This is a genomic window from Candidatus Pelagibacter sp. PS_37 (assembly GCF_059417825.1).
The window spans coordinates 571,986-1,033,358 of sequence record NZ_CM182067.1; the positions used below are offsets into that span (position 1 = coordinate 571,986).

A 461,373-nucleotide genomic window follows, 5' to 3' on the forward strand; every position below is an offset into this window, starting at 1 on the left:
AGTTTTTAACAAATTTTTTAACATTTCGTGAAGATGTTGTTATTAAGAAAACTAAATTTGACTTAAAAAAAGCAGAGGACAGAGCTCATATTTTGATTGGGTTATCTGTATCTGTTGAGAATTTAGATAAGATTATAAAAATTATACGGTCTTCAAAAACTCCTGATGATGCTAAAAAATCATTATTAAACACTAAGTGGAAAATTAATAAATCTTTAAAGTTAATTTCACTTGTCGAAGATAAGAAGGGGAAAAATTTATACTCATTATCTGACCCTCAAGTAATTGCTATTTTAGAACTTAGACTTCAAAAACTTACAGCTCTTGGTATTAATGAAATAGAAGTTGAAATTAAAAAATTAGCTGATTTAATTAAGGGATATAAGAAAATAATTAATTCCAAAAAAGAACTTTTAAACGTAATAAGTGAAGAGCTTAAAACTATTAAAGAAAAATTTGCTGTACCACGAAGAACTAAAATTATAGATGCTATTTTAAACTATGATATTGAAGAAACTATTCAAAAAGAGTCTGTTATTATTACAGTTACACTTCAGGGATATATTAAAAGGGGAGCATTAAGCAGCGTTAAACAACAAAAAAGAGGTGGCAAGGGTAAATCTGGGATTACAACGAGAGATGAAGATTCTGTAGTACAAACTTTATCAGTTAACACACACACTTCTGTTCTTTTCTTCTCAACAGAAGGACTTGTCTACAAAATTAAAGCTTGGAAGATACCTGAGGGATCAACTACATCAAAAGGTAAATCTCTATTTAATATCTTACCTTTAAAAAATCATCAATCAATCAGTTCAATTATGCCATTCCCTGATGATGAAAGTGATACGAAAAATCTTCAAATTGTTTTTGCAACTGCAAAGGGTAAGGTTAGAAAAAACAGTCTCGAAGATTTTTCTTCCATTAATTCAGCTGGAAAAATTGCAATAAAATTAGATCCCAATGATAAAATTGTAGGAGTTGAAATTTGTAAAGATGATCAAGATGTAATGCTAAGTACAAAAAATGGTAAATGCATTAGATTTGAATCAAAAAAACTAAGAATATTTAAGGGTAGATCCTCAAAAGGTATAAAGGGTATAGAGCTATCTCCTAATGATGAGATTGTTTCTCTTTCAATAACAAATAAAGAAAAAATAAAAAAAGATACTAAATCTGATGGAAGGTTTGTTTTATCAATTACAGAAAATGGATACGGCAAAAAAACTTTAAACAATGAATATAGAGTTACCAATAGAGGTGGTAAAGGCATAATTGGAATTGTTAACTCACCTAGAAATGGTAGTATATGTTCGTCATTTCCTGTTATAGAGGGAGATGATGTGATGATTTCAACAAATAAAGGTAGAGTGATTAGAGTTGCCGTTAAAGAAATCAGAACAGCGGGAAGAAATACTCAAGGTGTAAGAATTATCAAATTATCTGGTGATGAAAAAGTTGTTTCAGCAATAAAAATTGATGATAACTTGGAGTAATGAAAAAAGTTGCCGTATATCCCGGAACATTTGACCCAATTACCTTTGGTCATATTGATGTTATAAATAAAGCTTTAAAATTATTTGATAAAGTTATTATTGCTGCTTCTGATGGTGCTAATAAAAATTATCTTTTCAATTCAATTGAAAGAGTACAATTAATTAAAAAAGCCTTATTTGTTGATTTAAAGTTCGATAAAAAGAAGATTGAAGTTATTTCATTTACATCATTAACAACTGATTTATGCAAAAAATATAAATCTAATATTATTTTAAGAGGTTTAAGAGCAGTATCTGATTTCGAATATGAATTTCAACTAGCTGGAATGAATAGAAAATTGAACAATAATATAGAAACAATTTTTTTAATGTCTGATGTTGAAAATCAAATCATTTCATCAAGATTTGTTAAAGAAATAGTTAGACTAAAAGGCGATATCAAAAAATTTACTACAAAAAGCACAATAAAATCTTTAAAAGAAAAATATGAATAAACTTATAACAAAATTTTTAATTTTATTTTTTATACTAACCAACAACACAATCGCAGAGGAGAATATTATGATTTTAAAGCTTAAAGATGGAGACGTTAAAATAGAACTTTTTGAAGATGTGGCACCTAATCATGTCAAAAGAATTAAGCAATTAGCAAAAGATGGTAAATACGATGGTGTTGTATTTCACAGAGTGATTGATGGCTTTATGGCGCAAACTGGTGATGTTCAGTTTGGTAACTCTTCTAATGATCAATTTGATTTAAGAAGAGCTGGAATGGGTGGCTCTGATTTACCTGATCTTAAAGAGGAATTTAGTGATTTACCTCATGAAAGAGGAACGCTATCTATGGCTAGATCACAAGATCCAAATAGTGCAAACAGCCAATTTTTTATATGTTTTAAAGAAGCGTCTTTTCTAGATAGACAATATACGGTATTTGGTAAAGTTATTGAAGGCATGGATCTTGTTGATAAAATCAAAAGAGGAGATCAAAACAATAACGGTTCTGTTTCTAACCCAGATAAAATCATTAGCTTTAAATAATTTTAGTTCACAAATTTCATGGCGTTAAAGAATTTCAAATTTAATGTCATAGAAAGTGATAAATTTGCTAGAGTTGGAGTAATCGAAACTCATAGAGGCAATATTCAAACACCTGCTTTTATGCCTGTTGGAACACAGGCAACTGTAAAAGCTTGTCTTATTGACGATGTTATTAAAACAGGATCTGAAATAATTTTATCAAATACCTATCACTTAATGATCAGACCAGGTGTTGATAGAATTATTTCTGCTGGTGGTCTACATAAATTTATGAATTGCAAACTTCCCATACTTACAGATTCTGGTGGGTTTCAAGTTATGTCTCTTTCTAAATTAAACAAAGTAGACAGAGAAAAGGGTGCAATATTTAACTCTCATGTAGATGGTAAAAAATTTATATTAAGTCCAGAAGAAAGCATAAGAGTTCAAAAGGGTTTAGACTCTGATATTGTTATGATTATGGATGAGTGTCCTAAGAAAACTACTGACTATAAAGTAATTAATAAATCCATGGAACTATCCATATATTGGGCCGAAAGATCTAAAATAGCTTTTGGATTAAATCCACATAAAGCTTTATTTGGAATAGTCCAGGGTGGTCTATTCAAAGATCTAAGAACAAAATCTCTTAATAACTTAATTAAAATTGGCTTCGATGGATATGCTATTGGTGGACTTGCTGTAGGAGAAAGTCAAAATGAAATGTTTAGTGTTTTAGATGATTTAAAAAATATTATGCCTGATGATAAACCAAGATATTTAATGGGTGTGGGGACGCCAGCCGATATTCTTGGAGCTGTTAAGAGAGGTGTTGATATGTTTGACTGTGTAATGCCTACGAGATCTGGAAGAACTGGTTTAGCTTTTACTTGGAATGGTCGTGTGAATATCAAAAATAATAAATATAAAAATGATAATGAACCTCTTGATCCAAATTGTTCAAATTTAAATCTTAACAAGTATTCAAAAAACTATATAAATCATCTCTTCAATACAAACGAAATCTTAGGTTCTACACTTTTAACCTTACATAACATCAACTTTTATCAAGAATTAATGTCTTCTATTAGAGAAAATATTAAAAAAGGTACATTTGATAAATTTTATGATGAATACATTGATAAGTTGTAATTTAAATATTTGCAATTTCCGATGTTATGGAATAAATAATTGTTTTTTGGTAATAAAAATTATTTAAGTTAGATATTTTTTTATTGTTTAAATTTTTAAGTGTAAAGAAATTTAAAAATTTTAAAGAAGACTTCACCAAAAGTTTTTTTTTAAAATTAAATAAAAAAAAACATTTATCTCAACTTTAATAATTTATATGTGGGCCCTTAGCTCAGTTGGTAGAGCAATTCCCTTTTAAGGAATGGGTCGATGGTTCGAGTCCATCAGGGCTCACCACTAAAATAATCTTTTAAATATTAGCTAATTGTAATCGGTGGATAGTCTAAAATGACACTATTTTCCCATTCTGATAAATCTTTTATTCTTTTTGAGGATGATGGGTGGGTGCTCATAAATTGAGGTGGTTCTTTGCCTTTATTTTCTGCCTTCATCCTTTCCCATAACTTTTTAGTTTCCCTTATATCAAAGCCAGATAAAGATGCAAAAATCATTCCCAGGTAATCAGCTTCACTTTCTTGAGTCCTTGAGAAAGGATTCATTATTCCTATTTGTGATAATAAACCTACGGTGTTCATGCCTGTAGCTTGATTGATTTGCCCTAACTTTCCACCTGAAAAAATATCGATCAAAGAAGTTCCAGTTTGTAAAAGTGCACTTCTACTGGCTCTTTCAACCGAATGTTTAGCAACAGCATGTGCAATCTCATGACCCATTACTGAGGCAAGACCGTTTGTATTTTTTGTAACATCAAGTATTCCTGTGTACACAGCTATTTTACCACCTGGCATGCACCAAGCATTTTTTACTTTTTTATTATCTATTAAAATATACTCCCAATCAAAATTAATAGTTGGATCATTTTGACCTGCTCTATAAAAATACTCAGAAATAGCGTCTTCCATTCTTTTTCCAATATCTTTAATTTCATTGAGTGTTTTAGCGTCATCACTCATTTTTTCTTTTTCTTTAACTTTTTCAAAAATTTGAGCTGCCTGAGCATTTAATTTTGATTCAGGTATAATTTTCAATTGTCTTCTGTCTGTTATTGGGGCCGTAGAACAAGCACCGAGCATTAAGCCCGAACATCCACATCCAATATAATTTAAAAATTTTCTTCTATTCATTTTATTAAAATTTTGATAATCATATAAATATATACTTTTATGAATTTAAACAATAAAATCTTGGTTGTGCTTTTTGTTATAGCTGTATCTTTTGTAATTTATTCTAGCTATCATTAAATTTTTATGTCTATTAAGAAGAAAAAATCATTTGCTTTAAGATTAAGAAACTATTTTTTTACAGGTATAATTGTTTTAATTCCAATTGGTTTTACCCTTTATTTAAGCAAATTTTTAATTAATTTTTCTACTAAATTAGTACCATCAGGTCTAAATCCTAATACTTATCTTCCTTATGCGATACCAGGTATTGAAATAATTTTAACAATTATTTTTATTACAGTTGTTGGTGGTCTTTCTTTAACTTTTATAGGTAAAAAATTTTTACAAATAATTGATGATTTGTTTAAAAGAATGCCAATATTAAGAACAATCTACTCTGCCATTGGACAAATGACAGATTCCTTTCGGGAGCAAGAAGGCAATAAAAAAAGTGTTGTACTAGTTGAGTATCCAAGAAAAGGATCTTGGGCAGTAGGTTTTGCTACGAAAGAAAATTCAGGTGAAATTAAAGTCAAAACAAATATTAACTTAGTTAATGTTTTTGTTCCAACAACTCCTAACCCAACAAGTGGTTTTTTATTAATGATACCAAAAGACGATTTGATCTATTTAGATATGACATTTGAAGAAGCATCAAAATTTATAGTCTCAGCTGGAACCTCTAAGCCTAAAAGCTAAACCATATCATTAATTATATCTGCTTGATCATATAACTTGAGTAAAGCTTTATATTTCTTGATATCAGTATTTTCTAATTCTATCCTTTTGATTTGTTTCTCTGCCATTAAAAATAAATCTTCATTTTGAATGGGGTCTGCTAACCTAAAATTTTTAATTCCACTTTGTTTAAAACCAAGTAAATCACCAAAACCTCTTAACTTCATATCTTCTTCTGAAATTTCAAAACCATCATTAGAGTTTTTTAAAATATTAATTCTTTTTTTAGCATTCACACTTAAATTCGACTTAAACATCAATATACAGCTTGCCTGTTTTGTTCCACGTCCAACTCTTCCTCTTAACTGATGTAGCTGAGATAATCCAAATTTGTTAGCATTTTCTATTATGATTACATTAGCATTAGGAAAGTCAATACCAACTTCTATAATTGTTGTCGAAACTAAAATTGAATATTTTTTATTAAGAAATTTATTTAATATTTCTTCCTTCTCTTCATTTTCAATTTTTCCATGTAGTAGTGCAACTTTATTTGGAAAAATTTCATTAAGAAATTTATATTTCGTAACAGATGATTGGTGATCTAATTTTTTTGATTCCTCTATCAAAGGACACACCCAGAAGATTTGGTTTCCTTCATTTATTTCTTTTTTTACAAAGTTGATAACATCGTCTATTTTACTTTCTAATTTGCTATAAGTTTTAACTTCTTTTCTATTACTTGGTTTTTCTTTAATAATAGAAACATCCATATCACCATAAACTGACATAGTTAGAGTTCTCGGAATTGGTGTCGCTGACATTAAAAGAACATCACAATTATCACCCCCTTTATCTGATAAAAGTTTTCTTTGTCTAACACCAAATTTGTGCTGTTCATCAATTATAATATAACCAAGGTTTGCAAAAATAATTTTTTTTTGAAAAATTGCATGTGTGCCAAATACCATTTGAATTTCATTGTTTTCCAGTTTTTTTATAATTCTCTTTTTTTCACTATTTTCACTCTTACTAGAAAGTAATTCAATTTTGATATCTTTAGGAAATAGTTTTTTTGCTAAAGTATAATGCTGTCTGGCCAATATTTCAGTAGGAGCCATTAATGCAACTTGGAACCCTGAATTAATGACATTCAACGAAGAAATCAATGCAACAATAGTTTTACCACTCCCAACGTCACCTTGCAAAAGTCTAAACATTTTACTTTTAGAATTTAGATCCTTATTAATATCACCTAATGAAATTTTTTGATCATTGGTAAGTGTAAAGTTTAATTTATTAACTATATTCTTATGAGCTTTTTCACTGAAGTTTTTAGAAATTTTTTTAATTTTCTTAATTTTTTTTCGAATTTCTGAATTAACTAAAAAAGATGCTAATATTTCATCATAAGCAAGTCTTTTATAAAAGTCGGATTTATAATTTTCAATATTTTTTGGATCATGTAATTTTATTATAGATTCATTCCAACTTTCATTATTAAAAATTTTTAGAATATCTTTATCGTGCCACTCTGGTAAAATAGGTAAGTTTTTTAAAATTTGATTAATAATTTTATTATAGGTTTTTTCAGTAATACCTTCTGTTAATGAGTATTTATTATCAATATTTTCAATTAATGAACTGTCTTGTGAAATATATGTTGGATTCGTTATTTGATATCGTCCTTTATAATTGCCTATCTTACCGCTAATTGTCACTTCTTCATTTAGTGGTAAAATTTTTCTTACGTATCCTTCATGACTATTAAAGAATATACAATCAATCTTTCCAGTTTCATCAATACAATTAACTCTATTGGGTAAGTTTCTAACTCTTGGAAATTGATATTTTAATGGAACAATTCTGATTGTTTGGATTACTCCTATTTGAAGATCGCAAATTTTACTAACGAGTGTTCTGTCTGTATAAGATTTAGGCAGTCTCCACAGCAAGTCAAAAATATTATTTATTTTTTTTTTCTTCAAAATTTCCATGGTTTTTTTACCCACACCATTTAATTTGGTTAGATCAGCTAATAAATAATCATAATTATTCTTATTTTTCATATTAGTTGTAATATATTAAATATTATGACCATTAATATAAAGGATTTAAAAAATAAAATAACTTATAGAGCTAACTATAGAGGCACTAAAGAAATGGATAAGTTGTTAGGTTCATTTACTAAAAAATATATTGATCAGTTTAATGAACAAGAGCTAACCCTTTTGTGTGATTTGTTAGACTTTGATGATGAGAATCTTTATAAATTTAATCAAGGTCAAAATCCAACAATTCAAATTGAATTAAACAAAGTTTCAGAGATGTTTAAAAATTATAATTATGCAAGTGAATAGTGGCGGAGAGACTGAGATTCGAACTCAGGAAAGAGTTGCCCCTTTGCCGGTTTTCAAGACCGGTGCATTCAACCACTCTGCCATCTCTCCGTTAGCAACGTTTTATTATTATAAATTTTTAATTCAACAATAAAATTGATAAATTAAACAGATAATCATTTAATAGGTATAAATTTATTACTGTGGAAAAGCAAAAATTCAATACAGGTATAGGATTAACTGCACTAGGTTCTTTTTGGTGGGGTGTTATTGGTGTTATTTACTTCAAATATATTTCATTTGCAGGCTCTATAGAGGTAGTGATCCATCGTTGTGTGTGGACATCTGTAGTTTTAATAATAACTACTTTTTATTTTTCTAAATGGGATATTTTTTTTGAAATTATAAAAAATAAAAGAAATATAGTTTATTTATTTTTTTCAAGCTTACTAATTTTTATAAATTGGGCAACCTGGATTTATGCAGTGGGCACAGAAAAAATAATCGATGCAAGCTTTGGTTATTTTATTATGCCAATCTTAAGCGTATTCCTGGGATATATATTTTATGGTGAAAAAATTAATAAAAGAAGAGGTCTTTCCATAATTCTTGTTTTGGTGTCTATATCATTTCTTTTATTTAAAAGTTTTCATTCAATACCGTGGGTTGGAATAATTGTAGCTCTAAGTTGGGGTTTTTATAATCTTCTTAGAAAAAAAGTAAATGTTGATACCGATGTTGGACTTTTAATAGAAAGTCTTTTTATATTACCATTTGCGTTATTTGCTTTTTTTTTACTTTTTAAAAATAATTTAAATATCTTTAGTATTAACGAGCCTTCATTGATGTTTATATTAATGTTAGCTGGACCAATGACTGTTATACCTCTATTTCTATATGTAAGAGGTGTTGAGTTGTGTGGCCTTGGACCCACTGGAATGATTTTCTATATAACCCCAACATTTCAATTTTTATTGGGCTTTTTTTATTATGATGAGGCTTTTTCTTTCGATAAATCATTAAGTTTCATTTTAATATGGATTGCTGTAATTATTTATTTAAAAGATTTATATGAACATAATTAAATATTTTATAATTATATTTTTCACATTTATTCACGGAACATTAAATGCCAATGAAAAAGGATTTAAGGAGTGGTTGGTTAATTTCAAAGCCTATGCTTTAGAAAAAAAAATTTCAGAAAAGACATTCAATTTAGCAATGTCTGATGTTGTATTTCTACCTGATGTAATAAAATATGACCGTTTTCAACCTGAGTTTTATGAAGATACTAAAACTTACATATCCAAAAGAACTTCTAAACAAAAAGTAAGTGCGGGCATTAAACTTTACGAATTAAATAAAGATTTCATAAATTCGATAGATAATAAATTTTCTGTTGAGAAAGAGTTGCTTTTAGCATTAATGGGAATAGAGACTAATTTTGGAACTTATGTTGGAAAAATGGATATATTATCATCACTTGCAACTTTAAGTTATGATCAACGTAGATCTGATTTCTTTACTAAAGAATTAATTACTATTCTTCAATTAATAGATGAGGGGAAAATAGACCATAACATTTTATATGGGTCATGGGCAGGTGCCTTTGGTTTTTTTCAATTTATGCCATCTACAATAGACAACTATGCAATAGACTATGATAAAAATAACATTATTGAGCTTAAATCAACTAAAGATTCATTTGCATCTGCAGCTAACTACATAAATAAAATAGGATGGAAAAAAAACCAACCTTGTTTCATTAAAGTCAAATTAAAAGAAAATATACCTAACAATATATTAAATATATCTGCAAAAAAACTTCACAATAAAATTAAATTTAAGCTTTTAAAGAAATATATAATTAATGAAGATAGTTTTAATTCTATTAATGAAAATTTGATTGCATCAATAATAACGCCAGACAAAGATATAATACCAGATGCACAAAACTTAGATCCGGCCTACATAGTTTTTGATAATTATGAAAAAATACTACAATGGAATAGATCTTTAAGATTCAGCCTCGCAGTATGCACATTAAAAGAAAAGTTTGAAAATGCTTTATAAAAAACTATTAACTCTATGCTGTCTAATTTTATTAAATAACTGTACAGCAACAACCACAACCAAAAATAAAAATCTTAATTCATTGGAAAATCCATTTATAAATAAAGGATTTAGCCTTATTTATAATGATAAGTTTTATTATGATAAGGTTATTTCCAAAAAAATTGATGAAAGAAGCTTAGTTATTTTTCAAAAAAATTTAAAAAAAAATACAATTGTTAAAATTACCAATATTTTAAATAACAAATCAATTATAGGTACTGTTGGTAGTAATGCTGATTATCCTTTATTTAATAATGCAGTATTATCATTGAGAATAGCAGATGAAATTGGTTTGAATGAAAATGAACCTTATGTAGAGATTTTAGAAGTCCTAGAAGATGCAATATTTGTTGCAAAAAGAGCAAAAACATTTGAAGAAGAAAAAAAAGTTGCTAACAAAGCACCAGTTAACAATATTAATATTAGTGACCTTAATACTAAACAAAAAAACACTAAAAATGAACTAAGTAAAAAATTTTCTTATGAAATAAAAATAGCTGATTTTTATTTTAATGATACAGCATCATTGCTAGTTGATAGAATCGTAAAAGAAACCATGATTAAAAATGTCAAAATCAAAAAAATTAATGAAAAAAAATATAGAGTATATGCAGGTCCTTTTAATAACATTAACTCTCTACAAAAATCATTTAATGATATAAGCATACTTGAATTTGAAAATATTGAGATTATAAAAAATGATTAAATCAAGACTTATAACGATTTTATTGACGCTCTTACTAACAACTAATGCTAATGCAGCATTTGATGTAAAGGCTAGAACAGCAATATTACAAGATTATCTTTCTGGTGAAATATTATTTGAAAAAGATGCCGATAAATCAATTTATCCTGCATCAATGACAAAAATTATGACAGCCATTATTGCGTTTGATTTAATTAGAAGTGGTGATCTAAGTTTAGATGAAAAATTTTTAGTATCAGAGAATGCCTGGAGACTTTCATCAGCTGGCTATTCTTCAATGTTTATAATGGTTGGTGATGAAGTTAGTGTGGAAAATTTACTTAAGGGAATAATTATTGCATCTGGTAATGATGCTTGTGTTGCGTTAGCTGAAGGTATAGCTGGAACAGAAGATGAATTTGCAGTGATGATGACGGCTAAAGCTAAAGAAATAGGAATGAATAATACTAATTTTGCTAATTCATCAGGCATTAATGATACTGAAAACCTATCAACTGTAAGAGATATTATGCTTATGTCTAATTATCTTATTAAAGAGTTTCCTGAAGAATATAAGTATTTTGCAGAAAAAGAATTTACTTGGAATAGAACAGGGGGTGACCCCATTACTCAAGGTAATAGAAATCCGTTATTATATAAAAGCCTTGGGGCAGATGGAATTAAAACTGGTTATTTAGCAGTTGAAAAATACTCACTAGCATCATCTGTTGAAAGAAATGGAAGACGACTAATAGCTGTAGGTAGTGGCTTCAATACTAAAAATGATAGATCTCGTGAAAGTGCCAAACTTTTAACATGGGGTTTAACTAATTTTGACTTAGTTGAAATCACAAAAGTGAATACACCAATAGAAGATATTGATGTTTGGTTGGGTAAAAAAGATACTGTTAAAACTTATATTAAAAATGATATCTACAAAACTATTCCAAAAGGAAAAAAAAGACTATTAAAAGTATCATTGAATTATAATGGTCCAATTCAAGCTCCTATTAAAAAAGATGATATTTTAGGAAAATTAAAACTAACTTTTGATGGTGAACTTATTGAAGAATATGATCTACTTGCCTATGAAGATGTTAAAAAATTAAATGTTTTTTCAAGGTTAATGAAATCAGTTAATTTTTTAATTTGGGGCGATGTCTAAAAAACCAATAATAGTATTTGAGGGTATAGAGGGGACTGGTAAATCCCATCACATAAAAAAAATTGCAAATTACTTAACATTTAAAAAAATTAAATTTATTCAAATTAGAGAACCTGGTGGTAGTGCAAATTCAGAAAAAATAAGAAATCTAATTCTAAATAACAAGTCTACATTTAATAAAGAAACTGATTTACTACTTTATCTTTCTGCAAGAAGTGAAAATATAGAAATTATAAGAAAAAATGTTGGTAAAAAAATAATACTGATAGATAGATTTTCAGACTCAACAATTGCTTACCAACATTATGGAATGGGCGTAAACCTAAAATTTATACAAAATATCAACAATCATCTTTTAAGAGATATTAAAATTGATTTTACATTTTTGAATACTGTTAATTTATTAAATATGAAAAAAAGACTTAAACTAAGAAAAAAACTTAACAGATATGATAAATTTAACAGTAAGTTTTATGAAAAAGTACAAAATGGTTTTATAAAATTATTAAAAAAAAATCCTAAAAAATATATTAAAATAAATTCAAATCTAGATATAGATCTTAATGAAAATATAATATTAAATAAAATTAACGACTTAATTTAGATTTATGAATTTAAAACCATCAGAAACCACTAAGATTTATGGTATGGAAAATTTCCTTAATGAATTAGTTGGGCTATATAAGCAAAAAAAAATGCCTAATAAAATTTTATTATCAGGAAAAAAAGGATCAGGAAAATCAACATTAGCCTATCATTTAATTAACTATATTTTATCCGAAAATGAGGAGCACAAATATAATTTAGAAAATTTTAGTATTAATAAAGATAATAAATCCTATAAACTTTTACAAAATAACTCTCATCCTAATTTCTATTTAATAGATCTATTAACTGAAAAAAAAAGCATTGATGTAAGTCAAATACGTGAAATGATTAATTACACAAATAAATCAACATTTAATAATATGGCAAGATTTATTTTAATAGATAATGTTGAAAATCTAAATAAGAATTCTGTTAACGCGCTACTTAAAATTATTGAAGAGCCAAATGAAAATGTTTTTTTTATCTTAATAAATAATAGTGAAAAAAATATACTACCGACCCTTAAATCACGATGTTTAACATTTAAAATTAGTTTAACATTTAATAATTCTATAAATATCTCAAACTTAATACTTGAAAAAAATGTACTTGAATTTATTAATTATGACTTACTAAGTTTTTATAATTCTCCTGGTGAAATCATCAATTTATTTAATTTTGCTGAAGAAAAATCAATTAATTTAAAAGATCATACTATTTCAAGCTTTATAAACTTAATAATAGAAAATAATTATTACAAAAAAAATAAACCTATTAAAGATTTATTAATAAACTTAATTGAGCTATTCTTTTTAAAAAAATACATGATAACAAATACAAAGATTTCATTAATTAATTTTTATCATAAATTTATAAGGAAAATCTATGATACAGAAAAATTTAACCTTGATGAGGAAAGTTTGTTTTTAGAGTTTAAATCAAAGTTGTTATAAATGGATAAAAATTACTATATTACGACTCCAATTTACTACCCATCAGCGAAACCTCATATGGGTCACGCATATTCAAGCATTGCTGCTGATTTTTTTGCCAGATTCAAACGTATAGATGGTTTTGATGTTCATTTTTTAACAGGTACTGATGAACACGGTTTAAAAATACAAAGAGCTGCAGAGAAAAAAAATGTTGATCCTCAGGTTTTTTGTGATGAAATAAGTCAAACATTTAGAGATCTTTCAAAAACATTAAATTTATCTAATACTGATTTCATTAGAACTACCGAAGTAAGACACAAAAAAACAGTTCAACATTTATGGACCGAGCTTGAAAAAAATGATGATATCTATTTATCGAAATATTCAGGCTGGTATTCTGTTTCTGACGAAGCTTTCTATAGTGATGAAGAAATTACTGAAAAAGAAAACGTTAAAATAGCAACTGCATCTGGTTCACCAGTTGAATGGATAGAGGAAGAGTCTTATTTTTTTAGACTGTCTAAATGGCAAGATGAATTAATAAATTATTATGAAAAAAATCCAGACTTTATTTCACCAAAATCTAGAAAAAATGAAGTAATTAGCTTTGTAAAAGGTGGTTTAAAAGACCTCTCTATAAGTCGTAAAGCATTCTCTTGGGGTATCAAAGTCCCTAATAGTCCAGATCATGTAATTTATGTTTGGCTAGATGCTCTAACTAATTATATAAGTGCTTTAAACTATCCAGATACAAATGATGCTCTGTTTAAAAAATTTTGGCCTGCATCTGTTCATTTAATAGGTAAAGATATACTAAGATTTCACTCTGTATATTGGCCTGCGTTTTTAATGGCTGCAAAAATACCCTTACCTAAGAAAGTGTATGGTCATGGTTGGATTTTATCTGGAGATGAAAAGATGTCTAAATCAAAAGGAAATATTCTTGACCCTTTAGATATTATTGAAATTTATGGTCTTGATCCCTTAAGATATTATTTAATTAAAGAAGTTTCGTTTGGTAATGATGGTAACATTTCCCAAGATAGGTTGGAGGATTGTATCAATAGTGATTTGGCTAATAATTATGGAAATTTGTGTCAAAGAGTTACTGCATTTGCTGAAAAAAATTGCTCCTCATCTGTGCCAGACAATAAAAAATTTAATGATGAAGATTTGGTGATGCTAAATAAATTTACTGAGAATTTAACAGCAATACGTGCAGAAATTGATAATCAAAATATTAACTATTATATTAATTTCATTGTTAGCGCTTTATTTGAAGCAAATAAGTATTTTAATGATCAAGAACCTTGGAAAAAAAAAGATGATAAAGATAGATTAAATACAATTGTCTACACATCTTTAGAAATGATTAGAAAAATTTCATTCTTGCTTTATCCAATAATCCCAAGTTCAATAGAAAAAGCCTTAAAGATTTTTAATTTAGATGTAGATGCAATTAATTTTGAGTCTATTGCAAAACATGACTATCTTGTATCTGGACAGCCTATTAAAAAAATAGATATTTTATTTAAAAAAATTGAAAAGAAAGATGATTGATTCTCATTGTCATTTAGATCATGAACCTTTACTTGAGAATTTAAGTGATGTTATAAAAAGATCTAAAGAAGTTGGTATCTCAAAACTATTAACAATATGCACTACAGTAGAAAGTTTTGATAGGATAAAAAAAATTATTATAACCGACCCGATGATTTATGGAACTTTTGGTATTCACCCCCATGAGACTGAGAAAAGTCATTTAATTGATAAAAATTATATAACAAATCAAGTAAATAAAAATGAACGAATTATTGGTGTTGGTGAAACAGGCTTAGATTTTTTTTATAATCATAGTAATAAAGAAAGGCAAATTGATAGCTTTAAAGCTCATATAGAGGCTTCTATAGAGCTTAATATGCCTATTATCATACATTCTAGAAATGCAGAAGATGAAACGTATGAAATTTTAAAATCATATAAATCAGAAAAACTTAAAATTTTGATGCACTGTTTTACTGGTTCGTTAAATTTTGCAAATAAATTAATAGAATTAAATGCCTTTTTTTCAGCAAGCGGAATAATTACTTTTAAAAATAGTTTAGAACTTCAGGAAACTTTTAAAAATATTCCCTTAGATAAACTGCTTGTTGAAACAGATAGCCCATTTTTAGCGCCCATACCAATGAGAGGGAAAAAAAATGAACCAAGTTTTATTAAATATACTTTAGAAAAATTATCTATTTTAAAAGAAAAAACTGATCAAGAAATGTCAGATTTAACTACTCAAAATTTTAATAAACTTTTTAACCTATAATGTCTCTTAAATTTGTTATTTTAGGTAGTGGTAGCTCAATGGGTGTACCTAGAGCAGATGGATATTCTGGAGATTGTGATTTAAAAAATAAAAAGAATTTTAGAACAAGGTGTTCGGCTCTAATTAAATTTAACAATCAAAATATTTTAATAGACACATCGCCAGATTTGAGGTCACAACTTCTAAAAAATAGAATTAAATCTATTAGTAAAGTTTTTTATACCCATCTTCATGCTGACCAGACACATGGTATTAACGACCTTCGACCTTTTTTTTTGATAAACAAAAAACAAATTCCAGTCTATGCAGACCCTAATACTAAAAAATATTTGCTTTCAACTTTTAAATATTGTTTTAAATCATCTTTTGGTTATCCATCAACTTTGAATATTAATAGCCTTAAAAAGAAACATGAATTTACAAATAAAGATAAGAAAATTAAAATTGAATCAATAGCAGTTCAACACGGTAATATTAAAAGTATTTGCTATCTAATTAATAATAAATTGGCCTATGCAAGTGATATTAGCCTATTCTTTAAAAAAGATTACAAAAAATTAAAAAATTTAAAATACCTGATTATTGATTGTCTGTGGTACCGTAATCATTCAGCTCATTTCAATTTAGATCAAGTTTTAGAAATGGTTAAAATCTTTACTCCTGAAAAAACTATATTAACAAATATGCATAGCGATTTAGATTATGTAAAACTTAAGAAAAAATTACCCAAAAATATTATTCCTGGTTTTGATGGTTTGACTGTTAGTTTAAAGAATTAAATCTATTTGTTTTGTTATCTTATCTGACATTGGTGTAATAAAAGAATTGAATGTGTCCTGTATTTTTCCTTCTTTATTAATTAAAATCTTATGAAAGTTCCACTTAGGAACAGTAGAATTACCATAATTTTTTTTTGCCCATTTATATAAGTCATGAGCATTATTACCTTTAACATCAGCTTTGTCTGTTATTGGAAAAGTAATATTAAAATTAGTTTCACAAAAATCTTTAATTTCTGAATTAGTGCCTGGTTCTTGCCCACCAAATTGATTTGATGGAACACCTATTACATAGAAGCCCCTGTCTTTATACTTTTCATAAAGTTCTTGCAGGCCTGTATATTGCTTGGTAAATCCACACTTACTAGCAACATTTACCAAAAGTATGGTTTTTCCTTTGTATTGATTTAAATCAATAGTTTCATTATTTATATTTTTTATTGAATGATCAAAGAATAACTTTTCGTATTTAGCATCAACTTTTTCAAAAAATGTAAACATAGATAGAATTAATAGAATTAATAAATTATTTTTATAAACCATGACTTATTTTTTAGAAGCATACAATAATATAAAATATCCAAATACAGTAGACAGTAAGGATCCAGCAAGAACACCAATTTTTACTCCATCAATATACTGAATATTTTCAGCAAAGGCTAAGTTTCCAACAAACAAGCTCATAGTAAAACCAACCCCTGTTAATATTGAAACTCCGTATAAGCTTAACCAGCTAGACTTATCTGGCATTTGAGCTACACCAAATTTAACAGCAATGAAAGAAACAAGCATAACCCCAACTTGTTTACCCACGAATAGCCCTAAAAGAATGCCTAATGGAACAGGTTCTAATAATGAAGTTAATGAAAGCCCCTCCAAAGATACGCCTGCATTAGCAAATGCAAATATAGGCATTATCATAAAAGCAACATAAGGACTGATTGCATGTTCTAATTTAATTAATAAAGAGAAATCTTTTTCTTTAATTCTGTGAGGTATGGTTGAAGCTAAAAGAACACCTGCTATTGTTGCGTGAATTCCAGACTTATATGTGAAGAACCACATGAAGGCACCAATTATTAAATAGGGAATAAACTTTTTAACGCCAAATTTATTTAATGTAAGTAATAAAATATATGAAATTAAGATTAAACTTAAATAACTTATGCTTAAGTCACCTGAGTAGAAAAAGGCTATAATCAATATTGCACCAAGATCATCGATTATAGCAAGAGCCGTTAAAAAAACTTTTAAAGAAATTGGAACTCTTGAACCAAGTAAGGATAAAATTCCCAATGAAAACGCAATGTCTGTAGCAGATGGAATTGCCCAACCATTCAATGTTTCAGAATTATCAAGGTTTATAAAAACATAGACTAGAGCAGGGACCACCATTCCTCCTACAGCTCCTATAATTGGCAGCAATGCTTTTTTTAAATTAGAAAGCTCACCTTGAATAAACTCTCGTTTTATTTCTAGTGTTACAAAGAAAAAGAAAATTGCCATTAATAAGTCATTAATCCAGTGATGTACGGAAAGTTTTAAACCGAAATCATTAATACCTATAAATAGGTATTGGTTTAATGTATCAAAATATAAATTACTTAAACTAGAATTACTTATTACCAGAGCAATAATTGCTGCAATTAATAACACAAGACCACTTGCCGCTTCTAATTGAAAAAACCATTTAAAAGGTTTTGAAAGATTTTTGATCATAATTTTATATTAAATCTCTAATAAATAATGAGATATCTTTAATACTTTCATACAAATTATAAAGTATAAATTCGACATTTGGGACAATTTTCCCAATAGGATATTTAAACGTGTCCACAATAATTATAAAAGCAACGAATGATATAATTGATACAGCAAAAATATTTAATATTTTAAAATTTTTTTGTTTTTTTTGGTGTGTATTTACTTGTGTGCTTTCACCTTTATTTATCTCAATTTTTTCTTTAGTTTTTTCTTCTAAGTTAACTTCTACTTCGTCATTAGACGCATCTGATACACTTTCTACATCATTGATCGATGAATTATTTTGTTCAAAAATATTAACATTATCATTACCAATATCTTCATCAATTGAACTTACTGGGTTTTCAGGAACTACTTTTTTAAAAAACCATTTATGATCACAGCTAGCACACTGCAATAAACGACCCATGTCGGGAATTAAACTTGAGTCTATATCGAATTTTTTATTACAATTATTGCAAGTGATGATCATAAATGATGTATATCTGATTCTTGTAAAAAAGCCTTATTTTTGATGTTCTTTATTCTTTGAAATTATCAATATCTAATGTATTAGTACCTCAATCGGGGCGTAGCGCAGCCTGGTAGCGCATCTGGTTTGGGACCAGAGGGTCGCAGGTTCAAATCCTGCCGCCCCGACCAATTTATGAAAAAAGCAAAAATTTATATACCCACTAAAAATTCAATGCAGTCTGGTTTAGGTAAATTAGACAAATGGTTAATTGAATTTGAAACTGGAGATACTGGTATTAATCCTTTGATGGGTTGGGAAACAAACTCTAATACTCTTTCAGAACTAAATTTAGAATTTTCTTCTAAAGAATTAGCAATAGAATATGCAAAAAAAAATAAGATAGATTTTGAAATTATTGAACCTCAAAAAAGAAAAACTGTTAAAAAGTCATACGCAGATAATTTTCTAAAATAAGAATGTTTAAATTTTTTACTCAAAAAAAATGGCAATTATGGGCTTGGTTAGGTTCATTTGTAATTTTATCCTCATTATGGGTTCAAGTAAAAATTGATGTTGAAATTAATGAATGGTTTGGTCAATTTTATGATATGATTCAAAAAGCTCTTGCTGCTCCCAATGCAATTAAAATTGATGAGTACTGGTCTAGTTTGGCTTCATTTATTACACTGGCAGGAATGTATATTGCTCTTTATGTTGCAATAAGTTTTTTTACAGCTCACTTTTTATTTAGATGGAGAACTGCGATGGTGGAGTGGTACCACTCAGTTTATGATAAAGCTCGAAAAATAGAAGGTGCTTCTCAAAGAGTTCAAGAGGACACAATTAAATTTACACGTATTATGGAATCTCTAGGTACAAGTTTCATAGAGTCTGTTATGGTGTTGATACAGTTTGTTCCTATTCTATTAGGACTTTCTGTTGGTATACCAATTTTCTTTTTTGGTGATTGGCAATATGGATTAATAACAGGTGCATTGCTTTGGACATTAGGAGGTACAGCTTTTTTGATTGGGCTTGGTTGGATATTACGTTTAGTTGGTGTTGAATATGACCTTCAGAAAAAAGAGGCTGCTTATAGGAAAATATTAGTAGTAGCTGAAGATGATAACAATGTTAGACCAAAAACAATAAATGAGTTATTTGATGATGTTCGTTCAATACATTTTTTAAGCTATATACGTTATTTATATTTTAATGTTGGTCGTATGGCTTATTTGCAAGCCAATGTTTTATCAGCATATGTTTTTTTAGCTCCAGCAATTGTTGCTGGCGTTGTAACATTAGGTGTTATGCAGCAAATAATAAGAGCCTTTGGAAGAGTAGAAGGTTCTATGCAATACTTGTTAAAAGCCTGGCCTACCATCATAGAATTAGCAAGCGTTTATAAACGTCTAAGAGAATTTGAAAATGTGATAAATTCTACTGAATCAATTGACGAAAAAATTTAATGGCTATCGATAAAAAATATGTTGATCAAATTTTAAAAGTTTCTGAAAAAGCAGCTCTTGCATCGTCTTATTTGGTTGGAAAAAAAGATAAGATAGCAGCAGATCAAGCTGCAGTAGACGCAATGCGTTCTGAGTTGAATAAAATAAACATGAATGGTGTAGTTGTTATTGGTGAAGGTTCGCTTGATGAGGCACCTATGCTTTACACTGGTGAAAAACTTGGAAATAAAAATGGACCATATTTTGATATTGCAGTTGATCCACTAGAGGGGACAAATTTTGCATCAAACAATTTACCTGGAGCAACATCGGTTATTGCTATTGCTGAAAAAGGAAATCTTTTTAATGCACCAGAAACCTATATGGATAAAATTGCAACTGGACCAATTGAAAAAGGATTAATTGATTTAGATTTTGCATTAAAGAAAAACCTTTCAAATCTTGCAGATTTCCTTAACAAAGATATCTCATCACTTACAGCATGCGTCATGGATAGACCAAGACATAAAAAAATAATTGATGAATTAAAGCAACTAAATATTAATATTAAATTAATTACTGATGGTGATGTTCTTGGAGCACTATATGTAACAAATCAAAAATATAATGTTGATATATTTTTAGGTATAGGAGGTGGTCCAGAAGGAGTTTTAGCAGCATCAGCTCTTGATGCTTTTGACTGCCATTTTCAAGGGAGATTTATATTTGATAACGACAAAGATATTAAAGATGCAAAAAAAATGGGAATAACTGATTTGAATAAAAAATACGAATTAAATGAAATTATAAGTGGAGACTCTATATTTTGCTCAACAGGAATTACCTCAAGTGAAATGTTAAATGGGGTCGTAATAAACGATAATAAATATATTACTGAAACATTGGTTACACACAAAAGTTTAGAATTTAAGGAAACGATAAAAAGAACAAATCTTATTGAAGAATGATTTCTGTTTCAGGTAAGAAGTGGGAACAAAAAAAAATTAATCAAAACTTAGTTGATAAATTAAAACAAGATTATAATTTTAGTGACATTTTATCTAGGCTAATTATTTCAAAAAAATTTGATGTTAATGAAATTGCAACGATCGATACAGATTTAGATTTAAATAACGTTTTTTTAAACAATGAAGATTTCAATCAATCTATTAAGCTTGTGGTTAGTTGTATCAAAAACAATGAAAAAATATGCATTTTAGGTGACTATGATGTAGATGGGTCTGCTGCTACATCGTTATTTGTTAAGTTTTTAGAAAGTATAAATCACTCTTTTTTTTACTATATACCAGACAGGGAAAAAGATGGTTATGGAGCTACTAAAAAGCTCTTTCAAAAACTAATCATAGAGGAACCTAAATTAGTTATAATGGTCGATTGTGGTTCTACTTCTAATGAAGCAATAAATTTTTTAAATGAAAATAAAATTAAATCCTTAATCATTGATCATCATGAAATTAATAAGCCATTTCCAAATGCAAACTCAATTATAAACCCAAAAAAAGATAATGGTTATAAAGAGTATGACTATTTATGTGCTACTTCACTTTCTTATTTTTTTTTAGATTTACTAATTAAAGAAATTAAAAGTGAAATCAATATATCTGATTATTTGATATATGTTTTGTTAGCAACAGTTTGTGATGTAATGCCACTAAGAAAGCTTAACAGATTAATTGCATTAAATGCTCTTAAAAATTTTGACATAACAAAAAATTTACTTCTGAATACTTTGTTTGAATTAAATGAAAAAAAAAATAAAATTACTATTAATGATTTAGGTTTTTTAATTGGTCCTATATTGAATGCTGGCGGAAGACTTGGTAAGTCACAATATGCTACAGAATTATTATCTTCTGATAATGATAAAATTATCAAAGATAGGTCTACTGATTTAATTAAATTGAATAATAAAAGAAAAGAAATTGAAACCTTAATACTAAATGAAATTGATTTTCAAAAAATTGAAAAAGAAAATAAAGAAGTAATTATTTATTACAATCCAAATATAAACGAAGGTTTAATTGGAATTATTGCTGCAAGATTAAAAGATTATTACAATAAACCGTCTATTGTTATAACTGCGTCTAATGAATTGTTAAAGGGATCTGCTAGATCAGTTTATAATTATAATATTGGTCGTGTAATCAAAAATTCACTTGACCAAGGCATCATTTTAAACGGGGGAGGTCATAATATGGCTGCAGGATTCACGTTAAATAAAGATAACCTTAAATTTTTTGAAAATTATATACTAGAAGACTTTTTAAAATCTAATACTGTAAATAATAATATATTTTATTATGAATCAGAGGTTTCATCATTAGCATTTAATCAAGATTTTTATGATAATATTAAAAAACTAGAACCCTTTGGTACAGGAAACCCAGTGCCAACTTTTTTATTAAGAGATTTAAAAATAATTAAACCCATGGTATTAAATTATAAACATATTTCATCTATATTAAAATCAAAAACTGGATTTTCAATTAAATCAATATCGTTTAATTCTATTAATACTAAGGTTGGTGAACACTTAATGAGTTATAAAAATAGTACTAATGTAATAGGTCAGATCAACGAAAATATCTGGAATAACAAAAAAATACTTCAATTAACTATTAGAGACCTTATCCTATAGCTTAATTGCGCTTGATAAATAATGACTTTTAAAATAAAAGATCTCAACATGGTCCCTTCGTCTATCGGTTAGGACAGCTGGTTTTCATCCTGCAAAGGGGGGTTCGATTCCCCCAGGGACCGCCAAATATGAATTTCTTTGTTTATTTAATAATTAATATTAAAAATAATAAATCCACATCGTACGTAGGGTATACAAGTAATCTTAAAAATAGAATATTATTACACAACAAATCAAAAGGAGCTAAATTTACAAGGGGTAGAAAGTGGACATTAATATACAAAAGATGTTACAAAACTAAATCTGTAGCAATGAAAAGTGAGTATTTACTTAAAAAAAATAGAATTAAAAGAAATATAATTAAAAAAAAATTTATAGATAAATTAAATTATGAATAAAAAGTTTAAATACCCATTACTATCAAATGCATTTAATAGTCAGGATATTAAGGCTGGGATAAATGTATTGAAGTCAAAATTTATTACAATGTCTAATATAACCTATAATTTTGAAAAATATTTTGCTAAAAAAATAGGTTCTAAATATGCGGTTATGACTAATTCTGGATCTTCTGCAAATTTATTAGCAATTTCTTGTTTAACAAATCCATTAGCTAAAAATACATTAACAAATGGTGATGAGGTAATTATTCCAGCAGTTTGTTGGTCAACATCTCTATGGCCATTAATTCAAAATAATTTAAAACCAGTTTTTGCTGATGTAGAGTTAGACACTTTTAATCTAGATTTAGATAAGATTGAGGAAAAAATTACAAAAAAAACTAAAGCAGTTATGCTTGTTCATGTACTGGGAATATCTACTAATATGGATAAATTAAAAAAAATTATAAAGAAACATAACTTAATACTAATAGAAGATGCATGTGAAAGTTTAGGTGCGTCCTATAATAAAAAAAAATTAGGTACTATCGGTAAGTTTGGCACTTATTCTTTTTATTACTCACATCAAATAACATCAGGTGAAGGAGGCATGGTAGTTTGTGATGATTTAAAAGATTACAATATTTTAAAAAGTTTAAGGTCACACGGTTGGTCAAGGAATACGTCTTTTCATAAAAAGCTTAGTAAAAAATTTAATAAATTAGATAAAAGATTTCTATTTATCGGTCCTGGATACAATGTCAGGCCCACAGAAATACAATCAGCTATAGCTTTTAATCAATTTAAACGATTAAGTAAGTTTATGGACCTTAGAAATCAAAATAGAGACAAAATAATTAAAAGTCTAAAAAATCATAAAAAATGGAATGATCAGTTTAACTTTGTGAAAATTGACAAAAAGATTGAACCTAGTTGGTTTGGTTTACCCATTCTTGTCAATAATAAATTCAAGAAAGTAAAAAATTTATTTTTAGAGAATCTTTCAAAAAAAGGAATTGAAAATAGACCTATAATTAGTGGAAATTTTCTAAATCAACCAGCTTCAAAGTTTTATAATTTTAATTTTAAAAAAAACGATTTTAAAAATTCAAATGAAGTTGAAAATAGAGGTTTTTTTATTGGTCTACACACTAAAAAAATCTCAAAAATTGAGATTGAAAAGATTATAGAAAATCTTCTCGATATTGATAAATACTTATGAAAATTGGTATAACTGGTAGTTCTGGTGTTCTTGGAACTAATCTAAGAAAAGTTTTATGTAATGAAATTTTTTTATGTTTTAATGGTAAAATTCAAAATTACAGTGATGTCTATAAATGGATTAAAAAAAATCAATTTGACTCAATAATTCATTTAGCAGCAATTGTGCCAACAAACGATGTCAACAAAAATAAAAAATACTCACATAATGTTAATGTGGAAGGAACAAAGAATCTCATCAATGCAATAAACTTACATTCTAAAAAAAGGGTGTGGTTTTTTTATGCTTCAACATCCCATGTGTATAAATTTAAAACTGAGAAAATCAAAGAAACAGATAAAACGATACCGATAAGTTATTATGGGAAAACAAAAATGATGGCAGAAAATTATGTTAAAAAAAAAGAAAATTATATAACACCTTGCATAGGTAGAATTTTCAGTTTTACAGACAAAAATCAAAATAAGTCATTCATTATTCCAAAAATTTTTAGTGAACTTAAGAGTAAAAAAAAAAGATTTATGCTAAAAATCTAAATCATATAAGAGACTTTTTGCAAATAAACGACATAGCATTTGCAATTAAAATAATGTTAAAAAATAATTCAAAAGGGGTTTATAATATTTGCTCTAGTAAAGGGATTAATTTAATGGATTTAATGATTGAACTAAATAAGAAATATAAAAAAAAAATTATATTTGAAAAAAATAAACATAAAACTATTTTAGTTGGTATGAATAAAAAATTAATAAATTTGGGATGGAGACCAAGTAAAACTAGTTATATTAAATATCTTCTTAATTTTATAAATGAAAAATAAGATAAATAATAAGTTTTTTCACAGATAGGCCATACAAATAATTTATTAAAATAGTTAAAAAAAATTGATGTGTTGGACAAAATATACAAAAAATAAAAAATAGGAATTAATCATTTTATGAAATCAAAAAATTTATTTTTTTCAATTGATAGACTTGGTGATTATCTTATTAGATCCAATGTGATTAAAAAAATATCAGAAAACTATGATTATAATGAAATTATTTGCTCTAATATTAATTTTGAACTAATAAAAAATCAAAACTTTTTTAATAAAATTTCAATTTTTGATAACAATTTTAAATTTTTTCAAAAATTAAAATATGTTTATCATTATTCTTTTAAACAATATGATTCGGTAATTGTTTTTGATGGTAAAAATATTTCAAATTTATTATTACTCTTAATAAGGGCTAAGTTCAAATTCACATTTATTTATAAAAAAAAAAAATTCTTAATAAAATTAAATTTTATCTTCTTACGTTTATTTATAAATTTTTTAATATTAAATATGTAGTCTTAAATAATAGAGATGTTATTGAAAGTGGAAATCTTGATAATTATCCTCAAAAATATATGCTACTTAACAAGTATTTTAATAATATTGAAAATAAAACTTATTATTTTAAAAGAAATAATGCTTCATTTTTTTCTAAAATAAAAAATACTTATATTGTTATTCATTTAGATGAAAAATTTAATGATATCATCGATATCAATAGAAATTTTAATCAAGCCCTTAAATCATTTAGTAAAAGCATTGATAGAAAATTAATTATTACCTCTTATAAAAATAATCATTATTATTATCAAAAATTAAATATCTTAAAAAAAGATTTACTATCATTTAAGTTGAGTGATTTGAATGATCAAAAGATAATTATCATTGAAAATCTTTCAATTAATGATTTTCAAGACCTATTAGAAAACTCGCATTGTAACATAAGTTGTCACTCGGGTTATTTCGTACACACTTCTTTGGGTTTAAATATACAAACAATTGATATTATGAACCAACAAGATGAGCCGTGGTTACAAACTTGGATAAATCAAAAAAATAAATATAAAATTATTTATAAATCTAATAACAAATATATGATAGGCATTGAAAATATTTTAGATGCAATTAAAAATGAAATTTGATAATAAAAGATCTGCCATTATACTTCCTCTTAAAGAAAACTTTTCAAATGAAAATTTTGGGGCAGTTTCAGTTTGGGTTAGTGAGTATTTAAAGCACAGTAAAATTAATAGTGATATTATATTTTGTAGAAAATTAACAAATAAAAAGAATTATCTTAATAAAAATATAATACCGATAAGTGTTAATACAAGATATTATACTAATCTAAATTATATAAAAAAAATAAACTTAGAGTTAATTAAACGTAAAATAGAAAGCGTTGAAATTCATAATAGACCTGAATATGCATCATATCTTATTAAAAATAACCCTAAAATTAAAGTAAATTTAATTTTTCATAACGATCCAAATAAACTTAGAGACTGTACTTCATCTGCTCATAAAGAAAAGTTTATAGAAAATTGTAACAAGCTAATATTTGTCAGTAAATGGGTTAAAAAAAAATTCTTTGAAAATTTAAGTTTTAATCATAAAAATAATACCTCTATAATTTACAATTTTATTGATCCCATAAAAACATTTCCTAAAAAAAAAAAATAATAATTTTTTCGGGGAAACTAAATAAAAGTAAAGGTTTTAATATTTTTAATAAAGCAATAATAAAAATTTTAGATGAATTTAAAGAGTGGAGTGCACTTGTTTATGGAGATGAATCACGAGAAAAATTTGAAATTAAACATAGTAGATTGAAAGTAAATAAATGGATCAAACATAAAAGTTTATTAAAAATTTATGAATCTGCCTCAATATCAGTTGTAAACCCTACTTGGGAAGAGCCTTTTGGAAGAACCGCACTAGAAAGTGCCTCGAGAGGGTGTGCTGTAATAACTTCTATTAGTGGTGGCCTTTCAGAAACATTTCATAATAATTTAGTTTTAAAAAAAAATAATCACAAAAATCTATATAAAAAAATTAAAGAATTAATTTCTAATAAATTATTACTTAATCAGATTCAAAAAATAAATTATAATAATGTTATCCACAAACCACATATAAGTGTTAATCAATTAGATTTATTACGTCCTAAAATTTTTTTTAACTATTCAGTCTCAAAAAAAAAAACTTTAAAATTTTGCACGTTTCAAACTTTGGATTAAAAACAAATCATAGATTGTTCAATTTGTCGATATCAAAAAAAATTTCAAATGGTTTTATTAGGAATGGCCATGATGTAATTGATTTTGATTATAGAAATTTTTACACAAAATTATTCGATAAGAGTTCTATTGATCAAAAAATTTTAGAAATATGCTCACATTACCGTCCTGATTTAATACTTTTTGGTCACAACAACTCATTAAGAAGATCATCACTAGAATATATTAAAAATCAATATTCATGTAAATTATCCATATGGTATGAGGACCATGTTATGTATGGTGACCCAAATTATAAGAAAAATTTGAATTTGTTAGAAAAAAATCATGATTTAATTGATGAATATTTTATCACGACTTCTCCTGATGTTATTAAAACTGCTATATCTAGATTTAAGTTAAATTATTTACCCATACCAGTTGACCCAAATATAGAAGAGCATGATTTTTCATCTGAAAAAAAAGAACATGATTTATTTTTTGCTTTAAGTAACGGGGTTAATTATGGCAAACTTAAAGATGGTACATTTGATCAAAGATCAATTTTTATCAAAAAATTAATTGATTATTCTCAAGATCAATTAAATTTTAATATTTTGGGCTTATATAATGAACAGCCAAAATGGAATCATGCTTTCAATAATCAATTAAAATTAACAAAAACAGCTTTGAACTTAAGTAGAGGAGGTCCTACTAAATATTCTTCAAGTAATAGAATTGCTTCTTTAATGGGTAATGCGATCATTCCTTTTATTCATGAAAATGTTAAATATGATGATTTTTTCAATAATGGTGAAATAATTACTTATAAAGATGAAAAGGATCTTTTATCAAAGTTAATTTCAATTAAAGATAATGAAAAATTACTAAAAAAAAGATCACTAAATGCAAAAAAAAGTTATTTTGCCTATTTTGAAAATACAATCATTTCTGACTCTATTATAAATAAAGTTTTTAATACAAAAAGAAATTTTAAATATATTTGGAAAAATTGATAATTTTAAAATCATAATATGTTAAATTATATTAGAAAAAAAAATAATCTATTCCACAAAACTGCTATTATTAATTGGAAAAAAATATCTATTGGAGAAAATAATATTATTGGCCCATATGCAGTAATAGGAAATTTTGCACAACATCCAAAATCTAAAAGCTTTGGTATTATTGAAATTGGTAATAACAACACTTTTAACGAATATGTAAATATCCATCTACCCACAAAAAATAAAAAAAAGACATATATTGGGAATAATAATTATATAATGAATTCAACAACAATAGATCACGACTGCACAATTGAAAATAATGTAGTTTTAAGTAGTAATGTAATATTAGGTGGCAATGTTCATGTTATGAATGGGGCGCAACTAGGAATTAAAGTTTGTGTTCATCAAAATCAAATTATTGGCTCTTATTCTATGATTGGTATGAATTCATTTATTACTAAAAAACTTAAAGTTATTCCAGGTTATAAATTTTATGGTAAACCTGCAAAGAAAAAAACTAAAAATTTAATTGGTTTAAAAAAAAATAAAATTAATAATAATGATTTGAAATCAGAAATAAATAGATATAGAGAGTTAATATTATTAAATGATTAAATTTTTAGATTTAAATAAACAAGATAAACCAATTAATCAAAATATTTATAGAAATATAAAAAAAGTTCTTAAAAAAAAGAATTTTATCTTAGGGGATTTTGTAGAAAAATTTGAAAAGACATTTGCCATTTTTTGTGGTGTTAAATACGCAATTGGTTGTGCTAACGGTACTGATGCTTTAACAATTGCTTTAAAAATATTAAATTTACCAAAAAATTCTGAAGTAATCATTCCGGCAATGACTTATTGTTCAACTGCTTTTGCTGTAATTAATGCAGGATTAAAACCTGTATTAGTTGATATTGAAAATTTTAAACCCACAATATCCATTGATAAGATAAATGCTAAAATTACCAGTAGGACTAAAGTAATAATGCCAGTTCATTTGTATGGCTCCGTTGTTGATATAAATAATTTAAAAAAAATAATTAAGAATAAAAAGATATACATAATTGATGATTGCTCACAAGCACACGGAGGTTATTTAAAAGAAAAAAAAGTTGGTTCTTTGGCTGATATCTCATGTTTCAGCCTATATCCTGGTAAAAATCTTGGGGCATATGGAGATGCTGGAATAATTACAACAAATAATAAAAGCTTTTATAATAAAATAAAAAATTTTAGAAACTTAGGGTCAATAAAAAAATTTATTCACACTCAGATTGGGTTTAATAGTAGACTAGATACTATTCAAGCTTCGATTTTATTGGAAAAACTTAAACTTCTTAATCGATATAATAAAAGTAGAAGAAAAATTGCCAATTATTATAATAAAAATGTAGAAAATAAAAAAATAACTTTATTAAGATATTCTGAAGGAGCTGTTTATCATCAATACGTAATAATGATTAATGATAAAAGTAGATTAATTAATCTTTTTACAAAAAATAATATTCAATATGGATTTCATTACCCAAAATCAATCAATCAGATAGATACATTAAAAAAAATATTTAAAAATAGTAATTATGTTAATTCAGAAAACTTAGCGAAAAAATGTTTTAGTATTCCAATAGATCCAAATTTAACTAATAAAGAAATATCCAAAATTGTTAAAGTTTTAAATTCCTTCTAAGAAAGTTAAAATATCCTTAGCAAATTTTATGTCTGTAATGGGTTTTTTAGAATTAAAAAATGATTTAATTTCATTTATCAGTGGTGCTGTTACTTTTAATTTTATTGACCTACTTTTACCTTTATAGATTAAAGCTTTTGAATTTAAAAAACCTTTATCAAAAAAATCTAGATCTGGATATTTTGCATATTGATTATAAATCTGAATAGGGGCTTCTAGATTCATTTCGTCAAATGATAGCATTTTTTTCTTCCCTATGATTTTAATTAATCTTTCTTTGGTAGGGTTTAACCAGCTATTATTAATATCAATGTTAATATTTCCTAAAGTTAAATGTAAGTTAGAAATATCACTTATATTTTTTTTTAATAAAGAGTATTTTTCAGATGATTTTATTCTTGGTAATTCATTGAATAATTGTTTTATTATACTTAAGTCATGTGATGTTAGATCGTAATCAACATCAACATCACTTCTAATTGGTCCTAAGTTTTTTCTGCTAAAGCTAATATATTGAATTTCACCTAAAATTTTTCTATCTAATATTATTTTAATTTTTTTTATATATTCGTTGAAACAATAAATATAACCAAAAATTAACTTACAGTTCGATTTTTTTAAATATTTTTCAATTTTTTTTAAATCATTAATTTTATCAAAACCAGGTTTTTCTAGGAATATGTTTTTACCATTATTGATCAATTTTGTTACAATTTTTAAATTTTGTGAGGGTGGGGTTATAACAAAGGTATTTAAAATATTCTTATCTTTTAATATATTAGAAAATGTATTTTCAAATTTAACTATGTTAAATTTTTTTTTAGCTATATTTTTATTTTTAACACTTTTGTCATAAATAATTATATTCTTAAAACCCAATTCAATTAAAGTCTTTATAATTACCGATCCCCAATATCCTGAACCTATAACAGCTAATTTTTGATTTTTATTTGAAAAAGAAAACATTATGATAAAAGAATTAGATACTATATTAATTTGTAATAATCATGCCTAAATTTGAATTTGTAAACCATTCTTGTATTATATTATCTCATAATAATATTTCATTAGCTATGGATCCATGGATTCAAGGATCTGTTTTCAATAATTCTTGGAATTTATTGTCCAAAACACCTGAGAAATCCATTGAATCTTTAAAAAAATCTCAATTTATCTGGTTTAGTCACGAACATCCTGATCACTTCAATCCGCCCAATCTAAAGATTTTTTCTGATAAAAATAGTTTTCTATTCCAAAAAACAGTCGACAAGAGAGTTGTTAAATTTTTAAGTAAAATATCACCGAATGTAAAAGAAATCGATTTTAAAGAAAATTTCCAAATATCGCAAAATTTTTCGATCCAAGTGATCCCTTTTCAATATTTAGATTCGATGTCAATCGTAAAAATAGAGAATTTAACAATACTAAATTTAAATGATTGTGACATTAAAAATGATTTTCAACTTAAATACATCAAAGATAGAACTGGCCCAATTGATGTACTCTTAGTTCAATTCAGTTACGCTATAGGAAAATCAAATAGACATAATAAAGACGAAAGAAAAAAATGGTCAAATGAAATATTATCAAAACTTTCCAATAATATTAAGTTTTTAAAACCAAAAGTTGTTATTCCATTTGCAAGTTTTTGTTATTTTTCGAAACAAGATAATTTTTATATGAACGATTCTGTTAATGATATTGAAAGTACAATTAATTATCTTTCTAAAGAAAACCCTAATGTTAAATTTTTATGTTTCTATCCTGGTGATACTTGGGATTTTAACTCAAATATAACAAACAGTAATGCTTTCAATAAATATAATAAAGATTATAAAAAAATAAATATATTACCACTTAATGAAAAAGTAATAGATCGCAATATTCTTATTGATTCATGTAACAAATTTATTAATACTACTAAAAAAAATAATAACCTTTTTCCTCTTTATAGATTTTTTAATCGTAATAAATATAAAATATTTTTTAGATTAACGGATCTGAACGAAACTTATCTTTTTAGTTTTGATAAAGGCTTAGTTGAAACTAATGTTTCCTATACTGATAAACCTTGGTGTTCTCTATCATCACAGTCATTAATAAATTTATTCACAAGTGGTTATGGATATGATTCTCTAATAATAGGTGGTAGATTTGAATCAAATAATAAAGGATTAAATACTTTAAATAAAATCTTTAAGTTCCAAGCAAAAAATTATCAAAATATTTATTATAATTTTGACAACATTTTAAATAGTTTTTTTAAAAAAATCTTTAAAACTTCTAAAATTTTTCACAAAAGATGATCATTAGATTTTAATCTTATTTAGTGCATTATTTTTAAATAAATTTGCTTCTTTAATATATCTTCTCACCATTTCTGTTGATTTATGACCTGTCATAGCCATTATGTTTCTTTCCTCAGCACCAGACTCTGCTGTAGAGGTTGCAAACCCTGATCTTAAGCTATGTCCGGCGTATCTATGGCTGTCTAAACCTGCATAATTTGCATACTTTTTAATTATTAATGCTACGCTTTTATCTGAAATATCAAAAATTTTACCTTTTTTTAAATCATATGTTTCAATCCAATTTTTCAATGCATTTACGGGACAAAATTTTTCATTATCAAAATAGGGGATAGCCTTAGTCATGCCTTCTCCAGATTGATCAGTTTTTGATCTTTTTACGAAAATCTTAACTCCCTCTGATACAAATTCTAAGTCCTCATATTGGATATCAACCAACTCAGATCTTCTAAAACCGCCTGAAAATCCTATTAAAACTAAAGCCTTATCTCTAATTTTTTTTTTATCTTTTTCATTGGATTGATGTATTGCATTAATTAATATTTTTAAATCGTTGATTAGTAATGGTTTTTTACCTTTTTGATTACTTCCATTTGTTCTTTTAATGCCCATTAAATTTTCCATAATTATGGGATGTTTCGTATCTATGTAATGGCCTTTAGTTTTATGAAGTATGCTAATTGATGCTAATCGTCTCTTTAATGTGCTATATTTAGAGTAAGATGATAAATGAGTTATATATAATGCTAATATTTTTGGTTGTGTTGGCATTGCCTGAAATCCGTTTTTTGAACAAAATATGGAAAAATCACTGTAGTCAGACTGATAAGCTCTAAGTGTATTAGCTGATTTAGAATTTCTTAAATTCTTAATGGTTTCTAATTCAAGGCTTTTTATATCTGTAATTAAATTATTCATATATTTCCGATAACCATTAATTATCGGAAATATATATTAGCTTTAAAACAATGTCAATAGCATATAAAAAATTAATTATGGCTAGAACAGTTAAGTTTATAGAAATCAAGTTATGCAAATCATGCAATAAAAATCTTAATTATAAAAACTATAGAATTGTAAAACCTTTAACAAAAGGACCAAATAAAGGTAAGTTGGATGCTTGGACTGATATACAGGGTGGAAAAAGATTTAATGAGTGTAAAGACTGTGAAGTTAATCGAGCTACAAATCGATATTCTACAAGCCCTATCCCTCAAATGCTTTCAAATAGTCGTATAAGAGCTAAAAGAAAAGGAATTTTACATACTATTAATACTGAATATTTGGAGTTAATTTGGCCAAAAGACAATAGGTGTCCTGTTTTAGGAAATCTATTTGAAATGGGCTATAAAAATGGAAAAAGTAAGAATCTTTCCCCTTCTCTTGATAGAATAGTTCCAAAAAAAGGTTATATTCCTGGTAATTTAGTTATTGTTTCAGATATAGTAAACCGTTTAAAATCAGATGCATCTTTAGAGGATATGGAAAAAATACTAAGGTTTTACACAAATAAAAATAATAAAATCAATAATATATAATGTTAAATTAAAGCAAATGATTAGAAAATTAGAGCATAAAGATAAGAGAAATTGGTCTAAATTATATAATGGTTATGCTGATTTCTACAAAGTTCCAATGAATACAGAGATTTTAGACACTTTATGGGGATGGATTCATGATGAATCTCATAATGTTAATGCTATTTGCTTTGAATTAGAGGGTAAAATCGTTGGAATTGCCCATTACAGAACAATGCCAAGGCCAATAAAAGGAAAATACATTGGTTTTTTAGATGATTTGTTTGTAGATCCAGAATTTAGAGGTCAAAAAATAGCTCAAAAACTTATTAGTCACCTAAAATCATTATCTAAAGCCAATAATTGGGATGGAATTCGTTGGATCACCCACTCTTCCAATGAAAATGCAAAGAAATTATACGATAAAATAGCTAATAACACTGGGTTTGAACTCTATGAACTTAAAGGGAACTAAGTTTCAGCTAAAAGTTTGGAATTACCTAAAGAAAATACCCAAAGGTAAAGTTAAAACCTACTTGGAAGTTGCTAAAGCTATTGGAAAACCTAAGGCATTCAGAGCTGTTGCTAATGCAGTGGGTAAAAACCCCTATCCACCTAAAATACCCTGCCATCGAGTCATCAGATCAGACGGAAGTCTCGGCGGATACTCTGGAAAAGGTGGAATTCAACAAAAACGACGTTTATTGAGATCAGAAAAAGTCTTCATAAAATAGTACTTTTAACCTCAAAAAACGCCAAAAACCTTTGTTATTAAACACTTTTTAGATATTTTGCCATATTTTCGTTTAATTACTGTAATACATCCTTCAGTTGTACTACAAATAGACTTTTGGCTAAAATAGACTATCCTATGAGCGTTTAAACAGTATATTCTCATACTGCATTGCTCTACTTGTCAACAATAGCAACGATTATAGAGAGAGTAAAAAAGACCATTTTACTAGCTTTTTTAACCCTCTATTCTACTCTATAAACACTCTAATTTTAAAAAAAATACCCTATTAATTGAAATAAGTATTTAATATCAATACTAAATCACCATTTTAGCCAGTTTAAAAACTATGTTTAATTTACTAAAAATTAAAATTACCCAATTCTCGCTTTTTCAACGTTAGAAAAATAGATTTATGCTACTTTTATTTTATTTTAAGCCTACTTTAGTAACTATAATTTAACTATTTTTAAATATTATTATATTTAATTTGTAATTTTTAGAAATTAATAATATTATAATTAAATTAATAATTACAGTAATATACAATATATTATTAATGTATAATATTAGATATTAGTAAACAAGTAATACTTAGTTAATAGGATTTAATATAAGATTCTCTTCTAGATATATAAACTCCACTCATAATAATAATGGATAAGCCTAAGAATGTCCAATTATCAGGAAAGTCACTAAAGAAGTAATAACCAATAATTATATTAGTAATGATTTCAAAGTAGCTAAATGGAGCCAATTTAGAGGCATCAGCGTATTTAAGTGATAATATAAGAAATAAGTGCCCAATGCAGGCAAATACGCCTATTGAGGCCATCATAGACCATTGAGAAGGAGTTGGATTAACCCATACAAATGGCATTAATCCTGAAACGGCGATTAACCCAACTAATCCAGTTAGTAATAAAGTTAATAAAGGGTTATCTGAAGTGCTTAATTTACGTGTAATTATTAAATAGAAACCATACATTACACCTGTTCCTAATGCAGCTAGACTGGCCAAGTTAATCTCCACAAAACCTGGTCTTATAACCACTAGAGAGCCTATAAATCCTATAATAACAGCAGTCCACCTTCTTATACCCACCTTCTCACCCAAAAATATAGGAGAAAATGCAGTAACAATTAAAGGTGCTACAAAAGCAAGTGTCAGAGCTTTAGCTAGAGAGATAACAGATATTGCGTAGAAAAAACAAATATTAGCAGAAAGTAGTATTAACCCTCTTATTATTTGTAACTTAGGCTTATCTGTCCAAACAAGCTGCTTATTATAAAACAAGAACATTATTGGAAGAGTGAATGCGACCGTAAAAAAATATCTAGCCCACGTGATCTGTAAAACGGGCATATCGGCACTTAAATATTTTGCAAAACCATCCATGATTGGAAGCATTACCCAGGCTAAAAGGTTAAATATGATGGCTTTCATAAGCCAATAGATACAGTTTAATTAAAGTATTTTAAAGCAAAGAATACGACAACAGGAATAGTAAAAAAAGACATGACTGTTGAAACAACAATGGTACTAGCAACACTATCTACAATCTTTTTTGGCGAATAAATTGATGCCACAAGATAATTTAAAACAGCGCTGGGCATTGAGCATTGAATTAATAGAACACCAGCAGCAAAACCTGAAAGGTTAAAATATTTTATTATTGAAAAACCAATTATTGGGCCAAGTATTACCCTTCCTATTGATGATATAAATGCTTTTTTGAATGAAAAAATCTTAAAACGAGTAAGAGCAATTCCTAAAGACATTAATATTAAAAAAATCGTAGCATACATTAGCAGAAAAGTTGTATTTTCAACGAAGAGAGGAAGTTCTATTCTAAAGTATAGAAAGATTACTGAAATTATAATTGCATAAAAAGGTGGGTTTTTAAGAATTACACTTAAATCAAATTTTCTATCAGCAAGAAATACTCCAAGAGTAAAATGGCATAGCACTATTAAGGCTGAAATTGCAGCAGCGATACCTAAACCTTGAGTGCCATAAGCGAATAAACATATTGGTAAACCCATATTACCAGTATTAGGCATAACAAAAGGGGGTAACTCACGAATAATATCTTTAGTATTTAAAAAAAATAAAAAAACTATACCTACTATTGTAAAAATAAAAATTGCTATCAAATAGTACCAAAAATAATTTTTAAAAATGTCAAAAGACATTCCAGTTGATGTTAAAGAATATATTATCATTGCTGGAGTACCAATATTTGCTGCAAAGGTAGTAATAAAAGATGTATCTAATTTCGGATTATTTTTGCCAAGATAATAACCAATACCAACAACAAAAAAGACAGGAAATAAAACCTCAAACAGTTTTAGATATATTTCCATTAATTATAAATTCTAATCAATGTTGGGTATCTTAGAATATTTTTGTCTTTATTAAAAACAGAAAGACAATTCTTAGAATTAAGTTCATTAGTTTTATGAGTAATAATAACAATTGTAGCTTTATTATTTTTTTTGTCAGGAGTTTGGATTAATCTTTTTACTGAAATTTTATACTTAGCTAGTCGGTTTGTGATTGTTGATAAAACACCTGGTTTGTCTTTAACTTCAAATCTCAAATATAGTGAATTTACATAATTATTAACGTTGTAACATTTAATCAATTTACGTTTACTGCCTGGAATACCAAATGGCTTCTTAATATTACCTCTTAAAATTGAAAGTAAATCTGATAATAAAGATGAAGAAGTAGGTCCAGGGCCAGCTCCCTCCCCTTGCAATATACTTTCACCCACAGGTTTTCCTTCGAGAATAACAGCATTCATAACACCACCAACGTTACCAATATAAGAACTTTTACTAACTAAGCATGGGTGTACAGTTTCAAAAAGTTGGCCATTAATTAGTTCTGAAATGCCAAGGAGTTTGATTCGTAAATTTAATTGATTGGAAATTTCTATGTCTTTTAATTCAATTTTTTCAATACCTTCCAATAAGCATTTATGTTTTGAAATTTTAGTATTAAAAGCTAGAGCAGACAAAATTCTTACTTTAGCAAATGCATCAAAACCATTTAAATCTAATTTAGGGTTACCTGGTTCAGCGTATCCCAATTTTTGAGCTTTTTTTAATACATTTAAAAAACTATCATTAGAATTTTCCATTTCTGAAAGAATATAGTTAGAAGTACCATTTAAAATTCCATAAACTTTAGAAATTTTGTTAGTTGCAAGACCCTCTTTAATGGTTCTTAATATTGGAATACCACCAGCAACAGATGCTTCAAATTCTAAATTAACATTATTTTCCTCTGCTAATTTTCCCAAATAATCACCATGTTTAGAGATAAGTGCTTTATTAGGAGTGATTACATGTATTTTATTTTTTAAAGCAGTTTCCACAACTTTTTTTGAAATCCCATCTGACATACCTATAGCTTCAAATAAAATATCTACTTTGGTCTTATCAAAAATTTCTAATGGGTTTTTAAAAAAAATTTTTTTATTAACTTTAAATCTTCTTTTTTTAGAAATGCTTCTTGCCGAAACAGCTACAACGTTAATCTTTTTACCTGTCTTAAGTTCAATATCTTTTTTTTTAGTATTAAGTTCATTTAACAAATAAATACCAACTTGTCCTAGACCAACTACAGCAATGTTGATTATATTTTTCATCTATTGGTTAATATCTGGGTATTCTGCATTTTTTGAATAATCTTTAAGAAAGAGGTTAAATTCATCAAAAGTCATAGATTTGTAATCACCAGTTTTTTTTAATATCTGAGAAAGTTTTTTTTCATCAGTAGACTTTTTAATAGGATCTTCATTCCAATAAGTAGATTCGTTGTTTAATGAGCACGAAGTTAAAAATACAATTAGGGATAAAAATAAGTATTTCAAATTAATCCTTTTGTTTCATTAAAACCATATTTGATATTCATATTTTGTATTGCTTGACCTGCCCCACCTTTAATCAAATTATCAATAACAGATAAAATAATAACTCTATTTTTATACTTAGTTTTACAAATTACTATAGAGCAATTATTTGTGTTAATTACGTCATTTGTACTTAACAATGAATTTGTTTTTAAAATTTTAACGAATCTGTTTTTTGAATATTGACTCTTTAAAGTGTTTTCTAAATTTTTAATACCTACACCTTTGTTAAGGTCTAAGTAAATAGTACTAAGTATCCCTCTAAACATTGGTGTTAAATGGGGTGTGAATGTAAAAGAAAATTTCTTTTTAGTGTAGTTTTCGATTTCTTGTTGAATTTCAGAGTTATGTCTATGGAAACCAACACCATAAGCGCTTAAGGATTCATAAAGATTTTTATTCTTATATTTTTTATGCACACCTCTTCCAGCACCAGAGTAACCAGATTTTGAATCTATAATAACATTATCTGTTTTTATTAAATTTTTCCTAACTAATGGAATAAGTGGTAAAAGTATTGATGTTGGGTAGCAACCCGGACATCCGATAATATTAAATTTCTTTAATTTGTCACCATTGATTTCTGGTAATGAATAAATTGATTTTTTAATATTTTTGACAGATCTGTGTTTTTGTTTGTACCATTTTAGATAATTTGATGCTTTATTAAGTCTAAAGTCTGCAGCTAAATCAATTAATATATTGTGTTTTAATAAATCATTTGAAATATCTTGTGCTTCACCATTAGGTAGAGCTGTAAAAACAAGGTCTATGTTTTTTAAAAGTTCTTTATTGTATCTAATAATTTTAGGTAATTTTTTTGAACTTAATGACTTTTCATAACTTGAAATATTTTTTCCAACAGACGTATTACCACAAAGATATTTAATGTTAACATTGCTGTGTTTAACTAATAATTTAATTAATTGAACACCAATATAACCTGTTGATCCAGCAACTAAAACATTAAGCTTAGGCATTTTTTTATTATAACAGTTTAGAGTTAAAAAAGAATTATCTTTTCGAGAATTGGAAGCTTCTTCTTGCTTTTCTACGACCAGGTTTTTTTCTTTCAACCGATCTAGAGTCTCTAGTATTAAGCTTTTCTGTCTTAAGTACTGCTCTATTCTCTGAATCAAATAAGATTAATGCTTTAGCAATACCATGAACCATTGCACCAGCTTGACCTGTGTGACCACCACCTGCTACGCTACATCTTACATCATAATCAGTTGCTTGGTTTATAATCTCAAATGGTCTTGTGATTTGCATTTTGTGACTTCCGCTAGTGAAATACTCATCCATAGTTCTGCCATTAACGTAAATTTTGCCTGTACCTTTTTTCACCCAAATTTTTGCAATAGATTTTTTTCTTCTACCAGTTGCGTATTTACTATCTTTAAAATCTAATTTAATTTTAGGTTTTTTTGTAGATACTTTATTTGGTGTAGCTGTTGTTACCATATTAATTTCTTATTAAATTTTTACTGTTTAATTTACCTAGGTCTAAAAGTTTTGGGTTTTGTGCTGCATGAGGGTGTTCTTCACCAGCATAAATTTTTACTTTAGTTAACTGTTTTCTTCCTAGAACTCCCCCAGGTAACATTCTTTTAATAGCTAATTTTAATGTCTCGCCAGGTTTATTTTTTTCTAATAACTTTTCAGGAGTAATTTCTTTAATTCCACCTGGGTGACCAGTATGTCTATAATATTTTTTATCTTTAAATTTTTTTCCTGTGAACTTTGCTTGTTCAACATTTTTAACAACAACAAAATCACCATCATCCATATGAGGTGTAAAAGTTGTTTTATTTTTTCCTCTAACAATCATAGCAATAATAGAAGCTAATCTGCCAACTACAGCATTTTTAGCGTCTATCTCAAACCAGTTACTGTTTAAATCACCACTTTTTAGAAATTTTGTCATTGTGCGAGGATTAATACTATTATTAGATATAATGTCAATTTTATATTTCCCTTGCAATATCTTGCTTAAATGATATTTTTATATAGCCGATTTGTTCCTATTGCAGGCTAGTTATTGCTAAAAAGGATTTTTTACCCACATTATCGGTAGGCGCATTTGAACTGTATTGTACGCCTTGCATAAAGCAAAAGTACTAAAAAAGGAGTATTAAGATGAGTACAAAAAGACAAAACCCTGAGACTATAGCTATACATGGTGGTGATTATAGAAGTGATCCAACAACCAAAGCAGTAGCAGTTCCAATTTATAGAACAACATCGTATCAATTTGATAGTACTGAACATGCTGCGAATTTGTTTGCTCTTAAGGAATTTGGAAATATTTATACAAGAATAATGAATCCAACAAATGATGCTCTTGAAAAAAGAGTTGCTTCATTAGAAGGAGGATTAGCCTGTTTAACAGTAGCATCTGGACAAACCGCATCAACTTTTGCAATTTTAAACGTTGCACAAGCCGGAGATAATATAGTCAGCTCTACGGATTTATATGGAGGTACTATTTCGTTATTCACGCATACATTAAGTAAACTTGGTATTGAAGTTAGATATGCAGACCCTTCTGACCCAAAAAACTTTGAAAAAGCTGTTGATGATAAAACTAGAGCTTTTTATGGTGAGACTTTACCAAATCCTTATTTGAGAGTTTTTCCAATTAAAGAAGTTTCTGATATTGGTAAAAAATACAATATACCATTAATAATGGACAACACAGCTGCCCCTGTAATTTGCAAACCTTTAGAACATGGTGCTGCTGTAGTAGTTTATTCATTAACAAAATATATAGGTGGTCACGGTACAGTTGTAGGTGGAGCTTTAGTTGATGGAGGTAATTTTGATTGGACAGCTGATCCCAAAAGACAACCTTTATTTAACGAACCTGACGCGAGTTACGGTGGAGCTGTATGGGGAAAAGTGGTTCCAGAATTAACTGGGGCTAATGTTTCTTTTGCAGTAAGAGCGCGGGTTACATTACTAAGAGATCTTGGTTCTGCCCTATCACCTGACAATGCATTTGGAATTATTCAAGGGCTAGAAACAGTTGCTCTCAGAATGAAACAACACTGCTCAAATGCATCAAAAGTTGTTGACTATTTAAAGAAAAATAAAGAAGTAACAAGAGTAATCTATCCAACAGAACATGAAGGTAAAATTGCTGATCGTGCTAAAAAATACCTTAATGAAGGAAATGGTGGTTTAGTTGGTATTGAGCTCAAAGGTGGTATTGAAGCAGGTAAGAGATTTATCGAGTCTTTAAAAATGTTTTATCATGTTGCAAATATTGGAGATGCAAGAAGTTTAGCAATTCATCCTGCAACAACAACTCATAGTCAGTTAACAGAAAAAGAATTGTTAGCCTCAGGTGTAACTCCTGGATACGTAAGATTATGTATTGGTATTGAGCATATAGATGACATTATTGAGGATTTAGACCAAGCTTTAAATAAATCTTCAAAAGGAAATTTGAAAGCAGTTAGTTAGAGTTTTTATATAATATCAAAAAATAAGAACTCAAAACTAATATTGAACCTAGCTGGTGTAGTGAAGCGTATGTAATCTCTACACCAGAAATCAAAGTTATAATTCCTAAAAAAATTTGAATTAAGATAGCAACATCAAAAAATAATACATATTTAAAATCATATTGTTTTTTAAAATAGATAAAATTTAAAATGATTATAAAAAATAAAAGCAAATATGAAGTTGATCTATGCAAAAATTGAATAATTGATGGGTTGTTAAATAATTGAGTAGTAATTAAATCACCATAACTAACATCATTTGGAAAAAAACTACCATTCATATCAGGCCATGAATTATAGATAAGACCACCATCTAAACCTGATAAAAAAGCACCCAATACAATCTGTAAAACTATCAATTTAAGTATGAATAATAAAAATAAATTTGGAATTTTATTTTCAAATTTCTTAATTTTATGAATATCTAAAATATACCAAAAAATTAAACATAAAATAAATAAGGCCAAAGATAAATGAATGCTAAGTCTAAAGTGACTAACGTCATTATTTTCAATTAATCCACTAGATACCATATACCAACCGATGAATCCTTGAAGACATACAAGAAAAAAAATCCAATAATATTTACTAGAATAATGCAGAGTTTTTTTGAAATAGAACGTAAAGAAAAGCAAAGGCACTAAAGTAAACAAACCTACAAATCTTGCTAATAATCTATGAGCATACTCCCAATAAAAAATCACTTTAAATTCATCTAAGGACATGCCGTAGTTAATATTTTTATATTCAGGAATTTTTTTGTACTCTGAGAAATAAAAATTCCACTCATTAATATTCATAGGTGGGAGTATTCCAGTAAAGAGCTCCCAAGCTGTGATTGATAAACCAGAGTCTGTTAGTCTAGTAAGACCACCGACAGCTACCATAAGAACAATTAATGAAAATAAAGTTATTAACCACAATTTTAAATATTTTATATAGTTGTCGCTATTTACAAACATAAATTATACTTATAATAATTATCTTAATAACCAATTGAATAAATGTCGCCTACTAATAAAAAAAAACTAAATCAGATTAGAATTAAGCTTGATAAACTTGATAATGATTTACTTAAATTAATCAAAAAAAGATCTTCACTAGTCAATGAAGTGCTAAAAGTAAAAATACATAAAAAAGAAATAATTGATCAAAAAAGGATCAATTTTATACTTAAAAAAATTAAAAAAAAATCAATACAAACTAATATTGACCCAAAAATCACTAATAGAATTTGGAAAAATATGATTTGGTCTTTTATTGATTACGAAAAAAGAAATTTTAGAAAAAAATAATATTATTTACTGTGTGGAGGTAATTTTTTTTCCACAAACATTTCATGTTTTCTTGTAGAAGGGTTATATTTCTTTGCTGACAATTTAACTTTAGCTTTTTCACCACCTGCAGGTTTTTTAACATAATAAAAAAAAGGACTATCAGGTTTAGCCTCTGGTACTAATCTAACTTTAACGTGTGTTTTTTTTGCCATTTTATTTTAAACTTTTTATTTTTTTTATTAAATCGGAAATCTTCTTAAGTTTATTTTTTAAATTATAATCAGCATTTATAGAATTATTTGGTAATTCGTCAAGTTTTAATGATTTATCAGAATTAAGAACTTTTTTAACACCAATAATTGTCATTCCTTGATCTTTGAGTAGATATTTAACTTTTTTTAAAACCTCAATAGTATCATTATTATAATATCTTCTATTACCATTTAAAATTTTTGGCTTAATTTGCTTAAATTCCTTCTCCCAAAATCGAATAGTATGAGTATTCAAGGTTCCTTTTTTTTTGTTTACAAGACCAAGAATTTTAGCAACCTCACCTATTGACTTATAAGCATCACTATTTTTATGAATCATTCTTAGAATTTACCAAATCTTTAAATTCCTTAGAAGCTTTAAATAAAACAACATCTCTATTAGATATAGTTGTTTGTTCTTTTGTTTTGGGATTTCGTCCAATTCTACTTTTTTTTGCCCTTATAGAAAAAGTACCAAATTTAGAGAGCTTTAATTTTTTTTCTATTTTTAAATTGTCTACTATTGTAATTAGAAAATCATCAATTAAATTTTCAGATATATTTTTTGAAAAACCAATTTGCATATAAATTGAATTTATAAGATCTTTTTTTGTTAAGTTAGTTCTTTTCATTAACTTATGTTGTTTCTTATCTTTTCTATTAAATTTCCAGTGACAATTCTAGTACAAACACTTAATGAGTTTGAAAAACCTATATAATCTGTTCCACCATGGCTTTTAATAACAGGAGAATCTAAACCTATGAAAATTGCACCATTATAAAGTCTTGGATCTAATCTTTCTTTAAATTTTTTTAAATTTGAAATATTTAGTAAAGATGAAATTTTACCAACAATATTACCTGTCATGGCTTTCTTTAATTCACTGGTAATAAAATTTGCAGTACCTTCGGCTGTCTTCAAAGCAATATTCCCAGTAAATCCATCTGCAACGATAACATTTACATCGCCATTCATTAACTGATTACCTTCTATATAACCCTTAAACTCAAAGTCAGTGTTATTTCTTTGATTTAATTGTTGGTAAGTTTCTTTAATAGTCTCATTACCTTTAATTTCTTCAGACCCTATATTTAATAAAGCAACTTTAGCGGTATCATCAGGATATAACGATTTAAATAACGAAGATCCCATTATAGAAAAATCAATTAAATTTTTTGGACTACATTCGATATTAGCTCCCAAATCTAGCACAACACTCATATTCTTTTTATTTGGCCATAAAGCAGAAAGAGCTGGTTTATCAATATTTTCAATCATCTTTAGATTAAGTTTTGAAATAACCAGTAATGCTCCAGTGTTACCGGCAGAAATAACTATGTCAGATTTTTTTTCTTTAACACTTTGTACGGCTAACCACATACTAGTATTTTTTCCTCTTTTAGCTCCTTCTAAAGGACTATCAGTTCCTTTAACCAGATCTTTAGTATGAATTATTTCAAATGAAGATGTGGGTAATTGATTGATATAGTTTTGAATTTTTTCCTTATCACCAAAAATTTGATAAAAAGTATTAGCGTTACTTTTATAATGATGATTAATTCCATCAATAATTTTTTTTGGTGAATTATCTCCACCCATTGCATCAACTGCAATTTTTAATATTTTGCTCATTTAATTTTGGACTTTTATTCCTTAGGATCTAAAACTTGTCTACCTCTATACATGCCTGTTTTTAGATCTAAGTGATGAGGTAATCTGTATTCTCCAGATTTCTTGTCCTCAACAATATTGGTAGATTTGAACTTCATATTCTGAGCTCTTCTCATTCCAGTTCTTGACGGTGATTGTTTTCGTTTAGGTACAGCCATAATAAAATTAGTGCTTAACTACACCTTTTATATAAGAATTTAAAGTATTATTTTTTAAATTTAACCTATAATTTTCAAAATAATTAACCAAATACTCAATATTAGATGAATTATCTAAAAAATTTACCAAAATAGAGTTTCTAGATTCTATATCTAATTCATCCCAACTGTGAATTTTGTCGATCATTCCATAGAATAAGTTTAGGTAATCTTTCATTTTTTTATTAATTGATTGATCGCCATAACCAATTTCCCTGATGCTTAATTCAACTTGTCTGAAGGTAAAATCATAAATCTCTTGTAGTATTTTTTTATCATTATTTTCCTTATAAACTTTCAAAAAGAAAGCAAAATGAAGTAAAAAGAATATTAATCTATCAGAAAAAGTGTCTTGGTTTTTAAAATCTTTATACAAATCTTTATTTCTAGTTAATTGAACTAAATTGTTGTAAATATTTATATAGTTTTTATCCATGAGAAAATTATTTGTATTTATTATAATATCATTATTTATTTCAGCTTGTACTTTAAAAAAAGTTGAAAAACACCACGGTGTTCATTTTTTAAATAAAAAACAAGAAAAACTTACTGTTAATCAGTCAAATAAAAATGATATTTTAAAATTATTAGGTTCACCATCAACTAAAAGTACTTTTGACAATGATTTATGGATTTATATTGAAAGAAAAACAGATAATTCATCTCTTGCAAAATTTGGCAGTGAAAGAATTATTGTAAACAATGTTCTATTATTAGAAATCAACAGTATGGGTCTTCTAGAAACTAAAGAGTTTCTAGATCTCACTAATATGCAAGAATTGAAATTTGCAGAACAAACCACTGAAAATCAATACAAGAAAAACACATTTGTATACGACTTTCTATCCAGTATGAGACAGAAAATTAACGACCCCTTAGGTAAAAGAAAAAGAAATTAATCTTTTCTTAGCCAGCAATTACAGCTAACAATAATAAAGCTACAATATTAGTAATCTTAATCATTGGGTTTACAGCAGGACCAGCAGTATCTTTGTACGGGTCTCCAACAGTGTCACCAGTTACAGCAGCTTTGTGTGCTTCAGAACCTTTTCCACCGTGATTTCCGTCTTCAATATACTTTTTTGCATTATCCCAAGCACCACCACCCGCAGTCATTGAAACAGCTACAAATAAACCTGTAATAATTACACCTAACAACATTGCACCTACTGCAGCTAAAGCAGCAACTTGACCACCTATAGCTAGTATTACAAAGTATAAAACAATAGGAGAAAGAACTGGCAATAATGAAGGTATAATCATTTCTCTAATTGCAGCTAAAGTTAATAAATCTACTAATTTAGCATAATCAGGTTTTTGTTTACCCTTCATGATACCTGGATATTTTTTAAATTGTCTTCTTACTTCGACAACCACTGCACCACCTGCTCTACCAACGGCTTGCATACCCATTGATCCAAATAAATATGGAAGCATTCCACCAATTAATAAACCAACTACAACGTAAGGATTTGATAAATCAAAAGTTACAACAATTCCCTCAAGCTTTGAACCTGCTACACCTGAAAAGTGTTTGATATCCTCAACATAAGCTGCAAATAATACTAGAGCACCTAAACCTGCTGAACCTATAGCATAACCTTTAGTAACAGCTTTAGTCGTATTACCTACTGCATCTAATGCATCAGTAGTTTTTCTAACACTATTTGGTAATTTAGCCATTTCAGCAATACCGCCAGCATTATCTGTTACAGGACCATAAGCATCAAGAGCAACAACCATACCTGCTAATGCAAGCATTGTAGTTACTGAAATAGCGATACCATAAAGACCAGCGATTGAATTTGTTGCTAATATACCGGCAACAATAATTAAAGCTGGTACAGCAGTGGCTTCCATAGAAACAGCTAAGCCTTGGATAACGTTTGTTCCATGACCAGTTGTAGAAGATTTAGCAATACTTCTTACTGGTCTGTATTCAGTACCAGTGTAGTATTCAGTAATCCAAATTAATAGTCCAGTAATAACTAAACCAATTATTCCACAGTAATACAAACTCATACCAGTAAAACTTTTACCATTAACAGTATATTCGCTTGCAAATCCGATTACATAATCAGTAACAGGGTATAAAATTATTAATGAAGAAACAGCAGAAACTACAAATCCTTTATATAAAGCGTTCATAACATTTTTACTTTTTCCAAGTTTAACAAAGAAAGTTCCTAAGATTGATGTTAAAATACAAGCCCCACCAATAGTTAGAGGATAGATCATCATATTTATATCACCATAGAAAAATATCGAAGAAAGAACCATTGTTGCAACAATTGTTACAGCATAAGTTTCAAATAAATCTGCTGCCATACCAGCACAATCACCAACGTTATCTCCAACATTGTCAGCAATTACAGCTGGATTTCTAGGATCGTCTTCTGGAATACCCGCTTCAACTTTACCAACTAAGTCAGCACCAACATCAGCACCTTTTGTAAAAATTCCACCACCTAATCTTGCAAAAATTGATATTAAAGAAGCACCAAAACCTAATGCTACTAATGCATTAATAACTTCTCTGTCATCAATGCCTGCTTTTAATAAAAAATAGTAATAAACTGCGATTGCAAGTAAAGCTAATCCAGCAACTAACATTCCAGTTACAGCACCTGATTTAAATGCAACTGCAAGACCACTTGCTAAACCTTTTCTTGATGCTTCAGCAGTTCTAACGTTAGCTTGAACAGAAACTAACATTCCAACATAACCAGCTATACCTGATAATGTAGCACCAATAAAATAACCTAAACCAACTAATGGACTGAACACAAAGAAAATAATGACTAAAACAACAACTCCAACCACGGCAATTGTTTTATATTGTCTTGCTAAATAAGCCTTAGCACCAATTTGAATTGCTGATGCTATTTCTTGCATCTTGGCATTTCCTGCACTTGAGTTAAGGATATTCATTCCTGTAAAAAAACCATAAACGATTGAAAGAGATCCAGCTGCTATGGTAAATAATAATATTGTTTCTATTAGTGAGTTCATTTTGCCTTTGGTTGTTTGGTTGTTAAATTTTATTCTTTAAAGTCCGGACAATACAAAAAAAGCAATAAAAGGCAATATTTAACTTTTTAAAACTTATGAAAATAACCTTTATTTTTAAGGGTAATTTGCCGATTTTCAACATCTACAATGGATGATTTTTTAACATGGCTTTGAATTGTGCCAATTTTAGTTAGCTTAACTCTGCAATTAGTAGCTATTTTTCTTATGATTCTCATCTTATTTTTAGAAGCTGTAAATAAGACCTGATAATCATCACCATTAGAAATGTAATTAATCTTAGATAGTTTTTTAAGAGCAAGTATCTTCTTTAGGTTACTTGAAATTGGAATATCTTTTAAAAAAATTTTATAAGATAATTTCTGATTATTAATCATTTTATCAAGGTCCGCTATAAGTCCATCAGATATATCAATTGAGGTATTGGCAAACTTTTTAATTTGATCAATTAATTTTAATTGAATATTTGGCATAAAATATTGATTAGTAAAATATTTTTTTAATCTTGAATTAAGCTTAATTTTATTTTTTAAAACTAATAGCCCTAAATAGCTGTCTCCTATATTTCCAGAGACATATACATCATCATAAAGTTTAGCTTTGTTTCTATAGATAATATTGTCAGCAAAACCTATTGAAGTAATTGTAAAACTTAACTTGTTAGAAAAAACTGTATCTCCACCACTTAAAAATATTTTATATTTATTTTGTTCTTGATTAAGTGATTTGCTGATTTTTGATAAATTTAATTTAGAAAAACTTTTTTTATTACCAGAACCAGAAATAAAATAATATTTTGGTTTAATACCTTTGCATATTAAATCTGAAATTGATGATCTAATTATTTTTTTAATGACAAGATCAGGTCTTTTAAAGTCTATGAAATGATTGCCTTCTGTATAAGTATCAACAGATACTGCTAATTTATTTTTTTTATCAAAAAAAACATCATCATTCAAATTTAAGGCACTTGGTGATTTTTTAGAAAGTTTTTGAAAATAATTTTTTATTAATTCAAATTCATGCATTAGTGGTTCTTATTTTTTTAGCTATTTTGTCTAATATTGCATTTAAATATTTAGTTTGACCATCTTCTAAAAAAAAGTTTGATGCATCAAGATATTCTTTAATAATTATTTTAGAAGAAACTTTAGGTTTGTATAAAAACTCAAATATAGCAGATTTTACTATCACTTGAAAAACCTGGTCTAAATTAGTTAACTCTAAGTCCTCACTTAGATATTTTTTAACCTCTTCTTTAATAACTTCATCTCTTTCAATAGTACCTAAAACAACATCCTTAATGAATTTTTTAAATCTATGTTTGGGAAAAGTTAAGTCTGTGTCATCATTAAAAAAATTTCCATATAATTTTTGGATAATAATTACCCTCGGACTTTGATTGGGATTATATGGAGTTCTCATTGTTATTGAGAAAGAACAGATATTACAGCTTGAGCTGCTTCTCTACCCTTTTTCTTCCTAGCTATAGCTTGACGCATATTAAGACAGGTAATAATTCCATTACCAATGGGTTTTTTGCTATCTACAGAAAGTTTCATTATTGCATCAGTTGAAGAATGAGAAATAAAATCAAAATGAGGTGTTTGGCCTTTAATAACACAACCAAGAGCTAAAAAAGCATCGTATTTCTTAATATTCTTTGAAATCGTAACTGGTATTTCAAAAACACCAGGAACATTAATAATTTTTATTAAACTAGATTTAGGTAATATGCTCTTTGCACTACTTAGTAAACCCTTTGATATATCTTTATAATAATCAGCAATAACTATTAGATATTTTCTTTTCATTAAATAATTTCCTGTTTAGTAATCTTTATATCATAACCTTCCAAACCAATAACTTTTTTAAGAGACTTAGTAATTAATATCATATTTTTAATCTTTAAATCTTTAATTATTTGAGCACCAATACCATAATTTCTTATAAGCTTATCATTTCCTTTTTTATAGAAATTTTTGTTTTTATAATCCTTAAGTGTTTGTGTAACAGATTTTAAATTTGTATCTTTTATAAAAACTAAAACACAGTTATTAAATTTCTTAAAATAATTTAAAGTTTTATCAAATGAATTTGGTAATTGTTGATTGATTAAATAATTTTGAACTACGTTAGAAGAAATTACTCTAACTCTTGGTATTATCCCTTTTTTAATATTTCCTTTAATCAAAGCAAAATGCTCAGATCCATCTAAAAGGTTTTCATAAATTCGAATTTTATATTTTTGATTTTTTACTTTAATATCTGATTGTTTTTTAAGTTTAATTAATTTTTCTTTTTTTAAACGATAAGCAATAAGATCTTCAATTTTACCTATCTTTAAATTATGTTTGTTTGCAAAATCAAATAAATCTTGGCCTTTGGCCATTGTCCCATCTTCATTCATTATTTCACAAATAACTGCAGAGTTATTTTTTTTAGCAAGTTTTGAAATATCAACAGAGGCTTCTGTGTGACCAGCTCTTACTAAAACGCCGCCGTCTTTCGCAATAATTGGAAAAACATGTCCAGGTGAAACTATGTCTTTCTTATTTGCATTTTTTTTTGAAGCAATTTTAATTGTCTTTGCTCTATCTTTTGCTGAGATACCTGTTGTTATTCCTTTTTTTGCTTCAATAGAAATTGTAAATGCAGTTTTATTCCTTGATTGATTGATTGGTGACATCAAAGATAAATTTAATCGCTTTGCTTGTACACTATCTAGCGCCAAACAAATTAATCCACGACCATATTTTGCCATAAAATTTATATTTTTAGCGCTTGAGTCAGTGGTTGATATTATTAAGTCTCCTTCGTTTTCTCTTTTCTCATCATCAACTAAGATGAACATACCACCTTTCTTTGCGATATTTATTATACTTTCAATGGATGCATAATTATTTTTTTTCATTAAAATAATTTCTAACGTATTTAGATAAGATATCTATCTCTATATTAACTAGACTGCCTTTTTTTAACGAAGATAAATTAGTTAGCTTAAAGGTGTGTGGAATAACCCAAACTTGAAAACCTTTTTTGGTTACTTTGGAAATTGTTAAAGAAATTCCATTTATACATATAGAGGCTTTATCAATTAAATTTGCTCGTTCTTTTTTAGGAATTTCAAAATTAAATAAATATGATTTATCAATTTTTTTAATACTCTGTATTTTGCCTACCGCATCGATGTGGCCTTGGCAAATATGTCCTGATATTTTTTGGCCAAATTTTAAAGGAAGTTCAAGATTAATTTTATCATTTATTTTTAAGAATTTAAATTTTGATCTTTGTATAGTTTCATCAGAAAGATAAAATTCCATTATCTGATTTTTAATATCGATTAATGTTAAGCAAACACCATCACAAGCAACTGATACACCCAAATCTTTACGAGTTAATTTTAAATTAGCTTTTACAAAAATATTAATACCTTTTGATCTTTTTTCAAATTTAGTAATTAAACCTTGATTAAAAATTATTCCATTAAACATAATATTATTTGTAAAGCGTGATTACGTCTTTGCCTAATTTTTTATTAATTTTCAATTTATTTTTATAATTTTTCTTTAATTCTTTAAGAAAACCAAACTCTTTATGATTAACTAACTTTGATAAACTTTTACTACATTTGTATAAATAAAATTCATTAAATAATTTTTTTTTAATAATGTGTTTAGAAAGATCATTTCCCCCTTCAACTAATAAATTCCTACAGCCAAGGACATAGAGTTTCATTAAAATTGATTTAATATCAAAGCTATTTTTATTTAATTTACTTTTGATTAAAGTTATACCTTTTTTTTTTAACATTAATTTCACCTCAGCATTGGCGTTATAATAAAAAATTATAGTATTGTCTTTATTTGCTGTTTTAAAAATATATGAATTCTTTTTAATTTCTAAGTTTCTATCTAAAATTATTCTTTTAGGAGAAAATTTACTCAAACCTTCTAGTCTGCAATTGAGTTTTGGGTCATCTTTATTTAACGTTTTGGAGGAAATCATTAACGAGTCATTTTTATATCTAAGAAAATGTGTAAATTTATCAGTATGAATATCTGAAATTCTTTTAGTATCTTTGCTATATATCAAATTATTTTTAGAAATTGCAATTTTACCAGTAACATAAGGAAGGTTTTTTTTTCTATTAAAAAAATAAGGTGCGTAAAATTTATTAATTTGTTTTTTGAGTAAATCTTTTTTTACTAAAATATTTTTTGACTTAAGAATTTTTAAAGTTTTACCTTTAACTTTTTTATCAATATCTTCAACTCCATAGACAACTTCTTTAATTTTATTTTTAATTATAATATTTGTGCATGGGGGTGTTTTTCCATAATGACTACATGGTTCAAGGGTCACATACATTTTTGAGCCTTCTATATTTTCATGTGAATTTTTAATGGCATTAAATTCTGCATGAGGCGTACCTTTAAAACCTGTTTGACCAATTGAAAGTATTTTATTATTTTTGACAATCACACAGCCTACAGAAGGATTAATTCCAGTTAGTCCATGACGAGCTTTTGCCAAATTCAAGGCAAGCTCCATAAAAATTTTATCTTTAATTGAAAATTTATCTTTTTTTGTAGACATCTAATTTGTCAACGAATTGCACAAAGTCTTTTTCTTCTCTAAAATTTCTATAAACAGATGCAAATCTAACGTATGCAACAGGATCAAGATCTTTCAAACCTTCCATAACCATTGTGCCAATTGTATTTGATGAAATTTCACTTTGACCAAGTTCTTCTAAAGCTCTTGAAGTTCGACTAATAAATTTTTCTGCAGTTTCGGTATCAATAGGTCTTTTCTTTAATGCTATATAAATTGATTTAGAAAGTTTATCTCTATCAAACGATGATTTTCTTCCATTCTTTTTGACGACCATTATTTCTCTAAATTGTACTCTTTCGAAAGTTGTGAATCTAGCTCCACACACACAAAGTCTTCTTCTTCTTATGGCAGTTCCATCTTCTGTAGGTCTAGAATCTACTACTGATGTTTCACCTTTTTTACAAATTGAACAAATCATTATTTCAAATTTTTATATATTGGAAAGTTAGATGTAAGATCTATAACTTCATTTCTAACCTCTTCTTCAATTTTACCGTTGTCCTCAGGGTTTTCAGACAAACCTTTTACAACTTTAGTAATTAATTCACCTACTTTCTCAAACTCTTTTAAACCAAAGCCTCTAGTTGTTGCAGCTTGAGTTCCAAGTCTTATCCCAGAAGTAATCATTGGCTTTTCAGAGTCAAAAGGTATTCCATTTTTGTTACAGGTAATATTAGCATTAGAAAGGCTTTCAGCAGCGGCATTACCCTTAACATTGAAAGGTCTTAGATCAACTAACATTAAATGAGTATCCGTTCCACCAGAATAAATTTTAAAACCATTATTCTTAAGTGTCTCAGATAAAATTTTGGCATTTGCCAAAACTGATTTGATATAATCTTTAAAATCTGGCCTTAAAGCTTCCAAAAACCCAGCAGCCTTTCCAGCGATGACATGCATCAACGGTCCACCTTGATAACCAGGAAATACTGCAGTATTAAATTTTTTTGCTAGGTCTTCATGATTAGTTAAAATAATTCCACCTCTAGCACTTCTGAAAACTTTATGAGTTGTTGAAGTAACTACGTGTGCGTGTTCACATGGGTTAGGATAACCTTTACCAGCAACTAAACCTGAAAAATGAGCCATATCCACCATCAAATATGCCCCTACTTTATCAGCAATCTCTCTAAATCTTTTAAAGTCAATTACTCTAGAATAAGCGCTACCACCACAAATTATGAGTTTTGGTTTATGTTCTAATGCAAGTTTTTCAACATTATCATAATCAATAAGTTCAGACTCTTTATCAACGTCATACCCTATGGGATTAAACCATTTACCTGACATTGATATTTTTAACCCATGAGTAATATGTCCACCAGAATTTAAACTCATTCCCATAAATGTATCACCAGGATTTAATAGCGCTAAAAATACAGCACCATTTGCTTGAGCCCCAGAATGTGGTTGGGCATTTGCAAATTTACAATCAAAAATTTTCTTTAATCTCTCTATGGCTAAATTTTCAGCAACATCAACATGCTCACATCCATTATAGTATCTTTTTCCAGGATATCCTTCTGCATATTTATTTGTTAATACAGAGCCTTGAGCCTCTAAAACAGCTTGAGAAACTATATTTTCAGAAGCAATTAATTCTATATGTTGTTGTTGTCTTTTTAGCTCATCACTTATGGCTTTATGTAATTCTGGATCAGTTACAGATAAGCTGTCTTCAAAAAAGCTTTTATAATTTTCATTTAAATAGTTTTTTTCACTAGACATAATTAAATCTTTTTAATTCTTTTTGCGTGTCTTCCACCTTCAAACTTTGTATTTAAAAAAACGCTTACACAATTTATAGCAGTTTTTTTAGTAAGAAGTCTTGAACCTAATGTAATGATATTTGCATTGTTATGCAATCTTGATAATTTAGTTGATTTCAAATTAAAACACTGAGCGGCGCGTATATTTTTATGTCTATTTGCAGCAATATTCATTCCCATCCCAGAGCCACATACGAGTATGCCTGCATGATTATTGTTTGTTTTAACTTTTTTAGCAACTTTATGAGCATAGTCTGGATAGTCAACACTTTCACTATTGAATGGACCTAAGTCTGTATAGTTAATTTTCTTTTTATCTAAATGAAGTTTAATTAATTCTTTTAATTTATAGCCAGCGTGATCAGAGGATAAAAATATTTTTTTCAATTTAATTAAACTTATAATCTAAAACACAGGCTACCAAGTGAACTCTGTTTTCTTCACCACCATTAAAGGCATTATGGTATTTTACATTATTAGTTACCCACACTGAGCCATCAGCAGGCATATGTTTTGCAATATTATCAATAACCATTAAGCAACCAGGGTTTGTAATTATAGGTATATGTAACCTTGGCTCTGGATCTCTATGCCAACTCAATGTTGATCTTGGCTCCTTAAGTAAAATTCTAACTCTACCTAATTTGTATTTTGAAGAAAGTGCATCAAATACTTCCTTGAAATAAGTGTTTTCATAGTCTGGTATAAATTCAGAGTATGCAGCCTCATCTATTGAAACATCTCTAGTAACTTCTTTTCCTGATTTGTCTGGTTTTGTCCAGTAAGAGCCTCTAGCCTTACTTCCTTTAATAGAATCTGGATCTCCAGGAATTTGTGTTAAACAAATAGCCCCAAAGTGAGCAATACCACCGCCATCATCAAATTTTCTTGTTTGAACAATTTGGTTATAAGCTTCTTGGAGTTTATTAATATCAAATTTAATATCTTGTTTTTGAAAATCACTAAAATCTAAAACTTTTTGATCTTTTTTTAGATCTAAGTCAATTATGTTTTTGTTGTCTAAGCTCATGCAGTTGTTTTCTACCTTTTTTAATATATATTTGTATAATACATTTGTCGCATTTTAAAAGCAGATTTAAACATGATTACAGGAAATTACCCAAATTTAAGACTTAGACGTAGTCGTAAAAATGATTGGTCTAGAAGATTAGTTCAAGAAAATAGCCTGTCATCTAGCGATTTTATATTACCTATATTTTTGATTGATGGAAAAAATATAAAACAATCCATTAAAACAATGCCTGATGTTTATAGATACACAATAGATAAACTTGGAATTATTGTTGATAGAGCAATCAAAAGCAAAATACCTATGGTTGCATTGTTCCCTTATACAAATAAAACAAAAAAAAATGAAATTGGAAGTGAGGCATTGAATGAAGACAATCTTGTTTGTAAGGCCATTCGATATATTAAAAAAAGATATAAAAATGAAATTGGTATTATGTGTGATGTAGCTTTAGATCCTTATACCTCACATGGTCATGATGGTTTAATAAAATCAGGCTACGTGTTAAATGATGAAACTATTGAAGTATTAATAAATCAATCATTGTTACAAGCAGAAATTGGCTGTGATATTCTGGCTCCCTCAGACATGATGGATGGAAGAATAGGTAAAATAAGAAAAGCTTTAGATAAGGAGGGTCATGAAATGGTTCAACTACTTTCTTATGCAGTAAAATATGCTTCAAGTTTTTATGGTCCATTCAGAGATGCAGTTGGTTCTAAAGGTTTGTTAAAGGGTGATAAGAAAAATTATCAAATGGACTTTAGAAATAGCAATGAGGCAATAAGAGAAGTGGCGTTAGATATTAAAGAAGGAGCTGATATGGTTATGGTTAAACCCGGTATGCCCTATCTTGATATAATTAAAACAGTTAAAGATAATTTTAAAATTCCTGTTCTTGCTTACCAAGTATCAGGTGAATACTCACTATTAAGTAATAGTATCAAAAAAGGTCTAATAGATAAAAACTCAGTGTTAGAGAGCTTGATTGCTTTTAAAAGAGCCGGAGCAAACGCTATAGTAAGCTATTACGCAGATAGAATTGAAGATTTAATAAAATAACTATTTTAAAAGATTAATAAAATGAGTTCTAGAAGTAGGAAGATTTAAATTATTTGGTTTTAGAATACTTTTTTCAAGGTAATCACTAACAAGCTTGAGACCTTTAAGTAAATTTTTTAAATTAACATCCATATTATTTTCATCTATTAAAAAATTTGGAATACTTTTTTTTTCAGTTGAGGATTTAACGTAATAATTGACTTCACTATCAACAATTTCTTTTTCAGCCATAGTTTTTAATTCCAAATCATATCCCAATAATTTTAAAAGTTCTAACTCCCAGAAAATATATTTTTGAATCCAATTTTCAGAGTTTAATATTTCAAAAAATTTATCAATTAATTTAAAAATTTCTTTATTAGATTGTGCTTCAGCAGTAAGAAGTTTTATAAGGTGCATTGCCGATGTAATGCATGATAGTTTCTGATTTTGATCGAAATAGAGCGGTGTTAAGGCTTTTAAAATCTCTATTTTGAAATAACCAATTCTAGTAACACTTTTAGAATTATAGTTTACATAAATCTTATTACCAATTTGCAAGTAGTTTTTGATTTTCTTTGAAGTTCCACCAAAAATTATCCCTGAGATTTTTCCATGGTTTTCTGTAAAGACCTCAGCGATTATTGAATTTTCACTATATCTATTTTTAGAAACTAAATAAGCGCTATCGTCCCAATTCATTTTTTAAAAATATCCTGTAAACATAAAGAAGCAGCATTCTGCTCTGCATCTTTTTTAGAAGTTCCTTCTGCTGTAAAAAATTTAGTATTTTTTAATTTAACGGCAACTTTAAAAAGAGGTTTATGTCGGGGCCCTGTATTTGAGATTAGTTTATAAATAGGCAAAACTTTGAAAATTTTAAGTGAGTATTCTTGTAGTTTTGTCTTAGCATCAATTTGAGTTATAACACTTGCTGTAATATGTTCGCTCCATAAATTAAGAATAAATCTTTCAGTAAAATTTAAACCTTTATCAAGATAGATCGCTCCGATTAAGGCCTCTAAACAATCCGCTACAATTTTATCTTCAATTTCAATTTTTTTATTCTTGGGGTTTAAAACTAAAATATATTTCTCTAGTTCTATTTTTTTTGCAATTTCTAAACATTTTTTTTTATTTACCAATGAAGCAAATTTTTTATCTAACACCCCTTCTTTTTCATCAGGATAAAGTTCTAGTAATTTTTTTGCAATAATAAGACCTAAAACTCTATCCCCTAAGAATTCAATCTTTTCATTGTTGTTTATTGAGTCAAAACTTTTATGGGTTAAACTCTTAATAAAAATTTTTTGATCAGAAAACTTTAACTTTAATTTTTTTTCTAATTTTATGGGGTTAGTTTTCATTAAATAATTTTCTTAAAAAACCTGTCGAGTCTAATTGTCTTATGCCATTTCCAAAAAGAAAAAATATTTCCAATTCTAAAATCGGATGAAAAAAAAATAAATTGAGCTTTACCGACTAAATTATCTTCATGTACATATCCAACACTAGTCAAATATCTACTATCTTTAGAACAGTCTCTATTATCTCCTAAAAAAAAGTAGTGTTGAGGCGGAACTATAAAGTTATCTGAACTTTGAAAACTATAACTTTTTAAATATACACTATTATGTGTTTTGCCGTTTGGAAGCTTTTCTTCAAATGTATTAACATCTATTGTTTGATTTCCACAATAAATTTTATCCTTTTGAGAAATTCTAGATTTTAATATTTGATTATTATTTACGAATAAATCGCCGTTAATAAATTGAACATTGTCACCTGGGAGACCAATTAATCTTTTAATATAATCAGTTCTGTTATCAGCTGGTGTTTTAAAAACAATAATATCTCCAACCTTAGGTTTATTATAAAATAGTCTTCCATTTATTATTGGTGGACTAAAAGGAAAAGAATGCTTGCTATAACCATAAGAATATTTCGTAACAAACAATCTATCACCAATTAATAACGTTGGTTCCATTGATGATGAAGGAATATAAAAAGGCTGAATAAAAAGAGATCTAATAACAATAGCTATAACTAAAGCATAAAAAATTGTTTTAATATTATCGATTATAATTTTTTTTGATATCATTTTTTTTGTAAAATCACGTAGGCTACAGAATATTTTTTTTCATCTGAAATTGACAGAAAGAAATTAAAGGATGATATTTTAAATCTCTTTTTAACAATTTTTTTTATTTTGTCTGTGACCACAAATGAGGGTTTACCTAACTTATCGTTAATTACAGTTATATCCTTAAAATTCAAATTCTCTCTAAAACCAGTTCCAATTGCTTTAGAAAATGCTTCTTTGGCAGCAAATCTTTTAGAATAAAAAGATTTTTTATTAGTTATTTTTTTTGCTAACAATATTTCTGAGCTAGAAAAAACTCTTTTAATAAAATTAACATTTTTTAAAGATTTATGTATTCTAATATTTTCTACTATATCAACACCAATACCTAGAATTTTCATATTTATTTATTGGTTATTTCTTTAAATATTGTAATGGTTTTTTTTAAACCATGAGTAAGTGACTCACCAATTATAAAATGACCAATATTAAATTCCGTAATTTCTTTAATTTTACTTAGTATAGAGGTAGTTTTGTAGTCAAGACCATGACCTGCATGAACCTCGATACCAAGTTTAACGCCCAGTTCTGAACATTTTTTTATTTTTAAATATTCATTTTTATAACTTTTATTTTCTTTTATTAAATTTGAAATTTTTCCTGTATGTAGCTCAACACAAGTAGCATTTAATTCTTTTGCAATTTTTATATCTTTTAAGTTTGGGTCAATAAATAGACTTGTTCTAATACTCTTCTTATTAAATAATGATATTATAGATTTAATTTTTTTCTTATTTTTAATTAAATTTAATCCACCTTCTGTTGTCACCTCTTTTCTTTTTTCAGGAACTATACAAATGAAATTAGGTCTATTCTTTAATGCTATATCAATTATTTCTTTGTTGAGTGAAATTTCTAAATTGGTAATTATTTTTCTACTTTTACAAATTTTGACAACATCAGAATCTTTTATATGTCTTCTGTCTTCTCTTAAATGAATGGTAACTGAATGTGCTCCACATTTAATTACGTGTTTGGCAATAGTAAATGGGTCAGGATGAAAAGATCCTCTTGCATTTCTAACTGTAGCAACATGATCAATATTAACTCCTAGTCTTTTCATTTAATAAATCTACTTCCTGGTACTGTAATTGGAGTATTTTTAAGACTTTCAGGTAATTTATTAGTCTTAAATGTTGGAACATCTATCTTCATATGAGAGATAATATTTTTTTTTATTTTTAATGAATTTTTGGTTGATCTGTCAATAATTGAAGCAAAACCAATAAGTTTTGCACCAGGTTTTGTTATTAATTTAACACACTCTAAACTCGATTTACCAGTTGTTATAACGTCTTCGATTATTAAAACTTTTGATCCTTTTTTTATATGAAAACCTCGTCTTAAAGCAAATTTGCCATTAACTCTTTCACAAAAAATTGTTTCTTTTTTTAAAATTTTACCAATTTCATAACCAATAATAACTCCACCCATTGCCGGAGCTAAAATCAAATCTATAGATTTAAATTTTTTTTTAATTTTTTTTGCTAATGAATTACAAATATCTTTTGCCAAATGTGGAAAACTTAAAAGTTTGGCACATTGAATATATTTAGGTGAATGCAAACCTGATGATAGAACAAAATGACCTTCTAAAAGAGCATTAGTTTTTTTTAAAATATTTAAAGATTTTTTGTGTGAAAGCATTTCTTTTTTCCTCATGTCTAATGATTTTAAATTTAATATCTTTTTGTTTTAGCTCACTAATAAAATTTGTAAAGTTTTTCAAGTCTCTAATAATAAGGTTAAATCTGAAGTTAATATAATCTTTAGTTTTTTCTTTCATCTCTACACTGGATATATTCAGTTTATGAGAGCCTAATGATGTGGTTATTTCACCAAGTTTACCAGGTTGATCTGGGAGAGAAATCCAAAGTGTTGTATTGTATTTTTTTATTCTTTCCTCTTTTTGTTCACCTTTAGAATGCCAGTATCTTCTAATAGCAGCTCTTGCTTTTCCAGTTTTTGTAATTGGTATCCAATGCAATGATGGTGATTTATTTTTAGAGGTTATGATTTCAACTACGTCACCGTTATAAAGTATGTTTTGTAATTCACTGTCATTACCGTTAATTTTACAAGATATTGCATGATCGCCAACTTTTGTATGAACAGCATATGCAAAATCTATTGGTGTTGCATCTTTTGGCAATTTGATAACTAAGCCTTTTGGTGTAAAGCAAAAAACATTTTCTTGAAACATTTGTAGTTTTGTATACTCAAAAAAATGTTCAGGGTTTTCATTTTTACCAATAATTTCCACAAGGTCGGCTAACCAGTCATATTCTTTCCATGTTAATGAATCAAATTTTTCAGATGATTTATATTTCCAATGGGATGCAATACCTCTTTCTGCAAATTCATGCATTGGCATAGTTCTTATTTGAATTTCAATAGGTCTTCTATTTGGACCTATCACAGCTGTGTGCAATGACTGATAATTGTTTATTTTTGGTGATGATATATAATCTTTAAATTTTCCTGGTATACAATTCCAGTGTTGATGAAAAATTCCTAATGCTTTATAGCAATCTTCTCCACTATTAAGAATAACTCTAAATCCAATTATGTCTGTAATTTGCTCTAATGATGTTCTTTTTTTTTGAACTTTTCTCCATATAGAAAATGGAGTTTTTTCTCTTCCAAAAATTTCAGCATTAATCTTATGTTCGTTTAAAAGCTCACTTAATTGTAAAGAAATAGAATTAAAACTATTTACTTTGTCTTCTTTAATTTCGTCTAATCTTTTTTTAATAAGTTCACGTGCTTCATTATTCAAAACTTTAAATGATAAGTCTTCAAGTTCATCTCTAATTCTATGCATGCCCATTCTATCTGCTAAAGGAGCATAAATTTCCATTGTCTCTCTCGCTATACGTTCTTTTTTTTCAACTTTAGATATAGCATCAATAGTTCTCATATTATGTAAACGATCTGCCAGCTTTACAAGTAATACTCTTATGTCTTTTGATGTAGCTAAGATTAATTTTCTAAAGTTTTCTGCTTTAGATGATGATGTTGCTTGGTTTTCAAAAACAGAAATTTTGGTTACACCATCTACAAGATTAGCAATCTCTTCTCCAAATTCATCTTTAATATTTTCATAAGTTGCGTGAGTATCCTCAATCGTATCATGTAAAAGCCCTGTAACAATAGTAGCACTGTCTAACTCTAGCTCACTAAGTATTGAAGCAACAGCTATAGGGTGATTTGAATAAGGATCACCTGAATCACGTTTTTGGTTTTCATGAGCTTTAACAGCATAATTATATGCTTTACTTAATTTTTCTGGATTTAAAAATTTATTATAAGTTTTAACTTTATTTATTAACTCTTCTGAATTAATCATTTTTAACTATAACATCAATTTATATTTGTTTAATAGATCTTAAATCTTTAATTGATAAAGAATTAATTAAATTTACTATATTAATCTTAGATTCTGGATGCTTCCAACTTCTGTTTATCTCAAATAATGGTAACAATACAAAATTTCTCTTGGTCATCTCTGGATGAGGTATTATTAATTTGTCACTATTTATATTCAAAATTTTTTTATCATAATCAATTATATCAATATCACATGTTCGTGGAGCATTTTTTTTTAGTCTAACCCTGCCTAATTTTAATTCAATATTGTTACAAATTTTTAATAATTCTAAAGGTGTTAAGATTGTCTCGATTTCTATTACAATATTTATGAAACTTGGCATTAAAGGATTTGGCCAAGATTTTGATAAATAGTGAGATGAAACTTTTTTTATCTTAATTTTATTTTTCTTAAGTTCAGACAAGGCTATATGAATGTTGGTAATTTTATTACCTAAATTTGATCCTATTGCTAAATATGATTGTTTAACTTGATTTTCTAATATGTCTTGCTTTTTCACGATTCCAGTCTCTATTTTTTTTAGTAGCTCTTTTATCAAATTGTTTTTTACCTTTTGCTACTGCTATTTCTATTTTAGCTTTTCCTTTTTTAAAATACATCTTTGTTGGAACAAGTGTAAAGCCATCCCTCTGCATTTTACCAATTAATTTGTTAATTTCCTTTTTGTTTAATAATAATTTTCGTTCATCTGTTGGATTGTGATTTGAATAACTGGCTTGCTTAAATGCAGCGATATGAGAGTTAATTAAAACTATTTCACCGTCTTTCTCTACAGCATAAGAGTCTGCAATATTAACTTTTCCATCTCTAATTGATTTAATCTCAGACCCTTTAAGAACTATCCCAGCTTCAATTAAGTCTTCAAAAAAAAAATTAAAACTTGCTTTTCTATTTAAGCAAATAATTTTTAAACCAGGATTGGCTTTCTTGTTCATTAGAGTAGATTTGCTGATACTAAAGCTTCTTTAACAATATCCTTAGTTGGGTCTGTAACTTTAACTAAAGGTAATCTAACCTCATCATCACAAAGACCCAGAAGTTTTGCGGCATATTTAACAGGGCTTGGATTGCTTTCTATAAACATTGAGCTGTGAATGGGTTGTAAAATTTTATCTAATCTGATTGCTTCAAGCTTGCTTTCATTATTTTCTATTTTTGAGGCTTTTTGAAAATCAGAACATAACTTAGGAGCAATGTTAGCAGTTACACTTATAGAGCCTACCCCACCTCTGTTATTAAATTCTAAAGCGTTATCATCATTACCTGTTAGTTGAACAAAATCAGTTCCCATTTTATCTTTTTGTTGATTAACTCTATCTAGATCACCAGTTGCATCTTTAACACCAACAATATTTTTCAATTCAAATAATCTAGCCATTGTATCAACAGACATATCAATTACAGATCTTCCAGGAATATTATAAATTATAATTGGTATCCCACATTTATCGTTTATTGCTTTATAATGTTGATATAAACCCTCTTGAGTTGGTTTGTTGTAATATGGAGTTACTATTAGAGCCGCATCTGCTCCCGCTTTTTCTGCATGAGTTGTTAAAGAAATTGCTTCTTTAGTCGAATTAGAGCCAGTGCCAGCAATAACTATATTTTTTCCATTGCTTTCTTTAACACATAAATCTATTACTTTTTGATGTTCATCATGGCTTAATGTTGGCGACTCACCTGTTGTCCCAGCAGGAACCAAGCCGTTTGTACCGTTTGATATTTGAAAATGAATTAGCTTAATATAAGCCTCAACATCTAGCTCATTATTCTTAAACGGGGTTATTAAAGCAACATTTGATCCTTTGAACATAAATACTTATAACATAGTTTAAAGATTCATTTAGTAAATTTATGCCCAGAAAGATAATTTTTTTTATAAAATCACTATTATTAAGTTTGGTAATTATAAAGAATATATTTGCTGCTGAAATATCAATAATTCCTTTAAAAAAACCTATTTTAGATGAAGAAGTTAAGAAGCAAAAGATATCTCAAGGGATCCTTAAACCTAAACCTAAACCATCACAAAAAAAAGAAGAAGTCAAAATCGTAACAGTCAAAAAAAATAAAAAAAAAATTAATTTTCTCATTCCTAAAAGTAAGCCATTAATAGTTAAAAGTGAAAAATCTGTAGTTCAAAAAAGATCAAAATACTACAGCCAAAAAGACTATGATATTGCAAAAAAATCTATCCAGGCAATTGAAAAAAGTCAATGGACAACTGCATTGAAAAATTCAAAAAATGCTAAAGATAAATCCATATATAATTTTATACAATGGAGACATTTATTAACAACAGGAAACCAAGCTACGTTTTATGACTACATGACTTTTATACAAAACAATAAACACTACCCAAGAATAAGTAGAATAAAATATTTAGCAGAACAAAAACTTTCAACGGATAAAATTTCTCCTAAAAAAATTATTAATTGGTTTGGAGTTGATGAGCCCTTAAGTGGCTATGGTATGCTGGTATTAGGTGAAAGCTTTATACAAACTGGAGATAATGAAAAAGGAATTGCTTTAATTAAGAGAGGCTGGATTACAGCAGAACTTTCTAGAGCTAGCATGAAATCTTTAAGTAAAAAATATAGAAAATATTTAGACTCAAAAGATTATATAAATAGAGCTGATTATTTAGCATGGGAAAATAAATATTGGGATTTAAAAAGAATGCTTCCTTATTTACCTAAAGATTATCAACTACTTTATACAGCTAGACAAATTTTGATGAGTAAATCTTATGGTGTTGACCAGGCAATAAAAAATGTTCCACAAAAATTCAAAAATGATGCTGGTCTCAATCATGATCGACTTAAATGGAGAAGAAAAAGAGGCAGAATTGATAGTTCACTTGAAATATTGTTTTCAATTAAAAATAATAAAGATTATCTAGTGAGACCAGATAAATGGTGGGTTGAGAGAGCAATCATGACACGAGCTCTTATTTATAAAAATAAATATGAGACAGCTTATAAAGTTGCTAGCCAACACTCACTAGATAAAGGATCAGAGTTTGCTGAGGCTGAATGGTTGAGTGGTTGGATTGCATTAAGTTTTTTAAATGACCCTATTTTAGCAGTTGACCATTTCAATAACTTTTATCAAAACGTTAGCTACCCTATAAGTTTGGCAAGAGGCGCTTATTGGCTTGGTAGATCTTATGAAAAAATTGGTGATAAACGACAATCAGAAGATTGGTATCGTGAAGCAACAAAATATCTAACAACTTACTATGGTCAATTAGCCTTTTTAAAAATCAACCCTAGTCAAAATTTTGAACTTGAAGAACAAGCTGATGTTGAAGATGACTATCGAAAATATTTTTACAATAAAGAGCTTGTAAAAATTACACATCTTTTAAATGAATTAAATAAAGATAAATATACCAAAAATATACTGAGACATTTGGCTAATGACAATATTGCAAGTGGAAGTGAGATTTTAGCAGCTGAGCTTGCTACAAATATATCAAGATACGATTTTGCGATCCAAGTATCAAAGTTAGCCTCATATGAAAAAAGATTTCATAATACTTTTAATTATCCAATTATAAGTGTCCCCCAGTATGTTAATGGCAGAAAAATACCTGAAACAGCTTTTATACTTTCTCTTATAAGACAAGAAAGTGAATTTGACATGAGAGCAAACAGTCATGTTGGTGCACAAGGTTTAATGCAAATAATGCCCTATACGGCTAAGCTAGTTGCTAAACAAGCAAAACTTCCATATTCAAAATCAAGGTTAACTTCTGATCCTGAATATAATATTAATCTAGGCTCTCATTATATAGCTGGTTTAATTTTACAATATGATGGTGCCTACCCTTTTGCTACCGCAGCATATAATGCCGGTCCTAAAAGAGTTAAACACTGGAAAAAAATAAACAAAGATCCTCAAAAAAAACAAATTGATTTTGTAGACTGGGTTGAATTAATTCCATTTAAAGAAACTCGTAACTATGTTCAACGTGTTATGGAAAACTACAATGTTTACAGATATATCTTGGAAAAAAAGCCTATTAAAATGAAAGACTTTTTTAAAGATCAGCCTTTATTTTAATGGCGGAAGAGGAGGGATTCGAACCCTCGGTACAAGTTTCCCCGCACGGTCATTTAGCAAACGACTGGTTTCAGCCTCTCACCCACTCTTCCACTGCGACATTGATATAACCGATTGTATTGAATATTCAATATTTATAAAGTAATTCTTGAATAATATTATGAAAAATAAGTATTCAATATTCTCATTAGTCAAAAATGCTTTTTCCTATCATGAAAATTGGCAAAAAGCCTGGAAAGATCCCACTGTAAAAAAAGAATATGATGCAGTTATTATTGGTGGTGGTGGTCATGGTTTGGCAACTGCTTACTATTTAGCAAAAAAACATAATATGACAAATATTGCGGTAGTAGAAAAAGGCTGGATTGGTGGTGGTAATACAGGAAGAAATACTACGATTATAAGATCTAATTATTTATGGGATGCTAGTGCTGGTCTTTATGATCATGCTTTAAAATTGTGGGAAGGTTTATCTCAAGAAATAAATTACAATGTAATGTTTAGTCAAAGAGGTGTGATGAATCTTGCACATAACTTACAGGATGTTAGAGATTTAAAAAGACGAACACATGCTAATAGATTAAATGGCATAGACGCAGTTTACTTAAGCACAGAAGAAGTCAAAAAATTTTGCCCTATTATTAATACCTCACAAGATATTCGATATCCTGTACTGGGTGGAACTTTACAAAGAAGAGCTGGTACCGCAAGGCATGATGCTGTTGCTTGGGGGTATGCTAGAGGTGCAGATGAAATGGGTGTAGATATAATTCAAAATTGTGAAGTTAAAGGAATTAAAAGAAATGGTGATGAAGTAGAAGGTATTGAAACAACCAAAGGTTTTATAAAAACTAAAAAAGTTGGAGTAGTTGCTGCTGGTCATTCAAGTGTGCTAGCAAACATGGCAGGTTTAAGATTACCTTTAGAAAGTAAACCTCTTCAAGCTCTAGTTTCAGAACCAGTTAAACCTATTATTGATACAGTAGTGATGTCTAACGCTGTACATGCATATGTTAGTCAGTCTGACAAAGGTGAGCTAGTAATAGGTGCAGGCACTGATGATTATGTTTCTTATTCACAAAAAGGTAGTCACGATATTGTTGAGGGAACATTAAATGCAATCTTAGAACTTTATCCAATTTTTAGTAGAATGAGAATGCTTCGACAATGGGGTGGAATTGTAGATATCTGCCCAGATGCTAGTCCTATTATTAGTAAAACGACGATAAAAGGTTTGTACTTTAATTGTGGCTGGGGAACTGGTGGATTTAAAGCAACACCTGGATCAGGTGATTTATTTGCTCACACAATCGCAAATGATGAACCACACAAACTAAATGCTGCATTTAATTTAAATAGGTTTATCAGTGGAGACCTTGTTGATGAACATGGTGCAGCGGCGGTAGCTCATTAATGTTTTTAATTACTTGTCCTTTTTGTGGTGAACGAGAACAAAGTGAATTTAAAGCTGGTGGTGAAGCTCACATTGAAAGACCTAAACAACCCACAGAATTAAGTGATGATGAATGGGCAGAATACTTATTTATGAGAAAAAACATTAAAGGAATTCAATTTGAAAGATGGAACCATGCTCACGGATGTAGAAAGTGGTTTAACATGGTGAGGGATACTTCAAATGACCAAATTAAAGCTGTTTATAAAATGGGTGAAAAACCTCCTATAAAATAATTTAATGCTAAAAAATTTAAGAGTTACAACTAGTAAATATATTGATGAAACTTCCAGAGTTTCTTTTAAATTCAATGGAAAATCTTATTTTGGATACAAAGGTGATACCCTTGCCTCAGCTTTGCTAGCTAATGGTATTCATTTAGTAGGAAGAAGTTTTAAATATCATAGGCCACGAGGAATAATGACTTCAGGATCTGAAGAGCCTAATGCAATTGTACAGGTTAATAACAACACAGCACTAACAGAACCCAATGTTAGAGCAACCGAACTAGAAATCTATCATGGGCTTGAGGCAAACAGTCAAAATTGTTGGCCTAGTGTTAACTTTGATATTGGAGGTATAAATAATTTCTTATCCCCACTTCTGCCTGCTGGTTTTTATTATAAAACATTTATGTGGCCTGCTAATTTTTGGGAAAAGTATGAATATGTTATAAGACATTCAGCAGGACTAGGAAAATCTCCAACAGTGCCTGATCCTGACATATATGATCATAAATACATTCACTGTGATGTTTTGGTTATCGGAGCTGGCATTAGTGGAATTATAGCTGCAAAAACTGCAGCAAAAAATAATCTTAAAACATTATTACTTGATGAAAAAAATGAAATCGGAGGATCTACAATTTTCCAAAATTCAGATCATATAAAAATAAACGATCAAAATTCTTCTGTTTGGTTAGAAAATGAAATTAATGAATTAAGAAATATTGAAAACCTAGAAATTAAAACAAGAACTAGTGTTGCTGCTTATCATGGATATAACTATTTATTAGCTAGAGAAAATTTAACTGATCACCTTCCTAAAAATGAAAAAAATAAAAAAGTAAGACAAAGATTATTAAAAATTAGAGCTAAAAAGGTTATTGTTGCTACTGGTTCTTTAGAGCGACCTCTGGTATTTAATAATAACGATAGACCTGGTATTATGCTTTCATCTGCAGTTAAAAAGTATGCAGATTATTATGGTGTTGCAACTGGTCAAAAAAATATATTTCTTACTAATAATGACACAGCTTATGAAAGTGCAATTTCATTACAAAAAAAAGGTATTAAAGTTGAAGCAATCATAGATATTAGAAAGCAATCTAAAACTGCATTTACTAAAGAAGCTGACGATTTAGGGATTAAAGTTTATAGATCACACACAGTTGTAAATACTGAGGGTTATAAAAGAATTAATAAAATTACAATAATGGAATTGTCAGAAGATGGTCAATCTTTTGCAAATCCAGAAAAAATAGAACTTGATTGTGATTGCCTAGCAATTGCAGGTGGATGGACGCCAGCCGTTCATTTGTTTACTCAATCAGGAGGTAAATTAAAATTTAGAGAAAAAGATCAAGTATTTATTCCTGATATATATTCATCAGCTCAAATTAGCATTGGTTCTTGTAATGGTGATTTTGATTTAGATGATGTTATAAAAAATTCTACAAAATCTTTAAAAGAATTTTTAAATATAAATGAAACTGAATTTGACAATTTAGAAATAAATTGTCCTAAAGATAATAAGATTAGAAATATTTGGCTACTTCCATCCGATAAAGTTTTAGGAAAAACAAAACCTTTCGTAGATTATCAAAATGATGCAACTGCAAAAGATATTAAACTTGCTCTAAGAGAAGGTTTTAGATCGATTGAACATGTAAAAAGATATACAACAACTGGAATGGGTACCGATCAAGGAAAGCTTGGTAATATGCATGCCCTTGGTATTATTGCAGAAACTGCTGGTGTTAAGATGGGTGAGCTTGGAACTACAACGTTTAGACCTCCTTACACTCCATTAACATTTGGAACAATTGTTGGACGAAATGTTGGTGAATATTTTGATACATTTAGAAGAACGCCAATGAATGACTGGCACATAGAAAATAAAGCTGAATTTGAAAATGTTGGTCAGTGGAAAAGAGCTTGGTACTATCCAAAAAATAATGAAACAATGCATGAGGCCGTTCAAAGGGAAAGTAAAGCTGCAAGAAATAGCGCTGGTATATTAGATGCTTCAACTCTTGGTAAAATTGATATTCAAGGAACGGATGCTTCAGAATTTTTAAACAGAGTTTATACAAATGCTTGGTCAAAACTTGCCATTGGAAAATGTCGTTATGGTTTAATGCTTAATGAAGATGGTATGGTTTACGATGATGGGGTCACAACTAGACTTGATGAAAATCATTATATTATGACCACAACAACAGGTGGTGCTGCAAACGTATTAGGAAAACTAGAAGATTACCTACAAACTGAATGGCCTGAACTAGATGTGTATTTGTCATCTGTAACGGATCATTATGCAACAGCTAGCATCTGTGGGCCTAATAGTAAAAAAATTCTTAATAAATTAATACCTGATCTTGATCTTTCAGATGAAAGCTTTCAACACATGTCATTCAAAAATACAAAAATTGGCAATATTAAATGTAGAATTATGCGTATTAGTTTTACTGGTGAACATAGTTATGAAATTAATATCCAAGCTAACTATGGTGAAGACTTATGGAAAAAATGCATGGAAGCAGGTAAAGAATTTAACATCACTCCTTATGGCACTGAGACAATGCACTTATTAAGAGCAGAAAAAGGATTTATTATTGTTGGCCAAGATACGGATGCAACGATGACACCTATAGATTTACAGATGGATTGGATTGTTAGTAAAAAGAAATATGACTTTATTGGTAAAAGATCTCTTTATAGATCTGACACCATGAAAGAAGATAGAAAACAATTAGTAGGTTTACTGACAGATAATCCAAGTGAAGTTTTAGAAGAAGGAGCTCAAATAGTTGCTGACACTAGTTTAAAACCAGTTGAAATGCTAGGTCATGTAACTTCAAGTTACTATAGCCCTAATTTAAATAAATCAATTGCCCTAGCAGTAGTTAGAGGTGGAAAAAATATGCTAGGTCAAAAATTATTTATCCCAATGGAAAATAAAAATATTAATGTGACGATTGTTGATCCTGTTTTTTTTGACAAAGAAAATTTGAGGTTAAATGCTTAATTATAAAACTTCTATTAAAGGGGATATAACATATTCTGATTTAGAAATTAAAGAAATCAAACCTATTATGAAATTAATCATAAGAGGTAAAACAAAAGATTTTATTACTGCAGTAGGTAAAAATCTTAATATGGTTTTACCCACTGAGGCTAATACGTCTACATCAGCAGAGAAATTAACTGCATTTTGGTTAAGTCCCGATGAATGGATGTTAATATCAAATGAAACTGTGAGTGAGGAAAGTAACACTTATCAAGTTGAAGATGAATTAATTAAAAATATATCTAAAGTTAAATTGGGCGCTGTAACTGATGTTAGCGACCAATTTGTAATGTTAAATATCAAAGGTGGTAAGGTTTTTGATTTATTTGCTACAGGTTCCCCTTTCAATTTTAATGATTTTAAAACAAAAAAAGGACCAGTTGTTCAAACAATATTATCTCATATTGATGTAATTATTCATCATAAAGAGATTAATGAGGTAAATTTATTTGTTAGAAGGTCTTTTTCTGAGCATTTACACTCTTGGTTGAGTGATAGTGCGTCAAGGTTATAAGCTTATATTTATTAAAATTATTGTTATAAAAAGTTTATGAAAAAAATACTTCTTGTGGTGCTATTAGCACTTTTACCCTTCTCTCTTAACGCAGAATCAAAACTTGATCAGATTTTATCCTCTGGTGAGTTAAAAGTTGGAACAACAGGCGACTGGGATCCAATGACAATGAAAGATCCTGCTACAAATAAATATAAGGGATTTGATATTGATGTCATGCAAGAATTAGCAAAAGATATGGGTGTGAAAATTACCTTTGTACCAACTGAATGGAAAACAATTGTTTCAGGAATTACCGCAGGAAGATATGATATTTCCACAAGTGTCACTAAAACTCCAAAAAGAGCAGAAGTTGCTGGATTTACAGATTCTTATTACAAGTATGGAACTGTTCCATTGGTACTTAAAAAGAATTTAAAAAAATATTCAACATGGAAATCTTTAAACAATAAAGATGTAACGATTGCTACAACACTTGGGACTTCTCAAGAGGAAAAAGCTAAAGAGTTCTTTCCTTTGTCTAAATTACAATCAGTTGAGTCACCTGCAAGAGACTTTCAAGAAGTATTAGCTGGTAGAGCTGATGGAAACATTACAAGTTCAACAGAGGCTAATAAATTAGTTGTCAAGTACCCTCAATTAGCAATTGTTCCTGATGGAGAAAAAAATCCTGCCTTTTTAGCAATGATGGTTAGTAAAAATGATCAAGTTTGGAATGATTATGTAAATGAGTGGATCAAAAGTAAAAAATCCTCTGGTTTCTTTAATAAACTACTCGCTAAATATAATTTAAAAAGCTTATAAAAAATTAGATATTAATCTCTAATTCATTATAACTTTAAGAGTGAAAAATTTACTTTTTTTACTTTTAATTTTACCCCTTACCTCTTGTAGTGGTCAGGAATTGGGTTGGTTTATTCTATCACCTAACAATGTTGAAGGTTTAACAAACCTAAAATTTTTATTAAGTGGTTTAACTACAACTATTTATATTTCAGTAGTATCTATAATTATATCTGCAATTTTAGGGTTTATCGTTGCAATTCCTTCTTTAGCTAAGAATAAATTTTTAACATACATAAATATTGGATATGTGGAAATTGTAAGAGCAATACCGTTACTTGTTTTAATATTATGGATTTATTATGGTTTACCTATAATGACTGGATTAAGTTTCAGTCCATTTGTGTCTGGAATAATTGCGCTGGCAATAAGTGAAAGTGCTTTTCAAGCAGAAATTTTTAGAGCAGGAATAAACTCAATTAAAAAATCACAATGGGAAGCAGGCTCATCACTGGGTTTAACTTTTTATAAAAGGTTAAGATTAGTAATTCTTCCACAAGCAATTAAAAATATCCTTCCTGCATTAGGCAACCAGTTTGTATATGTATTAAAAATGTCTTCATTGGTATCAATTATAGGTATTGGTGACTTAACAAGAAAAGCAAATGAATTAGTTGTGTCAACCTATAGACCATTAGAAATTTATACATTTTTAATCTTGGAATATTTAATTTTGATATTAATTGTTTCTTTCATAGTAAGAAAATTTGAAAAAAAACTTAAACAAGATGGTAATAATTAATGAGTAATTTAGACTATGATGTTGAACTAAATGATGGTGTTATTACTTTTAAAAACATTAATACTACACTTGGTTTTGTTCGGTATAATGAGACAGCCGAAGTGGAGTATATTTTTGTTAACCCCATGTTTAGACGTCAAGGACTTGCTAAAAAACTATTAAGTATCGTTGAGGAAAAAACTAAAATCAAACCCACACCTCAAGACCCAATCAGTCCTTTAGGTGAAAAGCTCTTTAAAATTAATAAACAAGAGATTAACTAGAATTTTGGAGCACCTGTTAAAAGAACTACCCTATTAGCTTTAATTTTTCTTAGATTTTCTGTAATCCCAAGGATAATCAAATTCCATAGACCACATACCTATTTTATTAATTCTTGCATAATCTTCATCAGATACAAATTTTTTTGAATACCTTCTATAGGCAAATGCATAGCCACTTCTAACTAAATAACTTGATAAGCTTTCGTTATTAACAAAACATTCAGCCAGTGTTCTTTTGTATTGATCTTTTCCTTCACTAATACATTCAACGCTATTGTTTGAAATTTTATCAATAAGGATTTGTTTTGCTGTAATTCCACAAGGATCCTTAGCTCCTTCGTTAAGGCAAGTTTGTTTTAATTCAGGTGTATCTATCCCTGTAAATCTAATTTTTTCTCCATTAAGATGAATTGTGTCTCCATCTACAATTTTAATTGTTTGAGATTTGACTTGGTTAATAGTTAAAATAAATATTAGTGCGGAAACACTAATAAGAAAAATGGCTTTTTTTTTGTTTAAAAACATTATTTAAAAAATATCCAATAAAGATGATTACTGCAATACCCATAAACCAATTGGTTGCCATGATGGTATAAAAAATATCCGCATAATCTCCTCCTCTAATATTAATTACATACCATAATGATAAGAACGGAAATGCAGTTAACCTTAGAACGCTTAAGTAAAGACTATAAATTGGTTTTTTAAGTGCCTGAAAGACTGCTGTTGTAATAAAGAATACTGGGTAAATAGGAGCTATTAATGCAGCAACTTTTAAATATATAGCACCATGATAAATAGCTTCTACATTATCTGTAAACTGAGATACAAAAAACTCTGCACCGAAGAATAAAACCACACCTGCTACGGCCATAAACGATGATCCAAAAAATAATGCCTTAGTATAAAGCTCTCTAATACGGTTATAATTTTTAGCACCAAAGTTTTGTCCACCGATAGAAAGTACTGCTGTATTTAAACCAATTACTGGAAGTAAGAAGACTTGCTCAACTCTTAAAGCTGCACCATAGCCTGCTGTTGCAAGATCACCAAATTGTCCAATAAAATATAATATGTTAAAAATACCTACTCCAATAAACAACATACTAATCATAATTGGCATTGCTTGTGCGAACAATTCTTTAAGAAGAATAAACTTAGGAATAAAGCATTTAATAGATAAATACTTTCTTAATTTACATGAGTTAATTTTATAGGCTAAATAAATAGTACCAATAGATTGAGCAATAACAGTTGCTATTGCAAGGCCACCTATACCATAAGCTGGAACAATTCCGTATCCCCAGATAAATAATGGGTTTAAAAAAATATTTAAAAAGAAGCTAAAGATAAGAACATTTCTATAACTTTTAGTATCTCCCTGTGCATTTAAAGCTCCATTTAAAGAGATTTGGATCATAACTATAAATGTTCCATAAAAAATTATATCTAAATACTCTCTAGTTAAAGCGATACCAGCAGCATCAGAGCCCATAACACTCAAGAGAAAATTAGAGGCGTTTAATCCAAATAAAGTAACTACAATAGAAGTAACCAATGAAAAAATTACTGATTGAGCAATAAATAGTGAAGCTTTATTAATTTTTTTAGCACCTAATAAATTGCCAATACATGAGTTCGTTGCAGCTCCAATACCAACACCAACAGCAATGATAACAAAATATATGGGAAATGACTTAGCAATAGCACCTATAGCTTCTGCAGAAATTCTACCCGCAAACCATGTATCAACTAAATTATAAAATGTTTGAAATAATGAACCAACACTTGCTGGGATAGTTACTTTTCTAAGTAATTCCCAAATTGGATCTTTAGTTAATTTAATGGCTTTGGACAATTATTTTTCCTATTTAAATTCTTTTTGAAATATATGCTTCGATCCAGTCTTTTTAGCAAGGTTTATTTGCTTTTGTCTCATTCGAAATCTCTCTTTTTGAGTTTGAGTTAAATTATCATGACAGTTTACGCATGAAACACCCTCCTCATATTTTTTAGACTTCTTATCTTTTGGTGAAACCGGTTTTCTACATCCACTACACATTGAGTATGTGCCAGTTATTAATCCATGTTTAACACTGATTCTGTTATCAAAGACAAAACATTCCCCATTCCATAAACTTTCCTTTTTCTTAATATTTTTTAAATAATTTAAAATTCCACCTTTTAACTGATAAACATTTTTAAAACCTTTTTTTTCTAAAAATACTGAAGCTTTCTCACATCTTATTCCACCAGTACAAAACATTGCAATTGGTTTTGTTTTTTTTAGTTTATTCAGGTATTTTGGAAATTCTCTAAAATTAGCAACATCAGGATTAACTGATCTTTTAAAGGTACCCACATTATATTCAAATGGTTTTCTTGAATCTAAAACTAATGTGTCTTTATCATTAATTAACTTATTCCATTTTTTAGGATCTATATGATTATTTTTCTTATTTTTTGATGACAAAGAAAGACCCATGGGAACTACTTCTTTTTTAATTTTTACTTTTGGCTTATGAAATGGTTGAAATTTACTTTTTGAAATATTTTCACTATCAAACTTTTTAAAATTCAATATCTTTTTAATCTTGGTGATAGTTGACTTTAGATCGTTATCTTTTCCTGAGATTGTTGCATTTACTCCTTCATTAGCTATAATTATTGTTCCTCGAATATTTTTTTTAATCAAATAATCCTGTAGTAAAATCTTATTTTTTTTTAAAGAAGTGAGTTTTTTAAATTTGTAAAAACCAAAAACATCAAACATTATATCACTCTACAAACAGTCATACCGTCACCTAAAGGGACAATGATTTGTTCCACTCTTTTATCGTTTGCAACATAAGTATTAAAATCTCTAATATTTACAGTGAATTTATCTAAATTATCTTCATCAGCGACCTCACCATGCCATAAAACATTGTCTACAATAATCAATCCTCCTTTATCTAATAACTTCAGTGATCTTTCATAATATTCTTTATAATTCATTTTATCGGCATCAATAAAAACCATATCAAATTTACTATTCTTTAATTCATCTAAACTATCTAATGCAGGCTTAACAATTGTTTGAATTTTATTATTAAGATTAGCTTTTTTAAAAAAATTTACTGCAATCTTGTTGGTTTCTTTGTCTTTATCTAGCGCTATAAGTTTGCCATCATCTGGTAGTGCTAAAGCTATTGAAAGTGCACTTAACCCAGTAAAAGTACCAATTTCAAGTACATTTTTAATGTTAGAAGTTTTTATAATTAAATGAAGAAAATGACATTGAGATGTTGCTACTTGCATTCTCTTAACGTCTCCAAGTGTATTATTGTATTCGATTATTTCTTGCTGGATGGGATTTAACTTTAAACTAAAATTATTTATATATTTTTCAAGCTTTTCAGTAATTCTAATTGCTTTACCCATGGTATTTTAAGTCCTTTGTATCTACCTATTTTAAGACTATTGAAGTTTTTTCTTTAATATTTCATTTATTAGTTGTGGATTAGCTTTACCACCTGAAACTTTCATTGCTTGACCTACAAAGAAACCAAATAGCTTTTCTTTACCATTCTTATATTCAATAGCTTTTTCTCTATTAGTATCAATTATTTTATCTATTAACGCCTCTAAAGCTTTAGGGTCACTTTCCTGTCTTAAACCTTTTTCTTCAACAATTATTTGAGGATCTATGTCTCCATCAATCATCAATTCAAATATTGTTTTAGCTATTTTTCCAGAAATTGTTCCATTCTTAATTAGATTAATTAACTTTGCTAAATTTTTGGCACTTACTGGGCTTTCAGATATTTCTAAATTTTTATTATTTAAAACAGCAAATAATTCACCTGTAATCCAGTTAACTGCTAACTTCATATCTTTGTTTTTGCCCATTTTAGCAACTACCTCTTCAAAATATTTAGCTGTTTCAATATCTGATACTAAAATTGTTGCTTCGTAAGCAGAGACTTTAAACTCATCAATAAATCTTTTTTTCTTATCGTCTGGTAATTCTGGGATATCTGCTTTAAGTTTTTCTATAAATTCATCTGTTACTTCTAATGGTAATAAATCTGGATCTGGAAAATATCTATAATCATGAGCATCTTCTTTAGATCTCATAGATCTTGTTTCATTTTTCTTAGTATCAAATAATCTTGTTTCTTGATCAATTGTTTTACCCTCTTCAATTAAATCAACTTGTCTATTAGCTTCATAATCAATAGCCATTTGCATAAATTTAATTGAGTTAACATTTTTAATCTCACAACGAGTTCCAAGTTTATCAGAACCTTTAATTCTAACAGAAATATTGACATCAGCTCTTAAAGAGCCTTCCTGCATATTTCCATCACACGTACCAAGGTATCTCATAATAGATCTTAATTTTTTAATATAAGCACTAACTTCATCTGGAGTTCTCATGTCTGGTTTGCTAACAATTTCCATCAAAGCTACACCAGATCTATTTAAGTCAACCAATGTATTTTGTGGGTCCATATCATGAATACTTTTTCCAGCATCTTGTTCTAGGTGTAATCTTTCAATCCCTACTTCTTTTTGGCCATGTGCCATATCAAGAATTACAGTACCCTCTCCTACTATTGGATACTTAAACTGTGAGATCTGATAACCTTGTGGAAGATCTGCATAAAAATAATTTTTTCTATCGAAAACTGATCTTTTATTAATTTGAGCTCTTAAGCCTATTCCCGTTTTAATTGCTTGCTTTACACAGTACTCATTAATAACCGGAAGCATTCCTGGAAATGCTGCATCTACTAAACTTACTTGTGTATTAGGTTCGGCACCGAATGTTGTTGATGAAGATGAAAATAATTTTGAATTTGATGTAACCTGAGCATGAACTTCAAGACCAATTACAACTTCGTAAACATTGTCTCGTCTTTCGATTAAGTATTCTGAATTATCTTTAGTCATTTATTTAATCCACCAGTCAGTAATTTTGTTTTTAAACTGGATTTTTTCTTCCATAGCATAAGCAATATTTAAAATATTTTGCTCATCAAATGCTTTACCAATAATTTGTAGTCCCAATGGATAACCTTTAACATCTATTCCTGCTGGAATTGAAATTGCTGGTAAACCAGCTAAATTCACTGGAACTGTAAATATATCATTTAAATACATTGAAACTGGGTCATTAGTTTTTTCACCAATTTTAAAAGCAGCACTTGGTGTTGATGGAGTTAAAATTGCATCAACTTTTTTGTAAGCTTCATCAAAATCGTTTTTTATTAATTTTCTAACTTTTTGTGCCTTTAGATAATAAGCATCATAATAACCAGAGGATAAAACATAAGTTCCAATCATTATTCTTCTTTGAACTTCGCTACCAAAACCTTCAGATCTTGTCTTTTCATACATATCAATAAGGTTTTCACCTTTAGATCTAAAACCATACTTAACACCATCATATCTTGCTAAGTTTGAAGAAGCTTCCGCAGGGGCCACTATATAATAAGTAGGTAGAGCATAGTTTGTATGAGGTAATGAAATTTCTACAATTTCAGCACCACAATCTTTTGCATACTCAATGCCCTTCGTCCATAAATCCTCTATTTCTTTTGGCATTCCATCAACTCTATATTCTTTAGGAATTCCAATTTTCTTACCTTTAATATTATTTGTTAATTCTTTACTGTATTCATTTCTTTTAAAATCAATTGATGTTGAGTCTTTTTCATCATAAGTACTAATTATTTCTTGAAGCAATGCGCAATCTTTTACATCTTTAGACATTGGTCCTGCTTGATCTAATGAAGATGCAAAAGCAACAATTCCATATCGTGAACAACTTCCATAAGTAGGCTTTAATCCAACGGTACCTGTAAATGAAGCAGGCTGTCTAATAGAGCCACCTGTATCAGTTCCAATTGTAATAGGCGTTAAATTAGCTGCTAGAGCTGATGCAGAGCCTCCTGAAGAGCCACCTGGTACTAAACCTTTGTCTATTGGACTTTGTACATTTCCAAAAAAACTAGTTTCATTAGATGAGCCCATTGCAAATTCATCACAATTTAACTTACCAAGTAATATCGCACCTTCATTCCAAATATTTTGAGTAACAGTAGACTCGTATGGTGGAATAAAATTATTTAAAATTTTACTACCTGCTGTAGTTTTAACATCATTGGTACAAAACAAATCCTTAACAGCTATTGGAACACCCGGAAGTTTTAAATCAAAATTTGGTTTTTGATCAAAACTTTTAGCTTTCAAAAGTGCATTAGAAAAATCTTCTGTTATGTATGTATTTAAATCTCTAGATTTTTCTCCTCTATCAATAAAAGCTTTTGTAGTTTCTTCAGAAGAAATCTTTTTATCTTTAATATTTTTAACTAATTCAGTTAAAGTGAGTGATGTAATATCAGACATTATTCAACAACCCTTGGTACTACAAAAAAATCTTCATTTTCCTCTGGTGAGTTTTTTAATATTTGATCTCTAATATTTTCACTTTTAACCTCGTCGGCTCTTAATTTTAATGTTGTCTCTGCAACAGAAGTTAAAGGCTCAATATTATCAGTATTGAGTTCATTTAATTTTTCAATAAAATCAAATATAGAGTTAAGATCTCCAGCTAATTTATTAGCTTTTGCATCATCAACTGAGATTCTTGATAATTTAGATATATGCTTTATTGTTTTAAGATCAATTGTCATGTGGTAATTAAATATGTCGGCAAACTATCACTTAAGTATAAAATATACAATATGATCACAATTGAAGATTTTAAAATAAAACACACAAATAAGGTGAGATTTATTGGTTTAGATTTAGGGTCTAAAAGAATTGGCGTCTCAATTTGTGATGAAAGACAATCCATAGCCACACCCTTTAAAACCATAAACAAAACCAACACAAACGAACTAATTGATGAACTTAAGATAATAATTAAAGATAATAATATTGGTGGAATAATTGTAGGGAACCCAGTTAATATGGATGGCAGTCTAGGTAGATCCGCTCAATCAGTTAATGATGTTGCATCAAATATATCAAAATCTATAGACCTACCAGTAATTTTGTGGGATGAGAGACTTTCAACAGTTGGAGCATTTAATCTATCGAGTTTATTAGACGTTAACGTTTCAAAAAGAGTTAAAACAATTGATCAAAATGCTGCGGCCTTTATTTTACAAGGGGCAATAGACTTTTTAAATAATTAATACTTGCCATAGTGATGGTTAATAGTTATAGAGTTAATTTTAATGGCAACCAAAATAAATAAAGCTATTAAAATCTCTCAAAAACACCTCCTAGGAATTCAAGATCTATCAATTAATGATGTTAATTTTATTTTAGAAGAAGCTAAAAGTTTCATCAAATTAAATCAAAGTAAAAACAAAAGATTAAATGTCTTAAGTGGTAAAACTCAAATTAATTTGTTTTTTGAACCTTCAACAAGAACACAGAGTTCATTTGAATTAGCTGGAAAAAGATTAGGTGCAGATGTTATGTCAATGAATATGGCAAATTCAGCTATTAAGAAAGGTGAAACACTAATAGATACCGCAATGACTTTAAATGCAATGCATCCTGATATAATTGTAATTAGACACCAAGACTCAGGAGCATGTAATCTTTTATCTCAAAAAGTAAATTGTGCAGTACTTAATGCTGGTGATGGAAGCCGTGAACACCCTACTCAAGCTTTATTAGACGCTTTAACAATTATAAATCGTAAAAAGAAAATTGAAGGTTTAAGAGTTGCGATTTGTGGTGACATAACTCATTCACGTGTTGCAAGATCAAATATTTATCTTCTAAATATGCTGGGTGCAGAAGTTAACATTATTGCACCATCAAATTTAATGCCAAAAGAAATAGAAAAGTTTGGGGTTAATACTTTTACAGATATGAAAAAAGGTTTGAAAGATTGTGATATTGTAATGATGTTAAGGTTACAAAATGAAAGGATGACTAGTTCTTTCTTGTCTTCTAATAGAGAGTACTATGAATATTATGGACTAACTCCAGATAAACTTGCTCATGCAAAAGATGATGCTTTAATTATGCATCCAGGCCCTATGAATAGAGGGATCGAAATTGACACTAAATTAGCAGATGACATTAACAGAAGCGTAATTAAGGAACAGGTTGAACTAGGTGTTGCAGTAAGAATGGCTTGTTTAAAAATATTTTGTGAATAAATGAAAAAACAATACTTTATAAATGCAAATATAATTGACCCTTATAACTCTATCAATGAGAAAGGTGGATTAATTATTGGAGAAGATGGCTTTATTGAAGCTGTTGGTAAAAAAGTAAATACTAATAACATTCCTTCAAGAGAAAAAGTAATAGATTTAAATGGCAAATATATATTCCCAGGTCTAGTTGATATGCGTGTCTTTGCAGGTGAACCTGGTTATGAATATAAAGAAAATTTTAGAACGCTAAGTAACGCAGCTCTTGCAGGAGGTGTTACTTCAGTTGTTACTATGCCTAATACTGACCCAATTATAGATAACGTTTCAATAGTAGATTTTTTAAAAAGACGTGGAAGAGATAAATCTAAAATAAATGTTTTTCCAAGTGCAGCCCTTACCAAAAATATTGAAGGAACTACCATGACTGAATTTGGTCTACTTCAAAGTAGAGGAATAATTGGATTTACTGATGGAGTTAAAACAATTCAAAATACTAGATTAATGTCACGCATAATGAATTCAGCTAAAGACTTGGGTACACTGATCATGCAACACGCTGAAGATTATGATTTATCCAAAAATGGAATGATTAATTCTGGAATTATTGCAACTAAACTTGGATTATCTGGAATACCTGCTGTTGCTGAAAGAATAATTATTGAAAGAGATTTAACGTTACTTGAAAACATTAAATGCAGATATCACATATCACAGATTTCAGCTGCTAAATCAGTAGAAATTATTGAGGAAAGAAAAAATAAAGTTAAATTTACAACAGGTGTCTCCATAAATAATCTTTCATTAAATGAAAATGATATAGGAGATTTTAGAACTTTTTTAAAATTATCACCGCCATTAAGAACTGAAGAAGATAGAATTGCTCTAGTACAAGGATTAAAAGATGAAACGATAGACGTTATTGTATCTGATCACAAACCAGAAGATGAAGAGCAAAAAAGATTAACGTTTGCACAAGCATCTACAGGGGCCTCTGGAATAGAAACGCTTTTATCATTAAGTCTAGAATTATATCACAATGGCTCTGTTAAATTAGAAACTATCATTAAAGCTTTAACATCAAACCCTGCAAAAATTTTAAAAATTGATAAGGGTAATCTTTCAGTGGGCAATGAAGCAGATTTTTGCATTGTTGATATTGACAAGCCATGGGTTGTCAAAAAAGATAAGCTTGTCTCCAAATCAAAAAATACCTCTATTGAAGACAAAAAACTTCAAGGAAAAGTCACCAATACATTTGTAAAAGGTGAAGAATTATTTAAGTTATAATAATGGAATATTTAATTGTTGCATTAAGTTCATATTTATTAGGATCAATACCTTTTGGTTTTATACTTACAAAAATATTTTTAAAAAAAGATATTAGAGATATTGGCTCAGGAAACATTGGGGCAACAAACGCTCTTAGAACAGGCAATAAAACATTAGGCTACGCAACTTTACTACTGGACATAACAAAAGCTGTATTGCCTGTTTTATATGTAAAATTTAATTATCCTGATTACATCTTCATTGCATCATTAAGTGCATTTTTAGGTCATGTTTTTCCAATATGGCTTAAGTTTAAAGGGGGTAAGGGTGTTGCAACATATGTTGGAATATTATTTTCGATAAACATTTTTTTGGGTTTGGTATTTATTATTAGTTGGGCTGTTACATTTCTTATTTCAAAATACTCATCACTTTCATCACTAGTTGGTAGTTTAATGGTGCCAATGTATTTAATAGTTTTTGAAAATTATAATTCAATATTTTTCATAATAATGTTTGTGCTTATATTCTACACGCACAGAGAAAACGTCAAACGATTGAAAAACAAAGAAGAAACTAAGACTAAAATTTATTGATTTGACTATCTAAGTCTTTTAAGTAATTTGTTTAGTAATGAATCTTGTAATCGTAGAAAGTCCAGCTAAAGCAAAAACTATCAACAAATATCTTGGTGATGATTATATTGTTTTAGCGAGTTATGGTCATATTAGAGACCTTCCCTCAAAAAATGGTTCTGTTGATCCAGAAAATAATTTTAAAATGGAATGGGAAGTCGATAGTTTTTCTAAAAAATATCTTAAAGAAATTACAGATGCAGCTAAGATTTCATCAAAAATCATATTAGCAACTGACCCAGACAGAGAGGGAGAAGCAATTGCTTGGCATGTTAAAGAATATTTAAATGAAAAAAAATTAATTAAAGACAAGCATATAGAAAGAGTTGTTTTTAATGAAATTACAAAAAAAGCTGTTATTCATGGAATTGAAAACCCTCGACAAATAGAGCCATTACTTGTTGATGCCTATATGGCTAGAAGAGCCTTAGACTATTTAGTTGGCTTTAATATATCACCAATTTTGTGGACAAAGTTACCAGGTTCTAAATCTGCTGGTCGTGTTCAGTCAGTTGCCTTAAAATTAATTACAGAACGAGAACATGAAATAGAGCTTTTTGATCCTGAAGAATTTTGGACTTTAAGTATTCAATTCAACGATAGTAATAAAAATTCTATATTAGCAAGTATCACTCAATTGAATGATAAAAAAATTGAAAAATTTTCTTTTAAAAATAAAGCTGAAATTGATAAAGCAATGGAAGAGGTTAAATCTAAGAATTTCAATATAAATGACATCTCTAGCAAAGTTGTTAATAGAAACCCTTCTGGCCCTTTTACTACCTCCACATTACAGCAAGTTTCTTCTGGTAGGTTAGGATTTGGAGCGTCACGTACAATGCAAATAGCTCAAAAACTTTATCAAGGTATAGAAATTGATGGTGAAACTATTGGTCTTATCACGTATATGCGAACAGATGGCACTAACCTGTCCACAGACGCTATAGATACTTTTAGAAAATATATAAAAAATGAATTTGGTGATGAATATGTTCCAGATAACGCTGCAAGTTACTCTGGAAAAAAAGCTAAAAATGCTCAAGAGGCACATGAAGCAATTAGACCCACAGATATAATGCGAGCACCAGATACAGTTAAAAAATACCTAAGTCCAGATCAGCATAAATTATATGATTTAATTTGGAGTAGAGCCCTATCCTCTCAAATGAAACCCGCTCAATTTGATAGAAATACTATAACGATAACTTCGGATGATAATGGAACAATTTGTAAAGCTAGTGGATCTGTTATTAAATTTGATGGCTTTTTAAAGGTTATGAAGGATAACAAAAAAGATGATGATGAAGATATTCTTCCTGAAATGAACAAGGGTCCAGTTAATATAGAATCTCTATTAGATGAACAGCATTTTACACAGCCACCACCAAGATATTCAGAAGCTAGTTTGGTTAAGAAATTAGAAGAATTAGGTATTGGAAGACCTTCAACATATGCAAGTATAATATCTGTTATATCTACTAGAGGATATGCGGAAACAATTAATAAAAGATTTCACCCAACTGATCGTGGTAAATTAATTTCTGCTTTTCTTGAAAAGCTTTTCTCTAAATATGTTGACTATAATTTCACTGCAAGTTTAGAAAATCAACTTGATGATATTACTACCGGGAAGGAAGGATGGATAAAAGTTCTAGAGTTATTTTGGAAAGACTTTAATCAAAACGTATCTGACGTTAAAGAGAAAAGAACTAGGGAGGTTTTAGATCTATTAAACGATAGTCTAGGAAGTTTAATTTTTGAAAGAGATACAGAAGGAAATATTAATAGACAATGCAAGTTATGTAACGGTGGATCATTAAGTTTAAAAAATAGTTTTAGAGGTGGTGCTTTTATTGGTTGCTCAAATTATCCAGATTGTAAATTTACCAGACCCCTGTCTAAAGCAAAAGCAGCTGCTCAATCTCAATTAGCTGAACCAAAATTTATAGGTAAGCATGAAAATGGAAATGACATGTACCTTAAAAATGGAAGGTTTGGTCCCTACTTACAGTATGAAAAAATTGAGGAAATAAAAGATGAGATTATAATTGAAACAAAAAAGAAAAAAAAAACAAAAAAAAAAGATAGAAAAAGAAGATAATAATTTAAGAAATGTCTCAATACCTAAAGGAATTACATTAGATAGCGTGGATCTTGATAGAGCTAAATTTTTATGCTCATTACCAAAAAGTTTAGGCATTAACCCTGAAAATCAGAGAGATATAATATTAAACTCAGGAAGATTTGGCCCATATTTGAAATGTGAAAACAAATCAGCAAGGATTGAAAATGTTGAGGAGATCTTCTCAATTGGGCTTAATAGAGCAATAACTCTAATAGCAGAGGCTAAACCTGGTAGAATGTCTGCATCAATTATAAAAGATCTAGGAGAGCACCCTGAAGACAAAAAACCTGTTAGAGTAATGAAAGGACAATATGGGCCTTATATTAAATATAAATCTCTTAATGCAACAATTCCAGAGGAAAAAGACCCTTTAGAACTTAATATGGAAGAAGCTTTAATATTAATTGAGAAAAGAAAAGAATACGATAAAAATAAAAAAGTTAAAAAAAAGAAAAAGAAATGAAAAAAATAATATTTATAACATTAATTACATCAGCACTTATGTCTAATGCTATGGCTGAAAAAATTGATTGTAATCAGTTTGAAAAGGTTAGTGCTAAATACATAGAGTGTTCAGCAAAAAATCTAAAAGAAAAATCTTCAGAACTTAAATTAAAAGCAACGGTTGGAGCTGAAGAACTTAAAGATAAAATAACTACTAATGCTAAAAGTGGAAAAAAGAAATTTGACAAACTTAATTTAAAAGAAAAACTTGTTAAATTTAAAAACAGTAAAACATTAACTGAATTTATGGAGAAATAATCATGTCATATGAAGATAAAATTAAAGAATTAAAGTTAGAACTGCCAGAAGCAAGAGATCCTGTTGGATCATATCTTGCATCAAAACAAATTGGTAAGATGTTATTCATCTCAGGACAAATTTCTACTGCAGCAAATGGAGAATTAATCAAAGGTAAGGTTGGTAAGGATCTAAAAACTGAAGATGGATATGAAGCAGCTAAACGTTGTGGTTTAAACATTATATCTCAAGTTAAAAAAGCTTGTGGTAATGATCTTTCAAAAGTTAAATCTTGTATAAAACTTACAGGATTTGTTAATTCAACAGAAGATTTTACAGAACAACCTAAAGTAATAAATGGTGCTTCAGATTTAATAGTTTCAGTTTTTGGAGACTCTGGAATGCATACAAGAGCAGCTGTTAGTACAAACAGTTTGCCCCTTGGTGTGTCAGTTGAGGTTGATGCTATTTTTGAATTAAATTAATTTCCAATACTAAAATATTTAATTTTATTATCTTTCATTTTATCAGCTGAGTAAATATTTCTCATATCAAAAATTGAGAATTTTTTATTTTTCACATCTTTTTTAAAATTAATATTTTTAAAATCATTCCATTCTGTGTGAATAATGATTAAATCTGATTTTTTAATTGCGTCTTTAATGTTGTTTGAAAAAGTAACATTATTAAATTTTTTAAAATCTAGTTTTTCTCCAGTTGGATCAAAATAATTTATCTTTGCACCTTTTTTAATTAATGCAGGGATCATTGTTAGGCTTGAAGAATCTCTCATATCATCTGTATTGGCTTTAAATGTTACCCCTAAGAAACAAATATTTTTATTTTTTATTTTATTTTTTAAAATCTCGAAAACTTTTTTTAGCATTAGTGATGATCTATTTTCATTTGATTTAATAACACTTTTAATCACTGTTAAATTAGTTTTGAATTTATTTGCAGTGGCTGTAATGGCCTTAGTATCTTTTGGAAAACAAGATCCACCATAAGCAGGACCAGCTCTTAAAAAACGACTGCCAATTCTATTATCAAGGCCCATACCAATAGATATATCTTCAATGTTAACATTAATTTTTTCACATAAATTGGCTAGCTCATTAATAAAAGTAATCTTTGTTGCTAGAAAAGCATTAGAAGCATATTTTATTAATTCGGCTGCTCTTCGAGACGTATTAACGTATTTTGCACCTTTTGATATCAATGGCGAATAAAGATTTTTTAAAATCTTATTAGATTTTTTATTGTGAGTCCCAATAACTACTCTGTCAGGGTAGGTAAAATCTCTTATAGCATCACCTTCTCTTAAAAATTCAGGATTTGAAACCACTGAAAAAAGTTTTTTTGATACTTTTTTTGAAATAATCTTTTCTATTTCGTCTCCAGTTGTCACAGGTACAGTAGATTTAGTTATAATAATTTTAAATCTTTTAATAGATTTGCTAATTTCTTTTGCAACATTGTATACCTGGCTTAAATCAGCATTATTTCCATTTTTTTTAGTGGGAGTGCCAACACAAATAAAAATAATATCCGATTTTGAAATTGAATCTTTTAAATTTGTGGAGAATCGTAAACGATTATTTTTATAATTTTTAATGAGTAATTCTTCTAAACCAGGTTCATATATTGGGATAATACCATTTTTTAAGTTTTCAATTTTATTTAAATCTTTATCAACACAAATAACGTCATTTCCTAAATCAGAAAAACAAACTCCACTAACTAAACCGACATACCCCGTTCCTATCATGCAAAGTTTCATTGTTTAGAAATCTCCAACGTTGATTTAATATAACCTTTCATTGTTCCACAATCTAAGTATTTACCTGAAAAATTGTGACCAATAAATTGATTATCATCTTCTATTAAAGCTTGGATAGCGTCAGTGATATGAAATTCACCACTTTTACCTGGTTTAAGAGATTTTAATTTAGAAAAAATTGTTTTAGGTAATATATATCTTCCTATTACAGCATTATTAGAAGGTGAAGTTTTTATAGAAGGTTTTTCAACAACATTATTTATAATAAAATTATTTTTATCAATTTTTTTTCTGATGTTGTAGATACCCCACCTAGATACATCATTTTTATTAACCTTCATACTTGCCATAACTGATGCTTTAAATTTATTATGCACGGCAATCATTGACTTAGAGCAGTTTTTTTTAATTATCAAATCATCAGGTAATAACATTAAAAAATATTTATCTGTAATAAATTTTTTAGTCTTGTAGACAGCATCACCAGTTCCTAATGGTTTGTCTTGAAAAACAAATTTAATCATTTTTTTATATTTGAGAATTTTTTTATATTCTTTGATAATTTTTGGATCATTTTTTTTCTTGATAATATCTTTGTAAAATTTATCATTATAAAAATATTTCTTTATCATCAATTTTTTTTTAGAAATAATAAATACAATTTCCTTAATACCAGCCTCAATACATTCTTCGATAATATATTCTAAGCCTGGTTTTCCATTAATAGGTAGAAGCTCTTTAGCAAAAACACTTGTTAGTGGTAGTAGTCTAGTACCAAGACCAGCTAAAGGAATTATAGCTTGTTTAATCATATAAATGTTTTACTTATTAATATTCTTATTACAAATGAAATTAATAAAATTAAAAACTGATTTAATTAAGGCAATTGAGTTAGATAGAAGATTAGGTTTTGTCCCAACAATGGGTAGTTTGCACGAAGGTCACAAAACATTAATAAAAACATCACAAAAAAACTGCAAAAAAACATTAGTCAGTATTTTTATTAATCCAACTCAATTTAATAATAAAAAAGATTATAAAACATACCCAAAGAATTTAAAGCAAGATTTGAGTTACCTTAAAAAACTTAAAGTTGACTATGTATATTTGCCAACCATTAAACAAATTTATTGGAAAAAAAATAATGAAATTAAACTAAATAAATCACAAAAAATATTATGTGCAAAATTTAGAAAAGGACATTTTGAAGGTGTACTTAATGTTTTAGATCGTTTTATTGAATTAATTTCTCCACAAAAAATGTTTATGGGAGAAAAAGATTTTCAACAATTTTTCTTGGTTAAAAACTATATTGAAAATAAGTACAATACCAAAGTTCACGTATGTAAAACAGTTAGAGAAAAAAACAAACTAGCTTTATCTTCCAGAAACTCTTTATTAAATAAGAAAAGTTTTATTAATTCAGGAATAATTGCAAAAAAATTATTATCTTTAAAAAATGAAATTAAGAAAAACAAAAAAAATTACAAAAAAATGATATTTTATTTAAAGGAAGAGCTATCTAAAAATTTTGATATTAAAATTGAATATTTGGAATGTAGAAACACACATAATTTAAGCACAAATATTATGAACAAACCTTTTAAACTTTTTGTGGCCTACTATATTAATAACGTACGTTTAATTGACAATTTTTAGAGAAAATAAGCACTAACACCAAGAAATGAAACAAAACCTATAACATCAGTAATAGTTGTTACAAACACACTTGATGCAATAGCAGGATCAATATCCATTTTTTTTAAAGTTATAGGTACTAAAATTCCAAATAAACCTGCAACAATCATCGTAACTATCATTGACATAGAAATTATTAAAGAAAGTAGAGAATCTTGAAACCAAACTTGAACTACTAAAGCACTTATTATTGCAAATATGATACCATTTAAAATACCAATATTAAATTCTTTTAAAATATTTTGAGTAAAATTGTTTTTTGTTAAGTCATTTGTTGCTAATGTTCTTACAGTTACAGCCAAAGTTTGCATTCCAGCATTACCACCCATAGATGCAACGATTGGCATAAGAAATGCAAGCACAACCATTTGTTCGATTGTTGCACCAAATAAACTAATAACCCACGTTGCAAGAAATGCTGTAAATAAGTTTAATAAAAGCCAGTTAAATCTTCTTCTAGTTTTCTTAAAAACTCCATCAGTAATTTCTTCATCCCCTACCCCAGCTAATCTTAAGGCATCTTCTTCGGCTTCTTCTTTTAATACAGTTAAAACATCGTCATACATGATCATACCAACCAACTTGTTTGATTTATCAACAACAGCTGCTGAATTTAAGCTATAGTTTTCAAACACGTTACCAACTTCTTCTTTGTCCATATCAACAGGAATAAGTAGTTGAGATTCTGACATAATAGAAAGCATTTTAGTTTCTCTCGAAGTAGTTAAAACTTTAGATGATGGAACAGTTCCAATCGGTTTAAAATCTTCATCTATAATAAAAATTTCAAGAAATTCCTCAGGTAAATCTTTATTTTCTCTTAAATAGTCAATTGTTTGACCAACTGACCAATTACTAGGAACTGCCGTGAATTCACGTTGCATTATTCTAGCAGCTGTGTCTTCCGGATAACTTAAGCTTTCAAGTAAAGCAAATCTATCTTTTGGAGGTAAGGAGCTTAATATTGTATTCTTATCTTTTTCATCAACATTTTCTAAAATTGTAATCGCATCATCAGATTCAAGATTTTTTAAAAGTCTAACAATAGTATCAGGTGAAAGATAAGCTATGATTTCAGACTGCACCGACTCGTTTAATTCAATAAAAACTTCTGGATCTATATTGAAATTATTAAGTTTAATTAAGCTTTCTCTATCATTTTGACCAAGATGTTCAATTATATCAGCCGCATCAGCTGGGTGCATCTCATTAAAAGAATTAGTAATAAATTGAGCATCATTATTAGCAATCTTAGAAGTAACAACTTTTATGTACTCTTTATTAAACTCAAAATTAACTTTTTTATCTTTTATTTTTTTTATTAAAGACATAAATTTACCTATAAATCAATTTTGCACTAATAGTGCATAATAAAAATAATACAATTTATAAATGAATATAGAGATTAAAAAGTCAATAAAACCAATAAAATATGAAGATGCAATAAAACTACTTGAAGAAAGATTATTAGAGATAAACAATGGTCAAAAAGAGGATTTAATATGGATCTTAGAACATGAAGAGGTTTATTCAGCAGGTACGAGTTACAAAGAAAAAGAAATTCTTAATAAAGATATTAGTCTAGTAAAAACAAACCGTGGAGGAAAAATTACTTATCATGGTCCAGGTCAATTGATTTGTTATTTTGTGATAGATTTAAAAAAAAGAAAAAAAGATATAAGAAAATTTATAACTTTAATTGAAGAGACGATTATTGACAGTTTATCAAAATTTAATATTAAGACATTTGGTGATCCAAAAAACATTGGTATTTGGACTGACCATAAAGGTAAAATTAATAAAGTTGCAGCAATTGGTGTAAGAGTAAGTAAGTGGATAGCATATCATGGATTTGCAATAAATATTAATAACGATCTTTCAAAATATAAAAATATTATTCCGTGTGGTATTTCAGACAAAGGCGTAATCAATCTTAAAGAAATTAAAGATCAAGACTATAAGAATTTAGATGAAATTATTATTGAAACCTTTTCTAAGAATTTGGAAATCTAAGTCTTTTTGTTTTTAAAAGTTTTTTAAAATAATCTGGTAATAATGCTGTGTAGGTATATTTTTTATCATTTATCATAAATTTAATTTGATATGAATGAAGCATTAAATTTTTATTTATTGCTTTATCTGTGTTACTAAATTTATATTTTTGATCCCCATAGATTGGACATCCTACAGCATAAAGTTGTTTTCTTAATTGATGTTTTCTTCCTGTAATTGGTTTCATTTCAACTAGACTGCATATAGAATTTTTATCTAACACTTTGTAAAGTGTTCTAGCTTTTTCAACTACTTCTCTATCATTATCGTATCTGGTTAAATCATCATTCCACTCACCAGAGTCCTTTTGCAGCTCTCCATGACATATGGCCAGATAAGTTTTATGAACTTTTCGAAGTCTAAATAAAGAGGTTAATAACTGGGCAGATTGTCTATGTTTTGCCATAATAAAAACTCCAGACGTATCTTTATCAAGTCTATGTACAGAAAATGGTTTAGTGTCCTGAAAAATTTCACTACGAGCAAATATATCTACAAGATTTTTTTTAGATTTAGTTCCACCTTGAACTGAAATACCAGAGCTTTTATTAAGAACAATGAAATCATCATTATTATCAATTATTAATTCTTCATTTTCTTTAATAACTTCTTCTGAAGGTACAAATTTAATTGTCTTTTGAACAATTGTTTCTTTAAAATCAAAGTTGAATAAATCTATAGTGTCACCGGTCTTTACTTTATGAGAGCTTTTAATTTTTTTATTATTGATTTTAACTTTTCCACTTTTTAAACTTTTTTCAATTAGACCTTGAGGGTAATTGCCAAGATTATTACGTATCCATCTATCGATACGCATATCGTTAAACGTTGAATCAACGTTAAAAGACTTTTTCATGATGATATAATTTTATATAAAAAATTAAGCAGTAGCTAATTTTTTCTCTTCAGTTTTATCTTTAGCTGGATCTTTTTTCTTTCTATCAACTCTTTTTGCCTCAACATCTCTATCTACAAATTCAATTACAGCCATAGGTGCATTGTCACCATATCTAAAGCCAGCTTTGATGATTCTTGTGTAGCCACCATTTCTTGCTTCATATCTTTTTGACAATGTTTTTTTGACTTTATTCGCAGATGTTATATCTTGTAATTTAGACATTAACATTTTTGTAGTTTGAAGAGTCTCTTTTTTTCCTAAAGTTATGATTTTATCAGCTTGAGGTTTTAAGAATTTAGCTTTTGGAAGTGTTGTAGTGATCTGCTCATATTTTATTAAAGAATTAAGCATATTCTTCAATAAAGCTTTTCTATGTTCAGAAGTTCTATTTAACTTCTTATTAGCCATACCATGTCTCATTAGATTTGCTCCTCTAACTTTTTAGACATTTCAGCTATATTTTCTGGTGGCCAGTTCGGAATCTCCATACCTAAGTATAAAGACATACCAGTTAAAACTTCTTTTATTTCATTAAGTGATTTTCTTCCAAAGTTAGGTGTTCTAAGCATTTCACCTTCTGACTTTTGAACTAGATCTCCAATGTAAATAATATTATCATTTTTAAGACAATTCATAGAACGCACAGATAATTCAAGTTCATCAACTTTTCTTAATAAATTCTTATTGAATTCAGGCTCAGATGAAACTTCTTTTACAGGTACTTCAACAGGTTCGTCAAAATTAACAAACATATTTAGTTGATCTTGGAAAATTCTAGCAGAATAAGCAACGGCATCTTCAGCAGAAATTGATCCATTAGTTTCAACTTCCATAATTAATTTATCATAATCAAGGGCTTTTCCTTCTCTTGCTGTGCTTATAGAGTAAGAAACCTTCTTAACTGGACTATATAAAGAATCTATAGCAATTAATCCCAAAGGTGGTTCTTCTGGTTTGTTCATTACTGCAGGAACGTATCCCTTACCTGTTCCAACATTCATTTCCATATGGAAATGCGTATTTTCATCTAAATTACAAATAACCAGATCAGGATTTAAAATTTCAATATCGGCAACTGGTGCTATGTCAGAAGCTTTAATTTCTCCAGGACCTTTAGCATCTAAAATAAGTTTTTTAGTAGTTTCTGATGAGCTTTTTAAAGCTAATGATTTAACGTTTAAAACTATGTCAGTAACATCTTCTCTAACACCTTTGATAGATGTAAATTCATGTAAAACACCATCAATTTGAATTGAAGTTACAGCAGCACCTCTGATTGATGAAAGTAAAATTCTTCTTAAAGAATTACCTAAAGTTAAACCATATCCTTTTTCTAAAGGTTCTGCGATAATTTTTGCATGTGATTTGTCATCACTAATTTTAACATCTAATTGAGCTGGTTTAATTAATGCTTTCCAATTTTTAGCATTTACATTTAAACTTTCCATTTATTAAACTCTCCTTTTTTTTGGTGGTCTTACGCCGTTATGTGGCATTGGTGTTGTATCTTTTATTGAAAGAATCTTAAATCCTCTCGCTTGTAAAGCTCTTAATGCGGTTTCTCTTCCTGAACCAGGTCCTTTAACCTCAACTGATAAAGTTTTCATTCCATATTCTAAAGCTTTAGATGCAGCAGAATCTGCAGCAATTTGTGCAGCATAAGGTGTTGATTTTCTTGAACCTTTAAAACCTTTTTGTCCAGCGGATGCCCAAGAAATTACATTTCCATTAGTATCTGCAATTGAAATTATTGTATTGTTAAAAGTAGACTGTACATAAGCAATACCATTAAGAATATTTTTTTTTATTTTCTTTTTTTTGGAATAAGAACTTTTCTTAGATTTTTTATCTACTTTTTTTTCTACAACAGCATCTTTATTCTCAACTTTATCTACTTTAGCCATAAATTAATTATTTTTTAAGTGGAGTTAATTTTTTACCAGCAATTGCTATTGCTTTACCTTTTCTTGTTCTTGCATTACATCTTGTTCTTTGTCCTCTAACAGGAAGTTTTTTTCTATGTCTAGATCCCCTGTAACAAGCAAGGTCAATTAATCTTTTAATAGTTAAAGAGTAATCTCTTCTAAGATCACCTTCGACTTTAAAATTTGCATCAATGTATTCTCTAATTTTTAAAATATCTTCGTCAGTAAGTTCATTTATTCTTTTTGCTTTAGGAATTTCTAAAGAAGTACAAATTTGGCTAGAAAATTTATTACCAATACCATAGATGTACGTTAGTCCTATGTGGACAAGTTTGTTTTGCGGAATGTTTACACCTGCTATACGAGCCATATTTTTGAGAATAAATTTAGCCTTTTATATAAGAAGATGTTCCAAAGTCAACGTCTTAAACCTTAAGAATTTCATTAATTTTATTGGTTATTTGATCAATTTCACCTGCTCCATCAATTTCAGTGAAATTTGAATTTTTTGAATAGAATTCTAACACTGGTTTTGTTGAAGACATATAAGTGTCATATCTAGAAATAACAATTTCAAGATTGTCATCTTTTCTTTTCTTTAAGTGTTCAACACCACAAGGATGAAGCTCTATTTGCTCCTTATTAAAATATTCATTTAACGTCATATTACATTTTTCACAGGTCATTCTGCCCATAATACGTTTTTCAATAATGTCTCTTGATACATTTAAAAATATAGTATGCCCTATTGTTTGGTTAAACTCATTTAATAAAACTTCTAAATTAATAGCTTGTTCAACATTTCTTGGATAGCCATCAAAAATAATTCTATCTCTATATTTTAAATTAGTTAAAGATTGTCTTAATAAAGTATTTACGATCTCATCTGAAACAAATTTGCCATTAGATATTAGCTTTTCTATATCCACTCCAAGATCAGTTTTAGATTTAACTTCATCTCTTAATAGATTTCCTGTTGATAATTGGAAGTAATTATGTTTTTTAACAATAGATTGAGCTTGAGTCCCCTTACCCGCTCCTGGAGGACCAAAAAGAATTATATTCACTTAATTATTTTCCGAATTTTGTTTTTTTAATTAATTGCTCATATTGAGAGCTCATTAATCTAGTTTGGATTTGTGTAACGGTATCAATTGCAACTACAACAACAATCAAGATTGAAGTTCCACCTAAATAAAAGGGTATTGGATAATTAGCAATTAGAAATTCTGGCATTAAACAAACTATTGTTAAATACAATGCCCCAATTGTCGTAAGTTTTGTCAAAATTTTTTCAATATACAAAGCTGTATTTTCACCTGGTCTAATTCCAGGTACAAAACCACCATATTTTCTTAAATTATCAGCAGTCTCAGTTGGATTAAATGTTATGGATGTGTAGAAAAAAGTAAAAAATATTATTCCAGAAGCATAAAGCAACATGTAAAGGGGTTGTCCTTGTGTAAAGTATGAACTTAAATTTAAGAATGTATCATTGTCTGAAAAACTAAAATTAGAAAAGGTAACAGGCAATAATAATAAAGCTGAAGCAAAGATTGCTGGAATAACACCGGCTTGGTTAATCTTTAAAGGTAAATGAGAAGATTCACCACCGTACATTTTATTTCCCATTTGTCTTTTAGGGTAATTTATTAAAATTTTTCTTAATGCTCTTTCCATGAAAACAATGAACATAATTGTTGCGACTAATAATACAAAAATTCCAATAATCATAATTGTAGATACAGCGCCCGTTCTACCCAACTCGAATGTAGTAACTAAAGCACGTGGAATTTCAGCAACAATACCAGCAAAAATAATCAACGAAATACCATTACCGATACCTCTTTGTGTTATTTGTTCACCAAGCCACATTAAAAACATTGTACCAGCAACAATGGTTGATACCGCTGTTATAGTAAAAAATAAGCCTGGATTAATAACTAAGTCAGCAGAAGATTGTAAACCTATAGATAATCCGTAACCCTGAATAGTAGCAAGAATTACAGTTCCATATCTTGTGATTTGAGTTATTTTTGCTCTTCCAGTTTCACCTTGTGCCTTTAAATTTTTAAAATAATCAGATACGCCAGTTAATAACTGAACTATGATTGAAGATGAAATATAAGGCATAATTCCAAGTGCGAATATAGCCATTCTACTTACAGCCCCGCCTGAAAAAACATTGAACATTCCAAGTAATCCTTTTTGATTACCACTCATCATTGTTTGTAATTGCTCAGGGTCAATGCCTGGAATTGGCACAAAAGTACCAAATCTATAAACTGCTAAGATAAATATTGTAAAGATTATACGATTTTTAAGATCATTAGTTTGAGAAGAAGAGCTCATAATATCTTAATTATTTTTTTAATTGTATTGTTCCGCCAGCTTTCTCTAATTTTTCTACAGCAGATTTAGAGATTAAGTCAGCTTCGATATTAACTTTATCTTTAATTTCACCTGTACCTAGTATCTTTAATTTTTGTGAATTTTTATTGATCAATTTAAGTTTTTTAAGTAATGCCATATTAATAACATCACCAGAATTAATTGTTTTTTCAGTTATAAAAGTTTGAATTTTTTCCAAGTTCATTATTGCAATAACAGCTTGGTATCTCTTAATTGCATTAAAGCCTCTTTTAGGTAATCTTCTATATAAAGGCATTTGACCACCTTCAAAAGCTTTAATAGCAACACCAGATCTAGATTTTTGACCTTTAACACCTCTGCCAGATGTTTTTCCTTTTCCAGAACCGATACCTCTACCGACTCTCATCTTTTTTTTGTATAAAACTTTTCCTGTAGTATTTAATGTAGTCATTATCCTCTTTTTTCGATTACATCAGAAATTTTTTTATTTCTAATTGTTGCAATATGCTTTGGTGAATTTTGTTTTGAAAGAGCTTTCATCGTCGCTCTTATCATATTGTGAGGGTTTGATGTACCCATTGATTTAGCAACTATATCTTTAATTCCTAAAACTTCACAAACTGCTCTTACAGGACCTCCTGCAATAATACCTGTTCCCTTAGGAGCAGATCTTAAAATAATTTTACCAGCACCATCTTTACCATAAACATCATGATGAATAGTTCTGCCTTCTCTTAGCGGCACATGGATTAAAACTCTTCTTGCTGTTTCATTGGCTTTTTTAATTGCATCAGGCACCTGTTTGGCTTTAGCATGTGCTACTCCAATTTTACCTGCTTGATTACCAACTACTACTAAAGCTGAAAAACCAAATCTACGACCACCTTTTACTACTTTTGTAATTCTGTTGATGTGAACTAATTTTTCTAAAATACCGTCGTCTTTTTTGTCTTTAAAATCCATAATTAAAATTCCATTCCATTTTTACGTAGTGTTTCAGCAAAAACTTTAACTCTGCCGTGGTATTTGTATATACCTCTATCAAAAAATATTTTTGATATTTTCTTTTCTTGGGCTTTCTTTGCAAGTTTCTCTGCTACTATTTTAGAAATTTCTGTTTTATTTACTTTGTCCATAGAACGAATGTCTTTTTCAACAGAAGAACATGACACTAAAGTAATGTTTTTAACATCATCAATAATTTGAGCTGAAATATTTTTTGCAGATCTTGATATGCTAAGTCTTAATCTATCAGATGATGCAACTTTTTTTAATTTACCAGTAACTCTAAATTTCTTTCTTTGGATGGTATTTAATTTCATTATTTCTTCTTCCCTTCTTTTCTTAGAATGTATTGACCTTGCTCTCTAATACCTTTGCCTTTATATGGCTCTGGTTTTCTAAAAGCTTTGATTTTTGAAACAACCATACCTACTTGCTGTTTATCAGATCCACTAACTTTAACTACCGTCTGTTTTTCAACAACAATTTTAATTCCTTCAGGAATATCAAAATTAATATCGTGGCTATAACCTAATTGCAAATTTAACTGTTTATCTTTTAATGCAGCTCTGTAACCCACTCCAACAAGCTCAAGAATTTTTTCATAGCCAGTACTTGACCCAATAACAGCATTATTGATTAAGCTTCTATTCATGCCCCATAATCTTTTTGAGTTTTGATCCTTTACTTTAGGGCTGATAGATATTTCTTTTCCTTCGGTAACGTCAAGATTAAACATTTCAAGATCAATATTAAGTGATTTTTTACCTAATGGTCCCTCAATGTTAAGAACACTACCAGAAAGTACTGCTTTAACTTTTTCAGGGATTGAAATACTTATTTTACCAATTTTAGACATTAAAATACCTTACAAATTATTTCGCCACCAACTTTTTGTTTTCTAGCTTCAATATCAGTCATTACACCTTTTGGTGTTGATACAATAGCTATTCCTAGTCCGCCATTAATTTTTGGCAAACTATCAGCACTTGAAAATATTCTTCTACCAGGCTTAGATACTCTCTCAAAAGTACTAATTACTGGATTTCCAGAATAATATTTTAAGTCAACTGACAATGTGGGTTTATTATTTTCAGTTTCAATTTTATAGTCTTTTATAAATCCTTCACTTTTAAGAATATCTGCAATCTTAACTTTAAAGTTAGAAGAAGGTAATGCTACTTTCTTGTGATTTCTCACTTGTGCATTTTTTATTCTTGCGATCATATCCCCTATTGGGTCACTTAAACTCATATTATCCTTTCTACCAACTCGACTTAGTCATGCCAGGAATTAATCCATGCAGTCCCAAGTCTCTTAAGGCTATTCTTGATATTTTTAATTTTCTGTATACACCGTGTGGTCTTCCAGTAATTTGGCATCTATTCATAACTCTGTTTTTTGCAGAATTACGAGGTAAATTTGAAAGCTTTTGCTGTGCTTTAAATCTTTCTTCTAATGATATTTTTTTATCCATTACAATTTTCTTTAATGCTTGTCTTTTTTTGAAAAGCCTATCTGAAAGTTTAATTCTTTTATTGTTTTTATTTACTGCGCTTACTTTAGCCATTCTTAATTGTCTCCTTTTTAATAAATGGAAAATTTAGTTTTTCTAAAAGAGCAAAACTATGATCTTTATTTAAAGCAGAGATCACAACTACAATATCAAGACCTCTAATCTTATCAATTCTATCAAAATTAACTTCTGGAAAAATTATATGTTCTTTAATGCCAAACGTATAATTACCAAACTTATCAAATCCTTTGGGAGATAAGCCTCTAAAGTCTTTAATTCTTGGTAAAGCAATATTTACAAGTCTATCTAAAAATTCATACATTTTGTTGCCTCTTAAAGTAACTTTTAAACCAGCGTTTGTACCTTTTCTCGTTTTAAAGTTTGCTACTGATTTTTTAAATTTAGTCACAGTTGGTTTTTGACCTGTAATTTTCCCTAAATCTTCTTCAGTAGATTTCATAATTTTTGCATCAGCACCATCAAGACCAAGACCCATGTTAATAACAACTTTTTCAACTTTTGGCCCCATATAGGTATTTTTATATCCAAGGGTTTCTTTAAGCTGTGGTTGGATTTCTTTGTAATAAAGTTCTTTTAATCTAGGTATCATTATTTCTTAGCCTCAGTTTTTTTTGTTTTAGCTTTTTCGTCAATAAGTTTAAGGTTTGAAATGTGGATGAAGCTCTCTTTAGAGACTATTCCACCTTTTTTTTCTTTTGTAGTTTTAACATGTTTTTTCACAATGTTAATTCCTTGAACTTTTGCTCTGTTATTAGGTCTATCGATTTCAATAACCTCACCCTCTTTTTTTTTATCTCTTCCTGTTAAAACTCTAACTTTTAATCCTTTTTTAATCATTTATAAAACCTCTGGAGCCAATGAAATTATTTTCATTTGACCTCTACTTCTTAATTCTCTTGTTACTGGACCAAAAATCCTAGTCCCCACTGGTTCACCTTTATCATCAACTAAAACAGCTGCATTATTATCAAATCTAACTTTAGATCCATCTTCCCTATGAATTCCCTTTTTAACTCTAACTACAACAGCTTTATGAACAGAACCTTTTTTAACTTTTCCTTTAGGTAATGCCTCTTTAACTGCGATAACGATAGTATCACCAATACTTGCGTATCTACGTTTAGAGCCACCTAAAACTTTAATACATTCTATTCTTTTTGCACCAGTGTTATCAGCTACTAATAATTCAGTTTGTACTTGTATCATTTAGATTCATCCATTACTTGAAATTTTTTATTCTTAGAAAAAGGCTTACACTCAATAATTGACACTGTGTCTCCAGTTTTAAATTTATTATTTTCATCGTGTGCGTTATATTTTTTTCTAACTTTAACTACTTTTTTTAATACTGGGTGCGAATATTTTCTTTCAACAGATACAGTTATAGTTTTGTTTGGTTTATCGCTTGTTACTACTCCTGTTAATATTTTTTTAGGCATTTAATTTTCCTTTTAGTGTAGTTTTTAATCTAGCTATAGTTTTTTTAGTTTGTCCAATTTTAGATGGATCTGTAACTTGTGAATTAATTTTTTGAAATCTAAAGTTAAATAAATCTTTTTTTAATTTATCAATATTTTTGATAACTTCGTCCTTAGATAATTTTTTAATTTCTTGTTTTTTCATATTATGCAAATCTCTTAATAAATTTTGTTTTTATAGGTAGTTTAGCTGAAGCCTTATAAAGTGCTTCTTTTGCTATTGTTTCTGAAACACCATCAATTTCAAATAAAATTCTACCTGGCTTCACTCTGCAAGCCCAATATTCAGGAGCTCCTTTACCTTTACCCATACGTACTTCAACAGGTTTTTTTGAAACGGGTATATTTGGAAAGATTCTTGTCCAAACACGTCCCTGTCTTTTCATGTGTCTTGTTAAAGCAACTCTAGCAGCTTCTATTTGTTTTCCTATAATTCTCTCTGGCGCCATAGCTTTTAATGCAAAAGATCCATAGTTAATCTTGCTAGCACGTGTAGCTGTTCCATGAATTCTTCCTTTATGAGCTTTTCTGTATTTTGTTCTAACTGGCTGTAACATAATTATTCTTTAACCTCTTTTGGAACTATCTTGTTAGTTTCTTGGCTAAATTCTTTAGCGAATACTTCACCTTTATAAATCCAAATTTTTATTCCAATAATACCAAATGTTGTTAATGCTTCAGCTTCTGCATAGTCAATATCTGCTCTTAAAGTATGTGATGGTATACTTCCTTCTCTTAACCATTCAGTTCTAGCTATTTCATTTCCACCTAGTCTACCACTAATAGAAACTTTAATGCCTTTTGCACCAAGTCTTAAACATGATTGCATAGCTCTCTTCATGGCTCTTCTATATGATATTCTTTTAACTAATTGTTGTGCTATATTTTCAGCAACTAAATAAGCATTTGTTTCCGGCTTTTTAACTTCTTTAATATTAAGTGTTACTTCATTGTTAGTAAATTTAGATAAATTGTTTTTTATTTTATCAATATCGCTACCTTTCTTTCCAATTACAAATCCAGGTCTTGATGTGTAAATAGTAACAAAACATTTATTAGAGGTTCTCTCTATCATAACTTTAGATACACCAGAATTAACAACATTTTTCTTGATATATGCTCTGATCTTAAAATCTTCGATAAGATAATTTCCAAAATCTTTCTTTTTTGCATACCAGACAGAATCCCAACCTCTGTTTACACCTAGTCTGAAACCAACAGGATTAACTTTTTGACCCATGACTCTCCATTTGTTTTGCTTCTGATAATATAATTGTAATAGTTGAATAAGGTTTTAAAATTGGTGCAGCTCTACCTTTTGCTCTTGGTCTGAATCTTTTCATAACAACTTTTTTCCCACAGTATGCTTCTTTAACAATTAGTTTATCTATGTCGTATTGATTGTTATTTTCAGCGTTAGCAACAGCTGATGAAACTGTTTTTCTTATTTCTCTAGTAATTCTTTTTGCAGAAAATTGAAGCTCTCTAATAGCTACATCAACTTTTTTTCCAACAATTGCTTTAAGTATTGGGTTAAGTTTTCTAACACTAGATCTAATATTATTATTTACAGATCTAACTGTATCTACTTTAGTTCTGTTAATTTTCTTTTTTTTATTCATAATTATTTTTTCTTCTCAGCTGGTTTTCCTTTTTTTTCAGCTGGTGTATGTCCAAAAAATGTTCTAGTTGGAGAAAATTCACCTAATTTATGACCCACCATATCTTCAGATATAGTAACTGGAATGAATTTTTTTCCATTATAAATCAAAAAACTAACCCCTATAAACTCAGGAATTATTGTTGATTTTCTTGACCACGTTTTAATAGGCATTTTTTTTGGATCTAATTTTTGTTTTTCAACTTTTTTAATCAAGCTCTCTTCAACAAAAGGTCCTTTCCATACTGATCTAGCCATTATTTTTTAGAATCCTTCCTGTTGTTTCTTCTTCTAACTATAAATTTATCTGTACTCTTATTGTCTCTAGTTTTTAATCCTTTTGCAGATTGACCTGTTGGAGATACTGGATGTCTACCACCTGCAGTTTTACCTTCACCACCTCCGTGTGGGTGATCAACAGGATTCATCACAACTCCTCTAGTATGAGGTCTTCTACCAAGCCATCTTGATCTTCCAGCTTTACCAATCTTAATGTTTTTTTGATCTGGGTTTGAAAGCACACCAATTGTTGCCATGCATCTTGAATCAATTTTTCTAACCTCTCCAGAGGTCATTTTAATTAATGAGTAATTTCCATCTAACCCACTGATAGTAACAGATGTACCTGCAGATCTAGCTATTTTTCCACCAGCTCCAGGTTTTAGCTCTACATTATGGATATTGATACCAACAGGAATATCTCTAAGTGGCATACAATTTCCAACTTTAATTTCTTTTTCCGATCCATTTTCAACTTTATCGCCAACTTTAATTTTTTGAGGAGCTAAATAGTAAAAATGTTGTCCATCATCAAACTTAACTAACATGATGTAGCAAGATCTATTTGGATCATATTCAATTCTTTCGACAGTACCTGGCATGTCGATTTTCTTTCTATAGAAATCAACCAACCTATACATTTTCTTGTGTCCACCACCTGACATATTACGAGAAGTTATGTGTCCATTATTATTTCTTCCACGCATTGAATTTTTTGGCTCAACTAAAGCCTTAAATGGTTTGCCTTTCCAAAGACCAGCTCTATCAACTAAGATTGTTCCTCTTGTTGATTTTGTATACGGTTTGAATGTTTTTAATGCCATTTTTAAATTCCAGATGTTAGGTCAATACTTTGACCCTTTTTAAGTGTTATTATTGCTTTTTTGTAACCTTGAACATTAACTTTTTTTCCCCTAGCTACTTTAGTTCGATTTTGTTTATTGATAATATTTATCTTCGTAACATTAACTTTAAAAATCTTTTCAATATTTTTCTTCAAATTAGTTTTGTTTGCAGCTCTTGGTACTTTAAAAACAATTTTGTTTTGTTCTGACAAGTTAGTAGTTTTCTCAGTAACCATTGGTGATAGAATTTTATCGTATAAATGTATTTTATCCATTTTAAGAATATCTCTTTTCTAGTTCTTTAATTGAACTTTCTGTAAAAACTACTTTTTTAAACTTTATAATATCAAATGCACTGAAATGATTAATATCCGTAACTTTAACATTTGGAATATTTCTAACTGACTTTTCAATTTTCTCTTTAGATGATTTATCTAAAATGATTAATGAATTTGTAATTTCAAATTTTTTAATAATTGAATGCATTTCTTTAGTTTTTTTAATCTCATTTCCAAAATCATTAAAAATTATCAAATTATTAAGTTTATTCTTCTCAGTAATTAGTGAAGCAATACTTAGTTTTTTTTCACTTTTATTTAATTTTCTTTTTTTGTATGCCAGTTCACCTTTAGGTCCATGTGCAACACCACCACCAACGAAAATAGGTGCTTTTCTACTTGCGTGTCTAGCTCCACCAGTACCTTTTTGAGCATAAATTTTAGATGTAGATCCAGTAATCTCATTTTGTTGTTTAGTTTTTGCGTGTCTACCTTTGTAATTAGCATTAGTTTTATATAATACGTTATCAACCAATCTTTTGTTAATTTTAGCAGAGAAAATTTTATCTAAAACTTCAATTGAATCTTTTTTACCGTCTAAGTTTAATTTATCAATTTTCATTATTTTTTCTTTTTATCTGGTGTTTTTTTAGCTTCTTCAGCAGCAGCAATTTTTTCATTAATAGTCATTTTGTTTATAACTTTTACTGATTTTTTAACTAAGATTTCAGTATTTTTTGATCCAGGAATTGATCCTTTTAAATATAACAATTCATTTTCAATATCTGTCTTAATAATCTCTAAATTTTGCATAGTTCTAACTCTATCACCCATATGACCAGCCATTTTTTTACCTTTAAAAACTTTACCAGGATCTTGTCTTTGTCCAGTAGATCCGTGAGATCTATGTGATACAGAAACACCGTGAGTAGCTCTTAACCCACCAAAATTGTGTCTCTTCATGGCACCAGCAAAACCTTTACCAATAGTTTTTGAAGTTGTATCAACAAACTTAACTTCATTAAATATTTCAAGACCAAATTCGTTACCTTCTTTATATAATTCTGTATCTTTAACTCTAAATTCTTTTAATTTTTTCTTAGCTTCTGTATTTTTCTTTGCATACAAGCCCTTCATTGCTTTTGTAAGTTTAGATGCTTTAATTTTACCAAACCCTAATTGCACAGCTTTGTATCCACGTTTTTCTTCTTCAATAACTTGGATCACTCTAGCCTTTTCCATTTTAATAACAGTCACAGGAACTAAACGTCCTGTTTTATAGAACTCTCTAGTCATACCAATTTTTTTTCCAATTAATGCAATTTCACTCATAATTAAATTTTTATCTCCACATCAACACCTGATGCTAAATCAAGTTTCATTAAAGCTTCAACAGTTTGAGGTGTTGGCTCTATAATATCTATTAATCTTTTGTGTGTTCTTGTTTCAAATTGCTCTCTACTTTTTTTATCAATGTGAGGACCTTTTAAAACGGTGTATCTTTCAATTCTAGTTGGTAAAGGTATTGGTCCTTTTATCGTGGCACCTGTTCTTTTTACAGTATTTACAATTTCTTCTGTAGATGCATCTAGAATCTTATTGTCGTATGCTCTTAATTTAATTCTTATATTTTGTTTTTCCATAATAATTAGCCTGCAATCTTTTTAGTTACTTCATCCTGAACATTTTGTGGGACTTTAGAGTAATGATCAAAAAACATTGAATACTGAGCTCTACCTTGAGACATTGATCTTAAACTATTTATATAACCAAACATATTAGCTAAAGGAACCATAGCTGTAATCACTGTTGCATTTCCTCTATTTTCTTGAGTACTGATTTGGCCTCTTCTACTATTCAGGTCACCAATAACATCACCCATATAATCTTCAGGTGTAACAACTTCAACTCTCATAACTGGTTCTAATAATTTCAAAGTTCCTCTAGTACAAGCTTCTTTAAAGCAAGCTCTACCTGCTAATTCAAATGCAAGAACACTTGAGTCAACATCATGATGTAATCCATCTAAAATTGTAACTTTATAATCAATCATTGGAAACCCTGCTAAAATTCCGCCATCTGAAATTGTTTCAATTCCTTTTTCAACACCAGGAATAAATTCTTTAGGAATTGCACCACCTTTAATTTTGCTTTCGACAGATCTACCTGAACCAGGCTCTTGTGGCTCAACCAAAAGTTTAACTTTTGCAAACTGACCAGCACCACCACTTTGTTTTTTATGAGTATATTCAAATTCTGAGGCATTTTGTAATGTTTCTCTATAAGCAACTTGAGGAGCACCTACATTTGCCTCTACATTAAATTCTCTTTTCATTCTATCGACAATAATATCAAGGTGTAACTCACCCATTCCTTTAATAATAGTTTGACCAGATTCTTCATCTGACGTTACTCTGAATGATGGGTCTTCTTTAGCCAATCTTCCTAATGCTTCACCCATTTTTTCTTGGTCAGCTTTTGTTTTAGGTTCAACAGCAATTTCGATTACAGGTTCTGGGAACTCCATTGGTTCTAATAAAACAGGATTAGCTTCATCACAAAGAGTATGTCCTGTTATCGTATATTTTAAACCAGCTAAAGCAACAATGTCACCCGTATTTGCTTCTTTGATATCCTCTCTTGAGTTCGCATGCATTAAAAGCATTCTACCAACTCTTTCTTCTTTATCTTTTGAAGTATTATAAACAGCAGTTCCAGTTCTAATCGTTCCCGAGTAAATTCTAATAAAAGTTAATGAACCAACAAATGGGTCATTAGCAACTTTAAATGCTAATGCAGAAAACCCTGTGCCATCATCAAATTTCATTTCAACAACATCTTCACTACCAGGTTTAGTTCCATTAATAGACCCAATATCGATCGGGCTTGGTAAGTAGTTAATTACAGCGTCAAGTAAAGGTTGAACACCTTTGTTTTTAAAAGCTGAACCTGTAGTTATTGGGACAAAACTAAAATTTAATGTTCCTTTTCTTATGCATTTTACCAAATCTTCTTCTTTGATTTCTTCCCCATTTAGGTAAGCTTCCATTAGTTTTTCATCTTGCTCTACAGCCATTTCAACTAATTCAGTTCTGTATTTTTGTGAAATTTCTTTTAAATCATCAGGAATTTCTTTGTATTCCCATTCAGCTCCTAAAGCTTCATTTTTCCAAACTTGAGCTTTCATTTTAACTAAGTCAACAACGCCAGATAAATCTGCTTCAATACCAATAGGGATTTGAATTGGTAGAGGTTTACAGCCTAATCTATCCTTAATCATTTCAACACATCTATAAAAATCAGCACCCGTTCTATCTAACTTGTTTACAAAACAAATTCTAGGAACTTTATATTTATCAGCCTGTCTCCATACTGTTTCAGATTGAGGTTCTACACCGGCAACACCATCAAAAACACAAACAGCACCATCTAAAACTTTTAATGATCTTTCTACTTCAATCGTAAAGTCAACGTGTCCAGGCGTGTCGATGATATTAATTCTATGATCATTCCAGAAGCAAGTTGTTGCTGCTGATGTAATCGTAATACCTCTTTCTTGTTCTTGTTCCATCCAATCCATTGTTGCAGCACCATCATGTACTTCACCAATTTTGTGACTTTTTCCTGTGTAATATAAAATTCTCTCAGTGGTAGTTGTTTTACCAGCATCAATATGAGCCATGATACCAATATTTCTATATTTATTTAATGTATGTGTTCTAGCCATAATTTATTACCACCTAAAATGAGCAAAAGCTTTATTTGATTCTGCCATTTTATGTACATCTTCTCTTTTTTTAACTGCAGAACCTTTTTTTTCATAAGCATCATACAGTTCGTTAAAAATTTTATCTGACATGTGTTTGTCTTTTCTTTTTCTAGAAGCATCAACTAACCACCTAATTGCAAGTGCTTGTGCACGTTTAGTTTTAACTTCAACAGGAACTTGATAAGTTGCACCACCTACTCTACGTGATCTAACTTCTACAGTAGGTTTGATGTTATTTATTGCTTCATTAAAAACATTAATGGGCTCTTCTTTTGTTTTTGATTTTATTTTTTCTATAGCTTCATAGACAATTTTTTCAGCAACTACTTTTTTGCCATCGTACATTATTGAGTTAATTAATTTAGGGATTATTGTAGAATTAAATATTGGGTCTGGAGTAACAACTTTTTTGGGTTGTGTTTTTTTTCTAGACATAATTATTTACCTTTTTTAGTTCCATACAAAGATCTACGTTTCTTTCTATTTGCAACACCTTGTGTGTCTAAGTTTCCTCTAAGGATATGATAACGAACACCAGGTAAATCTTTTACACGACCGCCCCTAATTAATACAACTGAGTGTTCTTGTAGATTATGACCTTCACCACCAATATAAGCTGTAACTTCAAAACCATTAGATAGTCTAACTCTAGCAACTTTTCTTAATGCTGAGTTGGGTTTTTTAGGAGTTGTTGTGTAAACTTTTACACAAACGCCTCTCTTCAAAGGTTGTTTCTGAAGTGCAGGAACTTTATTCCTAGCAACAGGTTTAATTCTTTTTTTTCTTAACAACTGGTTAATAGTTGGCATAAATTTTTTAAATTAATTAATATATTTTTGAGTGAAAATAACTGACAGGTTATTTTGTGGCAGCGTTTAGTTCCGTAAAGTAGGTACTACATTCCAACCAAAAACAGCGTCAAAATACTATTAAATCTCTGATTGTCAAACTAAAACTACAAGTTAAACGTGTTTTTTTTATTAATTTGCTGGAGTTTCTGTGGTCTCTAAAGGCTCAATTTTCTCTTGCTCAGCTAAGAATTTATTATCGGCATCAATGGCATTCTTATTCCATTTGTTCTTAATGTGACCTGTTCCAGCTGGAACTAATCTACCCACAATAACGTTCTCTTTTAAGCCATTTAAAGGGTCAACTTTACCCTTAATCGCAGCATCAGTTAAAACTCTAGTAGTTTCTTGGAATGAAGCAGCAGAAATAAATGACTCCGTTTGAAGTGAAGCTTTAGTAATACCCATTAAAACTCTTTCACCAGATGCTGGATTCTTTCCTTCAGCAACTAGTTTTTCATTTGTATTATCAAACTTAATTCTGTCAATCATTTCACCAGGTAAGTAAGACGAGTCGCCAGACTCTTTGATTTCAACTTTTTTAAGCATTTGTCTTAATATCGTTTCGATATGTTTGTCGTTAATAATTACACCTTGTAACCTATAAACTTCTTGTACTTGGTTAACAAAGTATTCTGTTAAATCTTTTATACCAAGTATTCTTAAAATATCATGGGGCAATGGTTGTCCATCTAAAAGATACTCACCTTTTTTTATTTTTTCACCTTGGTTAAAATTAATATGTTTACCTTTTGGAATTAGATAGTTTGAAGGTTCACCATTATCTGGTTGTATGGAAATTCTTTGTTTTCCTCTAACTTCTTTACCAAATAAAACTTGGCCATCATTTTCTGCAATTATTGCACTGTCTTTAGCTTTTCTAGCTTCAAATAATTCTGCGACACGAGGTAATCCTCCAGTAATATCTTTTGTTTTAGTAGTTTCCTTTGGAAGTCTAGCTATTATATCACCAGCAAATATTTTTTGACCGTCTTTCACTGAAAGAATTGAATCTGGAACCAGATAATATCTGGCTTCATTATCATCAGCTTTTTTAATAACATTTCCTTTATCATCTCTTAAAGTAATTCTTGGTTTTAAATCAGTATTTTTAGATTGAGCTCTCCAATCAATAACTGATTTAGATGAAATTCCTGTTGCATCATCAGTTGTTTCTTGAATTGAAACACCATCAATTAAATCTACATAACCAGCTATACCGCTTTTCTCTGCGATAACTGGAGTTGTATAAGGATCCCATTCACAAATTTTTTCATTTGCTTTAACTTTATCACCATTCTGGAAAAATAATTTAGAGCCGTAAGCAACTTTATAAACAGCAACTTGAACTCCATTATTATCTTCAATTGATAATTGAGTGTTTCTTCCCATTACAATTAAATTTTTCTTAGAATCTTCTAATAGGTTAGAATTTATAATTTTTAAAGTTCCAGCTGTTTTCGTTACGATCTGAGACTCTTGTTTAACAGAAGCAGTACCACCAACGTGGAAAGTTCTCATTGTTAACTGAGTACCTGGTTCACCAATCGATTGTGCTGAAATCATACCAATTGCTTCACCAACATGAACCATTTTTCCTCTAGATAAATCTCTTCCATAACAAGTAGCACAAACACCAAGTTTAGAGCTACAAGTCATAACTGAATAAGCTTTGATAAATTTAACACCAGCTGCATCAATTTTATCGCAACCAGCTTCATCAATCATTGTTTCTTTTTTAATGACTACTTCGCCAGTGATTGGATTTTTTACATCGAAAGCTGTAACTCTACCAAGTGCTCTTTCTGATAAACTAACAACAACATTTCCACCTTCCAAAATTTCTGCTAATTCAATAAACCCTGGGTTATCACACTTAATTTTAGATATAGTAAGATCTTGAGCTACGTCACAAAGTCTTCTTGTTAAATAACCCGAGCTTGCAGTTTTCAGGGCTGTATCAGCTAAACCTTTTCTGGCTCCGTGTGTTGAGTTGAAATATTCTAGTGCAGTTAAACCTTCTTTGAAATTAGAAATAATTGGTGTTTCGATAATTTCTCCAGATGGTTTTGCAATAAGACCTCTCATACCAGCCAACTGTTTCATTTGCGCAGCTGAACCTCTAGCTCCACTATCTGCCATCATAAATACTGAGTTAATCTTCATGCCATCAGGAGTACTTTCCGTAGCCGAAATACCTCTCATCATTTCACCAGCAACTTTATCTGTACATTTTGACCAAGCATCAACAACTTTGTTATATTTTTCACCTCTAGTAATTAAACCTTCTGAATATTGATTTTCATAATCTGCAATTAATTTTTTAGTATCTTCAATTAGTTGTCCTTTATTTGCAGGAATAACCAAATCATCTTTACCAAAAGAAATACCAGCTTTAAATGCATGTTTGAAACCTAAATCTTTTAAATGATCGCAAAATATAACTGTAGTCTTCTGACCACAAAATCTAAATACACTATCGATAATTTCTGAAACAGTTTTTTTAGGAAGCAATCTATCAATCATTGAAAAAGTAATATCTTTATGTTTTGGAAGTAAATTAGCTAATAAGAATCTTCCAGCTGTCGTTGTGTGTTTTTCAACTCTTTTGTTTCCCTTCTCATCTAATGTTTCAAATCTAGAAACAATAGTAGAGTGAACTTTTATTTGACCTGTAGATAGCGCATGTTCAATTTCATCATTATTTATGAAGTAACCATCTGGCTTTTCAGTTTGAAAAGGCGCTTGAGATAAATAGTAAAGACCTAAGATCATATCCTGACTTGGTACTATGATAGGTTTACCGTTTGATGGACTTAAAATATTATTTGTTGATAACATTAAAATTCTTGCTTCTAGTTGGGCTTCTAAACTTAGAGGAACGTGAACAGCCATTTGGTCACCATCAAAGTCAGCATTAAAGGCTGCACAACATAAAGGATGAAGTTCAATTGCATCTCCTTCAATTAACTTAGGTTCAAAAGCTTGAACCCCAAGTCTGTGAAGCGTTGGTGCACGGTTTAATAAAACTGGGTGTTCTCTTACAATAAGTTCTAATGCATCCCAAACAGCATTTGTTTCTTTTTCTACCAATTTTTTTGCTTGTTTGATTGTAGAAGCTAATCCTAGTTTATTTAATCTAGCATATAAGAATGGCTTAAATAATTCTAAAGCCATCTTCTTAGGCAAACCACATTCATGCAATTTAAGGTCTGGCCCTACAACAATTACAGATCTTCCTGAATAATCTACTCTTTTTCCTAGTAAGTTTTGTCTAAATCTACCTTGTTTACCTTTAAGCATCTCTGCTAAAGATTTAAGTGGACGTTTACCAGTTCCAGTAATTACTCTTCCTCTACGACCATTATCAAATAATGCATCAACAGATTCTTGAAGCATTCTTTTCTCATTTCTAACAATGATATCTGGAGCCTTTAAATCCATTAATCTCTTAAGACGATTATTTCTGTTTATAACTCTTCTATAAAGATCATTAAGATCTGATGTAGCAAATCTTCCACCATCTAATGGAACTAAAGGTCTTAATTCAGGTGGTATAACTGGTATTACAGTTAAAATCATCCATTCTGGCTTTTGACCAGTTTCAATAAATGACTCGATCAATTTAAGTCTCTTAATTGATCTTTCTTCATTAACTTTTGATTTTGTTTCTTTAATTGTATTAATTAAAAGCTTTCTTTCAAGCTCAAGATCCATTGATTTAAGAATAGATAAAATTGCTTCAGCTCCAATACCAGCTTCAAATGACTCTTCACCAAACTCGTCTTGGTATTTTGCTAATTCTTCTTCGTTAAGTAATTGATTTTTTTGAAGACCGGTTAAACCAGGCTCAATAACTATGAAGTTTTCAAAATAAAGAACTCTTTCAACTTCTTTTAGCTTCATGTCAACAGCTAATGAAATTCTACTAGGTAAAGATTTTAAAAACCAAATGTGTGCAACAGGAGTAGCAAGGTTTATGTGACCCATTCTCTCCCTTCTTACATTAGATTTTGTTACTTCAACTCCACATTTTTCACAAATAATTCCTCTAAACTTCATACGCTTGTACTTACCGCACAAACATTCGTAATCTTTTATTGGTCCAAAAATTCTAGCACAAAACAAACCATCTTTTTCTGGTCTAAAAGTTCTATAGTTAATAGTTTCAGGTTTTTTAATTTCACCATATGTCCAAGATTTAATTTTTTCAGGGCTAGCTAAAGTAATTTTAATGCTATTAAAATTTTGTGCTTCAGAAACTTCACTATTTTTAAATAAATCTGTTAATTCTTTTTTCATATTTAATTTAACTCTATGTTTAGTGCTAATGATTTAATTTCTTTAACTAGAACGTTGAATGACTCTGGAATTCCAGACTCAAAATTTTCTTCACCTTTAACAATCGTTTCGTAAACTTTAACTCTTCCAGCAACGTCATCTGACTTAACTGTTAAAATTTCTTGTAATGTGTACGAAGCTCCATACGCTTCAAGAGCCCACACTTCCATTTCACCAAATCTTTGTCCACCAAGTTGTGCTTTACCACCCAATGGCTGCTGTGTAACAAGACTATAAGGACCAGTAGATCTTGCGTGAATTTTATCCTCAACCAAGTGATGCAGTTTAAGCATATAAATAATACCAACGGTTACAGGTCTATCAAACATTTCACCTGTTCTACCATCCCATAAATTAGTTTGACCTGAAGTAGGTAGTTTTGCTAACTCAAGCATTTCAGAAACATCTTTTTCTTTAGCTCCATCAAATACTGGAGTTGAAATAGCTATACCATTTTGTAAGTTTTCACATAAATCTGAAAATTCAGTTTTGTTTAATTTTTCAATTCCACCATCAAACACTTCTTTACCATAAACAGATTTTAGGAATGATGAAATTTTTTCAGTTTTTTCAAATTTTTTATTATTTTCATTAACTAATCTTTTAACTTCTTCACCAAATTCTTTACAAGCCCAACCAAGGTGAGTTTCTAAGATTTGACCTACGTTCATACGACTTGGAACTCCAAGTGGATTTAATACAATGTCAACAGGTCTGCCATCTTCTCTATAAGGCATATCTTCAACAGGGACAATTTTACTGACTACACCCTTGTTTCCGTGTCTACCTGACATCTTATCACCTGGTCTTAATCTTCTTTTAATCGCAACGAAAACTTTTACCATTTTCATAACACTTGGTAATAAATCATCGCCACTTCTAATTTTTAAAACCTTATCTTCAAATCTTTCTTGAATATCTTGTTTTGCTTGATTGTATTGATCTTTTAATTGAGCAATACTCGCTTCATCATTAACATTGCCTACTGTTATCTTGAATACATCGTTAATATTAATTTTATTAATTATCTCAAGATCAAGTTTGGTACCTTCGTCTAAATCTTTTATTTTTTTAGTTAAAGAAGCTCCTGATAAAATTTGATTAGCTCTTTGTTTTATGCTTCTTTCTAGAATTTCTTCCTCTACAATTTTGTCTTGTTGAACAGTATCAATTTCTGCTCTTTCAATTGTAATAGATCTTTCATCTTTTTCTATACCATGTCTATTAAATACTCTAACATCAACAACCGTTCCACTGCTTCCTCTAGACATTTTTAATGATGTGTCAGTTACATCGATTGCTTTTTCACCAAAAATAGATCTTAATAATTTTTCCTCAGGTCCAGATGCTGAATCTCCTTTAGGTGTAACTTTACCAACTAATATATCACCAGCTTTTACTTCAGCGCCAATATAAACAATTCCAGATTCATCAAGGTTTTTTAGGGCTTCTTCATTTACATTTGGAATATCTCTAGTAATTTCTTCTTCACCCAATTTTGTATCTCTAGCCATAACTTCATATTCAACAATATGAACTGATGTAAATACATCGTCTGTAACACATCTTTCTGAAATTAAAATAGAATCTTCAAAATTGTAACCTTGCCAAGGCATAAATGCTACTGTCACATTTTTTCCGAGTGCTAACTCACCTAGTTTAGTAGATGGTCCGTCAGCAATAATATCTCCTGATTTAACTTTATCACCTACTCTAACAAGTGGTTTTTGGTTAATACATGTATTTTGGTTTGATCTTTTAAATTTTTGCAGGTTATAAATATCCACACCTGATTTAGTGAAATCCGTTTCTTCAGTTGCTTTGATTACAATTCTTTTTCCGTCAATTTTATCAACTGTACCATCACGACTAGCAACAATAGTTACACCTGAATCAAGAGCAACATCACTTTCAATTCCGGTACCAACTAAAGGAGACTCTGGTTTTAATAAAGGAACCGCTTGTCTCATCATGTTAGATCCCATTAGAGCTCTGTTCGCATCATCATTTTCTAAGAAAGGGATTAGAGAGGCTGCAACAGAAACTAACTGTTTAGGTGAAACATCAATATAATCAATTTTACTTGGATTTGATAAAACGAAGTTTAAATTTTCCCTACAAGGAACAAGTTCTTCTAAAATTTTTCCAGATTTATCTATTTTTGCATTAGCTTGAGCAATTGTATATTTTGTTTCTTCCATCGCTGAAAGATATTCAACTTTATCTTGAACTATACCGTTTAGAACTTTTTTATAAGGACTTTCAATAAAACCATACTTATTAATTTTAGCATAAGTAGATAAACTATTAATCAAACCAATGTTCGGTCCTTCAGGTGTTTCAATTGGACAAATTCTTCCGTAGTGAGTTGGATGAACGTCACGTACTTCAAACCCAGCTCTTTCTCTAGTTAACCCACCTGGTCCTAAAGCTGAAACTCTTCTTTTGTGTGTAATTTCTGATAATGGATTTGTTTGATCCATAAATTGAGAAAGTTGTGAACTTACAAAAAAATCTTTAAGAGAAACTGTTAATGGTTTTGCATTAATCAAATCTTGTGGCATTGCTGACTCAATATCAAGAGTTGTCATTTTTTCTTTAATCGCTCTTTCCATTCTGTAAACACCAATACGCGCTTGGTTTTCAACAAGTTCACCAACAGATCTTACTCTTCTGTTACCTAAGTGATCAATATCATCAACTTCATCTTTACCATCTCTTAAATCTAACATTTTATGAACGATAGCAATTATGTCGTCATTTCTTAAAATTGTAATTTTATCAGAACACTCAAGGTTCAGTCTCGAGTTCATCTTAACTCTACCAACATCAGAAAGGTCGTATCTATCTGAACTAAAGAACAGATTGTTAAATATCTGTGTAGCAATCTCAACTGTTGGTGGTTCACCTGGTCTTAAAACCTTGTAAATTTCAGTAATTGCATCATTTTTTGAATTATTTTTATCATTTAAAATTGTTGTTAATAAATAAGGTCCTTTATTAATAGAATTAGTAATAGAAATTTCAATTGAGCTAATATTAGCCTCTAAAATTTGCTTAATAATAGTGTCATTTAACTCTGTACCTATTCCAAAAGTACCTTCTTCTTCATCATCACTAACTTTAACTTCATTATGCAAATATTTTCCAATCAAAGACTCTTGAGATACAAGAATGTCTTTAAGCCCATCTGAAGCTAACTTTTTAGCAGTTAAAAAATTAATTTTATCACCAAGCTTAATTACAACATTTCCTGTTTTAGCATCAGTAACTTCTTCAGAAAAATTTTTTGCTTTGTAGTTTTCAGGATTAAATTTTGTTTTCCATTTACCTGTTTTTGCATCAAACGAATAAGTGTCTTTATCATAAAACTCATCAGCAATTTCTGATTTAGTTAAACCTAAAGCCATCAAAAGAGTTGAAGCAAATATTTTTTTCTTTCTATCAATCTTAAAATATAAAAAATCTTTAACATCGTATTCTAAATCTAACCAAGATCCTCTGTTAGGAATAACTCTACAATTAAATAATAATTTACCACTTGCATGTGATTTACCTTTATCATGATCAAAGAAAACACCCGGACTTCTGTGCATTTGGTTTACAACAACTCTTTGAACACCGTTTGTTATAAAAGTTCCACTATCAGTCATCATAGGCACTTCACCCATATAAACTTCCTGCTCTTTGGCAGATAAAATATCTTTAGTATTGTTTTCTTGGTCAATTTCGTAAACAACCAATCTCAAAGTACATTTTAACGCTGACGTAAAAGATAATCCTCTTTGAATACATTCTTCAGTATCAAATTTTGGTTTTTCAAGTCTATAAGAAACATATTCTAATGTTGCTTTATCATTTAAATCTTCTATTGGAAAAATACTTTTAAAAACTCTATCAAATCCTTTTGATAAATCTCCAGCTTCACTGTCAAAATCAGTAAGTTGTTTGTATGAATTTTTTTGAACTTCAATTAAATTTGGAATAGATAAAGTTTCCGCAAGCTTTCCAAAGCTTTTTCTTACATTTTTCTTTTGAGTAAAAGATAATTGCATTTATTACTAATCACTGATTAATAAATTAACCAGTTATGAAATCTTTCTAATTAATTTATTTAAGTTCTACTTTTGCGCCAGCTGCTTCCAACTTAGCCTTGATCTCTTCAGCATCTTTTTTGTTTACACCAGACTTAACTTCTTTTGGTGCACCCTCAACTAAATCTTTTGCTTCTTTAAGACCTAAAGATGTTGCTGCTCTAACTTCTTTAATAACATTAATTTTTTTATCACCTGCAGAAATTAACATGATTGTAAAATCATCTTTTGCTTCTTCAGCTGCACCGCCTGCTGCTGCTGCTGGTGCTGCTGCAGCCATAGCTGTAACACCCCACTTTTCTTCAAGCTGTTTTGAAAGTTCAGCTGCTTCAACGACAGTTAAACTTGATAAGTCTTCAATAATTTTGTTTAGATCAGGCATATTTTTTTTTACTCTTTAGGTTGTTTTTTAAGAATTTTCTGGGCTCAAACTACTCATTTTTTCGGATCGTGCAAGTAAAATACTTACTAATTTTGATGCTGGTGTAGCCAAAATTCCGACAAGATTAGCTCTTGCTTCATCAAGTGTTGGTAAATTTGCTACATTTTGAACTGCAGCTTGGTCTAATACCTCATTACCCATAATTCCACCTAAAAGTTTCAAACTTTCGTTTGTTTTGGCAAATTTAGATAAAATTCTAGCTGATATTATCGCGTCATTAGAAAAAGCAACTGCAGTAGCGCCTGTAAATAAATTTGATAGCTCCTTACACTTAGTTTTTTCTAGTGCAATTTTTGTAATTCTATTTTTTGTTATAGTGAACTTAATGCCATGTTCTCTCATTTGCGCTCTAAGTTCATCAAGTTGAGACATTGTAAGTCCTTGGTAGTGAGTTACCATTACAGCTTCATTATTCTGAAACTGTGTTTCCATTTCACTAATATAATTCTTTTTTTGTTCCTTGTTCATCATAACTATATAGCTTTTCCTAATTTAACTTTATACGAAACACCCATGCTTGACGTTATAAAAGTATTTTTTATTAAGTCACCTTTTAAAGTTAGGTTTCCTTTTTCTTTTTCTAAAGTATCTAAAATAGCATGAAAATTTTTAAGTAATTGATCATCATGGAAAGATTTCTTGCCTATACTTACACCAATATTTCCATCTTTATCGTTTCTAATTTCTGCTTGTCCTGATTTAGCATTTGTTACAGCTTGCTTAATGTCCTCTGAAACTGATCCTAATTTTGGGTTAGGCATTAATCCTTTTGGACCTAAAACTTTTCCAAGCTTAGATAATTTAACCATCATACCTGGTGTACAAATTAATTTTTCAAAATTAAGTTCACCAGCTTTAATTTTATCAATAAATTCATCGCTACCAACTATATCAGCGCCAGCATCTTTGGCTTCTTTGGCTTTTGTATCCTCACAAACAACAGCTACTTTTACTTTTTTACCTGTTCCACCAGGTAAGTTAACTACAGTTCTAATATTTACTTCACCTTTTTTTTGTTTGTTGTTCACTTGAAAGCTCAAGTCAATTGATTCATCAAATTTTGTAGTACAATTTTTTTTAACAGTCGCTAATAAATTTTCAATAACATCAGCAGTTAAATCTTTTGTTTTTTCAGGTAATTGTTTAAATCTTTTTGATGGCATTAGTCTTTAACCTCTATCCCCATTGATCTTGCTGATCCTGCAATAATTTTTACCGCTTGCTCAAGATCGTGAGCATTAAGATCTTTCATCTTTTGGGTTGCAATTTCTTCTGCTTGTTTTTTTGTAATTGATCCAGCAATACTTCTGCCTGGCTCTTTAGATCCACCTTTAAGTTTAGCAGCTTCTTTAATAAAATGTGATGCTGGCGGTGATTTAATTTCAAAATCAAATTTTTTATCTTTATATACTGTGATAACTACTGGAATTGGTTTTCCAGCAAATGCTTTTGTTTTATCGTTAAAAGCTTTACAAAATTCCATTATATTAATTCCACGTTGACCTAACGCAGGACCAACTGGCGGTGCTGGATTGGCTTGGCCACCCATAATTTGTAACTTTATATATCCACTAATTTCTTTTGCCATTAACTTGCTTTCTCTACTTGGTTATATTCTAAATCAACTGGTGTTGGTCTTCCAAATATTGAAACTGAAACCTTAAGTCTTGATTTCTCTTCATCTATATCTTCAACCATACCGCTGAATGATGCAAAAGGACCGTCAACGACCTGAACTTTTTCACCAATGCTGTATTCTATACCAGATTTTGGCTGAGCTACACCATCTTTTATTTGTCCTAAAATCTTTTCTATTTCTTTATCTGAAACAGGAACAGGAATGCCCTTTGAACCTAAAAACCCACTCACACGCTTTAAGTTTTTAATTAAATGATAAAGATCATTATCCATTTCACTTTTAATCAAAACATAACCAGGAAAGTATTTCTTTTTTCTCTGAATTCTCTTTCCTCTTTTTACTTCTGTTACATCGTGTGTTGGAACAACAATTTCTTCAATTTTGTCAGAAATTTTTGCTTTTTCAGCTTCTTCCTTAATTAATCCAGCAACTTTATTCTCAAAATTTGAGTGAGATTGAACAATATACCAATTTTTCATTAAATACTTACCTTTAGTAAAGCTTCCAATAAAAATTTAAGTACTTGATCAAGAAGCAAAAAGAAAAGAGACATAATAACTGCCATAGCAAATACCATTAATGCACCTTGCATTGTCTCTTTTCCTGTAGGCCAAGAAACTTTAAAGGCTTCTTGTTTAACTTCCTGGATAAATTTTATCGGGTTTTTCATAATATACTGTTTAGCTTATTGGCAGGAGCGGAGGGAATCGAACCCTCAACCTCCGGTTTTGGAGACCGGCACTCTACCAATTGAGCTACACTCCTATAGAGTTTACTCTATAATTTTAGTTACTACTCCAGCTCCAACTGTTCTACCACCTTCACGAATAGCAAAGTTTAATTTTTCGCTCATCGCTATTGGAGTAATTAATGTAACAGTGAATTTAGCGTCATCACCAGGCATAACCATTTCAGTTCCAGCTGGTAATGTAACTTCTCCAGTTACATCAGTTGTTCTAAAGTAAAACTGAGGTCTGTATTTAGTAAAGAAAGGAGTGTGTCTTCCACCCTCATCTTTTTTAAGTACATAGGCCTGAGCTTCAAATTTAGTGTGTGGTGTAATTGAAGCAGGTTTACAAAGAACTTGTCCTCTTTGAATGTCATCACGTTCAACACCTCTTAATAGTATACCAACGTTATCCCCTGCTTCACCAGAATCTAAAAGTTTTCTGAACATTTCAACACCAGTACAAACTGATTTTTTAGTTGCAGTAACCCCTACAATTTCAACTTCTTCACCAGTTTTAATAACACCAGATTCAATTCTTCCAGTTGCAACAGTTCCTCTACCTGAAATTGAGAAAACATCCTCAACAGGCATTAGGAAAGGTTTGTCAATATCTCTAGTTGGTTGAGGAATAAATTCATCAACAGCTTTCATTAATTCTATAATAGAATTTTTTCCAATTTCTTCATCTCTACCTTCAACAGCAGCTAATGCAGATCCTTTAACGATAGGAGTTTTATCACCTGGATATTTGTATGAAGTTAAAAGTTCTCTAATTTCTTCTTCAACAAGTTCAATCATATCTTTATCATCAACTTGATCTACTTTATTTAAGTAAACAACAATTGCAGGAATACCAACTTGTCTTCCTAAAAGAATGTGTTCTCTAGTTTGAGGCATAGGACCATCAGCAGCATTAACCACTAAGATAGCTCCATCCATTTGAGCTGCACCGGTAATCATGTTTTTTACATAGTCAGCGTGACCTGGGCAATCAACGTGTGCGTAGTGTCTTTTTTCAGTTTCATATTCAACGTGAGCAGTTGAAATTGTAATCCCTCTTTCTTTTTCTTCAGGGGCTTTATCAATCTGATCGTAAGCAACAGCTTTTCCTCCACCAAGTTCTGCTAATGTAATTGTGATAGCAGCTGTTAATGTTGTCTTACCATGGTCGACATGACCAATTGTACCGATGTTACAGTGTGGTTTATTTCTTACGAACTTTTCTTTTGACATTACGTTTTTACCTCAGTTTTAGTTTTATTAATAATTTCTTTTTTTCTTGGAGCGGGTAAAGAGAATCGAACTCTTACATCCAGCTTGGAAGGCTAGCGTTCTACCATTGAACTACACCCGCACAACATCAAGAATAACACTCCATTGTTATAAAAAATTTTATTGATTGGTGGAGGGGGAAAGATTCGAACTTTCGAAGACCGAAGTCAACGGGTTTACAGCCCGCCCCATTTGACCGCTCTGGAACCCCTCCTTTTTGGGGAAGTGTCCCCTTGCTCAATAAAGCTTCAAACAACATGCGTTTTATATATTTTTATTATGCAATTGCAACACGAGATTTACTGTGAAAATGGAGGAAAATACGTATAAAACAAAGATAATTTTATGAATAAATCATCTTTTTTAATCGTTGGTCAACATGCTGTAATTGAGGCTTTAAGAAACCCAAAAAGAAAGGTTTTAAAAGTTTTTTTAACAGAAGAAAGTAAAAAAAATATTCATAGAAAAAACCCAAAGAAGAATGTCCTTGAAGACGTTAAAGTCTATTTTAAATCAAAAAAAGAATTAGATAAGTATACCTCTAAAGATCAAATTATGCACGGTGGGTACATTGCAGAAGTTGAGCATATCGATCAACCCGACTTAAAAGAATTTATAAAAGGAAAAAATGAATTAACATTTGTTTGCATAGATGAAGTAACAGATCCTAGAAATATTGGATCGTTAATTAGAAGTGCTTCTTCATTTCATATAGATGGATTAATAGTTAAAGAAAGACAATTCCCGTCTGATAGTAAGCTTATGTATAAAGCCGCAAGTGGATGCATGGAGCATATTAATATTTTTGAAGTATCAAACATAAATTCAACACTTAAAAATTTAAGAGAAAAGAATTTTTGGGTTTATGGGTTTGATGCAAGAGGAGAAAAAGACTTTACAGAAATTAAATGGGAAGGAAAGAATGTTCTTTTATTTGGATCTGAAGGTTTCGGTATGAGAGAACATACTGGAAAGTACACAGATTTTTTTGTGAAGATTGACATAAATAAGGATGTAGAAAGCTTAAATATCTCAAATAGTGCAGCGATTGTGTTTCATCATTTAAGTTATTTGAAAAAAAATTCTTGATTAGTCTAAGATTTCTTAATAGAAATCGTTTATGCCCTTGTAGCTCAGCTGGTAGAGCAATTGATTTGTAATCAATAGGTCCGCGGTTCGACTCCGTGCGGGGGCACCATCACTCCAGTAGAAATATCTGTAAACACTTGGTTAATTGTTTCTACTTTCTATTCCTAGATTATCCTATACCGAGTCATCTGACAACAACAAGTGTCGTCATAGTGTCGTCAAATCAAGAGTCAAAATTTCTATCAAGTGCTCGTCCTACGGACTCGCACGGTCCATCAATAGAGGTACCAGTCGACTTTGCAAATTGGAATCATTTTAACGCCCCCACCACCCTTTTTTGTTTTAGGGGAGGTAATAGTTTTACCTTTAGGGTTAGTAAGAGGCATCTAGAGTCTATGAAATCGTTTTCGAGTCTACCTGTTGAAAATTTTAAAAATTTTAAAAATTGACCTATGTATGGACTCGCAATCAGTATATCCTTGCTGATATATGGCCTGGTATAGCGAACAACATCACTCTGAATCTTTTAGCAATATAGAATATGATCGTTGCATATTTTGTGGTGGAGATAGAACTGTTATTGCAAAGAAAAACTTCAAGATAGTATTTAGTGAATTCGAGGAGCAAACTGGAAGTATCTGCAGGACTTGCTATCACGCTAACGCCACCAAACAATATATTGGTTAATAATATTTAAAAAAATTCTACAAAAATTTTACCAAAAAGTTCCTCCGAAAGACTTACTGGGTTAACTAGGTTAACTTCCTATTGTTGTCCTGCTGCAGATATTAAATAACTCGCAATAAGACTCACCAATCAAAGAACTGGAACACGGACTAAAGCTGACTTTGCAAGTATACATTAGTTAACATTTAGGGGAACTGGGCGGAACAATTAGAGTTACGGTTTTGTCCTGTTTATTGTTACGGTTAATGTAGATAGTAACGTTGAAAAAAATTGAGTCTTTGCAATACTAAATTAAATATTTGGAGGTTACTTACGCGTTACTAAACGTAACTTTCATAGTTACGTTTTTGTTTACGGTTAAATGTAAATGTACGGTGAAACAAGCGACGTGGTTACCTTAAATCGAGTTAAGTAGTTAGCATAACTTAACCTGAATTATTTATTGATAAGACTCATCTTTTGCATTCATTCAAGCTAAATTTGGCTAAAAAATTTTAGGTTACTGGAGGTAACTTTCAAAGTAACTAACCGTAATAATACCGCCTCTTGGAGCTGCTGAATACTTTTTCATTTCGAGCCATACGAAGCTAAATTGCAAAGTGTCAAAAAATATTTCATTCTTAACTGCAGTTGGAAAGATTTGACGGCTTCACGATTTGCATCGTTTCGTTCGTATTAGGTGTTTTTTAAATTATTTAAATTCACTAAAGAATGCTTTTCGATTGTTTTCTGCTGCCATCATTTTTTTAATGTCAGCAACTGTCATATGACACTCAAGATAAACTGTTGCTTCAATAATTAATTTTCCTAAATCTTTGTTTGAAAGCTCTATATTATTAGCTTGTGTCAATTTTAAACTATTTGAGTTTGCAAATGTCCTTAACGTTGAGGATTTGATACCAAAATGAAAACCTTCAACACCTTCTTCAATCCAAGATGATACGGCTATACCTACAACATTACCTTTTTGATTAATAATTGGCCCACCACTATTTCCCGCATTTATAACTGTATCGGTTTGAAATTCTGAATAATTATCTCCACTTCCTGCAAGAGCTGTTACTACTCCTTTACTAGTTTTAATCGCAGAGCTTATTTTAGTAAGGGGAAAACCTGCAACAATAATATCATCTAGCAATGAAACATCATTATTAGATACTGAAAAGATACGCTCTGGTTTAATATTTGTTATTAGTATTGCTATGTCATTAGCTTTATCAACTGCTAATATCTGTGTATCTATTTGGTTACCTTTAAAGTTAACTTTGGTTGTATTGCAGCCATCTATAACGTGATGGTTGGTTATTATATGACCCTCACTTGAAACAAAGAACCCTGAACCTGAACCTGCAAGAACTACTTTGTTATCATCTGGGCTTACCTCTGGTTTTTTCTTTTCTTTTTCAGGTTCTTTCTTTTTAGGTTTTTCTGAGAAACGAACACCTTTAATAATCTCCTCTGGTTTTAAGGTTTTTTCAAATTTATCCACTTCATCGTCCCAGGGATGTCTTACAAACTCAGTGCCATTAAATGTGTCTAACCAACCGTATATTTCATATTTAAATAATAAACATCCGTCCTCTCTAATATTCTTCAATTTTGATTCTACTTTACATTTGTCTAATGCTTTTTTTTTGAAATTTCGAGAGATTTCTTGCCCATAAAATGTGAATATATTCCATCATATACTTTCTCTGTATTACCTTTTGATAGCTCCATATCAAAATAATTTTTATATACTGCAATATATCTTTTCGCATAAGCATTCCCACTCAACAACAAACCCAGAACCAAGATCCCTAAAATCTTTTTCATGAATTTATGTTTTGAGCTATTGAAGATAAGATCATAATTCTTTAACGTTTATTAATTTTAAGTATGATCATTGATGCATATTTAATTTTTCAATAGCATTACAATATTTTGAAAACCTTACAGTTTTAAATGGGATGTTTTTATTTATTTCACTTTCATTCAAATAATTATTCGATTTAACCTCAATTATAATTTCAGGATCATAAGAATATACTAAATTTTTAAGATTAATCTTAAATTTAGCGTATGAAATATTTTCATCGTAAGTAATTCTTTCATTTTCAATTTTATAATAAAACCTTTTGTACGAAACTATTAATTTAGGCATACATATACCATACATGTTATCAAAAAATCCAGTTTTGATAATACTTGGAAAATTATTTATTTCCTGTGTTAATTTTGATCTTCCATAAGGGGAAGTGTATTTAAATTCTAATTTTTTATTATTATTAATTAAATCTAAACTATCATAAGTTCTAATTCTTATTTTTTTTCTTTTACTAATACCCTCAACAGAATCTGTATAAATTGATAAATCGTTATTATCAAAATAAATCGAATATATTTGTCTAGGCTTAAAAATTAATTTTGCTTTTTTTTCTTTTAGCCAATTAAAAAAAGATATTTTATTTGTCTTGTCAATATCAATTTTATTTTCTATTCTTCTGGTCATAAAGAGGAAGTAATAATGGAGTTATTATCAAACATGATTGGGTTTCCGTTACAAAAAACTTTTTTTTTATCATAGACAATTCTTGCTCCATTGTATTGTGGCTTACCTCTATAAGCATGCAAGCATTTATTTGTATTTTTTAAATTTAGATTATGCACAATTACGGTAGAAGAATCTTTTGCAATAATACCATTAGAGGAATCTTTTATAATAGCTTTGTGAACTTCAGTGAAAGAATGTTCGCCACTTGATATGGCTTTATCGTAACATTCATGTAACTCAACATCTTCAAAAATGTATTTTCCTCTTTTAACACCTATGCATTCTCCTCTACTTTTTTTTACATAAATTTTTTTGATTAATAAATTCGAAAACTCACTATCAAAGCTGTCTAATGATGAATTAACTATATTAATATTGCTAAATGAACCATTTGAATTTAAGATTTCAATACTGTTTGGACACTTTGAATTAATTGATTTAAATGAAATATTTGAAAAACTGCTATCAACAAAGCTTAAACACCCGCCAAGCATGTTTTGATCTCTTTTGTAGCTTATCCTTTCATTTTTATTAATTCCTACTAATGAGATATTCCAATTATCTAGTGTAGATCTGAAGAAAACAAAACGATCATTTTCACTGTCTTGTAATAAGTCAATTTTTTTAATTTTTTTATCAATTTTAATATTTTCAAATTTTCCATTAAAATATAAATAATTATCATTATCAATTTTTATTTTTTTAAAGTTTTTAAGACCGTGTTTTTTTGGCTCATTATTGTTTAAATAATCTTCCTTAGAGGTTCGTATATATAAAAGCTCCTTGTTATCAATAATTGAAAATTTATCTTTTAAAACCTTGTAAAATTGTTTATTAGATAATTCTTTCTTTTCACAATTTGTTAAATCAATATTGCAGATCTCAAAATTATTATTAAAACCACCAAATAACAAATAGAAATTTAAACTTTTGCTTTCAAAATGATTTTTAAAATAATTTTTAGTATAAAGTGATTCATGTTTTTCTTCTTTATAGGTTTTCATTTGTTCTAAATTTTTGATAATTTTATCAAACAATCTATCAATTTCTTTTTCTTGTAAATATAAGCCTTTTAAAAAAAGCTTGTCCCTAATATCAATTTTATTAAGTTTATTAATTTTTTGTTGCAACTGGCCAATGTGTTTAATTTCATTTTCAGTAATGTAACCAAAATTTATTGGGTCCTGAGTTAAGCCTTTTTTGCTTAATATATCTGGTCCAGCATCATTGTAAATTGGTTCTAAAATATCCTGCATAGGATTGTAATAAAACAACCTGTCCTCAAGTGCCAAACCATGAGTAGCATTAACAGCTTTCATTAAAAGATGAAATGAACTTATCTCTTTATAATTAGAGTTGGTTTCTTTTTTTAAATTAGATAAATACACTATGCCTTTTTTGTAATTACTTGCCAACTTTAATTCAGAGTTAGCACAGCAATTTCTACCATCACCTAATCCTAAAACATTTAAGTATTCATAATTCAATTTGTCTAACCCAAATAAATATGCATTTTTATTTTTTTCAGAAATTCCATCATTATCGATGCTTTTTAACCTTGTTAAAATATAACTTCTTCTAAAATCAAAAGACGATGTTCTTATATTTTGATTGTTATTTCCATTACCTGTTAAAAAAAAACCATTATTTCTCTTCTGGTTTTTCATCATTTCTAACGAAGGCATTTCCATAAACAAATAATCAGCTATTTCACGATTATTAATTCTTACTTTTACTTTATAATAATCTGGCGTTAAGAACCCAAGTTCTTTAGATAAAGTTGAGGCAAAAATTTCTTCGTTAAAATTTCTAGTTTTCGGTAATAACAAAGTAAACTTATGAACAAAATTAATATGACTATTTGATAAATGAATTCTTAGTGAAGTGTTAAAATTTTTTTTATCTATATGGTCCATCCCACCTCCATGTATCTTAACATCACCTTTCATTGAGCAGACAATCTCATCACTAAAATGAACATCTAATTTTACTTTTTGATATGTTTTATTTATTTTAGGTATGCCGCCCCCATCCCTTGCAACAGACCTAATAACTTTTCTAAACCACTTGTGAGAATTTGGTATTGTGACATCTATAAATTTTGGATAAAGAGTTTTGTTTTCAAAACCAGAAAAAAATTTTGAATTTTTTTTACAATAATCAATATTCATTGATGAAGCAAACAATATGCTAGGACAAAATAAAAAATTAATTAAAATAAATAGTATTGATACTTTTAATTTCTGATTCAAATTTTTTAATTTCATTTAAAAAGTGTTTTGTAGATTCTTTATTTTTTGATGAAAACCTATACATAAAATAATTATCCTCATAGTTTTCATGAAATTGAATTAAGTTTTTAAATTCTTTTAATTCAGTGCTTGAGTTTATAGCTGTTATTTCTATTGTATCATAAATGTTTCCATCACTAAAACTTAATGATGGAAAAATCTGTTTATCAAATCTTTTTAAAAACTTATTTACTTCTTTTGATAAAATTAAAACTACAATTATAGTTAAGTTTAAAGCAATACCGTGTCGTGTTCCTTGCGAATATGCAATTCCTATTGTTACAAGAGCAAAATAAATAACCAACTCTAGTGGATTTTTTACTGGATTCCTAAATCTAACTATAGATAAAGCCCCTATCATTCCTAGGGATAATGCTATATTTCCAGAAATTACTTTTGTGATAGTTAAAGTGACAATTGGTAACAGTAAATAAGAAATTGTGTGATGATATGTTTGAACCCAATTTTGATCTGAGTACGATAATGCATATCTAATAGATAAACCAGCAACTAAACATAATAAAACTTCCTCAATCATTCAAAAATCCTATCATTAAATTTAACTTCTTTAAATATTTAATATTAATTGTGAGGTTAAATTATATTTATATTGTCTTGCTTTAAATGTATCTTTTGAAAGGTTTAATTTTACATCATCTAATTTTATAGATTGTCCCTGATTCGTGGTTAAAACTGCACTATTCGTGGTCCTTTATGAATTGAATAACACTTCCGGCAAATTGGACCTGTGTTCAGGTTGCCCTCTCCAAGCTCCATAGTGATTGAGGCTTGAACCTCTTCTTGATCACCACAGTTTATGCAACGATCGACAATAGGTTTGTTGAAAGGATTTTCTGTTAAAGATGAATGGCCTCTAGACCAACTCATATTGAAATATTTTTTGGTAGAATTTTTGTAGAATTTTTTTTCATTTATTTTTTAAAATAATATTTTTTTTAAGTTAAAGGAATCTTTATTTTTATTTTATACCCGAAATCTATTTTAATGTGACTAGCTGTCTAAAACCTTAATCTTTACAGCTATATAATCTAAAGGTTAAACTATATGAAAGGATCGTGTTTAAGACTCCAAATCCTCATTCTAAACGCGAATGGTACCTCTTCGAGTCCGTTCGGCTATGCAAGAACGAGCGGAGCAACAGCGACGCTCCTAGGCCGATCTGTGATCGGAAAAGACTCGTAAGAGTTGTAATAAGATAAAAAAGATTAGCAAAAAACTGTGTTGAAAAACCGCATAAAGATTCATTAATTCGTTGCTAAAAGATTCCTATAGGTTGCATTAACACTTAACGCCGTTGTTGATTAGTAGAGCGTATAAATATTCATGTGAAGTGAAATTGAAGTGAAATATCTTTAACCAACTTGACGTGTGTCTAGAAGTAAGTAGTATCAATAGTTAATGAAATGAAATTGTTTCTGCTTGTTGATTTGTAATCAATAGGTCCGCGGTTCGACTCCGTGCGGGGGCACCATCACTTAATTATTTGAAGTTTCTTTACGTGTTTGTTCAATCTTTATTTTTTTGTGAAGACTGTTATTTTTATCATATAATAATTCAAAGCTAATTTTTTTATTGGCTTGAATTTTAATTGTCTTTGCATTTCTAACCTCAAAATTATCTGCAACAGCGCTAATAGGTCTTTTACTTGTATCTAAATTTTTTATTAAAATTTTAGATTTATCACTAATAATTGTACCCTTCCATCTTCTAGGTCTAAAAGGACTAATCGGAGTTACTGCTAATTTTCTTGAATCTAAATTTAGAATTGGTCCATGTGCTGATAAATTATAAGCTGTACTACCTGCCGGTGTTGAAACTAACACGCCATCAGAGATTAGATTTTTAATAATATTTTTCTTATTAGCAGTAATCGAAATTGATGATGCCTGCTTACTTTGTCTTAATATTGACACCTCATTAATAGCTATTGATTTTTTTGTTTGATTTTTTTTATTAGTTACAGTCATTTGTAGAGGATAAATCTTTACACTGTTAGAGATATTCAAATTTTTAATAAAGTTTTCATTAGAAAACTTATTCATCAAAAAACCATAGTTTCCAGAATTAATTCCATAGAAAGGTTTTTTATATATATGTAATTTTTTTAAAGTTTGAAGCATGAAACCATCTCCTCCTAGAACAATTATTATGTTGGATTTTCTTAAAGATGTAATGTTAACTTTTTTAATAAGAATTGATTTAATCTTAAGGGAGACTTTGGTTTTATCAACTACTAAATATACTTTATCTCTCATTAAGTGGTGCCCTCGGCCAGACTCGAACTGGCACTCCAAAAAGGCACGGATTTTAAGTCCGTTGTGTCTACCAATTTCACCACGAGGGCTTTAATGAATTTCATGAGTATTTATGCTAATATTTATAATTGAACAAGCCCTATAAGTAAATTTTTTTTATTTTATCTCTCTAACGTCAAGTTTACGTCTAGTTATACTGTAAAGTCTCTAGATTAAATTAATTCTTAGCCTCTCCATTAATTATATGTATCCTAAATCTTTCATTTCATTTTGAAAAAATTTTTCAATTTGATTTGAGGTTTTAGTTTGAACTAAGTTTTGCCATTTATTTTCTTTACCTAAGTTAAAAAAATTCTTTACTTCACTGGTTTTTTTACTTACTGCATTTTCATCAAATAGTCCTTGAGTTTCTAAACTTTTCAAATTTTCAAATGATGAATTTAGAATAATTTTGTTAATATCCTTTTCAGATATTTTGATATTAAAAAATTTTTTTAAATATTCAATTAATCTATCAATCTCAAATCTTGGATTTTTAATTAAATTTTCATATTTAATTAAAAAATTATTTTTAGGAAATCTTTTCCATGAGTTGTAATGATGACCCCAAGATGATAAAATTTGGGGAATTGTATTATCTTCAAGGCCTATAGTTTGATTTTCATTGATTATAAAATTAATTGCATGTTCTTCACTTTCAAATGAAAAGTGGTTAATTAGAGAAGTAATAACATTTCTTGGATCTCTAACAACATGGATTACTCCAATTGTATTGTCAATGTTAGTAAAAGCATATTCCTGATCCTTAAATGGAATTTTGCAAAGCATGTTATGTGTTTTAAAAATATTGATTTTATTGTTAAGATTTATTAAATCTTGAGATATTTCCCAATTAGATATTGTTTTGTCTAAAATTAATTTTTTTTTATTCGGAGGGTAAGTTGATAATTTAAAATCCTCATCAAGCTCCAAAAAATCTTTTTTAGATGGATACAATCTTATTTTTTTTGAAGTTTCTATAGCTTTTTCACTATCAAAATTATTATATATTATTTGTGCAAGTATAGTTCTAACCCAAGTATTTCCACTTTTAGGGTAAGAAGCTAACCATAAGATCATAATATATTAATCTATTATTTGTTTAGTAAAGCTTTATTTAAAAATTTATTATCTAGCCTACAATTTTTATAGCCTTTTTTAACTATATTTAAATATTTTTCTGTTGGATATTTAAATACTGATTTTTTTACCATTGTATATGTCATTACTTTTTTTCCATAATAATAAAAATAATGTTTTTTATATAAAATTGGAAAATCCTCATAAACATCTAGTTTTTTTTCATCACTTTTTGAAATTTCAAATAATCCACCTGGAACATTTGATTTTTTTTTAGGTTCAATATCCGCTGCCCTATATTTACTTCTAAAAGTTAATCTAAAATCTTTAAGATTTATCTTTTTTAAAAAAACACTGTCTTTACATCTTCTTTTCATTTGAAAATGATGCAAATTACTACCATAAGCAAAATAAAGCATTTAACGATCTACTACTTCAATATTTTTTTCATTAACAAATTTTAAAATTTGAGAATTACAATTGTCTATTTTTGATTGATCTTCTGATCTAATTACAATTGAAACACCTAACTTTCCTGCCTGAAAAAAAGGGTAGCTTCCAATTTCAACATCTTTATTGTTATCTTGAACATTGGTTAAAGAGTTTGCAATTTCACTTTCAACAGTTTTTAAACTTATTGTATGGCTTAATATTGGATCTCCCCCTACTATCTTATTTTTTAATCCACCCAACATTGATTTTAAAATTGAAGGAACTCCCGGTAAGCAAAAAACGTTTTCTATATTAAATCCTGGGGCACCACTTGTTGGATTTAATATTAAATTAGCATTACGTGGCATCCATACCATTTTTTGTCGACCTTCATTAAATTCACCCACTTTGTAGTAAGATTCTAATATTTTAAAAGCTTCTTTGTGAATTTCATACTCAAGATTAAATGCTTTAGAAATAGACTGAGCAGTAATATCATCATGAGTTGGTCCTATACCACCAGTTGTAAATACATAATTATTAACCTTTCTTAAATGATTAACGGTCTCAATAATTGTATTCTCTATATCTGGAATAACCCTAACCTCGTTAACTTTTACACCAATTGAGTTTAACCATTGTGCAATTGTGCTGGTATTAGTGTCTTGCGTTCTTCCAGATAGGATCTCATTACCAATAATAAGTATTGCTGCATTAAATTTTGTATTTTGGGTCATTATTAAATATACAATTTAAATATGGAATTTACCAAAGCTTTAATAAAAGGCAAACTGATCAAACGTTATAAGAGGTTTTTTGTAGACGTTAAAATTGGCAAAGAAATTGTTACAGCGCATTGCCCTAATACGGGATCTATGAAGGGCTTATTAGATGAAGGAAATGATGTTTATGTATCTAAAAATGATGACCCAAAAAGAAAATTAAAATATACCCTTGAAATAATTAAGGTTAAAAAAAATTTAGTTGGTGTTAATACTCATTTTGCAAATAAAATTGCTTTCCATGGTTTAACAAATAATCTAGTTAAAGAAGTTGCTAACAATGATAGTATCAAAGCTGAGGTATTTTTTGATAAAGAAACACGGTTTGATTTTTTAATTGAAAAAGATAAACAAAAAATATTTGTAGAAGTTAAAAATGTTACTTTATTTAGAGAAGAAAAAACTGCAGAATTTCCAGATGCCGTTACCACTAGAGGGTCAAAGCATTTAAAAACACTTATAGAGGCAGTTAAAAAGGGCTATAAATCCTATCTATTATTTTTAGTCCAAATAGAGGGTGTGGATAATTTTAAAATAGCAAAAGACATTGATAAAGAATATTATGAAAATTATTTACTTGCAAAAAAAGCTGGAGTTAACTTTTTGGCTTATCAATGCAAAATAAATTCAAAAGAAATTAAAATAGATAAAAAAATTAAAATTATAAATGCCTGATTATTTAGAAAAATTTGAAAAGATGAGAGTTGCTGGAAATCTTGCAGCAAGAACTCTTGATATGCTTACAGATAATATTAAGCCAGGTGTAACTACAGAGTTTGTAGATAAACTAGGATATGAATTTATTAGGGACAACGGTGGTTACTCAGCTCCACTATTTTATAGAGGTTTTAAAAAATCATTATGCACTTCTTTAAATCATGTTGTCTGTCACGGTATACCTTCTGATAGAGTTTTAGTTGAAGGTGATGCCTTAAATGTTGATGTAACAGCTATAGTTGATAAACATTATGGTGATACAAGTCGAATGTTTTGTGTTGGAAAAACTCCTGTTAAAGTTAATAACTTAATTGATGCTACATACGAGTCGATGATGAGAGCAATTAATTTATTAAAGCCAGGATTAAAATTAGGTGACATTGGATATGAAATACAATCTTTTGTTGAAAAAAAAGGCTACTCAGTTGTTAGAGATTTTTGTGGTCATGGAATAAGCACAACATTCCACGAACCCCCTAATATTTTACATTATGGAAGAAGAAATACAGGGATGGAACTTAGACCTGGAATGACTTTTACAATTGAGCCCATGATAAATATCGGTGAATGGGATGTAAAGATGCTAAAAGATGGCTGGACAGCAGTTACAAAAGACAAATCTTTATCAGCACAATTTGAGCATACACTAGGTATTACTGAAAATGGTTATGAAATCTTTACAGAATCTGTTAAAGGTTATTCTAAGCCCCCTTACTTATAATTAATGATTGAACGATATTCTAGAAAACTACTAACTGACATATGGTCAGAACAAAACAAATACCAAATTTGGCTCGATGTAGAGGTTGCAGCAGCAGAAGCCATGGAAAAATTAGGTCAAATTCCTAAAGGTGTTGCATCAATTGTTAGAAAAAAAGCTAAAATAAACGTTAAAAGAATTCATCAAATTGAGAGTAAAGTTAAGCACGATGTAATAGCATTTTTAACCTCTGTTACTGAAAAAGCAGGGATTAAAGCAAGATACCTTCACCAAGGTATGACTTCTTCTGATGTTTTGGATACCAGTTTAAATATTCAATTAGTTCAATCAGGTAAAATTTTACTAGATGATATTGATCAAATTCTAAAAGTTTTAAAGAAACAAGCCAAAAAATACAAATACACTCCTTGCATGGGTAGAAGTCACGGAATTCACGCTGAACCTATAACTTTTGGTTTAAAATTAGCATCATTTTATGAGGAGTTTAAGAGAAATAGAAAAAGATTAGTTGATGCAATTGATGAAATTTCAACATGCGCAATCTCTGGTGCTGTTGGCACATTTGCAAATATTAATCCTAATGTTGAAAAACATGTAGCAAAAAAACTTGGATTAAAAGTTGAGCCTATATCAACACAGGTAATACCAAGAGATAGGCATGCTTTTTATTTTTCAATTCTTGGAATTATTGCAGGATCAGTTGAAAGAGTTGCAGTTGAGATTAGACATTTACAGAGAACTGAAGTTTATGAAGTGCAAGAGTTTTTTTCAAAGGATCAAAAAGGTTCTTCTGCAATGCCTCATAAAAAAAATCCAATCTTAAGTGAAAATTTAACAGGACTTGCTAGAATGGTTCGAAGTGCTGTTATCCCTGCTCTTGAAAATATTGCACTATGGCATGAAAGAGATATTTCTCACTCAAGTGTTGAAAGAAATATTGGTCCAGACGCAAATATTACCTTAGATTTTGCTTTAGCAAGACTAAGTAATATTTTAGATAAAATGATTGTCTATCCAAAAAAAATGATTGAAAATTTAAATATAACTAAAGGTTTAATTTTTTCACAAGAAGTAATGTTAGAGCTAACAAAATCAGGTTTAAGTAGAGAACAATCTTACAAAATGGTTCAAAATTATGCAAAAAAATGTTTTGCAGAAAATCTAAATTTATTTGATGTTATATCAGATGATAAATTCATAATGGCTAAAATTTCATCAAAAAGATTAAGGGCTATATTCAATTATTCATCGCATTTTAAAAACGTAGATTTAATTTTTAGAAGAGTATTCAAATAATGAAAAAAGGTAAAAAATTATACGAAGGTAAAGCTAAAATAATTTACGCAACATCTGATAAAAATTTGGTTATTCAATATTTCAAAGATGATGCAACTGCTTTTAATAATTTGAAAAAATCAACAATTGAAGGCAAAGGTGTTTTAAACAATAGAATTTCAGAACATATTTTATCAAACTTAACTCAAATTGGGATTAAAAATCATTTAGTAAAAAGACTAAATATGAGAGAACAAATTATCAAATTAGTTGAAATTATACCTATTGAATTCATTGTTCGTAATGTTGCAACAGGCTCTATTACTAAAAGATTAGGTATCGAAGATGGAACAATTTTAAAACAGCCACTATTAGAGTATTGCCTTAAAGATGATAAATTAGGTGATCCACTTATTGCTGAAGAGCATATTTTAGCTTTTGATTGGGCTACAAAATCTGAATTAGAAAAAGTTAAAAAAATGATCCTTAGAATTAATGATTTTATGATTGGAATGTTTAGAGGAGTTGGGATTAAACTAATTGATTTCAAACTTGAATTTGGAAGACTTAAAGAAAATGGGAAAAATGAGGTTATTCTGGCTGATGAGATTAGTCCTGACACTTGCAGATTATGGGACAGTATTACTGATAAAAAACTAGATAAAGATAGATTTCGTAAAGATTTGGGTGATTTAATACCTGCATATACTGAAGTTGCAAAAAGACTTGGTATATTGCATGAGCAATCAAATTTAAGTGCTGTTAATGTTACAAAGTTAAGATCAGTTAAAAAAAGAAAATAATATGAAAATATCTGTAATTATAACACTTAAAAAAGATGTTTTAGATCCTCAAGGTAAAGTTATCCATCAAACCCTGGACGGTATGGGATTTGAAGGGATTAATGAAGTAAGACAAGGAAAATATTTTGAAATTGACACTAAAGAAGACGATAAGAAAAAAGCTGAAAAAAAAGTTGAAGAAATGTGTAAGAAACTTTTAGCAAACTTAGTGATAGAAGACTTTAAAATTATTGGATCACAATAATAAAAAATGCATTCATCTGTAATAACCTTTCCTGGATCTAATTGTGATAGAGACATGGATGTTGCTTTAAAGAAGTTTGGTTTTAAAAACAAAATGGTTTGGCATGACGATGTTGAGCTGCCAAAAAGTGATTTAGTAGTTTTACCAGGTGGTTTTTCATACGGGGATTACCTTAGATGTGGAAGTATGGCATCAAAATCAAAAATTATGAAATCGGTTCTAAACTTTGCTCAAGGGGGTGGTAAAGTTATGGGAGTTTGTAATGGGTTTCAAATTTTAGTTGAATCTGGATTACTGCCTGGTGTGCTGCTTAGAAATAAATATTTAGAATTTATTTGCAAAAATGTTTTTGTTAAAGCTAACAATAAAGATAACTCTTATTTTAAAGATGATAAAAAAAACATCTACGAGTTTCATATAGCTCATAATGAGGGAAATTACTTTTGCTCTAATGATCAAATTAAAGAAATTAATGACAATAACCAAATAGCTTTATTTTATTCAGATGAAAACGGAAATGTTAATGAACAATCTAATCCAAATGGTTCATTACAAAATATAGCTGGTGTGTTTAATAAACAAAAAAATGTTTTAGGAATGATGCCTCATCCAGAAAGAATGATAGACCCTGCTCTTTCAGGTGAAGATGGTTCAATTTTTTTTCAAAACTTAATTAATAATTTAAAATAATGATAGTTAACGAACAGCTTGCAATTGATCATGGTTTAAAAAAAGATGAATATAAAAAAATCTGTGATTTGTTAAAAAGAGTTCCCAATATTACTGAGCTTGGTATTTTCTCAGCAATGTGGAATGAGCATTGTTCTTATAAATCTTCAAGATTTCATCTTAAAAACTTACCTACTAAAGGAAAAAACGTAATTCAAGGTCCTGGTGAAAATGCTGGTGTTATTGATATTGGCGATGATGATGCAATAGTATTTAAAATTGAAAGTCATAATCACCCTTCATTTATTGAACCTTATCAAGGTGCCGCAACGGGTGTTGGTGGAATTATGAGAGATGTCTTTACAATGGGAGCAAGACCAATAGCTAATTTAAACTCAATTCATTTTGGCTCACCTCAGCATAAAAAAACTAAGAATTTATTACGTGGAGTTGTTCATGGTATAGGTGGATATGGTAATTGTATGGGGGTTCCAACAATTGCTGGTCAAACTAGTTTTGACGAATCTTATAATGGTAATATTTTAGTAAATGCTATGACCCTAGGTCATGTAAAAAAAGATAAAATTTTTTATTCAAAAGCTGCAGGTTTAGGGAAACCTGTGATCTATGTTGGTTCAAAAACAGGTCGAGATGGAATTCATGGTGCAAGCATGGCATCAGCTTCATTTGATGATAAAATTGAAGAAAAAAAACCGACTGTTCAAGTTGGTGATCCTTTTACAGAAAAACTATTATTAGAAGCTTGTTTAGAATTAATGGCAGGAGATTCGATTATTGCTATTCAGGATATGGGTGCTGCAGGATTAACTTCTTCAAGTATTGAAATGGCTTCAAAAGGAAATTTAGGAATTGAGATCAATTTAAGTAAAGTTCCTTGTAGAGAGGCAAACATGTCCCCTTATGAAATTATGCTATCTGAAAGCCAAGAGCGAATGCTTATTGTTTTAGAAAATGGCAAAGAAGAAATGGCTAAAAAAATATTTGATAAATGGAATTTAGATTTTGCTGTAATTGGTCAAACAACAAAAAGTAAAAAAATTGAACTTTATTTTAATGAAGAAAAAGTAGCAGATATTCCTGTTAACACATTGGTTGAAAACTCACCTATGTATGATCGAAAATGGAAAAAAGCTAAATTACCTAAAAGAATTAAAGTTGATAAAGAACAATTTAAAACCTTAAAAGTAAAAAATGTTTTAAATAAAATATTATCTAATCCAAATGTTTGTAGCAAAGAGTGGATTTGGCAACAATACGATCATACCGTTATGGGTGATACTATTCAAAAACCTGGCGGAGATGCTGGTGTTGTTAGAGTTCATGGTACCAATAAAGCTGTTGCAGCATCTGTAGATTCATCTGCTGTATATTGCTGGGCTCACCCATTAAGTGGTGGAAAACAAATTGTTTGTGAAAGTTGGAGGAACTTAATTTCAGTTGGTGCTAAACCAATTGCTATTACTAATTGCTTAAATTTTGGTAGTCCTGAAAATGAAGAAAATATGGGTGAGTTTGTTGAGTGTGTTCAAGGTTTAGGTGAAGCGAGTGCTTACTTAGAGTTTCCAGTAGTTTCTGGAAACGTTTCATTTTACAACCAAACTAAAGATATTGGGATTAAACCTACACCAGCAATTGGGGGGGTTGGTTTAATTAAAGATTACCAAAACATGGTTACAATGGATTTAAAAGAAGCTGATAATATACTTTTAGTTATTGGTAAAACTGAAGGTCACTTGGATCAAAGTTTATTTGCAAGAGATATTTTAAATGAAAAAAATGGACCTCCTCCTGAAATTAATCTTTTTAATGAAAAAAATAATGGTGAAACAATTTTAAAGCTTATTAATAAAAAATTTATAAAATCTGCTCACGATGTTTCTTTAGGTGGAATAATTACTGCTCTTTCTAAAATGTGTATTAAAGGTAAAAAAGGTGCAACTCTTAAAAAGTCTAATTACTTAATTAATCAATTTGAATACTTATTTGGTGAAGATCAGGGAAGATACATTATTGAAATTAGTAAAGATGATCTAGAAAATGCTACTAAAATACTTCAAGAAAACTCCGTACATTTTGATGAACTTGGGTTAGTAAATGAAGATGGTTTAATAATTGACGATAAGACAAAAGTATCAATTGACGATTTGATTAAATCACATACAAATTGGCTAACGAACTACATGAAAAATTAAAATGGCAATGGATATAAAAGAAGTTGAAACACTCATTAAAGAAGCTTTACCAGATGCTATAATAGAAATTCAAGATCTTGCAGGAGATAGTAATCACTACTCAGCGACAATAACCTCTAAAGAGTTTTCAGGAAAAAGTAAAATTGAACAACACAAAATGGTGTACAATTCTTTAAAAGGAAAAATGGGCAACGAACTTCATGCATTAGCAATTAAAACAAAGGAACAATAATGGACGATAGTACAAAAAATTTAATTCAAGGTCATATAGAAACCAACGAAGTATGTTTATTTATGAAAGGAACGCCAGATGCTCCTCAATGTGGATTTTCTATGGCTGTGTCAAATATGTTAAAAATTTTAGAAGTGAATTACAAAGGAATAAATGTTCTTGAATCTCAGTCTTTAAGAGAAGGTATAAAAGAATTTAGTGACTGGCCTACTATTCCACAAGTTTATATTAAAGGTGAATTTGTTGGTGGCTGTGACATCGTTAAGGAAATGTATGAAAATGGTGAACTCAAAAAAGTCCTTGAGGATAAAGGAATTAATTTTAAAAAATAATTTATTACTTATAAATATAATCTCTAGTATTCGGAGTTGACATATAGTTCTTTGTTAGTTGGAACTGATAAACAACTTGGTCTCCCCATTTAAAAGCACTTTCACAGCTAGCTAAATAAAATTCCCACATCCTAAAAAATTTTTCATCAAACATATCAATTATTTGAATTTTATTTTTAATACAATTTTCTTTCCAGTGCCTTAGAGTCTGAGAATAATGTAATTTAAGTACCTCTATGTCAGATACTATTAATCCAGCTTTCTCAACAGGTGTTACCACCTCACTGAGACTAGGCGTATAACCACCTGGAAAAATATACTTAGTTATCCAGGGGTGTGGGTCTCTAGGAGGATTAACTGAGCCAATAGTGTGAACTAGTGAAACACCATCATCTTTAAGCAAATTATCAATCTTCTTAAAAAAATTTTTATAAAACTTCCTACCAACATGTTCAAACATTCCAACACTTACAATTCTATCAAACTTTTCGTCTAACTGACGGTAATCTATTAGCTTAAAGGTAACTTGATTTTCTAAATTAAGCTTTTTGGCTTTTTTAACACAGTAGTTAAACTGATTTTCAGATAGAGTAATCCCTGTAACTTCACAATTATTACTTTTTGCAATATCAATAGCTAAAGATCCCCAGCCACAACCTATATCAAGAACTTTTTGATTTGGCTTTATATTAAGTTTTTTTATTATGTGTTGTATTTTATTATTTTGAGCATCTTCTAAAGTATCATTTTCATTTATAAAATATCCACAAGAGTATTGTTTTTTAGGATCTAAAAATAAACTATATAGTTCATCTGAGAGATCATAATGATGTGCCACATTCATTTTTGATTTTTTTATAAAGTTAAAGTTTGTCAAATATCTATAAGAGCCATAAAGCTTATTTATCAACATACTAAAAAAATTTAATTCACCTCTTCCTATATTCATAAGCGCTATATCTAAGAAATCAGTTAAACTTCCGTTTTCAATTTGTATATCTCCATTAGAATAAGCTTCTCCAAAATATAAATCTGGCCTAAAAAATAATTTATAATGGAGTTTCTTATCTAATATTTTAACTGTGATTGGCTTATTATTTTTTGGTGTGCCAATAATATATTTATTTGAATTTGCATCAATTAAAAGAAAGCCATCTTTCTGAAACAATTTATTTAGATATCTTGCCAGTTGCATTTAAAATCTCATAAAAATTTTATTTATAAGAAAAAATATATAATGAATTTATGTAAAATTCACTCAGGATTAATTCACAATTTTATTGGAATTTTAAGAACAATATTAAAAGAATTTTTTAAAAAAAAGGATATTTATTATCTAGAGTAATATTCAATTACTAGATTAGGTTCCATTACTACTGGATAAGGAACTTCGTCGAACTTAGGCGTTCTAACAAAAGTAACTTTTTTATTTTTTTCATCTAAATTAATGTATTCAGGAGTTTCTCTTTCTTTGCTAGCTAGAGCGATATCAATTATAGCCAACTGTTTAGATTTATCTCTAATTTCAATTATATCTTCTTCTTTAACAACGTAACTTCCAATGTTAACTTTTTTACCGTTAACTCTTACGTGACCATGGTTAATAAGTTGTCTCGCTGAAAATACTGTTGTTGAAAATCTTGCTCTATAAACAACAGAATCTAATCTTCTTTCAAGCAAACCAATTAAATTTTCACCCGTATCCCCTTTTAACATGGTAGCTTTTTTATAAATATTTCTGAATTGTCTTTCGTTAATGTTACCGTAGTAACCTTTTAATTTTTGTTTAGCTTGTAGCTGAATTCCGTAATCAGAAGGTTTTCCTTTTCTACCTTGTCCGTGTTGTCCTGGACCATAATCTCTTTTATTAAAAGGACTTTTAGGTCTACCCCATAGGTTAATTTTTAACCTTCTATCTATTTTATGTTTAGCGCTTATTCTTTTTGTCATTTGATAGGTGGGGTTATAAACTTACTCATTATTTTGTCAATCAACCTTTTTTGGACAAACTTGCAAATACACTAGATAAAATACGTGTTTCTTTCTCAGAAAGCTCCATTTTAGAAAAAATACTTCTTAAGTTTTCAAGCATGATAGGTCTCTTCTCTAAGGGTTTAAAAAAGTGTTTTTCCTCTAGTTTTTTGATGCACAAGTTAGTCATAGCTTGAATATCCTTTTTGCTAGCTAAGGTTACTTTTTTTGATTTAGAATATTTTGCACCCTTTAAATTAATAATGCTTGCTACTGTATGAGCTATAATAATAACACTATGTGACAGGTTTAAAGATTTAAAATCAGGGTTAGTTGGGATTTGCATAGTGTAATTAGCATAACTAATCTCATTATTAGATAAACCAGACGCCTCAGAACCAAATAAAAAACCTATCTTTTTATTAAAATCAATTTTTTTTAAATCATCTAAATTAATATGTTTAATATTTTTGTTTCTAAACCTTGCAGATGTTGCAATAACACAATCTACCTTTTTTACAGCAGATTCTAAAGTTTCATGTACTTTAGCATTAATAATTAGATCTTTTGCACCAACTGACGTTGCTAAAATTTTATCATTTGGAAAAATTGGTTTTGGTTTAACAATAACTAGCTTTTTAAAATTAAAGTTTTTAAGAGCTCTCGCACAAGCTCCAATATTTTCTGATAGTTGAGGTTGATGTAAGATAAATGAGATATTATTAAAAGACATTAAAGACTTGCTGGAGCTTTATCTTTAAATAATTTATAATCTAAACTATCAACTAATGCTTTAAATGAAGCGTCAATTATATTTGCTGAGACACCAATAGTGAACCAGTTCTTACCTTTTGAGTCTGTGCTTTCTATTGAAACTCTAGTGATTGCTTCAGTGCCTGTATTTAAAATTCTAACTTTGTAATCAACTAATTTTAAATCTTTTAAATATTTAGAGTATTTGTTTAATCGATCTACATTTTGTCTAATAGCATTATCTAGTGCATTAACAGGACCATTTCCTTCACCCGTACACATAATTTTTTCACCATCAACTTCAAGCTGAGCTTTTGCGGAAGAAACAATTGTGCCTGATGAATCTTTTTTAACAGAGACATCGTATTCTTTAATCAATATATACCTTGGTATTTTGCTGATAATCCTTCTGGCTAATAATTCAAACGATGCATCCGCACCATCGTAACTATAGCCAATAAATTCTCTATCTTTTACTTCATCTAAAAGTTTTTTAATTTTAGGGTCGTTCTCTTCTATTTCTATACCAATAGTTTTTAATCTTGAGATTATATTGGATTTTCCAGATTGATCTGAAACTACTATGTTTCGAGAATTTCCAACTTCTACTGGATCAATATGTTCATAAGTTTTTGGATCTTTTTGAACCGCTGATACATGAAGGCCACCTTTATGAGAAAAAGCAGCAGCACCAACGTATGGAAGATGTTTGTTAGGTTTTCTATTTAAAATTTCATCCAGTAATCTAGAACATTCTGTTAATTTCTTAATATTGTCTGGTTTAATTTTTAATTGAAAATTAGTTGCAAAATCTTCTTTTAAAAAAAAAGTAGGGATTAGTGACATTAAATTAGCATTACCACATCTTTCACCTAAACCATTGATGGTTCCTTGCACCTGTCTAACACCAGCCCAAACTGCAGCTAAAGAATTCGCAACTGCATTACCTGTATCATTGTGGGCATGTATCCCTAAATTTTTTCCAGGTATAGTTTTAGAAACTTCTGTAACTATTTTTGTAATTTCATGAGGTAAGGTTCCACCATTAGTGTCACATAAAACAATCCATCTTGCTCCCTCATCAAATGCTGCTTTAAGACATGATAAAGCATAATTTGGATTGGCTTTGTATCCATCAAAGAAATGTTCTGCATCAAACATGAATTCTTTATTCATTTTAACAAAGTGTTTTGCTGTCTCTTTAATGTTTTCTAAGTTTTCTTCATTAGAAATCCCAAGTGCTATATCAACATGAAAATCCCAAGATTTTCCTACAATACAAACTGCCGGTGTGTTTGAGTTTAAAAGTGCTGATAGTCCAGGATCATTATCGGCACTACGACCAGTTCTTTTGGTCATACCAAAAGATGTTAGTTTAGCATTATTAAATGAATGTTTTTTTTGAAAAAATTCAGTATCCGTAGGGTTTGCACCTGGCCACCCACCCTCAATATAATCAACACCTAAATTATCTAAAGCAGAGGCAATTTTCAATTTATCATCTACAGAAAAGTCTACACCTTGTGTTTGTGCACCATCTCTTAGTGTTGTATCAAATATAAAAAGTTGTTGTTTACTCATTTTAGTTTCCAAATTGTTTTACCATCTTTGTCTTCTATTAAAACCCCTTTATCTAAAAGCTTATCTCTAATGATATCAGCTTCTTTATAATTCTTATCTTCTCTTGCTTTGTTTCTAAGTGAAATCATTTCCAAAATATCATCTTCATTAATGGATGATTTTTTCTTTTTAAATTCCATCCACTCTTCTTTTGTTTTATTTAAAATACCAATAAAATTACAAGCTAATACAAATAAACTTTTCTCTTCATTTTCTCCTTTTAAGGCCTTATCATACAGTTGATGTAACTTTGCAATGTAGCCAGGTGTATTCAAATCATCGTATAATGGAGACAAAATATCTTCATCTAAAACTATTTTGTCTTTTGGGGGTAAATAAACTTCATACCATTTATCAATAGTATTTTTGCAATCTTCTAAGAGCTTTTCGTTCCAGTCTAATGGTTGTTTGTAGTGAGCACTCATAAGAGCAAGTTTTAAAACTTGTCCGTCAACATTATCTTTAAAATCTTTAATCTTAAGTATGTTGCCAGTTGATTTAGCCATTTTTTCATTGGACATAGTAATAAATGCGTTATGGATCCAATAATTTGCAAAAACTTTACTATCATTCGCACATCTTGATTGTGCAATTTCATTTTCGTGATGTGGAAAAATTAAATCAATTCCACCTCCGTGAATATCGAATATGTTACCTAGATATTTTTTAGACATTGCAGAACATTCTAAATGCCAACCAGGTCTTCCTTTACTCCAAGGAGAATCCCAAGAAGGTTCATCATCCTTAGAGGGTTTCCATAATACAAAGTCTTCTGATTTTTTTTTATTCTCTGAAACTTCAACTCTAGATCCTGCAATTAAATCTTCTAATTTTTTATTCGATAGCTTTCCATAATCATCAAATTTGCTAACTTCAAAATAAACATGGTCGTTTGCCTCATAGGCAAAATTTTTTTCTATTAAAGTTGATATCATTTTAATCATGAGATCAATATGATCTGTAGCTTTTGGCTGTTGGGTTGGATTATCTAAATTTAAGTAATTACAATCATCATTAAAATCTTTAATAACATTGTTTGTTAATTCAGATATTGAAAGATTTTTTTCTTTTGCTGATTTAATTATCTTATCATCAACATCTGTAATATTTCTTATATAATTTATTTTATCATGACCATATTTTGATTTTAAAACTTTGAACAAAATATCAAAAATAACAAGAGGTCTAGCATTACCTATGTGTGGGTTGTCATAAACAGTTGGACCACAAACATACATTCCAATGTTTTCTCTATTTATTGGAACAAATTTTTCTTTTTTATTATTTAGATTGTTTGTTAAAAAAATATCCATGTTCATTATCTTAGAATTATACTTTAATTATAGATTTGTGAATCTATAAGATTAGTTGGGAATCTTGCAAACTGGGATTGGTTCCATTTTATGCAAGTTCATCTTTCTTATTTTTTCGTATTTTTCACGATTTATTGAATTAACATTGTTCATAGCTTCTTCTAATTCCTCGTATTTAAGACCTAACTGACCTTCATCAGTTCTGCCATCATCCCATAATCCATCTGTTGGAGCAGCATCAATTATCTCTTGAAGAATATTAATAGATTTACCTATTTCCCATACTTCTGATTTATTACAATCCGCAATAGGAGATATATCAACTCCACCATCTCCATATTTTGTATAAAACCCTACTCCAAAATCCTCAACTTTATTTCCAGTACCAACCACAATACCTTTGTTTGCAGCTGCTACTTGATAAAGAGTGGTCATTCTAATTCTTGCTCTAGAATTTGCCATTCCAAGTTCACTATTAAAATTAGATAACGTACTCTCAAACGTTTCAAATAATTTATCTAAATTTATTGTGTGCGCTTCAACATTATCAAAGTTTTTAACAAGCCATTCTTGATGTTTTAAGCTTAAGTCATGTTGTGATGATTTTTGTTTAATGGGCATTGATAAAACAATTGTTTTAATACCTGTCATTGCGCTCAATGTACTTGATACAGAAGAGTCTATTCCCCCAGAAATTCCAATGATTAAAGATTGAGCCTTACTTGGCATCTTGTTCACATAATCTTTAATCCAATTACTTATAAATTGTGCTTTTTCTAATGGTTTCATTATCTAAAATTTAAACGAAATTGTATTCAATACAATGCTTTAAGATGCCGCTTTAATATTTTTTTTAGAATAAGCAGCATTTTTCTTAATCTCATCAGAAATTAAAAAAGCTAACTCTAACGCTTGGTTAGCATTAAGTCTTGGATCACAATGAGTGTGGTAACGGCTAGATAAATCTTGGTCAGATATTTTCTGGGCACCCCCTGTGCATTCAGTAACGTCTTGACCGGTCATTTCAATATGTAATCCACCTGCGTAACTTCCTTCACTTTGGTGGCATTCAAAAACATTTTTTACTTCTTTGACAACACTATTAAAGGGTCTTGTTTTAAATCCAGTTGTAGCTTTAATTGTATTGCCATGACAAGGATCACATGACCATATTACATTTAAACCTTCTTTTTTAATTGCTCTAATTAATTTTGGTAAAAATTTAGAAACATTTTCGTGACCAAATCTAGAAATTAAAGTTATTTTACCTTTTTCATTATTTGGATTAATTTTATTACAAAGGTTTATCAAGTCTTCAGCTTTTAATGTTGGTCCACATTTAATTCCAATTGGATTTTCAATTCCCCTACAAAACTCAACATGTCCACCATCTAGTTGTCTTGTTCTATCTCCTATCCAAACAAAGTGAGCTGAGGTATCGTGATATTCACCTGTTGTTGAATCTACTCTTGTCATTGCTTGCTCAAAAGGAAGTAATAAAGCCTCATGTGAAGTCCAAAAGTTTACTGTTTTTAATCTTCTATTAAAGTCAGAATTAATTCCACAAGCATCCATAAATGCTAAGGCATCTGCAATTCTATCTTCTAGATCTTTAAATTTTTTAGCAGCTGAAGAGTTTTTAATAAACCCTAAGTTCCAAGTATGTACTTTTTTAAGATCAGCAAAACCTCCATGAGAGAAGGCTCTTATAAGGTTAAGCGTTGATGCAGATTGTGAATAAGCTTTAAAAAGTCTTTTTGGATCAGGAACTCTTGATTTTTCATTAAATTCCATTCCATTAATATTATCTCCAAGGTAACTAGGCAGTTCAACGCCATCAATATTTTCAACAGGAGAACTTCTTGGTTTGGAAAACTGTCCAGCAATTCTTCCAAGTTTAATAACTGGTAATGATGCCGAATAAGTAAGCACTAACGACATTTGCAGTATCAGTTTAAATGTATCTCTAATGTTATCAGGATGAAATTCTGCAAAACTTTCTGCACAATCTCCACCTTGTAATAAAAAAGCTTTTCCATCGACAACATCAGCTAATTGTTCTTTTAAATGTCTCGTCTCACCAGCAAAAACTAATGGTGGGAAATCTTTAATTTTACTTAAAACACCATCCAATTCTTTTTGATCGGGATATTCAGGAATGTGTTTTACAGGATAATTTCTCCAGCTATTTATTTTCCAATTTTTCATATTCAACCTAGGGGTGTTGTAGCAGAGTTTAATTATTATTCAACTGTGACTGATTTTGCTAAATTTCTAGGTTTATCGATGTCATACCCTTTTTTAAGAGCTGAATAATAAGCTAATTTTTGCAATGGGACAGTTAATAAAAAAGGTAACAAGTCATCATTGGCACTTTCAACTAATACCGTTTCCCAAATATTTTCTGAAAAAACTTCGTCTTTGCTCTTGTTAGTAATCAATAAAACTTTAGCCCCTCTTGCTATTACTTCCTGCATATTAGAAATTGTTTTTTTATAATAATTATCTCTTGGAGCTAAGACAACAACTGGCATTCCATCTTCAATTAAAGCTAATGGGCCATGTTTCATCTCACCTGCAGGATATCCTTCAGCATGAACGTAAGCTAATTCTTTTAATTTTAACGCCCCTTCTAATGCAATTGGGTAAGAAAAGCCTCTCCCTAAAAACATCGAACCTTTTGCATCAGTAAATGAGCTTGAGACTGTCTGGATTTTACTTTCTGTTAGTAAAGTTTGCTCAACTAATTTAGGTAATAATTTTAAATCTTTAATTTTGTTTAAAAATAAATCTTTATCCAAGTCTTTTCTTAAAATTCCTAATTTTAATATTAAAATATATAAAACCAACATTTGACCCATAAAAGCTTTTGTGGATGCAACACCAATTTCTTGCCCACAATGAATGGGTAAAACAAAGTTAGAGTCCCTTGCAATAGAGCTTTCTATAACATTAACTACACTACAAGTTTTCATGTTGTTTTTATTACATAAATCTAGGGCCGCATAAGTATCTGCAGTTTCACCTGATTGTGAAACAAAAATGTATAAATTATCATCTTTAAATCTATTTTTTCTGTATCTAAACTCGGATGCAATATCAATTGTTACGTCAAGTGTAGTATTTTCTTCAAACCAATACTTTGCCATTAAACAAGAGTGATAAGCTGTACCACAACCAATTAAAGTAACTGAAGAAATTTCTTTAATGTTCCAGGGAAAATTGTAGATGTTGATGTCGTTGTTAATCTTATCTACATACTCATTTATACAGTTCTTTAATGTTGTAGGCTGTTCTTCAATTTCTTTTGCCATAAAGTGTTTAAAATCACCTTTGTCATAATCCTGTTCTTTTGAAGATAATTCTAAAACTTTCTTATTAACTTTTAAGCCTTCTTCATCAAAAAACTCAACTTGGTCTTTTTTTATAATGCAAAACTCTCCATCATTTAAATATGAAATTTTATTAGTCATAGACTTTAAAGCGTAAGAGTCTGAGCCTAGATAATTTTCGTTAGGACCATAGCCAACTGCAAGTGGAGACCCTCTTCTAGCACCCACTATAAGATTTGGTTGATCTTTAAAAATTATACCTAAAGCAAAACTTCCATGTAATTGTTTAAGGGTTTTAATAATTGCCTCTTTTAAATTTAGTTCTTTTAAATACTCTGTTATTAAATGTACAATTACCTCAGTATCTGTTTGAGATTTAAATACATGACCCTTGTTTATTAAATACTTTTTTAAAAGTGTAGAATTTTCAATAATCCCATTATGTACAACCGATACACTCTCTGAAGAATGAGGATGTGCATTAATAGTATTTGGAATACCGTGCGTTGCCCATCTAACATGACCAATTCCAATGGGGCCTGACATATTCTTAACAGCAAGGTTTTTTTCTAAAATATCAACTCTACCTTCTGATTTTGCTTCACTTACAATTCCATTTGATAATGTGGCAATTCCTGCAGAGTCGTATCCTCTATATTCTAATTTTTTAAGAGAATTAATAATTGTAGATGAAACCGGTTTATTACTAGCTATACCTATTATTCCACACATTTTATTTCGTTCTTCTTTTGTAGTTTTTAACTTCTGTTTGAGCGCTTCTAGTTAAAGCTAATGAATTTTTTTTAACTTTCTTTGTAATAACTGATCCTGCCCCAACAATACTATTTTTTTCAAGAGTAATTGGTGCAACTAATGATGAGTTAGAACCTATAAATACATTGTCTTTAATTTTTGTTTTACTTTTTTTAACACCATCATAATTGCAAGTAATTGTACCAGCTCCAACATTAACACCTTTACCCAATTCACTATCTCCAACGTACGATAAATGATTTATTTTTGATTTTTTTCCAACTGTACTTTTCTTAACTTCTACAAAATTTCCAATTTTTGATCCTTCTTCAAGAATAGTTCCTGGTCTTAATCGTGCATAAGGTCCAACTTCAACTTTATTTTTTATTTTACAATCTTCTAAATGTGAAAATGAATTGATAGTTACATTATTTCCAATTTTAACTTTTGGCCCAATGACAACATATGGATTAATAGTAACGTTTTTTCCAACCTTTGTATCTTTTGAAAAAAAAATAGTTTCAGGACCAATCATCTTTACACCAGACTTGATAAAAAATTTACGAAGTTTTTCTTGTTCAGTATTAGAATTTATTTGTTTCATCTGGAAATATTTTTATATTAAGTGTATAGATAGCTTAATTCACAATTTATTTCTTAAAAATACTTTATTAATGACTCAAAAATACTCAATATTATTTGACCTGGATGGAACATTAGTCGATACCGCACCTGATTTAATGAATGCTCATAATCATGTAATGAGAAAATATGGTTACCCCACCAAATCTACTGCTGACATTAGAAATTTAGTGGGTCAAGGAGCTGGTGCGATGATTGGTAGATCTATATGGGGGCAAGCAAAAAAAGAGTTTGGTAAAATTGATGATCAAAAAATTAAAGCTGAAATGGTAAAAGATTTCGTTAATTTTTATGGAAAAAATATTATTAAAGAAAGCACACTTATTAATGGGGTAAAAGAATTTCTAAAATGGTGTAAAGAAAAAGAAATTTCAATGGCAGTTTGTACTAATAAACAAGAACACCTAGCAATTGATCTTTTAAAAAAAATTGGAATTTATGATTACTTTGAGTACGTTGCTGGGTCTGATACGTTTGATTATTGCAAACCCGATCCAAGACACATAACAAGTATTATTGAAATCATCGGGGGTGATGTAAAAAAATCTCTAATGTTTGGGGACAGTGAAACTGATGCAAATGCAGCAAAGGCTGCCTCTGTTCCTGTTATTTTATTAGAAAATGGTTATACAGAAAAAAATTCTAATGAAATTTACCATAATCATTTAATAAAAGACTTTATTGGTGTTGAAAAAATAGTTTCAACTTACTTAAAAGATTGATTTAATTTTTTTTCTTACTATTAATAGGTTTGCACAATTAAGGAGGCCTAATGATTTCACATAAAGTTAAAGTTTACCCATCAAAAATTGATTTACCTAAAAAAAATCAATTAGCATGGAAAATTGCTGAAATTGCCTCTGATAATGCAAAATTAGATAAGGCAGCCATTGAGATGGTTATTAATAGAATAATTGATAATGCTTCAGTTGCCATTGCTTCTTTAAATAGGAGAGCGGTTATCTCTTCAAGAGAAATGGCCCTAAAGCATCCTAGAAAAAATGGTGCAAATTTATTTGGTATTGATTCAAAATTAAAATTTGATTGTGAATGGGCTGCTTGGTCCAATGGAACAGCTGTTAGAGAGCTTGATTTTCATGATACTTTTTTAGCAGAAGATTACAGTCATCCTGGAGATAACATTCCACCCATTTTAAGTGTTGCTCAACAAACTAAAAAAAGTGGACTAGATTTGTTAAGAGGAATTATCACAGGTTATGAAGTTCAGGTTAATTTAGTTAAAGGAATTTGTTTGCATAAACATAAAATAGATCACATAGCACATTTAGGACCAAGTGTTGCTGCAGGTTTGGGTACAATGTTAAAACTTAACACTGAAACAATTTATCAAGCAGTTCAACAAGCTCTACATACAACAGTTTCAACAAGACAATCTAGAAAAGGTGAAATCTCTAGTTGGAAAGCTTACGCCCCTGCTCATGCTGGTAAACTTGCAATTGAAGCAGTTGATAGAGCAATGCGTGGTGAAGGTGCGCCAAGTCCTATTTATGAAGGAGAAGACAGTGTTATAGCTAGAATATTAGATGGCAAGAAAGCTTTATACAATGTTCCTCTTCCTAAGAAAAAAGAATCTAAGAAAGCGATACTTGAGACCTATACAAAAGAATATTCAGCTGAGTATCAGTCTCAAGCACTAATAGATATTGCTAAAAAACTTAATAAGAAAATTCCTAATTTAAATCAAATTAAAAAAATTGATATTTACACAAGTCATCACACTCATTACGTAATTGGAACTGGTGCAAATGATCCACAAAAAATGGATCCAAATGCAAGTAGAGAAACACTTGATCACTCTATTATGTACATTTTTGCAGTAGCACTTGAGGATGCTGATTGGCACCATGTTAAATCATATACCAAACAAAGAGCTAATAGAAAAAGCACTATAAAAATTTGGAAATCAATTACGACGTTTGAAGATAAAAAATGGACTAAAAAATATCACGATCCTAATCCAAAAAATAAATCATTTGGTGCAAGAGTTGTAGTTACTTTAAATAATGGTAAAAAAATTATAGAACAATTAGATAGAGCAGATGCTCATCCATATGGAGCACGTCCGTTTAAAAGACAAAATTATATAAATAAGTTTTTAACGTTAACAGACGGTATCTTAGATAAAAAAGAGAGTGCACGTTTCTTAAAAGTTGTTCAAAATCTTAAAAACCTGAAAGCTGGAGAGTTAAATAAATTAAACATCCAGGTTAAAAGAAGTCAGATAAAGAAAAATACGAAACAAGGAATTTTTTAATGCATTTTGTAGAAAAAGAGCCCAGTCAAAAAAGAGCTGACTTTGTTAGTAAACTAAAATCAAATAAAATTTTAAGAGTTCCTGGTGCTTATAACCCACTAACAGCAAAACTAATTGAAGAAATTGGGTATGATGCAGTTTATGTATCAGGTGGAGTTATGGCTAATGATTTAGGATTTCCAGATATTGGTTTAACTACGCTGCAAGATGTTAGTACTAGATCTTATTTAATATCTAGAGTTACAAGTTTACCTACCATCGTTGATATCGACACTGGCTTTAAGTCTTGTGAAGAAACTATTAAAACTTTTGAAGAATTTGGGGTGTCAGCAGTTCACTTAGAAGATCAAGTAGAACGAAAAAGATGTGGTCACTTAGATAACAAAGAATTAATTTCAACAGAAGCAATGGTTAAAAAAATTAAAGAATGTGTTGCAGCTAAACAAGATGAAAATTTTAAGATTATAGCAAGATCTGATGCTAAAGGAGTTGAGGGAATAGATAAGATGATTGATAGATGTAAGGCATATATTGATGCTGGAGCTGAAATTATTTTCCCAGAAGCTTTGCAAGATGAAAAAGATTTTGAAAAAGTTAGAAAAGAATTATCCTGTTACTTACTGGCTAATATGACGGAATTTGGAAAATCTAAGCTATTCAATTACAAAGAATTAGAAAACTTTGGGTATAATATTGTGATTTATCCAGTAACTACACAAAGATTAGCCATGAAAAATGTAGAAGATGGTCTTAGAGACATTTTTGTGAATGGACATCAGAACAACATTATTGATAAAATGCAAACTAGAAAAAGACTTTACGAATTAGTAGAATATGAAAAGTACAATTCGTTAGATGAAAAAATTTATAACTTTAGTACGGAAGGACATGAATAATGAGTGATGATATTAAAAAAGGTTTACTAGGGATAGTTGTTGATGAAACAGAAATTTCAAAAGTTATGCCAGAAATCAACTCTCTTACTTATAGAGGTTATGCAGCTCAAGATTTATGTGCAAGATGTGATTTTGAAGAAGTTGCATATTTAATTTTAAATAAAGAATTACCTAATAAAAAACAATTAAAAGAATTTAAGAAAGAATTATCTAAAGAAATAACTTTATCTAAAAATTTATTAAGTATTTTAAAAAAAATACCTAAAAATTCTCATCCAATGGATGTTGCAAGAACAGCTGTTAGCGTCATGGGTCTTGAAGATAAAGAAACTAAACACAGCTCACCAAAAGCAAATTTAAGAAAGGCGATTAGAATTCTTGCAAAAACACCTACTGCCCTAGCAGCTTTTTACAGACTTCGAAAAGGGAAAAAAATTATAGCTCCAAAAAAAAATCTTACTTTTTCTGAAAATTTTTTCCATATGTGTTTTGGAAAAGTTCCTGAAAAAGAAATTGTTAAAGCTTTCGATGTATCACTAATTTTATACGCTGAGCATAGTTTTAACGTATCAACATTTACAGCAAGAACTATTACCAGTAGTTTATCTGACATTCATGGAGCAATCACAGGTGCGATCGCTAGTTTAAAAGGTCCTCTTCATGGTGGTGCTAATGAAGAAGTAATGCACATGATGAAGAAAATTAAAAAACCTGAGAACGCTTTAAAATGGATTACGAAGGCTCTTAAAAACAAAGATGTGGTGATGGGATTTGGTCATAGAGTTTACAAAAGTGGAGACTCAAGAGTTCCAACCATGAGAGAATACTTTAAAAGAGTAGCTATTATTAAAAAAGATAAAACATTTGAAAAAATTTATGACATCGTTGAAAAGGTAATGATTAAAGAAAAGAATATTTATCCAAATGTTGATTACCCAACAGGACCTACTTACCATTTAATGGGTTTTGATACTGATTTCTTTACCCCAATATTTGTAATTTCAAGAATTACAGGTTGGTCTGCACATATTATGGAGCAACATGCTGCTAATAAATTAATTAGACCGCTTGCAAGTTATAAAGGTAGTAAGCACAGAAAAGTAATACAGCTTAACCAAAGATAATTAATTTTTTTCTATTTTAGCAAATCTTTCGAAAATAATTTCTGATTTGAGATTGTTATCTCTAACAAATTCATCTATGGCTTGTTTGACCCCTGGTGCTTGACTTAAGTTATAGTCATCACAAAGAATAGTTCCATTATTATCTAGAACTGGTTTTGAATAATGAAGATCATTTTTAACCGTCTCATAAGCATGTCCTCCATCTAAAAAAACATAGTCAATTTGAGACATATCCATCTTTTTTAAAAGTAAATTTGAATTCCCTTTAATTAAATGAATATTTTCTTTAAATTTTTTTAAAAGATAAGTTACCGCATCAACTGAGTATGGATCTTGTCTTAAGATATACTTGAAATATATTTGCTTTAAGGGATTATTAAACCTAGTGTTTGGTATAACTTCATTAGCATTTTCAGCACTTTCACCAAACAAATCTAATCCTATATATTTGAAATCATTTCCATGAATGCTGTGTAATAACTCACAAACATTTCGTGCAGTAACACCATGAAACACACCAATCTCAAGGAAATTTTTAGGTTTCTTGGAGGCTATTTCATTAAGAAATTGCTCTCCAATACCTTCTTGTTTAAGGCTAGTTTTTCTAAAATATTTCTTATATTTCAAAAGATTAACTAAAAGCTTCTGTCCAAGTTCCTTGAGTTGCTGCTTTAGAATATTCAGTGGAACGACCTTCGAAGAAGTTCATGTGTTCAACTGCATTCAACATAGAATCTAACCAAGTAAGTGGGTTTTTGTCCACATCATAAATTGGCTCTAATCCAAGCTGAGATAATCTTCTGTTAGCAATAAATCTTATATAAAGTTTTACATCTTGTGCTGTAAGACCTTGCATAGGACCCATTTCAAAAGCTAAATCAATGAAAGCATCTTCATGCTCAATGATTGTTCTACATGCTTTGTAAAGTTCTGCTTTTAATTCAGGAGTCCAGATTTCTGGGTTCTCATGAATAAACTCTTTAAACAATCTAATCATAGAATTACAGTGCAACGTTTCATCTCTTACTGACCAAGTAACAATTTGGCCCATCCCTTTCATTTTATTATGTCTTGGGAAGTTAAGTAAGATTGCAAAACTTGCAAATAATTGTAAGCCTTCAGTGAACGCACTAAATACAGCTACTGTTAATGCAATATCTTTTTTTGAACTCATGTCAAAATTTTGCATGTAGTCGTATTTATCTTTCATCTCTTTATATTTCATGAACGCTGAATATTCAGACTCAGGCATTCCAATCGTATCAAGTAAATGAGAGTAAGCAGCGATGTGAACTGTTTCCATTGAAGCAAAAGCAGTCATCATCATTAAAACTTCTGTAGGTTTAAACACAGTTGTGTAATGTCTTAAATAACAATTTTGCACTTCAACATCAGCTTGAGTAAAAAATCTAAAAATTTGTGTTAATAAATTTTTTTCAGATTGAGTTAAATTTTTCTGCCAATCTCTAACATCATCACCCAGAGGCACTTCCTCCGGTAACCAATGAATTCTTTGTTGAGTTAACCAAGCATCATAACACCATGGATATCTAAAAGGTTTGTAAACTGGGTTTTCAACTAGTAATCCCATTTTTTGAGGTTTAACTATTTCCTCTTTTGGTGGTTGAATAATTTTAGTATTCATTTTTTCTACTGACATGATAGGCACTCCTCGTATTCTGGTTGTTCGGTTGTTTGTGGTTTTGATTTGTAAACATTTGCGTTAACGTCTGTTGCTTTAGTGTCATTGACATTTTCCGCACGTTGAATTGATTTTGATCTACAGTAATAAAGGCTCTTTAAGCCTTTTTTCCAAGCATCAAAATGAATTTTGTGTAATTCTCTTTTGTGAATATCAGCTGGCACGAATAAGTTAATTGATTGAGCTTGAGAAATATACGGCGTTCTATCTCCACTTAATTCAATAATCCATTTTTGATCCAACTCAAAAGCAGTTTTGAAAACATCTTTTTCTAAATCAGTTAAAAAATCTAAATGAGAAACAGATCCTTGGTTTGTTGTAATACCAGACCAAACATCATCAGTATTTTTCCCATGTTTTTCTAATAATTCAACTAAGTATCTATTTCTAACATTAAATGATCCAGATAAAGTTTTGTGTGTGTAACTATTTGCTGCAACTGGCTCTACTCCAGGGGATGCTCCACCACAGATAATAGAAATAGAAGCTGTTGGTGCAATCGCAGTTTTGTTAGAAAATCTTTCATTATAACCATAATCTGCAGCATCTGGACAAGCTCCTCTTTCATCAGCTAAATCTTTTGAGGCTTGATCAACATGTTCTTGAATATGTTTGAATATCTTTTTATTCCAAGCTTTACTCATCACAGATTCAAGTGGAATACTATGCTTTTGCAAATAAGAATGGAAACCCATAACACCTAGGCCAACACTTCTTTCTTTTTCAGCAGAATATTTTGCATCATCAAATTGCTCTGGAGCTCTTTCAATAAAATCAGTTAATACATTATCTAAAAATCTCATAACATCATTGATCATAACGTTATCGTCTTTCCACTCATCATACTTTTCTAAGTTTAAAGATGATAAACAACATACAGCAGTTCTATCTCTTCCATTTTTATCTATTCCTGTAGGTAATGTGATCTCACTACAAAGGTTAGAAGTTTTAACAGTTAGATTTGCTAACTTATGGTGTTGTGGAATTTGTCTGTTAACTGTATCGATATAGATAATATAAGGTTCACCCGTTTCAATTCTTGCAGTTAATAATCTAATCCATAAATTTCTTGCAGAGATCGTTTGTTGTACAGTTCCATCAGCAGGACTTTTTAGTGCCCACTGCCCATCTGTTTCAACCGCTCTCATAAATGCATCGGATACTAAAACACCATGATGAAGGTTTAATGCTTTTCTATTAGGATCTCCACCTGTAGGTCTTCTCATTTCTATAAACTCTTCAATTTCAGGATGTTCAATTGGAAGATAACAAGCAGCAGATCCTCTTCTTAATGAACCTTGGCTAATTGCCATCGTTAACGAGTCCATTACTTTAATGAAAGGAATTATTCCTGATGTCTTTCCAACTTTACCAATTTTTTCTCCAATAGATCTAAGGTTACCCCAGTAACTTCCGATCCCACCACCTTTAGCTGCTAACCAAACGTTCTCACTCCATAAATCTAATATTCCATTTAAACTATCTGATGCTTCATTTAAAAAACATGAAATGGGTAAACCTCTTTTAGTTCCCCCGTTTGATAAAACTGGAGTTGCTGGCATGAACCATAAATTACTAATGTAGTTATAAATTCTTTGTGCATGTAAATTGTCATCGGCGTATGAACTTGCAACACGGGCGAATAAATCTTGGTAAGATTCGTTATGACCTAAGTAACGATCTTTTAAAGTTGCTCTACCAAAGTCAGTTAATTTATTGTCTCTTGATCTATCAATTTTAATAATGATACCTTTTTCATTTTGAAAAAGTTCAGTGTCATTGCTAAGTGAAAATAAATCTGGTCCTTTATTTTTTGAAAGTTCGCTATTATCTGGGCTATATTCGGAGACAGCTTTCTTGAGTGCCTGTGATAGAATTTTGTTCATATTTTAAGTTTATTTTAGTTTTTTTTACAAAACAACTATATGTTGTATGCTGAAAGCATTGATACACCATATAAATCATTATTCAACAGAACGTTTATAGAACATAGAAAAAAAATATCAATAAAAAAATTAAATTAATTGTAGAAACATAAGCAATGACAACAGAATTAAAAATAGATCCGTATGGCTTCAGGGAGTATGACGCGAGGTGGTTGTATGAGAAGGACATAAACAGAATCGGAATAGAGAATCTAGGCAAAGGTTTAGGTACTCAAATTATAAAACATACAAAAAAAGCGAATCCAAGAGTAATTGTTGGTCATGATTATAGATCTTACAGTGAAGAAATAAAATCTGCACTTAAAAAAGGTCTGCTTTCAACAGGATGCAATGTTGAAGACATAGGTTTATCATTATCCCCTACTGTTTATTTTGCACAATTTAATTTAGATGCGGATGCTGTTGCAATGGTTACTGCTAGTCACAATGAAAATGGTTGGACTGGAGTTAAAATGGGTATCAAAAAAGGTTTAACCCATGCACCTGAAGAGATGAAAGAATTAAAAGAGATAACTTTAAATGAAAATTTCATAAAAGGCGAAGGAGTTGAAAAACAAATAGAAGGTTTTCAACAAATTTATAAAGATGATTTAATAAATAAAAATAAAATCACAAAAAAAATTAAAGCAGTTGTTGCATGTGGTAATGGAACCGCTGGAATATTTGCCCCTGAAATTTTAAGAGGAATTGGTTGTGAAGTAATAGAGCTTGATTGTGATCTTGATTGGACTTTTCCAAAATATAATCCAAATCCAGAAGATTTAGAAATGTTACATGCAATTGCAAAAGCTGTAAAAGATAATAACGCAGATATTGGTTTTGGTTTTGATGGTGATGGCGATAGAGTTGGTGTAATTGATAATTTGGGGGATGAAATCTTTTCAGATAAAATTGGATTATTGATTGCAAGAAACTTATCAAAAACTCATAAAAATTCTAAGTTTATAGTCGATGTAAAATCAACAGGACTGTACGCAACTGATAAAGTTTTAATTGAGAATAACTGTGAAACCATTTATTGGAAAACAGGTCACTCACACATTAAAAGAAAAGTTAATACTGAAAAAGCACTAGCTGGATTTGAGAAAAGTGGTCACTTTTTCTTTAACCAACCTTTGGGATTTGGTTATGATGATGGAATAAATTCTGCAATTCAAGTGTGTCATTTATTAGATAATGAAAACAAATCGATGAATGAGATTATAAAAGAACTACCTAACACTTTTCAAACACCAACCATGGCACCCTTTTGTAAAGATGAAGAGAAATATCAAGTAGTTGAAGAGTTAGTTAAACAAGTAAATGAACTAAAAGATAATAAAACTAAAATTGATGATCAAGAAATAAGTGAAGTCTTAACCGTGAATGGTATCAGATTTTCTTTTAAAGATGGTTCATGGGGGTTAATTAGAGCTTCATCTAATAAACCATCATTAGTAATTGTTACTGAAAGTCCAACATCGATTGAGAGAAAGAAAAAGATCTTTGATTTTATTGATGATCTTTTACAAAAAACTGGCAAAGTTGGCGAATATGATCAAAAAATATAAATATTTACTAATTTTTATCCTTCTTTTTACCTCTAAAAGTCACGCTTTAAGCCCTGAATATGAGAAGGAATTGTACATTGGCTGTTACTCTAACTCTAAAGCATATATTGGCCCGGATGGTGCTAAAATATACTGTCAGTGCACCGTTGATAAATTAAGTGCAAAATTTAGTGATGAAGAGATGGATGAAGTCTTCAGCAAAGAGCCTCAAGAGATTATGGAGCAAACAGCATTTGCGACAGAAGAGTGCGAAAAGTAAAAAAAAGCTTTTAAAATAATCAAATAATTAATAGGTTTTGAAAATGGAAGATAAAAAAAACTTCGGTTTTGGAACTCAAATTAGGAAATCTCCTTACTTTAACTCAACGGTTAAATGGGGTGCAACTGGTTTTTCAGTTTATAATCACATGTACATTCCTCGTGACTTTGGATCCCCTGAACAAAACTTTTGGAATTTAGTTAATGAAGCAATTTTATGTGATGTTGCAGTTGAGCGACAAGTAGAAATTACAGGGCCAGATGCTACAAAATTTATTCAACTGTTAACACCAAGGGATTTATCAAAACTTTCAGTTGGTCAATGTAAATATGTTTTAATTGTAAATAACAATGGTGGAATTTTAAACGATCCAGTTTTATTAAGATTAAAAGAAAACCATTATTGGTTATCTCTTGCAGATAGTGATATTTTATTATGGGCACAAGGAGTTGCAGTAAATTCAAATCTTGATGTTAAAATTGTCGAACCCGATGCCTCCCCTCTTCAATTACAAGGTCCAAACTCTGGAAAAATTATGGAAAGCTTATTTGGTGAAAGTATTAATGATCTTAAATATTATTGGTTACGTGAATTAGATCTAGATGGCATTCCTTTAATAGTTTCTCGTACCGGTTGGTCTAGTGAACTAGGTTATGAGTTATATTTAAGAGATGGCTCTAAGGGTGACAAACTTTGGGAAAAGATAATGGCAGCTGGTAAACCTCATGGTTTAAAACCAGGCCACACATCATCGATTAGACGTATTGAAGGTGGAATGTTATCGTACCATGCTGATGCTGATATTAACACGAACCCTTATGAAGTTGGATTAGGAAGACTTGTTAATCTTGATACTAATATAAACTTTATTGGTAAAGATGCTTTAAAAAAAATAAACAAGGATGGTATTAAAAGAAAACAAGTTGGTGTGATTTTAGACTGTGAACCGTTAACAGGCCCTAACACTACCTTTTGGGAAATCTTAAAAGACAATCAACTAGTTGGTAAAATTACTTCTGCAGTTTATTCACCAAGACTAAAACAAAACATAGCCCTTGCAATGGTTTCAATTAACAATTCAGAGATTGGTACAGTGCTTGATGTTAAAATGAATGATAAAATCATTAAAGCAACGGTTACTGAAAAACCTTTCTATGATCCTAAAAAGAAGCTCGCAAGTTCATAACAATAAGAGTACTTATAAACCATGTTAACCCCAAAAGATTATATATCCCTTTACTTACTAGTTATTATCTTAACGGTAGTCTCAGTTAACTTTATGTACCGTCTCTATTTCTAGTAATATTCCTTATCTTTTAAGGATTTTTTATCAATTGATATCCCATTAGATAGGAAATCTAGCAAAATTAACTTTAGTGTGGCACCAGTGTGTCATGATAATTAACCAGTCACCAAAGGGGGAACTTATATCATTATCTATATATAATATCCTGAAAGATTTTTTTATTATATTTTAGTCAATTCTAAATTCTATTCCCATTAAATCGCTTAGTTCTTTAATAAACTTTTTAAAGTTTTGTGGGAAAAAATAATAACCAGAACAATACTTTGCTTTATCATGATTAATTATTTTTAAAGACCAGTGAACTTGACATGTTGGAGCTGCATACTTTGGTTGTCTATGAGGATATTTGCTATGCCAATTCCAAACACCCAGTTCATCTATTTTTTTCCAAAAGTTTTGTTTTTTAAATTCATCTATCTTAACTTCAGTGATTTCTCCATGCTCATTAATAAAACCCTTATTATTATCTAAAGATATAAAAATTGGCCCTGTATCATATGACGCTTGCAATTCAATAACCTCATTCTCTATATTCAAATCTTCAATAGTCTCTATTTTTGAACCAAATAAATTATTTAAAGCTTTAATTAATTTATTAAAATTATGAGGATATTCTTCATGACCATTCACAACCTTTGCTTTTCCATCTTTATTTCTAAGACGTAGTTCCCAAACAAGACCATCACAAATTGAACCAATGGGTGAATAATCTTTTTCCCAACCCCAAACATCTAGCTCATCCATCTTTTTCCAAAAGTTTTTAATCTTTCTTTCAGTTAATTGAATTTCTTGCATATAACCCATTCCACTAACGCTGCTTCCTTTATTGCCTGCTTTTAGCTCTAGCGTGTTACCAGTCGACGGAAAGGCATTACCATCATAAAAAATTACTTCTTTTTTTTTCATTATATTTTTATCTCCGAAAATTCATCCTTAATAGAATTTAATAATTTTTCTGACATCTCATCATTATTAGATTTTAAATTTTCAATTGATGAATTTAGACTATCGATAAATTTAGAATTATTTACGATGTTATTATAATTATCAATTTGGTCTTTAAATTTTTCATAAGTAATTTCTTTTAATTTTGTAGAAAATATTTGAGTTAATTCACCTTTAGACTCGTGACCTGAAAATGGGTCAAATAATTTTGGAATATAAACAATATTCCATGGTGCCATAAACATGAGTGCATTTTTCGTATGTCCAAAAATATGAGATACTTGATAATTGCTAATTAAATTCGAATTTTTTAATTTTCTTTTTGAAAACCCTGTTAAATTTTCTAAAATTTTTGTTGGATGTGTATTGTTTGAAGGGTCTTTTTTTATATTTGAATTGCCAAAGAGACTTTTGTGAACTTCAAGCATATATTTTGTACTGGCAGCATCTCTACCCATGCCTCTAATATATACTTCTTGATTGGAATAAATTTTATTTTTTAAAATCTCCCATTCATTATGAGCTTTATCCTTTGGAATAAAGATTATATCTTTCAATCCGTATTCAATAAAATCATCATCTGAAATCTTAAACGTTTTTAAAAAGTTTAGGTATGAGTCTCTATTCATTTACGTTTTAAAATAAGTTTCATTTTTTTTTTGTTCTTTTTAAATTGGATATTCTTTCTAGCATTTGCCCCTGATGGATGAGGAAATCCTTCAAGAAAACATCTTAATTTAAGTTTGTATTTACTGTTTAAATATTCAATTGTAGATGAAACAGTATTGCCCAAAGGAACAATAATAGATTTCTTTAAAGTTTTTAATTCTTTTAAAAAATTTTTCTCAATAAAATCCAAGAGTATTTGCTTCTTTAAAATATTTGCACCCGAATAGTTTTTTCCTTTATCAAATACTGGATATTTAACTAACGAAGTAGTGTGAAGGTACTTATTGTGTTTATGAAATAAACTTTCACAAGATTTAATTTTTAGTGTTTTATTAATCTTTAATTCATCTAGATATTTAACTAAGGTGGTTCTCATACTCCCTTTGAAGCTAGATAAATCTTTTACTTCCTTTAATGATTTACCTTGGTTAATTACCTCAAAGCTTTGCAACATTTGTTGAAGACCAGGAGTTATACCCACAATCATTATTTTTGCTTTAGAATTGATATAATCAAATGGTGCATAATATATTTTTAAATTATCTTTTTTGGTAATTAAGAACTTGCCTCTAGTAGCTGTTGATTTACTTATCTTTTTTAATGATTTAATTTTTTTAAGATATTTTGACATTGTTTGAGATTAATAACTTCAACATAAAAATATACAATTTAATGAGTGCTCATTTTGCATTTTATTAGTCATTAAAATTATTATTCTTAAATAAATTATATATAATACTGGCAATGTTTGAACAAACTTTCAAAAATATAGACGATATTCTTTGGAAAGACTCGGGCTGTAGTACTGAGCTTGATTATGCCGAACAATCATCATGGATACTATTTCTTAAATGGTTAGATGATTACGAAAAAGATAAATTAATTAAAACTAAACTAGAAAATAAAAAATTTAAACCTACCTTAGATAAAGAATTTCAGTGGTCTACTTGGGCTATTGTTAAAGACAAAGATGGTAAAGTAGATTTCAATAAAACTCTTACAGGGCCAGACTTAAAAAAGTTTGTTGATGATAAACTATTTCCTTATCTTTCTTCTTTTAGAAATAGTGCTGAAAGTTTTGACACTCTTGAATATAAAATTGGTGAAATATTCTCTGAGCTTAAGAATAAACTACAAGATGGATACACATTAAGAGATGTTATTAACGAAGTAGATAATCTTAAGTTTCAAAGCAATGAACAAAAGCATGAACTAAGTGCTTTGTATGAAGAGAAGATTAAAAACATGGGTAATGCTGGTCGTAACGGTGGTGAATACTACACACCAAGACCTCTTATTAAATCTATCATTAAAGTCATAGACCCTAAGGTTGGAGAAACTGTTTACGATGGTGCAGTTGGTAGTGCTGGGTTTTTAGTTGAAGCGTTTGAGCACATGAGTCAGTCAAAGTCTTTAACAGTAACCGAACTTAAGAACCTTCAAAACAAAACATTCTATGGAGCTGAAAAGAAAACCTTAGCTTACATCATAGGTATTATGAATATGATACTGCATGGGATTGAAAGCCCAAATATCATTCATCAAAATACATTAGAGACTAATATTCAAGAGATACAAAACAAAGATAGAGTTGATGTTATTCTTGCTAACCCTCCTTTTGGTGGAAAAGAAAAAGCAAACATCCAAGAAAACTTTCCAATTAAAACAGGAGAGACTGCTTATCTATTTCTTCAACATTTCATAAAGAAACTTAAAGTTGGAGGAAGATGTGGTGTAGTTATCAAAAATACTTTCTTGAGTAATACAGATAATGCTAGCATAGCCCTTAGAAAACAACTGATAGAAGAATGTAATTTGTTTGCAATTCTTGATTTACCTGGGGGAGCTTTCCTTGGAACTGGAGTTAAGACAGTTGTCTTATTTTTTGAAAAAGGGAAACCCACTGAAAAGCTTTGGTACTATCAACTTAATGTTGGAAGGAGCATGGGTAAAACTAATTCGTTAAATGAAAATGATTTAGAAGATTTCATAAAAATAGCTAAGGCACAAAAGCTTAGTAATAATAGTTGGTCTATAGATATTGATAAAATCAACAAAGAAACTTTAGATATAGGTGTTTCAAATCCCAATATAACGGAAGAGTTAGATGAAAGAACTCCAGAACAAATTATTTCTGAAATAGAAGAAATAGATATTAAATCTTTAGAAGCAATTAAAAAGATTAAGGAATTAATAAATGATTAGTTTTGTAAAACTAGGAGATGCCTGTTTGGTAAAAAGGGGAACAACAATAACCAGAAAACAAACTAAAAAAGGAAATGTTCCTGTTATTGCTGGAGGTAGAAAGGCTACTTATTTTCATAACCAACATAATAGAAAATCTGGAACAATTACTATTAGTGGTTCTGGGGCTAGTGCAGGTTTAGTGAATTACTGGCAAATACCTATATTTGCATCTGATTGCTCTACTGTAGAGCTTAAAGATACTAAACAAAATATTAAATTTGTTTATTATTACATGCAATCGATGCAAGAATTAATTTATAAAGAGATGAGGTCTGGTGCGGCACAGCCTCATGTTTATGCTAAAGATATTGCTAATTTAAATTTCCCAATAATTTCTTTAAAAGAACAACAACGCATTGTAGCTAAACTGGATACAGCTTTTGCTGAGATTGATAAGGCAATAGAATTAATAAAAAAAAATATTTCTAATTTTAAAAGTTATTATTCTTATACAATTGATAAAGAATTTTCTAAATATTCTGATAAACTCAGACAGATTGGTGATTACAGTAAAATAAATTATGGTTACACAGCAAAAGCAAGCTTTGATAAAGGTAGTTATAAACTCTTAAGAATTACAGATATACAAAATAGCTCTGTAAACTGGAATACAGTACCTTACTGCAATGTAGAACCCAATAAACTTTCAAGGGTAATACTTAAGCATGGAGATATTGTATTTGCACGTACTGGAGCAACTACTGGAAAAAGTTTTCTTATTCAAAACCCAGTTAATTCAGTATTTGCATCATATTTAATTCGTATCTCTGTTGATAGAGAAATTTTGTTACCAACATTTGTAATATATTATTTTCAAAGTGCTAAATACTGGAAACAAGTCAATGATGGAATTTCTGGTTCAGCTCAAGGAGGTTTCAATTCATCGAAATTAAGTCAATTAAGAATACCCATTATAAGTAAGACTAATCAGCAAAAACTAGTTGAAAAATTTGATTTGATAAATGAGTATTCTTTAAAATTACAAGATTACTATTCAAGAAAATTAATCCATTTACACTCTCTTAAACAAGCAATACTTTCAAAAGAGTTAATAAGAAAAAAAGCAGCATGAACGAAGCAGATACAAGAGCAGAATTAATAGACCCTAAAATAAAAGAAGCTGGTTGGGGCACTATTGAAGGAAGTGTTGTTAGAAGAGAGTTTAAGATAACTAATGGTGAGATTAAACCTGGTGGTATTAGAGCTAGTTTTGATAAGGCTGACTACGTTCTTGTTTATAAAAATAGAAAAATTGCAGTAATAGAGGCAAAATCAGATGAACTTGATGTTAGTGAAGGAGTTGGTCAGGCAAAAGATTATGCTCAAAAGTTAAGAATACCTACTACCTACTCTACTAATGGTAACAAAATTTATGAGATTAATTATTCTAAAAATGAAAAAGGTGAAATAAAGATTAATAAAGATGGTGAGATGATTGTTACTTCAGAAGCCGAAGTTGATAAATTTCCATCCCCTGAAGAACTATGGGCTAAAACTTTTAAAGATAAAAATGAATGGTCTAGTAAATTTGATGATGTTGATTTTAAAACATTCAAAGGTTTTAGAGAGCCAAGATACTATCAAGAAATAGCTATCAATAATACACTTGAAGCAATTGCAAATAAGCAAGACAGAATACTTTTAACTCTTGCAACAGGAACGGGTAAGACAGTAATTGCATTTCACATTGCTTGGAAGTTGTTTCATGCAAGGTGGAATATGCAAAGAGATGGCAAAAGAGTTCCCAGAATATTATTTTTAGCTGATAGAAACATATTAGCCAATCAAGCTTTTAATTCTTTTAGTGCTTTTGATGAGAATGCTTTAGTTAGAATTACTCCTAAAGATGTTAAAGACAAAGGTCATGTTCCAACAAATGGTTCTGTATTCTTTACTATATTTCAAAGCTTTATGTCTGGGCCAGAAAACAAACCTTACTTTGGTCAGTACCCTGCTGACTTCTTTGATTTAGTTATAATAGATGAATGTCACAGAGGTGGTGCTAACGATGAAAGCAATTGGAGGGATATTTTAAATTATTTCAAAACAGCAACTCAAATTGGTTTAACAGCTACACCTAAAAGAAAAATAAATGCTGATACCTATAATTATTTTAAAGAACCAATTTACACCTATTCATTAAATAATGGAATTACAGATGGTTTTCTGACGCCTTTTAGAGTCAAGATAATTACTATGGGAGATTATGTTTACACAAGTGAAGATGAGGTTCTTTCAGGAGAAAATTTAATAACTGAAGGAGAGGTCTTTGGGGAAAAAGACATGAATAGAAAGATTATAATTAAAGAAAGAGAACGCAAAAGAGTACAGTTAATGCTTAACAGTATTAATCCTAAAGAAAAAACATTAGTTTTTTGTGCAAGTATTTCTCATGCTGGAATGATAAGGGATTTAATTAATCAAGAGTCAGTTAACCCTCCAGCAGATTATTGTGTAAGGGTGACTGCTGAAGATGCACAAATAGGTGATACATATCTTAGACAATTTCAGGATAACGAAAAAACTCTACCTACAATATTAACTACTAGTCAAAAACTTAGCACTGGAGTTGATGCTTTAAATATTAGAAATATTGTTTTAATGAGACCAGTTAATAATATGATTGAATTTAAACAAATCATAGGAAGAGGTACAAGATTATTTGAAGATAAGTTTTATTTTACTATTGTTGATTTTGTAGGTGCTTACAAAAAATTTTCTGACCCTGATTGGGACGGGCCTGGATTACCACCAGGACCTAAACCGCCACCACCACCAGGACCACCTAAACCGCCGCCGCCACCAAAAGAAAAAATTATAATTAAGCTTGCTAAAGGAAATGAATTGTCAATTACATCTATGTCTACTACTTTGTTTTATTTTCAAGGCAAACCAATTTCTGTACAAGAATTTATTAAAAAATTGTTTAATACAATAACTTTACCAGAAGTCCTAAAAAACGAGGAGCAGCTTAGAGAGCTATGGTCATCTCCTATAACTAGAAATAAATTATTTAAAAAGCTTGAAGATGAAGGTTTTGCTAAACAAGATTTAAAATCTATCCAAACACTAATAGAAGCTGAAGATAGTGATATTTTTGATGTTTTAGTACATGTTGCCTACAGCAAGAAACCTATTCAAAGAGCAACTAGAGTGGCTAATGCAGAAGATGAAATTTATAAAAACCTAAATGATAAACAAAAAGAATTTATAGACTTTGTGCTAAGCAGATATGTAGAGGGTGGTGTTGACGAATTAGATTTAGATAGGTTAAGTTCTCTAATTGAACTTAAGTACAATACTATTCACGATGGTCTAGAGGCATTAGGTGATGCAGATAATATAAAAAATACTTTTATTAATTTTCAAAAGTATTTGTATTAGGATTTATTCTCAATATCTTTTCTTATCTCAATGTACTCAAGAGTTTCTTTGGTTGATAGCTTTTCATTAGATGGTCCTGTTCTTTTATAAAAATCTGTCTCATTTAAAAAAGCTGTTTCTTTTATAGGGAGTTTTGTACAATTAACTATCAACAGTGTTTTATTTTCAACGCTATGAAAGCTGTATTTTATATAAGTTTCTAAATATTTTATACCAATATTAGATTTGATTTTATCTTTTAAAAATTTTGAGCAATCATCTTGGTTTCTAAATCTATCCATTTCTATACCTAGAATATTTTTATCATCGTCCTGACCAACAATTAATGTACCCCCTTCTGTATTTAAAAAGGCCACAATAGTTTTTAATACACTGTCAGCTAAAGAATTATTAATTTTTTTTTCTTTAATACTCCATCTCAAGGTTGATTTTCTTTCTAAAGAAATAGACTCATCCATATTAATTAAATTTCTAATTGAATAGTCAGGAAATTCCTCAAAAAGTTTTTCTGGTTGAAACTCAAAATCATCATCTTCAACAGTGTTAGTTAATTTATCAATATATTTATTTAATTTTTCTTTAGCATCAGCTATTTTCTTTCTATTTTTAACTACTGTTATTTGCTCAGAAGTTTTTTTCATTGGTACACAAACTCTGCCAAGTGATTGTGAATTCAAATGTGGAATTATAGTGCTCGCAGACAAAGACAACAATTGTTCTCTACCCTCATTTGAATTCAGAAAGTTCTGGACGTATTCATTTATAAAAAATTCAGCATCAAATAAAAGGAGCCAATATCTACTTGCTTTTAAAGCTTCAATGTTTATTTCAGTTTTACTTGATTTCGAAGGAATCATTGGGGTAAATACAATATTTTCACCAGCAAAGTTTTTTAGCTCATTTAAAACATCGTCTCTTTTTTTATTACTTTTTAACAAATCTACAGATTTAATTTTAAGTGCCACATCTTTTAAATATTTAGGTGTAAAATTTTTCTTTTTAAAATCTTCAATTTGATTATTTTGAGCAAACGACATTTTAGCACTATGAAAATATGCTTTAGGCGTTTTTATAATATTGAGATTATCAAGATTTTTATCTCCTTCATTTATTGTTCTAAAGTCCGCAGAATGAATACCTGACATCCACAAATCTCCAATAGGTCCTTTAATATACTCATACATGGAAAAGCTAATTGAAGTTTCTTTCTTATAAATATCACCTAAAATATTCTCTCTAAACCTAGTGAATTTAGGAAAGTAATTTTCTAATCTCACTGAAAAGTAATTCATTGTGGAGATATTTAATACAAAACCACCATTAACCAAATTTTTGTCTATTAATTTTTCAAGTGCCATTAATGGGTCTGGCTTTCTTATTCCTACTGGTAGCTGAAGAAATATTAAATCATACTTATCTTTATCTAAATTACTTATGTCCTCTTGAACTTCGTTAAAATTGCCAGTTTTATTTGTAATATCATAACCTTCGTCAGCCAATTCTTTTTCAGGGAAAAAACTTTCAAAGAATATATAATTAAAATTTAGAATTTTCTTATTCTTACTCAAAGATTGTTTTAAAATTTCATTTATCCTAATCGATATAGCCTTTTTCATAATTTATGTTTACATATCATAAGAGACTGTTGCCTTTTTGAAAACATTTTTTTGGCTGATTAAAAACAAAAGTTAATGATTTAAGTAGAATCATGCATTGGATTTCATTCCTTTTCGCCCGTTTACGTTTCTTTTCATTGTTCTCCTCTTTACGTAGACCCTTCGATAAGAGAAGGAGTGAAACCATTACTAACTACAAATTACTTTCCCTTAAAAATACAACCAACAATAGGAGTTTTGATATATGGAAATAAACGGTATTAATAAATACTGTCATGTAAGCGCTTACATTGCTTATGATAACTGCAGCCCAGTTTACAAACAAACCTTTAAGTTTGAACTCAGTCCAAGTACCCATAACAGCATCATTTGGGAGAAAATAATCAAAATACTCAAGAAAAACGGAATAAATGTGGAGCTTAAATCATGAAGAGGTTCTTAATTTTTGTCTCAGCTCATTTATTTTTATTTCTATTAGTCATTGCTTACCAAGCTCAAGCAGATGATGAAGAATGGAATATTAATAGGTATGAAAAGTTAGTTTATGCAAGAGTTTCAGGTGAAGTTACACATGGAGACTCGCTTAATTTTTTTATACACGTTAACGATGATTGTGACAGAGTATGGAACAATTTTACATTTTACACTTATGAAAAACCAGGTGATATCAAACAATTAATAGGAAAACACATCCCAATACGAATTAATAACCAAGAAGAAACTGCTGAAGTTGAGGCGGTAACACCTTTTTTAATGGGTTATCGTGTTTTGTTTTCTATAGGTACTTTTGATCTTCAAAAATACATCTACAAATTAAATGATTTTTATAAGGAAGAAAAAAGGTTTGAAATTGAAATAGTTGATGGTGTTGGTTTTAAAGCAGCAAAATACTTCGATATTCCTAATAATAATTGGAAACTAGATAAACTTGTACCCTCTGTATTGGAAGCTCGTAAACTTTGTAAAACTATTGACCAGGTAGGTAGTTAGATAATGTTAAGAGTTCTTTTATTGATCTTGGTATTGTTACCCACAACATCTTACGCTGATAAAGGCTTGAAAATCTCATGTCTTAATATGAAAGATTTGGTTATTGGAAGAAAGATTAATCCTTTGAAATTTACAATGCAAGCAGTAGGACTTGAATATTTTGATAAAGAAAAAGGAGAATTTATTATGATTGAAGCTAATAAATTAGATATTGGTGAAAACCAGGTAACTGCAAGATTTGCTGATTATGAATTAGGGTTTCAAATGATTGTATTTGATGGAGATACAGAACCTAGCATGACCATGTCAAAATATGATTTTAAAAATAATAGGTTCTTAGAACATTATCAGTGTGATTTTGAAACTACAAATATTGAATAAAATCAGGTATCTAAGTGAAGGAATGAGAGTTAATCAACTAAAAGATCGTAGAATTTAAATATTGATTAATAAAACTATTATAGCGATAGCTATTAACACAGCACTGACAACAATATAATTCAACCTAATATTAAATTTTTTAAAGACTATTTCGGTAATCTTTTCCCAGAATAATACGATTAAGAAGATAATTATAGCTGGCAGAATATATTTGATCATAAATCCATAATTATTGTGTAAGCTAAATAAGTAAGTTCAATGGCTAATAGTATTTCAAGTACAGACATAATTTACTTTATTTAATAATCCAAAAAATGATATTTATTATATAAACCAAAATACCATAAAATAAGAACATCAGAAATTTGTCTTTTCCTGACTTTTCTTTCCAATTTAAAGTAAATAACGCAGCAGGTGATGCAACTAGTAAAATAACCCCAACAACAATTACCAATACTGATAAAATTATAAATACATTCATAAATTAATTTTTATCATATATTTTCTTAAATATTAAATCTGTCTTTAATTGCATAAAACCATACCGCTAATCTAAAATAAAATGTTCTTAACTGGGGGAAGATAAATTTCTTAGGCAATCCTTTATAAATTTTTGAAATATCTAACTCTTTACTGTTTGATAATACTAACTTAGACAATTGTTTTCCAGTCCAAGGAGCAGCACTCACTCCAACCCCATTATAGCCAAATCCATAATAAATCTCTTCATTGTCAATTTTACCAATGGAGGGAGTTAATTTTTGAGATAAAGCAATTAATCCCCGCCAATTGTAATCAATATTAATATCTTTCCATTTAGGAAAAATATCTTTTAAAAACTTTTCCATTTTCTTAGACATATTTAAATTAGATTGATCACTGCCACTTAAATCCCCTCTGGTACCAAATAAAATTCGGTTGTCAGGTAACTTTCGATAATAATATAAAAGATTTTTAGTATTAGCTATTGGAGAAAATGTTGTAAAATTATGTTGGTCAATTTCTTGCTTGGTTAAGGCTCTGGTGACAATAATATTTGAAATTACTGGTAAAATTCTTGAATTCATCTCTGGGATTAAACCTTCTTGGTAGAACCCATTTGTTGCAACGACTATTTTTTTTGAACGAATAGATCCTTCTTTCGTCCTTAAAATATAATTACCATTCTCTTTATCAATTTTATCCACTTTAGTGTGCTCGAAGATTTTTAATTGTTTAGATAAAGCGTATTTTGCAATGCCATTAACAAATTTAAGAGGATTGATTGCAAAACCAGGTTTATATGAAAAAGCTCCAAATTGCTCTGTGCCTCCATGGCCAATTTTATCAAAGTCTTCTTTTGAATAAATTTCAGTTTCAATACCAAACTCTTCTCTATAAGCTTTGGCTTGTTCTTTAATATATTTAAACTTATTTGGATGATGGGCAACAACGTAATTACTATCCCCCGTTACATCACAATCAATATTATATTCTTTTATAATGTCTTTTGTATAATTTGAGCCGTCAACAGAGTTTTTAAAGAACTTTTTAGTTTCATCATTGCCGTAAATAGATTGCATCTTTTTAAAAGACATCTTACTTGGCGGCAGACAACAAAAACCTGCATTACGAGATGAAGCCCCCCAACCTATTTTTCCAGCTTCAACTAAAATGACATCTAAATTATGATTTTCTATTAAATTAATTGCACAGGATAAACCAGTGTACCCTCCACCTATTACAACAATTTCTGAGCTGATATCTTTATTAAGTTTATCTAGATTTAAATTTTCGCTTGAATGATCTTCCCAATAACTACTAACTGGGGTGTTAAATTGATAAATATCTGAATGATAAATATTTTTCATTAACAAGACCCTAGCACGCAATTAATACTTAATTCTAGTCAAACTTCTAATTTTTTAGGATTTGAAATGAACTTAAAAGACTTAAGCCCTATTTTCATAGGGCTTAAATTAGATTAGTTAAGCAGCACTTACTCTTTGCTCTATATGCTCTTCATCATTAGAACTTGAAGAAACCTTTTGGAACAATTTTATAGGAACTCCTTTTGATAAAATATCTAATACCGGGCAATGTGTATTTACCGTATCAATCAATTTATCTATTTCAGCTTTTGGTGATGAAGATTTAATATCAACAGTACCAGAGATGGATTGAAAGCCAGGTCTAGTGTTTTTATTTAAAGCTAAAAAACCCTGAAGATCTAATTCACCTTTTAATTTAACACTAACACTCTCAATATTAATACCCGCTGCTGTAGCAAATGCTTTATAGGTTATCTCCTGACACGTTGCTAACGCTGCTAATATTAACTCTACTGGGCTGGGTCCCTCATCTTTTCCACCAAAACTTTTGGGTTCATCAACAACTAATTTATGCTCTCTAAGAGTGACTACAGATTGAAGTCCTTCTTTAAGAATTGAGTTGCTTTCATATTGGACCACAGCATTTTTTGGGTTGGCTGTAAAATCCTTCTGTAGATTACTTATTGTTTCTTTTAGATTGTTACTCATTTTTTTTCTCCTGTTTTAGTGCTTCGACATATGTCAGGCGCACAATTTAGTTAAATGCCCTTCTTAATTTATTTACGCTTTGTCTCCATATTCAGTCATATGTTTTGGAATTCTTTTATTTTTTCCATACATAAAATGATTTTCCATGTTCTCTCGATATTTACTTGCTGGAACAGTTAAACCAATAGATTCAGCAACTTCCCTAATCAACATTGGGTTTGCTCCACAACATACTCCAAGGTAATTAATACCTAAGGCATAAGCATCTTTTGCAAATTTACCTATTTCATATCTATTACAAAAGTGTGGGTCCAATGCTGTTGGAAATGTTCTTCCATGAGGTGATGGACACTGACAATTACTTCTGTCTGGCAGATTAAAAAATGTTGGGTAATCTTCACTAGTTCTATAAGGAATTGGTAAAGCACCCACATGGCATTTGACTGCTTTTCTAATTTCTTTTAAAAAAGGAAACATGGTAGCAGGTCCTCTAAAACAATTTAAACCAACAACATCAGCCCCTAATTGCTCTAGCTCTTTACATGTATCAACAACTGACTTTCCATCTCTCATTTTATTCTCACCCATTGGCGAAATTGTTAATACTGTTGGAAGATTAGCTTTCTTCATTACCTCAAGTGCTTTGAAGGCCTCTTCAGCATAATAAAAAGTTTCACCAATTAACATGTCAGCACCTTCTTCTACGGCCCAACCAATCATCTCTGTAAACATTCCTTCAACTACTTTTTGAGATTGTGGATCATTATGTTTCCAGATATTTGAATTTGAAATATTACCTGCCATCAAATTTGGTTTAGACCCTTTAGGTGTATCTAGTGCTACTTTTTTTGCAATTTTTAAAGCTGAACGGTTTAGAGGTTCAAGAAGTTCTTCTTTACCAATAACACGCATTTTTTCTCTATGCCCATTATAAGTGAAAGCCTCAACAATATCCGAACCCGCATGCTGAAATTCTCTATGTAAGTTCTCTAAAACTTCAGGATGATCTAATGACACCATTGGAACAAATTCCCCTGATGACATGTAGCCACGTCTTTCTATCTCAAATAAAAAACCTTCTGCACATATAACAGGTCCTTTATCTAATCTTTCTTTTAATTTATTTGTGCTCATTTTTTTTCTCCGAGTTTTGTGGAGAAAAAAGGTCACAAAATAACAAGAGGGTTAAATCCATAGGCCTCTTTTCTCCTTTTTAGTGCTTAAGCAAATGCAGGGCGCACAATATGGTTCAACTGCCCGGCTTAATTTTATGAAAGATAAAAAAAAACCACCTGTCTAAAGCGGTGGTTTAAGCGTCGCTTTAGCAGGATTTATAACGCGCTCTGCAATTTAACTTAAATCAGCGCAACTAAATATAATCAACTTTCTCTCAAACTGTCAATTGAAAAAATAAATAATAGTTAAAATTATGAGAATAATGACAATCCAAATACTAAGATTAGTTAAGAATTGCTTTAATTTAGAATTAGATTGTAGAAAAGCTGGGAGTACTAATAAGAGTATCCCTAGCATATAAACAAAGGGTAATATCTGATCTGCCATTTATATCGATGATAGCTTCATCTTTTTGGAATACTTTTTCTGAGGTGAATTTTTTATAACTGCTTGAGCACAACGCATGACCCCTCTTTTTTTATCAAAAGTCATTTTGGGTTCACCATACAATTTCCATCCATTGGATATGGCCTCCGTGACACGATGGCAAAATTCTGAAGTGTCGTCACTTGTAATAAATCTATAACCTTTCATAATCAGACCTTAACAAGTCCTAAATCGGGTGTCTATATCTAGGACAATTATTACTTAATGAAATAATAAGATTGGTTAAGAATTTTTGTAATAGAGAATCTTTTAAATACTTTTATCAATAAATTCATATAACTCATTAAGTGTTATACTTATGTTAATTATAATCCTGTATTAAATGAAATTTAAGTCATTATTCAACTAGACAAAATCATTAATTAATATAAATGATGATGAATCAACTCCTCTTAAAACTTATTATTAAATTCTCTAGCTAGATTTTAACTTCGAATAATATAATGATTGATGAATCAACTCTCCTCAAAGTAAACTAATAAACTTATCTATAGATATATTTTTACCAACCTATTAAATCGACCTTAAGACTAAGAATCGTTCGAAATGAAAAACAATAAAAAAAACATAAAATAGGAAAATAGAAAAATGGAAATGACCTTAATATATACGATAGTAGGCTTTGCTTTAGCGGGGTACAGTGTTATTGCAAATGACTCAATTCAAACATTGGGAACTTTTATCGCGTCAAAACAAAAATGGTTTAAATGGTACACTCTTGCTAGTGCAGCATCATTTGTAATGATACTTGCTATTACTTGGGGCTGGTACAGTAATGATGGAGATATCTCTTACGGCAGACTAACAAGAATACCTTTCCAAGAAATACAATGGTATCACGCAGTGGCACCAGGAATACTTCTAGTATTAACAAGAGTAGGTATACCTGTTTCAACAACCTTCTTAGTTTTATCAGCTTTTGCATCAACGGTAGTACTTGAGAAGATGCTTATGAAAAGTGTTGTCGGCTATGGTTTAGCTGCAACGGCTGCTTATATTTGCTGGGTCGTTATTTCAAAATTTATTAATGAAAAACTAGATGAAGTTGAAGACAAATGGATTGGCTTTTGGCGTAACTCTGTTTGGGTAACTTCTGCTTGGTTATGGTGGGTTTGGTTATCTCATGATGTAGCTAACATTGCAGTTTATCTTCCAAGACAAATTGATGTTAACTTATTATTAATTGTACTAGCTTACTTTACAGCACTACTTTTTTATATCTTCTACATTCATGGTGGAACTATTCAAAAGGTTGTCTTAGAGAAAACTGGCACAAGGTACGCAAGATCAGCAACCATAATCAATATTATTTATGCTGCGGTTCTTTATTATTTTAAAGAACTTAATGACTTACCAATGTCAACAACTTGGGTGTTTGTTGGACTATTGTGTGGAAGAGAATTAGCAATCGCATCAATGAATAGTGATTATAAATTCAAATATGTGTTTCCACTAATTGGTAAAGACTTTCTTAAAATGACTATAGGATTGACGGTGTCAGTTGCAATTGTACTTGCAATTCACTACATCATTATTCCTAACAATTGGTTTTAAGGAAGTAAGACATAACATTGTAATTATTAGCTCTAAGCATTTAATTTATTGCTTAGGGCTTAACAATTTAAGCAAAATAGTTTCAAGTATTAATTATTTAAGTTGCCTCTGTAACACGATGACAAAATTCTGAAGTATCATCGTTTATAATAAATCTATAACCTTTCATCTATACTCCTTTTTAATTTTGTTTTTTATATTGTCTTCTTATGAAGATTATTATGTAAGTGAAGACAAAACCAAAGACAAATTCATCTAAAATTGATCTGTGATTACCCATACCACTTGCAAAATTCCATCTATTAGCATTAAAAAAATCAATCCCAATATCAAATGCTTCTTTACCATTAGAGGCTGAAACAAAAAGATAAACGATTATTACCAGTAAAAACCCACCCATATAAGAGGATAAAACATCTAATAAATGAGTTTTATTCTTTTTATTTTTTATAAGTTTATTTCCAGGGTTTGAAACAACAAAGCTAATAGCAAGTAGGATTAGAAAAGATATTAAGATTAACCAATACATAAAAGTATACTACTAAATCTTAAATAAAGTGTCTAGGTGATGGAATGATTGTTATTTAATAAAATATATACTACATAGCTTTCTTTATGTTTTGATATATTTTAAAAATTATTTAATTAAAAAGGAATTCACAATGAAAGCTGTCGTTTATAAAGATTATACTGCCAATATTGAAATTATTGATATTGCAAAGCCAAAACTTCAAAATAAATCTGTCCTAGTAGAAGTACATGCCGCTAGCATTAATCCGATCGATAATATTTTACATGCAGGTTATCTAAAAGAAATGCTAGAGCTTAGCTTTCCTCATATTATGGGCTATGATGTTTCAGGCAAAGTAGTCGAGGTTGGTAAAGATGTACTTAATGTCAAAGTTGGTGATGAAGTATTTGCTCGTCCCAATCAAGAAGACGCTGGCTCAATTGCTGAGTTTGCTCGTATCCAAGAAAATGAACTTGCCATTAAACCAGAAAATCTAAGCCATATAGAAGCGGCATCTGTCCCACTAGCGGGTTTAACAGCATGGCAGGCATTAGTTACGAAAGGTAATATTAAGCAAGGTGATAAAGTGTTGATCCACGCTGGTTCAGGTGGTGTTGGAACACTTGCCATCCAAATTGCAAAACATTTTGGGGCAACAGTTGCAACAACTACAAGCTCTAAAAATATTGAACTTGTTAAAAGTTTGGGAGCTGATCTAATAATTGATTATACCACTCAATCATTTGAAGATAAATTGTCTGATTATGATTTAGTCTTTGATATGATTGGGGGTGATGTACTTGCTAAGTCTTTCAAGGTTTTAAAAAAGGGAGGTACTCTGATTTCCATTAAGGGCCAAGATACTGAAGACCTTGCTAAAAAATATGGTGTAAACTTTGAATGGTTTTTCATGTCACCTGATGGAGCAATGCTAACAGAACTTGTAACATTAATTAGTCAGGGCACCATTAAAACTGTCATTGACAGCACGTATCCAATGGAACAGGCCTCAGAAGCTTTTGGAAAACTAGCAGAGGGTCGAACTAAAGGTAAGATTGTTCTTACAATTAAATAGGGTTTAGATAATCAAGCTATTAAAGCTTAAATCTTGAGCAAAGAAACTTAAAGATCAAATAGTTAAATTTACCAAGACCATAGAAATTAGGTACAGGTTTTTTAGTCTTTAATTTTTTAGCTTTTTTCTTCTTCATAGCCAATATGGTTTTGTGTTTCGTTTGAATGTTTTAGATTATAACAATCTGTGCAAAGTAAGATCACCTCTGGTCCTGAGCTTACTTGTGTTAAGATGGCTGTATCATCTCCACACTCACTGCACCCTGATAAACGTTTCTTCATTTATGTTTATTACGGGTAATTTGATTAATTCTATCAATATAATTTTTTATCTCAGGTTTATCTTGAGCTTTATTATCTTGTTTGGGGTTTTTCTTCCTTTGGTAATAATAATAGATAGGCATAACAACAGATAAGGCAACGATAATAATTGCTAATATGATTTCAGAAGTTGTAACCATTTAATATTTAATGACAGGCTTGATTGAATTTTTTAAGTCTCCAATAATTATAAGGCCAGGGTGTTAAAAATCCCGCAGTTAACATAATAGGTACCACCCACCAAGTTAGCATCGCTCCACCGGTTAAAAAATAATCTGTAGCGTTCATAGAAATTTCCATACTAACCATTGAGATAAAACTCATGCCACAAGCGGTCTTTAACGCACTGATAAAATCAAACTTTTGTTTCATTAAGATGTAGGTCTCAAGCATAATACTGGTTAATAAACCATTAATGATTGCTAAAGTCATAATGCCTAAAACTGGAAAAGGAATTTTACTTAACTGAAAAAATAATATGGTTCCAAAATCTCCAATAGAACAACCCAACAAACACCAAGCAGTATTTTTGGCACTTCTTTTCCAGGTGTGTTTACAAGACCAATGAAATGTATCTGTTGCCATTTAATTTATTTACTTAAATTTATTTGATGTTGGTAATAATCATTAGGCCAAAAACTTTTAATGTAGGCTAAAACTGAATCTATATCTTTGTCATTTAATTTATCTCCAAAAGCGCCCATTTTACCCTCATAGTCACTAATTATTCCAACTAAACCATATTTAATAATTTTATGTAATGTCTCATCATCATGGTGCCAAGTGTGACCTGTACCATTTAGTGGTGGTGCTTTACGATGACCATCTTCATCTAAACCCTTCCAATTTTTAGCACCTGACAAATTAACTTGGTGACAACTAACACAATTATTTTGGTATACAATTTTACCTCTAGCAATCATTAATTCAGAATCTCTTGTGATTGGAAAATGATTATCTGAATAAGAAATACTACTTAATGATATAAACAGTGTTAAAATTAGAAGTATCTTTTTCATAACAACTAAACTTATATATTAAAATTGGTTGATTAATCTTATATTTTTTTAAGTTTGATTGATTATAAGTATTCATTAATGAACAATTTTTTATTATTTATTGTCACACTTTTTTGCTGGTCGCCTACTTGGTATGTAATCAAGTTTCAATTAGGCTACGTTGATCCTTTAGTGTCAGTATTTTATAGATTTTTGATAGCTGCAATAGTTATTTTTGTTTATCTAATTTATAAGAAGAAAAATCTTAAATTTTCTTTAAACCAACATCTTTGGTTTTTGCTATTTGGGGTTTGTCTCTACTCACTAAACTATGTTTTCTTTTATCTATCAAATACTTATTTAATAAGCGCATTTCCAGCGATTGTCTTTTCAACAGTCGTTATTATGAATATTTTAGGAGAAGGCTTTTATTTTAAAAAGAAACCTTCTTTAAAAACTTTAATTGGCGCAACTATTGGGATGATTGGAATTATAATCATCTTTAATGATGAGATTTTCAACTTTAGCTTAAGTAATGGAACCCATGTTGGATTATTTTTAGCCTTACTTGGTACATTTTCTGCTTCAACAGGTAACATGGTTCACCAAAGAAACTTAAATAATAACTTTTCATTAATACCAACACTTGCGTATTCAATGCTTTATGGATCACTGGTCACATTATTTATTACTCAAATAAAAGGTACTGAATTATTATTTGAATATACTTTTAGTTATATTGCATCCCTTGCTTATCTATCAATAGTTGGCTCAATATTTGCTTTTATATTTTACTTAAGATTGTTAGAGAAAGTTGGAGCTGGACGAGCGGGTTATGTTGGTGTTGTTATGCCTGTACTTGCTCTATTAATCTCAACAATATTTGAAAACTTAGAATGGCAGCAAGATTTAATAATAGGCTTACCGATTTTAATAATTGGTGCAGTGCTCGTGATTAATCAGAAAATTAAACCTATAATATAATTTCTAAGATTTTTTTATTTATTACATTTACCAATAGAACCTAGTAAACATTTAGTTCCATCAATCCAAACTGCGTTATTAAGATTAGCACCTTCAAAGGTGGCATTTAAAATATTAGCACCCGTTAAATCAGCTTCAAAAAGATTGCTATTAGTAAAATTTGTCTCAATCAATGAAGCTCCTTTAAAATTTACTCTTGTTAAGTTGGCACTTGAAAAGTTAGCTTTCTCAAAAATACCCCCTTCAAGATTTGCTTCATATAAATTCGTTCTAATAAAAGAAGATTCTACAAAATTACCGTTAGCTAATGTTGCATTCATCATTACCCCTTTATCAAAAGTAACTTTAATAAAGCTGATAAATGATAGATTAGAATTTGGTATATAGGCTCTACTTAAATCTTGGCCCTCTGAGAATTGACAATTAGAATAATCTACCCCATCAGTTGGAGCATCATCACAACCTGCTTTTGCACCATTAGTTAACAATAAACTTAAAACTAAAATGGCAAAAAGCTTAATAAAGCTAGTCCCCAATTTTTTTTTCATATTAAATGCTAACAAATCATGGATTAAGAGTCTTCTCTTAATTTATTTTATTTAGCTTTTTTTGGATAACGTTTAAATTTAGGAATACCCTGCTCTATTTTATAATAATCTAACTTATCTTCGGTAAAAATATTCATACTTGTTTTAAGTTTTATAGGTTTGTTAAACATACCTGCTGCTATACATATTTCTTTAGTGTTAAAAACTTTAAAAAAAACACTAGCTCCACATTTATTACAGAAACCTCTTTTGGCTCTTTTTGAAGATTTAAACCATTTCAAAGTAGTCTTTTTAATAAACTTAATATTCTGTTCTTCTATTTTGGTATAAGCTGCATAATGACCATGGGTTTTCATGCATTGACTACAATGACAATTTTGCACATCACGATGATTACCCTCAGTTTTAAATTTTATTCCACCACACAAACAGCTGGCTTTAAGAGATAAATTTTTCATATGATTTTTAATTCATTATAATATTATTAATTAGGCTTAGTCCAATATCCATAAACACAACGCGTGCCCCGTCTTGAGCAATCATAAGTATCATGCAAGACACCATCTTTAACAACAGTTATGTGTTTTGAACAAGATACAATTAAAGTCCCACTTGGAAGTTCATCTTTTTTCAAATGAACTTTACAACCTTGTCCAATAAACATAGTTGGCGTCCACTGCCATCCTAATTTTTCAAGATATTTCTTAACCACCACTCTATGAGTACCCGATCTTGGACTATCATTTTTTTGTTTTAAACTTCTTGCAAGTCTTGTTCTTGATGTGGTTCTAAATTCTTCATTTGCCTTATAAAGATCATCATAAATTTTTTGATAAGGAAGCTTTGTTACAATTGCAATAGATCTAACTACACAGTCTCCAGCTTTACCTTTATATCCAGCAGCAGCTCTGCCTCCATCATTGATTTGTAATTCTAAATTGCTACTTGAAAATAATCTTTTAAAGAAATTCACGATTTAGTTTTATGATCTAAGATCTCCACCATGCACTGGGTTGCGTATTCACGCCATTCACTAGCAGTTTTACCTTTAAGACTATCAAGCTGTTGTTTATTACTATTAATACTTTCTTGGTATTTAATTTTATCTGTTTCTTCTAGATTTTTTTCCATGTTAGTAAGATTGGTTTCCATGGCACTAATCCAACCATTACCAAGCTCAACACATTTAACATCATCTTTCTCATCACAAACTTGCTTAAAGAAATTGAAAATAACATCATCAGTTTTAATCTCTTTGCTCATCTTATCTGCCAAAAATACCTAATTTAACATCATAATCAACTGCAATTCCATAATCAGGATCATCATCACTATCAACTACTAATTGGCCTGCTTTACTTAATAGTCTATGACAATCTTTAGTTAGATGTCTAAGTTTAACTTTTTTTCCAAAACTATTATATTTATCAGCAATGTCTTCAATGGCTTTTAATGCTGATTGATCAATTACTTTTGATCCTGCAAAATCAATAATGATTACTTCAGGATCTTCTTCTGGTTTAAATAATTCTAAAAAGCTATCCGTTGAACTAAAAAATAATGGTCCTTCTATTTCATAAACCTTAGCACCTTTTTCTCTAACAGATGGTCTCTCTATGGCTCTAATTCTTGATGCAGATTTCCAGGCAAAAACTAACGCAGATACAATTACTCCAACAATTACAGCGACAGCTAAATCCTCTAAAACAGTTACAACGGTTACAAGGACAATTACTAACGCATCACTCTTTGGTACAAAAAATAATATCTTTAAAGAGTTCCAGGCAAAGGTTCCAATCACTACCATAAACATAACACCAACTAATGCTGCAATTGGGATCATCTCTATATAGTTTGATGTATATAAAATAAAAATTAATAAGAATAATGCAGCAGCTATTCCTGCAATTCTGGTTCTACCACCTGACTTTACATTGATCATAGATTGACCAATCATCGCACATCCACCCATACCCCCAAAAAAACCAGTGACTGTATTAGCTAAACCTTGCGCTAAACATTCCTGACTAGCCCCTCCTCTTTTATTGGTGATTTCACCAACTAAGTTAAGGGTTAACAAGCTTTCAATTAAGCCAATGGCAGATAAGATAAATGCATAAGGGAAAATAATCTTTAGGGTTTCAAAGTTTAATGGAACACTTGGTATCGAAAACATTGGTAATCCCCCTTTAACACTTGCAAGATCTCCAACACTTGGAATATCAATCTTTAATGCTAACACTAATAAAGATGTAACTAAAATTGCAGCAAGTGTTGCTGGAACCGCTTTAGTAATCTTTGGTAGTAACCAAATGATTAACATCGTTAAAATAACGAACCCTACTGAATAATATAAAGTGTTTCCTGAAATCCATTCTAATTGCCCCATTGCATTAAGGGTTTTAAACTGACTAAGTTGTGAAATACCAATAACAATTGCAAGGCCATTAACAAAACCTAACATTACCGGTTGTGGTACCATTCTAATAAACTTTCCAAGCTTAAAGACACCTGCTAATAATTGTAAAATTCCCATCAAAACTACCGTTGCAAACAAATACTGTGCACCGTGATCCATAACAAGGGACACCATAACAACAGCTAAAGCACCGGTTGCTCCTGAAATCATTCCAGGTCTTCCACCAAATACAGCCGTAATTAAACCAACAATAAAAGCTGCATAAAGCCCTGATAAGGGTGCAACTCCTGCAACAAAAGCAAAGGCAATAGCTTCAGGAACTAACGCTAAAGCAACTGTTAAACCAGATAAAACTTCAATTCTAAATAAAGAAAAGGATGCCCCTTCTTTTGGAATATAATTTTGTGAATTAAAACCAATAGATTTTGCAAATGATGAGAGTGTGGTTTTAATCAATGTGTTTAAATTTTAATTATTTATGAGTCGGTGTGTTATCTATTTAGTAAAGCAAGCAGTTGATAAAGTCTAGTTTCAATTAATACGTGTTAACAAATTTGGGACGAATCAGATACATAATGATTAAGAGGTAGTGGCGGGAGACTAAAACTACCTCTGTCTTTATCCCTTAAAATACTTTTTAATTTTTGAAATAGTTTTCGTTAATAGAACTTTTGAATAAGGTTTTCCTTTAATAACCCAAACCGATAGTGGCCACGTACTGTCTTTAGTAGATCTTGCAATAATATGAATATGTAATTGAGGAACAATATTGCCAATTTTTTCAACATTAAGTTTTTTTGTTTTAAAAATTTTTTTCATTAACTTGCTGCAATGAACAATTTCTTTCATTAATAACATTTGATCTTTTGAATTAAGTTCTGAGATATCGGTTATATTTTTTCGCTTTGGAATTAAAATGATCCAAGGAAATTTAGCATTATCAATTAAACGAATACTGCATAATTTTAATTCAGTTATTAAATGAGAATCTTTTAGAAAACTTTTACTTACTTTATTTGCCATAACTACAGTTTGAAATATTCATATAAAAATTTTGCAGCAATGATAAGTAAAAATATTCCAAAATATTTACTAATTCTATTCTTATCAATTGTATGAACTGTTCTTGCACCAATTCTAGCCATAAAGGTTGTAATCGGTATAAAAATTAAAAAAGCAGGAATATTTAAAAAACCAATACTTAATGGAATATTTGTTTTTAAATAACTGCCAGTTATCAAAAATCCGATTGCGCCAAATAATGCTATTAAAAAACCAATAGCTGCAGCGCTACCTATAGCTCTATTAATTGAGTAACCAAAAAACTTTAGAATTGGAACATTCATAACAGCCCCTCCAATACCCATGGGTGCCGAGATAAAACCTACTAAAAATCCTAAAATAATTTTCAAATGAAGCTTAATTTTAAGAGTTATATTTTTTTCCTTTTCTTTTAATAATAAAAGATAAATACTTAATAAAAATATTACGATTGCAAAGAAAAGAACTAAGGTTTTAGTTTTAAGAGTTGCTGCAAAAATTGCTCCAAAAATAACACCAAGTACTACAAATATTCCATAACTTTTAACTATATCAAAATCCACTGCTTTAAATTTATGATGAGTTAAAACTGAGACAGTTGAGGTTGGTATTATGATTGCAAACGATGTTCCAACTGCAAGGTGCATGACATATTGTTGATCAATCCCTAAAGAATTAAAAATATAAAACAAAAATGGAACTGTAATTAATCCACCGCCAATACCAAATAAACCTGCAACAAATCCCACAGGAATAGCGGTTAAGGCCATTAGTAGGCTAAAGTATATGTACTCGTTAGATAAAAGAGAACTAAGCAGATTGACTTACCGACGTGTCGACATTGTTATATTTAATCTTATCCATGATGTGATCAATCTTTTTAACATCGGCATCTCTAACACACATATTTTCGCTTAAATACCTTTTCCAAAAGCTAGATCCTGTTTGACCATGAAATAATCCAAGTGTATGTCTCATAATTTGATTTAAACGTGTTCCTTTTTTTATTTCTTCTCTAACGTACGGTAGCAACTGTTCAATTACATCTTGTCGACTTGGTACATTTTCATTATTAAATATATCTCTTTCAATATCAGCTAATAAATAAGGAGTATGGTAAGCAGCACGTCCGATCATAACTCCATCAACTTTATCTAAGTGATCTTTCATTTGATCAGTTGTGGTAATTCCACCATTGATAATAATTTCTTCATTAGGGAAATCTTTTTTTAATCTGTAGACAAAATCATACTTTAAAGGAGGGATGTTTAGATTTTGTTTAGGAGTAAATTTTCCAAGAATAGCTTTTCTTGCATGAATGATGAAAGTTTTAACACCAGTGCTTTTTAAAGTTGAAATAAAATGATGTAAATTTTCATAATCCTCGGTGTCATCGTAACCAATTCTTGTTTTAATCGTGACCGGCAACTTTGTAACCGATTGCATTTTACTTAAGCAGTCTGCAACTAAATTTGGTTCTTTCATCAAGCATGCCCCAAATTTATTTTTCTCAACTTTTTTTGAAGGGCAACCAAGGTTTAAATTTATCTCATCATAACCAAAGTCTTCACCTGCTTTAGTAGCCTCTGCAAGTAAAGTTGGAGATGATCCACCAATTTGAAGGGCTATTGGTTTTTCATTTATATTAAATTCTAATAGTTTTTTTTTATCCCCTCGATGAATAGCTTCAGAGACAACCATCTCACTATAGAGCAATGTATTTTTACTAATCAGTCTTAAAAAAAAACGTTCATGACGATCAGTGCAATCCATCATAGGTGCAACGGATACTTTCCTGTTCATACTAAACTTTTATATTATTTTTTTAGCTATTTGTAGTCTCTGAATCGTCAGAGTTTTCTTCAGTTGTTTCAGCTTCTGTTTCAGCTTCAGCTATTTGATCTAAAGAAACTGCTGTCTCTTCATCTCCCACTTCTAACTCTGCATCAACGTCAACTTCTGGCTCTGCCTTTGCAGTTAATTCTTCTAAATCATCAGAGGATACTTGAATTTTTTCAGGAATTTTTCTAGCTCTTTTAGATGGTAAAATAGGAGTTCCACTTTTAGAAATTTCACCTTTGTACATACTTTCAAAATCATCACCGATAATTTCATCATCATCCGTACCATCGTCAACTTGCTCAACGTGTTTTCTAAGTTTGTGAATAGCGCTATCTGTTAAGTCTGAAACTTTAATAGTGTCTGCTGCAATTTCTCTTAAAGATATAACTGTGTTTTTGTCATTATCTCTATCTAAAGTTGGTTCTAAACCAGAATTTAATTGAACGGCTCTTTCTTTAGCAACTAAAACTAATTCGTAAGGACTTTCTACTTTATCTATGCAATCTTCTACTGTTACTCTAGCCATGCGCAGTATCTATACAGTAGTTAAAAAAAAATCAAGGATAATTCTATAAATAATCAGGATTAAGCTTGTTCTTTACAAGGAATAACAACAATATTGCTATTAAAATATAAGATCCTGAAACAAGAGCAATTTGCTCAATAGAAAGGCTATTATCAATCAAAATTCCAAAGAGCGCTGTACCAAATGCAGTTGAAAATACCATTAACGCTGTGGTTAATGCTTTAATGGAACCAATATATCTCACTCCATAAATCTCAGCCCAAGTAGCAGAACCTAGGACATTTGCTAAACCGTTTGAAATCCCAATTAAACCTAAAAATACAAATGATGAAATTGGTGAGTTAAAATAATAAAGCACAAACGTTGCAACTAATAAAGGAATGTTCATATAAATTATTAATTTTCGACTACTAAACTTATCAATTAAAAAGCCTGTTAAAAATAAAGTAATCACTGATAAAATTGAATACACCATAAAGGATTGGGCAATAACATAAGGTCCCCAACCTTTAGATGACACTATAAAAGATTGATAAACAAATGTACCCGTTGCAATCCAAGGCATCGCTAACATGCTTAAACATATAATATAAAAGCGATAATCTTTTAAAACTTCACCTCTCGTCCATTGTTTTATATCTTTAGTTTTAATATTTGTGGCACTAGATGCTTCTCTTGAATCTAATTTAACATTTTTAACTAATGCAACAATGACAATAGGTAAAATGATAATAACTGAAATTGATATAGCTATCCAAATATTTCTCCAATCAACAAAAGTTAATAAAAAAATAATTAATAAAGGTAAAATAAATTCAGCTAACGATAAACCAAGCCAAGTTGTGCTTAATGCACGTCCCCTAGTCTTTTCAAAAAATCTTGATATTGTTGTGGTTGCAGTGTGAGACATTAGTCCTTGACCTGATAACCTCATTAAGAAAATTGATAAAAATAAGAAAGCGACTGATGAAATTTTAGAAAATAAAAAACAAGAGATCGCTAGTAACGCAATGACATAAGATGCAAATTTTAAAATATTAAAGTCATCTATTTTTTTACCAACCCAAACAAGTATAAAACTACTTAATAGAGTAGCAGATGCATAGATAGATCCAAACTGACCATGCGTGATAGAAAGTGCGTCTCTTATGCTTGAATTAAACAGTCCTAGAAAAAAACTCTGTCCAAAGCTTGAAAAAAATGTAAATATAAATCCAAATAAAATTACTTTAAAATTCAAACTTTTAAACATAGGAAATAGAAATTATGAGCAATGTTGCATTTATAGGTTTAGGTGTCATGGGTTATCCAATGGCAGGATATATATCAAAAGCAGGTCACAATGTAACTGTTTATAATAGAACAGCTGCAAAAGCTGATAAATGGGTTGCTGAATATAAAGGGTCAAAAGCAGATACTCCTGCAAAAGCTACAGAAGGTGCAGATTTTATATTTACCTGTGTTGGTAATGATAATGATTTAAGAGAAGTAACTTTTGGTGACAACGGTATCTTTAAAACAATTAAAAAAGGCTCAGTTTACATTGATAACACAACCGCTTCTGCAACGATTGCTAGAGAAATTTATGAGCATTCATTAAAAAGTGAATTTGGTTTCTTAGATGCACCGGTATCAGGTGGACAAGCTGGTGCTGAAAATGGTGCTCTAACTGTTATGATTGGTGGAGATCAAGCAAACTTTGATAAAGCAAAAGACATTATTGATTGTTACAGCAAAAAGATGAAATTATTAGGTGGTGCTGGTAATGGTCAATTAGCAAAAATGGTTAATCAAATTTGTATTGCAGGTCTTGTTCAAGGTTTATCAGAGGCAATTAACTTTGGAAAAAAAGCAGGTTTAAATATGGAAGATGTAATTGAAGTTATATCTAAAGGTGCTGCTCAATCTTGGCAAATGGAAAACAGATATAAAACGATGATTGATGATCAGTTTGAATTTGGTTTTGCAGTTGATTGGATGAGAAAAGATTTAAAAATTGCTATGGATGAAGCTAAAAATAATGGCTCTCAACTTCCTGTAACTGAAATCGTTGATAAATATTACGGTGAAGTTCAAGAAATGGGTGGAAACCGTTGGGATACTTCCAGTTTAATTAGAAGACTAAGTAAATAATCTCGTATGCAACCAGCGTACTACGAAGATTTTGAGGAGATCAAAAATAAAATCTGGTCTATGCTGGATAATGCTATCAAAGATAGAGGGTCTCAATTTAGAATTCCTGTATTTATCTGTGGTGGTCAAGATGACTTTGATGGAAGAATTGTAGTCCTTAGAAAATCGGATAGAGAAAATAATATTATCCAATACCATAGTGATATCAGATCAGATAAAATTGCTAAATTAAAAGCAAATAAGAATGCATCAATGTTATTTTATGACAAGGATGAGAAGATACAAGTTAGACTTAAAGTTGAGTGCACCGTTAATCATGAAAATGATATTACAAAACAGTCCTGGTTAAAAACAGGACACATGAGTAGAAAATGTTATTTAGTTGATAACGGACCAGGAACATTATCTGAAACCCCTACTTCAGGACTAAAGCCTGAACTAGATAATTTTGAATTTACAATGGAGCAAAGTGAAGTGGGATATAAAAATTTTACTGTTATTCAATGTAAAATTAAAAGTATGGAATGGCTTTATTTAGCAGCCAAAGGTCACCGTCGTGCTAAATTCGATTTAGAAAATAACAAAGATACCTGGTTAATTCCTTAAAAAACTGATTTAGAATATTTTTTCCAATTATCTTGGTAATGAATTGCATTTTCAGTAATTGACTTTGCCTCTTCTTTTGAGACTTGTCTTACAATTTTGCCAGGGGATCCAACCACTAAAGAATTGTCAGGAATGACTTTGTTTTCTGTGATCAATGCATTAGCTCCTATGATGCAATTTTTTCCAATTTTTGCACCATTTAAAATTACAGCACCAATTCCAATTAAAGAATTGTCTTCAATCGTGCAGCCATGCAGCATAACCAAATGACCAATAGTTACATCTTTTCCAATTTTTAATGGGTAACCTGGATCGGTATGCAATACACTGCCATCTTGAATATTGGAGCCTTCACCGATATGAATATTTTCAACATCTCCTCTTAAAGTTACATTAAACCAAATGCTGGTATTTTTTTCTAGCGTGACATCACCAATAATAGATGCATTAGATGCAGACCAATTATCACCTAAATTTTTAACTTTTTTATCTTCCAAATCATAAAACATAACTTATATATTATTATAACATGCCGTTAAAAACTCCAATATGTGATTTCGGACAAGCAGCTAAAAGCTTTGAATTAAAGTCTACTAATAACGAAATTATTAAATTAAATGACGTTAAAGGGACTAATGGAACTTTGGTTATGTTTATTTGTAACCACTGCCCTTATGTAAAAGCAGTTATTAAAGACATTGTTGAAGATTGCAAAAATTTAGAAAAGCTTGGAGTAAAAGCAGTAGCTATTTCAGCAAATGATTCAATAAATTATCCTGAAGATAGTTTTGAAAATATGATTGAATTTGCTAAAAAACATCAATTTAATTTCTCTTATCTATTTGATGAAACTCAAAATGTTGCAAAAAGTTATGATGCAGTGTGCACACCTGATTTTTTTGGGTATAATAATAATTTAGAGTTACAATATAGAGGTCGAATAAGAGAATTAGTCAATTTAAAACCGGTAAGAACTGGTGATAGTGATTTATATAGTGCAATGAAACAAATAGCTGAAACCGGTAAAGGTCCTGAAATGCAAATCCCGAGTGCTGGCTGTAGTATTAAATGGTTAGATAACTAATGTATTTAATAGTTACAAAAACATTTCCTCCAGAGGTGGGTGGTATGCAAAATTTAATGTGGGGGTTAGCGAATGAACTTTCAAAACACTACATGATAAAAGTATTTGCCGATTATCATGAAAATCATAAATTATTTGATGAACAAGTTTCTTTTTCAATAGAGCGTGTTGGTGGCATAAAGCTTCTTAGAAAATATAGAAAGGCTCAACTGATTAATGAATTTATTAAAGAAAATAAAATTGACGGTATTATTGCTGATCATTGGAAAGGTTTAGAGCACCTTAAAACTAATAAAAAAAAGATATGTTTGATCCATGGTAAAGAAATTAATCATGAAAAAGGCACCTCTCTTAATAAAAGAGTACTAGAGGTTTTAGATAATGTTGAAACCATTGTTGCTAATTCTGAGTACACTAAAAATTTAGCTATTTCATTAGGGGTTCAACAAGATAAAATTATAGTTATTAATCCTGGTGTTGATCCTGTTGAAGAATTGGATAAAAAAACTTTAGATAAAGTAGAAAATTTATTAAAACATAAGTTTCCAAGATTAATCACAGTCTCTAGGCTTGATAAAAGAAAAAATCATTTTAATATTATAATGGCACTAAGAAATCTAAAACAAATTTATCCCAACATAGTATATATTTGTATCGGTGATGGAGATGAAGAGGATAATATTAAAGATATTACTGCAGAATTAGATTTAAATCCTCAGGTTATGTTTTTTAAAAATATCACAAGTGGACTTAAAAATTCACTTTTATCTAAATCCAATATTTTTGTAATGCCCTCAATAATTAGTAAGAGTTCCGTTGAAGGTTTTGGTATTGTTTATGTTGAGGCTGCTCAATATGGAGTGCCTTCTCTTGGAGGAAAAGATGGGGGTGCTGCAGATGCAATTGAACATGAAAAAACAGGTTTAATTTGTGATGGAAATAATTTAGAGGCTATCTATTCGTCTGTTGATTTGATGTTAAAGAACAACAAGTACATAGAGTATGGTAAAAGTGCTAAAGAAAATTCATCTAAGTTTCTATGGAATGAAATTATTAAAAAATATAAAGAAATTTTATAACTTTATATTGTTAGGTATTTTTGTACTAAATCGCTTGTTATTTTTGAGGAAATTCCCCCTTCTATTATTCTGCCTCTTTCTAAAACAGAAAAATTATTAGCTGCTTTTTTTATAAATTGCACATTTTGTTCAACAATAATAATTGTTAGATTAAATTCTTTGTTCAATTTTATTAAAACATTTTCTATTTCCTCTACTACATTTGGCTGTATACCTTCTGTTGGCTCGTCTAAAATCAATATCTTAGGTTTTGTAAGTAAAGCTCTTGCTATTGCTAACTGTTGTTGCTGACCTCCAGATAAATCTCCTCCTCTTCTTTTCCAAAATTTTTTTAATATTGGAAACAGTTTCAATGTAAATTCAAAATCCTCATTTACACTGTCCATATTATTCTTATGTCTAGCAAAAGTTCCTACAACCATATTTTCTTCTATAGTAAATTGAGGCATTATCCCTCGTCCCTGAGGCACATATCCCAAGCCTTCAATAGCTCTATCGTTTGTTTTTAATTTACTGATATCTTTTCCAGCCAGGTTTATTGAGCCATCTGTCTTATCCATTAAACCCATAATAGTCTTAAGTAATGTGCTTTTACCCATCCCATTTTTGCCAATAATTCCATGAAAGTTTCCCTCTTTAACTTCAAGGTTTATTTGGTCTATAGCTAAACTCTCACCGTAATAAGATGCTACATTTTCTAATTTAAGCATTTGTTATTCCTTTATTACCAAGATAAGCTTCTTTAACTTTTTCATTATTTTCTATCTCTTTAGTTTCACCTTCGGCAAGTAGTTTTCCTTCATGCATGACAGAAACAATATCACCAATCTCTTTAACAAAACCCATATCGTGTTCAACTACTATTAAAGTATGAGATTCCTTAAGTTTATTAAATAATTCAACAGTTTGGCTTGTTTCATAATTAGTCATACCAGCTGTGGGCTCATCCATCAAAATTAAACTTGGATCTTTAAGTACTACTAATGCAATTTCAAGCCATTGAGTTTGCCCATGTGATAAAAATTGTGCTTGTTTTTCTAAATCATCTTTTAATCCAACAAATTCAGCTATTTCATCTATTTTTTTTTGATCTGAAGGATTAAAAAATTTAATTATATTATTAAAAAAACTTAAACTTGAATTTAAAGCTACATATAAATTTTCTTTTACAGTCAGTTCTTTAAAAACACTTGGTATTTGAAATTTTCTACCCACTCCTTTTCTTGAGATGATAAATTCTTCCTTATTAGTTATATCTTCTCCATTAAAAATAATACTTCCTTTTGAACTTTTTGTTTTTCCACATATTATGTCAAGAACAGTTGTTTTTCCTGCTCCATTAGGTCCAATTAAACATCTTAATTCTCCAGTTGAAACTCCAAAATTAAATTCATTTACTGCTTTAAAGCCGTCAAAGTTTACTTCTACTGAATTAAGTTGAATTAAATTATTTTCCTTATTTCGCATATTATTATTTTTTCTTTTTACTAAATATTCCCGCTAAACCTTTGGGAAGAAATAGAACTGAAAGAATGAATATTAAACCCATTATTAAAGTCCATGTATGTAAAAAAGTTTCTGATTCAGATAAAAGTCCCTGACCTGAAGTAATGATTAATGCGCCTATAAATGAACCAAAAATACTTTGTCTACCTCCTACAGCACACCAAATGACAACTGATAAACTTAATGGCACAGATAGAAAAGTTGGTGAAGCAAATTCCATAACAATTGTATAAAGCATTCCTGCTACCCCGCCAATTCCAGCTGATATACATAATGAGGCTGTTTTATAAACTCCTACATTATATCCTAAGAATCTTACTCTATTCTCATCATCTCTTATGGCTTGAAAAATTAAACCAGCTCTACTTTTTGTAATAATTAATGTTAAGAATAGCACCAATGTCATAACTGATACAATTAAATTATAAGCTGAAGCTCCATAAGCATCGAATTCAAGTTTACCCAATTTTAATGTGGATAGATCTGTTATACCGTTAAAACCTCCTGTGTATGCTTGTTGATCCATTATTAAAAGGTAAACTACTATCATTGCTGCTAAAGTTATTATTGCAACATATACACCTGATGCCCTTCCACCAAAAATAAAATATCCCAAAATAATAGCTAAAATAACTGGTACAGCAATTCCTGCAAATATACCAAAGGATAAAGAATAAAATGGCTCCCAAAACCAAGGCAACTCTTTTACATTATTCCAAACCATGAAATCTGGTAATCCGCCAGATCCTGTGTGTACTGCATCAGTTTTTAATTTTAATGACATAGCCATACAATAAGAACCTAAGCCAAAAAAAACTGCATTTCCCAAATTTAATATACCAGTATAACCCCAACTTAAACTTAGAGAAACAGCTAGTAACCCAAAACAAATATAAGTTGAACTTTTATTTAGATAAAAAGGATCATCTACTAATAGAGGAAGTAAAAACAATAAAAAACAAAATATACCGTATAAAAAAAATTGATTTTTAAAAATATTTGTTTTCATCATTTCGTTTCTATGATCTAATTTTTCTAGTAAATAAACCCTCTGGCTTAATTCTTAATATCAATATTGTAATTACTAAAACTAATGCTTTAGCTAAAGTATCATTTGAAAAAGAAGCTATAAAGCTCGAAGTCTCACCAATAATAAATGAACTCGCTGCTGTACCAATTAAACTTTCAACACCCCCTAAAACAACTACCATAAAAGCATCTATAATATAATTTGTTCCCATATCTGGGGATATACTTTTTAATGGAGCTATAAATGCACCAGCAAGTGCTGCTATTCCAGTTCCAAAGGCAAATGTAGCCGAATAAACAGCTCCTGAGTTAACCCCAAAACAGCTAGCTATATCTTTGTTTTGAGTTACAGCTCTTAATTTCATTCCAAACTTAGTTTTATATATTATAAACCAAGCTAAAATAAAGATTGTTATAGCAAATAAAAATATAAACACTCTATAAATAGAAACTTGTTGACCAAATAAACTCATACTCTCTGCCATATAAGGTGGAATTTCTAAATATTTTAATTCTGAACCTAGTGACAAACGAATAAGCTGCTGAAGTATTACCCCTATTCCCCATGTTGCTAAAATAGTATCTAACAACCTATTATATAAATGTCTTATTATAAGCCGTTCAATTAAGAAACCCATTGCCGCTGTAATTAAAAAAATAGGAATAACACTAGCGATTAAACCCATCCCCAATTTTGTTTGAAGAAACCATGATGTGTAAGCTCCAATCATAACAAACTCACCATGAGCCATATTTATTACACCTGTAGTTCCATAGATAATAGCCAAACCAAGAGCTATCATCAGAAGTATGGAAGTTATACTAAGGCCACTAATAAACTGAGAAATAAAAAAATCCATAATATTATATTTTGTTAAGATTAATTTTCTATTAAGAATTAATACAAGTTACAACTCATCTAGAATATTTTCAATTTAAATATATTTTAGCCCAACACTTTCATATTGGGCTAAAAAAAAACTTTAGACTTATGCTAGACTTTTATCAAACCACTTTCTGCACAAGTTTGCTCTGGATATGCAGCATAAGGAAGTGGTTTTAACCAATTATCAGTTTTTCTTATGATGTCATACTGACCATTAGATTTACAAATACCAATCTTGGGCCACAAGTAACAATGTAGATTGTCAGGATCAATTTTAATTTTACCCTGAGGAGCCATTATTTCTTGACCCTTACATGCTTCCATAATTGCTGTTGGATTTATATCTCCAGCTTTTCCTATTTTTTCTAGAGCTTGCTTAAATATTCCTACCCCGAAATAAGCAGGCTCTGAAACGAAGTGGGTAACTTTATCAGACCCCCATCTCTTTTTATAAGCTGAAACAAACTTTTCGTTTTCAGCTGATTCATGAACCATAAAGTAAGGTGCTGAAGTTAAGTGTCCAGCCGCAGCATCTCCACCCATAGCAGCTACTTCATTTTCTGAAGTTGTTAAACTACACATAGGCATTTTTTCAGGATCCAATCCAGCAGCTCTGTATTGTTTATGAAGTGCAACAACTGAGTCACCTACTACAGTTGAAAAAATCACATCTGGTTTGTCGTTTTTAAATTTATTAACAACAGATGAAAACTCAGAATGACCTAACGGAACATACTCTTCCATTAAAACTTCACAACCCAACTTTTTAAGTAACAATTTACAATAATTGTTTTCTTCTTTTGGATAGATATAGTTTGATCCAATTAATGACCATCTTTTTCCATAAGTTTTCACCAAATATGGAATAAACTCATCTTGTTGTTGATTTGGTACAGCACCAGTATAAATCACATTTTTAGAACACTCTCTACCTTCATAAAGAGTTGGGTAAAAATATAAATTTTTTCGTTTTTCAAATACTGGTAGAACTGCTTTTCTACTTGCAGAAGTATATCCACCAAAGACCGTTACACACTTGTCTTTTAATACTAGTGTACGTGCTTTTGCAGCAAAAGTCGCTGGGTCAGACGCTGGGTCAGCTTCAATAGCTTTTATTTTCATTCCATTTACACCACCAGCAGCATTAATTTCTTCAATTGCCATAATAGTAGCTTTATGAAGTGACTCTTCAATAATTGCTAAACCTCCCGTTAATGAAAATAAAACACCCACTTTAATTTCATTTTTAGCAGCATATGCATTTCCTTGCTTCATCCATACATGTGGAAAGGAAGCAGCTGCAACTCCTAAAGCTGATGCTGTAAGAGTATTTTTGATAAACCCACGTCTATTTGACGTAAGTGTCACTATTTTATTTTTTATTTTTTTATTCATTATCCCTCCATTATTAATGGTTAAAACTATTTAATTTATGAGGCTAATGAAATTAAATTAATATTATAAACTTTTTATATAAAATTTTTTTATATAAATATTTTATTTTTATTAGTGTCTCAAAAATGATTATGTTTATTAGATTTAAAAAAGGAGAACACTATGTATCATGGAGATATAGGAAGTAGCAAAGATACTGTTGGAGTTGCAGTAGTAAATTATAAAATGCCCAGACTTCATACAAAAAAAGAAGTTATTGAAAATTCAAAAAAAATAGCAGATATGATTTCTGGAATGAAAATAGGTTTGCCTGGAATGGATTTAGTTATTTTTCCAGAATACAGCACTCATGGTATCATGTATGATCAAAAAGAAATGTATGAGACTGCTTCACAAATTCCTGGCGAAGAAACTGCAATTTTTTCTGAAGCGTGCATAAAAAATAAAGTTTGGGGAGTTTTTTCTCTAACTGGAGAAAGACACGAAGACCACCCGAATAAAGCACCTTATAACACTTTAATACTAATGAATGATAAAGGTAAAATTGTTCAAAAATATAGAAAAATTATGCCTTGGGTTCCTATTGAAGGATGGTATCCTGGAAACTGCACCTATGTTTCAGATGGTCCAAAAGGTCTAAAGGTGTCTTTAATTATTTGTGATGACGGTAACTATCCTGAAATTTGGAGAGACTGTGCAATGAGAGGTGCTGAACTTATAGTTAGATGTCAGGGTTACATGTATCCAGCCAAAGAACAACAGATACTTATGGCTAAAGCAATGGCTTGGGCGAATAACTCTTATGTTGCGGTAGCGAATGCTACAGGTTTTGATGGGGTTTATTCTTACTTTGGTCATTCAACATTAGTTGGTTTTGATGGAAGAACTTTAGGTGAATGTGGTACTGAAGAAATGGGTATTCAGTATGGTCAAATGTCTGTTTCAGCAATTAGAGATGCTAGAGCAACTGGTCAATCAAACAACCATCTATTTAAGCTTCTACATAGAGGTTATACTGGTATGATTAATTCCGGTGATGGTGATAAGGGTACTGCTGAAATGCCATTTGAGTTTTATAAAAAATGGGTTAATGATCCAGAAGGAACTCGCAAAATGGTAGAGGATATAACTCGACCAACTGTTGGTACTGACGAAAGTCCTATTGACGGCATACCTAATAAAAAAACTTCACACAGATAAATAAATAATACTACACTGAAGAAATTAATTTTGATTTCTTCAGTGTATTTAAATTTAAAGGATACAATTAATGTCAGATAACTCTGGATTTATAATCACAAATGAACCTAAGTATATAGAGGTAGGTAATGAGTCTGAAGTTTTTGAGGCTTCATGGGAAAATCGAATACCATTGATGTTAAAGGGACCTACAGGATCTGGAAAAACAAGATTTATTGAACATATGTCTTGGAAATTAAAAAAACCTCTAATTACAGTTTCTTGTCATGAAGATATGACAGCATCAGATTTAGTTGGAAGATTTTTGTTAGAAGGAACTGAAACCGTTTGGAAAGATGGACCACTTACAAGGGCGGTCAGATATGGTGGTATATGTTACCTAGACGAAATAGTGGAGGCTAGACAAGATACTACGGTCGTTATTCACTCATTAACAGATGATAGGCGAATTTTACCAATTGAAAAAACTGGTGAAATAATAAAAGCACACAAAGATTTCTTTTTAGTAATTTCTTATAATCCAGGATATCAAAGTGTTTTAAAAGATTTAAAAGAGTCTACAAAACAAAGATTTGCTAGCATAAATTTTGATTATCCAGCTAATGATATAGAAAAAGAAATAATAATACTTGAAAGCAAAACAACAAAAGAAATAGCAGAAAAATTAATTAAAGTATCTGAAAGAACTAGAAATTTAAAAGGGAGAGGATTGCATGAAGGTGCTTCAACAAGAATGTTGATAGCTGCAGCAAAATTAATGAAGTCCAATCTTAGTTTTGTAGAAGCATGCCTAAAAGGAGTTGTACATCCAATGACAGATGATCAAGATGTTATAGACTCTTTAGAGCGAGCAATCAGAGACCTTGGGTAATGCCCCAGGGTAAAATAATTTCTATCAAATCATTCGGTAATTTAGATAATTCTTTAAGAATAAAAGCTCAAAAATTTTTGAAAGAAAAAGCTCTTTATGACTGGTTGGAGTATCTAAAGAGAATTGAAGGCTCCGGGTATGGTGAATTAGTTCTTAAAGGATTTTCTAAAACTTCATTAGATATAATTGAAAAATTTGGTTTTTTACCAATAAAGATATTTTATTCAACACTCTCATCTGTAACAATAAAAAGAGGACAAAAAACATCTTATAATTTCTGTAATGTTTGTTCAGAAATTTTAGGATTTTATAACAGTGATAAAAAATTTTTAACTTGGTTAATGCTAATTGAAAAAATGACAAACTTAGCACCTGAAGCTTTAGAAATCTTGTTACATGAAATGAGTTTTTTAGTTGAAAAAATGAATGTTTCACAAATGGAAGACTGGTTTTTAACTTGTCTGAGAGCTAGTTCGGGAGACATGGAAAAAAGAATTAAATTATTATCACTTAAAGACAATGAAGGATTGGAATGGCTTGGGCAAACAGCAGGTATTAAAAGTTTTAAAGAACAAGAGAACAAGTTAAAAATCTATACAAGAGCAATCTGGGGAATGGATGTTAATATTAAAGAAATTCCAATCACCAACACAAAAGCATCAATTAGAAGAACGGCATTTAGTAATAATTTTGTGAGAGTACCCTCATCTTATCCTGGATTCACAGGACAATTAGGAGAAGAAGTATTTAGAGCAGCTATCATGCATGCTGCAGCTCATATGAAGTATACACATAAAAAATTTGAAATTGGAAAACTTAAACCAATACAAGTAGCAATTATATCTGTTATTGAAGATGCAAGAGTAGAATTACTTTCAATCAAAGAATTTCCAGGATTAAAAGAACTTTGGATTCCTTATCATATGGCAACTGGCGAATCTAAAAACTTAAATAAAGCATATGGACCATTGACATCAAGAACATTATTTTCAAGACTATCAAGAGCTCTCGTTGATGAAAATTATATTGATGGTAATGGCTGGATAACCAGAGCAAAAGATATGTTTTTTAAAAATAAAGAAAGATGGAACGATCAAACATTAAGTAGAGAGTTAGGCAATCTTCTAGGAAATGATATTGGTCAAATGAGAATTCAATTTAATCCTAAGGATTATTTACCAGATCCAATTTATAGAGATGAAAATTCTGGTATTTGGAATTTTGATAATGAAAACACAAAAGATTTTGAAGAACTTCAAACAGGGATAGAATCATACCAGGTTGAAAAAAAAGAAACAGATGATGCAGAAAAAAACTTTGAAAATAGTGACGTTATTGAACCACTTGCAAAAATTGCTCCTAACAAAGTTTCACAGTCAGAAGAAGCTGAGATCATTTCTTTACAACCAGAATTTGATTATAAATCTGGTAGAGAAAATTTTAACTGGTGTAAAATTAAGAAATATAATTTTGATAATAAGTCTAATTATTATTTAAATGATTATCTTTTTGAAAACTCAAAAATAGTATCAAATATAAAAAACCTGATTGAGAGTTCCAAAATTTCAAAGCCAATTAAATTAAAAAAACAACAAGATGGTGAGGAGCTAGATCTAGATAGTTGTATAGAGTCAATAATTGAAATTAAAAGAGGTTCAACTCCATCTAATAATATCTACAAAAAAACTAACAGAGAAGGAAGAGACTTAGTAGTGTCTATACTTGTTGATATCTCAGAATCAACTAATGATTTTATTAAAAATACAAATAAAACAATTTTTTCTTCGATTATTGAAGCTACTGGAATATTAAGTGAAGCAATAAATAAATCTGGTGATGATTTTGGTTTAGCAACATTTTGTTCAAATAAAAGAGATGATGTTAGGTATTGGAAAATTAAGGATTTTAAAGATAAACTTAACAAAGGACACATTAACAGATTAGAAAGCATGAAACCTGGTTTTTCAACAAGATTAGGTGCAGCAGTTCGGCAAGCAGGTGATGAATTAGTTTCACAAACAAACTATAGAAAATTATTATTAATAATATCTGATGGTGAGCCTTCAGATATAGATGTGGATGATAACGAATATCTAGTTGAAGATGCTAAATATGCTGTTAAAAGACTTGCTTATAATGGCATTGATGTTTTCTGTGTAGGAGTTGAAAGTGAAAGCAATAAGAATTTATCTAGAATATTTGGAAATAAAAACTACGTAGTTATAAAATCAGCTTCTGAATTAACAAAAAAATTACCATTAATTTATTTAACACTTAGTAGATGAAAAAATGTAAATACTCAAAATTATCAAATTATATTCTCGAAGGAATTGGATCCTTTTTTTTAGTATTATTTGCTGCAGGGGCAGTTATGTCAAATGCATTTTATAATGGCACAATTGGACAGTTAATGAGTGGATTCTCATCTGGGTTAATTTTATTTATTTTAATTTCATCATTAGGCAAATATACCAGAGGACATGTCAATCCAGCTGTAACACTTATTGAGTTCAGGCTTGGTTATATTGCTAAAAGAACTGCATTTTTTTATATAATCTTTCAAATAATTGGTAGTATCTTAGCTGGGTACTTTCTAAAGTTCACAATTGGTGATTATAGTAATATAGGGGCAAATTTACCTTTGTTAAAATCAGATTTAAATTATTTATTGTCATTTTTTACAGAATTCATATTATCCGCATTACTTGCGGCAGTAATTATTAGAGTTGCATATGTTGAAAAACTTTCTTTAACTTTTTTAGCTGCTTCTTGCGGATTACTGGTTTGTGTAGAAGTAATCGTATTTGGAGCAATAACGGGAGGTGCTATGAATCCAATAAGAGCTATCGGTCCACATTTTGCTGCAAATTTCCCTGGAGGATTATGGATATATATTTTTGGACCAACATTAGGTTTTCTTTTTGTAGCAGAAATTTACATTTTTTTTAGAAAAAAAATAAAAAAAAAATCTAATAGATAATATTTTATCAGCCGCTTGAGGCTTTAAACCACTTTGATCTATCATTACACCAATCTTTGAATTCTTTAATGGTTACATCTTCTAATTCTATGTTTACAGATCTAAGGTCTTTATTGGATTTAACAAATTTAATAAATTTTTTATGTACAGCGTTTTCTAATATCGATCTTAATGTGGGTTTTGAAATTGGAGATGTTACAGCAATTAATCTTGATAGTTGCTCAATATTAATTGTTTCATTTGCAAAATGTACTTTCAAAATATTAAGCCAAATAGTTCTAGATTCAAAATCTTTTCTAAAAAATTTTAATGAGCTATCATCTTTGCTCATCTTAAAAATATTTTTTAATAAATTATCACATATTTTTGATGCAGTATTGTCAGTAATGTTACTCATAATAATTTTTAAATTATTTAGTTATTTTTATATAAATAATTTTTATAAACAATCTTAACATACTTATTTATTTAAGAACATAGAAAAAGTCTTTGATAAATAAAGAAAACTAAATAAATACAAGTAAATTAAATTAATATTTTTGTAATGCGATCAATTGTTCATAAAAAATCAGTTGAAGGATTTGGGATAGCTTATGTTGAAGCTGCTCAATATGGATTGCCCTCTCTTGGTGGAAAAGATGGAGGTGCAGCAGATGCAATTGAACATGAGAAAACAGGTTTAATCTGTAATGGCAATGAGTTAGATGAAGTCTATTCAGCAATTAATTTAATGTTAGAAAATAATAAATTCCAAGAGTACGGAAAAGCTGCCAAAGAAAATTCTGCTAAATTTAAGTGGAGTACTATTATTGAAGAATATAAAAAAATTCTAAACTAAATCTTTTTACTCTTAATTGTTTTATAAATTTGCCAACTAACAATTAGAATTGTAACTCCTATAATTGATGCGGTAAGAGGTCTGTCCCATAAAAAAGTCCAAGAACCATCGCTTATTAATAAAGATCTTCTTAAATTTTCTTCCATTAATCCACCGAGGACAAAGGCTAATATAAGTGGTGGCATTGGAAAATCGTATAAGCGCATAAACGTTGCAACAACTGCAATCCCAATCATTAAATAAATATCAAAATTATTAAATGACATTACGTAAATTCCTGTAATTGAAAAAAATAAAATAAGTGGAATTAAATAATTTTTAGGAACTGCAAGTATTCTTGCTATGTAAGGTATTAAGGGCAGGTTTAGAATAAGCAATACTACCATTCCAATATACATAGACATAATAACTGACCAAAAGATTTCAGGATTTGTTATATAAAGTCTAGGCCCTGGTTGAATTCCAAATCCTAATAAAGCACCAAGCATTACAGCGGTTGTTCCACTCCCAGGTATTCCTAAAGTTAATAGTGGTACAAAAGCTCCAGAGCATGCTGCATTATTTGCAGTTTCTGGTGCAGTTAAACCATGAACACTACCTTTACCAAATTTTTCTTTTTCTTCATCACTAACAAAATTTCTTTCCATTCCATAGGCTAGAAATGATGCAATAGTTGCACCCGCTCCTGGTAAAACTCCGATTAAAAAACCGATAATTGAGTTTCGAGGAATAGCTTTTAACATTTTACCTCTCTCTTCTTTATTAATCTTGATTGAACCTAGTTCAGTTAATGAAACTTGTTTGGCAACTGCAGATGGATCATTTCGTTTTAAAATAATTGTTAAAGCTTCACTCATAGCAAAAGTTGCCATTACAACTAAAACGAAACTTATCCCATCAGATAAATTCATATTGTTAAATGTAAATCTTGAAATATCAGATAAAGAATCTTGACCGACTGACGCTAACATTAAACCTAAAACAACCATCATCATTGCTTTTAAAAATTGCCCCTTTGATGAAAAAGCTGCAATTGCTGTTAAACCTAAAATCATTAAAGCAAAATAATCTGGTGATCTGAAAGATAAGCTTACTTTAGATAAGCTTGGTGCAAGAAATAATAAATAAATTGAAGCAAGGGTTCCACCTGCAAAAGAACTCCAAGCAGCAATCGCTAATGCTTTTCCAGCTTTTCCTTGTTGAGCCATTGGATATCCATCAAATGATGTTGCAACAGTTCCAGGAACGCCTGGAGCATTTAATAAAATTGATGAAGTTGATCCACCAAACACTGCACCATAATAAACACCTGCCATTAAAATTAATCCAGTAGCTGGATCAAAACCATAAGTAATAGGTATCATTAATGCAATCGCTGTCATTGGTCCAAGACCGGGTAGCATTCCAATGATGGTTCCAAAAAAACAACCAATCATAACCATAAATATGTTTTGAAATGTAAGAGCTGTTTTTAAACCAATTAAAATGCCTTCAATCATCCCATAACTCCAATTATTTTTAAAAATGGATCTCTTAAATAAATTTCAAGCACTCCATGCAAAAGATACATAAAAGCACCCACAAAAGGGAAAGAGAGTAAAAATATTAACTTCCACCTTCTCTCACCTAACGCATAATAAGAAGACGCTAGAAATAGAGAGGTTGTTAAAAAATAACCTACTTTTAATATAGTTACTCCATAAATAATTGCTATAAGCACAAGTATAGCTGTTTTTTTATACTCTAAGTTTTTATGATTAACTTTAATGGTATTGGGCTCTGGTAAAATAATTTTTAAACCAGAAAAGAATAAACCTGCATAACCTAAATAAATTGGAAACGTTCTGGCATTAAAAGGTGCGTTTTCATCAAATGAAAAAACTTGAATTTGATACGCAATATATAAATAGAATGCTGAGAAACTAAAAAAGAGCAGTGATATAATTTTAGTAGTATTTATATTCACTGCTCTAATTTTTTAAATAATCCTAAAGGATTATATAACTCCTAATTTCTTCATAAGAGCTGTCATTTCTACAGTTTGCTTTTCTAAGAATTTAACAAAATCCTTATCTGAGTTATAAATATTAACCCAAGCATTTCTTTTTCTAACAGCTTCCCATTCAGGAGTTTTCATAACTTTACCTAACATTGCAGATAAAGCTTTTTTATCTTTGTTGCTCATATTAGGAGGCCCAAAAAATCCTCTCCAGTTTACAAATTGAACATCATAACCTTGTTCTTTTAGAGTTGGTGCATCCGGTGCATCAGCTACTCTTGAAGGAGCAGTTATACCAATAATTCTTACTTGGTCTCTTGCACCCATAAGTTCACCTAAACCTGTAGAGATAATTTGAGTTTCTCCAGATAAAAGTCCAGCTAACGCTTTTCCACCAGCATCATAAGGTATGTAAGCAACATCATTTGGATTAGCACCAGCAGCTTGGAAAGCTAAAGCACCAATTAAATGGTCCATACTTCCTCTTACTGATCCACCAGCCATTTTGATAGAGCTTGGATTCTTTTTGTATGCATCAACTACATCTTTAAAGTTTTTGTATGGTGAGTCTTTTGCAACTGCAATCGCACCGTAGTCACCAATTACACCAGCGATCGGTGTAACATCTTTATAAGATAAAACTCCAGATCCTGTAACATAACCTTCATGTCTAGTAATAGATCTTAAAACTAGTGGCGTAGATTGTACTAGAACCGTATTTTTAGGTTGAGTGTTAATCATGAAAGCTAAAGCTTTTCCTCCACCACCACCTGACATATTTTCAAATGATGCACTTTTTAACATTCCTGATTTTGTTAAAGCTTCTCCTGTACCTCTAGCAGTTCCATCCCATCCACCACCAGCACCACCACCAATTACGAAATGGATTTTTTCCATTGCGATTGAATTTGTTGCTGTTGCAGAGAATAATAGAATTGCTGAGAATAGTACTGAAACTATTTTTTTAATGTTTTTCATTATTTCCTCTTTATTATTAGTTAATAAGACATTTATTTGAGTTATTAATCAGTAGTCAATACTGTTTTACCTTATTGTTCTATTAGATAGAACATGCTATTCTACCTAACAGGATATGATTAAAATAAAAAAAAAAATTGATGGTGTTGAGGCTGTAAACAAAGCTCTAGAGATTATAAATTGTTTTACTCTAAAAAAAGAAACGTTAAGTATAACTGAAATTTCAAAAATTACAGGTAATTATAAAAGTAGAGTTTCTAGAATTTCAAGGTCATTAGAAAATTATGGGTTCTTAAGAAGAATTGATAATGGTACATTTAAACTTGGAAGCTCAATTGGTAGGCTAATAGAAGTTTATGATGATAGTTTCAATTTTAAAAAACTTATAAAAGATGAATTAGATTTCATAATGACAAAATCAAATGAAACAGCTAGTTTTTTTGTTAAACAAAAAAATTATAGAACTTGTTTGATAACTAGTGAACCTAATAAACCTATAAAACATACAATCCAAACTGGATTAAAAAGACCTCTAGATAAAGGTTCTAGTGGACATGTCCTTTCAGCATTTAATAATTTACCAATTAAAAATAAAGAAACTATCCTTAAAGATCAATTTTCTATGTCCTTTGGTGAAAGAGATAGAGAGATCGCTTCGATTTCTGTTCCAATAATACCAACAAAAAACAAAATTTTAGGATCACTGACAATTACAGGGCACATTAGTAATTTTAATAAAAAAAATTGTTTAACATTTTTAAATATTTTAAGATTATCAAAAATTAAAATTGAAAAAAAACTTAAAAAAATTTCATAAAATGAATACTTCTCTTGACTTAAACAAAAATGCTTTAAAACAATTATTTTCTAAAAAATTTCTATTAGTTATTATAATTTCTATCCCAAGTGCAATTATAGCTGACTATTTTAATATTCCATTGGCGTGGATGCTTGGTCCTATGCTTGCAGTTTCAGTTGCAGCATTAAGTGGAATAAAAATTAAGATGCCAAAGCTAGCTTTAAGTTCAATTTTAATAGTTCTTGGTCTTCATATTGGAAATTATATCGATCAAAATTTAATCAATCAAATGACTGAATGGGTGTGGACTTCAATAATAATGTTTGTCTATATTTTAATAAGTATTTTAATTGTATCTAAATATTTACAAAAATTTTCAGGCTATAATGTCAAAACTTCTATTTTTTCAGCAGCACCGGGTGCTTTAGGACCTTTAATGATATTAGCTGAACATGAAAAATCTGACTTATCACAAGTTGCTACATCACATTTAATTAGGTTAATTATAATAATAACTGTTATTCCCTTTTTTGTTGTTAATTATTCAACAAATGAAGCTCTAACAATTGAAAAATTTGATTATCTTGATCAAAACCATTTTCATCTTTTAATTCTCTTAATAGGTTCGATTTTATTAATTTTCTTATTTGATAAAATTGGTGTGCCTGCTGCATTATTATCTGGGACATTAGTTGCAAGTGGAATTTTACAAATAACGGAAGTTGCCTCCTATAAACTACCAAATGAAAGTATAAATTTTTGTTTACTTATCTTGGGTGCTTCTGTTGGTTGTCGTTTTGCAGATAAATCATTAAAAGAAGTTGCGGGTAATTCATTTCATAGTTTAGTTGCAACTACAATACTGGTAGCTCTTGGATTATTAGCTGCAATTGTTGCAACATATTTTGTTGATACCAATTTCTTAACTCTACTTTTATCTTTTTCTCCTGGGGGAATTTATGAAGTAGCAGTTATAGCAATTGCTTTTGATTTAGACCCTAACTTTGTAGCATTTCATCATATTATTAGATTACTGATGATACTCTTCACTGTTCCTGTAATATTGAAAATTATTGGTAAGAAATTAAATTAATATTTTTTCTAAAACTTTAGCTGCACTTAATTTTTCTAAATCATCAACTTGTATTGCTTTAAAGTTTTCTCGCTCAATACTAACTTTAAAAGCTGTTGTATGTTTACCAAATAAAGTCAAACCTTTTACTCCAAGATGAGCAGTCATATGAGCTGGTCCTGTATCATTTGCAATAACAAATAAGCTTTCTTTAATCAAGCTTGCAAGTTGAGAAATATCTAAAGCTTTACCTTTATCTAAAATTGAAATGGCATTAATGTTTTTTGCATCATCGATTTCAGAGGGTCCAGGTGCTACAATAACTTTAATTTGATCTTTATATTTATTTTTAATTAATTCTATTAGCTCATTATAATGGGGCCACTTTTTATGTGTTAGATGCGCTGAACAAAATGGAAATAAGACAATGTATTTGTCTAACTTAAATTCTTGTTTAATATGATCAATGTTAGTCACAGCCCAACTAAAGTTTGGTTTCATGGTGTACTCTGTTTTAATTCCAGAGGTTTTAAGTTGATGATCAAATCTATTTAAAACGGGGTCTTTATCAAATTCATCTTTTGAAATATTACTTGGCAAAGTTGTTTCTGAGCTAGACCAAGTATTAAAATTTGCTTTTGGAAATAAAATATTTTTATAAAATTTTGTTCTAGATGAGTTTTGTAAATCATAAACTTTTCTAAAATTCTTCTTTTTCAAGTTTCTCATTAACATATATAGATAAATTAAATTAAATCTTGATTTACGTTTGTCTAAAATAACATTGTGTACAAATGGATTTTTTCTAAATAGTTCAAAATAAGGTTTTGTTGTTAAGATATGTATTTGATCTTCAGGGTGGTTTTCAGAAATATCTTGAATTGCCCCACAAGCTTGGGCTATATCTCCTAAAGAACCATGTTTGATAACTAAAATATTAGACATATTTCTAACAACTTAACATAGTATAAATTTTTATGAATAAAATTCTAGTTGAAGTATCAGTTGGTGAACTTTTAGATAAAATTTCTATTTTAGAGATTAAACAAGAAAAAATTAAAGATCCTGAAAAATTAAAATTTATTAATGATGAGCACAGTATTTTAAAAAATCAATTAGATAGCAATGTTAAATCTGATGAAAAACTTAATACACTTTTTCAATCCCTGAAAGATATTAATGCAAAATTATGGGTGATAGAAGATGACAAACGATTGTGTGAAAAAAATTCTGATTTTACTGAAAAATTTATAAAATTATCAAGGGATGTTCATTTTTTAAATGATGATCGTGCTAAAATAAAATTAGAGATGAATAATCACACAGGCTCTAAGATTAAAGAGATTAAAGAATATACTTCTTATTGAAAACTATATTTCTTTTCTAAATATTTTATCAAGTTGTGAAAAATAAAAGTCATAAATAAATAAATTCCACCTGCTAAAAGAAACACTTCTAAAGGTTTATAAGTCGTTGATACAATATGTTTTGCAACACCTGTAATATCCATTAAGGTTACTGTGCTTGCAAGAGATGTGCCCTTCATCATTAATATAATCTCATTCCCATAAGCTGGTAAAGATTGTCTGATCGCTACAGGAATTTGAATTTTATATAAAATAATTTTACTTGATATCCCTAAACTTTTACCCGCTTCAATTATTCCAGGTTTTATAGTTTGAAAAGCTGATCTTAAAATTTCTGAAGTATAAGCCCCTGTATTTAAGGCAAATGCAATAATTGCACACCAATAGGGTTCTTTTAAAATGACCCAAAGAAAAGTTGACCTTAACCACTCGATTTGTCCAAGACCATAATAAATTATAAATATCTGAACTAATAATGGAGTTCCTCTAAATAAATAAGAATATCCATAAGCAAATTTATTAATAAATGGGTTTTTGTTTAATCTTAAAACTGCAAATAAAAATCCAATAAATAAACCAATGATTAATGATGCTGATAACAATTTTAAAGTTATAACTGCAGCACTAAGTAGTTTTGGCAAACTTGTTATCATTAAATCAAAATCCATTAAAAGCCCCTGCTATATTTGACTTCAAGTCTGTTAATTAGTTTCATGCTTAAAAACGTAAGCATCAAATATAAAACTGCCGCAAAACAGTAAAAGAATAAGGGATCTCTAGTAGAACCTGCTGCAATATAAGATTGTCTCATAATCTCAACTAAACCTGTAACTGATATTAAAGATGTATCTTTTAAAGTGATTTGCCAAACATTACTTAAGTTTGGAATAGCAAGTCTTAACATTTGAGGTAGAATTATTTTATAAAATTGTACAAATTTACTAACCCCTAAAACTTTGGCAGCTTCAAATTGACCTTTATCTATTGATTGTATCGCTCCTCTAAATACTTCTGTTGAATAAGCGCCAGATATAATACCGATTGCAACTGAGCCCGTAATAAATGCATTAATCTCAATATATTCAAAGTATCCAAAAATTGAAGCAACGTACATTATGGCTCCACTTCCCCCAAAAAAGAAAAGGTAAATTACTAATAATTCTGGAACGCCCCTGATTACTGTAGTGTACGTATTACCAATAAAATTTAGAAATTTATTATTTGATAATTTAAGTGGCGTAAAGATTAATGAAAATAAAAAACCAATTAACATTGCAGTAACTGCCGCTGCAATTGTCATTAGAGTTGCATAAAACAACTCGTCTCCCCAGCCTGTTTTTCCGAATGATAAAAGATCCATATCGAAAGGGCGACTAAATAAATAGTCGCCTTTTCAAAATATTATTTACATAGAAGCGTCAAAGCCAAAATGCTTGATCGCTAATTTGCTGATGATTCCTTGTTTTCTAGCAGTGTTAATTGCTTTGTTGAAATCTTTAAGAAGTTTTGCATCTCTTGTACCGATTGCATCATCTCCACCTTGTCTAATTCCAACACCAACACCATTACCAAAAGCACCACCTGAAAAAGTAGGTCCAACTAATACTACTGGTTTTCCTGATTTATCCGCATAATCAGTGAATGCAACAGCTGCAGCTAATGCAACATCACATCTACCAGAAGTTAAGTCTAAATTTACTTCATCTTGAGTTTTATAAGTTCTAACATTTACTTTGCCTACATCACCAGACTCTAAAAAGTTTTGGTGAATAGTTCCAGTTTGTGTACAAACAGTTTTTCCAGCAAGTGCAGCAGTTATAGTTTTAAGAGTTTTCTTAACAGCACTTCCACCTAAAGTTAAATTAATTCCTTCTGGTGTATCCATGCCTTCTAAACTTGAACCTTTCATTACTGCAAGGGCTGCAACTTCATCTGCATAACCTTGTGAAAAAGTAATTGTTTTTTGTCTTTCTGCAGTAATTGACATTCCTGCCATGATCGCATCAAACTTTCTCATTAACAAAGCTGGAATCATTCCATCCCAATCTTGTTCAACGATAGTACACTCGTGACCCATGATTTTGCATAGCTCTTCTGCTAACTCAACCTCAAAACCAATAAGAGCACCTGAAGCATCCTTAGAGTTCCATGGTGGGTAAGCACCTTCTGTTCCAATCTTTATTTTATCAGCGTAAACATTTCCGATTAATAATAAAGAAGCAAGAACACTTAATATTGTTTTTTTAAATATATTCATTTTTTCCTCCATATGATTATGAGGATTTATTTCACAAATTTGAGAATTTAAAAAGAAATTTTTAGTGATTAATTGATGATGAAAAGTTCCAAGAACAGTCAAAACTTGGGATGTAAACCCTATCCAAAGTTGTATTTCCAAAATTCTTATTGAAAACATCTAGCCATTTCTCCACTTGCTCTGGTTTTTTATCTTGGCTGCCTACTTGAGCAGTAATTACTCCATTTGGCTTTAATATTCTAATTAATGAGTCCATATTTTTGGCAGCAAGATCAATACAAAACTGGTCATCGTTAAGATCTACAAAAATTTTATCGTACTTATCGTCTTCAACAGACTTTATACTTTCAAAAGCATCTCCCCAAATACATTTAACTGAATTTTTCTCAGTTGATTTATTGCCAATGCTTCCAAGGTGTTTATTACAAACCTCAACTACTTCTGGATCAAGTTCATACCAGTCTATAAAATCAAAACCTTTAGACGTACACTCTCTTGCAACTCCTCCATCACCTCCACCAATGATTGCAGCAGTTCCCATATCTTTATTCAATTTTAAAGCAGCGTTTACAAATGTTGAGCTATACAAAACTTCATCATTTGTTGCGACTTGAATTTCGTTATCAATAAATAATGATTTACCAAATTGTTCTAAATCTAATATTTCAATATGTTGACCTACTTTAGATTTAAAATCTTCTAAAACTTCATTTACAACATATGATTTTTGTAATCCAGGCGAACTGTAAATGTCATGATATAAAGACTTAGTATCTCTATCAAAAGCTTTTGTGACAATTCTCTTATGTTTAAATTCTTTTTTGACAATATCGAGCGCAATAGAAGGACTTACCTTCCCACATGTGAAAAAATCAAAACTAATAATTCCTTTTTCTGGAAACGTATGAAAACTAATATGACTTTCCGCTAATAAGGCAAGGATAGTAAAACCTTGCGGTTCAAATTTATACTTTGAAATTTCAAGAATTGTAACTTCTGCAGCTTTTGCAATTTTACGAATTACATTCTCGTAGACTGAAGGATCATATTCTTGAGTAGTGCCAATGATATCTAAAGTTATATGCTCGCCTACTTTAGTCATAAAAATTATTCCCTCTTATAATTTTTTATTAATATTAAGTTGCTCGGTTTTATATAGGTGTATTGATAATTTTCAACAATTAATCAATTTTTTGATATTTTACTTAATTAAATTAAAACTGAGCATTAATTAAATTAGCAAATGCACTAGCCCCTTTTGCTAGATTTTTGTTCCAATCATTATCAGCATTTTCATCTGCATTATCAGATATGTATTTAAAACATTTAAATTCAATATTCTCTAACTTACAAACTTTTGCAATAGCGTAGGCCTCCATATCAACTACATCAACTTCCATATCAATTTTTTTATTAACAAAACTATCTCCTGTTCCACAAGAATAACCTTCTTTTGATGTAATAATTTCTTTAATTTTATCAAAAGGCGTCTCGCCTAATTCAAAATCTAACCCTCTAACATCCATATCTCTTTGATAAAATTTGGTGCATTCAACGATTCCTTTTAACTTAGTATTAATTGCACCTACAGTACCATAATTGATAATTAGTTTTGGTTTGTAAATATTGATTAACTTTAATGTGTTATAAGTTGCATTAATTTTTCCAACTCCGACATGGTTAAAATAGTCTAATCCAATCGTTTCTTCTTTAATTGCTGCTAGGAATAATTTGTCCATAGATTTTTTTTACTAAAGATATAAATATATTAATATCATGAATTTAAAAGATTATATTAGATCTATTCCAGATTATCCAAAAAAAGGAATTTTATTTAGAGATATTACAACTTTAATTAAAGACGCAGATGCATTTGAAGAATGTATTAATCAAATAATTGAAAGATCAAAAAATTATAAAATAGATAAAATTGCTGCAATTGAGTCAAGAGGATTTGTATTTGCTTCTGCTGTTTCTTATCTTCTTAAAAAACCTTTTATTATGTTTAGAAAGAAAAACAAACTTCCGGCTGAAACTCATTCAGTTGATTTTGAATTAGAGTATGGAACTGCAACTATTGAAGTTCATAAAGATTCAATTGACAAAGATGATTCAGTTTTGATTATAGATGATTTAATAGCAACAGGTGGAACAGCTGAAGCAGCAGCTAAACTTGTGGAAATGTCTAATGCCAAAATTGCTGCATTTGTTTTTGCAATTAATCTTTTTGATCTAGGTGGATCTGATAATTTAGTTAAAAAAGGTTATAAGGTTGAAAACTTAATGGATTTTCCAGGGCATTAATTGGTAGCGGGAAGTGGAATCGAACCACTGACCTCAGGCTTATGAGTCCTGCGCCATGACCCTTGGAGCCAACGCATCCTGCAAGAACATCTTCAAAACTCCTTTGTCTCTGCTCTTTTCTTTCTAGACTCAGATTTACATAAACTTAAACTCTAGTCAACTTCTATTGGAGCATTGGAGCATGAGTGGAGCACAGATTTTATATCAATAGAGGTACCAAGTGGATTTCGAAAATTGAAAGTTGTTATGACCCCACCACCCTTTTTTATAAATGGGACTCCTTATATCTATACGTAAATAAGAATGTAAAAATATTATTGCTATTCTTGTAAGAGAAAGTGGTTTTTAAATATCATTAGTTTATTAAACCTAAAATGGACGTCTTTTGATATAAAAAGATACATCAAATCAATTATAAATTTTAAAAATGAAAGTTATAAATAATAAAAAAGGTTTTACCTTAATTGAATTATTAGTGGTAGTTGCCATCATTGGTATTTTATCATCTGTCGGGGTTGTTGCTTATAATGGGTATACAGCTGGGGCTAAAGAAACAGCTTGCAAAGGTAATTTTAGAACCATAGTTAAAGCTGTTTATGAAAATATAATGTGGTGTGAGCTTAACCCAACAATTAATTTTATAGGGGGTAATGATAAACAAGTTTGGGAATATGATTGTAATACTATGTTCGTTGGCGGCATGTCAGTTTCGTCTCAGCTTGGGTACACGACAAATGAAAAAATAGCCCACCTTACTATAACTGAAATTAGTAATCGAGATAGACATAGAGAACCAGACTCAACAATAGGTTCAAGAACAACACTTAACACGATTTCTAATCCCTACACTGGTCGTTATGTTTATGATGACACACCCAGTAAATATTATTATGGAGATAAATATGATATGAGAGGTAAATTATCTCTTAGAAAAAGAGATAGTAGTGGAAATGAATTAAGCAATAATTGGCAGTCAGAGGGACAACTGTATCTAATAACTAGATGTGGTGATAAGGTGATAGAACACGAATTTGATATCTATTGAAAATTTATATGTTTTCTTCTAGATAACGCTATGACCAATTCTCATTGGAGCATGAGTGGAGCAAAAAAAGTTAGTTCCAATCACTAACAGCTTTAACTTATCAAAATTATTAAAAGCTTTCAAATAAAACCCAAAATAAACATAATATGACTTTGATTACATTAAACATAAGTATATTTTAAAAATATGACTCAAACACTTTTTGAAAAATATGGTGGAAAAAAAACAGTTGGTCAAATTGTTATTAACTTTTATCAAAAGCTTATGGCTGATGAAAATTTGAAAAAGTTTTTTACAAATTCTGACATGAAAGTTTTAATTTCACACCAAACTAATTTCATTTCTCAAGCTTTAGGTGGACCAAAAGAATATACTGGTCTTGATATGAAAACTGCTCATCAAGGCATGAAAATATCTCAAGAAGACTTTAATGGAGTTGCTGGACATCTAAAACAAACCTTGGAAGAACTAAATGTTGAAAGCCAAGATGTTGACACCATCATTGGTGTTGTCGCTCCACTTTCAGAACATATTGTATCAAAATAACAGAATTCATAATTAATAAATTTTGATAATATTTATTTAATGATAAAAATAAATAATTGGGAAGACTTAATAGCGTTAGCAAAAGAACAAGGGCTTACACCTAAGGAAGCATGGGAAAGAATTGAAAAAACAAATCTAAAATTTTTAAATAGAAAAAGTTCAGCAGAAAAAGAACTTAAAAAAGGAACAAGAGTACAAAGACTCATGTTTCCAAAGAATAATGAGGAAAATATTCTTTTAGCAAAAAATGTACCTTCTTTGGATGTTTCTGGTGATTTTTATAATTTCAAAAATTTAGAAGATAAAATCTTTTTTACTCTTGGCGATGTTTCTGGCAAAGGAGTGGATGCAGGACTCATTATGGCAAGAGTTACCTCATTGTTTGAAATCCTTGTTGAGGAAAAAAAGAGTCTTATTGAAATTGTGTCATTAATAAATGATAATTTATATAATTTACGTTCAGGAAAATTTTTAACAGGAATATTTGCTGTATACGATAAAAAATCTAAAAATCTTGAATTTATTAATGCTGGCCATTCAGAAAGTATAATTTCAGAGAATAAAAAAATTACTGAACATGTTTCTAGCAAAATTCCGCCGCTTGGAGTTCAGCCTATTAATCTTGATTTAAATAGTGTTTTAAATAAAATTTCATTGAAGGATAAAATTTTTTATATATACAGCGATGGCTTAAGCGAAAGTAAAGATTTTGAAGGAAATGAAATTGAAGCTGAGGGTATAATAGATTTGTTAAATAAGAATAAAGATCACGATATTGCAACACAATTGGAAAATATTTTTATAGAAATTTCCGCGTTTGGTGCATTGCAAAATATGTCAAATGAAGAACAAAGTATAATTAAGGATGATCTTACAATTTTAGCTATTAATGGGAAAAATATTTAATCAATGAAAAAAATTAAAAATGGTTTTACCTTAATTGAATTATTAGTGGTAGTTGCCATCATTGGTATTTTATCATCTGTCGGGGTTGTTGCTTATAATGGGTATACAGCTGGGGCTAAAGAATCAGCTTGCAAAGGTAATTTTAGAACCATAGTTAAATCTGTTTATGAAAATATAATGTGGTGTGAGCTTAACCCAACAATTAATTTTTTGTGGAATAATGAACAATCTTGGGAATTTGATTGTGATACTATGTTCTATAACGGCATGTCAGTTGTGTATCAGTATGGGTACACGACAACTGAACAATTAGTCAGTCTTACTGTAAGAGATATTTCTAGTCAAGATAGTCATAGAAAACCAGACTCAAATATAGGTTCAAGAACAACACTTAAAACGATGACTAATCCCTACACTGGTTCTGGTGCTGTTTCTGGTGGTACTGCAAGGAGGGAAATTTATGATGGAGATAGATATGATATGAGAGGTAGTGTATCTCTTCTAAAAAGAGATAGTAGTGGAAATGAATTAAGCAATAATTGGCAGTCAGAGGGACAACTGTATCTAATAACTAAATGTCGTGATAAGGTGATAGAACACGAATTTGATATCTATTGAAAATTTATATGTTTTCTTAAAATGAAAGTAATAAATAATAAAAAAGGTTTTACCTTAATTGAATTATTAGTGGTAGTTGCCATCATTGGTATTCTTGCAAGTGTAGGTATTGTTAGTTTTCAAGGTTACACTAAAATGGCAAAGAACAGGGTGCTTGTTGCAAATTGGAAAACAATTTCAAAAGTAATTGAGTTAGAATTAGCTGCTGCAAACAATGGTCTTGATAGTTTTATTGCAGAATATGATGAAGATGGAAATATGGTTAGTGAAAAAATGGATGGAAATACAACTTGTAATAATTTTGCATTTTCAGTCCAACAACATTTTAGTCATTTTAAAAACCCATACAATCTAGAATGGGAATCTGTAACAGTTGATACATTAGCGCAATCACAACATAGGAAAGGACAAATTCAATTAGTGTGCTATTCACATTTTGGAAGTTTCGGTGACGGTGGAGGATGTCCTATTTCATCTGATGCATGTAGATTGTTGTTGATTGCTTATAAAGAAGATAGAGGACGATGGAATACACCTGATGGAAAGTGTGATAATACAATTGTTTCAACCACTGGTGATGGCTGGCAACGTAATATGAGAGAATTTGTAAATGATTGTTATAATCAAATACTTGTAGGTGGAGACCAAAGAGAAAGTCAAGCTCAAGCACAATCTGATTGTGGTTGGGATTCAAGTATCCATGGCTCTTGGGCAGTAAATCAAAATAGTATCAGAGATGAAGCAGGTGGAAAATGTTCAGGTTCAAGTGGAACAACTTGTTCTTAAATTTTTAATTAATCTGTTATCTAACACGTGCTTCTCACTTGTTATTTCTTCTTCTAGATAACGCAATGACCAATTCTCATTGGAGCATGAGTGGAGCAATTAATATTTGAAAATGTTCAACCTTAAATAAGGCTTGTTAATTGGTAGCGGGAAGTGGAATCGAACCACTGACCTCAGGCTTATGAGTCCTGCGCTCTAACCGACTGAGCTACCCCGCCACTTAATTCTTGATGATTTATAATAGGTTTTTAATTTAGATCAATCAACTTTTGATCAATATGATTATTTTATAACCACTATAAAAGTTGAAAAAAGAGTTAATGCTAAAATTACTGAACTATAAAAAACGATTTGTCTTTTAGTTTCGTTTTTCTTATCTATTTTTACTCGGTTCAATAATTTATTGATGTCTACAATTCTCTTTTGATCAATATACTGTACTGGAATAGTTTTTTTATGAACTTTTTTTTCACTGGTATGTTTTCTGTCGTGAAAATAAGTTTTTTGCATGAGATTATTTAACCATCAATTATTAAACTCGGCAACTAAAATTATAACAATCTAGCACGTTTATCTTTTAGGGGAGCGATCTCTACTAGTGCTGGGAATTTCTGTTTAGCAACTTCAATATATAGGTTCATTTTTGAAAGTTCTTCATTTGAATGTATTGAGCTTACATATCCAAAAGACAAGTTTTTTTTATAATTAAAGGAATAATTGCCGGATGTTGTTCTCCCAATAATCTTATCTTCTAGATAAATTGGCTCTTCATGTAATAATAGAGGTGTACCTGGCTTACTATTCTTTAGTGACAGTATAATAAATCTTCTATTTAGCTTTTGATCTTTTATTTTTAATAAGCTTTCTTTACCAATAAAATTGGTTTCTTTTTTATAGCTTATTGCAAAATTTAATCCTGCTTCATATTGGTTTTCTTCTGGTGAAATATCATGACCCCAATGTAAAAAACCACTTTCCATTCTCATAGTATCCATTGCATGAGAACCACAATGAGATAAATTATAATTTTTTCCCTCTTCAATAATTAATTGATAAATTTCTTTAGCATCTTTATTTTCGATATAAAGTTCAAATCCTAACTCACCCACATAAGATAATCTTTGGGCCCAAACTTTTTTTGAACCAAGCGTTACAAATTTGCCATAACCAAATTTAAATGTTTCATTGCTAAAATCATCATTTGAAATTTTTGAAATTAAATTTCTACTTTTTGGTCCAAAAATTCCCAAACAAACAAGATCATCAGTAATATCTTTAAATTCTAAATTAGGTGACAAATGTTTTAAAATATGTGCTTTATCGTGAGTTCTTGTTGCAGCTGAACTTATTATTCTAAAATTATTTTTATCAATACAAATAACCGTTAAGTCTGTTTCAATTCCTCCAGCCTCATTTAACATTTGGGTGTAAGTTGATCTTCCTATTTCATCTTTAATATTAGCTGTGCTTATTCTTTGCAATTCACTGTGTGCTTGCTCTCCTTTTATTTCATATTTGGAAAATGGAGAAAGTTCAAAGAGACCAACATTGGTAATTGTATTTTTTGTTTCAAATTCAACTGAAGGGTACCAATTTTGATAATCAAAACTATATTTGTATTCTGCTTTTTCATTACTTTTTGCATACCACATCGGTCTTTCATATTCACCTGATACGCCAAAGCATGCTCCCTCTTTTTTTAACTCTTCATGATAAGGTAAAAGTCTTTGATTTCTTGATGTGTTATGTTGTTTATAGGGCCAGTGCATTCCATATAAATCACCAAGAGTTTCCGTTACCCTTTCCATGATAAATTTTTTAGATGAGTGGAATTTTTGAAATCTTTTAATATCAAGTGAAAATAAATCTTCATTCATATATCCATTAATCATCCATTCAGCAGTAACTCTACCCGCACCCCCTGAACTTGCAATCCCAATGCTATTAAATCCACAACACGTAAAAAGATTACTCACCTCTGGAGTTTCTCCTAAAAGGTATTGTGTATCAGGTGTAAAGGATTCAGGCCCTGAAAAAAATTTCCTAATACCAGCAGTTTCTAAAATGGGTAATCTTTGAAATGATTTTTCTAAATAAGGTTCAAAGTGATCAAAATCATCTGGAAATTCACCAAAAGAAAAGTCCTGTGGCACCACCCCTTTGTCTTTAAACGCAGGTTTTGCATTAGGTTCAAATATTCCAACTAACATTTTCCCGGCATCTTCTTTTAAATAAAGACAGGAATTATAGTCTCTTAAAACGGGCAAGTTTTTAGGTAACTTATCTAATGGTTCTGTGATTATGTAAAAGTGTTCATTTGGATATAATGGAATACTGACCCCAATATCCTCTCCAATTTGTCTCGACCACATCCCAGTTGCAATTACAACGTATTCACAATCAATTTTGCCAAATTTAGTTTGAACACCAACAATTTTTTTGTCTTTAACCAATATTTTTTCAACAGGAGTTTTCTCAAATATCTGAGCCCCTTCCATCTTTGCAGCTTTAGCTAATACATTAGTAACCCCTATAGGATCTGCCTGACCATCTTCTGGCATATAAACTCCACCTAAAATGTCATCATCATTTATAACGGGATAGAGTTCTTTTATTCTTTGTTTATTAACGCTTTCAACATTAACATCAAACAACTGCGCAGCTGTTGCTTGTCTTAATAATTCTTGTAATCTTTCGGGTGTACTTGCAACTGTGATTGCACCATTTTGTTTTAATCCAGTTGATAATCCAGTTTTTTTTTCTAATTCTTTATAAAGATTTAAGGAATATTTTCTAAGCCGTGTAATAGTGGCTGATGCTCCTAATTGACCAACAAGTCCTGCTGCATGCCAAGTAGTTCCTGAAGTAAGTTGATCTCTTTCTAATAATATAGTGTCTTTCCAACCGTATTTTGCAAGGTGATAAGCAACAGAACAGCCAGCAACACCCCCTCCAATAACTACTACTTTAGCTGATTTTGGTAATACCACTGACATTTATATTTAAACAATATTAAAATTTTTAAATACAAACAACTAAATCTTAATGTTCAGCTCTAAATTTTGAGTGACAAGCTTTACAGCTACTCCACATATATTTTCCAAGAGTTGCCTTCATATCTTCTGCCCCATCAATGACAGACGTTAACTCGATCATATTGCTTGAAGCTTTTGTCATTAATAAATTAAATTCATCTTTATTTTCCCAAATAGAAGGTAAAGCTTCTGTTTTAAATCCTACTTTTGAATTTTCAGGAAAAAGATTAATTAATCTTTTATAATTATCACTCATTTCAATCATTAGTTTTTTTGCTTCGTCTATATCTCCATTAGAAGCAAGACCTTGGACTCTTTTGGCAGTTTTGTAATTTTTACTAAAAATAGATTTTCTTTCTTTGATAATCTCTTCAACCGTTTGTTCTGAAAAAGCACTGAAGCTATAAAATAATATAAATATAAAAAATAAAGTGTTTTTAATTAATGTCATAATATGTTTAATTTAAACATGTCTATATTTAATAACATATCAAAATATGGATTACTTGCCAAATTAATCCATTGGCTAACTGCCGCAGGATTACTAATTCAAATACCTTTGGGGTTTTATTTGGTTGATTTAGACTTTGATCAATTTAGGGTTGATATAGAAAATTATCATATATTATTTGGATTAATCCTATTTTACACAACTCTAATAAGGCTAACTTTTAAACTATTATCTCCTACACCAAATTTCAATGACAATGCTTTTCCTGGTCAAAAAGTTTTAGCAAAGTTAAACCACTTTTTTTTATATTTAGCTTTATTAACAATAACTATATCGGGTATTTTTAAGAAATTATTTAATGGTGAAAGTTTAGTTATTTTTTTCAAAAAAGTTAATCTAACTTATAATTTTGAACTCTCAGAACAGTTTTATTCAATTCATATATTAGCAAACTACATTCTAATTGGTTTAATAAGTCTTCATATTCTAGCGGTACTATTTCATAAATTTTTATTAAAAGAGAATATTTTAAAGAGAATTTTATAATTTTTAATTATCAAATGCACATCTAAAACCAACATAGATTGCATAAAAGTTCGAGGGTTTATATTGAGCTCCATTAATACTGGTCTTTGAACCTCCATACCACCAGGAGGCCCCCGCTGTTAAAGAATTATTTTTTTCTTGATCATCCACCCACTCCCAAACATTACCACCCATAGCAACTAATCCATTTACGCCTTCTGGCAATATTGTGACATCTACATGCTTGTCATAATTTAATAAACCTTGGGAGTTCATTTCTTTAGCTATATCTCCACTAGGGTATCTATAAGTTTTTTCTTTATCAAATTTATTGGATGCAAATATTTGAGTGTAGGCAGCATAAGACCATTCCTCAAATGTAGGCAATCGGCCATTTATAAATTTGCAATAATTCTCAACTTCAAATCTACTTAGATGAACAGCGGGCTCTAATTCACTATCAGGTTTTTTTCCATAAGGTGTTTTATAATTCCAATTATCACGTTTAACCCAACCAGCACCCCATTCGTAACCTCCACCATTTTTTTCAGCTTCTGTAATGACTTCGTTTTTAATTGTATAATTATTAAACTCCATAATTGTTACTTCATATTTATTTAGTGAAAATTTTCCAAAGTTAATTTTCTCATTTTCAAAACTAAATACTTTAATTGGTAAGATTAATATAAATATCGAGAAATACTTTATAGTTTTGTAAATATTATGCATTTAAGCTTATCGTTGAATAAAATATTTTTTTTATAATTTAGATTAATCTCATTAATTCCGTTAGAAATTTGAAGTGAATTAAATTTTAATAAAGTAGATATATAGCGTTGTTTTATCATTTTTAAATATACGTTTTTCTTAATATTAACCTTAAAGTTAAAGCTAGCAGTGTTTTTTTTTATATTAAGCTTAAGTAGTTTTTTCCAAATAAGACTATCTCTTTTAAAAGATTGGTTAAGTTTCTGTTTCATCAAGTAAAATGTGGGTATTTCATTATCTTTTGTATCTAAAGTTAAAATTAAAATAATTCCTCCTACTTCTAAACTAGAATATGCATAAGTTAAAATTTTCTTAATATCTTTTAGATTAAATAAATGAATAGTTTGTTTAATTAATATTAAATCAAATTTCTTTTTATTATTTCCTAGATATTGAATTGCATTTATTTTTTTAAAACTAATTCTTTTGTCAAAATCTTTGTGATTTTCAATATCAAGTCCAACAGGCTTATTAATTAATTTGAGTTTAGAGGATAACGAACCCATTATCTTACCTCGGCCACAACCAATATCTAGAATTTTTGAGTGTTTAGTTAGTTTTTTTTGTTTTAATAAAAAATTATTGAATGATTGGATATATTTAGCTGATGAAATCCAAGTTTTATTATCCCAATTTTTTATACTTAACATTACCTAATTTAAAACATTTTAACTTATATTTAAATAAAGTATTAGTAACTCATGTTTAAAAAGTTGCATATATTTCTTGGCGCAACTGTTGCAGATGCAGCAGCCCGACCTTTGCATTGGGTCTATGATGAAAAAAAACTAAAATCTTATATTAAAGGAAAAAAAAATATTGCATTCTTTAAACAAAATAGATCTCCGTTCTACTCTATAAAAACAGGAGAAGTTTCTGGTTACAATGATGTGGGTCAAGTAATGTTTAAAACATTAACTAAGACCACTAATCATAAAGAGGTTATTAAACTTTTTAAAAAGAATATTGTCAAAAATTTTGGACCAGGGTCAAAATATTGGAAAAATTTATCTTTAAGAAAAAAATACAAAAAGATTAAGTGGAAAACAGCCATGAAAGGTCCATGGATCCATCAAAATATTTTAGAAACTATCAAAAATATTAAATTAAAAAAAACTATCACAGGTGGGACTAAAGTTAACGAGTCTGATGGGTATTGTGCAAGCCTACCCTTTTATTTTTCAAATAATTCAGAGCAGAAAACAAAACAAATTATAAGAACGGTTGCTAATGGCAAAATTAGTGAACAATTTGCTATGGCAAAACTTAAGATTATTGATTTAGCTGATAAAGGAGACAAGAATCCAGTTAATAGTTTTTTTAAAAAAAATATAAAAAACAAATACTTTAAAAATGTTATTGAAAATATCAAAAAAGTTAAAAAAATTAAGTCAAAACCTCATAATTTTGTTGTAAAGAAATTTGGTAAGGCGTGTAGTTATCCAGGTACTTTTAATGGAGGTATACATGCAATCATCACTTCTAAAAGTTTTAAAACAGCGGTTATAAAAACCATTAAGGCTGGTGGATGTAATTGTTCTCGTGCTAATTTTGTTGGTGCTTATTTTGCAGCTTACAAAGGCTTAAAAGGTATTCCTCAAGATTGGATTAAGAAAACAAATCCTGCTAAATCTATACTGAAGTTTATTGCTTAAATGCAAAACCCATCGATTAAATACATTTTAAAATTATCTATTCCAATTTTTTTTGCAAACTTGGCTATTCCCCTTGTTGGTATTATTGATACTGGTTTAATGGGTAACCTTGGTAACTTATCATATTTATCAGCAACTTCAGTGGCTGCTAATTTATTTTCTATGATTTTTTGGAGCTTTGGTTTTTTAAGAATGGGAACCGTTGGTTTGGTTTCGCAAGCTTATGGTAAAGAAGATTATACAGAAATATTTAATATTGTTGTTCGAAATTTAGTTTTTGTTTTGCTAATTTCATTGATCTTAATTTTGTTACAAAACTATATATTCAATCTAAGTGTGGGTATTTTTAATTTATCAGACACGACTAGGCAATTTTATCAGGATTATTTTCAAATAAGAATTTATTCAGCACCTGGTGAGTTAACACTTTACATTATAACCGGTTTATTTGTTGGATTACAAAAGACCAAAATCTCAAGTTTAGCAGTTGGTCTTTTTTCAATTCTAAATATAATTTTAAGTATTATTTTAGTTTCAAAATTTGATTTAAATATTAAAGGAGTTGCTTATGGGACTTTAATCTCGGCACTTTTAATATCGGCAACTTTTCTAATTTATACATTTTGGTATCTAAATAAAATGTCTAAAATCAATATCGATATTAGTAAATTAATAGATCTTAATAAGCTTAAAAAGATTTTTAATATTAATCTAAACATATTTATTAGAACTATATTGTTAACCTTTTCATTTTTTTGGTTTACTTACCTTGGTAGTCAAATTGGTGAAGACTACATTGCAGCCAATGCCATCTTAATTAACTTGGTCTTTTTGTCTGCTTTCATTCTTGATGCTTACGCATTTTCAACTGAAGGTATGGTTGGATATTCTTTGGGTAAAAAAGATATAGTTTTGTTTAAAAAGATTGTTAAAAACTCTTTTATTTTAAGTACACTTACTGGATTAATTATTTCTATAATTTATTTTTTTATTAACAAATACGTCATTGAATTAATGTCTGATATTGAAAGTATTAGAAATCTAAGCTCATCTTATGTGGTATGGCTAATTCTCATGCCTTTAATTTCATCTTTTTGTTATCAATTTGATGGAATATTTATTGGTGCATCACAAACAAAAGAACTTAGAAATGCCATGATTTTTTCAGTGTTTTCTTATTTATTAATGTCTTTATATTTAACAAAATTAACGGGTAATACCGGTATTTGGCTATCTTTATGTTTGTTTATGATATTAAGAGCTCTATCCTTATTTTATTATTTAGACAAAATTTATTTAAGATTTCGTACTACTTAATAAATTCAACTACCCTTAATAAAATGATATTGTAAATCAATGTTATTTCGACAACTCTTTGATAAAGCCTCGAGCACATTTACATACCTAGTAGCCTCAGCAAAAGGAAGAGAGGCCTTAATCATTGACCCTGTACTAGAAAATGTTGAACAATACATTAAGCTTCTTAATGAATTAGATTTAAAGTTAGTAAAAGTTATTGATACCCACATCCATGCTGACCATATCTCAGGTATTGCTGAACTAAGAGATAAAACAAATTGTGTTACTGTAATGGGTGATAAAACACCTGCTGATGTGGTTGCAATGCAAGTTGGTGATGAAGAGACAATTAAAATTGATGGCTTGGAATTACAAGCAATTTATACCCCAGGTCACACCATAGAAAGTTTTAGCTTCTTGATGAATGATAGAGTTTTTACTGGAGATACATTGCTAATTAGAGGAACTGGTAGAACTGATTTTCAAAATGGAAATGCACGAGATTCTTATAATTCAATTTTTAATAAACTTTTAAAGCTACCTGATGAAACATTAGTTTACCCTGCTCATGATTATAAAGGAGAGATGGTCAGCACAATAATAGAAGAAAAAAAATTTAACCCAAGACTTCAAGTAAATTCTGTAGATCAATATATTGAAATTATGAATAATTTAAACTTACCTAATCCAAGTATGATGGATGTTGCAGTCCCTAGTAATTTACAATTAGGAATAGATTTTAATAAACAAAAAGTAAATAATGGTGTTAATCCAGAAAAATTTAATGAAATCAAAAATGATGCTCAATCAATTTTAATTGATCTTAGAGAACAAAATGAAATAGACAAAGATGGTATGATTAAAAATAGTACGGTTGTTCGTTTTCCAGAAATTAATGAGTACCTTCAAAAAAATAAAGATACATTAAAAGATAAAAGAATTTTATTTTACTGTGCACATGGCCACAGATCGACACTAGCAGTTCAATTATCAAAATCCTATCAATTCATCAATTGTTTTCATTTAATCGGTGGCCTTAAGAATTGGAAAAAAGAAGGTTTAGATTTATAAAATTAGAATTTAATAACTTAACTTCAAATTTAATCTTTTAAATTTATTTCTAAAACTAAAAAATAATTTATTATGGTTACCAGTATCTTTTTTAATTGTTTGTTGCCATAAGTGAACCATCTCATGTGACAAGGTATTTAAAAATTCCATTTTATTTTTATATTTAGGCATCATCTCGAGCACAAATCTATTTGTACCTTTTCTATAGGAAATATATTCAACACATTGCCCTGATCCTCTAACTATTCTTTTAATCTTTACATCATTAAACGGATTGAGTTTGCTATTAAATAAAGATTTATTAAATATCTTAAAGTAATTTCTAATGTCTTTAAAATTAGTAGTATATTTTTTTTCAGACTCTATTGTGTCTCTAAGTATTCTTTTTTTTGTTCTTACTATGTAGCTATCTTTAACAATTTTCTTTTTTTTCATTTTTAAAATATGGTGAATAAGCGTTACTAAATGGGTATAATTTCTGATTATCTACTACTAAATTTAGAACTTACAAAATAATAAAATCTTTAAAATACGATTATTTTTAACTCTATTATGATGATGTTATCTAATGATTATAGAGATTTTATAACAGAATAGATTTTGTCTTTATTCATTTGACCAATGCTTCTATAGATTTCCTTGTTATTTTGGTAAATTACAATTGTCGTCCAATAGTCAATGCCAAGCTGTTTTGCAATTGTCTTGTCCTTTTCTTGCTCAAAGCTTAGAAAAAGAATATCCGTAAATTCTTTTTCGGCTTGATTCAGGATCTTAATTTGAACCTTACATGTTGTGCATGTTTCATTCCAAGAATTTATAACAACTATTTTTCCATCGAGTTGAGCTTTTTGGAAAATTTCATTATTAAAGGTAGTACTTTTATCTACAGCAAATGAGTTAAATGACAATAATATAAAAATTAGAATTAAGATTTTTTTCATATTTTAAATATATAAGTTGCCAAGTTAATTAACAACACTTTAATTTATTTTATAACTCCAATTTGTTTCTGTCTTGATATAATAATTAAACCACTAATTATTATGATTAATGCACCAATATAACTGCTAGCTGATGGAACTTCATCAAACAAGAAATATCCATAAACTATTCCCCATAAAATTACTGAATATCGAAAAGTTGATGTGACCGATACAAGTGCAATCTTGATGGTTGCAATTGAAAAAATATATCCCATTGCTAAGAAAAAAGCTGAAATGAATAAAATAAAAATATCTTTTAAAGTAAAATAATAAAATTTATAAAAAGTTAATAACCCAAAAAAAATAGTAACTACAAAACAAGTCATGAATGCAATTTGTAGACTGTGATAATCTTTTTTAAAATTTTTTGTGTACATATCTCTAATAGAAAGCATGATTGCAGCTAAAATTGGGAATATAAAATAATAACCAAACTCTAATTTACCTGGATTAACAACCACGACAACACCAACAAAACCTAAAATTACCGCACTCCATCTTCTCCATCTTACCTTTTCATTTAAAAAAATTGCGCCAAATGCAGTTAAAATAATTGGCGCCATACTTAATAGAATATAAACTTTAGCAAAAGGTAATAAAGCGATACCAATAAAAAAGAATAATGCTGCTAAAGATTCAAGTAGACCTCTTATTTTTAGTTCTGTTGAAGAAAAAATTAATTTAAAATCTAATTGTTTTTTTATGTAGAGAAATAATAATATAAAAAATAATGTAAAAATCCCTCTTATAAAAATTATCTGATTTAAAACAAATATTTCATTGAAGTGTTGGTATATATTTTTTACAAAAGCATCATTTGTTGCAAAAGAAAATTGACATAAAAGCATATATAGTATGCCTAATAACTCATTGTTAATTTTAACTTTTGGAAACATTTTGGGAGTAAATATAGGCTTTTTTATTGATAATATACAAAAATTAGAAACCAGTAAGAAGCTAGTCCTGCTAAAATTGTAACAATAATACTTCTACTAAAATAACCAACGATAATAGCAAATATGGCTGCTAGTAACTTTGGATTACTATCAATGTCTATAGACCCTGTAGCATTAAGAAATATAGGAGGAAATATTATTGCTGGAAAAATAGCTGATGGAACATAGGATAAAACTTTTTTTGTCTTTTCACTCAAAATATCTCTCTTTAGAAAAAAAATCATAGAAAATCTTGTCATATAAGTCAAAATTCCACAGTATATAATTGTTGTCCAATGCATTATTTTTTCTTCTTATCAATTAATGTAATTATAGTAGCAACTGATAAGGCTGATAGTGCTGCTATAATAATGTAAGCTTGAAATGGTATTGTATTATACCCAACAGTTGCAACAATTCCTGAGACTAACATTACAATAATATTTTTATACTTTCTAAAATCATCAATTAACAAAGCTAAAAATGTTAAAGAAATAGTAAAACTTAACCCTAACTCTTCAGGTACTACTGATCCAAGAACTATTCCTAAAATTGTTGAGATTTGCCAAATTGTCCAACAAGTAAATCCAGCTCCTAATAAATGGTAGTGTTTAAATTTATTTTCTTTATTTTTTTTAAAATAATTATTTGAAACAGCAAATGCTTGATCAATTAATACATAGGATAATATAATTTTCCAAGTAAGCCTTAAGTGAGAAAGATATTCAGAAAAAACCGCACCATATAGTAAATGTCTAGAGTTTACTGCGGTAACTGATGTGATTGTAACTAATGATGATGCACCGCCAGAGAATAATTGTAATAAAACAATTTGAGAAGCTCCACCAAAAATTATAATAGACATACCAAATGTCATATAGGCACTCAAACCCACTTCCATTCCAATAACGCCGTATATAATTCCAAACGGAACTACCGGTATCATTAAAGGGCTTACATCAATAATCCCCTTGGACAATGTTTTAAATCTTTTATTCATTTTAATTTAGGATTTTGTATTAGAAACAAACTATATGATCAATATTAATTGGTCTCTTTATACCAAATTTTTCGTCAACTTCATGCTGATGAATATGATGTGAATGAACAAAAACAGGTACTAATCTATTACTTGCAGTTTTAAGAGTATAGATAAAATTTGTTCCTCTAAATTTTCTATCCACAACTTCTAATTTTAAATTACTTTTGTCATCATGCTCAAGATCCTCAGGCTGTAATAAAAGCTGAACTTCAGATCCTTTTGGATAATGTTTTATAAAATCTCCAGTTATTGTTCCAAGATCATCATTTTCTAAACTATTTTCACCTGTAACTTTTGCTGGGATTAAGATCCCTCGATTTAGAAAATTAACCACCTCTATTGAGTTTGGAAAATGGTAAACATTATATGGGTCATCATATTGCTTAAGTTGACCATCTAAAATTATTCCACATTTAGTTCCCAAATAAAAAGCCTCATAAGAGTCGTGTGTTACAATAATTGTTGTAATCTTATGCTCTGTTAAAATTTGCTTTAATTTAACCTGTATTTCTTCTTTAAAGTTCTGATCTACATTTGAAAGAGGCTCGTCTAATAACAATAAATCAGGATTAGATAACAAAGACCTTGCTAATGAGGCTCTTTGAGCTTCTCCAGAACTTATCTGGTGTGGGTATTTATCAACAATGTGCTCGATATGAAGAAGCTTATTTATTTCATTTAAATTTAAACCTTTCTTCTTCTTTTTATTTCTATCTGCACCAAATTTTATATTTTCTAAAACTGTATAATGGGGAAAAAGGGAATTGTCCTGAAACCCCATAGAAATATTTCTATTTTCAGGTTCAATATGAGTATTATCAGATGACAAAATTTTATTTTTTAAGATAATTTTCCCAGACTGTACTTTTTCTAAACCTGCAATTGTTCTAAGTATAGTAGTTTTACCAATACCAGATGGTCCTAACAAACAAACAATGTCTCCTTGATTTTCAATCGTTAGAGAAACATTGTTCACTTTACTTTGTGCACTTGCTGCAAATGTTACATTATTTATTTCTAAGAAATTTTTTGTCATAAGTTTAATCTTTAAGGATATATCTAGATGTAATTAAAATAAAGCAACTTGCAATAAGTATAAGCAGTAATGATGGCGCTGCTGCAGCTTCAAGTAAATCTTGGGAAGCATAAATATACGCTTTTGTTGCAAAGGTTTCAAAGTTAAATGGTCTCATAATCAAGGTAATCGGTAATTCCTTGATTATTTCAATTGTTAACAAAATACCTATTAATAAAACTGAATTCTTTAAATAAGGAAGGTGAATATTTCTAAATGTTTTAAATTTTGAATAACCAAGAAGATATGCGCTCTCATCTATAGAATAATTAATTTTTAGATAGCCAGATTTAATTCCGTTATTAGCTAAGGAATAAAATCTTATAAAATAAATTATAACCAATCCTAAAATAGATCCAATGAAAATAGATTTTATCGATTCTGTTCCAAGGTAATTAATCATATTAAGATCTAGCCATGAAATAAATGTTATAAAAGCAACAGCTAAAATAATTCCAGGTATTGCATATCCGGAAATAGAAAATGTATTTAATGCTTCTAAAAATTTACTTTTTGAAACTCTGTTTCCATAGTTTGAAATAAAGGCTAATAATATTAATAAGCAACACGATAAAAAAACTAACAACATTGTATTTGAGAATAATTCAATTAAATTTAAATCTAAAAAGTGTTTTGGAAAAATAATTGTCCAATATAACATTTGAAAAACTGGAAATAAAAAGCTTAAGAAAAATACTAACGTACAAAATAAAAACGCTAAAATTGATTTATAATTATATAAATGAACTACAGATTTTGATTTAAACCCTCCTTTTGATGATGTGTGATATTGAGCTTTTTTTCTAGATAGATTTTCTATAACAAAAAGTCCAAGTATAAAAATTAACAAGTAAGATGATAACCTGTTTGCTAAAGTAAGATCGTCAAAAGATATCCATGCATTATAAATACCTGTTGTTAAAGTCGACACTCCAAAAAATGAAACAGAACCAAAATCTGATAAGGTCTCCATTGCAACCAAAGAAAGGCCAGCAACTATTGCAGGTCTTGCCGAAGGTAAGATTATCTTAAAAAATGATTTTTGCTTAGAAAAGCCAAGGTTTTTACCAAGTTCTATTAAGTTTTGTGACTGATAATGAAATGATGCTCTAGTTAATACGTAAATATAACCAAATAGTGAAAATGATATTGAAATTATTGCGCCTAACATTCCATCAAACTTTGGAATATGAGCGTTGTAATTTCCCTCGCCCAATAAGTTTTTTAAAATTGAAAAAGCCGTTCCATAGTTTTCAAAAAAAGCAGTTAATGAATATGCATAAATATAGGCTGGTACTGCAAAAGATAGGATTAAAGCCCATTTAAAGAAATTAACACCAGGAAATTTATAAAATGAAACTAAATAAGCACAACCAACTCCTATAATAAAAGTTAAGGTTAAAACACCTGTCAAAAGTATTAATGAATTATAAATATAATCTAAAAGAAAAGTATTTTTTAAAACTGAAACGTAGTCTCCAGTTGTTTCAAAGAAACTACTGAATACAGTTATAATGGGTACAGCTACAATTATGGATATGACAAAAGAACTAAAATACCAAATGTTAATCTTATTACCCATTTTTTAACAACGCACTAATAACATCAAGCAGGGTAATTAACTTAATATTAAAAGCGCGCTGTGTTATAACCTCTTTATTTCCACTTCGCGTTAAGCATTATCTCTAATGCGATAGCTTGATTTTTTCCGTAATTAGCTACTTTAGTTTTAAGGTCTTGTTTAAAATTAAACCCCATTTGTGTAATTAATCCATGAGGCTCAACACCTTCAATCATTGGATATTCATACGTATTATTAACAATATGTTGTTGAGCATCTTTAGTTAATAAAAACTCTAACAGTTTAATTGCGTTATCTTTATTTGGAGCATATTTTAATATTCCACCTCCACTAATATTCATATGTGTTCCTCTATCACCCTGATTTGGGAAAAATGGTAATACTTTTTTTGCAGCCTCTTGTTGCTCTGCACCTTTACTACCAGAAAGCATAAGTGCGTAATAATAAGTATTTGCAACAGCAATATCAGCTTCGCCAGCTGCTACAGCTAAAATCTGAGCTCTATCATTTCCCTTTGAGTCTCTAGCCATATTCTTAACCAAATTTTCTGCCCAAATAGTAGTTCTCTCTTTTCCATTATTATCTATTAATGAAGCTACTAGAGATTGATTATAAATATTATTAGATTGTCTTATAACAATTCTACCTTTCCACTTAGGATCAGCAAGACCTTCATAAGTCAATCCATTAAGATCATTGTCACTTACTCTCTCTGGAGAGTAATAAATTATTCGTGCTCTTTTAGCTATTCCTGTCCAATTTTTAGATCTAAAGTTTGCCGGTACTGCAGATTTAATTGCTGGCGACATAGAGTTTTGAAACATCCCTTTTAAATCGAAAAGTCCTAACTTTCCAGCATCAGCTGTAATATAAAGATCAGCTTTTGAATCTTTTCCTTCTTCTATAATTCTTTTTTGAAGAGATTTATCTTTGCCGGATATGACATTCACTTTAATTCCAGTTTGAGATGTAAATTTATTGTAAAGCTGGATATCTGAATCGTAATGTCTTGCACTAAAAACATTAACTTCATTAGCTAATGTCATGCTTTTAAAAAAACTCAAGGTTAATATAATAAGTATAATTTTTTTCATTTTTTCCTTTATTTTTTACCCTTGATTAGTTTAGAATGCTTATTATTAACATTGCGAATGATTATCAATCGCATTTATTGACGCAGTTTACAATGGTTAATTAAGTTAATATCCGGATAAGCAGATTACTTAGGAAAGACATGAATGCATAAAACCCTATAAAGAAATTGCAGTACATTATTGAGACAGCCCGGTTTCTAACTCTTCTTTTTCTTACAAATGGCTTATCATCAAGGTCTGAAACATCTCTTTCTCCAATTACTTGATAGTCATATGACCAACGCCATACAGAATTACCAAAACGTTCATCTGTATTATTGTAATAGATAATCCAAGCAACAATGTATCTGTGAGAAATATAGAGAATAATTAAAAGTAAACTACTTATAAACATCCAAATATATAATCATATTTAGAAAGCTTATTAAAGACTAATTAAAACTGTTCAGATTCTGTTGATCCTGCCATAGCAGTTGTAGAACTTTTTCCACTACTTATGGTATTTGAAACTGCATCAAAATAAGACGTTCCAACTTCTCGTTGGTGTTTAACACTTGTGTAACCATCTTTTTCTCTAGCAAATTCAAGCTCTTGGATTTTAGAATAAGCCGTCATTCCTTCTGTTTTATATCTTTCAGCAAGTTCAAAAATTGCAATATTTTGAGTATGAAATCCTGCAAGAGTTATAAACTGGAATTTATATCCCATCTCACTAATTTTTTGCTGAAATGTTGCAATCTCAGCATCTGATAAATGCTTTTTCCAATTGAACGAGGGAGAACAGTTGTAAGCTAATAATTTACCAGGAAACTTTTCATGAATTGCATCTGCAAACTTTTTTGCTTCCTCAAGATTTGGTGTTGCAGTTTCACACCAGATTAAATCTGAATAAGGAGCATAAGCTAAACCTCTTGAGATAGCCTGCTCAATTCCATGCTTAACATAATAAAAACCTTCAGGAGATCTTTCTCCAGTTAAAAATGGTTTATCATTTTCATCAAAATCATTTGTAATTAATTTTGCAGCATTAGCATCTGTTCTTGCTAAAATTATTAAAGGTACCTCTGCAATATCTGCAGCAAGTCTTGCAGCTTTTAAATTTTTAATCATTGTACTAGTTGGAACTAAAACTTTTCCACCCATATGGCCACATTTTTTTTCGCTAGCTAATTGATCTTCAAAGTGAACTCCAGCCGCACCTGCTTTAATAAATTTTTTTGCTAATTCAAAAACATTTAATGGACCACCAAAACCTGCTTCACCATCTGCAATAATAGGCAACATATAATCTGTTCTATCATTTGATTTCATTTCACCATCTTGTAATTCCATATGCTGAATTTGATCTGCTCTAATTAATGCATTATTCATCGATTCAACTAATTTTGGCGCACTATCATATGGATATAAGGATTGATCTGGATACATTTCACCAGCCGTATTTGCATCAGCTGCTACTTGCCATCCACTTAAATAAATTGCTTTTAATCCAGCTTTTGCATGTTGAATAGCATGGTTTCCCGATAGAGATCCCAATGTATTAATATAATTTTCTGAATTTAACAAATCCCATAATTTTTTGGATTGGTGTTTACACATAGAGTATTCAATTTTAAATGAACCTCTTAATCTCTCAACCTCTTCTGGGGTATAATCTCTTTTAATTCCTGCAAATCTTTTTAAATCGTATGAGATGTTCTCAGCACTCATTTAGTCCTTTACTGTTATGTTGTGAAAATATTTTAAGTGAACGAATTAATTACTGTCGTTGATTTGATCAACTAAAGCATCCATTCCACTTGAGCCCCAATCACAGTGATCATCTCTCATATAAATGCCTTTTGCATTATATTGAGAAATGTCTTCTTCTCTTATGATTTGAGCTTCATTTTCAGTATTTTTAATTTTATCGTCCATGTAAACTTTATAATTTACTAAATTTACAAATTCCAACAAAATCGTTAAAAACCTTGTAAAACAGCATAATTTATTGTAAATTAAAATTTACAAAATTTACAAATAACTTATATGAGTCAATTAGATATTAAAATAGGTCCAAAAATAAAAGCTTTTAGAAGGCAATTAGGACTGCAAGCTAATAAACTTTCAGAGGATCTAGGAATTTCTCCAAGCTATTTGAATTTAATTGAAAGTGGAAAAAGAAAAATAGATGGAGATTTATTACTTAAGGTTTGTGAAAAATTAAATATTCAACTTTCAGACTTAACTTCAAAATCAGATATTAATTTAGAAAATACAATTTCAGAAATTTTAGATGATAAATTATTTGAAGACTTAGATATTCTTGGTCCTGAAGTTAAAGACCTTGTTGGCACAAACCCAAAGATCGGTAGAGCCCTTGTTAGATTAGGAGATATTCTTAAAAAGAAAGATCACGAACTAATTGATAAAATAGAAAAAATTTCAGGTAAGATAGTGGATAATAGAAAAAACTCTTTTCCTGGCGAAGTAATATCTGATTTTCTTCAACAGCATAAAAACTATTTTCCAAAATTAGAAGAATTTGCAAATAAAGTTTTTGATAAAATTCAAAAAAATAATAGAACTCGATATATTGCGTTATGTGAGTATTTAAATAAAGAATATTCAATTACAGTAAAAGATATTTTACCTGAAGAAGGAAAGCCTTTTTCTAAAATCTATAATAAGAGCAAAAAAGAACTTTTGTTAAGTGATTATAGTTCCCTAGAAACAAAAAAACTTCATGCAGCAGCTCAGATAGCTCAAGAAGGAGCAATGAAAGATATTGATATTTATTTATCAAAATTTTCTTTTCCATCAGATGAGTCTAAAAAATTAACTAAAGTTGCATTATTGAATTATTGTGGTGCTGCAATTTTAATGCCTTACAAGCCCTTTCATGCTGAATGTAAAAAATTAAAATATGACTTGGAACTTTTACAAAATACATTTGCAACTTCTTTTGAGCAAGTTGCTCACCGTGTAACATGTTTACAAGACCCAAAATTACCTGGAATTCCTTTTCACATGTTAAGAGTTGATATGGCTGGAAATATTTCAAAAAGATTTTCATTATCAGGAATTGATATACCAAGATATGGTGGTGCATGTCCTAGATGGAATGTTTATTCAGCCTTCACAAGACCCGGTGTTATTCAAGCAGCAGTTAGTAAAATGACTAATGGTGAAAAATATGTGTGTATTGCAAGAACAGTTGAAAAAGGTGTCGGACGATTTGGTCAATCAAAAAGTATTTTATCAATTGGACTAGGTTGTGACGCAAAGTATGCAAAAGATTTTGTGTACACTGAAAACATTAATGTAAGTGATAAAACTACAGAAATTCCCATTGGTGTATCTTGCAGAACTTGTGATAGATTGGATTGTCCACAAAGAGCGTTTCCACCTTTACACAAAAAATTTGATGTAGATATCAATTCTAGAGGTGTTTCAGTTTATGTTAATGATAAGTCTAGTTAATTAAGACTTCCAATCACCAATTTTACTAAACAAAAAGTTCCTAAAAGCGGTTATTCTTGCTGTGTTTTTAAGTGATTGAGGATAGACAAAGTGAGCCTCTGTTATAGGTCCTTCCGAACTAGGAAGTACTTTTATTATATTATTTGAATTTGAAACTAAATACTCTGGAAGTGCTGCAAGACCTACACCAGCTTCAACTGCTAAAAGTAAACCCATAACACTATTAACTTTCATTACTGGTTTTCTTTTTTTACCATCTTTAATTCCAAGTTTTAAAGCCCAATCTGGATCATAGACAGGAGATGGTGCTCCTTTTCCAAATGAAATGAATTTATGTTTATTAAGGTCTGAAATAGTTTTAGGCATCCCATGTTTTTCTAAATATTTATTAGAACCATAAATATAATATTTTAAATCCACTAATTTTTTTTGAATATAATTAAGCTGCTTAGGTCTTCTCATGAAAATACCTATATCTGCCTGTCTCGTACTTAAATCTAACTCCCTATCTTCAAAAATTAATTCAATTTCTATTTCAGGATTTAAAGTCATAAATTCTTGAATACGAGGTGTTAACCAGTGGGTACCAAAACTTCTAACTGTTGTAATGGTTAATTTACCAGTTGGTTTATTTTTTTGATCTCCCAAAGTAGATTCAACTTCTTTTAATTTACTAATTACATCATGAGCTGTTTTAAATAAATATTCACCATTTTCAGTTAATGTAAGACCTCTTGCGTGTCTTTCAAAGAGTTGTACTTTAAGATCTTGTTCTAAAGATTGAATTTGTCTGCTAATTGCTGACTGACTTAAGTTTAGGTTTATTGTTGCGTTAGTAAAGCTTCCCGCTTCTGCAACTGCGTGAAATATTTTTAATTTATCCCAATCCATTATTTATTAAGGTCAACAATATATCGTCCTGATGTTTCACCTTTTAACATTTTCGGATATATGTCTATTAAATCTTCTAAGCTTACTGTTTTAATTGATTTTTCTAATTGTTCGAAATCAATTAGACTTTTAACTTCACCCCAAACAAACTCTCTTCTTTTAATCGATGCTGTAACAGAATTAATTCCCCAAAGTTTAACCCCTCTAATAATAAAAGGCATAACTGTTGTATTTAATTTATAATCAGAGGCGTTTCCACAGGCTGCAACAATTCCATTGTCTCTAGTTTGTGCAAGTGCATTAGCAAGTATCTTTCCACCAACAGTATCAACAACACCGTCCCATAAACCTTTGTCTAATGGTCTAGCGTCTTTATCTAAATCTGCTTTATTTATTATGTTTTTTGCACCTAATGATCTTAAATATTTTTCATTTTCTGCCTTTCCAGTAACAGCTGTAACATCATAACCAAATTTATTTAAAATCATCACTGCAATACTTCCAACACCACCGGATGCACCAGTAACTAAAACATCTTTTACTTTTTCACCTAACAAAAGTTCTTCTCTAGCTTTGATTGCAAAAGAACATAACAATGCTGTTAATCCAGCAGTCCCTAAGATCATTGCTTGTTTAGATGAGATATCTTTTGGTTTTTTAACTAAGTAATCTCCATTAACTTTAGCAAACTGAGAATAGCCACCAAAGTAAATTTCGCCAACTCTCCAACCTGTAAGGATTACTTCATCCCCTTTTATAAATTTAGAATTATCACTTTCTAAAACAGTGCCTGCAAAATCAATACCTGGTATATGTGGAAATTCTTTTACTAATTTTGCCCCATTATTTAAAATAAGTGCATCTTTATAGTTTAAGTCTGAATAATCTACTTGAACAAGTACATCACCATGTTTTAAAAATGATTTATCTATTGATTTTACTTCTCGTGTAAAATTTTCACCTTCTTGATTAAGAACTAGTGCTTTAAAATTATCCGACATGCTTTTCTCCCTTAGGAAGGTTACTTACTAATAAATCTTAAATATCTATTCTGAATACTTAAATCTTTTTTAAATTCTCCTAAGAAATAATTTGTAACTGTTGTTGCATTTTCTTTTTTAATGCCTCTCATTGTCATACATTGGTGTGCTGCATCAATTGTAACAGCAACTCCTTTTGCATCTAATGAATTCATTAAAGCTTGAGCAACCTGCATTGTTAATCTTTCTTGTGTCTGTAATCTTTTTGAAAAAACTTCTACTACTCTTGCAAGTTTACTTAAACCTACAACTCTTTCATTTGGAATATAAGCAACATGTGCTGTACCAACTATTGGTGCCATATGATGTTCACAATGACTTGATACTGAAATATTTTTTTCAACAACCATGTCATCATAACCTTCAACATCGCCGAAAGTTTTCTCTAAAATTTTTTCAGCATCTTCAGTGTATCCACCAAAATATTCTTTAAATGCTTTAACAACTCTTTTTGGAGTTTCTAATAACCCTTCTCTACTAGGGTCTTCACCCATCCAAGTTAAAATAGTTTTAAAAGCCTCTTCAGCTTCTTTGTCAGAAACTTTTTTGGTATCTAAAATCTTGCTATCTGTGTCTTCGACTAATTTCATAAGGCAACTTTATACAGTAAATCATTGTTTTTAAAATATTTAATATATCTAACAATATGCTACATAATTACCTAATTATGTTTAAAAAAAGAGAAAATATAGTTGAAATCGAAGAGGGCAAACTCCTTTCACCAAAATTTGATAATGATGGATTAATTCCAGTTATTACAATGTGTTCAAAAACTAAAGATGTTTTGATGCATGGTTACATGAATGTTGAAGCTTTTAAAAAAACCATTGAGACTAAAGAAGCTCATTATTTTAGTAGATCTAGACAGCAAATTTGGCACAAAGGCAAAACTAGTGGCTTTACTCAAAAAGTAACTGAAATTAGAATTGATGATGATCAAGACTCTATTTGGTTAACGGTTGATATTGGAGATGGTTCAAGCTGTCATGTTGGTTATAGATCGTGTTTCTATAGATCAATTCCACTCGGCCCAATTGAAAATGGTAGAGAAATTGAAATGAAATTTGAAGAAAAAGAAAAATCATTTGATCCAGAGGTTGTCTACAAAGGCCAACCTAATCCTACAAAAATTTAAATGAGTGACAATCAAAAAAATGTTCTAGGTGAAGATCTAGAAGAGTGTTCTAACGATCCTTTAACTGGATGGCATAGAGATGGTTGTTGTAGTACTGATGAAAATGATCACGGTGTTCATACAGTTTGTGCAAAGGTTACAACAGAATTTTTAGAGTGGTGTAAAGAAGCTGGTAATGATTTAATAACTCCTCATCCTGAATTTGGGTTTCCAGGCCTAAAAGCTGGAGATGGTTGGTGTGTATGTGCTAGTTGGTATGCAAGAGCTGCTGATGCTGGAAAACCATGCCCTGTTTATTTAAAAAGAACACATGAAAAAACTTTAAAGCTTGTTTCAATGGAGGTTTTAAAGAAAAATGCTATTGATTTATCTTAATTAATTTAATTATCTTTCATTAAACTTAAATTATAAATACTTGTAGAAAATTTAGATAAGTTGTTTAGGGTATTTTTTTGTACGTCTAATATTTTTTTTTGGTGAACTCCTGTTATAGAATAATGTTTTTTACTATCTATTGTTAAAAATTTTTGTTTTAATAATATATTTAATTTTCTAATAACTGTAGCTCTTGGGATACCCGTAATATCTGAGATAGACATTGCGTTAACACCTACTTCATCCTTTTGCTCAGCAAAGAAGTACTTTTCTAAGTAAAATTCTTTATTCATTTCACTATTATTATTTTTTTTTGAGTGCAAAGCGTGATTGACTAAACAAATGCCATGAACATGAAAGGATTCTAGATCGCCATAAACTTTTTTAAATCCTAATAACATAGGCATTTGCATTTCATAATAAAGTTTCCAAACAAATGAAAAATATTCCTTGCTTGTTTCTGTTAAACGTTCACTGCTGAATGGTTCTGATATTATCCCTTCTTCAACACATATATTTGAAAGAGTTGATAAAAATCTCGTCATTCTTTTTATTGTTTCTTCAGGTTTAATGCTTGGCCAAGTGTTTCTATCAATTATAATCTTTCTATTTACTCTTTTTATTACACCGATTTCTTCTAATTCATTAATTTTTCTTCTAGTAGTTTCTTTTGGTATATTAAGTGATTTGGATATCTCTATTACATTTATTGTTTCTATTTCAACCTCATTTTGATCAAAATACTCCTCATAATTTAACTTCACAAAATTCTTTGAATAAGCTTCAAATGTGTTCATTAATAAATGCATAATGATCATAAATTTTTCATAATCATGAAAAGTTCTGTAAACATTATTAACCCAAGCTAATTGTAGTGGTACCCAAACAGGCATTATCGAAACAAAGTTTTTCTCAATTACTTCTAGTATATCCTCACTGTGGATTTGCTTTGATATTTCAGGTAATAATTTCTTCATAAAATTATATTTCCACCCAAAATGGACATGATTTAAACAAGAGTCAACCCAAAATGAACATCTAGTGATTTGTGTTGTTTGTATTTTGATGGTTTATTATCTACATGAGTGCTGAAAAAATAAGTTCTACAGAGTTAAATGATCTTCCTCCTTTAGCAACCCCTGAAAAGAGTGAGGAAGTTTCATCATCTGGAAGAGTAGATATTAATATTCTTTTAAATAGAGCTAGAAAAGAAAAAGAAAAAGAAAATCTAACAAACCTAGTTTTTGCTGGATTAACGTCTTGCTTAATTATTGTTGCCGGTATTATCTTATCCTTTTAACTACATATTTCCATATTTAGGCCCACCACTTCCTTCGGGTGTTACCCAAGTAATATTTTGAGAAGGTTCTTTAATATCACAAGTTTTGCAATGAATACAATTTTGAGAATTTATAACAAATTTATTTACACCATTTTCATTTTGAACTTCATAAACGCCTGCGGGGCAATATCTTTGAGCAGGTTCATCAAATTTTTCTAAAGTATAATTTATCGGTAAGTTCGGATCTTTTAATTGTAAGTGTACAGGTTGATTATCAGTGTGATTGGTTCCTGTTAAATAAACAGAACTTGTTTTATCAAATGTAATCACATTATCTGGTTTAGGGTAATCAATTTTTGGCATTTCATTTGCTGGTTTTAATGTTTCATGGTCAGCATGCTTATGTCTTAAGGTAAAAGGTAATTTTCCTCTAAATAATATTTGATCAATTCCTGTAAATATTATTCCAAGAATTAAACCCCAGCTAAAACTTGGTTTAACATTTCGAGCTTGGTGGAGCTCCTCATAAATCCAACTTTTTTTAAATTTATCCTCATAAATTGATAAATCTTTATTTTCTTTTAAATGTTCGTTTATTGTTTCTGCAGCAATCATTCCACTTTTCATTGCAGTATGTGATCCTTTAATCTTAGGCATATTCAAAGTTCCCGCATCACAACCAATTAATAAAGCTCCAGGCATAAACATTTTTGGTAAACTCTGAAGTCCACCTTCAATTAAAGCCCTTGCTCCATATGAAATACGTTTTCCACCTTCAATTATCTTTTTAATTGCAGGGTGAGTTTTAAATCTTTGAAATTCATCAAACGGTGAAAGATGTGGGTTTTTATAATCAAGACCAATTACATATCCTAAAAAAACTTGTTTATTTTCTGCATGATACATAAAGCTACCACCATAAGTATTGTTATCAAGTGGCCAACCTGCAGTATGCATGACCATTCCCTCTTCATGATTTTTTTCACTGATTTCCCAGATTTCTTTAAAACCTATTCCATATTGTTGAGGATCTTTACCTTCTGATAAATTATATTTTTCTATTAATTGTTTTCCAAGATGCCCTCTACATCCTTCTGCAAACACAGTAACTTTTCCTAATAGTTCTATGCCTGGTTCAAAGCCATCTTTTTTATTTCCATTTTTATCAACTCCCATGTCTTGAGTTGCAACTCCCTTAACAGATCCATCTTCATTGTATAAAATTTCACTTGCGGGAAAACCTGGAAATATTTCAACACCTAAAGCTTCTGCTTGTTCTGCTAGCCATCTGCATAGATTTGCTAAACTAATTATGTAATTATTATGATTTTGTTGAACTGATGGAAGCAGCCATGTTGGCCAGCTTAATGATTTAGATTTTCCTAAAAATAAGAATTTTTCTTTAGAAACCTTAGTTTTTATAGGTGAATTAAGTTCTTTCCAGTTTGGTAATAACTCATCTAATGCTCTAGTTTCAAAAACATTGCCACTTAAAATATGAGCTCCTATTTCGGATGCTTTTTCTAGTAGGCAAATATTTAATTCTGGATCTAATTGTTTGAGTTTAATAGCAGTCGATAGTCCTGATGGGCCACCACCAACAATTACCACGTCATACTCCATTGCTTCTCTAGGCATATGGTAATTTTTTATATTATTTGTTATTTTTGTATAGTGTTTAATTTATTCAATTCTTCTAGGAATTGAGGAAGGGCTTCAAACAAATCAGCTTCTAAACCGTAATCAGCAACACTAAAAATAGGTGCTTCTCCATCTTTGTTTATTGCGACAATAATTTTACTTTCTTTCATACCAGCTAAATGTTGAATTGCTCCAGAAATACCAACTGCAATATATAGATCTGGCACTACAACTTTACCCGTTTGACCAACTTGATGTTCGTTACTTATGTAGCCTGCATCAACAGCCGCACGCGAAGCTCCTATTGCAGCATTTAATTTATCTGCAATATCAGTAATTAATTTAAAATTGTCACCATTTTGCATGCCTCTTCCGCCTGAGATCACAATTCTTGCAGTTCCAAGTTCTGGTCTGTCTGATTTAACTTCTTCTCTTTTAATAAATTTAGATAACGTAAACTCTTTTACCGAATCCATTTTTTCAATGGGTGCTGATCCACCTGAAGTTTCACAAGGTTCATATGAAGTTGGTCTAATAGTTACACATTTTTTTGTATCAGTGCTTTTTACAGTTGCAAATGCATTTCCCGCATAAATAGGTCTGATAAATGTATCTGGAGATACCACTTTGATTATGTCACTAACTTGTGATGTGTCCATTAAAGCTGCTATTCTTGGCATTAAGTTTTTACCAAATGTATTAGCCGAACTAATTACATGTGAATAATTTTCAGAAACTTTAACAATCAATGGTGCAAAATTTTCCGGTAGAAAATTTTCATAATGAGTGGCTTCAACTTGTATTACTTTTTTAACCAAGGGTATTTCAGATAAAACTTTTGCAACATCAGAGCAATTATTTCCTATTAGTAATGCATGAACATCACCATCAATTTGTGATGCAGCTGTAATAGCGTTAAGAGTAAATGGTCTTAATTCTTTATTGTTATGTTCGGCAATTAATAAAATTGACATTATATAACTTTCGCCTCATTTTTAAGCTTTTGCACAAGTTCAGCTACACTTGATACTTTAATTCCAGCTTTTCTTTTGGGCGGCTCTTCAACTTTAATTTGTTGAACTCTTGGTGTTGCATCAACACCTAAATCTGCAGCTGTCATTTGATCTATTGGTTTCTTCTTAGCTTTCATAATATTTGGTAGAGATGCATAACGCGGTTCATTTAATCTTAAATCACAAGTAACTACCGCTGGAACGTTAACTTCAATAGTTTCTAAGCCTTCATCAATTTCTCTAATTATTTCTAATTTATTGTCTTTAATGTCAATTTTTGATGCAAAAGTTGCTTGAGGCCAGTCCAATAAAGCACTCAACATTTGTCCTGTTTGGTTGCAATCATCATCAATTGCTTGTTTACCCATAAATACTAGATCAGGTTTTTCTTTATCAACAATTTTTTGTAATATTTTAGCTACTGCTAAGGGTTCGACTACGCCATCTACTTTAACATGAATTCCTCGATCAGCACCAACAGCTAATGCTTTTCTAACTGTTTCTTGTGCTTTTTCTTCACCAATAGTAACCGCAACTATTTCAGTTGCTTTACCTGCTTCTTTAATTTTTACAGCCTCTTCAATTGCATTATCATCAGGTGGGTTGGTTGACATCTTAACATTATCCGTAACAATTCCTGTGCCATCTTCTTTAACTCTGATTTGAACATTGTAATCAATAACTCTTTTTACAGCTACTAATATTTTCATTATGCTCTTAATAAGTTGTTTTCAGGATCATATGGGCTTTCTTCTAAAATTGTACAATCGTACATTTTACCAAGAATATCAATTTTCAATTTTTGCCCTGGTGTCGCAATCTCTGGTTTGACCATTCCTAATGCGATTGATTTTCCAAGTCTAAATCCAAAATCTCCACCAGTTGCACGTCCTATAACTTTTTCATTATCATAAATTGGATTATTCCCTAAAACATCTGCATCCTCTATATTGTGAACTTCCAAGGTAACCAATTGATTTGAAAATCCTTTTTCTCTCCATTTATTCAAAGCATCCAATCCTATAAAATTTCCTTTGTTGGGATGAACAAATCTATCTAACCCAGATTCGTAAGGTGAATATTCAATTGATAATTCTGTGCCAACAAGTTTATAAGATTTTTCAAGTCTCAAACTATTCATTGCTCTAATTCCATAAGGCTTAAGACCTAAATCTTTTCCAGCTTCCATTAATCTATCAAAGATGTGATTTTGATATTCAATTGGATGATGCAATTCCCAGCCAAGCTCACCTACAAAGTTTACTCTCATAGCGTTAACTGGTGCATTACCAACATCAATATTTTTTGCACTCAACCATTTAAAATTTTCATTTGAAAAATCATCTCTTGAAACTCTTTTCATTAGTTCTCTAGCTTTAGGACCAGATACAACTAGAACTCCCATACTGTTTGTTAAATTTTCAAATTGAACACTACCATCAGTTGGCATCCACTTTTGAATCCAGTCATGATCTAATCTTTGGTTTGCTCCTGCAGAAACTAAATAGTAACTTCCCTCAGCTTCTTTCATGATTGTAAATTCAGAGTGCACTCCACCCTTAGTATTAAGTGCATGACATAATCCAATTCTTCCAACTTTTTTAGGAAGTTTGTTTGCGACTAAATAATCTAAAAACTCTTCAGCACCAGGTCCTTTAATTCTACATTTAGCAAATGCCGTCATATCTAAAAGACCAACATTCTCTTTTACATTTTTGCATTCTTGCTCAATTGCTTTAAACCATTTTGATCTTCTAAATGACCAGTCATCTTTTTGCTCCATCCCGTCAATTGCGAAGAAGTTGGGTCTTTCCCAACCAAATTTTTGACCAAATACTGCGCCTAATGCTTTCATTCTATCATAACAAGGTGATGTTCTTAATTCTCTAGCAGCCTCTCTTTCCTCATCTGGGTAGTGAACTTTAAATACATGATTGTAAGCTTCTTCGTTTTTTTCTTTTAAATAAGATTTTGTTGCATAATCACCAAACCTTCTTGGTTCAACACCAAGCATATCTATTGTAGGCTCACCATCAATTATCCATTCTGCAAGTTGCCAACCCGCTCCTCCTGCTGCAGTTATTCCAAAACTATGTCCTTCATTAATCCAAAAATTTTTCAATCCCCATGCAGGTCCAACAATTGGGTTTCCATCTGGTGTATAACAAATTGCACCATTATAAACTTTCTTAACTCCTACCTCTCCAAAAGCTGGTACACGGTGAATAGCTCCTTCTATATGCGGTGCTAATCTATCTAAATCTTCTTGAAATAATTCATACTCTGAATCTTTTGATGGTCCATCAACATAACAAGCTGGTGCTCCATCTTCGTATGGTCCTAATATTAATCCACCTGCTTCTTCTCTCATATACCATCTGCTGTCGCTATCTCTTAAAACTCCCATTTCAGGTAAGCCATCTTTTTTTCTTTTTACGATATCTGGATGAGGTTCTGTTACAATATATTGGTGTTCAACTGGTATTACTGGAATATCTAATCCAACCATTTTTCCAGTTTGTCTAGCAAAGTTTCCAGAACAAGAAATTACATGTTCGCATTCAATAGCACCTTTATCTGTTTCAACAATCCAGCCATCTTTAGTTTGTTTCATTCCAACTACAGCTGTGTTTCTATAAATCTCTGCACCTAAATTTCTAGCACCTGTTGCCATTGCTTGTGTTAAGTCAGCTGGCTGAATGTATCCATCTTCAGGGTGTTGGATTGCTCCAAGTAAATCTTCTGTACGGCACAATGGCCAAATTTCTTTTACTTGATCTGGTGTTAAAAATTTTACATCCACACCAATTGTTTGAGCAACACCTGCATATTGATGATACTCATCCATTCTATCTTTAGTGCTTGCTAAACGAATATTTGATACGACACTGAAACCAACATTTTGTCCTGTCTCTTCTTCTAATTTTTTATAAAGATCAACCGCATACTTATGAAGCTGTCCAACTGAATAGCTCATATTAAATAATGGAAGTAAACCTGCTGCGTGCCAAGTAGATCCAGATGTTAATTCTTTTCTCTCAATTAAAACAACATCGGACCAGCCTTTTTTTGCTAAGTGATAAAGAGCACTAACTCCTACTACACCACCACCAACTACAATAACTTTAGCTTTAGATTTCATTAAAGCGATTCCTACTAAATTTTTAATACGAACGAAACAAAATTCGCTTATCCTCTAAATTAAATTGAGGATCCTAGGGGCATTGGAGCGGACACCATTGTGGTCAACCAGCAGTCTTTTAAAGGGCCTTCATCTTTATATTTTGCAACTTGCCATTTAAATTTATAATAAGACTTGTCTTCTCCTAGAACTCTAACCTCAAATAAAACTACTGAATTTGCGAGGTTTATTTGAATAATTTCATGATCTAAATGATTTAGTAATATTTTATAAGCCTTACCCTTCATCATAACCTTAAATCTATCTAATGGTCCTGTACTTTTTCTATTGCTAGGATGAGCAAATTCCCAGGTTTGTTCAATTCCATTGTCTATAGTGGGAGAATTGTTTTTTTGTAAACTTTTCAACTGAATTTCCACAACCTGGTATGGCTCAATATTATTATTAGGCTTTATGAGATTTGCTTGTGAAATTGTGAAACTTAGAAAATAAATTAATAAAGTTTTATATATTATTTGCTGTCTTTTTAACGTCTTCAAGAAATTCTTTTCGTTTTTCATCTGTTACAAACGGTACTGCAAAATATCTTCTGTATACAATATTATAAATGCCACACATATGAAACACACCTCTTTTTAGTCTTCTAATAGGTAAATTTAAAAAAAATGTTGTAACCGCTAACCTTGGGGATCCATAGGTACAAAAGATTATAGCTTTTTTATCTTTTAAGTTTCCCATTGGATAACCATAATTTCCAACTAATTTTTTAAATGTGTAAGCCCATGGGGGTGACAAAACTTTATCTATCCAGCCTTCTACAATAGCTGGCATTCTAAAGTTCCAAATAGGTGCAATTAGAACAATAGTGTCACATTTCTCAATTCGTCTTCTATGATCTAGAACGTCTTCTCCAGCTTGTTCACCAGCAAAAACTGGATTGAATTTATCTTTATATAAATCTACACAATCAACTGTATTACCGTTTTTTTCTGCTGTTTTAATAAATGTATCTCTAATAGCTGCATTAAAAGACTTTTCATTATAGTGCCCGTATAAAAGAAATATTTTTTTCATTACATTAAGGGTGTATAGACTAGAAAAATTAAAAATCTATGAAAAATTTTTACGTAGTTGCTGGTATTCATAAAGATCCAAATAAAATTGAAACTATCATTAAAGATACAGAAAAAAAATTTGGACCTTTTGAGGAAGTCGAAGCTAATAATTTAGCTAAGAGTTTAATTCAAAAAAATATAGATGATTTTTATCATCGTGCTTGGGTTGTTAAATCTAATAATTTAACCAAATAAAACCCAACAAACATAAAGATTACAAAACTTACAGAATTTAAATTTAATAAAGCCAGTGAGGCTATTGCAGGTCCTGGACATAATCCAGCTAAGCCCCAGCCTGCACCAAAAAGCGATGAACCTATAATTAATTTCTTATTTAGTTCTTTATTATTTGAATAAGAAAATTTATCAGCAAAAATTGGTTTCTTATTATTTTTAAATAAGTGAAAAAATGGTGAGGATATTATTAAAGCTCCAATCATAACAAATGCTAGAGATGGGTCCCATTCTCCAAAAATATTTAAAAAACCTAAGACTTTAGGGGGATCTATCATCTGTGAAACAGTAAGACCTATTCCAAAAATTATTCCACAAATTAAAGATATAATCATATTCATATTAAATTTTTTACCAGAACAGTTAAAATTCCAACAATCATAAATGTTACTGTTGCAATAATTGATCTTAAAGAAAATCTTCCAATTCCACTGATGCCGTGTCCACTAGTACAGCCTCCCCCTATTCTTGTACCAGCTCCAACCAATAAGCCTGCAATTGCTAATAAATAAAATGAGTTTGAAATTGTGATATTGATTTCCTGTTGAGTAAATATTTTATAAACAATAGGTCCAATAATTAATCCAATTAAAAATAAAAAATTATCAAATCTATTAACTTTTGAAGTTAAAAAATTACTGGCAATTCCACTTATTCCAATTAATCGACCGTTAAATACAAAAAAAATAACTACCGCTAAACCAATTAAGGATCCACCTAGAAATGCAGAGATTGGAGTAAAATTAACTATATTCATTTAACTTTGTAAAACTGGAAAAGCTGGGTTTATATTTAAAAAAAGCTTTTGATATTCCATCTTTGTACATCTATTTTCAATATACTCAATATCATTACTCTCCACCAATTCTTTGGCATCATTACTTCTAATTCCAAGTTGTAACCAAAGAACTTTTGCTCCAATTTTAACACTTTCTTCAGCATACTTGTTAGCTTCTGTTGATGGTCTAAATACATCTACGATATCAATAGGTATATTAATATCTTCAAGTTTTTCAAAAACCTCTTCTCCTAAAATCTTTTGACCTTTGGCACTTGGGTTAACTGGAATAACTTTAAAACCATATTTTTGCATATACTTCATCACTATTGTTGATGGCTTTTTATCATCTTTACTAACACCCACCATCGCTATTGTTTTATACTTTGAGAGAATTTCTTTTATTTTATCGTTCACTACTTATGTTTCCACTTAGGTTTTCTCTTTTGTAGAAACGCTGATATGCCTTCTTTAGCATCCATTGCCATCATATTTTTAGTCATCATTTTACTAGTGTATGCGTAAGCTTTTCTCAATGGCATTTCTAATTGATTATAAAAAGTTTGTTTTCCAATTTTAATTGTAAGACTTGATTTTGAAGCAATAGTTTTAGCAACTTTTAATACTTCATTGTTTAATTTTGATTTGGAAAAATGATTATTAACTAGTCCAATTTCTTTTGCGTAATCTGCTTTAATAGGCTCTCCCGTTAACAGCATATGCATCATTCTTTTTCTATTAACCTTTCTACTAACAGCAACCATCGGTGTGCTACAAAATAAGCCTATATTTACACCTGGTGTTGCAAAAATTGCATCATTAGTACTGTAAGCTAGATCACAACTTGCAACTAACTGGCAACCTGCTGCAAATGCTGCTCCATGAACTTTTGCAATAACTGGCTTTTTTCCTTCAACTATTTGAAGCATCAACTTTGAGCAAAGATTAAAAAGTTTTTGATATTTTTCTCTTTTCTTTAATCCACTTACTTCTTTTAAATTGTGACCCGCACTAAAACCTTTTCCAGACCCTTCGATAATTATTACCTTAATATTTTTGTTTTCATCTAGTTTTTTAAAAGCTTTAATTAAATCTCCTAAATTTTTTAATGAAAGAGCGTTATAGGTTTTTGGCTCATTAATGATGATTGAAGCAATATCTTTATTTAAAAGTTTAATTTTAATATTACTTAAGTTTGCCATCTTCTCTCATTTTGGCTCTAATTTTTGTTGCAGAAATTTGTTGAATTTCTTCTGACAAAACAACTTCTTCTATTTTGTAACCAACTCCTCTTCCATAACAAATATTAGTAATATTAGGAACCATCATTATTTTAAATCTTCCTTCAAATTCTGGGTTTAACTTTTCTTCAATATTTTTTTTAACTGTGTCAAAATCAAACGGATTATCGTCAACACCTTGAACATCTCTTATTTGAATGCAAACTTGACCTGTTTTTTTAATAATTTCTTGAAATAAAGCATAGTGACCATCATGAAATGGTTGCCATCTGCCAAGCATTTGTGCTGTTGGTTTTTTATTATCCCATTCGTAAGCCATTATTTTATCTCCTTTATAATTATTGGTGCCCAATGTTTAGCATCTTGAGTTGTAACCTGACAATCAAATTTTTCAGGCTTTATAAACATCTTATTAGTATCGTCAAAACGTCCCTCTTTTATTGTATTTACCCAAACTATATAATCTGCAGGAAATAAGTTTCTTGCCTCCGGTGTTGGGCAAACAAAGTCTGCTACGACATAATTTCCATCATCTTTTAATTTTTTTGCAAAATCTGCCATTCTACTTGCTTGTCTTGTTCTGCCTTCTTTTGAAAAATCCCAATCATTAGCTTCTTTTCTAACTTCATCAGCATTAAGTCTTTTAGCATTTAGTAATGGAGCAATTTCATTTGCTAAAGTTGTTTTGCCAGATCCTGGAAGACCCATAATTAATATTATTTTCATTTTAAACTAAGTTTGTTGCAACCCATTTATGAAATTCATGTGTAGGGTTATCCATTACGGGTGAAAAATTCCCACCATTATATACGGGTGAATTTCTACCTTCTTGCATACCCTCAATAGCTTTTATGTCCTCAATCATTACTTCTTTCCAAAATTCTGCATTTTTTTTTCTCATCTCAGTAAACTCAGAACCATTTGCACTATCATCACCAACATAATACATCATTAAGTGCTCTTTAGTTTCACTAATAGACTTAGGTTCTAACCAAAAAACATAAAAATGGTCTACATGAAGCCCAATCATTACATTTGGAAATAAAGCGATATACTCAGCCTTTTTGAATAAGTCTTTAGGCCAATTTGGAAAATTATTGAAACTTTGATTTCCTTTAACAGGTTGATCATATTTATTTGTTCCTTGGCCAGCAAATCTATTTGGTAAACCTTGAATATGGTAATGATCACTAATATTTGAAACTTTATTTAATTCAGGATGTATCCAAGGCAAGTGATAACTTTCACAGTAATTCTCTATTGCAAACTTCCAATTACACTTAACATCAAGACTGAAGTATCCATGATCTTTTGAGTGCTTAAGTAATTTTTGATCTTCCTTAGATATAAATTTTGACCATCTTTCTTCGAGAGGCTTGATATATTCATCAAACTCTAATTCATTACTATTTATATTGATAAATATTATATCCATCCAAATTCTGGTTTTAACCTCTTTTAAATTGCTCGATGATTTATTGAATTTTTCTGTCTCATGAACATTTAGGCCTCCTATGTGAGGTGTCGCAACCAACTTTCCATCAAAATCGTAGGACCAGGAGTGGTATGGACATCTTAAGACATTTTTCAAAGCACAAGCCTCATCTAAAAGCTTGAAGCCTCTATGGCTACAGACATTGTGAAATACCCTTATTTTTTTCTCTTTATCTCTTAAAATAATAAGAGGGATGCCTAGTAAATTATAAGGTTGAGCATCTCCTACATTTGGCACAGAACTTCCAACGCCAATCACCGTCCATTTATCCTTGAAAATCCTCTCTCTTTCAATGCTTAGATAATCAGAGCTAGTGTAGCACTCGTTTGGTAGGCCATGGGCTTTCTCGATGGGGTTCCCAACCACTCTAATTTTTTCCAAGTCCAAGATTTTTGAAAGTTGAAGATTTTTAAGATTTTCAGACATTAAAAAAAATTATCACCAGCACAATTTTTGGCAACAAATATTTTATCCACAAGATGAATTTCTTTGACAGCATATACAAAAAAGATAATCATCAGGAAAAATGAATTTTTCACTTGAGGTTGGACCTCAAACAGATCTTAATACACTGCCTCCCGTTAAGGATGTTTATGTAACTATGCTTCCAGGAGGAGACTATAAAGAGACAGCTAACCAAACAGCGGCGTTAGTTAAAAAAGGATTTAATCCAGTTCCACATTTTCCAGCACGATCAATTACGGATGATGCTCAGCTTAAAGATTACATTGTAAGATGTAAAGATGTGGGTGCTAAACAAGCTTTAGTTATTGGAGGAAGTAGAGAGCCAGTTGGAAAATTTGATAGTTCAATTCAAATTTTAGAAACAGGATTTTTTGATGGAATTAAAATAGGAATAGCAGGACATCCAGAGGGAAGTCAGGATATTTCTGATAAAGAATTAGAAAAAGCTATGATAGATAAAAAACCTTACGCCGACTATATAGTGACCCAGTGGTTATTAGAAAGTCAACCTATCGTAGATTTCATTTCTAAGCAGTCAGTACCAGTGCATGTAGGAATTACTGGGCCAATGAAAATAACTAGCTTAATTAAATTTGCTAATATTGTCGGGGCGAAAAATTCTATAAATTTTCTTAAGTCTAATTTTAGTAAGGCATTAGATTTATTGAAACCTAAAGACCCTAATGAATTAATTGGGAAAGTGAAAGAGTTTACTGGTAACTTCCACATTTATACATTCGGCGGCTTGAAGGAAACTAACAAGTGGTTGAAGGAGAACGGTTATGTCTAATGAATTTGACTATACTAAACTAAATCATGTGACTTCAGTTGATCAATCAGATCGTGAAGTACCATACAACTTAAGACAGAGTGGACCTACAAAAGTTGAAATGTTAATTTCAACAAGAGTAAGAAAATCCCCATACTGGCATCTATCAATGGAAGCTGGTTGTTGGAGAGCAACTGTTTACAATCGTATTTATCACCCAAGAGGTTATGTAAAACCTGAAGATGGTGGAGCGATGGTTGAGTATGAAGCAATTAAAAATCACGTTACAATGTGGAACGTTGCTGTTGAAAGACAAATTAGAGTTAAAGGTCCGGATGCAGAAAAGTTTACTGACTACGTTATAACTAGAGATGCAACTAAAATCTCACCCATGAGAGCAAGATATGTAATTTTATGTAATGCTTATGGTGGTGTTTTAAATGATCCTATTCTTCTTAGAATTTCAAAAGATGAATTTTGGTTCTCACTATCAGACTCTGATATTGGAATGTATCTTCAAGGTGTTAACGCTGATGGAAGATTTGATTGTACAATTGAAGAAATTGATGTTTGCCCAGTGCAAATTCAAGGACCTAAATCAAAAGCTTTAATGAAGGATCTTATTGGAGATCAAGTGGATCTAGATAACATGCCTTTCTATGGTTTAGCTGAAGCAAAAGTTGGTGGCAGAAGTTGTGTTATTTCACAATCTGGTTTCTCAGGTGAAGCTGGATATGAAATCTACTTAAGAGAGGCAACTAAATACGCTGATGATATGTGGAATGCTGTTCTTGAAGCTGGAAAAAAACATAGCCTAATGGTTATAGCCCCTGCTCACCACAGAAGAATTCAAGCTGGAATTCTTTCTTGGGGACAAGATATGGATCATCAACACAATCCTTTCCAGTGTAACCTTGGTTACCAAGTATCACTATCAGGTAAAGGCGAGTGGAATAAAAAAGCTGACTATGTTGGAAAAGCTGCATTAGAGAAAATGGGTGCAGATCTTAAGGCTGGTCAAAAACCTTACAAACTTCAGTTAGTAGGTCTTGAGTTGGGCGGAAAACCAATTGAAGAATATGCTCCTGACTTTTGGTTAGTGTCACCTGAGAGTGGTGGAGATCCTGTAGGATTTATCACATCACCTTGGTATCACCCTGAAAAAGGTCAAAATATAGCAATGGGATATGTGCCATTTGATGGAACATTAAATGCTAATGGTTTCCCAAAAGGTAAAGTTGGAACTAAGTACAAAGTTCACTTACCTGCTAAATATTCTGACACACCAGGAACGCCTGTTGATGCTGTGGTAGTGGATATTCCATTTACAGAATCGTTTAACGCAAACACAAGAGAAGTCGTTAAAGGTTAAATTAATTATTTGGGGGAGTTTAATTCTCCCCCACTAATAATGACAAAATCATTCCTAATCGTAATTTGCATAATAATAATAATTGCTTTAATACTCTTTCCACTATTTGTTTCTTACAAAGCTCAGAAAAATAGTAAAAAAAATAAATAATGTTTGGTCAATTTTTAAATATAGTTGTTCGGTCTATTAAATTAGATAAATCTCTTTACAAAGATAATAAGAACTTTGGTGAAGCTGCAATATATTTTGCGGGCCTTATCATGATACTAGACGGGTTAGCAGGAGCTGTTGCAGCAAACACTGTTATTAAAACTGCTGTTGCAATGTCTGGTTTAACTGCCATTCTTACTTGGTTTGTATGGGGACTATTTATTTATGTGATCGGTGTAAAATTATTTCCAGATAAAGATACTAAAGTTTCATTTAAAAAAGTTTTAACAGCTGTTGGGTTTGCTCATGCACCAGGGCTTTTAAGATTTTTTGCTGTAACACCAGATTTAATGATCCCAATTATATTTTTAACTCAGTTCTGGATATTTGCTGGATTAATCATTTCAACAAAACAAGTTTTAAATCTAAAGTCTAATTTTAAATCATTTGGAATAGTCTTTTTAGCTTTTTTAATAATTGCTTTTCTTTCAATATCTTTTGTAATGAGCAAAATGAATGCTTTGCCTATAAGCAATATCAGTTAAATTGGAAATATAGTTTTTGAAAGCTTACAAGAATTACAGGTTTTAAATCCTGTTAAAATTAAATTTTGAGAAACACTCGGGTCTTCTTTTTTACACTCTTCACAAAAATTATCTAATTGAAGAACTTCTTCATCATTATTATCTTGATCATCAAAATCTTTAGTCATTATCAGTAAGGCCAGCTCCTGCTCCACCTTGTTTTAAGCTTTCATTTTCTTCAACAAACGTTTCTTCTGAAAGCTTATAAAGCTCATTCCATTCTTTTTCTTCAAACGAGTCTCTGTTTTCTAAAACTTTTAAATAAATATTTTCAGCAGATTCAATAATTTCGTTTTTAGTGTAATTAGAATAAATATTATTATTAAAGTTTAATAAAAACTCCCTGTCATCCATTTTTAAAAATATTCTTTTACCGATTACCTCAGCTGCTCTACTTACAAATGGTAGGAAAAGTAATGGATATGAGACTTTTTTAAACGTTATCTCATTTAAAGTTTCTAGAGTTTTAATCTGATCTAAAAAATTTACCCCTGCGATTATTGGGCAATATTCATTTTTACCAGCCTCATTGTCTTGCTTTATGATGCTGATATTCTCTAACCTTATTTTTTTTTTCTTAAAAAAACTATTTAAGTTTTTAATTCCAGGCAAACTAAAAATTTCGAGTAGTCTTATATTTTTTCCAATCTCTTCTGCAATCCCCCATGAATATCCTGCAGCTCTACTTGATCTTTTAGAAACTGTATCTATTTCGCTTAATGATCTCATGATGATTAATTATAAACCCAATGTTCATCATAGTTTTTTAATTGCTCTGGTAGGGGTGCTCCTTGAAACATACATATTCTTAGCCACTTATCAGAACGTGGATCAAATTTTAATGCTCCAAAAAAAGATAATTTTAGTCTCAACATATCAATAGGCATTATTTCTTGGCCAATAGTATTGTCTTGTATTTCAGAATAAGGAAATTTCTCTACTATAAATGCTCTTCTTACAACGTGTCTTAACTCATTATTGGTTGATAAAAATTTAGCAATAGTCCAACTATTTTTAGCAACCGTTAACGATTCATAAAGTTTTTTAATATCTCTTGCAATTGCTAAGGGTTGCTCTAACTCAGCACCCACTTCATCAAATCTATTTGCTAGTCTTGGTTCCTCTTTATTTTTTGAGATAAACCAAAAATTTAAATTATTTTCATCTTTGGTAAAATCTATTGTTAAGATATCTGGATATTTTTTTTCTAAAATTAGCTTTAAGTCTTCTACCGTTCGCTCAGTTGGAATATTGAAATATTTTTCTTCTTCAGAGCTCATTTCTTTAATTAACGGGGACGTTATATCATCATAAGGTTCCATCATCATTGAGACGACATATTCAATGCATTCTTCACAATATTTTTTTTCTAAATACAGATATAATTCGTTAAAGGCATAATCTTGCTCAAAATCAAATTCATTATCTAGATAGACAATAAATTCATTAAGATCTTTCAATAAAGATTTAATCTTATTTATTTGATATTTACTTTCAGTATTCCAAGAAGTGATATTCTTTATTGATTTTTTTAAACATTCTAAAAATAAGTTTTTATCTTTCTCTGATATTGTTTTTATCTCTCTTATTTTTTTTAAAGAAATTTCTCTTGCTGAAATCCAGTTATTTAAAAGAGTTGGATGATTAACAATAAATGGAGCCATTCCAAGACCTGTAGAATTTCCTATTCCTAAACCTTTACAAATATTTATATCAAGATTTACAGCTTTTTTTGGATTCTTACTTTTTGCAACGTGATTAACTTGATCAAAAGTAAATTGTCTTACCAGATAAACCAACATCATTTCCAATCTAAATGGACCATATATTTCTTCTCGGTCTTTAATTCTAAATCTGTCTGCTAAGCCAAATTTACCTGACCCATAAACTGCTGTGGTTCTATATAAATAACCAACACTAGTTAACAAATCATTATCAGGCTGCTTACCTTCGCTTAAACATTCAACCACATGATTGAAAACTCTTACTGATTTATTAGCTCTTGAAAGAGTTAATTCTTTATAAGAAAGTCTGCCAAATTCTTGTTTTGGTACTTCGTTTTTTAATCTTTCAATATCTTGTTTTTTTGGAACACCATCAAAAAGTGTGAAGGCTGCATCCCATTTGGTAGCTATAACTCTATCTGATCTTTCATTATCATCTAATTCATTTGCAAAACAAATTAATGAATACACTCTATTTTTTTTCTTAAATGAATAAACTGCAGTACCATAACCATGTTCGTTTAATTCAAATAAATCTCTTTTGTAATCCCAATCCTTAAACTCTTTTAAAAAACTTCTTAAAAATGAAAGTTTAGATTGATGAAAAGACCCAAGTCTTGATAGCTTCATTACTACATTGGGATCTCTTAAAGAAATATTCATTGATTCATTTCTTTGTAAAAATTGTACCAGTTGTTTCCAAGAATTCCATTTACTTCACTTTCTGAAAAACCAACTTTTTTAAGTCCTATCTCTAAGTTTTCAAATCCTCTTGCATCTTTAAACCAATCAGGTTGTTTTGGAAAACCAGGTTTGTTTTTAGACCCTTCTCCATAATTTTTGCTTTTAGTCCAAGTACCATTTCTCATCCACTCAACAATAGTATCTGGTTGGTTTAAACAAAGATCTGAACCTATTCCAATTTTTTCAACTCCCATAATCTCAGCAGTCTTAGCTGTCATTTCACAAAAGCTTTCCAAAGAACAATCTGTTCCATCTTTTAAATGGTGAGGATATAAAGATAGACCCAACATTCCTTTGTGTTTGGATAAAATTTTTAATAGTTCGTTTGATTTGTTTCTCTTAGCTGGGTGCCAAAATGATGGATTTGCATGAGTTATTGCAATTGGTTTTTCACTTATCTCAATTGCATCAATTGTACTTTTTTCTGCTGAATGAGACATGTCTATTACAAGACCTAATCTATTCATCTCTTTAATTACCTCTTTACCAAAATTAGTAACCCCACTATCTATTGCTTCATAACATCCCGTCGCTAGTAAGGACTGATTATTATAAGTAAGCTGCATAAACCTACATCCTAAATCATAAACTTTTTCAACCAATCCAATATCATCTTCTATAGGTGAACAATTTTGAAAACCAAAAAAAACTGCAGTTTTATTTTCAGATTTAGCTTTTTCAATATCTTTAAAACTTTTACCGTGAAAAATTAAGTCGGAATTTTCTGAAAAGTGATTTTCCCAATTTTTTAATACCGTTTTTAGCTCATCAAAATCTTCGTGGTAAACAATAGTTACATGGATTGCATCCAGTCCTGCTTGTTTATTGATCTGAAAAATTTCTCTAGACCAGTTACAATATTGTAAATTATCAATTTTAAAATTCATTGTGATCTTCTTTGTTTTAAAGAATACCAATAAGATAGATAAATTCTATTAATTTTATTGAAATTTTAGGCTTAATTTGAAATAACAATTTACGTTAGAATAAAATTACAACAAATGGCTAAAAATAAATTAAACAAAGTATCAATTGTTATGGGTAGTCAATCTGACTACAAAACCATGACATTTTGTCAAAATATTCTTAAAAAATTAAACATAAAATTTGAAACAAAAATAATATCAGCTCATAGAACCCCTAAAAGAATGTATGAATTTGCTATTAATGCTGAAAAAAATGGTATTGCAGTAATTATTGCTGGAGCTGGTGGATCTGCACATTTACCAGGAATGATTTCAGCCCTTACTTCTCTACCGGTACTAGGTGTTCCAATTGAAAGTAAAAAGCTGAAAGGTCTTGATAGTCTTCTATCCATTGCACAAATGCCAAAAGGAATACCTGTTGGAACATTAGCAATTGGAGAAGATGGTGCAATTAATGCTGCCTTATTAGCTGCATCTATTATTGGTCTTAGTGATTTAACTGTTAAGAGAAAATTAAATCAGTTTCGTTTAAATCAAAGCAAATCTGTTAAAAAAAAACCCAAATAGTTGTAAAATATGTCTAAACCAATTCTTGGAATTATAGGGGGAGGTCAGTTAGGTAGTATGCTTGCTATTGCTGCAAATAAACTTGAAATTAAAACAGTTATTTTTTGCAATGATATTGATGCTCCTGCCCAAAATTTTTCTAATGATTTTGTACAAGGTGAATATAATGATAAAAACAAGATTAATGAGTTTTTGAGTAAAGTTGATGTTGTAACTTATGAATTTGAAAATATTCCCTATGAAACATTAAATGAAATTAATAAAATAAAACCTGTTTTACCAAAACCTTCTGTAAATAGAATAATTCAGCATAGATTAGCAGAAAAAGATTTTATCAATAATCTAAATATAAGAACTACAAGATATGTATCTATTGAAAAAAAATCTGAAATAGATTCTGTTGAAGATTTATTACCTGGTATACTCAAAACTACTACATTAGGATATGATGGCAAAGGTCAACACCCTATTAACAGTTTAGAAAATTTAGACTCAATTGATGTTGATTATTCAAAAGGTTATATTTTAGAAAAATTAGTAAAATTAAAAAAAGAAATTTCAATAATCATTACTAGGTTTGGTATTCAAAAATATGAAATTTATGAACCCATTGAAAATGAACATGAAGATCAAATCTTAAGAAATTCTAAAATTCCAGCAGAGATTAGTGATAAAATATTAGAACAATCAAAACTATGGGCTACAACAATTGCAGAAGAATTAAAATATGTTGGAACTTTGTGTGTTGAGTTTTTCATTGACAGGAATGATAACCTTTATGTAAATGAAATTGCACCAAGAGTTCATAACTCAGGGCATCTAACAATTAATGCGTATAATGTAAGTCAATTTGAAAATCATGTAAGAGCAGTTTGTAAACTAGAGCAAATACCTCTTAAAAAAATATCCAATGCAATGATGACAAATATAATTGGAGATCAAATTACTAATTACAGAAATAAAGAACACAATGAAAATGAATTTTTCTTTGATTATCTTAAAAAAGAAATTAAACCAAAAAGAAAAATGGGGCACCTAACAACTCTTCTTAAGTAGATATTACTCATATGCTAAAATCAATCGAAGGAAATTTTGATAATCCAGAAGTTCATGAGCTACTTATAAAGCATTTCATTGAGTTAAGATCTGTGTCACCTGAAGGTAGTGCTCACGTACTTGATATAGCTGGATTAAAAGATCCAACTATTAAATTTTGGAGCCTGTGGGAAGAAAATAACCTAATGGGAAGTGGCGCATTAAAATTCCTAGATAATGAACATGGTGAATTCAAATCTATAAGGGTTAGTGACAACTTTAGAGGTAAAGGAAATGGTACAAAAGTCATAAATCATCTAATTAATGAGGCAAAAAAACTTAATATTAAAAGATTAAGTTTAGAAACAGGTGCTGGTGAGTTCTTTTTAAATGCCAGAAAACTATTTAGTAAGTGTGGTTTTGAGCCCTGCGAGCCCTTCTCTCATTATAAAAAAGATATCAACTCTATTTATATGACCATGCTAATAAGCAACAAATAAGTCTTTAATTATTTATTCTTTTAAATTTAGTTGACAAAACCTCAATAAATCTAAACAAAGCGTGAATTACTTAATTATAAGTAATAAAAGTAACACAATAAAAAGTAAGAAGATAAATATGAGTCTACAAGGAAAAGTAAAATGGTTCAATCCAACTAAAGGTTTTGGTTTTATTGAAAGAGAAGATAAAGAAAAAGATGTATTCGTTCACGTTTCAGCTGTTAGAGATGCTGGTATGAACGGTTTAGATGAAGGTCAAGCTTTGACTTTTGAAGTTGAAGATGGTCCAAAAGGTCCTTCAGCGGTAAATTTAAAAACTGCATAATATTCACACTTTCTATTGGCTGCGATTTTTTAATTAAATTAATTTTTTAATTATTTAGCTAAATATTTCAGCCAATACCAATCAGTTTTTTTTAAGAAATTCACTCACTATTGTATTAAATTCATCTGGCTTCTCTAAATGAACATTGTGAGAGCAGCCATTAACTATTCTAAGATCACTATTTATAATATTTTCTTTTAAAGTTTCTACTTGGTTGAAGTTATAGGCTTTGTCTTGATCTCCCCAAATTATCAAAGTTTCGTTCTTAATATTTTTTAAATTTTCAATACCACTCCAATTTTTCATAGCAACAAGAGCATTGTCCGCAGCCTCTAAAGAAGTTTGTTTACCCGCTTCTTCACATAAATAAAAATATTTAGATTTATCCTCTTCAATGAACCATGTTTTTGCAATTCTATAAGCTGTATTATCCAGTCCATTAGTTTTTAGTTTGTCTCTGGAAGCATCTATGGTTTCAAACCTGCCAGGTATATTTCCTCTTGGTCCTGTGCCATAACAAATTAACTTTAATATTTTTTCACCTGCTAACTTTGCCATTTCTTGCACAATCATGCCACCCATTGAGTGACCTAATAAATAAAAACGTTCTATTTTCTTTTTTTCTAAACTTGTCAATATAGATTTAGCCATACCTTCAATTGAATTATATGAGTTAACTTTATTACTTTTTCCAAAACCGGGTAATGCTGGTGCCAAAACTCTAAAATTCTTTTTAAAAAAGTCAGTTTGCAAAGTCCACATCTCAGATGATCCTAAAAAACCATGCACTAACACTAGTGGAGTGCCACTTCCCATATCTTCAATAAATATATCTTGCATATTTATATTTTATTAATAATCATCGAATATAACAATTTAATAATAAGTAACTAACAAGTATGACAAATAGAAAAATAACTGACCTTTATGATGTTGAATTCACTCCATTTGATAATTATGGGGTTGTTGTGCCTGGAATGAGTTGGCATAAAATTAGCTATAATAAAGAAAATGGTGGTAATGGAACTTATCTTTTAAAGATGGAACCAAATGCTAAAAGTTTGCCCCATGTGCATACAGGCTTTGAGGAATTTTTGATGTTAGAAGGTGAATTAACTGATCCAGATAATAAAGTTTTTAAAAAAGGTGATTTTGTTACTTTTGAACCAGGCTCTACACACTCATCCTTTACTAAAGATGGTTGCTTAATTTTAGTTTTTATGAGAGGTATCAACAAACCTCTTTAAGGAATTATTAAATAAATTTAATAGAAAATATATATTTATGATTGGAATTTTAGGCGGAATGGGAACTCAAGCGGGACTTGATTTTTGCAATAAACTCGCAATGTTAAATAGAGGAAAAAGTGATCAAGAATACCCTTTATTCTTGCTTTATAACAAATCAAATATTCCTGGAAGACCAGAATCTATTGGTGTTCAAACTAAATCATTATCTACAATTCCAAGAAACTCAAAAAATACAAAAAAATATAATAGAGTTTTAAAAAGTTTGTTAGATGGATGTAAATCATTAGAAAAAAGTGGGTGCAAATTTATTGTTATACCCTGTAACACTGCACACTATTGGTATGAAGATTTAAAGAAAAAAATCAAGATACCGATCATTAACATGCCTAAAGAAGTTTTTATACAAACAAAAAAAAGTTGTAAAAAAAATTCTAAAATTGGACTTCTTGCAACAGAGGGAACTTTAAAAACTGAGATTTATGATAAAATTTTTAAAAAGGATTATGTATTGATTAAACCTTTAAGTAATTTACAAACAAGTTCAGTAAACAAAACAATCAAACATGTAAAAATGGGCAATATAAAACTAGCAGAAAAAACTATTAAGCCTGCAATTAAATATTTAATCAAACAAAAATGTAAAAAAATAATACTTGGCTGCACTGAGATACCTATTGCAATTTTTGCATATAAATCTTTACAAAATGCTAAAGTTTCAAAATTGTACCTTGATCCTAATTTAATATTAGCCAACTCCTGTATGGCAAAATATAAAAAATAGATAATGAATATAAAAGTCAAAAAACCATATGTTATATATATGGCTGAAATTATTTACTCCTACGTTTCTATTGAAAAAAATAAAGATCCGGAGCTTGATGTAAAACAAGCTATTAATAAATTCATGGAAACTAATGAGTTTATAAAATTAAGCACTGGTGCATTACATGACGAATGGTTTGGTGAATTAAAAAAAAATGAGTATCTAGACAAAGATACTGGAAATAAAATACCAGATGAAACCATTAAACTTTTAGAAATTCAAAAAGATATGACTATTAAAAATTTAATTAAAATTCCTAAACTTTACGAGACTGAAAACAATACTCTCATCGAAGCATCAAATAGAGCACAACAATTTTTATGGCGTATGTGTGAAAGTTATGAACTGTGGTGTAAAGAAACTGGGCAATCAGAGCAGCTATTATTAGGTATTACTGATTAGCTAATTGAATAATTTTACTTGTTTTTTCTATTCTACTTTTGACTAAAGCAAAAAACTCTTCTTGGCTTTCTTCTTCTTCAACTTTTAATTTTTTATCCTCTACAAAGCTTTTAATATTTTCAGTAGGAGACTTACCAGTAATTTCTTTAACTGCTTGATTAGAACCATATGAAAGGCCAGCTTGATAGATATTACCAGAGCTAGCTAATGTATAAGCAGGTCCTAATAAAGCTGCACTTTGCACACAACCATTAAGAAAAAATAACAAAAATAATCCAGCAATTATTTTATTTAAAATCATTATACTCCTACCTAATCCTAAGTATTTATAAGTACAACTCAAGAGAGAAAGTGTTCATTTTGGATATTAATCTCTAATATTGATATAAAATATGACCTATAACTTCGGTATGGTTAAAATTTTTCCATTTATTTTTATCATTTTGTGGTCCTCAGCTTTTGTGACAACAAAACCAATAATAGACAATAGTGATCCTTTTGCTGCATTAGCCTTTAGATTTTTTGTGGTAGCTTTTGGTTTCTATATTTATTCAATTTATACAAAACAAAAAATTTTAACAAATTTAAGAAACCTTCTACAATCACTTTTTAGTGGAGTACTTTTTCATGGTGTGTATTTGGGAGGTGTTTTTTATTCAGTTTCAATCGGAATGCCTACCGGTATCGCTGCATTAATTGTAACCTTACAGCCAATTTTAACCAATGCTTTAGCAGGAAAATTTTTAGGTGAAAAAGTTACTTTTAAACAATGGATTGGAGTGATCCTTGGATTTATTGGTGCAGCTTTAGTTTTAGGTTTTGATATTGGATCAAGCCTTCCTATTTTTGGAGTGATAGCTTCTTTTGTGGCTCTTCTGGCGATCACAACTTCTACTTTATGGCAAAAAAAAATAAGTAATAATTTACCTTTATCTGTCAGTAATATGTATCAAGCAATAGGTGGCTGTTCTTTTCATATAATAATTATTTTAATTTTTAGTGAACCTTATATTAATTTTACATCCACATTCTTAATAGCAATGAGTCATCAGATATTCCTTGTATCTTTTGGAGCTTTCACAATCTTAATGTTTTTAATTAAGAACAACTCAGCAAGTAAAACTGTTTCTATATTTTTTTTAATACCCCCTACTACTGCAATAATGGCCTGGATATTTTTGAATGAAAAATTGAATAATCTAGATTTAGTTGGTTTTGCTGTGGCAACTTTTGGTGTTTATATTGCAACAAGAAAGCAATAAATTTTTAAATTCCTTTATAACCAAATTCTAAGCAAGCATCAGTAATTGAATGATAAAAAGATTCTCCAAAACTTCTTAATGTAAATATTCTAACTTTATCTGGATTGTCATCTAGCATATCAATTGTAACTGACATTCCGTTATAAATTGAATTTAAACAAGTATCTTTTTTCAATTCATTAAAATTAAAAGGACATCCTTTTTTTAATATCTCTTTTGTATTTTTTCCCTCTATTTGAATTATCGCTCTGCTATGAGATATATTTGTTATGGCGAAATCTGTTTCTGGTAATTTTTCATTAATTTCTTTTAAAATTTCTTTCTTTGAAGAAACTAAAAGCCAGTTATTTGGTCCATTCCATAAAATTCTTGTATTGGTGTTACAGCTTATATTTTGAGTTTCATTTTTTAAGTTCAAATCATCTAACTTAATATTTTCAATAGTTATTGCTGAACTATTATACTTAACAATTTGAATGATTAGATAGTCGCTTAATTCGCTTATTTTTAACAGCTCTTTATCATTTTTTCCTTCATGATCACCAAATAAACCTTTGATATGAATATTCTTTAAAGCAGAAATTGAAGTCATGATCTTACTCTTTCACCTTTTGGATCAACATAATGCGATGAAACAATCTCAACTGGTATTGTTTTATTTTTTAAAGGAGACATTGCAAATAGTTTTTTCCCTATCATATTTTTTCCATCCTTAAGAATTGCTAGTGAAAATGGATTATCGTATTCAACACTCCAACAAGATGCTGAAATATATCCTAATTTAGGATTTGGTGTTGGAGCCATTGCATCTTTAACTAAATGAGACCCTTCCGGGATACTTGTTTTCTTATCAATTGGAACAACCCCTACTACTTTTTGTCTATCTTCAGCTATAAATGCTTCTCTTTCTAATGAGCGTTTCCCTATAAAATCTTTCTTTTTACTAACCAGTCCTTCTAAAGAGTTATCATAAGGAATGGTTCTGCCATCAAGTTCTGATCCTGCAATGTGACCCATTTCAATTCTTAGAGTTGATAATGCTTCAGTGCCATAAGGTTGAATTTTAAATTCTTGTCCTACTTCCATTATCTTCTCCCACATAAAGTTTCCATTATCAGATTCGACATTAACTTCATAAGCAAGCTCTCCTGAAAATGAAATTCTAAAAATTCGTGCGTGAACTCCAAATAAATCTGCTTCTAAATATCCCATAAAAGGTAATCCTTCATTTGAAGCATCAATATTTGGAAATAATTTTTGTAATAAGTCTCTAGATTTTGGCCCAGCAATTGCAGCTCCTGCCCATTGCTCTGTAGTTGAAACCACATTTACATTTAGTTCTGGCCATACAAGTTGTAGATAATATTCAAGATGAGATAAAACATTCGCTGCTTGTGCTGTTGTTGTTGTCATATGATAATGGTTTTCAGAAATTCTTGTTGTTGTTCCATCATCCATAACAATTCCATCTTCTCTTAACATTACACCATACCTTGCTTTACCAACTGGCAGTTTTAACCAAGCATTAGTGTAAACTCTATTTAGTAGCTCTGCTGCATCAGGTCCTTTAATGTCAATTTTACCTAAAGTAGTTACGTCACAAACACCTACATTTGTTCTAACGTTTTTAGCTTCTCTTTTTGAACCTTCAAATAAAGTTTCTTCTCCAATTTTATAATATCTTGGTCTCAACCAAACACCTGCATCTACAAACACAGCATTATTTTTTTCATGCCAAGTGTGCATTGGTGATTTTCTTGTTGGTTTTGAATGTTTTCCAACTTCTCTTCCAACAATTGCACCAATAGTAACTGGTGTATACGGAGGTCTAAAAGTTGTATGACCTACTTCTGGCACTATTTTATTTTCAATGTTTGAAACTAATTGCAAACCGTTGAGATTACTTGTTTTTCCTTGGTCTGTGGCCATTCCTAGTGTCGTGTATCTTTTTACATGTTCTATGGATCGATACCCTTCTTTTAGTGCAATTTCTACATCTGAAACAGCTACATCGTTTTGAAAATCTAAAAATCTTTTATATGTTTTTCCTTTAGGCAAAGGCACACACCAAAATTTATCATGTGTGGTAGATTTTTTTTCCATAACTGTTGGTGATGATGTTTTGTTATCATTATTAGTAATTTTTTTTGAAAGTTCATATCCAGTTTCAAATGAACTTTTTAAAGTTTCTTCTAATGTAAAAGTTCCATTAGCAGCACCTAAAGTTGTTTCATTTTGTTTTGATAATCCAGGTACAAATGCATCTATATCCTTATTAAAAGTAGTTTTATTTCCTGATTGAGAAGCTAAATGTATTGTTGGTGTCCAAAAACCTGAAACGCAAATGCAATCACAATTGATATTTTCTAAAGTTCCTAGTTCATTTTTATCATCTGAAATTTTTGCAACTTCAGCTGATTTAACTTTTTTATACCCTTTAGCAGCAACTACTACGTAAGAAAATTTAATTTCAATATCTAGTTTTTTTGCTTCATCTATAATTTCTGACTTTGGTTCTTTTCTTGTATCTAAAATAATTGGATCAACACCATTTTTTTTAAACTCTATAGCCGTTTCATATCCGCTATCATTATTGGTAAATATTAAAGGTTTTTTACCAACTAACACTCCATAAACTTTTAAATATTCTTTTGCTGCAGAAGACAGCATCACACCTGGTGTATCATTATTTCCAAATACTAAAGGTCTTTCAATTGATCCTGATGAAATTAAAACTTCTTTTGCTCTAATATACCAAAGTCTTTGTTTTGGATTATATTTTTTAGTTTTAGGTAAGTGATCACTTAATTTTTCTGACATCACTAACATATTGTGATCATAGTAACCAAATACCTGAGATCTATTTTTAACAATAACATTAGGCATTTCTTTAAGTTCAGAAATAATATTTTCTGCCCATTCTTTTCCTGTTTGATTTCCAATATTAACCTCGCTAGTTAATAAAGTTCCACCAAATCTAGGCTTGTCTTCTGCTAAAATTACTCTTGCTCCATTTTTAGCAGCAGCATATGCGCTTGCTAAACCAGAGGGTCCTGAACCTGCAATTAACAAATCACAATACTCATATTTATGTTCGTATCTTTCCTTGTCATGTTCAATTGATGCAACCCCAAGTCCTGCTGCTTTTCTTATAAATGGCTCATAAACTTTGTACCAAAAACTTTTTGGCCACATAAACGTTTTGTAATAAAATCCTGCTGGAAGAAATATTTTTAACAAATTGTTGATAGCACCAATATCAAAATTAACACTCGGCCAACAATTAACGCTTGTTGCTTCCAAGCCTTCAAAGAGCTCTTGTTCTGTAGCTTTTACATTTGGTTCAGTTTCATTATTTCTATATAGTTGAACAATTGCGTATGGTTCATCCACTCCTGCACCAAAAAACCCTCTAGGTCTATGATATTTAAAGCTTCTACCTATTAAATGAACTCCATTAGCAAGCAACGCTGAAGCTAAGGTATCTCCCTCGTAACCAAAGTAAGTTACTCCATTAAACTTAAATGAGATTTTTTTATCTCTATTTATTAATCCAACATTATCTAATCTATAATTTTGTGTCATATTAAATATCTTCGCTAGCTTTAACGGTTTTAAATATTTCGTGAGTTGCAGTGTCTCTTTCTACTTTAATCCACTGTCTGCATCCTGATATATGTTGCCATAGCTCTTTGTGTTTTCCTCTTAAACTTTTTCTATTATAGACAAAATTATCCCAATCTTGATCTGAAACTTCTTTATTTAGCTCTGGTCTTTTAACGGTTGCATCACCACCGTATGAAAATTCATTTTGAGATCTCATCCCACAGTGAGGACATTTAATATGTAGCATTTATGAAATCCACGTTTTAGTTCCAAGTCCTTTTTCATCTAATAAGTGACCTGTGTGAAATCTATTTAAACTATATCCAGCATTTAATTTGTGAACTCTATCTTGTGCAATTGTATGTGCAAATGTCCATCCTGATGCTGGTGTTGCTTTAAATCCACCATAACACCATCCACAATTTAAATATAATCCTTCAATATGAGTTTTATCTATTATAGGTGAACCATCCATAGACATATCCATTATCCCACCCCAAGTTCTAAGCATTTTTAGTTTGCTAAGAAAAGGCATCATCGCAATTCCTTCAGTTAAAACATGTTGAAGGGTTGGAAGGTTTCCTCTTTGCGCATAGCTATTATAGCCATCCAAATCTCCTCCCATTACCATCTCACCTTTATCCGACTGACTAATATAAAAGTGTCCTGCACCAAAAGTTACAACTTTATCTAAAACAGGTTTAACCGGTTCTGAAACACAAGCTTGTAGAAGATGTGTTTCAATTGGTACTGTCATATTTAATTTCTCTGCTAAAATATTTGTACTACCTGCAACACACAGTCCAATTTTTTTAACTTTGATATCTCCTCGTGAAGTTCTAACTCCTTGAATTTTTCCACCTACAACATCAAAACCTGTTACTTCACAATTTTGAATTATATCTACACCCATTGAATCTGCTTGACGTGCATAACCCCATGCAACAGCATCATGCCTTGCCGTTCCAGCGCTTGGTTGCATCAGTCCACCAAATATAGGAAACCTTACATTGTCTGAAAAGTCAGCCATTGGAATAATTTCTTTTACCTCTTCTCTATTTAATAAAACTGCATCGATACCATTTAATCGCATTGAGTTTCCTCTCCTTGCGAAAACATTCATCTGGGCATCTGAGTGAGCAAGGTTAATAATTCCTCTTGGAGAAAACATTACATTGTAGTTTAAATCCTGACTCATTTTTCTCCACAAATCCATTCCAAACTCACTGAACAATGCATTATCGTCATGCATGTAGTTTGATCTAATGATTGTGGTATTTCTTCCAACATTTCCGCCCCCGATCCAACCTTTTTCAATGATAGCAACGTTTGTAATATTGTGCTCTTTAGCTAAATAATAAGCAGTTGCTAGGCCGTGACCACCTCCACCAATAATAACCACATCATATTCTTTTTTAGGAGTTGGATCTTTCCAAGCCAAATCCCAATTTTGATGACCAGAGAAGGCATTTTTGATCAAATTAAATATAGAATATTTTTGCATAAAATAATTTTATACAAAGGAATATAAATAGTTCTTATTTTTTTTATATATATTTTTTAGAAGTTTCCAAAAATTTAAAATAAGATATCAATTGGGCATTAAAAATTAATTTTATAGGAGTTTAAAATGAGCGAAGTTAAGTCAGACATTCAAATAGCTAGAGAAGCTAAAATGCAACCTATAAATGATATTTTAGCCAAGATAAATGTGCCCGATGAAAGCTCAGCTTTTAGTCCAATGGGAAGACACATTGCAAAGATTAATTTAGAATATTTAGACACTTTAAAAGATAAACCAAATGGAAAACTTGTATTAGTGACGGCAATCACTCCTACACCAGCTGGTGAAGGAAAAACCACAACTTCAGTTGGTTTAAATGATGGATTAAACAAAATTGGAAAAAAATCCATTGTTTGTTTAAGAGAACCAAGCCTTGGTCCCTCTTTTGGAATGAAAGGTGGAGCAGCAGGTGGTGGTTATGCTCAAGTAGTTCCAATGGAACAAATTAATTTACATTTTACTGGAGATTTTCATGCAATAACATCAGCTCATAATTTGTTGTCAGCCTTAATTGATAATCATATCTATTGGGGAAATAAACTTGATATAGATGTTAGAAGAATTGTCTGGAAAAGAGTAATCGATATGAACGATCGTTCTTTAAGATCTATAAATATAAACTTAGGTGGAGTTGCAAATGGTTTTCCAAGAGAAGATGGTTTTGATATTACTGTTGCATCTGAAATCATGGCAATCTTTTGCTTATCAAATGATTTAGAAGATTTAGAAAAGAGAATAGGAAATATTACAATTGCTTATACTAGAGATAAAAAACCTGTTTATGCTAAAGATTTAAAAGCACAAGGTCCAATGACAGTATTATTAAAAGATGCAATTCGACCTAACGTTACTCAAACTTTAGAAAATAATCCTGCAATTATTCATGGTGGCCCTTTTGCTAACATTGCTCATGGCTGTAATTCTGTAATTGCAACAAAGACTGGACTAAAACTTGCTGACTATGTTGTGACAGAAGCAGGATTTGGTGCAGACCTTGGTGCAGAAAAATTCCTTGATATTAAATGTAGAAAATCAGATTTAAAACCTAGTTGTGTTGTAATTGTTGCAACTATTAGAGCATTAAAAATGCATGGTGGTGTAGCAAAAGATGATCTTAAAACAGAAAATGTAGAAGCCTTAAAAAAAGGTCTAGTTAACCTTCAAAGACATGTAGAAAATGTAAAAAAATTTGGTTTACCAGTTGCAGTAGCTGTTAATCATTTTATTAAAGATACAGAGAATGAAGTAAAAGCTTTGATAGAATTTTGTGACACTATTGGAGTTAAAGCAAGTCTTTGTACTCATTGGGCAAATGGTGGCGAAGGTACAAAAGAACTTGCAAGTCATGTTGCTGAATTATGTGAGAAAAATGAGGATAAATTTAAATTCTTATATGAAAGTAAAACTCCTCTTTTTAAAAAAATAGAAACAATTGCAAAAGAAATTTATAGAGCAGATGAGGTTATTGCAGATACCAAAATTAGAGATCAATTAAAAAGCTTTGAAGATGCTGGCTATGGTGACTTTCCAATTTGTATTGCAAAAACCCAATACAGCTTCTCAACAGATCCAAGCTTAAAAGGTGCACCAACAGGACACTCTTTACCAATTAGAGAAATTAAACTCTCTTCAGGAGCGGAGTTTATTGTTGTGATATGTGGAGCTGTTATGACTATGCCTGGACTACCAAGAGTTCCAGCAGCAGACTCGATTAAGCTAAATAAAGATGGTGAAATTGAAGGTCTATTTTAAAATTAGTTTTTTAAATACTTAAGCCAATTTCTAACTTCACATGTTCTATTGTTAAAATCTAATAGTTCGTTTTGAGATTTTATATATGAGATATGGCTTTCATACTCTTCTTCATTTAAAAAATTTTTATTTACAAATAGTCGCTCTTTACGACCTTCAATAAGTTTAAGCATCTGAAAATATTCATAATCAGGATGATATTGTAAGCCAATAATTTCAGAATTTCCTACATTAAAGGTAACACCCATTACATTGTTAACTTTATCACTTGATAAAAGAATAGCATTTTTTGGTAATTCACTTACCTCATCAAAGTTAAATGCTGGTGATGTAAAAATTTGTTTTTTATTTTTGTATATAAAATGTTTTTCACCTTCATTGTTAATAATTACATCTGATGCAATTCCAATGTGAGCACCATTTTTTCCAGGGTTTACTTTACCCCCAGCTGCTGTAGAGCAGACTTGCAACCCCCAACAAATAGCTAAAATCTTCTTTTTTTGAGAAAAACAATTAGATGCAAAATTAATATGTTTCTTAATTACATCCGTCATATCATTTATTCTCATTGCACCACCAGTAAATACAATACCGTTATATTTACTCATATCTTTTAGAGCATTTGTTGTCTCATCATCATGACCAGGATTTATAATTTCTGTATTTGTTGATGGTTCTATTTTTAAAATTAGATTTTTTAAATTGTCTGCTGCAGAGGCACCAGCTGCTTTAATAAAAAACTCACTATCTTCTCTAATATTTCCTTCAACAATTAAAATATTTAAATTACTCATTTAAATAATTCACCAGTCATACTATGTTGGTACATTATCCTCATATCATCTTCTGTTAATTTTTTAGGATTTCCTCCAGTAGATGGATCTGCTAAAGCCATTTTTGATAATCTATCAAGATCAAAATCTTTTTCCTCAATCACTTCTGATAGTTTATGAGGCATATCAAGTTTTTTTCTTAAATCTAAAACCCAGTTAACAAAACCATCAAAAGATCTATCTTTAAGTTCTAAATAATCACAAATTTTAATTATCTTCTCTTCGATAATATCTTTATTAAATGTTAAAACATAAGGCATGAATATTGCATTCGATAAACCATGGTGAATATTATTTAATGCATTAACAGGATGACTTAGAGAGTGAATTGCACCTAAACCCTTTTGAAAAGCTGTTGAACCCATGCTGGCTGCAGTTAACATATTCATTCGTGCTTCAATATTAGATCCATTATTAACAGCTTCTAATAGCCATTTATTAATTAACCTCATTCCTTCTAAAGCAATTCCATCTGCCATTGGATGATAACCTGGCGCACAATAAGCTTCTAAATTATGAGCTAATGCATCCATCCCTGTTGCAGCTGTAATCTTTGATGGCAACCCAACTGTTAAAACTGGATCTAAAATAACTATTGAAGGTAAAAATTTTGGATGAAATATAATATTTTTCACACCCGTTTCTTCATTTAAAATTACAGATGCTCGTCCTGTTTCAGAACCCGTACCTGCAGTTGTAGGTACTGCAATAATTGGTGCAATTTTATCTGAATTTGCTTTGGTCCAATTATCTCCAACATCTTCAAAATCCCAGATAGGTAGAGTTTGACCTGACATAAATGCAATTGCCTTACCAACATCTAAGCCACTGCCTCCTCCAAAAGCTATTACTCCATCACAATTATTTTTATTATAATAATCAGCACCATCAGTTACATTGGTACCAGTTGGATTACCAACAACGTCTGAATATAATTCAGCTGTAATACCATCTTCTTTTAGATTGTTTAAAACATCAATTACAATTTTTGATTTAGCAAGGCCACTATCAGTTACCAACAATGGTTTATTAATATTTAAGGTTTTACAAGCAGTACTTAAATCTTTAATTCTATCTTTTCCAACCCACATGGTTGTGGGATAATTCCAGTTTGAATTCACTTGTTAATCTCTTTCTAATTTTTATTTTTTTTAATTTCTTCTTCACAAAATTTTTTAGCTTCATCAAGATCTGTAATCTTTGATTTAGATAATTTTTGGCTTCCAGCTAAACAGGCATCTACTGCTCTTTTTAGATTATGGTCACTAAAATTTAAAATAACCACCATTCCAAGTATTATAAAAACAAATATTAATATATTTTTTACCATTGAATTTCTAATTTCTTATTATCACATATAGTATTTAACATACTAAACATTAATGGAAAATGTTTAGAATTAAGATCTTGTAAAATTTTAGGACCAATTTCCAATGCAAGTTGCGCACCTTCAACTGTAATATTTTTCATAAATTTTTCTTTAGCTTCTTTATAAAGGTATCCTTCACCTAAATATTTTCCCATCAAGCTATTTCTTCCTCCTATTGCACTAACATATAAATCACCTAAACCAGCTAGGCCATAAACAGTTTCAGGTCTTCCTCCATAGAAAGAAACAAACTCAACCATTTCAGATATTGATCTATGAATTAATGAGGCTGATGTATTTAAATAATATTTAGATTGAATTTCTTTAGGTGCTTTTGAATTACTTAACCCTTCTGAGGCTCCAATTAACATAGAGTAAATATTTTTAATTGCACCTGATAATTCAATGCCAGTTAAGTCATCTGATACTTCTGTTGAATAGTAATCTGTTGATATAATTTTTTTTAATTTTTCAGTTTCTTTGATATCTGGGTTTGCAATAACTGTACCTGTCCTCATTTTATATGCAAGACCTGCTGCCAAACAGGGTCCTTTAATCGCTGAAATATTTACTTGTGTATGACCTTCATCTTTAAGAAGTTTTTTAATTTTATCTGAAAGTGTTATTAATTCATTACCCTCAATAGCCAGGCCTTTGGTTAATAAAATAATGGGAAGATTTTTTTTGTAGCTCTTTGTAATTTGCTTAACAAACCATTCAATTCCTACCGAGCTAACTCCAGCAACCATGATGTCTACTCCCTCTTCAAGTATTGATTGTAATTTTTCAAATTTTTCTACCTTCAATTTTGATGGTAATTCAATATTTAAAGCTGGATGAAGATTGTTATTAGATTTAATATTATTTATTAAATCATCTTCTAAATGCGTACCAACGAGTGTTACCTCATTTTGGTTTTCAAGACATGGTACAGCAAAAGCTGATCCCATTGCTCCAGCACCAATAATAATAATTTTTTTCATAATTTAGTATTTTTTTATATTAATTTTTAGCATTTTGTTGGTAAAGTACAGTTATAAATTTATAGAAAGAGATGATATTATGACAAAAGTAGCTATTATTGGCGCTGGCCCTTGTGGTTTGTCCGCTTTAAGATCCTTTGAACAAGCAGAAAAAAATGGTGAAAAAATACCTGAAATAGTTTGTTTTGATAAGCAAGAAGATTGGGGAGGATTATGGAATTATAGTTGGAGAACTGGATCTGATCAATACGGCGACCCTGTACCTAACAGTATGTACAGATATCTTTGGTCCAATGGTCCTAAAGAATGCTTAGAATTTGCTGACTACTCATTTGATGAGCACTTTGGAAAACCAATTCCATCTTTTCCACCTAGAGAAGTTTTATACGATTATATTTTGGGTAGAGTTAAAAAGGGAAATTTAAAATCTAAAATTAAATTTAATACCACTGTTACTAATGTTTCTTATGATAATGAAAACTTTGAAGTTACTTATCGAGATAAAAAAAATGACAAAATTTCGAAAGATATTTTTGATTACGTAATTGTATCTACTGGTCATTTTTCAGTTCCATTCATTCCTGAGTATCCAGGTATGAAGGCTTTTCCAGGAAGAATAATGCACTCTCATGATTTTAGAGATGCAGAAGAATTTCGAGGTAAAAATGTTGTTGTCTTAGGAAGTAGTTATTCAGCCGAAGATGTAGCTCTTCAATGTCATAAGTATGGAGCAAAAAGTGTTACTATTGGCTATAGACATAATCCAATGGGATTTAAATGGCCGGAAGGAATGAAAGAAGTTTTTCACCTAGATAGACTTGAGGGTAATAAGGCAATATTTAAAGACGGTCATGTACAAGAAACTGATGCTGTAATTTTATGCACAGGATATCTTCATCATTTCCCTTTTATGTCTGAGGATCTTAAATTAAAAACAGGAAACAGATTATATCCACCCATGTTGTACAAGGGTGTGGTTTGGCAAAATAATCACAAATTAATGTATTTAGGTATGCAAGATCAATTTCATACTTTTAATATGTTTGATTGTCAGGCTTGGTTTGCAAGAGATGTTATTATGGGAAAAATTAAAACTCCAAACGACTCTGAAATTGAAAAAGATATTAATAAATGGGTATCTATGGAAGAGAAATTGGAAAATGCTGATCAAATGATAGATTTTCAAACTGAGTACACTAAAGAACTTCACGAGCTATCAGATTATCCAAAAATTGATTTTGAATTAATTAGAAAAACTTTTAAAGAATGGGAGCATCATAAAGTGGAAAATATAATGACTTATAGAAATAAATCATTTGCTTCACCAGTGACAGGCTCTGTTGGACCAATTCACCATACACCATGGGAAGAAGCTATGGACGACTCTTTAAAAACATTTTTAAATAAATAAAAAATTTATTATCTAGTTTAAGAGAATATTAGCTATCCTATACCAAGGTGTTTTTTTCTTTTTCCAACCCACGTTCTGATTAAATGGTCAAATATTAGGCCAATAAAAGCAACACAAAGTCCCAATGTCAATCCTATACCTGCACCCTTTTTATCAGATAGAGCTTTTAGAATGTACTGTCCTAAATCTTCTGTTCCAATAAAAGCCCCGATAATTACCATAAACAAAGCAAATACAATTGTTTGATTTAAACCAAGCATCATATGAGGAAAAGCTAAAGGGAATTCAATTTTTAATAACCTTTGTACTTTAGTTACACCTGACATTGTGGCAGCGTCATGTAAAGCTTCTGGAACACTTCTTAAACCTTCAATAGTATACCTTGTTGCAGGTATAGTTGCATAAACTATTACAGCAATTAATACTGAAGTATCTGTAACTCCAAAAAGCATCATCACAGGAATTAAGTATACAAACGAAGGGAAGGTTTGAAAGATATCACAAACGCCCAGCATAAAATTTGCAGTATGCTTGTTTTGAAATGATAAAATTCCAACTGTAAACCCAATTATAGTGGATATAAAAACTCCAAAAGTTGCCATATACAATGTAACCAAAGCTCGATCCCACCAAGGACTCAATGCAATAAATAAAGTTAATCCGCCCACTACAAGAGCTGAACGAATTCCTCCAATTATATAACCCGCTCCAATGACTAAAACTAAAGTGGCAACTGCTGGCATTCTTAAATATAAAGCTCTCATGGGCTGCAACACATCTACTATCAACCAAGTATTAAAAATCTTTAAAGTATGAAAGAAAGTATCCCAAATCCAATCCACACCTTTATTCCAAAAATCTGCTGTTGATATTCCTTTATTGTGAGGAACTTCAAATAAATAATTAGACCCATCTTTAAAATAAAATGACCCCAGATATGAAAAAATAATTCCTAGAATTACAGCAGCTGCAAAAAATAATATATTTTTATTACGCTGAAAATAAGTCAAGTTACCAAAATAATCTATTTGCTTGTTTGCCCAAGCTAAGGACATCTTATCCAAAAGTATTGCAATCAAGCTAATACATAGGCCAGCCTCTAATGCTAATCCAATATTTAGCTGGTTTAATGCTAATAATAAATTAAACCCTAAACCTTTTGCGCCTATAAAAGCTGAAATAACTGCCATAGAAAAACACACCATTATGACCTGGTTAACTCCAATTAAAATGTCTCTTCTAGCAGTAGGAATTAATACTTTAGTCATAAGTTGCCAATTATTACACCCACTCATTCTACCAGCCTCAATAACTTCAGGAGGTATTCCTCTTAGACCTAACAAAGTTAATAATATCATTGGTGGAACAGCCACAACCATAGTTATGATAACAGCAGCATGGTCACCAATACCGAAAAGAACAATTGCAGGAACTAATACAGCATATTGAGGCATAGTCTGCATAACTAAAAGTATTGGATATAAAAGTTTTTCAACACGTTTGCTTTTGAATGCCATAACACCCAAAGTTAAACCAAAAATAAAAGAAAGTGGTGCGGCTACTAATATAAAAGAAAGAGTTTGCATCGAAGGTTTCCATTGACCAAAAACAGAAATATAAATCATGACTAAACCTGCAAATAAAGCTAAGCCTTTACCGCTTAATTTATATCCAAGTATTACCGCACCTGCTGTAACGATTGTCCAAGGTAATCCTGGCAGTTCTGCCCATGGATTTGCATCTATCCAATCCCAACTACTAAATGAAACAATTGTTTCAACACCTCCTAATAAAATTTCTCTTATTAACTCTATAAGAAACGTCATAAATGAAGTTAAATTTCTTGTAATTTGTAAAAGTAGAGGTTGAGTTCTGAACTCTTGAATGTCTTCATTCCAAAACTCCATTGGCATCCATTCATTCATTAAAAAAAATAAAGAATCGTTTATCCAAATAGGCAACCATCCAAGTAAAGGTGGTAGTCTCCAAAAAACATCAAACGCATAATATCTCACCTCAGCACCAAATAATGTGTAAGTACTTTGATTAGGGTCTTTAATGAATTCGGCTTGGCCTCTTATAAAATTATAAGTTTCAGGAACTTCTATTGCAAAACATAAGCTAAAAAATACAATTAACAAAAATAACCATTGAAAAAATTTTGGATATTTTTTTAATAATTCCATATTTTGCCTTTATTTTTTCTCCCTTGAAAAAACAGTATGAATTATTTTTGAGGGGTGAACGCTTCCAACAATTTTATTATTTTCATCTGTAACAGCTACAGATTTTTCTTGAGTTAAAATTTTTTCAGCCACATTTTCAATTATTTCATTTTTCGAAACTTTGAAATCACTTAAATTTTCAGTTTCTGGTTTTTCCATTAGATCTGCTATTTTTAGAACCTTTCCCCTAGGTACTTCTTCGGTAAATTTTCTTACATATTCAGTTGCTGGATTTAAGACAATGTTGGCGGGTGTATCCAATTGCTCAATAACTCCATCCTTCATAATTGCAATACGGTCAGCAAGTCTTAATGCCTCATCAAAATCATGAGTAATAAACATAATTGTTTTTTGTAACTTTTCTTGAAGTCTTAAAAATTCATCCTGCATTTCTTTTCTAATTAATGGATCTAATGCAGAAAATGGTTCATCTAAAAACCAAATATCGGGCTCAACCGCTAATGATCGAGCAATACCTACTCTTTGTTGTTGTCCACCAGAAAGTTCTCTTGGAAAGTAGTTTTCTCTTCCATCAAGACCTACAAGTTTAACCATTTCCATTGCTTTATTGATGCTATCTTGAGTTTTAATCCCTTTGATTTGAAGTGGAAAAGCAATATTTTCAACAACTGTTTTATGAGGCAGTAAAGCAAAACTTTGAAAAACCATTCCCATCTTATTTCTTCTAAGTTCAATTAATTCTTTATTATTTAGTGTAAGTAAATCTTGACCGTCTATATAAATTTTTCCGCTTGTTGCATCTGTTAATCTAGAAATACATCTTAGTAATGTTGATTTTCCTGAACCAGATAGCCCCATCACAACTAACATTTCACCTTTTACAACTTCAAAAGAGGCATTATTTACACCAACTATACACCCATTATCTTGAAATGTTTTTGCATCCACATTTCCATTTGCTTCATGAAGCATCTTCTTGGCGTTAGAGCCAAAAATTTTGTAAACTGATTCACATTTAATTACAGGATCGCTCATAATGTATTAATAAGTTATACGAAATAGAAATAAAATACACTGTATATTATTTTTATTTATTGTTTTTCCTCCTTAAAAATTTTTAATAAAATAAACTCTTGTATCAATACCAGTACTTAAAAAACTTAAAGCTTCACCAGTAACAGTAATTGTTTCATCTATCCCAATGTTATTTCCACTTACCGTATAACCTGTAATACATTTGTTTTTGTCTTTGTCCCATTTAACAAATGTTTCATCAATTAGATTTCCATTCTTAGTATAAATTTCATGTGCCTTAAAATTTAAAAAATTTGCACCCATAATTGCACGTTGTGGAATAAGTTTTGTTGCATTACAAACTGCCTCATACAATTCATCTGTTAATTTAAAATGATTCGTTCCATCAAAAGTTACTAAAATACCTGATGGAAGACTTGATGTCAGTTCACTTAGTTTTCTTTCTTTTGCAATTCTTTCTTCTTCTATTTTCATCTTTTTAACTAATTCATCTCCTTGACCAAAAAAGATATTTAGAGTTACAAAAAATAAAATTACAACAACGGTAACTGAAATAAGACCAACAAATTGATTAAGTGCATGAGGTAAGTTTCTTAATTTATCTAAATATTTTTTTTCCATTATTATTTTAATTATTCTTGTAACTTCCCATTTTTCCAAATTCCTATTTTTTCCTTTCCATCGGACCAGGTAAATTTTCCTTCACCATTCATGAAGCCATTAGTCCATTCCCCATCATAAGTTGAGCCATCAGGAAAAGTTAAAATACCTTGACCACTCCATTCGCTATTTTTAAATTCACCTTTATAAATATAGCCATTTGGCCAAGTTTCAGTTCCATTACCCTCTTTTTGCGTCTGAACCCACTCTCCTTCATAGGTGGTTTTATCTGTGTACACCCATTTTCCAAAGCCGTTTTCACAGTTTCCCTCTTTACATCCGGTACTTCGGGCTAGGGCTATAGATGTGGTTAAAAAACTTAAAATAATACAAATAAGATATTTTTTCATTATTATATTTTACACAAAATTAGATAAAAAAAAATCAGACTTTTTTCTCATTTTTTTTACATGAATAAAAAGAAATATCTTTTTCAGAGTTTTCACTTTTCATGTCTCTTGTAATTTCATGAATTAATTCACCAGATTTTCTATTTATAATTCCTGATTCAGAGTAGTTTTTTTCTTCATCAATAGCTTTAAATAAAACTACGTCTTTGTTTACTATTCTAACTGTTAGTTTTTCTTTTTTTGAAAGAAATGAAGATAATCCATTTATTAAAAGTGTTTTTGGTTGTTTTGCATTGATTTCAAATTTATCTAAATCTTTATCCTCTAAATCCTTAGCTAAAAAAGTTTGATAATTATATTCTGCATTCTTAACTATTTTTTTTTCTAATTCACATACAAAGCTAAGACTAATATTTTCCTCTATATTCACATCTTGTGCTAAAGAAAAATTAAAAACAAATAAACTTATGGAAATGTAAAAAAAATATTTCATAACTTGTATAATTTTTTTCATTAATAATATGAATGTTTCTTGAAAAATTACCTATAAAAAAATCCCCCCCAATAAATATTGGGGGAGATCTTAAATTATTTGTTTATATCCTTATTTAGTAAAAGGAGTCCAAACTGACTTATTATCTGCAAGCCACTTTTTAGCTGCATCTTCGTGAGTCATTTTGTCAACGTCAACTAAAGCAGCCATTGCACCAATGTGACTTGTAGAGAATGACATCTTTTTAAACGTTGCAGCCGCAGCTGGATGAGTTTTTGGAAAGTCTGCATTTACAGCTTTTTTCAAGTAACCATCAGGCGAACCACATTTACCGTCACCACCATCTTCTGGTCTACAACCAGCAGTATATGGAGGGAAGTCTATAAATGTAAAACCAGCACCATCTGTAAAGTTTGGTGTCCAGTTGAATATTATAGTTCCTCTTCCTTCTTTTTCAGCAGCTACTAATTCTGCCCAAAGTGCATCTGCACTTCCAGCAAATTTAACTGTCCAAAGATCTCCTAAGCCTAAAGCATCAACCCTTTGAGGTATCAAATCTCCATGCCAAGTTTGAGGTCCTTCTAACATTCTTCCTTTTCCACCTGAGTCAGGTGTTGTAAAGTTTTTAGCACAAGCTGGATTTTTTAAAGCAGTCCAATCTGGTAGACCTGGACATAATCCTTTTTCAGCAACCCAGTTTGGATATCCCATATCTTCAAGCGTTCGAGCTTCATGATCTCCCCAATCAACTAAACCACCTTTATCAAGCGCTGTAGTAAATGATTTACCAAAAGCAGATTCCCAAACTTCATGAGATAAACTTACATCACCTAGACGAATTGACTCATACACAGCTTGTGAATCAGTATTTACGTATTTTACGTTATTTCCCATACTTTCGAAAATTCCACCAATAACGTGAGCCATTACAATTTGGCTTGACCAGTTATGAGTTGGAATTACGATGGGCTTTTTACTGTCTGCTGCGTTAGAAATTCCAGCGAAACTTACTACTGAAATTACTAGGGCAGACATTAATGATACTATTTTTTTCATTATTCTCTCTCCCTTAATATTAAGTTATAAAAGTATGTTCTCATTTATTAAATTTATAGTCAATCCCTTATGAATATATTATGCTTAAGGTAATTTATCAAAATTTACACTGGCAATGCTACATACTAGTAAAGATATACGAAGTCCTGGTTTAAGAACGTTACCACCTGGAGTTGAAAGATATTTTGTAAGAGGTGGAGGTTTATCAATTATAGAAGTTTTACCAGAAGATAAAATAGAAATAATAAATGAAGAAGGAAAACAAATTTGTGAAATAATTGTTTTTAATTCAAAAGGTAAATCTGATTTATCTATTTTAAATTTAAAAGAAAATTCTAACGCAGATTTTTCAAAAAAAACTATCTCAAACGATGAAAAAATTTCAAAAATTTTAAAGAAAAAAAACTTAAATTTAAGTAATGCTAAAGCATCTATCATTTTTAACGATGATTGCTTGATGGGTGAAAAAATAACACTAACCTCAAAAGATAAATGCATTGTAATGATTGCTGCACCTGGTGATGCAATGAATGTTCATGAACAAAATCCTCCAACAGATTTAACGATTTATTTAAATAAAGCTAAATTTATTGAAACTGATGAACAATTTATCTTACCAGATCCACTTAGTGATCCAATTATAGAACAACTTGTAAAAAGAAGAACTGCTGAAACCTACAGTGTTAAAGCTGGTGAATATATTCAAATAATTGATCCAGGTGGAAGACAGTGTTCTGATTTTTTAGCTTTTGATACACAAAAATTAAATGACGGTATTGAAAGCATTATTGATGATAAAACAACACGAACCTTTATGGGTGGTGCCTACCCTGGGCCAGGATTATTTTCAAAGTTTTATGACGGCGATCATGAAGCTATGATTGAAGTTGTGAGAGATACCGTTGGAAGACATGATACTTTCAATCTTGCTTGCACATCAAAATACTATGAAGACATGGGATATATGGGGCACATAAATTGTACAGATAATTTTAATAATAGGCTGGATAAATATGACATCAATTCTCGAAAAAGCTGGTCTGCAATAAATCTTTTTTTCAATACTGCTATTGACGCTAATAATGTTGCATCTTTTGATGAGCCTTGGTCAAGACCAGGGGATTATGTTTTGTTTAGGGCTTTAAAAGATTTAACTTGTATATCCTCTGCTTGCCCATGTGATGTAGATGCTGCAAATGGCTGGAATCCAACTGATATTTTTGTTAGGACTTATTCAAAGGAAAAAAAATATTCAAAAGCAATAGCATTTAGAATGAAAACAGACTCAGAGCCTAAATTAACACAAGAGACAGGGTTTCATAAAAAAACTTCTGAGCTAACAAGAAATTTTGTTGAGTATAAAGGTTTTTGGCTTGCTAATAATTTTACAAATTCAGGAACAATAAAAGAGTATACGGCTTGTAGAGAAAGTGCGATTGCAACAGACTTATCACCTCTTAGAAAGTTTGAAATTCTTGGACCTGATGCAGAAAATTTAATGCAATACACACTTACTAGAAATGTTAAAAAACTATCTATCGGACAAGTTGTTTATACAGCTATGTGTTATGAAAATGGCTGTATGCTAGATGACGGTACTTTATTTAAATTAGGACAAGATAATTTTAGATGGATCGGTGGAGATGAATACAGTGGTGAATGGTTAAAAGAACAAGCTAAGAAGAAAAATTACAAAGTTTGGATAAAATCTGCAACAGATCATATTCATAACATTGCCGTTCAAGGTCCAAATAGTAGAAAAATTTTAGAAAAGTTTGTATGGACGGCGCCAATCCAACCATCAATCACTGAACTTGAATGGTTCAGATTTAATATTGCAAGAATAGATCATGAAACAGGTACGCCAATTGTTATTTCAAGAACAGGTTACACGGGTGAACTTGGTTATGAAATATGGTGTCATCCAAAAGATGCTGCAGAAGTTTGGGATAAAGTTTGGGAAGCTGGTAAAGAGTTTGATATTACCCCATTAGGTTTAGAAGCTTTAGACATGGTTCGTATAGAAGCTGGCCTTATTTTTTATGGTTATGAGTTTGACGATCAAACAGATCCATTTGAAGCTGGAATTGGTTTTACAGTTCCACTTAAAACTAAGGAAGATGATTTTATAGGTAAAGAAGAATTAATTAAAAGAAAAGCAAATCCACAAAAAAAATTAGTTGGTCTGGAATTAGTAGGTCATGAACCGGCATTACATGGAGATTGTGTTCATGTAGGTCGTGGTCAAGTAGGTGTAATAACAAGTGGAATGCTATCCCCTAAACTTGGAAAAAATATTGCGCTTTGTAGAATAGATGTAAAATATTCTGAGATTGGAACTGAAGTTGAAATTGGTAAACTTGATGGTCATCAAAAAAGAATTGGAGCGAAAGTTGTACCTTTTCCTTTCTACGATCCAACAAAATCAAGAGTTAGAGCGTAATAAATGCCTAATAACAGTAAAGATCTTTTAAGTTTTTGGGAAGACCAAATGAAGCAATCCCATACTTCAAGCAACTATTTTTTTAGAAAATCCCCTTCTCATTATCATATGATGCTACTTGTAATGTCAGCTTACAAACATAATGAAAAGTTATCTGTTGAAGGGCTAAAGACAAAACTATTCAAAACTTCTAGACCAAAATCTGCATTGATTATTAATGAAGCTTGTGAAAAAGGATTCTTTCGTCTTGAAAAGACTTCAACTGACCAGCGAATAAAAAACATAGTGCCTAGTGAGACTTTTATTAATGAGTTTAAAGAATATTTAAATACACTGCAAAAGTTAAGTTATTAGTCACTTTTTAAAAAAATCTATAATATATAATTTATATATATAATTTATAGATCTATAAAAAATTGTATTTTTTTTTATCCAAAAAAATATTGTTTTGCTATGTCAACTTTACCAAAAAAAGCAAAAGTCGTAATTATAGGTGGTGGGATTCATGGCTTAAGTACAGCATGGAAACTTTCTGAAACTTATAAAAACGAAAATGACATAGTTGTTCTAGAAAAAAAAGATATCGCAGCAGGTGCAAGTGGAATTGCTTGTGGTGTTGTTAGAAATAATTATTTTCAGCCCGCTATGAGAGAATTAATGGCTCACTCAGTATCGGTTTGGGAAAGTGATCCCAAAGCATTTAAATATAACTCTGTCGGTTATTTGCAAATTTCACCGGAAGTTATGCACGAAGATGTTGCTTCAATAGCTAAACAACAAAAAGCAATAGGATATGATTCAGAATTTATAGAAGGTGAAGCAGACTGCATGAAGTATATGAAAAATATGTTTGGTGACTGGCAAGCTCAAGGGATAACTTCAGTTCTTCATGAAAAAAAAGGTGGTTATGCATTTAATAAAGATTCTATAAAAGCGCTTGAAGAAAAATCAACATCAAATGGGGTCAAGGTTGTTAAAGGGGTAACTGTTACAGGTTTTAAAAGAGGTAGTAACAGTAAAGCTGTTACAGGTGTTGAAACAGACAAAGGTATTATTGAGTGCGATCAAGTTGTTGTTGGTGCTGGTCCTTGGGTGAGAGATTTTTGGAATATGCTAGAGCTACCAAAAACTGCAAAAATTAAAGATAAAGATGGTAAATTTCATGAAACTGAAATGTGGAAATACTGGATGCTACAGGAAGGTGTAATTGGTGTTGATGAGGATTTTTTAAAAATGGATAATGGTGGTCAACCACCTGTAATTCATGTCGATTCTACGGCTCCTTTATATTCTGATAAAACAAAAAAATTAATTACTGATAAAATTTGGGGAATTTATTATAAACCTGATATCGAAGGTTTGGGAGTACAAGGTGGAACGTCACCCTACATAGTTGATAAACATTTTGATAAAGTTAATGTTGACCCCTATGGAATTGAGTCTCCTGAATTTCAAACTACAGAAGAGTTTAATGATATGTGGTGCTCAGCTTTAGCTCATTGTCAAAAAAGATTTGAAGGAAAATCTGATCTTTATAGAAAAGGCCCTTCAGGTGGACTTGGTTGCATGACCCCTGACTCATTTCCAATTTTTGATAAATTTTTAGAAAATGTTTACATGATTGCTGATGCTAACCACGGTTACAAAATGATTGGTGTTGGTGAACTTGTTGCAAAAGAAATTCTTGGAACTGAAAGTGATTTATTAAAACCGTTTAGATTCAACCGTTACGAGAAAGGTGAACTTCACCCAACTTCTAACAGTCCGTTCCCTTGGAGTTAAACTTCAAGCCTAGACACTAATAAATTTTTCAGTTACGGTTCGTTAAATAAAAATTCATTAGAGGGAGAGATAATGACAGATTTAGATAGACACGTAAGACAACCTGGTAGAGACAAATTAGTAAAGCAAGTTAGAGCTAAGATTAATGAGCTAGGTGTTGAATATATTTTTTTTCAATTTATTTCAGTAACTGGAAGAGTTGTAGGTAAAGGTATTCCTACTGATCACTGGGAAAGAACTTGCGAAAAAGGTTTTCAATTAGTTTACGGTGCTACAGCTAACTTATTTGTTGATCGTCATGGAGATTATATTGGTTATGGTCCAGAAGCAAAAGAGCTAGTTGGTATTCCTGATCCTGAAACTTTTTGCCAACTCCCTTGGGATAAAAAAGTTGCAAGAGTGTTTGTTACTTGCTTTAGAAATAGAGAAGAAAGAGAAAACCCAGGTGCACACTTAACTTCAGACTGCCGTGGAAATTTAAGAATACACGCTCAAGAATTTAAAAAGAAACACGGCTACCAATTAAGAGTTGGAACAGAGCCTGAAATGATGTGGTTAACTAAAAATGAAGATGGTTCACCAACAGGTAAAGGTTTTTCTAAACCCTACTGCTATCATATTGATCAATTCGAGTCGTTAAGACCAGTATTTATGAAAGTTTTTGAATACGCTAGAGCAATGGGCTTTGACATGATTCAAGGTGATCATGAGGATGCACCAGGACAATTAGAATTAAACTGGATGTATGATGACGTATTAAGAAATGCAGATAGACTTTCAACTTATAGACAAATTTGTGCTCAAGTTGCAAGAGAGTTTAATTTGATAGCTTGCTTTATGACAAAACCTTTTATGGGAGTGTCAGCAAGTGGTTGTCATACTAATATGTCTTTGTGGAAAGGTGGAAAAGATAAAGTTAATAAATTATCCCACAAATCAATACCAGCGATGGATGAAGTTTTCACTTATGTTGAAGGTGGAACTAATTACTTTATGCCTGATACTAAAGATATTCAGTTACCAGGTAAGGTTGGATTAAAAGCAATTGGTGGAGTAATGAAACATTTAGGTGCATTAACTGCAATTGGATCATCAACTGTAAACTCTTATAGAAGATTATGGGATACAGGTTTTTGGGCTCCTGTTTATGCTGATTGGGGATTTCAAAACAGAACATGTGGATTAAGAGTTTCTGCACCAGGAAGATTTGAATATCGTTCAGTTGACTCAATGCATAATCCTTACTTGATGGGTTCAGGATTATTGAAATGTTTTGATGATGGGATAACAAATAATATTGATCCAGGAAAACCAGAATCTAGAAGTATGTACGATGCTCAGGCAGCTGGTAAAGAAGTTAAAAAATTACCTTTAAGTCTAGGTGAAGCTTTAGATCGTCTGGCAGAAGATGAAGTGATCAAAGCAGCTATGCCAGATGAAATGTATAAAGTTTTCCATTGGTATAAAAATGATGAATGGGAAAGATTTTTAGGGGCAACAACTCAGTGGGACTTAGATACTTATCTAGATTGTCTACCGTAATCTTTAATAAAATAGGGGAAATATATGTGTGGAATAGCAGGATTAATACATAGAGGAAAATCATCCAATGTAGGAAGTGAGCTACAAGGAATGCTTCAAGCTTTAAAACATAGAGGAGAAGATTCTACAGGTTATGCTTTGTATGGAGATACTGATGGTAAAAATTTTATCATGCGTTTTAAAGTTGGAGAAAATGTTGGTGAAGGAAGTTCATCCATAATGGAAGATGTTTCTGTTTATGACAAAAGAAAGAAAATTGTTGATCAATATTTATCTGAACTAGGTGCTAAAATAGTAAAAGAGGAAAGAATTTTACCCTACTCTTTGAGATATGAGCTTGATTATGATGTAAAAGATCTACTAGAATTTTCACAAAAGATTGAAAGTATTCCAGGTGTTGAAATTTTATCTATGGGAAAATCCTTAGAGGTAATTAAAGATTTAGGAAATGCTCAAATGGTTCTTGATAGGTATGATTTAGGTAAAGTAGTTGGAACTCATGCAATTGGCCATGCAAGAATGGCTACAGAATCTGGTGTAGATATTAAATCAGCCCACCCTTTTTGGGGTTATCCTTTCAGTGATGTATCAGTAGTTCATAACGGTCAGTTAACTAACTATTGGAACAATAGAAGAATGCTTGAAAATAAAGGCATGAGATTTATGTCTGAGTGCGATTCAGAATTAATAGCGGTTTATATTGCTCAAAAAATGAAAGAAGGAGCAAGCCTTGAAGAGGGCATGAAAGCTTCATTAACAGGTCTTGATGGAGTGTTTACATATTTTGTTGCAACTAAAGATTCTTTAGGAATGGCAAAAGATACTATGGCTGCAAAACCTTTGGTTCTTTATGAGTCAGATGATTTAGTGGCAATGGGCTCAGAAGAAATAGCAATCAGATCAGTTCTACCACAAGAGATAGATACATATGATCCATTTGATGGAGAGGTAAAAGTATGGCAAATTTAAAGAATACAGAGAAAAAAACTAAAGCCCAGTCAATGGGTATGCACTCAGAAGTTTTAACAGGAAGAACTCAACAAAAGTTTTTTAATCCTGATGAAGGTGAAAACCTTTATTATTTTGGAACTTACGATGTAGATTTTAATAAAAGAACAGAGCTAGATGTTAAAGATATGACAGCTCCAGAAGCTAATAAAGAAATTGATAACTTAATGAGCCAAGGATTTGGCACAATTGTTATTAAAAACCCTCAAGGTAAACATAGTTTAGGGGTTGGTATTTTAAATAAATTAAATTTAATTTTTGAGGGAAGTTTAGGTTATTTTGGTATGGGTTCATGTGATGGACCTACTGTTAGAATTAATGGTAGAGTTGGTTGGTCTTGTGCAGAAAACTTAATGGCAGGAAAAGTTGTTATAGAGAAAAATGCAGGGTCTTGCTTTGGTGCCGCTATAAGAGGTGGTGATTTAATTTGCAAAGGAAGTGTTGGTGCAAGAACTGGAATTGACATGAAGGGTGGAACTATCATTGTTGGTGGTGATGCTGGAGCGTTCACTGGTTTTATGATGCAAAGAGGAAGAATAATTATTCTTGGTGATGTTGGAATAAACTTAGGTGACTCTATGTATGATGGCACAATCTTTATTGGTGGAAAAATAGGATCATTTGGAAGTGATGCTGTGCCTGCTGATCTAACTGCTAGTGATCAAGATTGGTTAAAACGAAAATTAAAAGTTGCAGAAATTGGTGAAAAATTTGATGTTAGTAAAATGACTAAAATTGTAGCTGGTAAAAAACTTTGGAACTATGACAATCTAGAACCTCATGAAAAGAAAGGAGCTATCTAATGGCTAAAAAGAAAACAAAAAAAAATGAAAAAAAATTAAAAAAAGCTAAAGGTAGTGTTGGTGGAAAAGCTGATGTTCATGCACATGAAGATGGTAAAAGAAATAAAAGTCTATTAGGTCACAATGCTATTTTTACTCCTGAAGTTATAGACGATATTCACATCAAAGCTCAACTTGGAAGATACAGAATGCGTGGAATGGCATTAATGAAAAAAATTCCAACATTTGATGATTTAGTATTCCTACCAGGAACTCTTACTAGATTTGTAATTGAAGGTTATAGAGAAAAATGTGAAACAAAAACTATTATCGGTCCTAATTGTGAGAACCCGATTGAACTAGATATACCAGTATATATTACAGGTATGAGTTTTGGTGCGCTTTCTTATGAAGCTAAAACTGCTTTAGCAAGAGGAGCAACAATGGCTGGAAGTGCTACTTGTTCAGGAGAGGGTGGAATGATTCCAGATGAAAGAAGATATTCTGAAAAATGGTACTATCAATGTATTCAATCAAGATACGGGTTTAACCCTCACCACGCTCAACTTGCTGATGCAATAGAAGTGTTTATTGGTCAAGGACAAAAAGTTGGAATGGGTGGACATTTAATGGGTCAAAAAGTTACTGATCAAGTTGCAGAAATGAGATCTTTACCATCTGGTATTGATCAAAGATCTCCAGCAAGACACCCCGACTGGCTAGGTCCAGATGATTTAGCTTTAAAAGTTGAAGAATTAAGACAACTTACAAAAAACAAAGTACCAATTCAGTTAAAACTAGGTGCATCAAAAGTTTATGATGATGTTCGTATGGCTGCAAAATGTAATCCTGACTCAATCTTTTTAGATGGTATGGAAGGTTCAACTGGAGCTGGTCCACATATAGCTGCTGCAAATACTGGTATCCCAGGAATTGCTGCAATCAGAGAAGCAAGAAGAGCTATTGATGATGTGGGTAAAACTGGACAGGTAACTTTAATTTATGCAGGTGGTATTAGAGATGGTGCTGATATGGCGAAGGCTTTAGCCTTAGGTGCTGATGCAATAGCAATTGGAACTGGTGCTTTAATAGCCTTAAACTGCAATAAAGATATTCCAGAAGCAAACTTTGAAAAAGAAATGGGTGTTAAGGCTGGTGACTGTTATCACTGCCACACTGGTCGTTGTCCAGTTGGTGTTGCAACCCAAGATCCTAAATTAAGAGCTAGATTAAATCCTGATGATGCTGCTTTAAGAGTTTATAATTACTTGCATGCAATGACATTAGAGGCTCAACTTTTAGCAAGAGCTTGTGGTAAAACTAATATTCACTCATTAGAACCAGAGGATTTAGCTGCACTAACAATGGAAGCTTCTGCACTAGCAAAAGTTCCTTTAACAGGAACCAACTTCACTGTTGGTGTTGATAACTATCACAAAATATAAGAGGTAAATATGGTTAAGAAAAAAACGAAAATAAAAGTAAAAAAAGAAAATCTAGGTGGAAAGTCTAAAGAAACTGCTAGAGAAAAAATGATTGGGCAACATATTGGTTATAGATATGATGTTAACTTACTCCCTGATTATAAAAAAATCACTCCATTCTTAAAAAAGTATATTGAAGCAATGGGATGGGATGATCTTAATTGGCTAGAAGATATACACATGGGTTATGAAGAAGATAGACCTGCTGTATTTTGTAGAAATGCAAATGGCTGGGTTACAATTCCAAAATCAATCAAATTGCCAAACAACCAACAAGACAGAGATATGATCGCAAGAGAGCTTTTAGTTAAGTTTCAAATGTCTAAAAAACACCCTCTTGTTGATTTGAAAAAAGCTTACCTTAAGTTTTAGTACCTCAATCAAAGGTTGATTATTTTTCAAAACTTGTAGTTATTACTTGCTTATTTAAGCAATGTATAGTTTGTCACGTCTCTATAAATTTTATAGTCTTTCTTAAAACTAATAGGAGAGAGATTATGGATGATCAATTAGGCGCTCTTACAGTTATATTTACAGAATTTTACTACTGGGTAACAGTGGTATTAATGTTCCTGATTCACGTCGGGTTTTGTATGTATGAAGTTGGAGCCTCACGATACAAGCATCACCAACATACTTTAATGAAAAATACCATGGTAATACCACTAGTAACGGTAACCTGGTTTTTCTTTGGTTGGTGGATTTACTGGGCATTCCCAACAGGACCGGGAATAGCACCTTCAATAATGAATGAGAGTTCAGCATTAATTACTGATGAAAGTACTTTTAGTGCGAAATGGTATGTGGCAAATACTGAATTTATGGCTGTCAACTTAGGTGACCGTATAAGTGGAGTATTCTGGGCTGCATTCTTACTATTTTCATGGACAGCTGCTTCAATTGTTTCTGGAGCAATCATTGAAAGAATTACAACTTTTGCATTTGGTATTTTAGCAATTGCAATTGGTTCGTGTTTCTGGGTAATTGATGCTGCTTGGGGATGGCACTTTGATGGATGGATGCTTAAAATTTTAGGGTATCATGACGCTTATGCATCAGGAGTAATTCACGCAATTGCGGGTGGATTTGCTTTAGGTGTTCTAATCGTACTAGGACCTAGAATTGGAAAATTCTCATCAAGTGGTGAACCAAGAAATATAGGACCAAGAAATCCATGGCTAGTTACAGTTGGATTATTTTTAATCTATACTGGTTTCTGGGGATTTTATGCGGCATGTAATATACCAATATTTGATCTTGGACCTGAGTATGGAATGGAAGGTGTCACATACTGGACAGCAACAAACATATATGTAACCCCAACCACACTGAGTGGAATAACCTATAACTTCTTGATGTCACTATCAGGTGGATTATTGGCTGGATACGTGGTCGCTAAAGGTGATCCATTCTGGACTTACTCAAGTGGACTGGCTGGTATCATCTGTGCATCTGCAGGTAATGATTTGTATCACCCGATACAAGCAATGCTTATTGGTGCAATCGGTGTAGTTATTTCATATAAAATGCATTACTGGGTTGAACGTAAGTTCAAAATTGATGATGCAGTTGGTGCAGTAGCAGTGCATGGTTATGCAGGGTTTGTTGGTCTTGTAATTTGTGGATTTGTTTTAAATGGCTATCCTTCATCTGGATACAGTGTTGGAGCTATGTGGGACGGATCAACTTATGCATCAATCAATCCACTGGGACAATTCCTTGGAGCAATTATAATGTTCGGAGTTCTTGGAATGTTACCAGGTTATGTTTTAGCTAGAATACTAAGCGCATTTGGCAAATTAAGAATACCACGTGAAGTTGAAATAGCTGGACTAGACTATGAAATAATGGAGGACGATAGAGAAGCTGAAAAAGCGGTCGCCTCTGCAACTAGGTAAAGGAGAAAAATATGGCTACAGTTACAAACTGGATAGATCATTTAAGTGCAGAAGAGGTTGTCGGAGCCATTTATCCGGGAGCTGGATCCACTGAAACTTTGCTAGTTATTCTTGGTGTAGTTTTTTGGATTGGGTGGCATGTCATCACAGCTAAATCTGAGAGTGAAAAACTCTCAAGATTAGCTAAGAAAAGACATGGTGCAAATGATCATAAAAGCAATATTACCGACTGGTAATATTAAATAAACTTTGGGCGCTGCTTAATTGTGGCGCCCTTTTTTTTATAAAAATTCTATATGAATGAGAATAATCAAGAAAATCAAAGACCAAGTAAGATGAGAGGTGTTGTTTTTCCAAAAGCAAAGTACGGAGTAATAGCAGCTATCATCATCATTGTAGTGGGAAATATTTTCTACTATAAGGAATTCTTACTATCTTTAATAAAATAAACTTAAAAATTTATGTGTGGAATTGTAGGGATTTATCTTAAAACAAAGAAATACGAAAAAGATCTTGGTAAATTTTTATCTGGAATGCTTGATGGTATGGCGACTAGAGGCCCTGATAGTGCTGGATTTGCAATATATACAAAGCAAAATAAAAATAAATTTAAATACTCTATTTGTTTAAATCAATTAACAGATAAAGAATTTAAAAAAAAAATATCTAAATTTTTAAAAAAAATAACACTTAAAACTTTTTCGGATCATGTAATTCTTGAAACAGAGGAAAAACCCAAAAAGGTATTAGAAATCCTAGATACTAAATTAAAAGAAGTTTCTTTGGTGGGCTATGGTAAAAGTATTAATATTTTTAAACAAACAGGAAACCCTAAAGATGTCGTTAGAAAATTTAAATTATCTTCTTTTTCAGGAACTCATGCAATAGGCCATACTAGAATGGCAACAGAGAGTGCAATTACAACTCAAGGTTCTCACCCCTACTCTACATCAGAAGATGAGTGCTTGGTTCATAATGGATCTCTTTCAAATCATAACAACGTACGAAGGTCTTTAAAAAAAGAAGGTCAGAAATTTAATTCAGAAAATGATACTGAGGTTGCGGCTGGTTACATCTCTAATCAAATTTCAAAAGGAGAAAATCTAGAAGAAACCCTAAAAAATAGCCTAAAAGATTTAGATGGTTTCTACACCTTTATAGCTGGTACTAAAGATGGTTTTGCATTGTTGAGAGATGAAATAGCTTGCAAGCCAGCAGTTGTTGCAGAAACAAAAGATTATGTAGCGGTTGCTTCAGAATTTCAATGTATGGCGCACTTGCCAAATGTAAACACAGCTAAAATTTTTGAACCAAAACCAGGTATTGTTTATCACTGGTAAATTATGAATTTAGATCTAAATAAAAAAAAACTAAGAGAAATTAATCAACTACTACAAAACGTTGGTAGAGAAAAAAATAACAGAAGTTTCCAAATTTTAAATCCCCAAGGTCAACACGCTATTTGTGCAGGTTTAAAAGATGATATTGAAGTTTCAATAAAAGGACACACTGGCTATTATTGTGCTGGGATGAATAAAAATGCTTCTATTACCGTACACGGAAATGTTGGAACGGGTGTAGCTGAAAACATGATGTCTGGTAAAGTAATTATCAAAGGCAATGCTTCGCAGTCTGCTGGTGCCACCGGACATGGGGGCTCTTTAATTATTGAAGGAGATGCAAGTTCAAGATGTGGAATTTCAATGAAGGGTATTAATATTATAGTGAAAGGATCTGTTGGTCATATGTCAGCATTTATGGCTCAAAAAGGTAACTTAATTATATTTGGAGATGCTGATGCTGATCTTGGAGATTCAATTTATGAGGCAAAAATATTTGTTAAAGGTAAAGTTAAAAGTTTAGGAGCTGATTGTATTGAAAAAAAAATGGACGATAAAAATATAAAAGAATTAAATAAAATATTTAAAGATCTAAATATATCTGAAGATGCTAAAATGTTTAAAAGATATGGATCCGCAAGAAATTTATATAATTTTAAAATAGATAACGTGAGTTCTTATTAATTATGAAAAAAGATTTAAAAGAGTTTAAAACATTTCCATCTTCAACAATTAAAGAAATTCAAAGAGCAGCTAAAGAAGGAATTTATCAAATTAGAGGGTTGGGTGCTAAAAGAAAAGTTCCAAACTTTGACGATTTAGTATTTTTAGGTGCTTCAATGTCTAGGTACCCGTTGGAAGGTTATAGAGAAAAATGTAATACCTCTGTAATACTTGGAGATCGGTTTGCAAAAAATCCTATTAAATTAGATATACCAATTACTATTGCTGGAATGAGTTTTGGAGCTTTAGGTGCTAATGCCAAGGAAGCTTTAGGTAGAGGTGCTTCTGCTATGGGAACTTCTACAACTACAGGTGATGGAGGTATGACAAAAGAAGAAAGAGAATCCTCTAAATATCTAGTATATCAATTATTACCTTCTCGATACGGCATGAATCCGGATGATCTAAGAAAAGCTGATGCTATAGAAATAGTTGTAGGACAAGGTGCAAAGCCTGGTGGTGGTGGAATGCTTCTTGGACAAAAAATTAATAAAAGAGTTGCGGGTATGAGAACTTTGCCTGAAGGTATAGATCAAAGAAGTGCTTGCAGACACCCTGATTGGACTGGACCTGATGATTTGGAAATAAAAATTCAGGAGTTAAGAGAAATTACCAATTGGGAAAAACCAATTTATATAAAAGTTGGAGCAGCAAGACCTTACTACGATACAACTTTAGCAATAAAAGCTGGTGCTGATGTTGTTGTGTTAGATGGAATGCAAGGCGGAACCGCTGCAACACAAGATGTTTTTATAGAACATGTGGGTATACCAACACTTGGTGCGTTAAGAGAATCTGTAGATGCTTTAAAAGAATTAAAAATGCATAGAAAAGTTCAATTAATTGTTTCTGGTGGAATTAGAACTGGTGCTGATGTTGCAAAAGCAATTGCAATGGGGGCAGATGCTGTATCAATAGGATCTGCAGCTATGATGGCATTAAATTGTAATGCTGATCTATATAGAAAAGATTATGAAAAACTTGGAACAGAACCTGGTTATTGTCATCACTGTCATACAGGAAAATGTCCTGTTGGTGTTGCTACACAAGATCCTATACTAGAAAAAAGACTTAATCCTATAGAGGGTGGAAAAAGATTAAAAAATTATTTATCCACATTAACCCTAGAGTTGCAAACATTGGCAAGAGCAAATGGAAAATCAGATGTAAGAAATTTAGAACCTGAAGATTTAGCAGCTTTAACAGTAGAAGCTGCAGCAATGGCAAGAGTTCCACTGGCTGGAACAGATTGGATACCAGGACTAAAAAATAAAAAATAGTATTGTGAAGACTAATTAACAGTTGTAAATTAAGAAATAAAATATGCCTATTAATTTATCTAAAATTGCTAAAGCTAAAAAAATAAAATATTTTTTGATTAGTTTTGTAGATTTTTTTGGTGTCTTGAGATCAAAATTAGTACCAGCACAAGCGATTGCAGACATGCAAAAAAATGGGGCCGGTTTTGCAGGTTTTGCAACTTGGCTAGATATGTCTCCTGCAGATGGGGATATGTTTGCTCTACCAGATCCTAAAAGTTTAATTCAATTACCTTGGAACAAAGAAATTGGCTGGTTAGCTTCTGATTTATATATGTATGGTAAGCCTGTTAAGGCTTCACCTAGAGTAATGCTCAAAGAGCAAATTAATAAATTAGATAAAAAAGATTTGGTCATGAAGTCAGGTGTAGAGTGTGAATATTTTTTGATATCAGAAGATGGGAGTAAAATTGCTGATGCAAGAGACACTCAATCAAAACCTTGTTACGATCAGTCTGCTTTAATGAGGAGATATGATTTAATCAAAGAAATATGTGATAGCATGATTACTATGGGTTGGAACCCATACCAAAATGATCATGAAGATGCTAATGGCCAGTTTGAAATGAATTGGGATTATACAGATTGTTTAACTACTGCTGATAGACATGTATTCTTTAAATATATGGTGAAATCATTAGCTGAAAAACATGGTCTTAGAGCAACATTTATGCCAAAACCTTTTAGCAATCTAACTGGTAATGGCTGTCATGCTCACATTTCTTTATGGAATGGAAAAATTAATAAATTTCTAGATAATGGAGACAAATTAGGTTTGAGCAAATTAGCATATAATTTTCTAGGTGGAATTATGAAACTTACTCAGCCTTTAACTGCTTTTTTTAATCCGACAATTAATAGCTATAGAAGAATAAATGCACCACCAACAAAATCAGGAGCTACATGGTCACCTAGTAGTATTTCTTATACAGGAAATAATAGAACTCATATGATAAGAATTCCTGATAAAGGTAGATTTGAATTAAGGTTAATGGATGGAGCAGTAAATCCTTATTTACTTCAAGCTGGAGTAATAGCTGCTGGTTTACATGGAATAAATAATAAAATAGATCCTGGTGAACCTTTATCTTGTAATATGTACACTGATCATAAAAATTACCCTCACCTAAAAAAATTACCTGACATAATTGAAGATGCATTAGATCAACTAGAAAATAGTAAAGAAATTAAGGAAGCATTTGGCGGTGATACTATTAAAAGCTATCTAAAGTTAAAAAGGTCTGAAATTAATGATTTTAATCAAGAAGAAAAATTTGATAAAAAAAGTTCGGTAACTCACTGGGAAAAAAATAGCACTCTTGATTGTTAATAAATGAAATCAATCATGCAGAAAAACCTTTGGTCTATTACATCATTTTTAGAGAATAAAAATTATAAATTTAATAAAGAAAATATATTTACGCAACTTCCAGAAAAATTTATAGATGAAGCAATTAAGGCTATATCTAGTTGGGATAATTATGCCCCCACTCCATTGGTTAAATTAAATAAACTAAATGATGAATTAAAATTTAAAAATATTTACTACAAAGATGAGGATAAACGGTTTGATCTAAAATCTTTTAAAGCTTTAGGTGGAGCTTTTGCTGTTTATAAGATTGCCAGTGAAAAAAAGAATATAACTGTATCAACAGCAACAGCTGGAAATCATGGTCGATCTGTAGCCTGGGGAGCTCAAAGACTTGGATTAAAATGTAAAATATTTATAAGTGAATTTGTTAGTGAATCTAGAGCTGAAGCAATGCGTAAATTGGATGCTGAAGTGATTAGAGTTAAAGGTAATTATGATAATTCATTAAAAGAATGCATAAAACAATCTAAAGAAAATAATTGGGAAATTGTGCAAGATGTGTCTTGGGAAGGTTACAAGGAAGTACCAAAATTAATTATGGCTGGATACACCATAATGATTAAAGAAATTTTAGATGAAGTAAAATCTAATTCAATATCACACGTATTTCTTCAAGCTGGAGTTGGTGGAATGGCTGCAGCAATGATTGCTGGCTTTGCAAAATTATCACAAGATATTCCAAAATTTATTATTGTTGAACCGGAAAATGCAGACTGTGTATTTCAAAGTATTAAGAATAATAAACCCACAAGTGTTGATATTAAAAAGGAAACAGTAATGGGTGGAATGTCATGTGGTGATGTATCAAGTATTGCCTGGGAAATTTTAAAAAATTCTTCAAATTATTGTTTAACTATATCTGATGAAGCAATCTCAACTACTGTAGCATTGCTAGCAGAAAAGCGTTTATCCGATGAAAAAATAATAGCTGGTGAATGTGCGGTCCCAGGTATAATCGCGTTAATAAGCTCATTTAACAATAAAGAATACTTAGATAAGCTAGAGTTAAATGAACAATCAAATGTACTTTTATTTGGTTGTGAAGGTTTAACTGATAGTGCAATGTATCAAAAACTACTAAGTGATGGATTGCAAAAAATCTGAGTAAATATGACAAAAAAAGCCATTGTTTGGATTAGAGAAGATTTTAGAATTGAATATAACGAAGCCTTAGCGACAGCAACTCAAAATCATGAGTATGTAAGTGCTATTTATATATATAACCCAAAAAACTTTGATAAAAAAAGAGAGGCCCAAAAATGGTGGCTGTCTAAATCATTAGAAAATTTAAGTATAGATCTAAAGAAATTAAATATCACATTGGAAGTTCAGTTAGGTGATGAACTAGAGGTATTATCAATTTTAAAAAAGAAAGATGATGTTACTGTTTATTGGAGTAAGGTTTATGAGCCAGATGTAATTAATAAAGGTAAAAAAATAAGAGATCTATTTATTAAGAATGAAATTCAATATAAATATTTTAAAGGAAACATTCTTGTAGAATTTCAAGAAATGACTAAAGACGATGGCACTCCCTATAAAGTATTCACTCCATTTTGGAAAAAAACTGAACAGCACTATATTTCAAAAGCTCCTTCAAAATTAATACGAGTTAAATCAAAAATTAAAAAGATAAACATATTCAAAAATTCAATTTCTATAAAAGAAATTTTGCCTAAAAAAAATTGGCATAAAAAATTTGAGAAATACTGGGACCCATCTGAAAAAGAAGCTAAAAAATATTTACAAGAATTAATAAATAATAAAATTGAGGACTATGGTGACGCACGAGATATTCCAGGTGTTAATGGAACCTCCAAGTTATCTCCTTTCTTAAAATTTGGTCAAATACATGTAGAAACAATTTGGAAGAAATGCCAAGACATTAAAGTTAAAAAAATTGGATATAGAAAGTATATTAATGAATTAGGATGGAGAGAATTTTCTCATAGTTTAATTAATTACTTTCCACAAATGTTAAAAGGTAATCTTAGAAAAGATTTTGACAATTTTCCTTGGGTTAAAAATGATAAATTTCTTAAAGCTTGGAAAGCAGGCATGACAGGATACCCTATTGTAGATGCTGGAATGAGAGAACTATACGAAACAGGATGGATGCACAATAGAGTTCGAATGATTGTTGCTTCTTTTCTTGTTAAGCATTTAAGAATTCATTGGATGGAGGGTGAAAAACATTTTAAAAATTGTTTAGTTGATTATAATGAAGCTAGTAACGTTGCTCAATGGCAATGGGTTGCAGGATGTGGTGCAGATGCAGCTCCCTACTTTAGAATCTTCAATCCTATTCTCCAGGGTGAAAAATTTGACAAAGCTGGGATTTATACAAAAAAGTGGGTTCCTGAACTTAAAAACATGCCTAATAAATTTTTATACAAGCCATGGGAACTTGAAACCAAATACCAAGAACAAATTAAAGTAATTGTTGGTATCAACTATCCAAAACCAATTGTAGATCACGTTGAAGCAAGAAATGCTGCTCTAGATGCTTTTAAAACAATTAAAAAAAGCTAATCTCCTAAATAATGAAGAATAATCAATCTTTTTTGCTTCTCAATTCTGTGCTCAAAAAGATATAAACCCTGCCAGGTACCAAGTAATAACTCATTGTTTTTAACGCTTAAAGAGATTTGATTATTAGTTAACGCAGATTTTATATGTGCAGGCATGTCATCTTTTCCCTCAGCTGTATGGATGTAAAGGGAATTGTCCATAGGTACGAGCTTATTAAAAAAATTTACTAAATCACTCTGAACATCTGGATCAGCATTCTCTTGAATTATTAAAGAAGCACTGGTGTGTTGAATGCTTATATTGATAATTCCATTATTAAATTCATTATCCTTGATCCATTTATTAGTTTCGCTTGTAAATTCATAGAGACTCTGGCCATTAGTACTCAATTCTAAATTAAAAAACTCTTGTCTCATAACTTCGTATACTTAATAGATGTTAATTCATACAATCTACTAATGGTTCTTTTAAATATCTTTTTTAAATCTTCAGAAGAGCTTAATAAATCTAATTGTAGTTGAGAAGTTATCATAAGTGGTATATTTTTTTCATAAAGAATATCAATTAAAGTAATAAATCTTTGTTGTTGATTAGAATTATCACTATTAAAAATTGGAATATTTTCTATAACAATAAAACTGCATACTTCAGTTATTTTAATGTAATCTTCAGCTCCAATATTTTTAGAACATAACTCTTTAAAATCAAAACGTGCTATTCCATTAAAGTAATTCTTAATAGTAAGCTTTCTACCTTTAATACTTAAGATCATTTCTTGATTAGTAAGATTTTTTGTTATTTTTCTAAAAAATTTATTAAGTTTAAAATTAGTTGATTCATTTAATGGATAAAAATATCTTTCATTTCTGTTTTTTACAGACTTTCTATAATCATCTTGGATAATTAATTGTGTCTCGTAAGACCTTTCCTTCATTATTTTAATAAAGGGAAGAAATTGATCTCTTTGTAATCCATCTTTGTAAAGATCATTTATTTTAGTATTTGATGAAAATAAAACTTTAATATTCTCATCAAATATTTTTTTGAATAAGCTACCTAAAATCATAGCATCTACAATATTTGTAACCTGAAACTCATCTAAATAAATTAATTTAGATTTATTTTTTAGTTTTTGAACAAATTTATCTATAATATTTTCTTGTTTATTTTCTTTGTTTTTAAATACAAAGTCATGAAAACTAATCATAAACTCGTTAAAGTGAAATCTTTGTTTAGTTTTATCAAATTTATTATAAAAAAAATTTAGTATCATGGTTTTACCCACACCCACATCTCCTTGTAAATAAAACCCTGTTTTATAATTTTGTTTAGTAAATATTTTTTTTAAAAATGATTTATTAAAGTTTTGATTATAAAATAAATTCAGATCTTCAATTGAGCCTAATTGATTGGAATTAATTTCTAAATTGTTAATTTTACAATAACTAAGAAATAATTTATTTAAATTCATTTGTTGTTTTAAAATCTATACCATATTCTGATCTAGGGCCTTTTCTTAATCCAAATGGACCAGATAAAAATAATGTAAGCGGTCTTGTTCCTGGTTTAAGATCAACTCTGTGTAAATTATTTGCTGATCTAAAACCAATATATCCTGGCGGTCTCCAAAATCTTCCATTTTTTAACGTTTCCCAATACCCCCCTCTTAATATAACAGTTATGTAAGGAAATGTGTGATTATGAACCCCTTCCCCATGATCGTCTGCTAACATTTCATGTAATAAAATATTAAATGGAAACCATTTAGGCCTATGTCTTAATAAAACATAATATCTATTCATCCAGGGTTTAGCTTCATTAAATTTGGGGTGGGAAGGTCCACGATCTAAAACAACTTTTTTTCTTCCTAATTTATCAAGTAACTTAAGAAACATTACTAATTAAATTTAATAATAGAACCGTTGCTTATTAAAAAAAGATTATTTTCATTTATAAATGGCTGCAAAATTTTACTTCCTGAAACTTTTACTACATTCAAAATGTTACCTTCATTACTATTTACAATAATTAATTTTCCGTCACTATTAGTTAAATATATTTTATTCAAAGCTACGATAAAACCAGTAGGTTTTATTTGGTTTCTTTTTTTATCTTTATAGTTTTTATATAAATCGTTAATTCTTATTATATTCCCTGATTTTTTGTCAATAATAAATAAATATCCTTTTTCTGATATGGTTATTATAAGTTTGCCAATAACAACAGGTTTAAGATCTGAGCTAATCTCAGTTTTCCAATTAATTAATCCTGTAGCACTATCAATAGAATAAAATTCATTTTTATTATTAGAGAAAAATATTGTGTTTTCATTGATAACTAATTCTGAATTAGATAATTGAAATGCATTTTGACTAATATTATTATTTTGTGTGGGTAGTTGCCACACCAGTTGACCAGATTTTATATCTACCGCTGTGATGTCTCCAATTGAATTATTAAAATAAATATTTTTATCATCAAGCGCAATTGATATTTGGGTATTTGATTTTGTTAAAGACTCTTCAGTTTTTAAATTCCATATTTCAGATCCATCTTTTATTGATATTGATCTTAGAATATTTTTATAATCGACCACATAAAAAACATCATCTTTTATTTTAATGTTAGAGTTAAAAGGAACTATGTTTGTTTTTGTCCATAATAGCTCTCCTGTATCAATATTAATTGCATAATATTTTGCCACATCATCTGTTACAATTAATATATTATTTTTTAATGCAAAATTTAGTCTTGGCCTAATTTTTTTTTCACTTTTATTGTAAAAATTATTTTTCCATAAAGTTTTTTGGTTTTCATCGTAAAGAGTTATTTCACCTTTGTTGTCATAAAAAACTAAATTATTATTATAAAATAAAGGGCTGGGACTTATAAAATCAAAATCATTAAATTTAGAAAAGTTATATTTTCCAATTTTTTCTAAGACCCCTTCATAAGTTAGTTCGCCAGTATCATTTTGATCATTCAAGCTGTTTTGATTTAGCTTGCCATTTGATATTTTAACATAAAGATTTGAATTAAATTCTTCTTCAGGTCTTATTTGTTTGGTTAAAATAGTTTTGTTATTTTCAATTTGCTGTTGATTTTTGTCATCTTTATTCCAAAAACCTGCTTTTTTACTAGTTGAGCAATTGTTTAAAATTAAGAGGATTAGGACTGATAATAGTACTTTATTCACCAAGGTCTCTGTTTAGTCTCTTTTGTGACTCAGTTTTAATTGTGCTGTTAGCATTAGGTAAAATTATAATTTGGTTAAAAAATTCTTTAGCTTTTTGTTTTTCATCTTTTGAATAAAAAAATTCTGCAAGTAAGTATAATGCATGGGACTTCCAGATACTTTCAGAATTAATTACTGGATTAAGTATTTTCAATAATTCATTTTCACTAACAAAGTCTGAATTTAATAATGCTTTTTTATATATAATCAAATTCTTAATTTCATTATCGAGTTTTGTTTTTTCAATTAACTCATTAAATAATATATTTATCTCATCATTGTTCTCTAATAAATTATTGTCTATTAGATGGTATAAGGCTAATGGAGAATAAGTTGTGTCATTACTTTTTACAACATTAACCATTTCATCAATTGTTTTTTGTTTATTTTCAGGATTAAGATCTATTAATGCTAAGTTGTATTGATTGGCTAATTTAATTTTATTTTTTTCTTTAGAATTTTCAAATGATAGATAGCCAATTATAATTACTAATATTATTGAAATAATTATTATAAGTTTTTTTTTATTATCTATAAAAAAATTCTTTATTCTCTCATTTCTTGCGTTTGTATCTATGATTGTAATTTCTTCGTCCATTTCTATATCATATTCCTTAATACATACTGAAGTATTCCACCATTTTTATAATACTCTAATTCGTTTTTAGTGTCTATTCTACATAGCGTTTTGATCTTTTTAATGTCTCCCGAGGCATATTTTATTTCAACTTGAACATGATCTGATGCATTTATACCCTCTTCAATTTGAAGAACTGTTATCAACTCTGAACCAATTAATTTTAAGTTTACCCTATCGTGTCCTTCGGTAAATTGTAGAGGTAAAACACCCATTCCAATTAAATTAGATCTATGAATTCTTTCAAAACTTTCTGCTATTACAACTTTAACACCTAATAGTTTTGTTCCTTTGGCGGCCCAATCTCTTGACGATCCTGTTCCATATTCTTTTCCACCTATAACAACAAGGTCTGTGCCTCTTTTTTTATATTCCTCTACAGCATTATAAACTGGCATTACTTTTTCTTCTGGATATAATTTTGTAAACCCACCTTCTGTTCCTGGTGCCATTTCATTTCTTATTCTAATATTTGCAAAAGTTCCTCTCATCATTACCTCATGGTTTCCTCTTCTTGATCCATAAGAGTTATAATCTGTTGGAAGTATTTGATGTTCCATAAAATACTCACCTGTTGGGCTTTCTTTTTGAATATTTCCTGCTGGAGAAATATGATCAGTTGTAACCATATCCCCTAAAATCAAAAGTGGTCTTGCATCTTTAATAGGTTTAAAACCCTCAGGTTGATCAGATAAATTTTCAAAAAATGGCGGTTTCTTTACATAAGTTGAACTTGAATCCCAATTGTAAATACTGGTATTTTCAGTTTTAATTTCTTGCCACTGTTTAGGGCCTTCTGAAACATTTGAATATCTTTTAACAAACATCTCTGCATTTAGAGATTCTCTTAATGTGTCTTCAATTTCCTTATTAGATGGCCAAATATCTTTTAAAAATACATCTTTACCATCTTTACTTTTTCCTAAAGGCTCTTTGTATAAATCAAATTCCATGTGACCAGCAAGTGCATAAGCTACTACAAGTGGTGGTGATGCTAAGTAATTAGCTTTTATATGTGGAGAAATTCTTCCTTCAAAATTTCTATTTCCAGATAAAACTGACACAGCGTAGATGTTTTCCTTGTCTATTGCTTTAACAATTTCCTCTGGTAAAGGGCCTGAATTTCCTATGCAAGTCGTGCAACCATATCCAACCAAATTGAAACCAAGTTTATCTAAAAATACATTCAGTCCTGCTTTTGCTAAATAATCTGTAACTACTTGTGAGCCTGGTGCTAATGATGTTTTAACCCAAGGTTTAGTTTCTAAACCAAGTTCAACTGCTTTTTTTGCTAATAACCCAGCGCCAATTAATACATTTGGATTGGATGTATTTGTGCATGAAGTTATAGCTGCAATTAATATTGAGCCATCTTTAATTTCATAATCTGTTCCTGATACTTTTGAAACATGTTGTTCTTTTCTATTAGTTGCATCTTCAAAAACTTTTTTAAATCCAGTAGATGCCTCTGTTAATAAAACTTTATCTTGAGGTCTTTTAGGTCCTGAAATAGTTGGAACAACTGTGGACATATCTAACGATAAGGTGTCAGTAAATTCAACTTGGTCATTAGCCCATAAACCTTGCTCTTTTGCATATTTCTCAACTATATTTACTGTGTTCTCATCTCTACCTGAGAATCTTAAATATTTTAATGTCTCTTCATCAATTGGGAAAAAGCCACATGTTGCACCATATTCTGGTGCCATATTTGCAATTGTTGCTCTATCAGCAAGAGTTAAATTCTTTAAACCTTCTCCATAAAATTCAACAAATTTTCCAACAACACCTTTGTCTCTTAACATTTTTACAACTGTTAAAACTAAATCTGTTGCAGTTGTACCTTCTGGCATTTTATTTTTAACTTCAAATCCTATTACTTCTGGAATTAACATTGAAATTGGCTGACCTAACATTCCAGCTTCAGCTTCTATTCCACCAACACCCCAACCAAGAACTGATAAACCATTAACCATAGTAGTGTGACTATCAGTACCAACTAACGTGTCAGGAAATAAATAGTCCTCGTTTTGAAATTTTTCAGACCAGACTACTTTTGATAAATATTCTAAATTGACCTGGTGACAAATCCCAGTTCCAGGAGGAACAATTCTGAAGTTATTAAAAGCTTGTTGTCCCCATTTTAAAAAAGAATATCTCTCACCATTTCTTTTAAATTCAATATCAACATTTTTTTCAAATGAATCTGAGTTTGCAGATTTATCTACTTGTACAGAGTGATCAATAACTAGATCAACTGCAGAAAGTGGGTTGATTGTATTGGGATCTTTATTTTTTTCTTTAACCGCTTCTCTCATAGCCGCAAGATCAGCAACCGCTGGTATTCCCGTGTAGTCCTGCAACAAAACTCTAGCTGGTCTATAAGCTATCTCAGTTAATGATTTTTTTGTCTTTAGCCATTCTTTAATTGCTTCTATTTGACTTTTAGTAACTGATAGATCGTCCTCGTATCTTAAAAGATTTTCTAACAAAACTTTTAATGACTTTGGAAGTTTTGAAATTCCATCTAAACCGTTCTTTTCTGCTTCTACTAAAGAATAATATTTGTAGTCCCTATCATTAATACTGATAGTTTTTAGGGAGTTATAAGAATTTTGATTTCCTGGTTTCATTTAATTTAGATATAGAACCCTATTATACAAACAATAAGTAGCAAGGACATAGCATAATTAAATCGTTTAATAAAATTATTATTTGTCGCAAAATTCCTTAAAAACTTACCTAAAAAAGCCCATGCTGTAATACTTGTTAGAGCTGTTAAAGAGCAAACGATAATAACTATTAAAGAACTATTTAAGTAATCGTTTTCTAATACAAATTTTGAGATCAATGTAATAGCTGCCATTACTCCTTTAGGGTTTAAAAACTGGAATGTAAAAGTATCGATAAATTTTACTGGATTAATTTTTTTACCCTCTTTGGATGTTTCAGAAAATGAAATTTTATAAGCTAAATATATGAGGAATAAAGTTCCTAATATTCTGATCACTTCCTGGATTAGTGGATATTTAATAAAAGTCGATATCAATACAAAATTGATCAAAATTACTAACACAGTATAACCCAACCAAACTCCCATTATTAATGGAATTGTTTTTTTTATACCAAAATTAAAACCTGAGTAAGAAGCAACAGCATTATTAGGTCCTGGCGTAAAACCTAATGAACAAGAAATTCCTATCAATAAAAATAATTCAGGATGCATAAAGTTTAAGCTATTGGAAGCCCATTCTCTGATTGTTGAGATGGGTGAACTAGTATAACTTTGCCTTCATTATCAATCGAACCTAAAATAAGAACTTGTGAAACTACACCTGCAATATTTTTTTCTGGAAAGTTACAAACACCAATAACTTGTTTACCTTTTAAATTTTCTTCATTGTAATAATGCGTAATTTGTGCGGATGATTGCTTAACACCTATATCTTTTCCAAAATCCACTTCAATTACTAGTGAAGGTTTTCTAGCTTTTTCATTTTTTTTAACTGATATTACGGTGCCTACTCTAATGTCTATTTTATCAAAAATATCATAGGTTATTTGTTCTTTCATAAATTTAATATATAATACAACTATATTATGAGTACAGAAAATAGTTCAGATCAATTATTCAACAACTCTATTAAAATCTTAACTGATTTAATTAGTTTCAAAACTATATCTGGAGAAGACAATAGTTCATTAATTAACTATTGTGATGAAATTCTAAACAAACTAGGCGCTACTTCATTTAAAACTTTTGACGATGAAAAAAAAAGAGTTAATCTTTTTGCTACACTTAAAGCAAAGAAACCTAGTAATAAAAAACCTATAATTTTATCAGGTCATACTGATGTTGTTCCAGTTTCTAAGGGATGGAGTACTGATCCATTTGTTGCAACAATTAAAGATGACAAACTTTTTGGTAGAGGTTCTTGTGATATGAAAGGTTTTATAGCTTGCACATTAGCTTTTGCTCCTATTTATGCAAAAGCTAATTTAGATAGAGATATTCATTTCTCATATACGTTTGATGAAGAAACTGCCTGTATAGGGGCTCCAATTTTAATTGAAGAGTTAAAAAAAAGAGGAGTTAAAGATGGAATTTGTATAATTGGTGAGCCTACTAATATGAAAATAATAGATGCACACAAAGGATGTTACGAATACACAACTTATTTTGAAGGTTTAGCAGGTCATAGTTCTGCTCCACACAAGGGAGTTAGTGCTGTCGAATACGCATCAAGATATGTGAATAAACTAATTGAATTAAGAGAAGAATTAAAAGAAAGATCACCTAAAGACTCTATTTTTGACCCTCCTCACTCTACTTTATCAATTGGAGGGATTTTTGGCGGTATAGCACACAATGTAATAGCGGATAAATGTCATGTGAATTGGGAAACAAGACCTGTCGTCAAAGAAGATGGTGTTTTTTTAAATGCAAAAATAGATAAATATGCAAATGAAATACTTTTACCAGATATGAAAAAAGTTTTTCCTAACGCATCAATTAAAAAAAAAATTATTGGTGAAGTCACTGGTTTTGATAGAGATGAAAAATCGAATGCTTGTGAGTTAGTTTCAAGTTTAACAGGAGACAACACAAGAGAAGTTGTGTCATTTGGAACTGAAGCTGGTTTATTTCAAGAAATAGGAATAAGCACAGTTGTGTGTGGACCAGGCTCGATTGAGCAAGCTCACAAAATTGATGAATTTATAATTCTTGATGAGCTTAAAAAATGTTTAAGCTTGCTGGATGGCATTAAAGAAAAATCTGTAATAAATTAAATTATAATTTTTTATGACAAAAAAAGATACTCGCGATCTAATTGGTTACGGTTCAAATTTACCTAAAGTTGAATGGCCAAACAAAGCACGTATAGCAGTTCAAATAGTCTTAAATTATGAAGAAGGGGCAGAAAATTGTGTTCTTAATGGAGACAAAAATTCAGAAGTTTTTCTGTCAGAAATTATAGGCGCTCAACCTATAAAAGGAAGGCATATGAATATGGAGTCGCTTTATGAATATGGATCAAGAGTAGGTTTTTGGAGACTTCACAATCTTTTTCAAGAAAAAAAAATTCCTATAACTATTTTTGGAGTTGGGATGGCCTTAGAAAAAAACCCTGAAATTTGTAAAGCCATAATAGAAGCTGATTATGAAGTAGCTTCACATGGATGGAGATGGATTGATTATCAAAATATTAAAAAATCAGAAGAAAAAAAACATATGCAGCTTGCTATTAAAGCTCATACTAAAATTTTTGGTAAAAGACCTGATGGTTGGTATACAGGAAGATGTAGTCCAAATACCAGAGATTTAGTTATGGAAGATGGTGGATTTTTATATGACAGTGACTCATATAGCGATGATTTACCATATTGGGAAAGCAGAAATAAAAAAAAACAATTAATCATTCCTTATACTCTTGATAACAATGATATGAGATTTGCAACAAGCCAAGGTTTTAATACTGGCGATCATTTTTATAGTTATCTTAAAGATAGTTTTGATACTTTGTATGAAGAAGGAAGAACAAACCCAAAAATGATGTCTGTTGGACTACACTGTAGAATAATTGGTAAACCTGGTAGAGTTCAATCTTTAAAAAAATTTTTAGATTATATACTAAAACATGAAGATATTTGGATTTGCAAAAGAGTTGATATTGCTAAACATTGGATTAAAAACTATTCCTAAAAATGTCTGAAAAAATAATTTTCACAAATGGATTAATAGACTTGGCTCAGCCCCGATTGGGTTCAAAAGTTATTTATAAAACAGATGATTTTTTTGCCTCAGCCAATAGAATTATAGATCCAGCACCTGCTGTTTTTAAGGAGGGATTGTTTGATAAAAACGGAAAATGGATGGATGGTTGGGAGTCGAGAAGAAAAAGAAATCCAGGACATGATTATTTAATTATTAAATTAGGTAAACCTGGGAAAATTTCGAAAATAGATGTGGACACATCTCATTTCAATGGGAATCAACCATCTATGATTTCTTTAGAGGCCTGTAACTCTAAATCTAATTCGTATAAAAATTTTAGATGGAAAACTTTACTGAATAAAAAAAAAACAAAAGCTAACAGTCATCATTTTTTTAATATCTCTTCTAAATCTACGGTTACTCATATTAAATTTAACATCTTTCCAGATGGAGGAGTTGCTAGATTAAGGCTTTTTGGAAAAATTTCAAAGGACACAATTAACTTGAAAAATAAGACTACAAATTTAACATCTCTTTTAAACGGAGCCTCAGTTATAGCTTGTAATAATGAACATTTTGGAAAAGCTGAAAATATTTTAGCACCTGGTAAAGCAAAAAATATGGGTGATGGATGGGAAACTAGAAGAAGAAGACACAAAGGTTTTGATTGGCTAATATTAAATTCAATTGATGGCAATAAAATTGATAAAATTGAAATATCAACACATCATTTTAAAGGAAATTATCCAAGTCACTGCTCTCTTCAAGCGATTTATATTCCTAACAATAAAACATCTTCTTCAATTATAAAAAATTCTAAGAAGTGGAAAATTCTATTAGATAAAGTTAAATTATCAGCAAATAAGACACATATATTTAAAAACAAATTAATGAAAAATAATAAAATTAATTATGTTAAAATTAATATTTTTCCAGATGGTGGTATTTCAAGATTTAGAATGTTTGGTAAGGTACTTTAATGAAAATTATAATTAAGCCAAAACCAATCACTAAAGAAAATTTCTCTAAGTATGGAGACGTAATTACAACTAAAGATATAAAGCCACTTGAAATTAATAATGGTTATGCAAAAAGATTTGATGGTATAGCAAATTTAGACACGTCAACTGATAATGGAGAAACTACTATTTGTATTTTTTCTGCCTTAAAAAGATCCTTTCCAATGAAAATTGATATGATGGAAAAACATCCTTTAGGAAGTCAAGCTTTTATACCGATGCAAGAAACTACTTTTTTAGTATTAGTTGCACCAAAGGGTGATAAACCAAATGTCGATGAAATTGAGTCCTTCATTGTTCCACCTGATATTGGTGTGAATTATAATCCTGGTATATGGCACTTTCCTTTAATCTCCACTAAAGATATGAATTTTTTAGTCGTAGATAGAAAAGGTTCTGGTGACAATCTTGTGCTTGAAGATTTAAATAAAGAAGAAATATTTCTAAAATACTAAAACCCGCCGCACTAATGCGACGGGTCTTTTATTATAACTATAGAGTTTTGTCTTATCTTTTAGATATTACTAAATGAACTACAGCACCTAATGATGCTCCAATTATCCAAGCATATCCTCCGCCACCACCTAAGTTAGCAAAGAAATCATCTAAACCTAAAATCAAGATGTTTGGCCAAACAGTTCCAACTGCGATGTAACCTGACAATATCCAAGCTAACATTCCCTTGTAATTGAAACCACCATTGTAATGATATTGTCCTTTAGAACTATCATCGAACAATGCGTCTACATCAATTTTTTCTTTTTTGATAATGTAGTAATCAACCATCATGATACCAAATACTGGCGCAAGAATTGCTCCTAACGTATTAACAAATGGAAATAAACCCATTTGAGTAATAACAGCAACCCACATACCACCAATAATAAAACCAAAACCAGCTGTGATTAACCCACCAGTTTTAAAGTTAATTTTACTTGGCATTAAATTGGCTAAGTCATACGCAGGAGGTATAAAGTTTGCAACCATATTTATACCAACTGTTGCAGCAAAGAATGCAAATGCAGCAATAATTGTTAAACCTAGGTTATCTACTTTAGCTACCATCTCTGTAGGACTTGCAACATACTCACCAAAAATTGCGATTGTTCCGCCTGTGATCATTAAAGTAATAAAAGAGAATAAGATCACGTTACCTACTAATCCCCATAGGTTACCTTTTCTCATTTCATCTTCATTTTTAACAAATCTAGCAAAGTCACCAAAATTGATAACTACTGCAGCAAAATATCCAACCATGATAGAAAATACTGCTAAGAAAGCTCCAAATGATCCTAAGCCTTCAAAGCCACCTGTTCTTTCACCACCAGAGAATATATTTCCAACTTCCGAAAATAATCCTCCACCAGCTTTAGCCCAGATAATAATCATCAATAGTATCATTACCGCATAGACAGCAGGACCAGCGAAGTTTAAGAATTTTTTAACAAGATCTACACCCTGCCAAAATAAATAAACTTGAAATGCTGAAACAAATATAAATGAAACCCACATTACACCTGTCATGCCAAGAAACATAACTTCACCTTCCATTCCTGTTATTCCAGTAATTAAAAGTGCTACAGCAGTTGATGCTGCATAAGTTTGTGCTCCATACCAAAACATTGCAACAAGACCTCTGGCCATTGCTGGAAAGTTTGCTCCAAAGACACCCATACTAACACGAGCAAATACTGGATATGGAATTCCATGTTTTACACTTGGTTTACCTGATAAGTTTACTAGCCACATTATAAAAAATCCTGCTAGAATTAATGCAGCAAATACAGCCCAACCATTTAGTCCTGACGCTAAAAACAAAGATGCAGCCAAAGTATAACCAAATAAACTTTGAACATCATTAGCCCAGACATTAAAGATTTCAAACCATCCCCAATTTTTTTTATTGCTTGGAGTTGGAGCTAAATCTGAGTTGTAGAGTTTTGACGATCTACCCATATTATTTCTCCTTTTTATTTTTGTTACTCTTATTAACTATAAAGCTATGGTAACACTACCTGCGACATTATGGATTATTTATGTTATGTAAAGTATAAAGCGATACAACTTCTAGTTTAGAAAATTAATTAATAAATATAGGGTTTATTGAATTGCAGAAAACCTATTATGAACACAGCAACATAAATTTGATTAATCGTTCCAACCACTAACAACTTTAACTTCTAAATATTCTTCTAAACCTAATTTACCTGCTTCACGTCCAATACCTGAATGTTTATATCCACCAAAAGGAGCATCTGGCGCTAAACCAGCTCCATTAATATCGACCATTCCTGATCTTAATTTTCTAGCAACTCTATTAGCTTTTTCTTGATCTTGTGTTTGAATAAAATTTAACAATCCATACGGAGTGTCATTAGCTATAGCAATAGCTTCTTCTTCAGTTTCAAAAGGTATAATTGACAAAACAGGACCAAATATTTCTGTTCTTGCAATCTGCATTTGGTTATTAACATCCGCAAATGCTGTAGGTTTAACAAAATAACCTTTATCAAGGCCATCTGGTTTGCCTGTTCCACCAGCAACTAATTTTGCACCTTCGTCAATTCCAACTTGTATTAATGTTTGAATTTTTTCAAATTGAGTTTTTGAAACAACAGGACCAATATGATCACCATTTTTTGTTGCAACATCAACTTTCATTGAATTAGCAAAATTTTTAACTCTTTCCACTGCATCTGCATAGATTGATTTTTCTACCAACATTCTTGTTGGAGCATTACAAGATTGCCCTGTATTTCTAAAACATCTAAGCGCTCCTCTTTCAACTGCTTCAGCATCAGCATCTTTAAATATAATGTTAGCACCTTTTCCTCCAAGCTCTAAACTAACTCTTTTAAAGTCTTTTGCCGCATTTTCAGAAATTAAAGCACCTGCTCTAGTTGATCCTGTGAATGAAACCATGTTTACATCGGGGTGACTTGTTAATGCATTTCCAGTAACTGCACCATCTCCATTTACTAAATTAAATACACCTTTTGGTAATTTAATTTCATCAATCATTTCTGCTAAAATCATCGATGATAAGGGGGCTATCTCAGATGGTTTAAGGACCATTGTACAACCTGCAGCAATAGCTGGTATTACTTTTAAACAAACTTGATTCATCGGCCAATTCCATGGAGTTATTAACGCGCAAACCCCTTTTGGTTCATGCAAAATATTATTATTAAGAGCATGTTCTCCTAATTTTGCTTCAAATGTGTATTCTTTTAAAACTTTTATATAAGATTTTATGTGACTAGCACCAGTTCCAGCTTGTAATTGAGTTGAAAAATCAATTGGGGCTCCCATTTCAAGGGAGATTGCTTCAGCCATATCAGCCCATTTTTTTTTATAAACATCATATAAGGCTTCTAAATATTTTAATCTTTCTTCTTTTGTTGAGAATGCCCAAGTTTCAAAAGCTTTAGTTGCAGCACTTACTGCATCATTTACATCTTCTACTCCACCTAAAGATATAACTGCGCATTCCTCTTCAGTTGAAGGGTCAATTACTTTGAAATCATTTGATTTTTTTGGAGAAACCCATTCTCCATTTATATAAAAATTTTTTTTATCTAGCATTTCTAAAAATTATATTATCTTTTAACTTTTGCAAACAAATTAGTTAATTCATAAACAATTGTAGCTGCTGCTAAAGATGTAACTTCTGCATGGTCATATGCTGGAGACACTTCAACTACATCCGCAGAAATTAAATTTAAACCTGAAAGGCCTCTTATGACATTAACCATTTCTCTTGTAGTCATTCCTGCAATTTCAGGTGTACCCGTTCCTGGTGCAAAAGCAGGATCCAAAACATCTATATCAATAGATAAATAAAGTGGATTGTTTCCAACTCTTTTTCTTATTCTTTCAGCAATTTTATCTGTACCTTGTGTTTGAAATTCATCACAGTGAATGATTTTAAAACCAAACTCTTCATCATTTTTTATATCATCTCTACTGTAAAGAGGACCTCTAATCCCAACATGCATTGAAGCATCGTCTAAAAATAAATTTTCTTCTCTTGCTCTTCTAAAAGGAGTTCCATGAGTATAGGGTGCTCCAAAATATGTGTCCCATGTATCTAAGTGAGCATCAAAATGTACTAAAGCAACTGGACCATCATTCATTTTATTAATAGCTCTAAGCAAAGGAAGAGCAATTGTGTGATCACCTCCTAAACTAATAATGCCACCTACTTTACTTAAAAGTTCTGTAGCGCCCTCTTCTATTTGTTTAATGGCTTCATCAATGTTAAATGGGTTACATGTGATGTCGCCTGCATCAGCAACTTGCTGAACTTTAAATGGTTCAACATCATAACTTGGATGATAATTAGTCCTTAAATGTCTTGATGCCTGTCTAATACTCATAGGTCCAAATCTCGCACCAGGTCTATAACTAGTGCCTGCATCAAATGGAATTCCAACAATTGCTACGTCACAACTCTCAACATCTCTTAATTCTGGTAATCTTGCAAATGTAGATGGACCAGCAAATCTTGGAACTTTAGTTCCACTTATTGGTTGTACTGGATTTTTGTTTCTTTCTTTTTTCATTTATAAATAAAATGTACCACATTCTTTAAGAATGGAATATCTTCTATCTTTAAAATTATGAACTTAATAAGAGCTATTTTACTATTAATTTTTTTAATTACACCTCTAAAGGCAAATACTATTTATAATTTAATTAAGATACCTAACTTAGAGATTTATGAAATAAATACTAAAAATAAACTTAGATATTTTTATGCAGCAAGACCCTTCCAACTAGGCACTCAAAAAAACATTGTTTGTTCAAATCCGAATAAGAAAGATTTAGAATTAAAATATAAGATTATTCATAAAAATCTTAATAGATACTCTTATGACTATCTAAAAAAAATTAATCTCAAATATATTGTAATGTGTCAAAATTTATCTATCTCAGAACTATATACAGCTGGTATTCCAGATAATATAATGAAAACATTAATACTAGATATCAAATTTAATGAGAAATATTTTGAAAGAGTAATTCATCATGAAGTTTTTCATGTAATGCATCTTGAGCACAAAAATATTTTTAATGAAGAAGAATGGGCTAAATTTAATAATTTTGAATTTAAATACGCTGAATGCTCTACATGCACAAAGAATATATCTTTAGAAAAATATCAAGAGACTGATGGGTTTTTTACAGAATACTCTAAATCAACAGCCTCAGAAGATATGGCAGAAGTTTATTCGCATATGATCTTCTTAGAGAAAAAAGAAATTAATCAAATTCGTAAATTAGATCCTATTTTAAATAATAAAATTTCGTATATTGAAAATAAAATAAAAGAAATAGATAATTCTTTTACTTTCTAATGATAAAAAAAATTAAAGCTTCTAAATCAGAAAAACTTATTTTTATTTTTTTAATCCTATTAGCTATCACAACTTTCTGCACATATTTTATAGTTAAGAATAAATGTTTATTTGTCAAAAATATTGATCCAAAGAATATTACTTTTAAAAATCCAAATAATATCGCAGTTTTAAATGCACCTTGTGGAAATGTAATTATAGAACTTTACCCTAATATTTCACCTAATGCTGTTCAAAGATTTGTAACTTTAATTAAATCTAACGCTTATGAGAATATTGCTTTTCATAGAGTAATTGAAAATAAACTTATCCAGGCTGGTGACTTAGAGTTTGGAAAAAAAGGAAATTTAGATTATGGAAAAATTGGAACTGGAAAATCAGGTTTAGGTACAATTAAATCAGAAATTGATAATGATTTTAATTATACCAAAGGTAGTGTCGGATTAGCTCGAACATTTAAGAATGATACTGAAGACAGTCAATTTTTTATAATCCTACAGGATGAACCATTATTTGAAGGCGAATATACACCCGTTGGAAAAGTTCTTTATGGTTTAGAAGTATTGAAAAAAATAAAATCTGATAAACGCTCAGAGTATATATTAAGACCAGATTTTATTAATTCCTTTAAAATGCTTAATTAACAATGAATAAAATTTCACGTTGAACCCATTTTAGTCACTCTATAACTATTATTATTAATTGAAAATTGATGAGATACGTTTGTGAAAAATGTCCTAAAAAATACAATTAGGAAAAAAATTAATTTAAGTAAAAAAAAATTAATTGAACAACCCTTAAAAATTTTAAAAAAGATTAATATAGAAAAATTAACAAAATTCACATCATCTTCTCTAATAGAAAAATACAATAATTTCAAAGAAAGAGCCAAACAAAAAGAACTGCATAGAATTAAATTAATAAAAGAAGAAAAAATTAAAGAATTAAAAAAAGAAAAGTTAGAACAAGAAAAACAAAAAAATGAAGAAATAAGGTTAATTAAACAAAATGAATTAAATCTAATAAAGGAAGAAAAACAAAGAATAGCTAATGAAGAAAAACTGAAAGAAAAAATTATAAAACAACAGCAACAGATTGAAAGAAAAAAAATTAAACTTGAATCTCAAAGAATTAAAGCTGAAGAGCAAAAACTAAGAGATGAAGAAGAGGAAAAAGAAAGACAAGATGATTTAAAAATAAAAGAAGAAAAACTAAAATTAGAATTTTTTGAAAAGCAAAGAATAAGACAAGAGCAACAAAAAGCTAAAATTGAAAATGATAAATTAATGGCTCTTGAGAAACAAAAAGCCCGTGAAGCTAAACAGAAAATAAAAGATGAAGAAGAAAGATTAAAAAATATTGAGATTGATAAACAAAAAAAAAATATGCAAAAGTTAATTGAAGAAGAACATAAATTAAATTATCAAAAACAAAAACTTGAAGAAATTGAACAAAGTATCAAAAAAATTGAAATTGAAAGAATAAGAGAAAAAGAAATAAAAATATTAAAAGAAGCTGATGAGTTAAGAGAAAAAGAAAAACAACTTAGACTAAAAGAACAATTAGAAATAGAAGAACTTAACGAATTAAGATTAAATGAACTCAATCAAAGAAAAATCCAGGAAGAATTACAATTAAAAGAAGAAAAAATAAGATTAGAAAATTTAAGAGAACAAAAAATAATTCAAGCTAGAATTCTCGAAGAAAAAAGAATTAAAGATGAAGAAGAGAGAATAAAAGAGTGGGAAAGGAAATTTGATGAGGAGCAAATAGCAAAAGAAGAAGAATTGATTAAAAAGTTTAATGACCAATTAATTAAAGAAAAAGAACAAAGTGAAAAGATAATAGAATTTAAAAAAGAAGAAGTAATAGAAGAAAAAAAAGAAGAAATATTAGAAAACGAGGTAAAGAAAGAAGAAGATGATAGATATTAGTTAATTAAAGGCTTTCCTGTTGCTAGTGTGTGTTTAATACGGTCTTGAGTTTCTTTTGTCTCTATTAATCTCATGAAAGCATCTAATTCTAATTTAAATAAATCATCTTCTGATAAAGTTTTATCTATAGTTGTATCTCCTCCACTCAAAACATGAGCCAGTTCTTTTGCAACAGTAACACCGTGATCACGAATTATTTTTTCATTATAAAGGTTTTCTATAATTTTATTCATTTCTATTAAAATTTCTTTTCCTGGTAATTTAAATTCAGTCTCTGTTGGAGTTTTAAATTCTTTATTGTCGTCTAAGATCTTTTTTGAAACTTCTAGTAAACTATTTCTATTCATTATTTTTTTATCTTCTGGTCTTAAGTATTTTAATGGTTCTGCCTCAATTGGTGAAGTTGCTGTTTTTCCATAACCAATAATATCAAATACTTTAAGTGGTGCATAATGAGGGTCTTTTTTAGCCTCGTCTGTATCAAGCCATCTTGCCAACATTTCCTTACATCCACCTCCAGCTGGTATCAGTCCAACTATTGTTTCCACTAATCCAACTACAATATTTGTATGTGAAGCAACAAAATTACTTTGGACCATTACTTCAAATCCACCTCCAAGAGTTAAACCTGATGGTGCAGATATCACCGGGTGATTAGAATACTTAAGATGCTTGCAGGTTTCTTGAAAATATCTAATAAATTTTTCTATGGATTTAAAATCATTTTTGTTCGCAAAATCCATTGTATAACTCAAGTTTACTCCAGCAGAAAACTGCATGCTTTCATTTATTATAATTAAAGGTTTGTCTGTGGCTTTTTTTAAAGCATCCATTGAATCATAATCTAGAGCATTTGCTTTAGTGGTAAACTCAACAATATTATAATCATTAAATCTATATATCTGTGCTGAACTGTTTCCATCTACACTTAATGCTTTCTTTTTAGCTTTTCCAAACGTTTCAATGTCAGTGTATTTTTGTCTAGATCCATAAAAATCTTGATTTCTGTTTTTAGATAAATTTTCTAAAAAAGCATTTCCTTTAACGTCATCAATCTTACCAAAAAAAGTTTCAACTCTGATTTCTTCTAACATTTCAAATGGACCTTTAGTCCAATTAAAACCTAATCTCATTGCTTCATCAATATCATTGAAATCTTTTGTAATTGATGGAACTAAAGAAGAAGCATATTTGATAATCTTAGAAATAACAGACCAAGCATACTCACCATACTTATCCTCTCTAGAAATTAATTCTTTAAGGTCTATTTTGTCTGATTTAATATTAATTTTTTTACTTGCAGAGTATTCTCCAGTTTCAAGATTAATTGCTTCCATAACCTTAACTTCACCAGTTTTGTTAACTCTATAGAATCCACCCTTGCCTTTTCGGCCGGTATATCCTGTTTCAATTAATTTTTTTACTAAAGGAATTTCTTTTGCAACTACTTGAAAAGGGTCATTTTCTGATAATTCTTTAATAAAACTTTTTAAAACATCGGCCATTAAATCAATACCAATTAAGTCATAAAGACCAAACACACCTGTTTTTGGTATACCCATTGGTCTTCCAAAAATTGCATCAGCTTCTTCTATGCTAAGTTTCATTTTAAAAGCTTCAGTCATTGCAACTTGCATTGCATAAACACCTATTCTATTTCCTAAAAAGCCTGGCGTGTCATTACAAATAATTGCACCTTTTCCAAGTTCTGTTTCACAAAAAGCTTTTAGAGAGTTTATTTTATCTAAATCATTATTTTCATTTTTAACTATCTCTAATAATCCCATGTATCTGACTGGATTAAAAAAGTGAGTAATACAAAAATCTTTTTTTTCTTCCTCTGATAAGTGTTGAGATAATATTTTGATAGGAATAGATGATGTGTTTGAAGATACTATCGCACCTTTTTTTCTTTCTTTGAATATTTTTTTATAGATATCATGTTTAATATCTATTCTTTCAACAACAGCTTCTACTACCCAGTCAGCTTCTTTTACTTCATCAAAATTATCTAAAATGTTTCCTACTTTAATGTTTTTTATTTTGGACTTATCTAACAAAAGTGGTGGTCTCGATTTGTAAATTTTATCCCGTGCTTGCTCACTTATTTCAGTTTTTAAATCCAATAAAGTTACTGGAATATTTGCATTACACAAATGCGCTGCAATTCCACTACCCATAGTTCCTGAACCTATAACTACTACTTTTTTAATTTCCATAAGATTTAAAAATTGAAGAATTGTTTATAATAAAAAAAATGATCTTAGTAAATCAATTACCTATTAATTCCTCTTAGTCTTTCAGACCTTCTTCTTAAAAGTTCTGCACTAACAAGAATTAATGTGGACATTATAATTAAACAAGTTGCCACTGCCATTATTGTTGGGCTTAGCTGTTCCCTTAGACCAACCCACATTTGAATTGGAATAGTAGTGTTTTCAAGTCCTGCTAAGAATAACACAACAACAACTTCATCAAATGAAGTTACAAAGGCAAATAATGCACCAGAAATAACACCAGGTAAAATTAATGGTAATGTTATTTTCATAAAAGTATTAACTGGATTACTCCCCAAACTTGATGCAGCACGTGTTACACTATGATCAAAACCTGTTAAAGTTGCTGTAACTGTAATAACTACAAACGGTGTACCCAAAATAATATGAGATAAAATTATTCCTGTATGTGTTGCAGCTAAACCTACTTTTGCCATAAAGAAGAATATTGCTGTTCCTGAGATAATTAATGGCACAATCATTGGAGATATTAATAAAGCCATGAACGCTGCTTTATATGGCATATGCCTACTACTTAACCCTAGAGCAGCTACCGTTCCAAGTACTGTAGATCCAATTGTAGCAAAGAAAGCTATTATTAAACTGTTTTTTGTCGCAAGTCCCCAAGGATTTTTAGTCCCATAGATCATGTCTTCGTACCATCTTAATGAAAATGCGTCTGGGTCAAGGGCTATCATTCCCTTGGAAAAGTGAATGTATTGTTCTGCATTAAATGAAAGTGGTAAAATTACAAATAGCGGTGCTATTAAAAAGAAAAATACCAACCCACAAATTGTTAAATAAGTATAATGCCAAATTCTATAATTCCAGGATGTGTAAGTTGGTAATGCCATAATTTATCCTAGTTTAATATTATCAATTCCCACTAATTTATTATAGATCCAGTAGATTGTTAACACTCCAACTAACAGCATAGAACCTAGTGCTGCAGCAAACGACCAATCTAAAGAACTCTTCATATGATACGCAATCGTATTACTAATCAATGATCCACTCGCTCCACCAACTAATGCTGGAGTGATATAGTAACCTATAGCTAAAATAAAAACTAATAAACAGCCTGCACCAATTCCTGGAATTGTTAATGGAAAATAAATTTGTCTAAATGCAGTAAATGGAGTTCCACCTAATGATTTTCCAGCTCTCATTAAGCTTGGAGATATTGTTTTCATCACACTGTAAAGTGGCAAAACCATAAAAGGTAATAAAATTTGTGTCATTGCAACAAAAGTGCCAACAACATTATACATTAACTCAGGTCTATTATCATCAGCAGCCCAACCTAGCCAAACAATTAGGTCGTTTATAGGGCCCTGTTGTTGAAGTAAAACCATCCAGCTAGAAGTTCTAACTAATAGTGATGTCCAAAAGGGCAACAACACACATATCATCAATAAATTACTATATTTCATTGGTAGTGTGGCCAATAAATGTGAAATTGGGTAAGCAAGCAAAAAGCAGAATACAGTTACCCAGAATGCAACTTTTATAGTTCTTAACCAGAGGATTTTATGAATTCTCCTGTCTTCATCTTGTTGAATAATATTTCTGTCTTGATCAAATTTTAAATCAAGACCTTTTAGATATTTTGCATAAGACCAATTTGGAGCAGTATTCTTTAAAGCAATCCAATAATCCACGTCTTTCCATATTTTATGGGTTGCCATAAATTGTTCTTTATAATTAGCTTTTTCAAATTTTTTAATTGTTCTATTTGTTTTTTTTAATCCACTACTAAAACCAGATTTTTCATAGTTTAATCTCTGATATAATTTTCCAGCTTCTTTGTTTATAGCCAATGGATAGAAATCTTTATAAAACGCCTCATAAGTTGCTTCATCAGGCAATTCTTTTCCATCCCATTTTTCTAAAGCAGCAAATGTGTTAGGTAATTTTTGTGTGATCATACGATCATCTACACTTCTAAATAGCATGTCTCCTATTGGAAATATGTATGTAATTATAAGGAATAAAAATAACGGACCTACAAGCATTAAAGCCTTTAGCTTATTTTTTCTCTCAGCTTTTTTTAGGCTTATCTCTAGAGGTATCCCGTCTGATGATAATATTTTTTCTGTACTCATATTTAAAATTCTTAAAAAAAAAGGGCGGTTATTTTATAACCGCCCTAATATTTTATAACAAAAACTTAATCTATAAAACTAAATTATAGACCAGCTTTCATTGCTTCCCATTTTTCACCGATTTCATCTTGGTTATCTGCCCAGAAATCAGGGTTCATAAGAATGTATCTTTTTGTGTTAGCAGGTGCTGTTGGCATATGTGGTACCATACTTGTTTTACCATCTTTAAACCAAGGCTCTCCAGCTTCCATAACAGCAATTGAAGATTTTCTCCAAGGTGCGTATGCAATATACTTAGCACTTCCAGCTAAACCTTCTGAGCTAGTCATTTCTCTAAGTACTTTCATAGCGCTACCGTCAGCATAACCTGGACCATCTTTAACTAATGCAAAATATTCATAGTCAAGAATTTGTCCATCCCATACTTGTACAAGTGGAGTTCCTTCCATTTGCGCATTAAAGAATCTACCGTTCCAACCAGTTGCCATTACTACTTCACCATTAGCTAGTAGTTCTGGTGGTTGAGCTCCAGCATTCCAGAATACACATCCACCATTTGGATCTGTACAAAGTGCTTTAAGCTTGTTCATAGCTCTATCAATACCGCCATCTGCTTCAAGTTTTCTGTAAGTTAAGTCAGAACCTTTACCAGGGTTTACACCGTCTGCAGTGATAGCAATCTCTAAGTTAGACATTGCACCTTTGTAAATTGCTCTTTTACCAGGGAAGTTTTTAGTATCAAAAAAGTCTTTCAATGAGTTAGGTTTTTTGTCCCCAATTGTTGCATCATTGTAAGCATAGTTCCATGAGTACAAGATATTTCCAACTGCACATTTTGAAGGCATGCTTGTAAAGAAGTCCTGACTTGCAGGTGTTCCATCTGGAGCAGGTGCAAAATCTTTATCAAAATCGAATTCGTGGAAAATACCTTCGTCACATCCAATGATAGTGTCTTTTGCGTACACATCAATGATGTCCCAAGTGATTTTTCCAGCTTCTTTTTGAGCTTTAATTTCTGATAATCCACCAGTGTAATCTACCCAATTTACAGGTATTCCAAGTTTCGCTGCTGTAGGATCACCATACCCTAATTTTTGACTTTCAGTATAAGCACCACCCCAAGACACTACAGTAACTGCAAATGCTGAAGTTGTGATAGAAAGTACAAAAGATAGAGCAAGTAATAATTTACTTATTTTTTTCATTTTCTCTCCTATTTAACGTTAACGTTTGTTATTTTATAAAGTGAAAGTAAAACAAGATAGATAAGTTTAGTCAACAGCCAATTATGTCTAATTTGCCTTTATTTTATTTGAGTTTTTTAGGGATTTTTTTAAGATTATTTTGGATCTAAAGCTCTGCAATCAATACTGTTCCAACCAATATTAAGCATATTACCTTTTTTTAGATCTAATCTTGCAGTGCTATTTGGTACTTTAAGAATGAATTCTTTATTTCCCAACAAATCAACTCTTAGTCTAGTGTGATCACCGTGATAAATTATTTCTTCAATTTTACCTTTATGATTATTATCCATTTTATCTGTAGGATCTATAATTGCTCTTTCGGGTCTTAGTGAAACTTTAGTCTTATCCCCTTTTGCTTTAACAGCAACTGGATTTGCTAAAATTTCTGTGCCATTTTCTAATTTAACTTTACATTTATCTCCTGAAATATCTAAAACTTGACCTGAAAATTTATTATTTTCTCCAATGAACTCAGCAACAAACGAATTAACTGGTTTTTCATACAATTCATCAGGACTTGATAGTTGCTGAACTTTACCATCATTGAAAACTGCAATACGGTTTGACATTGTTAATGCTTCCGTTTGATCGTGTGTAACATACACAACTGTTACACCAATACTTTCGTGAATATGTTTAATTTCATATTGCATGCTTTCTCTTAAATTTTTATCTAATGCTCCAAGTGGTTCATCCATTAATACCACTTGTGGATCAAAAACTAATGATCTTGCAACAGCAACACGCTGTTGTTGTCCACCTGATAATTGCATCGGCATTCTTGCTTCAAAACCATGAAGTGAAACCATGGATAAAGCTTTATCTATTTTTTTATCAGCTTCATCTTTTGGAATTTTTCTAACTCTTAATGGAAAAGCTAAATTTTCATAAACAGTCATGTGTGGAAATAAAGCATAGTTCTGGAATACCATTCCTATTCCTCTTTTGTGAGGTGGAATATTTGAAATAACCTTACCATCTAAATAAATTTCTCCATGAGTTGGTGTTTCAAAACCAGCCAGCATCATAAGACAAGTTGTTTTACCAGAACCAGAGGGTCCTAGCATAGTTACAAACTCACCTTCTTCAATGTCTAGATTTAATCCTTTAACGACCAATACTTTGCCATCATAGCTCTTGTCTACATTGTCAAATTTTACAAATTCTTTGTTTTTAGTCATATTTTCTAAATGGATTTAAAACATTTGTGAGCTTATTTATCAAGTTTTTTTATTTTAATTATTTAATGTGAAGATCTTTTGAAAAATTACAAAATAGCTCACTTCCTTGATCCGTAACTCTTATTGCTTCAGAAGCTTCAACTCCCCAATTTCCAAATTGCATAACAGCAATCATATGAAAAGTAATATTTGGCTCTAAAATTGTCATATCTCCTTTTGATATATTTAAAGTGTGTTCCCCCCAATCAGGTGGGTAACCAATTCCGATAGAATATCCAGTACGAGAGGTTTTCTCTATACCGTACTTATCTAGAACCTTCCAAAATGCCTGAGCCACATCATCTGCAGTTTTTCCTGGTTTGATAGCATCAATACCTGCCTGCAAGGCTTCGTTTGTTTTTTTCATTGTATCAATTTTAAGCTGGTCAGCTTTTCCAAGAAGCACTGTTCTTGCCATAGGACAATGGTATTTTTTATGAGAACCTGAAAGTTCAATAATTGTTGCTTCGCCTTCTACAAATTTATCTTCTGTCCATGTTAAATGAGATGCTGATGTACCTTTGCCAGTTGGAAGCATTGGAACAATAGACGCATAATCTCCACCAAACTCAGGAGTTCCCTTTATTAGAGCCGCTTGTATTTCTGATACAGCATCACATTGTCTTACCCCAGGATTGATTACTTCAAAAGCTTTCTTCATTCCTGTTTGAACGATTAATGATGCAGCTTTCATTAAATTAATTTCAGTATCTGATTTTACAACTCTAACCCAGTTGACTAATCTTTCACAATCTGAAATTTTTGCATTGGGTAAACCTGATTTTATTTTTTCATAACAGTAGGCAGTAAAATAATGACTGTCCATTTCAACTCCAATAGAAAGTTTATCCCATTTTCTTTCTTTAATAATATCTGTTAAAGCTTCATAAGGGTGAAGCGGCCAATTATGAATATATTTTTCACCATACTTTATAATATTTTCATCTTTCAAATAAGTTTTAATATATGCTCCACCAGCATCTTGGTCTCTAACAAAACATAAGGGCTCATCTGCATTAATATGAACTATGACACATTGGGCATAATAAAACGACCAAGCATCATAACCTGTTAAATAATTCATATTCGATGGATCCTGAGAGATTAATACATCAATGCCTTTATCTTGCATTGATTTTTGAACCTTCTTTAATCTATTTTTGTATTCTTCTTTTGTAAAATTCATTTAGTTAAATTTAAATAGTTTTCCAAAACCTTCAATACTATTTTTATAGCCAATAGCATTTAGACTTTCCCAAATTAATGTTTGATTGCTAGATAAAATGACTTTATTCATTTTTTTTTCAAGCTTATCGATTATCGATAATACTGGTAATGCCGTACAAGACACAAATAATGCCTCACTATCTTCTAAATTAATTTTTGACAAAACTTCAAATAAATATTCTTCATCTACTTTTCCAATATCTAAATCAGACTCAATATCAAAATATGTTAATCCATTAACTGCAATATTTTCTTTATTAAAATAATTTATAACTGAGTCGTTTATACTTTTTGTATAAGGGGTAAAAACCGATACTTTGTTAATGTTAAAAGCTTTTAAAGCCTTAATAGCAGATGTAATTGGGGTGGTAACTTTTGCTTCAGGCTTGGCTAACTTCACATTTTTTTCAATCACATCATAACCTGCTGCAATTGTTCCTGATGTACATCCATAAGCAACACAATCTATTTTTTGATCTGGTAAAATATCTTTAGTGACATCGGTAATATCATCTGCCATTTTAGCTAACGTTTCGTTGGTCAAGGGATTGTAACAATGTATTCGATTAACATACAGATCTACATCTCTTCCATAGATCACATTATTAAAATCCTTTTCAATTCTAAAATCGCTACCAAGCGTTATAAGACCAATTCTTGGGTTCGATTTTGAAATATATTTTGGCTCAACCTTGTTTAATTTCATAAATTACCTGTAATATTTGGATTAAATATATATTGAATAAGGAGTCTAGTTAAAATAAAGTTTAACAAAAGCGTACATAACTCGTCGTTAACTAAGGTTTAAACGGTACTAAAGAATACGAAAGTGGGATCAGTCGTCTTTAAATTTAACTATTTAAGGGGGTTTGAATGAAATTTGGATATTTTTGTAACACTACTAATTGGAATCATAAACCATACAATCAACTATTAAAAGAAACCCAAGAGATCACTATTTACTGTGATGAAAATAATTGGGACTCTATTTGGTATACCGAACATCACTTTAATCATGAAGGAATGGAATCTTGTACAAATCCTTTAATGATGGGTGTGGATGCGGCCGCCAGAACAAAACAAATAAGAATAGGTCAAGCTTGTAATGTAATTACATTTCATAATCCTATCCGTCTAGCTGAAGACATTGCTTTGCTAGATCAATTGTCTGGAGGAAGAGTTGATGTTGGTATTGGAAGAGGAATTTACGGAAGAGAAGCTATCAATATGAATAAAGAAGCTGACTTAAAAGATCAGGCAAAAAATTTTAGGTTGTTTGATGAGTCATTAACCATAATGAAAAAAGCTTGGACAGAAGAATTTTTTAGTCACCAGGGTGAGTTTTACACTTATCCATCACCAAATTTTACTTGGCAACATGACATGAGTCCACCTAGTGAAAAGTTTTTAGATACAAAAACAAATGAAATTAAAAAAATTAGCGTTGTACCAAAACCAAAACAAGAGCCACATCCGCCAATATGGCAAGTTGTGGATGGTGCACGTTCAATTGAATGGGCGGCACAGAATGGCTTAAATACAATAATGTGGATACCTACAGTTAAAGCATTAAAGAAAAGGTTTGAAATTTATAGAGATGCAAAATCAAAAACTGAAAATAGAGAAGTGCCGCTTGGAGAAGGTATATCTTTAGTTAGAGATATGTTTGTTGCTGAAACTATGGAAGAAGCTGAAAAAATGGCTGGTGAGCATATTATCAATTATATGAAATGGGTTTGTCATTGGAGAGGTTTGGGTAATCATATGGATCCAGGAGAAGAACTACCAGAAACAAAACATAAATTAGACTTACTTAATTATGATTTTTTACATAAAAGAAATTTATTATTTGGAACACCAGAATATGTTGTTAATAAAATAAATGAATTAAAATCAGAATTAAATTTACAAAATCTTCAAGTTTGGTCTAATTTTCCTGGAATAGATCATGAGGCTTGCATGAGAAGTATAAAACTGTTTAATGATGAGGTTATACCAAAGATTAATTTAGACAATTCAAGTATCGAAAAGGCAAGTTAATGAAATTAGAGCTTAGAAAGTTTACAAAATTTGTAGATAAAACTTTTATCGAAGGTGGTAAGGAAGCTAAAGAGCCTGTTTTGATGGTTTCTGTTGCAGCTGTATTTAAAAATCCATGGCATGGAAAAGGCTTTGTTGAAGATTTAAAACCAATTATTTTAGATTTAGCACCTAAATTAGGTGATATTTTAGTTCCAGAGTTAATAAAGGAGATTGGATCACCTGAAAAAATTTTGGCGTATGGAAAAGCTGGTACGGTCGGACTTGATGGTGAAATTGAGCATGCCTCAGCATTTATTCACACTTTAAGATTTGGAAATAAATTTAGAGATGCGGTTGGGGGAACATCTTATTTAAGCTTTACCAATACCAGAGGTCCAGCTGGATCCAAAATGTCTATTCCAATGATGCATAAAACAGATTCAGGTCTAAGGCCTTATTATTTAACTCATGAATTTACGATTCATGATGCTCCTTTTGATGATGAAATTGTTATAGCAATTGGTGGAGCCTCCACAGGTAGAGCTCATGCTAGAACGGGTGATCGTTATCAAGACATGAAAGAAATGGGAATAGATCCCAAATAAATTAATGTTTCAAAATTTTGATCCAAATCAAAATTATTATTCATTTAATGATAAAAATACAGTTCCTGTAGTTTTTATTCATGGTGTCGGACTTGATCAGCGGATGTGGGAACCTCAAATTGAAGCTTTTAAAGAATATTCAATAATTACATATGATTTATTAGGGCATGGAAAAACTATTCTCAATAAAGAAGATGTAACATTAAATGATTTTTCAAACCAACTAAAATCGATATTAGAATATTTAAAAGTGGATAAGATTAATCTTGTTGGTTTTTCTTTAGGTTCTTTAATTGCACTAAATTTTGCCTCTAAATTTCAAGACAAACTAAACAGCCTTATTGTAATGGGTACAACATATAAAAGAACTTCAGAACAAAGGTCTTTGGTTATAGAAAGATTTGAACAGGCTAAATTAAACAAACCTATTTCAAAACAAGCCCTAAAAAGATGGTTTACCGATCAATACTTAAATGACCATCCAGAAACTTATAATCAATTTATAAAAATTTTGACAAAAAATAAAAAAGATCATTTAAATTTTTTAAAAGCTTACAAATTATTTGCTTATCATGAGGACAATACAGATATAATTAAAAATATTAAAACTAGGACCCTTGTGATGACAGGTTCAAATGATTCAGGATCTACTGTCGAGATGTCAAAATCTTTATGTGAAGATTTAATAAACTCAAGTTTTATTGAGATAAATAATGGAAAACATCTTTGTAGTATAGAGTGTGCAGATGATGTTAATATCAATCTTAAAAATTTTATTAATAGATAAATGACAAAAATTCAAAACTTTAAAATGTATATAAATGGACTGTGGGTTAATTCAGAGTCTGGAAAAACAATAGAAACTGTAAACCCAGAAAACAACGAAGTTTGGGCAACTGTTCCTGAAGCTAACGAGAAGGATGTAGATAAAGCAGTTAAGGCCGCACAAAATGCTTTTGAAAAATCTTGGTCAAATTTACACCCAAGAGAAAGAGCTAAATACTTAAGGTCTCTTGCAGATCAATTAAGACAAAATGCTGAACATCTTGGAACTATAGAAACAATTGATACAGGAAAAATTTTTAGAGAAACAAAAACACAAGCTAACTATATTGCTGAGTATTATGATTATTTTGCAGGACTAGCCGATAAAGTTGAAGGAACAGTTGTACCAATTGATAAACCAGACATGCAAGTAACAACTACTAGAATACCTATTGGTGTTGTTGCTGCGATAATTCCTTGGAACTCCCAAATGTTATTAACTGCGGTAAAACTAGCACCCGCATTAGCAATGGGTAATACTGTTGTAATAAAAGCTTCTGAACTAGCGCCTGTAACATTATTAGAGTTTGCAAAACTAGTTGAAAAATCAGGTATACCCAAAGGTGTTGTAAATATAATTACTGGTCTAGGTGAGCCTTGTGGTAAAGCTCTAACTACACATGACCTTGTAGAAAGAATTGCTTTTACAGGTGGTCCTGAAACTGCAAAACATATTGTTAAAAATTCTGCAGAAAATTTATCGCAAGTAAGCTTAGAACTTGGTGGAAAAAGTCCTGTTGTCGTATTCGATGATGCCGAACAAGAGAACGCACTAAATGGAATTACTGCTGGTATCTTTGGTGCAAGTGGTCAAAGCTGTATTGCAGGATCACGACTTTACATTCAATCTAAAATTTATGATGACTTTTTAAATAAGCTAATAGCTAAGGCTGAAAAAATAAAATTAGGAGCTCCTATGGATAATGAAACTCAAATGGGACCTTTAAATAGTTATAAACAACTAGAAAATATAGAAAAAAATATCAAAGCTACAATTGAGCAAGGTGGAAAAATTAGATGCGGTGGAAAAAGGTCCAATATATCTAGTAAAGCTTATTATTTTCCAGCTACAATTATTGAGTGTGAAAATCATAATTTGCCTACAGCAGAGAATGAATTATTTGGTCCAGTTTTATCTGTTATGAAATTTGAAACAGAAGAGGATGTGATTAAATTAATGAATGATAATAAATATGGCTTATCTTCTGGAGTTTATACCTCAAACTTCGGAAGAGGTTTGAGAGTATCAAAAGCAATTAGAGCTGGAATTACTTTTGTAAATACTTATAGGTTAATTTCACCCATGGCCCCGTTTGGAGGAATTAAAGATAGTGGATATGGAAAAGAAGCAGGAATTGAGTCAATTAAAGAATACACAAGAATAAAAACCACATGGTTAAATTCATCGGATAAACCAATGACTGATCCATTTACAATGGGTTAATTTTTTGACTGTCAGACATTATTTTTTAGTTTTATTTATCATGTTTCTTTTTGGTAGTTCTTATCCAATTAATAAACTTGCATTAAACACATCCCTCACCCCTGTATTGGCAGCCTCATTGAGAATGTTTATACTTTTTGTTTGTCTTGTTCCTTTTTGTAAATTTAAAATCCCAAACAAAAAATACTATCTGCCTTTAGCAGGTTTTTCTTTTTCAATGGGCTTTGGTGTTTTTATTTTTTTAAATTTATCTCTGCAAAAAGCAACTATGGTTGCTCCTATAATTATTGGAGCTCAACTAGCAATACCCTTTGCAATTCTGGCAAGCTCTTTATTTTTAGGTGAAAAGGTAACTCCTAAAATGTGGGTATTAATATTTATTTCTTTTTTTGGAATTTTTTTAATTGGTTATGATCCAAATTTAAAAAGTGAAATTTTTGCAATTTTTCTTTGTGCAATTTCTGCTTTTTTCTATGGTGTTGCGAATGTGTTTTCTAGATATATTAAAGATATAGATGTTAAATTAACCAACACAGTTATGGGCTTTACTGGTTTTATACTGCTTTTTCTTTTTTCCATTTTTTTTGAAGGAAACACAGTTTATCAATTACTAAATATTGATTTTTATACTTGGCTTTTATTACTGCATAATGGGGTGATGGTTTCTGTAATTGCACACACTTCATTATTTTATTTATATAAATTTTATTCAGTAAATAAAATTATGCCCTTTTATTCTTTATTTCCAGTATTTGGCCTAATCCTAACGTTCTTTATATTCGGAGAAATCCCAACTCTACTTAGTGCGATTGGTGGTTTAATTATAATATTTTCTGTATATAGGCTTCAAAAAATTAGATAATTCTCCTATTGAAAATTCGTTTAAATAGTCTTTAATTTGATTTTTATAAATTGTTAACAATCAAAAAGGAAAATAATGAAAAAACTATTTATTGCTGCTTTTATATTCGTTTCTACTTTTACAACGAATACATTCGCAGAAGTTAAAATGGGAATCATTTTAGGATTTACTGGTCCTATTGAATCTCTAACACCAGCTATGGCTGCATCTGCAGAGCTTGCATTTAAAGAAGCTTCTGACTCAGGTTCACTATTAGGTGGAGAAACTATTTCAGTAGTAAGAGCAGATTCAACTTGTGTTGATTCAGCAGCAGCAACAGCAGCAGCAGAAGGTGTTATTGCACAAGGTGTTGCAGCAATTATGGGTGCTGACTGTTCAGGTGTAACTGGTGCTATTGCATCTAATGTTGCTGTACCAAATGGTGTAGTAATGATTTCACCTTCAGCAACTTCTCCAGGACTTACAGCTTTAGATGATAAAGGCTTCTTTTTTAGAACAGCCCCATCTGATGCTAGAGGTGGTCAGATTTTAGCTGATATTACTAAAGACAGAAAAATCAAAAGTGTAGCAATTACTTACACTAACAATGACTATGGAAAAGGTTTGGCTGATGTTTATGAAGCAGCTGTAAAAGCTCATGGTATTAAAGTAACAACTGTATCTGCACACGAAGATGGTAAAGCAGATTACTCATCTGAAGTAGCAACTTTAGCTTCAGCAGGTGGTGATGCCGTAGCAGTAATTGGTTACCTAGACCAAGGTGGAAAAGGAATTATTCAAGGTTCTTTAGACTCTGGTGCATTTGATAAATTTATTTTATCTGATGGTATGATCGGTGACTCATTAACTGAAGCTTTTGGAAAAGATTTAAATAAATCTTTTGGTTCAATTCCTGGTTCAATGAATAAAAAAACAGCAGGTACTTTTGCCTCTGTTGCTAAAGCAGCGGGTATCGACTCATCTGGACCTTACACTGGTGAATCTTATGATGCAGCAGCTTTAATCGTTCTTGCGATGCAAGCAGGTGGATCAGCAGATAGAGCTTCTATTGCAAAAAATGTAATGGATGTTGCTAATGCCCCTGGTACTAAGATTTACCCAGGTGAACTTAAAAAAGGTTTAGACTTACTAGCTAAAGGTAAAAAAGTTGACTACGAAGGTGCAACTGGTGTTACTTTTACTAACGTAGGTGAAGCTGAAGGTTCTTTCCTAGAAAAAGAAATCAAAGGTGGAAAATTCAAAAATAAAAAACAAAGATAATTAAAATCTTAATTTTAAAACCCTCAGCAGTGAAAATTGCTGGGGGTTTTTTTTATTTAAAAATTACTAATAATCCTAAAAAAACCAAATATCGAAATTAATATAAGAAAATAAAAAACAACTTTTCTATAAGTTTTCTCTTTGCTTTTAACAAAAAATTTATCACCAATATAAACACCTATTGGTAAAATAATAATCAGTGGAATAGTTCTATAAATAGTTGTGAGATCTACAATTCCTGCAAAAAAACTTAGAGTAAATGCATAAATATCTGTTAAAAAGAATAAGGCTGCTAATGAACCTCTAATTACTGCTGGTTGAATACTTGTAACTAATAAAAAAAGTGCCACAGGCATTCCACCTAATGTGGTTAATCCATTTAATGTTCCAGAGACTATTCCAGTAATAAGTTTTCCATAATTATTATTAATTTTTTTATTCTCATATCCTTTCATTAATAAAAATGAAAAAAATATAACTAATGCGCAAACTGACAGGTGTGTTGTATCTGGAGATAAATACTTCAATAAATAAAGCCCAATAGGTGACCCAATGATTATTCCTATCAATAATTTTAAAACAAAATTCCAGTCTATTTTGTTCCATATATATGGAACCATAAAAATACTAATAATAACCTCAAGTATTAGAATAATTGGGACTATCTCTATTGCTGGAAGAATAAAAGAAAAGCCAGAAATACATATTGCAGAAAAGCCAAAGCCATTAAAACCTCTTATAATAGATGCAATAAATACGGTAAATATTACAAAATAGATTTCAATTAAACTAAGTTGAAGATTAGATAAAAAATCCACTCTATTTTCTCTCTTTAAAGTCTGCTCTTAATGTTGATAAAATAATTATTACTAAAAATATTATACAAACTAAATTCATTGTTTTCCAACTTGTTAAGGTTAAAAAAACTCCAGCCGATAAGCTTGCTACTGCCTGAATAGAATAAACAATTAAATCATTAAAGCCTTGTGCTTTAAATTTTTCATCCTCTCTATAAGATAAAACTAGTAAACTTGTTCCAGATATAAATAAAAAGTTCCAACCAAATCCTAAAAATATTAATGCAATTAAATAATTAATAAAATTTTGCTCAAATAAACTAGTCAAAATTGTTATAAAAAATAAAACAACACCAGCGTACATAATTTTACTATGTCCAAATTTTTTTATCAAAAAACCTGTTATCAATGAAGGTAAAAACATAGCTGCGATATGAAATTGAATTACAAAACCTGTTTTAGTTAAACTTATTTTTTCCATTACATGCATACTTATTGGAGTTGCAGTCATTAAAAATGACATCACTGCATAAGCAAATGCCGAAGCCACTAATGCTTGTAGAAATCTTGGTTGAGAAATTAACTCCAAATAACTACGTTTGATTTTCTTGTTAACATGATTGGGTTTATGTCCATCCTCATAAAATAATAGAAAAATTGTTGAAGTAAGAGTTAAAGCAGCAAGTGCAATATAAGATCCGGCATATAAATGTTCGGCTATAAAACCTTTTGTTATATTAGCAACATTTGGTCCTATAAAGGCCGAACCTATTCCTGCTAATAATATTATTGAAATAGCTTTTGGTGCCATATCTTTTTTAACAGTCTCAACTGCAGCAAAACGATATTGATGACTGAAGGCTACTCCTGCACCAAGCAAAAAACATGAAATATTAAAAAGAATAAAACTTTCAATAATTATTGAGTACGCCGCTAGAACAGATGATAAGGAACTCACTACAGAAGCAAACATAAAGCCTGCTCTTCGACCAATTATACTCATAACCTTTGCTGCAAAGATTGCAAAAATTGCAATACCAACAATTGATAAAGCCATCGGTAAAGTTGCTAAAGATTTTACTGGACTAAACTGAGAGCCAATTATTCCACTTAAGAAAACTGTTACGGGTGCTGCTGTAAAAGCAAAAATTTGACTTAAAATTAGCAACCATAAATTTTTATTCATTAAAAAATGTATTTATCACTAAGATAAAGAGCAAAACCTAGAGCCATCCCTAATAAAATATATTTCATAATAAGGTTTATTTTATTTCGATTTTTTCAGGAAGTATACCTTTAGGTCTATACCTCATGATCAACAGAAGACCCATCCCCATCATTAAATATCTAAAGTAAGGAACGCTTTCAATTAAATGAATTTTTAATGAATGTGTATCTGCTAAACCTGCTGTAAACAAATTAATCAAGAATAATGCAATTGGCGCTGCCTCAATCCATAGAAACCAGACTGCAAAACCTCCTAAAATTGCTCCAAAATTATTTCCACTTCCTCCAACAATAACCATAACCCAGATTAAAAAAGTATATCTCATAGGTTGGTAACTACCTGGAGTAAATAAACCATCTTGAGTAACTAACATAGCGCCAGCAATTCCAACTATAGCTGAGCCTAAAATAAAGATTAATAAATGTTGCTTGACGACATTTTTTCCCATTGCATTAGCAGCTTCTTCATTGTCTCTTATCGCACGCATCATTCTTCCCCATGGAGAGTAAAGAGCTTTTTGAGTTACTATTAACAAGGCTATAACAACAATTAAAAATAAACCTGAATAACAAAGTTTTACAAAAACTGATGATCCCTCAATTACTAATTGGTTAAGAGCTGATTGTTTATCAGTAATACTGGAGATTAAATCTAATTTCCCAGAATTAAATTTTGCAACTAAATTTATAAACCATTCTTTAGTTTGGAGTTCAATTTCATAAGGCACTGGTCGATCCAGTCCAATTACATTTTTAACACCTCTTGTTAACCAATCTTCATGCTTGATTATGGCTATAACTATTTCTGATATTAATAGTGTGGCAATAGCTAAATAGTCTGCACGTAAACCTAAAGCAACTTTACCAACTATAAATGCTAGACCTGCTGCAAAAAATGCACCTACGATCCAAGAAAACATAATTGGTAATCCTAATCCACCAAGAAATCCTGTTGTTGCTGGGTTAACATTTTCAATAGCTTCAATACTTGTCTCTGATGTAATTCTTATAATTATAATTCCAGCAATAATAATTGTAGCAATACCATAAGTTCTAATTTTAGATTTTTCAAAGTTTTTTAATACAAAACGTATTGCAAGGACCATTGCAACAATTAACCATAAAGACATTAGAATACTAAAACCTCCCGCAACCCATGCTTCTTGTACAGGTTCAACAGAAATTAAAACTGCAGCCAATCCACCTAATGCCGCATAACCCATTAGACCAAAATTGATTAACCCTGCATACCCCCATTGAATATTTGCTCCCATAGTCATTACAGCAGAAATTAAACACATATTAAAAATTGATAGAGCTACATTCCAAGATTGAAATATTCCAACTAAAATAATAAGCCCCAACATGATTGTGTAAGCTATAATTACATTTAAGTGCTTTCTCACAGTACCTTCCCTTTGAATATTCCATTAGGTCTATAAAGTAAGACAATCACCAGTATAGAAAATGAGACAGCAAATTTATAATCTGTTGATAATAACTGAACTAAGGTTTCTGGCTCCATGCTTGCTGGCAAAACATACATAAAGAATTTTTTATAAGCATAAGTTAGGAATATTTCTGAAAATGCTATGACGTATCCTCCTAAAAATGCTCCAAACGGGTTTCCAATACCTCCAACAATTGCTGCAGCAAAAATTGGCAGCATGTTATTAAAGTAGGTAAATGGCTTAAAACTTTTGTCCAATCCATATAAAGCTCCGCCAATTGTCGCTAAAATACCTGCAATAATCCAAGTAATCATAACTACTCTTTTAGGATCAATTCCTGACAATAAAGCTAAATCCTCATTATCAGAATAAGCACGCATGCTTTTTCCTGTCTTAGTTTTGTTTAAAAACCAAAATAAAATAGAAACCAATACAATTGTTACAAATATAGTTAATACCTGACTAGATTTAATTGCTAAACCTTCATTAAGTCCTGTCATTTCTTTAAACTCACCTGCTTTGATAATAAATTTTTCTCCATCAAAAAACCTCTGATCTGATGGACCGATTATTATTCTAACAACAGCTTGAGTTACAAACATTACACCAATACTAACCATTGCAAGTTGAACAGGAGGACTTTTGCTCACTCTATAATATCTAAAAACAAATTTATCAATTAAGAGCATATATCCAATTGTTAAAACAATTGCAAAAGGGATGGCAAGTAACGCTGTTGGTAAAACACCTAAAGAAATTCCAAGTGATTGAAAATACCAAGTAAATAATATGGTGACCATCGTACCAAAAGCCATCATGTCCCCAGTTGCAAAATTAGCAAACCTTAAAATTCCATAAATTAAAGTTACAAATATTGCACCTAGTGCTAGTTGAGAGCCATACGTAAGAGCTGGCATAAAAATATAATTTAATAATAATATAATTGCGTTTAAGAATTCCATACTATCCACCTAAAAAAGAGCTTCTTACTCTTGGGTCGTTTAATAATTCTTTTCCTGTTCCTGAATACTTATTTTCACCTGTAACTAGTACATATCCACGATCAGAAATATTAAGCGCTTGTTTAGCATTTTGCTCAACCATTAAAATTGCAACATTAGTTCTTTTTACTTTGATGATATGATCAAATAATTCATCCATTACTATTGGAGAAACACCAGCAGTGGGTTCATCTAACATTAATACAGATGGTTTTATCATTAATGCTCTTCCAAGAGCCACTTGTTGTCTTTGACCTCCAGATAATTCACCAACTAATTGGTTTCTTTTTTCTCTAAGTATTGGAAATAGTTCATAAATTTCTTCTATAATATTTTGATAATTGTCATCTCTTAAATAAGCTCCCATCTCTAAATTTTCTTCAACACTCATTCCAGAAAATACATTTTTTGTCTGTGGTACAAATGAAATACCTTCTCTCACCCTATCTTGTGGTGAAAGTTTTGAAATATCTTTGCCATCAATTATAACTGAACCAGATTTTAAATTTAAAAGACCAAGCATTGCTTTCATGGCTGTTGATTTACCAGCACCATTAGGTCCAAGAATTGAAACTATTTCGCCTCTGTTTACATTAACTGAACAAGAGTTGATGATATCAGGTCCATTACCATAACCACCTGTCATTTTTAAACCTTCAAAAAAAGCCATTAGTTCTCATCCTTTATCTTTGATCCTCTGCCTAAATAGCTTTCTATAACTTTTTCATCTTTCTTAGCTTCTTCAGCAGTCCCTTCAAATAAAACTGAACCTTCTGCCATAACAATAACAGGGTTACATAATCTACTTATAAACTCCATATCATGTTCGATCATACAGAATGTATAACCTTCTTCCTTATTTAACTTAAAAATAGCAGTTCCTAAATCTTTAAGCAGTGTTCTATTAACACCAGCACCTACTTCATCAAGTAATACTAATTTTGCATCGACCATCATGGTTCTTCCAAGTTCTAATAATTTTTTTTGGCCTCCAGATAAATTCCCAGCTAATTCATTTGATAAATGAGTCAGATTTAAAAAATCGACTACGTCTTGTGCTTTTTGTTTAACTTTAAGTTCTTCCGTTCTAACTAAACTTGGTTTTAATAAAGCAGTCATTAAATTTTCACCTGACTGATTTGCAGGAACCATCATTAAATTTTCAAGCACAGAAAGATTAGTAAACTCATGTGCTATTTGAAAAGTTCTTAAAATTCCTTTAGAAAATAATTCATATGAAGGAACGTCAGTAACATCCTCATTATTAAACAATACTTTTCCTTGTGAGGATTTTAAATTTCCAGCTATTAGATTGAACAAGGTGGTCTTGCCTGAGCCGTTAGGTCCTATAATTCCTGTAATAGATCCTTTCTTAATCTTTAATGAACAATCTGACACTGCAGCCAAACCTCCAAAATATTTAGATAGATTTTCAATTTGTAAGATGTTCTGTTCTTGATCCATGAAATTTATTTATTTAATCTTCTATGTATACTGTTGAGTGTTTTTTCTAAAGATTTATAAAAACCTGCTTTGCTTAATTCTTTAACTCCTTGTTCATTCAATCCTTTAGGTGTTTGAGACTCTTTTACTAAAAATTTTAAATCTTTTTTAGAGTTTACAACTGCATCTTCTGATAATGCTAAAAATAAAGATGTTATATATTTTTGTGCATTATTTCGTTTAACTCCTCTTTTCACTAACCAGCCTGTCATTACTCTTAGTAATTCATAAAAGGGTGCCATCATTCCAGAGGTTGACCAAAAATTGATTGAAGATTTTTCATTTTTAATTTCAACGGTTGTGCCAATTTTATTAAAAAAATCTTTAACTTTTTTATTGGGTGGACAAATGGGTACTGGTCCTTTTTTTAAAGATATAGGAGGTAATGGTATCGCTCTTATAATTTTTGCTTTAACTTTAATTGCTTTTTTAAGTTGAGCTAAAGTAATTGTTGATATGAAACTAATTACAGTTTGATTTGATCTAAACTTTAAATTTTTAATAATTTTTTCACCCACTGTTGGAGTTACTGATAAAAATATCCAATCACAAGAATTAATAATTTCCTGGTTATCTTTACTAACAGTTATCTTTTTAAACTTTTTTTTTAAAATATTAGATGTAGATTTATTTCTCTCAGAGATGATTATTTTGTTATACGAAATACTGGAACTGCAAATACCAGTAATAACGGCAGACGTAATTTTACCTGTTCCTATAAAGCCTAATTTCATAAATATAGTTACTTTATAGTGATATTAGTGAATTAATTAATAAAAAAAGAACCTCTAATTCTCAATAGTTCTCTGCTTAAATCTTTATTTTCTTTGAAAGGTTTTCTTCCGTGTAACCAAAAATAATTATTAGCCACAATGGTTGATCCAGGTACTAATTTAGTGATTACTTTATTCTTACTTTCCTCTAAAGCATCTGATAATTTTTGTAAGAAAATTCCTTGATCCATATTTTTTGGTTCAGGGAATTGATCAATATATGAAATATTTGGCTTACCGTTATCATCTGTTGTGAAAACTGGATGTTCAACTTTATATTCTATATTTTTACTTTTAGGAGACCCCCATACAAAATTTTGTTTTCCAATGGGGTCATTGAATAAATCCTCACAATGTTCCCAGTCATCAAGATGCAACATTGCTGTTTCTCCTCCTTGGACATTTTGTTCTTCAATTTTAGTCATCAAAAGCCAATCTGTGATCTCTTTAACATATGTCCCATCCGTATGAAGATCCATATTTGTGTAAGCTTTTCTTAAGTACGAGTCACTTTTATCTTCATGCTTTACAAAAAATCTTGCATAATATTTTCCAGCCATGGCATCATAATTTGGATTACCAATTAAATAGGCAATTGCTGTTGATAGCTTTACTAAAAAGATATCATTAATTTTTGCACTTACTTTTTTTGGTCCAATTATAAAACAACCTGTTTCTCTATCTCTTACTATTGAATTAAGTAATTTGCTTAATTTATTAGAAGTTAAATCATCTAAACTTTTAGCAATAGTAAATCTGGTAAATGGTTTGTACTCTAAGGCAGTGATATCAAATTTATTGAATGGAAATATTAATTTATCTAAAATTTCATCTTCAATTCTAATGTCAATTATTCTTTTTGAATTTTGATGTTCTGTTATTGTTATTCCAGAGATATTTTCCATTAGAAATAATTACTTAGTACCGCCATCATGATAGCAGAAATAACAGTAGGATAAACAAAATTTCTTTTAGATATAAAAAATATAAATAAACAAAATAAAACAACAGTTACTCTACTTAAGTAACTAGCATCAGACAAAACACCTACCGGAAATATAATTGTTCTTGCTATTAATGCAGCTAGTGTTGAGTAGGCAAGACAATTAAACCATTTAAATAATTTTGAAGTTACTTTTATTCCTTGTGAAGAAATTGCACCTAAAAACCTTGAAGAGAAAGTTGCAAGGGACGTGACTAAGATTGCAAGAAATACACTAGTTGACATTTAGCTCTCCTATAAAATAAGCAATTGTTCCACCAACAAGTCCTCCCAATAAAATTGACCACTCTGGAGATAGAAAATAAAAAATTGGTCCTAATATCAGACCTAAAATTACTGCAGTTGTAATTTGAATAGTTTTCATTGCCCCAACCATCATGCATAAAAAATAAATTGGGTTTAAAATTGCTAAGCCCATCATCATATTCTTATCCAAATAATCAGATGCATAAAATCCTATAAAAGTTCCTATTACTGCTGTAGTCCAAGTAGCACAACCAATTCCAATCCAAAAATCAATTCTATGTTTTTTTTCAATACTTTTGTAATTACTTTTCATAATTAGCCATGCAGATACTGCTATAAAATGACATGAAAAGTAATATTTCCATTTTGGTTGGCTTTTGTGCATCATTAATGGAAATAAAGAAACAGCCATTGGATAAAGACGAGCATTAACAAACCAAACAGCTAAAAAAATATTTAATAATGAAGCTCCAACTAATAACGACTCTGCCATAACTAATGATCCAGGCAAAGCATAAGTAAGCATAGTTGAAAAAATACTTTCTTGAATATTAAATCCTAAATTTTTAAGAAGTGCCCCAATTGCTATAAAACAAGATCCAAGTGCAAGGGCTGGGCTATCTGGAGCTAAAATAGATTTGAAACCTTTAAAGAAAAATTCTTTATTAATCATTAACCACCAAGGAATAATCTACCAACGTCAGGATTTTTTAATAAATCGTCCCCTTTGCCAGCAATAGCAGTTTGTCCTGATACTAAAACATAACCTATATCAGCAAACTCTAATCCTTTTTTAGCATTTTGTTCCACTAGGATAATAGTTTTCTTTTCTGTTTGTTGAAGATCTCTTAATATTTCAAAAACCATATCTATATATCTCGGTTCTAAACCAATTGAAGGTTCATCAACAAGTAATACAGAAGGTTTCATAACTAGTGCTCTAGAAATTTCTAATAATCTTCTTTCCCCACCAGATAAAACTTTTGCAGGTTGGTTTCTTCTGTTTCTTAATCTTTCATATTTTTCAAAAATTCTTTCAGCTTCTTGATAAGATTCGTCTGTGTTTTCTTTAGTATAACCACCCATTAGTAAATTTTCTTCAACCGTCATATCTGGAAAGACTGAATTATCTTGTAAGATATATGCTATTCCACACGACTTAAGTTTTTCTGCTGGGGTTAGATGCGTAATTTCTTTACCATCAATTTCTATTTGCCCTGAAAAGATATTTGTAAATCCATAAATAGAGTGAAGAATTGTAGATTTTCCAGCACCATTTGGACCAATTAAACATAGAGATTGAGCTTTACTTACACACAAATCAAAATCATGTAGAATTTCCATCTTACCATAACCAGCAGATAAATTTTTAATCGTTACATGGTTATTGTCTGGAGATAGTTTTTTTAATTCTTCAGGTCCTGGTGCTTTTCCTAATACATCATATTGATTTGACATTATTGTGCTCCCAAGTAAGCGTCTAGCACACGCTTATCATTTTTAATTTCATCTGGAGTTCCGTTTGCCAACATTTGACCATGTGCTAAACAAAAAACTCTTTGTGCTAAATTCATAATTACTTTCATATTATGCTCTATAACTAACAGGGTAATCCCATAATCTTTATTAACACTAATTAAACGATCAATAATTCCATTAATTAATGTTGGATTAATTCCAGCTGTTGGCTCATCTAACAAGAGCATTTTGGGCTCATTCATTAATGCCATTGCTAGTTCTAATAATTTTTGCTGACCAAAAGAAAGATCTCCTGCTCTAAGTTTTCTTTTTTGATGAAGTCCTACAAACTTTAATAATGTTTCTGCTTTATCAGTTAAACCTGAAGGTATTTTTTGGAAAACTGTTAAAATTCCATCATTTTCAGGTTTGTGGCTGATTAGCATATTTTGAATACAGTTTAATTTTCCATAAATTCGGGTTTGTTGAAAAGTTCTAAGTAATCCAAGTTTAGCAATAACAGGTACTGGTAACTCAGAGACTTCTCTGTTGTTAAATTTAATTGAACCCCCATCAATTGGATAAGTTCCAACTATTGAGTTAAATAAAGTAGTTTTTCCAGAACCATTTGGCCCAATTAATCCAACTATTGAACCTTGTTCAACTGACATAGAGATATCTACGTTGGCTTTAACACCGCCAAAAGATTTACTTACATTTGATATATCTAATATAGCCATTATTTTAATTCTACCTGTGCTTTTCGGTCAGCTTCATCAATTACTTCTCCAAATCTTTCAGGATATTTCTCTCTTAACCATCCCATTAAACCTTCAGGAAAATAAACAACGATTACAATAATTAAAACTCCAAGAGCTACATACTGCCATCCTAAAAAGTAAGTCCAAAATCCTTCTTTAAATAAATGAAATAAAACAGCACCAACTAGTGGTCCCCATAAAGTTCCTTTACCACCAAGAATTGCCATTAACACCATAAACACTCCAAATGTAGGTCCAGCAAATGCAATTTCATTAGGTTCAATGTAACCATTAATATGACCCATTAGTCCTCCTGCAATTCCAACAAAGAACGCTGATACCATCCAACCTATAATTTTATACCTCATAGTGTGAATGCCCATTGCTTCAGCTTTATCTTCGTTATCTCTTATTGCATTTAAAATTAATCCAAATCTTGTACTGTAGGCCCACTTTAAAGTAATAAAAGTTATAACTGCTAAACCAAAACTTAAATAGTACATAAACTGTGATGATGATGCGTTAGATCCTAAATCTTTTGGCCAAACAGGAACCGTCATACCTTGTCCTGCTCCAATAATTTCAATTCCACCTGCAATTTCGCCAGCAGCAATTCCTAAAGCTAAAGTACAAATTGCAAAGTAATGCCCTCTTAAACCTAAAATTCCATAACCAATTACTCCTGCAATTATTGTTGGAATAATTCCTGCTAACAATATTCCAACTCCAAACCCTTGAAAAAATTGTGGAACCGTATGAACAAAAGTTTTTTCTCCACCAGCATCCGTCCACTCAGCTAATGAAAAAAACATTGCTATTTGTGTACTTGAAGCAACATACATTCCAACTCCAAAAAATAAAATATTTCCAAATGTATTGTAGCCCATTTGTCCACCTTGAACGTCCCAAGTCATCGCAAGAACGATTAAAATATAAAGAAACGACATCTGAAGTTTGTAAGCAGGAAATATAAATGCACCAGCTAAGCCAAAAATTATTAGACCCATGTATAAAAGAGTATTTTTATTCATTATTTTAGATATTCTCTTTTTCTTGATAATTTAAATCTTCTGTAAACAAGAATTAATACGAGTAGCGAGAATACAGCTGCTATTCTAAATTCTGTTCCAAGTAGATAATCTGCCCATTCTTCAAATATACCAAGACCCATACCAGATATTGCAACAGCTGGTAAATTTCCAAGTCCAGCAATGATTACAATCATGAATGATCTTACCGTGTAAGGTAATCCTGTGTATGGATGAAGTGTAAATGTGATCGCAACACAAGCTCCTGCTATTCCACATAATGCTGCATTTATTCCAAATGTTGCAGCATAAACTTTTTCTGTATCTACACCTAAAATTTTAGCAGCTCTTGCATTTTGTGCGGTTGCTCTAATTGCTCTACCTAATTTTGATTTTCTCATATAGATCACCAAAATAAATGCAGATATGACACAAACAGCTCCTGAAAATAACTTAGCATTAGGAATTGTAACCATATCGTTAAATAACATTGTTGTTCCAAAATCTGATTGAGCAACAACTACGTCTGCGCCAAATGCAAAATTCATTAACTGTTGTGCTAAAATACTAATTCCAAAAGTTGCAAGAATTGATGTAAATAAATCTTTATCTACCACTTTATTAATAACCAGCTTGTACATTCCCCATCCAACACAATACATTACAATTGGAGATACAATTATACCAAAGGCTGGATGAATTCCTGAGAGATACATAAAGTAAGCAATGTAACCACCCATAATTACTAATTCTCCTTGAGCAATGTTTATTATATTCATTACTCCCCACTGCAGAGCCATTCCATAAGCAATTAATGCAAATAAAATACCTAGAAGTATTCCATCCATTGAGGCTTGGACCATTAGTATTGGTGCTTGAAAAATTAGAAAATCCATAAATTATTTAAATGTTTATAAAAAAATGCCCCCTATTTCTAGGGAGCATTTTACATATTAGGTATTATCTTTTTGACCAAGATGGAATTGGGTGTACCAACTCAGCTGATGCCCATTTTGTAGGAGCAACAACTTTGTTTTCACACTTACTACCATCATCGTTACATGATACTTGGAAAAGTACCATTGGTTTTGATACGTTCTGCCCACCTTCTGCAAATTTTATGTTCCCATAAAAAGTTTGCATATCAGTTGCAGCTAAAGCGTCTCTAACTTTTTTAGTGTCAAATGATTGCGCTCTTTCGAATGCATCTTTAAATACTAATAAAGCAGCTGACGACTCTGCAGCTTGGTATGGCGGTGCATAACCAAATGCTTTTGTAAAATCTGCATCATAGGTAGTTCCATCTTTAAAGAAATCATCTTTGTAAGATAATGATTTATGCCATTGAGAAGCACAAAGTGCATACTCAGAAGCTTTACCATGCATCTTAGATAATTTAGCGGCATCACAGTGAGTCATTGCTAACATAGGAACATCAACTTTCATTTCTGAAATTTGCCTAACAGCTGTTAAAGCTCCTTTTGTGTGACCTGAAACCACAAGAACATCTGGTTTTACAGCTTTTACTTTAGATAAAGTAGCAGCCATATCATTAAGTTCTTTCGGTAACTTGTCATCAATTATGATTTTAGAACCTGTTCTTTTAGCAGCATCAAGAATACCTAATCTCACATCTTGAGAGAAAGCATCTTGTTCAAATGCCATTGCAATCTTAACTGGTTTTCCACCGTTTTTTTCAACTGCAAGATCAATTGCTACATCAAGATATAAGTTCGCAGGAGCTAGTACTGCAAATAAATATTTATAACCCTTAGTGAATAACGATCTAGACGCACCGTTTGCTTCAACCATAGGAATTCCATATTTTTCAGTTACAGGAGCCATAGCTTTAGTCAAACCTGAGCTATAAGGCCCAAGCATGTATTGAACACCATCTTGTTGAATTAATCTTTCTGCAAGTTGTGCTGCCCTTCCAGAGTTTGACTCGTCATCGTAATAAATGATTTCAAACTTGTAAGTTTTTCCACCAACCTTAATACCACCCATGTCATTTATTCTGTCAACTGCTAAGTTATAGCCGTTTTGAGTATGAACACCATTTGATGAGTATTTTCCAGTCAATGAAATAGCTGCACCTAAAATAATTTTATCCCCAACAACCTTCGCGAAAGATATTGTTGAAGCTGAAATTAAAAGAGCAATTGCAGAAACTAAAGTAATAATTATATTTCTGATTTTCATTTTTATTTCTCTCTATTAGTTTTTTAATTTAAATAAATATTTAACCCTTAAATGTAATTACACGCAAGTCCTTAAGACAAAAGTGTGACCTAATAGTTTTGAATAAATGCTATGATTAAAGCGATTAATATCAATACACACGCTGAAATTGTATTAATAACTTTTGGGTTTGCTTTTATCCAAACAATTAATTTTCTAGCAAGAACAGCATAAGCAATTAAAGATAAAAAATCTAAAACTGCATATGTTGTAATTAAAATTATAAATTGGACAATATAATTTGAATTAAAATCTATAAACTGTGGGAATATTAAAGGAAAAAACATCCAAGCTTTTGGACTTGTTCCTGCAACTAAAAAACCATCTTTAAAAAAAGAAAAAAAGCTTTTTGACGAAATATTATTTGAATTTATATCTTTTGGTCTTGAATTATAAATATCATAAGCAAGATAAAGTAAGTAAGCTATACCAATCCACTTAAAAGTATTTAGAAAGTTTGGATTATCGACAAAAAAAGATCCTAAAACAAAAATTACTAAAGTGGCTTGAATAATATTTGCCGTAACATCTCCAAGAGCTGTCCAGATACATTTTTGAACTCCATAATTCATGGAATACGAAATGATTACAATTCTAGGTGTGCCAGGAGTGATAAATAAAAATAAAATAATCTGTAAAAAAAGAAAATAATTTAAGGGAAGCATTTTGTTGTTTGGATAGTCCTAAATAAAACCGGGAGCTAAAGATGGCTAAATAGGACTATCTTAGGAATGATAATATCATGAGCTGAAATAAAATGCATTAACCATTTTTTTCAAATATAAGGTATTTATGAAAAAAAAAGGTCACACCCCTATAACTAGGGTTAAAAATCCAGAGCCTCATGTATCAGATCCTGAATGGATCATCTGGGCTGCTTGGGCTGACCGGATTACCTTTGAAGAAATAGAGCAAAAAACTGGAAAGACAGAAGGTGAAGTAATCAAGATTATGAGGCGTTCTATAAAGCCTGTTTCTTTTAGATTGTGGAGAAAAAGAGTTAATCAAAAAAGTATTAAACATAGAAAAAAATTTGAATACTCTAGAAAAGAAATTACTAGTAAAATTAAAAAGAATGATTATTTATAAGATATGAAAAATGTAACTATTTATACAGGTCCACTTTGTAATTTTTGTGATGCAGCAAAAAGATTATTAGCTAGAAACAACGTTGAATATAAAGAAATTAATATTGCAACAGTAGATGGAGCAATGGATGAAATGATTACTAAAGCTAATGGAAAAAGAACTATTCCACAAATCTTTTTTGATGATAATCATATTGGTGGTTACGATGATGTTAGAGCTCTTGAAAAAGAAAATAAATTACTAGAACTTTTAAAATAAACTAGTTTTTAGGTTTAAAAGTCAGACAAACACCATTATTACAATATCTTTTACCAGTTGGTTTAGGTCCATCTTCAAAGATATGACCATGATGTCCACCACATTTTTTGCAATGATATTCTACCCGCTCATAACCTAATAGAGTATCTGTTTTAGTTTCAAATGCATCCGGTAACGATTGATAAAATGAAGGCCAACCTGAACCACTTTCATATTTGGCATTTGAGTCAAATAATTTTTCACCACAATTAGCACAATGATAGCTTCCTTCTCTCTTCTCGTGATTTAATTCACTTGTACCAGGCGCTTCTGTACCATCTTCAAATAGAACTAATTTTTGTTCAGCTGTAAGGTCTTTGTTAATTTTTTTTGTCATGGTTTATTCTAATACTCTTAAGGGTTTACCTGCAACACATGCCTCTAATCCTTCAATCATCTGTGTATAAAATATACTATAATTTTCTGCTGTTACATAGCCAACATGTGGCATCAACAATGCATTTGGTAAAAATCTTAATTTATTTCCTTCTGGTAGAGGTTCTTTTTCATAAACATCAAGTCCTGCTCCAGCAATAACATTGGTTGATAATGCTATAATTAAATCATCTTCATTAATAATTGATCCTCTAGATGTATTAATTAAAAAAGCAGTTTTTTTCATTGAGTCTAATTCTTTTAGTTTTATTAACTCTTTATATCTTTCTCCACCTTGCACATGGATCGATAAAAAATCAGAATTTTGAAATAGATCTTCTTTACTGCATGGAAGGACACCAAGTTCTTTACAGGTATCCAAGTTTAAATTTTCACTCCAAGCCATAACTTCCATGCCAAAAGCTTTAGCAATTTTAGCAACTTGTGAACCAACTCTTCCAAGTCCAACTAACCCCAAAATCTTTCCTTTAAGCTCAAACCCAATAGTGGTTTGCCAGTAACCTTGGTACATGTTGTCAATTTCTTCTTTAAAATTTCTAGCTAACCCTAAGATTAAACCCCAGGTTAATTCTGTTGTGCCTGCAAAATCAATGTCAGTACCACACACAGTAATTTTTCTCTTTTTAGCAGCAGCTAAGTCTATTGCTTTATTTCTTGAACCACTGGTAATGATATATTTAAGGTCATTTAAATTATCGATTAAATTTTTAGTAATAGGAGTTCGCTCTCTCATTATCAATAATGCTTCAAAGTCTGATAATTGCTCTATGGCATCTGCTTCATCTTCAAAGGGTTTACTGAATATTTTAAATTCATATTTGCCAGATAATTTTTTTAAATCAACAAATTCGTGAGACACGTTTTGGTAATCATCTAAGATAGCAACTTTAAGCATTTTTAATCTTTCTGTTTGATAAAAGAATTCCTGTTAAAATAAATATTGCGCCCAACATATGATAAAACATAAATTTTTCATTAAAAATAATCATTGCCATAATTGCACTTAAAATAGGCATCATATGTAAAAAAACACCTGCTCTGTTAGCACCAATTAAAGCAACTCCCTTTATCCAAAAAATAAAAGAAGCAAGACCTGGAAATAGAACTACATAAAATAAAATCATGTAAAAGTTTTGATTTAAAACAATTCTAAAGCCCATTTGATACTCTATAAAGTAAATTGGTATTAAAAAAATAAAGCCAAATGAAATTACTACTTCTAGTAAACCTAGTTGAGATAGTTCGTGTTTTTTTTTCTTTAAAAGAGCTGAATAAGTAGCCCAAGAAAGCATTCCAAAAACCATCGTGATGTCACCCTTGTTGAAGTCTAAATTCATTAATATTCCAAGATTTGCTTTGGTTATAATTAAAACAACTCCAATAAAAGAACATGTAACGCCCATTATTTGAAAAGTATTAGTTTTTTCAATTTTTAAAATTGAAGAAATGAAAATGATCATCACTGGTATTGTTGATATCATCAACACTCCACTGATTACTTGCGTAAAGTTTAAAGAATAATAGACAATTGAATTAAAGATAGTGACGCTCGTTATTCCAAGAATTGTGTAATATTTATAATTTTCTAAAATATAACTTCTTTTGTTAAATAGTTCTTGAATTGTAAATGGAGCTAAGATCAACCAAGCAAAAAGCCATCTATAAAAATTTAATGAAAATGGAGGTACTTGATATTGACTAGCAAATTTTCCAACTAAAAAATTTCCTGACCAAAATAAAGCTGCTAAAAATAAAAAAATATAAGCAACATTATTTTTATTTATCACTTAGCTAAACCTAAGAGAGCTATATGGCTTTAAGTCTAAGTTTGTATTTTCTTCAGCAATCATTCCAGAGATTATTTTCCCTGAAATAGGTCCTAATGTCCATCCTAAATGATGATGACCAAAGCAATAAAAAACATTTTTATATTTTTTTGAAGGTCCTATTACAGGCAAGTAGTCTGGTAATGTAGGTCTAAAACCAAGCCACTCATCTTCATGTTCGGGTAAATCACCCATCATGTATTTTGCATTATTAATTAAATTTTTAACTCTTGATTTTGATAATGGGTTGTCTAATCCACCAAATTCAACCGTACCTACAACTCTAAGTCCCTGTTCCATGGGTGTAATACCAAATCCTCTATTTTGGAAAATTACGGGTCTACTTAAAAGATGATCGCAATTTTTAAAATGCACATGATACCCTCTTTCAGTATCTAGAGGTATTTTTTCATCTAAATTATCTGTTAATTTTTTTGAAAATGAACCGCAGGCAATAACAATTTTATCAAATAGAAAACTTTGTGTTTCAGCTTTTATAACTGGCTTTTCATCATTAAAATTTATGTCTTTAATATTCATTTTTAAAAACTTACCCCCCTTTTTCAAAAAAAGATCATAAAGTTTTAAAAGAATTTTCTTAGGGTTTCTCGCATGTCTGCCATATTGATAATAAACACCTCCATGATAGATAGGTTTTATATTCGGTTCTAAGTCATGAATTTCTTTTGGAGTAATTACTTGTTGATCAACCCCCAGTTCATTTCTAACTTTAATCTCTAGTTCTCTACTTTTTAAACTTTGATCGTTCCAAATATATAAAATACCTTTTTTTTCAACCAATCCTCCAAGCTCTACTTCATCAAATAATTCATCATAAGCAGGTAATGCTAAATCTAAAATTTGATGCATGTTTTTAGCAGTATGCATCATTCTTTTTGTAGTACAGTTTCTTATAAATTGTAAAAACCAAGGCATCATTTTTGGAACATAGTTCCATTTTAAAGCAAGTGGACCTGTAGAACTTAAAAGCATTGCAGGGACATCAGTTAATACATCAGGTCTATTTATAGGAACAGATGCATATGGAGAAAAGTGACCTGCATTACCGTAGGATGCAGCAGGACTTCCCGGTTCATCTCTATCAAAAATTGTTACACTAAAACCTTTTTTTTGTAAAAATAAAGCATTTGAAATACCTTGTATACCAGCACCAACAATTCCAATTTTTAAATTTTTTTCCATGACACTTTATATAATTCTTAAAATTAAATATTCTCGCGACAAATTCGACAAGTAAAACATTAAAATACTTACGCTATTAGCTGTTTATGATTAATTTTAGCACTCATAACAATTGCAAATCCAATCATGGTTGCAAGCATTGAAGACCCTCCATATGACATAATTGGCAGTGGAGATCCAACGATAGGCAGTAAACCTAAAACCATTGACATATTTACTGTTACATAAAAAAATATTGCAGACCCATAGCCGTAGCAAAAAAGTTTAGCAAAATAACTCCTCGAGATTGCACCAATTCTTAATACTCTATAAATAATGATTATATAAATTAACAATAAAACTAGAGAACCTAAAAAACCTTGCTCCTCAGCAAATAAAGTGAAAATGAAATCTGTATGTTTTTCTGGTAAAAATTCTAAATAACTTTGAGTTCCTTTTAAAAAACCTTTGCCAGTTAAACCTCCAGATCCAACTGCTATTTTAGATTGAATAATTTGGTAACCTGCACCTAGAGGATCCCTATCTGGATTAAGAAAAGTCAAAATTCTAAGCTTTTGATAAGGTTGTAAAAAAGCAATGGCAAAAGGCATTGAAATTAATAAAGTTATAAATGAATAAACAAAATATTTAATATTAATTCCTGCAAGCCATATGACAACTAATCCACTTAAAGCAATTAAAATTGAAGTTCCCAAATCAGGTTGAGTAATAACAAGCATGATTGGTAAAATTAAAATTACCAAAGCAACAAACATAACTTGAAAACTATTAACTTTATTCAATTGTATACGGTGATAATATTTAGCAAGGCATACTATTATTGCAATTTTCATTAATTCAGATGGCTGTAAATTAATAAAATATAAATTGATCCATCTTTGTGATCCTGAAGCTTTAATGCCATACAAGGAAGCCCAGACTAGAAAAAATAAAACTACAATATAAAAAAAGTAAGCAAAGTAATGCCAAAATTTAATATTAAAAAATGACATAAAAATCATCATTGTGAAAAAAATTAAAAATTTTGAAATATGACTTTTGCTATGAAATAAGATTTGCCCCCCATCGGTTGAGTACATGGACAAAGCACTAATTAACCCAAGCAATAAAATACAAATTAACAAAATGTAATCAAAATTTCTTAATTTTTGAAAAAAAGTGGGTTGTGTATTAAATGAATTGTATTGCATTTATATTTTTAAATCATTTTGTTTAGTTTGTTTCTCTCTTAGCTCATGTCTATCTATAATTAATTTAAACAGTTTTTTTGCAATCGGTGCAGCAGCTGAACTGCCTGATCCACCATGCTCTATAACAATACTTAATGCGTATCTTGGATTCTTATATGGACCAAACGCTATATATAAAGCGTGATCCCTCTCATTATATGGAATTTCAGAGGTACTTAAATCAAGTTCTCTTGCAGCTTCAGTTATTCTTTTAACTTGTGATGTTCCTGTCTTTCCAGCAAATTGGTATTTGGGATCTTCGATACGTGAATTGTAAGAAGTCCCTCTGACTTCATTTGTAGATGCAAATATCGCTTCACACACTAAGTTTATATTTTTAGAACTTTTAAATAAAGTTTCATGTTCCTTTTTATCTAAAAACCCTAAAAGTTCTTCTGTTGTATCTTTTAATCCACTGTCTTTTTTATTTAATTGTCTTCTATTTTCATTCATTATGAATCTAATTTCATCTGCAGTTTTACTATCCTCTTCTACTATTATTTTTGGATAAATCTTAAATCCTCCATTTGCAAGCTGAGCTGTCATTTGACATAATTGTAGAGGTGTTGTTTGAGTATAGCCTTGTCCAATACCTGTGATTAATGTTTCACCTATAACCCAACCTTTTCCTAAATTATTTTTTTTCCATTTGGTGTCAGGAATTAACCCTTTTTTCTCAATACTAAATGTTTCATTTAAAACTTTTTCACCAAGGCCAAATTTTATAGATGTTTCTTTTAATCGATCTACACCAAGTTTTCTCGCAATCTCATAAAAATATGTATCACAAGACTGCTTCATTGCGTCCTTTAAATCTACAATGCCATGTCCTCTTTTTTTCCAGCAATGATAAGTTTGTCCATACATTTCAATTTTTCCTGTACAGTTAACTTTGAAATTTTCATCAATAATTTTATTTTCTAGTGCTGATAAAGCTACCATTGGTTTGAATGTTGAGCCTGGTGAATACAAACCAGATAAAGTTTTATTAACTAATGGTTTTAATGGATTGTTTCTAATTAACTGCCAGTCATCTTGATTAATTCCAAAAAGAAATAAATTAGGGTCAAATGATGGTGATGACTGCATAGCAATTATATCACCCGTATAAATATCCATTACACTTATTGAGCCAGCTACACCTTTTAAAAGCTCATTACAAAACTTTTGAATTTCTGTATCTACTGTCAGTTTAATTGTTTTGCCATTTAATCCATCGGTATGATCAAGTTGGCTAATTCTTTTTCCATAGGCATTAACTTCATACCTTTGGATACCATTCGTACCAATTAATTCATCTTCAAAAGTTTTTTCTAAACCATTTTTTCCCACTTTGAGACCTGGTACATGTGTACTTCTTATAATTTCATTATTTAGAATATCTTTTTCACTCGCTTCACTAACATAGCCCAAGACATGTGTATAACTTTCACTAAAGGGATAGTTTCGTGATACAGATAGAACTGGTTTGGCTCCTACTAAATCGTGCAAGTAATAATTGACTTTTGTAAACTGCTCCCATGTTAAATTTTTAGAAATGATTATAGTTTCCCAAGGTTTTTGTTTATTTTTTTGGTCTATTATTTTTTTAAAATCATTATTACTAATATTTAAAATTTCTTTTAACCTTACCATCAAATATTTAAAATCTTCTACTTCTTCAGGAGTAACATGAAGTTGATATACTTTTAAATTACCGGCAATAACATTTTCAAAATAATCTAAAAACTCACCTCTAATTGGAGGTAATTTCCATTCACGTAATCTATTTTTGTCAGATAGAGTTAAATATTTTTTATTCTCTGTAATTTGTAATGAAAATAATCGAGCTATTATTCCAGTAAATACAATAATCTTAGCAGCACCAATAATAAACATTCTTCTATTAATGGTTTGAACTTTTTTTACACCAAAATCTTCACCCAGCATTATTATTTCTCACTACATAATTTTCAAAAAAATTAAATAAATTTGAAAATAAAAAATAAAACAAAAAAGTGAATACCATATTTATTATTTGGTCAAAATAATTTAACTCATAATTAAAAATAAATTTTAAAGATAAAAACAATAATGAATTTATAATTAAAATTGTTAAAAGAAAAAATATACCATCTTTTAGTAAACTTGGTCTTAAAGTGATATTTCTAAGATAGGATGCTGCTACACAAAGTATTAGATACATTAAGCTGCTTAATCCAATTGGAGTTCCTATCACAACATCGTTAAACAAACCTGCAATAAAAATATAAGTATATCCTAAACTTTCAGTTTTTTTTAAACTATAATAAAAAATTAAAATATATGAAAAATTAAATGAAAAATATTTTAAACCTGAATAATTAAAATCATAATCATTTAAAACAGATACAAAAAGTAAAATTACGGGTACTTTTAATAATATTATTCTAATAAAATTTTTATTTCTTAACCCTGTCATTTGTTCTCACTTTTTTTAAATGAAACAACTTTTACAAATTTTAATTGAGAAAAATCTGAAAAAAAATCTACTTTTTTTTCATCACTCAAGTTATTAATATTCATTCTTCCTATAGGTATTCCAGCCTTGAATAAGCTGCCTGCTCCAGAAGTGTAAATAACAGACTCATTTTTGATATCCTCATATTTTTTGCTATACTGAATTACCCCATAATCTTTACCCGTCCCTGAAAGTATAGAAATTACTGTATTCGGTTCTACTATGACTGGAATTTTACTATTCAAATCTGAAAGTAATAATACCCTAGATGATGAATAGTTAACCTCAACAATTTTTCCAACAAGATATTCACCATCTATTACAACCATTCCAAGGTTTACTTTATGTTTACTGCCTTTGTTAATGATGATTGATCTTAAGTAAGGACTACTTTTATCACTTAAAACTTTAGCAATTATAGTGTCTGATTTAACCAAATGATCATCAACAATATTTTTTAATCTTTGGTTTTCTGAAATTATAAATTCATTTAATAAATCTTTGGCTTTTAAAATCTCTAGTTCAGACTTAATTTTTTCATTTTCCTTATAAAGTTTTTTATGATTTTGGATTGTAAGATAACTATCTTTTAATAAATTTTCTGGCACAGAAACTATAAAAGACGATCTATAAACTACTTCCTTAATGCCTGCTTTTACATAGTTTATAATTTTAAAGTTAAAACTGCCCAAAATTAAAAAAACTATAGAAAAAAATATTAAACTTAATAATGAGAATCTTTGCTGTGTTCCTTTTTTTAAAAAAGCAGATCTTAATGCAATTACAAAATCATCTCTGCTTGGTTCCATTATTTCTAATATTCAGATAGCATAGTAGAGAATGTTTCTTCTTGCTCTAGAGCTTTTCCAGTACCAATAGCAACACATGCTAAAGGATCATCTGCTATAAAAACTGGCAATCCAGTTTCTTTTGAGAATCTTTTATCAATATTTTTTAATAAAGCTCCACCGCCTGTTAACGTTAAACCCATATCTACTAAATCAGCTGACAATTCAGGAGGAGTATTTTCCAGAGCATCTTTTATCCCATTTACCATTTCTTTTAAAATATCATTTAAAGCTTCCGCTGTATCTTCTTCAGTAATATTTACTTCTTTAGGTGTTCCTGATCTTAAATCTCTACCTTTAACAGCATAAGTATTGCTGTTCGATGGTATAGCAGTACCAATTTCTTTTTTTATTTTTTCAGCAGTACTATCTCCAATCATTAAATTATATTCTTTTCTCATATAATTAACTAATGCTGTATCCATTGCATCTCCAGCAACTCTTAAAGATCTAGAATAAACAAGACCACCTAGTGACATAACGGCTATCTCCGTAGTACCTCCACCTATATCAACAACCATTGATCCTGTTGCTTCTGAGATTGGAAGACCTGCACCAATTGCTGCAGCGATAGGTTCCTCAATTAATTGTACTCTTCTCGCACCTGCTGCTAACGCACTATCTTGAATGGCTTTTCTTTCAACTGGTGTTGACCCTGTAGGAACGCAGATCAAAATTCTTGGGTTTGCAAAAGTTTTATTTTTGTGAACTTTTTTTATAAAATGTTTAATCATTTCCTCTGTAACTATAAAGTCTGCAATCACTCCATCTCTCAAAGGTCTAATAGCACTAATGTTACCAGGTGTTCTTCCAAGCATCGTCTTTGCTTCATCACCTACAGCTAACACAGTTTTTTTTCCATTATTATCAGCAATGGCTACTACAGAGGGTTCATTTAAAACTACTCCTTGCCCTTTTAAAACAACAAGTGTGTTAGCAGTTCCAAGATCAATCGCCATATCTTGACTCCAAATACTACTTAAATTTTTAAACCAATTAGCCATCTTAGTTATATACCTTTCACTTTTTGAGTTTCATGCTCCATTGGAGCAGTTTTTTTTCTTTTAATAATCATTTTATTTAAAGCACTTAAATAAGCATTAGCTGATGCTACCAATGTGTCAGTATCCGCAGCTTGTCCAACTGCAGTCTTTCCTTCTTCTTCAATTCTAACACTTACTGTAGCTTGTGCATCAGTTCCTTCAGTAACTGCATGAACTTGATACAATAACAATTTTACATCATGAGGATATAATACTTTGATGCATTTAAAAATAGCATCTACAGGTCCATCTCCTGTTTCAGATGTTTTTTTAACTTCTCCATAAACATCTAGTGTCATTTCTGCTTTTTGAGGTTCACCTGTTCCTGCAAAAACTTTCAATGATTTTAAATTAATCATATATTTATCTAAAACCAAACTATCATCAACTAGTGCTGCAATATCATCATCATAAACATGTTTTTTCTTATCAGCTAAAATCTTAAATTTTCCAAAAGCTGTTTGAATTACATCATCAGTTACATCTGCATAACCAAGATCATTTAATTTTTCTTTAAATGCATGTCGTCCTGAATGTTTTCCCATAACAAGAGATGTTTTTTTAACTCCTACACTTTCAGGCGTCATAATTTCATATGTTTCTCTATTTTTAAGCATTCCATCTTGATGAATGCCTGCTTCGTGTGCAAAAGCATTTTTTCCAACAATTGCTTTATTAAACTGAACAGGAAAGGTTGCATTTGAAACAACTTTAGAAGCTTTACTTAACAATTCAGTTTTAATTCCAGTTGAATAAGGCATTAGATCATTTCTTGTTCTTATTGCCATTACAATTTCTTCAAGTGCTGCATTACCCGCTCTCTCACCAATACCATTTATAGTGCACTCTACTTGTCTTGCTCCTGCTGCAACCCCTGCAAGTGAATTTGCAACTGCTAACCCTAAATCATTATGACAGTGAACGGATAAAATTGCTTTATCAATATTTGGAACTTTGTTTTTTAATGTTGTAATTATTTTTGTAAATTCAGCTGGAATTGTATAACCAACAGTATCTGGAATATTTATTGTTTTAGCGCCACAACTGATTGCAAGCTCAACTGACTTACACATATAATCCATATCTGTTCTTGTGCCATCCTCGCATGACCACTCAACATCATCTGTTAAATTTCTTGCATAAGTTACACTTTCTTTAATTGCATCTAAAACTTGTTCTGGTGATTTATTCAACTTGTGCTTCATGTGTAATGGACTTGTTGAAATAAAAGTATGAATTCTAAATCTAGGGGAAGCTTTTAATGCTTCATGACATACATCTATATCTTTTTTACTTGCTCTTGATAATCCACAGGGAATAGAATTTTTTAGAATTTTACTTATCGCAGTTACCGCTTCAAAGTCACCAGGGGATGCAATTGGAAAACCAGCTTCAATTACATCTATACCTAATTCATCAAAAATTCTTGCAATTTGAATTTTTTCTTCAAGACTCATTGATGCACCAGGTGATTGCTCACCATCTCGCATCGTAGTATCAAATATAAAAATTTTATCTTTGTCGCTCATAACCAATAATTTTAGAAAATCTATAATACAATCTATAATAGAGATTGCAAAATAAATGTTATATTTTGGCTATAATTTATGATCGATTGAGGTTTTTAGTAAAAATTAACTCTTATCACTATCTATTAATTTTTTCTTACCAATCCAAGGCATCATGGCTCTAAGTTCAGCACCAACCTTTTCAATTGGATGATCCGCAAGATCTTTTCTCATTTTTAAAAAGTTCTTTTGGCCGCCTTCACACTCTTTCATCCAGTCTTTTGTGAACTTACCAGATTGAATATCAGCTAGAACTTCCTTCATTCTTTTCTTGCTCTCACTATCAACAACCTTTTTACCAGATACATACTCTCCATACTCTGCTGTATTGGAAATTGAGTAATTCATATTAGCAATTCCACCTTCGTAAATTAAGTCTACTATCAACTTTACTTCATGTAGACATTCAAAGTATGCCATTTCTGGTTCATAACCAGCTTCAGTTAGGGTTTCAAAGCCATTTTTAATAAGCTCAACTAATCCACCACATAAAACTGATTGTTCACCAAATAAATCTGTTTCACACTCATCTTTAAAGGTAGTTTCAATAATACCAGATTTTCCCCCACCTATTGCTGAGGCATATGATAATGCAAGGTCTCTTGCTTTACCTGTTCCATCTTGATGAACTGCAAATAAACATGGAACTCCACCACCTCTTTCAAACTCACTTCTAACCAAGTGACCTGGTCCTTTTGGAGCAACCATAAATACATCTAAATCTTTTCTAGCATCAATCAGCTTGTAATGAATATTTAACCCATGAGCGAAAGCTAAACTTGTTCCTTGTTTAATTCTTTGCTCAATATGATTTTTATAAATTGAAGCTTGTAATTCATCAGGTGTTAAGATCATTGCAACTTCTGCCCATTCAGCAGCATCTGACATATTCATAACTCTTAATCCTTTTGACTCAGCTTTGGCTTTACTCGCTGATCCATCTCTAAGTGCTACAACAACTTCTTTGGCTCCACTATCTTTTAAATTTAGTGCATGTGCATGACCTTGGCTTCCATAACCAAAAATTGCTATTTTTTTACTTTTAATTAAATCTACATCTGCATCTTTTTCATAAAACATTTTCATTTTTTTTCTCCTATTGGTAATTAATTTAAAATTTCTGCACCTCTAGTCATTGCTACCGCTCCAGTTCTTGAGGCGCTGACAAGACCAAGTGGTTTTAAATTCTTTATCATACTATCTATTTCTCTTCTTAATGCTGTAATTTGAATTACAGCAGATTTATTTGTCTGATCTAATATAACTGGATTATACTTTTTACAAGCATTTAAAGCTTTCTTAATTTTGATAGAATTTGCAACAATTTTTAATAGAGCCATTTCTTTAAATATCACTTTTTTATCTTCTCTTTTAAAATTAACAACATTATGCACTGGAACTAATTTTTTAAGCTGCAATACAATTTGTTCTATAACTTGTGGTGTCCCTGTTGTGACAATAGTAATTCTAGAAAGGTTTTTTTTATGATCAATTTCAGCAACTGCTAAAGATTCAATATTATATCCTCTACCTGAAAATAGCCCTACTACTCTGGATAAAACACTTGCTTCGTTATCAACCCATACAACAATAATGTGTGTATCAATTTTTCCAGATTTACTAGGTGTGCTATATGCGGATTTAGATTTTACCATTTAAACTAACGCTTTTCCTTTTCCTGTAATTTTATTTGCATCCTGATCCTTTGGACCTAAAAGCATTTGGTTGTGAGGTTTTCCCGATGGGATCATTGGAAAACAATTTTCTCCTTGATCTACAAGACAGTCAAAAATAACAGGTCTATCTGTGTTAATCATTTCTTCAATTTTTTCATCTAATTCACTTGGATCTTTTGCTCTAATACCAACACATCCATAAGCTTCTGCTAATTTAACAAAATCTGGTAAAGCTTTTGAATAACTTTCAGAATAATTTTTTTCGTGTAGTAGCTCCTGCCACTGTCTAACCATTCCCATATATTGGTTATTTAAAATAAATATCTTTATTGGCAAATTATACTGAACTGCTGTTGATATCTCCTGCATATTCATAAGAATTGAGGCTTCACCTGCTATATCTACCACTAGTTTTTTTGGATGAGCTACCTGAACACCAATAGCTGCTGGTAATCCATAGCCCATTGTTCCAAGGCCCCCAGATGTCATCCATCTATTAGGTTTATCAAATTTATAATGCTGTGCTGCCCACATTTGATGCTGTCCGACTTCAGTTGTAATATAAGTGTCACTATTTTTTGTTAATTCGTACAATCGTTGAACTGCATACTGAGGTTTAATAATTGTATCACTGTTCACAAAACTTAAAGATTGTTTAGTCCGCCATTTTTCAATTTGTAGCCACCAGTTTGAAATTTTTTGTTTATTAGATTTTTCTAGATTTAATTTTTTCTTTTTTAATGTTTTAGTCGTTGAACTGATTACATCCGATACATCACCAACTATTGATAAATCAACTTTAACTATCTTATTGATTGAAGATGGATCTATATCAATATGAACCTTTTTTGATTTAGGGGAGAACTCATCTATTTTTCCTGTGATCCTATCATCAAACCTTGCACCAATATTAATTAATAAGTCACAGTCATGCATTGCATTATTAGCTTCATAAGTTCCGTGCATTCCAAGCATTCCTAAAAATTGATTATCATTTCCAGGATAAGCACCTAGGCCTTGTAAAGTTGAGGTTATAGGAAACCCTGTTAAAGAAACTAACTCTCTTAACAATTCACTTGCTTTGGGTCCTGAGTTAATTACTCCACCACCAGTATAAAATATTGGTTTTTTAGACTCACTCATTAAATCAATAAGTTGATCTATGTCTTTTTGATTAAATCTATTTAAATTTTTAGTAACAACTTTTTTATCTTTATTTGGTTTTGAGTATTTTGTTTTTGCAAATTGAATATCTTTTGGAATATCAACTAATACTGGTCCTGGTCTTCCTGTTGTTGCAACCTCAAAGGCTTCATGCATAATTCTTGGCAAATCATATATATCTTTAACTAACCAGTTATGTTTGGTGCAAGGTCTTGTAATTCCTGTAGTATCGCATTCTTGAAAAGCATCTGTTCCAATTAAGTGTGTAGGTACTTGTCCTGAAATACAAACTAAAGGAACTGAATCCATATACGCGTCGGTTAATGCGGTTACAACATTTGTTGCACCCGGTCCTGAAGTAACCAATACAACACCTGGTTTTCCAGTTGATCTTGCATAACCTTCTGCAGCATGACCCGCTCCTTGTTCATGCCTAACTAAAATATGTTTTATAGTTGGGTGATTTTTTAGTTCATCATAGATAGGAAGAACTGCTCCACCTGGATATCCAAAAATATGTTCAACTTTTTGGTCTTCAAGACACTTGAATACTATCTCTGCTCCTGAATATAATTTTGGCATCCAGGCAATCTATCGGACTTTATGTTAATTGGTCAAGTTTAAGAGAAGATTTTTTTAATTTTTTTATATAACCATTTAATTTGATTGGATCAATTTTAATCCAAGATGTCATCCTAGTTCTTGCCCAAGTCGCTTGTCTTTTAGCGTATTGTCTTGTTTTAATTGATATTAACTCTTCTGCTTCATCCAAGGTAATTTCATGATTTAGATACTGTGTCAATTCGGCAATCCCAATTACCTTGTTTACACTCTGATCTTTTTTAATTTTAAGTTTAAGAAACTTTTTAACTTCAGAAATGGCTCCACTATTTACCATGCTAGAAGTTCTTAAATTAATTCTTTCAATAAGCTTTTCTCTTTTTGTTTCAATATGCAGTTTTAAAAAATCACTATTTTTAAATTCTGATTTAGTCTTAGCTAACCAATCATACATAGATATATTTGTAAAAGATTTAATCTCATAAGCTCTTATGGATCTTTGAGTATCATTTGGATCAAATTTGTCTTTAATTTTAGGATCAAGTTTTAAAAGTTTTTTATAAAATTTTTTTTGTCCTTCTTTTTTAGACATTAGTCTAACTTTGTTTCTAAACTTAAGAGGTATCTCTGGAATTTTAACTAGTCCATTGATTAATGATTGAAAATATAGACCTGTTCCACCAACCAAAATTGGAATTTTTTTCTTTTTTTGAATATTTTTAATTTTTTTAATTGTGAGTTCTAACCATTGTCCAGTTGAAAATTTTTCATTTAAATCAACAAATCCATATAGATGATGTTTAATATTTTTTTGTTCTTGCCTGTTGGGTCTTGCAGTTAATATTTTTAATTTTTTGTAAACCTGCATGCTGTCAGCATTGATGATTTCTCCTTCAATTTTTTTTGCAATCTTAACAGCAAAATTTGATTTACCTGATGCAGTCGGTCCTGAAATTAAGATAATTTTGGACTGTTTGTCCATTATTAATCTAGCTTAACACCAATATATCTTCTTTGGTTTTGATTATTGTAAATTACAATCAAAATAGTTTTTTGATTAGATTTTAAAACAGTGCTTACAATATCTTCAAGATCTTTAGTAGATTTTATTTTTTTCTTTTGAGCTTCAACAATAACATCTCCAACATTTAAGTAATCTATTGGGCTATTTTTTCCAATATTTGTTATAACTAAACCTGTTGTTTGATTAGGTAATTTTCTTTGCTCAATATCTTCATCATTCAATGGTCTTACAATTATTTTTAAAGATTTAATTTCAGAAATTTCAGGTGTTTCTTCTTTAGTTTCTTTTTTTTCTACTTTAAAATCCTCTGAAGTTTCAAGTCTTCCTAGTTTAATTTTTTTTGTAATCTCTCTTTTATTTCTCCAGATTTTAACATCTACAGTTTTACCAACTTCTGTTTGTGCAACAATTATTGGTAATTCTTTCATCTCTTTAATCTTAGTGTTATTAAACTCTAATATAATGTCTCCTGCTTTAATTCCTGCTTTGTCAGATGGGCTATTTTCTGCAACACTAGCAACTAATGCTCCTCTAGGTTCATCTAATTTTTCAACTTCAGCAATTTCTTCAGAAACTACCTGAATTCTAACACCCAGCCATCCTCTTTTAGTTTCACCAAATTCTATCAATTGATTTACAACTCTTTTTGCATCGTTCGATGGTATCGAAAAACCTATCCCAATAGAGCCACCTTTACCCAAAATTGCTGTGTTAATTCCAATTACATCACCATTCATATCAAATAAAGGTCCGCCTGAGTTTCCTGAGTTTATTGATGCATCAGTTTGAATGTAATCTTCATAACGAGACAGACCAATTGATCTATTTCTTGCTGATATTATTCCTGCAGTAACCGTTCCTCCTAAGCCAAAGGGATTACCGATTGCAATAACCCAATCACCAATTCTTGCTTGATCAGAATTTCCAAATTTAACTGGTATAAATTTTTCTTTTGAATCTATTTGAAGGACTGCAATATCAGATAAGGGATCAGCACCAACAACCGTCGCTTTATATTCTTTATCACCATCAACTCGAACTAAAATATCTTCTGCATTTTGAATAACATGATTGTTAGTGATTACAATTCCACTCTCTTCTATTATAAATCCTGAACCTAGTGCAGCAGACTTCCTTGTTTGAGGTGTTCCAAATTCTTTGAACATATCTTCAAAAGGTGATCCAGGGGGAAACTGAAAACCAGGAAATGGATTTGAATTTGTAGTAACTGTTGTCGTTGTAGAAATGTTTACAACAGATGGCATTAATTTTTCTGCCAGATCTGCAAATGATGCTGGTGCATCTTTTGCAAACCCTTGTGATGCAAAACTTATTGCAAAAAATATAATAAATAATTTTTTAATTCTGTTCATTTTAACTTTTTATATACCAAATAATTATAAAACCTATAACTGCAAAAATTAATCCACCACTTCTTAATTGTGAATCTTTTATCATCTCCATTTTTTTTAACATACTTTTCATTTTTGATGGAAATAAGGCATATAAAATTCCTTCTATAAAAAGAAAAAGTCCAAAAGCTATAATTAGCTCTTTCATTATTTTAGATTAATTTTTTGGTTTTATGTTACCAAAAAATTTAAAGAATTCACTGTCAGGTGATAAAATTAAAGATGTCTGTCCACCAATTAAAGCAGTTTCATAGGCTTGCATCGCTCTGTAGAAAGCAAAAAATTCTGCATCTCTTCCAAAGGCTTCTGCAAAGATCTTATTTCTTTCACCATCTCCTTGACCCTTCATGATTTCAGAATCTTTATTAGCATTTGCTAAAATTACAGAAACATCTTTGTCTGCAGTTGAAGTAATTGTAACCGCCATCTCAGCACCTCTTGCTCTAAATTCTTTTGCTTCTCTTTCCCTTTCAGTCTGCATTCTTCTATAAATTGCATCACTGTTTGCTTGTGGAAGGTCCGCTCTTTTAATTCTAACATCTACTATTTTAATTCCAAAACTTTCAGCTTCAGTATTTACGCCTTCTTGTATCAAAGCCATTTGTTTAGTTCTATCTTTTGAAAGTAAAGTTTGTAATTCTTGCTGACCGAGTACATTTCTCAGTCTTGAGTTAATAATCGTTGCTAGTCTTGATCTTGCAACTCTTTCATTGCCAACTGAAATATAAAATTTTAAAGGATCTACAATTCTAAATCTTGCAAATGCATCAACAATTAAACGCTTTTGATCTGATGCAATAACTTCTTCTGGTGGTGTATCTAAATTTAAAATTCTTGTATCTAGAAAAACTACGTTTTGAATAAAAGGAATTTTAAAATTTAAACCTGGTTTTGTAATAATTCTTTTAGGATCACCAAATTGGAGAACAATCGCTTGGTTTGTCTCTTTAACTATAAACATAGATAGAAACGCTAATGCTCCTACTGCAATAATTATTGGTAATAAAATTTTTTGTACTTTCATTAGTTACTTGCCTTTTTTTTACCTAGCTCTGGTAATGGTAAATACGGCACCACACCTGAACCTGCATTTTTTTCTATAATTACTTTATCAATATCAGCCAAAACTTTTTCCATAGTCTCTAGGTACATTCTTTCTTGAGTAACTTCTTTTGCTTTCGCATACTCTTCATAGATAGATACGAATCTGCTAGCTTCACCTTCTGCTTGAGCAACCACTTGTTGTTTATAAGCTTCAGCTGCTTGCATAATTTTTGCAGCTTCTCCTCTAGCTCTTGGGATCACATCGTTTGCATAAGCTTCAGCTTCATTTTTTGATCTTTCCATATCCGCTCTTGCAGCTTGCACGTCTCTAAAAGAATCAATTACCTGATTAGGTGGGTCTGCTTTTTGCGTTTGTACTTGAGTTACCTGAATACCACTATTGTATTCATCTAATATCTTTTGAATAATTTCTTGTGTTTCAATTTCAATTTTAGCTCTTCCTTCAGTTAAAATTGATTGAATATTACTTTTAGCAACAACTTCTCTCATTGCAGTTTCTGCAGCAGCTTTCACTGTACTTTCTGGGTCTTGGACCTCAAATAAAAATTTTCCTGCATCTTTAATTATCCAGAATACTGAAAAATCGATATTAACAATATTTTCATCCCCTGTTAACATTAAACTTTCTTGAGGGATATCTGCCACTCCTCCACCTTGTGAAAAACCACTTTCTCTTTCAGATCTAAAACCAATATCCATTCTATTAACTTTTGTAACTTTTGGTGTTTCAACAGCCTCTACTGGAAAAGGAATATGATAATTTAATCCTGGTTGTGTAGTTTTAATAAACTTACCAAATCTAAGGACAACACCTTGTTCATCTGGAAGTACTCTATATAGGCCACTTGCTAACCATACGAAGGCTAAAATAATTAGAACTAATATAATTGGTTTTCCTCCTGATGAACTTCCACCAGGTAAAAATTTATTTATTTTACTTTGAATATCTCTAATAATTGCATCTACATCAGGTGGTGTAGGTCCTTTTCCCGAACCATTTCCTCCTCCTGGAGGTGTTCCCCAGGGACTTCCGCCTCTACCTTGAAAATCGTCTGACATATGACAAAGTATATAATGTCTTTCTCACAAAAAACAAGTAATGATAAAAATATGACAGATAAAAAGCCAGAACTAAGTGACGCAATGAAAAAAAAACTGGAACCTAGAAAGTTCACAAAGAACCCAATTTTAGGAACAAAATTTACAATAGCTATTTCAAGTGCAAAAGGAGGAGTTGGAAAATCAACTTTTGCAACCAACCTTGCTTTAGCATTAAAACAAATTGGCTGTAAAGTTGGTTTACTTGACGCTGACATTTATGGTCCATCAATTCCAAAGATGTTTGATATTAATGAAAAACCAAAAAGTGATGGTCAAACCTTAACTCCAATTACAAAATATGATATTCAATGCATGTCCATTGGTTTTCTTGCAGACCAGCAAACTCCAATGATTTGGCGTGGACCTATGGTTACTAGTGCAATTAAAACCTTTACACAAAAAGTTGGTTGGAAAGATTTAGATTTTATCATTGTTGATATGCCTCCAGGAACTGGAGATACCCAATTAACTTTTTCTCAAGAAATTAAGATGGATGGAGCAATCATTGTCTCAACTCCTCAAGAAGTGGCACTCCTTGATGTTAAAAGAGGGATTAAAATGTTTGACAAGCTTGGAGTTAAGATCTTGGGTTTAGTTGATAACATGAGCTATTTCACTGGTGATGATGGTAAAAAATATAAAATATTTGGTGAAGGTGGGGTTAAGCGAACTGCGGAAGAATTTGAAAAAGAATTTTTAGGAGAAATTCCAATAAATCCTGAGGTTGGAAAATGTGGAGATGAAGGAAAGCCAATTGTTGAAGCTAATCCTGAACACGAAATTTCTAAAATATATTTAGACTTTGCTAGAAAAATTAAATCAACTTATCTTTAAGATCAAAAGAAACCATAAGTTCATTCCATTCTCTTTTGGATAAGCCTGAACTATCTGGATTAACATCCTCACCTTTAATAAGTTTTTGAATGATAATTTTTCCTTTAGCTGAAACTTCTGTGCCCCCTACTCTATAATCCATGAACGCATCATAAGTTATAGGTACCCATTTCTTAACAGTATCTAACATGATGTCAGCATAAACTCTTATTTCATACTGAGCATGACTATCAGCTCTTAATCTTAAAAAATTCATTAAGTTTAATAAATCAGTTTTCCAATACCACTGGGTATAAGTGTTTAAAGTTAAATTCATTCTTGCAAGTTCTCTTGCTAACCCTTTTTTATTTTCATCAATCGTTGATCCATCAAATCTTTGATTGAGCATCATCTCATAGTTGTCATAAGTTTGTTCAGCATCATTTTTTAAAAGTTCTAAAACTTCTTTTGCTTGTTCACCTTCAATAACATCACCTCTACCTTGTCTGTTGCTTGAAGATTGAGCTGCTAAATTTTCTGCAGATGGCAAATAAAATTCTTTATCTAAAATTGAATACCTTGCTGAGTATTCATTAACGTTTGCTGTTCTATGTCTTATCCATTGTCGGGCAATAAAGATTGGAAGCTTCACATGATATTTGATTTCACACATTTCAAATGGAGTGCTGTGCCAATGTCTCATTAAATATTTAATTAAACCTGCATCTGTTGAAACTTGTTTGGTTCCTTTTCCATATGAAACTCTAGCTGACTGAACAATTGAAGTGTCATCTCCCATGTAATCAATAACTCTTACAAAACCATGGTCTAATGCTGGCATTGCCTCATACAGAATATTTTCAAGCGCTGGGGCAGTAACCCTTTTCGTTTGATTTTGCTGACCTTGTTGATCTTTGATCTCTTGTGATTGTTCTTTAGTTAATTTCATGATTTTTATTGAATCTCTCTCAAATGCTTTTATAGTAATAGTGTTGGCTTGCCAACTACGACGATAAACGAATTTCGTAATAACCATTACGGACGTGGGGGCAGTACCCACCACCTCCACCATTTACAACTTACGGGGGTGAAATAGGATCGACGGGTGACTAAAGGCTATTCTTTCGTTCGGGATTGTTCCACCGTAACGGGCTAAACTTTAAATGCTGACGAAAGTTACGCACTTGCTGCATAATTAACTTAGGTTAATTATAGAAGCACGGTCTGGGGCACCGGGTAACAGAACGCCCCTACTAATTTACAAATTTAGTTAGATCAGGTTTAAAATATTTAGGGCCCTTCATAACTTTTCCAGATTCGTTATAGATAGGTTTACCATCTTCACCTAACTTACTCATATTTGAGTTTTGCACTTCCTCAAAGCACTTATCAAGATCAATACCAAATGCATGTCCAGCCCCATAAGTTACATACAATATGTCTGTTAAAGCATCTGCAACTTCTAAAAGATCTTTATTTTCCATTGCTTCTTTAAGCTCTTCTAATTCCTCTTTTATTAAATCATATCTAAGACTATTGATCTTATCAGAGCTAAAAGATGGCTTAGTTTTGACTTCTTGACCAAAGGTTTCCATAAAAGTTTTTACTTTGTTAAAATTTGACATTTAGCTCCTGTAAGTTTTTAAAAATTAATATATAAGTATATTAAATTACTAATTATATATTAATCAATGAAATTAAGAAAAGAGTTTGACAGTATTGGAAATATTAATGTACCTGGTGATAAATATTGGGGTGCATCAACTCAAAGATCTAATAAGTTTTTTAATATTGGAAAAATTTTAGTTAATATTTCTATAATAAAATCTATTGCGATCATTAAAAGATCTGCTGCTTTAGTGCATTATAAAGAAAAGCAAATAAATAAAAAAATTACTAATTCAATAATTAAAGCTTCCGATGAAGTTATTAAAGGAAAACTAGATGAAAATTTTCCTTTAAAGGTTTGGCAAACAGGATCTGGCACACAAACTAATATGAATGTTAATGAGGTAATTGCAAACCGAGCAATTGAAATATTGGGTGGAAAAAAAGGTTCAAAAAAACCAGTTCATCCAAATGATCATGTAAATAAATCTCAATCAACAAATGATGTTTTTCCAACAGCTATGCATATATCTGTTGCTCAGGAGACTATATCAAAGCTATTACCTAGTTTAAAAATTTTAGAAAAAGAGTTAGCAAAAAAATCTAAAGAATTTAAAAATATTATTAAAATTGGCAGAACCCATTTACAAGATGCAACACCATTATCACTTGGGCAAGAATTTTCAGGCTACGAGGTACAGCTAAAAAAATGCATTGAAAGAGTAGAGCTTTCACTTAAAGAAATATATTTTTTAGCACAAGGTGGGACGGCTGTTGGGACAGGTATTAACTCTAAAAAAGGTTTTGATAAAAAAATTGTTAAAGAGATTGCTAAATATACTAAAATCCCCTTTAAACCAGCTCCAAATAAATTTGCAGAACTTGCAGCTCATGACTCTATTGTAAATTTTTCAGGTACACTAAATACATGTGCTGTTGCATTAATGAAAATATCAAATGATGTGAGATTTTTAGGTTCAGGGCCTCGTGCTGGATATGGTGAATTAATATTGCCAGAAAATGAACCTGGTTCATCTATTATGCCTGGAAAAGTTAACCCTACTCAATGTGAGGCAGTAACAATGGTTTGTGCGAAAGTAATAGGCAATCATACTGGAATTACAATTGCTGGATCGCACGGGCATTTTGAATTGAATGTATTTAAGCCAATGATTGCTCATAATGTACTTCAATCGATAGATCTTATTGCAGATAGTACTAAAAATTTTGCGATTTATTGTGTTAAAGGAATAAAAGCTAACAAGAAAAGAATTAAAGAGCATCTGGATAATTCTTTAATGCTAGTAACAGCGCTAGCTCCGCACATTGGATATGATAATACAGCAAAAATTGCAAAGACTGCTTTAAAAAATGGGACAACACTAAAGTATGAAACTCTTAAAACAGGTCTTGTTGATGAGAAAGATTATGAGAAAATAGTAGATCCTAAAAAAATGATTTACCCATCATAAAGGTTAATTAATTCGTTCAGCAACTTTCTGCTTTTAGTTAAATTATTAGAATTAATATCAATAAAACCTTCGGCTATATTGTTAAATTGAGAACTCACATCATTATCGTTTATCTTAATATTATTAAGTTCAATTTGATTACTCAAGAAATCATAAATTATATTTAACTTAATATTTCTAATGTTTTTTCTTGAATTTTTACTGGTGTTTAAAAAAGAGTATAATTTATCAATATCTTTAATGTCTATTGATAAATTAGAACTTAAAAATAACTTATCATTGTCTAAAAATAAATCGCTATTAGAGATTTCCATTAAACCAATGTTATTGTTAATAAATACTGATTTATCAAAGCTGATTTTGCCATTTAAAATTCTTAACTCTAGTTTAACTTCATTAAAAATTTCATCTTTTTTAGTAGACTTAATATTTACTAAAGTTTGTACACTAATATTTTCATTAAATAATAAACCTGATTTAATAAATTCATTGATTATAGAGTTTGGTGTAAATAAATTTGAAATTTTATAATCGTATAAATTAATTTTTAGATTTAGATCAAATGGATTTATTGCAAGTTGTCCCTTGTAATCTATTTTAGAATTATAAATTCTAGAACCATCTGATTGAAATATTGCTATTTGATCTTTAATATTAAATTTTGTATTAATAGATGAACCTAAAATAGAAATATTACTTATTCCACTACTTAAGTTTTCATCTTTTTTAAAAAAATTATTTATAACTTTTAGTTTAAGATCGGGAGCATTTATCTCAATTTGTTTTCGTAAATTAAGTGCATTTTCATATTTTAGTTTGAAAGGTATATTAAAAATTTCTCCATTTAAATCAAAAAGGTTAAATAAATTTTTTTCATCAAACAATAAAAATGCATTGGAGATTTTTATAATTGAAATTACTTCATTTAAATTGTTCTTAAAAAAAACATTACTATCATTAATTTTAATTTTTTTTTTAGAAAATTTATTTTCACTTTCTTTATAAAGTGGTTTTAAATCATTGCTTAATAAAGAAAAATTTGCTTCTTCAATAACTACTTCGTTTATTCTAATACTATCCTTATTGAAAAAATTATTTTGACTAATAAAAACATTTAATGTTTTAATCTCTGCTAAAGAAGTTTTGCTGTCTCTAATTAAATAATGAGGTTTTGGTAAAATACGATAAGAAAAATCAAATGAATTGTCTGGATTTATATTAAATTCATTACCTAATTCAGTTACAATTTTATTTTGTATCCAATTTTTGTCATATAAAAGGGGTATTGATAAATAAAAAATGTAAATAAATAATACAACTATTAAAGATATTAAATATTTACTAAATTTGCTGACATGAAACTTATCATTTGTTTTATTCTCAACTTTGAATATTGTCTTTTTAATTAAGTTATTAAAATTTTTAACAATTTGTTTCATAAATTACATTGAAAGTTTAACAGCTTATAATCAAATTTAAAAAATGATAAACTCTGAATATTTAAACAACCTGAATAATGCTCAAAAAGAAGCTGTTTTATATCTTGATGGACCGTTACTAATTGTTGCAGGAGCTGGATCTGGAAAAACGAAAGTTCTCACTTCAAGAATTGCTCATATAATCAACGAAAAAAAAGCTTTTCCAAACCAAATCTTATCAGTGACTTTTACTAATAAGGCTGCAAAAGAAATGCAAAATAGAGTAAGCTCAATATTAAATTCTGAGGCTATAGGACTTTCTTGGCTTGGAACCTTTCACTCTATATGTGCAAAACTACTTAGAAAGCACGCACCAGCAGCTGGATTAACTTCAAACTTTACAATTATTGATACAGATGACCAGGTAAGATTAATCAAAAATATATGTAAAGCTGAAAATATAGACATAAAACAATTAGCCCCAAAATTTATTCTTTCAATAATTGATAGGTGGAAAAATAAAGGCTTCTATCCAGATGAAGTCGTTATCAATAAAAATGATATTTTTGAAAGAACTATACGTCCTCTATATAAAATTTATCAACAAAAGTTATTAGATTTAAATGCATGTGACTTTGGAGATTTAATTTTACACGTGGTTAAAATTTTAGAAAAAAATCAGGACATTAGAGATATTTATTCAAATAATTTTAAATATATACTTGTGGATGAGTATCAAGATACTAATTATATTCAAAGTAGATGGCTGAACTTGCTCTCAGAAAAGCATAAAAATTTATGCTGTGTTGGAGATGATGATCAATCCATTTATAGTTGGCGTGGAGCAGAGATAAAAAATTTCTTAGAGTTTGATCAAGTATATAAAAATTCAAAAGTAATAAGATTAGAAGAAAATTATCGTTCCTCACAAAATATATTATCTGTTGCTTCAAATCTTATAGCTAACAATCAAAACAGAGTTGGAAAAACTTTAAAGACAACTATGGAGGAAGGAGATCTTGTTAAGCTTAATTGTTTTAAGAATGGAAAAGATGAAGCAATAGGGGTTTCTGATGAAATAGAAAAAAAACTTAAAAAAAAATATTCTTTTAATAATATTGCTATTCTAGTTAGAGCTATTTTTCAGACAAGAGAATTTGAAGAAAGATTTTTAAAAATTGGTTTACCCTACAGAATTCTTGGTGGGACAAAATTTTATGAAAGAGCAGAAATTAAAGATTGTGTTGCCTATTTAAGATTGATTCACCAGCCAAAAGATGACTTAGCTTTTGATAGAATAGTCAATAATCCCAAAAGAGCAATTGGAGAAAGTACTATAAAATTAATTCATGAGTTTTCAAAAACAAACGCTGTTAGTTTAGAAATTGCTTCTAAAAAATTAATTGAAGAAAATTTAATTAAACCCAAAACTAAAATTGGTCTAAGCTCTTTTTTATTCTTAATGGATAAGTGGAGGAATGACATTAATATTAAAAAAATTAACCATGTTAAATTATTACAACTAGTTTTAGATGAATCTGGTTATTCAAGTATGTTAAAAAACAAAAAAGATTTGGAAAATGAAAACAGACTTGAAAACATTAAAGAGCTTTTAAGTGCGATGAAAGATTTTGATAATTTAGAAAATTTTCTAGAACATGTGGCTCTTGCCACCTCAGTTGATCAGGATTGGGATGGAGAAAAAGTTAACATGATGACAATGCATGGATCTAAAGGACTTGAATTTGATGTGGTTTTCTTACCCGGTTGGGAAGAAGGTCTTTTCCCACACCAAAAATCTATTGAAGAGAAAGGCCAAAATGGGCTTGAAGAAGAAAGGCGATTAGCATATGTGGGAATAACAAGGGCAAAAAAAAAAGCACTGATATCTTTTGCTATGAATAGGTTTTATCAAGGAAATTGGATAGACAGTATGGCTTCAAGATTTATTGAGGAATTACCAGAAAAATTTTTAGAAAAGAATTCTTTTTTTGACGACTCTAAAGATAATGAAGAAGATTTTGAATTTAATCAAGATTTTGAAATTGAAGAAGGAACTAGAAGTCCTGGATGGATAAGATATCAAAAAAGAATTAAATGATTTTAAAAAAAATAAAAATTCTAAGAAAAAAATTTAAAAAATATAACATTGATGGTTATATTATTCCAAAAAATGATGAATATTTTTCTGAATATGCAAAAAATGATAGGTTAAAGAATATTACAGGATTTTCAGGTTCTGCAGGTTTTGCTGTAGTTTTAAAAAAACAAAATTATTTATTTGTCGATGGAAGGTATACTATTCAAGCACATCAACAATCATCTAAAAATTTTAAGATTATTGAAATTCATAAAAAACTACCTCATACAATTATTAAAAATTTTAATTTAGGTTATGACCCAACACTATTTACATCAAAATTACTTAATAAATATTTCAAGAATAATAACTTAATTTCAATTGACCAAAACTTAATTGACCAAATATTTAAATTCAAAAAAAAACCTACTAAGCCATTCTACTCTTTAGACACAAAAATTGTAGGTGAGCCATATAGTTCTAAAATTTCTAAAGTAGTGCGATTTCTTAAAAACAACAAAGCAGATTATTGTTTCATTTCTGCACCTGAAAATGTGGCATGGCTTTTAAATATTCGTGGATATGATAATCCAAATAGCCCAATTGCGAATGCAAGATTGATACTAAATAAAAAAAAAGAATTTTTTTTAATAACAAATGAAAAAAAATTAAAGAATCTTCTATTAGATAAAAAGATTAAAAAGAAACAAATTTTACCAATCAAATCACTTCCACAATTTTTAGATAATTTAAAAGGTAAAAATTTTATTATTGATAATAAAACCTGCTCAATTTTTTATGAAAAAATAATTAAATCAAATTTTAATATACTTAAATTTGATGATCCTGTTTATGAATTAAAATCAATCAAAAATTCTAATGAAATAAAACATATGATCGAAGCCCATAAAAAAGATGGCTTAGCGTTAACAAGATTTATTTATTGGATTAAAAATGTTAATAAAAAAAAAATTACAGAAGTGTATGCACAAAACAAATTAGAAAAATTCAGAAAACTAAATAAAGATTATTTATTTCCAAGTTTTGATACTATTGCTGGCGCTGGCTCAAATGGGGCAATTGTTCATTATAGGGCTAATAAAAAAACAACTAAAAAAATTGAACAGAATGATATTTTATTGGTAGATTCGGGTGGACAATATCATTACGGTACTACAGATGTTACGAGGACTATTTCATTCTCAAAACAAAACAAATTTATCAAAAATGCTTATACGAACGTATTAAAAGGACATATTGCAGTTGCCTTAACAAATTTGAATAAAGATGACACTGGAAAAAGAATCGACATAAGAGCTAGAAAATATTTAAAAAAAGAAGGTCAAGATTATGCTCACGGAACAGGCCATGGAGTTGGTTTTTTTTTAAACGTCCATGAAGGACCTCAATCTATCTCAAAACATAATTCGATAAAGATAAAAAATGGAATGATCCTGAGTAATGAACCTGGTTTTTATAAAAAAAACCACTTTGGTATTAGGATCGAAAACTTAATCTATGCCAAAAAAACCAAAAGAAGCTTTAATTTTGAAAACCTCACACTTGCTCCATTAGAAAAAGATTTAATTAACTACAAGTTATTAAATAAAATAGAAAAAGATTACTTGTTTAAATATCATTTAAATATTTATTCAGAATTTTCTAGTTTACTTAATAAAAAAGAAAGAAAGTGGTTAGCCACTCTTATTTAACATTTTTAACCATTCTGTCTGATTAATAATTTTTATATTCCACTCCTTAGCTGTGTTTATTTTTTTTAGAGTTGGTTTGTCTCCAGCAATTAAATAATCAAGTTTTTTATTAACGTTACTAATTATTTTTCCTGAATTTTGTTCTATCAATGATTTTGCTTCCGCCCTACTTATTCCATTTAACTTCCCAGTTAACATAAAAGTTTTATTTTTTAACAATCCATTATTATTTATTAAAATTACATCTTTGATTAATAAATTTTTTTCTAACTCAGACAGCACTTTAAGATTAGTTTTATTTAGAAAAAATTTTTTAATGGATTGAATTTGAGTTATTCCAATTCCATCAATATTAGATAAACTTTCAATATTGTTTTCCCCTGATAGTCTAAAAAAATTAGATGCTGTTTTAAGGTGTCTTGCAATAAGCTTAGCATTTTCTTGTCCAATATGTCTTATTCCTAATGAATAAATAAATCGCTCTAGAGAAATATTTTTTTTTTCTTCAATTGAGAATCTTAAATTAGCAACTGATAATTTTCCCCATCCTTCAAGTTCTTCTATTTTATTATAATTAAGCTTAAATATATCCTGTGGAAGTCTTACTAATTTTAGATTCCAAAAATTTTCAACAATTTTCTTGCCAAATCCGTCTATGTTAAATGCGTCCTTAGAAACAAAATGTTTAATTCTCTCTATGGCAATTTTTTCACATTCAAACCCCTCACTAGCACACCTTCTTACAGCATCTTGTCTTTTAGTTGTCTCATTATAATCTTTAATTGTTTTGCTTCCACACGATGGGCACTTTAATGGAAAAATAAATTTCTTTGAATTTTGTTTTCTTTTTTTTAAATCTACTGAAACTACATGTGGAATTACATCTCCAGCTCTTTCAACAGTGACCGTATCCCCTACTCTTATATCTTTTCTAACAATTTCATCTTCATTGTGAAGCGTTGCATTTGAAACTATGACGCCCCCTATATTAACTGGTTTAATTTTTGCAACCGGGGTAAGTGCCCCCGTTCTACCAATTTGTATTTCAATATTCATTATTTCTGAAATTGAGCTATTAGCTGAAAACTTATGTGCTATCGCCCATCTGGGTGCATTAGCAGCAAAACCCAGTCTTTTTTGTAAATCAAAATCATTAACTTTATAAACAATTCCATCTATATCAAATGCCAGCTCTTTTCTTTTTTCCTCTAATTCTTTATGATTTAACATTAAATTTTTAACCCCAATAATTTTTTTATTAAATGGGTTTGTTTTAAACCCCCATAATTTTAAATTTTCTAAGAAACTTGTTTGATTTTTGATATTCATTTTTTTTTCATAACCATATGTGTAGGCAATAAATTTTAATGGAATTTTTGCAGTTATTAATGAATTTTTTTGTCTTAATGATCCAGAAGCAGCATTTCTAGGGTTTGCAAACTTGTCTTTAATTTTTTTAAAATCATTATTTTCTATAAAAACTTCACCTCTAATATCTATTTCTTTAGGGAAGTTACTCTTAGTAATCCCCAAAGGTATATCCTTAATGGTTTTTAAATTTTGTGTAATATCCTCTCCTTCATTACCATCTCCTCTAGAAAGCCCTTTGGTTAATTTTCCATTAATATAAATTAGGGATGCAGATATTCCATCAATTTTTGGTTCAGCACTATATTCGATAGTATTTACATCTTTTAAACTTAAGAAATTAATTATTTTTTTTTCAAAATTTTTTAAGTCTTCTTCATTAAAAGCATTTCCAAGCGACAACATTGGAACTTTATGTTTTATTTTTTGAAAGTTTTTTGATGGTTTAAATCCTACGGATTTAGTGGGAGAATATTCACTTTTTAAAAATTTATATTTACTCTCTAAATCTATTATATCTTTTTTTAAAAGATCAAATTCTTGATCTGATACGATAGGTTTGTTTTTATCATAATAATACTTGTTATGTCTCTGAAATAAATTAATTTTTTTTAAGTATTCAATTTCAAGATCTTTATCATTCATTTTACTCGAACAATCCCTTAAATCTTTTTATTAAACCTATCTTTTTCTTTTTATCTTTTTGTAATTCTTTTACGCCATCTCTATAATCTTTATTAAATACTTTGTAAGAATTTTTATACCAATCAGAAGATTGGTAATTGTATCCTAAAGTGCTTGCATATTTTTTTGACTCATTAATTAATCCAAGTCTATAATTAATTTCAACCAGTCTATGAAGAGCTTCCTCTGTATAAATGGTTGTATTGTAATCTTTAACAACTGTTTTAAATCGATTAAGTGCTGGAATCCACTTAGTTTTTTTTAGATAATATCTAGCTATGTACATCTCTTTTGCTGCTAAAATTTCATTAATTAAATCTATTTTAAATTTAGCATCCATGGCAAATTCTGTACTAGGATAATCTCTAATTATAGTTTCAAATTGCTCCTTAGAATCTAATATTGATTTTAAGTCTTTTTTTTCATCAACTATTTGTTCATAAAAACTCATACCTAGAAGAAAATGTGCATAAACTTTATCTTTATGATTTGGATATGTTACTAAATATCTTTCTAACTCAAAAATTGCATCACTGTAATAATCTTGAGTATAGTATGCATAAGCTGCCATAATTGCAGATTTTGCAGCCCAGGGTGACTGTGGAAATAACAACTCAGCCTCATTAAATTTTTTAGCTGCTAATAAAACATCTCCTCTTTGAAGTTCAAAATAACCCTCTTTGTATGCATCTGACATCTGCATTTCCATATCCACTTCTACAATTTCAGATATTTTTTTTGTTTTATCTCCACAAGACCAAATAAAGGTAAAAGTGATTAAAAGAAGTATAATTTTTAATTTTGAAAGCATGGTCTTATTCTAACAGATTATGAATAAAACTCTATTTTTTAAGCAATAGATCTTAGGTGACTCTTATTTATGAAGGTATTTGGCAAATGTTTTTCTGTAATCTCTATTAATGAAAAATTTTCGTCTTGTTGAAAAACTTTTCTCAATAATTGGTTAGTTAATTTATGCCCTCCTTGAGAACAAATAATTTTTCCAATTATTTTATAACCTGCTAGATATAAATCTCCCATACAATCTAAAATCTTATGGTTTACAAATTCTTTTTTATTTCTTAGACCTTTTTCATTTAAAATTTCATTGTCCTTAACAACTATTGCATTTTCAAGACTTCCTCCTTGAGCTAATCCCATTTCTTTTAGCTTTGCAATATCCTCAAAAAGACAGAAGGTTCTTGAATTATAAATATCAGTCAAATCTGACTCGAATACACTTACTAAATTTCTTTGCGTTCCAATTAAATTATTTTCATATTTTAGTTCAAAATCTATATCCAAACTAACTTTGCTTGGCTCTATAGAAATTGTTTTTTTACCATCATTAAATTCAATTCTTTTTTCAATTTTAATAATCTTTATTGGTGCTTCACTACTTTTTATTCCAGCTTTTGATATTTCTTCAATAAAAATTTTTGCTGACCCATCAAGAATTGGTACTTCCTGATTATCAATCTCTACTAGGACATTATCAATCCCTAAACCATATAATGCTCCCATTAAATGCTCTATTGTTGATATACTAACCCCACTTTCATTAGCTATGGTTGTACAAAATACTGCACTACTAACATTAAAAATATTTGGAACTACTATATTATTTTCTTTTAAATCAACTCTTTTAAAAAGAATTCCCGAATTTGGTTTTGCTGGCTTAACCGTCATAGTTACATTTGCTCCACTATGAAGCCCAACACCTTTAAAGATAATATCTCTATTGATAGTTTTTTGATTAAGAACAGACATTATTATTCTTATAAATAATTGGTTTAAATTTAGAAAAACAACAAATGTTACGAGAAAATACTAGTCTATTTGAAAAAATGAAAAAGTTTTTCAAAAAAACCTTGTTTTATTTGTTTTTTTGGCACAACTACAACCTCTTGTTTGTCATACATTTTTCTTAGTTTGTACCCAGATTGACAAACATCACCTAGGGTTTCCTCTAAAAAATCAATATCTTTAGAAAATGAAATTTTATCTTTAAATTTATTATCTAAAATTTTTGATCCTTCTCCCATCAGTATCATCTTAGATTGGGTCTTTACCTTTGCATTTGAGACAAGAGATTTATCACATAATTCAAGAATCTCTTCCGTTCTAGCAAAAGCTATTTTTTGTAACATTTCCAAAGAAAAATTTGGATTATCAGTATGTTCGTTATTTTTTTCAAAATTTAATTTAAGTTTTTCTGCTTCATTAATATCAATTTTTAAAAGTAGAGAAATATCTTTAGTAATATGGTTTCCACCTATCGGCAGAACGTCCAAAAAGATTAATTTATCATTATAAAAGGAAATAATTGATGTTTTTTTAAAAGCAATATCAATGAAAGATACCTCTCCTGTTAAATTTAAATTATTTTTATAATTGATTGATTTTGCATAACTAGAGCAAATTATTTGATTAATTGATATATTTAATTCTGAAAAAATATTTTTAAAGCTAAAGACTAATTCACTTGGAAGACAGATAAAAATAATGTCTAGCGATATAAATTGGCAATCGATTTCATCTGGTAACTCAGAATAATCAACATTATCAATTTTATAATTATTTATGATTATGTGTGCAATATCATAATCTGAATAATATTTTTTTATTTGTTGCTTTGCTTCTTGAATTAAAAATATGATATCATCTTGTCTTAATTTCAGTTCTTCAATTTTTTTAAATACAGAAATTGCAACAGAAATCGTTTTTGAACTATCTATCATCAAATCTATATTATCAATATATTCATTTGTGGATTTTTCTAGCGAAGCAATAATTTTTTGAATATCTGGTTTAAGATTAAATTGCTCTGTATAAAAATTACTCTCAATAAAAAAAGGATTATTCTTACTTTCCTCATTAAATGCACCTGCTCTTATTTTTGAAGAACCACAGTCAATTATTATTTGAAATTTTTTATCACTCATTACTTAGCAACTAAATGATTTTTAATTCTCAAATCAATAAATTTAAAATCTTTAAAATTATCATTATTGATAAGTTCCTTAGATAAGTTTAATGACGCTACAATATGTTCTTGTGGTAGCTTAATCAAAATATCTTTATCAGTTAAAATATCCCATCTACCTGATGGGAAAAAAGATAATTCTTTTAAATTTGAAAAAGACCACATAGATTTTTCAATATTTTTTTTAAATGATAAAAAATCTTGAGAATTAAATTCACCAAAAATGTATGGGAGTAGTTCATTGTTACTTTTATCTTCAATTAACTTACCATTGGCACCTACTAGATATTGACTATTATTAGAAACTCGAGCAATTAATTTAGTTGGTTTAATTTTAATGTTAAGTGTTGATGGGTAAATTTTTTTTATATTAAACTCTTGTATAATATTATGTTTTTCTAAAATTTTTATTATTTCTTCTTCATTAATGACAAATATACTTTTGTATAAAAGGTTATTAAGGTTATCTAAGATCTCCAAATTTTTTCTCTCAGAAAGACCTGTAATGTTTATTTTAGTTATTGATGAAGATAATTTTTTTTGATCGTTTATAAATTTTGCACTAGTAGTGCTTAAAATGAATAAAAATAATAAATAAATTATTATTTTATTTTTTTTACCTATTGATTGATGCATCTTTTAAAATCCATTCAATTAATTTTATAAAACTTATACCCTTATGTTTTGCAATCTCAGGGACTAATGAAAGTTTAGTCATTCCAGGCTGAGTATTAATCTCTAACAAATAAAACTTCCCGTTAAAAAATTTAAAGTCAGATCTTGTAACACCTTTACAGCCTATAATTTTATGAGCTGCTCTTGCTATGCCAGTAATTTTAGCTAGATTATTTTTACTCAAATCTACAGGAATTAAGTGCTTTGTCTTAGCACTAGAATTATATTTTGCCTCATAATCATAAAACTTTCTTTTAGGCTCAAGTTCAATTGCACCAAGTGATTTATTATTCATTATTGCAACTTGGATTTCTCTACCTGGTATAAATTCCTCAATTAATATTTCATTATAACTTTTTAATACTTTTAAGTTTTTTAATATATTGGTCTTGTCACAAATATATACATGAACGCTAGACCCTTCATTTATAGGTTTTACTACTACAGGGAATTTTAAATTTTTTTCAATTAATTTTATAATGTTAAGTTTATTTTTTTTATGATTAAATTTAATATATTTTGGAGTTAGTATTTTATTTTTTATAAAAATTTTTTTTGAAATTTCTTTATCCATTGCTATTGATGATGCAATTACACCTGAGTGTGTGTATGGAATTTTTTTAGTCTCTAAAATTGCTTGAATGTATCCATCCTCACCAAATTGTCCATGTAGCGCATTAAAAATAACATCTGGTTTAAATGAAGTGATATTCTTTGAAAGATTTTTATCAGGCTCACTAATTAAAACCTTATATCCATTTTTAATTAACTCTTTGGCAACTTGCTTTCCAGTATCTAAGCTAATTAACCGTTCCTTAGATATACCACCAGATAATATTAAGATTTTTTTTGTCATTTTATTTTAAAATTTTAATTTCTTTTTCTAGCACTATTCCAGTTTTTTTTTCCACACTTGTCTTAACAAATTCAATCAATTTATTCATATCCTCAAAACTAGCATTATTTTTATTTACAAAAAAATTACAGTGCTTATTTGAAATATGAGCATCCCCAAAGCTTATATCTAGTGGCACAGAATCTTTTATCAACTCCCAGACCTTTTTATCAGTTTGATCAATTGGATTCTTGAATGTGCTACCACTTGTTTTTAATTTTGTTGGTTGTGCTTTATCTTTCTTTTTCTTTAATTCTATAACTTCGTTTTCTATTTCTTCTTTATTTTTTTTTGTTCCTTTAAACGATGCACTTAAAAAAATTAAGTCCTCTTTTAAATCATTGCTTCGGTATTTAAATATAACTTTACTCGCTGGTATTGTAAAAACCTGTCCATTTTTATCAATTGCTTGGATTGATACTAGCACATCTTTAAACTCTTTATTAAAGCATCCAGCATTCATCTTTAATCCACCACCTATAGTACCAGGTATGCATGCTAAAAATTCAAATCCACCTATTCCATTATTCAGTGCAAAATCAGAAAGCTTTTTATCAAGACAGGCACTGCCAGCTATAATGACATCATTTGGTAATATAGAGATGTTGGAAAAATTTTTTCCTAGTTTGATAACAACACCATCAAATTTTTCATCACTTATAAGAGTATTTGAACCTGCACCTAAAATATGTATTTTTTCTTTTTCTCCAAATTTTTTTAAAAACAAAATTAAGTCAGGTAAATTATCTGGTCTAAAGTAAACTTTAGTTTGTCCACCAATATTAAACCAATTGCTCTTTTTTAAATCATAATCAAAGTTAATTTTACTACTAATTTCATTAGAAAATTTTCTTATTTCTTCAATGCTCATTAGATCAATTCTGGTAATTGTCTCATCCATGCTGAAATTGTACCAGCACCCATACCAACAACTATCTTTTTGCCAAAAATAGTATTTTTAATAAATTTTGCTAACTGGTACTGATCTTCAACCATAAACAATCTTACTTTTGAATTTTTAATAATATCTTTTGCAAACTTATTATATTTAAAACCTAATTTTATTTTTTCTCCAGCGGTATAAATAGGGCATAATATTACAACATCAGCTTTTTTAAATGATAAGCTGAATTCTTTTTTAAGATCTTTTAATCTGGAAATTCTGTGTGGTTGAAATATGCAAATCACTTCTTCCTTTTTATAAGCAGCTCGCACACCATTTAATACTTCTCTAATTTCAGTTGGATGATGGGCATAATCATCATAAAAATTAGTTTCTCTATGTGTAAAAATTTTATTAAATCTTCTTTGAACACCCTTAAATTCTTTTAATCCTTTTTTGATTATATTTTGTGATATTCCTATTGTTACTGCCACAGCAATTGCTGCTGTAGAGTTTCTAATATTGTGAATTCCTAATAATGGTAATTTAATTTTTCTTATAGTTAAATTCTTTTTTCCTGGCAAATTTATAGCTAAATCATATTGAGAATATTCTTTTTCTTGTTTTATATTCTTAATATAGAAATTTGATTTATTATCAGTTCCATATGTATAATAATTCTTCATTTTTAATTTACTTAATAAATCTTTATTGTTCTTGTCATCTATACAAATAAAAGACTTCCCAAACGAAGGGACCTTATTGATAAATTTTATAAATAATTCTTTAAGATCTTTCATTGAATTATAAAAATCCATATGCTCACGATCAATATTTGTTACTATAGAATAAGTTGGTGGCACATGTATAAAACTACCATCTGACTCATCAGCTTCTAATATACACCAATCACTTTTACCTAGTTTTGCAGAATTTTTTATTGCATTAAGGACACCTCCATTAATAATTGTTGGGTCCAATTTTGTCTTTGAAAATATTGAGGCTAATAAAGATGTAGTTGTTGTTTTTCCATGTGAACCGGTAACAACTATATTTTTTGTTAAAGAGACTATATTTGCCAACATCTCTCCTCTTTTATAAATAGGTAATTGTTTTAGTTTGGCTTCAATTAATTCAGGGTTATTATTTTTAATAGCTGACGAAATGACAACAATTGTTGCTTTTGCTATATTTTTTTTAGTATGACTAATTGTAATTTTGATCTTATCTTTTTTTAATCTTTCAATATTTTTATTTCCAAGGACGTCACTCCCTTGAACATTAAATCCCATCCTTTTCATAATGAGTGCAAGGCCACTCATTCCAATACCCCCTATACCAACAAAATGTATAATTTCAGTTTTAGCTAATTCAATTTTCATTAATAACAGATATAATTTTCAGATTTATATTATTCCATGTGTTTTCATAGTTAAAATCCTTCATGTTCTTTTTTTTAACAAGATATTCTTCTTTATTATCAATAATATTAATTAGTTTATTGAGTAATGTTTTCTCATCTATTTCTTTTTGATTTAACAACCAATTAAAGCCAAGTTTATTATAAAAATGTGCATTTTCAAATTGATGGTTATCTTTCGCAGTTGGCAAAGGTATTGCTAAATATGGAGTCTCAGTAAAATTTAACTCAGCTAATGTTGATGCTCCTGCTCTAGTAATGCACAGGTCTGCTTTTTGCATAAAATTTATGACATCATCGTTAAAATTGAATAATTCACATTGAATATTCTTATCTTCGTAAGTTTTTTTAAAACTTTCAAAGTTAATAGAACTAGTTTGTTGGTAAATTTTTAGTTTATATTTTTTTGCTAATTCAATAATTGCATTTTTAACTAAATCATCAAATATTTTAGCTCCTTGACTACCACCTATTATAAGCAAATTAATTGTATCTAAGGATTTATTGTAATCTCTCTTATTATAAAAATTTTTTCTTAATAATGTTGGAATTACTTTAATTTTATTTTTAAATTTAATAGGAAATTTTTTGATATTATTAGAATAACAAAATATTTTTTGACAGTAACTTAAAAAAAATTTGTTTGATCTACCTAAAACCATATTTGGTTCAAATAACAACAGCTTAATATTTAAAATTCTAGCTCCTAAGCATAAGGGTAGTGACATGTATCCGCCTGTCGAAATTAATGTATCAATTTTATTTTTTCTTAAAAAAGAAATTGATTTAAAAATCAAAAATATCATAAAAATAAAATCAAGTGGTATTATTAATAAGTTTTTTGAAATTGGCCTCACATTAAATATTTTTAAATTGTACTCATCTTTGTTTAAAAATTTGATACCCCTAAAGTCAGATGTCATTGAAACATCAAAATTGCCCTCTAAATGTTTATATATTATGGTTGCGGGTATAACGTGACCTCCTGATCCGCCAGTACTAATTAGTATTTTTTTATTCATTTAATTAATTTTTCTTTTTGTTAAATTTAAAATTATTCCAGATAATATAGAAACTCCTATAATTGAAGAACCCCCATAACTTAAAAATGGCAATGTCATTCCAGTTGTGGGAAATAGTCTTATATTCACGCCAAGATGTATTAATGCTTGAAAAATTATTAGACTTATTGCTCCAGTTAGCACTAATTTATTTTTTTCGCTTTTTTCTAAATAAATTTTTTTAAAAACAGAGTAAATAAGAAATAAAAATAAAATTAATAAAAATATTATTGCAATAACACCAAACTCCTCTGAGATAACTGAAACTATATAGTCGGTATGAGCCTCTGGAACTCTTGTTTTTAAGGTACCTTCTCCTATTCCTTTACCAAAAAAGCCACCACTACTAATTGCTTCTATAGCTTTATCAGATTGAAAATTATGGGTTCCACCATCAGGGTTGAAGAAAGAGAGTATACGGCTTTTAATATAAATAAATTTTGGGATAAAAAAAACTACATATAGCAGGCTTATAATAGAAAGACTTATAAATAATAAAATGAATAATAAGTTTATGCCAGATACAAAAACTAATATTGCCCACGATAAAAACACCAAAAGTGTTTGTCCGATGTCAGGCTGCATTATTAATAGTAACCCAGTTGGGATAATAGAAATAATAGTCAATAAGTATTTGATATAAATATTATAATTTTTTTCACTACATAAAATTGTTGCCACAAAAATAATTATAAATGGTTTTAGTAATTCAATTGGTTGAAATTGAGGAAGAAAAAAAAGATTTAACCATCTTTTTGATCCTTTAACTTCAGTACCAAAAATTGGCACTAAAAATAAAAAAAATAAAGTAATAAAAAAAAGATAAATAGAGAATCTAAAAAGATTCTTTTCACTTAGAGAAGAGAAAAACACTAAGGTCAACAAGCCAATGAAAATATATACCAAATGTTTAAAAAAGAAAAAATAATTATTTGTATCTAATTTATCAGAAGCAATTAATGAAGTTGAAACTAAAGAAAAAAATAAACCCAAACTAAATAAAATTATTATCAATAAAAAAATTGTTTTATCTATATTTTTCCACCAGTTATAATATATTGAGTTGAGCGAGCTATTATTTATCATTTTATATAATTTTTAATAAGTTTATTAAAATATCTACCTCTTTCTTCAAAGTTTTTAAAAGTATCAAATGATGCAGAGGCTGGACTAAAAAGAATTGTCTTTTTAATAAAATTATTTTCATTTTTAATATCTAAAAAAACCTTAGCAATTAGACTCTTTAAATTTAAAAATGATTTAAACGCCATCTTATTTTTTAATTCATTAATAAAAAATTTTTGATTTTTACCAAAAATGTATAATTTGATCTTTTTACAATCGTTTTTTTTAAGTAGAAATTTATCTCCTTTTTTAGGTAAACCACCTATTATCCAATAAATATTTTTTAATGATTTCAATAATCTTTCTGATGAAGAAAAGCTTGTTGCTTTAGAATCATTAATAATTTTTAAAAATTTAGAATTATGAATTATTTCTTGTCTAAAACTTAGTCCTTTAAAATTTTTTAATGATTTTAATAGCAAGTTATTCTTTAACTTTAATATCTTTGAAACCTTAAGCACAAATGTCAAATTTTCTTTATTACCATCTGTATCAAAATAATGATTATCAATTTTTTTAATAAACCTATCACTTACATATTTTTCTATTTTCAAAATTGATGGTGCAAATTTTTTTTGCTTTAATTTTCTTTTAATATAAAAATTTTTTGTATTTAAAATTGCAATATCATTTTTAGATTGATTTTTTATTAATTTAAATTTAGCACTTACATATTTATTTATAGTCTTGTGTCTTTCGAGGTGATCTGGTGAAATGTTTAAGATTAAAGATATATTTGTTTTAAATAACTTGCTGTATTCTAGTTGATAGGATGAAGCTTCTATTACAAATAAAGTGTCTTTTTTGATCTTTTTTTCAAGTAAAACTGGGTTTCCTATATTGCCAACTAAACGAACATCTTTTTTTTGATCCTTTAATATATCATACAAAAGCTTAGCAGTAGTTGATTTTCCGTTTGTTCCTGTAATAGTTATTTTTTGATTAAAAGCATATCGACTATAAAAAATGTCTAAATCTGTATAAATTTTTTTATGATTTTTTTTTAAAAATCTACTTAATTTACAATTATTAATATCTATTCCTGGACTAATTATAATACAGTCAAATTTTTTTTTAATTATTTCTTTGTATGTTGTGTAAGTATCTTTTATATTTTTTTTAGTAATTATTCGGTCATCATATAAACTAATAATATTATTTTTTTTTAAATAACTATAAGTGGATAGACCACTTTTACCCAGACCATATATCAGTATTCTTTTTTTTAAAAAGTTTTTTTCTAGATTTAACATTATCTAAGTTTTAATGTCGCTAATCCAATCATTGCTAAGATTATTGATATAATCCAAAACCTAATTACAACTGTTGATTCTGCCCAACCTTTTTTTTCAAAATGATGATGTATAGGTGCCATTCTAAAAATTCTTTTACCTGTAAGTTTGAATGAAAATACTTGGATTATAACTGATACAGCTTCTAGTACAAATAACCCTCCTGTTATTGCTAAAACAATCTCATGTTTAGTAATAATACCAATTGCCCCTAAAGATCCACCTAATGCTAATGAACCAGTGTCACCCATAAATATTTTAGCAGGTGGAGCATTGAACCATAAAAATCCTAAACAAGCTCCTATAATTGATCCACAAAAAACTGAAACTTCCCCCATACCTTCAAGATAGGGAATATTTAAATATTCAGAAAATACAATATTGCCCGTTACGTAACTAATAAATGCAAAACATGCTGCAACTAATATCACTGGCACCGTTGCTAAGCCGTCTAAACCATCTGTTAAATTAACTGCGTTGGAGGATCCAACAATTATAAAAATTGAAAATGGAATAAAAAACCATCCAAGATTAATAATTAAATTTTTAAAAAAAGGAAAATATAAATTTGTAAGTTCAGTGTTTTGAGATAATTGAGTTAAACCATAAATTCCAACAATGGCTATTAAAATTTGAGAAATAATCTTAAATTTAAATGAAACACCAGATGAATTTTTAAACTTAATTTTTTTATAATCATCATATGCACCTAATAGCCCAAACCCTGAAACAATAAATAACAAAAACCATATATGGTAATTTGATAAATCACCCCAAAGTAATATTCCTGAAAAAAGTCCAAGTAAAATTAAAACACCTCCCATTGTTGGTGTTCCAATTTTCTTAACGATATGTTCGGTAGGACCATCATCTCTTATTGGATTTAATATTTTTCTTGCTGAAAAAAATTTAATAAAAGGAGTGCCAATTAATAAAACTACAAACATTGATGTAAACATCGAAAGGCCCGTTCTAAAAGTTAAATACTTAAATACATTTAGAAAACTATATTGGTCAATTAATTGAGTAATAAGACTATAAAGCATTAAACTTTCCAGTTTTTAATTTGTTAACTAGATTGTTAAGTCCGGTAGAGTTTGAACCCTTAATCATTAAATAATCATTATTATTTAAATCATTTTTAATCAAATCAATTATTTTAGACTTATCTTTCAAAATGACCCCTCTTCGGTGCTTATCAAGGTTTTTATAAGTATGTAAAATATGTTTGCCCACTACATTAATATTTTTAAGAGAAGTTTTATTAATTTCTTTGCCAGCCTCTAAGTGTAGTTTCTTTGAATAATTTCCTAACTCCAACATGTCACTCAGTATTAATTTTTTTTTAGAATTATCAATTTTTAATTCATCAAAATTTTTTATAGCAGACTTTAATGACAATGGATTAGAGTTATAACTTTCATCTACAATGTAAATACTCTTTTTGTTTAATTTAACTTTTATAATATCACCACGGCCTTTTGCTATCTCATAATCAAGAAATATATTTTTTTCTAATTTTTGTGTATCTTTAAAAATTGATATAATTGCAATTGTGGCTAATAAGTTTTTTAAATTATTTTCAAAAATTAATCTTACATAAAAATAAATTTGTTTTTTATTAACATTTACAAATATTTTGTATTTAGATTTTTCTTTAACTATTTTTTCTAGATAAATATTTGCTGATTTATTTTTTAAACTAAATGTAAAAATATTTATGTTTTTTTTCTTGGCAATTTTTTTATGTAAATTATAAAATCTGTCATCTTGGTTTAAAACAAGAATTCCATTTGTTTTTATATTATTAATAATTTCTGACTTTGCTAAAGCTACTTGATGAATGTTTTTAAAATTTTTAATATGTGCGTAGGAAATATTTGTAATAACACCCACATCAGGCTTGATAATTTTTGATAGATAATCAATCTCACCTTTTTTATCCATTCCAATCTCAAAAATACCAAATTCATCATTTTTTTTTAGATTAAATAAACTTAATGGTACACCAAATTTATTATTAAAAGATTTTGGTGAATAAGTTACATTACTAATCTTACTTAAAGTTTTTCCTAATAATTCTTTAAGAGAAGTTTTTCCACAACTGCCTGTTATAGATATAATTTTACTAGATAAATTTTCTCTTAATTTTGATGAAGCCTCTGTTAAAAGTTGCAATGTATCATCTACTACAATTTTTTTTTTAGATTTTTTTTGATTGTTAGCTATTACTAATGATGCACCATTTTGGAAAGCTTCATTAACATATAGATTTCCATCTTTATTATTTCCTTTTATTGCAAAAAATATGTCATTTTTTTTTATTGTTTTTGAATTAATTGATGCATTTTTTATTTTTATATTTGAATTAATTTGGGGAGAGTTGCTGATTTCTTTTAAAATATTTATTTTAATATTAGTTGAAAGAATTTTATTTTTTAATTTAATATTCTTAAGTATTTCTAATCTGTCAGAAAATTTGTTTACAAAATTTCCATAATCTTGTGTCTGTTCATGACCTTTGCCTGCAATAACTAAGATATCACCAGTTTTTAAGTCTAATATAGCCTTATGAATAGCTTTAGACCTGCTTGAAATCTCAAAAACTTTTGATTTATCAATAGTTTTTTTAATAGCTAGTCTTATTTTTTTTGGATTTTCGTCTCTTGGATTGTCGTCTGTTAAATAAACTCTGTCACAATATTGATTGGCTATTTTTCCCATTATGGGTCTCTTGTCTTTATCTCTATTACCACCACATCCAAATACAATGAAAATTCTTTTATTTTCAAATTGTTCTTTCAAATTAGTCAAACAAGTTTTTAATGCATCAGGTGTATGGGCATAATCTAAAATAACCTTTGAATTATTTTTTAAAGTTCCAATTTTTTCAAACCTACCAATTACTGATTTTACTTTTGAAGCTAATTTAACTATTTGATCAAATTTTAAATTACTTTTTTTAGCAGCAAGCATTGCCATAAATAAGTTTTTTAATTGAATTTTACCAATTAAGTTTATTTGTAATTTATAATGTTTCTGATTATATTTAATTTCAACTATTTGTTTATCATCCCTAAATTGATGAGAATAAATATCTATTCCATTATTACTTTTTGATAAAGCCTGAAGATCCAATTTATTATTTAGTGATATTCTTTTTAAATTTTTATATTCGGGAATTTTACTATCGGTGATGATAGTTCCTCTAGGTTTTAATAGCTTCTCAAAAAGATATAACTTTGATTTGAGATAATCATTAAATGTTTTGTGATAATCTAAATGATCATGAGACAAATTTGTAAAAATCGTAGTATTAAATTTTAAACCATCAAGTCTATTTTGCTTAAGACCATGACTAGAAGCTTCCATTATAACATTGTCAATTTTTTGTTTTTTTAAATTATTTAATATTTTGCTTAATTTAATTGGATCTAATGTTGTATTAGAAACTTTCTTTAAACTATTTTTTGTCTTAACTCCTAATGTTCCAATAGAAGCTACTTTTTTATTACCTAAGTTGAGTAGCTGAAAATAAAAATCTGCAATTGATGACTTTCCATTTGTTCCTGTTACAGCAATTAAATTTTTAGGTATATTTTTTTTTGTCTTATATGATAATTCTGATAATACTTTTCTTACATTTTTTGATCTTAAAAATAACACTTTATTTTTAATACCTTCAAATTTTTGCTCTGAAATAATAACTGTTGCACCCTTTTTAATTGCATGGTCTATGAATTTAGTTCCATCTGATTTTGTTCCCTGGATTGCAAAAAAAATATAATTCTTTTTACAATCTTCACTGTTAAAACTAAGACCACCAAACTGATGATTTTTAAATTCTTTTTTAATATTTTTAAGGAAGTTGCCAATCAACATATAAGTATTAATTTTCTATATGTTTTGTGGCCAAAATAGGCCCAATTTTTTCTATGATTTTTCCAGCTACTTCAACAGATGTCCACCCTGCTGTATTAAATGGGGTTCCTTTATATGAACCTTTTTTATTTTTATATTCATATACGTAGTCTGATGAAGTTTTTGGCTCATCAAGTAGAACTATCAGCACATATTTAGGTTTAGAAGTGGGGAAAATACCTGCAAATGTATTTACTTTTGCTTTAGAATAACCTCCTACTATTGTTTTTTGAGCAGTTCCTGTTTTTCCACCAACTTCATAACCTTCAATGTTTACAAGTCCTGCTGTACCTTCTTTAGTATTTACAATTTTTCTAAGTATTGGATTTATCTTCTCTGAAATACCAGCTTTGATTATTCTTCTTTCTTTTTCAGGATCTTTTAATTCTTTTTTTATTAAACTGGGCTCAATAGCAAAACCACCATTTGAAATTATTGCATAAGCTTTTGCTAATTGTAATGGAGTGGTAGTTATTCCATGTCCAAAAGACACCGTCGCAAGTTTACATTTTCCCCACTTAAATGGAATAGGCTCTCCAACCTCCTCTATATCAAAATTTATTTTACTTAAGATTCCAATTTTTTCTAAAAAAGCTTTTAATTTAATAATTTCTAATTTTTGTCCAATTCTTACAGATCCTATATTTCCAGACCTAATTAAAATTTGTTCTACGGTAAGATCTGATGGTATTTTATTGTCATATTCAGAGATACTACTTTTTCCACATTGTAGTTTTTTTTCTAAATTTAAAAATTCTGTATCAGTATCAATTAAGCCTTCCTCTAATCCAGCTGCTACTGTAAAAGTTTTAAATACCGAGCCCAGCTCATACACTCCTTTTGTTGCTCTATTAATAAAGTTGAGATCCACTATCGTCTCTCTTTTATTTAGATCAAAATCTGGATAAGAAACCATAGATATAATTTCTCCATTATTAACATTCATCAAAATTGCTGTACTACCTTTACTTCTAAATATAGATTGAAACTTTACTAACTCTTCTCTAATTAAAAATTGTATGTCAGTATCTACTGTTAATTTAAGTGGTTCGTTTGTTTGTTTTAATTTTTCATTAAAGGATTTTTCAAGTCCTGATATACCTTTATTGTCATCATCTATTTGACCAATAATATGACTAAAGAGATTTTTTTGAGGATAAATTCTAGTTAATTTTTCTTCTGACTTAATTGATTTATCTCCAAGTAACATAATTTTTTCATAATTGTCAGAAGATATTTTTTTTTCTAAATAAAAGAATTTATTTTTTTCAAGCTTCTTAGTAATCTCTTCATAGTTTTTATCTGGGAATATTAACTGTAAATTAATTAATAGTTTTTTTTTATCAATTACTTCAATAGGGTTAATACCAATATCTATCGACTTAACTGTTTTAACTAAATAATTTCCATTTCTATCAAGTATGTCTGCTCTATAGTTTTTATTTATAGTTGAGAATTCCTTGCTATTTTCTTCTTTTAACGAGCCTAAATGAAGCAATTGTATTGAATAAATTACTGAAATCACCAAAAAAACAAAAAAAATAAACGCTATTCTATTAAATTGTATGTCTAAATTAGTTTTACTTTTTTTATATGAAAATTCATTTTCATATTCTTCTAGAATAATATTCTTTTTATTATTCATTTCCATTTTTGCTGATTAAGTCTTTTATTTCTAAAGTTTCATTATTTTTAAAGATTTCCTTAATATTCATAATTTCAATTTTGATTAAATCTTTTTCAAAATATTGCGTTTGATACTGAACTAGTTTTTCAGGAGAGCTCAAATAGTTAAACTCAAGCAATACATCTTCAAGTTCCGATTTTAAAGGTCTTATATTTTCTTTAACTATAAAAATTTGATCTTCTATTTTTTTTGTAGAATTTTTAATAAGTGATGTAATTAATATTAATACTAAAATAACAGCTACCACTAATTGTTTCATAGTTTTTTTGACAAATTTTCAATGTCAATTAAATGTTTAAATTTATCCAAGATATCTGTTTCAAAATCGAAAAAATCTTCTTTTTTAATTACATAACGTAACTTGGCTGATCTAGAAGGTGGATTTTCTCTAATTTCTTTATCACTTGGTACTATTGGTTTTTTTATAACAGATTTAAATAAATTTAATTTTTCTTCTGTTTTTGGCATATGTCTTGAGATGCTTTTATTTTCAGATAAACTTTTAAAAAAGTATTTAACAATTTTATCTTCTAAAGAATGAAATGTTACAACTGCAATAACTCCATCCTTTTTAACAACTTTAGCAGCATTAATTAATCCATAAATTAGTTCACTAATTTCTTTATTTACAAATATTCTTAATGCTTGGAAAATTTTAGTTGCACTATGTGTCTTATAATTTCTTTTTCTTTTCGAAGATTCTATAATCCTAACTAGCTCTTCTGTTGTGATCTCTCTTTTAGATCTGTCTTCAACAATATTGTGTGCTATTCTTTTACTGTCTGCTTCATCCCCAAAATATTTAAATATTTTGGTAAGTTCTTTTTCATCTAATTGATTAATTGCTTCTTTTGCTGAAAATTCATTTATACCCATTTTCATATTAAGTTCACCAATGCTATCGAATGAAAGACCTTTTTTTGGGTCTTTAATCTGGTTCAAGGAATACCCTAAATCAAAAATTACAGCTTTTATATTTTCATGTTTTAACTTTAGATTGTTTAATTGACTGAATTTTATATTTTTAAATAATAGCCTATCCTCAAAACTATTTTGAAGTTCTTGAGCTTTTATAGAGCTCTCAGAATCTCTATCTAATGCAATTACTTTTGTTTCAGGAAAGTTTAATATTCTTTTTGTGTATCCGCCTTGACCAAACGTACAGTCAATAAATGTGCCACCATATTGAGGGGTAATAATGCTAATTATTTCACTTAGCAATACCGGATAATGATTTCTCACATCTGGTATTATGGTGGCTATCATTTATTTTTTTGAAGACCATTAATTCTTTTGTCTTCTTAAAAATGCTGGAATTTCTAGATCATCATCTTCTGAGGTATTTTCCGAAGTTTCAGTTGATAAAAATCCTTCTGTCTCTGAAGTTGCACTATCCGAACTAAATAGATCTAGCGCGTCTTCACCTTCTACACCAAAGTTTTCAAGTCCATTAGAAACATGCTCCTCCTCCATTGGGCTATTTTCTTCAGGCTTTGCAGTTGTAAGTGCCTCCTCTGAAAAAGATTGCTCATAATCATTTGATTGATTGTTTTCAACAATACTTTCAACTTCTTGATTGCTAACAGTTTGCTCATTCATCATTTCTGATGATGTAGTATTTGTAACTGGTTCTGCAATTATTTCATTTTCTAACTTTAATGCATTTGCTCCATGAGAAATAGGGCTAGTCATTGTAGGTGAAAAATTAAACGATTGAGCAGAACTAGCACTGTTAAAATCTGAATAACCAGGATTTCTATTTTGTATTCTGTGAACCATATTGATTACAGATTTACTTTCTGGTTGTTGTCCATCTAGTGCCGTTGCAACTATTGATACTCTAATTTTTCCATCAAGGTCGCCAGATGTAATAGCACCAATAATCACCTCTGCTTCAGGATCTACTTCAGCTCTTATTTTATTAACCACTTCATCAACCTCAAAAAGTTTAAGATCCTTACCACCGGTAATATTTACTAGTAATCCTTTCGCACCTTTTAACGTATAATCATCAATCAATGGGTTGCTAATTGCCATGTCTGCTGCTTTAGCTGCTCTACCTTCTCCTTCAGCTTCACCAGTTCCCATCATTGCTTTACCCATTGAAGCCATTACAGTTTCAACATCAGCAAAATCTAGATTAACTATACCTGGTCTAACCATAAGATCGGTCACACTCTGTACACCTTGCATTAAAACATTATTTGAAAGATTAAAAGATTCTTCAAATGTAGTTTGTTCATTTGCAACCTTAAATAGGTTTTGATTTGGAATTACAATAATTGTATCCACATGTTTTCTTAATTCTTCTAGGCCTACCTGAGCTCTTCTCATTCTTGATGGCCCTTCATATAAAAAAGGAAGTGTTACAACACCTACTGTTAAAATATTTAATTCTTTAGCAGCTCTTGCAATAACGTGTGCAGCACCTGTGCCAGTTCCACCACCCATACCAGCAGTTATAAAAACCATGTTTGCACCCTGAAGAGTATTTACAATTTCATTTAAAGATTCATCTGCAGCTGCTTGACCAATGTCATGTTTTGCTCCAGCACCTAAACCTTTTGTTAAACTTAGGCCAATTTGAATTCTTGCTTTAGCTTTACTTAACTTTAAATCTTGAGCATCTGTATTTACTGCTATGAACTCTACTCCTTGAAGTCCATTATCAATCATTTCATTAAGTGCATTTCCACCTGCTCCGCCAACTCCCACTACTAATAATCTTGGTTGTAATTCTTTTATTTCTGGTGATTTAAAGTTAATTGTCATTTTTATTTCCCCTCATTGTTATTAAAATGTTTTTCCCATTTAAGACTTGCACGATTTAGATTTGCTTTTTTTCTTGCGTTGATCTTAAATTTTTCAAATGCTGCTGGTTCCCATATTTGGAATGTTTGACCTTGACCAACAAACAACATGCTATTTTTTATTTTTGCATGTTTTAATAATTTTGTTGATAATGAAATTCTACCTTCACTATCAAATTGTAAATTCATACTCTCAGATAAAATTGATGTTGCAAAATAATCTCTTTTTTCTTCAAATGGACTTAATGAATCTATACTTGCAGAAAGTTTTTCAATTCTATCTTGTGAGCAAGCTTCTATAGACTGATTATTAAATGAGGGATAACAGATAACACCATTGTATCCTAAGTTAGAAAGGTGAGATCTAAAACTAGCAGGCACAGATACCCTTCCCTTTTTGTCTATTTTGTTCTCGTAAGTAGATAAAAACATATTTTTTATATTTCATAAATTCCATATTTGGGAATATATGGGACAATATGGGTTTTTAAAGATAGAGTCAATATGTTCATTTTAGGCTTATTTGGCAATGATTGTAGATAACTTTTATGTATCTACATAAAGTCAAAAATCAATTTTTAGTTTTAACTCAATACAATTCTAAGACTAAAAATAAGAACAGAAATGATTCAATTATGAATCAAAAGGTGAACATCTAAAGTTAATTAAAATTGAACTGTGGATAAGTTTGCTAGACAAACTATAAGCCGGGTTCTGTCATTTAAACCTATCATTTCTCTAGGCTTAAGATCACTCTTAAGCTCATGCAACTAACCCTGATGACTAGCCAAAGACGGCTTTTAGTTTTGCAACAATGTCATCTCTACTTAGTCTTGCTCCCAGTGGGGTTTTCCAGCGTTCATTGTTACCAATAGAACCGGTGCGCTCTTACCACACCTTTTCACCCTTGCCATGTTATGGCGGTATATTTTCTGTGGCACTATCCCTAGGGTTTCCCCCGCCAGGTATTATCTGGCACTGTGTCTTTGCGGAGCCCGGACTTTCCTCTTTAATAAATTAAAGCGATAAGTCGTTCATCTAGCAAATGTAATTTATTACTTAATTATAGAACTTCAAGAAAAATTTAATTGTATGCTTTGATGAGGCTTTTATTGATTAATAAGGACTCTTGATCAATTTTTCCATCAACCAACTCTTGTCTAAATCTTCTTTGAAAAGATTTTATTAATTCTATTAAATATTTATTCCTACCAATATTTTTTGGAAATGTTTTTGAATATCCAATCTTAAACAGGTTTCTAAAAAAAATATTCTCTTCTACCTTGCTTATTTTTAGCTTTCTATTCTTTAGTAAATCTTGCTTATTTAATGTGTGCCATATCCCTATTTTATTTTTAGCCAAATATTCCCATGGGAACTTTTCACCTGGATCTTTTTTTCTAAGTACTGCTATGTCTGAGTGTCCCAAAATATTCTTAGGATTAATTTTATATTTTTTTATTAAAAACTTACTTAACTTTACAAGAGTAGTAATTTGTTTTTGTGTAAAATTTTTATAACCGTACTCATGTCCTGGGTTTGTAATTTCAATACCAATAGAATTTTGATTTAAAGACTTATAATTTTTCCAAGAAGATTTTCCTGCATGCCATGCAATATATAAATCAGGTACTATTTTTACAATTTCTCCATTATTTTTGATTAAATAATGACAGCTAACCTCAGATTGTATTTCTGTTAATCTTTTCAAAGCATCAGATTCGCTTTTCATACCCGTATAATGAAAGATAATAAATTTGATTTGCTTAGAGGTTCTTTTTTTAGGATTAAAATTTGGGGAATAGTTTAATATTGTTTTTAAAGCCATTTTTGCGTCATATTTAGAGCTAAATCTAGATTTACATTGATATTATATACATTATATAATCATAGGATAATGAAAAAAATTTTAATAACTTCACTAATAAGTTTAATGTTAGCAACAAATGTGAGTGCTGATACAGACGGTGAAAACAACTTATCTAAAAAAAATTCTGGTGAAGTTAAAGACTGTTTTGAAAATGTAAATAGAGCAACTTTTAAATTTAACCAAGTGTTAGATGGTGTTATTTTTGAACCTGTTGCAAAAGCTTATAGAATTTTACCCTCTCCAGTTAGAGCTGGGACAGGTAATGCTTTAGACAATCTCTCTACACTTGTAACAATACCTAATAATATTCTCCAAGGAGAATTTAAAAAAGCTGGAGTTAACACAGGTAGATTTATTGTTAATACAACAGTTGGAGTTGTTGGAATATTTGATGTGGCTGAAAAAATTGGTTTTCCAGAGTATGAAAAAGAAGATTATGGCCAAACACTTGGTGTAATGGGTGTTGGTCCAGGATGTTATCTTGTTCTACCTGTTTTAGGACCATCCACTGTTAGAGACACAGCTGGATCATTTGCAAATATATTAGGCGGAGATGCTTGGTATAACGTTACTGTAGCTAATGATACTCAGCATTTTTCTGACTTTGATTATTATGCATCAAGAGCAAGTTCTGGGATAGATTTTAGAGCAAAAAATATAGACTCGTTTGAAAACTTGGAAAAAAATTCAATAGATTTTTATGCTTCAGTTAGAAGTTTATATTTGCAAGATAGACAACAAAAAATAGCTAACTCTAATGCAATAACTGAAACCCAAAACGATAGTGATTGGGAAGAAATAGAAGCTCAATAAATTATAAAACTTAATGAGATTAAAAAAGTTTTTAATATTTACCTTCGTCATAATTAACTTTGTTGGTATTAATCAATCATATTCAATTGAACCAGATGTATTTGTTCAATCAACTGTGAATAGAGCTTCTGAGGCCTTAAATAACAAATATTCAAAAGAAGAAAAAATAGAAAAGCTAAAACAAATTGCAAGTGAAACAGTTGATATCAATGGTATTGGTTATTACACTTTAGGAGCTTATAGAAAAAATATAAGTGACAATGAAATAAATCAATATGAGATGCTTTTTGAACAATATTTTCTAAAAAGTTTTTCTAGTCGACTGGCTGAATACTCAAATCCAGAGATTGAAGTCGTGTCTAAAAAAAAATTAAATGAAAATTATACAATGGTATCTAGTATTTTAGTTGGAACAGAACAAAGGCCTGAAGTTAAAATTGATTGGAGAATTTATACAAAAAATCCAGAAAATCCTTTAATCAGAGATTTAATTATTGAAGGCTTAAGTCTAGCAAGAACTCAAAAGGAAGAATTTTCTTCTATTATTCAAAGTAATGATGGGGATATCAACGCTCTTTTTTCTATTTTAAAAGAGTTTATTAAATAATCATCTATAAAAATAATTTTTGGTGGGCCCGCCAGGACTCGAACCTGGGACCAATACATTATGAGTGTACTGCTCTAACCAACTGAGCTACAGGCCCTAAAAATTAAGCTTTAATTATATTATAATGTAACCGATGTCTAGCATAGGTAAAAGATAATGAAAATGGTGGGACTGGTTGGTTACGCTCCAACTACCCCTGCAATGTCAATGCAGTACTCTACTATTGAGCTACAGTCCCTTTGAATTTTAACTTTCTAAAAAGCTTTTTAACTGTTTGGATCTGCTTGGGTGTTTTAATTTTCTTAAAGCTTTAGCTTCTATCTGTCTAATACGCTCTCTTGTTACAGAAAACTGAAGACCCACTTCTTCAAGAGTATGGTCTGTATTCATTCCAACACCAAATCTCATTCTAAGAACTCTTTCTTCTCTTGGTGTTAAAGTTGATAAAATTTTAGTCGTAGCTTCACTTAGATTAGATTTTATAGCTTGTTCTAAAGGTGCTAATGCTTTTGTATCTTCGATAAAATCACCCAAACTACTATCTTCTTCATCTCCAACTGGTTTTTCAAGAGATACTGGTTCTTTTGATATTTTTAAAACTTTTCTAACTTTATCTAAAGGCATTCTTAATTTTTGTGCAAGCTCTTCAGGTGTAGCCTCTCTACCAAACTCACTTAAAATTAATCTTTGGGTTCTTACAATTTTATTAATAGTTTCAATCATATGAACTGGAATTCTAATCGTTCGCGCTTGGTCAGCAATAGATCTGGTGATTGCTTGTCTAATCCACCAAGTGGCATATGTTGAAAATTTATAACCCCTTCTGTATTCAAACTTATCTACAGCTTTCATAAGACCGATATTTCCTTCTTGAATAAGATCTAGAAACTGAAGTCCTCTATTTGTATATTTTTTTGCAATTGAAATTACCAATCTTAAGTTTGCTTCAACCATTTCTTTTTTTGCAATTCTAGATTCTTTTTCACCTTTTTGAACTCTACTAACTATTTTTTTATAATCAGTTACTGAAATTCCAAGTTTATGACTAATCTCAATTAATCTCTCTCTTATGTTTTTAAATTCATCTTTATTTTTTGAAAAAAACTGTTTCCACATGGGGTTAGTATCCAAGAACTTTTTAAGATTTGGGTTAATTTCATTACCAATATAAAACTTAATAAATTCATTTCTTGGAATTTTTTGATCCATTGCCAACCTTAGAAGATTTCCTTCTAGTGAAACAATTTTTTTATTTTCCACATAGTGTTTTTGAACCAATTCCTCTAATACAGATGGTGACAATTGTAATGATTTAATATTTTCTAAAATATCACTTACAATTTTATCATGTCCTTTTTCTTTAGCAGCTGAGAAACTTACTGCATTTAAAATACAATCAAGTTTTTCTTTTTGATACTTGATTAATTTTGCATATTCTTTTGTTAAAGTATTAACAGTTTTTAAAACTTTTGGTTTAATTTCAGTTTCCATTGCTGCAAGCGTTGGATTAAACTCATCATCGTCTCCATTATTCTCTTCATTTTTATCAGTTTCCCCAGAATTTCTTTGTTTAGCACTTGGCCCTGTATTTTCATCTTCCATGTAGTTAGTATCAATATCAATAATTTCTCTAACTAATATTTCATCACTTTGAAGTTTTTCATCCCATTCTACAAATTGTTGTGCAGTAATTGGGCTTTGTGCTAATGCGATAAGCATTACATCTTTTCCAGCTTCTATTCTTTTTGCAATTGCAATTTCACCTTCACGAGACAAGAGTTCTACTCCACCCATCTCTCTTAAATACATTCTTATAGGGTCATCACTTTTCTCAATTGTCTTGCCTTCTTCTTTAGATGAATTTTCTTTTTTTCTTAAAACTTTAAAGTCAGATTTTTTTTCAACCAATGCTACACTCTCATCAAGAATGTGCATGAAGGCTTGTTCTAAATTTTCGTCTGAAAGATTTCTTTTACCTAATGATTTATTTAGCTCATCAAAAGTTATAAATCCTCTATGGGTTCCACGACCCATAAGTCTAGCAAATGATTTTGTAATTATTCTTTCCACAATAGTATATTTGAGAAGACTTATATAAGCCCAATTTGAGAAAAATCCACGTATTTTTTGAAGGATTTAATTGATGTTTTTTTGTTTTTTTAGCTCTCTTATTTCGTTGAAAGTGCTTTCACTTAAATCTTTAGAGAACTTCGACTCGAGCTCTTCAATCCTAAACTCTAAATCGTAGTTTTTGAGGTCTCTAGATACTTCGTCTAATAATTCAAACATTTTATTCTGATCATTTTGGTGATTATTTAGAATATGTTTTATTGAGGCAAATTTAAAGATTTTTTCAGTTAATTGAGGGTCAATTGGAATTTGATCTAAGGTAAGTTTTTCTCCACTCTTTAGTTTAGCTATCAAAGTTTCAAGGATTAATTTATTTTCTTCGCTAAATAGTTTTATATTTTCAATCATGTGAATATTTTCTTGAAATAAATCCAAGTTATTCATTATTAAATAAAGCAATGAAAATTCTTTAAGCTCAACACCACTCAATGATTTACTTTCGTTAAAGTGTTTTTGAGTGGACTGTAATGATTTAACTTTTTTAGTATAAAATTGTTTTTTTCCAATATTGCTATGTGGAGTTAAAGATGAAATTTTCTCCAAGAAAAACTCTAGTACGTATTTTTTTATGAAATCATCTTTAATAGTTGCAGCAATAGCTCTTAATTTTTTTTCAAAAATAGCCATTGATGAAGGATTATTATCTGTTTGTTGTTTATAATGGTTAAATATAAACTGATGAATTGAAATTTTTGCCTGTTTTGTAAAATCAATAAAATTTGCTTTACCATTTTTATTTGCATAACTATCAGGGTCTTCTCCATCTGGTAAAAAAAGAAACGAGATTTGTTTTTCTGGTTGTAATTCTTTAATTGAATTTTCTGCTGCTCTAAGAGCTGCTTTGTATCCACTTTCATCACCATCAAAACAAATAATAATATCTTCAAAGAATTGGTTAAGCATTAAAATTTGACGATCCGTTAAAGAAGTTCCAAGATTTGCCACAACATTTTCAATTCCATTTTTACTTAAACCAACTACATCCATATATCCCTCAACTAAATATACATGATCTATTTTATTAGATAATCTTCTAGCTAAATCTAAATTATACAAGTTAGAACCCTTTTTAAAAAAAGGTGTTTCAGGAGAATTAATATATTTTGCTGAATAACTATTTTCCTGGATGGTTCTTCCTCCTAATCCAATAGGTTGGCCTGAAATATTATTAATTGGAAATATTATTCTATCTCGAAATCTTTCAACGTATGTATTCTTTTTTTCATCTAAATAAAAAAGACCACTTTCAACCAAAACTTTTTCACTAAATTCATCTTTTAATTTTTCATAAAAATTTGAGTTTCTTTCAATAAAACCTATTTTAAAATTTTTAACCTCTTCTTTACTAAGGTTTCTTTTTTTTAAATAATCTCTTGCAATAGTTAAACTTTCATTTTTTAAAATTTCATCATGATAAAATTGAACATATTGATTGTAGATTGAGCAATATTCTTGCCAATTTTTTTCACGTTCTTCATCTTGCTTTGAAAATGTGTAAGGTCTCATACCTGCAAGATTTGCTAATGATTTTACCGCCTCTCCAAATTTCAAATTTTGAGTTTTCATTACAAAATCAAAAATATTTCCATGTTCCGATGTTGCAAAACAATGATAAAATTCTTTTTCATCATTAACTGTAAATGAAGGCGTTTTTTCAGTTTTAAAGGGTGATAAACCTACAAATTCTTTGCCTCTTTTTTTTAGACTGACAGACTTTGATACAACTGTCGAAACCTTTAAACGAGTTTTAATTTCGTCCAAATACTCTTTTGGGTATTTCATTATTTATTTAATAGTTCTTTTAGCAAAGGTCCAGCTTTAGCAAAATCTAGATTGTCAGGGTATGACTTCTTTAATTCACCCATTACTTTACCCATGTCTTTAATTGATGCAGCACCCAATTTACTTATTGTATCTACACATATTTTTTTAGTTTCTTCATCACTTAACTGCTGTGGTAAAAAACTAGATAAAAGATCAAATTCATTTTGCTCAACTTCTAACAAATCCATTCTCTCATTTTTTTTATAGATCTCTATTGATTCGGTTCTTTGCTTAATCATTTTCTTTAAAAGTTTTTTTATATCATCATCGTCTGTTTCTTTTATGTTGGCTCCAGATCGATTGACAATATCAAGATCTTTTATTCCAGATAAAATTAACCTGTAGGTTGAGATTTCAACCTTATTTTTTGATTTTAGAGAATTTTTATAGTTAGTTTCTATTTTTTCTTTCAATGTCATAATATTTTTTAATCTACTGCAAAGTGAAAATTCTTCAAAAGAAAAATTGTTTTTTTATAATTTTATAATACATCTCTGTTGCGATAATTAGGGTTTTATTGTATTAACCTTTAACTCATGAGTTGTAATTGATCAAAAAAGCAAAAAAGATTAGCTCTAACAAAATCTCACAGATTCACACAGGCGTTTTAGTTCTTGAAAATAAAACTATCTTTAAAGGAGTTGGTATTGGCTATCAAGGAACAGCAACGGGTGAAGTATGTTTCAATACTTCTCTAACTGGTTATCAAGAAATTATTTCAGACCCCTCTTACGCTGGGCAAATTATCAATTTTACCTTCCCTCACGTTGGTAACGTTGGAACTAATAAAGAAGATTTAGAGTCTGATAAAGTTTGGACCAAAGGTGTAATTTTTAACTCTGAAATAACAAATCCTTCTAACTATAGATCTTTAGCTAATTTAGACCTGTGGTTAAAAAAAAATAAAATTGTTGGGATCACTGGTTTGGATACAAGAGGCTTGACTAATTATATTAGAGATAAAGGAGCCCCTAAAGGTACTATTTCTTTTTCTAGTAAAAGAAATTTCAATATTAGTAAATTAGCAAATATCACAGCGAAATGGAGTGGATTAAATAATTTAGATTTAGCAGAACAAGTAACTACTAAAAAAAATTATATTTGGTCAGGTTTTAAAACTTGGAAAAAAGAAACTGGTTATTTAAAAAATAAGAAAAGTTCATTACATGTTGTTGCTATTGACTATGGGATAAAGAAAAATATTCTAAGATATTTCTCAGATCTTAATTGTAAAGTAACAGTGGTTTCGTGCAAAACGAGTGCAAAAGACATACTTAAATTAAAGCCAAATGGGATCTTTTTATCTAATGGTCCTGGTGACCCTGCAGCAACTGGTAAATATGCAATTGGAATCATTAAAGAATTAATAAAAAATAATTTACCTATTTTTGGTATTTGTCTTGGTCATCAAATTCTAGCTCTAACACTAGGTGCAAAAACTAAAAAAATGAAACTAGGTCATAGAGGCGCTAACCATCCAGTTAAAAATTTAATTAAAGACAATGTTGAAATCACCAGTCAAAACCATGGCTTTGAAATTGTAAGAGCATCATTGCCAAAAAATATTGAAGTCACTCACAAATCTTTATTTGATAATTGTATTGAAGGAATTAGATTAAAAAATAAACCTGTTTTTTCTGTTCAATATCACCCTGAATCAAATCCAGGACCACAAGATAGTGTTTACTTATTTGAAGAATTTATTAACAACATAAAAAAAAATGCCAAAAAGAAAAGATCTTAAAACTATATTAGTCGTTGGTGCTGGACCCATTATCATAGGTCAAGCATGTGAGTTTGACTACTCAGGGACACAAGCCTGTAAAGCCCTTAAAGATGAAGGTTATAAAGTTATTTTAATTAACTCTAACCCAGCAACGATCATGACAGATCCTGGTGTTGCAGATAAAACTTATATCGAGCCAATAACGTTAGAAGTATTAGAAAAAATTCTAAAAAAAGAAAAACCAGATGCAATTTTACCAACAATGGGTGGTCAAACTGCTTTGAATTTAGCAATGGAAGCAGAAAAAAAGGGAATTCTTAAAAAATATAAAATTGAGTTAATTGGAGCTAATTCTAAAGCGATCTCTAATGCAGAGGACAGAAAAAAATTCAGAAAAAATATGTTAGATATTGGTTTGGACTTACCAAAATCTAAAGTGGTATCTCATATTAGAGATGCTGCAAAAGCTTTAAAACAAATTGGGTTGCCTGCAATCATTAGACCTGCTTTTACTTTGGGTGGTTTGGGTGGAGGAATTGCTAAAACTGAAAAAGAATATCTTAAAATAGTTAAAGATGGATTGCACGAATCCCCTGTTAACCAAATTTTAATTGAAGAATGCCTTGAGGGTTGGAAAGAATTTGAAATGGAGGTTGTCAGGGATAAAAAAGACAACTGTATTATTATTTGTTCTATTGAAAACATTGATCCAATGGGAATTCACACGGGAGATTCGATTACCGTTGCACCCGCTCTAACACTCACAGATAAAGAATATCAAGTTATGAGAAATGCCTCAATTGCTTGTCTTAGAAAAATTGGAGTAGAAACAGGTGGATCAAATGTTCAATTTGCAATCAATCCTAAAGATGGCAGAATGGTTATTATTGAAATGAACCCAAGAGTGTCACGTTCATCTGCCCTTGCATCTAAAGCAACAGGATTTCCAATTGCAAAAGTTGCAGCAAAACTAGCAGTTGGTTACACCCTTGATGAATTAAAAAATGAAATTACTAAAACAACGCCTGCTTCTTTTGAGCCTAGCATTGATTATGTAGTAACTAAAATACCAAGATTTACCTTTGAAAAATTCTCTACTTCTGAGGCGGTTCTTGGAACATCCATGAAGTCAGTTGGTGAAGCAATGGCAATTGGTAGAAACTTTAAAGAATCTCTGCAAAAAGCATTGGTTTCTCTTGAAATTGGCTTTTCAGGCTTAGATCGAATTTTTCCACTTAACAAAAAAGAAATAGAAAAAGAACTTAAAAAAAATATTCCAAACAGAATATTGTTAGCTGCTGAAGCCTTTAGAAAAAAAATCAACATTAAAAGAATTCACCAACTTTGTAAAATAGATCCTTGGTTTTTAGAGCAAATAAAAGAAATTGTTGATGAAGAAAATAAAATACAAAAAAGAGGTCTTCCTAAAGACTACAATGAGTTTAACAGAATTAAATCAATAGGTTTTTCTGATAAAAAATTATCTGAAATCACTAAAATTTCTGAAGACCTTGTTAGAAAAAAAAGAACTGCTTTAAAAGTATTACCAGTTTACAAAAAAGTAGATACCTGTGCTGCTGAATTTAAATCATTCACCCCTTACATGTATTCAACATACCAAAGAAATTATGCGCTAAATACAGAGTGTGAAGCAGAACCTTCTTCAAGAAAAAAAATTATAATCTTAGGTGGTGGACCAAATCGTATAGGTCAAGGTATTGAGTTTGATTATTGTTGTTGCCAAGCAAGCTATGCTCTTAAAGATAGCGGTTTTGAAACCATAATGATTAACTGTAATCCTGAGACGGTTTCAACAGACTACGATACAAGCGATAGACTTTATTTTGAGCCTCTTAAAGAAGAGTATGTTTATAATATTATCAAAAAAGAACAGCAAAAAGGAAACCTTGTAGGTATTATTGCTCAGTTCGGTGGGCAAACCCCTATAAGACTTGCAAAGTTTTTACACGATAACAAACTTCCAATTTTAGGTACGCAGTACACTTCAATAGATTTAGCTGAAGATAGAGATAGATTTAGAAAATTACTTGATAGATTAAAATTAAAACAAGCAGAAAGTGGTATTGCTAAAACTTACAAGCAAGCCATTCAAATTGCTGAAAAAATTGGACTACCCTTAATGGTAAGACCTTCTTATGTATTAGGTGGAAGAGCAATGGAAATTGTTCACGAGAAAAGCCAATTAAAAAACTTTGTAGAAGAAGCATTTAAAGCTGCAGAAGATAATCCCATATTAATAGATAAATTTATTAGTCACGCTATGGAAGTAGATGTTGATGCGATATCTGATGGTAAGCAAGTATTTGTTGCAGGTATCATGCAGCATATTGAAGAAGCGGGTATTCACTCAGGAGATTCTGCTTGTTGTCTGCCTCCTGTATCTATTAAACCAAAGCTGATAACTGAAATAGAAGTTCAAACAAAAAAGTTAGCTTTAGCATTAAATGTTAAAGGTTTTATGAACATTCAATTTGCCATTAAAAATGATGAAATTTATGTAATCGAAGTAAATCCAAGAGCAAGTAGAACGGTTCCTTTTGTATCAAAAGCTAAAGGACTGCCACTTGCAAAAATTGCATCACGTGTAATGACTGGTGAAAAATTATCTAAATTTAATTTAAAGGGTAAAAACAAGAACCTGTTTGCAGTTAAAGAAGCTGTATTTCCTTTCAATAAATTCCCAAATAGTGACTTATTATTGGGGCCTGAGATGAAATCAACAGGTGAAGTTATGGGATTTGATAAAGACTTCGGTATGGCTTATGCAAAAAGCCAAATTGCTGCTTCAAACTCATTACCAACAAAAGGTCTAGCATTTATATCTCTTAAAGATGGTCATAAAGATGAAGGTGTAGATCTTGCAAAACAATTAATAAAATTAAATTTTACTTTATGCGGCACTGGTGGAACAGCTGAATACATTCGTGAACATGGCATAAAATGCAAAACAATAAACAAGGTAAGCGGAGGCTCTCCTCACATAGTTGACATTCTAAATTCTAAAAAAATTGCTTTAGTTATTAATACAGGTGGTGGAAATAGTGAACATCGTCTTCAGGATGCAATGGCTTTAAGAAGAGCTACATTAGGTAATAAAGTTCCTTATTGTACAAACATGTCTACTGCACAAGCTTGCTTGATGGGGATTAGATCTTTAAAGACAAAAGAGATTACCGTAACTGCACTTCAAGATATTTAACTTTAAATGTGGGTATAATTAAAATGGTTTGCTTACTTTAATTGCAAACTCATTTTCGTAGTCTTTATTGTTTTTAATTAATCTTCTTATTGAAGTAGAAAAATACCAACTATCAATTAGATTTAAATCAAAACCTAACTCTAATTTTAGAGAATTTGAATAATCCTCTTTTACAGTATAATAATATGTGGTGTTAGGGTCAGAAATGTATGATGCTTTAGCTTCTGAATCAGGAGTTAAGTTTTCAAAAAATTCAATTCTACCATATGGTAGAAAATAACCTTTCTTTATTTTTTTTTTATATTTTGTTAAAGCACCAATCGAAATAGATTTATTTTTTAAATTTTGTTCTTCAAATCTTAATGCATGAGTATTCCCCAGCTCTGAAAAACTTTCTAATTTAGATAAACCGTAATCAAATCTTCCAAATAATAATGATGTAAAGTTATCTTTATCTCTTATTTTATTAAATTTAATTGAAGTAAAATATTGTTTAACACCTCTATTTCCAGTTAAAGGGTTGGAAGGGTTGGCTTGCACAACTCTTGTAAGATCATTTTCAATATATCCATAGCCAATTAAACTATCAATAAAAGTTGAACTATTCTTATGCCAACTTGAATATATTGTTGCACTTTTTGCATCAGATTTAATTTGAGTACCTGATTGCCCCACATCAGTATCCTCATCTTGTAGTCTAATGGCTATACCAAAAAGTGTATTTTTCCTTATTATTTTATCCATTCCAAGTGTTAAGGCATCTGAATCGAACTCTTTATTAACCTTGCCTGATTTAAGCTTAATTTTGCCCTTTTTAAAATATCCAGAACTCCAAATTTTCCATTTTCGAGGCACCATTCCAAATTCATTTTTTAAATATTGTGAAAGGGGTAATTCGCTTATAAATTTTTCAATATTTTTATTAGATAATTTTTGTTCTTTGTTAACATCACCTTTTAAAAGATAAGCATCTAATAATTTTGCGTACGGATAGGTGTCTTTGTTTGTTATATCAATATCTATACCTAGATCTTGAAATTTAATATTGTCATTTTTTTTTGTAGTTCGATACCACTCCATTCTCTCTAAAACAGGATAAGTTGAACTATAAATAAATCTTTTTGCACTTTCAGATTGTCCTTCAACTATCCCAACTAAATCTTTATCAACAAAAAAATTAACTTCTGTAGAATTTATTGATAATGATGCTGATCCAAAAACTGTGGCTGTTCCTCCCATGCCACCATATTCAACGATATATTTAGTAACCACGTTATTGCCTACTGTTGCAGGACTAGGAAAATCATTCCACTGACCAAATTTAACATCAGTTCGATCTCCATAAAGGTGCATATAATCTTCATCCCATCCGTCGCTTGCTGTTCTATGTGAATTTGGCTCACCTGGGACCCAATTAAGATAACTTTGCTCTGAACACCCACTGATTGTAGCACCTGTTCCGCCTACACTTGCTTCAACATATTTTTGGCAGGTATAAGTTTGACCGGCTTCAGGACCATCCATCCACTTCCATATATTTTCAGTTTCACTATCAGATCCACCAGTCCACGCATTTGTTGAAATTTTTTCTTTTATCCAATTATTTTCTTGTTCAGTAGTAATGGTTACTAAATATCCTGTAAGTCCATTAAATTTTTTCGCATCACTTTTAGCTTCCGTTCTTGCATCAGCCCAGTCAACGGCTTGTGGAGGTGTAGTAAAACTGCCAAGAACTCTATAATAGTGACCATTAACAGGATTATAAGAAGCACCTTCTGGAGTTGCTGAAACCGAAATTGTAGTATTTGAAGTGGCTCCATCACCCTTAAATGAAAGTGTCGCCAATGCAGTATTAACTTCTGCTTGAGTTCCTTGAAAACCAATTTCTGATCTATCACTGTCTGTGCAATTAGTAGGTACAGAGCTAGAGTCAGCTGTATAACCACAGAGACCGTGGATTTGTTCAAGGCCTGTAACTGTTGTGACTTTTATATAACCCGCTGTTGTTGTGATTGTTATAAGTACTTCGGTAGAGAAACCGCTTACAGAGGGAGTGGTGCCAGTATCAGAAAGTAAAACGAAATCTGAGGTATCAGTTGTTAAAGATGTAGGAAAAGTAAAATCTGCTGAATAAACTATTTTTGAACTAAAAAAGATAATCAAAAAAAAAGTGATATGAATACATCTAACAAGTTTTCTTAAAATAAATTCCATAATGGAAAATAGCCTATAAAATTTATTTTATTACTTAACCTATCTTTGTTAGTGCTCAAACCGGGCAGGTTTAACTAACATTTGTGATGAATTTACTGAGCTTTTAGAGTTTGTCAGAAAAAGATTAAATTAAAAGATTTTCTTTAAATTAATCGTTGCTTCATCAAAAGTATTTGGCCTCAATACATCTTGATTGTTTAATTTAAAATCAAATTCAAAGTCATTAATATTTTTACTTATCTTAAATTCAGATCCTAAATTTTCTGAGCCTACTAATTTAAAAGCATAATTAGTTTTTCTGTTAGGTAAATATCCTATCGCTAAATGTATTTTATCAGTATGACCCGTTCCTAATGCTTGATTTCTCTCATAGATTAAAAATATACTAAAGCTATCCGGTAAAATTATATCTATACCCAATTCCCCATTTAAATTATGTAAAGCACCTGAATTTAATTTGGTATCAAATTCACCACTTGTTGCATCAGAGACGTAAGAATATTTTATATTAGAGGAACGACGTAAATTTGCTTTGTATTCTAATTTTCCATGCTTTCTAATTGTATATTTATCATTTTCTAATTCATCAATTGCAGCAATTGAAAGCCTGGCATTTCTTGATTGAATACCTTGCTTTTTAAATTTCATAGCAGCGTTACCACTTTCTTGATAATCATTTAATAAAGTGTAACCAAGATCTATTTGTGCAGATGGAACTAGGATTAAATTATTTTTCTTAATCTCATCTTTTAATTTAATTGTTCCATATATTTGTTTGCCATTTCTGTCAGCTGTTGAACGTTTACCATCAAGTACTGATAAAATATCTGAGTTAAGAACACCCACTCCAAAAACAGTGTCTATAAATTTTGTATCATCTTCAATTGGCGATGAAGTATAATGGGTTAAATTATAAGTATTCGTATCTAAATTGCTTCCAGCTGAGCCAACTTTAATATCATTTTTACCAAATCTAAAAGCAAGCCCCCTTATGCCATTATTTTTAGTAAATTTATCTGCTCCAACTGTAATTACGTTAGTTTTAATCTTTTTAAATGAAGAAACTTTTGTGTCTCCAACTCTACCCACAGCAATACTTCCTTCGCTCCAATAAAATACATCTTGTTGTTTTTCCTCTTTTTTCTTTGTAGTAGCTGAGGTTTTTACAACTTTAGTAAGAGAGGCAAGCATTTGATTGGTAAAATTAAAATCTAAATTAAGATTAGTTAAGTTTTGACTATCTTTATTTCTTCTAATCCACTTCAATCTATTTAAAGCAGTATCCGTTGAGTGCTCTATAGTTCTTGTTGCAACTTCTATTTGTGCAATAGCTATTCCCGTTCTGACACTATTTTCTGTAACTGGAGGACATTTTCCTGCAATAATATTAAAGGGACAAACTAAATCAAATTCGTGAATTGTATCACTCCCACCAACAGTTTTGTCATTACCTATATACATTTTTAAACCACTTGCACTGAATGCAATTCCTCTTGGTTGAGTTACGGTACTTTTTAAAGAATCTAAAGAGACTGTACCATCTATAGTAAATCCTGATGTATCGTATGCCGATGTAAGTGAAATTTGAGTCACATCTTGTGAACCAAGATTATGGTCAACAGAAAAAATCCTTTTTCCATTTGCGCTAAATCTAATAGAGTAAGGATTTGCTGTTTCACCCTCTAGCTCAATTCCTGCAGTGGTAACAAGTGATATAGTAGTTAAGTCATATGGAGTTGAAAGTTGGTACTCCAAAAGTCTGGTATTAGGTGCGAAGGTTGAGCTAGAGCCATGAAAGATTAAAAATAATTTTGTTCCATCATCATTAATTTCCAAACCTTGAAGACGATTTTTGCCTTTACCGGAAGTTACATCTCCAGCATTACTACCATTTTGTAAGGCATCACTGTCAAGATTTGAAGTTGCATTATTTGCATATAAACATGTTGAAATATCATAGGCTGTAGTTAAATCAAATCTAAATACTTTGTCAAAATCTGCACCATCACTGGATTTACCCTCTGCAAAAAATAGTTTCATTCCATCACTACTAAATTCTAAATCATATGAACCGTTGTTGTCCCCCCCGTGATCTAATTCGCATCTTTCATTGGCCCCCGCATAAATTCGTGTGGAGATATCAAATGGTGTAGATAGGGTGTATTCATTTATATGTGTATAAGTTTCTCCATCAGTTGTATTATTAAGTGTGAACATTTTTGTCCCATTTTTATTAAACTGAATACCTTGTATATGGTTAGCTCCCCCATCACTGACTGTTGCTGACTGTATATGGGTAACCATAGCTCCAAATGAATTAGAGATGGGAAGTATAAATAATAAAATTAAAATAAAGTTTTTTATAAATTTCATAAGATTAAAATGTTGCTGGCAATTTAATACTCAAGTCTTTAAATTGTTTATTTACCAGTTCAACTATTCCAGCTTGTGATTGCATCAAAATAAAAAATGATGACAAAAATAGACCAACAGCTAATTTTCTTAAAAAAAATACCATAATGAAAAATACTATATAAAATTTAATTTAGCGGTTTTTCAGTTCTTTTAAGTGCTCAAAACGGGCAGAAATTCTGATATTGAGTGCGTTTTATCGAGGATAAAATAATCTTCATCAAAAATTCAAATATATAAATTTTAATAAATCAAGATGCTTAATTTAATAAAAAAAAGTAAAAAATTAATTATAAAAGGTGCTCTTAAACTAAAGGTATTTTTAGTTTTATTTAGTTTATTTTTTTCATCACTAGCTTTAGCTGAACCTACATTTATTGCTAATCTTGATATCAGCGACGATGAAGGAAGCGCTACTGGGATAACATTTAAACCTGATGGTACCAAAATGTATATTACAGGAATTGGTGCTGATAAAATATTACAATATAATCTAACGACAGCTTTTGATATTACTTCAGCAGCTTTAGAAAAGTCAGTGCTTATAAGAACAGTAGAGGGTGCACCAGAAGATGTAAAATTTAATTCAGATGGAACTGTAATTTTTATTTTAGGAACTGGAGGTAATGGGATTGATAGATGGTCTTTAAGTACACCATATGATATTGGATCGATCACTGCAGCAGATACCACTTTTACTTCTATTGGTGGTGATCCAAGAGGATTAGCTTTTAATAATAATGGAACAAAAATGTTTGTTTTGAATCAGACAAATACGCGGGTAGAAGAATATAATCTTTCAACACCATATAACCCTGATACTAAAACTTTAACCAACACACTTACTAATGCAACAAGTAGTAATTTTCATCAAGGACTAGGCTTCAATGCTGATGGATCAAAAATGTTTGTAGTAAAATCAAGAGGTGGCTCTAACACTGATAATAAAATTGATGAATACGCTTTATCTACTGCTTTCGATATATCAAGCTCAAGCGCAACATTAACTGGTACATTCTCACCAACTCATTCCAGTGATGAATACTTAAGTGGCATGGCTTTCAATGGTTCTGGAACAAAAATGTATCACATAAATTGGAGTGGTGATGAAGTTCGAGAGTATAGCTTAAGCTGTCCTTTTAAAGTCACTAGTTCATCAACGTGTGACGCACCACAAAAAAATAAAGATGTAAGGGGTGTAGTTGATGCACAAATTAATACTGCTAAAAATTTTGCAAAAGATTCAAGTCAGTCTGCTTTAAAAAGATTATCTATTTTAAGAGCGAATAAATACTACAACGCAAGTGCACAAAATATAGAGTTAAACTTTCAAAATGAATTATTAAAGAAAGTATCCAATAATGTTTTAAGTTCCGCACAAGCTAAATTAAACCCACTTCAAAAATTAGATCAAATTTTACCTAATGATTGGGAGGTATGGTCCGAAGGTAGCATTAGTTTTGGAAAAATTGGTGAGAGCTCCTTAAGTTCTGCTCAAGATATTGATAGCCTTGGTATAACTGTGGGTGTTGATACAAAAATGGATGATGACCAAATATTAGGAGTTGCTTTAAGAGTAGGTAACACTGATGTTGATGTTGGAACCTTTGGTTCTAAAGTTGATACAAATGCATTAAGTTTATCTCTTTATGGAATTAACAGTTTAGAAAACAGTAATTTTTTAAAACACGTTTTTGGAGTTAGTTATTTAGATAGTGATATTGTAAGAAAATATGAAGGAAATACCGACATAAATACGGGTGACCGTGAAGGTAAGCAGGTTTTTGGTTCACTTAATTTTGGAAGAGAGTATGAAAATGGTGATTTAATTATTACTCCAACAGGTCGTATCGATGGAAGTTATACAGCACTTAATGGTTATACAGAAAGTGGCAGCGCTGCAGCACTTAGTTATAATGATCAAGACATTAAATCTTTAATGGCTTCTTTAGGAGTATTAATAGACCAAGATGTTGATCTAGAAAATTCAACTGTAAGATCTAGAATTAATCTTGAATACAGTAAAGAGTTTGCCTCAAGCTCTAAGGTGGTAACAAGCTACGTATCAAACAGTGAAAGTTTTGAATATCAAGCTGATAACAAAAATAGAGATATATACACAGCAGGACTTGGTTTAGATTTTAAGCATGACCAAGGGTTAATAATTAGTACTGATTACGAAAGACAGCAAATCAAGGGTCATGGTTATATTAATAAATTTACATTATCAGCAGGCTTTTTATATAGAAAAGAAACAGAGTTTGCACTTGGTCTTGATGAAGAAATGACTTCGAGCTTTAAAATTTCTAAAGCACTAGGTGTATTTGATTTAGAATTTGATTTAGAAAATAATTTTTCAAATCAAGAAAATCATAATGCTAACTTATCTATATTAAGTAAATTTTAATGAGTAAAATAAAAATAGTTTTCTACTTAGCTTTAGCTTTTATTTTTTATAAAGGCTTTGTTGCATTTCAAAATTTTGAAATTGGTGTTGATGACAGGGTTGCAGCTATAGAAGAAAAAGCAGATTTTGAAAAAGAAGGTGAAGTAATTGGTCTCATGATGTATTTAGGTGACCCACCAGAGTTATATGAACATTTATTAACTAAGAATAAATCTAGATGTTTAGAAATGAAACAAACAGCAGAAGAGAGCTCCTCTGCATACTATGAATGCGCAAGAGTGAACGCCGTCCTTATAGGTGGAAAAATTGTAAGCATTATTAATGAAATTGAAGTTATAGAATAATTATTAAATCAAAATTTATTTGAAATTTCTATATTTGTGCCATAGTCAGGTACATCACTTATAAAATTATAATTAGAGCTCATCTTTAAATCAAATCCATTTATGTTATTTGTATATGAGAAACTAGTATTTTCAAAATTATTCAGATCAAATACAAATTTCATTTCATCAATTGGCACATACCCTACAGATAAATAAATTTCATTACTATGACCTTTGCCGTTAGATTGAAATCTCTCAAAATTTCCAACGAATGACCATCCTGTTATGGAAGTGACATCAAAACCATAACCAATTCTAAGATTATGCTTTGATTTATTTTCTACATTATAATTGTAAACTGTACTTTGACTATTAAGATAATAAAATTCTGCATCTGATGATGGGCTTAGATCTGCAATATATTCTAATCGACCATGGTGATTAATAATTTCATCTTCTTCTTTATCTGTATCTGTTTTATCTAAAAGGACACCAAGTGTTATTAATGCTGATTTAATATTTTGCTCTTTATAAAGTAGTGCATCAGCTAAACTATCTCCAACAATAGTTCTTTCTCTAAATGCTTTTAGTTTTGTGTACCCTAAATCTAATTTAATACCTGGATTGAGATTTAAATCTTCATCAACTATTCTTTTTCCAAAATTAAATGATCCATATATCTGTTGACCTTCTCGGTTTCCCTCTAAAATGTTACCATAAATAACCCTTTTTTGATTTATATCTAGTAAACTAACTCCAATTAATGCATCTGTAAAAAAATGATCGTCTCTAAGTTTGGTATCATATAAGGCAAAACTATATGCATCTGTCTCTAATTTTGTTCCACTACTTCCAATATCAACATTATCGTTTGCATACTGAAAAACGTATCCATGCATAGCATCTCTATCATCATCTTTAATTTTATCTGCACCAACTGAGATACCATAACTGTGAAAGTCTCTTGATGATGAATTTATAGATTTATTTTTACCTAAGCTAATTCTACCTTCACTCCATTTAAACCAATCCTCACTATCATAACTTCTATCATTTTCTTTTTTAGAATTTTTAAGAGCACTAACTAATTTTGATATTTTTTCATTTGTAAAATCAATTTCTGCATTAAGATTTGATAAATTATCTTTATTTTTATGTCTTCTTAACCACTCAATTCGATGAAAGATTGGAAGAGTATTGCTTTTAATTATACGTTTTGATAATTCTACATTAGCTTCTATGATTGCTTTAACATCATTATTATTTGAGGCATCAATACAAGTAATGGTACCAGCGCAAGCTAAACTATATTCAAAAATTTTATTTGTTGAAGCAGTAGAGCCAGCATCATTAGTAACAAACAACTTCGTAAAATTTGCTGTGAAAATAAAGCCTCTCATATGACTAACTCTGCTACCTAGCTCGTATTCAGTAGAAGTAGAAGAAATAGTTGTGATATCCCAAGGTGTACTTAGAGTGTATTTATGTATATTATTATTACCATCACCTGCGACATACAAAATTGACCCATCCGAATGCAATTGAATATTTCTCATTCCTCCGTCAGAAGAGCTGGCTAGACTGGCTGATAAAGAACCCACTGAAACTCCAGATCGAAGATCAAAAGGAGTTGTTAATATATATTCTCTTATTTTATCTTGAGTTTTTCCACCCACAAACATACGTGTTCCGTCAGGTTTAAATGTTAAAGTTCTTACTTGATCTTCATTGCCAACACCCGTTATGTCTACTTCAAATATTTTCTCACAATCCAATGTAGAAGTATCCCAAGCAGTTGTTAATTTAAATTGATAGACTGCAACTCCAGGATTTCCAGAGTGATCTTTGTTGGTAGTTATAAACATTCTTGTTCCATCAGGTTTAAATTCAATAGCGTGTGGTAACTGCATATCTGTACTACATGTTAATTTTGTTCCAGCTCCATCAACAAATGTTCTTGTTGCTGTACTTATATCGAATGGAGTGCTGAGCGAATATTGAACTATGTAGGCATCATGATTTGCAACACGATTTGTTATATACATTATGCTTCCGTCTGGTTTAAAGTTTATTCCTCTAACACCAGGTACATCTGTGGATAGTATTTTTTCTTTTTGAAATTCTAAAAAAGCAAAAGCATTAGAATAAAATAATGCTAAAAAGCTAAATACAAAAAATGATGTTTTGAGAATTTTTTTCACCTTAGCAGATTAATGAAATTAGGATAAATACAACCGTGTTGGTGCCCAAATCGAATTAAATTTGTTAGCTATAATATCATTTTAGAGTTTTCTCACATGTCGTGTTGACAACTGATCAAAATGGGTGGAAAAAACAACTTGTAAGACTTTAATAGAAATCATGATTAAAATTACAAATAAAACTAATGAAGAACAAATCTTCAAAATTATTAATGAAAATTTTAGTCAGTTAGCACCCTCATATTATTCGTTGGTAACTCATTGGTTTATTAATGCTTATAAAAATTTTAAAGGTATCGATAAGTATATAATTTTAATTTATCTGATTAATAAAGACTTTATTCACTATAGAAAAAATGGACTAATGGTTGATTATGATACGTTTTATAAGGATAAAACACTAGAAATTCCAAATATTAATATTTCAGATATTGCAAGAGACCTTCTTATACCTAAGGAAAATGTAAGAAGAAAAATATCTGAATTAGAGAAAAAAGGTATTATTAAAAGAGCAGGAAAAAAGATCTTTGTTGAAAGACCTGGCTTTATACAAACAAAAGCTAATATAACTTTAAAAGATTTTAGTAGTTTGGTTTCTACGTTTAGTGAAATTTTAAAAGATAAAAAAATAATTAAAGAACCTTTAAACACAGATCAAATTTCAAATTTAATTAAAGAAAATTTTTCTTTTTGTTGGTATCAATTTTACAAATTTTTATTCATATTTTCTAACCGTTGGAAAACAGATACTAAAACTCAGGATTTAGAAACAATATGTGTGGGATTAATTGTAATGATTAATACTGTTCAAAATAGGGGTTTCAAAGACAAGAATTTAGATAGACAAAAATATTTTAAAGAAGTTCAAAAATCTAATCACATTGGTATTAACGCATTTTCTATAGCTGATATTACGGGAATTCCAAGGGCTACCGTTGTAAGAAAATTACAATTTTTAATCGAAAACAAATTTTTAAATATTAGTGAAAAAAAACTTTATAACTTTGCTATGGGGACACAAACTAAACAATTTAAAGTGCTCACTAAATTACAAGATAAAAATATGAAAGCTTTGGGTAAATTTTTGTATAAGGTTTTTAATCAGATTAAAATAATAAACACTAATTAGATTTTCTTAAAATAAAAACAAAGATTACGGAGGTTGCCATCATTACTAATGCATAGGCAGCTGTGGGTACCATATAAATAATATTATCAAATAATTGAGTAGCAACAAAAACTGCTAGGGTTCCATTTTGCAAACCACATTCTAAAGAGATAGCTCTTTGTTGAGGTGTCCCTGATGCAAAAAATTTAGCAACATAAAATCCTATCACCATCATAGTTACATTTAATATTAAGGCTATTAAACCTGCTCGAGTTAAAAAGCTTACAATTTTATCCCACTCTTCAATATATATTGCAGCAAAAACAAGTAAAAATAATGCAATAGAAAATCTTTGAATAAACTTCAAATTTTTTATGACAAGGTCACCAGTAAAATGCCTGATAGTCATTCCAATTATTACTGGAACCGTAACTACAAAAAACATTTTTAAAGAAATGGATACCATTGTTATTTCTCTCTCAACATAGGTGATATCAAACAGATTAATTGAATTGATCACAATGAATGGCACTGTTACTATACTTAATAAGCTCATAACTGCTGTCAGTGATATTGATAGCGCTACATCACCCTCTGCAAATTTTGTAAGAACATTGGAGGTTACACCCCCTGGAGCAGCTGCAATTAGCATTACTCCTAAGGCCATTTCAATCGGCACACCTAAGGTAATGATAAGTAGATAGGCAACGATTGGTAAAACAATTAACTGACAAATAAAACCAATAAAAAAATCTTTAGGGTTTTTTGCAACTCTTAAAAAGTCATCTACTGTTAAAGAAGCTCCTAGTCCAAGCATAATAATAGCTAGAGCGATTGGAGCGATGTTGGTTACTATTTCCATTAATTTAATTTAAAAATTTATGCATAGTTCCACCCATTTTGATCATTTGTCAACCCATTTTGGTCAGTTGTAAATATGATAAGATAAACCCTCAAAAATAAAGTTATAGTAATCTTTATAAATGTGATTAATTAGATAAATTAATAATAAATCTTAAAATTTCTTTAATAACTTATGTGTTATTTATGAATACCGATTGGTATAATTTCTTATTTACCAATTGCAATAATTGTTAAATCATCATCAAGAATATCATTATCTTTTTTAACGCCATCTTCCACAATTTCTTTTTTTAAACTTTTTAAACGAATTTCTTCTGTCGCACTTGTTAATTCTTTTTGTAATGAAGAGTTTGTGTGTTTTAGGATTAATTCTTTTACACCATCAATTCCTATTTCTTGTTTATTTTCATCCATACATTCTGAAAATCCATCAGTAAAACAGTAAATTCGTCCACCATTTAATTTAAAGCTTTCTAATTGATAAACACTTTCATCTTTATGCTTAATGACTGCCAAAGGCATTGAGCTTGAAGGATATTCTTTAAAATCTTTACCCACTTTTAATAAAGTTGGCTGATGTCCTGCATTTGCAATTTCAACTAAATCTGTTTTCAAATTATATCTTCCAACAATTGAAGTAATAAAGGTACCAACAGGATTAGTTTCTTTCAAATCATTATTCATCTCTAATAAAATTTCGTTAGGCTTAAATTTTTGCTTAGCGAAGATCTTAAATAAAGTAATAGCTTTTGCCATAACCATTCCTGCATTCACCCCTTTTCCTGAAACATCAGATAGGGTGAAATACACCTCATCATCATGAAGGTAAAAATCATAAAAATCTCCCGAGATTTCTCTTGCAGGAATATTTAATCCAAATATTGGATAGTTTTCTATATCTCTTTTTGGCATTAATCGTTGCTGAACATTCATTGCAAGTTTAATTTCTTTAGAAACTCTATTCTTCCATTTGTTTTTTTGCTTTTCACTTTGTTCCAATTTGTTCATTATGACATTATATTGCGTGCCAATAATTCCACTTTCAGTAAAAGGATCTTGTGGTGCGCGGCTTGAATAATTGTCTGATTTTGCTTGATTAGTTAATACCTCAAGTAATTCGTGCGTGTCCGTTGATGCATTGTGTTCTGAAATATTTAAACCAAGTTCTTCATGAATTTTACTTACTCTTAGAGGGAAAAATGAATTAATAGTTTTTAATATTAAATAAGAACCAATGAAACAAAAAGCACCAATTGAACTTATGCCAATTAGTTGAATATATATTTGTTCTAATCTTGTTTTTTCAACACCCATCAATTCAAAATTTGCAAACAAAGCAACTGCAATAGTTCCCCAAATTCCACATGCTAAGTGAACTGGTATTGCACTAACCACATCATCAATTTTAATTTTTTCAAGTAATACAATTGTTGAGCCTGAAATAATTCCACCAATACTTCCTATTATAATTGCATGAGTGGGATCAACATAAGCACAAGAAGCAGTTATTGAAACTAGTCCAGCAAGGGGACCCGTGATCATAAATAATGGCTCTGGTTTTTTTAAAACAATGATACCCATAACACTTGAGAAAATAAGTCCAAAGGATGCTGATAAAAAAGTATTAATTAAAATTAATGGAATTTTTAAATCCATTGCACCATTAGCACCTCCATTAAATCCAAACCAACCAAACCACAAAATTAAAGCACCTAAAGCTGCCATTGGTGTATTACTTCCTTGAAAAGATTTTTTTTTATCATCTTCTCTAAATCTTCCAGTACGGTTACCAACTACCAGTAATACTGATAAAGCAATCCATCCTCCTACAGAGTGTACAACGGATGCACCTGCAAAATCTAAATATCCTAATTGACCTAACCAACCAAATTTTTCAGCAGGATTTTCAAAATTAAATGCCCAAGACCAGTGACCTACAATTGGATAAAAGAGGCCAGAAACTAATAATGTAATAATTATATATGAGAAAAACTTTAATCTTTCTGCAACTGCACCTGAGATAATAGTTGCAGCTGTTGCAACAAACATTGCTTGGAAGACAAAATATGTTTGATAGCCAGCAACCTTAGTGGTGAAGAAAAAAAATTTGGTACCAAACAGTCCTGATACACTGGTTCCATACATTAATGCGAAACCAAACGCCCAAAAAACTACAACAGATATTCCAAAGTCTGAAACATTTTTAAGGGCAACGTTAATACTGTTCTTGTTCCGAGACAAACCAGTCTCTAAACACATAAAGCCTGCCTGCATTAAAAAAACAAGGATTGCACAAATTAAAAGCCAAAAGGTATCTAAATTTGCTTGTAAGATTGCATCTAAGCGAAATTCTAATGCACTTAAAGCTCCCTTATTAGTAAGCTCTAATTGATTTATGTTGGACTGCAGCTTATTGAGCAATATCTGAGTATCAGCTGCAGTCATAATTTTATTTTAATTAATCTACTAATTTTCTAGCTTCACCAGCATCAGTAATAATCTTATCAACACTCACCACTTTAATAACTTCAAAGCCGGTTCCAAGGATTGCTTTTTTATAATCTTCATTAGATAAATCAGATTTATCAGGGTAAGATGATACCGCAACACCTTCTGGCCATGAAACTTTAACAGTAGCAGATGGGCTAGCTGCTTGAAGTGCTTTAGTTACCATTTTTTGGCATTTAATACACATCATTCCATTTACTTGAGCAATTTGAGTTTGAGCTGCAAATAAATTGGTTGAAAATAAAACGAAACCTATAAATAGTATATATTTTTTGAACATAGTTTTTCCTATTGTTAATTATAAGTCAAAGCTATCACGTATCAATTCATTTTAAAATTCGTCAATCGCCCAAAATGAGGCCTTTTGATTAAGATGAGCTCAAATTCCTATATTTCTTGAATAATTTATATATTATCTATGAATACTCATTGGATCAAAATAACAATCCATATGATCTATAGTTTCAAAAAAAATTTCATTTAACTCACTAGAATGGACCGTTGGACAAATTTTTTCTACATTTAATTCATTGATATAATCTTTATTAAATTTTTTCATTGCTGAAGAGCCAGCATAAGATGCTGAAGCTTGTAAAATACTTCCAGAGTTTACTAGAGTCAAGCTTGGCCCAAGTGCTGCAGAATATGGACCACAATTACTTAATAACGGTATAAGCAAGAATATTAAAATAATTTTTTTCACAATATTTATTTATACAAGAATATTTAATTTGAAACTGTAAAACTATCCATTATGGGTGGTTAGCTAATTTTTTTAGCAATCATCGCCTCTAGTAAAATTGCCGTTACGACTAAGGATTAATTGGCAAGCTCCATCGATTTCTTTAGCAATTATATTAAAATTTGAAGAACCTATGCTTGCAACACAAATTTCATAACCCATGTCTTTACCAATTTGATCTCCTCCACCAAATAAAATTGTTTCAATATCATTAGATGTTGATGAAGAAGGTGTACAGCTATCATCGTCCTGCGTGTAATAACTTCCACTATTTGAATATTCTTCTGTTTGAGCTAGTGATATTTGTAGCATCACATTTTTTGCAGATTTTTCTTTAGTGCCTGAAATATAACCGCTGTAAGTAATAACTCCTACAGAAGCTAAAATACCAATTATTGCTACCACAACTACAAGCTCAACCAGGGAAAACCCTAGTGAGCTTATAATTTTTATTTTTTTTGTTTCTTGCAATCGAGATGATTATTCTATTGCAACAGCATTAGTTAGTACGTCAGCAGTTGCGTCGTCACCATACTGTGTTGAAACGGTAATAGTTCCAGCACCATCCCCTGTTATTGTTGTAACACCTTTTCCTAATGCTAGACATGTTGTACTACCATCTGAAGCCGTTGGCACAGTACTACCGTCTGTTACTCCTTTACAAACTGGCGTGTATGTGTTTTTAAAATCTGCTAGTGCAGCAACAGCACCACTCATGATTAAAGCTTCTGTTCTGCCTGAACATGTTAAATTTCCACTCATTGCAGTAGACTCAGTACCCATGTTACATTTTTGAATTTCAGCAGCTAAATATTTTGTTACTGCCCCTTGGTTTGATTTAGAAGCATTAATTTTTGCACTCTTAGTGTAACCATTGTAAGCAACAACACCTACCGCAGCTAAAATACCTATAATTGCTACAACAACTAGCAATTCAATAAGTGTAAAACCTTTATTATTTTTCATAATTTCCTCTGTTATTAGTTATTATTATTAAATTTATTATAATTATTGATGATGTAAACTAAAAATCTTATTATATTAAATAATAATCAAAGATAATTGACCATATTGGGTTTACTTGTTTCTTATTTTTGTTAATAGCTATAAATAGTAAATAAAATATGAAATATAAAGTTACAGATAATGAAAATGTAAGCACTGTTTTTCTTACTGGAGAAATAGATATGGATGTTGCAGATGAGGTAAGAGAAATTGTTTTTCCTTTAATTGATGCTGGAAAAGAAGTTCATTTAAATTTAAAAGATGTACCCTACATGGACTCTTCTGGTATATCGATAATTATAGAAAGCAATCAAAGAGCTCGAGAGAAAAATACTAAAGTTGAACTTAAAGAGGTTAGTCAACCTGTTGAAAAAGTTCTAGCAATGGCAAGAAAGTTTTTATGACATACAAAATTACAGAAGAAGACAATATAAGCACCATATTTTTAGATGGTGAAATAGACATGGATAAAACGGATGAAGTTAAGGGAGTTATCTTTCCTGTTATCGACTCTGGTAAAAATGTTGCTTTAAATCTAAGTAATGTTCAATACATGGATTCTTCTGGTATTTCAGTTTTAATAGAAAGTCATCAAAAAGCCCTTGAGAAGGGAACCAAGCTTGTCATTAAAGATGTGAGTAAATCTGTTTTAAAAGTAATCATGATGGCAAAGTTAGAACAAATTTTAAATTTGGAGTAAATAAATTATGAGTTTAGAAAACTTTAGTCATTCAGAAAAAAAAGATTTTTTAGTTAGCTCAGCAAGTTTGAAAGATGTCAGAGCTTTTTCTAGAGATGTTTTTGAAAAATTTAAAATTGATGAAGATTTAAGAGAAGAGTTAGTTTTAGCGATTGCTGAAGCTGCGCAAAATATAGTTAAACATGCATATAAAGATATGCCTGACACTCAAGATAAAATGGTTGTAAGAATATCTTGTAATGATGATGTTCTAGAGATTTCTTTCTTTGATAAAGGCAAACCAGTAGAAAAAAGCAAAGTTAAACATAGAGCGATCGATGATATTAAACCAGGTGGACTAGGAACATTTTTCATTCAACAAATTATGGATTCAATTAATTTTGAACCAGGAAAAGAACCCTGGATTAATAATTTAGTTTTAACTAAAAAATTAAAAAATTAGTTAATTAAAGCACCCACATTAAATATTGGTGAGTACATGGCTATCATTAAACCACCAATCATTACTCCCATGAAAACAATCATGATAGGTTCAATTAAAGCAGACATGTTATCGACTGTAGTATCAAATTCTTCTTCATAATAAGCAGATACTGAATTAAACATTTCATCTAATTGACCTGTTTGTTCTCCAACAGAAATTAATTGACTAAAAGTTGGTGGGAAGAGTGGTTCTTTTAAAAAAAGTTTTGTTAAGGTATCACCAGAGAACACACCTTTTTTTACACTCTCTAGTGCATCCGTTATCACATCATTATTACTAACTGATTTTGCAATTTCTAAACTCTCTAATAAATTTACACCAGCAGCACTTAAATTACCTAAAATCAATGCAATTCTTGCCAGTAGAGATTTTAAGATCATATCTCCAAAAATAGGTAATTTTAAAATTTGTTTATGCCATCTAAAACGAATTGCAGCATTTCTTTTTACAATAAAATTAAACCCGAAATATCCACCTATTCCACCAAACAGAATTACTTTTCCACCTGTACCACTTAAAAAATCACTCATTGCCATGATGGTTGCTGTTGCAGCGGGTAATTCTAAGCCCATTCCATCGTACATTTTTGCAAATACTGGAACTACTTTAATCAACATAAAAGCACTTACAGTAATCGCTACCGTAAACATGATCGCTGGATACATTAAAGCTCCCTTAATTTTTTTCTTAATCTTTTCTTTTTTCTCTAATGAATCTACTATTTTAAGTAAAAATACATCTAGCTTACCACTTGCTTCACCAGCTTTAATCAAGTTGACATAAATATTATCAAAATATTGAGGATATTTTTCAAAACATTTTGATAGGTTCACACCCCCTTCTAAACTTTTTCTAATATCTTCTATAATGTCTTTAAGAGCAGGACTTTCTAATTGGTCCCTTAACATTATTAAAACCTGCAAAATAGGTAAGCCCGCCTTAACCATGGTTGCAAATTGCTTTGAGAATATAAGAATTTCTTCTACTTTAACTTTTTTTTTACCAAAAAGAGATGAGCCACCTGATTTTTTTTTTGCTTCACCTTTTTTTTTCTTAGACTTAATTATGTTGGTGATTATTACTTTTTTTTCTTTTAATAAATGAGAAGCTTCATCAAGGTTGATTGCCTCAATATCTCCTTCTACATATTTACCTTCGGATATTCCTTTATAAGTAAAAGCTTCCATTTTTATTCGCTTGAAAGAATTCTCTCATACTCTCTAAAATTAAGCTCACCAGATGCAATCATTCTTCTACCCATATCTTGCATCGTTCTAAATCCTTCCTTAATAGCTATTTCTCTTAATTCAGGAGTGGTTGCTTGTTTTAAAATAGCTTCTTTAATTGGTTTTGAGACCACTAAGATTTCATAAATACCTTGTCGACCTTTGTATCCTGAGTCACTACATTTTGCACAACCTTTACCTTTGATGGCTTTTACTTTTGAAGCGTCTTCATCACTAAACCCCATATCTTTAAGAACCTTAGGATTAACATCATCATCAGGCACTCTACAATCTTTACAATTTTTTCTAGCTAGTCTTTGGGCTACAACAAGTTGGCAGGCAGCACTTATTAAATAATCTGGCGTTCCCATGTTTTGTAATCTAGTAATAGTACTTGGAGCGTCATTAGTGTGTAGAGTACTAAATACTAAGTGACCTGTAAGGGCAGCCTTTAATCCGATATCAACTGTTTCTTTATCCCTCATCTCACCAACTAGAATAATTTCAGGGTCTTGTCTTAAAAAAGATCTTAAAGCTTTAGCAAAGGTAAAACCGATATCATCTTTAATTTGTACTTGTCCTACACCATCTAATTCATATTCCACAGGATCTTCAGCTGTTAAAATATTTAAATGGGGCTTACTTACTTCTTTTAAAATACTATATAACGTTGTTGATTTCCCAGATCCTGTTGGTCCAGTTACCAAAATTAATCCCTGACTACCGTGAATTCCTTTTCTTAGACTTTCTAAATCTTGCTTTTCAAAATTTAATTGTTCAAGGGTAATATCTCCCGCGTCTTTGTTAAGAATACGCATAACAATTCTCTCATTATTTGCAGTAGGTAAAATTGATAAACGTAAGTCAACTACTTTATTACCAATTTTAAAATTAATAGCTCCATCTTGTGGTAATCTTCTTTCTGCAATATCTAATTTACCCATAATTTTAAATCGAGTAACTACTGCCCCGTAATTGTCATGCAGAAACTGTCTATAGGTTTCTTGTTCTTGAAGCATACCGTCTAATCGATATCTTACTCTTGAACTAAATCGGTAAGGCTCTATATGAATATCACTAACACCCATTTTAATTGCATCTGCTACCACCGCTGTACTAAATTTGATTACCTCTGACTCATTTTCAATTGCTTCAATATCTTCTTCTGGTTTATTGTCTAAAACTTCCCCTGCATCTCCTAAATCTGTTTCAAAAGTTTTTGTTTTTCTCCTATTCTCATTTCGAATTGACGCAATAGTTACTTCATCTGTTTCACTTGATAATCTTTCAATATATTCAGAAATATCACCTATTTTTGCAGCATGAAGTTCTATGTTTTTTTTTGTAATAGCTTTTAAATTTCGCATCAATCCCAATTTTGAACTATCTGGGATTGCCATGTGTAAAGTTTTTCCATCAATTTTAAATGGTGCTACAAAATTCATCTTAATATAGTTTGATGGTAAAACTGTTTTTACTTCTTCAGTAATTTCAACTGACTTTAGATCAATTATTTCTAGATTTTGTTCTTTAATTAATAAATCAATTATTTTTTTTTCATCAGTAAGCTTTAATTCAAATATTGCATCAATTTGAGATTTATTGTTTTCAGTGCTTACTTTTTTAATATCTATTAAATCTTTTCCAGAAATAATGTCATTATCAATTAAGACATTAACTAAATTAATTTCACTCTCTCTACTTATTTTAAACATTATAAAATTCTTGGAGCGATAAATACCAATAACTCGTTCATTGTATCAGAATTTGATTTTCCACTAAGTACTTTTCCTAGAATTGGTACTTTTGACGTTCCTGGAACACCTTGTCTATTATTCGCTACGTTATTTTTTTTAATACCACCAATTACAACTATATCCCCATCAGCTACTAATAATTTTGTATTTATCTCCATTTTATTTACACCTACTGATGCTGCATTTGCTCTATTTGGAGTATCATTGTTTACTTGAATTGAAAGCATAACGTTTCCATCACCTATGATATTAGGAGTAACTATCAGTTTTAATGATGCATCAACTGGTTTATCTTCCCCTTCTCCACCATCAATATAAATTGTTTCACCCTGATTAATACTTGCTTGTTGATTATCTAATGTAAATAATTTTGGATTAGATACTGTTTTTGATAAGCCTTGAGCTTCTAAAAAATCAAGTTCAAGTTTTAAAACAGCAGAACCTGTTTTTTTCAATATTCCAATTCCACTTGTTGCAGCAGCTGACCCAAAATTTACTAAATTATCTGTTCCAGCACCGCTTGTAAAAGCACCTGTTGAATCAGATAATGCAGCCCCTGTTCCTGATGCAGCTCCTACACTGCTACCTCCTTGTGTACCACCCATTCTTAAACTTTTTCTTGTGTAAGCAGCTCCAAGTCTTTTTCCTAAACTTTGCTCAAATGTTGAAGTAGCTTCAACTATAAAAGCTTCTATTAAAACTTGTTTTGTTCTTTTATCAATTTCTCGAATAACTTTATCAACGATATCTAAATCTTTCTCTTTACCTCTAACAATAATTGATCTTGTGGTTGCTTCTTCCGTTACTTGTATTGGTATAAAATTCCCATTCGTTCCAACAGATGTAAATAATTCTGTGATTGTGGCTTTAGCTTCTGATGGGGTTATATAATAAAGTCTAAAAATTTCTGAAATAATTGGTTCTACTGAATCTTCTAATTCAACTTTTTTCTTAACTGCTGAAGCTCTCGCTGATTTATAACCTTCTTGTGACGTTAGATTAGCAGGAGTTGAAACTCTAATAATATTACTTGCTACATCTATGTCTGCTGCATAATTTTTTAAATCTAATAATGCATTAAATGCTTTATCCCATGGAACATTATCTAACTCTGCACTTATTGATCCTGCCACATCGTCACCTACTAAAATATTAATTTGACCAACTTCAGACATTAATTTCATTGCTTCTTTAAAATCTAAAGCTTGAAATTTAAAAGAAACATTTTGTTTTAAAGATTTGAAATCTTCCGAAATTAATAAATAATTTCTCTCTTTAACAGATGATATTTGTTTTCTTTTTTTAAGCTTTATGACATCACCTTCAGCAGGAGTTGGTCCCATTTCTACACTTTTTTCAACCTCTAGTTTTCCAGTTTTCTTGATATCAGTTTTTATTAGTGGGGTGTCGTGTTTAAAAGAACCAGTGTTTTTAGCAAATTTTTCAGCACAACCTGTTAAAAAAATAAATAAAAAAGGTAAAATTAAAAATAATATTTTGTTTTTAAATTTCATAATTATTTTGTTCTTTCTGTAATTTTATTATTAAAATTTATCACTAAGAGAGAGTTTTCATTTTTTTCAAAAACTGCTTCTCTATTATTTAATCCAACTAATTTTACTCCAGGGCTTAATTCTTCAAACCTAGCTAAAGTAATTATATTTCCACTTGAATTAATTAAAGATACGAACCCATCATCATTTGCAGAGGTCATTATCCCAACTAATTTAAACTTATATAAGCTCATTTCATTTTGTGCCTCTTCTGGATTACTTGATAAAATTGTATTACCACCAGTTAATGAACTATCTCCAGCAAAAGGATCGTTTAATGGAAGAGGCTCTTCATCTTTAATTTCTGATGAAATATTCGATTGTGAATTTGCCTGTTTTTCTTTGATCTTTTTATTTATCTCTTTAGCTTTATCAATAATGTTTTGCTCTTTATCATGACTATCAGCCATGGAAACTTTTGATAGCAACATAAAAAACACTGAAATAATGATTATTTTAAAAAAATTCATTTGGTAACCCCACTATTGTTAACGTACCTTTTACTTTTATCGCTCCAGTTGTATTCCCTTTTACCACCTGAATAGACTCTTTGTCAAAGTTTAACATTTTGTTAGAAAGCGATAGAGCTCTTTTAAATTTTATGTAACCAATAAAATTACCATCAATTTCAAAATCAACAGGGATCAAATAATAGGCAATATTTGCAACATTTTTAACTTGGTTGTTTTTCTTTTTTTTCGTTTTTTTACCGTCTGCTTGGGCTAAGGCTTGTGCTTTTAATACTTCTTGAATTACCTTTTTTTCAATTCTAGTGATTACTAGATCATTTTGTCCGGCGTATTCACTTAATGTTTGATAAAGACCCTCTACTTCAGCTTTAGAATGAAACAAGCTAGAGTATTTTTCATAATCAGGCTTAAGTTTTTTAATTCTTGCTCTCATTGAATAAATTTCAGAAGTAAATTTTGCAGTTTCTTGTATTTTCAAATTCATGTCGTCCAATTTAGCTTTTCTAGACTCAACCATTGGATTTAAAATTGCGTAATAAATTATTAAGAAAAAAACAATTGCACCAAAGATTATTCCTATTTTTATAAGAGTTTTTTTATCAGCTAATTTTGTAATCTGATCCTTGATATCAGACATGTTAATATTTTTTAAATCTATATCCATTGCTATATTTTACCTGTTTTAATTTTTACAAACACTCTAAAACCTTTCATTGTAGCACCACCTGCTGTAGATTTTGGTAATCGCATTGATGATAATGATGCTTGCTCAACCAATTTTTGATTTCCTAAATTTTCTATAAATTTCAAAATATCTTGATCACTTGCAGCTATTCCTTGAATAGTTAATCTTCTAGATCCATTAAATTCAACTTGATCAAATTTTACACGGTTTGGAACACTTGAGGCTACTTGAGCTAAAATTCTATAAGTTAATTCTTTATTTGATTTAAGTGTTCTACTTAATTTTAAAGACGTATTAATTACACTAAGTTCTTTTGAAACTATTTTTTTCTGTTTAATAATTTTAGCATGATCTATTTTTACAGTTTCATATTGTTTTAATTTATTATTATAGGAAACAATATTCCAAAAAGATAAACCAAATAATACCACATAAATTGCAACTACAGCAGCAGTAATACCCTTGAATGCAAAACCTGAAATTGCTTTCATCTTCTTTTGCTTCATTACATTTGATCTATCTGGAAGAAGATTTATATTTTTAACTGCAGTAACAAATTTATAATAACCAAAGACATCAAGTTTTCTAAAGGCTAAGCCAACAGAAGTAGATAGATAAGATCTATTTAACTTATTATCTAAAATTTGTTGATACTGACTTGGAATTTTTAATCCTTCTGTGGGATCAAAAGTGTTAAATCCAACATTCATTAAAATTTTTCTAAAACTTCCTAAATATTCATCGACATTTTTAATATCTGAAACAACTTTTATGTTTCGAATTCTCTTTTCATATTTAGTCTCAAAATCTTGAATTGCTTGCTTAACTTGAGTAACATATCTTCTAACTAATCCTTCTTTTTCTTCAGTATCTTGGGAATCTTGTAAAATTTTTCTATCTTGCCCTCTAATAAAAATATCAGTTATTATTGGGTTATTATTATAGAGGATCATTAAATAATTTTCATCTAATCCAAATTCTAAAACAGCAGTTAAATTGGCATCCTCAGTTTTATTTGTTATTTGATTAACTTGATCAACTGATGACTTTAAAGCAAAACATTTAACATCTATGATTACAGGATTTAAACCTGCATTTTTAATTATTGAAGTATAACTATTTATATCAGTTAATTTTGATGCAACGAATAAAATATCCATTGTATTTTCTTTATCATTTCTATTTATGACTTGATGAAAAATAGAATAATCTTCCAAACTATCTGTTAGTTGAACTAGGTTTTCCCACAATGAATTAGTTTCGATTGCTTTATTTAATTCATCTTCTTTCATTAAAGGTGCGGTGACTACTCTTATGATTGCACTAGTTACCGGAATAGCAATTGCTGCATTTGGTGAAGTTATTTTGTATTTTTGAATTGCTAATACTAATTCTTCTGAAAATTTATCCGCATTATCAATTGGAGTACTATCATCTGTAATGTCGACGGGGTGAATATGTAATTTTTCTAACACCCATTGATTAGCTTTGTTACTAGAAACTTGGACTATTCTTATTTCTTTATTTGCTAACTCAATACCAATTATTTCTTCGCCTTGAACACTAGATTTACCTAATTTGGATTTGAAAAAATTTTGTATTTTTGATTTATAATTTCCAACTTTAGAATTATTAAAAGATGATTTTTTTATATTTTTAGCAAAATCTGGTTTTTTAATTTTAATTTCCTTAATTTTTCCAAAAATATTTGATAATTTACTTTTTACCTGATCTTGGGTAGATATTTCTGAGTTTTCATTTAATGGAACACTTGAAGTTTGTGGTTGTGCTTCATTATTACTTTGATTGGTTGTTGAAATATCAATTTGTGAAGATTCACCCTCTTCTGGCTTAATATTTTCTTCAATTTTTAATTTTTTACTTTCTTCATGAACATCATCAAACCATTTTTCCAAAATTGGTATTGCATCATCTAAATTTGTTGTTCCAGAAGATGAAATTTTTTGTTTACCATCAATATAAAGTCTACCTACCCAGTTTCTTGATTTAAGTTCACCTTTATATTTATCTTGCCTTACATATATATGTAGTCTTCCATCTTTTTTATGAATTACCTCATGCTCTTTTTTTTGTTCCTCATTATTAGTATTTGATGCACTTACATTTTGCTCAACAGATTCATCTTGAGATTGTAAAGTTTCTGAATTTTCAGTTAAATTATCATTTTCATTGGATTTTTCTGATTCATTATTATCAGTTTCTTGAGGATTTAAAGTATCAGTTGAATCGTTTTCAGATTGGTTTTCCTGATCACTCTTTAAAGTCTCTTCATCATTATTAGTATTTGATGCACTTACATTTTGCTCAACAGATTCATCTTGAGATTGTAAAGTTTCTGAATTTTCAGTTAAATTATCATTTTCATTGGATTTTTCTGATTCATTATTATCAGTTTCTTGAGGATTTAAAGTATCAGTTGAATCGTTTTCAGATTGGTTTTCCTGATCACTCTTTAAAGTCTCTTCATCATTATTAGTATTTGATGCACTTACATTTTGCTCAACAGATTCATCTTGAGATTGTAAAGTTTCTGAATTTTCAGTTAAATTATCATTTTCATTGGATTTTTCTGATTCATTATTATCAGTTTCTTGAGGATTTAAAGTATCAGTTGAATCGTTTTCAGATTGGTTTTCCTGATCACTCTTGAGAGTATCTTCCTCTTTATAATCAAATTTATCTTTATTATCTTCGTCCATAAAACTTATAAATAAAAATTAATATTTAAATTGTTAATTGATTCTCTAACACAAAATTAATAAAATTCTAACACAAGATTATAATCATTATGTTCAAAATGGGTTGAATTTAATAATGAAATACAAAATATTCAATTAAATCAACAGTTTATTAAAATCATTGAAAAAAATTAAATTTAAGATATTTTTTTCTAAATAATATTTTCTCTAACACATTTATCATAATTTTATCTTTTTATATTGTGTTAGAAATTTAATATTTTTTTCTATTTTTAAAAAATAAGTAAAATAGCTATTTTTTATTAAAACAACTTTTAATTGTTTTTTGTGTGAGAGAAAATTTTTTTTGTGTGAGAGAAAAATTTATTTGTGTTATAATTTTTTTAATTTTTTTTGTTTAGAATTATTCTAATATATTTTTTTTTCCTACATTAGAAATATTCCAAACTATTTTTTTTCTCTTTAGAAAGATTCTAATATATTTTTATTTCACTTTAGAAAGATTCTAATATATTTTTTGCAAATTTTAGAATTATTCTAATTTATAAAAAAAAAAATTATTTTTTTTTCTCTAACACAAAAATTTTATTCTAACACATTTAAAAAAAAAAAATTATTTCATTTTGTGTTAGAAAATTAACATAATATTCTTTTTTAAAAAAGTAAGCAAAATCAACGTTTTTAATATTATGAATATAAAACATAAAATGTGTTAGAGCTATATTTATTTTGTGTTATAATTATTAATATTATCATATTTTTAAAAAAGTCAATAAAATCAACATTTTTTATATTTTCAATAAATTTATTGATTTGTGTTAGAGATAATTTTAATTTTTATCCTATGTGTTAGAGATAATTTATATTTTTTATGCTGTGTGTTAGAGATAAATATGAATATTAACAAAAGCTCAAACAGCCTTACATCACTCATCCCTTTGGGATAATATATATAAATTTTAACATTGATCCATCAATTGTTGATTATTGCGGATGGCAATATTAGATTTTGATACAATTTATATTATGGTTAAAGCCTAAATCTGGGGACTAAACTCAAATTAACTAATTAAATCTGATTTGTGGCAAATTATGAGAGATTTCACTCTAAATTAGAGATTTGACTACCAGTATAGGATTTATAGCAAATTATGAGAGATTTCACTCTAAATTAGAGATTTGACTAGGATTGCAGGATTTATTTCTAATTATCAGATATTTGACCCAAAATTAGAATTATTACATGAAACTGGGGGTAATTACTCTAATTAACTGGAAACTATCCCATAAACATTTTTACTCTATCTTAAAGAGTGTAAATAAAAACATCTATCCATAATTATTAACCATCAACCGTTACAATTGTTAAATCATCCTTTTGTATTCGACCAGATTTAATTATATCCTCGATAATCTTGTTTAATCTTTCATGGTTTGGAATTTGTTGATACTTTTTTATATAATCTTTAAATCCTTCTGCCTCTAACATATTTCCTTTAGCATCTCTTATTTCCGTAATACCATCAGTAAAAATATACATTGAGCTGTTTGAAAAATTAATTTTAGTTTCTTTAAATTTAAACTTAGGAGCAATGCCTAAAGGAGGTCCTGCTTCTTCAAAATTAGAAAAGTTTCCATCTTTAGAATAAATTAACGGAGGTTCATGACCAGCGTTTGATAAAGTTAATTCTTTTTTGTTACTATCGTAAATTCCAACCAGCATTGTTACAAACATTCCTCTTGAAGTAGTTTCACAAATTTCTGTATTTAAAATATCTAAAAGACCTGCTGCAGAAAAATTTGTTTTACTTAAACATCTATAAAGACTAGATGCTTTAGACATTAGTAATGAAGATTTAATTCCTTTACCTGAAACATCTGCAACTCCAAATCCGTAAACTCCATTAGATAATTCTGAAAAATTATAAAAGTCTCCAGAAACAACTTTGGCAGGAATATTTATTCCAGCAATAGGAAAATTTTCTTTAATGTTTTGAGATAGTAATGTTTTTTGAATCTCTCCAACAATTTCTATTTCTTTTTCTATTCTATTTTTAACAATCAAATCTTTTGCCATCTTAGCATTTCTAATTGCTAATGCAGCAGGACCAGATAAAGTTTCTAAAAGTTTTCTATCGCTTTCTTCAAAAAGTTTGTTGTCTGTTTTTTTATTTAAACAATGAATAACACCAATACATTCATCTGAAACAATTAATGGTGAACATAAAACAGAATAAGTTGTAAAATTTGTTTTATTATCTAAATCAAAATAAAATTCTGCAATTTCTCTTACATCCTTTCTAACATCTCCAACTCTTATACATTGTTTCATGAGTGCTGCTTTTCCCATGACACCTTGAGTAATTGGAATTTCAAAATCTTCTAGATATGCTTGGTGTTTTGATGCAATACATTGAAAGTTTTGCTTATCATTATCTATTAAAAAAATGTTAGCAGCTTGAGCATTAATTCTTTTAATAATTAGCTCTAATGAAGTTTGTAGTGTTTCTTTTAAATCAAGAGTTTTAGCAAACTCCTGGCCCATTTTTGTAACCAATTCTAAGTCTTTAACGCTTGTATTGTCGACTTTTATTGTTTCTGTTTTTTTAGCACCAAAGAACATGTTATTTATAAATTGATATTCATTAAATTTTTGATAGTTTTGAGACTGATGGAACTCATTATTCATAGTCCTAACTTCTACTTACACCTTACAGACGCAATGATGCTTGTACAATATTGCATTGATGGTTTCATAGAACTGTCCTCCAAAATTAAATTATAAGTTGTGTTATATCTTATAGCATTTATCTTTGGAAGTATATGGGGCAGCTTTAGTAACGTTTGTATCCATAGAATTCCTGACGATATAAGCGTTGTAACAGGAAGATCCCACTGTCCATCCTGTAAAACCCTAATTAAATGGCACGATAACATTCCATTATTTTCATATTTGTTTTTAAAAGCAAAATGCAGAGGTTGTTCGGCTAAAATTAATATTAAATATTTTTTAGTAGAATTAATATCAGCAATAAATTTTGTAGTAATTTTTCATTTCTTTGGAGTTTCATTAACTACTCTTCTTTTTTTTATTTTAAGCATCTGTTTTGTGATTATTTTTTTTATTGATTTAAAACATTTCATAATTCCAAATGAGTTAACATACCCTCTTATGATAATTGGTTTATTAAAATCATTTGATCCAAATTTAAATACCACTCTGTTTCCAAATTTAGTTAACTCTTTAATAGGTGGTTTGTTTGGTTACATAATCATTTGGTTAATAATTTTTACTTATAAAAAATTAAGAAACAAAGAAGGAATGGGTTTGGGTGATGCTAAATTACTTTCTGTAATTGGTTTTTGGTTTGGATGGGCTTCAATTCCTTTTGTAATATTTTTTTCATCTGTCATTGCACTTTTAAGTGTTGTCCCAGATATAATTAAAAATAAAAAAGATCTTTCGTCTCAAATTCCTTTTGGTCCTTATTTAATTATAGGAAACTTAGTTTTTCTTATTTTTAATGAACAGATAAGATTATTTTTGAATTAAGAATATAACCCAGAGTGGTCGATTAACCATTAGAATTATTTTTTAAATTAATATAGATCAGTGTGTATGAAAAAATTTCTTTCCATAATAACCATATTCACTTTATCTTTTTATATATTGGTTGAATTTATAGGAGACAGATTAATTAAAAATATATTAGAAGATAATATTTCAAGTTCATTAAATAGAGAAGTATCAATTAAAAAATTAAGTATTGATTATTTAAGTGGTGAAGCTCGTGCAAATAACATTAAGATACTTAACAAAAAGTTTGATGGTAATTTAGCAGAAGTAGATTTTGTTAAAGTAAATTTAGATACATTCTCAATTTTTTCTAATGATATATTGATTAACGATGTTCAATTAAACAATATAAATTTAAATTATTATTTTAAATTTTCTGACAGAATTACTTCAGACAATCTAAGAAATCTTCAACAAGATCTTGAATTTAAAAATACCGACTCTCAATCAAGCAAATACTTTAATATTAAAAACCTAGATGCTAAAAATATTAATTTAGCCGTATTATCTTCTGATTTTGATTTTGAAAAAACCTTTACAATTAATGATATGAATTTTAAAGATATTGGTAATACTAAGGATAGTAAAAACTACAAAGATATTTTAAAAAAAGTATTTAAAGACATGGTGGTTGATGTACGAGAAAAAATAATGAGTAATAATTTATTAGATGCTGTTAAAAATTTGGATATCAAGCAAATAGAGGATACAGTAAAATACAAATTAAAGAACAAGCTGAAAGGTTTGATTAACTAAATGAATACTTTTTTATTTATCAACATTATTATTGCATCATTAAATATATTCATTTTAGTTTATGCATATTCTTTAAATTTTTTTCCAATCAAATGGAGAAAAAAAATAAAACAAGATTCAATTGTTGGTTTGGCAATTATATTTATAACTATGCTTGATATGTTTGTGTGGGTTATATATTCCTATTTTAGGTTGTTTTCAGCTTCTTAGATCCACTTGTGAGAGTGTTATAACTTGAATTAATATCCTGTATCTCTCCAACCACCTGTATTTGACAAGATCTCACCAGGAACAGCTATAACAGAATATAAAGTATCACTGTCTTCACTAGGCCCTGCAACGTTTGCGTAAAGTTTGTCACCAAATATTACTAATTCAGATAAAACCCCTTCTCTAATGAATGTACAGTTGCTTCCGTTAGCTTCTGCGCCTTTAACAAGTTTATGTGAATTATTAGTTCCACATTCATCATCTGCTACACAAATATATGCATTTCCAATATTACATCGATTTGATCCTGGAGGCGGTTCATAAACTGGAAAATATACTTGTCCTTTAAATAAAGTTGGTGGGGCAGATGCTTTTCTGTGTGAATTATTATCACCTTGTGTATCTAAATGGATTACCCAGGCACTTTCTGCAGAATCTGGGCAAAGACTAGCATCAGTATCTCCTGTAACATCTGAGCAAACAGTTGCATCATCAATCGATTTAGCATTATCAGCTCCTTGATGAGCTGTGGATGTAAAAGCTTGATCATCAAATGAAGGAATAGTCACTCCATTTAAATGTTTAAAATAAGGATAATCAAAATCTCTAATCCCATATAAAATATTATCCATATTTCTATCTATATCTCCAAGTTTATTAAAGTCTCCAGTACCTCCAAACAACCAAAAATCTTTTGTGGTAACTCCTACACCTGCATCCATTGAGAAAAAAGTATATCTTTTATTGGTAGTACTTGCGTTTAATCTAAATAAGGTTGTTTGATCAAATAATTTAGCATCATTTTTTGTAGAGTCTGTTAAATTTATTTTAGTAATTTTTCCTTCTCTATCATTAATATAAACCATTGCCCCACGCCAAGGAATTCCAAATCCAGTATCAGGAGTGATCACAAGTGGGGACGTTGGAACCGCATTATTAATATTGCTACCGTTAGGTGTTTCAATTATATCATTTCCAAGAGCCACGCCTGATGGCGATGTATCAACAATTGTAATTGGTCCACCGTTTTGATCTCCACCGTAAAGTTTTCCTGGCTCATCCATATTGTCTAATTCAACCATAAACAAAGCAGAGCCCGCACATAAATTATTATTAGCCATTCCTGCACCCATAATTGCAACATATTTATCATTTGCTGGGTCTTCTCTCTCTGCTTCAATGTCTGATGGTAATCTTACAATCCTTGGTGTTGACCAAGTTTCACCTAATTTACTATAGTCAAAGAATGGATCAATTCCAGAAGATGATGTGCATGAGGTTTGAACAAATATATTTGTTGTTTCTCTTGTTTCATTTACACTTCCACCTGGATTATAAATTTTATCTTCATCAAAAGTAATTACAAATTGGCCATCGATCATTCTTGCATCTGAAAATTCTACTGGCAAAAATTCACCATCAACCATTTCTGAAACATTTATCATGTTTTCAGGTATGGATTGATTATTTGGGGTATTAAAAGATATATCACTAAAAGTGAAAGTTCTTCCTATGTAACAAGAAGCAGTTCCAGCAGTTTTAAATTCTCCAGTCACATCTGCATCAGACTGACATACAGCAATTGCATCTTGATTAGTAGTCGTCTCCGAGTCGATGGCTTCATCAGCAGTAACAGCTTCATTAAAATTTGATTGCGCTTTTAGGGCTTCATCTGAAGCAGATATTTCTGCAGAGCTTGAAAAATACTCTAATTCTCTAACTTCTCCTTCGTTGTCCATGATATATACAACATTATTAATATAATCATTATATACACTGAACATATGCATTGGTCCTAAACCATCTCTTACTAGTGGAGTGGTTACATCTAATACTGAAAAACCAGATCCACCTCTTCCAAACGGTTGGAATAATATGGTATGCCAACTAGCGGAACCTTCGACATCACCCTCTGGAGTTAAGCCTTTCATAAACACATCATGGACAACTGGAGAGCCGTCTACTCCAAACACTGCATTACTACCTCCCTTAAATCCATCAATTGCTCCATCAAGTCTGGAGTTAATTAATGTAGGTAATTTTCCAATTAAAAAGGGTGGTAAGAATGCCCATTCTTCATTTCCTGTTTCAGCAGAAAAAGCATGGAGTAATCCACTGTTAGAACCTGCATATAAAATATTTCTTCTACTTTGTTGTGAAGCTTTAAAGGCTTGATAATTATTTATAGTTCTAAAGTAAGCTTCTTGGTTATTATCAGTAAATTGGGTATTTCCATCTGGTGCGCCAATTTCAATTAATTGAGAATGATATATATCTCCAAGAACATGGCTTCTTAATTCTGTAGTGTCACAATCTCCATCATAATCAAAAAAATCTTGACCAGCTAAAAAACGTAGAATTCCATCTCGCTCATCATCTGTGGTATCATCTCCACCACATTTTGATGTTGAGGAATGATAATTTCTAAGAACATATCCTAGTCTTTCCATCTCAGGTTCTAAAGTTGGTGCAGTAGCCTCATTAACGTTATCCCAATTTCCTAAATAATCTAAACTTTGATCTGCAATGGGTGTCCATATATTTCTGCTATCAGCTGTACCAGGATCTGTAGGCCCGCCAGCTGCTTGCGTTCTTACTCGAGCTGCTGCATCCCAGTTTCCTGGTGCGTTAGGATCATGTTCAACTGTTCCATCTGCATTTAAAGTTTTCCTCAATATGGTTCCTTTCCACTCTCCAAATTGTTCATAAGCAAATTGCGCTTGGTATAATGAACCCCCTTGTTGAATGGTTGCTGTAATGGATGGTGCGGTAAATGCTAATCGCTCAGCTAAAATTTGTCTAATTTTCTGCTGAAGCTCAGTCTGAAGTTCCAGAGGTGTAGTGGCTACAATAGTTTGTTCACAATCTTCACCACCTGCTGCATCACATGAACCAACTAAAGCTAATTCATTAAATCTATTCATACCACTAGCTTTTATTCCATCTCCATAAGCAACCATCAAAGTTTTAATTCCTAATTCCTCTCTCATTCTCGTAAGTCTGCCTGCCGTACGCCCTTGAAAACTAGTTGAAGCAGTTCCTGTACCAGACATCTCACCATCACCAATAACAATTACATAATTTAACTGACAGTCAGAGTTTGGGTCATGAGGAGAAACTGGACCAAAAAAATAATCATGAGCAATCTGAGAAAATGCTTCAGAGTCTGTGCCCCACTCCACTCCTAATCTCTCAACAACAGGAATAGCGTTATTAGCACCCTCTGGACCAATTCCAACATTTAAACAAGAATTACCAGTACATATTCTGCTTCGACCAGCAGGATGATTGCCGGACCAACCTCCATAATAATTGCAAGAAGTACCACTACCATGGCAATATTTGCCACCTCTACTACCAGTTTTTCCCTGACTACCTTCGCCAGCGTTCCAGTGACCAAAACCAAAATTAGCACCACTAGTTAAAGTACTATCTGTCAAAACGGCAATAATTGCTGCTTTTGCTCCGTCTAGTCTTGTTATTTTTGGCCCACCATATTGAATTTGCCAAGCTGTATTTCTATTTGCAGATGTAAAATTAGCTTCTGTTAATTCATCAACATAACTATTATGACTAAATAAAATTCTCCCACCAGATTTACTTATAGCAGTTAATGCATTTGTAACTCTAACGCTATCAGCAGCTAAATTTCCAGCAGCTTGACCAGCGTTTGAAAGTGAACTAGCGGTTCCTAGACCGGTAATACGTGTGCAAATGTTGTACCCAGCAGTCCATTGTACTCTTACAAGTTCTCTTCCGCTACCTCCTACAAAAAAAATATCATCGTCATTGCTAGATAACTCAAATTGTGTAATTTGGTTTATAGTTGAGTTACGGCTAGCACGACACTCCTTTTTTTCACCCCAGGCATATGAAATTACATTTTGTCCTCCAACATTTCTTGTTGCATATTCATAAAGATTCCCATCATCAGAAATATACATTCTTGTAGAGTCGCTATTTAATCTATAACGGTTTCCGTCATATATTCTGCCAAACACATCCGTTTGACCTTTACCTCTACCTGTAATTTCTTCGCAATCAGCTTGATTTAGATTACAGGTCATTTGAAAAGCATTTTTTCTACCCGATCTACCAAAAACTCCTACAATAATATGTCCTGCTGCATTAGCACTAATGTCCATACCGCGAATATGTTTTACACTATTTACCGTTAGTGCAAGTCTACATCTATATTGTGTATCAAGGGCAATAACTGCAACAGAAGAGGACCTATCATCAAATTGAACAGCAAATAAAAGATTTTCGTTACTGATATTAGTTCCTGGAACAGTTACTCCTGTTACATAGCGAGCTTCATGATATTTTCTAGTTGTAGAAATAAGATGATTAGTTGTTCTGGATCCATCCCTTAAACGGTAATCACATCGTTGATCAGTATTACTTCCTGCCCACCAAGTATCTCTTGTATAAGATCCGCCTGATTGATTGGTTCCAGTAAAGTTAATTCTCTCACCGGCAGAATTAAAAAGATATAATCCTCCCAGCGATTTATCGGCACTTGTTAAAACCCTATTTCCATTTCCATCGATTGCAGCAGAGCTTATAACAGGAATACCATCTCCTAATGTACGTCTCATACTAGCGGAGCTATCTAATAAAATTAAAATATTAGCTGGTACATCCCCTTCACCTGATCCAGGTGGCAATGGTTTTGCATAAGATGTTTGATTAAAATTAATAATTAAAATTAATAAACTAAATAATTTAAATAATATTTTCATAAATTAAAAAAACTTTATGACATTAGGTCCGAACAAAAATGAATCAAACTCTGGCTTTGTAATAATTAACATTTCATAAATTCCACTTGAATCACTAACTCTACCATAAATGACGTCATCACCAAAAGATGACAAAGATATAGCCCCTGTCCACTCTTCATCAAAATCTACTTCACTTTTGTACCCTAAATGTGTTTTTGCAAAGTCTATGATTTTGTTATTTTTTGCTTCACCCAAAGCACCTTCAATTTCAGTTCCAATGAGTTTTCCTTCTTTAATAAATACTTTTAAAACACTATTTTCTAATTGAGAATTTTCACATAAATTTAAACTGTCATATTCTTTAACGTAGGTAGCAGTTGGATCACCACCACCCGGAGGCTCGTCTAAATTATCATATTTTTCAATGATGCTTGAAACTGGGGTACCAATTTGTTCTTTTAAAAATTCACACGCCCCACTCATGGTTAATGAACTGAAATATAAAAAAAGTGATAACAATCCAATAAAGATATTTTTCATTATCATTAATAATAGCCAATATTTTAAAAGATTGTAATTAAAGTAATGATTATGGTGCTCATTTTGTGTTTAACTAGATAAAATAATTAAAGTTTCTAAAGGAATTAATATTTCAGGATCCTCAAATTCACCTAATTCTGCGCCCTTAGGCATTAAATATCCACAACCATATATTCTATAAGCTGTTCCTTGTCTTTGAGCGTTAGTAGAGGTTTTTTTAAGACTAGCCCCTGCTCCTTTAAAGGTAGAGGAACCAACATTAATTGAAAAAAACTCATATCTATACCTTTTTAAATATTCTTTTTCTTTTTCCGCATCATCTGCCTCTAATCCTACATCACTTGGGGTATTTAAAATTGGCTCAATTAAACTTCCAAAATTTTGATTAGTAAAATGATCTGTAACTAAAGATAAATTTCCCCCAGCATCATTTCTGATTAAATTTCTAAAACTTTTAAAACAAGGAGTTTCTACAGGAGTAAGAGTATTTCTAGGAGTATCTCTTCCATCTGTGTTTCTTGCAAAGCCATCAATTTCTGTGGCTTTAAGTTGCTCAATATAATTATTGTGAGCAGTAATCTCTGTAGGTGTAGATCCAACTGGTGGTGTGGTAATCGTACTCACTTCTGTCCAAGGTCCAATCATTCTGTTAATTATTCTTTTCTCTGCTTCAATTAAGGCATGTTCAGCAACATAAAAAGTTTGTTGATATTGATCACTAGTATTATTGCTTTGATGATCCCCTGAAGAAATTACAATTAAAGCGCCTCCCATCAACGACATTACTAATAACATCACAAGTGATAAAATTAGTGTAAATCCATTTTGATTATTTTTTTTCATTAAAATATATCCTGTCCAACAATATTTCTTGTGTATACGGTCACCACTACATTATCCCTTAAGTTTCTATCTGAAAAAGATCTTATCGCTCTAGAAAATCCACTTAATTGTCTTTCATTTCCTGTCCTACTTTCAAATCTAAAGAAAGGCTTTTCAGAAATAAATGCGATCCTAATATCTACTGCTCTAATTTTATATAAATTTCCCCTCGAAGCTTCAGAATTTGTATTTGGGTAAGGACTTAAAACTTTTCCATTTTGATCTAATGCAATAAATTCCATATCTTCAACATAATCTCTTACTAATTCATTGTGATAACACTCGGAACAATCTGAAACCCAACTTCCAGTTTCTTGACCAATATTTTGTTGCCAACTAATTTTGGATTTGTATATGCCGTATCTTGGATTTATAGGGCCATCAGCATTAGAACCATCTGATAATGGATTTGCAAAATAAGTTAGCTTATATCTTTTGTAAGGTTGAGTAGCATCATTTTGATTAAAATCATCATAAACAATATGAATTTTATCACAGCAAGTATCATCTAAGTTATGTTTTGGAGTTGGAGTAGCAATAGCATCACTTAGTGAATGTCCAAGTTCATTTGGAATTATCACAATTGGATCATGGCTATCTTTCACCGTAGTAGCACCACCAACAAATTCTAAATAACTTTCTACTGGAAAACCCAAATCATTATCACCTAAATAATATTTAAATCCTGCCATTCGTGTATCACGAATTAATAACTCGATTAAATCTCTAGAAGATCTGCTTACTTTAGCTTTTTCTAACACTTGAGTATAAGTTGAATTTACAATTGAATAAGTTGTATAAATTGCAGCCATCATTATCGATGACACCACCACACTAATTAAAATCTCAATTAATGTAAGACCAGCAATAGATTTTAAATTTTTTTTATTCATTGTTTAAGTTTATAGTCTGACTGAAAATATATAAATTTTCTTTTTTTACCTTCATTTAATTTCATCTCCACTCTACCAATGTACAAAGGCTCATCTGTTATAGAATCTAATTTATAATCACAAGCATCCCACTTACATATTTCAAATACTTGCAATTTTTTTTCTTCAGTTGTGCTTTTACATTTTAAAAATCTATTTTCTTCAAATATAGTATTCCACTTAGCTTGTTTATTTCGAGGAGCATCCACTTGTTGAGTTTCATAGATGTTTTGTTTATTCTCAACTGGTGTAGTGGTATCAGAACTACTTCCACCACAGCTCAGATCTGCACTCCAACTATTGTCACTTAGATGCTTTGAAAATGTATTTAATGTGTCTCCATCTAGTGATGCGGTCCCATCAGTACTATAGATTATATTTTCATTATCAGAATTTACTCCATAGAAAGAATTTTTACTTCCAATGACGTCTTCTACTATCATCTCAGTTAAAAAATTTGCCTTAGTTCTATCTCCTGAATTATCTATTGATTGAACGGAAAAATTTGTCATTTGTAAAATTGAAACAAATCCAATTCCAATAATCACAACTGAGACAAGTGCTTCTATTAAAGAAAGTCCAGAAATATTATGTTTTTGTTTTTTCATCTTGTTATTGTTTAACCCAATCAGAATTTCTTGTATCCCATTTTTCAAGTATCACATTGCCAAATCTTGACCATTCAATAACATATAAATGATCATGCTCTGAAGCAGGTGTTCCATCGCTATCAACATCGCAACTTGATCGATCATTTGTTCTTCTGCAAATAAATAAAGTATTATCTACAGATCTTGCTACATCCCCCTCTTCAGGCAAGGATGATTGTAATTTACCTGCGCCACTGTACCATTTCTCATTTTTACTAAAACAAATAGCTCCGTCATCCCCTTCCCAAGAAGTTGCCATATTATCATAAGTAATTTGTCTTACTTCAACATTATCAGCACCTTGATCTGGATCATCATCCCAATATGCATCGTCTGTTATATTACATCGATCACCAATTTTTGCCCACCAGTCACTAGTTCCATCATTTAACAAACTTGCTAGTTTTTCTGGTTTCATTCCTTTTGATGTAACAATTAAATTTCTTTCTGCGCCATTCACTTCTTCTAATATATGTACTTGAACAAATGCATATTGACCTCTTTGAACTTGTGAATTTATTCCTTCGATTAAAGATTTTATGCTAATTACTGCGCTTCTAGTCTCTCTATCTTTTCGCCATTCAGAAAAATTGGGATAACCTATGGCTGAGATGACGCCAATAAGTACAACGACAACAATTAATTCAAGGACGTTAAATCCTTTAATCTTCTCGTCCTGCACTCGCATCTATCTTACCTGCCTTAACTAATTCTTCTAATGATTTAGTCATAGTAATCATACCATCTCTCACAGAAGTTTGCATGATGCTAGGTATTTGATGAATTTTAGCTTCTCTAATTAAGTTTTGAATTGGAGGCGTACACTTCATCACTTCAAACGCTGCACAACGGCCTTGACCATCTTTTGTTTTAAGAAGTCTTTGAGTAACCACCATCTTTAAAGAAGAAGATATCTGTGCTCTTATTTGAGCTTGTTGCTCAGGTGGAAAAACGTCAATAATTCTATTGATGGTATTAGGAGCACCACTAGTGTGAAGGGTTCCAAAAACTAGGTGTCCTGTTTCAGCAGCAGTTAATGCAAGTGAAACTGTTTCTAAATCTCTCATCTCCCCAACTAGAATTACATCTGGGTCTTCTCTAAGTGCAGCTTTTAATGCACTAGAAAATGTTTTGGTTTGCTTTCCTACTTCTCGATGAGACACAATACTTTTTAAATCTTTATGAATAAATTCAACTGGATCTTCAACTGTAATAATATTTGAAGTTCTAGTTTTATTAATCTCATTTACAATTGCCGCAAGTGTTGTAGACTTACCAGACCCTGTTGGTCCAGTTACTAAAACTAATCCTTTATGCATATCGACAATATCATAAAGAACTTGGGGTAAATCAAATTGATCCATTTCAGGAATAACGCTCTCTACTCTTCTTAATACAGCAGCTGGTCCTTGAATAGTTTTATAAAAATTAGCTCTAAATCTTAATCCACTTAATGTAACTGATGAATCTAACTCATGAGTTTCACTAAACTTTTTCATTTCAGTTTCGTTACAATTAGTAGATATTAGATCTTGAAGATCTTGTTCTTTAACAACAATTTCTTGAATTTTGTGTATTTCTCCAGTTTGCCTAAACGCTAATGGCCAACCAGTTCTAATATGAAAATCTGAAATTTTTTTATTATTTTTTGCTAATTCTTCTAATTTTTCAAACATGATGAATTTTTACATACAAATATTAACAAAAACAATGTTTACTTAGTCATCTGTGTTCAAAATAAGTTTTTTCTTTTATTTGGAGGTAATGAAGCAATCAGAATGGGGACTAATAGATGTTATTGTTAATAATGAAAGAGTTTTAATTTAATTACAGAACTTTCCAATCTGTTTCAAAAGTAACATAGTTAACCTGAATGCATCGTCTTTCCTTAACTATTTTTTTCTTTTCCATACCATGCCAAGTGTTGGGCCCACTAGTAAACATGTAGCCATAGTTATTTTTGTAAGGAACTGTTTTAACTTTTTCTAATTTTTCATTATAAAAATCTGTTCCAAGATCTTCAGACTCGTTAGCATTATTTATAAAAATTAATCCAGACATCAGTTTTTCTTTGATATCGCAGTGGGGCTTTAACCAAAAACCCTCCCTATCACAAATAACTTCAACTCTAACATATGAGTTCGATAAATCTCTATCGATCATTTTTGAAATAGTTCCATGAACTTCCTTGGATTGAAGTTCTTTAATAAATTTTACTAAGTTTGGAAATTTTTTTTCATTTTCTTTTGTTACAAAACATCTAAATTTAATTGCCTCACCGCCCGAAGCTATTCCCTCTCTAAACTCTGCAGCACCACCATCAATTGCTCTGGTGCCATCATAATTAAGATTGTGCTTACTGACATCTGGAATATCAGCTTTAATAATTTCCTCAATGGCCCCGTCAGATAGTGCATTATTATATTCCCAGTGATCAAAAGGAAATTCATGTTTTTTAGATTGGCTTTGAATTGAATTTAAGAATGACATTAAGAATTAATTTTTTGTTTAATAATATTTGCTACTCTATTCGTTTCATCCAATTTTTGATAGTTCCAATTCTCTACTTCTTCACCTAAATTTCTAGTAATATTTAATTCTTTAAATAAATTTCTAAATCTTTGAAATCTTTTGTCATTTTTTTTAGGTGAAATATTAGCTACGTAGATTGGTTTTCCAGTTAAAGCAGCTTCTGATATCATGGAGCTAGAGTCACATGTTACTACAATTTTTTCTGAAATTGCTAAAGCTGATAGATAAGCTTTCTTATCAATAGTTTCAATAACTGTATGATTTTCACCAAAATAATCTTTTACATATTGAATTATATTTTTTGGTGTTCTCATTGAAGGGATCACAACTAGTTGAAAGTTGTTCTGTTTATTTAAGTTGTTTAAATTTTCAAAAATAGCTTTAATATTTTCTCTTGAATATTCATAATACTTTGTAGGACCGCCCATTATTAAAGCCCAAATTTTTCTTTCATCCTTTTTAATAAATGAATTTAAATAATCTTTATTTTCACTTATTTCATTTTCTGTAAGATAATGAATTGCACCTTTGGTGCTGATAACATTTTTGCCTTCAATTCCATCATGTTCTGGAGCTACAATGAAATCAAAATGATTTAAATTTACTTTTGGATCTTGGATATGAATATTAATAACTTCTCTATTAGAATTCTTTTTTAAATGAATAGATGGGATAACACTTTTACGCCCACAAGATATAATCACATCAAAATCATCATGATTAATTTTTTTATACACGCTTTCAGAAATAGGTGTCAGCTTTGGTGGAAATAATTTCCAAAAATTATTAAGTTCAATCTTCTCGTGTATAAAATCTAAATCAAGGGCCTTTGCTAAACCTTCTACTTGGCTGATCATGCCATGCATTCCTTGAGTTAATAATATCCCTTTTAATTTTGTCATTTATCCTTATATAACTTCTGCATGAGTGAAAATCCAATTAAACACACAAAAGTGTTAATAATAGGGTCGGGGCCAGCTGGCTATACGGCTGCTGTATATGCTGCCAGAGCAATGTTAAGTCCTGTTTTAGTTTATGGTTCTGCACCTGGTGGACAATTAACTACAACAACAGATGTTGAAAATTATCCAGGATTTTCAGATGTAATTCAGGGTCCATGGTTAATGGATCAAATGAGAGATCAGGCTAAAGCTGTTGGAACAGAAATGATTGAGGATCATATCTCATCAGTAAATTTAAAATCTACACCCTTTGAAGCTATAGGTGATAGTGGTCAAAAATATACTGCAGATAGCATAATTATTTCAACTGGTGCTCAAGCAAGATGGTTAAATTTAGAATCTGAGCAAAAATTTAGAGGCTTTGGTGTATCTGCTTGTGCTACTTGTGATGGTTTTTTCTTTAAAGAAAAAGTTGTAGCAGTTGTTGGTGGTGGTAATGCTGCAGTTGAAGAAGCAATGTTTCTTACAAAATTTGCATCAAAGGTAAAACTAATTCATAGAAGAGATGAATTAAGAGCTGAAAAGATGCTTCAAAAGAAATTAATGGAAAATAAAAAAATTGAAATTATTTGGGATAGTGCTGTCGATGAAGTAATTGGAGACGGTGAACCTAAAAATGTTACAGGTATCAAAGTTAAAAATCTAAAGACTAATAAAATTGATGAATTAAAAATAGATGGTCTATTTATTGCAATTGGTCATGACCCAGCAACAGCATTATTTAAAGAACAATTAGATATGGATAAAGAAGGTTATTTATTAACTAAACCAGATTCTACAGAAACCAATATTCCTGGAGTTTATGCTGCAGGCGATGTTAAAGACAAAACTTTTAGACAAGCTGTAACAGCTGCGGGGATGGGCTGTATGGCTGCGCTTGAAGCTGAAAAATTTTTATCTCACTGATAAGAACCATTAAAACTTAATACAAACTAAAGGGAAACAAAATGACTGACAAAGTACTACTAACTGGAATAAGTGGCTGGATAGCAAAACATATAGCAATTGAATTATTAAATTCTGGATATGAAGTTTTAGGAACTGTTAGAAGTCAAAATTCATTAGATGAAACAAAGAAAACTCTAAGTGAATATATTTCAACAGATAAATTATCATTTGTTGAATTGGACCTATTAAAAGATGATGGTTGGGTTGAGGCTGCTAAAGATTGTAAATATATTATACATACTGCTTCTCCCTACCCTATGAAAAGTTCAAGAAATAGAGAAGCTTTAGTTCCAGCTGCTAAAGGTGGGGCGTTAAGAGTTTTAAATGCTGGTATAGAAGCTAATGTTGAAAAAATAATTCTTACTTCGTCAATAGTAGCAATGTTTAAAAAACCTAACAGAACAAACCCATATACTTTTGGGGAAAGTGATTGGACAGATACTGATTGGAGTGGGTCGAATGACTACACTATATCAAAGGCAAAAGCTGAACAAGCTGCATGGGAATTAATGGAAAGCAAAGGATTAAAAGATAAATTAACTGTAATTAATCCAGGAGGAGTTTTTGGTGATGCTTTAGATAAAAAAACAAACACTTCAACTAGCTATGTTGAACTTTTCCTTAAAGGAAAATATCCTATGGCGCCAAATTTTGGAATATTAATTTCTGATGTAAAAGATGTAGCAAGAGCTCATGTTTTATCTATAAAAAATCCCAAGGTTAATGGAAGACGATTGATTATTGGTTCAGAAGTAAAAAAAATGCTCGAAGTTTCTAAAATTATGGCTGAAGCATTTCCAAAGTATGCAAAAAAACTTCCAAAAAAAGAAATGCCAAATTTCGTGGTTAAATTGATCAGTTACTTAGATTCTTCTGTAAAGATTATGTTGCCTGATCTTGGAATTTTAATGCAGACAGACACTTCATATTCTGAAGATTTATTGGGTATGAAATTTAAACCTGCAAAAGAAAGTATTGTAGATGCTGGGAACTCAGTAATTAGACTTGGGTTAGTCTAAAGACCCTTCCAATATATATTTCAATATACGAAAGGCTTGTTTTTGATCTGACGCAACAGCAGCAGCAGAGCTATCCACTTCTTTAAGGGCATGTTGGTGATCATCGTTATGAATAACAATCATAGATTTATTAAGTGCAGTAGCATAACCTGCATCAAAAGCTGCATTCCATTGTTTAAATTTTTCACCAAACTTAACAATAATTACATCACAATCTTGAATAGATTTTTTGGTTCTAATTGAATTAATATTAGCGCCTTTTCTATCTTTCCAAAAATTTTTTTCTTCAGCTCCTAGAATTTCTACACCACAATTGTCAGAGGCTTCATGGTCAGTGACAGGAGAGGTAAATTTAACATCTAATTTCTCTTTTTCACAAAGTTGAATAATTTCTTCTCTCCAATTACTGTGAATTTCACCTGCTAAATATACGTTTAACATTAGTTTAAGCTTTTACAAAAAGTAGATATTTTTTCTAAAGCTTTTTTAAGATTGTCCATTGAAGTTGCATATGAAATTCTAAAAAAACCTTCTAACCCAAATGCAGAGCCCTGAACAACTGCTACACCACTATTTTCTAATAAAGACTGAACAAAATCAGTATCTGTCTTAAGCTCTTTACCACTTGTATCTTTTTTTCCCATCAATCCTTTGCAGCTTGGAAAAACATAAAATGCTCCATCTGGATTTAAACATTCAATCCCATCAATTCCATTTAATGCTTTAACAACAAAATTTCTTCTCTCTTGAAATGAAGTTGCTCTCTCTTTAATAAAATCTTGAGTTCCATTTAATGCTTCAACAGCTGCAGCTTGACTAATTGAAGATGGATTTGTTGTTGATTGCGATTGTATTTTAGCAATTGCTTTAATAATATCTTTAGGACCAGCCGCATACCCTATTCTCCAGCCTGTCATTGAGTAAGCTTTACTAACCCCATTCATTGTAAGAACTCTCTCTTTCAAGCCATCAATTTGTGCAATAGTAAAAAATTTAAATCCTTCGTATGTTACGTGTTCATAAATATCATCACTTAAAATATGAACATGAGGATGATTTGCTAAAACATATGCAATTTCTTTAATGTCACTTTCAGTATAACAAGCACCCGTTGGATTTGATGGTGAATTTAATATTATCCACTTTGTTTTTGGTGTTATAGATTTTTCTAATTTAGCTGGATTAATTTTAAATCCTTGTTTTTCATTACACTCTAAAATAATTGGAGTTCCACCGGCTAATAAAACCATGTCAGGATACGAAACCCAATAAGGCGCAGGAACTATAACTTCGTCTCCTTCATTTAGAGTTGCCATCATGGCATTATAAATTACATGTTTTCCGCCAGCACCAACTGTAATTTGATCAGTTGTATAATCTAGATTGTTTTCTCTTTTAAATTTTTTAACAATGGCATCTTTTAAAGCAGCAGTTCCATCAACTGCTGTATATTTAGTATCACCATCATTAATGGCTTTTATAGCCGCTTGTTTGATATTATCTGGTGTATCAAAGTCAGGCTCTCCTGCTCCAAGACCTATAACGTCTTTTCCAGCAGCCTTTAACTCCCTTGCCTTTTGAGTTACAGCAATAGTTGGTGATGGTTTAATTTTTTTTAGACTGTCTGATATAATGCTCATTGAAATATAATTTTATTCTAATAGTTTTATAGATAATGCAAAATACTTATCAAGATTTAATTACTGAAATCCAAAGTAAAAACCCAGAAATTCACCAAAAACTGGAAGGTGGGCAAAAGTTTAAACTTGTAACAGATTTTAAACCGGCAGGTGATCAACCTGAGGCAATTAAAAAATTAGTTAAAGGTGCAAATAAAGAAGAGTTAAGTCAGGTTTTACTTGGTGTAACTGGTTCTGGAAAAACTTTTACAATGGCTCAAGTTATTGAACGAACTAATAGACCTGCTCTTATACTTGCTCCCAATAAAACATTGGCTGCTCAACTTTATGGAGAGATGAAATCATTTTTTCCAGAAAATGCTGTTGAATATTTTGTCTCTTACTATGATTACTACACACCAGAAGCATACGTTCCAAGATCAGACACTTATATAGAAAAAGAGGCCTCTATTAATGAACAAATAGATCGAATGCGTCACTCAGCAACGAGGTCGCTACTGGAGAGAGATGACGTAATTATTGTATCCAGTGTTTCTTGTATTTATGGACTAGGCTCAGTTGAAGCTTACAGTAAAATGACTTTAAGTTTAAAGAAAGATTACGACTACAATAGAGAACAATTAATAAAAACTTTAGTACACCTACAATACAAAAGAAATGATCAAAGTTTTTATAGAGGCACTTTTAGAGCACGGGGTGAATATATCGAAATATTTCCATCACACCTTGAAGATAGAGCATGGAGGTTAAGTTTATTTGGAGATAAACTAGAAAAAATCGAAGAATTTGATCCTTTAACAGGAGATCTATTAAAAGATTTAGATGTTATAAAAGTTTATGCGAATAGTCACTACATCACTCCAAAACCTACTATCGAACAAGCAGTAATAAAAATTAAAAGAGAGCTTGAGGTTACTCTTAAGAAATTTAAAGAACAAAATAAACTTCTTGAGGCTCAACGATTAGAAGAGAGAACAAAATTTGATTTAGAGATGATTGAGGCTACTGGTTCTTGTGCTGGTATTGAAAACTATTCTAGATTTTTATCAGGACGAAAACCTGGAGAGCCACCTCCTACTCTATTTGAATATTTTCCAGACAACACACTTATATTTGTAGATGAATGTCACGTTACTGTTCCACAATTAAATGGAATGTACAAAGGGGACAGATCAAGGAAAAGTAATCTTGCAGAATATGGTTTTAGACTACCCTCTTGTATGGATAACAGGCCACTTAAATTTGAAGAGTGGGACGCAATGAGAACGCAGACAGTTTTTGTATCAGCAACGCCTGGTCCATGGGAATTAGAACAGACTAAAGGTAAGTTCGTTGAACAAATTATAAGACCAACTGGCTTAATTGATCCACCAGTTGAAATCAAACCAGCTAAAAACCAAGTCGATGACGTAATGCATGAGTGTAAGAAAACAATCGATAAAAATTTTAGAGTATTGATTACAACTTTAACTAAAAAAATGGCTGAAGACTTAACTGAATATTTTCACGAAAATGGTATTAGAGTTAGATATTTGCATTCTGACATTGATACACTTGAGAGAATAGAAATTATGAGAGATCTAAGACTAGGAGTTTTCGACGTCTTGGTTGGTATAAATCTTTTAAGAGAGGGGCTTGATATACCTGAGTGTGCATTAGTTGCAATTCTAGACGCTGATAAAGAGGGATTTCTAAGATCTGAAACATCACTAATCCAAACCATAGGAAGAGCAGCAAGAAATTTAGATGGTAGAGTCATTCTTTATGCTGACAAAGAAACTAAAAGTATAAAAAAAGCAATTCAAGAAACTGATAGAAGAAGAACAATTCAGGTCGCCTATAACAAAAAACATAACATTGATGCAACCTCAATTAAAAAAGAAATAAGTGATGTCTTGGAAAGTGTTTATGAAAAAGACTACCTAAAAGTTGGAACAGGTGACAATATTGGTGGCAATTTAAAGAAACATTTAAAACAATTAAATAAAAGAATGAAAGATGCTGCAACAAACCTTGAATTTGAAGAAGCTGCAAAAATTAGAGATGAAATAAGAAACCTTGAAGCATCAGAGTTAGAAATTGTATTAAATCCAAAAGTAAAACACTATAATCAAGAAAATAGAGTGTATCCAAAGGGTAGATCAAAGATGGGCTTACCTGGTACAAGAGCGCAAAAAGGTAAGAAAAAATGGAAGCAAACAAAATAATTATCACAGGAGCTGCAACAAGAATAGGTGCTGCTATTGCAAAAAAACTCTCAGGTCCAGGAGTTGAAATGGTTATTCATTACAATAGCTCCAAATCTGCGGCTGAAAAATTACAAAAAGAATTGTCAAAAAATAAAACAAAAGTTTATTTAGTAAAAGGTAATCTTGCAAAAGAACAAGATTTAAAAAAAATTATAAGATTTTCAAAGTTAAAATTAAAATATTTTGATTGTTTAATCAATAATGCTTCATTATTTGAAAATGACAGTCTTAAAAATTTTTCTTCTAAAAGCTGGAATCAACATATTGATGTAAATTTAAAAGCACCCGCGTATCTTACAAAAGAATTTTCAAAAAATGTTAAGGGTAAAAATAACAATATTATAAATATAATTGATCAAAGAGTTTTTAAGCTAACTCCCTTTTTCTTTTCTTATACTTTAAGTAAAACGGGACTTTATACTCTAACAAAAACTAGTGCCATGGAATTAGCTCCAAATATAAGAGTTAATGGAATAGCTCCTGGTCCTACTATTAAAAATAAAAGACAGAGTGATAAGCATTTTAAAAAGCAGTACCTGGCAACTCCTTTAAGACAGCAGGTAAATGTACAGGATATATGTTCTGCTGTTGACTTTTTTATCAAAAACAGTTCAATTACGGGTCAAATAATAGCGATAGATAGTGGACAAAGTTTAAACTGGCAAACACCAGATGTAATTGGAAAAGAATGAAAAAAACTAATTTAAATATTATTAAAATAGATAAAAATAAAAGTTTATTTAATTACGAAAAAAAAATTCTTATTAAAGAGTTAATTCTAGATTTAAAGCTTGGTTATTATGATTTTGAAAAAGAAAAAACTCAAAAAGTAAAATTCAGTTTAGAGATTGATTATGAAGATAGAAAACCAACAAATGATAAGGATATTAAATCAATTGTTAATTATGGTCAGGTTGTAAAATTAATTACAAAACTTGCAAAAAAGAAACATTATAATTTTTTAGAAACACTTGCTGAAGATGTTTTTGATGTATTATTTAAGGATAAACGAATTGGAAAAATTATGCTTCAAATTGAAAAATTAGAAATTATTAAAGAATGTGCCTCTGTTGGTATCCAAATTACCAAAAAAAGAAGTCATGAAAAGTTCTGAATTAGGCAAAGACGTAATTAGAAAAGAGCTCCCATTAATTCCTAAAAGCCCTGGAGTTTATCGAATGCTTGATCATAAAGATGTGATTTTGTACGTAGGTAAAGCAAAAAACCTTCCCAATAGATTGAAGAGCTATGTGGCAGAAAAAAACCACATTATTAGAACAGCAAGAATGCTCTCTCAAACTTTTAAGCTAGAGATAACAACTACTGCCAATGAAAGTGAAGCTCTACTTTTAGAGGCTAATTTAATAAAAAAACATAAACCTAAATTCAATATATTACTCAAAGATGACAAGTCATTTCCCTTTGTTTTCATCAGTAATAAAGACCAATGGGCACAAGTTACAAAACATAGAGGGAAAAAAGATAAAGAAGGATTTTACTTTGGACCGTTTGCTTCAGCAGGAACTGCTAATTGGACTATTAAGATGCTTCAAAAAATATTTCAAATTCGAGTTTGTGATGATAGTACCTTCAAGAATAGAAAAAGACCCTGCATTCTTTATCAGATAAAAAGGTGCTCTGGTCCTTGTGTCGATTATATTGATAAAGAAGATTATAAAAAATCAGTAGATCAAGCAATTCAGTTTGTATCGGGAAAATCAAGGGATATACAAAAAAACCTATCTAAACAAATGGAGGAAGCTAGTGAAAAGCTAGATTTTGAAAGAGCTTCTATTTTTAGAGATAGAATTAAATCTTTAAATATAATTCAATCCTCACAAAGAATTAATGAGGCAAATTTAATTGATGCAGATGTAATTGCTGCATACAAAGAATCTGGTAAAACATGTATTCAAGTATTTTTTTATAGGTCTAAACAAAATTGGGGCAACCAAGCTTATTTTCCAAAACATGATCCTGATCAAAGCTTATCTGAAATAATGTCTTCGTTCTTGATGCAGTTTTATGAAAATAAAAATGTTCCAAAATTAATAATCATTAATACAGAAATAGAAGACAAAAAATTAATTGAAGAAACTTTAAGCAAAAAAGAAAATAGTGCGATTTCTATTAATGTAGCAAAAAAAGGCACTAAAGCTAAAGTAATTGCTATGGCAGAAAAAAATGCCAAAGAGTCACTTAATAGAAAAATTTATGAAACAAATAATAATAAAAATTTATTTGAGGGTGTTGCTAAAAAATTTGATCTTAAAAATGGCCTAAACTTAGTTGAGGTTTATGATAATAGTCACATCTCAGGAACAAATAGTGTGGGTGCTATGATTACTTTTGGAAATGAAGGATTTGTTAAAAAAAGATATAGAAAATTTGATATTAAGACAAAAGGTAATGAACAAGACGATTTTGCAATGTTAAAAGAAGTTCTTACGAGAAGATTTAAAAGAGCAATGTTAGAAAAAGGAAATTATTTAACTCTTCCTGATTTAATTTTAATTGATGGTGGTAAAGGTCAATATTCATCTGCCAAAGAAGTGTTAGATGAATTTGGTTTACATGATCTTCCTATGATAGCCATTGCCAAAGGAAAACTAAGAAATAGTGGAGATGAAACTTTTTTTTACAAAGGAAAATCATTTAAATTTGATAAGAATGACCCCACTCTATTTTTTATGCAGAGACTACGTGATGAAGCACATAGATTTGCCATCACCTCTCATAGAGCAAAAAGAGCAAAAGGAATTACAAAATCCTTGCTGGATCAAATTGATGGTATTGGTTCAATTAGAAAAAGAGCACTATTGAACCATTTTGGCTCTGCTAGAGCAGTAGAATCTGCAAGTTTTGATGAAATTAAATCAGTTGAAGGTGTTGAGGAAAAAGTTGCAAAAAAGATATATAACTTTTTTCACGAATAATTATGCTTAAAAAAATTCCAAATATTTTAACAATAGGTAGGATAATAATTGTACCTTTTTTTGTTCTAGCATTTTATTTACCTGGTTTTTATGGTGATTTAACTGCATGCGTATTGTTTGTAATTGCTTCATTTACTGATTTTTTAGATGGAATGTTGGCGAGAATGATGGGTGAAGAGTCTAAGTTGGGTGAATTACTTGATCCTATAGCAGATAAAATTATTGTTGCTACTGCACTTATATTGCTTGTTATGAGTGGAACAATTAAACATTACGAGGTTATTGCAGCAATTATAATACTTACACGAGAAATACTAATTTCAGGCTTAAGAGAGTTTTTAGCTAGAGGACAAATTAAATTACCAGTAACTAACTTAGCAAAATTAAAAACTTTTTTACAAATGGTTGCTATAGCTCTTTTACTAACTGGTGAAACTGGTAATAAAATTTTAAATTTTCAAGATTATAATGCTCAAACTATTGGCATAATCCTGCTTTGGCTTTCTGCATTTTTAACTTTGTATACTGGTTATGAATATTTAAGAAAAGGCATTGACCATGCAATATCTGAAGATAACAAAAACTAAGCTGCTTTTCTTTTTCTAACTAATGCTTGGTAACTTTCATTTAAGTCAATTATAGTTTCGCAAACTTTAAACTTATTTTCAGCAATACATGAAACTGGCGTAACCTCTGCTGCCGTACCTGTTAAAAAACAGCCTACAAAATTTGATAATTCAGCTGGTGCAATTTTTCGTTCATTGACTTTTATTCCTTTAGATTTTGCAATTTCAATTACCGTTCTTCTTGTAATGCCGTCTAAAAAAGAATCTGGAATGGGTGTGTGAATTTCTCCATTTTTATCTTTAAAAAAAATGTTAGCACCTGTTGCTTCTGCAACATTTCCTTCATGATCAAGCATTAGAGAATCTGTATAGCCTTGTTGTTCAGCTTCATGTTTTGATAAAGTACAAATCATATATAATCCAGAAGCTTTCGTATCCCAAGGTATCGTATTTGGCGCAGGTCTTCTCCAATTTGATATATTCAATTTAATACCTTCTATTTTTAGTTTTGGATCAAAATATGAACCCCACTCCCAAGTTGCTATGGCAACATGAATTTTTGTTTGTTGAGCAGATATAGCCATCATCTCGCTACCTCTCCATATTGTTGGTCTAACATATCCATCTTTGACACCCTGAACTGAAATTATTTTTTTTGATGCTAAATTTATTTCTTCTTCAGTATAAGGAATTTTAATGCCCATTCTTTTTGCAGAATAAAAAAGTCTAGATGTGTGTTCCTCTAATTTGAAAATTGAATTATCATAGACTCTTTCACCTTCAAAAACACAACTAGCATAGTGAAGGCCATGATTTAAAACATGAATTTTAGCATCAGCCCAATCAACGAGCTCGCCATTAAACCAAATTTTACCTGATCTTTTATCGTATGGTATCATGAATGAAATAATTTAAATTTTCTCTAAAATTATCTTTGTATCTATAATATGTCAATATAACTTACCCATAATGAAAGAACTTTTATATTTAAAAGATACTCAGTTAAAGCAGCTGATTGAAAAGTTATTTACAAGTTACCGTGAGTCTTTTTCAGATGCCAAGAAAACATTGGATAAATACTCTATAGGTATAGCTCACCACAAAGTTTTACATCTATTATCAATGTATAAAGGGATTACAATTTCTGATCTATTAAAGAAGTTAAAGGTTACCAAGCAGAGTTTAAATAGAGTTTTAAAAGATTTAATTAAACTTGATGTGGTTTTTTTTGAAAAAGATCAACAAGACACAAGAGTAAAACACATTTTTTTAAATGAAAAAGGAGAAAAAATTTTTGACGAAATATTTTCGATACAAAAAAAAAGAATTTATAATGCTCTTTTAAATTCAAGTTCAGATCAAGTCTTAAACTTTGACAATGTTTTAAAGAAAATAATTAATGAATGATTTTGTAGCCCATATTTTAGTTGTAGATGATGATGAGGGAATTAGATCCCTAATTAAACAATATTTAAATGAAAATAATTTTCTGGTTACTACATCAAATAGTGCAGAAAATGCAGAAGAAAAAATTTCAATAATTAAATTTGATTTAATCGTTTTGGATATAATGATGACAGGCAAAAGTGGGTTGGATTTTATCAAACAAAATAAATC

General features: G+C 30.1%; 486 protein-coding genes, 13 tRNA genes, 2 other RNA genes, 1 pseudogene and 3 riboswitches (2 of these 505 running past the window's edge). Of the genes and pseudogenes, 182 read left to right on the forward strand and 320 right to left on the reverse strand.

The window, feature by feature from the left end:
* The 5 genes from gyrA to AC5SL9_RS02955 all read left to right on the forward strand — a co-directional run.
* Nucleotides 1–1,496: the 3' portion of a DNA gyrase subunit A gene (gene gyrA, locus AC5SL9_RS02935; protein ID WP_271486805.1), read on the forward strand. Its footprint begins 1,054 nt before the window's first position; 1,496 of the gene's 2,550 nt are visible here — the last part of the coding sequence; its start codon lies off the left edge, out of view; its stop codon occupies nt 1,494–1,496.
* The gene (gene coaD / locus AC5SL9_RS02940) at nt 1,496–1,990 is read left to right on the forward strand and encodes a pantetheine-phosphate adenylyltransferase (RefSeq protein ID WP_271615819.1); all 495 of its coding nucleotides are present in this window, start codon (nt 1,496–1,498) and stop codon (nt 1,988–1,990) included. The genes gyrA and coaD overlap by 1 nt, the downstream gene beginning before the upstream one ends.
* Nucleotides 1,983–2,537, forward strand: a complete 555-nt coding sequence (locus AC5SL9_RS02945) for a peptidylprolyl isomerase (protein WP_011282086.1) — start codon at nt 1,983–1,985, stop codon at nt 2,535–2,537. Before coaD ends, AC5SL9_RS02945 begins: the two co-directional genes overlap by 8 nt.
* A gap of 18 nt (nt 2,538–2,555) precedes the next feature.
* Nucleotides 2,556–3,668 (forward strand): tRNA guanosine(34) transglycosylase Tgt, encoded by a 1,113-nt coding sequence (gene tgt, locus AC5SL9_RS02950; RefSeq protein ID WP_494574336.1) that lies wholly within the window; start codon nt 2,556–2,558, stop codon nt 3,666–3,668.
* Between the two features lie 200 nt (nt 3,669–3,868).
* Nucleotides 3,869–3,944 (forward strand) — tRNA-Lys (locus tag AC5SL9_RS02955).
* Between the two features lie 20 nt (nt 3,945–3,964).
* Here AC5SL9_RS02955 and AC5SL9_RS02960 read toward each other — a convergent pair.
* On the reverse strand, nt 3,965–4,792 hold the full coding sequence (locus AC5SL9_RS02960) for a M48 family metallopeptidase (RefSeq protein WP_494574337.1): 828 nt from the start codon (nt 4,790–4,792) through the stop codon (nt 3,965–3,967).
* 123 nt (nt 4,793–4,915) lie between these two features.
* On the opposite strand from AC5SL9_RS02960, the gene AC5SL9_RS02965 reads away from it, so the two are divergent.
* On the forward strand, nt 4,916–5,530 hold the full coding sequence (locus AC5SL9_RS02965; protein WP_494574338.1) for a DUF502 domain-containing protein: 615 nt from the start codon (nt 4,916–4,918) through the stop codon (nt 5,528–5,530).
* On the opposite strand, the gene AC5SL9_RS02970 is transcribed toward AC5SL9_RS02965, so the two are convergent.
* On the reverse strand, nt 5,527–7,578 hold the full coding sequence (locus AC5SL9_RS02970) for an ATP-dependent DNA helicase RecG (RefSeq protein WP_494574339.1): 2,052 nt from the start codon (nt 7,576–7,578) through the stop codon (nt 5,527–5,529). The genes AC5SL9_RS02965 and AC5SL9_RS02970 overlap by 4 nt on opposite strands.
* 24 nt (nt 7,579–7,602) lie before the next feature.
* Here AC5SL9_RS02970 and AC5SL9_RS02975 point away from each other — a divergent pair, with 24 nt between their 5' ends.
* Nucleotides 7,603–7,869 carry a succinate dehydrogenase assembly factor 2 gene (locus AC5SL9_RS02975; protein ID WP_018414115.1) on the forward strand — a complete coding sequence of 89 codons (267 nt, stop codon included), beginning with the start codon at nt 7,603–7,605 and terminating at the stop codon, nt 7,867–7,869.
* Here the strand turns inward: AC5SL9_RS02975 and AC5SL9_RS02980 are convergent.
* A tRNA-Ser gene (locus AC5SL9_RS02980) sits at nt 7,870–7,959 on the reverse strand. It abuts the gene before it with no gap.
* 92 nt (nt 7,960–8,051) lie between these two features.
* Between AC5SL9_RS02980 and rarD the strand changes: the two genes are divergently transcribed.
* Genes rarD through AC5SL9_RS03025 form a run of 9 tightly spaced genes read left to right on the forward strand, consistent with a single transcriptional unit; the run spans nt 8,052 to nt 16,432 of the window.
* Entirely contained in the window at nt 8,052–8,933 is an 882-nt protein-coding gene (gene rarD / locus AC5SL9_RS02985) for an EamA family transporter RarD (protein ID WP_494574340.1), read from the forward strand.
* Nucleotides 8,920–9,921 carry a lytic murein transglycosylase gene (locus AC5SL9_RS02990; RefSeq protein ID WP_018414117.1) on the forward strand — a complete coding sequence of 334 codons (1,002 nt, stop codon included), beginning with the start codon at nt 8,920–8,922 and terminating at the stop codon, nt 9,919–9,921. Before rarD ends, AC5SL9_RS02990 begins: the two co-directional genes overlap by 14 nt.
* Nucleotides 9,911–10,669: a hypothetical protein gene (locus AC5SL9_RS02995; RefSeq protein ID WP_494574341.1), complete on the forward strand. Its 759-nt coding sequence runs from the start codon at nt 9,911–9,913 to the stop codon at nt 10,667–10,669. The genes AC5SL9_RS02990 and AC5SL9_RS02995 overlap by 11 nt, the downstream gene beginning before the upstream one ends.
* Nucleotides 10,662–11,813 (forward strand): D-alanyl-D-alanine carboxypeptidase family protein, encoded by a 1,152-nt coding sequence (locus AC5SL9_RS03000; RefSeq protein ID WP_494574342.1) that lies wholly within the window; start codon nt 10,662–10,664, stop codon nt 11,811–11,813. Before AC5SL9_RS02995 ends, AC5SL9_RS03000 begins: the two co-directional genes overlap by 8 nt.
* Nucleotides 11,806–12,417, forward strand: a complete 612-nt coding sequence (gene tmk, locus AC5SL9_RS03005) for a dTMP kinase (RefSeq protein WP_494574343.1) — start codon at nt 11,806–11,808, stop codon at nt 12,415–12,417. The genes AC5SL9_RS03000 and tmk overlap by 8 nt, the downstream gene beginning before the upstream one ends.
* Before the next feature lie 4 nt (nt 12,418–12,421).
* Nucleotides 12,422–13,354, forward strand: coding sequence for a DNA polymerase III delta subunit-related protein (locus AC5SL9_RS03010; RefSeq protein ID WP_494574344.1), 933 nt, complete (start codon nt 12,422–12,424; stop codon nt 13,352–13,354).
* Nucleotides 13,355–14,896, forward strand: coding sequence for a methionine--tRNA ligase (gene metG, locus AC5SL9_RS03015; RefSeq protein ID WP_494574345.1), 1,542 nt, complete (start codon nt 13,355–13,357; stop codon nt 14,894–14,896).
* On the forward strand, nt 14,889–15,653 hold the full coding sequence (locus tag AC5SL9_RS03020) for a TatD family hydrolase (protein WP_494574346.1): 765 nt from the start codon (nt 14,889–14,891) through the stop codon (nt 15,651–15,653). Before metG ends, AC5SL9_RS03020 begins: the two co-directional genes overlap by 8 nt.
* On the forward strand, nt 15,653–16,432 hold the full coding sequence (locus AC5SL9_RS03025) for an MBL fold metallo-hydrolase (protein ID WP_494574347.1): 780 nt from the start codon (nt 15,653–15,655) through the stop codon (nt 16,430–16,432). The genes AC5SL9_RS03020 and AC5SL9_RS03025 overlap by 1 nt, the downstream gene beginning before the upstream one ends.
* Here the strand turns inward: AC5SL9_RS03025 and AC5SL9_RS03030 are convergent.
* From AC5SL9_RS03030 to AC5SL9_RS03040, 3 genes are read right to left on the reverse strand one after another with little or no spacing between them, the layout of a single operon-like run.
* Complete coding sequence (locus AC5SL9_RS03030; protein ID WP_494574348.1) at nt 16,421–16,933, reverse strand: glutathione peroxidase; 513 nt, start codon at nt 16,931–16,933, stop codon at nt 16,421–16,423. The genes AC5SL9_RS03025 and AC5SL9_RS03030 overlap by 12 nt on opposite strands.
* Before the next feature lie 45 nt (nt 16,934–16,978).
* Nucleotides 16,979–18,151 carry a Na+/H+ antiporter NhaA gene (gene nhaA / locus AC5SL9_RS03035; protein ID WP_494574349.1) on the reverse strand — a complete coding sequence of 391 codons (1,173 nt, stop codon included), beginning with the start codon at nt 18,149–18,151 and terminating at the stop codon, nt 16,979–16,981.
* A 4-nt stretch (nt 18,152–18,155) separates the two neighbouring features.
* The gene (locus AC5SL9_RS03040; protein ID WP_494574350.1) at nt 18,156–18,668 is read right to left on the reverse strand and encodes a zinc-ribbon domain-containing protein; all 513 of its coding nucleotides are present in this window, start codon (nt 18,666–18,668) and stop codon (nt 18,156–18,158) included.
* 93 nt (nt 18,669–18,761) lie between these two features.
* Between AC5SL9_RS03040 and AC5SL9_RS03045 the strand changes: the two genes are divergently transcribed.
* The 17 genes from AC5SL9_RS03045 (at nt 18,762) to AC5SL9_RS03125 (ending at nt 30,098) form a co-directional block, all read left to right on the forward strand.
* Nucleotides 18,762–18,838, forward strand: a tRNA-Pro gene (locus tag AC5SL9_RS03045).
* Between the two features lie 4 nt (nt 18,839–18,842).
* Nucleotides 18,843–19,124: an ETC complex I subunit gene (locus tag AC5SL9_RS03050; protein ID WP_494574351.1), complete on the forward strand. Its 282-nt coding sequence runs from the start codon at nt 18,843–18,845 to the stop codon at nt 19,122–19,124.
* A gap of 2 nt (nt 19,125–19,126) precedes the next feature.
* Nucleotides 19,127–20,119 (forward strand): putative transporter, encoded by a 993-nt coding sequence (locus AC5SL9_RS03055; protein WP_494574352.1) that lies wholly within the window; start codon nt 19,127–19,129, stop codon nt 20,117–20,119.
* Nucleotides 20,119–21,066 (forward strand): class II fructose-bisphosphatase, encoded by a 948-nt coding sequence (glpX, locus tag AC5SL9_RS03060; RefSeq protein ID WP_494574353.1) that lies wholly within the window; start codon nt 20,119–20,121, stop codon nt 21,064–21,066. Before AC5SL9_RS03055 ends, glpX begins: the two co-directional genes overlap by 1 nt.
* Nucleotides 21,063–22,757 (forward strand): single-stranded-DNA-specific exonuclease RecJ, encoded by a 1,695-nt coding sequence (recJ, locus tag AC5SL9_RS03065; RefSeq protein WP_494574354.1) that lies wholly within the window; start codon nt 21,063–21,065, stop codon nt 22,755–22,757. Before glpX ends, recJ begins: the two co-directional genes overlap by 4 nt.
* 50 nt (nt 22,758–22,807) lie before the next feature.
* Nucleotides 22,808–22,882, forward strand: a tRNA-Glu gene (locus AC5SL9_RS03070).
* A gap of 3 nt (nt 22,883–22,885) precedes the next feature.
* Complete coding sequence (locus AC5SL9_RS03075; RefSeq protein ID WP_494574355.1) at nt 22,886–23,155, forward strand: GIY-YIG nuclease family protein; 270 nt, start codon at nt 22,886–22,888, stop codon at nt 23,153–23,155.
* A complete protein-coding gene (locus AC5SL9_RS03080) occupies nt 23,148–24,359 on the forward strand; it encodes a DegT/DnrJ/EryC1/StrS family aminotransferase (protein WP_494574356.1) in 1,212 nt (403 codons plus the stop codon). The genes AC5SL9_RS03075 and AC5SL9_RS03080 overlap by 8 nt, the downstream gene beginning before the upstream one ends.
* Complete coding sequence (locus AC5SL9_RS03085) at nt 24,356–24,895, forward strand: SDR family oxidoreductase (protein ID WP_494574357.1); 540 nt, start codon at nt 24,356–24,358, stop codon at nt 24,893–24,895. Before AC5SL9_RS03080 ends, AC5SL9_RS03085 begins: the two co-directional genes overlap by 4 nt.
* 17 nt (nt 24,896–24,912) lie before the next feature.
* Entirely contained in the window at nt 24,913–25,179 is a 267-nt protein-coding gene (locus tag AC5SL9_RS03090; RefSeq protein WP_494574358.1) for a hypothetical protein, read from the forward strand.
* 117 nt (nt 25,180–25,296) lie between these two features.
* Entirely contained in the window at nt 25,297–25,695 is a 399-nt protein-coding gene (locus AC5SL9_RS03095; RefSeq protein ID WP_494574359.1) for a hypothetical protein, read from the forward strand.
* Between the two features lie 59 nt (nt 25,696–25,754).
* A complete protein-coding gene (locus AC5SL9_RS03100) occupies nt 25,755–26,321 on the forward strand; it encodes a hypothetical protein (protein ID WP_494574360.1) in 567 nt (188 codons plus the stop codon).
* Nucleotides 26,311–26,862, forward strand: coding sequence for a glycosyltransferase family protein (locus AC5SL9_RS03105; RefSeq protein WP_494574361.1), 552 nt, complete (start codon nt 26,311–26,313; stop codon nt 26,860–26,862). The genes AC5SL9_RS03100 and AC5SL9_RS03105 overlap by 11 nt, the downstream gene beginning before the upstream one ends.
* 41 nt (nt 26,863–26,903) lie before the next feature.
* Nucleotides 26,904–27,419, forward strand: coding sequence for a glycosyltransferase (locus tag AC5SL9_RS03110; protein ID WP_494574386.1), 516 nt, complete (start codon nt 26,904–26,906; stop codon nt 27,417–27,419).
* A gap of 23 nt (nt 27,420–27,442) precedes the next feature.
* Nucleotides 27,443–28,414, forward strand: coding sequence for a glycosyltransferase (locus tag AC5SL9_RS03115; protein ID WP_494574362.1), 972 nt, complete (start codon nt 27,443–27,445; stop codon nt 28,412–28,414).
* Between the two features lie 18 nt (nt 28,415–28,432).
* Nucleotides 28,433–29,023: an LbetaH domain-containing protein gene (locus AC5SL9_RS03120; RefSeq protein ID WP_494574363.1), complete on the forward strand. Its 591-nt coding sequence runs from the start codon at nt 28,433–28,435 to the stop codon at nt 29,021–29,023.
* On the forward strand, nt 29,016–30,098 hold the full coding sequence (locus AC5SL9_RS03125; protein ID WP_494574364.1) for a DegT/DnrJ/EryC1/StrS family aminotransferase: 1,083 nt from the start codon (nt 29,016–29,018) through the stop codon (nt 30,096–30,098). The genes AC5SL9_RS03120 and AC5SL9_RS03125 overlap by 8 nt, the downstream gene beginning before the upstream one ends.
* On the opposite strand, the gene AC5SL9_RS03130 is transcribed toward AC5SL9_RS03125, so the two are convergent.
* Nucleotides 30,084–31,064 (reverse strand): Gfo/Idh/MocA family protein, encoded by a 981-nt coding sequence (locus AC5SL9_RS03130; protein WP_494574365.1) that lies wholly within the window; start codon nt 31,062–31,064, stop codon nt 30,084–30,086. The genes AC5SL9_RS03125 and AC5SL9_RS03130 overlap by 15 nt on opposite strands.
* A gap of 41 nt (nt 31,065–31,105) precedes the next feature.
* On the opposite strand from AC5SL9_RS03130, the gene AC5SL9_RS03135 reads away from it, so the two are divergent.
* Nucleotides 31,106–32,404, forward strand: a complete 1,299-nt coding sequence (locus AC5SL9_RS03135) for an MBL fold metallo-hydrolase (protein WP_494574366.1) — start codon at nt 31,106–31,108, stop codon at nt 32,402–32,404.
* A gap of 3 nt (nt 32,405–32,407) precedes the next feature.
* On the opposite strand, the gene AC5SL9_RS03140 is transcribed toward AC5SL9_RS03135, so the two are convergent.
* Nucleotides 32,408–33,325, reverse strand: coding sequence for a site-specific integrase (locus tag AC5SL9_RS03140; RefSeq protein WP_494574367.1), 918 nt, complete (start codon nt 33,323–33,325; stop codon nt 32,408–32,410).
* A gap of 50 nt (nt 33,326–33,375) precedes the next feature.
* Here AC5SL9_RS03140 and AC5SL9_RS03145 point away from each other — a divergent pair, with 50 nt between their 5' ends.
* From AC5SL9_RS03145 to AC5SL9_RS03155, 3 genes are read left to right on the forward strand one after another with little or no spacing between them, the layout of a single operon-like run.
* The gene (locus AC5SL9_RS03145) at nt 33,376–33,945 is read left to right on the forward strand and encodes a hypothetical protein (protein WP_494574368.1); all 570 of its coding nucleotides are present in this window, start codon (nt 33,376–33,378) and stop codon (nt 33,943–33,945) included.
* Nucleotides 33,946–33,961: 16 nt separating this feature from the next.
* The gene (locus AC5SL9_RS03150) at nt 33,962–34,399 is read left to right on the forward strand and encodes a GNAT family N-acetyltransferase (protein WP_494574369.1); all 438 of its coding nucleotides are present in this window, start codon (nt 33,962–33,964) and stop codon (nt 34,397–34,399) included.
* Nucleotides 34,380–34,658, forward strand: coding sequence for a methylated-DNA--[protein]-cysteine S-methyltransferase (locus AC5SL9_RS03155; protein WP_006996903.1), 279 nt, complete (start codon nt 34,380–34,382; stop codon nt 34,656–34,658). Before AC5SL9_RS03150 ends, AC5SL9_RS03155 begins: the two co-directional genes overlap by 20 nt.
* A 597-nt stretch (nt 34,659–35,255) precedes the next feature.
* Here AC5SL9_RS03155 and AC5SL9_RS03160 read toward each other — a convergent pair.
* Genes AC5SL9_RS03160 through rplM form a run of 7 tightly spaced genes read right to left on the reverse strand, consistent with a single transcriptional unit; the run spans nt 35,256 to nt 40,507 of the window.
* The gene (locus tag AC5SL9_RS03160; protein ID WP_041185791.1) at nt 35,256–36,104 is read right to left on the reverse strand and encodes a DMT family transporter; all 849 of its coding nucleotides are present in this window, start codon (nt 36,102–36,104) and stop codon (nt 35,256–35,258) included.
* 17 nt (nt 36,105–36,121) lie between these two features.
* Complete coding sequence (locus AC5SL9_RS03165; RefSeq protein WP_020169438.1) at nt 36,122–37,024, reverse strand: AEC family transporter; 903 nt, start codon at nt 37,022–37,024, stop codon at nt 36,122–36,124.
* On the reverse strand, nt 37,024–38,316 hold the full coding sequence (locus AC5SL9_RS03170) for a homoserine dehydrogenase (protein ID WP_011282121.1): 1,293 nt from the start codon (nt 38,314–38,316) through the stop codon (nt 37,024–37,026). Before AC5SL9_RS03170 ends, AC5SL9_RS03165 begins: the two co-directional genes overlap by 1 nt.
* The gene (locus tag AC5SL9_RS03175) at nt 38,317–38,541 is read right to left on the reverse strand and encodes a hypothetical protein (RefSeq protein WP_494574370.1); all 225 of its coding nucleotides are present in this window, start codon (nt 38,539–38,541) and stop codon (nt 38,317–38,319) included.
* Nucleotides 38,538–39,560 carry an N-acetyl-gamma-glutamyl-phosphate reductase gene (gene argC, locus AC5SL9_RS03180; RefSeq protein ID WP_011282123.1) on the reverse strand — a complete coding sequence of 341 codons (1,023 nt, stop codon included), beginning with the start codon at nt 39,558–39,560 and terminating at the stop codon, nt 38,538–38,540. Before argC ends, AC5SL9_RS03175 begins: the two co-directional genes overlap by 4 nt.
* Nucleotides 39,561–39,594: 34 nt before the next feature.
* Complete coding sequence (gene rpsI, locus AC5SL9_RS03185) at nt 39,595–40,044, reverse strand: 30S ribosomal protein S9 (RefSeq protein ID WP_006996897.1); 450 nt, start codon at nt 40,042–40,044, stop codon at nt 39,595–39,597.
* 1 nt (nt 40,045) lies between these two features.
* Nucleotides 40,046–40,507, reverse strand: a complete 462-nt coding sequence (gene rplM, locus AC5SL9_RS03190) for a 50S ribosomal protein L13 (protein ID WP_006996896.1) — start codon at nt 40,505–40,507, stop codon at nt 40,046–40,048.
* A 139-nt stretch (nt 40,508–40,646) separates the two neighbouring features.
* A riboswitch (SAM riboswitch) is annotated at nt 40,647–40,715 on the forward strand.
* Between the two features lie 4 nt (nt 40,716–40,719).
* On the opposite strand from rplM, the gene AC5SL9_RS03195 reads away from it, so the two are divergent.
* The gene (locus AC5SL9_RS03195; RefSeq protein WP_271564673.1) at nt 40,720–42,048 is read left to right on the forward strand and encodes an O-acetylhomoserine aminocarboxypropyltransferase/cysteine synthase family protein; all 1,329 of its coding nucleotides are present in this window, start codon (nt 40,720–40,722) and stop codon (nt 42,046–42,048) included.
* Here AC5SL9_RS03195 and AC5SL9_RS03200 read toward each other — a convergent pair.
* Nucleotides 42,041–43,051 (reverse strand): COX15/CtaA family protein, encoded by a 1,011-nt coding sequence (locus AC5SL9_RS03200; protein WP_494574371.1) that lies wholly within the window; start codon nt 43,049–43,051, stop codon nt 42,041–42,043. The genes AC5SL9_RS03195 and AC5SL9_RS03200 overlap by 8 nt on opposite strands.
* 42 nt (nt 43,052–43,093) lie before the next feature.
* Between AC5SL9_RS03200 and AC5SL9_RS03205 the strand changes: the two genes are divergently transcribed.
* On the forward strand, nt 43,094–43,384 hold the full coding sequence (locus tag AC5SL9_RS03205) for a chorismate mutase (RefSeq protein WP_006996893.1): 291 nt from the start codon (nt 43,094–43,096) through the stop codon (nt 43,382–43,384).
* Between the two features lie 2 nt (nt 43,385–43,386).
* On the opposite strand, the gene AC5SL9_RS03210 is transcribed toward AC5SL9_RS03205, so the two are convergent.
* The 6 genes from AC5SL9_RS03210 to AC5SL9_RS03235 are packed head-to-tail and all read right to left on the reverse strand — an operon-like array spanning nt 43,387 to nt 45,922.
* Nucleotides 43,387–43,578: a 50S ribosomal protein L33 gene (locus tag AC5SL9_RS03210; protein ID WP_006996892.1), complete on the reverse strand. Its 192-nt coding sequence runs from the start codon at nt 43,576–43,578 to the stop codon at nt 43,387–43,389.
* A 1-nt stretch (nt 43,579) separates the two neighbouring features.
* Complete coding sequence (locus AC5SL9_RS03215; protein WP_271563510.1) at nt 43,580–43,957, reverse strand: MerR family transcriptional regulator; 378 nt, start codon at nt 43,955–43,957, stop codon at nt 43,580–43,582.
* Entirely contained in the window at nt 43,947–44,249 is a 303-nt protein-coding gene (locus tag AC5SL9_RS03220; RefSeq protein WP_018414148.1) for an HU family DNA-binding protein, read from the reverse strand. Before AC5SL9_RS03220 ends, AC5SL9_RS03215 begins: the two co-directional genes overlap by 11 nt.
* Nucleotides 44,249–45,250 (reverse strand): phosphate acyltransferase PlsX, encoded by a 1,002-nt coding sequence (gene plsX, locus AC5SL9_RS03225; RefSeq protein ID WP_494574372.1) that lies wholly within the window; start codon nt 45,248–45,250, stop codon nt 44,249–44,251. Before plsX ends, AC5SL9_RS03220 begins: the two co-directional genes overlap by 1 nt.
* 14 nt (nt 45,251–45,264) lie before the next feature.
* Nucleotides 45,265–45,447, reverse strand: coding sequence for a 50S ribosomal protein L32 (rpmF, locus tag AC5SL9_RS03230; RefSeq protein ID WP_011282128.1), 183 nt, complete (start codon nt 45,445–45,447; stop codon nt 45,265–45,267).
* A gap of 7 nt (nt 45,448–45,454) precedes the next feature.
* A complete protein-coding gene (locus tag AC5SL9_RS03235; protein ID WP_006996887.1) occupies nt 45,455–45,922 on the reverse strand; it encodes a ubiquinol-cytochrome C chaperone family protein in 468 nt (155 codons plus the stop codon).
* On the opposite strand from AC5SL9_RS03235, the gene bamE reads away from it, so the two are divergent.
* Nucleotides 45,921–46,385, forward strand: coding sequence for an outer membrane protein assembly factor BamE domain-containing protein (gene bamE, locus AC5SL9_RS03240; RefSeq protein WP_011282129.1), 465 nt, complete (start codon nt 45,921–45,923; stop codon nt 46,383–46,385). The genes AC5SL9_RS03235 and bamE overlap by 2 nt on opposite strands.
* 7 nt (nt 46,386–46,392) lie before the next feature.
* Here the strand turns inward: bamE and AC5SL9_RS03245 are convergent, their stop codons facing one another.
* The 11 genes from AC5SL9_RS03245 to AC5SL9_RS03295 form a co-directional block, all read right to left on the reverse strand.
* Nucleotides 46,393–48,498, reverse strand: coding sequence for a sodium-translocating pyrophosphatase (locus tag AC5SL9_RS03245; protein WP_018414149.1), 2,106 nt, complete (start codon nt 48,496–48,498; stop codon nt 46,393–46,395).
* A gap of 86 nt (nt 48,499–48,584) precedes the next feature.
* Entirely contained in the window at nt 48,585–49,544 is a 960-nt protein-coding gene (gene thiL / locus AC5SL9_RS03250; RefSeq protein ID WP_494574373.1) for a thiamine-phosphate kinase, read from the reverse strand.
* Nucleotides 49,537–49,941 (reverse strand): transcription antitermination factor NusB, encoded by a 405-nt coding sequence (locus tag AC5SL9_RS03255; protein WP_011282132.1) that lies wholly within the window; start codon nt 49,939–49,941, stop codon nt 49,537–49,539. Before AC5SL9_RS03255 ends, thiL begins: the two co-directional genes overlap by 8 nt.
* A gap of 2 nt (nt 49,942–49,943) precedes the next feature.
* Nucleotides 49,944–50,330: a 6,7-dimethyl-8-ribityllumazine synthase gene (gene ribH / locus AC5SL9_RS03260; RefSeq protein WP_006996882.1), complete on the reverse strand. Its 387-nt coding sequence runs from the start codon at nt 50,328–50,330 to the stop codon at nt 49,944–49,946.
* Nucleotides 50,330–51,430, reverse strand: a complete 1,101-nt coding sequence (gene ribB, locus AC5SL9_RS03265) for a 3,4-dihydroxy-2-butanone-4-phosphate synthase (RefSeq protein WP_006996881.1) — start codon at nt 51,428–51,430, stop codon at nt 50,330–50,332. The genes ribH and ribB overlap by 1 nt, the downstream gene beginning before the upstream one ends.
* A complete protein-coding gene (locus AC5SL9_RS03270; protein ID WP_006996880.1) occupies nt 51,417–52,010 on the reverse strand; it encodes a riboflavin synthase in 594 nt (197 codons plus the stop codon). Before AC5SL9_RS03270 ends, ribB begins: the two co-directional genes overlap by 14 nt.
* A 4-nt stretch (nt 52,011–52,014) precedes the next feature.
* Entirely contained in the window at nt 52,015–53,115 is a 1,101-nt protein-coding gene (gene ribD / locus AC5SL9_RS03275; protein ID WP_494574374.1) for a bifunctional diaminohydroxyphosphoribosylaminopyrimidine deaminase/5-amino-6-(5-phosphoribosylamino)uracil reductase RibD, read from the reverse strand.
* Nucleotides 53,096–53,554: a transcriptional regulator NrdR gene (nrdR, locus tag AC5SL9_RS03280; RefSeq protein ID WP_006996878.1), complete on the reverse strand. Its 459-nt coding sequence runs from the start codon at nt 53,552–53,554 to the stop codon at nt 53,096–53,098. Before nrdR ends, ribD begins: the two co-directional genes overlap by 20 nt.
* The gene (gene glyA / locus AC5SL9_RS03285) at nt 53,554–54,864 is read right to left on the reverse strand and encodes a serine hydroxymethyltransferase (protein WP_018414154.1); all 1,311 of its coding nucleotides are present in this window, start codon (nt 54,862–54,864) and stop codon (nt 53,554–53,556) included. The genes nrdR and glyA overlap by 1 nt, the downstream gene beginning before the upstream one ends.
* 2 nt (nt 54,865–54,866) lie before the next feature.
* Nucleotides 54,867–55,292, reverse strand: coding sequence for a ribose 5-phosphate isomerase B (gene rpiB, locus AC5SL9_RS03290; protein ID WP_006996876.1), 426 nt, complete (start codon nt 55,290–55,292; stop codon nt 54,867–54,869).
* Between the two features lies 1 nt (nt 55,293).
* The gene (locus AC5SL9_RS03295; RefSeq protein ID WP_494574375.1) at nt 55,294–55,935 is read right to left on the reverse strand and encodes an aspartyl/asparaginyl beta-hydroxylase domain-containing protein; all 642 of its coding nucleotides are present in this window, start codon (nt 55,933–55,935) and stop codon (nt 55,294–55,296) included.
* Between the two features lie 72 nt (nt 55,936–56,007).
* Here AC5SL9_RS03295 and hemB point away from each other — a divergent pair, with 72 nt between their 5' ends.
* Nucleotides 56,008–56,997, forward strand: coding sequence for a porphobilinogen synthase (gene hemB, locus AC5SL9_RS03300; RefSeq protein ID WP_006996874.1), 990 nt, complete (start codon nt 56,008–56,010; stop codon nt 56,995–56,997).
* Here the strand turns inward: hemB and recO are convergent, their stop codons facing one another.
* From recO to dapA, 10 genes are read right to left on the reverse strand one after another with little or no spacing between them, the layout of a single operon-like run.
* Entirely contained in the window at nt 56,998–57,678 is a 681-nt protein-coding gene (gene recO, locus AC5SL9_RS03305) for a DNA repair protein RecO (RefSeq protein ID WP_006996873.1), read from the reverse strand.
* Nucleotides 57,675–58,343 carry a ribonuclease III gene (rnc, locus tag AC5SL9_RS03310; RefSeq protein WP_006996872.1) on the reverse strand — a complete coding sequence of 223 codons (669 nt, stop codon included), beginning with the start codon at nt 58,341–58,343 and terminating at the stop codon, nt 57,675–57,677. The genes recO and rnc overlap by 4 nt, the downstream gene beginning before the upstream one ends.
* Entirely contained in the window at nt 58,343–59,077 is a 735-nt protein-coding gene (gene lepB, locus AC5SL9_RS03315) for a signal peptidase I (protein WP_006996871.1), read from the reverse strand. Before lepB ends, rnc begins: the two co-directional genes overlap by 1 nt.
* Nucleotides 59,074–59,460 carry a holo-ACP synthase gene (gene acpS, locus AC5SL9_RS03320; RefSeq protein WP_006996870.1) on the reverse strand — a complete coding sequence of 129 codons (387 nt, stop codon included), beginning with the start codon at nt 59,458–59,460 and terminating at the stop codon, nt 59,074–59,076. The genes lepB and acpS overlap by 4 nt, the downstream gene beginning before the upstream one ends.
* Nucleotides 59,461–59,462: 2 nt before the next feature.
* Nucleotides 59,463–60,182 carry a pyridoxine 5'-phosphate synthase gene (locus AC5SL9_RS03325; RefSeq protein ID WP_006996869.1) on the reverse strand — a complete coding sequence of 240 codons (720 nt, stop codon included), beginning with the start codon at nt 60,180–60,182 and terminating at the stop codon, nt 59,463–59,465.
* Nucleotides 60,179–60,766 carry an orotate phosphoribosyltransferase gene (gene pyrE, locus AC5SL9_RS03330; protein WP_011282137.1) on the reverse strand — a complete coding sequence of 196 codons (588 nt, stop codon included), beginning with the start codon at nt 60,764–60,766 and terminating at the stop codon, nt 60,179–60,181. The genes AC5SL9_RS03325 and pyrE overlap by 4 nt, the downstream gene beginning before the upstream one ends.
* Nucleotides 60,723–62,468, reverse strand: a complete 1,746-nt coding sequence (locus tag AC5SL9_RS03335; RefSeq protein WP_006996867.1) for a bifunctional (p)ppGpp synthetase/guanosine-3',5'-bis(diphosphate) 3'-pyrophosphohydrolase — start codon at nt 62,466–62,468, stop codon at nt 60,723–60,725. The genes pyrE and AC5SL9_RS03335 overlap by 44 nt, the downstream gene beginning before the upstream one ends.
* A gap of 19 nt (nt 62,469–62,487) precedes the next feature.
* A complete protein-coding gene (gene folK / locus AC5SL9_RS03340) occupies nt 62,488–63,009 on the reverse strand; it encodes a 2-amino-4-hydroxy-6-hydroxymethyldihydropteridine diphosphokinase (RefSeq protein WP_006996866.1) in 522 nt (173 codons plus the stop codon).
* A complete protein-coding gene (smpB, locus tag AC5SL9_RS03345; RefSeq protein ID WP_006996865.1) occupies nt 62,975–63,445 on the reverse strand; it encodes an SsrA-binding protein SmpB in 471 nt (156 codons plus the stop codon). Before smpB ends, folK begins: the two co-directional genes overlap by 35 nt.
* Nucleotides 63,445–64,326, reverse strand: coding sequence for a 4-hydroxy-tetrahydrodipicolinate synthase (gene dapA / locus AC5SL9_RS03350; protein WP_006996864.1), 882 nt, complete (start codon nt 64,324–64,326; stop codon nt 63,445–63,447). The genes smpB and dapA overlap by 1 nt, the downstream gene beginning before the upstream one ends.
* Nucleotides 64,327–64,367: 41 nt before the next feature.
* Between dapA and AC5SL9_RS03355 the strand changes: the two genes are divergently transcribed.
* On the forward strand, nt 64,368–66,581 hold the full coding sequence (locus tag AC5SL9_RS03355; RefSeq protein WP_494574376.1) for a lytic transglycosylase domain-containing protein: 2,214 nt from the start codon (nt 64,368–64,370) through the stop codon (nt 66,579–66,581).
* Here the strand turns inward: AC5SL9_RS03355 and AC5SL9_RS03360 are convergent.
* Nucleotides 66,582–66,673 (reverse strand) — tRNA-Ser (locus AC5SL9_RS03360).
* A gap of 68 nt (nt 66,674–66,741) precedes the next feature.
* Between AC5SL9_RS03360 and AC5SL9_RS03365 the strand changes: the two genes are divergently transcribed.
* From AC5SL9_RS03365 to AC5SL9_RS03395, 7 genes are read left to right on the forward strand one after another with little or no spacing between them, the layout of a single operon-like run.
* Complete coding sequence (locus tag AC5SL9_RS03365) at nt 66,742–67,995, forward strand: sarcosine oxidase subunit beta family protein (RefSeq protein ID WP_006996862.1); 1,254 nt, start codon at nt 66,742–66,744, stop codon at nt 67,993–67,995.
* On the forward strand, nt 67,995–68,270 hold the full coding sequence (locus AC5SL9_RS03370; RefSeq protein ID WP_006996861.1) for a sarcosine oxidase subunit delta: 276 nt from the start codon (nt 67,995–67,997) through the stop codon (nt 68,268–68,270). The genes AC5SL9_RS03365 and AC5SL9_RS03370 overlap by 1 nt, the downstream gene beginning before the upstream one ends.
* A 4-nt stretch (nt 68,271–68,274) precedes the next feature.
* Entirely contained in the window at nt 68,275–71,283 is a 3,009-nt protein-coding gene (locus tag AC5SL9_RS03375; protein ID WP_494574377.1) for a sarcosine oxidase subunit alpha family protein, read from the forward strand.
* Nucleotides 71,276–71,839 (forward strand): sarcosine oxidase subunit gamma, encoded by a 564-nt coding sequence (locus tag AC5SL9_RS03380; RefSeq protein WP_006996859.1) that lies wholly within the window; start codon nt 71,276–71,278, stop codon nt 71,837–71,839. Before AC5SL9_RS03375 ends, AC5SL9_RS03380 begins: the two co-directional genes overlap by 8 nt.
* A 36-nt stretch (nt 71,840–71,875) precedes the next feature.
* A complete protein-coding gene (locus AC5SL9_RS03385) occupies nt 71,876–72,643 on the forward strand; it encodes a transporter substrate-binding domain-containing protein (protein WP_018414158.1) in 768 nt (255 codons plus the stop codon).
* Nucleotides 72,644–72,683: 40 nt separating this feature from the next.
* Complete coding sequence (locus AC5SL9_RS03390; RefSeq protein WP_006996857.1) at nt 72,684–73,424, forward strand: amino acid ABC transporter permease; 741 nt, start codon at nt 72,684–72,686, stop codon at nt 73,422–73,424.
* Nucleotides 73,424–73,687: a GNAT family N-acetyltransferase gene (locus AC5SL9_RS03395; RefSeq protein WP_006996856.1), complete on the forward strand. Its 264-nt coding sequence runs from the start codon at nt 73,424–73,426 to the stop codon at nt 73,685–73,687. The genes AC5SL9_RS03390 and AC5SL9_RS03395 overlap by 1 nt, the downstream gene beginning before the upstream one ends.
* A gap of 39 nt (nt 73,688–73,726) precedes the next feature.
* Here AC5SL9_RS03395 and AC5SL9_RS03400 read toward each other — a convergent pair whose 3' ends face one another.
* Genes AC5SL9_RS03400 through gatC form a run of 7 tightly spaced genes read right to left on the reverse strand, consistent with a single transcriptional unit; the run spans nt 73,727 to nt 80,370 of the window.
* Nucleotides 73,727–74,212: a thermonuclease family protein gene (locus tag AC5SL9_RS03400; RefSeq protein WP_006996855.1), complete on the reverse strand. Its 486-nt coding sequence runs from the start codon at nt 74,210–74,212 to the stop codon at nt 73,727–73,729.
* Nucleotides 74,175–75,545 carry an MATE family efflux transporter gene (locus tag AC5SL9_RS03405; RefSeq protein ID WP_006996854.1) on the reverse strand — a complete coding sequence of 457 codons (1,371 nt, stop codon included), beginning with the start codon at nt 75,543–75,545 and terminating at the stop codon, nt 74,175–74,177. The genes AC5SL9_RS03400 and AC5SL9_RS03405 overlap by 38 nt, the downstream gene beginning before the upstream one ends.
* Before the next feature lie 9 nt (nt 75,546–75,554).
* On the reverse strand, nt 75,555–76,460 hold the full coding sequence (gene trhO / locus AC5SL9_RS03410) for an oxygen-dependent tRNA uridine(34) hydroxylase TrhO (protein WP_006996853.1): 906 nt from the start codon (nt 76,458–76,460) through the stop codon (nt 75,555–75,557).
* On the reverse strand, nt 76,460–77,110 hold the full coding sequence (locus AC5SL9_RS03415) for an O-methyltransferase (protein WP_006996852.1): 651 nt from the start codon (nt 77,108–77,110) through the stop codon (nt 76,460–76,462). The genes trhO and AC5SL9_RS03415 overlap by 1 nt, the downstream gene beginning before the upstream one ends.
* A 36-nt stretch (nt 77,111–77,146) precedes the next feature.
* Nucleotides 77,147–78,625, reverse strand: coding sequence for an Asp-tRNA(Asn)/Glu-tRNA(Gln) amidotransferase subunit GatB (gatB, locus tag AC5SL9_RS03420; RefSeq protein ID WP_494574378.1), 1,479 nt, complete (start codon nt 78,623–78,625; stop codon nt 77,147–77,149).
* Nucleotides 78,626–80,083: an Asp-tRNA(Asn)/Glu-tRNA(Gln) amidotransferase subunit GatA gene (gene gatA / locus AC5SL9_RS03425; protein WP_006996850.1), complete on the reverse strand. Its 1,458-nt coding sequence runs from the start codon at nt 80,081–80,083 to the stop codon at nt 78,626–78,628.
* The gene (gene gatC / locus AC5SL9_RS03430) at nt 80,083–80,370 is read right to left on the reverse strand and encodes an Asp-tRNA(Asn)/Glu-tRNA(Gln) amidotransferase subunit GatC (RefSeq protein WP_006996849.1); all 288 of its coding nucleotides are present in this window, start codon (nt 80,368–80,370) and stop codon (nt 80,083–80,085) included. Before gatC ends, gatA begins: the two co-directional genes overlap by 1 nt.
* 51 nt (nt 80,371–80,421) lie before the next feature.
* Between gatC and ruvX the strand changes: the two genes are divergently transcribed.
* From ruvX to AC5SL9_RS03465, 7 genes and pseudogenes are all read left to right on the forward strand, one after another.
* Nucleotides 80,422–80,877 carry a Holliday junction resolvase RuvX gene (ruvX, locus tag AC5SL9_RS03435; RefSeq protein ID WP_006996848.1) on the forward strand — a complete coding sequence of 152 codons (456 nt, stop codon included), beginning with the start codon at nt 80,422–80,424 and terminating at the stop codon, nt 80,875–80,877.
* A gap of 42 nt (nt 80,878–80,919) precedes the next feature.
* Nucleotides 80,920–81,861 carry an aspartate carbamoyltransferase catalytic subunit gene (locus AC5SL9_RS03440; RefSeq protein WP_006996847.1) on the forward strand — a complete coding sequence of 314 codons (942 nt, stop codon included), beginning with the start codon at nt 80,920–80,922 and terminating at the stop codon, nt 81,859–81,861.
* The gene (pyrC, locus tag AC5SL9_RS03445) at nt 81,862–83,148 is read left to right on the forward strand and encodes a dihydroorotase (protein ID WP_011282146.1); all 1,287 of its coding nucleotides are present in this window, start codon (nt 81,862–81,864) and stop codon (nt 83,146–83,148) included. It abuts the gene before it with no gap.
* A gap of 2 nt (nt 83,149–83,150) precedes the next feature.
* Nucleotides 83,151–83,726, forward strand: coding sequence for a glycerol-3-phosphate 1-O-acyltransferase PlsY (plsY, locus tag AC5SL9_RS03450; protein WP_006996845.1), 576 nt, complete (start codon nt 83,151–83,153; stop codon nt 83,724–83,726).
* A gap of 37 nt (nt 83,727–83,763) precedes the next feature.
* Nucleotides 83,764–86,353 (forward strand): annotated as a pseudogene (topA, locus tag AC5SL9_RS03455) (type I DNA topoisomerase).
* Entirely contained in the window at nt 86,350–86,652 is a 303-nt protein-coding gene (locus AC5SL9_RS03460) for a hypothetical protein (protein ID WP_011282148.1), read from the forward strand. The pseudogene topA and the gene AC5SL9_RS03460 overlap by 4 nt, the downstream one beginning before the upstream one ends.
* A 2-nt stretch (nt 86,653–86,654) precedes the next feature.
* The gene (locus AC5SL9_RS03465) at nt 86,655–87,116 is read left to right on the forward strand and encodes a RidA family protein (protein WP_006996842.1); all 462 of its coding nucleotides are present in this window, start codon (nt 86,655–86,657) and stop codon (nt 87,114–87,116) included.
* Here the strand turns inward: AC5SL9_RS03465 and AC5SL9_RS03470 are convergent.
* Nucleotides 87,113–88,411: a UDP-glucose dehydrogenase family protein gene (locus AC5SL9_RS03470; RefSeq protein ID WP_011282149.1), complete on the reverse strand. Its 1,299-nt coding sequence runs from the start codon at nt 88,409–88,411 to the stop codon at nt 87,113–87,115. The genes AC5SL9_RS03465 and AC5SL9_RS03470 overlap by 4 nt on opposite strands.
* A complete protein-coding gene (locus AC5SL9_RS03475; protein ID WP_011282150.1) occupies nt 88,408–89,223 on the reverse strand; it encodes a sugar phosphate nucleotidyltransferase in 816 nt (271 codons plus the stop codon). Before AC5SL9_RS03475 ends, AC5SL9_RS03470 begins: the two co-directional genes overlap by 4 nt.
* Nucleotides 89,224–89,227: 4 nt before the next feature.
* Between AC5SL9_RS03475 and panC the strand changes: the two genes are divergently transcribed.
* Nucleotides 89,228–90,070 carry a pantoate--beta-alanine ligase gene (panC, locus tag AC5SL9_RS03480; protein WP_011282151.1) on the forward strand — a complete coding sequence of 281 codons (843 nt, stop codon included), beginning with the start codon at nt 89,228–89,230 and terminating at the stop codon, nt 90,068–90,070.
* On the opposite strand, the gene mgtE is transcribed toward panC, so the two are convergent.
* A complete protein-coding gene (gene mgtE, locus AC5SL9_RS03485; RefSeq protein ID WP_006996838.1) occupies nt 90,067–91,440 on the reverse strand; it encodes a magnesium transporter in 1,374 nt (457 codons plus the stop codon). The genes panC and mgtE overlap by 4 nt on opposite strands.
* A 61-nt stretch (nt 91,441–91,501) precedes the next feature.
* On the opposite strand from mgtE, the gene lipB reads away from it, so the two are divergent.
* Complete coding sequence (gene lipB, locus AC5SL9_RS03490; protein ID WP_006996837.1) at nt 91,502–92,122, forward strand: lipoyl(octanoyl) transferase LipB; 621 nt, start codon at nt 91,502–91,504, stop codon at nt 92,120–92,122.
* Here lipB and AC5SL9_RS03495 read toward each other — a convergent pair.
* The 42 genes from AC5SL9_RS03495 to AC5SL9_RS03700 all read right to left on the reverse strand — a co-directional run bounded on the left by AC5SL9_RS03495 (nt 92,103) and on the right by AC5SL9_RS03700 (nt 121,785).
* Complete coding sequence (locus AC5SL9_RS03495) at nt 92,103–93,017, reverse strand: RluA family pseudouridine synthase (protein ID WP_006996836.1); 915 nt, start codon at nt 93,015–93,017, stop codon at nt 92,103–92,105. The genes lipB and AC5SL9_RS03495 overlap by 20 nt on opposite strands.
* A 24-nt stretch (nt 93,018–93,041) precedes the next feature.
* Nucleotides 93,042–93,479 carry a 50S ribosomal protein L17 gene (rplQ, locus tag AC5SL9_RS03500; RefSeq protein ID WP_006996835.1) on the reverse strand — a complete coding sequence of 146 codons (438 nt, stop codon included), beginning with the start codon at nt 93,477–93,479 and terminating at the stop codon, nt 93,042–93,044.
* On the reverse strand, nt 93,479–94,507 hold the full coding sequence (locus AC5SL9_RS03505) for a DNA-directed RNA polymerase subunit alpha (RefSeq protein WP_006996834.1): 1,029 nt from the start codon (nt 94,505–94,507) through the stop codon (nt 93,479–93,481). The genes rplQ and AC5SL9_RS03505 overlap by 1 nt, the downstream gene beginning before the upstream one ends.
* Nucleotides 94,508–94,510: 3 nt before the next feature.
* The gene (gene rpsK / locus AC5SL9_RS03510) at nt 94,511–94,963 is read right to left on the reverse strand and encodes a 30S ribosomal protein S11 (protein ID WP_006996833.1); all 453 of its coding nucleotides are present in this window, start codon (nt 94,961–94,963) and stop codon (nt 94,511–94,513) included.
* Nucleotides 94,964–94,970: 7 nt separating this feature from the next.
* Entirely contained in the window at nt 94,971–95,354 is a 384-nt protein-coding gene (gene rpsM / locus AC5SL9_RS03515) for a 30S ribosomal protein S13 (RefSeq protein ID WP_006996832.1), read from the reverse strand.
* 55 nt (nt 95,355–95,409) lie between these two features.
* Nucleotides 95,410–96,051 (reverse strand): adenylate kinase, encoded by a 642-nt coding sequence (locus AC5SL9_RS03520; protein ID WP_006996831.1) that lies wholly within the window; start codon nt 96,049–96,051, stop codon nt 95,410–95,412.
* A 4-nt stretch (nt 96,052–96,055) separates the two neighbouring features.
* Nucleotides 96,056–97,336, reverse strand: a complete 1,281-nt coding sequence (secY, locus tag AC5SL9_RS03525) for a preprotein translocase subunit SecY (protein ID WP_011282152.1) — start codon at nt 97,334–97,336, stop codon at nt 96,056–96,058.
* A 10-nt stretch (nt 97,337–97,346) separates the two neighbouring features.
* Complete coding sequence (rplO, locus tag AC5SL9_RS03530; RefSeq protein WP_006996829.1) at nt 97,347–97,808, reverse strand: 50S ribosomal protein L15; 462 nt, start codon at nt 97,806–97,808, stop codon at nt 97,347–97,349.
* The gene (gene rpsE, locus AC5SL9_RS03535; protein ID WP_006996828.1) at nt 97,808–98,320 is read right to left on the reverse strand and encodes a 30S ribosomal protein S5; all 513 of its coding nucleotides are present in this window, start codon (nt 98,318–98,320) and stop codon (nt 97,808–97,810) included. Before rpsE ends, rplO begins: the two co-directional genes overlap by 1 nt.
* 2 nt (nt 98,321–98,322) lie before the next feature.
* Nucleotides 98,323–98,679 (reverse strand): 50S ribosomal protein L18, encoded by a 357-nt coding sequence (gene rplR, locus AC5SL9_RS03540; RefSeq protein ID WP_006996827.1) that lies wholly within the window; start codon nt 98,677–98,679, stop codon nt 98,323–98,325.
* On the reverse strand, nt 98,679–99,218 hold the full coding sequence (gene rplF, locus AC5SL9_RS03545) for a 50S ribosomal protein L6 (protein ID WP_006996826.1): 540 nt from the start codon (nt 99,216–99,218) through the stop codon (nt 98,679–98,681). The genes rplR and rplF overlap by 1 nt, the downstream gene beginning before the upstream one ends.
* Nucleotides 99,218–99,613, reverse strand: coding sequence for a 30S ribosomal protein S8 (rpsH, locus tag AC5SL9_RS03550; protein WP_006996825.1), 396 nt, complete (start codon nt 99,611–99,613; stop codon nt 99,218–99,220). Before rpsH ends, rplF begins: the two co-directional genes overlap by 1 nt.
* Nucleotides 99,614–99,623: 10 nt before the next feature.
* Nucleotides 99,624–99,929, reverse strand: a complete 306-nt coding sequence (gene rpsN / locus AC5SL9_RS03555) for a 30S ribosomal protein S14 (protein WP_006996824.1) — start codon at nt 99,927–99,929, stop codon at nt 99,624–99,626.
* A complete protein-coding gene (gene rplE / locus AC5SL9_RS03560; RefSeq protein WP_494573790.1) occupies nt 99,922–100,485 on the reverse strand; it encodes a 50S ribosomal protein L5 in 564 nt (187 codons plus the stop codon). The genes rpsN and rplE overlap by 8 nt, the downstream gene beginning before the upstream one ends.
* On the reverse strand, nt 100,485–100,733 hold the full coding sequence (rplX, locus tag AC5SL9_RS03565; protein WP_006996822.1) for a 50S ribosomal protein L24: 249 nt from the start codon (nt 100,731–100,733) through the stop codon (nt 100,485–100,487). Before rplX ends, rplE begins: the two co-directional genes overlap by 1 nt.
* On the reverse strand, nt 100,734–101,102 hold the full coding sequence (rplN, locus tag AC5SL9_RS03570; RefSeq protein WP_006996821.1) for a 50S ribosomal protein L14: 369 nt from the start codon (nt 101,100–101,102) through the stop codon (nt 100,734–100,736).
* Nucleotides 101,099–101,335: a 30S ribosomal protein S17 gene (rpsQ, locus tag AC5SL9_RS03575; RefSeq protein WP_011282154.1), complete on the reverse strand. Its 237-nt coding sequence runs from the start codon at nt 101,333–101,335 to the stop codon at nt 101,099–101,101. The genes rplN and rpsQ overlap by 4 nt, the downstream gene beginning before the upstream one ends.
* A complete protein-coding gene (rpmC, locus tag AC5SL9_RS03580) occupies nt 101,328–101,519 on the reverse strand; it encodes a 50S ribosomal protein L29 (RefSeq protein ID WP_006996819.1) in 192 nt (63 codons plus the stop codon). Before rpmC ends, rpsQ begins: the two co-directional genes overlap by 8 nt.
* Nucleotide 101,520: 1 nt before the next feature.
* Nucleotides 101,521–101,931: a 50S ribosomal protein L16 gene (rplP, locus tag AC5SL9_RS03585; protein ID WP_006996818.1), complete on the reverse strand. Its 411-nt coding sequence runs from the start codon at nt 101,929–101,931 to the stop codon at nt 101,521–101,523.
* Between the two features lie 2 nt (nt 101,932–101,933).
* Entirely contained in the window at nt 101,934–102,614 is a 681-nt protein-coding gene (gene rpsC / locus AC5SL9_RS03590; RefSeq protein ID WP_011282155.1) for a 30S ribosomal protein S3, read from the reverse strand.
* Nucleotides 102,598–102,996, reverse strand: coding sequence for a 50S ribosomal protein L22 (gene rplV / locus AC5SL9_RS03595; protein WP_006996816.1), 399 nt, complete (start codon nt 102,994–102,996; stop codon nt 102,598–102,600). The genes rpsC and rplV overlap by 17 nt, the downstream gene beginning before the upstream one ends.
* A gap of 2 nt (nt 102,997–102,998) precedes the next feature.
* Nucleotides 102,999–103,292 (reverse strand): 30S ribosomal protein S19, encoded by a 294-nt coding sequence (gene rpsS / locus AC5SL9_RS03600; protein ID WP_006996815.1) that lies wholly within the window; start codon nt 103,290–103,292, stop codon nt 102,999–103,001.
* Nucleotides 103,292–104,137 carry a 50S ribosomal protein L2 gene (rplB, locus tag AC5SL9_RS03605; protein ID WP_006996814.1) on the reverse strand — a complete coding sequence of 282 codons (846 nt, stop codon included), beginning with the start codon at nt 104,135–104,137 and terminating at the stop codon, nt 103,292–103,294. Before rplB ends, rpsS begins: the two co-directional genes overlap by 1 nt.
* A 2-nt stretch (nt 104,138–104,139) precedes the next feature.
* The gene (gene rplW, locus AC5SL9_RS03610) at nt 104,140–104,433 is read right to left on the reverse strand and encodes a 50S ribosomal protein L23 (protein ID WP_006996813.1); all 294 of its coding nucleotides are present in this window, start codon (nt 104,431–104,433) and stop codon (nt 104,140–104,142) included.
* A 1-nt stretch (nt 104,434) separates the two neighbouring features.
* Nucleotides 104,435–105,058, reverse strand: a complete 624-nt coding sequence (gene rplD / locus AC5SL9_RS03615) for a 50S ribosomal protein L4 (RefSeq protein ID WP_494573791.1) — start codon at nt 105,056–105,058, stop codon at nt 104,435–104,437.
* On the reverse strand, nt 105,058–105,768 hold the full coding sequence (gene rplC, locus AC5SL9_RS03620; protein ID WP_011282157.1) for a 50S ribosomal protein L3: 711 nt from the start codon (nt 105,766–105,768) through the stop codon (nt 105,058–105,060). Before rplC ends, rplD begins: the two co-directional genes overlap by 1 nt.
* Before the next feature lie 2 nt (nt 105,769–105,770).
* The gene (gene rpsJ / locus AC5SL9_RS03625; RefSeq protein ID WP_006996810.1) at nt 105,771–106,079 is read right to left on the reverse strand and encodes a 30S ribosomal protein S10; all 309 of its coding nucleotides are present in this window, start codon (nt 106,077–106,079) and stop codon (nt 105,771–105,773) included.
* A 5-nt stretch (nt 106,080–106,084) separates the two neighbouring features.
* Complete coding sequence (gene fusA / locus AC5SL9_RS03630) at nt 106,085–108,163, reverse strand: elongation factor G (protein ID WP_006996809.1); 2,079 nt, start codon at nt 108,161–108,163, stop codon at nt 106,085–106,087.
* Between the two features lie 6 nt (nt 108,164–108,169).
* A complete protein-coding gene (rpsG, locus tag AC5SL9_RS03635) occupies nt 108,170–108,640 on the reverse strand; it encodes a 30S ribosomal protein S7 (protein WP_006996808.1) in 471 nt (156 codons plus the stop codon).
* Nucleotides 108,641–108,642: 2 nt separating this feature from the next.
* Complete coding sequence (rpsL, locus tag AC5SL9_RS03640) at nt 108,643–109,014, reverse strand: 30S ribosomal protein S12 (RefSeq protein ID WP_006996807.1); 372 nt, start codon at nt 109,012–109,014, stop codon at nt 108,643–108,645.
* A 171-nt stretch (nt 109,015–109,185) separates the two neighbouring features.
* Nucleotides 109,186–113,355: a DNA-directed RNA polymerase subunit beta' gene (gene rpoC, locus AC5SL9_RS03645; protein ID WP_011282158.1), complete on the reverse strand. Its 4,170-nt coding sequence runs from the start codon at nt 113,353–113,355 to the stop codon at nt 109,186–109,188.
* A gap of 2 nt (nt 113,356–113,357) precedes the next feature.
* Complete coding sequence (gene rpoB, locus AC5SL9_RS03650; protein ID WP_011282159.1) at nt 113,358–117,449, reverse strand: DNA-directed RNA polymerase subunit beta; 4,092 nt, start codon at nt 117,447–117,449, stop codon at nt 113,358–113,360.
* Nucleotides 117,450–117,504: 55 nt separating this feature from the next.
* On the reverse strand, nt 117,505–117,870 hold the full coding sequence (gene rplL / locus AC5SL9_RS03655; protein WP_006996804.1) for a 50S ribosomal protein L7/L12: 366 nt from the start codon (nt 117,868–117,870) through the stop codon (nt 117,505–117,507).
* A 27-nt stretch (nt 117,871–117,897) separates the two neighbouring features.
* Nucleotides 117,898–118,398, reverse strand: coding sequence for a 50S ribosomal protein L10 (rplJ, locus tag AC5SL9_RS03660; protein WP_006996803.1), 501 nt, complete (start codon nt 118,396–118,398; stop codon nt 117,898–117,900).
* 5 nt (nt 118,399–118,403) lie between these two features.
* Nucleotides 118,404–119,093, reverse strand: coding sequence for a 50S ribosomal protein L1 (gene rplA / locus AC5SL9_RS03665; RefSeq protein ID WP_011282160.1), 690 nt, complete (start codon nt 119,091–119,093; stop codon nt 118,404–118,406).
* The gene (gene rplK / locus AC5SL9_RS03670) at nt 119,093–119,518 is read right to left on the reverse strand and encodes a 50S ribosomal protein L11 (protein WP_006996801.1); all 426 of its coding nucleotides are present in this window, start codon (nt 119,516–119,518) and stop codon (nt 119,093–119,095) included. The genes rplA and rplK overlap by 1 nt, the downstream gene beginning before the upstream one ends.
* Nucleotides 119,518–120,048: a transcription termination/antitermination protein NusG gene (gene nusG, locus AC5SL9_RS03675; RefSeq protein WP_006996800.1), complete on the reverse strand. Its 531-nt coding sequence runs from the start codon at nt 120,046–120,048 to the stop codon at nt 119,518–119,520. Before nusG ends, rplK begins: the two co-directional genes overlap by 1 nt.
* Entirely contained in the window at nt 120,048–120,239 is a 192-nt protein-coding gene (gene secE / locus AC5SL9_RS03680) for a preprotein translocase subunit SecE (RefSeq protein WP_006996799.1), read from the reverse strand. Before secE ends, nusG begins: the two co-directional genes overlap by 1 nt.
* Nucleotides 120,240–120,258: 19 nt before the next feature.
* Nucleotides 120,259–120,334: transfer RNA gene (locus AC5SL9_RS03685), tRNA-Trp, on the reverse strand.
* A gap of 7 nt (nt 120,335–120,341) precedes the next feature.
* Nucleotides 120,342–121,532, reverse strand: a complete 1,191-nt coding sequence (gene tuf / locus AC5SL9_RS03690; RefSeq protein ID WP_006996798.1) for an elongation factor Tu — start codon at nt 121,530–121,532, stop codon at nt 120,342–120,344.
* A gap of 47 nt (nt 121,533–121,579) precedes the next feature.
* Nucleotides 121,580–121,653, reverse strand: a tRNA-Gly gene (locus AC5SL9_RS03695).
* Between the two features lie 46 nt (nt 121,654–121,699).
* Nucleotides 121,700–121,785: transfer RNA gene (locus AC5SL9_RS03700), tRNA-Tyr, on the reverse strand.
* 131 nt (nt 121,786–121,916) lie between these two features.
* On the opposite strand from AC5SL9_RS03700, the gene rlmB reads away from it, so the two are divergent.
* Both rlmB and AC5SL9_RS03710 read left to right on the forward strand, forming a co-directional pair.
* Entirely contained in the window at nt 121,917–122,660 is a 744-nt protein-coding gene (gene rlmB / locus AC5SL9_RS03705; protein WP_006996797.1) for a 23S rRNA (guanosine(2251)-2'-O)-methyltransferase RlmB, read from the forward strand.
* A 33-nt stretch (nt 122,661–122,693) separates the two neighbouring features.
* Nucleotides 122,694–122,769 (forward strand) — tRNA-Thr (locus tag AC5SL9_RS03710).
* A gap of 1,269 nt (nt 122,770–124,038) precedes the next feature.
* Here the strand turns inward: AC5SL9_RS03710 and AC5SL9_RS03715 are convergent.
* From AC5SL9_RS03715 to AC5SL9_RS03755, 9 genes are all read right to left on the reverse strand, one after another.
* Complete coding sequence (locus tag AC5SL9_RS03715) at nt 124,039–124,944, reverse strand: S1 family peptidase (RefSeq protein WP_494573792.1); 906 nt, start codon at nt 124,942–124,944, stop codon at nt 124,039–124,041.
* 285 nt (nt 124,945–125,229) lie between these two features.
* Nucleotides 125,230–125,838, reverse strand: coding sequence for a VTC domain-containing protein (locus tag AC5SL9_RS03720; RefSeq protein ID WP_494573793.1), 609 nt, complete (start codon nt 125,836–125,838; stop codon nt 125,230–125,232).
* Entirely contained in the window at nt 125,835–128,051 is a 2,217-nt protein-coding gene (locus tag AC5SL9_RS03725) for a hypothetical protein (RefSeq protein ID WP_494573794.1), read from the reverse strand. The genes AC5SL9_RS03720 and AC5SL9_RS03725 overlap by 4 nt, the downstream gene beginning before the upstream one ends.
* Before the next feature lie 37 nt (nt 128,052–128,088).
* On the reverse strand, nt 128,089–128,709 hold the full coding sequence (locus AC5SL9_RS03730) for a DUF4956 domain-containing protein (RefSeq protein ID WP_494573795.1): 621 nt from the start codon (nt 128,707–128,709) through the stop codon (nt 128,089–128,091).
* Nucleotides 128,710–129,667: 958 nt separating this feature from the next.
* Complete coding sequence (locus AC5SL9_RS03735) at nt 129,668–130,447, reverse strand: NAD kinase (RefSeq protein WP_494573796.1); 780 nt, start codon at nt 130,445–130,447, stop codon at nt 129,668–129,670.
* Nucleotides 130,448–130,451: 4 nt separating this feature from the next.
* Nucleotides 130,452–130,536, reverse strand: a tRNA-Leu gene (locus AC5SL9_RS03740).
* A gap of 151 nt (nt 130,537–130,687) precedes the next feature.
* Nucleotides 130,688–131,566 carry a sulfotransferase domain-containing protein gene (locus AC5SL9_RS03745; protein ID WP_494573797.1) on the reverse strand — a complete coding sequence of 293 codons (879 nt, stop codon included), beginning with the start codon at nt 131,564–131,566 and terminating at the stop codon, nt 130,688–130,690.
* A 14-nt stretch (nt 131,567–131,580) separates the two neighbouring features.
* Nucleotides 131,581–131,985 (reverse strand): gamma-glutamylcyclotransferase family protein, encoded by a 405-nt coding sequence (locus AC5SL9_RS03750; protein ID WP_494573798.1) that lies wholly within the window; start codon nt 131,983–131,985, stop codon nt 131,581–131,583.
* On the reverse strand, nt 131,986–132,735 hold the full coding sequence (locus tag AC5SL9_RS03755; protein WP_494573799.1) for a competence/damage-inducible protein A: 750 nt from the start codon (nt 132,733–132,735) through the stop codon (nt 131,986–131,988).
* A gap of 21 nt (nt 132,736–132,756) precedes the next feature.
* Between AC5SL9_RS03755 and sfsA the strand changes: the two genes are divergently transcribed.
* From sfsA to grxD, 9 genes are read left to right on the forward strand one after another with little or no spacing between them, the layout of a single operon-like run.
* Complete coding sequence (sfsA, locus tag AC5SL9_RS03760; RefSeq protein WP_494573800.1) at nt 132,757–133,455, forward strand: DNA/RNA nuclease SfsA; 699 nt, start codon at nt 132,757–132,759, stop codon at nt 133,453–133,455.
* The gene (gene map / locus AC5SL9_RS03765; RefSeq protein ID WP_494573801.1) at nt 133,448–134,218 is read left to right on the forward strand and encodes a type I methionyl aminopeptidase; all 771 of its coding nucleotides are present in this window, start codon (nt 133,448–133,450) and stop codon (nt 134,216–134,218) included. The genes sfsA and map overlap by 8 nt, the downstream gene beginning before the upstream one ends.
* Before the next feature lie 3 nt (nt 134,219–134,221).
* Entirely contained in the window at nt 134,222–135,514 is a 1,293-nt protein-coding gene (gene purB, locus AC5SL9_RS03770) for an adenylosuccinate lyase (protein ID WP_494573802.1), read from the forward strand.
* Entirely contained in the window at nt 135,514–136,296 is a 783-nt protein-coding gene (gene purC, locus AC5SL9_RS03775; RefSeq protein WP_494573803.1) for a phosphoribosylaminoimidazolesuccinocarboxamide synthase, read from the forward strand. Before purB ends, purC begins: the two co-directional genes overlap by 1 nt.
* Before the next feature lies 1 nt (nt 136,297).
* Nucleotides 136,298–136,540, forward strand: a complete 243-nt coding sequence (gene purS, locus AC5SL9_RS03780; protein ID WP_006996789.1) for a phosphoribosylformylglycinamidine synthase subunit PurS — start codon at nt 136,298–136,300, stop codon at nt 136,538–136,540.
* Between the two features lie 6 nt (nt 136,541–136,546).
* Nucleotides 136,547–137,230, forward strand: a complete 684-nt coding sequence (purQ, locus tag AC5SL9_RS03785; protein ID WP_006996788.1) for a phosphoribosylformylglycinamidine synthase I — start codon at nt 136,547–136,549, stop codon at nt 137,228–137,230.
* Nucleotides 137,230–139,422, forward strand: coding sequence for a phosphoribosylformylglycinamidine synthase subunit PurL (purL, locus tag AC5SL9_RS03790; RefSeq protein ID WP_494573804.1), 2,193 nt, complete (start codon nt 137,230–137,232; stop codon nt 139,420–139,422). The genes purQ and purL overlap by 1 nt, the downstream gene beginning before the upstream one ends.
* Before the next feature lies 1 nt (nt 139,423).
* Nucleotides 139,424–139,654, forward strand: coding sequence for a BolA/IbaG family iron-sulfur metabolism protein (locus AC5SL9_RS03795; protein WP_006996786.1), 231 nt, complete (start codon nt 139,424–139,426; stop codon nt 139,652–139,654).
* Nucleotides 139,654–139,986, forward strand: coding sequence for a Grx4 family monothiol glutaredoxin (grxD, locus tag AC5SL9_RS03800; protein ID WP_006996785.1), 333 nt, complete (start codon nt 139,654–139,656; stop codon nt 139,984–139,986). Before AC5SL9_RS03795 ends, grxD begins: the two co-directional genes overlap by 1 nt.
* Before the next feature lie 4 nt (nt 139,987–139,990).
* Here grxD and AC5SL9_RS03805 read toward each other — a convergent pair whose 3' ends face one another.
* From AC5SL9_RS03805 to AC5SL9_RS03845, 9 genes are all read right to left on the reverse strand, one after another.
* On the reverse strand, nt 139,991–141,181 hold the full coding sequence (locus AC5SL9_RS03805) for a class I SAM-dependent methyltransferase (RefSeq protein ID WP_494573805.1): 1,191 nt from the start codon (nt 141,179–141,181) through the stop codon (nt 139,991–139,993).
* Nucleotides 141,182–141,318: 137 nt separating this feature from the next.
* Nucleotides 141,319–141,936 (reverse strand): 30S ribosomal protein S4, encoded by a 618-nt coding sequence (gene rpsD, locus AC5SL9_RS03810; protein WP_018414188.1) that lies wholly within the window; start codon nt 141,934–141,936, stop codon nt 141,319–141,321.
* A 40-nt stretch (nt 141,937–141,976) separates the two neighbouring features.
* Nucleotides 141,977–142,690 (reverse strand): RNA methyltransferase, encoded by a 714-nt coding sequence (locus AC5SL9_RS03815; RefSeq protein ID WP_027307010.1) that lies wholly within the window; start codon nt 142,688–142,690, stop codon nt 141,977–141,979.
* Nucleotides 142,690–144,291, reverse strand: a complete 1,602-nt coding sequence (gene cimA / locus AC5SL9_RS03820; RefSeq protein ID WP_494573806.1) for a citramalate synthase — start codon at nt 144,289–144,291, stop codon at nt 142,690–142,692. Before cimA ends, AC5SL9_RS03815 begins: the two co-directional genes overlap by 1 nt.
* A complete protein-coding gene (gene cysS / locus AC5SL9_RS03825) occupies nt 144,288–145,649 on the reverse strand; it encodes a cysteine--tRNA ligase (RefSeq protein WP_494573807.1) in 1,362 nt (453 codons plus the stop codon). Before cysS ends, cimA begins: the two co-directional genes overlap by 4 nt.
* Before the next feature lie 45 nt (nt 145,650–145,694).
* A complete protein-coding gene (nadE, locus tag AC5SL9_RS03830) occupies nt 145,695–146,432 on the reverse strand; it encodes an NAD(+) synthase (RefSeq protein WP_494573808.1) in 738 nt (245 codons plus the stop codon).
* A 39-nt stretch (nt 146,433–146,471) separates the two neighbouring features.
* Nucleotides 146,472–147,851 carry a class II 3-deoxy-7-phosphoheptulonate synthase gene (locus AC5SL9_RS03835; protein WP_494573809.1) on the reverse strand — a complete coding sequence of 460 codons (1,380 nt, stop codon included), beginning with the start codon at nt 147,849–147,851 and terminating at the stop codon, nt 146,472–146,474.
* A 35-nt stretch (nt 147,852–147,886) separates the two neighbouring features.
* Entirely contained in the window at nt 147,887–149,707 is a 1,821-nt protein-coding gene (glmS, locus tag AC5SL9_RS03840) for a glutamine--fructose-6-phosphate transaminase (isomerizing) (protein WP_494573810.1), read from the reverse strand.
* A 1-nt stretch (nt 149,708) separates the two neighbouring features.
* On the reverse strand, nt 149,709–150,332 hold the full coding sequence (locus tag AC5SL9_RS03845) for a DapH/DapD/GlmU-related protein (RefSeq protein ID WP_011282169.1): 624 nt from the start codon (nt 150,330–150,332) through the stop codon (nt 149,709–149,711).
* 70 nt (nt 150,333–150,402) lie between these two features.
* On the opposite strand from AC5SL9_RS03845, the gene AC5SL9_RS03850 reads away from it, so the two are divergent.
* The 4 genes from AC5SL9_RS03850 to AC5SL9_RS03865 are packed head-to-tail and all read left to right on the forward strand — an operon-like array spanning nt 150,403 to nt 154,665.
* Complete coding sequence (locus AC5SL9_RS03850) at nt 150,403–151,092, forward strand: HAD-IA family hydrolase (protein ID WP_026225075.1); 690 nt, start codon at nt 150,403–150,405, stop codon at nt 151,090–151,092.
* 50 nt (nt 151,093–151,142) lie between these two features.
* Complete coding sequence (locus AC5SL9_RS03855) at nt 151,143–152,645, forward strand: MmgE/PrpD family protein (protein ID WP_494573811.1); 1,503 nt, start codon at nt 151,143–151,145, stop codon at nt 152,643–152,645.
* A complete protein-coding gene (prpB, locus tag AC5SL9_RS03860; protein ID WP_006996772.1) occupies nt 152,645–153,541 on the forward strand; it encodes a methylisocitrate lyase in 897 nt (298 codons plus the stop codon). Before AC5SL9_RS03855 ends, prpB begins: the two co-directional genes overlap by 1 nt.
* Complete coding sequence (locus AC5SL9_RS03865; protein WP_494573812.1) at nt 153,541–154,665, forward strand: bifunctional 2-methylcitrate synthase/citrate synthase; 1,125 nt, start codon at nt 153,541–153,543, stop codon at nt 154,663–154,665. The genes prpB and AC5SL9_RS03865 overlap by 1 nt, the downstream gene beginning before the upstream one ends.
* Here the strand turns inward: AC5SL9_RS03865 and AC5SL9_RS03870 are convergent, their stop codons facing one another.
* From AC5SL9_RS03870 to AC5SL9_RS03880, 3 genes are read right to left on the reverse strand one after another with little or no spacing between them, the layout of a single operon-like run.
* Nucleotides 154,666–155,292 (reverse strand): class I SAM-dependent methyltransferase, encoded by a 627-nt coding sequence (locus tag AC5SL9_RS03870; protein ID WP_494573813.1) that lies wholly within the window; start codon nt 155,290–155,292, stop codon nt 154,666–154,668.
* A 4-nt stretch (nt 155,293–155,296) separates the two neighbouring features.
* Entirely contained in the window at nt 155,297–156,310 is a 1,014-nt protein-coding gene (locus AC5SL9_RS03875; RefSeq protein ID WP_011282174.1) for a ribonucleotide-diphosphate reductase subunit beta, read from the reverse strand.
* A 5-nt stretch (nt 156,311–156,315) separates the two neighbouring features.
* Nucleotides 156,316–158,253 (reverse strand): ribonucleoside-diphosphate reductase subunit alpha, encoded by a 1,938-nt coding sequence (locus AC5SL9_RS03880; RefSeq protein ID WP_271626259.1) that lies wholly within the window; start codon nt 158,251–158,253, stop codon nt 156,316–156,318.
* 155 nt (nt 158,254–158,408) lie between these two features.
* On the opposite strand from AC5SL9_RS03880, the gene AC5SL9_RS03885 reads away from it, so the two are divergent.
* Genes AC5SL9_RS03885 through AC5SL9_RS03895 form a run of 3 tightly spaced genes read left to right on the forward strand, consistent with a single transcriptional unit; the run spans nt 158,409 to nt 161,308 of the window.
* On the forward strand, nt 158,409–159,863 hold the full coding sequence (locus AC5SL9_RS03885; RefSeq protein WP_494573814.1) for a phosphomannomutase/phosphoglucomutase: 1,455 nt from the start codon (nt 158,409–158,411) through the stop codon (nt 159,861–159,863).
* A complete protein-coding gene (locus tag AC5SL9_RS03890) occupies nt 159,847–160,122 on the forward strand; it encodes a hypothetical protein (RefSeq protein WP_494573815.1) in 276 nt (91 codons plus the stop codon). The genes AC5SL9_RS03885 and AC5SL9_RS03890 overlap by 17 nt, the downstream gene beginning before the upstream one ends.
* Before the next feature lie 43 nt (nt 160,123–160,165).
* The gene (locus tag AC5SL9_RS03895) at nt 160,166–161,308 is read left to right on the forward strand and encodes a glycine cleavage T C-terminal barrel domain-containing protein (protein ID WP_494573816.1); all 1,143 of its coding nucleotides are present in this window, start codon (nt 160,166–160,168) and stop codon (nt 161,306–161,308) included.
* A 288-nt stretch (nt 161,309–161,596) separates the two neighbouring features.
* Here the strand turns inward: AC5SL9_RS03895 and AC5SL9_RS03900 are convergent, their stop codons facing one another.
* Genes AC5SL9_RS03900 through AC5SL9_RS03910 form a run of 3 tightly spaced genes read right to left on the reverse strand, consistent with a single transcriptional unit; the run spans nt 161,597 to nt 163,673 of the window.
* Nucleotides 161,597–162,334, reverse strand: coding sequence for a hypothetical protein (locus AC5SL9_RS03900; RefSeq protein ID WP_494573817.1), 738 nt, complete (start codon nt 162,332–162,334; stop codon nt 161,597–161,599).
* Nucleotides 162,334–163,002, reverse strand: a complete 669-nt coding sequence (locus AC5SL9_RS03905) for a hypothetical protein (RefSeq protein ID WP_494573818.1) — start codon at nt 163,000–163,002, stop codon at nt 162,334–162,336. The genes AC5SL9_RS03900 and AC5SL9_RS03905 overlap by 1 nt, the downstream gene beginning before the upstream one ends.
* On the reverse strand, nt 162,999–163,673 hold the full coding sequence (locus AC5SL9_RS03910; protein ID WP_494573819.1) for a uracil-DNA glycosylase family protein: 675 nt from the start codon (nt 163,671–163,673) through the stop codon (nt 162,999–163,001). Before AC5SL9_RS03910 ends, AC5SL9_RS03905 begins: the two co-directional genes overlap by 4 nt.
* Nucleotides 163,674–163,786: 113 nt before the next feature.
* Between AC5SL9_RS03910 and AC5SL9_RS03915 the strand changes: the two genes are divergently transcribed.
* From AC5SL9_RS03915 to hsdR, 3 genes are read left to right on the forward strand one after another with little or no spacing between them, the layout of a single operon-like run.
* Nucleotides 163,787–165,247: a class I SAM-dependent DNA methyltransferase gene (locus AC5SL9_RS03915; RefSeq protein ID WP_494573820.1), complete on the forward strand. Its 1,461-nt coding sequence runs from the start codon at nt 163,787–163,789 to the stop codon at nt 165,245–165,247.
* Entirely contained in the window at nt 165,240–166,361 is a 1,122-nt protein-coding gene (locus tag AC5SL9_RS03920; RefSeq protein WP_494573821.1) for a restriction endonuclease subunit S, read from the forward strand. Before AC5SL9_RS03915 ends, AC5SL9_RS03920 begins: the two co-directional genes overlap by 8 nt.
* On the forward strand, nt 166,358–168,673 hold the full coding sequence (hsdR, locus tag AC5SL9_RS03925) for an EcoAI/FtnUII family type I restriction enzme subunit R (protein WP_494573822.1): 2,316 nt from the start codon (nt 166,358–166,360) through the stop codon (nt 168,671–168,673). Before AC5SL9_RS03920 ends, hsdR begins: the two co-directional genes overlap by 4 nt.
* On the opposite strand, the gene AC5SL9_RS03930 is transcribed toward hsdR, so the two are convergent.
* Complete coding sequence (locus AC5SL9_RS03930) at nt 168,670–170,289, reverse strand: ATP-binding protein (protein ID WP_494573823.1); 1,620 nt, start codon at nt 170,287–170,289, stop codon at nt 168,670–168,672. The two genes, hsdR and AC5SL9_RS03930, sit on opposite strands and share 4 nt — an antisense overlap.
* A gap of 426 nt (nt 170,290–170,715) precedes the next feature.
* Here AC5SL9_RS03930 and AC5SL9_RS03935 point away from each other — a divergent pair, with 426 nt between their 5' ends.
* Nucleotides 170,716–171,279, forward strand: coding sequence for a hypothetical protein (locus tag AC5SL9_RS03935; protein WP_006996753.1), 564 nt, complete (start codon nt 170,716–170,718; stop codon nt 171,277–171,279).
* 3 nt (nt 171,280–171,282) lie between these two features.
* Nucleotides 171,283–171,660, forward strand: a complete 378-nt coding sequence (locus AC5SL9_RS03940) for a hypothetical protein (RefSeq protein ID WP_494573824.1) — start codon at nt 171,283–171,285, stop codon at nt 171,658–171,660.
* 295 nt (nt 171,661–171,955) lie between these two features.
* On the opposite strand, the gene AC5SL9_RS03945 is transcribed toward AC5SL9_RS03940, so the two are convergent.
* The 5 genes from AC5SL9_RS03945 to AC5SL9_RS03965 all read right to left on the reverse strand — a co-directional run bounded on the left by AC5SL9_RS03945 (nt 171,956) and on the right by AC5SL9_RS03965 (nt 175,949).
* Entirely contained in the window at nt 171,956–172,141 is a 186-nt protein-coding gene (locus tag AC5SL9_RS03945; protein ID WP_006996719.1) for a hypothetical protein, read from the reverse strand.
* A 25-nt stretch (nt 172,142–172,166) separates the two neighbouring features.
* Entirely contained in the window at nt 172,167–173,510 is a 1,344-nt protein-coding gene (locus AC5SL9_RS03950; RefSeq protein ID WP_494573825.1) for an NAD(P)/FAD-dependent oxidoreductase, read from the reverse strand.
* 117 nt (nt 173,511–173,627) lie between these two features.
* Complete coding sequence (locus AC5SL9_RS03955; protein WP_494573826.1) at nt 173,628–174,179, reverse strand: OsmC family protein; 552 nt, start codon at nt 174,177–174,179, stop codon at nt 173,628–173,630.
* 4 nt (nt 174,180–174,183) lie between these two features.
* Nucleotides 174,184–174,248: riboswitch (SAM riboswitch) on the reverse strand.
* A 3-nt stretch (nt 174,249–174,251) separates the two neighbouring features.
* Nucleotides 174,252–175,313, reverse strand: coding sequence for a homocysteine S-methyltransferase family protein (locus AC5SL9_RS03960; RefSeq protein ID WP_494573827.1), 1,062 nt, complete (start codon nt 175,311–175,313; stop codon nt 174,252–174,254).
* 69 nt (nt 175,314–175,382) lie between these two features.
* Nucleotides 175,383–175,447, reverse strand: a riboswitch (SAM riboswitch).
* A gap of 295 nt (nt 175,448–175,742) precedes the next feature.
* Nucleotides 175,743–175,949 (reverse strand): DUF1737 domain-containing protein, encoded by a 207-nt coding sequence (locus AC5SL9_RS03965; RefSeq protein WP_006996714.1) that lies wholly within the window; start codon nt 175,947–175,949, stop codon nt 175,743–175,745.
* Between the two features lie 441 nt (nt 175,950–176,390).
* On the opposite strand from AC5SL9_RS03965, the gene AC5SL9_RS03970 reads away from it, so the two are divergent.
* Entirely contained in the window at nt 176,391–177,356 is a 966-nt protein-coding gene (locus AC5SL9_RS03970) for a hypothetical protein (RefSeq protein WP_006996713.1), read from the forward strand.
* 97 nt (nt 177,357–177,453) lie between these two features.
* Here AC5SL9_RS03970 and AC5SL9_RS03975 read toward each other — a convergent pair whose 3' ends face one another.
* Nucleotides 177,454–177,525, reverse strand: coding sequence for a DUF1737 domain-containing protein (locus AC5SL9_RS03975; protein WP_080515810.1), 72 nt, complete (start codon nt 177,523–177,525; stop codon nt 177,454–177,456).
* Between the two features lie 12 nt (nt 177,526–177,537).
* On the reverse strand, nt 177,538–177,885 hold the full coding sequence (locus tag AC5SL9_RS03980) for a hypothetical protein (protein ID WP_006996712.1): 348 nt from the start codon (nt 177,883–177,885) through the stop codon (nt 177,538–177,540).
* 133 nt (nt 177,886–178,018) lie between these two features.
* Here AC5SL9_RS03980 and AC5SL9_RS03985 point away from each other — a divergent pair, with 133 nt between their 5' ends.
* Nucleotides 178,019–178,942, forward strand: coding sequence for an NADP-dependent oxidoreductase (locus tag AC5SL9_RS03985; protein WP_006996711.1), 924 nt, complete (start codon nt 178,019–178,021; stop codon nt 178,940–178,942).
* Between the two features lie 116 nt (nt 178,943–179,058).
* Here the strand turns inward: AC5SL9_RS03985 and AC5SL9_RS03990 are convergent, their stop codons facing one another.
* The 4 genes from AC5SL9_RS03990 to AC5SL9_RS04005 are packed head-to-tail and all read right to left on the reverse strand — an operon-like array spanning nt 179,059 to nt 180,281.
* On the reverse strand, nt 179,059–179,223 hold the full coding sequence (locus AC5SL9_RS03990; RefSeq protein WP_006996709.1) for a hypothetical protein: 165 nt from the start codon (nt 179,221–179,223) through the stop codon (nt 179,059–179,061).
* A complete protein-coding gene (locus tag AC5SL9_RS03995) occupies nt 179,220–179,402 on the reverse strand; it encodes a hypothetical protein (RefSeq protein WP_018414243.1) in 183 nt (60 codons plus the stop codon). Before AC5SL9_RS03995 ends, AC5SL9_RS03990 begins: the two co-directional genes overlap by 4 nt.
* A gap of 7 nt (nt 179,403–179,409) precedes the next feature.
* The gene (locus AC5SL9_RS04000; RefSeq protein ID WP_494573828.1) at nt 179,410–179,847 is read right to left on the reverse strand and encodes a DUF4396 domain-containing protein; all 438 of its coding nucleotides are present in this window, start codon (nt 179,845–179,847) and stop codon (nt 179,410–179,412) included.
* A gap of 5 nt (nt 179,848–179,852) precedes the next feature.
* The gene (locus AC5SL9_RS04005; protein ID WP_271615698.1) at nt 179,853–180,281 is read right to left on the reverse strand and encodes a c-type cytochrome; all 429 of its coding nucleotides are present in this window, start codon (nt 180,279–180,281) and stop codon (nt 179,853–179,855) included.
* A 78-nt stretch (nt 180,282–180,359) separates the two neighbouring features.
* Here AC5SL9_RS04005 and AC5SL9_RS04010 point away from each other — a divergent pair, with 78 nt between their 5' ends.
* Nucleotides 180,360–181,244 (forward strand): DMT family transporter, encoded by an 885-nt coding sequence (locus AC5SL9_RS04010; RefSeq protein WP_494573829.1) that lies wholly within the window; start codon nt 180,360–180,362, stop codon nt 181,242–181,244.
* 14 nt (nt 181,245–181,258) lie between these two features.
* On the opposite strand, the gene AC5SL9_RS04015 is transcribed toward AC5SL9_RS04010, so the two are convergent.
* The 10 genes from AC5SL9_RS04015 to AC5SL9_RS04060 form a co-directional block, all read right to left on the reverse strand.
* A complete protein-coding gene (locus AC5SL9_RS04015; protein WP_494573830.1) occupies nt 181,259–181,792 on the reverse strand; it encodes a pentapeptide repeat-containing protein in 534 nt (177 codons plus the stop codon).
* Between the two features lie 47 nt (nt 181,793–181,839).
* Nucleotides 181,840–182,250 carry a GFA family protein gene (locus AC5SL9_RS04020; protein ID WP_271767395.1) on the reverse strand — a complete coding sequence of 137 codons (411 nt, stop codon included), beginning with the start codon at nt 182,248–182,250 and terminating at the stop codon, nt 181,840–181,842.
* A 26-nt stretch (nt 182,251–182,276) separates the two neighbouring features.
* Nucleotides 182,277–182,765: a hypothetical protein gene (locus AC5SL9_RS04025; RefSeq protein ID WP_494573831.1), complete on the reverse strand. Its 489-nt coding sequence runs from the start codon at nt 182,763–182,765 to the stop codon at nt 182,277–182,279.
* Nucleotides 182,762–183,055 (reverse strand): hypothetical protein, encoded by a 294-nt coding sequence (locus AC5SL9_RS04030; RefSeq protein WP_494573832.1) that lies wholly within the window; start codon nt 183,053–183,055, stop codon nt 182,762–182,764. Before AC5SL9_RS04030 ends, AC5SL9_RS04025 begins: the two co-directional genes overlap by 4 nt.
* A 1-nt stretch (nt 183,056) precedes the next feature.
* On the reverse strand, nt 183,057–184,667 hold the full coding sequence (locus AC5SL9_RS04035) for a SulP family inorganic anion transporter (RefSeq protein WP_494573833.1): 1,611 nt from the start codon (nt 184,665–184,667) through the stop codon (nt 183,057–183,059).
* 162 nt (nt 184,668–184,829) lie between these two features.
* The gene (locus AC5SL9_RS04040; RefSeq protein ID WP_494573834.1) at nt 184,830–185,234 is read right to left on the reverse strand and encodes an HIT domain-containing protein; all 405 of its coding nucleotides are present in this window, start codon (nt 185,232–185,234) and stop codon (nt 184,830–184,832) included.
* Nucleotides 185,235–185,236: 2 nt separating this feature from the next.
* Nucleotides 185,237–186,022, reverse strand: coding sequence for a sulfite exporter TauE/SafE family protein (locus tag AC5SL9_RS04045; RefSeq protein WP_494573835.1), 786 nt, complete (start codon nt 186,020–186,022; stop codon nt 185,237–185,239).
* 40 nt (nt 186,023–186,062) lie between these two features.
* On the reverse strand, nt 186,063–187,055 hold the full coding sequence (gene dusA / locus AC5SL9_RS04050; RefSeq protein ID WP_018414250.1) for a tRNA dihydrouridine(20/20a) synthase DusA: 993 nt from the start codon (nt 187,053–187,055) through the stop codon (nt 186,063–186,065).
* 22 nt (nt 187,056–187,077) lie between these two features.
* Nucleotides 187,078–187,620: a DNA-directed RNA polymerase subunit omega gene (gene rpoZ, locus AC5SL9_RS04055; RefSeq protein ID WP_006996696.1), complete on the reverse strand. Its 543-nt coding sequence runs from the start codon at nt 187,618–187,620 to the stop codon at nt 187,078–187,080.
* 43 nt (nt 187,621–187,663) lie between these two features.
* Nucleotides 187,664–188,872 (reverse strand): MFS transporter, encoded by a 1,209-nt coding sequence (locus AC5SL9_RS04060; RefSeq protein WP_494573836.1) that lies wholly within the window; start codon nt 188,870–188,872, stop codon nt 187,664–187,666.
* 14 nt (nt 188,873–188,886) lie between these two features.
* On the opposite strand from AC5SL9_RS04060, the gene AC5SL9_RS04065 reads away from it, so the two are divergent.
* On the forward strand, nt 188,887–189,753 hold the full coding sequence (locus tag AC5SL9_RS04065) for an NAD(P)-dependent oxidoreductase (RefSeq protein WP_006996694.1): 867 nt from the start codon (nt 188,887–188,889) through the stop codon (nt 189,751–189,753).
* A 6-nt stretch (nt 189,754–189,759) separates the two neighbouring features.
* Complete coding sequence (locus AC5SL9_RS04070; RefSeq protein WP_494573837.1) at nt 189,760–190,359, forward strand: flavin-binding protein; 600 nt, start codon at nt 189,760–189,762, stop codon at nt 190,357–190,359.
* Here the strand turns inward: AC5SL9_RS04070 and AC5SL9_RS04075 are convergent.
* Nucleotides 190,356–190,868 carry a gamma carbonic anhydrase family protein gene (locus AC5SL9_RS04075; RefSeq protein ID WP_006996692.1) on the reverse strand — a complete coding sequence of 171 codons (513 nt, stop codon included), beginning with the start codon at nt 190,866–190,868 and terminating at the stop codon, nt 190,356–190,358. The two genes, AC5SL9_RS04070 and AC5SL9_RS04075, sit on opposite strands and share 4 nt — an antisense overlap.
* A 20-nt stretch (nt 190,869–190,888) precedes the next feature.
* On the opposite strand from AC5SL9_RS04075, the gene AC5SL9_RS04080 reads away from it, so the two are divergent.
* On the forward strand, nt 190,889–191,443 hold the full coding sequence (locus AC5SL9_RS04080) for a thioredoxin family protein (protein ID WP_494573838.1): 555 nt from the start codon (nt 190,889–190,891) through the stop codon (nt 191,441–191,443).
* Nucleotides 191,443–192,522: a glycosyltransferase family 4 protein gene (locus tag AC5SL9_RS04085; protein ID WP_494573839.1), complete on the forward strand. Its 1,080-nt coding sequence runs from the start codon at nt 191,443–191,445 to the stop codon at nt 192,520–192,522. The genes AC5SL9_RS04080 and AC5SL9_RS04085 overlap by 1 nt, the downstream gene beginning before the upstream one ends.
* 2 nt (nt 192,523–192,524) lie before the next feature.
* Here AC5SL9_RS04085 and urtE read toward each other — a convergent pair whose 3' ends face one another.
* The 5 genes from urtE to AC5SL9_RS04110 all read right to left on the reverse strand — a co-directional run bounded on the left by urtE (nt 192,525) and on the right by AC5SL9_RS04110 (nt 197,338).
* A complete protein-coding gene (gene urtE, locus AC5SL9_RS04090; protein WP_494573840.1) occupies nt 192,525–193,232 on the reverse strand; it encodes an urea ABC transporter ATP-binding subunit UrtE in 708 nt (235 codons plus the stop codon).
* Nucleotides 193,225–193,989, reverse strand: a complete 765-nt coding sequence (urtD, locus tag AC5SL9_RS04095; RefSeq protein ID WP_494573841.1) for an urea ABC transporter ATP-binding protein UrtD — start codon at nt 193,987–193,989, stop codon at nt 193,225–193,227. The genes urtE and urtD overlap by 8 nt, the downstream gene beginning before the upstream one ends.
* A gap of 4 nt (nt 193,990–193,993) precedes the next feature.
* Entirely contained in the window at nt 193,994–195,037 is a 1,044-nt protein-coding gene (gene urtC, locus AC5SL9_RS04100; protein ID WP_494573842.1) for an urea ABC transporter permease subunit UrtC, read from the reverse strand.
* 10 nt (nt 195,038–195,047) lie between these two features.
* Nucleotides 195,048–195,917 (reverse strand): urea ABC transporter permease subunit UrtB, encoded by an 870-nt coding sequence (urtB, locus tag AC5SL9_RS04105; RefSeq protein ID WP_494573843.1) that lies wholly within the window; start codon nt 195,915–195,917, stop codon nt 195,048–195,050.
* A 134-nt stretch (nt 195,918–196,051) separates the two neighbouring features.
* Nucleotides 196,052–197,338: a transporter substrate-binding domain-containing protein gene (locus AC5SL9_RS04110; protein ID WP_494573844.1), complete on the reverse strand. Its 1,287-nt coding sequence runs from the start codon at nt 197,336–197,338 to the stop codon at nt 196,052–196,054.
* A gap of 162 nt (nt 197,339–197,500) precedes the next feature.
* Between AC5SL9_RS04110 and AC5SL9_RS04115 the strand changes: the two genes are divergently transcribed.
* The 4 genes from AC5SL9_RS04115 (at nt 197,501) to AC5SL9_RS04130 (ending at nt 202,389) form a co-directional block, all read left to right on the forward strand.
* The gene (locus AC5SL9_RS04115) at nt 197,501–198,538 is read left to right on the forward strand and encodes an aliphatic amidase (RefSeq protein WP_494573845.1); all 1,038 of its coding nucleotides are present in this window, start codon (nt 197,501–197,503) and stop codon (nt 198,536–198,538) included.
* A 70-nt stretch (nt 198,539–198,608) separates the two neighbouring features.
* Complete coding sequence (locus AC5SL9_RS04120) at nt 198,609–199,409, forward strand: CbbQ/NirQ/NorQ/GpvN family protein (protein WP_494573846.1); 801 nt, start codon at nt 198,609–198,611, stop codon at nt 199,407–199,409.
* Nucleotides 199,409–201,694 (forward strand): nitric oxide reductase activation protein NorD, encoded by a 2,286-nt coding sequence (locus tag AC5SL9_RS04125; protein ID WP_494573847.1) that lies wholly within the window; start codon nt 199,409–199,411, stop codon nt 201,692–201,694. Before AC5SL9_RS04120 ends, AC5SL9_RS04125 begins: the two co-directional genes overlap by 1 nt.
* Nucleotides 201,691–202,389: an MIP/aquaporin family protein gene (locus tag AC5SL9_RS04130; protein WP_494573848.1), complete on the forward strand. Its 699-nt coding sequence runs from the start codon at nt 201,691–201,693 to the stop codon at nt 202,387–202,389. Before AC5SL9_RS04125 ends, AC5SL9_RS04130 begins: the two co-directional genes overlap by 4 nt.
* Nucleotides 202,390–202,396: 7 nt before the next feature.
* Here the strand turns inward: AC5SL9_RS04130 and AC5SL9_RS04135 are convergent, their stop codons facing one another.
* Nucleotides 202,397–202,786, reverse strand: a complete 390-nt coding sequence (locus tag AC5SL9_RS04135; RefSeq protein WP_494573849.1) for a hypothetical protein — start codon at nt 202,784–202,786, stop codon at nt 202,397–202,399.
* A 147-nt stretch (nt 202,787–202,933) separates the two neighbouring features.
* Here AC5SL9_RS04135 and AC5SL9_RS04140 point away from each other — a divergent pair, with 147 nt between their 5' ends.
* Nucleotides 202,934–203,227 carry a glycosyltransferase gene (locus AC5SL9_RS04140; protein WP_494573850.1) on the forward strand — a complete coding sequence of 98 codons (294 nt, stop codon included), beginning with the start codon at nt 202,934–202,936 and terminating at the stop codon, nt 203,225–203,227.
* Here the strand turns inward: AC5SL9_RS04140 and AC5SL9_RS04145 are convergent.
* The 3 genes from AC5SL9_RS04145 to AC5SL9_RS04155 are packed head-to-tail and all read right to left on the reverse strand — an operon-like array spanning nt 203,224 to nt 206,204.
* Nucleotides 203,224–204,726 (reverse strand): tripartite tricarboxylate transporter permease, encoded by a 1,503-nt coding sequence (locus AC5SL9_RS04145; protein WP_494573851.1) that lies wholly within the window; start codon nt 204,724–204,726, stop codon nt 203,224–203,226. The genes AC5SL9_RS04140 and AC5SL9_RS04145 overlap by 4 nt on opposite strands.
* Nucleotides 204,723–205,193 (reverse strand): tripartite tricarboxylate transporter TctB family protein, encoded by a 471-nt coding sequence (locus AC5SL9_RS04150; RefSeq protein WP_494573852.1) that lies wholly within the window; start codon nt 205,191–205,193, stop codon nt 204,723–204,725. The genes AC5SL9_RS04145 and AC5SL9_RS04150 overlap by 4 nt, the downstream gene beginning before the upstream one ends.
* 30 nt (nt 205,194–205,223) lie before the next feature.
* Nucleotides 205,224–206,204 carry a tripartite tricarboxylate transporter substrate-binding protein gene (locus tag AC5SL9_RS04155; RefSeq protein WP_018414257.1) on the reverse strand — a complete coding sequence of 327 codons (981 nt, stop codon included), beginning with the start codon at nt 206,202–206,204 and terminating at the stop codon, nt 205,224–205,226.
* A 115-nt stretch (nt 206,205–206,319) separates the two neighbouring features.
* Between AC5SL9_RS04155 and AC5SL9_RS04160 the strand changes: the two genes are divergently transcribed.
* Together AC5SL9_RS04160 and AC5SL9_RS04165 are read left to right on the forward strand one after the other, a co-directional pair.
* Nucleotides 206,320–207,021, forward strand: coding sequence for a helix-turn-helix domain-containing protein (locus AC5SL9_RS04160; RefSeq protein WP_018414258.1), 702 nt, complete (start codon nt 206,320–206,322; stop codon nt 207,019–207,021).
* Between the two features lies 1 nt (nt 207,022).
* Nucleotides 207,023–208,096, forward strand: coding sequence for an AbrB family transcriptional regulator (locus AC5SL9_RS04165; RefSeq protein WP_494573853.1), 1,074 nt, complete (start codon nt 207,023–207,025; stop codon nt 208,094–208,096).
* Here the strand turns inward: AC5SL9_RS04165 and AC5SL9_RS04170 are convergent.
* Complete coding sequence (locus AC5SL9_RS04170; RefSeq protein WP_011282221.1) at nt 208,088–209,020, reverse strand: glycosyltransferase family 9 protein; 933 nt, start codon at nt 209,018–209,020, stop codon at nt 208,088–208,090. The genes AC5SL9_RS04165 and AC5SL9_RS04170 overlap by 9 nt on opposite strands.
* Nucleotides 209,021–209,052: 32 nt before the next feature.
* Here AC5SL9_RS04170 and AC5SL9_RS04175 point away from each other — a divergent pair, with 32 nt between their 5' ends.
* The gene (locus AC5SL9_RS04175; RefSeq protein ID WP_006996683.1) at nt 209,053–209,442 is read left to right on the forward strand and encodes a DUF6165 family protein; all 390 of its coding nucleotides are present in this window, start codon (nt 209,053–209,055) and stop codon (nt 209,440–209,442) included.
* On the opposite strand, the gene AC5SL9_RS04180 is transcribed toward AC5SL9_RS04175, so the two are convergent.
* The 5 genes from AC5SL9_RS04180 to AC5SL9_RS04200 all read right to left on the reverse strand — a co-directional run bounded on the left by AC5SL9_RS04180 (nt 209,436) and on the right by AC5SL9_RS04200 (nt 213,438).
* Nucleotides 209,436–210,110 (reverse strand): ABC transporter permease, encoded by a 675-nt coding sequence (locus AC5SL9_RS04180; RefSeq protein ID WP_006996682.1) that lies wholly within the window; start codon nt 210,108–210,110, stop codon nt 209,436–209,438. The two genes, AC5SL9_RS04175 and AC5SL9_RS04180, sit on opposite strands and share 7 nt — an antisense overlap.
* On the reverse strand, nt 210,110–210,802 hold the full coding sequence (locus AC5SL9_RS04185; protein ID WP_494573854.1) for an ABC transporter permease: 693 nt from the start codon (nt 210,800–210,802) through the stop codon (nt 210,110–210,112). Before AC5SL9_RS04185 ends, AC5SL9_RS04180 begins: the two co-directional genes overlap by 1 nt.
* Before the next feature lie 45 nt (nt 210,803–210,847).
* Nucleotides 210,848–211,699, reverse strand: coding sequence for a transporter substrate-binding domain-containing protein (locus AC5SL9_RS04190; protein WP_006996680.1), 852 nt, complete (start codon nt 211,697–211,699; stop codon nt 210,848–210,850).
* Nucleotides 211,700–211,760: 61 nt separating this feature from the next.
* On the reverse strand, nt 211,761–212,801 hold the full coding sequence (gene speD / locus AC5SL9_RS04195; RefSeq protein WP_011282223.1) for an adenosylmethionine decarboxylase: 1,041 nt from the start codon (nt 212,799–212,801) through the stop codon (nt 211,761–211,763).
* A 112-nt stretch (nt 212,802–212,913) separates the two neighbouring features.
* Nucleotides 212,914–213,438: a 5'-methylthioadenosine/S-adenosylhomocysteine nucleosidase gene (locus AC5SL9_RS04200; protein ID WP_018414264.1), complete on the reverse strand. Its 525-nt coding sequence runs from the start codon at nt 213,436–213,438 to the stop codon at nt 212,914–212,916.
* Between the two features lie 37 nt (nt 213,439–213,475).
* Here AC5SL9_RS04200 and AC5SL9_RS04205 point away from each other — a divergent pair, with 37 nt between their 5' ends.
* The 6 genes from AC5SL9_RS04205 to AC5SL9_RS04230 all read left to right on the forward strand — a co-directional run bounded on the left by AC5SL9_RS04205 (nt 213,476) and on the right by AC5SL9_RS04230 (nt 217,904).
* Nucleotides 213,476–214,003, forward strand: coding sequence for an adenine phosphoribosyltransferase (locus AC5SL9_RS04205; RefSeq protein ID WP_006996677.1), 528 nt, complete (start codon nt 213,476–213,478; stop codon nt 214,001–214,003).
* 427 nt (nt 214,004–214,430) lie between these two features.
* On the forward strand, nt 214,431–215,048 hold the full coding sequence (locus tag AC5SL9_RS04210; RefSeq protein WP_494573855.1) for a type IV pilin protein: 618 nt from the start codon (nt 214,431–214,433) through the stop codon (nt 215,046–215,048).
* 186 nt (nt 215,049–215,234) lie between these two features.
* On the forward strand, nt 215,235–215,594 hold the full coding sequence (locus AC5SL9_RS04215) for a group I truncated hemoglobin (protein ID WP_006996981.1): 360 nt from the start codon (nt 215,235–215,237) through the stop codon (nt 215,592–215,594).
* Between the two features lie 39 nt (nt 215,595–215,633).
* Nucleotides 215,634–216,500, forward strand: coding sequence for a PP2C family protein-serine/threonine phosphatase (locus tag AC5SL9_RS04220; protein WP_018414266.1), 867 nt, complete (start codon nt 215,634–215,636; stop codon nt 216,498–216,500).
* Between the two features lie 3 nt (nt 216,501–216,503).
* Nucleotides 216,504–217,118: a pilin gene (locus AC5SL9_RS04225; protein WP_494573856.1), complete on the forward strand. Its 615-nt coding sequence runs from the start codon at nt 216,504–216,506 to the stop codon at nt 217,116–217,118.
* Nucleotides 217,119–217,139: 21 nt separating this feature from the next.
* Nucleotides 217,140–217,904 carry a type IV pilin protein gene (locus tag AC5SL9_RS04230; RefSeq protein ID WP_494573857.1) on the forward strand — a complete coding sequence of 255 codons (765 nt, stop codon included), beginning with the start codon at nt 217,140–217,142 and terminating at the stop codon, nt 217,902–217,904.
* Nucleotides 217,905–218,045: 141 nt separating this feature from the next.
* Here the strand turns inward: AC5SL9_RS04230 and AC5SL9_RS04235 are convergent.
* From AC5SL9_RS04235 to AC5SL9_RS04250, 4 genes are all read right to left on the reverse strand, one after another.
* Nucleotides 218,046–218,122, reverse strand: a tRNA-Met gene (locus AC5SL9_RS04235).
* A gap of 64 nt (nt 218,123–218,186) precedes the next feature.
* Entirely contained in the window at nt 218,187–218,414 is a 228-nt protein-coding gene (locus AC5SL9_RS04240) for a hypothetical protein (protein WP_006996673.1), read from the reverse strand.
* A 41-nt stretch (nt 218,415–218,455) separates the two neighbouring features.
* Nucleotides 218,456–220,900: a GcvT family protein gene (locus AC5SL9_RS04245; protein WP_494573858.1), complete on the reverse strand. Its 2,445-nt coding sequence runs from the start codon at nt 220,898–220,900 to the stop codon at nt 218,456–218,458.
* 46 nt (nt 220,901–220,946) lie between these two features.
* On the reverse strand, nt 220,947–221,390 hold the full coding sequence (locus AC5SL9_RS04250; protein ID WP_494573859.1) for a cytochrome c: 444 nt from the start codon (nt 221,388–221,390) through the stop codon (nt 220,947–220,949).
* 18 nt (nt 221,391–221,408) lie between these two features.
* On the opposite strand from AC5SL9_RS04250, the gene AC5SL9_RS04255 reads away from it, so the two are divergent.
* Nucleotides 221,409–221,936 (forward strand): cytochrome b, encoded by a 528-nt coding sequence (locus tag AC5SL9_RS04255; protein WP_494573860.1) that lies wholly within the window; start codon nt 221,409–221,411, stop codon nt 221,934–221,936.
* Nucleotides 221,937–221,939: 3 nt separating this feature from the next.
* Here AC5SL9_RS04255 and AC5SL9_RS04260 read toward each other — a convergent pair whose 3' ends face one another.
* Together AC5SL9_RS04260 and AC5SL9_RS04265 are read right to left on the reverse strand one after the other, a co-directional pair.
* On the reverse strand, nt 221,940–222,644 hold the full coding sequence (locus tag AC5SL9_RS04260; protein ID WP_494573861.1) for a formylglycine-generating enzyme family protein: 705 nt from the start codon (nt 222,642–222,644) through the stop codon (nt 221,940–221,942).
* A complete protein-coding gene (locus AC5SL9_RS04265) occupies nt 222,620–223,333 on the reverse strand; it encodes a class I SAM-dependent methyltransferase (protein WP_027307046.1) in 714 nt (237 codons plus the stop codon). Before AC5SL9_RS04265 ends, AC5SL9_RS04260 begins: the two co-directional genes overlap by 25 nt.
* 51 nt (nt 223,334–223,384) lie before the next feature.
* Between AC5SL9_RS04265 and AC5SL9_RS04270 the strand changes: the two genes are divergently transcribed.
* The 3 genes from AC5SL9_RS04270 to AC5SL9_RS04280 are packed head-to-tail and all read left to right on the forward strand — an operon-like array spanning nt 223,385 to nt 226,708.
* Nucleotides 223,385–224,338: an ADP-ribosylglycohydrolase family protein gene (locus tag AC5SL9_RS04270; protein WP_494573862.1), complete on the forward strand. Its 954-nt coding sequence runs from the start codon at nt 223,385–223,387 to the stop codon at nt 224,336–224,338.
* The gene (locus tag AC5SL9_RS04275; protein WP_494573863.1) at nt 224,339–225,655 is read left to right on the forward strand and encodes an MATE family efflux transporter; all 1,317 of its coding nucleotides are present in this window, start codon (nt 224,339–224,341) and stop codon (nt 225,653–225,655) included. It abuts the gene before it with no gap.
* 39 nt (nt 225,656–225,694) lie between these two features.
* Entirely contained in the window at nt 225,695–226,708 is a 1,014-nt protein-coding gene (locus tag AC5SL9_RS04280; protein ID WP_494573864.1) for an MBL fold metallo-hydrolase, read from the forward strand.
* Nucleotides 226,709–226,717: 9 nt separating this feature from the next.
* Here the strand turns inward: AC5SL9_RS04280 and AC5SL9_RS04285 are convergent, their stop codons facing one another.
* The 10 genes from AC5SL9_RS04285 to AC5SL9_RS04330 form a co-directional block, all read right to left on the reverse strand.
* A complete protein-coding gene (locus AC5SL9_RS04285) occupies nt 226,718–227,143 on the reverse strand; it encodes a SprT-like family protein (protein WP_494573865.1) in 426 nt (141 codons plus the stop codon).
* Between the two features lie 137 nt (nt 227,144–227,280).
* Nucleotides 227,281–227,616, reverse strand: coding sequence for a TlpA family protein disulfide reductase (locus tag AC5SL9_RS04290; RefSeq protein WP_494573866.1), 336 nt, complete (start codon nt 227,614–227,616; stop codon nt 227,281–227,283).
* 77 nt (nt 227,617–227,693) lie between these two features.
* Complete coding sequence (locus AC5SL9_RS04295) at nt 227,694–228,641, reverse strand: DMT family transporter (RefSeq protein ID WP_494574387.1); 948 nt, start codon at nt 228,639–228,641, stop codon at nt 227,694–227,696.
* Entirely contained in the window at nt 228,611–228,928 is a 318-nt protein-coding gene (locus AC5SL9_RS04300; protein ID WP_494573867.1) for an AzlD domain-containing protein, read from the reverse strand. Before AC5SL9_RS04300 ends, AC5SL9_RS04295 begins: the two co-directional genes overlap by 31 nt.
* On the reverse strand, nt 228,928–229,626 hold the full coding sequence (locus AC5SL9_RS04305) for an AzlC family ABC transporter permease (protein WP_494573868.1): 699 nt from the start codon (nt 229,624–229,626) through the stop codon (nt 228,928–228,930). Before AC5SL9_RS04305 ends, AC5SL9_RS04300 begins: the two co-directional genes overlap by 1 nt.
* A gap of 19 nt (nt 229,627–229,645) precedes the next feature.
* Complete coding sequence (locus AC5SL9_RS04310) at nt 229,646–230,704, reverse strand: ABC transporter ATP-binding protein (protein WP_020169555.1); 1,059 nt, start codon at nt 230,702–230,704, stop codon at nt 229,646–229,648.
* 4 nt (nt 230,705–230,708) lie between these two features.
* Entirely contained in the window at nt 230,709–232,325 is a 1,617-nt protein-coding gene (locus AC5SL9_RS04315) for an ABC transporter permease (protein WP_006996658.1), read from the reverse strand.
* 74 nt (nt 232,326–232,399) lie between these two features.
* Nucleotides 232,400–233,419, reverse strand: coding sequence for a Fe(3+) ABC transporter substrate-binding protein (locus AC5SL9_RS04320; RefSeq protein ID WP_011282242.1), 1,020 nt, complete (start codon nt 233,417–233,419; stop codon nt 232,400–232,402).
* A gap of 435 nt (nt 233,420–233,854) precedes the next feature.
* The gene (gene aceA, locus AC5SL9_RS04325; protein WP_494573869.1) at nt 233,855–235,129 is read right to left on the reverse strand and encodes an isocitrate lyase; all 1,275 of its coding nucleotides are present in this window, start codon (nt 235,127–235,129) and stop codon (nt 233,855–233,857) included.
* Nucleotides 235,130–235,174: 45 nt separating this feature from the next.
* Entirely contained in the window at nt 235,175–235,336 is a 162-nt protein-coding gene (locus AC5SL9_RS04330) for a hypothetical protein (RefSeq protein WP_006996654.1), read from the reverse strand.
* Nucleotides 235,337–235,447: 111 nt separating this feature from the next.
* Between AC5SL9_RS04330 and AC5SL9_RS04335 the strand changes: the two genes are divergently transcribed.
* Complete coding sequence (locus tag AC5SL9_RS04335; RefSeq protein ID WP_006996653.1) at nt 235,448–236,881, forward strand: helix-turn-helix domain-containing protein; 1,434 nt, start codon at nt 235,448–235,450, stop codon at nt 236,879–236,881.
* On the opposite strand, the gene AC5SL9_RS04340 is transcribed toward AC5SL9_RS04335, so the two are convergent.
* Genes AC5SL9_RS04340 through folE form a run of 3 tightly spaced genes read right to left on the reverse strand, consistent with a single transcriptional unit; the run spans nt 236,882 to nt 239,402 of the window.
* On the reverse strand, nt 236,882–237,772 hold the full coding sequence (locus AC5SL9_RS04340) for a LysR family transcriptional regulator (protein ID WP_011282246.1): 891 nt from the start codon (nt 237,770–237,772) through the stop codon (nt 236,882–236,884).
* A complete protein-coding gene (locus tag AC5SL9_RS04345; RefSeq protein ID WP_494573870.1) occupies nt 237,772–238,773 on the reverse strand; it encodes an oxidoreductase in 1,002 nt (333 codons plus the stop codon). Before AC5SL9_RS04345 ends, AC5SL9_RS04340 begins: the two co-directional genes overlap by 1 nt.
* A gap of 20 nt (nt 238,774–238,793) precedes the next feature.
* Nucleotides 238,794–239,402, reverse strand: a complete 609-nt coding sequence (gene folE / locus AC5SL9_RS04350) for a GTP cyclohydrolase I FolE (RefSeq protein ID WP_006996650.1) — start codon at nt 239,400–239,402, stop codon at nt 238,794–238,796.
* A 77-nt stretch (nt 239,403–239,479) separates the two neighbouring features.
* Between folE and hisI the strand changes: the two genes are divergently transcribed.
* Nucleotides 239,480–239,947, forward strand: coding sequence for a phosphoribosyl-AMP cyclohydrolase (gene hisI / locus AC5SL9_RS04355; RefSeq protein ID WP_041185798.1), 468 nt, complete (start codon nt 239,480–239,482; stop codon nt 239,945–239,947).
* Nucleotides 239,948–240,322, forward strand: a complete 375-nt coding sequence (locus tag AC5SL9_RS04360) for a DUF2237 family protein (protein ID WP_011282250.1) — start codon at nt 239,948–239,950, stop codon at nt 240,320–240,322.
* 5 nt (nt 240,323–240,327) lie between these two features.
* Here AC5SL9_RS04360 and AC5SL9_RS04365 read toward each other — a convergent pair whose 3' ends face one another.
* Nucleotides 240,328–241,299, reverse strand: a complete 972-nt coding sequence (locus tag AC5SL9_RS04365) for a hypothetical protein (RefSeq protein ID WP_494573871.1) — start codon at nt 241,297–241,299, stop codon at nt 240,328–240,330.
* A 104-nt stretch (nt 241,300–241,403) separates the two neighbouring features.
* Between AC5SL9_RS04365 and AC5SL9_RS04370 the strand changes: the two genes are divergently transcribed.
* Complete coding sequence (locus tag AC5SL9_RS04370; protein ID WP_494573872.1) at nt 241,404–241,622, forward strand: hypothetical protein; 219 nt, start codon at nt 241,404–241,406, stop codon at nt 241,620–241,622.
* On the opposite strand, the gene AC5SL9_RS04375 is transcribed toward AC5SL9_RS04370, so the two are convergent.
* From AC5SL9_RS04375 to AC5SL9_RS04400, 6 genes are all read right to left on the reverse strand, one after another.
* Nucleotides 241,623–243,242, reverse strand: a complete 1,620-nt coding sequence (locus AC5SL9_RS04375; RefSeq protein ID WP_018414289.1) for an electron transfer flavoprotein-ubiquinone oxidoreductase — start codon at nt 243,240–243,242, stop codon at nt 241,623–241,625.
* A 23-nt stretch (nt 243,243–243,265) separates the two neighbouring features.
* Entirely contained in the window at nt 243,266–244,219 is a 954-nt protein-coding gene (locus AC5SL9_RS04380; RefSeq protein WP_494573873.1) for an electron transfer flavoprotein subunit alpha/FixB family protein, read from the reverse strand.
* Nucleotides 244,219–244,968 (reverse strand): electron transfer flavoprotein subunit beta/FixA family protein, encoded by a 750-nt coding sequence (locus AC5SL9_RS04385; RefSeq protein ID WP_494573874.1) that lies wholly within the window; start codon nt 244,966–244,968, stop codon nt 244,219–244,221. Before AC5SL9_RS04385 ends, AC5SL9_RS04380 begins: the two co-directional genes overlap by 1 nt.
* Nucleotides 244,968–247,400: a GcvT family protein gene (locus AC5SL9_RS04390; RefSeq protein ID WP_494573875.1), complete on the reverse strand. Its 2,433-nt coding sequence runs from the start codon at nt 247,398–247,400 to the stop codon at nt 244,968–244,970. Before AC5SL9_RS04390 ends, AC5SL9_RS04385 begins: the two co-directional genes overlap by 1 nt.
* A 59-nt stretch (nt 247,401–247,459) precedes the next feature.
* On the reverse strand, nt 247,460–247,819 hold the full coding sequence (locus tag AC5SL9_RS04395) for a hypothetical protein (protein WP_494573876.1): 360 nt from the start codon (nt 247,817–247,819) through the stop codon (nt 247,460–247,462).
* A gap of 85 nt (nt 247,820–247,904) precedes the next feature.
* Nucleotides 247,905–248,474: an NAD(P)H-dependent oxidoreductase gene (locus tag AC5SL9_RS04400; RefSeq protein ID WP_006998028.1), complete on the reverse strand. Its 570-nt coding sequence runs from the start codon at nt 248,472–248,474 to the stop codon at nt 247,905–247,907.
* Nucleotides 248,475–248,512: 38 nt separating this feature from the next.
* On the opposite strand from AC5SL9_RS04400, the gene AC5SL9_RS04405 reads away from it, so the two are divergent.
* Nucleotides 248,513–248,710 (forward strand): hypothetical protein, encoded by a 198-nt coding sequence (locus AC5SL9_RS04405; protein WP_271563606.1) that lies wholly within the window; start codon nt 248,513–248,515, stop codon nt 248,708–248,710.
* Here the strand turns inward: AC5SL9_RS04405 and AC5SL9_RS04410 are convergent.
* The 7 genes from AC5SL9_RS04410 to AC5SL9_RS04440 are packed head-to-tail and all read right to left on the reverse strand — an operon-like array spanning nt 248,668 to nt 252,689.
* Nucleotides 248,668–249,090 (reverse strand): DUF6691 family protein, encoded by a 423-nt coding sequence (locus tag AC5SL9_RS04410; RefSeq protein WP_494573877.1) that lies wholly within the window; start codon nt 249,088–249,090, stop codon nt 248,668–248,670. The genes AC5SL9_RS04405 and AC5SL9_RS04410 overlap by 43 nt on opposite strands.
* On the reverse strand, nt 249,087–249,506 hold the full coding sequence (locus AC5SL9_RS04415; RefSeq protein ID WP_006998025.1) for a YeeE/YedE family protein: 420 nt from the start codon (nt 249,504–249,506) through the stop codon (nt 249,087–249,089). The genes AC5SL9_RS04410 and AC5SL9_RS04415 overlap by 4 nt, the downstream gene beginning before the upstream one ends.
* Nucleotides 249,507–249,944, reverse strand: coding sequence for a CoA-binding protein (locus tag AC5SL9_RS04420; protein ID WP_006998024.1), 438 nt, complete (start codon nt 249,942–249,944; stop codon nt 249,507–249,509).
* A complete protein-coding gene (locus AC5SL9_RS04425; RefSeq protein WP_006998023.1) occupies nt 249,944–250,729 on the reverse strand; it encodes an enoyl-CoA hydratase in 786 nt (261 codons plus the stop codon). Before AC5SL9_RS04425 ends, AC5SL9_RS04420 begins: the two co-directional genes overlap by 1 nt.
* Nucleotides 250,713–251,087, reverse strand: a complete 375-nt coding sequence (locus tag AC5SL9_RS04430; protein ID WP_006998022.1) for a hypothetical protein — start codon at nt 251,085–251,087, stop codon at nt 250,713–250,715. The genes AC5SL9_RS04425 and AC5SL9_RS04430 overlap by 17 nt, the downstream gene beginning before the upstream one ends.
* Nucleotides 251,087–251,494, reverse strand: a complete 408-nt coding sequence (locus tag AC5SL9_RS04435; RefSeq protein ID WP_006998021.1) for a P-loop nucleotide/nucleoside kinase family protein — start codon at nt 251,492–251,494, stop codon at nt 251,087–251,089. Before AC5SL9_RS04435 ends, AC5SL9_RS04430 begins: the two co-directional genes overlap by 1 nt.
* Nucleotide 251,495: 1 nt before the next feature.
* Nucleotides 251,496–252,689 carry an aromatic ring-hydroxylating dioxygenase subunit alpha gene (locus AC5SL9_RS04440; RefSeq protein ID WP_018414292.1) on the reverse strand — a complete coding sequence of 398 codons (1,194 nt, stop codon included), beginning with the start codon at nt 252,687–252,689 and terminating at the stop codon, nt 251,496–251,498.
* Nucleotides 252,690–252,789: 100 nt separating this feature from the next.
* On the opposite strand from AC5SL9_RS04440, the gene AC5SL9_RS04445 reads away from it, so the two are divergent.
* From AC5SL9_RS04445 to AC5SL9_RS04455, 3 genes are all read left to right on the forward strand, one after another.
* Nucleotides 252,790–253,518 carry a methylenetetrahydrofolate reductase gene (locus AC5SL9_RS04445; RefSeq protein WP_006998018.1) on the forward strand — a complete coding sequence of 243 codons (729 nt, stop codon included), beginning with the start codon at nt 252,790–252,792 and terminating at the stop codon, nt 253,516–253,518.
* Complete coding sequence (locus AC5SL9_RS04450; RefSeq protein WP_006998017.1) at nt 253,511–254,869, forward strand: glycine cleavage T C-terminal barrel domain-containing protein; 1,359 nt, start codon at nt 253,511–253,513, stop codon at nt 254,867–254,869. Before AC5SL9_RS04445 ends, AC5SL9_RS04450 begins: the two co-directional genes overlap by 8 nt.
* A 149-nt stretch (nt 254,870–255,018) precedes the next feature.
* Nucleotides 255,019–255,564, forward strand: coding sequence for a hypothetical protein (locus AC5SL9_RS04455; RefSeq protein ID WP_006998016.1), 546 nt, complete (start codon nt 255,019–255,021; stop codon nt 255,562–255,564).
* Here AC5SL9_RS04455 and AC5SL9_RS04460 read toward each other — a convergent pair.
* Genes AC5SL9_RS04460 through AC5SL9_RS04475 form a run of 4 tightly spaced genes read right to left on the reverse strand, consistent with a single transcriptional unit; the run spans nt 255,561 to nt 258,958 of the window.
* Entirely contained in the window at nt 255,561–255,731 is a 171-nt protein-coding gene (locus tag AC5SL9_RS04460) for a hypothetical protein (protein ID WP_006998015.1), read from the reverse strand. The genes AC5SL9_RS04455 and AC5SL9_RS04460 overlap by 4 nt on opposite strands.
* Nucleotides 255,724–256,332, reverse strand: a complete 609-nt coding sequence (locus AC5SL9_RS04465) for a DUF3726 domain-containing protein (protein WP_494573878.1) — start codon at nt 256,330–256,332, stop codon at nt 255,724–255,726. The genes AC5SL9_RS04460 and AC5SL9_RS04465 overlap by 8 nt, the downstream gene beginning before the upstream one ends.
* A 5-nt stretch (nt 256,333–256,337) precedes the next feature.
* Entirely contained in the window at nt 256,338–257,990 is a 1,653-nt protein-coding gene (locus AC5SL9_RS04470) for a hypothetical protein (RefSeq protein ID WP_006998013.1), read from the reverse strand.
* Nucleotides 257,987–258,958, reverse strand: a complete 972-nt coding sequence (locus AC5SL9_RS04475) for a membrane dipeptidase (protein WP_006998012.1) — start codon at nt 258,956–258,958, stop codon at nt 257,987–257,989. The genes AC5SL9_RS04470 and AC5SL9_RS04475 overlap by 4 nt, the downstream gene beginning before the upstream one ends.
* Nucleotides 258,959–259,072: 114 nt before the next feature.
* On the opposite strand from AC5SL9_RS04475, the gene purE reads away from it, so the two are divergent.
* The 4 genes from purE to AC5SL9_RS04495 all read left to right on the forward strand — a co-directional run bounded on the left by purE (nt 259,073) and on the right by AC5SL9_RS04495 (nt 261,424).
* Nucleotides 259,073–259,564 (forward strand): 5-(carboxyamino)imidazole ribonucleotide mutase, encoded by a 492-nt coding sequence (gene purE / locus AC5SL9_RS04480; protein ID WP_006998011.1) that lies wholly within the window; start codon nt 259,073–259,075, stop codon nt 259,562–259,564.
* A gap of 9 nt (nt 259,565–259,573) precedes the next feature.
* Nucleotides 259,574–260,620, forward strand: a complete 1,047-nt coding sequence (locus AC5SL9_RS04485; protein WP_006998010.1) for a 5-(carboxyamino)imidazole ribonucleotide synthase — start codon at nt 259,574–259,576, stop codon at nt 260,618–260,620.
* Between the two features lie 11 nt (nt 260,621–260,631).
* Nucleotides 260,632–261,099, forward strand: a complete 468-nt coding sequence (locus AC5SL9_RS04490) for a GNAT family N-acetyltransferase (protein ID WP_018414294.1) — start codon at nt 260,632–260,634, stop codon at nt 261,097–261,099.
* A gap of 118 nt (nt 261,100–261,217) precedes the next feature.
* Nucleotides 261,218–261,424: a cold-shock protein gene (locus tag AC5SL9_RS04495; RefSeq protein WP_006998008.1), complete on the forward strand. Its 207-nt coding sequence runs from the start codon at nt 261,218–261,220 to the stop codon at nt 261,422–261,424.
* 81 nt (nt 261,425–261,505) lie between these two features.
* On the opposite strand, the gene AC5SL9_RS04500 is transcribed toward AC5SL9_RS04495, so the two are convergent.
* Complete coding sequence (locus AC5SL9_RS04500; protein ID WP_006998007.1) at nt 261,506–262,264, reverse strand: alpha/beta fold hydrolase; 759 nt, start codon at nt 262,262–262,264, stop codon at nt 261,506–261,508.
* Nucleotides 262,265–262,323: 59 nt separating this feature from the next.
* On the opposite strand from AC5SL9_RS04500, the gene AC5SL9_RS04505 reads away from it, so the two are divergent.
* The 3 genes from AC5SL9_RS04505 to AC5SL9_RS04515 are packed head-to-tail and all read left to right on the forward strand — an operon-like array spanning nt 262,324 to nt 263,899.
* On the forward strand, nt 262,324–262,671 hold the full coding sequence (locus tag AC5SL9_RS04505; RefSeq protein ID WP_006998006.1) for a cupin domain-containing protein: 348 nt from the start codon (nt 262,324–262,326) through the stop codon (nt 262,669–262,671).
* 37 nt (nt 262,672–262,708) lie between these two features.
* Entirely contained in the window at nt 262,709–263,455 is a 747-nt protein-coding gene (locus AC5SL9_RS04510) for an aspartate/glutamate racemase family protein (RefSeq protein WP_494573879.1), read from the forward strand.
* A gap of 3 nt (nt 263,456–263,458) precedes the next feature.
* A complete protein-coding gene (locus tag AC5SL9_RS04515) occupies nt 263,459–263,899 on the forward strand; it encodes a hypothetical protein (protein ID WP_006998004.1) in 441 nt (146 codons plus the stop codon).
* Here the strand turns inward: AC5SL9_RS04515 and AC5SL9_RS04520 are convergent.
* A complete protein-coding gene (locus AC5SL9_RS04520; protein ID WP_006998003.1) occupies nt 263,889–264,200 on the reverse strand; it encodes a hypothetical protein in 312 nt (103 codons plus the stop codon). The two genes, AC5SL9_RS04515 and AC5SL9_RS04520, sit on opposite strands and share 11 nt — an antisense overlap.
* A 109-nt stretch (nt 264,201–264,309) precedes the next feature.
* On the opposite strand from AC5SL9_RS04520, the gene AC5SL9_RS04525 reads away from it, so the two are divergent.
* Nucleotides 264,310–265,161, forward strand: a complete 852-nt coding sequence (locus AC5SL9_RS04525) for a DMT family transporter (protein ID WP_006998002.1) — start codon at nt 264,310–264,312, stop codon at nt 265,159–265,161.
* Between the two features lie 4 nt (nt 265,162–265,165).
* Here the strand turns inward: AC5SL9_RS04525 and AC5SL9_RS04530 are convergent, their stop codons facing one another.
* From AC5SL9_RS04530 to AC5SL9_RS04545, 4 genes are read right to left on the reverse strand one after another with little or no spacing between them, the layout of a single operon-like run.
* A complete protein-coding gene (locus AC5SL9_RS04530) occupies nt 265,166–265,753 on the reverse strand; it encodes a sarcosine oxidase subunit gamma family protein (protein WP_006998001.1) in 588 nt (195 codons plus the stop codon).
* Complete coding sequence (locus tag AC5SL9_RS04535) at nt 265,750–268,746, reverse strand: sarcosine oxidase subunit alpha family protein (protein WP_006998000.1); 2,997 nt, start codon at nt 268,744–268,746, stop codon at nt 265,750–265,752. Before AC5SL9_RS04535 ends, AC5SL9_RS04530 begins: the two co-directional genes overlap by 4 nt.
* A gap of 1 nt (nt 268,747) precedes the next feature.
* A complete protein-coding gene (locus AC5SL9_RS04540; protein WP_006997999.1) occupies nt 268,748–269,014 on the reverse strand; it encodes a sarcosine oxidase subunit delta in 267 nt (88 codons plus the stop codon).
* Nucleotides 269,015–270,271, reverse strand: a complete 1,257-nt coding sequence (locus AC5SL9_RS04545; RefSeq protein WP_011282278.1) for a sarcosine oxidase subunit beta family protein — start codon at nt 270,269–270,271, stop codon at nt 269,015–269,017.
* A 126-nt stretch (nt 270,272–270,397) separates the two neighbouring features.
* Between AC5SL9_RS04545 and AC5SL9_RS04550 the strand changes: the two genes are divergently transcribed.
* Nucleotides 270,398–272,083: a formate--tetrahydrofolate ligase gene (locus AC5SL9_RS04550; protein ID WP_027307074.1), complete on the forward strand. Its 1,686-nt coding sequence runs from the start codon at nt 270,398–270,400 to the stop codon at nt 272,081–272,083.
* Nucleotides 272,084–272,085: 2 nt separating this feature from the next.
* On the opposite strand, the gene AC5SL9_RS04555 is transcribed toward AC5SL9_RS04550, so the two are convergent.
* From AC5SL9_RS04555 to AC5SL9_RS04570, 4 genes are read right to left on the reverse strand one after another with little or no spacing between them, the layout of a single operon-like run.
* Nucleotides 272,086–272,877 (reverse strand): type 1 glutamine amidotransferase, encoded by a 792-nt coding sequence (locus AC5SL9_RS04555; RefSeq protein ID WP_006997996.1) that lies wholly within the window; start codon nt 272,875–272,877, stop codon nt 272,086–272,088.
* Nucleotides 272,874–274,007, reverse strand: a complete 1,134-nt coding sequence (locus tag AC5SL9_RS04560; protein WP_006997995.1) for an iron-containing alcohol dehydrogenase — start codon at nt 274,005–274,007, stop codon at nt 272,874–272,876. Before AC5SL9_RS04560 ends, AC5SL9_RS04555 begins: the two co-directional genes overlap by 4 nt.
* Before the next feature lie 44 nt (nt 274,008–274,051).
* Complete coding sequence (locus tag AC5SL9_RS04565; RefSeq protein WP_006997994.1) at nt 274,052–274,246, reverse strand: hypothetical protein; 195 nt, start codon at nt 274,244–274,246, stop codon at nt 274,052–274,054.
* Nucleotides 274,240–275,268, reverse strand: coding sequence for a glycerol-3-phosphate dehydrogenase (locus tag AC5SL9_RS04570; protein WP_006997993.1), 1,029 nt, complete (start codon nt 275,266–275,268; stop codon nt 274,240–274,242). Before AC5SL9_RS04570 ends, AC5SL9_RS04565 begins: the two co-directional genes overlap by 7 nt.
* 79 nt (nt 275,269–275,347) lie before the next feature.
* Between AC5SL9_RS04570 and AC5SL9_RS04575 the strand changes: the two genes are divergently transcribed.
* A complete protein-coding gene (locus AC5SL9_RS04575) occupies nt 275,348–276,679 on the forward strand; it encodes a trimethylamine monooxygenase (RefSeq protein ID WP_018414301.1) in 1,332 nt (443 codons plus the stop codon).
* 32 nt (nt 276,680–276,711) lie between these two features.
* On the opposite strand, the gene tmoV is transcribed toward AC5SL9_RS04575, so the two are convergent.
* The 6 genes from tmoV to tmoX all read right to left on the reverse strand — a co-directional run bounded on the left by tmoV (nt 276,712) and on the right by tmoX (nt 282,459).
* Nucleotides 276,712–278,865 carry a trimethylamine N-oxide ABC transporter permease protein TmoV gene (tmoV, locus tag AC5SL9_RS04580; protein ID WP_006997991.1) on the reverse strand — a complete coding sequence of 718 codons (2,154 nt, stop codon included), beginning with the start codon at nt 278,863–278,865 and terminating at the stop codon, nt 276,712–276,714.
* A gap of 9 nt (nt 278,866–278,874) precedes the next feature.
* Entirely contained in the window at nt 278,875–279,900 is a 1,026-nt protein-coding gene (gene tmoW / locus AC5SL9_RS04585; protein WP_006997990.1) for a trimethylamine N-oxide ABC transporter ATP-binding protein TmoW, read from the reverse strand.
* Nucleotides 279,901–279,972: 72 nt separating this feature from the next.
* Entirely contained in the window at nt 279,973–280,521 is a 549-nt protein-coding gene (locus tag AC5SL9_RS04590; protein WP_011282290.1) for a hypothetical protein, read from the reverse strand.
* 11 nt (nt 280,522–280,532) lie between these two features.
* The gene (locus AC5SL9_RS04595) at nt 280,533–280,910 is read right to left on the reverse strand and encodes an MORN repeat-containing protein (RefSeq protein ID WP_006997988.1); all 378 of its coding nucleotides are present in this window, start codon (nt 280,908–280,910) and stop codon (nt 280,533–280,535) included.
* Nucleotides 280,911–280,944: 34 nt separating this feature from the next.
* On the reverse strand, nt 280,945–281,424 hold the full coding sequence (locus AC5SL9_RS04600) for a hypothetical protein (protein WP_006997987.1): 480 nt from the start codon (nt 281,422–281,424) through the stop codon (nt 280,945–280,947).
* Nucleotides 281,425–281,514: 90 nt separating this feature from the next.
* Nucleotides 281,515–282,459 carry a trimethylamine N-oxide ABC transporter substrate-binding protein TmoX gene (tmoX, locus tag AC5SL9_RS04605; protein ID WP_006997986.1) on the reverse strand — a complete coding sequence of 315 codons (945 nt, stop codon included), beginning with the start codon at nt 282,457–282,459 and terminating at the stop codon, nt 281,515–281,517.
* Between the two features lie 115 nt (nt 282,460–282,574).
* Here tmoX and AC5SL9_RS04610 point away from each other — a divergent pair, with 115 nt between their 5' ends.
* From AC5SL9_RS04610 to AC5SL9_RS04685, 16 genes are all read left to right on the forward strand, one after another.
* Complete coding sequence (locus AC5SL9_RS04610; protein ID WP_011282291.1) at nt 282,575–284,902, forward strand: trimethylamine N-oxide demethylase; 2,328 nt, start codon at nt 282,575–282,577, stop codon at nt 284,900–284,902.
* Between the two features lie 3 nt (nt 284,903–284,905).
* Nucleotides 284,906–285,256, forward strand: coding sequence for a hypothetical protein (locus AC5SL9_RS04615; RefSeq protein WP_011282292.1), 351 nt, complete (start codon nt 284,906–284,908; stop codon nt 285,254–285,256).
* A gap of 99 nt (nt 285,257–285,355) precedes the next feature.
* On the forward strand, nt 285,356–286,684 hold the full coding sequence (locus tag AC5SL9_RS04620) for an NAD(P)/FAD-dependent oxidoreductase (RefSeq protein WP_011282293.1): 1,329 nt from the start codon (nt 285,356–285,358) through the stop codon (nt 286,682–286,684).
* 72 nt (nt 286,685–286,756) lie between these two features.
* The gene (locus AC5SL9_RS04625) at nt 286,757–288,226 is read left to right on the forward strand and encodes a glutamine synthetase family protein (protein ID WP_027307086.1); all 1,470 of its coding nucleotides are present in this window, start codon (nt 286,757–286,759) and stop codon (nt 288,224–288,226) included.
* A 24-nt stretch (nt 288,227–288,250) separates the two neighbouring features.
* The gene (locus tag AC5SL9_RS04630) at nt 288,251–289,195 is read left to right on the forward strand and encodes a class II glutamine amidotransferase (protein ID WP_011282295.1); all 945 of its coding nucleotides are present in this window, start codon (nt 288,251–288,253) and stop codon (nt 289,193–289,195) included.
* The gene (locus AC5SL9_RS04635) at nt 289,183–290,037 is read left to right on the forward strand and encodes a GltB/FmdC/FwdC-like GXGXG domain-containing protein (protein WP_011282296.1); all 855 of its coding nucleotides are present in this window, start codon (nt 289,183–289,185) and stop codon (nt 290,035–290,037) included. The genes AC5SL9_RS04630 and AC5SL9_RS04635 overlap by 13 nt, the downstream gene beginning before the upstream one ends.
* Entirely contained in the window at nt 290,037–291,461 is a 1,425-nt protein-coding gene (locus AC5SL9_RS04640) for an FMN-binding glutamate synthase family protein (RefSeq protein WP_006997979.1), read from the forward strand. Before AC5SL9_RS04635 ends, AC5SL9_RS04640 begins: the two co-directional genes overlap by 1 nt.
* A gap of 9 nt (nt 291,462–291,470) precedes the next feature.
* Nucleotides 291,471–291,872 carry a hypothetical protein gene (locus tag AC5SL9_RS04645; protein WP_006997978.1) on the forward strand — a complete coding sequence of 134 codons (402 nt, stop codon included), beginning with the start codon at nt 291,471–291,473 and terminating at the stop codon, nt 291,870–291,872.
* A 125-nt stretch (nt 291,873–291,997) separates the two neighbouring features.
* Nucleotides 291,998–293,398: an ammonium transporter gene (locus AC5SL9_RS04650; RefSeq protein ID WP_011282297.1), complete on the forward strand. Its 1,401-nt coding sequence runs from the start codon at nt 291,998–292,000 to the stop codon at nt 293,396–293,398.
* 11 nt (nt 293,399–293,409) lie between these two features.
* The gene (locus AC5SL9_RS04655) at nt 293,410–293,634 is read left to right on the forward strand and encodes a hypothetical protein (RefSeq protein WP_006997976.1); all 225 of its coding nucleotides are present in this window, start codon (nt 293,410–293,412) and stop codon (nt 293,632–293,634) included.
* A 225-nt stretch (nt 293,635–293,859) separates the two neighbouring features.
* On the forward strand, nt 293,860–294,738 hold the full coding sequence (locus AC5SL9_RS04660) for a class II glutamine amidotransferase (RefSeq protein WP_011282298.1): 879 nt from the start codon (nt 293,860–293,862) through the stop codon (nt 294,736–294,738).
* A 3-nt stretch (nt 294,739–294,741) separates the two neighbouring features.
* Nucleotides 294,742–295,422 carry a GltB/FmdC/FwdC-like GXGXG domain-containing protein gene (locus AC5SL9_RS04665; protein ID WP_494573880.1) on the forward strand — a complete coding sequence of 227 codons (681 nt, stop codon included), beginning with the start codon at nt 294,742–294,744 and terminating at the stop codon, nt 295,420–295,422.
* Between the two features lie 2 nt (nt 295,423–295,424).
* Complete coding sequence (locus AC5SL9_RS04670; protein WP_494573881.1) at nt 295,425–296,741, forward strand: FMN-binding glutamate synthase family protein; 1,317 nt, start codon at nt 295,425–295,427, stop codon at nt 296,739–296,741.
* 43 nt (nt 296,742–296,784) lie between these two features.
* Nucleotides 296,785–298,110: a type III glutamate--ammonia ligase gene (glnT, locus tag AC5SL9_RS04675; protein ID WP_011282300.1), complete on the forward strand. Its 1,326-nt coding sequence runs from the start codon at nt 296,785–296,787 to the stop codon at nt 298,108–298,110.
* Nucleotides 298,111–298,125: 15 nt separating this feature from the next.
* Nucleotides 298,126–299,256, forward strand: coding sequence for a diaminopropionate ammonia-lyase (locus tag AC5SL9_RS04680; protein WP_236608318.1), 1,131 nt, complete (start codon nt 298,126–298,128; stop codon nt 299,254–299,256).
* A gap of 6 nt (nt 299,257–299,262) precedes the next feature.
* Nucleotides 299,263–300,684, forward strand: a complete 1,422-nt coding sequence (locus tag AC5SL9_RS04685; protein ID WP_271615775.1) for a cryptochrome/photolyase family protein — start codon at nt 299,263–299,265, stop codon at nt 300,682–300,684.
* Here the strand turns inward: AC5SL9_RS04685 and AC5SL9_RS04690 are convergent.
* The 8 genes from AC5SL9_RS04690 to AC5SL9_RS04725 are packed head-to-tail and all read right to left on the reverse strand — an operon-like array spanning nt 300,681 to nt 308,129.
* The gene (locus tag AC5SL9_RS04690; RefSeq protein ID WP_006997968.1) at nt 300,681–301,100 is read right to left on the reverse strand and encodes a secondary thiamine-phosphate synthase enzyme YjbQ; all 420 of its coding nucleotides are present in this window, start codon (nt 301,098–301,100) and stop codon (nt 300,681–300,683) included. The two genes, AC5SL9_RS04685 and AC5SL9_RS04690, sit on opposite strands and share 4 nt — an antisense overlap.
* On the reverse strand, nt 301,097–302,155 hold the full coding sequence (gene zapE, locus AC5SL9_RS04695) for a cell division protein ZapE (RefSeq protein WP_494573882.1): 1,059 nt from the start codon (nt 302,153–302,155) through the stop codon (nt 301,097–301,099). The genes AC5SL9_RS04690 and zapE overlap by 4 nt, the downstream gene beginning before the upstream one ends.
* Nucleotides 302,142–302,579 carry a hypothetical protein gene (locus tag AC5SL9_RS04700; RefSeq protein ID WP_011282304.1) on the reverse strand — a complete coding sequence of 146 codons (438 nt, stop codon included), beginning with the start codon at nt 302,577–302,579 and terminating at the stop codon, nt 302,142–302,144. Before AC5SL9_RS04700 ends, zapE begins: the two co-directional genes overlap by 14 nt.
* 2 nt (nt 302,580–302,581) lie before the next feature.
* The gene (locus AC5SL9_RS04705; RefSeq protein ID WP_494573883.1) at nt 302,582–303,880 is read right to left on the reverse strand and encodes a PQQ-binding-like beta-propeller repeat protein; all 1,299 of its coding nucleotides are present in this window, start codon (nt 303,878–303,880) and stop codon (nt 302,582–302,584) included.
* Nucleotides 303,873–304,517 (reverse strand): hypothetical protein, encoded by a 645-nt coding sequence (locus AC5SL9_RS04710; protein WP_494573884.1) that lies wholly within the window; start codon nt 304,515–304,517, stop codon nt 303,873–303,875. The genes AC5SL9_RS04705 and AC5SL9_RS04710 overlap by 8 nt, the downstream gene beginning before the upstream one ends.
* A 2-nt stretch (nt 304,518–304,519) precedes the next feature.
* On the reverse strand, nt 304,520–307,189 hold the full coding sequence (acnA, locus tag AC5SL9_RS04715; protein ID WP_494573885.1) for an aconitate hydratase AcnA: 2,670 nt from the start codon (nt 307,187–307,189) through the stop codon (nt 304,520–304,522).
* A 5-nt stretch (nt 307,190–307,194) separates the two neighbouring features.
* The gene (locus tag AC5SL9_RS04720) at nt 307,195–307,782 is read right to left on the reverse strand and encodes a LysE family translocator (protein WP_494573886.1); all 588 of its coding nucleotides are present in this window, start codon (nt 307,780–307,782) and stop codon (nt 307,195–307,197) included.
* A 5-nt stretch (nt 307,783–307,787) separates the two neighbouring features.
* On the reverse strand, nt 307,788–308,129 hold the full coding sequence (locus AC5SL9_RS04725) for a tRNA-binding protein (RefSeq protein ID WP_271481508.1): 342 nt from the start codon (nt 308,127–308,129) through the stop codon (nt 307,788–307,790).
* Nucleotides 308,130–308,156: 27 nt separating this feature from the next.
* On the opposite strand from AC5SL9_RS04725, the gene argE reads away from it, so the two are divergent.
* From argE to AC5SL9_RS04745, 4 genes are read left to right on the forward strand one after another with little or no spacing between them, the layout of a single operon-like run.
* Nucleotides 308,157–309,347, forward strand: coding sequence for an acetylornithine deacetylase (gene argE / locus AC5SL9_RS04730; protein ID WP_494573887.1), 1,191 nt, complete (start codon nt 308,157–308,159; stop codon nt 309,345–309,347).
* Nucleotides 309,348–309,360: 13 nt separating this feature from the next.
* A complete protein-coding gene (puuE, locus tag AC5SL9_RS04735) occupies nt 309,361–310,260 on the forward strand; it encodes an allantoinase PuuE (RefSeq protein ID WP_494573888.1) in 900 nt (299 codons plus the stop codon).
* A 2-nt stretch (nt 310,261–310,262) separates the two neighbouring features.
* Entirely contained in the window at nt 310,263–311,252 is a 990-nt protein-coding gene (gene alc / locus AC5SL9_RS04740; protein ID WP_494573889.1) for an allantoicase, read from the forward strand.
* On the forward strand, nt 311,252–311,746 hold the full coding sequence (locus AC5SL9_RS04745; RefSeq protein WP_494573890.1) for an ureidoglycolate lyase: 495 nt from the start codon (nt 311,252–311,254) through the stop codon (nt 311,744–311,746). The genes alc and AC5SL9_RS04745 overlap by 1 nt, the downstream gene beginning before the upstream one ends.
* A gap of 52 nt (nt 311,747–311,798) precedes the next feature.
* Here the strand turns inward: AC5SL9_RS04745 and AC5SL9_RS04750 are convergent, their stop codons facing one another.
* The 3 genes from AC5SL9_RS04750 to speB all read right to left on the reverse strand — a co-directional run bounded on the left by AC5SL9_RS04750 (nt 311,799) and on the right by speB (nt 315,856).
* On the reverse strand, nt 311,799–313,247 hold the full coding sequence (locus AC5SL9_RS04750; protein WP_271726205.1) for an NCS1 family nucleobase:cation symporter-1: 1,449 nt from the start codon (nt 313,245–313,247) through the stop codon (nt 311,799–311,801).
* A 192-nt stretch (nt 313,248–313,439) separates the two neighbouring features.
* Nucleotides 313,440–314,876 (reverse strand): aldehyde dehydrogenase family protein, encoded by a 1,437-nt coding sequence (locus AC5SL9_RS04755; protein WP_494573891.1) that lies wholly within the window; start codon nt 314,874–314,876, stop codon nt 313,440–313,442.
* 14 nt (nt 314,877–314,890) lie between these two features.
* The gene (gene speB, locus AC5SL9_RS04760) at nt 314,891–315,856 is read right to left on the reverse strand and encodes an agmatinase (RefSeq protein ID WP_494573892.1); all 966 of its coding nucleotides are present in this window, start codon (nt 315,854–315,856) and stop codon (nt 314,891–314,893) included.
* 57 nt (nt 315,857–315,913) lie between these two features.
* On the opposite strand from speB, the gene AC5SL9_RS04765 reads away from it, so the two are divergent.
* The 3 genes from AC5SL9_RS04765 to AC5SL9_RS04775 all read left to right on the forward strand — a co-directional run bounded on the left by AC5SL9_RS04765 (nt 315,914) and on the right by AC5SL9_RS04775 (nt 318,585).
* Nucleotides 315,914–316,651, forward strand: coding sequence for a putative zinc-binding metallopeptidase (locus AC5SL9_RS04765; RefSeq protein WP_494573893.1), 738 nt, complete (start codon nt 315,914–315,916; stop codon nt 316,649–316,651).
* Nucleotides 316,651–317,295 (forward strand): peptidylprolyl isomerase, encoded by a 645-nt coding sequence (locus tag AC5SL9_RS04770; RefSeq protein WP_006997952.1) that lies wholly within the window; start codon nt 316,651–316,653, stop codon nt 317,293–317,295. Before AC5SL9_RS04765 ends, AC5SL9_RS04770 begins: the two co-directional genes overlap by 1 nt.
* An 81-nt stretch (nt 317,296–317,376) precedes the next feature.
* Nucleotides 317,377–318,585 carry a coiled-coil domain-containing protein gene (locus AC5SL9_RS04775; RefSeq protein WP_018414307.1) on the forward strand — a complete coding sequence of 403 codons (1,209 nt, stop codon included), beginning with the start codon at nt 317,377–317,379 and terminating at the stop codon, nt 318,583–318,585.
* Here AC5SL9_RS04775 and AC5SL9_RS04780 read toward each other — a convergent pair.
* The 7 genes from AC5SL9_RS04780 to AC5SL9_RS04810 form a co-directional block, all read right to left on the reverse strand.
* Nucleotides 318,582–320,804 carry a 3-hydroxyacyl-CoA dehydrogenase/enoyl-CoA hydratase family protein gene (locus AC5SL9_RS04780; protein ID WP_020169620.1) on the reverse strand — a complete coding sequence of 741 codons (2,223 nt, stop codon included), beginning with the start codon at nt 320,802–320,804 and terminating at the stop codon, nt 318,582–318,584. The two genes, AC5SL9_RS04775 and AC5SL9_RS04780, sit on opposite strands and share 4 nt — an antisense overlap.
* A gap of 56 nt (nt 320,805–320,860) precedes the next feature.
* Nucleotides 320,861–321,715, reverse strand: coding sequence for an ABC transporter permease (locus AC5SL9_RS04785; RefSeq protein WP_006997949.1), 855 nt, complete (start codon nt 321,713–321,715; stop codon nt 320,861–320,863).
* Between the two features lie 3 nt (nt 321,716–321,718).
* A complete protein-coding gene (locus AC5SL9_RS04790; protein WP_006997948.1) occupies nt 321,719–322,966 on the reverse strand; it encodes an ABC transporter permease in 1,248 nt (415 codons plus the stop codon).
* Between the two features lie 83 nt (nt 322,967–323,049).
* A complete protein-coding gene (locus AC5SL9_RS04795) occupies nt 323,050–324,171 on the reverse strand; it encodes an extracellular solute-binding protein (RefSeq protein WP_494573894.1) in 1,122 nt (373 codons plus the stop codon).
* Between the two features lie 134 nt (nt 324,172–324,305).
* Entirely contained in the window at nt 324,306–325,394 is a 1,089-nt protein-coding gene (locus AC5SL9_RS04800) for an ABC transporter ATP-binding protein (protein WP_018414312.1), read from the reverse strand.
* 58 nt (nt 325,395–325,452) lie between these two features.
* The gene (locus tag AC5SL9_RS04805; protein ID WP_011282320.1) at nt 325,453–326,619 is read right to left on the reverse strand and encodes a M24 family metallopeptidase; all 1,167 of its coding nucleotides are present in this window, start codon (nt 326,617–326,619) and stop codon (nt 325,453–325,455) included.
* Nucleotides 326,620–327,366 carry a maleate cis-trans isomerase family protein gene (locus AC5SL9_RS04810; protein WP_027307101.1) on the reverse strand — a complete coding sequence of 249 codons (747 nt, stop codon included), beginning with the start codon at nt 327,364–327,366 and terminating at the stop codon, nt 326,620–326,622.
* Between the two features lie 167 nt (nt 327,367–327,533).
* Here AC5SL9_RS04810 and AC5SL9_RS04815 point away from each other — a divergent pair, with 167 nt between their 5' ends.
* From AC5SL9_RS04815 to AC5SL9_RS04840, 6 genes are all read left to right on the forward strand, one after another.
* Nucleotides 327,534–328,700, forward strand: a complete 1,167-nt coding sequence (locus AC5SL9_RS04815; RefSeq protein ID WP_006997943.1) for an LLM class flavin-dependent oxidoreductase — start codon at nt 327,534–327,536, stop codon at nt 328,698–328,700.
* Nucleotides 328,700–329,287 (forward strand): amino acid synthesis family protein, encoded by a 588-nt coding sequence (locus AC5SL9_RS04820; protein ID WP_006997942.1) that lies wholly within the window; start codon nt 328,700–328,702, stop codon nt 329,285–329,287. The genes AC5SL9_RS04815 and AC5SL9_RS04820 overlap by 1 nt, the downstream gene beginning before the upstream one ends.
* A 4-nt stretch (nt 329,288–329,291) precedes the next feature.
* Nucleotides 329,292–330,074, forward strand: a complete 783-nt coding sequence (locus AC5SL9_RS04825; RefSeq protein ID WP_494573895.1) for an alpha/beta fold hydrolase — start codon at nt 329,292–329,294, stop codon at nt 330,072–330,074.
* Nucleotides 330,075–331,556 (forward strand): aldehyde dehydrogenase, encoded by a 1,482-nt coding sequence (locus AC5SL9_RS04830; RefSeq protein ID WP_006997940.1) that lies wholly within the window; start codon nt 330,075–330,077, stop codon nt 331,554–331,556.
* A gap of 4 nt (nt 331,557–331,560) precedes the next feature.
* The gene (locus tag AC5SL9_RS04835) at nt 331,561–332,418 is read left to right on the forward strand and encodes a DMT family transporter (RefSeq protein WP_011282324.1); all 858 of its coding nucleotides are present in this window, start codon (nt 331,561–331,563) and stop codon (nt 332,416–332,418) included.
* Nucleotides 332,419–332,493: 75 nt separating this feature from the next.
* Nucleotides 332,494–333,678 carry an ABC transporter substrate-binding protein gene (locus AC5SL9_RS04840; RefSeq protein ID WP_006997938.1) on the forward strand — a complete coding sequence of 395 codons (1,185 nt, stop codon included), beginning with the start codon at nt 332,494–332,496 and terminating at the stop codon, nt 333,676–333,678.
* 56 nt (nt 333,679–333,734) lie between these two features.
* On the opposite strand, the gene AC5SL9_RS04845 is transcribed toward AC5SL9_RS04840, so the two are convergent.
* The 16 genes from AC5SL9_RS04845 to AC5SL9_RS04920 all read right to left on the reverse strand — a co-directional run bounded on the left by AC5SL9_RS04845 (nt 333,735) and on the right by AC5SL9_RS04920 (nt 347,832).
* Entirely contained in the window at nt 333,735–334,496 is a 762-nt protein-coding gene (locus AC5SL9_RS04845; RefSeq protein ID WP_494573896.1) for a sulfite exporter TauE/SafE family protein, read from the reverse strand.
* 1 nt (nt 334,497) lies between these two features.
* Entirely contained in the window at nt 334,498–335,661 is a 1,164-nt protein-coding gene (locus AC5SL9_RS04850) for an MFS transporter (protein ID WP_494573897.1), read from the reverse strand.
* A gap of 76 nt (nt 335,662–335,737) precedes the next feature.
* Nucleotides 335,738–337,069: a branched-chain amino acid ABC transporter permease gene (locus tag AC5SL9_RS04855; protein ID WP_494574388.1), complete on the reverse strand. Its 1,332-nt coding sequence runs from the start codon at nt 337,067–337,069 to the stop codon at nt 335,738–335,740.
* 35 nt (nt 337,070–337,104) lie between these two features.
* Nucleotides 337,105–338,115: a branched-chain amino acid ABC transporter permease gene (locus tag AC5SL9_RS04860; protein WP_006997934.1), complete on the reverse strand. Its 1,011-nt coding sequence runs from the start codon at nt 338,113–338,115 to the stop codon at nt 337,105–337,107.
* Nucleotide 338,116: 1 nt separating this feature from the next.
* Nucleotides 338,117–338,824, reverse strand: coding sequence for an ABC transporter ATP-binding protein (locus AC5SL9_RS04865; RefSeq protein ID WP_011282328.1), 708 nt, complete (start codon nt 338,822–338,824; stop codon nt 338,117–338,119).
* The gene (locus AC5SL9_RS04870) at nt 338,824–339,618 is read right to left on the reverse strand and encodes an ABC transporter ATP-binding protein (RefSeq protein ID WP_027307108.1); all 795 of its coding nucleotides are present in this window, start codon (nt 339,616–339,618) and stop codon (nt 338,824–338,826) included. The genes AC5SL9_RS04865 and AC5SL9_RS04870 overlap by 1 nt, the downstream gene beginning before the upstream one ends.
* A gap of 5 nt (nt 339,619–339,623) precedes the next feature.
* Complete coding sequence (locus AC5SL9_RS04875) at nt 339,624–340,391, reverse strand: pyrroline-5-carboxylate reductase (RefSeq protein WP_494573898.1); 768 nt, start codon at nt 340,389–340,391, stop codon at nt 339,624–339,626.
* A 32-nt stretch (nt 340,392–340,423) separates the two neighbouring features.
* Complete coding sequence (gene glaH, locus AC5SL9_RS04880; RefSeq protein ID WP_011282331.1) at nt 340,424–341,335, reverse strand: glutarate dioxygenase GlaH; 912 nt, start codon at nt 341,333–341,335, stop codon at nt 340,424–340,426.
* Nucleotides 341,335–341,658: an AzlD domain-containing protein gene (locus AC5SL9_RS04885; RefSeq protein ID WP_027307110.1), complete on the reverse strand. Its 324-nt coding sequence runs from the start codon at nt 341,656–341,658 to the stop codon at nt 341,335–341,337. Before AC5SL9_RS04885 ends, glaH begins: the two co-directional genes overlap by 1 nt.
* Nucleotides 341,648–342,352: an AzlC family ABC transporter permease gene (locus AC5SL9_RS04890; RefSeq protein ID WP_494573899.1), complete on the reverse strand. Its 705-nt coding sequence runs from the start codon at nt 342,350–342,352 to the stop codon at nt 341,648–341,650. The genes AC5SL9_RS04885 and AC5SL9_RS04890 overlap by 11 nt, the downstream gene beginning before the upstream one ends.
* A complete protein-coding gene (locus AC5SL9_RS04895) occupies nt 342,352–343,137 on the reverse strand; it encodes an ABC transporter ATP-binding protein (protein WP_011282334.1) in 786 nt (261 codons plus the stop codon). The genes AC5SL9_RS04890 and AC5SL9_RS04895 overlap by 1 nt, the downstream gene beginning before the upstream one ends.
* Nucleotides 343,137–343,877 carry an ABC transporter ATP-binding protein gene (locus tag AC5SL9_RS04900; RefSeq protein WP_011282335.1) on the reverse strand — a complete coding sequence of 247 codons (741 nt, stop codon included), beginning with the start codon at nt 343,875–343,877 and terminating at the stop codon, nt 343,137–343,139. Before AC5SL9_RS04900 ends, AC5SL9_RS04895 begins: the two co-directional genes overlap by 1 nt.
* Nucleotides 343,877–344,929 (reverse strand): branched-chain amino acid ABC transporter permease, encoded by a 1,053-nt coding sequence (locus AC5SL9_RS04905; RefSeq protein ID WP_027307111.1) that lies wholly within the window; start codon nt 344,927–344,929, stop codon nt 343,877–343,879. Before AC5SL9_RS04905 ends, AC5SL9_RS04900 begins: the two co-directional genes overlap by 1 nt.
* Nucleotides 344,929–345,822 (reverse strand): branched-chain amino acid ABC transporter permease, encoded by an 894-nt coding sequence (locus AC5SL9_RS04910; protein WP_027307112.1) that lies wholly within the window; start codon nt 345,820–345,822, stop codon nt 344,929–344,931. The genes AC5SL9_RS04905 and AC5SL9_RS04910 overlap by 1 nt, the downstream gene beginning before the upstream one ends.
* A gap of 64 nt (nt 345,823–345,886) precedes the next feature.
* On the reverse strand, nt 345,887–347,128 hold the full coding sequence (locus AC5SL9_RS04915; RefSeq protein WP_011282338.1) for an amino acid ABC transporter substrate-binding protein: 1,242 nt from the start codon (nt 347,126–347,128) through the stop codon (nt 345,887–345,889).
* Nucleotides 347,129–347,217: 89 nt separating this feature from the next.
* A complete protein-coding gene (locus AC5SL9_RS04920; protein ID WP_006997922.1) occupies nt 347,218–347,832 on the reverse strand; it encodes a LysE family translocator in 615 nt (204 codons plus the stop codon).
* Nucleotides 347,833–347,959: 127 nt separating this feature from the next.
* Between AC5SL9_RS04920 and AC5SL9_RS04925 the strand changes: the two genes are divergently transcribed.
* On the forward strand, nt 347,960–348,256 hold the full coding sequence (locus tag AC5SL9_RS04925) for a TIGR03643 family protein (protein WP_006997921.1): 297 nt from the start codon (nt 347,960–347,962) through the stop codon (nt 348,254–348,256).
* Between the two features lie 3 nt (nt 348,257–348,259).
* On the forward strand, nt 348,260–348,514 hold the full coding sequence (gene grxC / locus AC5SL9_RS04930) for a glutaredoxin 3 (protein ID WP_006997920.1): 255 nt from the start codon (nt 348,260–348,262) through the stop codon (nt 348,512–348,514).
* A gap of 1 nt (nt 348,515) precedes the next feature.
* Here grxC and msrB read toward each other — a convergent pair whose 3' ends face one another.
* The 18 genes from msrB to hflK form a co-directional block, all read right to left on the reverse strand.
* A complete protein-coding gene (gene msrB / locus AC5SL9_RS04935; RefSeq protein WP_011282340.1) occupies nt 348,516–348,890 on the reverse strand; it encodes a peptide-methionine (R)-S-oxide reductase MsrB in 375 nt (124 codons plus the stop codon).
* A gap of 3 nt (nt 348,891–348,893) precedes the next feature.
* Nucleotides 348,894–349,844, reverse strand: coding sequence for a D-2-hydroxyacid dehydrogenase family protein (locus AC5SL9_RS04940; protein WP_006997918.1), 951 nt, complete (start codon nt 349,842–349,844; stop codon nt 348,894–348,896).
* On the reverse strand, nt 349,837–350,736 hold the full coding sequence (locus tag AC5SL9_RS04945; protein WP_006997917.1) for a DMT family transporter: 900 nt from the start codon (nt 350,734–350,736) through the stop codon (nt 349,837–349,839). Before AC5SL9_RS04945 ends, AC5SL9_RS04940 begins: the two co-directional genes overlap by 8 nt.
* Nucleotides 350,737–351,978, reverse strand: coding sequence for an NAD(P)/FAD-dependent oxidoreductase (locus tag AC5SL9_RS04950; RefSeq protein WP_006997916.1), 1,242 nt, complete (start codon nt 351,976–351,978; stop codon nt 350,737–350,739).
* A 68-nt stretch (nt 351,979–352,046) separates the two neighbouring features.
* The gene (gene rodA / locus AC5SL9_RS04955) at nt 352,047–353,168 is read right to left on the reverse strand and encodes a rod shape-determining protein RodA (protein WP_494573900.1); all 1,122 of its coding nucleotides are present in this window, start codon (nt 353,166–353,168) and stop codon (nt 352,047–352,049) included.
* A complete protein-coding gene (gene mrdA, locus AC5SL9_RS04960; RefSeq protein WP_494573901.1) occupies nt 353,169–355,136 on the reverse strand; it encodes a penicillin-binding protein 2 in 1,968 nt (655 codons plus the stop codon). It abuts the gene before it with no gap.
* Nucleotides 355,126–355,647, reverse strand: coding sequence for a hypothetical protein (locus AC5SL9_RS04965; protein ID WP_011282344.1), 522 nt, complete (start codon nt 355,645–355,647; stop codon nt 355,126–355,128). Before AC5SL9_RS04965 ends, mrdA begins: the two co-directional genes overlap by 11 nt.
* Nucleotides 355,644–356,495 carry a rod shape-determining protein MreC gene (gene mreC, locus AC5SL9_RS04970; protein WP_020169655.1) on the reverse strand — a complete coding sequence of 284 codons (852 nt, stop codon included), beginning with the start codon at nt 356,493–356,495 and terminating at the stop codon, nt 355,644–355,646. The genes AC5SL9_RS04965 and mreC overlap by 4 nt, the downstream gene beginning before the upstream one ends.
* A gap of 5 nt (nt 356,496–356,500) precedes the next feature.
* Nucleotides 356,501–357,538 carry a rod shape-determining protein gene (locus AC5SL9_RS04975; protein WP_006997911.1) on the reverse strand — a complete coding sequence of 346 codons (1,038 nt, stop codon included), beginning with the start codon at nt 357,536–357,538 and terminating at the stop codon, nt 356,501–356,503.
* Between the two features lie 5 nt (nt 357,539–357,543).
* On the reverse strand, nt 357,544–359,106 hold the full coding sequence (locus AC5SL9_RS04980; RefSeq protein ID WP_027307116.1) for a 2-isopropylmalate synthase: 1,563 nt from the start codon (nt 359,104–359,106) through the stop codon (nt 357,544–357,546).
* A 105-nt stretch (nt 359,107–359,211) separates the two neighbouring features.
* Nucleotides 359,212–360,231 carry a ketol-acid reductoisomerase gene (gene ilvC / locus AC5SL9_RS04985; protein ID WP_006997909.1) on the reverse strand — a complete coding sequence of 340 codons (1,020 nt, stop codon included), beginning with the start codon at nt 360,229–360,231 and terminating at the stop codon, nt 359,212–359,214.
* A 20-nt stretch (nt 360,232–360,251) separates the two neighbouring features.
* Nucleotides 360,252–360,800, reverse strand: a complete 549-nt coding sequence (ilvN, locus tag AC5SL9_RS04990) for an acetolactate synthase small subunit (RefSeq protein WP_006997908.1) — start codon at nt 360,798–360,800, stop codon at nt 360,252–360,254.
* Complete coding sequence (locus AC5SL9_RS04995; RefSeq protein WP_494573902.1) at nt 360,801–362,567, reverse strand: acetolactate synthase 3 large subunit; 1,767 nt, start codon at nt 362,565–362,567, stop codon at nt 360,801–360,803. It abuts the gene before it with no gap.
* Nucleotides 362,568–362,586: 19 nt separating this feature from the next.
* Entirely contained in the window at nt 362,587–363,528 is a 942-nt protein-coding gene (miaA, locus tag AC5SL9_RS05000) for a tRNA (adenosine(37)-N6)-dimethylallyltransferase MiaA (protein WP_494573903.1), read from the reverse strand.
* Nucleotides 363,529–363,530: 2 nt separating this feature from the next.
* Nucleotides 363,531–364,943, reverse strand: a complete 1,413-nt coding sequence (locus tag AC5SL9_RS05005) for a Do family serine endopeptidase (protein WP_494573904.1) — start codon at nt 364,941–364,943, stop codon at nt 363,531–363,533.
* 1 nt (nt 364,944) lies between these two features.
* Nucleotides 364,945–365,130, reverse strand: a complete 186-nt coding sequence (locus AC5SL9_RS05010) for a DUF2065 domain-containing protein (RefSeq protein ID WP_006997904.1) — start codon at nt 365,128–365,130, stop codon at nt 364,945–364,947.
* A 9-nt stretch (nt 365,131–365,139) separates the two neighbouring features.
* Nucleotides 365,140–366,006 carry a protease modulator HflC gene (gene hflC / locus AC5SL9_RS05015; RefSeq protein ID WP_006997903.1) on the reverse strand — a complete coding sequence of 289 codons (867 nt, stop codon included), beginning with the start codon at nt 366,004–366,006 and terminating at the stop codon, nt 365,140–365,142.
* Nucleotides 366,006–367,106: an FtsH protease activity modulator HflK gene (gene hflK, locus AC5SL9_RS05020; RefSeq protein ID WP_011281404.1), complete on the reverse strand. Its 1,101-nt coding sequence runs from the start codon at nt 367,104–367,106 to the stop codon at nt 366,006–366,008. The genes hflC and hflK overlap by 1 nt, the downstream gene beginning before the upstream one ends.
* On the opposite strand from hflK, the gene AC5SL9_RS05025 reads away from it, so the two are divergent.
* Nucleotides 367,107–367,982 (forward strand): Mrp/NBP35 family ATP-binding protein, encoded by an 876-nt coding sequence (locus AC5SL9_RS05025; RefSeq protein ID WP_494573905.1) that lies wholly within the window; start codon nt 367,107–367,109, stop codon nt 367,980–367,982.
* On the opposite strand, the gene thyX is transcribed toward AC5SL9_RS05025, so the two are convergent.
* A complete protein-coding gene (gene thyX, locus AC5SL9_RS05030) occupies nt 367,963–368,910 on the reverse strand; it encodes an FAD-dependent thymidylate synthase (RefSeq protein WP_006997900.1) in 948 nt (315 codons plus the stop codon). The two genes, AC5SL9_RS05025 and thyX, sit on opposite strands and share 20 nt — an antisense overlap.
* A 4-nt stretch (nt 368,911–368,914) precedes the next feature.
* Between thyX and ssrA the strand changes: the two genes are divergently transcribed.
* Nucleotides 368,915–369,216, forward strand: a transfer-messenger RNA (tmRNA) gene (gene ssrA / locus AC5SL9_RS05035).
* Here ssrA and AC5SL9_RS05040 read toward each other — a convergent pair.
* Nucleotides 369,215–369,586, reverse strand: coding sequence for a pyrophosphohydrolase domain-containing protein (locus tag AC5SL9_RS05040; RefSeq protein ID WP_494573906.1), 372 nt, complete (start codon nt 369,584–369,586; stop codon nt 369,215–369,217). The two genes, ssrA and AC5SL9_RS05040, sit on opposite strands and share 2 nt — an antisense overlap.
* A gap of 66 nt (nt 369,587–369,652) precedes the next feature.
* Here AC5SL9_RS05040 and fumC point away from each other — a divergent pair, with 66 nt between their 5' ends.
* On the forward strand, nt 369,653–371,041 hold the full coding sequence (gene fumC, locus AC5SL9_RS05045) for a class II fumarate hydratase (protein WP_494573907.1): 1,389 nt from the start codon (nt 369,653–369,655) through the stop codon (nt 371,039–371,041).
* On the opposite strand, the gene AC5SL9_RS05050 is transcribed toward fumC, so the two are convergent.
* Nucleotides 371,029–372,480, reverse strand: coding sequence for an AsmA family protein (locus AC5SL9_RS05050; RefSeq protein ID WP_494573908.1), 1,452 nt, complete (start codon nt 372,478–372,480; stop codon nt 371,029–371,031). The genes fumC and AC5SL9_RS05050 overlap by 13 nt on opposite strands.
* A gap of 43 nt (nt 372,481–372,523) precedes the next feature.
* Here AC5SL9_RS05050 and AC5SL9_RS05055 point away from each other — a divergent pair, with 43 nt between their 5' ends.
* On the forward strand, nt 372,524–374,560 hold the full coding sequence (locus tag AC5SL9_RS05055; RefSeq protein WP_271479604.1) for an ATP-dependent helicase: 2,037 nt from the start codon (nt 372,524–372,526) through the stop codon (nt 374,558–374,560).
* Nucleotides 374,557–376,251 carry a M24 family metallopeptidase gene (locus AC5SL9_RS05060; protein ID WP_494573909.1) on the forward strand — a complete coding sequence of 565 codons (1,695 nt, stop codon included), beginning with the start codon at nt 374,557–374,559 and terminating at the stop codon, nt 376,249–376,251. Before AC5SL9_RS05055 ends, AC5SL9_RS05060 begins: the two co-directional genes overlap by 4 nt.
* On the opposite strand, the gene ligA is transcribed toward AC5SL9_RS05060, so the two are convergent.
* From ligA to AC5SL9_RS05160, 20 genes are all read right to left on the reverse strand, one after another.
* Nucleotides 376,234–378,264, reverse strand: a complete 2,031-nt coding sequence (ligA, locus tag AC5SL9_RS05065) for an NAD-dependent DNA ligase LigA (RefSeq protein ID WP_494573910.1) — start codon at nt 378,262–378,264, stop codon at nt 376,234–376,236. The two genes, AC5SL9_RS05060 and ligA, sit on opposite strands and share 18 nt — an antisense overlap.
* A 1-nt stretch (nt 378,265) precedes the next feature.
* Nucleotides 378,266–379,114, reverse strand: a complete 849-nt coding sequence (locus AC5SL9_RS05070; RefSeq protein ID WP_271480590.1) for an outer membrane protein assembly factor BamD — start codon at nt 379,112–379,114, stop codon at nt 378,266–378,268.
* Nucleotides 379,115–379,152: 38 nt separating this feature from the next.
* Nucleotides 379,153–380,073: a UDP-3-O-acyl-N-acetylglucosamine deacetylase gene (gene lpxC, locus AC5SL9_RS05075; protein WP_006997890.1), complete on the reverse strand. Its 921-nt coding sequence runs from the start codon at nt 380,071–380,073 to the stop codon at nt 379,153–379,155.
* A gap of 65 nt (nt 380,074–380,138) precedes the next feature.
* Nucleotides 380,139–381,248: a cell division FtsA domain-containing protein gene (locus tag AC5SL9_RS05080; RefSeq protein WP_006997889.1), complete on the reverse strand. Its 1,110-nt coding sequence runs from the start codon at nt 381,246–381,248 to the stop codon at nt 380,139–380,141.
* A complete protein-coding gene (locus tag AC5SL9_RS05085; protein ID WP_018414340.1) occupies nt 381,248–381,925 on the reverse strand; it encodes a cell division protein FtsQ/DivIB in 678 nt (225 codons plus the stop codon). Before AC5SL9_RS05085 ends, AC5SL9_RS05080 begins: the two co-directional genes overlap by 1 nt.
* Nucleotides 381,906–382,820, reverse strand: coding sequence for a D-alanine--D-alanine ligase (locus AC5SL9_RS05090; protein WP_018414341.1), 915 nt, complete (start codon nt 382,818–382,820; stop codon nt 381,906–381,908). Before AC5SL9_RS05090 ends, AC5SL9_RS05085 begins: the two co-directional genes overlap by 20 nt.
* Before the next feature lies 1 nt (nt 382,821).
* Nucleotides 382,822–383,760: a UDP-N-acetylmuramate dehydrogenase gene (gene murB, locus AC5SL9_RS05095; RefSeq protein WP_018414342.1), complete on the reverse strand. Its 939-nt coding sequence runs from the start codon at nt 383,758–383,760 to the stop codon at nt 382,822–382,824.
* Nucleotides 383,730–385,124: a UDP-N-acetylmuramate--L-alanine ligase gene (gene murC / locus AC5SL9_RS05100; RefSeq protein WP_018414343.1), complete on the reverse strand. Its 1,395-nt coding sequence runs from the start codon at nt 385,122–385,124 to the stop codon at nt 383,730–383,732. Before murC ends, murB begins: the two co-directional genes overlap by 31 nt.
* Nucleotides 385,114–386,184 (reverse strand): UDP-N-acetylglucosamine--N-acetylmuramyl-(pentapeptide) pyrophosphoryl-undecaprenol N-acetylglucosamine transferase, encoded by a 1,071-nt coding sequence (locus AC5SL9_RS05105; RefSeq protein WP_494573911.1) that lies wholly within the window; start codon nt 386,182–386,184, stop codon nt 385,114–385,116. Before AC5SL9_RS05105 ends, murC begins: the two co-directional genes overlap by 11 nt.
* Nucleotides 386,185–387,309, reverse strand: a complete 1,125-nt coding sequence (locus AC5SL9_RS05110) for an FtsW/RodA/SpoVE family cell cycle protein (RefSeq protein WP_006997883.1) — start codon at nt 387,307–387,309, stop codon at nt 386,185–386,187.
* Nucleotides 387,306–388,601, reverse strand: a complete 1,296-nt coding sequence (murD, locus tag AC5SL9_RS05115) for a UDP-N-acetylmuramoyl-L-alanine--D-glutamate ligase (protein WP_006997882.1) — start codon at nt 388,599–388,601, stop codon at nt 387,306–387,308. The genes AC5SL9_RS05110 and murD overlap by 4 nt, the downstream gene beginning before the upstream one ends.
* Nucleotides 388,601–389,686, reverse strand: coding sequence for a phospho-N-acetylmuramoyl-pentapeptide-transferase (gene mraY / locus AC5SL9_RS05120; RefSeq protein WP_006997881.1), 1,086 nt, complete (start codon nt 389,684–389,686; stop codon nt 388,601–388,603). The genes murD and mraY overlap by 1 nt, the downstream gene beginning before the upstream one ends.
* Nucleotides 389,676–392,522, reverse strand: a complete 2,847-nt coding sequence (murF, locus tag AC5SL9_RS05125; protein ID WP_494573912.1) for a bifunctional UDP-N-acetylmuramoyl-L-alanyl-D-glutamate--2,6-diaminopimelate ligase MurE/UDP-N-acetylmuramoyl-tripeptide--D-alanyl-D-alanine ligase MurF — start codon at nt 392,520–392,522, stop codon at nt 389,676–389,678. Before murF ends, mraY begins: the two co-directional genes overlap by 11 nt.
* 7 nt (nt 392,523–392,529) lie before the next feature.
* Nucleotides 392,530–394,212 carry a peptidoglycan D,D-transpeptidase FtsI family protein gene (locus AC5SL9_RS05130; protein WP_006997879.1) on the reverse strand — a complete coding sequence of 561 codons (1,683 nt, stop codon included), beginning with the start codon at nt 394,210–394,212 and terminating at the stop codon, nt 392,530–392,532.
* Nucleotides 394,199–394,507, reverse strand: a complete 309-nt coding sequence (locus AC5SL9_RS05135) for a hypothetical protein (RefSeq protein WP_006997878.1) — start codon at nt 394,505–394,507, stop codon at nt 394,199–394,201. The genes AC5SL9_RS05130 and AC5SL9_RS05135 overlap by 14 nt, the downstream gene beginning before the upstream one ends.
* Nucleotides 394,504–395,514, reverse strand: a complete 1,011-nt coding sequence (gene rsmH, locus AC5SL9_RS05140) for a 16S rRNA (cytosine(1402)-N(4))-methyltransferase RsmH (RefSeq protein WP_006997877.1) — start codon at nt 395,512–395,514, stop codon at nt 394,504–394,506. The genes AC5SL9_RS05135 and rsmH overlap by 4 nt, the downstream gene beginning before the upstream one ends.
* An 18-nt stretch (nt 395,515–395,532) precedes the next feature.
* Nucleotides 395,533–397,020, reverse strand: coding sequence for a cell division protein FtsZ (gene ftsZ, locus AC5SL9_RS05145; protein WP_006997876.1), 1,488 nt, complete (start codon nt 397,018–397,020; stop codon nt 395,533–395,535).
* Nucleotides 397,021–397,022: 2 nt separating this feature from the next.
* Nucleotides 397,023–397,490, reverse strand: coding sequence for a division/cell wall cluster transcriptional repressor MraZ (gene mraZ, locus AC5SL9_RS05150; protein WP_006997875.1), 468 nt, complete (start codon nt 397,488–397,490; stop codon nt 397,023–397,025).
* A 255-nt stretch (nt 397,491–397,745) separates the two neighbouring features.
* Nucleotides 397,746–398,100: RNase P RNA component class A (gene rnpB, locus AC5SL9_RS05155), an RNA gene on the reverse strand.
* A gap of 42 nt (nt 398,101–398,142) precedes the next feature.
* Complete coding sequence (locus AC5SL9_RS05160) at nt 398,143–398,886, reverse strand: N-acetylmuramoyl-L-alanine amidase (RefSeq protein ID WP_011281426.1); 744 nt, start codon at nt 398,884–398,886, stop codon at nt 398,143–398,145.
* A 69-nt stretch (nt 398,887–398,955) separates the two neighbouring features.
* Here AC5SL9_RS05160 and AC5SL9_RS05165 point away from each other — a divergent pair, with 69 nt between their 5' ends.
* Nucleotides 398,956–399,741 carry an MlaA family lipoprotein gene (locus AC5SL9_RS05165; protein WP_006997873.1) on the forward strand — a complete coding sequence of 262 codons (786 nt, stop codon included), beginning with the start codon at nt 398,956–398,958 and terminating at the stop codon, nt 399,739–399,741.
* Between the two features lie 13 nt (nt 399,742–399,754).
* The gene (locus AC5SL9_RS05170; RefSeq protein WP_494573913.1) at nt 399,755–400,348 is read left to right on the forward strand and encodes a Tgt2/MlaC family protein; all 594 of its coding nucleotides are present in this window, start codon (nt 399,755–399,757) and stop codon (nt 400,346–400,348) included.
* A gap of 20 nt (nt 400,349–400,368) precedes the next feature.
* Here the strand turns inward: AC5SL9_RS05170 and AC5SL9_RS05175 are convergent.
* The 5 genes from AC5SL9_RS05175 to AC5SL9_RS05195 all read right to left on the reverse strand — a co-directional run bounded on the left by AC5SL9_RS05175 (nt 400,369) and on the right by AC5SL9_RS05195 (nt 404,721).
* A tRNA-Ile gene (locus AC5SL9_RS05175) sits at nt 400,369–400,445 on the reverse strand.
* A 66-nt stretch (nt 400,446–400,511) separates the two neighbouring features.
* A tRNA-Val gene (locus tag AC5SL9_RS05180) sits at nt 400,512–400,586 on the reverse strand.
* Between the two features lie 8 nt (nt 400,587–400,594).
* Nucleotides 400,595–402,418, reverse strand: coding sequence for an RNA polymerase sigma factor RpoD (rpoD, locus tag AC5SL9_RS05185; RefSeq protein WP_006997871.1), 1,824 nt, complete (start codon nt 402,416–402,418; stop codon nt 400,595–400,597).
* A 66-nt stretch (nt 402,419–402,484) separates the two neighbouring features.
* Entirely contained in the window at nt 402,485–404,260 is a 1,776-nt protein-coding gene (dnaG, locus tag AC5SL9_RS05190) for a DNA primase (protein WP_494573914.1), read from the reverse strand.
* Entirely contained in the window at nt 404,260–404,721 is a 462-nt protein-coding gene (locus tag AC5SL9_RS05195; protein ID WP_006997869.1) for a GatB/YqeY domain-containing protein, read from the reverse strand. Before AC5SL9_RS05195 ends, dnaG begins: the two co-directional genes overlap by 1 nt.
* A 128-nt stretch (nt 404,722–404,849) precedes the next feature.
* Here AC5SL9_RS05195 and carA point away from each other — a divergent pair, with 128 nt between their 5' ends.
* Together carA and carB are read left to right on the forward strand one after the other, a co-directional pair.
* Nucleotides 404,850–406,046 (forward strand): glutamine-hydrolyzing carbamoyl-phosphate synthase small subunit, encoded by a 1,197-nt coding sequence (gene carA / locus AC5SL9_RS05200; protein WP_006997868.1) that lies wholly within the window; start codon nt 404,850–404,852, stop codon nt 406,044–406,046.
* Nucleotides 406,024–409,248 carry a carbamoyl-phosphate synthase large subunit gene (gene carB / locus AC5SL9_RS05205; protein WP_494573915.1) on the forward strand — a complete coding sequence of 1,075 codons (3,225 nt, stop codon included), beginning with the start codon at nt 406,024–406,026 and terminating at the stop codon, nt 409,246–409,248. The genes carA and carB overlap by 23 nt, the downstream gene beginning before the upstream one ends.
* 18 nt (nt 409,249–409,266) lie before the next feature.
* Here the strand turns inward: carB and AC5SL9_RS05210 are convergent, their stop codons facing one another.
* The 3 genes from AC5SL9_RS05210 to AC5SL9_RS05220 form a co-directional block, all read right to left on the reverse strand.
* The gene (locus AC5SL9_RS05210) at nt 409,267–411,462 is read right to left on the reverse strand and encodes an autotransporter domain-containing protein (RefSeq protein ID WP_494573916.1); all 2,196 of its coding nucleotides are present in this window, start codon (nt 411,460–411,462) and stop codon (nt 409,267–409,269) included.
* A 129-nt stretch (nt 411,463–411,591) separates the two neighbouring features.
* On the reverse strand, nt 411,592–413,835 hold the full coding sequence (locus AC5SL9_RS05215) for an autotransporter domain-containing protein (protein WP_494573917.1): 2,244 nt from the start codon (nt 413,833–413,835) through the stop codon (nt 411,592–411,594).
* Between the two features lie 4 nt (nt 413,836–413,839).
* A complete protein-coding gene (locus AC5SL9_RS05220; RefSeq protein ID WP_006997864.1) occupies nt 413,840–413,980 on the reverse strand; it encodes a hypothetical protein in 141 nt (46 codons plus the stop codon).
* A 150-nt stretch (nt 413,981–414,130) separates the two neighbouring features.
* Here AC5SL9_RS05220 and AC5SL9_RS05225 point away from each other — a divergent pair, with 150 nt between their 5' ends.
* Both AC5SL9_RS05225 and AC5SL9_RS05230 read left to right on the forward strand, forming a co-directional pair.
* On the forward strand, nt 414,131–416,281 hold the full coding sequence (locus AC5SL9_RS05225) for an autotransporter domain-containing protein (protein ID WP_494573918.1): 2,151 nt from the start codon (nt 414,131–414,133) through the stop codon (nt 416,279–416,281).
* Complete coding sequence (locus tag AC5SL9_RS05230) at nt 416,281–416,625, forward strand: hypothetical protein (protein WP_006997862.1); 345 nt, start codon at nt 416,281–416,283, stop codon at nt 416,623–416,625. Before AC5SL9_RS05225 ends, AC5SL9_RS05230 begins: the two co-directional genes overlap by 1 nt.
* Before the next feature lie 8 nt (nt 416,626–416,633).
* On the opposite strand, the gene AC5SL9_RS05235 is transcribed toward AC5SL9_RS05230, so the two are convergent.
* Nucleotides 416,634–418,808, reverse strand: coding sequence for an autotransporter domain-containing protein (locus AC5SL9_RS05235; RefSeq protein ID WP_494573919.1), 2,175 nt, complete (start codon nt 418,806–418,808; stop codon nt 416,634–416,636).
* Nucleotides 418,809–418,968: 160 nt separating this feature from the next.
* On the opposite strand from AC5SL9_RS05235, the gene AC5SL9_RS05240 reads away from it, so the two are divergent.
* The gene (locus AC5SL9_RS05240; RefSeq protein ID WP_494573920.1) at nt 418,969–419,937 is read left to right on the forward strand and encodes a MarR family transcriptional regulator; all 969 of its coding nucleotides are present in this window, start codon (nt 418,969–418,971) and stop codon (nt 419,935–419,937) included.
* Here AC5SL9_RS05240 and AC5SL9_RS05245 read toward each other — a convergent pair.
* The 6 genes from AC5SL9_RS05245 to AC5SL9_RS05270 all read right to left on the reverse strand — a co-directional run bounded on the left by AC5SL9_RS05245 (nt 419,930) and on the right by AC5SL9_RS05270 (nt 424,996).
* Entirely contained in the window at nt 419,930–420,778 is an 849-nt protein-coding gene (locus tag AC5SL9_RS05245; protein WP_006997859.1) for a bile acid:sodium symporter family protein, read from the reverse strand. The two genes, AC5SL9_RS05240 and AC5SL9_RS05245, sit on opposite strands and share 8 nt — an antisense overlap.
* Before the next feature lie 209 nt (nt 420,779–420,987).
* Entirely contained in the window at nt 420,988–423,225 is a 2,238-nt protein-coding gene (gene amt / locus AC5SL9_RS05250) for an ammonium transporter (protein WP_494573921.1), read from the reverse strand.
* A 13-nt stretch (nt 423,226–423,238) separates the two neighbouring features.
* On the reverse strand, nt 423,239–423,568 hold the full coding sequence (locus AC5SL9_RS05255) for a heavy-metal-associated domain-containing protein (RefSeq protein WP_006997857.1): 330 nt from the start codon (nt 423,566–423,568) through the stop codon (nt 423,239–423,241).
* 132 nt (nt 423,569–423,700) lie between these two features.
* Complete coding sequence (locus AC5SL9_RS05260; RefSeq protein ID WP_006997856.1) at nt 423,701–423,991, reverse strand: hypothetical protein; 291 nt, start codon at nt 423,989–423,991, stop codon at nt 423,701–423,703.
* Between the two features lie 72 nt (nt 423,992–424,063).
* Entirely contained in the window at nt 424,064–424,501 is a 438-nt protein-coding gene (locus AC5SL9_RS05265; protein ID WP_494573922.1) for a type IV pilin protein, read from the reverse strand.
* Between the two features lie 9 nt (nt 424,502–424,510).
* Nucleotides 424,511–424,996 (reverse strand): prepilin-type N-terminal cleavage/methylation domain-containing protein, encoded by a 486-nt coding sequence (locus AC5SL9_RS05270; RefSeq protein WP_006997854.1) that lies wholly within the window; start codon nt 424,994–424,996, stop codon nt 424,511–424,513.
* Nucleotides 424,997–425,154: 158 nt separating this feature from the next.
* On the opposite strand from AC5SL9_RS05270, the gene AC5SL9_RS05275 reads away from it, so the two are divergent.
* From AC5SL9_RS05275 to AC5SL9_RS05285, 3 genes are read left to right on the forward strand one after another with little or no spacing between them, the layout of a single operon-like run.
* Complete coding sequence (locus AC5SL9_RS05275; protein ID WP_006997853.1) at nt 425,155–425,439, forward strand: STAS domain-containing protein; 285 nt, start codon at nt 425,155–425,157, stop codon at nt 425,437–425,439.
* A complete protein-coding gene (locus tag AC5SL9_RS05280; protein WP_006997852.1) occupies nt 425,436–425,735 on the forward strand; it encodes an STAS domain-containing protein in 300 nt (99 codons plus the stop codon). The genes AC5SL9_RS05275 and AC5SL9_RS05280 overlap by 4 nt, the downstream gene beginning before the upstream one ends.
* A 7-nt stretch (nt 425,736–425,742) precedes the next feature.
* The gene (locus AC5SL9_RS05285) at nt 425,743–426,177 is read left to right on the forward strand and encodes an ATP-binding protein (RefSeq protein ID WP_006997851.1); all 435 of its coding nucleotides are present in this window, start codon (nt 425,743–425,745) and stop codon (nt 426,175–426,177) included.
* On the opposite strand, the gene AC5SL9_RS05290 is transcribed toward AC5SL9_RS05285, so the two are convergent.
* The 7 genes from AC5SL9_RS05290 to AC5SL9_RS05320 all read right to left on the reverse strand — a co-directional run bounded on the left by AC5SL9_RS05290 (nt 426,174) and on the right by AC5SL9_RS05320 (nt 437,319).
* The gene (locus tag AC5SL9_RS05290) at nt 426,174–427,406 is read right to left on the reverse strand and encodes a type II secretion system F family protein (RefSeq protein WP_006997850.1); all 1,233 of its coding nucleotides are present in this window, start codon (nt 427,404–427,406) and stop codon (nt 426,174–426,176) included. The genes AC5SL9_RS05285 and AC5SL9_RS05290 overlap by 4 nt on opposite strands.
* A 2-nt stretch (nt 427,407–427,408) precedes the next feature.
* On the reverse strand, nt 427,409–429,160 hold the full coding sequence (locus AC5SL9_RS05295; RefSeq protein ID WP_006997849.1) for a GspE/PulE family protein: 1,752 nt from the start codon (nt 429,158–429,160) through the stop codon (nt 427,409–427,411).
* A complete protein-coding gene (locus AC5SL9_RS05300) occupies nt 429,160–430,716 on the reverse strand; it encodes a secretin GspD/PilQ domain-containing protein (protein ID WP_006997848.1) in 1,557 nt (518 codons plus the stop codon). Before AC5SL9_RS05300 ends, AC5SL9_RS05295 begins: the two co-directional genes overlap by 1 nt.
* Nucleotides 430,717–430,718: 2 nt before the next feature.
* Nucleotides 430,719–431,225: a hypothetical protein gene (locus AC5SL9_RS05305; RefSeq protein ID WP_006997847.1), complete on the reverse strand. Its 507-nt coding sequence runs from the start codon at nt 431,223–431,225 to the stop codon at nt 430,719–430,721.
* Entirely contained in the window at nt 431,212–431,889 is a 678-nt protein-coding gene (locus tag AC5SL9_RS05310) for a hypothetical protein (protein WP_006997846.1), read from the reverse strand. The genes AC5SL9_RS05305 and AC5SL9_RS05310 overlap by 14 nt, the downstream gene beginning before the upstream one ends.
* Before the next feature lie 2 nt (nt 431,890–431,891).
* Nucleotides 431,892–434,630, reverse strand: a complete 2,739-nt coding sequence (gene pilM, locus AC5SL9_RS05315) for a pilus assembly protein PilM (RefSeq protein WP_494573923.1) — start codon at nt 434,628–434,630, stop codon at nt 431,892–431,894.
* A 1,342-nt stretch (nt 434,631–435,972) separates the two neighbouring features.
* Nucleotides 435,973–437,319, reverse strand: coding sequence for a GAF domain-containing SpoIIE family protein phosphatase (locus AC5SL9_RS05320; RefSeq protein WP_018413512.1), 1,347 nt, complete (start codon nt 437,317–437,319; stop codon nt 435,973–435,975).
* Nucleotides 437,320–437,418: 99 nt separating this feature from the next.
* On the opposite strand from AC5SL9_RS05320, the gene AC5SL9_RS05325 reads away from it, so the two are divergent.
* The 3 genes from AC5SL9_RS05325 (at nt 437,419) to AC5SL9_RS05335 (ending at nt 439,173) form a co-directional block, all read left to right on the forward strand.
* The gene (locus AC5SL9_RS05325; RefSeq protein ID WP_027307142.1) at nt 437,419–438,183 is read left to right on the forward strand and encodes a prepilin peptidase; all 765 of its coding nucleotides are present in this window, start codon (nt 437,419–437,421) and stop codon (nt 438,181–438,183) included.
* A 66-nt stretch (nt 438,184–438,249) separates the two neighbouring features.
* Complete coding sequence (locus tag AC5SL9_RS05330; RefSeq protein ID WP_494573924.1) at nt 438,250–438,963, forward strand: hypothetical protein; 714 nt, start codon at nt 438,250–438,252, stop codon at nt 438,961–438,963.
* A complete protein-coding gene (locus tag AC5SL9_RS05335) occupies nt 438,964–439,173 on the forward strand; it encodes a hypothetical protein (protein WP_006997841.1) in 210 nt (69 codons plus the stop codon).
* Between the two features lie 29 nt (nt 439,174–439,202).
* On the opposite strand, the gene AC5SL9_RS05340 is transcribed toward AC5SL9_RS05335, so the two are convergent.
* From AC5SL9_RS05340 to AC5SL9_RS05380, 9 genes are all read right to left on the reverse strand, one after another.
* A complete protein-coding gene (locus AC5SL9_RS05340) occupies nt 439,203–443,918 on the reverse strand; it encodes a PilC/PilY family type IV pilus protein (protein WP_494573925.1) in 4,716 nt (1,571 codons plus the stop codon).
* Between the two features lie 3 nt (nt 443,919–443,921).
* Nucleotides 443,922–444,440, reverse strand: a complete 519-nt coding sequence (locus AC5SL9_RS05345) for a pilus assembly protein (protein WP_494573926.1) — start codon at nt 444,438–444,440, stop codon at nt 443,922–443,924.
* A 69-nt stretch (nt 444,441–444,509) separates the two neighbouring features.
* Entirely contained in the window at nt 444,510–445,283 is a 774-nt protein-coding gene (locus tag AC5SL9_RS05350; protein ID WP_494573927.1) for a pilus assembly PilX family protein, read from the reverse strand.
* A complete protein-coding gene (locus AC5SL9_RS05355) occupies nt 445,283–446,215 on the reverse strand; it encodes a PilW family protein (RefSeq protein WP_006997837.1) in 933 nt (310 codons plus the stop codon). Before AC5SL9_RS05355 ends, AC5SL9_RS05350 begins: the two co-directional genes overlap by 1 nt.
* Nucleotides 446,212–446,862 (reverse strand): prepilin-type N-terminal cleavage/methylation domain-containing protein, encoded by a 651-nt coding sequence (locus AC5SL9_RS05360; RefSeq protein WP_006997836.1) that lies wholly within the window; start codon nt 446,860–446,862, stop codon nt 446,212–446,214. The genes AC5SL9_RS05355 and AC5SL9_RS05360 overlap by 4 nt, the downstream gene beginning before the upstream one ends.
* Before the next feature lie 4 nt (nt 446,863–446,866).
* Entirely contained in the window at nt 446,867–447,592 is a 726-nt protein-coding gene (locus tag AC5SL9_RS05365) for a prepilin-type N-terminal cleavage/methylation domain-containing protein (RefSeq protein ID WP_494573928.1), read from the reverse strand.
* Complete coding sequence (locus AC5SL9_RS05370) at nt 447,567–448,580, reverse strand: type IV pilus twitching motility protein PilT (RefSeq protein WP_006997834.1); 1,014 nt, start codon at nt 448,578–448,580, stop codon at nt 447,567–447,569. Before AC5SL9_RS05370 ends, AC5SL9_RS05365 begins: the two co-directional genes overlap by 26 nt.
* A 151-nt stretch (nt 448,581–448,731) precedes the next feature.
* Nucleotides 448,732–449,394 (reverse strand): hypothetical protein, encoded by a 663-nt coding sequence (locus AC5SL9_RS05375; protein ID WP_494573929.1) that lies wholly within the window; start codon nt 449,392–449,394, stop codon nt 448,732–448,734.
* Nucleotides 449,394–450,338: a mitochondrial fission ELM1 family protein gene (locus AC5SL9_RS05380; RefSeq protein WP_494573930.1), complete on the reverse strand. Its 945-nt coding sequence runs from the start codon at nt 450,336–450,338 to the stop codon at nt 449,394–449,396. Before AC5SL9_RS05380 ends, AC5SL9_RS05375 begins: the two co-directional genes overlap by 1 nt.
* 21 nt (nt 450,339–450,359) lie before the next feature.
* Here AC5SL9_RS05380 and trxB point away from each other — a divergent pair, with 21 nt between their 5' ends.
* Nucleotides 450,360–451,304: a thioredoxin-disulfide reductase gene (gene trxB / locus AC5SL9_RS05385; RefSeq protein ID WP_494573931.1), complete on the forward strand. Its 945-nt coding sequence runs from the start codon at nt 450,360–450,362 to the stop codon at nt 451,302–451,304.
* Between the two features lie 41 nt (nt 451,305–451,345).
* Entirely contained in the window at nt 451,346–452,365 is a 1,020-nt protein-coding gene (locus AC5SL9_RS05390) for an NAD-dependent epimerase/dehydratase family protein (protein ID WP_011281458.1), read from the forward strand.
* Here the strand turns inward: AC5SL9_RS05390 and AC5SL9_RS05395 are convergent.
* Nucleotides 452,357–452,806 (reverse strand): YtoQ family protein, encoded by a 450-nt coding sequence (locus tag AC5SL9_RS05395; RefSeq protein WP_494573932.1) that lies wholly within the window; start codon nt 452,804–452,806, stop codon nt 452,357–452,359. The genes AC5SL9_RS05390 and AC5SL9_RS05395 overlap by 9 nt on opposite strands.
* Entirely contained in the window at nt 452,806–454,005 is a 1,200-nt protein-coding gene (locus tag AC5SL9_RS05400; protein ID WP_006997828.1) for a pyridoxal phosphate-dependent aminotransferase, read from the reverse strand. Before AC5SL9_RS05400 ends, AC5SL9_RS05395 begins: the two co-directional genes overlap by 1 nt.
* 35 nt (nt 454,006–454,040) lie before the next feature.
* On the opposite strand from AC5SL9_RS05400, the gene uvrB reads away from it, so the two are divergent.
* The 5 genes from uvrB to pgsA are packed head-to-tail and all read left to right on the forward strand — an operon-like array spanning nt 454,041 to nt 459,777.
* Nucleotides 454,041–456,212: an excinuclease ABC subunit UvrB gene (uvrB, locus tag AC5SL9_RS05405; RefSeq protein ID WP_006997827.1), complete on the forward strand. Its 2,172-nt coding sequence runs from the start codon at nt 454,041–454,043 to the stop codon at nt 456,210–456,212.
* A complete protein-coding gene (locus tag AC5SL9_RS05410; protein ID WP_494573933.1) occupies nt 456,194–456,946 on the forward strand; it encodes an SDR family oxidoreductase in 753 nt (250 codons plus the stop codon). The genes uvrB and AC5SL9_RS05410 overlap by 19 nt, the downstream gene beginning before the upstream one ends.
* Nucleotides 456,943–457,368 (forward strand): dihydroneopterin aldolase, encoded by a 426-nt coding sequence (locus AC5SL9_RS05415; RefSeq protein WP_271481103.1) that lies wholly within the window; start codon nt 456,943–456,945, stop codon nt 457,366–457,368. The genes AC5SL9_RS05410 and AC5SL9_RS05415 overlap by 4 nt, the downstream gene beginning before the upstream one ends.
* Nucleotides 457,355–459,190, forward strand: a complete 1,836-nt coding sequence (uvrC, locus tag AC5SL9_RS05420) for an excinuclease ABC subunit UvrC (protein WP_006997824.1) — start codon at nt 457,355–457,357, stop codon at nt 459,188–459,190. The genes AC5SL9_RS05415 and uvrC overlap by 14 nt, the downstream gene beginning before the upstream one ends.
* Nucleotides 459,191–459,192: 2 nt before the next feature.
* A complete protein-coding gene (pgsA, locus tag AC5SL9_RS05425) occupies nt 459,193–459,777 on the forward strand; it encodes a CDP-diacylglycerol--glycerol-3-phosphate 3-phosphatidyltransferase (RefSeq protein ID WP_006997823.1) in 585 nt (194 codons plus the stop codon).
* Here the strand turns inward: pgsA and AC5SL9_RS05430 are convergent.
* Nucleotides 459,774–460,655 carry a branched-chain amino acid aminotransferase gene (locus AC5SL9_RS05430; RefSeq protein WP_006997822.1) on the reverse strand — a complete coding sequence of 294 codons (882 nt, stop codon included), beginning with the start codon at nt 460,653–460,655 and terminating at the stop codon, nt 459,774–459,776. The two genes, pgsA and AC5SL9_RS05430, sit on opposite strands and share 4 nt — an antisense overlap.
* 70 nt (nt 460,656–460,725) lie before the next feature.
* Between AC5SL9_RS05430 and AC5SL9_RS05435 the strand changes: the two genes are divergently transcribed.
* Both AC5SL9_RS05435 and AC5SL9_RS05440 read left to right on the forward strand, forming a co-directional pair.
* Nucleotides 460,726–461,163, forward strand: coding sequence for a MarR family winged helix-turn-helix transcriptional regulator (locus AC5SL9_RS05435; protein WP_006997821.1), 438 nt, complete (start codon nt 460,726–460,728; stop codon nt 461,161–461,163).
* On the forward strand, nt 461,156–461,373 hold the beginning of the coding sequence (locus tag AC5SL9_RS05440; protein ID WP_006997820.1) for a response regulator. It continues 460 nt past the right edge of the window; 218 of the gene's 678 nt are visible here — the first part of the coding sequence; its start codon is at nt 461,156–461,158; its stop codon lies beyond the right edge, outside the window. Before AC5SL9_RS05435 ends, AC5SL9_RS05440 begins: the two co-directional genes overlap by 8 nt.

What these genes read in the sequence shown, in the direction of transcription:
- coaD (WP_271615819.1), top strand. Translation starts at nt 1,496, where the DNA reads ATGAAAAAAGTTGCCGTATATCCCGGAACATTTGACCCAATTACCTTT.
- AC5SL9_RS02945 (WP_011282086.1), top strand. Translation starts at nt 1,983, where the DNA reads ATGAATAAACTTATAACAAAATTTTTAATTTTATTTTTTATACTAACC.
- tgt (WP_494574336.1), top strand. Translation starts at nt 2,556, where the DNA reads ATGGCGTTAAAGAATTTCAAATTTAATGTCATAGAAAGTGATAAATTT.
- AC5SL9_RS02960 (WP_494574337.1), bottom strand. Translation starts at nt 4,792, where the DNA reads ATGAATAGAAGAAAATTTTTAAATTATATTGGATGTGGATGTTCGGGC.
- AC5SL9_RS02965 (WP_494574338.1), top strand. Translation starts at nt 4,916, where the DNA reads ATGTCTATTAAGAAGAAAAAATCATTTGCTTTAAGATTAAGAAACTAT.
- AC5SL9_RS02970 (WP_494574339.1), bottom strand. Translation starts at nt 7,578, where the DNA reads ATGAAAAATAAGAATAATTATGATTATTTATTAGCTGATCTAACCAAA.
- AC5SL9_RS02975 (WP_018414115.1), top strand. Translation starts at nt 7,603, where the DNA reads ATGACCATTAATATAAAGGATTTAAAAAATAAAATAACTTATAGAGCT.
- AC5SL9_RS02990 (WP_018414117.1), top strand. Translation starts at nt 8,920, where the DNA reads ATGAACATAATTAAATATTTTATAATTATATTTTTCACATTTATTCAC.
- AC5SL9_RS02995 (WP_494574341.1), top strand. Translation starts at nt 9,911, where the DNA reads ATGCTTTATAAAAAACTATTAACTCTATGCTGTCTAATTTTATTAAAT.
- AC5SL9_RS03000 (WP_494574342.1), top strand. Translation starts at nt 10,662, where the DNA reads ATGATTAAATCAAGACTTATAACGATTTTATTGACGCTCTTACTAACA.
- tmk (WP_494574343.1), top strand. Translation starts at nt 11,806, where the DNA reads ATGTCTAAAAAACCAATAATAGTATTTGAGGGTATAGAGGGGACTGGT.
- AC5SL9_RS03010 (WP_494574344.1), top strand. Translation starts at nt 12,422, where the DNA reads ATGAATTTAAAACCATCAGAAACCACTAAGATTTATGGTATGGAAAAT.
- metG (WP_494574345.1), top strand. Translation starts at nt 13,355, where the DNA reads ATGGATAAAAATTACTATATTACGACTCCAATTTACTACCCATCAGCG.
- AC5SL9_RS03020 (WP_494574346.1), top strand. Translation starts at nt 14,889, where the DNA reads ATGATTGATTCTCATTGTCATTTAGATCATGAACCTTTACTTGAGAAT.
- AC5SL9_RS03025 (WP_494574347.1), top strand. Translation starts at nt 15,653, where the DNA reads ATGTCTCTTAAATTTGTTATTTTAGGTAGTGGTAGCTCAATGGGTGTA.
- AC5SL9_RS03030 (WP_494574348.1), bottom strand. Translation starts at nt 16,933, where the DNA reads ATGTTTACATTTTTTGAAAAAGTTGATGCTAAATACGAAAAGTTATTC.
- nhaA (WP_494574349.1), bottom strand. Translation starts at nt 18,151, where the DNA reads ATGATCAAAAATCTTTCAAAACCTTTTAAATGGTTTTTTCAATTAGAA.
- AC5SL9_RS03040 (WP_494574350.1), bottom strand. Translation starts at nt 18,668, where the DNA reads ATGATCATCACTTGCAATAATTGTAATAAAAAATTCGATATAGACTCA.
- AC5SL9_RS03050 (WP_494574351.1), top strand. Translation starts at nt 18,843, where the DNA reads ATGAAAAAAGCAAAAATTTATATACCCACTAAAAATTCAATGCAGTCT.
- AC5SL9_RS03055 (WP_494574352.1), top strand. Translation starts at nt 19,127, where the DNA reads ATGTTTAAATTTTTTACTCAAAAAAAATGGCAATTATGGGCTTGGTTA.
- glpX (WP_494574353.1), top strand. Translation starts at nt 20,119, where the DNA reads ATGGCTATCGATAAAAAATATGTTGATCAAATTTTAAAAGTTTCTGAA.
- recJ (WP_494574354.1), top strand. Translation starts at nt 21,063, where the DNA reads ATGATTTCTGTTTCAGGTAAGAAGTGGGAACAAAAAAAAATTAATCAA.
- AC5SL9_RS03075 (WP_494574355.1), top strand. Translation starts at nt 22,886, where the DNA reads ATGAATTTCTTTGTTTATTTAATAATTAATATTAAAAATAATAAATCC.
- AC5SL9_RS03080 (WP_494574356.1), top strand. Translation starts at nt 23,148, where the DNA reads ATGAATAAAAAGTTTAAATACCCATTACTATCAAATGCATTTAATAGT.
- AC5SL9_RS03085 (WP_494574357.1), top strand. Translation starts at nt 24,356, where the DNA reads ATGAAAATTGGTATAACTGGTAGTTCTGGTGTTCTTGGAACTAATCTA.
- AC5SL9_RS03095 (WP_494574359.1), top strand. Translation starts at nt 25,297, where the DNA reads ATGAAATCAAAAAATTTATTTTTTTCAATTGATAGACTTGGTGATTAT.
- AC5SL9_RS03100 (WP_494574360.1), top strand. Translation starts at nt 25,755, where the DNA reads ATGCTACTTAACAAGTATTTTAATAATATTGAAAATAAAACTTATTAT.
- AC5SL9_RS03105 (WP_494574361.1), top strand. Translation starts at nt 26,311, where the DNA reads ATGAAATTTGATAATAAAAGATCTGCCATTATACTTCCTCTTAAAGAA.
- AC5SL9_RS03120 (WP_494574363.1), top strand. Translation starts at nt 28,433, where the DNA reads ATGTTAAATTATATTAGAAAAAAAAATAATCTATTCCACAAAACTGCT.
- AC5SL9_RS03125 (WP_494574364.1), top strand. Translation starts at nt 29,016, where the DNA reads ATGATTAAATTTTTAGATTTAAATAAACAAGATAAACCAATTAATCAA.
- AC5SL9_RS03130 (WP_494574365.1), bottom strand. Translation starts at nt 31,064, where the DNA reads ATGTTTTCTTTTTCAAATAAAAATCAAAAATTAGCTGTTATAGGTTCA.
- AC5SL9_RS03135 (WP_494574366.1), top strand. Translation starts at nt 31,106, where the DNA reads ATGCCTAAATTTGAATTTGTAAACCATTCTTGTATTATATTATCTCAT.
- AC5SL9_RS03140 (WP_494574367.1), bottom strand. Translation starts at nt 33,325, where the DNA reads ATGAATAATTTAATTACAGATATAAAAAGCCTTGAATTAGAAACCATT.
- AC5SL9_RS03145 (WP_494574368.1), top strand. Translation starts at nt 33,376, where the DNA reads ATGTCAATAGCATATAAAAAATTAATTATGGCTAGAACAGTTAAGTTT.
- AC5SL9_RS03150 (WP_494574369.1), top strand. Translation starts at nt 33,962, where the DNA reads ATGATTAGAAAATTAGAGCATAAAGATAAGAGAAATTGGTCTAAATTA.
- AC5SL9_RS03155 (WP_006996903.1), top strand. Translation starts at nt 34,380, where the DNA reads ATGAACTTAAAGGGAACTAAGTTTCAGCTAAAAGTTTGGAATTACCTA.
- AC5SL9_RS03160 (WP_041185791.1), bottom strand. Translation starts at nt 36,104, where the DNA reads ATGAAAGCCATCATATTTAACCTTTTAGCCTGGGTAATGCTTCCAATC.
- AC5SL9_RS03165 (WP_020169438.1), bottom strand. Translation starts at nt 37,024, where the DNA reads ATGGAAATATATCTAAAACTGTTTGAGGTTTTATTTCCTGTCTTTTTT.
- AC5SL9_RS03170 (WP_011282121.1), bottom strand. Translation starts at nt 38,316, where the DNA reads ATGAAAAATATAATCAACATTGCTGTAGTTGGTCTAGGACAAGTTGGT.
- argC (WP_011282123.1), bottom strand. Translation starts at nt 39,560, where the DNA reads ATGCCTAAGCTTAATGTTTTAGTTGCTGGATCAACAGGTTATATTGGT.
- rpsI (WP_006996897.1), bottom strand. Translation starts at nt 40,044, where the DNA reads ATGGTAACAACAGCTACACCAAATAAAGTATCTACAAAAAAACCTAAA.
- rplM (WP_006996896.1), bottom strand. Translation starts at nt 40,507, where the DNA reads ATGACAAAATTTCTAAAAAGTGGTGATTTAAACAGTAACTGGTTTGAG.
- AC5SL9_RS03195 (WP_271564673.1), top strand. Translation starts at nt 40,720, where the DNA reads ATGAGTACAAAAAGACAAAACCCTGAGACTATAGCTATACATGGTGGT.
- AC5SL9_RS03200 (WP_494574371.1), bottom strand. Translation starts at nt 43,051, where the DNA reads ATGTTTGTAAATAGCGACAACTATATAAAATATTTAAAATTGTGGTTA.
- AC5SL9_RS03205 (WP_006996893.1), top strand. Translation starts at nt 43,094, where the DNA reads ATGTCGCCTACTAATAAAAAAAAACTAAATCAGATTAGAATTAAGCTT.
- AC5SL9_RS03210 (WP_006996892.1), bottom strand. Translation starts at nt 43,578, where the DNA reads ATGGCAAAAAAAACACACGTTAAAGTTAGATTAGTACCAGAGGCTAAA.
- AC5SL9_RS03215 (WP_271563510.1), bottom strand. Translation starts at nt 43,957, where the DNA reads ATGATTCATAAAAATAGTGATGCTTATAAGTCAATAGGTGAGGTTGCT.
- AC5SL9_RS03220 (WP_018414148.1), bottom strand. Translation starts at nt 44,249, where the DNA reads ATGAAAAGAACTAACTTAACAAAAAAAGATCTTATAAATTCAATTTAT.
- plsX (WP_494574372.1), bottom strand. Translation starts at nt 45,250, where the DNA reads ATGAGCAAAATATTAAAAATTGCAGTTGATGCAATGGGTGGAGATAAT.
- rpmF (WP_011282128.1), bottom strand. Translation starts at nt 45,447, where the DNA reads ATGGCTGTACCTAAACGAAAACAATCACCGTCAAGAACTGGAATGAGA.
- bamE (WP_011282129.1), top strand. Translation starts at nt 45,921, where the DNA reads ATGAGAAAATTATTTGTATTTATTATAATATCATTATTTATTTCAGCT.
- AC5SL9_RS03235 (WP_006996887.1), bottom strand. Translation starts at nt 45,922, where the DNA reads ATGGATAAAAACTATATAAATATTTACAACAATTTAGTTCAATTAACT.
- AC5SL9_RS03245 (WP_018414149.1), bottom strand. Translation starts at nt 48,498, where the DNA reads ATGAACTCACTAATAGAAACAATATTATTATTTACCATAGCAGCTGGA.
- thiL (WP_494574373.1), bottom strand. Translation starts at nt 49,544, where the DNA reads ATGCATGAATTTGAATTAATAAAAAATTATTTTCAAAAACTTTCTAAA.
- AC5SL9_RS03255 (WP_011282132.1), bottom strand. Translation starts at nt 49,941, where the DNA reads ATGAGAACTCCATATAATCCCAATCAAAGTCCGAGGGTAATTATTATC.
- ribH (WP_006996882.1), bottom strand. Translation starts at nt 50,330, where the DNA reads ATGAAAAGAAAATATCTAATAGTTATTGCTGATTATTATAAAGATATA.
- ribB (WP_006996881.1), bottom strand. Translation starts at nt 51,430, where the DNA reads ATGAAAAAAAATAATTATGCATCCATTGAAAGTATAATAAATATCGCA.
- AC5SL9_RS03270 (WP_006996880.1), bottom strand. Translation starts at nt 52,010, where the DNA reads ATGTTTAATGGAATAATTTTTAATCAAGGTTTAATTACTAAATTTGAA.
- ribD (WP_494574374.1), bottom strand. Translation starts at nt 53,115, where the DNA reads ATGTCTACAAAAAAAGATAAATTTTCAATTAAAGATAAAATTTTTATG.
- nrdR (WP_006996878.1), bottom strand. Translation starts at nt 53,554, where the DNA reads ATGATTTGTTCAATTTGTAAAAAAGGTGAAACATCAGTAGTAGATTCT.
- glyA (WP_018414154.1), bottom strand. Translation starts at nt 54,864, where the DNA reads ATGTCTAGTGAAAAAAACTATTTAAATGAAAATTATAAAAGCTTTTTT.
- AC5SL9_RS03295 (WP_494574375.1), bottom strand. Translation starts at nt 55,935, where the DNA reads ATGAGCTTAGACAACAAAAACATAATTGACTTAGATCTAAAAAAAGAT.
- hemB (WP_006996874.1), top strand. Translation starts at nt 56,008, where the DNA reads ATGATTACAGGAAATTACCCAAATTTAAGACTTAGACGTAGTCGTAAA.
- recO (WP_006996873.1), bottom strand. Translation starts at nt 57,678, where the DNA reads ATGAATTGGGACGATAGCGCTTATTTAGTTTCTAAAAATAGATATAGT.
- rnc (WP_006996872.1), bottom strand. Translation starts at nt 58,343, where the DNA reads ATGAAAACTAACCCCATAAAATTAGAAAAAAAATTAAAGTTAAAGTTT.
- lepB (WP_006996871.1), bottom strand. Translation starts at nt 59,077, where the DNA reads ATGATATCAAAAAAAATTATAATCGATAATATTAAAACAATTTTTTAT.
- acpS (WP_006996870.1), bottom strand. Translation starts at nt 59,460, where the DNA reads ATGAAAATTCTAGGTATTGGTGTTGATATAGTAGAAAATATTAGAATA.
- AC5SL9_RS03325 (WP_006996869.1), bottom strand. Translation starts at nt 60,182, where the DNA reads ATGAAAAGACTAGGAGTTAATATTGATCATGTTGCTACAGTTAGAAAT.
- pyrE (WP_011282137.1), bottom strand. Translation starts at nt 60,766, where the DNA reads ATGCTTTCACACAAAAAATCTTTAAATATTTTAAAAAAAACTAATGCT.
- AC5SL9_RS03335 (WP_006996867.1), bottom strand. Translation starts at nt 62,468, where the DNA reads ATGATTAATTCAGAAGAGTTAATAAATAAAGTTAAAACTTATAATAAA.
- smpB (WP_006996865.1), bottom strand. Translation starts at nt 63,445, where the DNA reads ATGAACAAGAAAGCCAATCCTGGTTTAAAAATTATTTGCTTAAATAGA.
- dapA (WP_006996864.1), bottom strand. Translation starts at nt 64,326, where the DNA reads ATGTTCAAAGGATCAAATGTTGCTTTAATAACCCCGTTTAAGAATAAT.
- AC5SL9_RS03355 (WP_494574376.1), top strand. Translation starts at nt 64,368, where the DNA reads ATGCCCAGAAAGATAATTTTTTTTATAAAATCACTATTATTAAGTTTG.
- AC5SL9_RS03365 (WP_006996862.1), top strand. Translation starts at nt 66,742, where the DNA reads ATGAAAAATAAGTATTCAATATTCTCATTAGTCAAAAATGCTTTTTCC.
- AC5SL9_RS03370 (WP_006996861.1), top strand. Translation starts at nt 67,995, where the DNA reads ATGTTTTTAATTACTTGTCCTTTTTGTGGTGAACGAGAACAAAGTGAA.
- AC5SL9_RS03375 (WP_494574377.1), top strand. Translation starts at nt 68,275, where the DNA reads ATGCTAAAAAATTTAAGAGTTACAACTAGTAAATATATTGATGAAACT.
- AC5SL9_RS03380 (WP_006996859.1), top strand. Translation starts at nt 71,276, where the DNA reads ATGCTTAATTATAAAACTTCTATTAAAGGGGATATAACATATTCTGAT.
- AC5SL9_RS03385 (WP_018414158.1), top strand. Translation starts at nt 71,876, where the DNA reads ATGAAAAAAATACTTCTTGTGGTGCTATTAGCACTTTTACCCTTCTCT.
- AC5SL9_RS03395 (WP_006996856.1), top strand. Translation starts at nt 73,424, where the DNA reads ATGAGTAATTTAGACTATGATGTTGAACTAAATGATGGTGTTATTACT.
- AC5SL9_RS03400 (WP_006996855.1), bottom strand. Translation starts at nt 74,212, where the DNA reads ATGTTTTTAAACAAAAAAAAAGCCATTTTTCTTATTAGTGTTTCCGCA.
- trhO (WP_006996853.1), bottom strand. Translation starts at nt 76,460, where the DNA reads ATGTTTGATGTTTTTGGTTTTTACAAATTTAAAAAACTCACTTCTTTA.
- AC5SL9_RS03415 (WP_006996852.1), bottom strand. Translation starts at nt 77,110, where the DNA reads ATGGGTAAAGCAATTAGAATTACTGAAAAGCTTGAAAAATATATAAAT.
- gatB (WP_494574378.1), bottom strand. Translation starts at nt 78,625, where the DNA reads ATGACTAAAGATAATTCAGAATACTTAATCGAAAGACGAGACAATGTT.
- gatA (WP_006996850.1), bottom strand. Translation starts at nt 80,083, where the DNA reads ATGTCTGATATTACATCACTCACTTTAACTGAATTAGTTAAAAATATT.
- gatC (WP_006996849.1), bottom strand. Translation starts at nt 80,370, where the DNA reads ATGACAATTGATCTTAAAACAATAAAGCATATATCTAAATTATCAAGA.
- ruvX (WP_006996848.1), top strand. Translation starts at nt 80,422, where the DNA reads ATGATCACAATTGAAGATTTTAAAATAAAACACACAAATAAGGTGAGA.
- AC5SL9_RS03440 (WP_006996847.1), top strand. Translation starts at nt 80,920, where the DNA reads ATGGCAACCAAAATAAATAAAGCTATTAAAATCTCTCAAAAACACCTC.
- pyrC (WP_011282146.1), top strand. Translation starts at nt 81,862, where the DNA reads ATGAAAAAACAATACTTTATAAATGCAAATATAATTGACCCTTATAAC.
- plsY (WP_006996845.1), top strand. Translation starts at nt 83,151, where the DNA reads ATGGAATATTTAATTGTTGCATTAAGTTCATATTTATTAGGATCAATA.
- AC5SL9_RS03460 (WP_011282148.1), top strand. Translation starts at nt 86,350, where the DNA reads ATGAAAAAAATAATATTTATAACATTAATTACATCAGCACTTATGTCT.
- AC5SL9_RS03465 (WP_006996842.1), top strand. Translation starts at nt 86,655, where the DNA reads ATGTCATATGAAGATAAAATTAAAGAATTAAAGTTAGAACTGCCAGAA.
- AC5SL9_RS03470 (WP_011282149.1), bottom strand. Translation starts at nt 88,411, where the DNA reads ATGAAACTTTGCATGATAGGAACGGGGTATGTCGGTTTAGTTAGTGGA.
- AC5SL9_RS03475 (WP_011282150.1), bottom strand. Translation starts at nt 89,223, where the DNA reads ATGATTAAACAAGCTATAATTCCTTTAGCTGGTCTTGGTACTAGACTA.
- panC (WP_011282151.1), top strand. Translation starts at nt 89,228, where the DNA reads ATGTTTTACTTATTAATATTCTTATTACAAATGAAATTAATAAAATTA.
- mgtE (WP_006996838.1), bottom strand. Translation starts at nt 91,440, where the DNA reads ATGTCTTTAATAAAAAAAATAAAAGATAAAAAAGTTAATTTTGAGTTT.
- lipB (WP_006996837.1), top strand. Translation starts at nt 91,502, where the DNA reads ATGAATATAGAGATTAAAAAGTCAATAAAACCAATAAAATATGAAGAT.
- AC5SL9_RS03495 (WP_006996836.1), bottom strand. Translation starts at nt 93,017, where the DNA reads ATGAAAAAGTCTTTTAACGTTGATTCAACGTTTAACGATATGCGTATC.
- rplQ (WP_006996835.1), bottom strand. Translation starts at nt 93,479, where the DNA reads ATGAGACATGGTATGGCTAATAAGAAGTTAAATAGAACTTCTGAACAT.
- AC5SL9_RS03505 (WP_006996834.1), bottom strand. Translation starts at nt 94,507, where the DNA reads ATGGAAAGTTTAAATGTAAATGCTAAAAATTGGAAAGCATTAATTAAA.
- rpsK (WP_006996833.1), bottom strand. Translation starts at nt 94,963, where the DNA reads ATGGCTAAAGTAGATAAAGTTGAGAATAAAGATGCTGTTGTAGAAAAA.
- rpsM (WP_006996832.1), bottom strand. Translation starts at nt 95,354, where the DNA reads ATGGCTCGTATAGCAGGTGTAAACATTCCGCAAAACAAACTTGTCCAC.
- secY (WP_011282152.1), bottom strand. Translation starts at nt 97,336, where the DNA reads ATGAGCTCTTCTTCTCAAACTAATGATCTTAAAAATCGTATAATCTTT.
- rplO (WP_006996829.1), bottom strand. Translation starts at nt 97,808, where the DNA reads ATGACTACATTAAATACTACAGGAAAAGTTTTATACAAAAAAAAGATG.
- rpsE (WP_006996828.1), bottom strand. Translation starts at nt 98,320, where the DNA reads ATGGATTTTAAAGACAAAAAAGACGACGGTATTTTAGAAAAATTAGTT.
- rplR (WP_006996827.1), bottom strand. Translation starts at nt 98,679, where the DNA reads ATGAAATTAAATACCATCCAAAGAAAGAAATTTAGAGTTACTGGTAAA.
- rplF (WP_006996826.1), bottom strand. Translation starts at nt 99,218, where the DNA reads ATGTCTAAAATTGGTAAAATAAGTATTTCAATCCCTGAAAAAGTTAAA.
- rpsH (WP_006996825.1), bottom strand. Translation starts at nt 99,613, where the DNA reads ATGAGTTTAAGTGACCCAATAGGGGATATGATCGCAAGAATAAAAAAT.
- rpsN (WP_006996824.1), bottom strand. Translation starts at nt 99,929, where the DNA reads ATGGCTAAAGTAAGCGCAGTAAATAAAAACAATAAAAGAATTAAACTT.
- rplE (WP_494573790.1), bottom strand. Translation starts at nt 100,485, where the DNA reads ATGATACCTAGATTAAAAGAACTTTATTACAAAGAAATCCAACCACAG.
- rplX (WP_006996822.1), bottom strand. Translation starts at nt 100,733, where the DNA reads ATGATTAAAAAAGGATTAAAAGTTAGAGTTTTAACAGGAAGAGATAAA.
- rplN (WP_006996821.1), bottom strand. Translation starts at nt 101,102, where the DNA reads ATGATACAAGTACAAACTGAATTATTAGTAGCTGATAACACTGGTGCA.
- rpsQ (WP_011282154.1), bottom strand. Translation starts at nt 101,335, where the DNA reads ATGCCTAAAAAAATATTAACAGGAGTAGTAACAAGCGATAAACCAAAC.
- rpmC (WP_006996819.1), bottom strand. Translation starts at nt 101,519, where the DNA reads ATGAAAAAACAAGAAATTAAAAAATTATCTAAGGACGAAGTTATCAAA.
- rplP (WP_006996818.1), bottom strand. Translation starts at nt 101,931, where the DNA reads ATGTTACAGCCAGTTAGAACAAAATACAGAAAAGCTCATAAAGGAAGA.
- rpsC (WP_011282155.1), bottom strand. Translation starts at nt 102,614, where the DNA reads ATGGGTCAAAAAGTTAATCCTGTTGGTTTCAGACTAGGTGTAAACAGA.
- rplV (WP_006996816.1), bottom strand. Translation starts at nt 102,996, where the DNA reads ATGAATAAAAAAAAGAAAATTAACAGAACTAAAGTAGATACAGTTAGA.
- rpsS (WP_006996815.1), bottom strand. Translation starts at nt 103,292, where the DNA reads ATGGCTAGATCAGTATGGAAAGGACCTTTTGTTGAAGAGAGCTTGATT.
- rplB (WP_006996814.1), bottom strand. Translation starts at nt 104,137, where the DNA reads ATGGCATTAAAAACATTCAAACCGTATACAAAATCAACAAGAGGAACA.
- rplW (WP_006996813.1), bottom strand. Translation starts at nt 104,433, where the DNA reads ATGGATAAAATACATTTATACGATAAAATTCTATCACCAATGGTTACT.
- rplD (WP_494573791.1), bottom strand. Translation starts at nt 105,058, where the DNA reads ATGAAAATTGATAAATTAAACTTAGACGGTAAAAAAGATTCAATTGAA.
- rplC (WP_011282157.1), bottom strand. Translation starts at nt 105,768, where the DNA reads ATGAGTGAAATTGCATTAATTGGAAAAAAAATTGGTATGACTAGAGAG.
- rpsJ (WP_006996810.1), bottom strand. Translation starts at nt 106,079, where the DNA reads ATGGAAAAACAAAATATAAGAATTAAATTAAGAGCATACGACAATAAG.
- fusA (WP_006996809.1), bottom strand. Translation starts at nt 108,163, where the DNA reads ATGGCTAGAACACATACATTAAATAAATATAGAAATATTGGTATCATG.
- rpsG (WP_006996808.1), bottom strand. Translation starts at nt 108,640, where the DNA reads ATGTCTAGAAAAAAAACACAACCCAAAAAAGTTGTTACTCCAGACCCA.
- rpsL (WP_006996807.1), bottom strand. Translation starts at nt 109,014, where the DNA reads ATGCCAACTATTAACCAGTTGTTAAGAAAAAAAAGAATTAAACCTGTT.
- rpoC (WP_011282158.1), bottom strand. Translation starts at nt 113,355, where the DNA reads ATGAAAAAAGAATTAACAGATTTATTTAAAAATAGTGAAGTTTCTGAA.
- rpoB (WP_011282159.1), bottom strand. Translation starts at nt 117,449, where the DNA reads ATGCAATTATCTTTTACTCAAAAGAAAAATGTAAGAAAAAGCTTTGGA.
- rplL (WP_006996804.1), bottom strand. Translation starts at nt 117,870, where the DNA reads ATGCCTGATCTAAACAAAATTATTGAAGACTTATCAAGTTTAACTGTC.
- rplJ (WP_006996803.1), bottom strand. Translation starts at nt 118,398, where the DNA reads ATGAACAAGGAACAAAAAAAGAATTATATTAGTGAAATGGAAACACAG.
- rplA (WP_011282160.1), bottom strand. Translation starts at nt 119,093, where the DNA reads ATGCCATCAAAAAGATTTAAACAATTACCTGAAAAAACAAAAGATTTA.
- rplK (WP_006996801.1), bottom strand. Translation starts at nt 119,518, where the DNA reads ATGGCAAAAGAAATTAGTGGATATATAAAGTTACAAATTATGGGTGGC.
- nusG (WP_006996800.1), bottom strand. Translation starts at nt 120,048, where the DNA reads ATGAAAAATTGGTATATTGTTCAATCTCACTCAAATTTTGAGAATAAA.
- secE (WP_006996799.1), bottom strand. Translation starts at nt 120,239, where the DNA reads ATGAAAAACCCGATAAAATTTATCCAGGAAGTTAAACAAGAAGCCTTT.
- tuf (WP_006996798.1), bottom strand. Translation starts at nt 121,532, where the DNA reads ATGTCAAAAGAAAAGTTCGTAAGAAATAAACCACACTGTAACATCGGT.
- rlmB (WP_006996797.1), top strand. Translation starts at nt 121,917, where the DNA reads ATGAATAAATCATCTTTTTTAATCGTTGGTCAACATGCTGTAATTGAG.
- AC5SL9_RS03720 (WP_494573793.1), bottom strand. Translation starts at nt 125,838, where the DNA reads ATGACCAGAAGAATAGAAAATAAAATTGATATTGACAAGACAAATAAA.
- AC5SL9_RS03725 (WP_494573794.1), bottom strand. Translation starts at nt 128,051, where the DNA reads ATGAATATTGATTATTGTAAAAAAAATTCAAAATTTTTTTCTGGTTTT.
- AC5SL9_RS03730 (WP_494573795.1), bottom strand. Translation starts at nt 128,709, where the DNA reads ATGATTGAGGAAGTTTTATTATGTTTAGTTGCTGGTTTATCTATTAGA.
- AC5SL9_RS03735 (WP_494573796.1), bottom strand. Translation starts at nt 130,447, where the DNA reads ATGAGAGATAAAGTATATTTAGTAGTTGATAAAACCAAAGTCTCCCTT.
- AC5SL9_RS03745 (WP_494573797.1), bottom strand. Translation starts at nt 131,566, where the DNA reads ATGATCTTATGGTTAGCTTCTTACCCTAAAAGTGGAAATACTTGGGTT.
- AC5SL9_RS03750 (WP_494573798.1), bottom strand. Translation starts at nt 131,985, where the DNA reads ATGCTTTATTTTGCTTATGGTAGTAATTTGCATCATTTTCAAATGAAA.
- AC5SL9_RS03755 (WP_494573799.1), bottom strand. Translation starts at nt 132,735, where the DNA reads ATGACCCAAAATACAAAATTTAATGCAGCAATACTTATTATTGGTAAT.
- sfsA (WP_494573800.1), top strand. Translation starts at nt 132,757, where the DNA reads ATGGAATTTACCAAAGCTTTAATAAAAGGCAAACTGATCAAACGTTAT.
- map (WP_494573801.1), top strand. Translation starts at nt 133,448, where the DNA reads ATGCCTGATTATTTAGAAAAATTTGAAAAGATGAGAGTTGCTGGAAAT.
- purB (WP_494573802.1), top strand. Translation starts at nt 134,222, where the DNA reads ATGATTGAACGATATTCTAGAAAACTACTAACTGACATATGGTCAGAA.
- purC (WP_494573803.1), top strand. Translation starts at nt 135,514, where the DNA reads ATGAAAAAAGGTAAAAAATTATACGAAGGTAAAGCTAAAATAATTTAC.
- purS (WP_006996789.1), top strand. Translation starts at nt 136,298, where the DNA reads ATGAAAATATCTGTAATTATAACACTTAAAAAAGATGTTTTAGATCCT.
- purQ (WP_006996788.1), top strand. Translation starts at nt 136,547, where the DNA reads ATGCATTCATCTGTAATAACCTTTCCTGGATCTAATTGTGATAGAGAC.
- purL (WP_494573804.1), top strand. Translation starts at nt 137,230, where the DNA reads ATGATAGTTAACGAACAGCTTGCAATTGATCATGGTTTAAAAAAAGAT.
- AC5SL9_RS03795 (WP_006996786.1), top strand. Translation starts at nt 139,424, where the DNA reads ATGGCAATGGATATAAAAGAAGTTGAAACACTCATTAAAGAAGCTTTA.
- grxD (WP_006996785.1), top strand. Translation starts at nt 139,654, where the DNA reads ATGGACGATAGTACAAAAAATTTAATTCAAGGTCATATAGAAACCAAC.
- AC5SL9_RS03805 (WP_494573805.1), bottom strand. Translation starts at nt 141,181, where the DNA reads ATGCAACTGGCAAGATATCTAAATAAATTGTTTCAGAAAGATGGCTTT.
- rpsD (WP_018414188.1), bottom strand. Translation starts at nt 141,936, where the DNA reads ATGACAAAAAGAATAAGCGCTAAACATAAAATAGATAGAAGGTTAAAA.
- AC5SL9_RS03815 (WP_027307010.1), bottom strand. Translation starts at nt 142,690, where the DNA reads ATGTCTTTTAATAATATCTCATTTATCTTACATCAACCTCAACTATCA.
- cimA (WP_494573806.1), bottom strand. Translation starts at nt 144,291, where the DNA reads ATGAGTAAACAACAACTTTTTATATTTGATACAACACTAAGAGATGGT.
- cysS (WP_494573807.1), bottom strand. Translation starts at nt 145,649, where the DNA reads ATGAACATGGATATTTTTTTAACAAACAATCTAAATAATAAAAAAGAA.
- nadE (WP_494573808.1), bottom strand. Translation starts at nt 146,432, where the DNA reads ATGAAACCATTAGAAAAAGCACAATTTATAAGTAATTGGATTAAAGAT.
- AC5SL9_RS03835 (WP_494573809.1), bottom strand. Translation starts at nt 147,851, where the DNA reads ATGAAAAATTGGAAAATAAATAGCTGGAGAAATTATCCTGTAAAACAC.
- glmS (WP_494573810.1), bottom strand. Translation starts at nt 149,707, where the DNA reads ATGTGTGGAATAATAGGTATAGCTAGTAATAAACCGGTTTCATCTACA.
- AC5SL9_RS03845 (WP_011282169.1), bottom strand. Translation starts at nt 150,332, where the DNA reads ATGAAACAAATAAATTCTAATACTGAACAAGAAAAACTTCGTAAATTT.
- AC5SL9_RS03850 (WP_026225075.1), top strand. Translation starts at nt 150,403, where the DNA reads ATGACTCAAAAATACTCAATATTATTTGACCTGGATGGAACATTAGTC.
- AC5SL9_RS03855 (WP_494573811.1), top strand. Translation starts at nt 151,143, where the DNA reads ATGATTTCACATAAAGTTAAAGTTTACCCATCAAAAATTGATTTACCT.
- prpB (WP_006996772.1), top strand. Translation starts at nt 152,645, where the DNA reads ATGCATTTTGTAGAAAAAGAGCCCAGTCAAAAAAGAGCTGACTTTGTT.
- AC5SL9_RS03865 (WP_494573812.1), top strand. Translation starts at nt 153,541, where the DNA reads ATGAGTGATGATATTAAAAAAGGTTTACTAGGGATAGTTGTTGATGAA.
- AC5SL9_RS03875 (WP_011282174.1), bottom strand. Translation starts at nt 156,310, where the DNA reads ATGAATACTAAAATTATTCAACCACCAAAAGAGGAAATAGTTAAACCT.
- AC5SL9_RS03880 (WP_271626259.1), bottom strand. Translation starts at nt 158,253, where the DNA reads ATGAACAAAATTCTATCACAGGCACTCAAGAAAGCTGTCTCCGAATAT.
- AC5SL9_RS03885 (WP_494573814.1), top strand. Translation starts at nt 158,409, where the DNA reads ATGACAACAGAATTAAAAATAGATCCGTATGGCTTCAGGGAGTATGAC.
- AC5SL9_RS03890 (WP_494573815.1), top strand. Translation starts at nt 159,847, where the DNA reads ATGATCAAAAAATATAAATATTTACTAATTTTTATCCTTCTTTTTACC.
- AC5SL9_RS03895 (WP_494573816.1), top strand. Translation starts at nt 160,166, where the DNA reads ATGGAAGATAAAAAAAACTTCGGTTTTGGAACTCAAATTAGGAAATCT.
- AC5SL9_RS03900 (WP_494573817.1), bottom strand. Translation starts at nt 162,334, where the DNA reads ATGAAAAAAAAAGAAGTAATTTTTTATGATGGTAATGCCTTTCCGTCG.
- AC5SL9_RS03905 (WP_494573818.1), bottom strand. Translation starts at nt 163,002, where the DNA reads ATGAATAGAGACTCATACCTAAACTTTTTAAAAACGTTTAAGATTTCA.
- AC5SL9_RS03910 (WP_494573819.1), bottom strand. Translation starts at nt 163,673, where the DNA reads ATGTCAAAATATCTTAAAAAAATTAAATCATTAAAAAAGATAAGTAAA.
- AC5SL9_RS03915 (WP_494573820.1), top strand. Translation starts at nt 163,787, where the DNA reads ATGTTTGAACAAACTTTCAAAAATATAGACGATATTCTTTGGAAAGAC.
- AC5SL9_RS03920 (WP_494573821.1), top strand. Translation starts at nt 165,240, where the DNA reads ATGATTAGTTTTGTAAAACTAGGAGATGCCTGTTTGGTAAAAAGGGGA.
- hsdR (WP_494573822.1), top strand. Translation starts at nt 166,358, where the DNA reads ATGAACGAAGCAGATACAAGAGCAGAATTAATAGACCCTAAAATAAAA.
- AC5SL9_RS03930 (WP_494573823.1), bottom strand. Translation starts at nt 170,289, where the DNA reads ATGAAAAAGGCTATATCGATTAGGATAAATGAAATTTTAAAACAATCT.
- AC5SL9_RS03935 (WP_006996753.1), top strand. Translation starts at nt 170,716, where the DNA reads ATGAAGAGGTTCTTAATTTTTGTCTCAGCTCATTTATTTTTATTTCTA.
- AC5SL9_RS03940 (WP_494573824.1), top strand. Translation starts at nt 171,283, where the DNA reads ATGTTAAGAGTTCTTTTATTGATCTTGGTATTGTTACCCACAACATCT.
- AC5SL9_RS03945 (WP_006996719.1), bottom strand. Translation starts at nt 172,141, where the DNA reads ATGAATGTATTTATAATTTTATCAGTATTGGTAATTGTTGTTGGGGTT.
- AC5SL9_RS03950 (WP_494573825.1), bottom strand. Translation starts at nt 173,510, where the DNA reads ATGAAAAATATTTATCATTCAGATATTTATCAATTTAACACCCCAGTT.
- AC5SL9_RS03955 (WP_494573826.1), bottom strand. Translation starts at nt 174,179, where the DNA reads ATGAGTAACAATCTAAAAGAAACAATAAGTAATCTACAGAAGGATTTT.
- AC5SL9_RS03960 (WP_494573827.1), bottom strand. Translation starts at nt 175,313, where the DNA reads ATGAGCACAAATAAATTAAAAGAAAGATTAGATAAAGGACCTGTTATA.
- AC5SL9_RS03965 (WP_006996714.1), bottom strand. Translation starts at nt 175,949, where the DNA reads ATGAAAGGTTATAGATTTATTACAAGTGACGACACTTCAGAATTTTGC.
- AC5SL9_RS03970 (WP_006996713.1), top strand. Translation starts at nt 176,391, where the DNA reads ATGGAAATGACCTTAATATATACGATAGTAGGCTTTGCTTTAGCGGGG.
- AC5SL9_RS03980 (WP_006996712.1), bottom strand. Translation starts at nt 177,885, where the DNA reads ATGTATTGGTTAATCTTAATATCTTTTCTAATCCTACTTGCTATTAGC.
- AC5SL9_RS03985 (WP_006996711.1), top strand. Translation starts at nt 178,019, where the DNA reads ATGAAAGCTGTCGTTTATAAAGATTATACTGCCAATATTGAAATTATT.
- AC5SL9_RS03990 (WP_006996709.1), bottom strand. Translation starts at nt 179,223, where the DNA reads ATGAAGAAACGTTTATCAGGGTGCAGTGAGTGTGGAGATGATACAGCC.
- AC5SL9_RS03995 (WP_018414243.1), bottom strand. Translation starts at nt 179,402, where the DNA reads ATGGTTACAACTTCTGAAATCATATTAGCAATTATTATCGTTGCCTTA.
- AC5SL9_RS04000 (WP_494573828.1), bottom strand. Translation starts at nt 179,847, where the DNA reads ATGGCAACAGATACATTTCATTGGTCTTGTAAACACACCTGGAAAAGA.
- AC5SL9_RS04005 (WP_271615698.1), bottom strand. Translation starts at nt 180,281, where the DNA reads ATGAAAAAGATACTTCTAATTTTAACACTGTTTATATCATTAAGTAGT.
- AC5SL9_RS04010 (WP_494573829.1), top strand. Translation starts at nt 180,360, where the DNA reads ATGAACAATTTTTTATTATTTATTGTCACACTTTTTTGCTGGTCGCCT.
- AC5SL9_RS04015 (WP_494573830.1), bottom strand. Translation starts at nt 181,792, where the DNA reads ATGAAAAAAAAATTGGGGACTAGCTTTATTAAGCTTTTTGCCATTTTA.
- AC5SL9_RS04020 (WP_271767395.1), bottom strand. Translation starts at nt 182,250, where the DNA reads ATGAAAAATTTATCTCTTAAAGCCAGCTGTTTGTGTGGTGGAATAAAA.
- AC5SL9_RS04030 (WP_494573832.1), bottom strand. Translation starts at nt 183,055, where the DNA reads ATGAGCAAAGAGATTAAAACTGATGATGTTATTTTCAATTTCTTTAAG.
- AC5SL9_RS04040 (WP_494573834.1), bottom strand. Translation starts at nt 185,234, where the DNA reads ATGGCAAATAAAGTAAGTAAAAGTTTTCTAAAAGATTCTCATTTAATA.
- AC5SL9_RS04045 (WP_494573835.1), bottom strand. Translation starts at nt 186,022, where the DNA reads ATGGCCTTAACCGCTATTCCTGTGGGATTTGTTGCAGGTTTATTTGGT.
- dusA (WP_018414250.1), bottom strand. Translation starts at nt 187,055, where the DNA reads ATGAACAGGAAAGTATCCGTTGCACCTATGATGGATTGCACTGATCGT.
- rpoZ (WP_006996696.1), bottom strand. Translation starts at nt 187,620, where the DNA reads ATGGCTAGAGTAACAGTAGAAGATTGCATAGATAAAGTAGAAAGTCCT.
- AC5SL9_RS04060 (WP_494573836.1), bottom strand. Translation starts at nt 188,872, where the DNA reads ATGTTTAAAAGTTTGAATTTTAAAGTAATTTTATTTGGATTTATATTT.
- AC5SL9_RS04065 (WP_006996694.1), top strand. Translation starts at nt 188,887, where the DNA reads ATGAGCAATGTTGCATTTATAGGTTTAGGTGTCATGGGTTATCCAATG.
- AC5SL9_RS04070 (WP_494573837.1), top strand. Translation starts at nt 189,760, where the DNA reads ATGCAACCAGCGTACTACGAAGATTTTGAGGAGATCAAAAATAAAATC.
- AC5SL9_RS04075 (WP_006996692.1), bottom strand. Translation starts at nt 190,868, where the DNA reads ATGTTTTATGATTTGGAAGATAAAAAAGTTAAAAATTTAGGTGATAAT.
- AC5SL9_RS04080 (WP_494573838.1), top strand. Translation starts at nt 190,889, where the DNA reads ATGCCGTTAAAAACTCCAATATGTGATTTCGGACAAGCAGCTAAAAGC.
- AC5SL9_RS04085 (WP_494573839.1), top strand. Translation starts at nt 191,443, where the DNA reads ATGTATTTAATAGTTACAAAAACATTTCCTCCAGAGGTGGGTGGTATG.
- urtE (WP_494573840.1), bottom strand. Translation starts at nt 193,232, where the DNA reads ATGCTTAAATTAGAAAATGTAGCATCTTATTACGGTGAGAGTTTAGCT.
- urtD (WP_494573841.1), bottom strand. Translation starts at nt 193,989, where the DNA reads ATGCGAAATAAGGAAAATAATTTAATTCAACTTAATTCAGTAGAAGTA.
- urtC (WP_494573842.1), bottom strand. Translation starts at nt 195,037, where the DNA reads ATGAAAACAAATATTTTTAAAAATCAATTTTTTTTATACGGTATATTT.
- urtB (WP_494573843.1), bottom strand. Translation starts at nt 195,917, where the DNA reads ATGGATTTTTTTATTTCTCAGTTTATTAGTGGCCTTAGTATAACTTCC.
- AC5SL9_RS04110 (WP_494573844.1), bottom strand. Translation starts at nt 197,338, where the DNA reads ATGAATAAAAAAATAAAAAATAAAATAGTGACACTTACGTCAAATAGA.
- AC5SL9_RS04115 (WP_494573845.1), top strand. Translation starts at nt 197,501, where the DNA reads ATGTATCATGGAGATATAGGAAGTAGCAAAGATACTGTTGGAGTTGCA.
- AC5SL9_RS04120 (WP_494573846.1), top strand. Translation starts at nt 198,609, where the DNA reads ATGTCAGATAACTCTGGATTTATAATCACAAATGAACCTAAGTATATA.
- AC5SL9_RS04125 (WP_494573847.1), top strand. Translation starts at nt 199,409, where the DNA reads ATGCCCCAGGGTAAAATAATTTCTATCAAATCATTCGGTAATTTAGAT.
- AC5SL9_RS04130 (WP_494573848.1), top strand. Translation starts at nt 201,691, where the DNA reads ATGAAAAAATGTAAATACTCAAAATTATCAAATTATATTCTCGAAGGA.
- AC5SL9_RS04135 (WP_494573849.1), bottom strand. Translation starts at nt 202,786, where the DNA reads ATGAGTAACATTACTGACAATACTGCATCAAAAATATGTGATAATTTA.
- AC5SL9_RS04140 (WP_494573850.1), top strand. Translation starts at nt 202,934, where the DNA reads ATGCGATCAATTGTTCATAAAAAATCAGTTGAAGGATTTGGGATAGCT.
- AC5SL9_RS04145 (WP_494573851.1), bottom strand. Translation starts at nt 204,726, where the DNA reads ATGATTGAAGGCATTTTAATTGGTTTAAAAACAGCTCTTACATTTCAA.
- AC5SL9_RS04155 (WP_018414257.1), bottom strand. Translation starts at nt 206,204, where the DNA reads ATGAAAAACATTAAAAAAATAGTTTCAGTACTATTCTCAGCAATTCTA.
- AC5SL9_RS04160 (WP_018414258.1), top strand. Translation starts at nt 206,320, where the DNA reads ATGATTAAAATAAAAAAAAAAATTGATGGTGTTGAGGCTGTAAACAAA.
- AC5SL9_RS04165 (WP_494573853.1), top strand. Translation starts at nt 207,023, where the DNA reads ATGAATACTTCTCTTGACTTAAACAAAAATGCTTTAAAACAATTATTT.
- AC5SL9_RS04170 (WP_011282221.1), bottom strand. Translation starts at nt 209,020, where the DNA reads ATGTCTAATATTTTAGTTATCAAACATGGTTCTTTAGGAGATATAGCC.
- AC5SL9_RS04175 (WP_006996683.1), top strand. Translation starts at nt 209,053, where the DNA reads ATGAATAAAATTCTAGTTGAAGTATCAGTTGGTGAACTTTTAGATAAA.
- AC5SL9_RS04180 (WP_006996682.1), bottom strand. Translation starts at nt 210,110, where the DNA reads ATGGATTTTGATTTAATGATAACAAGTTTGCCAAAACTACTTAGTGCT.
- AC5SL9_RS04185 (WP_494573854.1), bottom strand. Translation starts at nt 210,802, where the DNA reads ATGGATCTTTTATCATTCGGAAAAACAGGCTGGGGAGACGAGTTGTTT.
- AC5SL9_RS04190 (WP_006996680.1), bottom strand. Translation starts at nt 211,699, where the DNA reads ATGAATATATTTAAAAAAACAATATTAAGTGTTCTTGCTTCTTTATTA.
- speD (WP_011282223.1), bottom strand. Translation starts at nt 212,801, where the DNA reads ATGACTAAAGTAGGCGAGCATATAACTTTAGATATCATTGGCACTACT.
- AC5SL9_RS04200 (WP_018414264.1), bottom strand. Translation starts at nt 213,438, where the DNA reads ATGGACAAATTATTCCTAGCAGCAATTAAAGAAGAAACGATTGGATTA.
- AC5SL9_RS04205 (WP_006996677.1), top strand. Translation starts at nt 213,476, where the DNA reads ATGAATTTAAAAGATTATATTAGATCTATTCCAGATTATCCAAAAAAA.
- AC5SL9_RS04210 (WP_494573855.1), top strand. Translation starts at nt 214,431, where the DNA reads ATGAAAGTTATAAATAATAAAAAAGGTTTTACCTTAATTGAATTATTA.
- AC5SL9_RS04215 (WP_006996981.1), top strand. Translation starts at nt 215,235, where the DNA reads ATGACTCAAACACTTTTTGAAAAATATGGTGGAAAAAAAACAGTTGGT.
- AC5SL9_RS04220 (WP_018414266.1), top strand. Translation starts at nt 215,634, where the DNA reads ATGATAAAAATAAATAATTGGGAAGACTTAATAGCGTTAGCAAAAGAA.
- AC5SL9_RS04225 (WP_494573856.1), top strand. Translation starts at nt 216,504, where the DNA reads ATGAAAAAAATTAAAAATGGTTTTACCTTAATTGAATTATTAGTGGTA.
- AC5SL9_RS04230 (WP_494573857.1), top strand. Translation starts at nt 217,140, where the DNA reads ATGAAAGTAATAAATAATAAAAAAGGTTTTACCTTAATTGAATTATTA.
- AC5SL9_RS04240 (WP_006996673.1), bottom strand. Translation starts at nt 218,414, where the DNA reads ATGCAAAAAACTTATTTTCACGACAGAAAACATACCAGTGAAAAAAAA.
- AC5SL9_RS04245 (WP_494573858.1), bottom strand. Translation starts at nt 220,900, where the DNA reads ATGTCAGTGGTATTACCAAAATCAGCTAAAGTAGTAGTTATTGGAGGG.
- AC5SL9_RS04250 (WP_494573859.1), bottom strand. Translation starts at nt 221,390, where the DNA reads ATGACATTAATTAAAAACACTTTATTTTTTATATTTATATTATTTTAT.
- AC5SL9_RS04255 (WP_494573860.1), top strand. Translation starts at nt 221,409, where the DNA reads ATGTCTATATTTAATAACATATCAAAATATGGATTACTTGCCAAATTA.
- AC5SL9_RS04260 (WP_494573861.1), bottom strand. Translation starts at nt 222,644, where the DNA reads ATGCATAATATTTACAAAACTATAAAGTATTTCTCGATATTTATATTA.
- AC5SL9_RS04265 (WP_027307046.1), bottom strand. Translation starts at nt 223,333, where the DNA reads ATGTTAAGTATAAAAAATTGGGATAATAAAACTTGGATTTCATCAGCT.
- AC5SL9_RS04270 (WP_494573862.1), top strand. Translation starts at nt 223,385, where the DNA reads ATGTTTAAAAAGTTGCATATATTTCTTGGCGCAACTGTTGCAGATGCA.
- AC5SL9_RS04275 (WP_494573863.1), top strand. Translation starts at nt 224,339, where the DNA reads ATGCAAAACCCATCGATTAAATACATTTTAAAATTATCTATTCCAATT.
- AC5SL9_RS04280 (WP_494573864.1), top strand. Translation starts at nt 225,695, where the DNA reads ATGTTATTTCGACAACTCTTTGATAAAGCCTCGAGCACATTTACATAC.
- AC5SL9_RS04285 (WP_494573865.1), bottom strand. Translation starts at nt 227,143, where the DNA reads ATGAAAAAAAAGAAAATTGTTAAAGATAGCTACATAGTAAGAACAAAA.
- AC5SL9_RS04300 (WP_494573867.1), bottom strand. Translation starts at nt 228,928, where the DNA reads ATGCATTGGACAACAATTATATACTGTGGAATTTTGACTTATATGACA.
- AC5SL9_RS04305 (WP_494573868.1), bottom strand. Translation starts at nt 229,626, where the DNA reads ATGAATAAAAGATTTAAAACATTGTCCAAGGGGATTATTGATGTAAGC.
- AC5SL9_RS04310 (WP_020169555.1), bottom strand. Translation starts at nt 230,704, where the DNA reads ATGACAAAAAATTTCTTAGAAATAAATAATGTAACATTTGCAGCAAGT.
- AC5SL9_RS04315 (WP_006996658.1), bottom strand. Translation starts at nt 232,325, where the DNA reads ATGGGTAATAAGATTAACATTTGGTATTTTAGTTCTTTTGTCATATCC.
- AC5SL9_RS04320 (WP_011282242.1), bottom strand. Translation starts at nt 233,419, where the DNA reads ATGAAAAAAATTATACTTATTATATTAACCTTGAGTTTTTTTAAAAGC.
- aceA (WP_494573869.1), bottom strand. Translation starts at nt 235,129, where the DNA reads ATGAGTGCTGAGAACATCTCATACGATTTAAAAAGATTTGCAGGAATT.
- AC5SL9_RS04330 (WP_006996654.1), bottom strand. Translation starts at nt 235,336, where the DNA reads ATGGACGATAAAATTAAAAATACTGAAAATGAAGCTCAAATCATAAGA.
- AC5SL9_RS04335 (WP_006996653.1), top strand. Translation starts at nt 235,448, where the DNA reads ATGAGTCAATTAGATATTAAAATAGGTCCAAAAATAAAAGCTTTTAGA.
- AC5SL9_RS04340 (WP_011282246.1), bottom strand. Translation starts at nt 237,772, where the DNA reads ATGGATTGGGATAAATTAAAAATATTTCACGCAGTTGCAGAAGCGGGA.
- AC5SL9_RS04345 (WP_494573870.1), bottom strand. Translation starts at nt 238,773, where the DNA reads ATGTCGGATAATTTTAAAGCACTAGTTCTTAATCAAGAAGGTGAAAAT.
- folE (WP_006996650.1), bottom strand. Translation starts at nt 239,402, where the DNA reads ATGAAATTAGTCGAAGACACAGATAGCAAGATTTTAGATACCAAAAAA.
- hisI (WP_041185798.1), top strand. Translation starts at nt 239,480, where the DNA reads ATGTTTAAAAAAAGAGAAAATATAGTTGAAATCGAAGAGGGCAAACTC.
- AC5SL9_RS04360 (WP_011282250.1), top strand. Translation starts at nt 239,948, where the DNA reads ATGAGTGACAATCAAAAAAATGTTCTAGGTGAAGATCTAGAAGAGTGT.
- AC5SL9_RS04365 (WP_494573871.1), bottom strand. Translation starts at nt 241,299, where the DNA reads ATGAAGAAATTATTACCTGAAATATCAAAGCAAATCCACAGTGAGGAT.
- AC5SL9_RS04370 (WP_494573872.1), top strand. Translation starts at nt 241,404, where the DNA reads ATGAGTGCTGAAAAAATAAGTTCTACAGAGTTAAATGATCTTCCTCCT.
- AC5SL9_RS04375 (WP_018414289.1), bottom strand. Translation starts at nt 243,242, where the DNA reads ATGCCTAGAGAAGCAATGGAGTATGACGTGGTAATTGTTGGTGGTGGC.
- AC5SL9_RS04380 (WP_494573873.1), bottom strand. Translation starts at nt 244,219, where the DNA reads ATGTCAATTTTATTAATTGCCGAACATAACAATAAAGAATTAAGACCA.
- AC5SL9_RS04385 (WP_494573874.1), bottom strand. Translation starts at nt 244,968, where the DNA reads ATGAAAATATTAGTAGCTGTAAAAAGAGTTATTGATTACAATGTTCAA.
- AC5SL9_RS04390 (WP_494573875.1), bottom strand. Translation starts at nt 247,400, where the DNA reads ATGAAATCTAAAGCTAAAGTTATTGTAGTTGGTGGTGGTGTAGTAGGA.
- AC5SL9_RS04400 (WP_006998028.1), bottom strand. Translation starts at nt 248,474, where the DNA reads ATGAAAAAAATATTTCTTTTATACGGGCACTATAATGAAAAGTCTTTT.
- AC5SL9_RS04405 (WP_271563606.1), top strand. Translation starts at nt 248,513, where the DNA reads ATGAAAAATTTTTACGTAGTTGCTGGTATTCATAAAGATCCAAATAAA.
- AC5SL9_RS04410 (WP_494573877.1), bottom strand. Translation starts at nt 249,090, where the DNA reads ATGAATATGATTATATCTTTAATTTGTGGAATAATTTTTGGAATAGGT.
- AC5SL9_RS04415 (WP_006998025.1), bottom strand. Translation starts at nt 249,506, where the DNA reads ATGAATATAGTTAATTTTACTCCAATCTCTGCATTTCTAGGTGGATCC.
- AC5SL9_RS04425 (WP_006998023.1), bottom strand. Translation starts at nt 250,729, where the DNA reads ATGGCAAACTTAAGTAATATTAAAATTAAACTTTTAAATAAAGATATT.
- AC5SL9_RS04430 (WP_006998022.1), bottom strand. Translation starts at nt 251,087, where the DNA reads ATGGCTTACGAATGGGATAATAAAAAACCAACAGCACAAATGCTTGGC.
- AC5SL9_RS04435 (WP_006998021.1), bottom strand. Translation starts at nt 251,494, where the DNA reads ATGAAAATAATATTAATTATGGGTCTTCCAGGATCTGGCAAAACAACT.
- AC5SL9_RS04440 (WP_018414292.1), bottom strand. Translation starts at nt 252,689, where the DNA reads ATGTCTGAAAATCTTAAAAATCTTCAACTTTCAAAAATCTTGGACTTG.
- AC5SL9_RS04445 (WP_006998018.1), top strand. Translation starts at nt 252,790, where the DNA reads ATGAATTTTTCACTTGAGGTTGGACCTCAAACAGATCTTAATACACTG.
- AC5SL9_RS04450 (WP_006998017.1), top strand. Translation starts at nt 253,511, where the DNA reads ATGTCTAATGAATTTGACTATACTAAACTAAATCATGTGACTTCAGTT.
- AC5SL9_RS04455 (WP_006998016.1), top strand. Translation starts at nt 255,019, where the DNA reads ATGTTTGGTCAATTTTTAAATATAGTTGTTCGGTCTATTAAATTAGAT.
- AC5SL9_RS04460 (WP_006998015.1), bottom strand. Translation starts at nt 255,731, where the DNA reads ATGACTAAAGATTTTGATGATCAAGATAATAATGATGAAGAAGTTCTT.
- AC5SL9_RS04465 (WP_494573878.1), bottom strand. Translation starts at nt 256,332, where the DNA reads ATGAGATCATTAAGCGAAATAGATACAGTTTCTAAAAGATCAAGTAGA.
- AC5SL9_RS04470 (WP_006998013.1), bottom strand. Translation starts at nt 257,990, where the DNA reads ATGAATATTTCTTTAAGAGATCCCAATGTAGTAATGAAGCTATCAAGA.
- AC5SL9_RS04475 (WP_006998012.1), bottom strand. Translation starts at nt 258,958, where the DNA reads ATGAATTTTAAAATTGATAATTTACAATATTGTAACTGGTCTAGAGAA.
- purE (WP_006998011.1), top strand. Translation starts at nt 259,073, where the DNA reads ATGGCTAAAAATAAATTAAACAAAGTATCAATTGTTATGGGTAGTCAA.
- AC5SL9_RS04485 (WP_006998010.1), top strand. Translation starts at nt 259,574, where the DNA reads ATGTCTAAACCAATTCTTGGAATTATAGGGGGAGGTCAGTTAGGTAGT.
- AC5SL9_RS04490 (WP_018414294.1), top strand. Translation starts at nt 260,632, where the DNA reads ATGCTAAAATCAATCGAAGGAAATTTTGATAATCCAGAAGTTCATGAG.
- AC5SL9_RS04495 (WP_006998008.1), top strand. Translation starts at nt 261,218, where the DNA reads ATGAGTCTACAAGGAAAAGTAAAATGGTTCAATCCAACTAAAGGTTTT.
- AC5SL9_RS04500 (WP_006998007.1), bottom strand. Translation starts at nt 262,264, where the DNA reads ATGCAAGATATATTTATTGAAGATATGGGAAGTGGCACTCCACTAGTG.
- AC5SL9_RS04505 (WP_006998006.1), top strand. Translation starts at nt 262,324, where the DNA reads ATGACAAATAGAAAAATAACTGACCTTTATGATGTTGAATTCACTCCA.
- AC5SL9_RS04510 (WP_494573879.1), top strand. Translation starts at nt 262,709, where the DNA reads ATGATTGGAATTTTAGGCGGAATGGGAACTCAAGCGGGACTTGATTTT.
- AC5SL9_RS04515 (WP_006998004.1), top strand. Translation starts at nt 263,459, where the DNA reads ATGAATATAAAAGTCAAAAAACCATATGTTATATATATGGCTGAAATT.
- AC5SL9_RS04520 (WP_006998003.1), bottom strand. Translation starts at nt 264,200, where the DNA reads ATGATTTTAAATAAAATAATTGCTGGATTATTTTTGTTATTTTTTCTT.
- AC5SL9_RS04525 (WP_006998002.1), top strand. Translation starts at nt 264,310, where the DNA reads ATGGTTAAAATTTTTCCATTTATTTTTATCATTTTGTGGTCCTCAGCT.
- AC5SL9_RS04530 (WP_006998001.1), bottom strand. Translation starts at nt 265,753, where the DNA reads ATGACTTCAATTTCTGCTTTAAAGAATATTCATATCAAAGGTTTATTT.
- AC5SL9_RS04535 (WP_006998000.1), bottom strand. Translation starts at nt 268,746, where the DNA reads ATGACACAAAATTATAGATTAGATAATGTTGGATTAATAAATAGAGAT.
- AC5SL9_RS04540 (WP_006997999.1), bottom strand. Translation starts at nt 269,014, where the DNA reads ATGCTACATATTAAATGTCCTCACTGTGGGATGAGATCTCAAAATGAA.
- AC5SL9_RS04545 (WP_011282278.1), bottom strand. Translation starts at nt 270,271, where the DNA reads ATGCAAAAATATTCTATATTTAATTTGATCAAAAATGCCTTCTCTGGT.
- AC5SL9_RS04550 (WP_027307074.1), top strand. Translation starts at nt 270,398, where the DNA reads ATGAGCGAAGTTAAGTCAGACATTCAAATAGCTAGAGAAGCTAAAATG.
- AC5SL9_RS04555 (WP_006997996.1), bottom strand. Translation starts at nt 272,877, where the DNA reads ATGAGTAATTTAAATATTTTAATTGTTGAAGGAAATATTAGAGAAGAT.
- AC5SL9_RS04560 (WP_006997995.1), bottom strand. Translation starts at nt 274,007, where the DNA reads ATGTGGGTTGGAAAAGATAGAATTAAAGATTTAAGTACTGCTTGTAAA.
- AC5SL9_RS04565 (WP_006997994.1), bottom strand. Translation starts at nt 274,246, where the DNA reads ATGGTAAAAAATATATTAATATTTGTTTTTATAATACTTGGAATGGTG.
- AC5SL9_RS04570 (WP_006997993.1), bottom strand. Translation starts at nt 275,268, where the DNA reads ATGAAAAAAATTATTATTATTGGTGCTGGAGCAATGGGATCAGCTTTT.
- AC5SL9_RS04575 (WP_018414301.1), top strand. Translation starts at nt 275,348, where the DNA reads ATGACAAAAGTAGCTATTATTGGCGCTGGCCCTTGTGGTTTGTCCGCT.
- tmoV (WP_006997991.1), bottom strand. Translation starts at nt 278,865, where the DNA reads ATGGAATTATTAAAAAAATATCCAAAATTTTTTCAATGGTTATTTTTG.
- tmoW (WP_006997990.1), bottom strand. Translation starts at nt 279,900, where the DNA reads ATGAGCGATCCTGTAATTAAATGTGAATCAGTTTACAAAATTTTTGGC.
- AC5SL9_RS04590 (WP_011282290.1), bottom strand. Translation starts at nt 280,521, where the DNA reads ATGGAAAAAAAATATTTAGATAAATTAAGAAACTTACCTCATGCACTT.
- AC5SL9_RS04595 (WP_006997988.1), bottom strand. Translation starts at nt 280,910, where the DNA reads ATGAAAAAATATCTTATTTGTATTATTTTAAGTTTTTTAACCACATCT.
- AC5SL9_RS04600 (WP_006997987.1), bottom strand. Translation starts at nt 281,424, where the DNA reads ATGAAAAAAATTATACAAGTTATGAAATATTTTTTTTACATTTCCATA.
- tmoX (WP_006997986.1), bottom strand. Translation starts at nt 282,459, where the DNA reads ATGAAAAAAATAGTATCATTAATGTCTGCCCTAGTAATTTCAGTAGTA.
- AC5SL9_RS04610 (WP_011282291.1), top strand. Translation starts at nt 282,575, where the DNA reads ATGCTACATACTAGTAAAGATATACGAAGTCCTGGTTTAAGAACGTTA.
- AC5SL9_RS04615 (WP_011282292.1), top strand. Translation starts at nt 284,906, where the DNA reads ATGCCTAATAACAGTAAAGATCTTTTAAGTTTTTGGGAAGACCAAATG.
- AC5SL9_RS04620 (WP_011282293.1), top strand. Translation starts at nt 285,356, where the DNA reads ATGTCAACTTTACCAAAAAAAGCAAAAGTCGTAATTATAGGTGGTGGG.
- AC5SL9_RS04625 (WP_027307086.1), top strand. Translation starts at nt 286,757, where the DNA reads ATGACAGATTTAGATAGACACGTAAGACAACCTGGTAGAGACAAATTA.
- AC5SL9_RS04630 (WP_011282295.1), top strand. Translation starts at nt 288,251, where the DNA reads ATGTGTGGAATAGCAGGATTAATACATAGAGGAAAATCATCCAATGTA.
- AC5SL9_RS04635 (WP_011282296.1), top strand. Translation starts at nt 289,183, where the DNA reads ATGGCAAATTTAAAGAATACAGAGAAAAAAACTAAAGCCCAGTCAATG.
- AC5SL9_RS04640 (WP_006997979.1), top strand. Translation starts at nt 290,037, where the DNA reads ATGGCTAAAAAGAAAACAAAAAAAAATGAAAAAAAATTAAAAAAAGCT.
- AC5SL9_RS04645 (WP_006997978.1), top strand. Translation starts at nt 291,471, where the DNA reads ATGGTTAAGAAAAAAACGAAAATAAAAGTAAAAAAAGAAAATCTAGGT.
- AC5SL9_RS04650 (WP_011282297.1), top strand. Translation starts at nt 291,998, where the DNA reads ATGGATGATCAATTAGGCGCTCTTACAGTTATATTTACAGAATTTTAC.
- AC5SL9_RS04655 (WP_006997976.1), top strand. Translation starts at nt 293,410, where the DNA reads ATGGCTACAGTTACAAACTGGATAGATCATTTAAGTGCAGAAGAGGTT.
- AC5SL9_RS04660 (WP_011282298.1), top strand. Translation starts at nt 293,860, where the DNA reads ATGTGTGGAATTGTAGGGATTTATCTTAAAACAAAGAAATACGAAAAA.
- AC5SL9_RS04665 (WP_494573880.1), top strand. Translation starts at nt 294,742, where the DNA reads ATGAATTTAGATCTAAATAAAAAAAAACTAAGAGAAATTAATCAACTA.
- AC5SL9_RS04670 (WP_494573881.1), top strand. Translation starts at nt 295,425, where the DNA reads ATGAAAAAAGATTTAAAAGAGTTTAAAACATTTCCATCTTCAACAATT.
- glnT (WP_011282300.1), top strand. Translation starts at nt 296,785, where the DNA reads ATGCCTATTAATTTATCTAAAATTGCTAAAGCTAAAAAAATAAAATAT.
- AC5SL9_RS04680 (WP_236608318.1), top strand. Translation starts at nt 298,126, where the DNA reads ATGCAGAAAAACCTTTGGTCTATTACATCATTTTTAGAGAATAAAAAT.
- AC5SL9_RS04685 (WP_271615775.1), top strand. Translation starts at nt 299,263, where the DNA reads ATGACAAAAAAAGCCATTGTTTGGATTAGAGAAGATTTTAGAATTGAA.
- AC5SL9_RS04690 (WP_006997968.1), bottom strand. Translation starts at nt 301,100, where the DNA reads ATGAGACAAGAGTTTTTTAATTTAGAATTGAGTACTAATGGCCAGAGT.
- zapE (WP_494573882.1), bottom strand. Translation starts at nt 302,155, where the DNA reads ATGAATTTAAATAAATTATTTCTTAGTTATTGTAAAATTAACAATTTA.
- AC5SL9_RS04700 (WP_011282304.1), bottom strand. Translation starts at nt 302,579, where the DNA reads ATGTTTCTTAAGTTACTTGATAAATTAGGAAGAAAAAAAGTTGTTTTA.
- AC5SL9_RS04710 (WP_494573884.1), bottom strand. Translation starts at nt 304,517, where the DNA reads ATGGACGAAGAAATTACAATCATAGATACAAACGCAAGAAATGAGAGA.
- acnA (WP_494573885.1), bottom strand. Translation starts at nt 307,189, where the DNA reads ATGAAACCAGGAAATCAAAATTCTTATAACTCCCTAAAAACTATCAGT.
- AC5SL9_RS04720 (WP_494573886.1), bottom strand. Translation starts at nt 307,782, where the DNA reads ATGCATCCTGAATTATTTTTATTGATAGGAATTTCTTGTTCATTAGGT.
- AC5SL9_RS04725 (WP_271481508.1), bottom strand. Translation starts at nt 308,129, where the DNA reads ATGAAAGAACAAATAACCTATGATATTTTTGATAAAATAGACATTAGA.
- argE (WP_494573887.1), top strand. Translation starts at nt 308,157, where the DNA reads ATGAGTACAGAAAATAGTTCAGATCAATTATTCAACAACTCTATTAAA.
- puuE (WP_494573888.1), top strand. Translation starts at nt 309,361, where the DNA reads ATGACAAAAAAAGATACTCGCGATCTAATTGGTTACGGTTCAAATTTA.
- alc (WP_494573889.1), top strand. Translation starts at nt 310,263, where the DNA reads ATGTCTGAAAAAATAATTTTCACAAATGGATTAATAGACTTGGCTCAG.
- AC5SL9_RS04745 (WP_494573890.1), top strand. Translation starts at nt 311,252, where the DNA reads ATGAAAATTATAATTAAGCCAAAACCAATCACTAAAGAAAATTTCTCT.
- AC5SL9_RS04750 (WP_271726205.1), bottom strand. Translation starts at nt 313,247, where the DNA reads ATGGGTAGATCGTCAAAACTCTACAACTCAGATTTAGCTCCAACTCCA.
- AC5SL9_RS04755 (WP_494573891.1), bottom strand. Translation starts at nt 314,876, where the DNA reads ATGCTAGATAAAAAAAATTTTTATATAAATGGAGAATGGGTTTCTCCA.
- speB (WP_494573892.1), bottom strand. Translation starts at nt 315,856, where the DNA reads ATGAAAAAAGAAAGAAACAAAAATCCAGTACAACCAATAAGTGGAACT.
- AC5SL9_RS04765 (WP_494573893.1), top strand. Translation starts at nt 315,914, where the DNA reads ATGAACTTAATAAGAGCTATTTTACTATTAATTTTTTTAATTACACCT.
- AC5SL9_RS04770 (WP_006997952.1), top strand. Translation starts at nt 316,651, where the DNA reads ATGATAAAAAAAATTAAAGCTTCTAAATCAGAAAAACTTATTTTTATT.
- AC5SL9_RS04780 (WP_020169620.1), bottom strand. Translation starts at nt 320,804, where the DNA reads ATGGAAATTAAAAAAGTAGTAGTTATAGGTTCAGGAACTATGGGTAGT.
- AC5SL9_RS04785 (WP_006997949.1), bottom strand. Translation starts at nt 321,715, where the DNA reads ATGGCATTACCAACTTACACATCCTGGAATTATAGAATTTGGCATTAT.
- AC5SL9_RS04790 (WP_006997948.1), bottom strand. Translation starts at nt 322,966, where the DNA reads ATGAGTACAGAAAAAATATTATCATCAGACGGGATACCTCTAGAGATA.
- AC5SL9_RS04795 (WP_494573894.1), bottom strand. Translation starts at nt 324,171, where the DNA reads ATGAAAAAAATAAGTAAATTATTACTTGCTCTATCTTTTGTACTTTCT.
- AC5SL9_RS04800 (WP_018414312.1), bottom strand. Translation starts at nt 325,394, where the DNA reads ATGACTAAAAACAAAGAATTTGTAAAATTTGACAATGTAGACAAGAGC.
- AC5SL9_RS04805 (WP_011282320.1), bottom strand. Translation starts at nt 326,619, where the DNA reads ATGAATTTTACAAAAGAAGAATACAAAAATAGATTAAAGAAGGTTCAA.
- AC5SL9_RS04810 (WP_027307101.1), bottom strand. Translation starts at nt 327,366, where the DNA reads ATGAAATTAAACAAGGTTGAGCCAAAATATATTTCAAAATCGAACCCA.
- AC5SL9_RS04815 (WP_006997943.1), top strand. Translation starts at nt 327,534, where the DNA reads ATGAAATTTGGATATTTTTGTAACACTACTAATTGGAATCATAAACCA.
- AC5SL9_RS04820 (WP_006997942.1), top strand. Translation starts at nt 328,700, where the DNA reads ATGAAATTAGAGCTTAGAAAGTTTACAAAATTTGTAGATAAAACTTTT.
- AC5SL9_RS04825 (WP_494573895.1), top strand. Translation starts at nt 329,292, where the DNA reads ATGTTTCAAAATTTTGATCCAAATCAAAATTATTATTCATTTAATGAT.
- AC5SL9_RS04830 (WP_006997940.1), top strand. Translation starts at nt 330,075, where the DNA reads ATGACAAAAATTCAAAACTTTAAAATGTATATAAATGGACTGTGGGTT.
- AC5SL9_RS04840 (WP_006997938.1), top strand. Translation starts at nt 332,494, where the DNA reads ATGAAAAAACTATTTATTGCTGCTTTTATATTCGTTTCTACTTTTACA.
- AC5SL9_RS04850 (WP_494573897.1), bottom strand. Translation starts at nt 335,661, where the DNA reads ATGAATAAAAATTTATGGTTGCTAATTTTAAGTCAAATTTTTGCTTTT.
- AC5SL9_RS04855 (WP_494574388.1), bottom strand. Translation starts at nt 337,069, where the DNA reads ATGTTGGGGCTTATTATTTTAGTTGGAATATTTCAATCTTGGAATGTA.
- AC5SL9_RS04860 (WP_006997934.1), bottom strand. Translation starts at nt 338,115, where the DNA reads ATGGAATTCTTAAACGCAATTATATTATTATTAAATTATATTTTTATG.
- AC5SL9_RS04865 (WP_011282328.1), bottom strand. Translation starts at nt 338,824, where the DNA reads ATGGCTTTTTTTGAAGGTTTAAAAATGACAGGTGGTTATGGTAATGGA.
- AC5SL9_RS04870 (WP_027307108.1), bottom strand. Translation starts at nt 339,618, where the DNA reads ATGGATCAAGAACAGAACATCTTACAAATTGAAAATCTATCTAAATAT.
- AC5SL9_RS04875 (WP_494573898.1), bottom strand. Translation starts at nt 340,391, where the DNA reads ATGAAATTAGGCTTTATAGGAACAGGTAAAATTACGTCTGCCGTTATT.
- glaH (WP_011282331.1), bottom strand. Translation starts at nt 341,335, where the DNA reads ATGGAAAATATCTCTGGAATAACAATAACAGAACATCAAAATTCAAAA.
- AC5SL9_RS04885 (WP_027307110.1), bottom strand. Translation starts at nt 341,658, where the DNA reads ATGTCAACTAGTGTATTTCTTGCAATCTTAGTCACGTCCCTTGCAACT.
- AC5SL9_RS04890 (WP_494573899.1), bottom strand. Translation starts at nt 342,352, where the DNA reads ATGATTAATAAAGAATTTTTCTTTAAAGGTTTCAAATCTATTTTAGCT.
- AC5SL9_RS04895 (WP_011282334.1), bottom strand. Translation starts at nt 343,137, where the DNA reads ATGTCAAATCAATATGATGTATTAGGAAAAGCACCAGGACCTGAAGAA.
- AC5SL9_RS04900 (WP_011282335.1), bottom strand. Translation starts at nt 343,877, where the DNA reads ATGGCTATATTAGATATATCAAATGTAAGTAAATCTTTTGGCGGTGTT.
- AC5SL9_RS04905 (WP_027307111.1), bottom strand. Translation starts at nt 344,929, where the DNA reads ATGAATAAAAATACTCTTTTATACATGGGTCTAATAATTTTTGGCTTA.
- AC5SL9_RS04910 (WP_027307112.1), bottom strand. Translation starts at nt 345,822, where the DNA reads ATGGATTTTCTAATTTTTCAAGCACCAATACTAATGGTCCAAGCCTCA.
- AC5SL9_RS04915 (WP_011282338.1), bottom strand. Translation starts at nt 347,128, where the DNA reads ATGAAAATCAGAAATATAATTATTACTTTAGTTTCTGCAATTGCTCTT.
- AC5SL9_RS04920 (WP_006997922.1), bottom strand. Translation starts at nt 347,832, where the DNA reads ATGCTTCCCTTAAATTATTTTCTTTTTTTACAGATTATTTTATTTTTA.
- AC5SL9_RS04925 (WP_006997921.1), top strand. Translation starts at nt 347,960, where the DNA reads ATGAAAAAAAAAGGTCACACCCCTATAACTAGGGTTAAAAATCCAGAG.
- grxC (WP_006997920.1), top strand. Translation starts at nt 348,260, where the DNA reads ATGAAAAATGTAACTATTTATACAGGTCCACTTTGTAATTTTTGTGAT.
- msrB (WP_011282340.1), bottom strand. Translation starts at nt 348,890, where the DNA reads ATGACAAAAAAAATTAACAAAGACCTTACAGCTGAACAAAAATTAGTT.
- AC5SL9_RS04940 (WP_006997918.1), bottom strand. Translation starts at nt 349,844, where the DNA reads ATGCTTAAAGTTGCTATCTTAGATGATTACCAAAACGTGTCTCACGAA.
- AC5SL9_RS04950 (WP_006997916.1), bottom strand. Translation starts at nt 351,978, where the DNA reads ATGGAAAAAAATTTAAAAATTGGAATTGTTGGTGCTGGTATACAAGGT.
- rodA (WP_494573900.1), bottom strand. Translation starts at nt 353,168, where the DNA reads ATGCAATACAATTCATTTAATACACAACCCACTTTTTTTCAAAAATTA.
- mrdA (WP_494573901.1), bottom strand. Translation starts at nt 355,136, where the DNA reads ATGCTGGGTGAAGATTTTGGTGTAAAAAAAGTTCAAACCATTAATAGA.
- AC5SL9_RS04965 (WP_011282344.1), bottom strand. Translation starts at nt 355,647, where the DNA reads ATGACAGGGTTAAGAAATAAAAATTTTATTAGAATAATATTATTAAAA.
- mreC (WP_020169655.1), bottom strand. Translation starts at nt 356,495, where the DNA reads ATGGAACCAAGCAGAGATGATTTTGTAATTGCATTAAGATCTGCTTTT.
- AC5SL9_RS04975 (WP_006997911.1), bottom strand. Translation starts at nt 357,538, where the DNA reads ATGGCTAATTGGTTTAAAAATTTAAGTAGTATTTGGAGTCAAGATATG.
- AC5SL9_RS04980 (WP_027307116.1), bottom strand. Translation starts at nt 359,106, where the DNA reads ATGAGCGACAAAGATAAAATTTTTATATTTGATACTACGATGCGAGAT.
- ilvC (WP_006997909.1), bottom strand. Translation starts at nt 360,231, where the DNA reads ATGAAAATGTTTTATGAAAAAGATGCAGATGTAGATTTAATTAAAAGT.
- ilvN (WP_006997908.1), bottom strand. Translation starts at nt 360,800, where the DNA reads ATGGTAAAATCTAAATCCGCATATAGCACACCTAGTAAATCTGGAAAA.
- AC5SL9_RS04995 (WP_494573902.1), bottom strand. Translation starts at nt 362,567, where the DNA reads ATGCCAAAATTATATTCAGGAGCAGAGATAGTATTCAAGTGTCTTGAA.
- miaA (WP_494573903.1), bottom strand. Translation starts at nt 363,528, where the DNA reads ATGGACAAACAGTCCAAAATTATCTTAATTTCAGGACCGACTGCATCA.
- AC5SL9_RS05005 (WP_494573904.1), bottom strand. Translation starts at nt 364,943, where the DNA reads ATGAACAGAATTAAAAAATTATTTATTATATTTTTTGCAATAAGTTTT.
- AC5SL9_RS05010 (WP_006997904.1), bottom strand. Translation starts at nt 365,130, where the DNA reads ATGAAAGAGCTAATTATAGCTTTTGGACTTTTTCTTTTTATAGAAGGA.
- hflC (WP_006997903.1), bottom strand. Translation starts at nt 366,006, where the DNA reads ATGAAAGTACAAAAAATTTTATTACCAATAATTATTGCAGTAGGAGCA.
- hflK (WP_011281404.1), bottom strand. Translation starts at nt 367,106, where the DNA reads ATGTCAGACGATTTTCAAGGTAGAGGCGGAAGTCCCTGGGGAACACCT.
- AC5SL9_RS05025 (WP_494573905.1), top strand. Translation starts at nt 367,107, where the DNA reads ATGACAAAGTATATAATGTCTTTCTCACAAAAAACAAGTAATGATAAA.
- thyX (WP_006997900.1), bottom strand. Translation starts at nt 368,910, where the DNA reads ATGAAATTAACTAAAGAACAATCACAAGAGATCAAAGATCAACAAGGT.
- AC5SL9_RS05040 (WP_494573906.1), bottom strand. Translation starts at nt 369,586, where the DNA reads ATGTCAAATTTTAACAAAGTAAAAACTTTTATGGAAACCTTTGGTCAA.
- fumC (WP_494573907.1), top strand. Translation starts at nt 369,653, where the DNA reads ATGAAATTAAGAAAAGAGTTTGACAGTATTGGAAATATTAATGTACCT.
- AC5SL9_RS05050 (WP_494573908.1), bottom strand. Translation starts at nt 372,480, where the DNA reads ATGAAACAAATTGTTAAAAATTTTAATAACTTAATTAAAAAGACAATA.
- AC5SL9_RS05055 (WP_271479604.1), top strand. Translation starts at nt 372,524, where the DNA reads ATGATAAACTCTGAATATTTAAACAACCTGAATAATGCTCAAAAAGAA.
- AC5SL9_RS05060 (WP_494573909.1), top strand. Translation starts at nt 374,557, where the DNA reads ATGATTTTAAAAAAAATAAAAATTCTAAGAAAAAAATTTAAAAAATAT.
- ligA (WP_494573910.1), bottom strand. Translation starts at nt 378,264, where the DNA reads ATGAATGATAAAGATCTTGAAATTGAATACTTAAAAAAAATTAATTTA.
- AC5SL9_RS05070 (WP_271480590.1), bottom strand. Translation starts at nt 379,114, where the DNA reads ATGCTTTCAAAATTAAAAATTATACTTCTTTTAATCACTTTTACCTTT.
- lpxC (WP_006997890.1), bottom strand. Translation starts at nt 380,073, where the DNA reads ATGTCTGTTCTTAATCAAAAAACTATCAATAGAGATATTATCTTTAAA.
- AC5SL9_RS05080 (WP_006997889.1), bottom strand. Translation starts at nt 381,248, where the DNA reads ATGAGTGATAAAAAATTTCAAATAATAATTGACTGTGGTTCTTCAAAA.
- AC5SL9_RS05085 (WP_018414340.1), bottom strand. Translation starts at nt 381,925, where the DNA reads ATGCATCAATCAATAGGTAAAAAAAATAAAATAATAATTTATTTATTA.
- AC5SL9_RS05090 (WP_018414341.1), bottom strand. Translation starts at nt 382,820, where the DNA reads ATGACAAAAAAAATCTTAATATTATCTGGTGGTATATCTAAGGAACGG.
- murB (WP_018414342.1), bottom strand. Translation starts at nt 383,760, where the DNA reads ATGGATGAGACAATTACCAGAATTGATCTAATGAGCATTGAAGAAATA.
- murC (WP_018414343.1), bottom strand. Translation starts at nt 385,124, where the DNA reads ATGAAAATTGAATTAGCTAAAACTGAAATTATACATTTTGTTGGTATA.
- AC5SL9_RS05105 (WP_494573911.1), bottom strand. Translation starts at nt 386,184, where the DNA reads ATGAATAAAAAAATACTAATTAGTACTGGCGGATCAGGAGGTCACGTT.
- AC5SL9_RS05110 (WP_006997883.1), bottom strand. Translation starts at nt 387,309, where the DNA reads ATGATAAATAATAGCTCGCTCAACTCAATATATTATAACTGGTGGAAA.
- murD (WP_006997882.1), bottom strand. Translation starts at nt 388,601, where the DNA reads ATGTTAAATCTAGAAAAAAACTTTTTAAAAAAAAGAATACTGATATAT.
- mraY (WP_006997881.1), bottom strand. Translation starts at nt 389,686, where the DNA reads ATGCTTTATAGTCTTATTACTCAATTAATTGACCAATATAGTTTTCTA.
- murF (WP_494573912.1), bottom strand. Translation starts at nt 392,522, where the DNA reads ATGTTGATTGGCAACTTCCTTAAAAATATTAAAAAAGAATTTAAAAAT.
- AC5SL9_RS05130 (WP_006997879.1), bottom strand. Translation starts at nt 394,212, where the DNA reads ATGGAAATGAATAATAAAAAGAATATTATTCTAGAAGAATATGAAAAT.
- AC5SL9_RS05135 (WP_006997878.1), bottom strand. Translation starts at nt 394,507, where the DNA reads ATGAAACAATTAGTGGTAGCTGTTATTTTAGTATTAATATTAATTACA.
- rsmH (WP_006997877.1), bottom strand. Translation starts at nt 395,514, where the DNA reads ATGATAGCCACCATAATACCAGATGTGAGAAATCATTATCCGGTATTG.
- ftsZ (WP_006997876.1), bottom strand. Translation starts at nt 397,020, where the DNA reads ATGACAATTAACTTTAAATCACCAGAAATAAAAGAATTACAACCAAGA.
- mraZ (WP_006997875.1), bottom strand. Translation starts at nt 397,490, where the DNA reads ATGTTTTTATCTACTTACGAGAACAAAATAGACAAAAAGGGAAGGGTA.
- AC5SL9_RS05160 (WP_011281426.1), bottom strand. Translation starts at nt 398,886, where the DNA reads ATGGCTTTAAAAACAATATTAAACTATTCCCCAAATTTTAATCCTAAA.
- AC5SL9_RS05165 (WP_006997873.1), top strand. Translation starts at nt 398,956, where the DNA reads ATGAAAAAAATTTTAATAACTTCACTAATAAGTTTAATGTTAGCAACA.
- AC5SL9_RS05170 (WP_494573913.1), top strand. Translation starts at nt 399,755, where the DNA reads ATGAGATTAAAAAAGTTTTTAATATTTACCTTCGTCATAATTAACTTT.
- dnaG (WP_494573914.1), bottom strand. Translation starts at nt 404,260, where the DNA reads ATGAAATACCCAAAAGAGTATTTGGACGAAATTAAAACTCGTTTAAAG.
- AC5SL9_RS05195 (WP_006997869.1), bottom strand. Translation starts at nt 404,721, where the DNA reads ATGACATTGAAAGAAAAAATAGAAACTAACTATAAAAATTCTCTAAAA.
- carB (WP_494573915.1), top strand. Translation starts at nt 406,024, where the DNA reads ATGCCAAAAAGAAAAGATCTTAAAACTATATTAGTCGTTGGTGCTGGA.
- AC5SL9_RS05210 (WP_494573916.1), bottom strand. Translation starts at nt 411,462, where the DNA reads ATGGAATTTATTTTAAGAAAACTTGTTAGATGTATTCATATCACTTTT.
- AC5SL9_RS05215 (WP_494573917.1), bottom strand. Translation starts at nt 413,835, where the DNA reads ATGAAATTTATAAAAAACTTTATTTTAATTTTATTATTTATACTTCCC.
- AC5SL9_RS05220 (WP_006997864.1), bottom strand. Translation starts at nt 413,980, where the DNA reads ATGGTATTTTTTTTAAGAAAATTAGCTGTTGGTCTATTTTTGTCATCA.
- AC5SL9_RS05225 (WP_494573918.1), top strand. Translation starts at nt 414,131, where the DNA reads ATGCTTAATTTAATAAAAAAAAGTAAAAAATTAATTATAAAAGGTGCT.
- AC5SL9_RS05230 (WP_006997862.1), top strand. Translation starts at nt 416,281, where the DNA reads ATGAGTAAAATAAAAATAGTTTTCTACTTAGCTTTAGCTTTTATTTTT.
- AC5SL9_RS05240 (WP_494573920.1), top strand. Translation starts at nt 418,969, where the DNA reads ATGATTAAAATTACAAATAAAACTAATGAAGAACAAATCTTCAAAATT.
- AC5SL9_RS05245 (WP_006997859.1), bottom strand. Translation starts at nt 420,778, where the DNA reads ATGGAAATAGTAACCAACATCGCTCCAATCGCTCTAGCTATTATTATG.
- amt (WP_494573921.1), bottom strand. Translation starts at nt 423,225, where the DNA reads ATGACTGCAGCTGATACTCAGATATTGCTCAATAAGCTGCAGTCCAAC.
- AC5SL9_RS05255 (WP_006997857.1), bottom strand. Translation starts at nt 423,568, where the DNA reads ATGTTCAAAAAATATATACTATTTATAGGTTTCGTTTTATTTTCAACC.
- AC5SL9_RS05270 (WP_006997854.1), bottom strand. Translation starts at nt 424,996, where the DNA reads ATGAAAAATAATAAAGGTTTTACACTTATTGAATTGCTAGTTGTTGTA.
- AC5SL9_RS05275 (WP_006997853.1), top strand. Translation starts at nt 425,155, where the DNA reads ATGAAATATAAAGTTACAGATAATGAAAATGTAAGCACTGTTTTTCTT.
- AC5SL9_RS05280 (WP_006997852.1), top strand. Translation starts at nt 425,436, where the DNA reads ATGACATACAAAATTACAGAAGAAGACAATATAAGCACCATATTTTTA.
- AC5SL9_RS05285 (WP_006997851.1), top strand. Translation starts at nt 425,743, where the DNA reads ATGAGTTTAGAAAACTTTAGTCATTCAGAAAAAAAAGATTTTTTAGTT.
- AC5SL9_RS05290 (WP_006997850.1), bottom strand. Translation starts at nt 427,406, where the DNA reads ATGGAAGCTTTTACTTATAAAGGAATATCCGAAGGTAAATATGTAGAA.
- AC5SL9_RS05295 (WP_006997849.1), bottom strand. Translation starts at nt 429,160, where the DNA reads ATGTTTAAAATAAGTAGAGAGAGTGAAATTAATTTAGTTAATGTCTTA.
- AC5SL9_RS05300 (WP_006997848.1), bottom strand. Translation starts at nt 430,716, where the DNA reads ATGAAATTTAAAAACAAAATATTATTTTTAATTTTACCTTTTTTATTT.
- AC5SL9_RS05305 (WP_006997847.1), bottom strand. Translation starts at nt 431,225, where the DNA reads ATGAATTTTTTTAAAATAATCATTATTTCAGTGTTTTTTATGTTGCTA.
- AC5SL9_RS05310 (WP_006997846.1), bottom strand. Translation starts at nt 431,889, where the DNA reads ATGGATATAGATTTAAAAAATATTAACATGTCTGATATCAAGGATCAG.
- pilM (WP_494573923.1), bottom strand. Translation starts at nt 434,630, where the DNA reads ATGGACGAAGATAATAAAGATAAATTTGATTATAAAGAGGAAGATACT.
- AC5SL9_RS05320 (WP_018413512.1), bottom strand. Translation starts at nt 437,319, where the DNA reads ATGAATAATGAGTTCCATCAGTCTCAAAACTATCAAAAATTTAATGAA.
- AC5SL9_RS05330 (WP_494573924.1), top strand. Translation starts at nt 438,250, where the DNA reads ATGAAAAAATTTCTTTCCATAATAACCATATTCACTTTATCTTTTTAT.
- AC5SL9_RS05335 (WP_006997841.1), top strand. Translation starts at nt 438,964, where the DNA reads ATGAATACTTTTTTATTTATCAACATTATTATTGCATCATTAAATATA.
- AC5SL9_RS05340 (WP_494573925.1), bottom strand. Translation starts at nt 443,918, where the DNA reads ATGAAAATATTATTTAAATTATTTAGTTTATTAATTTTAATTATTAAT.
- AC5SL9_RS05345 (WP_494573926.1), bottom strand. Translation starts at nt 444,440, where the DNA reads ATGAAAAATATCTTTATTGGATTGTTATCACTTTTTTTATATTTCAGT.
- AC5SL9_RS05350 (WP_494573927.1), bottom strand. Translation starts at nt 445,283, where the DNA reads ATGAAAAAAAATAATCAAAATGGATTTACACTAATTTTATCACTTGTG.
- AC5SL9_RS05355 (WP_006997837.1), bottom strand. Translation starts at nt 446,215, where the DNA reads ATGAATAAAAAAAATTTAAAATCTATTGCTGGTCTTACATTAATTGAG.
- AC5SL9_RS05360 (WP_006997836.1), bottom strand. Translation starts at nt 446,862, where the DNA reads ATGAAAAAACAAAAACATAATATTTCTGGACTTTCTTTAATAGAAGCA.
- AC5SL9_RS05365 (WP_494573928.1), bottom strand. Translation starts at nt 447,592, where the DNA reads ATGCGAGTGCAGGACGAGAAGATTAAAGGATTTAACGTCCTTGAATTA.
- AC5SL9_RS05370 (WP_006997834.1), bottom strand. Translation starts at nt 448,580, where the DNA reads ATGTTTGAAAAATTAGAAGAATTAGCAAAAAATAATAAAAAAATTTCA.
- AC5SL9_RS05375 (WP_494573929.1), bottom strand. Translation starts at nt 449,394, where the DNA reads ATGTCATTCTTAAATTCAATTCAAAGCCAATCTAAAAAACATGAATTT.
- AC5SL9_RS05380 (WP_494573930.1), bottom strand. Translation starts at nt 450,338, where the DNA reads ATGACAAAATTAAAAGGGATATTATTAACTCAAGGAATGCATGGCATG.
- trxB (WP_494573931.1), top strand. Translation starts at nt 450,360, where the DNA reads ATGAGTGAAAATCCAATTAAACACACAAAAGTGTTAATAATAGGGTCG.
- AC5SL9_RS05390 (WP_011281458.1), top strand. Translation starts at nt 451,346, where the DNA reads ATGACTGACAAAGTACTACTAACTGGAATAAGTGGCTGGATAGCAAAA.
- AC5SL9_RS05395 (WP_494573932.1), bottom strand. Translation starts at nt 452,806, where the DNA reads ATGTTAAACGTATATTTAGCAGGTGAAATTCACAGTAATTGGAGAGAA.
- AC5SL9_RS05400 (WP_006997828.1), bottom strand. Translation starts at nt 454,005, where the DNA reads ATGAGCATTATATCAGACAGTCTAAAAAAAATTAAACCATCACCAACT.
- uvrB (WP_006997827.1), top strand. Translation starts at nt 454,041, where the DNA reads ATGCAAAATACTTATCAAGATTTAATTACTGAAATCCAAAGTAAAAAC.
- AC5SL9_RS05410 (WP_494573933.1), top strand. Translation starts at nt 456,194, where the DNA reads ATGGAAGCAAACAAAATAATTATCACAGGAGCTGCAACAAGAATAGGT.
- AC5SL9_RS05415 (WP_271481103.1), top strand. Translation starts at nt 456,943, where the DNA reads ATGAAAAAAACTAATTTAAATATTATTAAAATAGATAAAAATAAAAGT.
- uvrC (WP_006997824.1), top strand. Translation starts at nt 457,355, where the DNA reads ATGAAAAGTTCTGAATTAGGCAAAGACGTAATTAGAAAAGAGCTCCCA.
- pgsA (WP_006997823.1), top strand. Translation starts at nt 459,193, where the DNA reads ATGCTTAAAAAAATTCCAAATATTTTAACAATAGGTAGGATAATAATT.
- AC5SL9_RS05430 (WP_006997822.1), bottom strand. Translation starts at nt 460,655, where the DNA reads ATGATACCATACGATAAAAGATCAGGTAAAATTTGGTTTAATGGCGAG.
- AC5SL9_RS05435 (WP_006997821.1), top strand. Translation starts at nt 460,726, where the DNA reads ATGAAAGAACTTTTATATTTAAAAGATACTCAGTTAAAGCAGCTGATT.